General features: G+C 38.6%; 422 protein-coding genes, 6 pseudogenes and 4 riboswitches (2 of these 432 cut by a window edge). Of the genes and pseudogenes, 142 read left to right on the top strand and 286 right to left on the bottom strand.

Annotated features, from left to right (window positions below; translation table 11 throughout):
* The 4 genes in view from R4Z10_RS18620 to R4Z10_RS18635 are tightly spaced (at most 29 nt apart) and all read left to right on the top strand, a layout consistent with a single transcriptional unit that may run on beyond the window.
* On the top strand, positions 1-394 hold the 3' portion of the coding sequence (locus tag R4Z10_RS18620) for an ABC transporter permease (protein ID WP_338470769.1). 602 nt of this gene lie to the left of the window's left edge; the window shows 394 of its 996 coding nt (coding positions 603-996); its start codon lies beyond the left edge, outside the window; it ends in the stop codon at positions 392-394.
* Positions 391-1,227, top strand: coding sequence for an ABC transporter permease (locus R4Z10_RS18625; RefSeq protein WP_338470770.1), 837 nt, complete (start codon positions 391-393; stop codon positions 1,225-1,227). Before R4Z10_RS18620 ends, R4Z10_RS18625 begins: the two co-directional genes overlap by 4 nt.
* A 29-nt stretch (positions 1,228-1,256) precedes the next feature.
* Positions 1,257-2,180, top strand: a complete 924-nt coding sequence (locus tag R4Z10_RS18630; RefSeq protein WP_338470771.1) for an ABC transporter ATP-binding protein — start codon at positions 1,257-1,259, stop codon at positions 2,178-2,180.
* Entirely contained in the window at positions 2,170-2,775 is a 606-nt protein-coding gene (locus tag R4Z10_RS18635; protein WP_338470772.1) for an ATP-binding cassette domain-containing protein, read from the top strand. The genes R4Z10_RS18630 and R4Z10_RS18635 overlap by 11 nt, the downstream gene beginning before the upstream one ends.
* A 59-nt stretch (positions 2,776-2,834) precedes the next feature.
* Here R4Z10_RS18635 and R4Z10_RS18640 read toward each other — a convergent pair whose 3' ends face one another.
* From R4Z10_RS18640 to R4Z10_RS18680, 9 genes and pseudogenes are all read right to left on the bottom strand, one after another.
* Positions 2,835-4,085, bottom strand: coding sequence for a lactate racemase domain-containing protein (locus R4Z10_RS18640; protein ID WP_338470773.1), 1,251 nt, complete (start codon positions 4,083-4,085; stop codon positions 2,835-2,837).
* 410 nt (positions 4,086-4,495) lie between these two features.
* Positions 4,496-5,494, bottom strand: coding sequence for a 4-hydroxythreonine-4-phosphate dehydrogenase PdxA (pdxA, locus tag R4Z10_RS18645; protein ID WP_338470774.1), 999 nt, complete (start codon positions 5,492-5,494; stop codon positions 4,496-4,498).
* A 105-nt stretch (positions 5,495-5,599) separates the two neighbouring features.
* Entirely contained in the window at positions 5,600-6,922 is a 1,323-nt protein-coding gene (locus R4Z10_RS18650) for a four-carbon acid sugar kinase family protein (RefSeq protein WP_338470775.1), read from the bottom strand.
* Between the two features lie 297 nt (positions 6,923-7,219).
* Positions 7,220-8,998 (bottom strand): PrpR N-terminal domain-containing protein, encoded by a 1,779-nt coding sequence (locus tag R4Z10_RS18655; RefSeq protein ID WP_338470776.1) that lies wholly within the window; start codon positions 8,996-8,998, stop codon positions 7,220-7,222.
* A 73-nt stretch (positions 8,999-9,071) separates the two neighbouring features.
* Positions 9,072-9,872, bottom strand: coding sequence for an ATP-dependent sacrificial sulfur transferase LarE (gene larE / locus R4Z10_RS18660; RefSeq protein ID WP_338470777.1), 801 nt, complete (start codon positions 9,870-9,872; stop codon positions 9,072-9,074).
* A gap of 208 nt (positions 9,873-10,080) precedes the next feature.
* Entirely contained in the window at positions 10,081-11,427 is a 1,347-nt protein-coding gene (locus R4Z10_RS18665) for a gluconate:H+ symporter (protein WP_338470778.1), read from the bottom strand.
* Between the two features lie 488 nt (positions 11,428-11,915).
* Positions 11,916-13,628 (bottom strand): annotated as a pseudogene (gene larC, locus R4Z10_RS18670) (nickel pincer cofactor biosynthesis protein LarC).
* On the bottom strand, positions 13,625-14,383 hold the full coding sequence (gene larB, locus R4Z10_RS18675) for a nickel pincer cofactor biosynthesis protein LarB (protein WP_338473275.1): 759 nt from the start codon (positions 14,381-14,383) through the stop codon (positions 13,625-13,627). Before larB ends, larC begins: the two are co-directional and overlap by 4 nt.
* Positions 14,384-14,551: 168 nt before the next feature.
* Positions 14,552-14,866, bottom strand: coding sequence for an MTH1187 family thiamine-binding protein (locus R4Z10_RS18680; RefSeq protein WP_338473276.1), 315 nt, complete (start codon positions 14,864-14,866; stop codon positions 14,552-14,554).
* A gap of 973 nt (positions 14,867-15,839) precedes the next feature.
* On the opposite strand from R4Z10_RS18680, the gene R4Z10_RS18685 reads away from it, so the two are divergent.
* The 4 genes from R4Z10_RS18685 to R4Z10_RS18700 all read left to right on the top strand — a co-directional run bounded on the left by R4Z10_RS18685 (position 15,840) and on the right by R4Z10_RS18700 (position 17,112).
* Positions 15,840-16,352: a sigma-70 family RNA polymerase sigma factor gene (locus tag R4Z10_RS18685; RefSeq protein WP_338470779.1), complete on the top strand. Its 513-nt coding sequence runs from the start codon at positions 15,840-15,842 to the stop codon at positions 16,350-16,352.
* A 61-nt stretch (positions 16,353-16,413) separates the two neighbouring features.
* Complete coding sequence (locus tag R4Z10_RS18690) at positions 16,414-16,629, top strand: DUF1659 domain-containing protein (protein ID WP_338470780.1); 216 nt, start codon at positions 16,414-16,416, stop codon at positions 16,627-16,629.
* Positions 16,630-16,677: 48 nt separating this feature from the next.
* Complete coding sequence (locus tag R4Z10_RS18695; protein ID WP_338470781.1) at positions 16,678-16,896, top strand: DUF2922 domain-containing protein; 219 nt, start codon at positions 16,678-16,680, stop codon at positions 16,894-16,896.
* A gap of 78 nt (positions 16,897-16,974) precedes the next feature.
* Positions 16,975-17,112, top strand: a complete 138-nt coding sequence (locus R4Z10_RS18700; protein WP_338470782.1) for a YvrJ family protein — start codon at positions 16,975-16,977, stop codon at positions 17,110-17,112.
* Positions 17,113-17,159: 47 nt separating this feature from the next.
* On the opposite strand, the gene R4Z10_RS18705 is transcribed toward R4Z10_RS18700, so the two are convergent.
* Positions 17,160-17,642, bottom strand: a complete 483-nt coding sequence (locus tag R4Z10_RS18705; protein WP_338470783.1) for a hypothetical protein — start codon at positions 17,640-17,642, stop codon at positions 17,160-17,162.
* A 648-nt stretch (positions 17,643-18,290) separates the two neighbouring features.
* Here R4Z10_RS18705 and R4Z10_RS18710 point away from each other — a divergent pair.
* On the top strand, positions 18,291-18,590 hold the full coding sequence (locus R4Z10_RS18710; RefSeq protein ID WP_338470784.1) for a hypothetical protein: 300 nt from the start codon (positions 18,291-18,293) through the stop codon (positions 18,588-18,590).
* 244 nt (positions 18,591-18,834) lie between these two features.
* Here the strand turns inward: R4Z10_RS18710 and R4Z10_RS18715 are convergent, their stop codons facing one another.
* The 8 genes from R4Z10_RS18715 to R4Z10_RS18750 form a co-directional block, all read right to left on the bottom strand.
* The gene (locus tag R4Z10_RS18715; RefSeq protein ID WP_338470785.1) at positions 18,835-20,340 is read right to left on the bottom strand and encodes a flotillin family protein; all 1,506 of its coding nucleotides are present in this window, start codon (positions 20,338-20,340) and stop codon (positions 18,835-18,837) included.
* 276 nt (positions 20,341-20,616) lie between these two features.
* Entirely contained in the window at positions 20,617-21,816 is a 1,200-nt protein-coding gene (gene nagA / locus R4Z10_RS18720) for an N-acetylglucosamine-6-phosphate deacetylase (protein WP_338470786.1), read from the bottom strand.
* A 206-nt stretch (positions 21,817-22,022) separates the two neighbouring features.
* Entirely contained in the window at positions 22,023-23,063 is a 1,041-nt protein-coding gene (locus R4Z10_RS18725; protein ID WP_338470787.1) for an aldose epimerase family protein, read from the bottom strand.
* Positions 23,064-23,217: 154 nt separating this feature from the next.
* Positions 23,218-24,705: a UDP-glucose--hexose-1-phosphate uridylyltransferase gene (galT, locus tag R4Z10_RS18730; protein WP_338470788.1), complete on the bottom strand. Its 1,488-nt coding sequence runs from the start codon at positions 24,703-24,705 to the stop codon at positions 23,218-23,220.
* Between the two features lie 13 nt (positions 24,706-24,718).
* Positions 24,719-25,708, bottom strand: a complete 990-nt coding sequence (galE, locus tag R4Z10_RS18735; protein WP_338470789.1) for a UDP-glucose 4-epimerase GalE — start codon at positions 25,706-25,708, stop codon at positions 24,719-24,721.
* Positions 25,705-26,889, bottom strand: coding sequence for a galactokinase (locus tag R4Z10_RS18740; protein WP_338473277.1), 1,185 nt, complete (start codon positions 26,887-26,889; stop codon positions 25,705-25,707). The genes galE and R4Z10_RS18740 overlap by 4 nt, the downstream gene beginning before the upstream one ends.
* 87 nt (positions 26,890-26,976) lie before the next feature.
* Complete coding sequence (locus R4Z10_RS18745; protein WP_338470790.1) at positions 26,977-28,773, bottom strand: sugar-binding domain-containing protein; 1,797 nt, start codon at positions 28,771-28,773, stop codon at positions 26,977-26,979.
* Positions 28,774-28,995: 222 nt separating this feature from the next.
* Positions 28,996-29,988: a LacI family DNA-binding transcriptional regulator gene (locus tag R4Z10_RS18750; protein ID WP_338470791.1), complete on the bottom strand. Its 993-nt coding sequence runs from the start codon at positions 29,986-29,988 to the stop codon at positions 28,996-28,998.
* Positions 29,989-30,193: 205 nt separating this feature from the next.
* On the opposite strand from R4Z10_RS18750, the gene R4Z10_RS18755 reads away from it, so the two are divergent.
* Positions 30,194-31,432, top strand: coding sequence for an ROK family transcriptional regulator (locus tag R4Z10_RS18755; RefSeq protein ID WP_338470792.1), 1,239 nt, complete (start codon positions 30,194-30,196; stop codon positions 31,430-31,432).
* A gap of 63 nt (positions 31,433-31,495) precedes the next feature.
* On the opposite strand, the gene R4Z10_RS18760 is transcribed toward R4Z10_RS18755, so the two are convergent.
* From R4Z10_RS18760 to R4Z10_RS18790, 7 genes are all read right to left on the bottom strand, one after another.
* On the bottom strand, positions 31,496-32,326 hold the full coding sequence (locus tag R4Z10_RS18760) for a carbohydrate ABC transporter permease (protein WP_338470793.1): 831 nt from the start codon (positions 32,324-32,326) through the stop codon (positions 31,496-31,498).
* Positions 32,327-33,226: a sugar ABC transporter permease gene (locus R4Z10_RS18765; RefSeq protein WP_338470794.1), complete on the bottom strand. Its 900-nt coding sequence runs from the start codon at positions 33,224-33,226 to the stop codon at positions 32,327-32,329.
* Between the two features lie 181 nt (positions 33,227-33,407).
* On the bottom strand, positions 33,408-34,673 hold the full coding sequence (locus tag R4Z10_RS18770) for an ABC transporter substrate-binding protein (protein WP_338470795.1): 1,266 nt from the start codon (positions 34,671-34,673) through the stop codon (positions 33,408-33,410).
* 269 nt (positions 34,674-34,942) lie between these two features.
* Positions 34,943-36,040, bottom strand: coding sequence for a sn-glycerol-3-phosphate ABC transporter ATP-binding protein UgpC (gene ugpC, locus R4Z10_RS18775; protein ID WP_338470796.1), 1,098 nt, complete (start codon positions 36,038-36,040; stop codon positions 34,943-34,945).
* Between the two features lie 177 nt (positions 36,041-36,217).
* A complete protein-coding gene (locus R4Z10_RS18780; protein WP_338470797.1) occupies positions 36,218-37,117 on the bottom strand; it encodes a helix-turn-helix domain-containing protein in 900 nt (299 codons plus the stop codon).
* Positions 37,118-37,146: 29 nt separating this feature from the next.
* Entirely contained in the window at positions 37,147-37,536 is a 390-nt protein-coding gene (locus tag R4Z10_RS18785; protein ID WP_338470798.1) for a VOC family protein, read from the bottom strand.
* Between the two features lie 142 nt (positions 37,537-37,678).
* Entirely contained in the window at positions 37,679-38,251 is a 573-nt protein-coding gene (locus tag R4Z10_RS18790) for a thymidine kinase (protein WP_338470799.1), read from the bottom strand.
* A gap of 251 nt (positions 38,252-38,502) precedes the next feature.
* On the opposite strand from R4Z10_RS18790, the gene R4Z10_RS18795 reads away from it, so the two are divergent.
* Complete coding sequence (locus R4Z10_RS18795) at positions 38,503-38,778, top strand: hypothetical protein (protein ID WP_338470800.1); 276 nt, start codon at positions 38,503-38,505, stop codon at positions 38,776-38,778.
* 96 nt (positions 38,779-38,874) lie between these two features.
* On the opposite strand, the gene R4Z10_RS18800 is transcribed toward R4Z10_RS18795, so the two are convergent.
* On the bottom strand, positions 38,875-39,282 hold the full coding sequence (locus tag R4Z10_RS18800) for a hypothetical protein (protein ID WP_338470801.1): 408 nt from the start codon (positions 39,280-39,282) through the stop codon (positions 38,875-38,877).
* An 82-nt stretch (positions 39,283-39,364) separates the two neighbouring features.
* Entirely contained in the window at positions 39,365-39,805 is a 441-nt protein-coding gene (locus R4Z10_RS18805) for a BsuPI-related putative proteinase inhibitor (RefSeq protein ID WP_338470802.1), read from the bottom strand.
* Between the two features lie 184 nt (positions 39,806-39,989).
* On the opposite strand from R4Z10_RS18805, the gene R4Z10_RS18810 reads away from it, so the two are divergent.
* Entirely contained in the window at positions 39,990-40,442 is a 453-nt protein-coding gene (locus R4Z10_RS18810; RefSeq protein WP_338470803.1) for a hypothetical protein, read from the top strand.
* Positions 40,443-40,616: 174 nt separating this feature from the next.
* Here the strand turns inward: R4Z10_RS18810 and R4Z10_RS18815 are convergent, their stop codons facing one another.
* Positions 40,617-40,862, bottom strand: a complete 246-nt coding sequence (locus R4Z10_RS18815) for a hypothetical protein (protein WP_338470804.1) — start codon at positions 40,860-40,862, stop codon at positions 40,617-40,619.
* A gap of 505 nt (positions 40,863-41,367) precedes the next feature.
* On the opposite strand from R4Z10_RS18815, the gene R4Z10_RS18820 reads away from it, so the two are divergent.
* Entirely contained in the window at positions 41,368-42,297 is a 930-nt protein-coding gene (locus tag R4Z10_RS18820) for a LytR family transcriptional regulator (protein ID WP_338470805.1), read from the top strand.
* 59 nt (positions 42,298-42,356) lie between these two features.
* On the opposite strand, the gene nagB is transcribed toward R4Z10_RS18820, so the two are convergent.
* Positions 42,357-43,085 carry a glucosamine-6-phosphate deaminase gene (nagB, locus tag R4Z10_RS18825; RefSeq protein WP_338470806.1) on the bottom strand — a complete coding sequence of 243 codons (729 nt, stop codon included), beginning with the start codon at positions 43,083-43,085 and terminating at the stop codon, positions 42,357-42,359.
* Between the two features lie 370 nt (positions 43,086-43,455).
* On the bottom strand, positions 43,456-43,989 hold the full coding sequence (locus tag R4Z10_RS18830) for a YitT family protein (protein WP_338470807.1): 534 nt from the start codon (positions 43,987-43,989) through the stop codon (positions 43,456-43,458).
* A gap of 428 nt (positions 43,990-44,417) precedes the next feature.
* Here R4Z10_RS18830 and R4Z10_RS18835 point away from each other — a divergent pair, with 428 nt between their 5' ends.
* Positions 44,418-45,065 (top strand): SDR family oxidoreductase, encoded by a 648-nt coding sequence (locus R4Z10_RS18835; RefSeq protein WP_338470808.1) that lies wholly within the window; start codon positions 44,418-44,420, stop codon positions 45,063-45,065.
* A 107-nt stretch (positions 45,066-45,172) separates the two neighbouring features.
* On the opposite strand, the gene R4Z10_RS18840 is transcribed toward R4Z10_RS18835, so the two are convergent.
* The 5 genes and pseudogenes from R4Z10_RS18840 to R4Z10_RS18860 form a co-directional block, all read right to left on the bottom strand.
* Positions 45,173-45,703 (bottom strand): DUF3267 domain-containing protein, encoded by a 531-nt coding sequence (locus tag R4Z10_RS18840; protein ID WP_338470809.1) that lies wholly within the window; start codon positions 45,701-45,703, stop codon positions 45,173-45,175.
* A 214-nt stretch (positions 45,704-45,917) separates the two neighbouring features.
* Entirely contained in the window at positions 45,918-46,241 is a 324-nt protein-coding gene (locus R4Z10_RS18845) for an aldehyde dehydrogenase family protein (RefSeq protein WP_338470810.1), read from the bottom strand.
* A 32-nt stretch (positions 46,242-46,273) separates the two neighbouring features.
* Positions 46,274-46,993 carry a DUF2935 domain-containing protein gene (locus R4Z10_RS18850; RefSeq protein WP_338470811.1) on the bottom strand — a complete coding sequence of 240 codons (720 nt, stop codon included), beginning with the start codon at positions 46,991-46,993 and terminating at the stop codon, positions 46,274-46,276.
* Between the two features lie 242 nt (positions 46,994-47,235).
* Positions 47,236-47,773 (bottom strand): annotated as a pseudogene (locus R4Z10_RS18855) (aldehyde dehydrogenase family protein); the annotation flags it as partial.
* A gap of 120 nt (positions 47,774-47,893) precedes the next feature.
* Positions 47,894-48,547: pseudogene (locus R4Z10_RS18860) on the bottom strand (aldehyde dehydrogenase family protein); the annotation flags it as partial.
* A 93-nt stretch (positions 48,548-48,640) separates the two neighbouring features.
* Here R4Z10_RS18860 and R4Z10_RS18865 point away from each other — a divergent pair.
* Both R4Z10_RS18865 and R4Z10_RS18870 read left to right on the top strand, forming a co-directional pair.
* Positions 48,641-50,485 (top strand): sigma 54-interacting transcriptional regulator, encoded by a 1,845-nt coding sequence (locus R4Z10_RS18865; protein ID WP_338473278.1) that lies wholly within the window; start codon positions 48,641-48,643, stop codon positions 50,483-50,485.
* Positions 50,486-50,646: 161 nt separating this feature from the next.
* Positions 50,647-51,063 (top strand): VOC family protein, encoded by a 417-nt coding sequence (locus R4Z10_RS18870; RefSeq protein WP_338470812.1) that lies wholly within the window; start codon positions 50,647-50,649, stop codon positions 51,061-51,063.
* A 212-nt stretch (positions 51,064-51,275) separates the two neighbouring features.
* Here the strand turns inward: R4Z10_RS18870 and R4Z10_RS18875 are convergent, their stop codons facing one another.
* The 5 genes from R4Z10_RS18875 to R4Z10_RS18895 all read right to left on the bottom strand — a co-directional run bounded on the left by R4Z10_RS18875 (position 51,276) and on the right by R4Z10_RS18895 (position 55,412).
* Positions 51,276-51,617 carry a hypothetical protein gene (locus R4Z10_RS18875; protein ID WP_338470813.1) on the bottom strand — a complete coding sequence of 114 codons (342 nt, stop codon included), beginning with the start codon at positions 51,615-51,617 and terminating at the stop codon, positions 51,276-51,278.
* 450 nt (positions 51,618-52,067) lie between these two features.
* Positions 52,068-53,168, bottom strand: a complete 1,101-nt coding sequence (locus R4Z10_RS18880) for a plasmid pRiA4b ORF-3 family protein (RefSeq protein WP_338470814.1) — start codon at positions 53,166-53,168, stop codon at positions 52,068-52,070.
* A gap of 238 nt (positions 53,169-53,406) precedes the next feature.
* Complete coding sequence (locus R4Z10_RS18885; protein WP_338470815.1) at positions 53,407-54,711, bottom strand: trypsin-like peptidase domain-containing protein; 1,305 nt, start codon at positions 54,709-54,711, stop codon at positions 53,407-53,409.
* Positions 54,712-54,974: 263 nt separating this feature from the next.
* Positions 54,975-55,136, bottom strand: coding sequence for a hypothetical protein (locus R4Z10_RS18890; protein ID WP_338470816.1), 162 nt, complete (start codon positions 55,134-55,136; stop codon positions 54,975-54,977).
* A gap of 15 nt (positions 55,137-55,151) precedes the next feature.
* On the bottom strand, positions 55,152-55,412 hold the full coding sequence (locus R4Z10_RS18895) for a hypothetical protein (RefSeq protein WP_338470817.1): 261 nt from the start codon (positions 55,410-55,412) through the stop codon (positions 55,152-55,154).
* Between the two features lie 70 nt (positions 55,413-55,482).
* Here R4Z10_RS18895 and R4Z10_RS18900 point away from each other — a divergent pair, with 70 nt between their 5' ends.
* Together R4Z10_RS18900 and R4Z10_RS18905 are read left to right on the top strand one after the other, a co-directional pair.
* Positions 55,483-56,151, top strand: coding sequence for a Crp/Fnr family transcriptional regulator (locus tag R4Z10_RS18900; protein ID WP_338470818.1), 669 nt, complete (start codon positions 55,483-55,485; stop codon positions 56,149-56,151).
* A gap of 355 nt (positions 56,152-56,506) precedes the next feature.
* On the top strand, positions 56,507-56,872 hold the full coding sequence (locus tag R4Z10_RS18905; protein ID WP_338470819.1) for a hypothetical protein: 366 nt from the start codon (positions 56,507-56,509) through the stop codon (positions 56,870-56,872).
* A gap of 198 nt (positions 56,873-57,070) precedes the next feature.
* On the opposite strand, the gene R4Z10_RS18910 is transcribed toward R4Z10_RS18905, so the two are convergent.
* From R4Z10_RS18910 to R4Z10_RS18935, 6 genes are read right to left on the bottom strand one after another with little or no spacing between them, the layout of a single operon-like run.
* A complete protein-coding gene (locus R4Z10_RS18910; RefSeq protein WP_338470820.1) occupies positions 57,071-57,337 on the bottom strand; it encodes a hypothetical protein in 267 nt (88 codons plus the stop codon).
* A gap of 6 nt (positions 57,338-57,343) precedes the next feature.
* Positions 57,344-64,234 carry an Ig-like domain repeat protein gene (locus R4Z10_RS18915; RefSeq protein WP_338470821.1) on the bottom strand — a complete coding sequence of 2,297 codons (6,891 nt, stop codon included), beginning with the start codon at positions 64,232-64,234 and terminating at the stop codon, positions 57,344-57,346.
* Between the two features lie 32 nt (positions 64,235-64,266).
* Positions 64,267-65,187 carry a hypothetical protein gene (locus R4Z10_RS18920; RefSeq protein ID WP_338470822.1) on the bottom strand — a complete coding sequence of 307 codons (921 nt, stop codon included), beginning with the start codon at positions 65,185-65,187 and terminating at the stop codon, positions 64,267-64,269.
* Between the two features lie 12 nt (positions 65,188-65,199).
* The gene (locus R4Z10_RS18925; protein WP_338473279.1) at positions 65,200-66,858 is read right to left on the bottom strand and encodes a serine/threonine-protein kinase; all 1,659 of its coding nucleotides are present in this window, start codon (positions 66,856-66,858) and stop codon (positions 65,200-65,202) included.
* A 21-nt stretch (positions 66,859-66,879) separates the two neighbouring features.
* A complete protein-coding gene (locus R4Z10_RS18930; protein ID WP_338470823.1) occupies positions 66,880-67,647 on the bottom strand; it encodes a protein phosphatase 2C domain-containing protein in 768 nt (255 codons plus the stop codon).
* A 16-nt stretch (positions 67,648-67,663) separates the two neighbouring features.
* Entirely contained in the window at positions 67,664-68,836 is a 1,173-nt protein-coding gene (locus tag R4Z10_RS18935; protein WP_338470824.1) for an FHA domain-containing protein, read from the bottom strand.
* Between the two features lie 492 nt (positions 68,837-69,328).
* Here R4Z10_RS18935 and essC point away from each other — a divergent pair, with 492 nt between their 5' ends.
* From essC to R4Z10_RS18990, 11 genes are all read left to right on the top strand, one after another.
* The gene (essC, locus tag R4Z10_RS18940) at positions 69,329-73,924 is read left to right on the top strand and encodes a type VII secretion protein EssC (RefSeq protein WP_338470825.1); all 4,596 of its coding nucleotides are present in this window, start codon (positions 69,329-69,331) and stop codon (positions 73,922-73,924) included.
* Entirely contained in the window at positions 73,924-74,175 is a 252-nt protein-coding gene (locus R4Z10_RS18945; RefSeq protein ID WP_338470826.1) for a methyltransferase, read from the top strand. Before essC ends, R4Z10_RS18945 begins: the two co-directional genes overlap by 1 nt.
* 39 nt (positions 74,176-74,214) lie before the next feature.
* On the top strand, positions 74,215-74,517 hold the full coding sequence (locus R4Z10_RS18950) for a WXG100 family type VII secretion target (RefSeq protein WP_338470827.1): 303 nt from the start codon (positions 74,215-74,217) through the stop codon (positions 74,515-74,517).
* An 18-nt stretch (positions 74,518-74,535) separates the two neighbouring features.
* A complete protein-coding gene (locus tag R4Z10_RS18955; RefSeq protein ID WP_338470828.1) occupies positions 74,536-74,838 on the top strand; it encodes a pore-forming ESAT-6 family protein in 303 nt (100 codons plus the stop codon).
* A 177-nt stretch (positions 74,839-75,015) separates the two neighbouring features.
* Positions 75,016-75,375, top strand: coding sequence for a hypothetical protein (locus tag R4Z10_RS18960; protein WP_338470829.1), 360 nt, complete (start codon positions 75,016-75,018; stop codon positions 75,373-75,375).
* Between the two features lie 50 nt (positions 75,376-75,425).
* Positions 75,426-76,685 carry a hypothetical protein gene (locus R4Z10_RS18965; protein WP_338470830.1) on the top strand — a complete coding sequence of 420 codons (1,260 nt, stop codon included), beginning with the start codon at positions 75,426-75,428 and terminating at the stop codon, positions 76,683-76,685.
* 12 nt (positions 76,686-76,697) lie between these two features.
* Positions 76,698-77,414, top strand: coding sequence for a hypothetical protein (locus R4Z10_RS18970; RefSeq protein ID WP_338470831.1), 717 nt, complete (start codon positions 76,698-76,700; stop codon positions 77,412-77,414).
* A 21-nt stretch (positions 77,415-77,435) separates the two neighbouring features.
* Positions 77,436-77,897: a DUF5085 family protein gene (locus R4Z10_RS18975; protein ID WP_338470832.1), complete on the top strand. Its 462-nt coding sequence runs from the start codon at positions 77,436-77,438 to the stop codon at positions 77,895-77,897.
* Positions 77,890-78,330 carry a DUF5085 family protein gene (locus R4Z10_RS18980; protein ID WP_338470833.1) on the top strand — a complete coding sequence of 147 codons (441 nt, stop codon included), beginning with the start codon at positions 77,890-77,892 and terminating at the stop codon, positions 78,328-78,330. Before R4Z10_RS18975 ends, R4Z10_RS18980 begins: the two co-directional genes overlap by 8 nt.
* The gene (locus tag R4Z10_RS18985; protein WP_338470834.1) at positions 78,327-78,509 is read left to right on the top strand and encodes a hypothetical protein; all 183 of its coding nucleotides are present in this window, start codon (positions 78,327-78,329) and stop codon (positions 78,507-78,509) included. The genes R4Z10_RS18980 and R4Z10_RS18985 overlap by 4 nt, the downstream gene beginning before the upstream one ends.
* A 26-nt stretch (positions 78,510-78,535) precedes the next feature.
* Positions 78,536-79,273, top strand: a complete 738-nt coding sequence (locus tag R4Z10_RS18990; RefSeq protein WP_338470835.1) for a hypothetical protein — start codon at positions 78,536-78,538, stop codon at positions 79,271-79,273.
* Positions 79,274-79,464: 191 nt separating this feature from the next.
* On the opposite strand, the gene R4Z10_RS18995 is transcribed toward R4Z10_RS18990, so the two are convergent.
* The 3 genes from R4Z10_RS18995 to R4Z10_RS19005 form a co-directional block, all read right to left on the bottom strand.
* Entirely contained in the window at positions 79,465-80,037 is a 573-nt protein-coding gene (locus tag R4Z10_RS18995; protein WP_338470836.1) for a hypothetical protein, read from the bottom strand.
* 228 nt (positions 80,038-80,265) lie between these two features.
* Positions 80,266-81,726, bottom strand: a complete 1,461-nt coding sequence (locus R4Z10_RS19000) for a transposase (RefSeq protein ID WP_338470837.1) — start codon at positions 81,724-81,726, stop codon at positions 80,266-80,268.
* A gap of 89 nt (positions 81,727-81,815) precedes the next feature.
* Entirely contained in the window at positions 81,816-82,304 is a 489-nt protein-coding gene (locus tag R4Z10_RS19005; protein WP_338470838.1) for a hypothetical protein, read from the bottom strand.
* A gap of 542 nt (positions 82,305-82,846) precedes the next feature.
* Between R4Z10_RS19005 and R4Z10_RS19010 the strand changes: the two genes are divergently transcribed.
* Positions 82,847-82,975 (top strand): hypothetical protein, encoded by a 129-nt coding sequence (locus R4Z10_RS19010; RefSeq protein WP_338470839.1) that lies wholly within the window; start codon positions 82,847-82,849, stop codon positions 82,973-82,975.
* Between the two features lie 350 nt (positions 82,976-83,325).
* On the opposite strand, the gene R4Z10_RS19015 is transcribed toward R4Z10_RS19010, so the two are convergent.
* The 4 genes from R4Z10_RS19015 to R4Z10_RS19030 form a co-directional block, all read right to left on the bottom strand.
* The gene (locus R4Z10_RS19015; protein ID WP_338470840.1) at positions 83,326-83,532 is read right to left on the bottom strand and encodes a hypothetical protein; all 207 of its coding nucleotides are present in this window, start codon (positions 83,530-83,532) and stop codon (positions 83,326-83,328) included.
* Between the two features lie 247 nt (positions 83,533-83,779).
* Positions 83,780-84,901 carry a 5-methyltetrahydropteroyltriglutamate--homocysteine S-methyltransferase gene (locus R4Z10_RS19020; RefSeq protein ID WP_338470841.1) on the bottom strand — a complete coding sequence of 374 codons (1,122 nt, stop codon included), beginning with the start codon at positions 84,899-84,901 and terminating at the stop codon, positions 83,780-83,782.
* A 197-nt stretch (positions 84,902-85,098) separates the two neighbouring features.
* On the bottom strand, positions 85,099-86,004 hold the full coding sequence (locus tag R4Z10_RS19025; RefSeq protein ID WP_338470842.1) for a glycine betaine ABC transporter substrate-binding protein: 906 nt from the start codon (positions 86,002-86,004) through the stop codon (positions 85,099-85,101).
* Between the two features lie 27 nt (positions 86,005-86,031).
* Entirely contained in the window at positions 86,032-86,550 is a 519-nt protein-coding gene (locus R4Z10_RS19030; RefSeq protein ID WP_338473280.1) for a GbsR/MarR family transcriptional regulator, read from the bottom strand.
* Between the two features lie 352 nt (positions 86,551-86,902).
* Here R4Z10_RS19030 and betB point away from each other — a divergent pair, with 352 nt between their 5' ends.
* Both betB and R4Z10_RS19040 read left to right on the top strand, forming a co-directional pair.
* Positions 86,903-88,372: a betaine-aldehyde dehydrogenase gene (gene betB, locus R4Z10_RS19035; protein ID WP_338470843.1), complete on the top strand. Its 1,470-nt coding sequence runs from the start codon at positions 86,903-86,905 to the stop codon at positions 88,370-88,372.
* 51 nt (positions 88,373-88,423) lie between these two features.
* Entirely contained in the window at positions 88,424-89,632 is a 1,209-nt protein-coding gene (locus R4Z10_RS19040) for an iron-containing alcohol dehydrogenase (RefSeq protein WP_338470844.1), read from the top strand.
* A 615-nt stretch (positions 89,633-90,247) separates the two neighbouring features.
* Here R4Z10_RS19040 and R4Z10_RS19045 read toward each other — a convergent pair.
* Positions 90,248-90,424 carry a hypothetical protein gene (locus R4Z10_RS19045; RefSeq protein ID WP_338470845.1) on the bottom strand — a complete coding sequence of 59 codons (177 nt, stop codon included), beginning with the start codon at positions 90,422-90,424 and terminating at the stop codon, positions 90,248-90,250.
* A gap of 273 nt (positions 90,425-90,697) precedes the next feature.
* On the opposite strand from R4Z10_RS19045, the gene R4Z10_RS19050 reads away from it, so the two are divergent.
* A complete protein-coding gene (locus R4Z10_RS19050) occupies positions 90,698-92,041 on the top strand; it encodes an aromatic acid/H+ symport family MFS transporter (RefSeq protein ID WP_338470846.1) in 1,344 nt (447 codons plus the stop codon).
* A 100-nt stretch (positions 92,042-92,141) separates the two neighbouring features.
* On the opposite strand, the gene R4Z10_RS19055 is transcribed toward R4Z10_RS19050, so the two are convergent.
* Complete coding sequence (locus R4Z10_RS19055) at positions 92,142-92,792, bottom strand: acetate uptake transporter (RefSeq protein ID WP_338470847.1); 651 nt, start codon at positions 92,790-92,792, stop codon at positions 92,142-92,144.
* A 188-nt stretch (positions 92,793-92,980) separates the two neighbouring features.
* The gene (gene murF, locus R4Z10_RS19060; protein WP_338470848.1) at positions 92,981-94,363 is read right to left on the bottom strand and encodes a UDP-N-acetylmuramoyl-tripeptide--D-alanyl-D-alanine ligase; all 1,383 of its coding nucleotides are present in this window, start codon (positions 94,361-94,363) and stop codon (positions 92,981-92,983) included.
* A 462-nt stretch (positions 94,364-94,825) separates the two neighbouring features.
* Here murF and R4Z10_RS19065 point away from each other — a divergent pair, with 462 nt between their 5' ends.
* Both R4Z10_RS19065 and R4Z10_RS19070 read left to right on the top strand, forming a co-directional pair.
* On the top strand, positions 94,826-96,061 hold the full coding sequence (locus R4Z10_RS19065; protein WP_338470849.1) for an ATP-grasp domain-containing protein: 1,236 nt from the start codon (positions 94,826-94,828) through the stop codon (positions 96,059-96,061).
* A 71-nt stretch (positions 96,062-96,132) separates the two neighbouring features.
* Positions 96,133-97,590 carry a YheC/YheD family protein gene (locus R4Z10_RS19070; protein WP_338470850.1) on the top strand — a complete coding sequence of 486 codons (1,458 nt, stop codon included), beginning with the start codon at positions 96,133-96,135 and terminating at the stop codon, positions 97,588-97,590.
* 31 nt (positions 97,591-97,621) lie between these two features.
* Here the strand turns inward: R4Z10_RS19070 and R4Z10_RS19075 are convergent, their stop codons facing one another.
* Positions 97,622-98,143 (bottom strand): VanZ family protein, encoded by a 522-nt coding sequence (locus tag R4Z10_RS19075; protein ID WP_338470851.1) that lies wholly within the window; start codon positions 98,141-98,143, stop codon positions 97,622-97,624.
* Between the two features lie 193 nt (positions 98,144-98,336).
* Positions 98,337-99,626, bottom strand: coding sequence for an NCS2 family permease (locus tag R4Z10_RS19080; protein WP_338470852.1), 1,290 nt, complete (start codon positions 99,624-99,626; stop codon positions 98,337-98,339).
* 39 nt (positions 99,627-99,665) lie between these two features.
* Positions 99,666-99,765, bottom strand: a riboswitch (purine riboswitch).
* Positions 99,766-100,160: 395 nt separating this feature from the next.
* Here R4Z10_RS19080 and R4Z10_RS19085 point away from each other — a divergent pair.
* On the top strand, positions 100,161-101,315 hold the full coding sequence (locus R4Z10_RS19085; protein ID WP_338470853.1) for an MFS transporter: 1,155 nt from the start codon (positions 100,161-100,163) through the stop codon (positions 101,313-101,315).
* A 219-nt stretch (positions 101,316-101,534) separates the two neighbouring features.
* On the opposite strand, the gene R4Z10_RS19090 is transcribed toward R4Z10_RS19085, so the two are convergent.
* Both R4Z10_RS19090 and R4Z10_RS19095 read right to left on the bottom strand, forming a co-directional pair.
* Positions 101,535-102,401: a carbonic anhydrase family protein gene (locus R4Z10_RS19090; protein WP_338470854.1), complete on the bottom strand. Its 867-nt coding sequence runs from the start codon at positions 102,399-102,401 to the stop codon at positions 101,535-101,537.
* Between the two features lie 259 nt (positions 102,402-102,660).
* On the bottom strand, positions 102,661-103,986 hold the full coding sequence (locus R4Z10_RS19095) for an FAD-dependent oxidoreductase (RefSeq protein WP_338470855.1): 1,326 nt from the start codon (positions 103,984-103,986) through the stop codon (positions 102,661-102,663).
* Positions 103,987-104,276: 290 nt separating this feature from the next.
* Here R4Z10_RS19095 and R4Z10_RS19100 point away from each other — a divergent pair, with 290 nt between their 5' ends.
* The 3 genes from R4Z10_RS19100 to R4Z10_RS19110 all read left to right on the top strand — a co-directional run bounded on the left by R4Z10_RS19100 (position 104,277) and on the right by R4Z10_RS19110 (position 107,012).
* On the top strand, positions 104,277-104,714 hold the full coding sequence (locus R4Z10_RS19100) for a general stress protein (RefSeq protein WP_338470856.1): 438 nt from the start codon (positions 104,277-104,279) through the stop codon (positions 104,712-104,714).
* A 443-nt stretch (positions 104,715-105,157) separates the two neighbouring features.
* Positions 105,158-106,294 (top strand): YsnF/AvaK domain-containing protein, encoded by a 1,137-nt coding sequence (locus R4Z10_RS19105; protein WP_338470857.1) that lies wholly within the window; start codon positions 105,158-105,160, stop codon positions 106,292-106,294.
* A 253-nt stretch (positions 106,295-106,547) separates the two neighbouring features.
* Positions 106,548-107,012 carry a CBS domain-containing protein gene (locus tag R4Z10_RS19110; RefSeq protein WP_338470858.1) on the top strand — a complete coding sequence of 155 codons (465 nt, stop codon included), beginning with the start codon at positions 106,548-106,550 and terminating at the stop codon, positions 107,010-107,012.
* Positions 107,013-107,424: 412 nt separating this feature from the next.
* On the opposite strand, the gene R4Z10_RS19115 is transcribed toward R4Z10_RS19110, so the two are convergent.
* The 3 genes from R4Z10_RS19115 to R4Z10_RS19125 form a co-directional block, all read right to left on the bottom strand.
* On the bottom strand, positions 107,425-107,859 hold the full coding sequence (locus R4Z10_RS19115) for an OsmC family protein (RefSeq protein WP_338470859.1): 435 nt from the start codon (positions 107,857-107,859) through the stop codon (positions 107,425-107,427).
* A 127-nt stretch (positions 107,860-107,986) separates the two neighbouring features.
* On the bottom strand, positions 107,987-108,166 hold the full coding sequence (locus tag R4Z10_RS19120) for a hypothetical protein (protein ID WP_338470860.1): 180 nt from the start codon (positions 108,164-108,166) through the stop codon (positions 107,987-107,989).
* A gap of 94 nt (positions 108,167-108,260) precedes the next feature.
* Positions 108,261-108,599: a general stress protein gene (locus tag R4Z10_RS19125; protein WP_338473281.1), complete on the bottom strand. Its 339-nt coding sequence runs from the start codon at positions 108,597-108,599 to the stop codon at positions 108,261-108,263.
* Between the two features lie 231 nt (positions 108,600-108,830).
* Between R4Z10_RS19125 and R4Z10_RS19130 the strand changes: the two genes are divergently transcribed.
* Entirely contained in the window at positions 108,831-109,175 is a 345-nt protein-coding gene (locus R4Z10_RS19130) for an IDEAL domain-containing protein (RefSeq protein ID WP_338470861.1), read from the top strand.
* Between the two features lie 147 nt (positions 109,176-109,322).
* A complete protein-coding gene (locus R4Z10_RS19135) occupies positions 109,323-109,583 on the top strand; it encodes a GlsB/YeaQ/YmgE family stress response membrane protein (RefSeq protein ID WP_338470862.1) in 261 nt (86 codons plus the stop codon).
* 370 nt (positions 109,584-109,953) lie between these two features.
* On the opposite strand, the gene R4Z10_RS19140 is transcribed toward R4Z10_RS19135, so the two are convergent.
* Both R4Z10_RS19140 and R4Z10_RS19145 read right to left on the bottom strand, forming a co-directional pair.
* Complete coding sequence (locus R4Z10_RS19140; protein WP_338470863.1) at positions 109,954-110,829, bottom strand: protein-glutamate O-methyltransferase CheR; 876 nt, start codon at positions 110,827-110,829, stop codon at positions 109,954-109,956.
* A complete protein-coding gene (locus tag R4Z10_RS19145; RefSeq protein ID WP_338470864.1) occupies positions 110,822-113,536 on the bottom strand; it encodes a CHASE3 domain-containing protein in 2,715 nt (904 codons plus the stop codon). The genes R4Z10_RS19140 and R4Z10_RS19145 overlap by 8 nt, the downstream gene beginning before the upstream one ends.
* Positions 113,537-113,802: 266 nt before the next feature.
* Between R4Z10_RS19145 and R4Z10_RS19150 the strand changes: the two genes are divergently transcribed.
* Positions 113,803-114,261, top strand: coding sequence for a Dps family protein (locus R4Z10_RS19150; RefSeq protein WP_338470865.1), 459 nt, complete (start codon positions 113,803-113,805; stop codon positions 114,259-114,261).
* 297 nt (positions 114,262-114,558) lie between these two features.
* On the opposite strand, the gene R4Z10_RS19155 is transcribed toward R4Z10_RS19150, so the two are convergent.
* The 4 genes from R4Z10_RS19155 to R4Z10_RS19170 form a co-directional block, all read right to left on the bottom strand.
* Positions 114,559-115,707, bottom strand: coding sequence for a fused response regulator/phosphatase (locus R4Z10_RS19155; RefSeq protein ID WP_338470866.1), 1,149 nt, complete (start codon positions 115,705-115,707; stop codon positions 114,559-114,561).
* A gap of 270 nt (positions 115,708-115,977) precedes the next feature.
* Positions 115,978-116,769: an RNA polymerase sigma factor SigB gene (gene sigB / locus R4Z10_RS19160; RefSeq protein ID WP_338470867.1), complete on the bottom strand. Its 792-nt coding sequence runs from the start codon at positions 116,767-116,769 to the stop codon at positions 115,978-115,980.
* Positions 116,723-117,208, bottom strand: coding sequence for an anti-sigma B factor RsbW (rsbW, locus tag R4Z10_RS19165; RefSeq protein ID WP_338470868.1), 486 nt, complete (start codon positions 117,206-117,208; stop codon positions 116,723-116,725). Before rsbW ends, sigB begins: the two co-directional genes overlap by 47 nt.
* Positions 117,205-117,546 carry an anti-sigma factor antagonist gene (locus R4Z10_RS19170; protein ID WP_338470869.1) on the bottom strand — a complete coding sequence of 114 codons (342 nt, stop codon included), beginning with the start codon at positions 117,544-117,546 and terminating at the stop codon, positions 117,205-117,207. Before R4Z10_RS19170 ends, rsbW begins: the two co-directional genes overlap by 4 nt.
* Before the next feature lie 251 nt (positions 117,547-117,797).
* Here R4Z10_RS19170 and R4Z10_RS19175 point away from each other — a divergent pair, with 251 nt between their 5' ends.
* Positions 117,798-117,977: a hypothetical protein gene (locus R4Z10_RS19175; RefSeq protein ID WP_338470870.1), complete on the top strand. Its 180-nt coding sequence runs from the start codon at positions 117,798-117,800 to the stop codon at positions 117,975-117,977.
* A gap of 159 nt (positions 117,978-118,136) precedes the next feature.
* On the opposite strand, the gene R4Z10_RS19180 is transcribed toward R4Z10_RS19175, so the two are convergent.
* Complete coding sequence (locus R4Z10_RS19180; RefSeq protein WP_338470871.1) at positions 118,137-118,388, bottom strand: hypothetical protein; 252 nt, start codon at positions 118,386-118,388, stop codon at positions 118,137-118,139.
* Positions 118,389-118,511: 123 nt separating this feature from the next.
* Positions 118,512-119,471 (bottom strand): magnesium transporter CorA family protein, encoded by a 960-nt coding sequence (locus R4Z10_RS19185; protein ID WP_338470872.1) that lies wholly within the window; start codon positions 119,469-119,471, stop codon positions 118,512-118,514.
* 321 nt (positions 119,472-119,792) lie between these two features.
* Between R4Z10_RS19185 and R4Z10_RS19190 the strand changes: the two genes are divergently transcribed.
* Entirely contained in the window at positions 119,793-120,059 is a 267-nt protein-coding gene (locus R4Z10_RS19190; RefSeq protein ID WP_338470873.1) for a hypothetical protein, read from the top strand.
* Positions 120,060-120,283: 224 nt separating this feature from the next.
* Here R4Z10_RS19190 and R4Z10_RS19195 read toward each other — a convergent pair whose 3' ends face one another.
* The 5 genes and pseudogenes from R4Z10_RS19195 to R4Z10_RS19215 all read right to left on the bottom strand — a co-directional run bounded on the left by R4Z10_RS19195 (position 120,284) and on the right by R4Z10_RS19215 (position 124,555).
* Entirely contained in the window at positions 120,284-120,418 is a 135-nt protein-coding gene (locus tag R4Z10_RS19195; RefSeq protein ID WP_338470874.1) for a general stress protein B, read from the bottom strand.
* A gap of 56 nt (positions 120,419-120,474) precedes the next feature.
* Positions 120,475-120,654 (bottom strand): KGG domain-containing protein, encoded by a 180-nt coding sequence (locus R4Z10_RS19200; protein WP_338473282.1) that lies wholly within the window; start codon positions 120,652-120,654, stop codon positions 120,475-120,477.
* Positions 120,655-120,672: 18 nt separating this feature from the next.
* A pseudogene (locus tag R4Z10_RS19205) lies at positions 120,673-121,089 on the bottom strand (general stress protein); the annotation flags it as partial.
* A gap of 557 nt (positions 121,090-121,646) precedes the next feature.
* Complete coding sequence (locus R4Z10_RS19210; RefSeq protein WP_338470875.1) at positions 121,647-122,948, bottom strand: hemolysin family protein; 1,302 nt, start codon at positions 122,946-122,948, stop codon at positions 121,647-121,649.
* 92 nt (positions 122,949-123,040) lie between these two features.
* On the bottom strand, positions 123,041-124,555 hold the full coding sequence (locus tag R4Z10_RS19215; protein WP_338470876.1) for a mechanosensitive ion channel: 1,515 nt from the start codon (positions 124,553-124,555) through the stop codon (positions 123,041-123,043).
* Between the two features lie 370 nt (positions 124,556-124,925).
* Between R4Z10_RS19215 and R4Z10_RS19220 the strand changes: the two genes are divergently transcribed.
* From R4Z10_RS19220 to R4Z10_RS19235, 4 genes are all read left to right on the top strand, one after another.
* Complete coding sequence (locus tag R4Z10_RS19220; protein WP_338470877.1) at positions 124,926-125,195, top strand: hypothetical protein; 270 nt, start codon at positions 124,926-124,928, stop codon at positions 125,193-125,195.
* Between the two features lie 145 nt (positions 125,196-125,340).
* Entirely contained in the window at positions 125,341-125,502 is a 162-nt protein-coding gene (locus tag R4Z10_RS19225) for a CsbD family protein (RefSeq protein ID WP_338470878.1), read from the top strand.
* A gap of 119 nt (positions 125,503-125,621) precedes the next feature.
* The gene (locus R4Z10_RS19230; protein ID WP_338470879.1) at positions 125,622-126,026 is read left to right on the top strand and encodes a Spx/MgsR family RNA polymerase-binding regulatory protein; all 405 of its coding nucleotides are present in this window, start codon (positions 125,622-125,624) and stop codon (positions 126,024-126,026) included.
* A gap of 316 nt (positions 126,027-126,342) precedes the next feature.
* Positions 126,343-127,587 carry a metallophosphoesterase gene (locus R4Z10_RS19235; protein ID WP_338470880.1) on the top strand — a complete coding sequence of 415 codons (1,245 nt, stop codon included), beginning with the start codon at positions 126,343-126,345 and terminating at the stop codon, positions 127,585-127,587.
* Positions 127,588-127,930: 343 nt separating this feature from the next.
* Here the strand turns inward: R4Z10_RS19235 and R4Z10_RS19240 are convergent, their stop codons facing one another.
* The 4 genes from R4Z10_RS19240 to R4Z10_RS19255 form a co-directional block, all read right to left on the bottom strand.
* Entirely contained in the window at positions 127,931-128,725 is a 795-nt protein-coding gene (locus R4Z10_RS19240) for a transposase (RefSeq protein WP_338470881.1), read from the bottom strand.
* A gap of 501 nt (positions 128,726-129,226) precedes the next feature.
* Positions 129,227-130,240, bottom strand: a complete 1,014-nt coding sequence (locus tag R4Z10_RS19245) for an N-acetylmuramoyl-L-alanine amidase (RefSeq protein ID WP_338470882.1) — start codon at positions 130,238-130,240, stop codon at positions 129,227-129,229.
* A gap of 10 nt (positions 130,241-130,250) precedes the next feature.
* On the bottom strand, positions 130,251-131,231 hold the full coding sequence (locus R4Z10_RS19250) for a YARHG domain-containing protein (protein ID WP_338470883.1): 981 nt from the start codon (positions 131,229-131,231) through the stop codon (positions 130,251-130,253).
* A 395-nt stretch (positions 131,232-131,626) separates the two neighbouring features.
* Positions 131,627-132,382 (bottom strand): hypothetical protein, encoded by a 756-nt coding sequence (locus tag R4Z10_RS19255; protein ID WP_338470884.1) that lies wholly within the window; start codon positions 132,380-132,382, stop codon positions 131,627-131,629.
* Positions 132,383-133,003: 621 nt separating this feature from the next.
* Here R4Z10_RS19255 and R4Z10_RS19260 point away from each other — a divergent pair.
* The 3 genes from R4Z10_RS19260 (at position 133,004) to R4Z10_RS19270 (ending at position 137,304) form a co-directional block, all read left to right on the top strand.
* On the top strand, positions 133,004-134,128 hold the full coding sequence (locus R4Z10_RS19260) for a processed acidic surface protein (RefSeq protein ID WP_338470885.1): 1,125 nt from the start codon (positions 133,004-133,006) through the stop codon (positions 134,126-134,128).
* 1 nt (position 134,129) lies between these two features.
* Positions 134,130-134,759, top strand: coding sequence for a class D sortase (locus R4Z10_RS19265; protein WP_338470886.1), 630 nt, complete (start codon positions 134,130-134,132; stop codon positions 134,757-134,759).
* Between the two features lie 196 nt (positions 134,760-134,955).
* On the top strand, positions 134,956-137,304 hold the full coding sequence (locus R4Z10_RS19270; RefSeq protein WP_338470887.1) for a carboxypeptidase-like regulatory domain-containing protein: 2,349 nt from the start codon (positions 134,956-134,958) through the stop codon (positions 137,302-137,304).
* A gap of 79 nt (positions 137,305-137,383) precedes the next feature.
* On the opposite strand, the gene R4Z10_RS19275 is transcribed toward R4Z10_RS19270, so the two are convergent.
* The gene (locus tag R4Z10_RS19275) at positions 137,384-137,725 is read right to left on the bottom strand and encodes a hypothetical protein (RefSeq protein WP_338473283.1); all 342 of its coding nucleotides are present in this window, start codon (positions 137,723-137,725) and stop codon (positions 137,384-137,386) included.
* A 480-nt stretch (positions 137,726-138,205) separates the two neighbouring features.
* Here R4Z10_RS19275 and R4Z10_RS19280 point away from each other — a divergent pair, with 480 nt between their 5' ends.
* Entirely contained in the window at positions 138,206-139,003 is a 798-nt protein-coding gene (locus tag R4Z10_RS19280) for a LysM peptidoglycan-binding domain-containing protein (protein ID WP_338470888.1), read from the top strand.
* Between the two features lie 210 nt (positions 139,004-139,213).
* On the opposite strand, the gene R4Z10_RS19285 is transcribed toward R4Z10_RS19280, so the two are convergent.
* From R4Z10_RS19285 to R4Z10_RS19310, 6 genes are all read right to left on the bottom strand, one after another.
* Positions 139,214-139,633, bottom strand: coding sequence for a hypothetical protein (locus R4Z10_RS19285; protein ID WP_338470889.1), 420 nt, complete (start codon positions 139,631-139,633; stop codon positions 139,214-139,216).
* 323 nt (positions 139,634-139,956) lie between these two features.
* Positions 139,957-140,835 carry a PepSY domain-containing protein gene (locus tag R4Z10_RS19290; RefSeq protein WP_338470890.1) on the bottom strand — a complete coding sequence of 293 codons (879 nt, stop codon included), beginning with the start codon at positions 140,833-140,835 and terminating at the stop codon, positions 139,957-139,959.
* Positions 140,836-140,839: 4 nt separating this feature from the next.
* Positions 140,840-142,189, bottom strand: coding sequence for an ATP-binding protein (locus tag R4Z10_RS19295; protein ID WP_338470891.1), 1,350 nt, complete (start codon positions 142,187-142,189; stop codon positions 140,840-140,842).
* Between the two features lie 4 nt (positions 142,190-142,193).
* Positions 142,194-142,877 (bottom strand): response regulator transcription factor, encoded by a 684-nt coding sequence (locus R4Z10_RS19300; protein WP_338470892.1) that lies wholly within the window; start codon positions 142,875-142,877, stop codon positions 142,194-142,196.
* Between the two features lie 13 nt (positions 142,878-142,890).
* Positions 142,891-144,345, bottom strand: a complete 1,455-nt coding sequence (locus tag R4Z10_RS19305; RefSeq protein WP_338470893.1) for an SLC13 family permease — start codon at positions 144,343-144,345, stop codon at positions 142,891-142,893.
* Positions 144,346-144,347: 2 nt separating this feature from the next.
* Positions 144,348-145,529: a glycerate kinase gene (locus R4Z10_RS19310; protein WP_338470894.1), complete on the bottom strand. Its 1,182-nt coding sequence runs from the start codon at positions 145,527-145,529 to the stop codon at positions 144,348-144,350.
* A 1,245-nt stretch (positions 145,530-146,774) separates the two neighbouring features.
* On the opposite strand from R4Z10_RS19310, the gene R4Z10_RS19315 reads away from it, so the two are divergent.
* Positions 146,775-147,431, top strand: a complete 657-nt coding sequence (locus tag R4Z10_RS19315; protein WP_338470895.1) for a hypothetical protein — start codon at positions 146,775-146,777, stop codon at positions 147,429-147,431.
* Positions 147,432-147,538: 107 nt separating this feature from the next.
* Here R4Z10_RS19315 and R4Z10_RS19320 read toward each other — a convergent pair whose 3' ends face one another.
* On the bottom strand, positions 147,539-148,321 hold the full coding sequence (locus tag R4Z10_RS19320; protein ID WP_338470896.1) for an alpha/beta hydrolase: 783 nt from the start codon (positions 148,319-148,321) through the stop codon (positions 147,539-147,541).
* A gap of 477 nt (positions 148,322-148,798) precedes the next feature.
* Between R4Z10_RS19320 and R4Z10_RS19325 the strand changes: the two genes are divergently transcribed.
* Together R4Z10_RS19325 and R4Z10_RS19330 are read left to right on the top strand one after the other, a co-directional pair.
* Complete coding sequence (locus R4Z10_RS19325; protein ID WP_338470897.1) at positions 148,799-149,788, top strand: putative phage abortive infection protein; 990 nt, start codon at positions 148,799-148,801, stop codon at positions 149,786-149,788.
* A 24-nt stretch (positions 149,789-149,812) separates the two neighbouring features.
* The gene (locus tag R4Z10_RS19330; protein WP_338470898.1) at positions 149,813-151,129 is read left to right on the top strand and encodes a GGDEF domain-containing phosphodiesterase; all 1,317 of its coding nucleotides are present in this window, start codon (positions 149,813-149,815) and stop codon (positions 151,127-151,129) included.
* 756 nt (positions 151,130-151,885) lie between these two features.
* On the opposite strand, the gene R4Z10_RS19335 is transcribed toward R4Z10_RS19330, so the two are convergent.
* Entirely contained in the window at positions 151,886-152,485 is a 600-nt protein-coding gene (locus tag R4Z10_RS19335; RefSeq protein WP_338473284.1) for a nitroreductase family protein, read from the bottom strand.
* Between the two features lie 120 nt (positions 152,486-152,605).
* A complete protein-coding gene (locus R4Z10_RS19340) occupies positions 152,606-152,833 on the bottom strand; it encodes a hypothetical protein (protein WP_338470899.1) in 228 nt (75 codons plus the stop codon).
* Positions 152,834-153,004: 171 nt separating this feature from the next.
* Between R4Z10_RS19340 and R4Z10_RS19345 the strand changes: the two genes are divergently transcribed.
* Complete coding sequence (locus R4Z10_RS19345; protein WP_338470900.1) at positions 153,005-154,186, top strand: endonuclease; 1,182 nt, start codon at positions 153,005-153,007, stop codon at positions 154,184-154,186.
* Positions 154,187-154,421: 235 nt separating this feature from the next.
* On the opposite strand, the gene R4Z10_RS19350 is transcribed toward R4Z10_RS19345, so the two are convergent.
* The 9 genes from R4Z10_RS19350 to R4Z10_RS19390 form a co-directional block, all read right to left on the bottom strand.
* Positions 154,422-155,048 carry a YkyA family protein gene (locus R4Z10_RS19350; RefSeq protein ID WP_338470901.1) on the bottom strand — a complete coding sequence of 209 codons (627 nt, stop codon included), beginning with the start codon at positions 155,046-155,048 and terminating at the stop codon, positions 154,422-154,424.
* A 6-nt stretch (positions 155,049-155,054) separates the two neighbouring features.
* A complete protein-coding gene (locus R4Z10_RS19355; protein ID WP_338470902.1) occupies positions 155,055-155,969 on the bottom strand; it encodes a polysaccharide deacetylase family protein in 915 nt (304 codons plus the stop codon).
* 673 nt (positions 155,970-156,642) lie between these two features.
* Positions 156,643-157,152, bottom strand: a complete 510-nt coding sequence (locus R4Z10_RS19360) for an isoprenylcysteine carboxylmethyltransferase family protein (protein ID WP_338470903.1) — start codon at positions 157,150-157,152, stop codon at positions 156,643-156,645.
* Between the two features lies 1 nt (position 157,153).
* Positions 157,154-158,236, bottom strand: coding sequence for a 3-oxoacyl-[acyl-carrier-protein] synthase III C-terminal domain-containing protein (locus tag R4Z10_RS19365; protein ID WP_338470904.1), 1,083 nt, complete (start codon positions 158,234-158,236; stop codon positions 157,154-157,156).
* Positions 158,237-158,374 (bottom strand): hypothetical protein, encoded by a 138-nt coding sequence (locus R4Z10_RS19370; RefSeq protein ID WP_338470905.1) that lies wholly within the window; start codon positions 158,372-158,374, stop codon positions 158,237-158,239.
* A gap of 30 nt (positions 158,375-158,404) precedes the next feature.
* Positions 158,405-158,560 (bottom strand): Fur-regulated basic protein FbpA, encoded by a 156-nt coding sequence (locus tag R4Z10_RS19375; protein ID WP_338470906.1) that lies wholly within the window; start codon positions 158,558-158,560, stop codon positions 158,405-158,407.
* 450 nt (positions 158,561-159,010) lie between these two features.
* On the bottom strand, positions 159,011-161,065 hold the full coding sequence (locus tag R4Z10_RS19380; protein WP_338470907.1) for a catalase: 2,055 nt from the start codon (positions 161,063-161,065) through the stop codon (positions 159,011-159,013).
* A gap of 632 nt (positions 161,066-161,697) precedes the next feature.
* Positions 161,698-162,525, bottom strand: coding sequence for a formate/nitrite transporter family protein (locus tag R4Z10_RS19385; protein ID WP_338470908.1), 828 nt, complete (start codon positions 162,523-162,525; stop codon positions 161,698-161,700).
* Positions 162,526-162,660: 135 nt separating this feature from the next.
* A complete protein-coding gene (locus R4Z10_RS19390; RefSeq protein WP_338470909.1) occupies positions 162,661-162,804 on the bottom strand; it encodes a hypothetical protein in 144 nt (47 codons plus the stop codon).
* 318 nt (positions 162,805-163,122) lie between these two features.
* Here R4Z10_RS19390 and R4Z10_RS19395 point away from each other — a divergent pair, with 318 nt between their 5' ends.
* A complete protein-coding gene (locus tag R4Z10_RS19395) occupies positions 163,123-165,198 on the top strand; it encodes a M28 family peptidase (RefSeq protein WP_338470910.1) in 2,076 nt (691 codons plus the stop codon).
* Between the two features lie 163 nt (positions 165,199-165,361).
* Here the strand turns inward: R4Z10_RS19395 and R4Z10_RS19400 are convergent, their stop codons facing one another.
* The 3 genes from R4Z10_RS19400 to sda all read right to left on the bottom strand — a co-directional run bounded on the left by R4Z10_RS19400 (position 165,362) and on the right by sda (position 167,625).
* On the bottom strand, positions 165,362-166,051 hold the full coding sequence (locus tag R4Z10_RS19400; RefSeq protein ID WP_338470911.1) for a Na-translocating system protein MpsC family protein: 690 nt from the start codon (positions 166,049-166,051) through the stop codon (positions 165,362-165,364).
* A 441-nt stretch (positions 166,052-166,492) separates the two neighbouring features.
* Positions 166,493-166,894 (bottom strand): hypothetical protein, encoded by a 402-nt coding sequence (locus R4Z10_RS19405; RefSeq protein ID WP_338470912.1) that lies wholly within the window; start codon positions 166,892-166,894, stop codon positions 166,493-166,495.
* Positions 166,895-167,499: 605 nt separating this feature from the next.
* A complete protein-coding gene (sda, locus tag R4Z10_RS19410) occupies positions 167,500-167,625 on the bottom strand; it encodes a sporulation histidine kinase inhibitor Sda (RefSeq protein WP_338470913.1) in 126 nt (41 codons plus the stop codon).
* Between the two features lie 171 nt (positions 167,626-167,796).
* On the opposite strand from sda, the gene R4Z10_RS19415 reads away from it, so the two are divergent.
* Entirely contained in the window at positions 167,797-168,498 is a 702-nt protein-coding gene (locus R4Z10_RS19415; protein WP_338470914.1) for a Na-translocating system protein MpsC family protein, read from the top strand.
* Positions 168,499-168,533: 35 nt separating this feature from the next.
* Here the strand turns inward: R4Z10_RS19415 and R4Z10_RS19420 are convergent, their stop codons facing one another.
* Positions 168,534-168,803, bottom strand: coding sequence for a GlsB/YeaQ/YmgE family stress response membrane protein (locus R4Z10_RS19420; protein WP_338470915.1), 270 nt, complete (start codon positions 168,801-168,803; stop codon positions 168,534-168,536).
* Positions 168,804-169,041: 238 nt separating this feature from the next.
* Here R4Z10_RS19420 and R4Z10_RS19425 point away from each other — a divergent pair, with 238 nt between their 5' ends.
* Positions 169,042-169,284, top strand: coding sequence for a hypothetical protein (locus tag R4Z10_RS19425; protein ID WP_338470916.1), 243 nt, complete (start codon positions 169,042-169,044; stop codon positions 169,282-169,284).
* A 172-nt stretch (positions 169,285-169,456) separates the two neighbouring features.
* Here R4Z10_RS19425 and R4Z10_RS19430 read toward each other — a convergent pair whose 3' ends face one another.
* Positions 169,457-169,978, bottom strand: coding sequence for a cupin domain-containing protein (locus R4Z10_RS19430; protein WP_338470917.1), 522 nt, complete (start codon positions 169,976-169,978; stop codon positions 169,457-169,459).
* A 746-nt stretch (positions 169,979-170,724) separates the two neighbouring features.
* On the opposite strand from R4Z10_RS19430, the gene R4Z10_RS19435 reads away from it, so the two are divergent.
* Positions 170,725-170,925: a cold-shock protein gene (locus R4Z10_RS19435; protein ID WP_338470918.1), complete on the top strand. Its 201-nt coding sequence runs from the start codon at positions 170,725-170,727 to the stop codon at positions 170,923-170,925.
* Positions 170,926-171,516: 591 nt separating this feature from the next.
* On the opposite strand, the gene R4Z10_RS19440 is transcribed toward R4Z10_RS19435, so the two are convergent.
* Positions 171,517-172,221, bottom strand: a complete 705-nt coding sequence (locus tag R4Z10_RS19440; protein ID WP_338470919.1) for a toxin regulator — start codon at positions 172,219-172,221, stop codon at positions 171,517-171,519.
* A gap of 317 nt (positions 172,222-172,538) precedes the next feature.
* Between R4Z10_RS19440 and R4Z10_RS19445 the strand changes: the two genes are divergently transcribed.
* Positions 172,539-173,003 (top strand): zinc ribbon domain-containing protein, encoded by a 465-nt coding sequence (locus R4Z10_RS19445; protein ID WP_338470920.1) that lies wholly within the window; start codon positions 172,539-172,541, stop codon positions 173,001-173,003.
* Positions 173,004-173,024: 21 nt separating this feature from the next.
* Positions 173,025-174,683, top strand: coding sequence for a zinc ribbon domain-containing protein (locus tag R4Z10_RS19450; protein ID WP_338470921.1), 1,659 nt, complete (start codon positions 173,025-173,027; stop codon positions 174,681-174,683).
* 92 nt (positions 174,684-174,775) lie between these two features.
* Here the strand turns inward: R4Z10_RS19450 and R4Z10_RS19455 are convergent, their stop codons facing one another.
* The gene (locus tag R4Z10_RS19455) at positions 174,776-174,925 is read right to left on the bottom strand and encodes a hypothetical protein (RefSeq protein WP_338470922.1); all 150 of its coding nucleotides are present in this window, start codon (positions 174,923-174,925) and stop codon (positions 174,776-174,778) included.
* 834 nt (positions 174,926-175,759) lie between these two features.
* Between R4Z10_RS19455 and R4Z10_RS19460 the strand changes: the two genes are divergently transcribed.
* From R4Z10_RS19460 to R4Z10_RS19470, 3 genes are all read left to right on the top strand, one after another.
* On the top strand, positions 175,760-176,683 hold the full coding sequence (locus R4Z10_RS19460) for a helix-turn-helix domain-containing protein (protein WP_338470923.1): 924 nt from the start codon (positions 175,760-175,762) through the stop codon (positions 176,681-176,683).
* Between the two features lie 831 nt (positions 176,684-177,514).
* Entirely contained in the window at positions 177,515-178,090 is a 576-nt protein-coding gene (locus R4Z10_RS19465; RefSeq protein WP_338470924.1) for a competence protein ComK, read from the top strand.
* A 32-nt stretch (positions 178,091-178,122) separates the two neighbouring features.
* Positions 178,123-178,302, top strand: coding sequence for a hypothetical protein (locus tag R4Z10_RS19470; RefSeq protein ID WP_338470925.1), 180 nt, complete (start codon positions 178,123-178,125; stop codon positions 178,300-178,302).
* Positions 178,303-178,658: 356 nt separating this feature from the next.
* On the opposite strand, the gene R4Z10_RS19475 is transcribed toward R4Z10_RS19470, so the two are convergent.
* Both R4Z10_RS19475 and R4Z10_RS19480 read right to left on the bottom strand, forming a co-directional pair.
* Positions 178,659-179,447: a hypothetical protein gene (locus tag R4Z10_RS19475; RefSeq protein ID WP_338470926.1), complete on the bottom strand. Its 789-nt coding sequence runs from the start codon at positions 179,445-179,447 to the stop codon at positions 178,659-178,661.
* An 808-nt stretch (positions 179,448-180,255) separates the two neighbouring features.
* Positions 180,256-181,299 carry a hypothetical protein gene (locus R4Z10_RS19480; RefSeq protein ID WP_338470927.1) on the bottom strand — a complete coding sequence of 348 codons (1,044 nt, stop codon included), beginning with the start codon at positions 181,297-181,299 and terminating at the stop codon, positions 180,256-180,258.
* Between the two features lie 1,236 nt (positions 181,300-182,535).
* Between R4Z10_RS19480 and R4Z10_RS19485 the strand changes: the two genes are divergently transcribed.
* The 7 genes from R4Z10_RS19485 to R4Z10_RS19515 all read left to right on the top strand — a co-directional run bounded on the left by R4Z10_RS19485 (position 182,536) and on the right by R4Z10_RS19515 (position 192,932).
* On the top strand, positions 182,536-183,453 hold the full coding sequence (locus R4Z10_RS19485) for an endonuclease/exonuclease/phosphatase family protein (RefSeq protein ID WP_338470928.1): 918 nt from the start codon (positions 182,536-182,538) through the stop codon (positions 183,451-183,453).
* Positions 183,454-184,588: 1,135 nt separating this feature from the next.
* On the top strand, positions 184,589-185,446 hold the full coding sequence (locus R4Z10_RS19490) for a glycoside hydrolase family 16 protein (RefSeq protein WP_338470929.1): 858 nt from the start codon (positions 184,589-184,591) through the stop codon (positions 185,444-185,446).
* A 40-nt stretch (positions 185,447-185,486) separates the two neighbouring features.
* Positions 185,487-186,869, top strand: coding sequence for a glycosyltransferase (locus tag R4Z10_RS19495; protein WP_338470930.1), 1,383 nt, complete (start codon positions 185,487-185,489; stop codon positions 186,867-186,869).
* Positions 186,870-186,878: 9 nt separating this feature from the next.
* Positions 186,879-187,817 carry a polysaccharide deacetylase family protein gene (locus R4Z10_RS19500; protein ID WP_338470931.1) on the top strand — a complete coding sequence of 313 codons (939 nt, stop codon included), beginning with the start codon at positions 186,879-186,881 and terminating at the stop codon, positions 187,815-187,817.
* Positions 187,818-189,508: 1,691 nt separating this feature from the next.
* Entirely contained in the window at positions 189,509-190,069 is a 561-nt protein-coding gene (locus tag R4Z10_RS19505) for a hypothetical protein (protein WP_338470932.1), read from the top strand.
* Complete coding sequence (locus R4Z10_RS19510) at positions 190,038-192,014, top strand: hypothetical protein (protein ID WP_338470933.1); 1,977 nt, start codon at positions 190,038-190,040, stop codon at positions 192,012-192,014. The genes R4Z10_RS19505 and R4Z10_RS19510 overlap by 32 nt, the downstream gene beginning before the upstream one ends.
* Positions 192,015-192,401: 387 nt before the next feature.
* Positions 192,402-192,932 (top strand): Pycsar system effector family protein, encoded by a 531-nt coding sequence (locus tag R4Z10_RS19515; protein ID WP_338470934.1) that lies wholly within the window; start codon positions 192,402-192,404, stop codon positions 192,930-192,932.
* Positions 192,933-193,431: 499 nt separating this feature from the next.
* Here the strand turns inward: R4Z10_RS19515 and R4Z10_RS19520 are convergent, their stop codons facing one another.
* Positions 193,432-197,340 carry a triple tyrosine motif-containing protein gene (locus R4Z10_RS19520; protein ID WP_338470935.1) on the bottom strand — a complete coding sequence of 1,303 codons (3,909 nt, stop codon included), beginning with the start codon at positions 197,338-197,340 and terminating at the stop codon, positions 193,432-193,434.
* A 65-nt stretch (positions 197,341-197,405) separates the two neighbouring features.
* Entirely contained in the window at positions 197,406-197,951 is a 546-nt protein-coding gene (locus R4Z10_RS19525; RefSeq protein WP_338470936.1) for a hypothetical protein, read from the bottom strand.
* 371 nt (positions 197,952-198,322) lie between these two features.
* Between R4Z10_RS19525 and R4Z10_RS19530 the strand changes: the two genes are divergently transcribed.
* On the top strand, positions 198,323-198,589 hold the full coding sequence (locus R4Z10_RS19530) for a hypothetical protein (protein ID WP_338470937.1): 267 nt from the start codon (positions 198,323-198,325) through the stop codon (positions 198,587-198,589).
* A gap of 202 nt (positions 198,590-198,791) precedes the next feature.
* On the opposite strand, the gene R4Z10_RS19535 is transcribed toward R4Z10_RS19530, so the two are convergent.
* From R4Z10_RS19535 to R4Z10_RS19550, 4 genes are all read right to left on the bottom strand, one after another.
* Entirely contained in the window at positions 198,792-199,529 is a 738-nt protein-coding gene (locus R4Z10_RS19535; protein WP_338470938.1) for an AAC(3) family N-acetyltransferase, read from the bottom strand.
* A 429-nt stretch (positions 199,530-199,958) separates the two neighbouring features.
* Complete coding sequence (gene dnaB / locus R4Z10_RS19540) at positions 199,959-201,260, bottom strand: replicative DNA helicase (protein WP_338470939.1); 1,302 nt, start codon at positions 201,258-201,260, stop codon at positions 199,959-199,961.
* Positions 201,260-201,604 (bottom strand): hypothetical protein, encoded by a 345-nt coding sequence (locus R4Z10_RS19545; protein ID WP_338470940.1) that lies wholly within the window; start codon positions 201,602-201,604, stop codon positions 201,260-201,262. Before R4Z10_RS19545 ends, dnaB begins: the two co-directional genes overlap by 1 nt.
* 62 nt (positions 201,605-201,666) lie before the next feature.
* Positions 201,667-202,410, bottom strand: a complete 744-nt coding sequence (locus tag R4Z10_RS19550) for a conserved phage C-terminal domain-containing protein (protein WP_338470941.1) — start codon at positions 202,408-202,410, stop codon at positions 201,667-201,669.
* A 491-nt stretch (positions 202,411-202,901) separates the two neighbouring features.
* Here R4Z10_RS19550 and R4Z10_RS19555 point away from each other — a divergent pair, with 491 nt between their 5' ends.
* From R4Z10_RS19555 to R4Z10_RS19565, 3 genes are all read left to right on the top strand, one after another.
* Positions 202,902-203,126, top strand: a complete 225-nt coding sequence (locus R4Z10_RS19555; RefSeq protein WP_338470942.1) for a helix-turn-helix transcriptional regulator — start codon at positions 202,902-202,904, stop codon at positions 203,124-203,126.
* 236 nt (positions 203,127-203,362) lie between these two features.
* Complete coding sequence (locus R4Z10_RS19560) at positions 203,363-203,905, top strand: competence protein ComK (RefSeq protein ID WP_338470943.1); 543 nt, start codon at positions 203,363-203,365, stop codon at positions 203,903-203,905.
* 397 nt (positions 203,906-204,302) lie between these two features.
* The gene (locus R4Z10_RS19565; protein ID WP_338470944.1) at positions 204,303-204,536 is read left to right on the top strand and encodes a hypothetical protein; all 234 of its coding nucleotides are present in this window, start codon (positions 204,303-204,305) and stop codon (positions 204,534-204,536) included.
* A gap of 516 nt (positions 204,537-205,052) precedes the next feature.
* Here R4Z10_RS19565 and R4Z10_RS19570 read toward each other — a convergent pair.
* From R4Z10_RS19570 to R4Z10_RS19695, 26 genes and pseudogenes are all read right to left on the bottom strand, one after another.
* Positions 205,053-205,608, bottom strand: a pseudogene (locus tag R4Z10_RS19570) (NAD-dependent epimerase/dehydratase family protein); the annotation flags it as partial.
* An 895-nt stretch (positions 205,609-206,503) separates the two neighbouring features.
* The gene (locus R4Z10_RS19575; protein ID WP_338470945.1) at positions 206,504-208,297 is read right to left on the bottom strand and encodes an ABC transporter ATP-binding protein; all 1,794 of its coding nucleotides are present in this window, start codon (positions 208,295-208,297) and stop codon (positions 206,504-206,506) included.
* Between the two features lie 49 nt (positions 208,298-208,346).
* On the bottom strand, positions 208,347-208,805 hold the full coding sequence (locus R4Z10_RS19580; protein ID WP_338470946.1) for a lasso peptide biosynthesis B2 protein: 459 nt from the start codon (positions 208,803-208,805) through the stop codon (positions 208,347-208,349).
* Positions 208,806-208,835: 30 nt separating this feature from the next.
* Positions 208,836-209,144 carry a lasso peptide biosynthesis PqqD family chaperone gene (locus R4Z10_RS19585; RefSeq protein ID WP_338470947.1) on the bottom strand — a complete coding sequence of 103 codons (309 nt, stop codon included), beginning with the start codon at positions 209,142-209,144 and terminating at the stop codon, positions 208,836-208,838.
* Positions 209,137-210,075, bottom strand: a complete 939-nt coding sequence (locus tag R4Z10_RS19590; protein ID WP_338470948.1) for an aldolase — start codon at positions 210,073-210,075, stop codon at positions 209,137-209,139. The genes R4Z10_RS19585 and R4Z10_RS19590 overlap by 8 nt, the downstream gene beginning before the upstream one ends.
* 234 nt (positions 210,076-210,309) lie before the next feature.
* Positions 210,310-210,459: a paeninodin family lasso peptide gene (locus tag R4Z10_RS19595; protein WP_338470949.1), complete on the bottom strand. Its 150-nt coding sequence runs from the start codon at positions 210,457-210,459 to the stop codon at positions 210,310-210,312.
* A gap of 14 nt (positions 210,460-210,473) precedes the next feature.
* A complete protein-coding gene (locus R4Z10_RS19600) occupies positions 210,474-212,414 on the bottom strand; it encodes an asparagine synthase-related protein (RefSeq protein ID WP_338470950.1) in 1,941 nt (646 codons plus the stop codon).
* A 346-nt stretch (positions 212,415-212,760) separates the two neighbouring features.
* Positions 212,761-213,936, bottom strand: a complete 1,176-nt coding sequence (locus R4Z10_RS19605; RefSeq protein ID WP_338470951.1) for a nucleotidyltransferase family protein — start codon at positions 213,934-213,936, stop codon at positions 212,761-212,763.
* A 417-nt stretch (positions 213,937-214,353) separates the two neighbouring features.
* Positions 214,354-215,880 (bottom strand): murein biosynthesis integral membrane protein MurJ, encoded by a 1,527-nt coding sequence (gene murJ / locus R4Z10_RS19610; protein WP_338470952.1) that lies wholly within the window; start codon positions 215,878-215,880, stop codon positions 214,354-214,356.
* 39 nt (positions 215,881-215,919) lie between these two features.
* Positions 215,920-216,681 (bottom strand): GNAT family N-acetyltransferase, encoded by a 762-nt coding sequence (locus tag R4Z10_RS19615; protein WP_338470953.1) that lies wholly within the window; start codon positions 216,679-216,681, stop codon positions 215,920-215,922.
* Positions 216,659-217,480: a polysaccharide deacetylase family protein gene (locus tag R4Z10_RS19620; protein ID WP_338470954.1), complete on the bottom strand. Its 822-nt coding sequence runs from the start codon at positions 217,478-217,480 to the stop codon at positions 216,659-216,661. Before R4Z10_RS19620 ends, R4Z10_RS19615 begins: the two co-directional genes overlap by 23 nt.
* A gap of 25 nt (positions 217,481-217,505) precedes the next feature.
* Positions 217,506-218,300, bottom strand: coding sequence for a hypothetical protein (locus tag R4Z10_RS19625; protein ID WP_338470955.1), 795 nt, complete (start codon positions 218,298-218,300; stop codon positions 217,506-217,508).
* 503 nt (positions 218,301-218,803) lie between these two features.
* Positions 218,804-219,865, bottom strand: coding sequence for a glycosyltransferase (locus R4Z10_RS19630; protein ID WP_338473285.1), 1,062 nt, complete (start codon positions 219,863-219,865; stop codon positions 218,804-218,806).
* A gap of 15 nt (positions 219,866-219,880) precedes the next feature.
* The gene (gene wecB / locus R4Z10_RS19635) at positions 219,881-221,005 is read right to left on the bottom strand and encodes a UDP-N-acetylglucosamine 2-epimerase (non-hydrolyzing) (protein ID WP_338470956.1); all 1,125 of its coding nucleotides are present in this window, start codon (positions 221,003-221,005) and stop codon (positions 219,881-219,883) included.
* Positions 221,006-221,008: 3 nt separating this feature from the next.
* The gene (locus R4Z10_RS19640) at positions 221,009-222,118 is read right to left on the bottom strand and encodes a capsular polysaccharide biosynthesis protein CapF (RefSeq protein ID WP_338470957.1); all 1,110 of its coding nucleotides are present in this window, start codon (positions 222,116-222,118) and stop codon (positions 221,009-221,011) included.
* Between the two features lie 16 nt (positions 222,119-222,134).
* On the bottom strand, positions 222,135-223,172 hold the full coding sequence (locus R4Z10_RS19645) for a nucleoside-diphosphate sugar epimerase/dehydratase (RefSeq protein WP_338470958.1): 1,038 nt from the start codon (positions 223,170-223,172) through the stop codon (positions 222,135-222,137).
* A 20-nt stretch (positions 223,173-223,192) separates the two neighbouring features.
* A complete protein-coding gene (locus tag R4Z10_RS19650) occupies positions 223,193-224,395 on the bottom strand; it encodes a glycosyltransferase family 4 protein (protein ID WP_338470959.1) in 1,203 nt (400 codons plus the stop codon).
* A gap of 33 nt (positions 224,396-224,428) precedes the next feature.
* On the bottom strand, positions 224,429-225,439 hold the full coding sequence (locus R4Z10_RS19655) for a peptidoglycan bridge formation glycyltransferase FemA/FemB family protein (RefSeq protein WP_338470960.1): 1,011 nt from the start codon (positions 225,437-225,439) through the stop codon (positions 224,429-224,431).
* The gene (locus tag R4Z10_RS19660; RefSeq protein ID WP_338470961.1) at positions 225,432-226,505 is read right to left on the bottom strand and encodes a hypothetical protein; all 1,074 of its coding nucleotides are present in this window, start codon (positions 226,503-226,505) and stop codon (positions 225,432-225,434) included. Before R4Z10_RS19660 ends, R4Z10_RS19655 begins: the two co-directional genes overlap by 8 nt.
* A complete protein-coding gene (locus tag R4Z10_RS19665) occupies positions 226,502-227,029 on the bottom strand; it encodes a GNAT family protein (protein WP_338470962.1) in 528 nt (175 codons plus the stop codon). The genes R4Z10_RS19660 and R4Z10_RS19665 overlap by 4 nt, the downstream gene beginning before the upstream one ends.
* The gene (locus R4Z10_RS19670) at positions 227,026-227,691 is read right to left on the bottom strand and encodes a sugar transferase (protein ID WP_338470963.1); all 666 of its coding nucleotides are present in this window, start codon (positions 227,689-227,691) and stop codon (positions 227,026-227,028) included. The genes R4Z10_RS19665 and R4Z10_RS19670 overlap by 4 nt, the downstream gene beginning before the upstream one ends.
* Entirely contained in the window at positions 227,691-228,806 is a 1,116-nt protein-coding gene (locus R4Z10_RS19675) for an aminotransferase class I/II-fold pyridoxal phosphate-dependent enzyme (RefSeq protein WP_338470964.1), read from the bottom strand. Before R4Z10_RS19675 ends, R4Z10_RS19670 begins: the two co-directional genes overlap by 1 nt.
* A gap of 178 nt (positions 228,807-228,984) precedes the next feature.
* Complete coding sequence (locus R4Z10_RS19680) at positions 228,985-230,811, bottom strand: nucleoside-diphosphate sugar epimerase/dehydratase (protein ID WP_338470965.1); 1,827 nt, start codon at positions 230,809-230,811, stop codon at positions 228,985-228,987.
* A 475-nt stretch (positions 230,812-231,286) separates the two neighbouring features.
* On the bottom strand, positions 231,287-232,051 hold the full coding sequence (locus tag R4Z10_RS19685; protein WP_338470966.1) for a CpsB/CapC family capsule biosynthesis tyrosine phosphatase: 765 nt from the start codon (positions 232,049-232,051) through the stop codon (positions 231,287-231,289).
* 112 nt (positions 232,052-232,163) lie between these two features.
* Complete coding sequence (locus R4Z10_RS19690) at positions 232,164-232,859, bottom strand: CpsD/CapB family tyrosine-protein kinase (protein WP_338470967.1); 696 nt, start codon at positions 232,857-232,859, stop codon at positions 232,164-232,166.
* Positions 232,849-233,589 carry a Wzz/FepE/Etk N-terminal domain-containing protein gene (locus R4Z10_RS19695; RefSeq protein WP_338470968.1) on the bottom strand — a complete coding sequence of 247 codons (741 nt, stop codon included), beginning with the start codon at positions 233,587-233,589 and terminating at the stop codon, positions 232,849-232,851. The genes R4Z10_RS19690 and R4Z10_RS19695 overlap by 11 nt, the downstream gene beginning before the upstream one ends.
* A gap of 277 nt (positions 233,590-233,866) precedes the next feature.
* On the opposite strand from R4Z10_RS19695, the gene R4Z10_RS19700 reads away from it, so the two are divergent.
* Complete coding sequence (locus tag R4Z10_RS19700) at positions 233,867-234,655, top strand: SGNH/GDSL hydrolase family protein (protein WP_338470969.1); 789 nt, start codon at positions 233,867-233,869, stop codon at positions 234,653-234,655.
* 981 nt (positions 234,656-235,636) lie between these two features.
* Positions 235,637-236,401 carry a sulfite exporter TauE/SafE family protein gene (locus tag R4Z10_RS19705; protein ID WP_338470970.1) on the top strand — a complete coding sequence of 255 codons (765 nt, stop codon included), beginning with the start codon at positions 235,637-235,639 and terminating at the stop codon, positions 236,399-236,401.
* 170 nt (positions 236,402-236,571) lie between these two features.
* On the opposite strand, the gene R4Z10_RS19710 is transcribed toward R4Z10_RS19705, so the two are convergent.
* Positions 236,572-237,234: a carboxymuconolactone decarboxylase family protein gene (locus R4Z10_RS19710; RefSeq protein WP_338470971.1), complete on the bottom strand. Its 663-nt coding sequence runs from the start codon at positions 237,232-237,234 to the stop codon at positions 236,572-236,574.
* 803 nt (positions 237,235-238,037) lie between these two features.
* On the opposite strand from R4Z10_RS19710, the gene R4Z10_RS19715 reads away from it, so the two are divergent.
* The 5 genes from R4Z10_RS19715 (at position 238,038) to R4Z10_RS19735 (ending at position 244,553) form a co-directional block, all read left to right on the top strand.
* The gene (locus tag R4Z10_RS19715) at positions 238,038-239,321 is read left to right on the top strand and encodes an O-acetylhomoserine aminocarboxypropyltransferase/cysteine synthase family protein (RefSeq protein WP_338470972.1); all 1,284 of its coding nucleotides are present in this window, start codon (positions 238,038-238,040) and stop codon (positions 239,319-239,321) included.
* Positions 239,322-239,373: 52 nt separating this feature from the next.
* A riboswitch (SAM riboswitch) is annotated at positions 239,374-239,484 on the top strand.
* 161 nt (positions 239,485-239,645) lie between these two features.
* The gene (locus R4Z10_RS19720; RefSeq protein ID WP_338470973.1) at positions 239,646-241,613 is read left to right on the top strand and encodes an acetoacetate--CoA ligase; all 1,968 of its coding nucleotides are present in this window, start codon (positions 239,646-239,648) and stop codon (positions 241,611-241,613) included.
* Positions 241,613-242,776 (top strand): thiolase family protein, encoded by a 1,164-nt coding sequence (locus R4Z10_RS19725; RefSeq protein ID WP_338470974.1) that lies wholly within the window; start codon positions 241,613-241,615, stop codon positions 242,774-242,776. The genes R4Z10_RS19720 and R4Z10_RS19725 overlap by 1 nt, the downstream gene beginning before the upstream one ends.
* Positions 242,777-243,199 carry an OB-fold domain-containing protein gene (locus R4Z10_RS19730; RefSeq protein WP_338470975.1) on the top strand — a complete coding sequence of 141 codons (423 nt, stop codon included), beginning with the start codon at positions 242,777-242,779 and terminating at the stop codon, positions 243,197-243,199.
* A 25-nt stretch (positions 243,200-243,224) separates the two neighbouring features.
* A complete protein-coding gene (locus R4Z10_RS19735) occupies positions 243,225-244,553 on the top strand; it encodes an MFS transporter (RefSeq protein ID WP_338470976.1) in 1,329 nt (442 codons plus the stop codon).
* A 143-nt stretch (positions 244,554-244,696) separates the two neighbouring features.
* Here the strand turns inward: R4Z10_RS19735 and R4Z10_RS19740 are convergent, their stop codons facing one another.
* Positions 244,697-245,860 (bottom strand): acetyl-CoA C-acyltransferase, encoded by a 1,164-nt coding sequence (locus R4Z10_RS19740; RefSeq protein ID WP_338470977.1) that lies wholly within the window; start codon positions 245,858-245,860, stop codon positions 244,697-244,699.
* Between the two features lie 917 nt (positions 245,861-246,777).
* Here R4Z10_RS19740 and R4Z10_RS19745 point away from each other — a divergent pair.
* From R4Z10_RS19745 to R4Z10_RS19760, 4 genes are all read left to right on the top strand, one after another.
* Positions 246,778-247,542 carry a sulfite exporter TauE/SafE family protein gene (locus R4Z10_RS19745; protein WP_338470978.1) on the top strand — a complete coding sequence of 255 codons (765 nt, stop codon included), beginning with the start codon at positions 246,778-246,780 and terminating at the stop codon, positions 247,540-247,542.
* 729 nt (positions 247,543-248,271) lie between these two features.
* Positions 248,272-248,826: a YitT family protein gene (locus R4Z10_RS19750; protein ID WP_338470979.1), complete on the top strand. Its 555-nt coding sequence runs from the start codon at positions 248,272-248,274 to the stop codon at positions 248,824-248,826.
* 68 nt (positions 248,827-248,894) lie between these two features.
* Positions 248,895-249,893 carry a polysaccharide deacetylase family protein gene (locus R4Z10_RS19755; RefSeq protein WP_338470980.1) on the top strand — a complete coding sequence of 333 codons (999 nt, stop codon included), beginning with the start codon at positions 248,895-248,897 and terminating at the stop codon, positions 249,891-249,893.
* Between the two features lie 710 nt (positions 249,894-250,603).
* The gene (locus tag R4Z10_RS19760) at positions 250,604-250,858 is read left to right on the top strand and encodes a hypothetical protein (RefSeq protein ID WP_338470981.1); all 255 of its coding nucleotides are present in this window, start codon (positions 250,604-250,606) and stop codon (positions 250,856-250,858) included.
* 52 nt (positions 250,859-250,910) lie between these two features.
* On the opposite strand, the gene R4Z10_RS19765 is transcribed toward R4Z10_RS19760, so the two are convergent.
* Positions 250,911-251,087, bottom strand: a complete 177-nt coding sequence (locus tag R4Z10_RS19765) for an aspartyl-phosphate phosphatase Spo0E family protein (protein WP_338470982.1) — start codon at positions 251,085-251,087, stop codon at positions 250,911-250,913.
* A 314-nt stretch (positions 251,088-251,401) separates the two neighbouring features.
* On the opposite strand from R4Z10_RS19765, the gene R4Z10_RS19770 reads away from it, so the two are divergent.
* The gene (locus R4Z10_RS19770; protein ID WP_338470983.1) at positions 251,402-251,554 is read left to right on the top strand and encodes a hypothetical protein; all 153 of its coding nucleotides are present in this window, start codon (positions 251,402-251,404) and stop codon (positions 251,552-251,554) included.
* 218 nt (positions 251,555-251,772) lie between these two features.
* On the opposite strand, the gene R4Z10_RS19775 is transcribed toward R4Z10_RS19770, so the two are convergent.
* Positions 251,773-253,158, bottom strand: coding sequence for an L-cystine transporter (locus R4Z10_RS19775; protein ID WP_338470984.1), 1,386 nt, complete (start codon positions 253,156-253,158; stop codon positions 251,773-251,775).
* A gap of 284 nt (positions 253,159-253,442) precedes the next feature.
* Here R4Z10_RS19775 and R4Z10_RS19780 point away from each other — a divergent pair, with 284 nt between their 5' ends.
* The 6 genes from R4Z10_RS19780 to R4Z10_RS19805 all read left to right on the top strand — a co-directional run bounded on the left by R4Z10_RS19780 (position 253,443) and on the right by R4Z10_RS19805 (position 257,252).
* Positions 253,443-254,072, top strand: a complete 630-nt coding sequence (locus R4Z10_RS19780) for a TetR/AcrR family transcriptional regulator (RefSeq protein ID WP_338470985.1) — start codon at positions 253,443-253,445, stop codon at positions 254,070-254,072.
* A gap of 1 nt (position 254,073) precedes the next feature.
* Positions 254,074-254,904, top strand: coding sequence for a transporter substrate-binding domain-containing protein (locus R4Z10_RS19785; RefSeq protein WP_338470986.1), 831 nt, complete (start codon positions 254,074-254,076; stop codon positions 254,902-254,904).
* A 45-nt stretch (positions 254,905-254,949) separates the two neighbouring features.
* A complete protein-coding gene (locus tag R4Z10_RS19790) occupies positions 254,950-255,594 on the top strand; it encodes an amino acid ABC transporter permease (RefSeq protein ID WP_338470987.1) in 645 nt (214 codons plus the stop codon).
* 179 nt (positions 255,595-255,773) lie between these two features.
* Positions 255,774-256,511 (top strand): amino acid ABC transporter ATP-binding protein, encoded by a 738-nt coding sequence (locus R4Z10_RS19795; RefSeq protein WP_338470988.1) that lies wholly within the window; start codon positions 255,774-255,776, stop codon positions 256,509-256,511.
* Between the two features lie 13 nt (positions 256,512-256,524).
* Positions 256,525-256,947 carry an OsmC family protein gene (locus R4Z10_RS19800; RefSeq protein ID WP_338470989.1) on the top strand — a complete coding sequence of 141 codons (423 nt, stop codon included), beginning with the start codon at positions 256,525-256,527 and terminating at the stop codon, positions 256,945-256,947.
* 95 nt (positions 256,948-257,042) lie between these two features.
* Positions 257,043-257,252 carry a hypothetical protein gene (locus tag R4Z10_RS19805; RefSeq protein WP_338470990.1) on the top strand — a complete coding sequence of 70 codons (210 nt, stop codon included), beginning with the start codon at positions 257,043-257,045 and terminating at the stop codon, positions 257,250-257,252.
* 390 nt (positions 257,253-257,642) lie between these two features.
* Here R4Z10_RS19805 and R4Z10_RS19810 read toward each other — a convergent pair whose 3' ends face one another.
* The 3 genes from R4Z10_RS19810 to R4Z10_RS19820 form a co-directional block, all read right to left on the bottom strand.
* A complete protein-coding gene (locus tag R4Z10_RS19810) occupies positions 257,643-258,125 on the bottom strand; it encodes a C40 family peptidase (protein ID WP_338470991.1) in 483 nt (160 codons plus the stop codon).
* A 533-nt stretch (positions 258,126-258,658) separates the two neighbouring features.
* Positions 258,659-260,089, bottom strand: coding sequence for an amidohydrolase (locus R4Z10_RS19815; protein ID WP_338470992.1), 1,431 nt, complete (start codon positions 260,087-260,089; stop codon positions 258,659-258,661).
* Positions 260,090-260,120: 31 nt separating this feature from the next.
* Positions 260,121-261,353, bottom strand: coding sequence for an MFS transporter (locus tag R4Z10_RS19820; protein WP_338470993.1), 1,233 nt, complete (start codon positions 261,351-261,353; stop codon positions 260,121-260,123).
* A gap of 166 nt (positions 261,354-261,519) precedes the next feature.
* On the opposite strand from R4Z10_RS19820, the gene R4Z10_RS19825 reads away from it, so the two are divergent.
* Positions 261,520-263,595, top strand: coding sequence for a helix-turn-helix domain-containing protein (locus R4Z10_RS19825; protein WP_338470994.1), 2,076 nt, complete (start codon positions 261,520-261,522; stop codon positions 263,593-263,595).
* Positions 263,596-263,696: 101 nt separating this feature from the next.
* Here the strand turns inward: R4Z10_RS19825 and R4Z10_RS19830 are convergent, their stop codons facing one another.
* The 4 genes from R4Z10_RS19830 to R4Z10_RS19845 all read right to left on the bottom strand — a co-directional run bounded on the left by R4Z10_RS19830 (position 263,697) and on the right by R4Z10_RS19845 (position 269,541).
* Positions 263,697-265,403 carry a metallophosphoesterase gene (locus tag R4Z10_RS19830; RefSeq protein WP_338470995.1) on the bottom strand — a complete coding sequence of 569 codons (1,707 nt, stop codon included), beginning with the start codon at positions 265,401-265,403 and terminating at the stop codon, positions 263,697-263,699.
* 172 nt (positions 265,404-265,575) lie between these two features.
* Positions 265,576-266,454 carry a UTP--glucose-1-phosphate uridylyltransferase GalU gene (gene galU, locus R4Z10_RS19835; RefSeq protein ID WP_338470996.1) on the bottom strand — a complete coding sequence of 293 codons (879 nt, stop codon included), beginning with the start codon at positions 266,452-266,454 and terminating at the stop codon, positions 265,576-265,578.
* Between the two features lie 897 nt (positions 266,455-267,351).
* Positions 267,352-269,328, bottom strand: a complete 1,977-nt coding sequence (locus R4Z10_RS19840) for a penicillin-binding transpeptidase domain-containing protein (protein ID WP_338470997.1) — start codon at positions 269,326-269,328, stop codon at positions 267,352-267,354.
* A gap of 63 nt (positions 269,329-269,391) precedes the next feature.
* On the bottom strand, positions 269,392-269,541 hold the full coding sequence (locus tag R4Z10_RS19845) for a hypothetical protein (RefSeq protein ID WP_338470998.1): 150 nt from the start codon (positions 269,539-269,541) through the stop codon (positions 269,392-269,394).
* A gap of 199 nt (positions 269,542-269,740) precedes the next feature.
* On the opposite strand from R4Z10_RS19845, the gene R4Z10_RS19850 reads away from it, so the two are divergent.
* A complete protein-coding gene (locus tag R4Z10_RS19850) occupies positions 269,741-271,033 on the top strand; it encodes a LysM peptidoglycan-binding domain-containing protein (RefSeq protein ID WP_338470999.1) in 1,293 nt (430 codons plus the stop codon).
* 238 nt (positions 271,034-271,271) lie between these two features.
* Here the strand turns inward: R4Z10_RS19850 and R4Z10_RS19855 are convergent, their stop codons facing one another.
* Both R4Z10_RS19855 and R4Z10_RS19860 read right to left on the bottom strand, forming a co-directional pair.
* Complete coding sequence (locus tag R4Z10_RS19855; protein WP_338471000.1) at positions 271,272-272,489, bottom strand: hypothetical protein; 1,218 nt, start codon at positions 272,487-272,489, stop codon at positions 271,272-271,274.
* A 12-nt stretch (positions 272,490-272,501) separates the two neighbouring features.
* A complete protein-coding gene (locus tag R4Z10_RS19860; RefSeq protein ID WP_338471001.1) occupies positions 272,502-273,164 on the bottom strand; it encodes a hypothetical protein in 663 nt (220 codons plus the stop codon).
* Between the two features lie 539 nt (positions 273,165-273,703).
* Between R4Z10_RS19860 and R4Z10_RS19865 the strand changes: the two genes are divergently transcribed.
* The 5 genes from R4Z10_RS19865 (at position 273,704) to R4Z10_RS19885 (ending at position 283,023) form a co-directional block, all read left to right on the top strand.
* A complete protein-coding gene (locus R4Z10_RS19865) occupies positions 273,704-275,137 on the top strand; it encodes a cytosine permease (protein WP_338471002.1) in 1,434 nt (477 codons plus the stop codon).
* Positions 275,138-275,432: 295 nt separating this feature from the next.
* Entirely contained in the window at positions 275,433-276,419 is a 987-nt protein-coding gene (locus tag R4Z10_RS19870) for an acryloyl-CoA reductase (RefSeq protein WP_338473286.1), read from the top strand.
* Positions 276,420-277,056: 637 nt separating this feature from the next.
* Complete coding sequence (locus R4Z10_RS19875) at positions 277,057-278,664, top strand: SWIM zinc finger family protein (protein WP_338471003.1); 1,608 nt, start codon at positions 277,057-277,059, stop codon at positions 278,662-278,664.
* On the top strand, positions 278,657-281,464 hold the full coding sequence (locus R4Z10_RS19880) for a DEAD/DEAH box helicase (RefSeq protein ID WP_338471004.1): 2,808 nt from the start codon (positions 278,657-278,659) through the stop codon (positions 281,462-281,464). Before R4Z10_RS19875 ends, R4Z10_RS19880 begins: the two co-directional genes overlap by 8 nt.
* Before the next feature lie 548 nt (positions 281,465-282,012).
* Positions 282,013-283,023, top strand: coding sequence for a DUF1646 family protein (locus tag R4Z10_RS19885; protein WP_338471005.1), 1,011 nt, complete (start codon positions 282,013-282,015; stop codon positions 283,021-283,023).
* Positions 283,024-284,298: 1,275 nt separating this feature from the next.
* On the opposite strand, the gene R4Z10_RS19890 is transcribed toward R4Z10_RS19885, so the two are convergent.
* Together R4Z10_RS19890 and ssb are read right to left on the bottom strand one after the other, a co-directional pair.
* Entirely contained in the window at positions 284,299-284,475 is a 177-nt protein-coding gene (locus tag R4Z10_RS19890; protein ID WP_338471006.1) for a hypothetical protein, read from the bottom strand.
* A 3-nt stretch (positions 284,476-284,478) separates the two neighbouring features.
* Positions 284,479-284,862: a single-stranded DNA-binding protein gene (ssb, locus tag R4Z10_RS19895; protein ID WP_338471007.1), complete on the bottom strand. Its 384-nt coding sequence runs from the start codon at positions 284,860-284,862 to the stop codon at positions 284,479-284,481.
* Positions 284,863-285,116: 254 nt separating this feature from the next.
* On the opposite strand from ssb, the gene R4Z10_RS19900 reads away from it, so the two are divergent.
* Entirely contained in the window at positions 285,117-285,548 is a 432-nt protein-coding gene (locus tag R4Z10_RS19900; RefSeq protein WP_338471008.1) for a YwpF family protein, read from the top strand.
* A gap of 186 nt (positions 285,549-285,734) precedes the next feature.
* On the opposite strand, the gene R4Z10_RS19905 is transcribed toward R4Z10_RS19900, so the two are convergent.
* From R4Z10_RS19905 to R4Z10_RS19940, 8 genes are all read right to left on the bottom strand, one after another.
* Positions 285,735-286,091 carry a hypothetical protein gene (locus R4Z10_RS19905; protein WP_338471009.1) on the bottom strand — a complete coding sequence of 119 codons (357 nt, stop codon included), beginning with the start codon at positions 286,089-286,091 and terminating at the stop codon, positions 285,735-285,737.
* A 260-nt stretch (positions 286,092-286,351) separates the two neighbouring features.
* A complete protein-coding gene (gene fabZ / locus R4Z10_RS19910; RefSeq protein ID WP_338471010.1) occupies positions 286,352-286,786 on the bottom strand; it encodes a 3-hydroxyacyl-ACP dehydratase FabZ in 435 nt (144 codons plus the stop codon).
* A 169-nt stretch (positions 286,787-286,955) separates the two neighbouring features.
* Positions 286,956-287,210, bottom strand: coding sequence for a DNA-directed RNA polymerase subunit beta (locus R4Z10_RS19915; protein ID WP_338471011.1), 255 nt, complete (start codon positions 287,208-287,210; stop codon positions 286,956-286,958).
* A gap of 15 nt (positions 287,211-287,225) precedes the next feature.
* Positions 287,226-288,050, bottom strand: a complete 825-nt coding sequence (locus R4Z10_RS19920; protein WP_338473287.1) for a flagellar hook-basal body protein — start codon at positions 288,048-288,050, stop codon at positions 287,226-287,228.
* Positions 288,051-288,166: 116 nt separating this feature from the next.
* Positions 288,167-288,985 carry a flagellar hook-basal body protein gene (locus R4Z10_RS19925; protein WP_338471012.1) on the bottom strand — a complete coding sequence of 273 codons (819 nt, stop codon included), beginning with the start codon at positions 288,983-288,985 and terminating at the stop codon, positions 288,167-288,169.
* Positions 288,986-289,462: 477 nt separating this feature from the next.
* Positions 289,463-290,464, bottom strand: a complete 1,002-nt coding sequence (locus R4Z10_RS19930; RefSeq protein ID WP_338471013.1) for a rod shape-determining protein — start codon at positions 290,462-290,464, stop codon at positions 289,463-289,465.
* Positions 290,465-290,907: 443 nt separating this feature from the next.
* Entirely contained in the window at positions 290,908-291,183 is a 276-nt protein-coding gene (spoIIID, locus tag R4Z10_RS19935; RefSeq protein WP_338471014.1) for a sporulation transcriptional regulator SpoIIID, read from the bottom strand.
* Positions 291,184-291,549: 366 nt separating this feature from the next.
* Positions 291,550-292,524: a peptidoglycan DD-metalloendopeptidase family protein gene (locus R4Z10_RS19940; RefSeq protein WP_338471015.1), complete on the bottom strand. Its 975-nt coding sequence runs from the start codon at positions 292,522-292,524 to the stop codon at positions 291,550-291,552.
* A gap of 309 nt (positions 292,525-292,833) precedes the next feature.
* On the opposite strand from R4Z10_RS19940, the gene R4Z10_RS19945 reads away from it, so the two are divergent.
* Both R4Z10_RS19945 and R4Z10_RS19950 read left to right on the top strand, forming a co-directional pair.
* Positions 292,834-293,238 (top strand): VanZ family protein, encoded by a 405-nt coding sequence (locus tag R4Z10_RS19945; RefSeq protein ID WP_338471016.1) that lies wholly within the window; start codon positions 292,834-292,836, stop codon positions 293,236-293,238.
* A gap of 338 nt (positions 293,239-293,576) precedes the next feature.
* Complete coding sequence (locus R4Z10_RS19950; protein WP_338471017.1) at positions 293,577-294,464, top strand: CAP domain-containing protein; 888 nt, start codon at positions 293,577-293,579, stop codon at positions 294,462-294,464.
* Positions 294,465-294,517: 53 nt separating this feature from the next.
* On the opposite strand, the gene spoIID is transcribed toward R4Z10_RS19950, so the two are convergent.
* The 45 genes and pseudogenes from spoIID to R4Z10_RS20175 form a co-directional block, all read right to left on the bottom strand.
* Positions 294,518-295,552: a stage II sporulation protein D gene (gene spoIID, locus R4Z10_RS19955; protein WP_338471018.1), complete on the bottom strand. Its 1,035-nt coding sequence runs from the start codon at positions 295,550-295,552 to the stop codon at positions 294,518-294,520.
* A gap of 412 nt (positions 295,553-295,964) precedes the next feature.
* Positions 295,965-297,278: a UDP-N-acetylglucosamine 1-carboxyvinyltransferase gene (murA, locus tag R4Z10_RS19960; protein WP_338471019.1), complete on the bottom strand. Its 1,314-nt coding sequence runs from the start codon at positions 297,276-297,278 to the stop codon at positions 295,965-295,967.
* Positions 297,279-297,309: 31 nt separating this feature from the next.
* Positions 297,310-298,020: a YwmB family TATA-box binding protein gene (locus R4Z10_RS19965; protein ID WP_338471020.1), complete on the bottom strand. Its 711-nt coding sequence runs from the start codon at positions 298,018-298,020 to the stop codon at positions 297,310-297,312.
* Between the two features lie 424 nt (positions 298,021-298,444).
* Positions 298,445-298,678 carry a DUF1146 family protein gene (locus R4Z10_RS19970; protein ID WP_338471021.1) on the bottom strand — a complete coding sequence of 78 codons (234 nt, stop codon included), beginning with the start codon at positions 298,676-298,678 and terminating at the stop codon, positions 298,445-298,447.
* A gap of 248 nt (positions 298,679-298,926) precedes the next feature.
* Positions 298,927-300,441, bottom strand: a complete 1,515-nt coding sequence (gene nuoN / locus R4Z10_RS19975; RefSeq protein WP_338471022.1) for an NADH-quinone oxidoreductase subunit NuoN — start codon at positions 300,439-300,441, stop codon at positions 298,927-298,929.
* A gap of 6 nt (positions 300,442-300,447) precedes the next feature.
* Positions 300,448-301,938, bottom strand: a complete 1,491-nt coding sequence (locus tag R4Z10_RS19980; RefSeq protein ID WP_338471023.1) for an NADH-quinone oxidoreductase subunit M — start codon at positions 301,936-301,938, stop codon at positions 300,448-300,450.
* The gene (nuoL, locus tag R4Z10_RS19985; RefSeq protein ID WP_338471024.1) at positions 301,938-303,791 is read right to left on the bottom strand and encodes an NADH-quinone oxidoreductase subunit L; all 1,854 of its coding nucleotides are present in this window, start codon (positions 303,789-303,791) and stop codon (positions 301,938-301,940) included. Before nuoL ends, R4Z10_RS19980 begins: the two co-directional genes overlap by 1 nt.
* Before the next feature lie 148 nt (positions 303,792-303,939).
* Positions 303,940-304,254 (bottom strand): NADH-quinone oxidoreductase subunit NuoK, encoded by a 315-nt coding sequence (gene nuoK / locus R4Z10_RS19990; protein WP_338471025.1) that lies wholly within the window; start codon positions 304,252-304,254, stop codon positions 303,940-303,942.
* Complete coding sequence (locus R4Z10_RS19995; protein WP_338471026.1) at positions 304,251-304,769, bottom strand: NADH-quinone oxidoreductase subunit J; 519 nt, start codon at positions 304,767-304,769, stop codon at positions 304,251-304,253. Before R4Z10_RS19995 ends, nuoK begins: the two co-directional genes overlap by 4 nt.
* A complete protein-coding gene (nuoI, locus tag R4Z10_RS20000) occupies positions 304,766-305,188 on the bottom strand; it encodes an NADH-quinone oxidoreductase subunit NuoI (protein ID WP_338471027.1) in 423 nt (140 codons plus the stop codon). Before nuoI ends, R4Z10_RS19995 begins: the two co-directional genes overlap by 4 nt.
* A 286-nt stretch (positions 305,189-305,474) precedes the next feature.
* Positions 305,475-306,479 (bottom strand): NADH-quinone oxidoreductase subunit NuoH, encoded by a 1,005-nt coding sequence (nuoH, locus tag R4Z10_RS20005; protein ID WP_338471028.1) that lies wholly within the window; start codon positions 306,477-306,479, stop codon positions 305,475-305,477.
* On the bottom strand, positions 306,479-307,579 hold the full coding sequence (locus tag R4Z10_RS20010; protein WP_338471029.1) for an NADH-quinone oxidoreductase subunit D: 1,101 nt from the start codon (positions 307,577-307,579) through the stop codon (positions 306,479-306,481). The genes nuoH and R4Z10_RS20010 overlap by 1 nt, the downstream gene beginning before the upstream one ends.
* Positions 307,580-307,581: 2 nt before the next feature.
* Positions 307,582-308,622 (bottom strand): NADH-quinone oxidoreductase subunit C, encoded by a 1,041-nt coding sequence (locus tag R4Z10_RS20015; protein WP_338471030.1) that lies wholly within the window; start codon positions 308,620-308,622, stop codon positions 307,582-307,584.
* A 1-nt stretch (position 308,623) separates the two neighbouring features.
* Positions 308,624-309,139, bottom strand: coding sequence for an NADH-quinone oxidoreductase subunit B family protein (locus R4Z10_RS20020; RefSeq protein WP_338473288.1), 516 nt, complete (start codon positions 309,137-309,139; stop codon positions 308,624-308,626).
* Entirely contained in the window at positions 309,130-309,504 is a 375-nt protein-coding gene (locus R4Z10_RS20025; RefSeq protein ID WP_338471031.1) for an NADH-quinone oxidoreductase subunit A, read from the bottom strand. Before R4Z10_RS20025 ends, R4Z10_RS20020 begins: the two co-directional genes overlap by 10 nt.
* Positions 309,505-309,711: 207 nt before the next feature.
* A complete protein-coding gene (locus R4Z10_RS20030; RefSeq protein WP_338471032.1) occupies positions 309,712-310,662 on the bottom strand; it encodes a nuclease-related domain-containing protein in 951 nt (316 codons plus the stop codon).
* 296 nt (positions 310,663-310,958) lie between these two features.
* Positions 310,959-311,366: a F0F1 ATP synthase subunit epsilon gene (locus tag R4Z10_RS20035; RefSeq protein WP_338471033.1), complete on the bottom strand. Its 408-nt coding sequence runs from the start codon at positions 311,364-311,366 to the stop codon at positions 310,959-310,961.
* 22 nt (positions 311,367-311,388) lie between these two features.
* Positions 311,389-312,801 (bottom strand): F0F1 ATP synthase subunit beta, encoded by a 1,413-nt coding sequence (atpD, locus tag R4Z10_RS20040; protein WP_338471034.1) that lies wholly within the window; start codon positions 312,799-312,801, stop codon positions 311,389-311,391.
* Positions 312,802-313,078: 277 nt separating this feature from the next.
* Positions 313,079-313,939: a F0F1 ATP synthase subunit gamma gene (locus R4Z10_RS20045; protein ID WP_338471035.1), complete on the bottom strand. Its 861-nt coding sequence runs from the start codon at positions 313,937-313,939 to the stop codon at positions 313,079-313,081.
* Positions 313,940-314,061: 122 nt separating this feature from the next.
* Positions 314,062-315,570: a F0F1 ATP synthase subunit alpha gene (atpA, locus tag R4Z10_RS20050; RefSeq protein ID WP_338471036.1), complete on the bottom strand. Its 1,509-nt coding sequence runs from the start codon at positions 315,568-315,570 to the stop codon at positions 314,062-314,064.
* A gap of 22 nt (positions 315,571-315,592) precedes the next feature.
* A complete protein-coding gene (locus tag R4Z10_RS20055) occupies positions 315,593-316,129 on the bottom strand; it encodes a F0F1 ATP synthase subunit delta (RefSeq protein ID WP_338471037.1) in 537 nt (178 codons plus the stop codon).
* Positions 316,126-316,644 (bottom strand): F0F1 ATP synthase subunit B, encoded by a 519-nt coding sequence (atpF, locus tag R4Z10_RS20060; protein WP_338471038.1) that lies wholly within the window; start codon positions 316,642-316,644, stop codon positions 316,126-316,128. Before atpF ends, R4Z10_RS20055 begins: the two co-directional genes overlap by 4 nt.
* A gap of 132 nt (positions 316,645-316,776) precedes the next feature.
* Positions 316,777-316,989, bottom strand: a complete 213-nt coding sequence (gene atpE / locus R4Z10_RS20065) for a F0F1 ATP synthase subunit C (RefSeq protein WP_338471039.1) — start codon at positions 316,987-316,989, stop codon at positions 316,777-316,779.
* A gap of 68 nt (positions 316,990-317,057) precedes the next feature.
* On the bottom strand, positions 317,058-317,768 hold the full coding sequence (atpB, locus tag R4Z10_RS20070) for a F0F1 ATP synthase subunit A (RefSeq protein ID WP_338471040.1): 711 nt from the start codon (positions 317,766-317,768) through the stop codon (positions 317,058-317,060).
* A 24-nt stretch (positions 317,769-317,792) separates the two neighbouring features.
* Positions 317,793-318,167 carry an ATP synthase subunit I gene (locus R4Z10_RS20075; protein ID WP_338471041.1) on the bottom strand — a complete coding sequence of 125 codons (375 nt, stop codon included), beginning with the start codon at positions 318,165-318,167 and terminating at the stop codon, positions 317,793-317,795.
* A gap of 522 nt (positions 318,168-318,689) precedes the next feature.
* Positions 318,690-320,936 (bottom strand): S8 family serine peptidase, encoded by a 2,247-nt coding sequence (locus R4Z10_RS20080; RefSeq protein WP_338471042.1) that lies wholly within the window; start codon positions 320,934-320,936, stop codon positions 318,690-318,692.
* A 143-nt stretch (positions 320,937-321,079) separates the two neighbouring features.
* Positions 321,080-321,709, bottom strand: a complete 630-nt coding sequence (gene upp / locus R4Z10_RS20085) for a uracil phosphoribosyltransferase (RefSeq protein ID WP_338471043.1) — start codon at positions 321,707-321,709, stop codon at positions 321,080-321,082.
* A gap of 172 nt (positions 321,710-321,881) precedes the next feature.
* Positions 321,882-323,123, bottom strand: coding sequence for a serine hydroxymethyltransferase (gene glyA / locus R4Z10_RS20090; protein ID WP_338471044.1), 1,242 nt, complete (start codon positions 323,121-323,123; stop codon positions 321,882-321,884).
* 233 nt (positions 323,124-323,356) lie between these two features.
* Positions 323,357-323,926, bottom strand: coding sequence for a TIGR01440 family protein (locus R4Z10_RS20095; protein ID WP_338471045.1), 570 nt, complete (start codon positions 323,924-323,926; stop codon positions 323,357-323,359).
* A 245-nt stretch (positions 323,927-324,171) separates the two neighbouring features.
* Positions 324,172-324,618, bottom strand: a complete 447-nt coding sequence (rpiB, locus tag R4Z10_RS20100; RefSeq protein WP_338471046.1) for a ribose 5-phosphate isomerase B — start codon at positions 324,616-324,618, stop codon at positions 324,172-324,174.
* Positions 324,619-324,862: 244 nt separating this feature from the next.
* Positions 324,863-326,158 (bottom strand): annotated as a pseudogene (locus R4Z10_RS20105) (HAMP domain-containing methyl-accepting chemotaxis protein).
* Between the two features lie 28 nt (positions 326,159-326,186).
* A complete protein-coding gene (locus R4Z10_RS20110) occupies positions 326,187-326,627 on the bottom strand; it encodes a low molecular weight protein arginine phosphatase (RefSeq protein ID WP_338471047.1) in 441 nt (146 codons plus the stop codon).
* A 118-nt stretch (positions 326,628-326,745) separates the two neighbouring features.
* The gene (locus tag R4Z10_RS20115; protein ID WP_338471048.1) at positions 326,746-327,300 is read right to left on the bottom strand and encodes a manganese efflux pump MntP family protein; all 555 of its coding nucleotides are present in this window, start codon (positions 327,298-327,300) and stop codon (positions 326,746-326,748) included.
* A gap of 359 nt (positions 327,301-327,659) precedes the next feature.
* On the bottom strand, positions 327,660-328,700 hold the full coding sequence (locus tag R4Z10_RS20120) for an L-threonylcarbamoyladenylate synthase (RefSeq protein WP_338471049.1): 1,041 nt from the start codon (positions 328,698-328,700) through the stop codon (positions 327,660-327,662).
* Between the two features lie 180 nt (positions 328,701-328,880).
* Positions 328,881-329,333, bottom strand: coding sequence for a hypothetical protein (locus R4Z10_RS20125; protein WP_338471050.1), 453 nt, complete (start codon positions 329,331-329,333; stop codon positions 328,881-328,883).
* A 180-nt stretch (positions 329,334-329,513) separates the two neighbouring features.
* A complete protein-coding gene (spoIIR, locus tag R4Z10_RS20130) occupies positions 329,514-330,206 on the bottom strand; it encodes a stage II sporulation protein R (protein ID WP_338471051.1) in 693 nt (230 codons plus the stop codon).
* Positions 330,207-330,465: 259 nt separating this feature from the next.
* Entirely contained in the window at positions 330,466-331,323 is an 858-nt protein-coding gene (gene prmC / locus R4Z10_RS20135) for a peptide chain release factor N(5)-glutamine methyltransferase (RefSeq protein WP_338471052.1), read from the bottom strand.
* Between the two features lie 2 nt (positions 331,324-331,325).
* Positions 331,326-332,396: a peptide chain release factor 1 gene (gene prfA / locus R4Z10_RS20140; protein WP_338471053.1), complete on the bottom strand. Its 1,071-nt coding sequence runs from the start codon at positions 332,394-332,396 to the stop codon at positions 331,326-331,328.
* Positions 332,397-332,841: 445 nt separating this feature from the next.
* Positions 332,842-333,042: a 50S ribosomal protein L31 gene (rpmE, locus tag R4Z10_RS20145; protein ID WP_338471054.1), complete on the bottom strand. Its 201-nt coding sequence runs from the start codon at positions 333,040-333,042 to the stop codon at positions 332,842-332,844.
* A gap of 150 nt (positions 333,043-333,192) precedes the next feature.
* On the bottom strand, positions 333,193-334,458 hold the full coding sequence (rho, locus tag R4Z10_RS20150; protein ID WP_338471055.1) for a transcription termination factor Rho: 1,266 nt from the start codon (positions 334,456-334,458) through the stop codon (positions 333,193-333,195).
* Positions 334,459-334,776: 318 nt separating this feature from the next.
* Positions 334,777-335,739 carry a class II fructose-bisphosphatase gene (gene glpX / locus R4Z10_RS20155; protein WP_338471056.1) on the bottom strand — a complete coding sequence of 321 codons (963 nt, stop codon included), beginning with the start codon at positions 335,737-335,739 and terminating at the stop codon, positions 334,777-334,779.
* Positions 335,740-335,833: 94 nt separating this feature from the next.
* Complete coding sequence (locus tag R4Z10_RS20160; protein ID WP_338471057.1) at positions 335,834-337,120, bottom strand: UDP-N-acetylglucosamine 1-carboxyvinyltransferase; 1,287 nt, start codon at positions 337,118-337,120, stop codon at positions 335,834-335,836.
* Between the two features lie 320 nt (positions 337,121-337,440).
* Positions 337,441-338,085 (bottom strand): fructose-6-phosphate aldolase, encoded by a 645-nt coding sequence (gene fsa, locus R4Z10_RS20165; protein ID WP_338471058.1) that lies wholly within the window; start codon positions 338,083-338,085, stop codon positions 337,441-337,443.
* Between the two features lie 154 nt (positions 338,086-338,239).
* A complete protein-coding gene (locus R4Z10_RS20170) occupies positions 338,240-339,097 on the bottom strand; it encodes a class II fructose-bisphosphate aldolase (RefSeq protein WP_338471059.1) in 858 nt (285 codons plus the stop codon).
* 434 nt (positions 339,098-339,531) lie between these two features.
* Positions 339,532-339,900 carry a response regulator gene (locus tag R4Z10_RS20175; protein WP_338471060.1) on the bottom strand — a complete coding sequence of 123 codons (369 nt, stop codon included), beginning with the start codon at positions 339,898-339,900 and terminating at the stop codon, positions 339,532-339,534.
* 276 nt (positions 339,901-340,176) lie between these two features.
* Between R4Z10_RS20175 and R4Z10_RS20180 the strand changes: the two genes are divergently transcribed.
* Positions 340,177-340,707, top strand: coding sequence for a DUF2529 family protein (locus R4Z10_RS20180; RefSeq protein ID WP_338473289.1), 531 nt, complete (start codon positions 340,177-340,179; stop codon positions 340,705-340,707).
* A gap of 427 nt (positions 340,708-341,134) precedes the next feature.
* Here R4Z10_RS20180 and R4Z10_RS20185 read toward each other — a convergent pair whose 3' ends face one another.
* The 8 genes from R4Z10_RS20185 to R4Z10_RS20220 all read right to left on the bottom strand — a co-directional run bounded on the left by R4Z10_RS20185 (position 341,135) and on the right by R4Z10_RS20220 (position 353,086).
* Positions 341,135-342,739, bottom strand: coding sequence for a CTP synthase (locus R4Z10_RS20185; RefSeq protein WP_338471061.1), 1,605 nt, complete (start codon positions 342,737-342,739; stop codon positions 341,135-341,137).
* A 422-nt stretch (positions 342,740-343,161) separates the two neighbouring features.
* Positions 343,162-343,761 carry a DNA-directed RNA polymerase subunit delta gene (gene rpoE, locus R4Z10_RS20190; RefSeq protein WP_338471062.1) on the bottom strand — a complete coding sequence of 200 codons (600 nt, stop codon included), beginning with the start codon at positions 343,759-343,761 and terminating at the stop codon, positions 343,162-343,164.
* A gap of 644 nt (positions 343,762-344,405) precedes the next feature.
* Entirely contained in the window at positions 344,406-347,675 is a 3,270-nt protein-coding gene (gene icmF / locus R4Z10_RS20195) for a fused isobutyryl-CoA mutase/GTPase IcmF (protein ID WP_338471063.1), read from the bottom strand.
* On the bottom strand, positions 347,653-348,318 hold the full coding sequence (locus R4Z10_RS20200) for a TetR/AcrR family transcriptional regulator (protein WP_338471064.1): 666 nt from the start codon (positions 348,316-348,318) through the stop codon (positions 347,653-347,655). Before R4Z10_RS20200 ends, icmF begins: the two co-directional genes overlap by 23 nt.
* Before the next feature lie 62 nt (positions 348,319-348,380).
* Positions 348,381-349,523 (bottom strand): acyl-CoA dehydrogenase, encoded by a 1,143-nt coding sequence (locus tag R4Z10_RS20205; protein WP_338471065.1) that lies wholly within the window; start codon positions 349,521-349,523, stop codon positions 348,381-348,383.
* Positions 349,524-349,559: 36 nt separating this feature from the next.
* Positions 349,560-350,690, bottom strand: coding sequence for an acyl-CoA dehydrogenase (locus R4Z10_RS20210; RefSeq protein WP_338471066.1), 1,131 nt, complete (start codon positions 350,688-350,690; stop codon positions 349,560-349,562).
* Positions 350,691-351,002: 312 nt separating this feature from the next.
* Entirely contained in the window at positions 351,003-351,854 is an 852-nt protein-coding gene (locus tag R4Z10_RS20215) for a 3-hydroxybutyryl-CoA dehydrogenase (RefSeq protein WP_338471067.1), read from the bottom strand.
* Between the two features lie 44 nt (positions 351,855-351,898).
* Positions 351,899-353,086, bottom strand: a complete 1,188-nt coding sequence (locus tag R4Z10_RS20220; RefSeq protein ID WP_338471068.1) for an acetyl-CoA C-acetyltransferase — start codon at positions 353,084-353,086, stop codon at positions 351,899-351,901.
* 495 nt (positions 353,087-353,581) lie between these two features.
* On the opposite strand from R4Z10_RS20220, the gene cls reads away from it, so the two are divergent.
* The gene (gene cls / locus R4Z10_RS20225; RefSeq protein WP_338471069.1) at positions 353,582-354,775 is read left to right on the top strand and encodes a cardiolipin synthase; all 1,194 of its coding nucleotides are present in this window, start codon (positions 353,582-353,584) and stop codon (positions 354,773-354,775) included.
* Between the two features lie 47 nt (positions 354,776-354,822).
* Here the strand turns inward: cls and argS are convergent, their stop codons facing one another.
* Positions 354,823-356,493: an arginine--tRNA ligase gene (gene argS, locus R4Z10_RS20230; protein WP_338471070.1), complete on the bottom strand. Its 1,671-nt coding sequence runs from the start codon at positions 356,491-356,493 to the stop codon at positions 354,823-354,825.
* On the bottom strand, positions 356,490-356,933 hold the full coding sequence (locus tag R4Z10_RS20235; RefSeq protein WP_338471071.1) for a DUF1934 domain-containing protein: 444 nt from the start codon (positions 356,931-356,933) through the stop codon (positions 356,490-356,492). The genes argS and R4Z10_RS20235 overlap by 4 nt, the downstream gene beginning before the upstream one ends.
* 390 nt (positions 356,934-357,323) lie before the next feature.
* On the opposite strand from R4Z10_RS20235, the gene R4Z10_RS20240 reads away from it, so the two are divergent.
* Positions 357,324-357,671: a hypothetical protein gene (locus R4Z10_RS20240; protein WP_338471072.1), complete on the top strand. Its 348-nt coding sequence runs from the start codon at positions 357,324-357,326 to the stop codon at positions 357,669-357,671.
* 26 nt (positions 357,672-357,697) lie between these two features.
* Here the strand turns inward: R4Z10_RS20240 and speB are convergent, their stop codons facing one another.
* The gene (gene speB / locus R4Z10_RS20245) at positions 357,698-358,570 is read right to left on the bottom strand and encodes an agmatinase (RefSeq protein ID WP_338471073.1); all 873 of its coding nucleotides are present in this window, start codon (positions 358,568-358,570) and stop codon (positions 357,698-357,700) included.
* Between the two features lie 231 nt (positions 358,571-358,801).
* Between speB and R4Z10_RS20250 the strand changes: the two genes are divergently transcribed.
* A complete protein-coding gene (locus R4Z10_RS20250) occupies positions 358,802-360,886 on the top strand; it encodes a PBP1A family penicillin-binding protein (RefSeq protein WP_338471074.1) in 2,085 nt (694 codons plus the stop codon).
* A 492-nt stretch (positions 360,887-361,378) separates the two neighbouring features.
* Here R4Z10_RS20250 and R4Z10_RS20255 read toward each other — a convergent pair whose 3' ends face one another.
* On the bottom strand, positions 361,379-361,888 hold the full coding sequence (locus tag R4Z10_RS20255; RefSeq protein ID WP_338471075.1) for a YwhD family protein: 510 nt from the start codon (positions 361,886-361,888) through the stop codon (positions 361,379-361,381).
* Positions 361,889-361,999: 111 nt separating this feature from the next.
* A complete protein-coding gene (locus R4Z10_RS20260; protein ID WP_338471076.1) occupies positions 362,000-362,665 on the bottom strand; it encodes a site-2 protease family protein in 666 nt (221 codons plus the stop codon).
* A 169-nt stretch (positions 362,666-362,834) separates the two neighbouring features.
* On the opposite strand from R4Z10_RS20260, the gene R4Z10_RS20265 reads away from it, so the two are divergent.
* The gene (locus tag R4Z10_RS20265; protein WP_338471077.1) at positions 362,835-363,020 is read left to right on the top strand and encodes a 2-hydroxymuconate tautomerase; all 186 of its coding nucleotides are present in this window, start codon (positions 362,835-362,837) and stop codon (positions 363,018-363,020) included.
* Between the two features lie 80 nt (positions 363,021-363,100).
* Here R4Z10_RS20265 and R4Z10_RS20270 read toward each other — a convergent pair whose 3' ends face one another.
* The 3 genes from R4Z10_RS20270 to R4Z10_RS20280 form a co-directional block, all read right to left on the bottom strand.
* Positions 363,101-363,610: a YwgA family protein gene (locus R4Z10_RS20270; RefSeq protein ID WP_338471078.1), complete on the bottom strand. Its 510-nt coding sequence runs from the start codon at positions 363,608-363,610 to the stop codon at positions 363,101-363,103.
* A gap of 42 nt (positions 363,611-363,652) precedes the next feature.
* Entirely contained in the window at positions 363,653-364,963 is a 1,311-nt protein-coding gene (locus tag R4Z10_RS20275) for an HD domain-containing protein (protein WP_338471079.1), read from the bottom strand.
* Positions 364,964-365,318: 355 nt separating this feature from the next.
* Positions 365,319-365,543, bottom strand: coding sequence for a DUF1450 domain-containing protein (locus tag R4Z10_RS20280; protein WP_338471080.1), 225 nt, complete (start codon positions 365,541-365,543; stop codon positions 365,319-365,321).
* Positions 365,544-366,001: 458 nt separating this feature from the next.
* Here R4Z10_RS20280 and R4Z10_RS20285 point away from each other — a divergent pair, with 458 nt between their 5' ends.
* A complete protein-coding gene (locus R4Z10_RS20285; protein WP_338471081.1) occupies positions 366,002-366,754 on the top strand; it encodes an RsfA family transcriptional regulator in 753 nt (250 codons plus the stop codon).
* Positions 366,755-366,983: 229 nt separating this feature from the next.
* Here the strand turns inward: R4Z10_RS20285 and R4Z10_RS20290 are convergent, their stop codons facing one another.
* Complete coding sequence (locus R4Z10_RS20290) at positions 366,984-367,823, bottom strand: lipoate--protein ligase family protein (RefSeq protein ID WP_338471082.1); 840 nt, start codon at positions 367,821-367,823, stop codon at positions 366,984-366,986.
* A 175-nt stretch (positions 367,824-367,998) separates the two neighbouring features.
* Positions 367,999-368,976, bottom strand: coding sequence for a phosphate acetyltransferase (pta, locus tag R4Z10_RS20295; protein ID WP_338471083.1), 978 nt, complete (start codon positions 368,974-368,976; stop codon positions 367,999-368,001).
* A gap of 247 nt (positions 368,977-369,223) precedes the next feature.
* Between pta and hemQ the strand changes: the two genes are divergently transcribed.
* Both hemQ and gerQ read left to right on the top strand, forming a co-directional pair.
* A complete protein-coding gene (gene hemQ, locus R4Z10_RS20300; protein ID WP_338471084.1) occupies positions 369,224-369,976 on the top strand; it encodes a hydrogen peroxide-dependent heme synthase in 753 nt (250 codons plus the stop codon).
* 250 nt (positions 369,977-370,226) lie between these two features.
* Positions 370,227-370,676 carry a spore coat protein GerQ gene (gene gerQ, locus R4Z10_RS20305; RefSeq protein ID WP_338471085.1) on the top strand — a complete coding sequence of 150 codons (450 nt, stop codon included), beginning with the start codon at positions 370,227-370,229 and terminating at the stop codon, positions 370,674-370,676.
* A gap of 123 nt (positions 370,677-370,799) precedes the next feature.
* Here gerQ and R4Z10_RS20310 read toward each other — a convergent pair whose 3' ends face one another.
* The 14 genes from R4Z10_RS20310 to fdhD all read right to left on the bottom strand — a co-directional run bounded on the left by R4Z10_RS20310 (position 370,800) and on the right by fdhD (position 385,724).
* Positions 370,800-371,171 (bottom strand): DUF423 domain-containing protein, encoded by a 372-nt coding sequence (locus R4Z10_RS20310; RefSeq protein WP_338471086.1) that lies wholly within the window; start codon positions 371,169-371,171, stop codon positions 370,800-370,802.
* Positions 371,172-371,389: 218 nt separating this feature from the next.
* Positions 371,390-371,674, bottom strand: a complete 285-nt coding sequence (locus tag R4Z10_RS20315; RefSeq protein ID WP_338471087.1) for a YwdI family protein — start codon at positions 371,672-371,674, stop codon at positions 371,390-371,392.
* 212 nt (positions 371,675-371,886) lie between these two features.
* Positions 371,887-373,053 (bottom strand): peptidoglycan DD-metalloendopeptidase family protein, encoded by a 1,167-nt coding sequence (locus R4Z10_RS20320; protein WP_338471088.1) that lies wholly within the window; start codon positions 373,051-373,053, stop codon positions 371,887-371,889.
* 361 nt (positions 373,054-373,414) lie between these two features.
* The gene (locus tag R4Z10_RS20325; RefSeq protein ID WP_338471089.1) at positions 373,415-374,437 is read right to left on the bottom strand and encodes a thiazole biosynthesis adenylyltransferase ThiF; all 1,023 of its coding nucleotides are present in this window, start codon (positions 374,435-374,437) and stop codon (positions 373,415-373,417) included.
* 204 nt (positions 374,438-374,641) lie between these two features.
* Entirely contained in the window at positions 374,642-374,872 is a 231-nt protein-coding gene (gene moaD, locus R4Z10_RS20330; RefSeq protein ID WP_338471090.1) for a molybdopterin converting factor subunit 1, read from the bottom strand.
* Positions 374,865-375,332 (bottom strand): molybdenum cofactor biosynthesis protein MoaE, encoded by a 468-nt coding sequence (locus tag R4Z10_RS20335; protein WP_338471091.1) that lies wholly within the window; start codon positions 375,330-375,332, stop codon positions 374,865-374,867. Before R4Z10_RS20335 ends, moaD begins: the two co-directional genes overlap by 8 nt.
* 25 nt (positions 375,333-375,357) lie before the next feature.
* Positions 375,358-377,286: a molybdopterin biosynthesis protein gene (locus R4Z10_RS20340; protein ID WP_338471092.1), complete on the bottom strand. Its 1,929-nt coding sequence runs from the start codon at positions 377,284-377,286 to the stop codon at positions 375,358-375,360.
* A 9-nt stretch (positions 377,287-377,295) separates the two neighbouring features.
* On the bottom strand, positions 377,296-378,525 hold the full coding sequence (glp, locus tag R4Z10_RS20345; RefSeq protein ID WP_338471093.1) for a gephyrin-like molybdotransferase Glp: 1,230 nt from the start codon (positions 378,523-378,525) through the stop codon (positions 377,296-377,298).
* Complete coding sequence (locus tag R4Z10_RS20350) at positions 378,522-379,136, bottom strand: molybdenum cofactor guanylyltransferase (RefSeq protein ID WP_338471094.1); 615 nt, start codon at positions 379,134-379,136, stop codon at positions 378,522-378,524. Before R4Z10_RS20350 ends, glp begins: the two co-directional genes overlap by 4 nt.
* Before the next feature lie 17 nt (positions 379,137-379,153).
* Positions 379,154-379,960 carry a formate dehydrogenase accessory protein FdhE gene (locus tag R4Z10_RS20355; RefSeq protein ID WP_338471095.1) on the bottom strand — a complete coding sequence of 269 codons (807 nt, stop codon included), beginning with the start codon at positions 379,958-379,960 and terminating at the stop codon, positions 379,154-379,156.
* A 399-nt stretch (positions 379,961-380,359) separates the two neighbouring features.
* Complete coding sequence (locus R4Z10_RS20360) at positions 380,360-381,073, bottom strand: cytochrome b/b6 domain-containing protein (protein ID WP_338471096.1); 714 nt, start codon at positions 381,071-381,073, stop codon at positions 380,360-380,362.
* A complete protein-coding gene (locus R4Z10_RS20365; RefSeq protein WP_338471097.1) occupies positions 381,066-381,887 on the bottom strand; it encodes a 4Fe-4S dicluster domain-containing protein in 822 nt (273 codons plus the stop codon). The genes R4Z10_RS20360 and R4Z10_RS20365 overlap by 8 nt, the downstream gene beginning before the upstream one ends.
* Positions 381,887-384,862 carry a formate dehydrogenase-N subunit alpha gene (fdnG, locus tag R4Z10_RS20370; protein WP_338471098.1) on the bottom strand — a complete coding sequence of 992 codons (2,976 nt, stop codon included), beginning with the start codon at positions 384,860-384,862 and terminating at the stop codon, positions 381,887-381,889. Before fdnG ends, R4Z10_RS20365 begins: the two co-directional genes overlap by 1 nt.
* An 82-nt stretch (positions 384,863-384,944) precedes the next feature.
* The gene (gene fdhD, locus R4Z10_RS20375) at positions 384,945-385,724 is read right to left on the bottom strand and encodes a formate dehydrogenase accessory sulfurtransferase FdhD (protein ID WP_338471099.1); all 780 of its coding nucleotides are present in this window, start codon (positions 385,722-385,724) and stop codon (positions 384,945-384,947) included.
* 473 nt (positions 385,725-386,197) lie between these two features.
* Here fdhD and R4Z10_RS20380 point away from each other — a divergent pair, with 473 nt between their 5' ends.
* The 3 genes from R4Z10_RS20380 (at position 386,198) to bshB2 (ending at position 388,419) form a co-directional block, all read left to right on the top strand.
* A complete protein-coding gene (locus tag R4Z10_RS20380) occupies positions 386,198-387,193 on the top strand; it encodes an acryloyl-CoA reductase (RefSeq protein ID WP_338471100.1) in 996 nt (331 codons plus the stop codon).
* Positions 387,194-387,375: 182 nt separating this feature from the next.
* On the top strand, positions 387,376-387,723 hold the full coding sequence (locus R4Z10_RS20385; protein ID WP_338471101.1) for a YojF family protein: 348 nt from the start codon (positions 387,376-387,378) through the stop codon (positions 387,721-387,723).
* Positions 387,724-387,747: 24 nt separating this feature from the next.
* Positions 387,748-388,419, top strand: a complete 672-nt coding sequence (gene bshB2 / locus R4Z10_RS20390) for a bacillithiol biosynthesis deacetylase BshB2 (RefSeq protein WP_338473290.1) — start codon at positions 387,748-387,750, stop codon at positions 388,417-388,419.
* Between the two features lie 61 nt (positions 388,420-388,480).
* Here the strand turns inward: bshB2 and R4Z10_RS20395 are convergent, their stop codons facing one another.
* The 7 genes from R4Z10_RS20395 to R4Z10_RS20425 form a co-directional block, all read right to left on the bottom strand.
* Complete coding sequence (locus R4Z10_RS20395; protein WP_338471102.1) at positions 388,481-388,741, bottom strand: hypothetical protein; 261 nt, start codon at positions 388,739-388,741, stop codon at positions 388,481-388,483.
* 204 nt (positions 388,742-388,945) lie between these two features.
* Positions 388,946-389,614: a DNA alkylation repair protein gene (locus R4Z10_RS20400; protein WP_338473291.1), complete on the bottom strand. Its 669-nt coding sequence runs from the start codon at positions 389,612-389,614 to the stop codon at positions 388,946-388,948.
* Between the two features lie 235 nt (positions 389,615-389,849).
* Positions 389,850-390,950, bottom strand: a complete 1,101-nt coding sequence (locus tag R4Z10_RS20405) for a PRK06851 family protein (RefSeq protein ID WP_338471103.1) — start codon at positions 390,948-390,950, stop codon at positions 389,850-389,852.
* A 189-nt stretch (positions 390,951-391,139) separates the two neighbouring features.
* Complete coding sequence (locus R4Z10_RS20410; RefSeq protein WP_338471104.1) at positions 391,140-392,051, bottom strand: NAD(P)/FAD-dependent oxidoreductase; 912 nt, start codon at positions 392,049-392,051, stop codon at positions 391,140-391,142.
* A gap of 50 nt (positions 392,052-392,101) precedes the next feature.
* Entirely contained in the window at positions 392,102-392,569 is a 468-nt protein-coding gene (locus R4Z10_RS20415; RefSeq protein ID WP_338471105.1) for a threonine/serine exporter family protein, read from the bottom strand.
* Between the two features lie 84 nt (positions 392,570-392,653).
* Positions 392,654-393,421, bottom strand: a complete 768-nt coding sequence (locus R4Z10_RS20420) for a threonine/serine exporter family protein (RefSeq protein ID WP_338471106.1) — start codon at positions 393,419-393,421, stop codon at positions 392,654-392,656.
* 302 nt (positions 393,422-393,723) lie between these two features.
* Entirely contained in the window at positions 393,724-394,287 is a 564-nt protein-coding gene (locus R4Z10_RS20425; RefSeq protein ID WP_338471107.1) for an FAD-dependent oxidoreductase, read from the bottom strand.
* 189 nt (positions 394,288-394,476) lie between these two features.
* On the opposite strand from R4Z10_RS20425, the gene pepT reads away from it, so the two are divergent.
* A complete protein-coding gene (gene pepT / locus R4Z10_RS20430) occupies positions 394,477-395,727 on the top strand; it encodes a peptidase T (RefSeq protein WP_338471108.1) in 1,251 nt (416 codons plus the stop codon).
* 712 nt (positions 395,728-396,439) lie between these two features.
* Here pepT and R4Z10_RS20435 read toward each other — a convergent pair.
* From R4Z10_RS20435 to R4Z10_RS20450, 4 genes are all read right to left on the bottom strand, one after another.
* Entirely contained in the window at positions 396,440-397,108 is a 669-nt protein-coding gene (locus tag R4Z10_RS20435; RefSeq protein ID WP_338471109.1) for a hypothetical protein, read from the bottom strand.
* Between the two features lie 221 nt (positions 397,109-397,329).
* On the bottom strand, positions 397,330-397,854 hold the full coding sequence (locus R4Z10_RS20440; RefSeq protein WP_338471110.1) for a Gx transporter family protein: 525 nt from the start codon (positions 397,852-397,854) through the stop codon (positions 397,330-397,332).
* 35 nt (positions 397,855-397,889) lie between these two features.
* Positions 397,890-398,324 (bottom strand): NusG domain II-containing protein, encoded by a 435-nt coding sequence (locus R4Z10_RS20445; RefSeq protein ID WP_338471111.1) that lies wholly within the window; start codon positions 398,322-398,324, stop codon positions 397,890-397,892.
* A gap of 128 nt (positions 398,325-398,452) precedes the next feature.
* Complete coding sequence (locus R4Z10_RS20450; protein WP_338471112.1) at positions 398,453-400,312, bottom strand: NAD(P)/FAD-dependent oxidoreductase; 1,860 nt, start codon at positions 400,310-400,312, stop codon at positions 398,453-398,455.
* A gap of 412 nt (positions 400,313-400,724) precedes the next feature.
* Here R4Z10_RS20450 and pplA point away from each other — a divergent pair, with 412 nt between their 5' ends.
* The 6 genes from pplA to R4Z10_RS20480 all read left to right on the top strand — a co-directional run bounded on the left by pplA (position 400,725) and on the right by R4Z10_RS20480 (position 406,535).
* Positions 400,725-401,672: an extracellular electron transfer flavoprotein PplA gene (gene pplA, locus R4Z10_RS20455; protein ID WP_338471113.1), complete on the top strand. Its 948-nt coding sequence runs from the start codon at positions 400,725-400,727 to the stop codon at positions 401,670-401,672.
* A gap of 341 nt (positions 401,673-402,013) precedes the next feature.
* Positions 402,014-403,090, top strand: a complete 1,077-nt coding sequence (locus R4Z10_RS20460) for an FAD:protein FMN transferase (protein ID WP_338471114.1) — start codon at positions 402,014-402,016, stop codon at positions 403,088-403,090.
* Between the two features lie 24 nt (positions 403,091-403,114).
* Positions 403,115-404,053, top strand: coding sequence for a 1,4-dihydroxy-2-naphthoate polyprenyltransferase (gene menA, locus R4Z10_RS20465; RefSeq protein ID WP_338471115.1), 939 nt, complete (start codon positions 403,115-403,117; stop codon positions 404,051-404,053).
* A 12-nt stretch (positions 404,054-404,065) separates the two neighbouring features.
* Positions 404,066-404,878 (top strand): energy-coupling factor transporter ATPase, encoded by an 813-nt coding sequence (locus tag R4Z10_RS20470; RefSeq protein WP_338471116.1) that lies wholly within the window; start codon positions 404,066-404,068, stop codon positions 404,876-404,878.
* Positions 404,869-405,726, top strand: coding sequence for an energy-coupling factor transporter ATPase (locus R4Z10_RS20475; RefSeq protein ID WP_338471117.1), 858 nt, complete (start codon positions 404,869-404,871; stop codon positions 405,724-405,726). The genes R4Z10_RS20470 and R4Z10_RS20475 overlap by 10 nt, the downstream gene beginning before the upstream one ends.
* Positions 405,723-406,535, top strand: coding sequence for an energy-coupling factor transporter transmembrane component T (locus R4Z10_RS20480; protein WP_338471118.1), 813 nt, complete (start codon positions 405,723-405,725; stop codon positions 406,533-406,535). The genes R4Z10_RS20475 and R4Z10_RS20480 overlap by 4 nt, the downstream gene beginning before the upstream one ends.
* A 201-nt stretch (positions 406,536-406,736) precedes the next feature.
* Here R4Z10_RS20480 and R4Z10_RS20485 read toward each other — a convergent pair whose 3' ends face one another.
* Together R4Z10_RS20485 and R4Z10_RS20490 are read right to left on the bottom strand one after the other, a co-directional pair.
* Positions 406,737-407,441 carry a Crp/Fnr family transcriptional regulator gene (locus tag R4Z10_RS20485; protein ID WP_338471119.1) on the bottom strand — a complete coding sequence of 235 codons (705 nt, stop codon included), beginning with the start codon at positions 407,439-407,441 and terminating at the stop codon, positions 406,737-406,739.
* 220 nt (positions 407,442-407,661) lie between these two features.
* Positions 407,662-408,567: a LysR family transcriptional regulator gene (locus R4Z10_RS20490; RefSeq protein WP_338471120.1), complete on the bottom strand. Its 906-nt coding sequence runs from the start codon at positions 408,565-408,567 to the stop codon at positions 407,662-407,664.
* A gap of 255 nt (positions 408,568-408,822) precedes the next feature.
* Here R4Z10_RS20490 and gdhA point away from each other — a divergent pair, with 255 nt between their 5' ends.
* Complete coding sequence (gene gdhA / locus R4Z10_RS20495; RefSeq protein WP_338471121.1) at positions 408,823-410,202, top strand: NADP-specific glutamate dehydrogenase; 1,380 nt, start codon at positions 408,823-408,825, stop codon at positions 410,200-410,202.
* Positions 410,203-410,279: 77 nt separating this feature from the next.
* On the opposite strand, the gene R4Z10_RS20500 is transcribed toward gdhA, so the two are convergent.
* The 3 genes from R4Z10_RS20500 to R4Z10_RS20510 all read right to left on the bottom strand — a co-directional run bounded on the left by R4Z10_RS20500 (position 410,280) and on the right by R4Z10_RS20510 (position 413,717).
* Positions 410,280-410,894 (bottom strand): hypothetical protein, encoded by a 615-nt coding sequence (locus R4Z10_RS20500; protein WP_338471122.1) that lies wholly within the window; start codon positions 410,892-410,894, stop codon positions 410,280-410,282.
* A gap of 12 nt (positions 410,895-410,906) precedes the next feature.
* Entirely contained in the window at positions 410,907-412,121 is a 1,215-nt protein-coding gene (locus R4Z10_RS20505) for a ParM/StbA family protein (RefSeq protein WP_338471123.1), read from the bottom strand.
* 423 nt (positions 412,122-412,544) lie between these two features.
* On the bottom strand, positions 412,545-413,717 hold the full coding sequence (locus tag R4Z10_RS20510) for a pyridoxal phosphate-dependent aminotransferase (protein WP_338471124.1): 1,173 nt from the start codon (positions 413,715-413,717) through the stop codon (positions 412,545-412,547).
* 90 nt (positions 413,718-413,807) lie between these two features.
* Between R4Z10_RS20510 and R4Z10_RS20515 the strand changes: the two genes are divergently transcribed.
* The 5 genes from R4Z10_RS20515 (at position 413,808) to R4Z10_RS20535 (ending at position 418,595) form a co-directional block, all read left to right on the top strand.
* Positions 413,808-414,584 (top strand): carbon-nitrogen family hydrolase, encoded by a 777-nt coding sequence (locus tag R4Z10_RS20515; RefSeq protein ID WP_338471125.1) that lies wholly within the window; start codon positions 413,808-413,810, stop codon positions 414,582-414,584.
* Positions 414,585-414,690: 106 nt separating this feature from the next.
* A riboswitch (SAM riboswitch) is annotated at positions 414,691-414,793 on the top strand.
* Between the two features lie 109 nt (positions 414,794-414,902).
* Entirely contained in the window at positions 414,903-415,916 is a 1,014-nt protein-coding gene (locus tag R4Z10_RS20520) for a methionine ABC transporter ATP-binding protein (protein WP_338471126.1), read from the top strand.
* Positions 415,906-416,577, top strand: coding sequence for a methionine ABC transporter permease (locus R4Z10_RS20525; RefSeq protein ID WP_338471127.1), 672 nt, complete (start codon positions 415,906-415,908; stop codon positions 416,575-416,577). Before R4Z10_RS20520 ends, R4Z10_RS20525 begins: the two co-directional genes overlap by 11 nt.
* 72 nt (positions 416,578-416,649) lie before the next feature.
* Positions 416,650-417,480, top strand: a complete 831-nt coding sequence (locus tag R4Z10_RS20530) for a MetQ/NlpA family ABC transporter substrate-binding protein (protein WP_338471128.1) — start codon at positions 416,650-416,652, stop codon at positions 417,478-417,480.
* Positions 417,481-417,569: 89 nt separating this feature from the next.
* Positions 417,570-418,595: an iron-containing alcohol dehydrogenase family protein gene (locus tag R4Z10_RS20535; RefSeq protein WP_338471129.1), complete on the top strand. Its 1,026-nt coding sequence runs from the start codon at positions 417,570-417,572 to the stop codon at positions 418,593-418,595.
* 183 nt (positions 418,596-418,778) lie between these two features.
* Here the strand turns inward: R4Z10_RS20535 and R4Z10_RS20540 are convergent, their stop codons facing one another.
* The 12 genes from R4Z10_RS20540 to R4Z10_RS20595 form a co-directional block, all read right to left on the bottom strand.
* Positions 418,779-418,976 (bottom strand): DUF4177 domain-containing protein, encoded by a 198-nt coding sequence (locus R4Z10_RS20540; RefSeq protein ID WP_338471130.1) that lies wholly within the window; start codon positions 418,974-418,976, stop codon positions 418,779-418,781.
* Positions 418,977-419,000: 24 nt separating this feature from the next.
* A complete protein-coding gene (locus R4Z10_RS20545) occupies positions 419,001-419,474 on the bottom strand; it encodes a hypothetical protein (protein ID WP_338471131.1) in 474 nt (157 codons plus the stop codon).
* A gap of 15 nt (positions 419,475-419,489) precedes the next feature.
* Entirely contained in the window at positions 419,490-420,005 is a 516-nt protein-coding gene (locus R4Z10_RS20550; protein WP_338471132.1) for a MauE/DoxX family redox-associated membrane protein, read from the bottom strand.
* Positions 419,998-420,453: a hypothetical protein gene (locus tag R4Z10_RS20555; protein ID WP_338471133.1), complete on the bottom strand. Its 456-nt coding sequence runs from the start codon at positions 420,451-420,453 to the stop codon at positions 419,998-420,000. The genes R4Z10_RS20550 and R4Z10_RS20555 overlap by 8 nt, the downstream gene beginning before the upstream one ends.
* Positions 420,454-420,464: 11 nt before the next feature.
* On the bottom strand, positions 420,465-421,103 hold the full coding sequence (locus tag R4Z10_RS20560) for a CPBP family intramembrane glutamic endopeptidase (RefSeq protein ID WP_338471134.1): 639 nt from the start codon (positions 421,101-421,103) through the stop codon (positions 420,465-420,467).
* A complete protein-coding gene (locus tag R4Z10_RS20565) occupies positions 421,100-421,846 on the bottom strand; it encodes a hypothetical protein (RefSeq protein WP_338471135.1) in 747 nt (248 codons plus the stop codon). Before R4Z10_RS20565 ends, R4Z10_RS20560 begins: the two co-directional genes overlap by 4 nt.
* 9 nt (positions 421,847-421,855) lie before the next feature.
* The gene (locus R4Z10_RS20570; protein WP_338471136.1) at positions 421,856-422,710 is read right to left on the bottom strand and encodes an ABC transporter ATP-binding protein; all 855 of its coding nucleotides are present in this window, start codon (positions 422,708-422,710) and stop codon (positions 421,856-421,858) included.
* Between the two features lie 16 nt (positions 422,711-422,726).
* Positions 422,727-423,464 carry a hypothetical protein gene (locus tag R4Z10_RS20575; RefSeq protein WP_338471137.1) on the bottom strand — a complete coding sequence of 246 codons (738 nt, stop codon included), beginning with the start codon at positions 423,462-423,464 and terminating at the stop codon, positions 422,727-422,729.
* Between the two features lies 1 nt (position 423,465).
* The gene (locus tag R4Z10_RS20580; RefSeq protein ID WP_338471138.1) at positions 423,466-424,101 is read right to left on the bottom strand and encodes an ABC transporter ATP-binding protein; all 636 of its coding nucleotides are present in this window, start codon (positions 424,099-424,101) and stop codon (positions 423,466-423,468) included.
* 528 nt (positions 424,102-424,629) lie between these two features.
* On the bottom strand, positions 424,630-425,052 hold the full coding sequence (locus R4Z10_RS20585; protein WP_338471139.1) for a DoxX family protein: 423 nt from the start codon (positions 425,050-425,052) through the stop codon (positions 424,630-424,632).
* Between the two features lie 205 nt (positions 425,053-425,257).
* Positions 425,258-426,043 carry a class III extradiol ring-cleavage dioxygenase gene (locus R4Z10_RS20590; RefSeq protein ID WP_338471140.1) on the bottom strand — a complete coding sequence of 262 codons (786 nt, stop codon included), beginning with the start codon at positions 426,041-426,043 and terminating at the stop codon, positions 425,258-425,260.
* A 14-nt stretch (positions 426,044-426,057) separates the two neighbouring features.
* Positions 426,058-426,702: an esterase gene (locus R4Z10_RS20595; RefSeq protein WP_338471141.1), complete on the bottom strand. Its 645-nt coding sequence runs from the start codon at positions 426,700-426,702 to the stop codon at positions 426,058-426,060.
* A gap of 167 nt (positions 426,703-426,869) precedes the next feature.
* On the opposite strand from R4Z10_RS20595, the gene R4Z10_RS20600 reads away from it, so the two are divergent.
* Positions 426,870-427,409, top strand: coding sequence for a cupin domain-containing protein (locus R4Z10_RS20600; protein ID WP_338471142.1), 540 nt, complete (start codon positions 426,870-426,872; stop codon positions 427,407-427,409).
* 190 nt (positions 427,410-427,599) lie between these two features.
* Here the strand turns inward: R4Z10_RS20600 and R4Z10_RS20605 are convergent, their stop codons facing one another.
* On the bottom strand, positions 427,600-427,791 hold the full coding sequence (locus tag R4Z10_RS20605) for a hypothetical protein (protein WP_338471143.1): 192 nt from the start codon (positions 427,789-427,791) through the stop codon (positions 427,600-427,602).
* 131 nt (positions 427,792-427,922) lie between these two features.
* Here R4Z10_RS20605 and R4Z10_RS20610 point away from each other — a divergent pair, with 131 nt between their 5' ends.
* Positions 427,923-428,690 carry an alpha/beta hydrolase gene (locus R4Z10_RS20610; protein WP_338471144.1) on the top strand — a complete coding sequence of 256 codons (768 nt, stop codon included), beginning with the start codon at positions 427,923-427,925 and terminating at the stop codon, positions 428,688-428,690.
* Between the two features lie 75 nt (positions 428,691-428,765).
* On the opposite strand, the gene phaC is transcribed toward R4Z10_RS20610, so the two are convergent.
* The 3 genes from phaC to R4Z10_RS20625 all read right to left on the bottom strand — a co-directional run bounded on the left by phaC (position 428,766) and on the right by R4Z10_RS20625 (position 431,156).
* Positions 428,766-429,854, bottom strand: coding sequence for a class III poly(R)-hydroxyalkanoic acid synthase subunit PhaC (phaC, locus tag R4Z10_RS20615; protein ID WP_338473292.1), 1,089 nt, complete (start codon positions 429,852-429,854; stop codon positions 428,766-428,768).
* 69 nt (positions 429,855-429,923) lie between these two features.
* On the bottom strand, positions 429,924-430,667 hold the full coding sequence (phbB, locus tag R4Z10_RS20620) for an acetoacetyl-CoA reductase (protein WP_338471145.1): 744 nt from the start codon (positions 430,665-430,667) through the stop codon (positions 429,924-429,926).
* Between the two features lie 57 nt (positions 430,668-430,724).
* On the bottom strand, positions 430,725-431,156 hold the full coding sequence (locus tag R4Z10_RS20625) for a polyhydroxyalkanoic acid synthase subunit PhaR (RefSeq protein ID WP_338471146.1): 432 nt from the start codon (positions 431,154-431,156) through the stop codon (positions 430,725-430,727).
* A 217-nt stretch (positions 431,157-431,373) separates the two neighbouring features.
* Between R4Z10_RS20625 and phaQ the strand changes: the two genes are divergently transcribed.
* From phaQ to fabG, 3 genes are all read left to right on the top strand, one after another.
* Positions 431,374-431,802, top strand: a complete 429-nt coding sequence (gene phaQ / locus R4Z10_RS20630) for a poly-beta-hydroxybutyrate-responsive repressor (RefSeq protein ID WP_338471147.1) — start codon at positions 431,374-431,376, stop codon at positions 431,800-431,802.
* Positions 431,803-431,880: 78 nt separating this feature from the next.
* Entirely contained in the window at positions 431,881-432,396 is a 516-nt protein-coding gene (locus R4Z10_RS20635; RefSeq protein WP_338471148.1) for a hypothetical protein, read from the top strand.
* Between the two features lie 146 nt (positions 432,397-432,542).
* Positions 432,543-433,277 (top strand): 3-oxoacyl-ACP reductase FabG, encoded by a 735-nt coding sequence (gene fabG, locus R4Z10_RS20640; RefSeq protein ID WP_338471149.1) that lies wholly within the window; start codon positions 432,543-432,545, stop codon positions 433,275-433,277.
* Between the two features lie 64 nt (positions 433,278-433,341).
* Here fabG and R4Z10_RS20645 read toward each other — a convergent pair whose 3' ends face one another.
* The 9 genes from R4Z10_RS20645 to R4Z10_RS20685 all read right to left on the bottom strand — a co-directional run bounded on the left by R4Z10_RS20645 (position 433,342) and on the right by R4Z10_RS20685 (position 444,595).
* Complete coding sequence (locus R4Z10_RS20645) at positions 433,342-434,529, bottom strand: acetyl-CoA C-acetyltransferase (protein WP_338471150.1); 1,188 nt, start codon at positions 434,527-434,529, stop codon at positions 433,342-433,344.
* A 457-nt stretch (positions 434,530-434,986) separates the two neighbouring features.
* Positions 434,987-435,772 (bottom strand): 3-hydroxybutyrate dehydrogenase, encoded by a 786-nt coding sequence (locus R4Z10_RS20650; RefSeq protein WP_338471151.1) that lies wholly within the window; start codon positions 435,770-435,772, stop codon positions 434,987-434,989.
* Between the two features lie 70 nt (positions 435,773-435,842).
* The gene (locus tag R4Z10_RS20655; protein WP_338471152.1) at positions 435,843-437,288 is read right to left on the bottom strand and encodes a GntP family permease; all 1,446 of its coding nucleotides are present in this window, start codon (positions 437,286-437,288) and stop codon (positions 435,843-435,845) included.
* A gap of 156 nt (positions 437,289-437,444) precedes the next feature.
* Positions 437,445-438,635 carry an acetyl-CoA C-acetyltransferase gene (locus tag R4Z10_RS20660; RefSeq protein WP_338471153.1) on the bottom strand — a complete coding sequence of 397 codons (1,191 nt, stop codon included), beginning with the start codon at positions 438,633-438,635 and terminating at the stop codon, positions 437,445-437,447.
* Positions 438,636-438,679: 44 nt separating this feature from the next.
* Complete coding sequence (locus R4Z10_RS20665) at positions 438,680-439,327, bottom strand: 3-oxoacid CoA-transferase subunit B (RefSeq protein ID WP_338473293.1); 648 nt, start codon at positions 439,325-439,327, stop codon at positions 438,680-438,682.
* Positions 439,328-439,335: 8 nt separating this feature from the next.
* Positions 439,336-439,995, bottom strand: coding sequence for an acetate CoA-transferase subunit alpha (gene atoD, locus R4Z10_RS20670; protein WP_338471154.1), 660 nt, complete (start codon positions 439,993-439,995; stop codon positions 439,336-439,338).
* 599 nt (positions 439,996-440,594) lie between these two features.
* Complete coding sequence (locus tag R4Z10_RS20675) at positions 440,595-442,253, bottom strand: sigma 54-interacting transcriptional regulator (protein WP_338471155.1); 1,659 nt, start codon at positions 442,251-442,253, stop codon at positions 440,595-440,597.
* Between the two features lie 82 nt (positions 442,254-442,335).
* Complete coding sequence (locus R4Z10_RS20680) at positions 442,336-443,274, bottom strand: 3-hydroxyacyl-CoA dehydrogenase family protein (RefSeq protein ID WP_338471156.1); 939 nt, start codon at positions 443,272-443,274, stop codon at positions 442,336-442,338.
* A gap of 151 nt (positions 443,275-443,425) precedes the next feature.
* The gene (locus tag R4Z10_RS20685) at positions 443,426-444,595 is read right to left on the bottom strand and encodes a TraB/GumN family protein (RefSeq protein WP_338471157.1); all 1,170 of its coding nucleotides are present in this window, start codon (positions 444,593-444,595) and stop codon (positions 443,426-443,428) included.
* Between the two features lie 661 nt (positions 444,596-445,256).
* Between R4Z10_RS20685 and R4Z10_RS20690 the strand changes: the two genes are divergently transcribed.
* The 4 genes from R4Z10_RS20690 to R4Z10_RS20705 all read left to right on the top strand — a co-directional run bounded on the left by R4Z10_RS20690 (position 445,257) and on the right by R4Z10_RS20705 (position 450,746).
* Positions 445,257-446,444 (top strand): carboxylate--amine ligase, encoded by a 1,188-nt coding sequence (locus tag R4Z10_RS20690; RefSeq protein WP_338471158.1) that lies wholly within the window; start codon positions 445,257-445,259, stop codon positions 446,442-446,444.
* A 140-nt stretch (positions 446,445-446,584) separates the two neighbouring features.
* Complete coding sequence (locus R4Z10_RS20695; RefSeq protein ID WP_338471159.1) at positions 446,585-448,063, top strand: UDP-N-acetylmuramoyl-L-alanyl-D-glutamate--2,6-diaminopimelate ligase; 1,479 nt, start codon at positions 446,585-446,587, stop codon at positions 448,061-448,063.
* 90 nt (positions 448,064-448,153) lie between these two features.
* On the top strand, positions 448,154-449,140 hold the full coding sequence (locus R4Z10_RS20700) for an amino acid racemase (RefSeq protein ID WP_338471160.1): 987 nt from the start codon (positions 448,154-448,156) through the stop codon (positions 449,138-449,140).
* 211 nt (positions 449,141-449,351) lie between these two features.
* Positions 449,352-450,746, top strand: coding sequence for a hypothetical protein (locus R4Z10_RS20705; RefSeq protein ID WP_338471161.1), 1,395 nt, complete (start codon positions 449,352-449,354; stop codon positions 450,744-450,746).
* A gap of 46 nt (positions 450,747-450,792) precedes the next feature.
* Here R4Z10_RS20705 and R4Z10_RS20710 read toward each other — a convergent pair whose 3' ends face one another.
* Genes R4Z10_RS20710 through tenA form a run of 4 tightly spaced genes read right to left on the bottom strand, consistent with a single transcriptional unit; the run spans position 450,793 to position 453,995 of the window.
* The gene (locus R4Z10_RS20710; protein ID WP_338471162.1) at positions 450,793-451,806 is read right to left on the bottom strand and encodes an ABC transporter substrate-binding protein; all 1,014 of its coding nucleotides are present in this window, start codon (positions 451,804-451,806) and stop codon (positions 450,793-450,795) included.
* A 1-nt stretch (position 451,807) separates the two neighbouring features.
* Positions 451,808-452,554, bottom strand: a complete 747-nt coding sequence (locus R4Z10_RS20715) for an ABC transporter permease (RefSeq protein WP_338471163.1) — start codon at positions 452,552-452,554, stop codon at positions 451,808-451,810.
* Positions 452,551-453,327, bottom strand: a complete 777-nt coding sequence (locus tag R4Z10_RS20720) for an ABC transporter ATP-binding protein (RefSeq protein ID WP_338471164.1) — start codon at positions 453,325-453,327, stop codon at positions 452,551-452,553. Before R4Z10_RS20720 ends, R4Z10_RS20715 begins: the two co-directional genes overlap by 4 nt.
* A complete protein-coding gene (tenA, locus tag R4Z10_RS20725; protein ID WP_338473294.1) occupies positions 453,324-453,995 on the bottom strand; it encodes a thiaminase II in 672 nt (223 codons plus the stop codon). Before tenA ends, R4Z10_RS20720 begins: the two co-directional genes overlap by 4 nt.
* Positions 453,996-454,089: 94 nt before the next feature.
* A riboswitch (TPP riboswitch) is annotated at positions 454,090-454,190 on the bottom strand.
* Between the two features lie 204 nt (positions 454,191-454,394).
* Between tenA and R4Z10_RS20730 the strand changes: the two genes are divergently transcribed.
* Positions 454,395-455,846, top strand: coding sequence for a carbon starvation CstA family protein (locus tag R4Z10_RS20730; protein WP_338471165.1), 1,452 nt, complete (start codon positions 454,395-454,397; stop codon positions 455,844-455,846).
* Between the two features lie 439 nt (positions 455,847-456,285).
* The gene (locus tag R4Z10_RS20735) at positions 456,286-457,563 is read left to right on the top strand and encodes a YjiH family protein (protein ID WP_338473295.1); all 1,278 of its coding nucleotides are present in this window, start codon (positions 456,286-456,288) and stop codon (positions 457,561-457,563) included.
* A gap of 76 nt (positions 457,564-457,639) precedes the next feature.
* Here R4Z10_RS20735 and R4Z10_RS20740 read toward each other — a convergent pair whose 3' ends face one another.
* Positions 457,640-457,795: a hypothetical protein gene (locus R4Z10_RS20740; protein WP_338471166.1), complete on the bottom strand. Its 156-nt coding sequence runs from the start codon at positions 457,793-457,795 to the stop codon at positions 457,640-457,642.
* Positions 457,796-458,240: 445 nt separating this feature from the next.
* On the opposite strand from R4Z10_RS20740, the gene R4Z10_RS20745 reads away from it, so the two are divergent.
* The 3 genes from R4Z10_RS20745 to nspC form a co-directional block, all read left to right on the top strand.
* A complete protein-coding gene (locus R4Z10_RS20745) occupies positions 458,241-459,146 on the top strand; it encodes a nuclease-related domain-containing protein (RefSeq protein WP_338471167.1) in 906 nt (301 codons plus the stop codon).
* A 661-nt stretch (positions 459,147-459,807) separates the two neighbouring features.
* On the top strand, positions 459,808-461,040 hold the full coding sequence (locus R4Z10_RS20750) for a saccharopine dehydrogenase family protein (RefSeq protein WP_338471168.1): 1,233 nt from the start codon (positions 459,808-459,810) through the stop codon (positions 461,038-461,040).
* A 1-nt stretch (position 461,041) separates the two neighbouring features.
* Positions 461,042-461,373, top strand: partial view of a carboxynorspermidine decarboxylase gene (gene nspC, locus R4Z10_RS20755; protein WP_338471169.1) — the 5' portion only. It continues 796 nt past the right edge of the window; only the first 332 of its 1,128 coding nucleotides appear in the window; the start codon lies at positions 461,042-461,044; its stop codon lies off the right edge, out of view.

The raw sequence follows: 461,373 nt of genomic DNA on the forward strand, positions 1-461,373 counted from the left end.
CATTGTCGGAGTGGCGAATGTCGCTTTGCATACAAGACAAAAGTTGATCGATGTGCTCGCTAGTGATTATGTGCTTTTCGCAAGAGCAAGAGGGGAATATGGCTTTCGCCTCTTTTGGAGACACGGGTTAAGAAACATCGCCTTGCCAGCGATTACGTTACAGTTTGCAGCGTTTAGCGAATTGTTTGGAGGGGCCGTGTTAGCTGAGCAAGTTTTTTCCTACCCTGGATTAGGACAGGCTACCGTAGAGGCTGGATTAAGAGGGGATGTTCCTTTGCTGCTAGGATTAGTTATTTTTAGTACCCTGTTTGTTTTTGCTGGTAATTTACTAGCGGATCTTAGTTATCGATTTTTAGATCCACGGATAAGAGAGGAGCGTTCGCTAGGATCATGAGGAACATACTCTCTGTTAATAGAAGGCAAAGAACCCTTTTTTCAATCGTCTTTGCCGCTGTTTTTTTGGCACTGATTCTTTTAGGAAGCTTTTTACTCAACGAAAAAGGTCTAGCAAGCAATCTTCAAATTCGCCATTCTCCTCCCTCCTTTACCCATCCTTTTGGTACCGATTGGTTGGGAAGAGATATGTTTACACGAACAATAAAGGGGCTTTCGTTAAGTATTTGGGTTGGTTTAATTGGAGCGATTAGCAGTGTATCGATCGCTCTTTTTCTAGGGATGGCTGCTGCAACCATGGGGAAAGCAGCCGATCGATTCCTCTCATGGCTGATTGACCTTTTTCTAAGTGTCCCGCATTTAGTCACCTTGATTTTGATCTCCTTTACTCTCGGTGGCGGCTTTAAAGGGATTGTCATCGGCCTGGCGTTAACTCATTGGCCAAGCTTAGCCCGTGTGATTCGTGCAGAGGTGATGCAAGTTCGCTCCGCAGAGTTTGTGGAAGTGTCCCGGAAAATGGGAAAGTCAACATGGTGGATTGCGGTTCATCATATTCTCCCCCACGTTTTTCCCCAGCTTTTAATTGGGTTTATGCTGATGTTTCCACATGTGATTTTACATGAAGCAGCGGTTACCTTTTTAGGTTTGGGGATGTCTCCTCATGAACCAGCCATTGGGGTAATTTTATCGGAATCAATGAAACATTTATCTGCGGGAATGTGGTGGCTCGCTTTTTTCCCAGGGCTCTGCTTGCTGTTCATTGTCAGGGCATTTGATCAGATTGGTGAAAATGTGAGGGTGTGGATCGATCCAACGAGAGCTCCCGATGAATAATAAAAGACAAATGTTGAGAGGTTAAAAGCATGTCTATTTTAGAAGTAGAAAATTTTTCCGTACGATTCAAACAATATGGCGCTGGCCTTAAAAAAATGGATCAGATAGCGATTTCGAATGTAAGTATTTCCCTAGAGGAAGGCGAAATTCTGGCGGTTGTAGGGGCGAGTGGATCAGGGAAAAGCTTGCTTGCCCATGGGATTCTCGGGATTCTGCCAAGCAATGCGAAAACGAGTGGCATCATTAAATATAAAGGGGAACTTCTAACCTTGAAACGACAAAAGGCTTTGCGTGGAAAGGAAATTGCACTCGTTCCACAATCAGTCAACTTTCTCGATCCGCTTATGCGTGTTGGAAAACAAGTCCGTGCATCTGCCAACAGTGGAGATCGGGCTGCACTTCAACGTAAAGTGTTCAAGCGTTATCATTTAAAAAAAGAAGTAGAAACGATGTATCCCTTTCAGCTTTCGGGTGGAATGGCGCGGAGGGCACTTCTTTCGACTGCAATGGTCAGCGGGGCAAACGTAATCATTGCGGACGAACCGACTCCAGGTCTAGATCCGGTCGTGATTAAAGAGGCTTTAACCAATTTCCGAGAGTTTGCTAATCAAGGCTGTGCCGTTATGTTGATTACCCATGATATCGAATCGGCTCTTCACATCGCCGATAAAATTGCTGTATTTTATGCGGGAACGACAGTGGAAGTCGCTCCAGTGGAGGATTTTGCAGGACAAGGGGAGGCCTTGAGACATCCGTATACGAAGGCGTTATGGAGGGCGCTTCCGCAAAATGATTTTATACCGATTCCAGGCTCACAGCCCCGTTCAAACGAGTTGCCTAAAGGGTGCTCATTCGCCCCCCGTTGTCCAATCGCAACTTCTAAATGTGAAGGAGTCATGCCAGACATAAGGGAAGTGCGCAACGGTTGGGTGAGGTGTGATCATGCATATTGAGGCAAATGCGATTGGATTTCGCTATGAAAAAGGACCATGGTTGTTCCGAGATGTGAATTTAACCTTTCGTTCCGGGGAAATCATTGGAATAACCGGACAGAGCGGCTACGGGAAAACAACCTTTTGCCGAATATTGGCTGGGTTCGAGAAGCCTGTTGAAGGAACGGTAACTTTTGATGGGAAGCCGTATAGTAACAAAAGCTATCATCCGGTTCAGCTGGTTTTTCAACATCCTGAAAAAGCGGTCAATCCACGCTGGAAAATGAAAAAAGTACTGAATGAAGGATGGCAGCCTGATGGGGAAATCCTTGATTTATTAGGAATTCAGCAGGAATGGTTAGAGCGTTGGCCCAATGAATTATCCGGTGGAGAGCTGCAACGCTTTTGTGTCGCTCGAGCATTGGGACCACATACCCGCTTTCTCATTGCTGATGAAATGACTACGATGCTTGATGCTATTACACAAGCCCAAATCTGGCATGCCGTATTGGAAATTGCCCAACAGCGAAACATGGGGATCATCATCGTCAGTCATGAAGCCAAGTTGCTCGAGAGACTTTGCCACCGCATCATCCAGTTTGATCAATTAAAATAAGAGGCTCCCTTTCTACTCTCCAGAAACTGGAAGGTAACTCAGGGAACCTCTTTATTTATTTACATCGGTAAGAAGTAGCCGTCTTCGTCGAACTTCATTTCTTGCAGATCTTCTAATACTTCGATGTTCTCTTTGTCTTTTAGCTCATTAAAAATGACTTCAGATACATATAACTCGCCAATATGAAGGGTATTTGGAATTCTTACAATTCTAGCCTCTTCGGATTTGACTCCCCAGGTCGCTCGTAGCGCTGCTTTAAGGGCTTCTTGGTCATTATCTAGCACAATTGGAATTTTGGCCCGATCTAAGAATGTACTTGTGACCACATTTTCATTCATGACTTTCTTATCAATTTTTTCAAATAGACGTTTTGTAGTTAAGTCAGATAAGCCAATTCCTAACGCATTTCCATGACTCACATCACTCAAGTTAGAAGCGATTAAATATTTGACTCTTGGTTTTTCTGGTTCTTCTACTCCAAGCACGCGGATACGACCAATAATATTCGTATCCATTCCTGTTCCACTGTAGTTTTTACCGATTTCATCTACAACTAAAATATCCATTTCATCGACAGGAAGACTTGGCATTAAATTGAACGCCTGTTTCAACAACTCACTCTCACGCTCTTCGATTTGATCGGGTTCAACGGCTTCAATAATCGCTGTTTCCTCATGAGCATTTTCGACAATGCCAATCCCGAATAACGTTTTTGAGTTGCTGATTGCAACCTTCCCTACTTCAGGCATCATTTCACTAATTCCTTTTACGCCATATGTATGGAGGGCTAAAGCCTGTTTGTGTTTTCCCATTCCAATTGAAGCCATTTTTAAGATACCGCTCTCAATTTTATTTTTGAAATCAGTATGTGGCTTAATTCGGCCCATGACGATGATTCCGTCCGCATTGAAGGCAATCTCGTCTACATAAACAGGAACACCGTCTGATGTTTTACCAACTTCGACAACTTCCATTGAAGAGCGAATTTCACAACCTGTGTATTCTTCCGTAATGCCTAGGCTCTCTAACATTTCCTTCTGGCCTTCAGCAGTTGCTCCGCCATGACTTCCCATTGCTGGAAAAATAAATGGCGTTGCGCCTCTTTTTCTAATTTCATCAGCCACAGATTTAACAATTAAAGGAATATTGGCAATCCCACGGCTTCCGGCTGTAATGGCAACTTCCATGCCTGGCTTAATCTTTTCATCGGCGTTAACGGCTAGGAATTGCTCAGTAATTGTCGCTGGAATATCTTTTAAACTATCTGCCTGAAACTTTTGTCTGATTTTTGCAACCTTTGGAAATGACATGTACTACACTCCTTTTCCTAGTTCAATTAAGATATATCTAAATTTTAGACTTTATCAGGGGATGGGATGATGACCTTTTTATCCTATTTCTAAGGGATTTCGGTCCTCATAAGCCTGATGAAGACATTTTTACCTTGGTTCTAATGCGGTTTCGGTCTTCATTTGCTCGATGAAGACACTTTATCCTTGGTTCTAATGTGTTTTCGGTCTTCATTTGCTCGATGAAGACACTTTATTCTTGGTTCTAATGTGTTTTCGGTCTTCATGAACCTCATAAAGACCCTTTATCCTTGGTTCTTACACAGCCTTCAGCAGATCTATGTAATACATCGGTTTTTAAAACAAGGGAAGCAAGAGAACATAAATGATCTCTTGCCTGTTGCCTGTAACGTTGATTCAGTTTAGTATGCTTAATTCTTCGGAGCCAATTCAATCGCCATGCGTAGAGCTTCTTTTAATGATTGCTCATCAGCGATGTTTTTCCCAGCGATATCAAAAGCAGTACCATGGTCAACACTTGTTCGGATGATTGGTAAGCCGACTGTAATGTTGACTCCAGCTTCTAGGCCTAGAACTTTAATTGGGCCGTGGCCTTGGTCGTGATATTGGGCAACAACGATATCGAAGTCCCCGCGTTTTGCTCTAAAGAATAACGTATCTGCTGGAAGTGGACCCTGTACATCGACTCCCTCTGCCTTTGCCTTTTCAATCGCTGGAATAATTTTTTCTTCCTCTTCACCATGACCAAAAAGTCCATTCTCACCCGCATGTGGGTTAATTCCACATACAGCGATTCTTGGTGATTCGATTCCTGCTTTTTTCAATGTATCATGTGCAAGCTTGATTACTTTATATTGGCGGTCCACATTTATCGTATTGATTGCATCCAATAATCCGATATGTGTTGTTACATGAATGACTCTTAATCCAGGTGCAGATAGCATCATCGCGAAATCTTTTGTGTTCGTTAATTCTGCCAAAATTTCAGTATGGCCTGGATACATATGCCCTGCTTTATGAAGCGCTTCTTTGTTGAGTGGAGCCGTACAAATTCCTTGAATTTTTCCCTCATTCGCATAAGAGATTGCCTTTTCTAAATAGCGGAAAGCTGCGTTTCCAGCCTCTGAATTTACCTCTCCCCATGGTAAATTTTCAGAAACTAAGTCTAGATCGATGATATCAATCGTTCCGTGTTGGAACTTTCCTTCTTCAGGATTTGCTATTGAATTTAGTTCTAGGTTTATATTCGTAATGCCTAATGCTCTTTTTAAAATCTTAAAATCTCCAACTACAAACGGTTGGCATTGATCATAAATATTAGGATCATTTAATGATTTAGCGATAATTTCAGGTCCGACACCTGAAGGGTCCCCCATTGTAATTGCAATGATTGGTTTGTATGTAGTCATCGTGATTCCTCCATATTGCCCAAACATATGTCTATGTATGAGACAGATGTTTGGGGATTTTTATATATCTCAAATTCGCTCGCCGAGGACTTCGGCTGAATGAAGTTAAACATTGGTTTTACTATTTTTATGTGCATAGACTTGAACGATCGTCTCAAGAGCTTTTGAAAGAGCTTGTTCCGTTCCGAAGGCGCCAGCCTTTGTCACAATTGGCATGCCATCAAATAAGCCACCGAATAATTTCCCATAAGGAATACCGGACTCTACTTCACCAATGACTCGAATTCCTTCGCTATTTAGTACTTTACAAGTTGCTCCGGCAATGTCCCCTCCGGTTAACACCGTCCCGGAAATGGATTTTGTTTTGATCAACTCACCAGCAATGCTTCCCATCGATTCCGCAATGATTTTCCCAGATTGGAAAGGAGACAATCCAAGCTGTTGTTGAAGTTCCTTAATTCTCTTAATCGCCTTTTGCTCCCGATTCGTTGTTACTACTAAATCGCCTTTTTCTAGGATTGCTTGTCCTTCTCTTACAATCCGTTCCATTTCAAGTTTTCTCCGATCCTCATAAAAAAATTCTTCCGGAGAAATGATAATTTCATTTATGCGATTTTTTTCTTTTAACACCTTAATTTGCTTATCGACCACAGGATTTACACTACCCGCTACAATCAGTACAGGAGGCCGATCTTCGAGTTGGATGGTCTTTATGTTTTCCTCATCTTGATCCTGATTAAACAAATGAGAAGCAATCCCCGCTGAACCCACCCAGAGGAAGTTCTCGTTTACCCCTTCAGTGGCTTCAACAATCGTTTGTAGTTCTTCATCTGTTGTTGCATCAATAATGATGACTTTTGACGACTGATCAGAGGAAAACTCTTTCATCTTTTCCGATAAATGGCCTTTTCCTTTTCGTACATCTGTAATCGAAAGGAGTCCGACCGTACGTTTCGTTTGCTCTTGCAGCAACTTAGGCAAGTAACTTTCCTTTACAGGAGTAACAGGATCTCGAGCAATTTCCGTTTCTTCTAGTCGTTTGCCATTTACATAATGATATCCATCGATGGTCTCACGCTTGCCTTTTGGAAAAGCCGGTACGACTAAGGCTAGTTTGAAATGAAAAGCATCCATGACCGCATCAATTTCCGAACCTATATTTCCTCTCATAGTTGAATCGATTTTCTTATAGATCTTGGAAACATTTAATTGCTTTAAGCTATCGGATAACTGAAAGACGCTTTCATAAGCTTTTTCAGGAGTTAAGGCACGACTATCTGAGCTTAAGACAATGACATCATCTTTTAAATGATCGGGTTGTAATTTTGTCTCCGAAAATAGCACGGTTGTCTTTAAGTTTTGTCTGGCAAATTGAACCCCCGTATCATTTGCACCTGTTAAATCATCTGCGATTACCGCTAGTTTCACTGCATCCTTACCCCCTTTGTACCAAATGACATGAATTTCTTTTTTCTTTGTTGCACGTTAATTTTATTCAACATGAACTTTTTTCTAGTTTCAAATCGTAAATATAAAATTCAAATGATTATTATTTATTTATGCAACACACTCATTATGTTTTTTATAAGATATGCGCTTTAAAAACGCTTACAGTTGTAATCATAAATGAAAACGTTGCATTTGGCAATATCTTTTAATGAAAAGTGATAAATAAATAATTATAGTTGCAATAAACAACATACAATATCAAAAAGGCACAAGTTTTTATTTTAACTTGCGCCACAATGTAGAACGATTCACTCCTAATCGTTTTGCTGCTTTCGATTGATTAAAGCCTTCCTCTTCTAACACCTTTGTAATGATTTGCTTTTCGATCTCTTCCAATGTACCACTTAAATCAATCGAGTCTTCTTTCCTCGCTTCAGCGATCTTATCAACTTGCTTCTCTATCCCTTTTAACACTTTCTCAACATCTTTTTTCTCGATATAGTAAGAGTTTGAACCAATAAACAATTGTTCGATGACTCTTTTCAATTGTCCCACATTCCCTGGCCAATCATAGTTCATCAGTTCCTCTAAAGCATCCGGGCGAATTCCGACAACCTCATTCCCATATTTAGGATGAAACTCTGAAATAAAAACAGGGACTAAATCTTCAATGTCTTCCCGTCGTTCACGGAGAGGCGGGATAGAAATGATTTGCTTTGCCACCACGTCATATAAGCCATCATGGAATGTTCCTTGTTTGACCATTCCCTCAAGATTCTCCTCTGAGGACACGAGCCATTGTAATCCTTGGTTGTTATCATTGGTAGCCAATGTATATAGCTGTTTTTGAATGTCAGAATTTAACCGATCCATATTTTTCAAATAGATGATTCCATTGGCGTATTTTTGAAAAAAGTTTTCCGCAATAAGCGTTTCCCATTGTTCTACACTCAATAATTCACATTGGAAAATAATATATGGTTCATTCTCTGTCTTTCTATTGAAATAAATCGAGCCAGCCGCCACATCTTTTCCACTGCCTTTTTCACCGTAAATGAGAACAGGCATTTTGTTTTTGCCATACTGTTCTATTTGATGGAGTACGCCTTTAATGGACTCGCTTCTCCCGGCATTTGGGGTATAGACCGCAGAGGTATGAATCTCAATGGCATTCTCATTCATATTCCCACTTTGGGAAGCATGGGTATGGGTACTTTTTTCGAAAAATAAAGCGATGATATTTTCTTGAGGACATGCCTTTACATTCCAGAAAGTTTGATTCATATAAATGGGAATTGCTTGATTTTTCTCGGTTAAAATAGTTTCTTTGATTAATTCATTGATTTCCTGTTTATTCTCCAGTTGCATCCATTGAAATTCACTATGAAAAGATTGGTTTCCATAAATAAGTTGCTTTTCATGATTAATTACTACAACCCCTTGCTCCTGACAGTCAAGGATGTCTTTAAGCATTGAAACTTTCTGCTGCATGCCTGAAAAGACGCGATAGGTCCTGCGCGCTTCTTCTAGTGCTTCGAAAATGGCTTCTTTTCCAGATGTGATTAGAACGCCAGTCATTCCTAATTCCTTTGCGGCATTTATGGTTACAACGTCACCGATGATGACTTCAACCCCATCCTTTTTTAGCCTCTCTAGTTTCTCTTTTACCTGTTTGTCTTTTGTAATCGTAGCGGTGGTAATCTCAATATCAAGGAGTTTACAAATGGTCGAAGCACCTTGAGTAATATTAGCGAACCCAACAATTGCCGCTTTCCGTGAAAATCCTTTCACAAGGGTGATCATTCGTAAGACATCATAGCCAGATACTTGAATGTCAATTACAGGGATGGAGACGGCTTCCTGAATCATCGAAGCTGTACCCCCTCGGCTAATGATCACATGATACCCATCATTTTCAGCCGCTTTGGCAATTGCCACCCCTTCATATAAGTTCCCTAATTCAATCTGAAATAGAAAATCGTGAACCTCTTGCTGGATTTCCTTCATCATTTCAAACAGCCCATCATAAGGGACAATCACTAGAGCTTTAATCATTTCTCCATCACCTACTATTTCTGCTATATCGTTTCCTGTGTTATTCTACTGTAATTCGTATATCGTACAAAAATTAAGATGTTAATACCTTATTCATACTTCCACTTTCATAGCCTTTTAGATCGAGAGTGACATATTTATATCCAAATTGTTGAAGCTGCTCCATAATCTCTTTATGGTTCGCTAAAATGGTTCCCATGTCCTGTGGCTCAACTTCGATTCGAGCAATTTCTTCATGGGTCCGTACACGGATTTGTTTAACCCCCAATGATTTTAGATAAGCCTCTGACTTCTCTACCTTTGTTAATTTTTCCTGTGTAATTCTTTCCCCGTAAGCAATCCGTGAAGACAAGCAGGCAAATGATGGTTTTTCCCAAGTTGGTAAGTCTAAGTGTTTGGAGAGTTCTCGAATTTCCTCTTTATAAAGATTCGCTTCTTGAAGCGGTCCACGCACACCATGTTCTTTTGCTGCCTGCATTCCAGGGCGATGTTCACTCATATCATCAGCAATTAAGCCGTAAACGACATTTTCAAACCCATGTTTATGCATGACTGGGATGATTTCCTCAAACAAGCCATTTTTACAAAAATAACAGCGATTCCGGTCATTTTCGGCATAGCCTGGGATATTTAGTTCAGATGTTTCAATGACTTTATGGGTCACACCTATTTTATTAGCTAACCTTTTTGCTTCTTCTAGTTCACTTGAAGGATAGGTTTCCGAATCCGCTGTGACGGCCAAGACATTTTCAACCCCTAGGACATCAACAGCTACTTTTAATAAAAAGGTGCTATCAACGCCACCTGAAAAAGCAACGACGACATTGCCCATTTCCTTTAGGATTTCCTTCAGACGTTCATATTTCTCGTTCATTGTCATTCCTCCCATTCTATTGATTTACATAGTCTAAAAGGGAAGTTCAATTTTACCGTTTGCATTTTGCAACACCATTACAATTATATGCGAACTCCCTGTAAAGTAAAAGTCGTACCCACGATTTTCTGTTATTAAATGGAAAAGGGCTATCCAAAGTCGTTAATACGACGGTTTGGACAGCCCTCAGCTTTTTTGTATATTCGTATTATACAAATAGATCTAATATTAACGTGAATACCAATCCACAAACTGCAACAATTGTTGACAGAACCGTGTAGGTTCCAAAGGCTTCTTTTAAGTTCATGCCTAAAGATTCTTTAACCATCCAGAATCCTGCGTCATTAACATGGGATGCAATCGCACTACCCGCTCCAGTTGCAAGTGCAACAAGCGCTAAGTTGACATCAGGCATTGTAGCAAGTAATGGAATGACTAACCCAGGAGTTGCTAGCGTCGCAACGGTTCCAGAGCCTAAACAAATACGTAATAACGCAGCTACTGTCCAAGCAAACAAAATTGGTGACATCGCTGTACCTTCAAATAATGTAGCGATATAATCCCCAACACCGCCATCAATTAGAACTTGCTTTAAGGCACCGCCGCCCCCGATAATTAATAGAAGCATTCCTAGTGCATTAACGGCAGATGTACAAGACGCCATTAATGTTTTCATTGGAATTTTTCTGCGTAATCCCATTGTATATAGGGCGAATAATACAGAAAGCACCATAGCAGTTGATGATGTAGCAATAAAACGAATAAATATTACAAGTCCATTATCCCCAAATCCTAAAGCTGGTTGCACCATATCTACAATCGCACCAAATCCCATTAAGATAACTGGGAATAAAGCTGTAAATACACTGATTCCAAAACCAGGTGTTTCTTCTAATTTAAATTCTTTTTTAACACCAAAAGATTCGCTTCCTTCTCTAGTAAAGGCAGTTGGTACAATTTTTTGCGCAATCTTCGGATACCAAATCCCAGCAATGATACAAGTTGGGATGGCAACAATAATTCCATAGATTAATACCATTCCCACACTTGCTCCATACTCAGCAGAAACCGCAGTTGGACCTGGATGTGGAGGCAAGAATGCGTGAGTTGCTAACGCAGCCGTTACCATTGGTAGTCCTAATTTTACAATTGAAACTTTTAATTCTCTCGCAATAGAGAAAATAATTGGAACTAATAATACAATTGTCACTTCAAGGAATAAAGCGATTCCACAAATGAATGATGCAAAAAGAACAGCCCAATGAACTCTCTTTGCACCGAATTTACCAATTAAGGTTGTAGCAATACGGTGAGCACCACCGGAATCAGCAATTAATCGACCAAGCATCGCGCCTAATCCAAAAATAATCCCGATATGACCGAGCGTTCCCCCTAAACCGCTTTCAATTGAGCCCACTACATCCATCACTGGAATTCCAAGAGCTAATGCCACAAGGAACGATACAATGATTAAGGATACAAATGTATTCAATTTGAACTTCATAATAAGGATAAGTAATAATAATACCCCTATAGCTATAATGACCAAAGGCATAATTGATTGTCCCCCTAAACCTTTTTATATTTTTGTATGTTCGTTGCAAAACTATTCTTTTTAGTGAAGCTTCTTCCCCTGCAACATTAACTACTATGACCCTGTGAACATTGGGCCAGTATCATTAATCTCTATACGTAGAAGTCTAAACGAATGGTTATTAGCCTTATTGTAAACCTCACGAAAAAGATAAAATTGCAACACACCGATCCACTTGACGCCAGTAAAACATACATCTTTTTACAAACTGTTGTTATTAGCATCATGTGTGAACGTTTACATTGTATAATGATATGTCGAACCTTGTCAACATAATAATTTTGTTTCTTTTTACAACATATTATTTGTTATTTATCGCATAAAAATGCGGATAGAGGCAAGACCCTTTTATCCGCATTCATTGATTTATTTAATTAAAATGGCTAGATCGTCATGGGTATAGTTGAGGGAAAATTACTTAGAAGGCTTGAAAAGAATCGTACCTAACCTTAATTGGAATCCATTGTTTGCCAAACTTGTTGATACACTTCTTTTAAGGGGACCTTGTGACGTGTTGCTAATTCTTTACATTCCTCATATTCTGGAGCCCTTTGAACGAGGTTTCCCTCATAATATCCCTCTTTTATTGTTACAGGGCCCCATTTCGTTTCAACCGTTTTGAACCTTCTTTCGAGTCGATGTACGGTCAATGGGTAATAGCGAACCCCTAATGTCGTTGTTTCATTAAATAAAATTTCCTTTATTGCGTTGAGTTTTTGTCTGGATGAAAGAGTTTGAAGTAATACGCCTGGTCGATTTTTTTTCATATAAATGGGGGTGTAAAATACATCATTTGCCCCCGCATCGAACAGCAAATCCATAACATAGCCAAGCCACTCCCCTGACACGTCATCAAGATTCACTTCCAACTTGACCATTTCTTCATCCATATGTTCATCGTTATGAGGGTGAGATTTCAATTTTACTACTCCTCCCATTTAAATACTTGTCCGATCTTTAGCTGCTGATTCGGACTTCTTCGCGCAAGTATATACCTGCTCTGTCCGATTAAGCTATTTAGTTATGGTAAATCCCTATTCACCAATAACTACGCGAAGGAGATTCGGATGGTCTTTAAAGGTTTTCGTTCCAGCTCCATAACCAATCGCTTGGACTTTCATTGATGGAAGCACACAAAATTCCTCAGCAAGTACCGCTGCAATGGCTGCACCTGTTGGGGTCGTTAGTTCAAATTTGACATCACTTTGTTGAATTGGCACCCCTTTTAAGATTTCGAGGGTGGCTGGCGCAGGGACTGGATAGATTCCATGGTCAATATGTATTTTTCCAGAGCCGACAGGGATGGCAGCTGATTTTATGATCTTTATATCGAGTTGATGAATTAAAATCGCTGCCCCGACAATATCAATGATCGAATCAACGGCACCGACTTCATGAAAATGAACTTCTTCTAGTGGCATTCCATGTATATGTCCCTCAGCTTCACCTATTTTGCGAAAGATTTTTAATGCGGTTTCTTTTACTTCCTCTGCTAACTCGGAAGTTTGAATCATTTTTACAATATCCTTGTATGAGCGGTGATGGTGACCATGTGCGTGGCTATGATCGTGATTGTGCCCATGACTATGATCGTGATCATGATTATGATCATGGGTATGACTATGTTCGTGATCATGGCTGTGATAATGGGTATGACTATGTTCGTGATCATGATTGTGATCATGTGCATGACTATGTTCGTGGTCATGATTGTGATCATGCGCATGGCTATGTTCGTGGTCATGGCTGTGATCATGCGCATGGCTATGTTCGTGGTCATGATTGTGATCATGTGCATGACTATGTTCGTGGTCATGATTGTGATCATGCGCATGGCTATGTTCGTGGTCATGGCTGTGATCATGCGCATGGCTATGTTCGTGGTCATGATTGTGATCATGTGCATGACTATGTTCGTGATCATGACTGTGATCACGGGCATGACTATGTCCGTGGTGAGTAGTTGTCAACTCAACATCAAACTTCGTGCTAGTAATTCCGTTCTTGTTTACTTTTTTCCAAATCAACTTATACTCATCTTCAAATTTTAGTTTCTTTAATTCTCTTTCTAAAGTGATTGGATCTGCCCCTGCATCTAGAAGGGCGCCGATGAACATATCACCGCTTATTCCTGAAAAACAATCAATATACAGGGTTTTCATTCATTCTTAGCTCCTTTTTTTGCGATATTATCAATTAGTACTGCATTATAGGCGGCACCGAATCCATTATCGATATTGACTACACTAATTCCCGATGCACAGGAATTTAACATCGTTAGCAATGCTGATAACCCATTGAAATTAGCACCATAGCCAACACTTGTTGGAACAGCAATAACTGGATGTGACACAAGCCCTCCGACCACACTTGGAAGTGCCCCTTCCATTCCCGCAACAACAACTGAGACGGTTGCTTGTTGGATTTGTTCAATATGATCAAACAAGCGGTGGATTCCCGCAACCCCTACGTCATAAAAACGACGAACTTCACTTCCCAATGCCTCTGCTGTAACAGCCGCTTCCTCAGCGACTTTAAGATCTGATGTTCCGGCACAAACAATCGCAATATACCCGTGGGTAGATGGCTTCTGTTTCGTATCCTTTTTCCAGTAAAGAATGCTTGCTGTTTCATTGTATGTAAACTCTGGATAATCACGCAGAATCGAATCTGCTTTATCTTTAGAAATTCTCGTAACTAATACATTGTCACCTTTCGATCGAATGGCTTTTATAATCGCATGAATTTGTTCCGTTGTTTTCCCTTCACCATAAATGACTTCTGGGAACCCTTGACGATTCTTTCGGTGGTGATCGACCTTTGCAAACCCTAGATTCTCATAGGTTGCTAACTTTTCCTTTGCCTCTGTAACACTTAATGTGCCTGCTTGGACTTGCTTTAAAATTTCTTCCATTATTGTTTCCCACACCTTACAAAAAATTTGGATGCCGCGCCCATCCTTCATTTAGCTAGAGCCCAATATAATCGGACTCTATATTGGGACATGTCATTATACACTTCATTGTAGATAAATGAAAAGTTTGGAGGCGGCTCTTATTCCTTATAATCTTACGCCCAAGGAGACTTATTCCTCTAAAAGACTTTCGACTCTCGCTACTTTATCTTCCATTTTGCGCTGTTTATCACGACGATCATCAATTCGAATATTTGTACAAACCCTAGCAAGTCCCTTTTCAAAAGGAACTTCATGGATCGCCTGAATGACTTCAAATAGTTTAGGTAGATCGCCTTCAATGATCGTATTCATCGGAGTTAATTGGAAGCGGATATCCCCTTGCTCCTCATATTTTTTCAACACCTTCTGAATATCGGCCACATAATGACTCACACTAGGAGATTCTGTACCTACAGGGATTACCGTCACATCAACAATTGCCATCTTAATCACCATTCCTTCGCTATACTGTCGTTATTATTTAATAGTAGTAGTTTAACATAAGCTATGATTTCGATTGTAATTTGTATTGGTTTAAGAAACAAGCATATGATTATAAAATGCGGGGAGCAAATGAAGTTAAGTTAGTAAAAGGGTTTGTTTCTTTATCTACCAATAACAGTAAACTTTGCTTTTTACTCGGTTTTTTGCAGTTATAGTCATAGTGATAAACGCAACTTTTAACTTTGTAACGAGTTTTTGCCGCTATCCCTGTCCTGATAGACGCAATTTTCAACTTTGCAACGGATTATTGTGGCTATCCCTGTCCTGATAAACGAGATTTTTATATTTTCAATCTTTGTTTGCTTCTATTAGTTATCGATAATAACAAAGGTTCTAACATGTGATAATAAAAGGATTAAAAAAGGGGGAATGTGAAAGGTATTCGGATGAGCTCTTATAACTAAGCATTGTGGCGAAATAAAAAATGAGTATCTGCTGATTAGATCAGATACTCATTCAAAAATGGGGAATACATTGTTATGTTTTCCCATTTTTCCAAATTCTATACATGTTTTTGAAAAATTTCTGTTTTTATTGCTTATCAGTCCAAAATAAGCAGGGGCCCGGGAGAATAGTGAGGCTCCCCCTCCTTATTTACTGTTTTCCTTCAACCCCATTAATTGTAAAGCTTACAGTAAGACCTGTGTTTAATGAATGTGTGACCGAGCAATATTTATCATTAGCTAGTTGGATGACGCGTTCGACTTTATGTTCCGGCAATTTCAGTGAAATATAGCATTTCAGAACAAATAAGCATTTTTTCTACGAGGATACGTACGCTTTCCCGGCCAAATCAACGAATTTGAGCGTGGTTTCCGTGTTTTTCATCATTCGCCACCCCCTCTTTTTCCGGTTATTGTAAAGGCACCCGGGAATACATGGAACAAGTGCACGTTCCAGAAGGTGCATCTTTATGAATTTCGAACAATTAGCGGCACAATATTCCAACATGATCCACTCTATTATTCATTCTCTTCATATATATAAAGACCACGATGAGTTTTATCAAATTGGTTTGATTGCTCTTTGGAATGCTTATGAAAATTTTGATGAAGCGAAGGGTCGTTTTTCTACCTATGGTTATCGTTTTATTAAGGGACGGATGCTCAATCACTTGAAAAAGGAGAAAAAACAGGAAGATTATTGTTCAGCCATATCTGAAGAAGTTTGGCTTGGATTCGGTTATGAGGCTTGTTTTCTGGAGAGGGAAACGCTATTGGGCTATTTTTATCGTTTAACCGATAAGGAACAACAATGGGTGTTGCTACGTTTTTATGAAGGCCTTAGTAATAGCGAAATTGCCGATCGCCTTGATTTGAAGGTAACAAGTGTTCGTTCGTGTGAAAGGCGAGCAATGAGAAAGCTAGTAATCGATAAAAATTCCCTTTCAACCGATTCATATTGTCCTAAAAATATTCTTTTATAAAAAGATGGGACACAATTCTCCTTTACTTCTGTATAACAATCATGAAAGGAGAGGATGAAGAATGGCAATTTTGGTGGCGATGGATTCAAAATTACGGTTGATTTATGAAACAGGGATTGGTGAGGGTGGAAAACCGATTTACAAAGCAAAATCGTACGGCAATATCGTCGAAGGGGTCACAGCCAATCAGCTGCAACAAGTAGCACAAGCCTTAGCTTCCTTGTCGAACGACCCATTAAGTGGGATCGAGCAAAGCGAACTGCATGAAATTGTTTAAGTTTTTTCAGCAAGTCTCCCATTACTTTAATAAGAAAGGATGAATATAATGGCAAAAATAGTTGAATTGCATTTTAATAGCAGTCTTGGCAAAGTGGTTAAATTAGCGGTGGATAATCCAGTGGAACCCATTGATCCGATAAAAGTAAAAGGGGTCATGGATACAATTATTGCGGCAAATATCTTTAGCGGTCAATCAGGAGCTCTGATCAGTCCAAAAGAAGCCCGTCTTGTTGAACATAATGTAACTGCATACGAACTTATTTAAAACAATCATTTGTAGAGGCTGCTCGCATCAGAGCAGTCTCTTTTTCTTAAATATTGATTTGAAATGGGGTAAGTATGATTGGATCTAGCGGTTCCTTTCATTAGTGAGGTCGGGTTTCCGATTGCCTCACTCTTTATTCCCTTTACCCGAATTAAAGCAAAGCTTGATGTGGTCGTCCAATTGCTTCAAAACTTGCCAAAGCGTATAGAGGAATGACAAAGTATCCAGCAAGATGAACTTGCTGGGTATTTTTTCAATAAAAATTAAACTAAGACCAGTTCTTTTTGAGTTTCGTTCAATAGATTAACCGTGAATTCTTTATGTAAACTAGAAAAAAGAGCTTCTATATACTGATAAACGTGTTCCCTAGAATATGGATCAACAAATAAATAATTATAGTACGGGGAATCTTGAGATCCTTTTAATTCTGTACGGTACCGCTTAAAATGGTCCCATGCTGGTTCAATACCCAATGCATGTAAAGGGGCTAGATTAAGTTTAAGTGATACCCCCACTAATTCATTTTGTAATAATTGATGCGTTTCAGCGATATATTCGACCGTTGCTACTGGAAGTTGTACACTTGGACGAGACACCCTTTGTTGTGTATTTGTGTCATAGAAAAATGATACGAATTCAGTTTCACTTTCGTTCGAGGGCATTGCCTCATCTGACACAAGATTTAAATCCTTTAACCTCTTACACAGCTCCTCAAATAACTCCTTGCCTTCCGGATTCATCATCATAACATAAACCTCTCCTTAAAAGATCTGAAATCGCTTTCAAAATGACAGTATAATAGATTAGAAAAGAACTCACTATTTTTAATATATCATTATCTGGGGGCGAAAAAGATGACACTTCTGTGAAAGTTGTCCCCTTCATATTTAGAAATCGAATTTCTGTACAAATCCGCACCCTTGGCACGCTCTTCCTAATTGTTTTCCCGTTTGTGGGTCTTTGAAATAGGTTTCGTCAAAACCACACACTTCACATTCTATCACATGCAGGATTTCTCGTGAACCAAATAGAGCATTCAATAGATATTCAAAATACATTCTCCGTACCTCTTATAATTTTTTTCTATTAATTTATCATATCATTTGTTCAAAGAAACGAGAATTCTGTCAGTTATCTTTATTTAAATTTCGCGCCTTCGAAATAAATTAATTTTTTTAAGAACTTCTCTTCAAAATCCATCAGTTTCTCGCAGCAAACGGGGTATTTAGATAGAAGAATTTCGTTGTTTTTCTCCTTATTCGCTGAGAAGGCACGGTTTAAGAAAAAATATGACGATAGAAAGGCGGTCTATTTTACAAGGAAAATAGCTGCAAATATGGAATTACTAGACACAGGGAAAAACAAACCCTATCTTTCGGAAAGGTAGTGATACCATGTTTTATGTAATTGTACAACGAAAGGTTCCTGCAAAGTCCCAAGTTTCCGGTGAAGGGGAAGCGAGGGAGACTGTCCGAAATGTTCTTGCGTTACAGCGGGTGAAAGTCATGACGATGTTTCGCATGAGCGAGAAAGCGAAAGGGATGCTCGGAAAGATGGAGAGGTTTAGTGAGTTGATCGCCAAGCGCGGTGAACGTGTCACCAGCCAAATCCGAATACAATTGGAGGACATCAAGGGAAAAGTGCTAGCCCTCTCTCCTTCGGTCTTACAATTTATAGGTCCAGGTGATCATTGATAAACCATTTTAGTGGAAAGGTGGTGGTAGATGAAAAATTCTCTGCGATAAATTATTTGGAAAATGAAATGGAATTTGAAGTTATTATAAATAATAATAAAATATTCATGAATAGAGTAAATATAAACCTGTAGCCGCCTTCTGCAGAAAAGCACTCCTTATGGATCGAGGAGTGCTCATTGTTAAGTGACTGCAGACACCTTTATTTCAACCATTTTCTTTTACTTACCTATATAAGAGATCTTTATTCCCCATCCGGTTTCGGACTCGTGCTTGAAGCCTCATTTTTGAGTTCCTTCCCTGCAGCTACTTCTGGTTGGATGATTGTAGTTGTTGATCCTTTTGTATAGTTTTTAATCAGTTCAGCAATATCAATACCGGTCATTTCCTTTAATGGCTCTTGCATATCAACCATTGTTCTCGTTATGCTTTTTCCAAATGACGGAACCCCTTGGCCATTGCCGGAATCAATGATTTTGACGGAATCAATATTATTAAGCGGCTGAGCAATTTTTTCCGCAAAGACAGGCAGCATTTCGATTAATTTCTCAGTGATGATGACTTCGCCATGTTTTTCCATTGCTTCTGCTAGTAACTTACGAGCTTCTGCTTCGGCAATCCCGCTTTCACGAATGACATCAGCTTCCGCTTTACCGCGTTGACGAATAACTTCCGCCTCGGCAGAACCTTCTTCCCGACGAATTTTTGCCTTCGCTTCCCCGTCAATTTCCGCTTTGCGTGCTTGGGCCTCAGCTTTACGGGTCGTCTCATAGTACTCTGCATCGGCTTTCGTCTTCCGCACTTTGCTTTCCTCTTCTTCTAACTTAACGGCACGTTCTCTTTCTAAAAATTGAAGCGTTAATTCTTCCTCCTTAACTTCCTTAGCTAATTTTGCTTTTTCTAACTCATACGACTGTTCTGACTTCGCACGAGCCCGCTCGGTTTCTTCTTTAAAGGCTGCATCCTTAATATCTTTTTCCTTTTTCGATTCAGCGACAGCAATTTGGCGTTTGTATTCTTCTTCCTTCGCCTCTTGCTCCATTTTCGCGCGATGAATCCGTGTTTCCCGCTCCGTATCGGCCTCTGCAATCTCTGCCAACTTTCGAACTTCCGCAATCCGTGGCCGTCCTAAATTTTCAAGATAGCCATTTTCCTCATCTGCATCCCGTAAATCAGTTAGCCCCAATGAGGTGATTTTGAACCCCATTAAGTCAAGTTGTTTCTGTGCTATATCTTGGACATCATAATTGAATTTCTCGCGGTCGCTATTAATGTCCTCAACCGTCATTTTTGATAAAATCGCCCGAAGGTTACTACCAAGGACTTCAATGATTTCTGCTTCAATCTCTTCTTGTTTTTTTCCTAAAAATTGCTCCGCATAGTTGGCGATTCCATTCAAGGTATCGGCGACTTTAACCATGGCCACCGCATCAGCAACAATCGGAACTCCGCCAAGGGTGTACACTCTTGGAGTTGATAACTTTAATTGGAACGAGGTCAGATTAACTGGTGTTGAGGTCTGGAATCGTCTTAACCGATAGCCTCCCCCACGAATAATTTTCATTGAACGGCCTTCCTGATCGCTAAAAATATTCGTTTCTTTCTCTGGATCTCCGAGTTTTGGACCAGTAATAATTAAGGCTTCATTCGACTTCGCTGTTCGGTAGCGGATTCGCACCCAAAAGTAATACCCGATCCCGCCAAGAGCGGCCAAAATCAGAATTGGAATAAAGATGATTGCAAATAACATTCTCTTTCCCCCTTTAGAATAATCTTATTAAACCTACAAATGTAGGGTGGAACATGTGATAAATTGGACTTGTTTTAAGAGTTGCGGAATGTGCTTTTGTAGAAAGTGGGATTAGATACGAGAGGTTAAATATTGGGAGGAACAGAATCTAAAAAACCACGAATCTTGCACACTGTTTCATTATATAACTAGCTATATATATTATTACGAATAAAAAAGGAAGAAGGTTTCATTAATTTGAATATATGAAAAAATTAAAGTGTACAGCAGCCTTGTCTAAAAAACGAAACCTTCTTTTTGAAAGGCGAGTTTTCCTCGGGTAAATGTCATCACGATGTCCAATTGTTCATCTAAAATCACGATATCGGCATCTTTTCCAATTTCAAGACTGCCTTTGCGGTCGAATATCTTTATTTGCTTTGCTGGGTTAACAGCCGCCATTCTGATCGCATCTTGAAGAGAGCATCCAGTATAGGAGATCATGTTTTTCAAAGCATTCCCTAATTTCAAGACACTTCCAGCAAGGGTTCCATCTTTTAAGACTGCCTTGCCATTTGTCACGATGACCTCTTGACCGCCGAGATCATACGAACCGCTTTTCAAGCATTTTGCCCTCATTGAATCGGTGATTAATACGATCCCATCCTTGCCTTTTTGCTTATAAGCAAGCTGGACGATCTCAGGTCGGACATGGATCCCATCGACAATTAATTCAGCTTTAACATCCTCACGTAATAAAGCAGCCCCCACTACACCTGGTTCTCGATGATGCAACCCTTTCATTTGATTAAAAAGATGAGTAACATGGCTGACTCCTGCTTCAATCGCTTCAATCGTTTCATTGTAAGTGGCATCGGAATGACCGATTGATGCGGTGATTCCATTCCTTATCAAGTAATCAACCATCTGCATTCCCCCTTGTTGCTCTGGCGCTAGAGTTACAAGTTTTACATGATTTTTTGAAAGGGTCTGCCACCTTTTTAGCAGATTCAAATCAGGGTCCACTATATATTTTTCCGGCTGTGCCCCTGCTCTTTTCGGATTGATAAAAGGTCCTTCCAAATGAAGGCCAAGGATTTCTGCCTTACCTGAAGGGGATTGCTTCTCAATATAGGATCCTGCATTTTTTACCGCGTTTTCAATCGCCTCTACACTTTGGGTGATCGTTGTAGCTAGGAAACTTGTTGTCCCTTCTGAAGGAAGAGTTTCGGTTATATTTGCTAATGCTTCCACCGTGCCATCCATTACATCTGATCCATTTACCCCATGGATATGAAGATCAATCAGACCTGGAATAGCTGCATAATGGGCAGGCATGTCAATGATCCGGTAACCATCTTCCTTTATTAAGTGATTCATCAAGCCAAGGTCGATAATTTTCTCTCGATGAATTTTAATAAAACCCTTTTCAATGATTTTATCGGCTGTATATATTTTCATATTTTTTATTAAAATGCTTTGAGCTTTCTGGTTCATGGTCATGTTCCTTTCGTGATAACCATTTGCACGGCTGCAAAAGCTATCCCATCTGTCAAATGATCGACAAAACAGGAAATGCCAAGCACCTTTTGGTTACTTGGCAATATCTTATCATTAATTTAGGCTCTGTAATAGTTATGTCCACGTTAAAATTGGCCTTTAAATTTTAACAACAAACTTTACGAAACAGCCTTAATTCATGTTTATCTAAACTTCCACTTCGTATAAGCGGTATATACTTGACCCTTTTCAAGGATGCACGATGGGAAATGTGGATGGTGGATCGAGTCTGGCAATCCTTGGGTTTCGAGGCAAAGACCTAAATGCTTTCGAATTGGAACCCCATCATGCACAGTGAAGTCCCCTTCAAGTTGATTGCCTGTATAAAGCACTACACATGGCTGGTCGGTTTCTATTGTTAGGCTACGGCCACTTTCCTCATCTTTAAGAACAATTGGATCGGGCTCGTCTTGTAGCAAGAATGGATGATCATAGCCATGTCCGGCTAGTATATTTTGAGGATGTTCCGATTCCACCCCATCTCGTATCGCTCTTCCAGTTGAAAAGTCGAACGGTGTTCCCTCAACAGGAAGGATGGTTCCAGTCGGAAGCAGCTCTTCAGTGAGTTGGAGAAACTCCTTACTTTTTAACTGCAATAAATGGTCCTGGATATCCCGTTTTACATTACCTGATAGATTGAAATACGTATGATTGGTTACATTAAGCAAGGTTGTCTTGTCTGATACCCCTTCATAGGCAAGAATAAATTCATTGTCATTATTTAATGTGTAGGTGATTTTCATCTGCACATTTCCAGGGTATCCACTTTCACCGTCCTTACTTAAATAGGAAAATACTAAACTGACATTTTCGTCAGTTTCTACAGTCTCTACATTCCAAATAACCTTATCTAAGCCCTTTACCCCACCATGCAGATGGTTTCCACGATCATTCTTCTCTAGTTGATACACCTCATCGTTCAATTGGAATTGGGCTTCTCCGATTCTTCCAGCTACCCGTCCAATGATTGCCCCAAAATAGGGAGAATGCGTTTGATAGTCTTCTAGCTTGTCAAAGCCTAGAACAACGTTTTCTATATTCCCCTGTTGATCAGGAACCATCATTTTTGTAATAATGCCTCCGTAATTAAGGCTTGTCACTTTCATCCCTTGATTATTCACCAATGTATAGGCCGTCACTTCCCGGCCATCCCACTCTCCAAACTTTTCTTGATAAATATTCATTTGCGAAACTCCAATCTTTTAATCAAAAATGCAAACAAGGGCGAGCCCTTTGTTTTTACAAAGAGTAAGCAACTCTTAGGTTTTTTCAAAGAGCCCCCCTATTTCTAAAATGAAACGCGAGAACCGTCCCCATGTTTCAAAGAACCGTCATGTTTCATAGTGTGGTTAGAAAGCGTTGAAAGGCTTGTTGGCCTTGTTGGTTTCTCTTGAATACTCCTGCGTCTTCGAGGACTCGGAGGAATTTTCTGCCGACTTCTTTTTGGATGATCTTATTGACGGTTTCTTCGTTTAGGTTTGAGTGATGTTTTTTGATTTCCTCTGCCCATGCTATGTGGTATGGCGGAATGTCATTTTCTTTGTTTAATAGAAACTTTTCTACTTCGGCTAATTCCGTTTTCAAGCGGGCAGGCAAGACCGCTAATCCCATCACTTCAATCAAACCGATGTTTTCCTTTTTAATATGATGCACATCCGGATGAGGATGAAAAATCCCTAGCGGGTATTGTTCGGTTGTCCGGTTATTTCGTAAGACGAGGTCAAGCTCATACTCATCGTTACGCCTTCTCGCAATTGGGGTGATCGTGTTATGACGAGTTTTGCCGGAATAAGCAACAATCTCTACTTCAGGATCACTGTAATTCTTCCAAGCTTCAAAAATATAATCGGCAGCGGCGACGAGCTTCTCTGGAGTTTCTCCCTGCAGACGGATTACCGACATCGGCCATTTTACGGTTGCGGCATGGACACCAGGAAAATTTTTTATTGTAAAAACATGCTCCTCTTCCGCTATTGCCATCGCAAACTCGTAATTCCCTCCTTGATAATGATCATGAGTAAGAATGGAGCCGCCAACAATGGGCAAGTCGGCATTCGAGCCGATAAAATAATGAGGAAATTTACCGACAAAGTCCAATAGCCTGACAAACGTTTCCCGATTAATCACCATATCGCGATGTTCTCCAGCTAACACAATGCAATGTTCGTTGTAATACACATAAGGAGAATATTGGAGGTACCAGTCCTCACCGCTCATCTCCATTCGAATCATCCGATGATTTGAACGGGCTGGATGCCCAATTCTACCTGCATATCCTTCATTTTCAATGCAAAGCTGACACTTCGGATAATGGATATCAGTAAGCTTGCTTTCTTTTTCTAAGGCAATCTGTTTCGGGTCTTTCTCTGGCTTGGATAAATTAATCGTAATATCAAGCTCGCCATACGCGGTTTCTGCCTTGTAATGAATGTTTTTTGCAATTCGTTTCGTTTGAATATAGTTGCTGCATTGACTTAACCGATAAAAATAATTGGTCGCTATTTGTGGATCCCTTACGAACTTTTCGAAAAAAGTTTGATTCACCTCAGATGGCTTTGAGATGAACACATTCATGATTTTGCTGGACAGGATTTCTTTTTCATCCAATACATCTGGAATCAACCCTTGTTGAACGGCATAGTTTGTTAACTCTTCTACCAAGTCTGGCAAATCCTTTTCAGGAATAGCTGGGACCGCTTCAGGAAAGGAGTCCAAACGTAAATGGGCCAGAACCTGATTACGGGCATATAATTGGTCTTCCTTCTGAATTAACCCTGCTGAAACAGCCCCCTGAACTAACCCTTGTATCGTACTGTATACCTCCATCTCTAAACGCCTCCTATTCGTTATAGCCATTTGGGTGGTGCTTGTGCCAATTCCACGCATCCTGAATGATTTCATGAATGGAGTTACGCTTAGGGCTCCAACCTAATCCTTCTTGCGCCTTTGTTGAAGAGGCAATTAATCGGCTTGGATCTCCTGCACGACGTTCTACAATCTGAGCTGGGATCTCATGACCGGTTACCTTCCTTGCTGCTTCAATGATTTCTTTCACGGAAAATCCTTTGCTTGATCCAAGGTTAAAAATGTTGCTGTCTCCGCTTTGCTGCAAATATTTTAGTGCAAGGATATGGGCGTCAATCAAATCTTCTACATGAATGTAGTCACGAATACATGTACCATCTTCCGTGTCATAATCATCCCCAAAAATCGAAATAAACTCGCGCTTCCCTTGGGCTACCTGCAGAACAACTGGAATTAAGTGGGTTTCTGGTTGATGATCCTCTCCAATTTCACCTGTTGCCCTTGCCCCAGCGACATTAAAATAACGAAGGGAGACAAATTTAATGCCATGAGCCTTGTCGCACCACTTCATCATTTTTTCCATCGTTAACTTTGTCTCACCATACGGATTTGTCGGTTTTGTCATCATCTCCTCGGTAATCGGCATGATCTCCTGTTCTCCATAAGTTGCCGCTGTGGAGGAAAAGACGATAGGTTTGACACCAAATTCAATCATGACATTGAGGAGCACTTCTGTCCCATGAACATTGTTATTAAAATATTTTATCGGGTCTGTCATCGACTCTCCGACTAATGAGCTCGCTGCAAAGTGAAGTACCCCATCAATTTTCTCTTGCTGAAAAACAGTTTGTAAAAATGCCTGATTACGGATATCTCCTTGATAGAAAACCGCTTTTGGATGAATCGCTTTCTCGTGGCCGGTCAGAAGATTGTCCACCACCACTACCTCATATTGTTGGTCAATCAACTGATAGACCGCATGGGAGCCAATATATCCTGCGCCGCCAAGAACAAGAATTTTCATGACAAAACCTCCCGTGTAATCTCTTTTGCTCCTTCTCCTACATTTGCAACGTAGAAGTCAGCTTGATGACCGATGGTTTCCTCGTACTTTTTGCCAACTTCTTCAATAAAGGTTTCTACCCCATCGGTTTCCACAATGGCAATGGCACACCCGCCAAAGCCCGCTCCTGTCATCCGAGCACCAAGGGTTCCTTCCTGTTCCCAAGCGGCCTCTACTAACGTGTCTAGCTCAATTCCGGTTACTTCGTAATCATCCCGTAAAGAACGGTGCGAATCATTCATTAATTGGCCAAACCTCTTTAATTCATTGCTTCGAAGGGATGAAAGGGCTTTCAGCGTTCGGCGATTTTCATATACGGCATGCCTTGCTCTTTTAACAAGTGTTTCATTTTCAATCAAATGTTTGTTTGCTTCGAAATCCTCTTGTGACAAGTCACCAAGAGAATCAATAGCAAGCTCTGTTTGCAGTTGGCTAAGTGCGGTTTCACACTCTTGGCGTCGTTCATTGTATTTGGAATCTGACAGCTCTCTCCGTTTATTCGTGTTCATAATGATAATTTGATAGTTCAATAGATTGAGGGGCGCATATTGATAGTCTAACGTGTTGCAATCAAGCAAAATTCCGCAATCTTTTTTTCCCATCCCAACGGCAAATTGATCCATAATCCCGCTGTTGACACCAATAAACTCATTTTCTACTTTTTTTCCTAATTCAACGAGAGTTAAGCGGTCAAGTCCGAGTTCAAACATTTCATTGACCATCACACCAATCAACATTTCCAGTGAGGCCGATGAGGATAATCCCGCTCCATTTGGAATATTGCCCTGAATAAGGATATCAAGTCCACATGACAGCTTCGCCCCTGTTTCCAATAAATAACGGAACATTCCTTTTGGATAATTCGCCCAGCCATGATGCTTTTGGTAATTTAAATCTGAAAGGGAAAACTCAATCACCCCTGAGTTAGGGAAATTAAGCGAATGCAATCGAATCCGATCATCTTTCCGTTTTCGTGCAGCCCCATACGTTCCAAACGTAATGGCACAGGGAAACACATGTCCGCCATTATAATCGGTATGCTCCCCAATTAAATTAATCCGACCTGGTGAAAAAAAGAGTCGCACTTTTTCCTCATGACTATTTTCCGGGAATATTTCTTGAAATTGTTGGATCAACTTCATCGTTTCCATTTCTGTCAGGTCCCCTCTCCAAAGATACCTTTGTTACCGGCAGCAGCAGGAAAGCCCACTGCCGCCCTTTTCCAAGTATTAAATCGTCCAAGGACGATAGAGTTCGTTAATTTTCTTAATCTTAGATAAATCACATTTCGGTTTACGATCATACGTTAACAACCCATTGATTTCTTGCTCCACATCTGTTAACTGTGTATAGCAATAGCCGTATAAAACCTTTGAAGCATAGACAGCCTCCATAATGCGCTCGTAATCATCTAAAAATTCATCGGCATTGGCTACTGACGTGTAGCCCCAGCCGGCATCCTCTCCGACTTTATAGCCAATTCCGCCAAATTCGGTTAACAGAATCGGTTCTCCTTCATGTTCAAACCCATTCGCATAAATTGAGCGGCCGGCTGCTTTCGAGTTCAGAATGCTTTCCTTTGTCGCTAAATCCTCTTGGTACTGCCTATATTTTCCTGTTTCCTCTTTGCTTCCATGGTTATAGTTATGAATCGCACAAATATCTGTTTTCGTTAATTCCCATCCATCATTTGATATCACTAATCGTGTCGTATCAAGGGAATGAATTAAATGGTACATCGCCAACGAATGATGCTGCTGCTGACGATTGTCACGTATTTGCGGGATTCCCCAGCTTTCATTTAACGGAACCCATGCAACAATACTTGGATGATTATAGTCACGTTCAATAATTTCAATCCATTCCTTCGTCAACCGAGCGGCACTATCCTCACTATAAGAAGCAGACGCTGCACACTCGCCCCATACTAAAAATCCAAGCTTGTCAGCCCAATAAAGAAAACGGGGATCCTCCACTTTTTGGTGTTTACGGCAGCCATTAAAGCCCATTTCTTTCGAAAGTTCAATGTCCTTTTTAAAATCTTCATCACTCGGTGCTGTTAATAGTCCTTCTGGCCAGTAGCCTTGATCAAGGACAAGCTTTTGATAATATGGGCGATTATTTAAATACACCATGCCATTTTCCGTGTGGATCTTTCTCATCCCAAAATACGTATCTACAACATCAAGCACTTGATTATTATCGCGAACCTTTAGGACCACATCAAAAAGGTTGGGATTCTCTGGTGTCCATGTCCATCCATTATGATGGAAACTTGTTCTGAAAATTTTCCGATTAAAAATATCAAAATAACGTTTCGTATATGGTTCCTGGATGACAATCGTATCCTTGATGACTTTTTCTCCTTTAAAGGAAATGTCGATTTCAACCTCTTTCCCATAAAAATCACCAGCCAGTTCAAACTCAACACCAACCGCTCCTCTATCAACATCAGGGGTAAAACGGAGCTTCTGGAGATGGGTAGGATTCACTGCTTCAAGCCATACGGTTTGCCAAATTCCCGTCGTCCGGGTATACCAAATGCTGTCAGATTCCTCAATCCAGAACTGTTTTCCCCGTGGGATCGTTTCATCTGTTGAAGGGTCCTCCACTTTTACAACAAGTGTTTGCGGACCAGCTGTTAACACATCTGTAACATCAAAGTGAAAGCTGACATTTCCTCCTTCATGGAATCCGATGAACTGTTCATTCACATAAACCCACGCCCGGTAATCTACCGCCCCAAAGTGCAGGATGACTCGATTTCCCTGCCAACTCTCTGGAACTTCGAAACTGCGTTTATACCAAACCACATCATGAAAGCTTGGATCATCAATTCCACTTAGCTTCGTTTGATAGGCAAACGGAACATTGATTTTGCGGTCAAACGCTCCTTGATTTTCTTTAAACCATTTATCTTGTGTACCTCTATTGTTATCATCAAAAGCAAAAGACCATGTTCCATTCAAGTTCAACCACTTTTCTCGGACTAGCTGGGGTCTCGGATATTCTGGACGATATGTCATTATGCTCTCTCCTTTATCGTTTTATCTGTTAATCCGTTCAAGGCTTATCACTCATGAAAACGCCTACAAATACATTGTAGTCCAACGAAATAAACAGGTCAATTATTTTTTACTAAAATCTTTACCTATAATTTTACTTAAGTAAAAAGGGAATCCTAAGTCAAAAAGTTTGTGTCCCTAATAAACTTAAGGACGTGAACTCTTCTATTTAGGATTCCCTTGTTATTTAGAGCTTTCCCGGATTTTAAGCCTAGTTGAAATACGAACGGTTTTTGATATTTGTCTGCCGGCAAATTGCTCCATTAACATATCTGCCGCCGTTTCACCCATTAGCTCTGTATATACTTTAACCGTACTGAGCGGTGGATAAACATGTTTAGAAATGCTTAAATCATTCACACCAAAAATACTGACCTGTCCCGGGACAGAGATACCAGCATCATGAAGGGCCCGCAATGCTCCGATCGCCATGGAATCACTCCCAACGAAAATAGCGGTCGGGAGGGATCCTGTATGGTCAGATAATAGCTTTTGCATCAGTTTATAACCATCATCAACCGAAAACTTTTTTCCCACATACACAAACGGCTCGTGGTAAAGTCCTTTTTCTGTTAAAAACCTTTCAAAGCTGCTTCTTCTCTGATCGGTAATTTCAGCTGTCTGATCTTTATACACTTCACGGCCGCCTAAGTAGCCAATTTTAGTATGTCCCTGATCAACAAAATACTGAAGCACCTTTTCGGTCGCTTTCGTAAAATCAGCAATCACTGAATCAAATTCACTGTCATCAGGAGAACAGTCTACAAACACAAGGTTTTTTGTGATCCTCTGAAGCTCTTTGGCCTGATTGAAACTATACTTGCCAATCGCAATAATTCCGTGTATACCCTCCTCCTGAAGCGATGGCATGCGATCAATTGAAATATTCGTATACTGGACTTGATGATAGTTACACCTTTTCTCAGCCCCCATCCGAATGGCCATATAATAAAGATCATCTAACTCTTCTTTCTCTGTATACCAGTTAACAATCCCAATTTTATAGGCATGATTTTTCCTATTTGTTTTTTTACGATAAGAAAGCTTCTCTGCTGCCTCAAAGATTCTCTTTTTTGTATCATCGCTGACAGATAGGGTTTCATCATAATTCAACACTCTGGAAACGGTTGCATTTGATACACCGACTAAATTTGCAATATCCTTAATAGTTGCCATTCAACTGAATTCTCCTTATTTTTTAATTAAGAATTCCGATTCTCATTCATGACTTTATTATACTATATTGTAAACCTTTTCTGCCTATTTTAGTAAAATATTTATCTAACACTTCAGGCTAAAAGAAATGAGTTTAGTGAAATCGGCTATCTTCGTTTATAATTGAAATTAATAAAGTCTCTTTGGACAACTGGAGGAAAGTACGATGGAGAAAAACCGAATTACAGGCAGCTTCCAATTAATGAAGTCCATGAATCGCTCCTTAATCTTAAATGTCATTCGGGAAAAAGAGTCGATCTCAAGGGCAGAGATTGCCAAGTTAACAAAACTTACACCCCCAACGGTGACAAACATCGTCCGGGAATTATTAGAAACGGACCTTGTTGTGGAACAAGAGCTCGGACAGTCAAAGGGTGGAAGAAAACCGACTCTATTGACATTAAACAGTGATCGGCTGCATGTAATCGGTGTGGATATCGGCTCGCAAAACTTAAAAGTCATTTTAACGAACCTGACTGGAACGATCTTAAAGAAAAAGGTTATTGAAATCCCCGCCCCTATTACAAATGAAGCTCTGCTTTCTCTTTTGATTGAGGCCATTAGATCAACGATAAATGATAGAGATTTTGCAAAGGATAAAATTCTTGGAATTGGGATTGGGATGCATGGAATTGTCGACATTCCCAACGGCCTGTCGGTTTTTGCTCCAAACTTGAATCTGCGGAATATCCCGATTAAAGAGGCGCTAGAAGAAGAGTTTTCTCTGGAAGTGAAGGTTGAAAACGATGCAAGAGCCATGACATTAGGAGAATTATGGTTTGGCAATGGAGTCGGGGTCGAAAACTTAGTGTGCATAAATATCGGCCGCGGCATTGGCGCAGGGATCGTCATTGATGGGAAGCTGCATCATGGAAGTCATCATATTAGCGGGGAAATGGGCCATATGACAATTGACTTGAACGGACCCCCATGCACTTGTGGAAACAACGGGTGTCTCCAAAGCTTTGCCTCAGGTCCTGCGATTGCAGAGAGCGCAAGGAAAGAAATGATGGCAGGCAATAGCCCTATCTTAGCCCAGCTTGCTGGAAATGATGCGGAGGCGATTACCGGAGAGCTGGTCTATGAGGCCGCACTAAACGGTGACCTCACTTGCAGGCACATACTCGAACAAGCTGGCCGCTTCCTTGGCATTGGCATGACCAATCTGATTCATATAGTAAACCCACAGCGAATCATTCTTGGCGGAGGAGTTTCAAATGCCGGGGAAATGATTGTTACAAGCTTGATCGCTACCGTTAATAAACGAACCCTTACGGAAGCAGCCAAGCAAACGGAAATGATTGTTTCAAAATTAAAGGGTGATGCAACTGCATTAGGAGCGGTTGCGCTGATTCTCGTTGAATTTTTCAGAGTTAGGGCTGAAGATAGTCAACAAATAAAGTAAAAGGTACATTGTTCAAAAAAACCGAGGATCCTCTTTTTCAAGGATGGCCTCGGTTTTTTTATATTATTTAATTCCTGATTGAGTTACCCCTTTAATGAATGAACGCTGTCCGATGATAAAGATGATCACTACAGGAACTGTTGCAATCGCTGTTAATGCCATAAGTCGGCCTGGAGAGGAGACAAAACTTCCTTGCTGCATAATCGCTATCCCGGTTGTGATGGTTCTCATGTCAGGTGAGTTTGTAGTCAAGAGTGGCCATAAGAAATCATTGTAGATTGTCATAAACGTAAAAATAGCTAACGTCCATATGACCGGACGGGCGGCTGGCAATGCCACTTTCGTAAAGACCTGCCACTTATTGGCTCCATCCAAATAGGCCGCTTCTTCCAACTCTTTCGGAAAACCTTTGAAAAACTGATAAAGAAGAAATACCCCAAAAGCATTTGCTGAATAGGGAAGGATTAGAACCGCATATGTGTTCAGTAACCCCATTGAATTGAATCCCATATATTGAGGGATGAAGGTAATGACCCACGGAATCGTCATTGAACCGATAAACAAAGCAACTAAATACTTTTTGAACGGCACATCCAGTCTTGCTAAACCGTAAGCAGCTAATGTATCAACTGTCAGAACGATCAGTGTTCCAACCACTCCGACAAATAGAGAGTTCCCCATCCATTGCAATACAGGAGTATCCGCATTCCCTCCTAAACTATATTCATAGTTTTGGAGTGTAAATACTTCAGGAAGCCATTTGATTCCTGCCGTAAAGGCCTCTTGATCTCCTTTAAAGGAGGTAAGAATCATCCAAATCAACGGGGCAATAAAGAATATTCCAAGGATAATCGCTACGATGGTAATGATTATCTTAAACGGTTTACTTTGCATTTAATTCTCCCCCTTTTTTCGGTTCGAGAGTCTAAATTGAATCAGTGAAATGACGATCATAATTAAAGCCATCATAATTGACATCGCTGCAGCGCTTCCTAGCTGTCTTTGTGTAAAAGCTTCATCAACGATATTCATAAGCAGTACTTGTGTAGACGTTCCGGGACCCCCTCTTGTCATTAAGTACGGTTGTCCATAAATATTAAAGGAAGCAATTGTTGAGGTTAACGCAACAAACAGCATGGTTGGCTTGATGCTTGGAAGCGTGATATGGATAAACTTCTGCCAACGAGAAGCTCCATCTAATGAAGCCGCTTCATAAAAATCATCCGGTACATCGTTTAACGCATTTGTGAAAATAACCATATTAAACCCAACTGTCCACCAAAGCGTTGCGACAATAATAGATATCCAAGCCCATGGCATATTTGTTAACCATGGGATGGCCGAGATACCGATTTTTTCTAAATAAGCGTTAATCATCCCGCTATTCGTGTCAAGCAGCCATAGCCAGATGATGGCCACAATGGAAACGGACACAGAATATGGAATGAAATAAATCGTCCGGAAGAAACCGCGAATTTTACTTGTAAGACTATTTAATAACAGGGCTAAAGCAAGGCCAAAGGCAATTAATAAAGGAACACTAAAGATCACAAATATAAATGTGTTTTTAATGCCTTCAAAAAATAAGGTATGCAAATAAGAATCTGGATTAAAGATATTTTGATAGTTTTTAAACCCGATAAATTCTTTTACAGGATTAAGTAAATCCCAATTATGCATACTCATCCAAAAACCGTAGAAAATCGGAATTAATAGAAATACACTGAATGTAATGAGATAGGGTAGTACAAAAAGGCTCGAGGTTAGTTTCGACTTCCAAGATGTTTGTTGCATGTCTGTTCCCCCCTTAAAAAGGAATAATCCTGCTAATGCTCTAAAATCTTAAGTAAAATAATTCAATTCGTTCATTTATCTATGGATATCCATCTTTATGTGACTAATTTTTGTAGAAAAAAGGATATAAAAAAGCGAACAGGGAATTACCTTACCATGCCCTGTCCGCCTCCCTTGCCCATTACTTATTCAAAAATTGTTCAGCTTTTTTATTCGCATCTTCTAAAGCTTGCTTAGGATCTTTTTTACCTAATAGCGCAAGATTCACTTCAGCCCATAGAGGATCTGAGACTTGTCCCCAGTTTGCAATTTCAGGGGCAAACTTTGCATATTCGAATTCTTTTGCAACGATCGGCTGCTGAACCATTGATTTAAACTCTTCATTATCTTCATAAATGGCTTTAGATGCAGGTGCTTGTCCAGACTTTGCCCACTCCATAGCATTTCCTTGAATATATTTAAGGAAATCACTTACACCCTCCAGCGTTTTCTCATCTTCGACTGTGACTGGAATGACAAAGTTGTGACCATTTGCATAAACCGCTTGCTGATCACCAAATTGAGGAACCTCTGCTACGCCATAATTAATTCCTGCTGAATCCCATTGTTCCATCATCCAAGGTCCATTTAAATGCAATGCATTTTTACCTTGAAGGAATAAAGTGACTTCCCCATCTTGTTGAACATTAACTGGTGAAACTTTATGTTTATGAACCAAATCGGTTAAATAAGTAAGAGCTTTAACCCCAGCATCACTTGCATAGTTTGGTTTACCATCTTTTAAAAGCTCTCCACCATATTGATAGAAAAGAGTTGGGAAAATAAATTGATTTGGCCATAAAGTCGGGACAACATATCCATATTGATTTTTAGAAGGATCTGTTAATTTTTTTGCATATTCAAGAAACTCGTCACCTGTTGTCGGTGCTTTCTCAGGATCTAATCCTGCAGCCTCAAACAAGTCTTTATTATAGTATAAAATGAGCGGATGAATATCTAATGGAACGGAATATTGCTTACCGTCTACTGTTCCAACATCCCATGCTGTTTCCGCGTAATCTTCTGGATTAATTTCGGATTTTTCAATTGTACTAGATAAATCTTTTAGTAAATTCTTTTCACTATAGTTTGTAATCTGGTCTGTATGCATAATTAAAAGGTCGGGACCTTCATTTTGATTGGAAAATGATAGATCAACAGTTTTATAGTAATCTGTTTGTGGAACAATTTGGAGATCAACTTTATATTCTGATTGTGATTGATTATAATTTTCAACAATATTTTTCATGCGCGGGCCATCAGCACCCGAGAATGGTGTCCAGAACGAAATGGTTGTATTGCCGTCAGAAGAAGCCGTTTCACCGTTTGAATTACTAGAACATGCTGCTAAACTACCGAGCATAAGTGAAGCTGATAGAGCAAGACCTAGCCACTTTTTCTTTTTCATTTTTCCCTCTCCTTTTATAGCCAATATATATTCATTTACCCCCGCTTGGCTTTTATATGTTTGTTTTTAGTTAATTAATTAATTTAATTAACTCTCAATTCATCTTAATCTTTTGCCTTTATTTTGTCAACGCTTTCATTTAGTTTTTGCCTTCATTTTTAGTAAAACTTTAAGTAAAAAAGGGGTTTTTGCGAAAATAAGGGAAGTGAGTGATCTTCTTCGAAAGATCCTTCACTTCCCTGTGTTGTACGTTTTTTTAATTTAAAAACCTAACGAATTCTTAATTCCGTTTCTTTATCAAAGAAATGGACTTTATTCATATCAAGCGCCACTTCAATCGTATCCCCATGATTAATCTCTGATCTTGAATCAATACGAGCAACTAAATTCTGTCCTTCAAGGCTAGAATATACCATGGTTTCCGCACCTGTTAATTCAGCAACATCTACATGTAACTTAAAGGTTGACTCCTTAAAGGTATCGATAAACACTTGTTCATCATGGAAATCTTCTGGCCTAATTCCAAGGATAATTTCTTTGCCTACATACCCCTGTTCCCGTAAAATTTTCATTTTTCCTTCTGGAACTGAAATGGACTTTTGGCCAATGATGAATCTGCCATCTTCAATTTTTCCGTTAAAAAAGTTCATGGATGGAGACCCAATAAAGCTGCCAACAAAGACATTTTCAGGATTTTCATATACATCTTTAGGCGAACCAACCTGTTGGATGACCCCGTCCTTCATTACCACAATACGGGTAGCCATTGTCATCGCTTCTGTTTGGTCATGAGTAACATAAACCGTTGTTGTCTCTAAACGCTGATGCAGCTTAACAATCTCTGCGCGCATTTGCACACGAAGTTTAGCATCTAGGTTGGATAATGGCTCGTCCATTAAGAATACCTTCGCATCTCTGACAATCGCCCGACCTAAAGCCACACGCTGGCGCTGACCACCTGAGAGAGCCTTTGGTTTACGTTTTAAGTAATCTTCCAGCCCCAAAATTATTGCCGCTTCCTTCACGCGGCGATCGATTTCATCTTTTGAATATTTACGGAGTTTCAAGCCAAACGCCATATTATCATAGACCGACATATGTGGATAGAGCGCATAGTTTTGGAAAACCATCGCGATATCCCGGTCTTTAGGAGGTACATCGTTTACTCGTTTATCATCAATGTAGAAATCCCCTTGTGAAATTTCCTCAAGACCTGCAATCATTCTAAGTGTGGTTGACTTTCCGCAACCTGATGGACCAACAAAGACAATAAATTCTTTATCTTTAATATGTAGATTAAAGTCCTCTACGGCGGTTACTTTATTGTCATATATTTTATAAATATGCTCTAACTTTAATTCTGCCATGATTACTGCCCCCTCTATAGATTGTGCATGTCATGTAAGTGTTTACATTTTCTATCTTAACGTGATCTAACGTTTTAGGCATCAGCAGCTTGCACAAAAATCAGTAGGCCGCCTTTATGCACTTTGCCTATAAACATCCATGCCCCACATTCCGTACAGGTTTAAGTTCTCGCCTGTTTAAGTTGTCATTAAACAGGCGAAATAGACGGTTAGAGCGCTATGATAGTCTTTAAGATTGATCCCTGTTTTTTCACTAAATTTATCGATCCGATATTGTAACGTGTTGCGGTGAATAAATAGTCTCTTTGCGGCAAGCGATACATTTGACTGGTTTTGAAGCACTTCCATTAACGTTTTTCTTAACTCAGGATCTTCCTGTAAAATGGGAATGATATCGTTTTGAATTATTGCTAGGGGGACTTTAGGAAGTTCGGCCGTTAACAATACAGGCAGAATCTTTTCAAATGTAAAGACTCTTTCCTCAGAGCGCAGCCTAATCGCTTTAATAAAGAGCTCTCGCTCAAGAAAATAAGATTCTCTTAATAAACCGGGATCGTCTCTAAATTTTCCAATATAAAATTTGGGTTGGATGTAAAAATCATTTTCCAGTGTATAAGAGATTGAGTGAAGGTCTTCTTCCCCATACAATACCTGCTTTTTTCCCTCGATGATTAAACCGTTTGACCCATCAAGCCAAATAAAGGCAAGTGCTTCATTGAAAAACTCGTTAATGGCGATGATTAATTCATTCATGTCTTGATCAAGGCGTTTGATTTGAAATTGAATAAAACGGATGGATGTGTCTAGATCAACCTTGGGAAACTTCTTGTCTTCAAATATATAAGAATACCATTCTCGTGCAGATTCAGTTAATTGAAGGGAGTAAGGAGATCGAATCCATTCATATAAAGTACTCAATAGATCAAGCTGCTCCTGACTCAGTTCAGTCTTCGGCACTCCCAACCAAAACGGCTCAGAATCTGTTTCCTTAAACCAATAGTAATTCTCGTCATATATCACTGGAGGACGATTCGTTGCAATTGCATTTGCAAAATAAGACGTTAATTTTTTAAGCATGATCATTTTCATTCCTTACATTTGTCAGGCTAGTCCATTTCATAGAGCTCAATCGGCAATCCATCTGGATCTTTAAAAAAGGTATATTTTTTCCCAGAAACGGGGTCTATTCGAATGTCCTCTACTTCGACTTCCTGCGCATTTAAATCATTTACAGCCTCTTCAATCGTTTCAACAGCAAACGCGAGATGCCGTAACCCTGCTGCTTCCGGATAATTGGGCCTCTCAGGAGGATTCGGAAAGGAAAACAACTCAATTTGATATTGTCCATTGAGTTCTAGATCGAGTTTATAAGATTTCCGTTCCTCTCGATAAATTTCCCTAATCGGGGTAAATCCAAGTATTCTTATATAAAAATCTTTTGAGATCTCGTAATTCGAACAAATAATTGCAATATGATGAATACCTAAAAGCTTCATAAATTCCCACTTCCTACTATAGTAAATGGATTTAGTTCAATTCCGTTATCAATAAAAATTATAACATACCATTTAACTCGGTGTTTCTGTTTGGGTATTCCTGGATGGTGGCACCCATCCAGGAATTGATTTCCCCTCACACTCACAATAACGGATGCTGATGATGTTTTCTACATACGGGATAGTATTGATCATTCCCACCGATTTGGATTTGCTCCCCTTCACGAACCGGCTCATTCGATTGATCGACACGCAAAGCCATAATGGCCTTTTTCTCGCAAAACCAACAAATGGTTTTCATCTCTTCAATCTTATCTGCATACAGCAACATGTATTTACTGCCCTCAAATAAATGGTTTTGAAAATCATTTTTTAACCCGAAGCCCATGACTGGAATATTTAAATCATCTACAATTCTTGCCATCTGGAGAACCTGTTCTTTTGTCAAAAATTGAACTTCATCTACTAAAACACAACTTAATCGAAATAGCCATTCACTTACAATTTGGAAAAGATCCGTATCGGGCTCAATCGGAATCGCTTTTCGCTTTAGTCCTACTCTTGATGACACCCAGCCTGCCCCATCGCGATCGGCAATCGCTGGTGTAAATAGAAGAACATTTTTATTCTGTTCCTCGTAATTATGAGCAACTTTAATCACTTCAATCGATTTGCCGCTATTCATTGCCCCATATTTGAAAAATAATTGAGCCATTGCTCATTACCCCTTTTTTTAACATTGTGTGTAAAAAACAAAAGTAGTAGGTTTCCTAATCCTATTTTATTAAAAAATACTTTACATATTGAATGCAATGCGAGGCCTTGACGAAAGGCTTCCCCACTCTTGTATGACAACATTTTTTCAACAAATAATCGAGTGCCTTTCGTTTCATATCTGTATGATTTTTTCCTTAACGAGAAAAGATATACAAGACTTCATCTACTTTTACAGGAAAGGAGATTTCCATGAATAAAAAATGGTTTCATATCCTAGCGGTTATGCTTTTATCTATCCCTCTGATTACAGGCTGCAACAATGACACGGATTCACCACCGCCCCCTGAAGCAGATAATCAGGAGGATAATCAAGAAGATACGAGTCAAGAAGGGCCAGCTGTGAAAGAACCAACTGAAAAAGCGGAAGATCTTATTAATGACAATAACGAGGTATCCCCAGAAGAAAAACAAAGAGACCGTGAAATGGAGGAAAATATCGAAGAAAACATGGAGAATTTGGAATAAAGTCAAGGGTTCAGGCACCATCTATTATTTGGATTTGACTATCCGAGGGCTCCCCCCAAAAAATTAATGGATGGCACCTGGCACCACAGATCCACTTTATTTCTCTTTACAATGTTTTTCACCTAGTTTTGTTGCCCATTTTTCACACCAAAAGTCATCATAAGGGGGCAATGCTTTTCCTTGTTTTCGTTGGTAGTTCCGATAATGGTATCGAATGGCCGATGGAATATTTACGGCAAATGGCATCAATATCCCAAGCATCATATTTTGAAAACAGTGGCCATATTCATGGCTTTTTAAAGTTTGACTAGCATTTTTCTGCACAAAGAAAAACCCGCCAAAATTGACGCCGCCCCAATTCCTGCCAATCTCAAAGTAAATGCCATGACCAAACCTTTTTGGCTGATGCCCTTTTAAAATTAGCACAATAGCGATCATTGCTCCTAGTGCATTTAAAGGAATTCCCCAAGTGAATTGAACCATCCAAAATAAATATGTGCGCATATCATTTCCCTCATTACAAAAAAGCTAATTACCATCTCAGTTTAAGTTTTTAGCGGAAACTCTGACGGGATCGGAAACTTCCCTATTCGATAATAAACTTCTTTTCTACTTTGTAAGCCTCTCCGTCTTTCGGGGTTAGCCAGGCAGTAAGGACATATTCCCCTTGCTGCAAGTTCAAATCCCGAAGATCAATATCGTATAATAGTGAATCTTCTTGTTTAACCGTTTCCTCGCCTAGCATTTGCAAGAACGAAGTGACACTTGAATACAGGAAAATTTCTTCTCCTGCTTTATTTTTCACAGAATAGTCAAATCTCTGTGAGCTCGTAAACTCTAGGACAACCTCGTTTTCTGACTTATTGATGACCTCGTATTGAAAAACATCTCCATCTTTCTCGTGAATCATTGCCTCTACCCTACTAGCCATGTCTTCACCATCCTTCTCCTCATTCACATTCTGTTCAGTTGCACCACAACCAACCAGCAGCAAAACAAACAGTATTATCATCCATTGTTTTCCCATGATTTGACCCCATTTGTTAAGATTTTATGGCTATTTTATTTAAATGAAAAATTAACTCCAAGTTTATTATATAATACAATTATATATCCGATGAATGCATTATTTTGAAAATAATTAGATAAATTTGAAAATTAAACAAGGGTTTTGAAAAAATTTGTAGAAATCTATTGGTACAAGGTGAAAAGTGGAATTTTATTATGAATGGAGTGTGAAACATATGTTCAAATGGTTGTTACGTTTACAAACTGAACAAGGAAGTTGTGAAAAAAGGGTAAAAAATATAATGACACGTTTAAAAATCGAGGAATATCAATACAATTGGGACCGCGATAGTTGTTATATTGAATTTTTCTATCAAGGACAATCATTTAGAATGGAACACTCTATTTCGAAAGCAAAAGAAAAAGGCGTTTTTGGCGTAAGAAATGGTTTGGACTGTTTAATGGAGTTAGCAATTACCCTCGAAGATCTTTGTAAAATTATTGAAAGAGGAACGTATAAACTCGACACATGGGTGGCCGGCATGAGAGTTGAAGCTACTCATTCAGAAGAGGTAGAAGTTGAGGAAGAGGAAGAATATGAGTACCCAAAATACGTACCAGAAAGAATTCCTCGGATTGCGAGATTGCGTAACTAGGAACAAATCAATTTCCGGAGACTTATTAATCCCTTTCCTCTTCGATAGAGGCGTTCTTTCACTTGAAATATAAAGGGATGTCCCTGTATTAATAAACGCTGCTGAAATCGATAGATGAGTAAAAATGCATACCATGTCTATGTTTTATTTACCATGTAAACATTTTCGTTAGGTCTACACACTTTTGGTTGCTTTAACTCGGTAATTCTGAAGTTTTCGAGAAACTCTTTTGTTTTTGGTGGCATTAACCTGATATTCTACCCTTTTGGAAAGTTTCTTTAAATTTTTGAGAGTATTAACATAATATTCCATGATTTTTGAATTAGCATGGTATTCTACCTTTTTCAAAGGGTTTCCCTGATTTTTTGGATATATTAAACCAGTAGCTACCAATTCCAAAGTTTCTTTAGATTGTTGCATTAACCTGGTTGCACCTGCTTTCTTATTGCTATAAATCAGTAATATTCCATCTCACGTTTGTTAAAAATATACATGTTATTGGAACCGTTACTGATTTTAAGAGGAAATTCATAATGCCTAATTCAGATAAGATCATCCTAACTCAATTATAATTAACAGGCGAAACACTTGAATCATACTGATTTCATCATGAAACACATCTTGCCTGTTGCTTCCTCTTGCCCAAATTTAGCTATACTCGTTGCTCTCCTCGCTTCCCCGTACCCTCTTTTTAAAACCAACCCTCAAATCTGTCACAAAATCTCCTTTTTTCTCCTTTTTTTATCCGTATTACTCTACTGGTATATAATACCTAAAACCTTTCTCCTGACTTATTTATTAGTATCCAAATGCTAAATCATGCCTCATACCGATTCAACCAGACAAAAAGCACTATATTTTGACAGGGTTTTTCATTATAATAGGGGAAGGTATGTATTAACTTCTTCGGAGAAAGGATAAGAGCATGCGAGCAGATAAAAAACGTAAAAAAGGAAAGAATTGGCTTAAAATTACTGGGATTATTGTCTTATTATTAGTCATTGGAGCTGGAGTATACGCCTACTCTATATTTCATTCATTAACTAACGCTGTCGATACAATGCATCAACCAATTGAACGGGAAAAATCCGAAAAGCGCCCTGAAGGAATTACTTTAAATCAACAGGACCCTTTCTCTGTTTTGCTATTAGGGGTTGATGAACGTAAAGGGGACCGTGGACGTTCCGATACGATGATTGTGTTGACTGTTAATCCGAGTCAGAACTCGATTAAAATGTTAAGCATTCCACGGGATACGAGAACTGAAATCGTCGGACGTGGGAAAGAAGATAAAATCAACCATGCCTATGCCTTTGGTGGCGAGGAAATGTCCATGAATACGGTTGAACATTTATTAGATATTCCGATTGATTATTATGTTCGAGTCAACATGGAAGGCTTTAAAGATATTGTTGATGCGGTCGGAGGAATTCAGGTGAATAACAAGCTAGAATTCTCTAATGATGGACATCGTTTCACTACAGGTCCAATCAACTTAAATGGTAACCAAGCATTATCATTTGTGAGAATGCGATATGATGACCCTAGAGGCGATTTTGGCCGTCAAGAAAGACAACGCCAAGTGATCTCTGGAGTCATTGATCGTGGTGCCTCTTTCAGTTCTCTCACAAAGTTTGGTGACATCTTTGCTGCACTAGGTAAAAATGTTCGAACGAACCTTACTTTTGATGAAATGTATGATATTCAGAAAAATTATAAAGGCGCCATCGGTTCCATTGATCAACTACAAATGACAGGTCAAGGAACGAAAATTGGCGGGGTTTATTATCAAATCGTATCCGATGATGAACTGCAAAAAGTACAAGATGAATTGAAATCTCATTTGGAAATATAAAAAGAAGGGTCCCCCAGGCTTCAGTTTCAGGAAGTTGTCCGGGGGACCCTATCATTTTATTATTCTTCACCTAGTGCAGCACGGTCTGCAATAATCGTTACATTTGGATGCTTCCCTAAGACGGTTACAGGACATTCTTCTGTTATTTCACCGTTTAATAACCGGGAAAGTGCATGGGCTTTTTGTGCCCCTGAAACTAGTAATATAATTTCTTTACTCTTCATGATTGTCGAGATCCCCATTGTTACAGCATGGGTCGGAACCTCTTCTAGGCTATTAAAAAAGCGAGCATTGGCTTCACGAGTATCTTGAGTTAATTCTACAATGTGAGTAGGAGATTCAAAAGGGGTTCCAGGCTCGTTAAATCCAACATGCCCATTGACTCCTAGACCTAGAACTTGCAAATCAATTCCACCAGATTGATCAATCAACTTTTCATATTCTTCACACTCACGTTGAAGGTCGCTCATTTGATTTCCATTTGGAATATGAGTGTTAGATTTCTCAATATCAATATGACCGAGTAAATGTTGATTCATGAAATAGTGATAGCTATTCGGATCATCCTCTGGTATTCCCACATATTCGTCTAAATTAAATGTTTTCACGTTTTTGTAAGAGGTACCTCCATTTTGGTGATCCTCCACCAACTTTCGATACATCCCCTCTGGGGTACTGCCTGTTGCTAATCCAAGGTTGAAGCTTGGATTGTCTTGAATTTTTTTAATGATGATCTCACTTGCTTTTTGACTTAATTCTTCATAATTATTAACCTTAATCAGATTCATATTATCTCCTTTCCGGATAGAGGCTTCAAATACGTTTGATAAAATGAATGGTTTCTAGCACTAACTCGTACTAGTTGACCCCCAAGTTCATTCGCCTCAGCCAGCAACCGTTCACTAATCTTAATTTTATGAAATCATTTTACCACTTCATTCAATGGATGAATACATCCGTAATCGTTTACATTGTGAATTTTTTTTACGATAAACAGCCTTCATAAAACTAAACAAACGTTTGATTGAAAAATTTCTTAATCAAACCTTTGTTTAGTAAAACCCTATTCCTAAAAATACTTCCCTTTATTATACATTCTATTCGTTCAGCCACCTAGTCTTTCTCGGTTGATGAAAATGGCCTTGGGACATTGTTGTCCTAAAGCCGCTCATAACACAATGAGGCAAGTACACCTGCCGTTAGGATTGTAATGCTTGAAAAAACAACACTTTGTAGACCTAATGTTTGAAAACCAAGCAGAACAATGAACACATCCATTACCGCAATGAGAAGTCCAATATTCCATGCGGTTGCTTTTGAAATAAAGTAAGCAATTAAGTCTGTTCCACCAGTGCTTGTCTTATATCGCAGCATAAGACCGACGCCAATTCCACAAATGGCTCCTCCAAGAACCGCACTTAACCCGATTGGGAGGGTAAATTGGTATGGGACTAACAAATCGATAAAAATAGCGGTTAAAACCATCCCATACACACTTCCGTGAAACTGTTTCCGATCCTTTATCCAAGCGTAAATAATTAATGGAATGCTTAACAAGGCTGACCATAATCCTGCATTATAATCAAAATAATAGTGAAGAATCAGTGCTAGTCCAATAATGCCCCCATCCAACAAGTGATGTGGCACCAAAAATCCATTAATCCCTATACCGAGCAGAAAACTTCCAAGCACCAAAGCCGCCCATCTAGCAAAAACTGTAATCACCCCATTTTTACATACAAACCCACTACTATCTTTATGATGCTTGTCATAAAAATATTCGAGCAGCTTCGGATGGGAGATTATTCAGCCTTCTTTAGAAGACGTATGATGGGCTTTTCCATTGCTATTTTAACTCATTATGTACTATGAACTATTCTCACTTACTATTCCATACCAATTCAACCAGCTTTGTTGTTTACTTACCCTTTTTTCACTTTTTCAAACCACTTTTTTTACTTACCCTTTTCCTCACCTTTTCAAACCATTTCGTTCTTTATTTGCCTTTTTCGGTCAACCTTTTACTTTATAACCGTTCTCCTGTAAAGCACTCTTCTTGATAACTCACCCACCTTTTGAAAAAATAGAAGAGATGAAACAAAGAGAGGAGTCGTTTTTAAATGAAGGTATTGGTCATTGGAGCAAATGGTCAAATTGGGAAACAGGTTGTTAACCTCCTGCATGAAAGCAATGAACATACGGTTCGTGCGATGGTGCGTGACGAAAAACAGTTTAACACCCTTAAGGAAAAAGGAATTGAAGCGGTTGTGGGGAACTTGGAAGGTTCTGTTGATGACATTGCGAAGGCGATCCAAGGCTGTGACGCAGTTATCTTTACTGCTGGGTCTGGTGGTCATACAGGTCCGGACAAAACATTATTAGTTGATTTGGATGGGGCTGTTAAATCGATGATGGCTGCCGAAAAAGTGGGAGCCAATCGGTATGTGATGGTGAGTGCCATTGGGGCTCATATCCGAGATAGCTGGGCAGACAGTCCAATTAAACCGTATATGGTTGCCAAACATTTTGCAGATAAAGCACTTGTGGACAGCAAGCTAAACTACACCATTGTTCGCCCAGGCGGTTTATTAAATGAACCTGGTACAGGGAAAGTCACTGCAGCAGAAAACTTAACACGGTCATCCATTCCACGTGAAGATGTTGCGAAAACCCTTGTCGCCGTCCTAACCGAGGAAAACACTTATAAACGAGGATTTGATTTAGTATCTGGTCAAACTCCTATTGGAGACGCCTTAAAAACCCTATAAACAATGAAAAGTGCCAGGAACCTTCCGAAAGGTACTGCACCCCCAAAATTAAGGTTATTTACTCTACCTTTTGGGGGTCGCCATCAAACGGAAGATGGGCTGGCACTTCAACCTTTATATATAATACAACCAATTGCATTTGGATGATCTTCTAAAAGGGCATTCCCTGAATAGGGTTTAATTTTACGAAAAATAATCCAATCGCCTATCCCTCCAGCCATTAAAAACACAGAAATAGCAAGCAGAAGTCCGTTTCCAATGGCTAATGCTAAAATTAATGGGATGATCCCCGTTAGTATGACAGGTAATAGCAATGCAATTCTATAGGCTTTAACTTTAATAGGAACCTTACAATGTGCATAAGGGGTAATATGTTTTAGTATAAAACCGAACTTAACTTCTGTTATTTTAGCTTTTCCAAAGACAATAAAACCAAATCCATGCAGAGCTTCATGTATAATTACTCCTACAACATAACCTAAATAAAACTTCCATAGGAAATCTAAACTAAAATTAAATTCAAATCCCCAGATAGAAAAAAATGCAATGAATGCTAGAATACCAATTATTATGGTATAAATACTTGCCTTTCTGTTCATATATCGAGGATCAACAGTGACTTCAATACTCTGTTTCATATTCTCACCAGCCTTTATTTAAAGTTTCAGATAGTCAAATTTAATTTTGAAAGAAAATAAGTTAATGAAGAAACTCTATTTGTTACAATAACTGATTTTCCCTCTAGACCATTTGGATGGTGAATTGGTTGTAAAAAATTCAATTTCTTTAAGCTCACTAGACTGTGTTTTTAATTCTAGCAAACTTTCGCCTTTAATGTAAGAATTCTTAATCTCACGTTTTTAATCTATTAACAGCTGCACTGAGCTTTTCAATAATTTCAACCTCGACTGATTCATGAATATAGATACGATTCGTACATATGCAAGTTTGGCCGGCATTTCTGAATTTAGAAGCGCCCCCTTCCACCCCCTTATCAATGTCTGCATCCTCCATCACAATAAACGAAGCATGATTACCTAGTTCCAAGGTAATTTTCTTTACCGTATCTGCCTCTCCTTTCATAAGCAACTTTCGAACCGCAGCGAAACCAGTGAACGTTAGCTTACGAACTTTATCATATCTGTACCTAATTCCATTTGCGACTGCCCAACGCACAAAAAAACAGCCCTTTAAGGCTGCTAAATGGATTATTTTAATTTTTTGTTCTTAGAGGTTAGTTGAGATTCAAATAAATCGATAATTTCTATGAATCTTTCAGCTTCTCTAAATGTATGATCGGCGAGGAGTGGATGAATATTGCTCTTTATCCGACAAGCTTCTATTAAATCCCTTGCTGTTTTCTTAAAATCCCTTAATGAAGCCACTGAAACTCTATTTTGGTTCAAAAACTGATCCAATAGCGGTCTAGTTTCGGATTGTGGGCGCATTGAATCCAAATCAACTGCCTGAAAAACCAATTGATCAAAATCATGGCTAAACTCTCTTGATTGTTCCACTAACTTTCTTTCAGATGGATCTAAAAGATGCCCAATAAATTTGGCATGATCAGCCATAATCCTAAGGAAAAATACATTTTCTTGAATAATGGTATCAGGTTGGTAGGCAAGTTTTCCTTCATTGAGGTCCTTTAAGCGGTTAGCAAAATAAGCAGCTTCTCTACTGATATGGTCAACTAATAGTGGGTAGTTATTTGAGCGAATTTCACAGCGCAAAGATAAAACCAGTACCTTTCTCTTGTAACTCCAAATAGCTACAGCTGCTTGATATACCTCATTGTTAAAAGCTTGAACTTGACGAATGTCCGATCCCGCATTAAGTATTTCCAATTTTTCCTCTATTCGTTCAAATAGAGTGATGAACTGTTTAGCCTCTGCAATCAATTGCGTCTGTTCATAGGTAAATCCCAAGCTTTAAAATAAGGCATGTTCCTTCATAACCCTCGACCAAAACCGAATTTCATCTAAGGACCTCATAATTGGTTTAGCCTTAGCCATAATGCCCCCTCCTTATTTACAACACCTTTCCCTTCAATATATGTGTGCTCATTTAATCCTATTCAATATTCCTATGCAAACAGGCACTGCCAATTGAAAAAGGGGCCAGACACTCTCGAAAACGAAAGATTGTCTGGCCCTTTTTATCTCTCTTCCTAAAACCCAATGGACATATATTTCACTTCAAGGTATTCGTCCATTCCATAGTGGCCGCCTTCTCGGCCAAGTCCACTTTCTTTGACGCCTCCGAATGGGGCTTGGGCGACAAATGGGAGTCCATCGTTAAGTCCAATGATTCCGTATTCAAGCTGTTCACTCATGCGAATCGCTTTGCCGAGATTTTCAGTAAGACATAAGCAGCCAATCCGTATTGGGAATTATTGGCTCGTTGGATGACTCTTCCTCTGTTTTAAAAGTTGTTACAGGTGCCAGTGGACCGAATGTTTCCTCTGTCATACAAATCATTTCATCGGTTACATTGCTAATAATCGTTGGTTCAAAATAATACCCATTGGCGAAATCAGCCCTTTTCCCTCCAAGAAGGATGGTTCCTCCTTTACTTACAGCATCTTCAATGTGTTCGGTTACTTTATTGATGGCATTCTCATCAATCATTGACCCAACATCTGTTCCCTCTTCTAAGCCATTCGCCACTTTTAATCTTTTCACAGCTGCACTGAATATTTTCAGAAATAATTACTTTTAAGCCAGCTAGATAAAATGGGTGAAACATAGGAATGTCCTTATGTTTCACCCATTGGGATTATTTTGGGAGACACGAGAACGTCCCCTCTGAAATGTTTACCCTTATTTTTTATCCGAAAACCAGCCCGTTGGTTCCACAAAGAAGCCCTTATCTAATCCATTTTCAGTCAGACGGTTTCCACCGCAAGCCAATGTTGCTCCTTCCCTTTTTCCAATTTCAATGTATTCAAGAATTGAGTTCAATTGCGCCTCACTTACAATTGCACCCATTCCAGAACCTTCTTCTAAACCAGGTCCGACTTTGATGTTTTTCGCACGTCTGACAAACTCAGCAACAAATTTGTCGTAGATGCGGTCATCGACAATAATGCGGCTTCCCGCAGAACAAACTTGACCAGATCCATAGAAAATTCCGACTAATGCGTTGTCAACCGGTGCCTCAAAATCAGCCTCGGCAAAAATAATATTGGGTGACTTCCCACCTAATTCAAGGGAGATTTTTTTCAAATTGCCGGCAGCATTGCGCATGATCTGTTTACCGACCTCTGTGCTTCCCGTAAATGAAACCATATCACTAGAAGCAATCGCATTACCAATGATTGAGCCTTGTCCTAAAACTAAATTCACCACGCCTTTTGGAACGCCTACCTCTTCGATGATTTCTACTAGTTTCATCGCCGTTATTGGTGTGACTTCAGCCGGCTTATAGACAATCGTATTTCCAGCTGCCAATGCTGGAGCAAACTTCCAAACACTCATGAGGAAAGTGTTAATTGTTGAAACTTTCAAATAATTATGAAATAATTTAATAATAGTTGTAATATTCAAAAAATAAATAAGGAAGTGTGTTTTTTGGTGAAAACGTTCATTCTATCTAACGACCAACTGCTTCAAGCTTTTCAATCAAGTCTACTATTTATATATGATGAAATTCTCGTAACCAATCGAAATGGAATGATTCTACACAAAAGCGGAGAACTGAAAAACTTTTGGTCCACAGTTGGGATTATTGGAAGGATGATAACAGAACTAGAAGAAGTTTCATTTATTGGCGATTCCATTTTACAGCTATTAAAAGGTGAGATCCATTCTCTCGGATTAAAGACATGGAATGGCAGTGAAATTTTATTGACCGTTTTTCCTGTCGAAGATGATAATGAAGAACTTCTAGTTTGGGGGGTAAAAAACATTTCCAACCATTTAATAGAACCGGTTGAAATCACCGATTGTCTCGATTACAACAACAGTTCATCTATTGTTGTCCAAAGTCCAGAAATGAATGAGGTACTTGAGACGGTCGAAATGGTTTCAAACGTTCCTACAACCGTGCTGTTACTCGGAGAATCTGGGGTCGGAAAAGAAATGATCGCCAAACATATTCATGAAATCGGAAATCGAAGGTCTAAGCCTTTTATTGCCGTTAACTGTGGGGCCATTCCGAAAAATCTTTTGGAAAGTGAGTTATTTGGTTATGTCGGCGGAGCTTTCAGTGGCGCCAATAAAAACGGTTCACTAGGAAAATTTCAATTAGCAGATGGCGGCATCATTTTCCTCGATGAAATCGCCGAAATGCCTCTCAGCTCGCAAGTCAACCTCCTGAGAATTTTACAAGAAAAAGAGGTGACTCCTTTAGGAGGCTCAAAACCAATTCGTATTGATGTTCAAATTGTTGCTGCAACAAACAAATCCTTAGAAAAAATGGTCAAGGAAGGGAAATTTAGAGAGGACCTATATTACCGTTTAAATGTAGTGCCGATTGAAATTCCCGCCTTGCGAGAAAGGATTGAGGACATTCCTTACTTCGTCTATCATTTCGCTGCAAAGTATAATTCCTTATATAAACGGGATATTACGATTTTACCGGATGCCGTAGATTTATTCTGTATTTTCGATTGGCCTGGAAATGTACGACAATTAGAGAATACGATCGAACGAATCGTTGTGACGAGTAAAGAATCGAACATTGACGCCAAACTCGCACACCCTTACATTCCACGGGAAAAGGCCACCATTAAAGAGCCGCCGACCATTCATCACATCATGCCCCTGCAGGAAGCAGTTGATATGATTGAAGAACAGTTAATTACAATGACAATGGAAAAATATAAATCGGTCAAACTGGCCGCAAAGGTTCTCGATATTAGTCCACCAACAATGAGTCGGAAATACAAAAAAATACGGGAAAAACCCCTACAAGAGACAAGCTCCCCATCAAACAAACGAAAAATACTAGAAGAACATTTAAATAAACAATTGCGCTCCATGGCACTTATGATATCAGCGACGATTCTTCCAGAAGATATTTCTGCACTCGTGAATCACCCTGTTTCATCTTCCAATACTATTTTTAAAAAGGTTCAAGAAAAATTAACTAAAATACGAAACCAAGAAGGAATCATTGAATGGGTTTATATTTTTAAAGCTTCAGAGAATAAAATGTGTACCATTGTAGCTGATGAAGGTTTTCCAATTCCACCTGGAGTGATATACGATGGTCCCCCTGAAATGATGAAAGTTGGTTTTGAAGCAATGAACGGAAGAGCCGGGGTAACCCCATTGTATAAAGATATATTCGGGGAATGGAAATCTACCTTTGCCCCTTTAATGGATCATAATGGGAAAGTTCTTGCCACGATCGCCTTTGACTATCGTCGCTCCTACATCGAATCCGAATTAAAGAGGATTGAGAGTACATTGTGAATGTGAAGTCTTCCAATGTGGGATAAAATTTTGATATACTCGGGGACGGGAACACCGTCTCCTTGTTTTACCTTTTATCTCAGATTGTGGGTACAATGGTTATAAGTACCATAACTGAGCACCGCTTTAACATAAAAAATAAAACCCAGGAGTTGTATGTAATGAGATTATCCCCTTACTTAATGATGAATGGAAATACAAAAGAAGCGATTCAATTTTACAAAAAGGCTTTGAATGCGGAAATCCTTTTTAGCCAAACGTTTGGAGAAATGCCGGAAAATCCAGATTATCCATTACCAGCAGAGGCAAAAGAGCTTGTGTCACATGCAATGATAAAAGTCGGCGAGTCGGAAATCATGTTTTCTGATAACTTTCCAGGACAAACAAGTCAAATTGGAAATCAAGTGACCATCTGTATTTCATCTAAGGACGCAGAAAAATCGAAACAAATATTTGAGTCTTTGCAACAAGACGGCCAAGTGAAAATGCCATTCCAAAAAACATTCTTTAGCCCGGGTTATGGAATTGTGACTGATAAGTACGGAGTAACCTTTCAAATTCATACAGATGGAAATTAAGAAATGAAGGCCACTGGAAATATTTCTAGTGGCCTATTTTAAATAATCACACTAGAATGTTCCTTTCATGCTTAGATAATTAATAGTCTTCAACTTGTTGTTTTTTTGTAATTCGTTGTATTTCTGTCTCCACCTCAAAAACTCGTTTATTTAAAGCATCCGCTTTATTATCCATATGTTCAGTAATTCTATCCGTATAATCACCCAAGGTCTCAATTATATTTCTTTGAAACTTTTCTTGATTCTTTTTTAATATCTTCTACATCTTTTTCGATTGTGTTGAAGCGCTGATCTACGGTATCAAACCGCTTATCCATCCGTTCAAACCGTTCATTCATACCTTCAAGCTGCTCGTTCATACCTTCAAGCCGCTCGTTCATGCCTTCAAACCGCTCGTTCATGCCTTCAAACCGCTCGTTCATGCCTTCGAACCGCTCGTTCACGCCTTCAAACCGCTCGTTCATACCTTTTTCCATGACATCCAAGCGTTGATTAATTGGTTCTAATTCTTCCTTTAAAACAGAGCGTAATAATATTTCTAATTCTTTAGACATTACTATTAACTCCAAGTTTTTTAATAAAATATTGTAATTCAACTAATGGGAAGTCAAATCAACTCTTTTTTTCTAATACCATCAGGGATTCTAGTTGTGAAGAGATTTTCTAGTGGAGCAGAAGAGGTATTTTGACAGAACGTAAGTCCATTTATACGTCATAAATATCGCGAACATTTGTTCTGAATATAGAATAACCCTTTACTCTATATTTGTCAATCTTCTAGCAGCGGAAGTATTTGATTTGACTATAGCTATTTTTTAGATGATATTTCAAATAATTAAGCTTCTATCATAGCACCAATACATTATCTTTGAATAGAACCAAATATAAGCACACACTTTAAAAAATAGGGGGCGCTTAAACTACCCCCAAATAGTAGATCTTCATGTGTACACAATTTAAACTTCTTATTTTTCCAGGACTTTCAAAGGCCTTGTCCATCTGGTTTAAACCTTCTCAAGCTCCCAATTAACCATCTTAATATTAAACTCTATATAGCCTTGTCCTTTTGCCCATTCTACTGTATTCTCATATTCCGGATGATTCGGGTCGGCAGTTATCTGAAGAAATTCTTCATATCCATACTCCCCACCAACATCCTCTGGCGGTGTTGTCCCGTCTCCCTCTAGGCAAATAGGATAAGGGTGCTCATAATCTTCTATCACATTGACTACTTCTATATTATGCTGCCAATTATCTCCGAAATCATAATTGTATTTTATTTTTCCCGATAGGTGTTCCGAAAGTTTGATATCAGTATCGAGCTTTGTTGGGATTGTCTTTTCATAGGAGAACTCATCGTCACAAACGATGTTCAGAATCGGTTTATCCCCATTTTGTTGAGAGCTTGGTGTCTCGATATCATATAGATAAAATTCATACAAATGACACTCCTGCCAACCAAAGGACAATTGTAATATTTTATGAAATTCACGAAACGTCCGATTAACCGGGACCACCAACCTGCGCCAGACTTGGTGTTTTTCCAGTTTAAGAGTGACTAGTAACTCGACCGCTTTAGAGTCAAAAATCGGTTGGCCGGAAAAGGCCTCAAGGTCCTTATACAATTCTTCGTTTGGATAGATATATTGATTCTTTCCGTTACCGTATAGATCACGGCTAACCTTTTTACTTAGATCTGTTTGTATAAGAAGACTACTATCTAGTAAATCCTCAAAAAATTCAACCCCTTCACATGCTTTATTCATCCTTGCAACCGTAGTTCGATCCTTCGTTTTTGTGTAGGTAGTGTCTTTTGCCATCGTGTGCTCCATATACTGTTCAATAATTTCATCTTTAATAAACTCGGCCTTAAAGCTCTCACGAATAGCCTGAAAGACATGTTCATCGAGTTTGGCAAAATCCTTTGCCTTTAACCCGTGAAGGATAATCACATAGCGATTTTTATCGTTTACTAGAACAACCGTCTTTCTTCGGTTAATTGTCATTAAATTGGCATGCCAAGAGAAAAGCGGATCCTCCTCTACTTGAGGCTCAGGCTTCATCTTTAACTGATCCATTAATTTCTTTGTGCATTGTATAAGCATACAAGTCCCCTTTCTTTTAAAAAAACTGTAACACGGCGACGGTGTTTAGATTATAAACCGTTCTTACATTTCGTTTAACCTTTTGGCTAGTTAATCAAATGATACTATTTTCGCTGAAATTCCACCATGTTTATCAGGCTTAAATTGGTATGGTAATGATTGAGATCACATAGAAAAGAGAGAACCCGGTGTTCAAAAAAATAAATCCATGGGGCTCCCACGGATTCATTTTCAACTTTTATTGTACAACGGGACTTTCCCCAGTCTCAGGTGTTTCTTCCATTTCCATACCATTATTGGTCTCAAGATCGGTTGATTCTTCCATACCGCTATTTTCCTCGTTGCCATAATCACCGGACTCTTCTAACTCTCCGATCTCATTGTCAAGAGTCTCATCATAAACACTTTCATCATTATTGGTATCATTATTTGAACCGTAATCATTATCTTTATAATTGGTATCATTCGAACCATTATCATATTCATTATAATTGTTATCACTACTGTAGTTCCAACTATCATATTCTTCCGTTTCTACATCAACCTCTTCATCTTCCTCAAACCAGTAACCCCAACTATCTAACCAGCTATCATCGTATGGAATCTCATAGTACTCTAGATAATCATCATTAAACGTTCCATCTTCAAAATACCCATAGTCATCCATATAATCTTGATAGTAGTAGATTCCATCTTGATAATAGAACAATGAAACGATCTCATTCTCCATCATCGGAGTCTTAACCCATTGATTAACCGTGTCTATAATTTGATAGATGGGAATGCTAAAGCCAATATTTACTTCTGTCGTATGACGGGCGGAGTTGATCGCCAAAACCTTTCCCGTTGTTTTATTTAATAAAGGTCCACCACTGCTTCCAGGAGCAATCGCAGCCGATGTTTGATAAATGCCTTCATATTGGAAAGGCTCAATAATAAAGGTTCGATCTACCCCACTAATATTCCCTAACGTAGCTGTATTTTCAAATCCTTGAGGACTTCCTAATGCAATGACTTCATCACCAATTTCTGCAGGTTCTGTTTCTAAAGGAAGCGGCTCTCGATTGGCCAAGTCAGGTACACGAATGAGGGCAATGTCTGTCGTATTGCTATAGCCAATCAGGCTTCCCTGAAGCTCATTTCCATCAATCGTTTTGATGACTGGATTTAAGCTCCCTTCAACCACATGGGCATTCGTTAATACATCCCCATGTTTGTTGATTAAAAATCCAGACCCTTGTCCAAATTCGGTAAAAATAGTAAAAACCTTTGGCTGGGACATATTGATGATTTCTGAAACATCTTTAGGCGGTTGAATTAACTTCTCCTTCACTACAGGAGGCTGAGGTTTGCTCTTATTCTCTGGGACTACTTCTGTTTCTACTTTCGCTTGTTCCACTGGCTCTGTTTTAGCTGCAACTTCAACTTCTTTAGCAGACTTTGGCTGCATGATTGGACTAGCGATAAAAATTCCGATTGCTCCGACAATGATAATTATGAAGCTTAACATGAAAACTACTAATTTACTCGTTGATTTTTTCATACTTTGTCCACAACCAGAACAATATCTAGAATTATGCGACATTTCTGTACCACACTTTGGACAATACATAATAGTCCCTCACTTTATATCATACTTTTGAACTATTACTATTATACAATGTTGTGCTACTTTTTTCAATTTTCTAAATGATATTTCAACGTTCTCCAAGCGGCCGTGTTTCAGGCACTTTTGACTTAGCATTAAATAGAAACAATCCCATCATTACGAGCACGATTCCGAAAAAATTGATAAATGAAAGGAAGTCATTCCAAAAGATGATACCAATCAACGTATTCGCGAAATTCCGACTCCTGACCAGATGGCATATCCAATTGAAATGGAGCAGAATTTGATGGCTTTAAAAGCATCGTAGCAGCTACTTCAAAAATGATGGCGACGAATAAGGCGAGAAAAATAAGTTCCATCGTATCCCCTCGCATTTATAAACATTGATAAATAAAAAGGCTAAAACGCCCCTTGTTTCTGGTCATAATCAGAAGAAATAGGAGCAGACCTCTTGTTTCACCTTTTCTTCCTATTGCCATTTCAATATTTAAAACTATAAAAACTATTTTATTATTTATAAAGATTTCTAAAGTATATTCAATTGGATTTATTCCGATCTTACCTTTATAATTGCGTAACAGATCCATAATACCGGCCTCTTTTGTTGAGTTACGATTTCCGCAAGCCTTTTCCACATCCCACGTGAACATTTCCTCTCAATGAATCTAATTTTCTGCTCGTATATCTTAAAGGAGTTGAAAAAGCTTGAATCAAGTCAACTTGCTAGAATCATCGTCAAGTGCAAAACTAAGTGAAGAAATTGAAAAGATCGGGACATATAAGCGATATGAAAAAAACGAGATCATCTATTTACAAGATGATCAAGCTGATAGTTTCTACTTGCTTAAATCAGGTCGAGTTCGTTTGTTTCTCACTGCTTTAAACGGCAATGAAAAAACGATGAAAATTTTAAAGCATGGGGAACTATTTGGAGACGCATCGTATTTTAGCCGCTCGACAAGAATTACATCGGCGAGTGCCTTAACTGACGTTGAACTATTATCGGTTGATTTAGATAATCTAATGCCACATTTAAAAGAGAACCCAATTATGATCGCGGAATTATTAGACAGCATGGCGAAAACCATCCGCCTCTTTTCTATTCAAGTTTATAGCATGGGATTCCTAACAGCTGATAAAAAAATTGCTCATTTACTTCTTCAACTCGGCAGCAGCACGAAACAAAATCGATCCGATCAGCAACCATATCGGATTGATTGCACACACCAAGAATTGGCCGACTTAATTGGGCTTGCTCGAGTAACTACCACAAAGGAACTTAAAAAACTCGAAAAATATGGCTGGATTTGCCTATCCTACCGCAGTATCCTTATCAAAGATGAAGCTGCATTAACAGAATTTATCGCATCATAAAACACCGGAATGGTCCGGTGTTTCTTTTTTGTGTAGATATGGAATGTTGTTTGGAACCTCAAACGAACCGGGTACCCAATTCGGCCTACTTGACTGTTCGTCTTGATAGACATCGAAATATCAATAGAACTTCTCTTTCGGAAGAGCCTTTTTGAATCTACTTTCCTTTACTTTAAGTGAAATTTTCACAACCTCTATGTTTTTGTATCCTATGCAAACTTAAAGAAACACACGAACTTGTACCATTGATGAATTCTATTTTATAAATGATGGATTTGTCTTATGAACTTGTCCACACATATTTTCTCTAAGATTAATACACTATTATCATCTTCAGGGAAAGGGGGGGAACAGCATGTCTGATAGAAATAAAGTTTTATCTACAGGAGTCATTAAAAAGCACCCAGCATCTAATATCGCTCATATTGAAATCGTTAACCTAGACGTAAATGATTCACGAGCTGTAATCGTTCAAGTGTTTAACTGGGATACAAATCGTCCAGTTGCTATACCGGTAACGCCAGCTAACACAGTTACAATTAATCCAAATACACTTGTATCCTTCGATGCTTCTCTTGTAGGCGTACAAGACCATTTTGAAGTGCGTATTACATTTGTAAGAACTTCGGAAGACGTGGTTGCAAATGTGTTTGAGCTTCAAAATGATACTCCATTAAAATCAATTTGGCACGAAGAATTAAGACGAGTTTTTCTAGATTAAGTTTAAAAAGGAAGTCCTGTTCCTTTATGGAACAGGACTTTCTAATTGGTCTTTGTTCAACTAAACTTTCAAATTAATTCATTACATTCAATAATAATGGCCTTTTCCTCTTTAAGAAAAGCTGCCCGTCGCACAAAAAAACCACCTATTTTCATAGGTGATTTTTATTCAATTATAATTCCCATTTCCTCCACTTTATTATCTAGCCGTTTTGCAGCTTGGGCAAACCGGGTGAGTCGTTTCAAATTGGGTTCCGCAGTTGCGGCAAAATACAATCCCCTCAACGACTGGTTGTTTTGTTTCAATTGGCGTGTTAGTCGCTGTCTCTAATTTACCTTGCCCAATTGTAGGGGCCGGATTGGCTTTGTTTTTTTTCATTGACACAATGACCAACACCAAGGTAATGAGGTTAAGGATTAGACTGGCTGAAACCAGTCCAATCAATAGGTATGGATTTTCTAACATCGTCTATTAACCTCCGAATGTTTGCTGATCATCTTCTATGATTTCAATCTTTTTCTTTCGATTACGTAGAAGAAAGTAGGCAGAGAGGATGATCGCAATCCCTCCAACGCCACCGATCGATCCATAGAATAATGGAGTGTTGTTATACCAACGAGCAATTAGGTTCGTTGTGACGAGGAAGTCATTAACTTCTTCTACAAGTTCATTTCCTGCCGCATCGACCGCAACAATCCTCACATTTTGTTTAGAATTGCTATTGCCAATTCCAAATGTGAAGTTTTCTCCTTCATTTTGAACCTCTACTTCTTTATTATTCAAGTAGACTTTCGCATCGTCTAGCACTAAGTTATCATTGATCGACACTGTTGCCACTTTGCTATCAACCGGGTACTGAACTCCGCTTTCTATGTTAATGGGAACAATCACAGGAGCGGTTTTATCAATCCCAAATGAGATTTCAGCTTTTTTCACTTCATCGATATTTTCATTTACGTTTCCGGCACGATCCTCCGAGTAAATAGCAACCGTGTACTTCCCGTCCCCAGCAAACATTTCCTTCTTCACGGTATACGTATACTGACTCCAAGAACCGCCTCCGCCTGACTCTTGAACGGTATAATCACTTTCAACCGCTAAATCACTTGGCACACCGTTCTTCGTCATTTTTACATGAATACTATCTGGATTTAGGCTGTCCACATTTGTTTCGGTTACAATGACATCTCTTTCATTTTTTACATATTTTCCTTCAATGCTCTTCAACGACTCATCAAAGACATACACCGAACCAAAGCGGTTCACGGAGAATCGAATCTTTTCTGTCGTTTCATTTCCAGCATGGTCGACTAGAGTAGCTGTTAATGTATAGAGATCGTCTATTTCTTTTTCTTTGGCAAAATTATTAAATGTGAACCCTCCGCCATTTGCAGCGTCCGAATAACGACCATCTAATTTCACCGGTCCACGGTTTGCTCCTTGTAGCGTAATCGATACGGCCTCTTTATTAAAATTTGTATCAGAGTACGTGACAATTGGGGCAACATCACCGTTATTAGCCGACTGGTCAGCAACTCCCGTAATTTCCAGGGCAGGGGCTGTTTGGTCGATAACGAACTCTTCCATTGGAAAATCATCCATAACATTTCCAGCCATATCTGTATAGTCAATATCAAAGCTGTATTTTGCGTCAGCCGCATAGTGAATCGTTGCCGTGTTCACATCCCCACTTCGGCTCCAGCCGCTAAGTCCAGGGAATCCCACAGGCTCACCGTTATCACTAGCAGAGCCGCTTACGCGAATTCGACTTGGATCAAAGTTATGCTCGGTAATGGAAATCGTTGCGGTACGATCTGCGTTATAATAGTTTCCATTTGCAGCCGAGTTATTGTTGTAAGATACATGGATCTCAGGCTTGGTTTTATCAATGGTAAACTTGTCCTGCTGGATGGGTGCTGCCGTGTGTCCTGCATTATCCTGATAGCTAATATCAAAGGTGTAATCCCCATCCGCACTATAGCGTATCGTTGCCGTATGGGTCGTTTGATCAGGGTTGGCTGCATTTCTTGCTGTACTCCAACCAACTAATCTCGGAATCACTCTATCTGTATTCGTAATTCGATAATCAACATCTCCTGGTTTGAAGTTCCGCTCGGTAATCACAATTGTAGCTGTACGGTCTTGGTTGTAAAAATCAGCATTCTCTGCATCCGCCGTGTTGTTATCATATGTTACGGCAATACTTGGAGCACTCTTATCAATGCTAAATGTCATTTCATCTTCTGACACATTTCCTGCTCGGTCCGTCATTTTCACTTCTACAACAATATCATTACTGTTATTAGCAACCGTGATCGTTTTCTTCATCTCAGTCACAAGATTCTTGTCTGTCTTCGTTTGCTGCCAACCAGTCGTGTCACTGCCTGCTGCATACGTTTTATCATTGTTGATTTTAACTGTTCCGCCTTGATTTTGATCGGTATCATATGGAGCCTTCACCGACCATTGGATCTCGCTTATTCCTGAATACGTATCTGTTACCGTTAAATTTACATTGACATTGCCTGCATATAGATCTAAACCATTAGTATCTCTGTACTGAGCTTCAGCTTTTTCTAGGTTAATATGCGACTCTTGCGCATGCTTAGAAGCTGTTTCTACGATCGCCCCATCTGGTGTTTTAAAACCAGATGTATTTTGAACATGGTCAACAGCCTTGGCAAAAATTTGCCCTTTAAACGCAGCCGGTACGTTAAATGTAACTTCCTTCGTATTCGTTAACGGAGCAATCCGTCCGATTTCAGATTCCGCGATTCGTTTTAATGAACCATTTCCCTGAACAGCATAATATGTGCCAGTGTCATGATCCTGCAAGTAGACTGTCATCGATTTCACCCCACTGGTGAATTGATTTTCTACTTTTGGATCATCGGCTTTAACGGTCACTTTTGTTGCCTTTTTAAAATAATAACCATAATTCTTCAGTTCTACTGAACCTTGAAGGTTGTTTTCCTCTACTTTTACGGTTTTTTCTTCATTAGAAAAAGTAAGTTCCGTTATTATTGGATCCGTTTTATCGATAAAAACCGTTTCTTCTGTTGATTGGGTATTTCCAGCGTTATCTGTCACATGGACAGATACGACATAAGATCCATCCGCTCCAATTACATTTTCAGGATCATCTGTACGAATATTATACGTTAACGGAGTATTTATCTTTTCAGTCAAATACTCATACTCATATTTCTTTCCATTAACATCAATGGTTACAGAGTTTACACCTGATTGACTGTCTTGAACTTCAACGGCAAATGTAACATCGCCATTGTATTGGTTATCTCCATTAGAAGATACTTTTTTATTGGGAATGATTGATATGTCCGCTTCAGGGTTGTTTTTATCAAACATCACCGTATTGTTATCTGACACAATATTCGAGTTTGCGTTTGTGACTTCATACGTCTTGCTGTTTTTCACATGATCGGTTACTTCGACTGCAAATGTTCCAGTGAAGTCTTCATGATCAAGCGTAAAAGTTGCTGAAGCATTCAGGCCATCAAATACAAAGTCCTTTAACTGGGGAACCACTTTCTCGTCACTCGTATGCAATCCAACCGACTCGACTCCTGCAACATCGTCCTCCGCCTTTACTGTTACCTCAATCGCCTTATTGAAGAATGTTCCGAATGTCAAGAAGTTCAAGGCCTTCGCGACCGGACCGTCATTGATCATCGTAAAAGTAACAGCTTCACCTTGGGCTAACGTTGGTACCGCTTTGTCGATATATATGTTCTCGTCTGCCGAATGGGTGTTTCCAGCATTATCCGTCACATGAACAGAAATATCATACGAGCCATCTTCATTGATTTTATTGTTGGGATCATCTGTACGGATCGGGTATGTTAGTTTACTTGTCGTTCTAGCATCCTCTTTTGAATAATCATGTTCGTACTTTGTCCCATTAATATCGATGACGACATGATTGACTCCAGCCTCAGGGTCTTGAACATCAACCTCGAATGTAACGTCTCCACTGTAGTAATTATCTTTTTTAAAAGTGTCCTCACTTAGTGGAACTACATTGATTTCTAGTTCTGGTTTGTTTTTGTCAATCATCACGAGATTGTGATCGCCAGCAATATTGGAGTTATCCTTCGTAATCTCGTAAACTTCTTTGTTGTTTACCTTGTCAGTTACTTCAACCTTTAATGTTCCAGCAAAAGCATCACTCTCAATGGTAAATTGAGCTTGAGCTGCTAAAGTTCGTTTGTCGAAGTCTTGTTTCTGATTCACTTCTGGTATTTCGTTTCCTGCCTCGTCAAATGCTTTAAATTCAATCGATTCGATTCCGGAAACATCATCTTCCACTTTCACATCTACTTTAATTGCCTCATTAAAGAACGTTCCAAATGTCAGGAAGTTTAGGAATTGAGCCCATTTAGTATCATTGATCGTATCAATTTTTACTGGTTTCTCTTCCCCTTTTGCAAGGGTTGGCACGTCTTTATCGACATAAACGGTTTTGCTAGCGGTTGTTGTATTTCCCGCATTATCCTGCGCAACCACTTCCAGTTCATAAGAACCGTCATGATTTTTCACATAATCACTTGTTGAGATTGTATAGGTTAAAGGCGTTGTTTTTCTAGCCTCTTCTTTCGAGTAATCATGTTTAATCTCTTTCCCATTGATGTTCATTTTTACGTTGTTGACACCTGATTGTTCGTCATGGGTGTTGATCGTAAAAGTGACATCGCCGTTGTAGTAATCATCACTCGAAGAAGATTCGTTTTCGTTGTTTGGTGTTACGGTAATATCAGCCTTTGGAGCCTTTTTCTCAATCATAACGACCCCATTGCTGCCAGGTTCCGTATTGGAGTTTTGATCATTTACCTCATACGTTTGTGTATTGTTCACATTGTCTTTAACATCGACGGTAAAGGTTCCTTCAAAAACATCTAACTCATTGATATCAAGGGTAAACTTAGCTTGTGCAGTTAAGCCATCCACGATAAAACTTCCTTTTACCTCGCTTGGATCGACTCCATCCACGCTTGTATTCAAGTCAATCGAATCAATCGTTTCAAATCCGGATGCATCGTCTTTCACTATCACCGTTACTTCAATGGCTTCATTAAAGAATGTCCCAAATGTAAGGATGTTTAAGAATTTAGACCATGAATCGTTATTGATCACATTGAACGTTACGGCCTTTCCATCGGCTAAGGTTGGGACTCCTTTATCAATGTTAACGTCAACGGTTTTTACTTCTGACCTATTTCCCGCTTCGTCAACAGCCCACACATGATACGTTTGTGATAAAATCGTTCCTTCATCGGTATCAATTGAGAAACTATAAGTATTTTTTTCGGGATCAAAAGTTGCTTCTCCCTTGCTGCTTCCATCTTTAGCTTCATAATAAACGCCAATAATTTTTGTTGAATAAGAAACCCCATCAAATTCCTGGGCTATGTTATTAATGTTTCCTGACACAGTTACTTTGTCACTGTACCAAACTTTATCCCCAACAGGTTTTTCATTTGCCCCTGATAATGTTGTATTCTCTACTACTGGCTTTTCAGTATCAAATACTAGAGTCAGAGGCTTCGGCAAATCAACGTAAATTTTCCACTTTCCTCTATTTTTCTTTAATAAGAATTGATCAATTGTTGCATTGGAATTAATACGTAATTCCTGGCTCCATCCTCTATGATCATTATTGAGAAGATGAATCCGATCGTATAACTCAAGCTTTGAGGTAAGTTTTAATTTCGCATCATTAGAATAAACGAATACATTTTTTCCATGATCGCCTTCAACGATTGGTTCTGTGATTTTACTGCCTGAATCTAATGCAATCGATAAATAGTTTTCCCAGGCTTCCATTTCTGTGGAAACTTCAGTAAATGTAACCTCTATCGTCGTTTTATCCGTAAATTCGCTTATGGTAAAAGTGATATTTCCGTTTTCATCTTCTGAAAAGTTTTCATCGTTAGTGATCCCTGTTTCTTGCTTCACTTGCTCTTCACCATTCACCTTTAAAGATCCAACAGTATAAAGGCTATCAGGCGTCATCGTGACAACGACATTGCTGCCATGGTCGGCGACAACTTTTTTACCCTGATTTCCGTTGTTATCAAGCATCACTTCCCCTTTGTCACGATTAAATGAAGCCGACACTTCATATGTATTAATCGCAAACGTAACGACAACCGTATGATTTTTCCTTACATCATCAAGGGTATATGTATCCCCTTTAGCGTTTATATTTTTTAGCTCTTTATCGTTAATGACAATGCTTTTAACATGGTAGCCCTCATATGGCTTGACTGTAAAAGAAGTACTTTTTCCATGTTCCAGTTTGATGGTTCCACCAATTGATTCAAGCTTTTTGTCATAATCAATTGTTCCATGTTCATTACTGTTAAAAGTAATCGTATACGTTTTTTCACTATACTCAACAAATAACTTTGTGTTGCCTGTAATTTCAATTCCATTTGTATATGTTGAGGTAATAGTTTGCTCTTTTCCACCAACGGACATTTTAACCGATCCAACCGTATAGGCGTCATCCGGTGTTATTTTTAGAAAAGCTTTCTCTTCTGCCTCGAACTTAATTTCATCCAGGTTGTCAGGATCTCCAAATTTATATTTTTTCCCATCGGATGTTTTGATTTCCACCGTTCCATTTTTATTATGGTCGGTCTGAGCTAAAGAAACAGTGTACATTTTTTTCTTAAAATCAACCTGTACCACTGTATCGCCTTCAACTTCAACTTCAATTCCATTCTTGTAAGCTTCGGTAATATCTGTTTCCTCTCCATTTACCTTCTTTATGATGGATGCAATCTCGTAATGTGGATCTGGAGTAATTTGTAATTGAACGACTTTTCCTACTTCTAGTTTCTCTTTACCATCATAAGGAGCTCCGTCTACAATCATCTCGACTGTCCCATTCTCAACCTTTGCGACAGAGACTTGATACGTTTCCACTACCGGCTCAGGTTTATTGTCTATATCAGATTCAGTTTTATCTTCTTCTGATGAAGCAGCTTCCTCTGTAGATGGAGTCACTTCTTCCTTAGGTGAAGCTGCCTCTTCCTTAGGTGTTGGAGCCTCTTCCTTAACTGGAGGACCCTCTTCCTCAGCTTCTGTTGTTTCTTTTTCCGCAGGTGTTTCTACTACTTCTTCAGTTTCAACAGGTACCTCTTCTGATTCTGCAGGTTCTTCTACAGGCGGTGTTGGCTCTTCAACTGGAGTTGTTTCAACACTGTCAACTGTTTCGGCTAATGCACTCGAAAACACCCCAACTGGCGTGTTATAGATGATAAGCATTATCGCCATGATGATGGCCAAAAGGCGGGTCATCTTTGGTGTTCCCCTCGTTTTTCTCTTTGTTCGCATTTTCTTCTCTCTCCTTAAAAATTCCCCTTATCTCAAATCACCTTATCGGTATGGATGATCTTAATGTCTTTCACTACTTTGAAATCGACGGCTTGACTGACATGCTCTTCGTCAGATAAATCCTCGGTTGGGTTAAGGACGGTTGTCACAAAGTCTTGGGATAATCCTTCTTCCGTTCCTTGATTGCTCAGAACTTCTGTGGAATTCGCTAGCACTTCGGTTTCATTTGTCAACACTTCAGTTCCATCACTTAGAACTGCTGTTGAATTCGTTAGAACGACCGTTTCATTCCCCAGAATCTCTGTTTCATTTGCTAAAACTTCTGTTCCTTGTTCTAACACCTCTGTACTGTGATCAGGCATTTCAGTCGCTTCCATAGAACCACCTTTATCGTGCGAAACGTTGTTCACTTCTACGAATCGATTTAGTACGGTCGTTTCTTCAACTCCAGAAGCCGCTTCCTTCAATACGACTGTATCATTGCTAATAGGAAGCCTTTCACCTGTCAACACGGTTGTATCTTTAAAAACAGGACTTCGATTTGAAGAATTTTCAGGAACATGATTCTCAACTTTAGGTAACAGGCCTGTCGGTAAATTTTGCGTAATTTCTGGACGTGCGGTTTCTTCGGTTTGTCCTCTTTTCACTCGTTGCCATAAACTCTTCGTCGAGCCGCCTTCATTTTTACCTTTTCGACTTAATTTATGGGACCCCACCGGCTCCGTTAGTTTTCCACGTTCAAGATTAAAGGCGCTTGGTTGATAGCGTTTATTCCCTGCTTTTGAATTCCGCTCACGAATTTCTTGAATCTGCTTAGCTGCCGTTCTCCCTGTTAAATCTCCAATGATCGACCAAATACTCATTTTAAAAAACATAGTGATTGCGATAATAAATAATAAACCTGCAAGGGAATATCCAATAATGGAAATCAGCTGCCATGTTTGTGCATCCATTGTGTTCTCCCCCTACTCTTCTCGATATGCATTTTCAATCGCTTTTTCGGCTGTTTCAAAACGATTAATGATCTCATCTTTGATTAATTTCGTTTTATCGGTTGTCACATCTACTCCATTTGTACTTTTCCTAATCTGCTCATAAACGGAACGAATCTCTTCTTCTGTAACGCCATCTAATTTTAATTTTCTTGAGTAGGTTTCAATGGAATACATCACTAATTTATAGAGTTCAAGTTTCACAATTTCATTCTCATCATCTTTATTTTCAATCAGCGCAACCAATTGTTTCATATTTTCCCAATACGGTGCGTATTGCCCAGTGTCTGAGGCTTCTTCAATATGAAGGGTAATATTCCGATGAAACTTGCCGATATCTCGATAAATCGTAGCCATCCCATAATATTTCTTCTCTTCTGACCCATATTTAACGGCATCTTCAAACCATTTAATGGAATCTTTCATTCTCGTAACTTGGTTATCATTATTTTCCGTTTTTCCATAATCATAGTAATACCAGTACAACTTGCCGATATCAAAAGCTAGATCCGCATATTGAGGCGTCTTATAGAGCTCTTGAAGGTGTGGAGTAATTGTTTTCAATAATTCCGCTGCTTCCTCAACTGAAAAATTGGTATCCTCCCTATAGACAGATAATAATTTTTTATAACCATCACTTTCAGTGGGCTTAATATCGATTGCCTTTAAATAAGCCGACTTTTCCGTCATTTGAACTAAGTTTTTATAATCTGCATTGTTCGTCTGGTTTTTCATCGCATGACCTGTGATTCCAACGGCTAAAGACAAAATCGCTGCACCCGCAACAATGCTAAATTTTCGTAACTTCGACTTTTGCTTGGCCCGATACACATCATCAATTTCTTCATAATGATACAGAGCATATAACAGTTCTGCACAGGATTGATAGCGGTCTGCAGGATTTAACTGGATACATTTTTGAATAATTCGTTCCAACCCGCCTGATAATTGTGGATTCCAGTAGCGTATCGGATATAATTCATAGGGCGGCTCTGCAGGATTTTTCCCTGTTACTAAATGGTAAAGGGTGACACCGAGGCAATAAATATCGGTTCTTACATCTGTTTGGCCTTTTCCGCCAAATTGCTCAGGCGCTGCGTATCCCTTCGTCCCTAAGCTGACGGTATCTGCTAGATTTTTATTTTTATATTCTCTGGCAATCCCAAAATCGATCAATTTAATATTTCCATCTGGCTTTAACATCACGTTTGCCGGTTTCATGTCTCGATAAATAATCGGTGGATCGCATGTATGCAAATAATCGAGGACTTCACAAAGCTGGATCGCCCACTCAATGACCAACTCTTGCGGCTGAGCTCCATACTCCTCCAAAATATTGCTTAACGGTTCCCCTTCGATATAGTCCATAATGACATAAATCACCGATTCATGATCGATAATGTCTACAATCCGCGGCAATGAAGGATGATCCAGTCTTTTAATCATGTTTGCTTCATCAATCGCACTTTGAATAATGACTTCATTATTTTTGTCTCTTGCCCTTTTTTCAATTTCCTTTACAGCCCATTGTTTGTTCAGACGCTTATCCATAGCCAAATATACTTTAGACATCCCGCCTCGACCAATGAGCTTCAGTATTTCGTATTTTCCTTCGATTACAGACCCAATCACAGCCAAAGCGAATTCACATCCTTATAAAATCTTCATAAGCAGAACCGTGATATTATCTGTTTCATTTCGCTGCTTATTCAGTTCCACCATTTCGATTGCCTTTTGTTTCATAATGGTTTCATCTGTCAGATGAGCAGGTGAAAACGCCTCAAAAATCTCACGCTCGGAAATCATGTGACGAAATCCATCAGAACAAAGCATGATGACTTCCCCGCGTTCCGGCCGGCTTGTAAGAAAGTCGGGCTCAACGATTTTAGATGCCCCGATACATTGCAACAGGACATTTCTTCTAGGATCCTGCGCAGCCTGCTCAGGAGTCAAACGGCCCCGCTTTATTTCCCTAGCCACCACAGTTTGATCTTCGGTTACAATCTGAAGTCTATCCGCAATTCGATACACCCTTGTGTCGCCAACATGCCCGATTAACATTGAATAATCGTCAATAATTAAGACCGCAGCCCACGTCGTTCCAAGTTGAATGTTCATGTTCCTGCCATATTGGGCGATCCGTTGGTTTTGTTCTTTAATTAACCGATCCCAGCGATATTGAATGTCACGAAGATCATTTTTGCCCAATTGGATTGGAAGCTCGTATTGAAACCAATCAGAGAAGGCCTTGATGACACTTGCACTGGCGACTTCCCCTTGGGAAAGCCCGCCCATTCCGTCACAGATGACTGCTAACACGACTTTTCCTACCGACGTATCTGCAATTTTTAACAGGATGCTGTCTTGATTGCCTTCTTTCCTTATGCCAACATCTGTATGGATTGCCGTTAAGATTTCCATGTTCAGCCCCCTCTTCTTAGATGTAAAAAACGAACTCTTCATTGGCAAGCCTTAGCTTCGTTCCTGAGAAAATCTCTACCTCTTGTTGAACTGGAATGGCCCGTTCATCCACATATGTTTTATTTGTCGAGTTATTATCGATAATAAAATAACGACCATCTTTTGTAATAATGTCTGCATGACTTCGACTCACCGCATTGTTATTAGCAACAAAGTAGTCACAAAAGCTTTTTTCTTTTCCGATGCGAAAGGAAGGCTTGTCCACCGTTATTTTTTCTTGAGTCTTTTCTCTAATCAAATACGGAAAGGCAGGTTCCTCAAACAAATCCGCGCCAAGAACCGTAGTTCCGCCTGCAAAAGCCCCCTTGCCTAATACAGTCGTTTCCTCCTCAGAATCAACAATCCCCAACACCTCAGAAATATTGAGGAATTGGCTTTTAAATTCTTCCACAGGGTATAAAGGGGTCCCACAAGAAGAACAGTACTTCGCCGTTAGCGGAGTTTCTTGACCACATTGCGGACAAGACTTTTGTGAAGAATCAGTGGTTCCCGTATCTCCCTTTGGTTTATTTGAAATCCTTTGACTTTCTCCGAATTGAGTAGAGCCAGTAAGAGGGTGAGAATGATTTGTTGTCTTTTTTCCCGACAAATCATTGATGAGCTTTTCGAAGCTCTTAATCGTGAAGGAGGAATGGCTTTTAAAATAATGCAAATAATCCGTTATGTAATCATGGTTCTCGTCTTTTGAAAAAATCGTCCGAAAAGGAAGTTCATTAAAAAATTGAGATGCCTCGTAAACATGTTCATTATTAAATATCGGCCAGAAGATACATTTCACTTTCTGAGTCGTTGCATCTATGAAAATATATTCATCGTCCAACATGAGGTTATTGACATTCATTAAGTTCCTTTCGCATTCCTTCACAATCGCGATCAATTGACTGACGATGTCTAAAAACATATGTTTACTCACAACCTCACGAAAATAAGATTGTAAGGAAATCATTCCAACAACCGTACTTTTGATCACTACCCCTGTTCTCTTTTTTTCCGTCTTAAGCGGAATGAAACTTTCAACCAAACCGTCAGCAACAACCTTGAATTCGCGCTCATTAATCAATTCAGGCTTTGCCAACTTGTTCATAATAATATATTTATTTTTTCGTTGTTCAACTGTAGTAATCCCCATATTAATCTCCTACTATAAAAAGTTTGAAATTTTTGTCCGAAATCTGTCGAATTTGCGTCCGGATTTTTTACCGAGATCGCTCGATTGATAGTCCTTAAAAATCGCCTGATCCTTAACTGCATTCAGCCCGAGTTTGAACCCCCACTGAACCGAAGGAGCCATTTAAATAATCCTCCCCTAGTAGAAAAGAGGGATGAATACTGAATGAAGTTAAAATAGGTATATATTCATATTGCTATAAACACTTTACATCATTTAGTAGTTTTTTGTCGATAGACCATTGTTACTGTTAGATGGTATTTACAGAAAATTAACTACAAAACTTCATTTATATATAGTACAATACTAGTCGATTTAAGTTTATACTTCTTTCTATGTGAAAAGGTTGGTTGATCTCCTGGGAAAAGATTTTTCGTCAGAAAACCAGAAAGGCTAATTTTTTTACAAAAAATACGCTAAACATAGATTTACTAGATTACAAGGGGTTAACATATGCAGCTTTCTCTATTGAAACAAGAGGAGATCTATACTTGTATTTTGCCTGAGAAGAAAAAAGGACAGTATTGGGTCACCCAAAAAAATGAAGACGGTTCTGAAGAACGAGTGATCAGTGTTGAAGGGTTTGAAGACCACTGGGTTTTAAAATCAAATAAACATGCGGTCATTCTTAGTCAAGGGAAAAAGGTAAAAGAAACAAAGGTTGAAAATACATCGATTTATACGATTCGATTAACGAAAACAGGAGAAGACGTCATTTTGCTTTCGGAACCAATTACGAGAGACCGAAAGCAATTCAAAAAATTACGTTTGCCTCGTGAAGGGTCGATAACCATTGGGCGCGCTGATCACAGCGATATTCGTTACTATAATCCTTTCACATCCTCCTTACATGCCCAATTGGTCATACATAATAATGGACTATCGATTCAAGATACCAACAGTTCGAACGGCACATTTGTGAATGGGAAAAGAGTCCATCAAGCGATGCTGAAGCCAGGGGACCTTGTTTATATTCTTGGATTCAAAATCATTATCGGAAATGGCTTTATCGCCCTTAACAATCCAAACGGCCAAGTCACTTATAAGGAAACCATCTTTAAAAATTACATCAAACATCGGCCAATGGTCGAAGCGGAAAAAGAAGAGGATGAAGAGGACGCAGGAAACGACCATCATTTTTATGTGTCTCCCCGTTTTAAACGGGACATTGAGGAAGCGCAATTAAAAATTGACGGTCCACCTGCTCTAACGAACATGGAGGAAACTCCTTTAATGCTCATGTTGGGACCATCCATCACGATGGGAATGGCCTCTGTATTAACTGCCTATTTTACCGTTACAAACGTGTTAAGTTATGGCGGAAACATGAGAACAGCGATGCCATCTGTGATCATGTCGATAAGCATGTTGCTCGGAATGATTCTCTGGCCGATTTTAACGAGAAAATTCGAGAGAAGAAAACGGGCACAACAGGAAAAAATTAGACAAGAAAAATATCGGATGTATTTGAAAAGCATTCGACAGCAACTGATTGATGAAGCAAAATATCAAGAACAAATTCTTCATGAGAACTATGTAACAATTGAAGAGTGTATCGACCGAATCATCCATCAAAAACGTAATTTATGGGAACGAACCCATTTACATGATGACTTTCTTAAATTACGTCTTGGAACCGGTACGTTACCACTATCATTAGACCTTCAATATCCTGAGAAAAGATTCACGGTTGAAGACGATGTCTTACAAGCTGAGTTGGATCAACTTGTTTCAGAACCGCGAAACTTACATGGGGTCCCTGTTTCCCTTTCATTTAAAGAAGATTGGATTAGTGGGATCATCGGAAATCGTCACTCGATTATTTCCCTTACCAAACGGTTAATTGTACAATTTATCGCTCTCCATAGCTATGAAGAACTAAAACTTGTTTTTCTTTATGATGAAAAGGAACAAGATGTATGGGACTTTGTGAAATGGTTACCACATGTTTGGGACAATGAAGGAAATGTTCGTTTTATTGCGACCACCCCTCAAGAGGCAAAGGAACTTTCTGCCTTTCTCGAAGGAGAAATCTTATCACGTGAAGGACAATCCTCTAATGACGAGAGTCTCACACCGTATTATGTGATCTTTGCGATGAATAAGAGTTTGGCTGCAAAAGCGGAAATGATTGGGATGATTTTAAAACAGAAACGGAATATCGGATTTAGTGTGATTCATCTATATGATGAAATCCAAAACTTACCGAAAGAATGTACCATTGTTGTCCAAGATGATGGAAATGAAATGAAAATGTATGATAAAGATGACATTACAGGTCAATATTTATCATTTAAAGAAGATCCAATCTCTAATCTCAATGAAATGGAACTCGCCACAACAATGGCTAATATTAAGTTGGACAACTCGTCCTCTGATTACACGTTACCCACTATGATAACGTTCTTAGATATGTTTGAAGTTGGGAAAATTGAGCATTTAAATGCTCTTACACGTTGGCAGGAAAATGATCCGACACGAACCCTTGAAACCCCCGTTGGAGTCGATACTTCCGGGGAAATGTTTCACTTAGATCTTCATGAAAAATTCCATGGACCACATGGACTTGTTGCCGGTATGACCGGATCAGGGAAAAGTGAATTCATTATGTCATTCATCCTCTCTCTTGCAGTCAATTATCATCCACATGAAGTGGCTTTTATTTTAATTGACTATAAGGGTGGTGGCATGGCCCATGCATTTACCGATTTGCCTCATTTAGCCGGAACCATTACCAACTTAGATGGTGCAGCGATTAATCGTTCATTAGTATCGATTCAAAGTGAGCTAAAGCGCAGACAAGCGATCTTTAATGAGGCAGCGACAAAGCTTAATACGAGTAACATTGATATTTATAAATATCAAAGACTTTATCGTGAAGGACAAGTTACAGAGCCATTGCAACATTTGTTCATTATCTCAGACGAGTTTGCTGAATTAAAAACACAACAGCCTGAATTTATGGAACAACTTGTGAGTGCAGCCCGAATCGGCCGAAGCCTCGGGATACATTTAATTTTGGCCACACAAAAGCCTTCCGGTGTCGTCGATGACCAAATTTGGAGTAACAGTAAATTTAGAGTCAGCTTAAAAGTACAAGAAAAAGCAGACAGTATGGACATGATTAAACGTCCAGATGCAGCCGAATTAACAGTAACAGGAAGATTCTATTTACAAGTTGGGTTTAATGAGTTGTTTGAACTTGGACAATCCGCTTGGAGTGGAGCTCCTTACTATCCTTCTGACCGTGTCATCGTCAACAAAGATAAAAGTGTTGTTGTCATCGATAAATTAGGTCGTCCGTTAAAACAAGTGGTACCGTCCAACCGCCAAACCTTTGTAAAAAATCCACCGAAGCAAATTGATGAGATTAATGACTATTTAGCAGGGATAGCTAAAGAAGAAAACATTCATATTCGTCGTCTATGGTTGGAGCCGATTCCTGAATTCATTTTTGTCGATGAATTGAAACAAAAATATGGGGTCACTCGTAAACGATATGAAATAAACCCAGTGATCGGTGAATTGGATGATCCCGCTAATCAACGTCAACTCGTTTTAACTTTCCCGCTTTCAAGAGAAGGAAATGCAATTATCTATGGTTCTGCCAGCAGTGGAAAGACGACCTTCTTAACGACGTTGGTCTATTCATTAATGGAGGATCATTCCCCTTCAGAATTGAACCTTTACATTCTTGATTTTAGTGCGGAAACGCTTCGGGCATTTGAGAAAGCTCCACATGTAGGAGATGTTCTGTTGTCTCATGAAACGGAAAAAATCCACAATCTCTTTAAAATGCTTGATGATGAGATTTCAACTCGGAAAAAGCTGTTTGCTGATTATGGTGGCGATTATTATTCCTATGTAAAAGCAACGGGTGAAGAAATTCCAGCGATTGTGGTCATGATTCATAATTACTCTGCTTTCACCGAGACCTATGAAGAAATGGAAGACATGATCTCTTATTTAACACGTGAAGGCACAAAATATGGAATTTATTTTATCGTTACCGCGTTAAATACAGGTGCGGTTCGTTATCGATTGCTGCAAAACTTCAAGCAATTGTTCGTGCTTCAACAAAATGATTCTAGCGATTATTCAGCGGTTCTAGGGAATACGAATGGAGTTTATCCTTCTAAATTCAAAGGCAGAGGAATTTTCAAAAGGGATGAAGTGTACGAATTCCAAATTGCCCATGTAGACAAAGATGTTGAAAATACGTTTGCTTTTATTCGGAACTACTGCAGTGAACAAGCAGAATTGATACAAACACTTGCCAAACGGATTCCGATTTTACCAGAAAAAGTCGATATTGAGTATTTAGAACAAGACATCGATCGTCACGACTCAAAAATTCCGGTTGGTGTGGAAAAAGTAAGTTTACTAACTTCCTATCTTGACCTAGGCCGCTCGACTACCCATCTTTTGTTATCTCAATTCAACGATAACGATCGCTTCTTGCACGGGATGGTTGAAGTCTTCGCGCAGAAAAATGTTGGGAAACTTATCGTGATTGATCCAGAAGGAAAGCTCCGTTCCAGCGAGAAAAACGGGTATGAATATGCGGGTCGTGACTCCAACTTAAATGATATTGTTGTCGAGCTATTTAACTTAATGGTGTACCGCAATAACACGTATAAAGACGCCATTGCTACCGGCGAGCAAAAGCCTGTCTATGAGAAAGTGACTTGTATCATTACATCGTTCACTTCGCTCACTTCTGTTCTTACAGATGATTCATTAGATAAATTAAAGATTTTGTTGGAAAAAAATAATCTTGAGTATCACGTCACTTTTGTTATAAATGAAAGTGCCGCAAATATTTCAAGCTTTTCCTTTGAAACTTGGTTTACCCAACATGTATCCTTATCCGACGGAATTTGGGTCGGTAATGGAATCGCTGAACAATACCAATTCAAACTTAATAAACTCTCCCATGAGTTGTATCAGGAAATTGAGGAAGACTTTGGGTATGTCATTAAAAATGGGAAACCAACGCTTGTCAAACTAGTAACCTCTAGCACTCTCGAATTGGAGGTCATGGTGTAATGGATAAAATTTTAGTCGAGGTATTTGTACCCGTTTTGGAGAAAACCTATGATGTTTTTATTCCCCTCACCGCAAAATTTTACGAGATTGAGGGATTGCTAGCAAAAGCGATAACCGAATTAACGAATGGGTATTTTGCCGCTTCAGAGGATTGCTTAATTTGCAGCCGAGAAAGTGGCGTAGTGTTAGATATTAACAAATCAGCGAGAGAGCTAGGGTTACAAAATGGTTCTAAACTGATGTTGATATAGAGAAAGATTAATGATTTATGAATTGAAAGGGGATTTACAATGGCTAGAAAAATAATGGTCGATCCAGCAAAACTTGAAGTGGCATCGCAAAAAATTGAAGCGAATGCACAAGAATATCAACAAAAGTACAAGCAACTTTACAGTGAAGTCGACGCAATGGGCGCAGCTTGGAAAGGAACAGATAACATCGCATACGTCAGCCAAATTCAAGGATTTATGGATGACTTTCAAAAAATGGTTGTGTTGATGGAACAATACTCTGATTTCCTAAGACAATCAGCTAGAGTCTATCGTGACACACAATCAGAAGTGATCAACTCAGCTAAAAAATTAACAAACTAATCTAAGGGGGAAAGCGAAATGGCTGCCGAAGGAATTAATATATCATTAGCAGAAGTAACAAAAACTGCTCAAACCATCAGAACTCTTAATCAATCTCTGTCAGAAAAACTGACTGAAATCAAAAAAGAAATGAATAACTTACAACAACCATGGCAATCAGATGCCTCAAATACGATCCGCGAAAAGTTTAATGCATTAGCACCTAAATTCGATAACTATGAACAAGTCATTAACTCGTACGCTACATTCTTAGATACGACTGTTCAAAGATATAACGAAGCTGAAACAGCGATCAACAATAACGCAAGCCAATTTAAGTAAGACGAGGAATGAGGGTAACGTTAGAGCGTTTACCCTCATTGTTCTAGTTTGTATAGTGTTCATAGGACATGGAGATAGGCATCATGTCTACGATACATGTGATAAGGAATCTGTCGAATGTCTCCTTATTGGAATACATATCGAATCTATAGCGATTAGGGATGGGAGGTTGCGCAGGTGGGAATTAGCATTAGTGCGGCTCGTACGCAGGCAGGGAAAGTTAGCGATTGTGCTGCAACATTAAACGGAATAAAAACCAATGTCGGAAATGTAAAGTCTGATCTTCATTCTTCTTGGCAAGCGAAGGAAATCAAGTATGTAAACCAAGCTATTGACGAGATCAATCGACGACTATCCATGCTCTCAACTGAACTAAATTCCTTAAGTTCTGATATTATAGCGGTTGCCTATGAAATTAAACGAGAAGAAGAAGAAGAACGTGAACGGGCCTTAAGAGAAGCTGCAGCTAAAAAAGCCGCTGAGGAAGAAGCCCGCAGAAAAGCAGAAGCGGAGGCTAAAGCAAAAGTACAGGCTTAAGTTGCTTTATGAAAAATATGACTAAACGGATGGTCCAGGAGGTGGAATGAGTGGACACGATTAAAATCAATATTCAATCGGTAAAACAATCTAATGTGGAATTAGTTTCTGCAACTTCTAAACAAATCAATGCCAGTAGAGCTCTAGGTTTGGTTTCCGTTGATTCACGCATCTCGGCTAGAAGGAATATCGGATCACGCCTTGCAAGTGCTAAAAGCGAAGCTGCTAAGCTTCAAAGGGAGTTAAGCGAGTTACAATCCTTTATTAACCAATCAGCCAACCGGTATAGTACAGCCGAGGATAAAATCAATGCAATGGCGAATCGAATTGGGACAGGATATTTCCCTTTTGCTGCCCTCGCTTCCATTTCTGGGGCTTTATTTGGGTTTAATGGGCTAAAGGCTAAAACTGATAACGGCAAGGAAGTTTATACTACTCGGGATTATGCTAAGGAAAATAGCTGGGAAACCTTAAAAGCTATTTTAGGTGGATTCAGTTTATTGAATGATCGGAACCTTCTTCGAATTGCCAAAAACCTGAGATTTAAATTTGAAACAGTCAATGGCAAACAACATATTAAAATTGTTAATGGGAACTTAACCAATCGAAACTATAATCAATATCGAGATACCCTTGTTCGAAAACTTGGAGGTACAAACTCCGATTGGAAAAAAGGATATCTTAAAAGGCTGATGGGAACAGATGGGATCCCATTATATAATCCACAAAACAGTGATTGGTTTAAAACGAATCGAAATCAATTTAAAAATACAGCGATTCCTGAATTAAACCAATATGTAAAGCAACTTGATAAAAGTCCGCTCCGAAATATGTTTAGTAATTCTGGTCGTGCCGGGCTCGATGAATTGAAGATTTGGGAGGACTTCACCTCTTGGAAAGGATGGAAGGAAGCTTCTAACTTATCAAGAGCTGGACAAATTGCTGGTATTTTCGGGACAGTTAACACCGTTAGAGAAAATTTTATTTCCAATACGACAACAGGAAAAACAAATTGGCAGGATTTCACGGTTGATACAGCAGTTGATGTCGGCACTGGAGCGGCTGCCACAGCAGCAGGTGCAGCGTTTGGTTCCCTCTTCCTCCCACCAGCTGGAACGATCGTAGGTGCGGCTGCAGGTGCGACGATCAACTTAGTAATTAACTGGAAATTTGAGCCTGATAAAGAAAGTATCGTTGATAAAACGAAAACCTTTTTTAATGACGTTGTCGATGATCCGAAGAAAATGTTAAAGTCTACGGGCGATGCCATTAAAGGAGTAGGAGAAAAATTAAATAAAATCTTTTGGTAGGTGGAACAACAAATGCAAAGCAATCAAGAAGAAAAATTTTTTATGTTAAAAGATGTTGCATTAGGGCGATTAAGTCCTGATCGAATTCCCATGTTCTTTTGGGGCAGTCTTATTTATAGTGCCGTTGCGACTGGGGTTTCCTTGTTTGGAATATTGCAGAACGAACATTTGATCACTCCTTTAATAAAGACGATGTTTCAAGTCTCAATGATATCGTTTTTGCTTCATCTTCTTTTTACATTGTTTTATTCAATACCAAGAATGTCATACAAGTTTCAGCGGTTTCAAATGGTGATCGTCTCCTTGATCACTATTAAGGTTTCGTTGGAGGCGTATCAATTCTTTTTTGTGGCCTCTATAACCGGTCTTGCACCAGATTATGTGATCAATACCGGTATAATCGTTCTCATAGGCGGCTTTGTTTATTTTATTATTTCATTAATAAGAGGAATTAAGCGCGTACAACAAGGGGAATTGAAAAAAGGCGGAAAAGGCTTATATGAATTTAAAAGCTCAAAGGCTTATATAAGTATTCCGATTATTTTCGCAGCATCCATGCTTGGGGGTTCCATTGGAAGAAACTTTTCGGATCCTTCTACAAGCTTTGGCTTGTTTTTCGCCCTTTTCTTATGTGCAGTTTTGCAATATACGATTGCGATGGCCTGGCCGGAGTTTCTCCTTGTCACCTATGCAAAGTATAAATTTAAGTCTTTTAATGTTAAATACTGATGGAAATGAGGTACCAACAAAATGACGATCAAGCGTACTTCCCTTGTTTTTCACAATGTAATTCAAACAAAAAACACCTCATGCAAAGTAGATGAATGGCCTTTAATTGCAAGGGATCTAAGAAATCACGTGATTAAAAATGGTCTTTATGCAACTGGTCCCGTTTTTTACCAAGTCAGTCATTTTAATAAGGAGCAGCATGAGGCCGAGTATACTTTCTACGTCCCAGTGAACGCTCCTGTCAATATTCCTGAAAACAGCCAATATCAATTTACTGAACTGCTACAATATAAGGATGGTTTACTTTTCCGTTTAACAGATATGGAAGCAGATATTGAAATCGCCTATGAATTTTTAAAAGCAGCCGCACAAGATTTAAATCTGACGTTACAAGAGCCATTTTATAATATTTACTTAGACGTTTATGGCGAAGGAATCATTGATATTTTTGCCCCGATCTTAGGGGAGGATGCACATGATTAATCCAAACGATCATATTCGTTATAAAAATGTGATTTCAAGAAGATATCGGTATCATTATCATGACATTAACAATGTGATGAAGGAATTCATTAATGACCTTGTCCAACTAAATGTAACCTTTAAGGGTCCAATGTTTTATTCGATTAATAATGTTCCGATGGACGAAATTGTGATTGGTGAGTTCTACATGCCTATTGAAGAAGAATTTGTAGAAGGGCTTCAAGATATGGAGTTTCATAGCTACTTCAGCATCGAAGACATGATCTCCATCTGCATCTATGACGACCTAGAAAGGAAAACAGAAATGGCCTACCTGGCCCTTTTCCAACATATAGAAAAAAATAACTGCCGGCAAACCACCCCCATATTTCATATCCTTTCAGGAGACGAAACCCTACAATACATGTTTATAAAAGTGGGTATGAGTATGTGAAACATGGGGACGGTTCTGCTGTTTCACTAGCTTGGCTGCAGGGCACTACTGCTGGGGACACAGCGGTAGATCACTGGCGGAGTGACAGTGACGACCCGAATGATCGAGGCGTCCCTCATTTTTTAGGGGCGTTTTTTTATTTAAATTATTTAAAGACCGAAAATATTAAGCAGGTATAGCTAGAAACAAAGGAGGTGTGAATAGTTTGCTAGGTAATCGTGTAGAAGAGGATTTTCGATTATTACACAAAGTGAATACAGGCAGATTAAGTCCGGATGGAATTTCCGTTTTCTTTTGGGGTGCCTTTATGTTCGGAATGGTTATGACTGGAGTTGCATTATTTGGAATGAGTGAAAATGCGGAGCTAAACAGCCCTCTGCTAGAAATAATAATTCAAAAAATATCCATTCCTTTGCTTGTCATCCAATTACTATTTACATTATTTTTTACTTATGAAAAAAATGCATTCCGTTTTCAAAGGCTACAAATGATTTTATTATCCTTTATCTCTATAAAACTATCACTTGATGCATATCAGTTCTTTTTTGTAGCTGCTGTAGCGTATCAAGCGCCTAGTTATGTGATAAATACAGGATTATTCATTCTTATAGGGGGAATCATTTATTTACTGATTTCGTTAGCAAGAGGAATTAGACGGTTTCAAAATGGAGAATTCAAAAAAGACGGAAAAGGATTATACGATTTTAAAAGCTCAAAGGGATATGTCGTAATCCCAATTATATACGCTGCTGCCATGCTTGGCGGGTCTATGGGTCGAAATTTTTCAGACCCCTCTACTAGCCTCGGTTTGTATGTAGTCCTTCTTTTATGTGCTACGATCCAATATGGGATTGCGATGGCATGGCCGGAATTTTTTCTACTTACCCACGCTAAGTTAAAATTTAATTCCTTTATTGTAAAAACCCCAAAACGTCTGTTGTGAAACATGGGGACGGTTCTGCTGTTTCACTAGCTTTGCCTCATAACAGAGTTGCATGAATGATAGACGAGAACCGCTGAGCTATGTTTCAAGGACAATTTCCTCGAACAAAAGCCCAGCGGTTCTCGTGTTAATTTTCAGGGCCGTCATTGGCAATTAGACAACGATCCACCCTCATCCCCTCACCTTTTCCCCTAATAATTATCCACAACCACTTTTATTGGTGAGTGTTTTTCAATTTCTGCTACGAAGTCTACTTCAGGATCGGCACTCGTGTAGAAGTAACACATGCTATTCGTTGTTTTATGATAGGTTGGTTTTTCAGGCAAGGTGCCATCCTTGTTATATTTGTACCAAATGCCTTCCACAATTCCAAAAATGTTGATTCGTTTGGTTTGTGCCCGATATTGGCATTTCTTAATGTCTTTGTAATAGAACTTATCGTATTCTTTTCTAATCATTTTTTTATGATAATAATGCCTTTCACGATATACAATCATATAGTCATCATAAAACCGAATTTCAAAGGGGGTTGGCACTCTTGTATACCCACCACCAAAAATTGCCCCTATCGCAATGATAATGAACAGCATTTGAGTTGGCCCCGAAAGTTCACTGAACAGATTTTCTTGGAAGATCAGGGAGCCCAAGATCATGACGCCTATAATGATCCAAACAGGCATTCTTAACTTTCTAAGCAGCGAGTTTTCATTCTTAGGAACTAAGGCGGCTTCATTGGCTTTTAGTACATAATTTGGTTTTTCCATATCGTTTTCTCCTAAACTACTTTAATATTACCCTCCATAGTTTACAGTGACCACCCGAATGTAGTTTCTCTAATGATTATCCACAACTACTTTTATCGGTGAGTGTTTTTCGATTTCTGACACGAAGTCTACTTCAGGTGCTTCAGTTGTATAAAAGTAGCAAATGGCGTCATTTACTTTACGGTCATGAACCTCTCATGACTGAAGTCACGAGTTTCAGGGTTGGTGCTATCGCACATTGACCACTAGAGGCTGGGAACACACAGCCGCTATGCCATTAGCAAAAGCCTTTGGCACTACTTTTCTTAATATATTAGCTGCACCATTTATGTCAGCATTTAGGAAAATTCCGTTTTTGGAACGATACAACCCTCTTGAAATGCGCTTTCCACTGAAGATGTATTTTTTGTCATTCCCCGCTTGATAGGTCGGAATGTCATCTTCGTCAAAAAAACTTGCTTTAGATGTATAGCTTTCCTCATTTAGTACTACTGCAATTCCTTCTGCTTTCGCTTTATAAGTAATCATATCCACCAATAACGAATGTGGGATTTGAACAAAGTTTTGGTTGTTTCGTTTACCTAAATTAGACTCTTGCTTCCAATCCATGTTCCTTCCAATAACAATGGTTTCAATCTCTTTACTTTTAGCAATATTAACAATGTTATAACTTATTTTATGAAACAGGTCATTTATTTGATGGGATCGCTTACTTTTCAACTTTCGTAGCTTTTTAGAGTCGAAACTCCCTTCTCTTGAGCCTTTACCGTTTCTCAAAGCAGCGTAATAATAGCTTCTCAATTTATTGTACCATTGATTAATGGCTTTGATCTTTCCACCTTTAAATAGAATCGGTTCGGTACTAGTATTAAATACCAGTGTAGCAATATTCTCAATTCCTAAATCGATACCCATACAACGGTCCGTTTTGACTAAAATTTCAGATTTTACTCCGAGTAAGAATACGATCTCTAGTGTATAGTAGTCGTAATTAGGGATGATTCTTACTTGTTGGTATTTCCCATTAGCATTAGAAAGTTTTCCGATATTTAATTGCTTATTTGTTTTAGGAAATCTTAAATACTTAGCATTGACTATTTTACAGATCTGGTTTGATAGAGTCACTTCTTTTCTACTGCCCTTTTGAAGGTAACCAGGTATATTAGGTCTAGCTTTGTATTTATCTGGGTGTACTTGATAATCCTTTAAACTTTTAAAATAACTCTTCCAATTTTGAATACAATTTTTCATCACCTGTTGATTAATCTGTCCGGGTAAGGAGACATAATCTTTTTGTTTAATTGTTTTAAACAAACAATCTAAAAAATTATATCCTACAAATAACTCTTCCTTCGAGGGTAGTTCAAATAGATTTAATTTTACCTTCTTTTGCTCGCTCTCAGGTTTACTTTTTTCCTTCAGGATCTTTTTATAATAGGCGATCGTTTGTTTATTGTTCATACTATCTATGTTTTGATAAATCGTTTCCATTACTTCTTGTTGTAAAGGCTGTAAAGGTTTATCTTGCATTAACGCTGTATAGACCTGGCGAATGTAAAAATTGGTAGTGTTATAAAGATTATTTGCATTGGAACAGAGGTCATCAAAATACGAAAACAATCGATTTCCCTTTTTAACTTTAATTTGATAGGTTCTATATTCTTTTTGGGCTTCGGTTTCTTTATTCAATATTTTCACCTCCTTAAGTAAATTATACCAAACATACGTTCCTAAATCATTGAATTAGCTCAGAAAAATAGCGAAACTTCATCCCATCACTAAAGTAACGGGTGTTCGTTTCGCAATTCATAAAAAGGTTTTTCAGGCAATGTTCCATCCTTGTTATAGTTGTACCAAATGCACTCCACATCCCCAAATATGTTCATCCGCTGGGTTTGTGACCGGTACTGGCATTTAGTAATTTCTTTGTAATAGAACTTATTATATTCTTTCCTTTGCACTTTTTTGCTATAGTAATATTTCTCTCGATATACAACGAGATAGTCATTGTAAAATCTGATTTCAAAAGGGGATGGAACTCGCTTATGCCCACCAGCAACGGTTACTCCAATCGTAAGAGCAATTAACAGGAATTGGGCTGTCTCTGAAAGTTCATCAAACAAGTTTTCCTGGAAGATCAGAGAGCCTAGAATGATGATACCTATAATGATCCAAACAGGGGTTTTAAGCTTACTAATCAACGAGTTTTCATTTTTCGGAACTAATACTCCCTCATTGGCCTTTAATACATAATTGGGTTTTTCCATAACTATACAACTCCTAAACTCCTATTTGAAACAGAGAGACTGTTCCATGGTTCATTATCCCGATCCGGAAAAGATGTTCTAGGAATGAAACAGGAGAACCGTCCCCCTGTTTCATTTCACTGTAACTATATTTAATTTTTATCAAAGTAATAGTATTAGAAAACCCTACTGATATCCTATCGGAACGGACCACTGTGACACGGTTAAGACTAAATGACTCCCTCCCTATTAAATAAGGTGAAACTTTCATCAGGGGGTGAGACGTTCATCCTCCTATGATTAGGACATAGCATGTTCAACCTGTAGACTTTGCCGTAGTTGTATTTAGTCTGTGTTCAACTTTCGAATCTTTATGGACAATTGTTTTCCTTTAACTGTATTCAGAATCTCAGTTGGGGATCCTAACCCGTTAAGCTTAATAAACTTTTCTATATTACTAATTTAAAATATTTGAATATAATGATTTTTGTTATATAATTAGTAACATAATAATAGTGATAATGCACTAATCTATTAAAATTCATAAAAGGGGGGAATCTGTGATGCCTTTGATTGAAATGAAAGAAATCGTAACTCCTTTAAAACTTTTAGGTATTAAATTGTTTAAATCAGGAGAAGGCCAGTTATTTATAAAGGTTTGGAGCAACCCTCGAAGAAGAATCTTTTATTAAATGGGATTCCTACAAATATTCCATCATTTATTTTGGTTGATTTCGGGGTGTCACTGTGCCCCCGTAATACATACATTCAAATCGTATACTTACTTATCAAATTTTGCGCAATAATATAAAGCTACCTACTCCTTTCTTATTGCTAAATATGGTGTTTTTTTATAAAAGGAGCCACTGTGAAACATATTTTTTTTGCAAAACCCTCCGCCTTTTGATCTAAATGAAAACGGAGAAAGTGGGAGAAAATCATTTTCTACTTCACTTCCTTAAAAAAGCGATCCTTCATAATTGAAGCATCGCTTAGTACTATATGGTCAACCAATTATTTTAGGTCAATTGTTCACCTAAGTTTACTCATCAAAAAAATCCCTTAATGATTCTGAATTTTTATCTTCTGTATTTTGATAGTAAGGATTTTCTTCACTTGGGTCCTTTGGGTCCAAATTCGTTTTAATTACCAATACTGGCCCCGATGTATTTCGCTCTGCAATGACTCTGTCATCTAACTCTTTAAAATCAGGCAAGTTTTTATTTCCAGGCTGCTGCGGCTCAGTCATTTAAAACACCTCCTTATCTGTAGGTTGCTTAAATAGGAAGAATTTATGTAAGGTGTGTTATATGAATGGTGTTGCAAAACTCTCGGACGGAGTGTCACTGTGACCACGCGCCAAGTAACCAAAAAAAGGAAGGAACGCAGCGTCCCCTCCCATAGTCCAAGTACCTTTAATAACCTGAATGATCAAACAATCGAATCCATGTAACAACCTGTGAAACAAGATTTTTCGGAGCGTCACTACGACCCTACTATCCCCAAACCTTGTCTGTAATCTTTTTGATTAGTTCCAGTTTTTTCCATTGGTCTTCTTCTGTTAATTCGTTTCCTTCTTCCGTTGAGGAGAATCCGCATTGCGGGCTTAAGCAAAGACGATCGAGTGGTACATATTTTGACGCCTCTTTGATACGTGCAATGATATCTTCTTCGTTTTCCAACTCGGCTGATTTTGAAGTCACAAGACCAAGTACTACCTTTTTGTCTCCAGAAAGATATTGTAGGGGCTCAAATCCGCCTGCTCGCTCTGAATCAAATTCAAGGAAATATGCATCAACCTTTTCTTTGCCAAATAATTCTTGTGCGACTGGATCATATCCGCCAGAATAATGCCAAGTTGAGCGATAATTTCCACGACAAACATGGGTAGTTACAACTAAATCTTCTGGTTTATCTGCAAGTATACGATTATTGATTTCTACGTATTCTTTTACTAACTCTTCTAAATCCCAATTCTCTTTTTCAATCTTTTCACGATAGTCTTTATCACAAAGCACTGCCCAAACTACTTCATCCATTTGAAGATTTCGGCATCCTGCATCATAAAACGCTTGGAATGCTTTTTTGTAAGCCTGGACAATATCCTCGTATAAATCTTCTTTGTTTGGATAATGCTTTTTTGTATTTTCAAGATTATGTGGCTTTGTAATTTCATATAAAAATTGAACCGCTGAAGGAATGGTTTGTCTTGCTACTACTCCTTCTGGAACCAATGATTGCAGGTATTGAAAATCTTCGATAAATGGATGGGTGGAAAAACCGATTTTTCCTACAACACGGGCAGTTTCCCTCCGTGCTTCAACTCCTTTAAAAGCAAGTCCTACTTCAGAAGCGGCTTTCTCTACTCCATCTAATCCCCACATGAAATCAAGATGCCACCAGCTCCGGCGAAATTCACCATCTGTTACAGATTGGAGTCCAATTTCAATTTGTTTATCAACAATTCGTTTAATTTCTTGATTTTCAATCTCACGGAGCCCTTCAGCCGTAATTTTTCCTTCCTGATAATCTTTACGGGCCTGATGAATACTTTCTGGACGCAATAAACTTCCTACATGATCCGCCCTAAATGGAGCCTTAACTAAAGTTGTTGTCATACCGATCCCCTGCCTTTTTTTCTATCTCTTTTAAATATATTTCTAAATTAATAAACTAAATATATCATTGAAAACCAACTATAGCATAACACTTAAAATCTATCGTTTATTATAGTTTCAAGCTATATCATAAAGATTGAAAGGCATTCATTTTGGAATAAGAAAATTCGGGGCGTCACAGTGACGCCCCGAAAAAGTTACCTATTCAACCATTCGTTGACCAGGTCTTGGTTTTCTTCTACCCATTTTTCTGCACCGATAATGGCTTTTTCCCCATTTTCTTCAGCCTTTGCTACTTCGCTCATTAACGAACCAATTGCTTCATCATCCATTTTCCAATTTTTAATCCATTCGCTCACTTCTGGATATTCTTCGGCAAATCCTTGTCGGGTAGCATGGTAAATCTTTTCTGCTTCCCCGTATACCTTTTTCGGATCCTCTAAATATTTTAATTCCATTTCAGAAAAAACACGGTGTGGATTCCATAATGGGACTACAATCGGTTCCTCTGCTTTAATTGCATTTTCTAATTCTGTAACCATTGCTGGTTCTGAGCTTGGAATTAATTTATAATCCAACCCATATTCTTCAATGACATCCTGTGTCACAATCATGGTTCCAGCCCCAGGATCAAATCCTGTAATTTCCCCGTCAAATTCTGCTTGATATTTATTTAAATCCTCAATTGAGTGGATGTCCTCCAAATAGGTTGGGACCACTAATCCGACTTTTGCATTATCATACCAAGTTTCTTCTGAAAAGTTGACCTCATCTTGATATTGTTTTACATATTCCGCATCCTGAACAGGTAACCATACTTCCAAATTAATATCCAATTTATCATTCGCTAGTGCTGCCATTTGTGTCCCCATGTCTAACAGGTTAAACTCCACATCATATCCTTCATTTTCTAAAATAACCTTCCACATATTGGTCACGGCGATATTCTCTGCCCAGCTAATTTGTCCCATTTGAATAGTTGGCTTTTCTTCTGCTTTCCCGTTTGCACTACTTGCTGTTCCTTCTGTACCCCCACATGCACTTAGAAGCACGATCGCAAGAATACAAACTATCATGAACATTCGCTTTTTATTAAAACTCATTTTGTTAGCAACTCCCCTTTAGTTCCATTATTCCTTTGGCAAAAAGGTATATATCTCCTCGGAACGGATACTATGAACGAGCTTTTCTACCCAACGATAATATACCTTTGATTGATTCAATAAATCGTAATATTCTTTTGCATCTTCACGAAGTTCATCTGGTAGACTCGCATCCTCATAAATCTCCTGAAAAATCTTCTCCGATTCCAGAACTGCTTCCATATTCATTTTTACTTCTCTCTCCCACATCTGACAAAAGTAAGCCATGAATGAATGGAAGAAATCCTTTTCCGCCACGTACGTATGTTTCCTCGTTCCACGCTGGAATTTTTTCTTTACCATTTCAATTTGCTGTAATTTACGGATATTTGTGCTCATGCTTGGCTTGCTCATTCCAAGTTCTTCGCGCATTTCGTCTAAATTCATTTGCTCTTTAAAATACATGGTGGCATAGATTCTACCTGCTGCCGGAGTGACTCCGTAAAGATCCATCGTTTCTGAAATGGCTTCAATCACTATGTCTTTCGCAAGTTCAAGCTTTTCCATTGCCCTCTCATTTTGTGATTTATCTAAATCCACTAAAAATACCTCCAGTGCGTTCGTTCAGTTAATTAAATTTTTTCTTAACAAACTTAATATTACTGAAATGAGTTTTAATGTCAAATCAAAAACCACAAAATAAGCAAACTTTCCGATCGTTTGATTATTTTTTTAAAAAAATCATTCCAAGTTATTTCCTACTATATAGGCTGAAATCCAACTAATCTTTTTTTCCTTTTAGTTTGACAAGTTGAATTTTGTTTGTGTATCATTAAATTTGTTCAGAACGTTAAATTTTTTCTTAACAAACTTAACAAACTTAACAAACTTAATATAACTAAAACAAGGAGGGATTCGTTTGGATACCAAACTTAACTACATAAACGGGGAATGGGTTCCTGCCCTCTCGAAAGAAACAAGAGAAATTATTAACCCATTTAACCAAGAGGTCATCACTGTAGTTGCAGAAGGAAATGAAGAAGATGCAAAGCTTGCCATTCAAGCAGCAAGGGATGCTTTCGATAGCGGAGAATGGTCTAGCACTTCTGCAACAGAGCGCGGACAGATCGTAGCAAAAATTGCGGAACTTGTTGAAAGAGACAAAGAAGAATTAGCTAGAATGGAATCCCTTGATACAGGTAAAACCGTCGAAGAAAGTCGCTGGGACATGGATGATATTGCCGGTGTTTTTCGTTATTATTCAGAGCTTGCTGATAAAGATGGCGGGGAAATCATTGATTCACCTGTACCCAATTCCATTAGTAAAGTAGTCAAAGAACCTGTTGGGGTGTGCGGACAAATTACGCCTTGGAATTATCCATTATTACAAGCATCTTGGAAACTAGCCCCTGCGTTAGTCACAGGAAATACCTTGATCATGAAACCAAGTGAAATTACTCCACTTACAACGGTAAAAATTTTCGAATTAATGGAGGAAGCCGGTGTACCAAAAGGCGTAGCAAATCTTGTTCTTGGTCCAGGTCATACGGTTGGAGAAGAGCTAGCAACGAATGTCGATGTTGATTTGATTTCGTTTACTGGAGGACTTCAAACAGGTAAGAGAATCATGCAAAAAGCAAGTGAGAATGTGAAAAAAATAGCACTAGAGCTTGGTGGGAAAAATCCGAATATCGTGTTTGCTGATGCTGAATTTGAAACAGCTGTTGATTCAGCATTAAACGCTGTATTTTTCCATGCTGGACAAATTTGTTCAGCCGGAACGCGCATCCTTGTGGAGGAAAGCATTCATGACAAATTTGTTGATGCTCTCGTAAAGCGTGTGAAAAACATTAAATTAGGCAGTGCTTTTGAAAAGGACACACAAATGGGACCACTCATTTCAGAACAGCATCTAAATAAAGTCATTGACTATGTAGAAAATGGTAAAAAAGAAGGTGCAACGGTTGTAGTTGGCGGCAAGCGCCCTGAAAATCCTGAATTACAAAATGGCTTCTTCTATGAACCTACGATTCTAACAAACTGTACAACTGACATGGATGTTGTGCAAAATGAAGGATTCGGTCCTGTTATTACAGTGGAGAAATTCACAACAGAAGAAGAGGCAATCAAACTAGCAGATGATTCTATTTATGGTCTTTCTGGTGGAGTTTGGACAAAAGACATCGCCAAAGCAGAACGATGTGTAGCGAAAATGCGCATGGGTACAGTTTGGATTAACGAATTCAACGTGTACTTTCCACATGCACCATGGGGCGGTTTCAAGCAATCTGGGATTGGCCGTGAGCTAGGAAAATCCGGATTAGAAGAATATCAGGAAACAAAACATATTTTTCACAACTTAGATCCACAAGCATTGAATTGGTTCTAAGAGATGGCGCTGAGTAACCATCCGTATATTACAATTTAGGAGGAATTAAACATGAGCTTACACATGAAAGTCGAACATATGCATAAATTTCATCAATTCGAATTACCAACGGTTATTAAACACGGAATCGGGTCCATTAAGCACGTTGGAGAAGAAGTTAAAAATCTTGGTGTAACAAAAGCACTTTTAGTAACAGACCCTGGAATCTACAATGCTGGAGTCACAAAACCAATTGAAGAAGCCCTAGCTGCCGCTGGTGTTGAGGTTGTTCTTTTCGATAAAGTGGAACCAAACCCACCTGTACGATTGGTTGCAGAAGGTTCGGCATTATATAAATCAGAAGGATGTAATGGGATTGTAGCAGTTGGGGGCGGAAGCTCAATGGATACCGCAAAAGGAATCGGTGTGGAAGCAACCCATGAAGGGTCTGTTTTAGACTATGAAGCAGCAGAAGGGAAAAAACCATTAGAAAATCGGATCCCCCCATTAACCACCATCCCAACAACAGCGGGAACGGGTTCAGAGGTTACGCAATGGGCCGTTATTACAGATGAAGAACGTGAATTCAAGTTCAATACAGGTGGACCATTAATTGCTGCACACTTAACTATAATTGATCCAGAGTTACACATTTCAATGCCCCCACATGTAACGGCAATGACAGGTATTGATGCATTGGCACACGCAATCGAATGCTACACGATGCATTATGCACAACCCATCACTGATGCAGTTGCACTACAAGCGATTGAATATGTCGGAAAATACATCCTCCGTGCGTTTGCTGATGGCGGTGACATTGAAGCACGTTATGGAATGGCTCAAGCGGCAATGCTTGCAGGGCTGTCATACGGAAGTGAATCAGCTGGTGCCGCTCACGCGATGTCTCAAACATTAGGCGGCATTATCCCTGTTGCACATGGCCAATGTGTAGCAGCAATGTTGGGACCAGTAATGGAATACAACTGGAAGGGTCATCCAGCTAAATTTGCCCGAATCGCTCAGGCTCTAGGTGTCAATACCTTTAATATGACAACAGAAGAAGCAGCCAAAGCCGCGGTTAATGAAGTATATAAATTAGTAGAAGAATTAGAGATTCCTACATTAGAAGAACAAGGTGTATCACCAGACATGATCGAGCGTTTAGCGAAAGAAGCATTGAAAGATCCACAAACAATCGGTAACCCAAGAGACCTAACGGAAAAAGATTACCAATGGATCTACAAGCGCTGCTTTAACTTAACACCAAAGACAGTTTAATATTTTGGAAAATATAGATGAAACAAGGGTTTAAGCGTTTCATTAAATGGTAGGAACCAGGAGAATAGGTTGTAGTGCACCCCAAAAGTTAATGGAAAAATGTTAACTTTTGGGGTGTTTGATCTTGGTTAAAAATACTGAGAAGCAATTTGAACGATTTTTTATACGCAAACGGCAAGTCTTATATAGGAAATATTCTCATATTGTTGAGTAAAAGCATTTAAAAGGTCGAGGAGTGACTTGATGAGGGAATCTAGGAGAAAAAAATAGTATAAATACAAGATCGATTAGAGGCACCTTTAATTTTTTCTAGAGGCATTCAAATGAAACAGGATTCTTTTAATCATAGGTGGAGTTGTGGCATTAAACTCATCTAAAAAGATAGAAATAGAAAAAGTGCCTTAAAAGCTAACGTTCTTCTATTATCTCTCCCCCCCTCTACCTGTTAATTAAAAAACAACCAAATCACCATTCGGGGCGTCACCATTCGGGGCGTCACTGTGACCTGTCAGTGATGGAGATACATATACATACGGTTAGGCGTGATTTTAGGAAAAATATTATTTAAAAGGCGCATTACTAATAGAGAATACGCCTTTTACTTTTCCAACTTTATTATCGATTGTTGTTATTGTTGTTGCGGTTACGTGCATTTTGTTGGTTATTATTTTGATTTTCTCCAGTAAGTGTATCAACCATATCTTCAAGAGCTTCGCCAACTTGATTGAAAAAACCACCTTGATTGTTGCCTTGTTGATTATTCTTTTGGTTACGGTTATTTTGATTTTCCACTTTGTTCACCTCCGCATATAGGTTGTGCTATTTCTTAAAAAATTAAAACCTTTAAATAAAAAAAACGGTTTCAGTTTTCCACTGATTTTTCGGGGCGTCACTGTGACCTGTCATATAGTGACCTGTCATATAGCTTTAAACTATATCCAACCATAGTTTATACGTGTTACCTTATATATCTTTTCTCATGCTACAATTACTTTCAAATAACAAGTCCTGTTGATGCATCGACTTTTAAGAAGCTTTATTTATATTGGGTTGGGGGGAAATAAAATGAATCCTATTTCATTTTTTGAGCAAAGCAAATTAAAACCATTTCACATTTTGTTTGTTTTTTGGTTGTTTATCATTATGATGTTTGAAGGGTATGATGTCGTGATCTACGGAGCGACGATTCCTTTCTTAAAAGAATCTTGGGGAATTTCCGATATCGTCGCCGGTTCAATTGGCAGCTATACAACAATCGGAACCGCTATTGGTGCCGTTGTATTCGGACTCTATTCAGATCGTTTTGGTCGTAAACGTATCATTATTTTAACAACGGTGATGTTTAGCCTTTTTACAATGCTAGCAGGATTCGCACCTAATGCCGTATTCTTTACGGTTTGCCGAGTCATTGCGGGCTTAGGATTTGGTGGGGCCATGCCGAATGTCGCTTCACTCATTTCTGAATATGCACCATTGAAATATCGAGCGGCGATTATTTCCTTTATTTTCTGTGGCTATTCAGTTGGTGCGATGGGTGCTTCCTTCATCGGTCAAGCGATGTTGACTGATTTTGGATGGCAACCCGTTTACTGGATTGGTGCCATTCCATTACTTTTTCTACCATTAATTATTAAAGACATTCCAGAATCACTAGAATACTTGCTTGATCACAAACAACATGACCGAATTGCCAGCATCGTTAATAAAATACAACCCGGCACTTCAGCTACACTTGATTTTACTTTTAAAAAGAAGGAACAAGCGAAGAAATCACCAGTCAGTGCTCTTTTCACTAAAAAATACGCGGTTTCAACGCTGATGTTCTGGTTTGCCTGTTTCTGTACGTTTATTCTTATGTACTCGCTTAATACATGGTTACCAACATTAATGTTACAAGCTGGTTATAACTTATCATCAAGCTTAATGTTTGTCGCCGTTCTACAAATCGGTTCAATTGTTGGAACGTTAATCCTTGGTAACGTTATCCAAAGACTTGGATATAAAAAGGTATTAATGCCGCTTTATTTTGTGGGCGCTGTTAGTTTAACACTCATTGGTTTTTCGACTAACCTTTATGTGGCCTACTTTTTAATTTTCCTTATTGGGGCTGCAACAGTGGGGCTGCAAAATATGTCCAATGCATTTGTTGCCAATTATTATCCGGTCGAGATTCGTTCGGCTGCACTGGGAAGTACAATGGCCTTTGGTCGTCTTGGATCGATTGTAGCTCCAACCTATGTTGCGGTATTGCTAACGATGAATCTACAGCCGCAATTCAATTTCATACTGATTGGAATTGCCGCTATCTTCGGGATGATCGCCTTGTTCTTCATTAACGACAAAGCAGCAGATTATCAAACCGACCATCAAGTAGAGAATCGTAACACCAAAATGGCTGAATCAATTTAAACATAAAAGGAGGTCCTGAAAAATTCAGGACCTCCTTTTAATCATTCGGGGCGTCACTGTGACGCGGACAGACGCGGACGGTGGTGACGCGGTAGTGAGTTTATGCGACAGCTTTCTTGTTTTCACTCTTCGGCTGTTTTTTAAAGATCCCAAAAGGTTTTCCAACGGGTAAAACAACCTGACCAAAATGCGCGTTTAGTACGGCGGCAGCTGAGCCATAGAAGGATAGCAAAGCGATCAGCAATTCAGAAATACCAGCAAGCATATGTGTGAATTCGTACATAATATTGAACGAGCTTAAGGATAATCCTATAAATAATAGGTCAATGAAAACGAAAATAAAAAATAAGACTTTGTGAGTCTCCATTGCACCAATCGTCATGAACACACTAAAGATCAAGTATCCAATAAAAGCGATACCTAATTGCTTTGCGTCGGCATTGGCGAGTAAGTTTTCACCAAAGGCCCCCATCTGAATTAACCAAGTCGTCCCAACACCGAGCCAAAATAAACCAAACCCTCCGAAAGCAGTTGTTCCAAATACATTGTTGTGCTTTGAATCTAAAAAGCTAGCAATTAATTGGGCAAACCCACCTAAAAAGAATGCCCACGGTAAGATTAACGAGGTCCCTTCTGTCCATCCTAACTTTTGTGATGAAGCGACAAGAGTGACCATCGCTAAACCGAATAAACCTAATGCAGATGGGTCTGCAACTGTAATTTTAATTGAAGTCTGATTATGTTGATTCATAAATAATTTCTACATTCCTTCCAAGTTTTTTTCGCATCTCCTTAAGATACATGAGTCAACATGTTTTGTCTATGAAATAAGTCACCCAACAAAGGGAGCATAAGGAAAAATTCTTTCAGAGAATAATCGTTAGTTGCATTCCCCATCTATTTTGTGAAACAGTTTGTGAAACAAGATTTTTCGGGGCGTCACAGTGACCGTAAATGGTCGATAACTTCCTCAAAGGCTGGGTCCTGTCCGCCAGTTTTGAAATAGATGATGTCATTTGGTTTTAAATAGGAATCAAGGAATTTTTTCATTTCATCTGCTTCTGAGAAGTGATACACATGATCTGGATCAATTCCGGCCTCTATTGCAGGCTTAACAAAATCTTTCGCAATGAATCCTTTCGTAATTAGAACTTCAATACCCAATTGAGCGAGCAGACGCCCTGCCTTTTCGTATTCCTCGTCCCCATATTTCCCTAGCGATGCCATTCTGCCTAGAACCGCAATTTTTCTTTGATTTGGCAAAGCGATACGGTCTAATGTTTCTAAGCCTGTTTTTAAGGAAGCAGGATTTGACTTCCACGTATCATCGACCACGGTAACTCCGTTTCGTCCTTTAATGACTTCAAAATGGGATCTCATGTGATGAAACGTGGATAATCTTTTGATCGCATAGGGAAGGTCCACTCCTAAGATGACAGCGGCTGCCAGAGAAGTAACCGCATTATAAACATTGTGTTCACCAAGACCCGGTATATATCCCTCGAACTTACGCTGTTTATATTCGATACTAAAATTCATACCTGAGGAATCATGGCGATATCCCTTAATTTTAAAATCAGCATCCTTATGTTTGCCAAATGTAATAATTTTCCCCTTAAACATGGATGTATCAAGAGCGGATACATGTGGGTCATCTCGATTAAGAATCAAAGTTCCCTTATTGTTCATCCCTTCCATTATTTTTGCCTTTTCTGCTACATAATCATCAAATGATCGAATTTTATCTGTATGATCAACATCAAGCATGGTAATGATCCCAATAGTTGGGTAAAAGTATTTACAAGACTCGGTCATATCTCCTCTTTTAGATATAGCTGTTTCAAACACAGCTACATCGGTATCTTTGTCAATTCCCATTAAATAAGGAAGGTTGTAATAATCGGCATTTTTACTGGATACAGTTGCTTGAACGTTGTATTTTTCCTTCAATATATGTTTGAGCATTTCCTTTGTCGTAGACTTTCCACAAGTACCAGTAACGGCAACTACAGGAATATTAAATAAATGCCTGTAATATGAAGTAAACTTAAATAAACTTTCTTTGAGATCGTTTACCATAATGATTTGCTCGGGGTTTAAGCGATCCATATGTTCAAATGGTTCGTCTGTAACAATAAATACGTCCTCATAATTCTTTATCCTGTTAATGGGAATCTCTTTCTCATGTAAACGAAAATATACCGTATGAGGATAAATATCATATCTGTCGATCGTGACTGTCTCAATTCGTTTCCCCTTTTGCCTTTCATTAGGCCGAATGTCCATCGCAGTTAAAATTTCTTCCAATAATAAAGTTTTCACCATGCTCCTCCTTTTTTTAAAAAAACGCTTATGGATAATAGCGCCTGATTCTCCTTGAATTTTAAAACTAAAGTATTATATGAAGTGTCCCGTCATATAAGTGCAGGATTGTGGTACATCCTTAATCTTTTATAGTCAAAAACCAGATTCATATTTTTTGAAACAGGCCCCTAGGTGGGCTTATTTTCGTTTACAATCTCTCTATTATTTTCGCTAAACGAATGTCTATTTTTTTATTTATGGACAAACATCCATTCATTATTGGTTTTAATAAATATACTGCTTTTAGAGGTTATTTGATTAGTTATTTAACTCAAATTTTTAACACCTTGTTAACCTATGGACAGGCTAAAGTAAAGTTGAAGAGGTCATTATTTGGCATTTACAAGAGGTTAAATGGATAGGTTGACGATCGTGTTGTGAAAAACAAAATTACCTAAACAGAAAAGAGGGAGTCGTCAGTTGAGAACCATTATCTTTCTTCACACCATGAAATCGGGCTCAAGTAGAGAAGCAATTAGAGCAGCCGAGAAATTAGGCTATTTTACTGTTCTTTTTACAGACAACGAAAAGCTTCTTACACAAAGAACTGAATTTCCGGACGTTCATCAAATGACTTTAGTTGATTTATCAAATATGGAAGAATTAAGAAACCGCATCAAAAAAAGTCAAAGCCAAGGATTAATCATCGATGCCATTGTCAGCTTTGTGGATCCTTATGTGTATTTAGCAACAAAATTGCATGGAGAGTTCTGTAACAATCGCTTGTCGATTGAGGCCATAAGAGCAATGGAAGATAAAATTTTAACGAGGGAAAAACTAAAAGATTCTCCTTACACCCCAAAATTTATCAAGATTAACGGGAGGGAATCTAAAGAGTCATTAACTTCTCTCCTAAAAGATTATTCGTATCCATTAATGGTTAAATCCCCCTACTCTACCGGATCAAAAGATGTAATCAAGGTTGAAAATGATAAACAACTATTTAATAGCGTCAATATGCTCACAAATAAATATCCAGATGTACCAGTTCTAATCGAGGAATATCTGGATGGCCCACAATTCCTAGTTGAAACGGTTGTTCTAGATGGAAAGGTGCATATCATCGCCATTATTGAACAAGAAATCACCCAGTTTAAGAGATTTATTATAACGGGATACAATGTTTTGAAAAAAATGGATAAGACTCTCCTCCAAAATATGAAGCAAGCCGTTGAAAGGATCATTCAATCCTTTGAAATGAAAACGGGTACTTGTCATTTAGAGATAAGAGTGGTTCGGGGTCAATGTAAACTTGTTGAAATCAATCCAAGGATTTCAGGTGGGGCCATGAATAGAATGATAGATATTGCCTATGGTATTAACTTAGTTGAAGAAACATTAAAACTTTCCCTTGGTACTCCTCCTAACTTAACAAGAAAATGGGTGAAACCTGTTTTCACACAATATGTCACGATTTCAACAAGCGGAATTTTAGAAAGAGTAACGGGTAAAAAGCGCGCTTCTCGGTCCCCAGGTGTACAAGAGGTTTATATAAAACCAAGGAAAGGGAAATTACTTTCTCCTCCTAAGACAATGGGACAAAGGTATGCCTATGTTATTGCAACAGGGGATTCATCCGAACAGGCGAAAGAGAACGCCAAAACAGCAGCAAAGGAAATACAATTTCATTTAATCCCTGTGTCTTTACATGAATAGCAGATTGTTATTTTTCTATAATAGATAGTCGGTTTTAGGAAAATCTTTAAAAAAACATTGGAGGGATATCGTTGATCACAATTGGGATGCTACATTACCGGAAAGATCCGCTAACGGTTTTTAAAACATATGCCTATGCGGCTGCAGCAAAAATGGAGGGAATACGATTTTTTTATTTTTCCCCAGGAAAAGTCGATTTAGAGAGAAAACGAATCAATGGTTTATTCTATGAAAATGGCGAATGGGTAGAACGGGAAACCAATTATCCAGATGTTGTATTTAATGCTGGAGGAACCCTCACCGAAAAACAAGATCTTATTGTGGATGCTTTAGCGGAAGAACTCCCTTTTACAAGTCATCCGATAGGAGATAAAATGAGCGTTTATCATCGAATCCAAAAAGGGAAAATGTTTGATGGTTATTTAATCCCTTCGGAAGAATTTGAAGAAATGGACTTAGCCTTCTCATACCTCCATCAATTTAACGCGATCATCATTAAACCTCTTTCTGGTGCTAAAGGGGAAGGGATTATTTATATCGAAAAAAAACAAGATGGTTTTCTCCTAATCGAATCGGGAACGGAAAAATTATTATCGAAAGGCCAACTTGAAGATTGGTTAAATGAGGAGATTCTATCAGATTATCGAACCTATCTTGTTCAACCATTCATCCAATCGAAAACGAAGCAAGGTCAATCCTTTGATGTTCGCCTTCATGTACAAAAAGACGGGGAAGGGAAATGGACGTTAACAACGATGTATCCACGAATTGCTAGCAAAGGAATTGTGGCAAATATAAGTAGCGGCGGCTACACGAGTATGATGACGTCTTTTCTAGAGGAACAATTTGGCGAGAAATACTTCGACTTCAAACGTTATTTAGAAGTGTTTGCCATCCAATTTTCAACGCATTTCGACTCTTTGTATGAAGATCCATTGGATGAACTTGGCATTGATGTAGGGCTTGATAGGGACGGGAAAATTTGGATTTATGAGGTAAACTGGCGGCCAGGTCAACCGGTACTATTTTATTTGGAAATGGATGTAGCGAAGAAAATGATTCAATACGCTACTTACTTAGCAAAAGAACACAAACGGAAAAAGCCAACCACGAATGAACAGGAATGTCCGATCGAAAAGCCACAGCCACAGGTACATGAAAAAGCCCTTAAAAAGGGGATACACCGTGAAACCATCTCAGTTGATGGCAATAAGTTTAACCATGCTAAAATAGAAGCTTTGCTTCAACGTAAACATTCCTTTGGAAAGCCGGCCAATTTATCACCTGACCAAGAACGAGAAGTTCAGGACATGCTTAAACACAGTACACCAGCTAATGAAGGGTATCACTATAAAACGAGTTGGAATACATTGGCGATAAAATATGTACTAGAAACAAAATACGGGATTATACTATCCCGTAGCGAAATCATCAATATGCTTAAACGATGGGAATTCAGCCTCCCTCGTCGAACTTACACACTGAAATCAGCTAGACGACAAAAACAAGAGTCTCACAACAAGCTTTAGAACTTAATTCAGGGAATCACTGTGACCCGGACTATCCTCCGATCATAGCGACCAAGGTTCTGAGCTTTTCCTTAATCGGTTCCTTTAATGTAAGAAAAGACCTCTCGTCCAAATACAGCAACCCAACTAAAAAGGATCCTAACAACACACCATACATGACTAAAAGCTTTGTAATCAACTGATGTCGATAAACGATTATACTAAAAATCAATGTGGGGATGGCAAGTCCTGATGTCACTCCTATTAAATTAGCTACTGCATCTAATAACTCAGCACTTCGATTTGGTAAAAAATATTGCCGATATTCTTCAATCACCCCAACAGCTACTAATCCCATCCATAAAAGGCTAATATTTTGAATCATCGACTTTCTATCGGAAACCATGAGGACCAGCGTGCCTAAAACAACCGAGATCAAGCTATAACTGAAAAAGTGCATTTGTTTATCTATGCCAAAAACCAGTGAATAATCCAGCTCCACCTGCATCACTCTCCCAACTATCAGCTTATCCAGTGTTTGTGCTGAACAAACCCCTGATAAGATGATCGTCATGAGCCTACGGTGATTTGTGTGAATCGGAGCGTCAATTTGGGGCGTCACAATTCGGGGCGTCACTGTGACCCGGACGTGTTCGTAACAAAAAAGGAGGTTAATCAACCAAATGATTAACCTCCTTTTTCGATAAATCCCGTGAAACTTTTAGTGAAACAAGATTTTTCGGGGCGTCCCTGTGACGGCGCGTCCCCTAATGTGCTGGAAAAAAGATTAACTGAATGAGAAATATGATACAAAAGACGTAAAGGATTGGATGCACTTCCCTGCCTTTTCCTTTGACGATCTTAAGGATTGGGTAAGTGATAAATCCTACGGCAATTCCTGTTGCAATACTAGACGTTAGCGGCATGGATAACACAACCAAAAATGCAGGAAAGGCCTCATCAAATTCTTGCCATTTAACCTTTGCTAACCCTTCAATCATATAACTCCCCACAATGATTAAAGATGGGGCAGTGATCGCTGATAGGGATGAAATGGCTGCCACTAATGGCGAGAAAAAGAGAGTAATTAAGAAAAGAATGGCTACCACAAGTGAAGTTAAGCCTGATCGTCCACCAGCCGCTACCCCTGCTGAGGATTCAACGTAAGCACTTGATGGAGTAGTTCCCAATGAAGCACCTGCGACTGTAGCTACAGCATCTGCTGCAAGCGCTGACTTAGCCCTTGGCAATTTTCCATTTTTCATAAGTCCTGCCTGTTCTGCTACCCCAATCATGGTACCCGTTGTATCAAAAATGGTTACTAGTAAAAAGGCAAACACGACGCCAAACAGACCATTTGAGAAAACACCTGCCAGATCTAAATCAAAGAAAACAGGAGCAGGTGGCGCTGACGCAAATCCATCTAAATGTAACATTCCCGTGAAATATCCAATGACTGCAGTAATAAACATCCCAATAAACAGGGCTCCCTTAACTTTTCGGGTCGTCAGAATCAGCGAAATAAACAATCCAATAATCGATAATACCGTATTAGGTTCCCTGAAATCTCCTAAAGCTACAAGGGTATCAGGATTATCCACAACAATTCCCGACATTTTCAAGCCAATAAAAGCAATAAAAAAGCCAATCCCTGCCGTAATTCCATACTTTAAAGGGGCTGGAATCGATTCAATCAGCAATTCACGAAGTTTCGTAAACGTGAGTAAAAGAAAGATTAGCCCTGCTAATAAAACCGCACCGAACACAACTTGATAGCTTACCCCTTGTGTAACAACGACACTTGTAAAATAAGCATTCATTCCCATCCCAGGAGCAATTGCAATCGGATAGTTCGAAAAAAGAGCCATAATTAACGTTCCGATGACCGCAGAAATAACGGTCGCGACAAAAACTTGATCAAAAGGTACTCCTGCAGCAGATAAAATCGCAGGATTAACCACTACGATGTAAGCCATTGTTAAAAAAGTTGTAAAACCAGCTAGTACCTCTGTCTTTACATCTGTTCCTAGTTGATTTAACTTGAATAAACGTTCCATAATTCCTCCTAGACCAAAAAGAAATTCTACTTCATAGGTTGTCCTAAATCCTCTATTCGTAGTTAGAAATTTCCGGTTCCTAGTAGAAACTCTCAGACCCTATTACTGAGAATATACGAATGAAAATATAATTATATTATTGATAACTCCGGAAGTAATAATAACTAATTTTCGAGGTAAGGTCAATAGCTAATGTTCGTGTTTATCCTATAAAAAAACCTGCGTATATGGATAACTTATGTCCATCTCCATTAAATTACGAACAATAAAACTAAAAAACGTTACCCTGTTTTAAAATAAAAAACCAATCTGAGATTATGTCTTTATCCTACCTCTCAAACTATCCGAATAAACATCTCAACATCCCTTTCACCCCTGTGAAACAAGATATTTCGGGGCGTCACTGTGACCGCGACGATAGGGCTGAGATTCGGGGCGTCACTGTGACCGCGATAAGGGGGGGGCTGCGACTTGTATCCTTTTTAAATGAAAGCTATTATTTAAAATGGATTACATATAGAAAGGTGCCTATATATGGATAAACGTGTTTATTTGTTAACGATTGTCTCATTTGTTGTGGGGATGGTCGAATTGATTATTGGTGGTATTTTAGATTTAGTGGCGACGGATTTAGGGGTTAGTCTTGGGCAGGCTGGGTTATTAATTACCATTTTCTCGATAACGTTTGCCATTTCTGCCCCCATCTTATCCGTATTAACAGCGAAAATCGAACGGAAACGTTTAACATTAGTCACTTTGTTTGTATTTTTAGCAGGAAACTTAGTCGCTGTCTTTAGTCCTTCTTATTCTGTTTTATTCATTTCAAGGATCGTTTCGGCAGCAAGTAGTTCGTTGCTGATCGTCTTATGTGTCGTCATGGCAGCGAATATTGTAGATCCACAGTATCGCGCCCGCGCTATTGGGATTGTCAATATGGGTGTCAGTGGTTCTCTTGTACTTGGGATCCCCTTTGGATTAATGCTTGGGAATACTTTTGGCTGGAGAGCCCCATTTATTTTCATCTCAGTACTGAGCATTTTCTCAATCGCTGGAATCTATTTTTTCATGGGGAGAGTCGCCCCTGCCCCACAAGTATCACTCGGAAAACAGCTGGCATCCCTTAAAAATTACAGATTATTATTTGCTCAACTAACTTCCGTGATTCTCCTGGCAGGACATAGTACGTTATATGCCTATTTAACCCCCTTTGTAAAAGCAACATTGGGATTAGGCGGAACTTGGATTAGTATCATTTATCTGATTTTCGGAATTTCGGCACTGAGTGGTGGAGCCATCGGTGGTACATTGGCTGACCGATTTGGAGAAAAACCTACGATCCTAAGCATTATTATCATTTTCGGTATCGCTATTTTCTCAATTCCATATAGCACCTTTGCCTTACCTGTGTTTTTAATGGTTCTAGTGATTTGGGGCATGATGAGTTGGGCCATCACCCCTCCAATGCAAAGCTATCTCATGGCCCTTTCACCAGAAGCAACCAATATTCAAATCAGCCTAAATAGTTCGGCCGTTCATCTTGGAATTGCCTTTGGTTCTTTAATCGGTGGGGTCGTCATTGACCAAGCATCCGTCGAACAGACCGCTACTGTAGGTGGACTCTTTACGATTGTCGCTCTTGGGACATGTTTCATTTCAATGGCAAAATCGAGGAAAAGAGCAATGATTTAGATAGGCTTATTTAGTGATTGGATGTGCTAGAAGGCACTTCGAATTTCAATTTAAAAAGGATTCAGCGGTGTATCAGAACTGAATCCTTTTTTATATTCCAGTTATGTAGTCTCCCGTCTGGAACGCAATGCACCAAACGTTGGGATATTTAATTACCTCTTTTATTCGAATAAAAAATGTCTCGTGAAACTATCTTGTGAAACAAGATTTTTCGGGGCGTCACTGTGACGAGGTAATTTCTCGGCTATTTAAAGGTTGAACGGGACGATGGTTGTCAGGGAAAATTTCTTTGAATGCTTGAATTTGCATTTTTGACATTTCAATCGGTTGTTCAAAAACGATCCATTTTACTTCTTCTGTACAAGGAGGCGTCGTTAACGAACCGTTATATTGGAATGTTGTTTGATCTTGGGGCAGTAAAGCTTGTACATCAATTGGTTCCTTTACAGAAATCTCTTTTTCCGTTTCTTCGTTCGGTAATAATTCCCAAACAGATGCTAGATTTTCATTTTCTTCTCCTTCTTTAATCATCAATCCAATGACGGCAAGTTTTCCGTTCGCATCTTGATGGACAAGGTGTAACTCCATATCATAATTCTGGCCGTTAAATTGATGTTCACTTGGAGTGTGGAAATGAAATTGAGCAAGCTTGTATTCCTTTCCTTCAATATTAATGCGGCTGCTATCTGTTGTTGCATTCGCTTGAACCGTGCTGCCGTTGTTTAAAAGTGAAAAGGTTGTTGGCTCATATTGAATCTGAATTTCCTCCAGTTTTTCATTTCCTTTTACTTGGGCAAATTCAATATTTAGAGGTGATTGCTCACTTCCATCGGCACAAGCTAAGTTGGCTTTGTCTAGCATTCCCCAGTGTTCAGGTCCTGTATCCCCATTATAAGACCACTGAGCAACCTGGGTAATTTCCGTCTCCTCTGTTTCATTTTCGTTCATCACAGTGGATGCTTCCTCTTTCACATTACTTGTCTTTTCTTCTAGTGAGGCTACTGTTTTCGAGTCTTGAGACGAACAAGCTCCTATTAAAAAACTTAAAGATACAGCAAAAAATAGATAAACGAGTTTCTTCTTCATGGATGATAGGATTCTCCTTTTTCTGATTTCTCTGATTCATCCATTAAGATACTAAAGATTCTAAAAACTATAAAGAGTTATTTTCAAAAAATGATCTATATTTCAAATTTTGATAGAAAATGACTATCATTCTATCGTAAAAAAAATGAATCTATGACCTATTCCTCCTACTAAATAATAGTTATTCAGTAGGAGGAAATCATCCACATAAGGAGAGCCACATTTTATGAAGAAGGTGCCCTCTATATTATTCGGGGCGTCACTGTGACGACGACAGAAGTGACGACGCTAAAACCAGTTGACTGACTTCATACGCACTTGAAAAGGAGAGTTCGGATAATTGTCCTTTTGCCTGACACCAGTCGCCTGCAAAGTATAGATTGTGGTAGTCAGGGAGGAAGATGGGCATGGCTTGCTGGTTCATGGTCCATTTAATTTCTTGAGCGCTCGCTCGTTTCGATAGTCGAGGCACCACCAATTCCTTGCGCCAACCTGGAAAATGCTTATCATACAGCTGTTCAATTTTCTCCTGATGCTCCTCTAACGCTTCTTTATTCCCTAAGTCCTCCTGTGTTAAATAGGAAATGGCTTGAAGCAATTGTCCCCCCTCTGGAACACAGGACTCGTCATAGTAGGAAATATCGGTGATAAAAATTTTATTCCTTTTATCGTATATATACGTATAAGGCGTGTCGATACGGTTTTTTAGTCCAATGTCATACACAAACACGTAACTTGCATCATATCCCGCATAATGTTTCAGGATATTTTCAATTCTAGTTTCCTCAAACACTTTACGTAATTCAGCTGGGGGAATACAGAAGATAAACTTAGACCCTTTGAAAGTTTCTTTTGTCGTCTCTACCGCTACAATTTGGTCCTCTTCTGTTTGAACACGGGTAACCTTGGCCTTTGTTTTAATTTCTCCTCCATTCTCTTCTATGACTCTTACAAATTCGTTGATCAACGCCTGCCATCCCCCTTCTACATAAGTGACCGGCTTATTTGTAGAAAATAATCGCTGATAGTAGTTAAAATAAACATCTGAGGGTATTCTTTCAGGCTCCCTCGTGAAAAAATTAGACGAAGCCAAAGTTAACATCATTTCCTGAACATCTTCAGTAACTTGCTTATCGTCCATCCATTTTTTAATTGAAATACGAGGATGTCCCTTTTCTGTTCCAATTAATGTTTTTAAAATTTCATAAGTAAATTTAACCTTGCTGGCATTTTTCATCACTCTCGTTCGGAATAATCCAAAAATATTAGCCGGAATATCCGTCAATGTTGAACCAAGGTCATACTTTGCCTTTTGAGGATTAAAATCACGCCAACCGATATCAATCCCTAACTCCTTTTCCAATATTCTTAGAGTAGAAGTGTCACGCCCATAAATCGCATGTGCGCCAAAATTAAATTTATACCCCTTTATATTCATCGTAACCGCTCTTCCCCCTAAGTTTCCCCGCTCAAGGACAAGCACCTTTTGGCCTTGGTTAGCGAGCAAAGCCGCAGCAGTCAGGCCTGCCAACCCGCCTCCAACAATAATGGCCTCATACTTTTCTCCAATATGATTTTCATTCATTACAAGAACCTCCTCTTCTCTCTAAAAATTCAACCAACCCTCTACTTTAGCATTCTCGAACCATCCCCATCTTTCCTCTAAATGAACTAAACCTAAACAAGATATTATATGACATCCCATTTCAACAATATTAATAGAAAATATAATTGATATTTTCTATAAGTTTCGGGGCGTCACTGTGACGGGGACGAACGAGGAGGACGTGACGGGGGACGTATGAACTTTATGCTTGAATGTGAAGGGAAACGGGTAAAGATGAAGTAGTAGAAGTAAACAGGAGGTTTTATTTTATGAAGAGTCATGTGATTGGTGTATACGAAACTGAACAACAAGTGGCTAAAGTGGTTGAAAATTTAAAAGAGAAAGGCTATACAACTGAGGAAATTTCAGTTATGGCTAAACATACAGATGAGCGATCTGAAATCACAGAGGAAGTAAAACCCTCCACTACGGATGGGGCGATTGCTGGAGCTACAACCGGAGCAGCAATTGGCTTAGCGGGCATAATCGCAGGGTTATCTACTGTATTGATTCCTGGATTTGGCGCTGTGTTGGCTACAGGTCCTATCCTTACAACCGTTGGAGGGGCAATCGTAGGAGCCAACGCGGGTGCGGGTGGCTTAAAGAATGCACTGATAAGAATTGGAATCTCAGATGAGGAAGCTGAACGCTATGCTAAAGATGCTCAAGATGGTAAAATTCTGGTCATTCTTCATCCAAAAGAGTAAGGCAAATTGAATGGTTTGATAATGCACAAATAACACGCAGTTTTTTAGCTAAAATTACTAAATCACTGCGTGTTTTTCTTTCTCTCAGGAAAGAATTTATAAGGCCCTTTAAGATGTGGTGGACCCTATGAAAATTAGTGAGTTCCGCTTTTTATATGAGTTTTTACACATTTGCACCCTAAATTAGAACACCTCTATCATGAATGATTATTAACCTTTCTCACGGTCCCATCTGTTTATCACATAGCCTTAATTGCACTTCCTCGTTCGTTCCCCCTTAGACTTTTTTCAAAAAATACAAAAGGACACATTCAATAATTTTTTTCAAAAAATTGTAAATTATTTATTTTTAAACGTTTCAAATGAAAATCTCTTGGGTACATAACTAATGCATGTGGATGACATTTTTTTCCACATAAAAAATCATTTAAGGGGATGTTAGGATGAGTATCGAAAAAAGAATCGTTGGAACATTTAGCTCAGAGCAAGAAGTCTTGTATGCAATCGAAGGGTTGAAACACCAAGGGTATCGTGAAACAGATATGATGGTAGTTGCGGAAAATAGAAGTTCGATTCCAACAGTCACTTCTCATACCGGTGTGATGGTAGAAGCAGACATGCAAGCGAACACCACTTTAGCAGGCGTTATGATGAACAGCTATTTGACCATGATGACCGGAGGAATGAGCGGTACAAAGACTAAACCTCTGTCCCGTAGACTTTTGGAAAGAGGCCTACCGGAATATACGGCAAAACTGTGTGAAGCGGAAATAAATAACGGTAAAATCATTTTGTTAGTTGATACGAATGGAGTTCATGAAAAAACGGTTTATCAAGAACATTATGAGAGTGAAACACCAAGAGCTGTCCGCCTCCGTGAAGAACAACTTGATATCGTAAAAGAGCGTGTCCAAGTCGGAGAATTACAAGTTCGTAAAGAAGTAGTAGAAGAACAACGAACGGTCAATGTTCCCCTGCTTCGAGAGGAAGTATATGTAGAGCGCCGTCCTGTGATTGATGGAAAAGTTGATGGCAGCCCGTTTACAGGGGATGAAATCATTCGTATCCCTATTATCGAGGAAAGAGTAGAAGTAATGAAAAGACCGGTAGTCGTTGAAGAAGTTATTGTAGGGAAGCGAAAAATTCAAGAGACAAAGCAAGTACAGGATCGCATTAAAAAAGAAGAAGCGCGAATTGAGCGTGCGGTCCCTTCTGCAAGAGTTGCAGAGAAATCTCTCTACCAATATGAAAATAGTATGGAAAATTCCGATATTGTCATTGTTGAAGGAAACCCTGATATCGAGAACGTCATGGCAGAGGTGGATAAGGAAGAAACCCGTGCAAAACGGACAGGCTCCCTTAATATAACTCCAGAATATAATCAACAAGCGGCATCGGCTAGTAACAAGAATGAAACGAGCGAGGCACAAACAGATACTCCTGTTTCAAAGGCAGATGAAAATAAAAGCTCTGCAGAAACTCCAACAGCTGCGAAAAAGGAAGCAACTCAAAATAATGCTAATCCTTCTGTTGAAAAAGAAAACAAAAACAATAAAAATCAAAAAGGTCAAAACAAATAACCTTTAACAAAAAAATGACTGGATAGACAATGAAAACAATCAAAACCTCACCTAAAAAGCTGATTTCAAAAATCACTACAAAGTGACTTTTTGAAATCAGCTTTTTGAAACATCGGGACGGTTCTGCTGTTTCATCCATATATTTCCTTAAGTGAAACACCGCGTCAGCTTTTAATATAACAGGGCATAAACATGGCCTTCGATTGAATACCGGAAACCACGTTTAACCATTTGTGTGGAGGGTATTACAATAATGAGAAATCGTAAAGGAGGAAAGAGCATGAATGTAGCTGAAGTAATGACAACCGATGTTGATAGCTGTAGGCCAGAGAGTACCTTTACAGAAGTAGCCATGAAAATGAGGGATCTTGACGTTGGGGTCGTTCCAATTTGCGAAGATGAAAAGTTAGTTGGAATTGTAACCGACCGGGATTTAGTTGTTCGGGGATTAGCTAATGATCTTTCAAGTGAATCTACGGTTTCTGTACTATTAACTGACAATGTTGTAAAAGGCAGCAAAGATATGTCAGTGGAAGAAGCTGCAAGAATCATGTCGGAGCACCAAATTCGCCGTCTTCCTATTGTAGAAGGGGATAAATTGGTAGGAATCGTCTCCCTAGGTGATTTAGCGGTAAATACTCAGTCGAGTGACGAAGCAGGACAAGCCCTTGAGGATATTTCGTATCCTGCCGAACCTAGAAATTCCTCCGTTAATTAGACAGTCCAATGTTAAAAAAGTAAGTCGACCATCGTAAAATAAACAATTGATTTTGAACCAGAAAATGACTAGGTTGAAACAGCAATCCGGTTAGAACAATCACATTACCAAAAAGAAATCCTTAACGATAAGCTGAAAAAACAGGCCTCTACAACCAAAACATGCTCTATGTTTTGGCGTAGAGGCCTGTTTTAAACGTGAAACACCGGGACGGTTCTGCTGTTTCATCCATTTGCTTCCCCCTCTTTACTAGGAGACTCTCAATATCTTTAAAAAATCCCAAAACCTTGCGATTGAAAATCCACTTGTGGAACAAGATTTTTCGGGGGCGTCACTGTGACAAAGAAGCAATGTGAAGAAAAACAAAAATGAAACACGAGGGCGCCCCGTGTTTCATCCGTGTTCCTAGTCCCTAGTCCATTAAAACCTTACCGAGAACTTTAATTTCAACATCTGCTTTTTTCAGCATATTTCCGACTTCACACACTTCTTCTGCTTCTTCTGTCGCTCTTTGCGCAGTCTGAACTTGTTCATCTGATGCATCAGCCGATAAAATGACCTCTGGATAGTGGATAATTTCAAATCCATCATTTGATATCGTTGCCTCTGTATTCACCTTTAGTTCATCTACAGGCAGTTCTTTTTTTTCAAGTACAGATGTAAGGATGGCTGTATAACAAGTTGTTACTGCAGCAACGAGAACCTCTTTTGGATTCGCTCCATTGCCACTCCCCCCTAAAGACGTAGGTATGGCGATTTTCGTATCCAGATACTCCGCTTTAAGAGATCCATTTCCTTCTACCCCACCATTCCAAACTGCATCCACATTTATGTTCATATCAGCCATGGTAACACTCCTTTTAAATCATTATTTTAGTAAAAACGTCGGTGAAACGCCGAGACGGTTCCAATGTTTCATTTGTTATCCTTAAAGAACAAATGAAACGCGAGAACCGTCCCCATGTTTCCTAAGATCACACTTCATTCCAAACCTTATCTAAATTTAAAGGAACATAGACCCTATCCCCTTGGATTTCCCTATGAATAATCGGCTCTTCAAAATGTAACTCCAACTTTTTAGGTTTACTAGCCTTATGCCTCGCTCTTTGACTTGCTTCAAATAACATATTGACGTTTAAATCAGAAAATTTCATGTCGATTCTCCTCTCTTTTTGTTTTTAACGAAACGCCGGGACGGTTCTGATGTTTCATTGCGTATTCTTGAAACGCGAGAACCGTCCCCATGTTTCACTTAACGGCGACTACAACGCATCGTCCGTGGTCCATTTCTTCTTCGTAGCGCTCTGCTTCTGTTATTGATAAGCCTAGTGACGTTAATTTCGAGCGGAGTTGATCTCCCCTGGATCGAAAAACGTTTGCGATTGAATCAAAGAAACCTTGTTCATTAACACCTACATTGTTAATGTCTAGGGCTTCCGTTAGATTTTCGGAACGGTTTCTATCATGTGCGAATAAATAGATATCATCTTTTCTAAAACCTTGTATGATTAATCGGTCAATGAACTCTTTTGCCTGTACTCCATTTTCTACAACTTGTACAATGTCTACGTTTGTTAGTTTTTCGATTTTGCATTCCTCCTTACGTATAAATAGGTCTACGCTATTAAAGGATCTGCTAGCGTGTGATTCTATTTGTTATATAACCTTTTCTTGAAAAATCAAAACCTGTTTTCCTAACATTCTATTAGAATTCATTTTTATGTTATAACTAAACCTCTTTTGGGTAATATAGATACTAAGAAATCAAACTTTTAGAAAAATACGATATAAAACATTATTAAATTGGAGGGGTTTTTTATGAGTAGACTATTATGTGAGTTTTGCGGAAACGATAATTTTAAAATGTTAAATGAAGACAAGGCACTATGCAAATACTGCTACCGATTTACCAATTTAAGCGTCGATCATAAAGAAGAGTTAGAAATGTCTGAAAAAAATATCGAACTTGTTCATAAGCGGCAGGCCTCAGCAATCACTAAAATCAGTTTATTAAAACGGGCCATTGACGAATCTCTTGATAAACGAGATAAAAACGAATTTTATTCATTAACTTTCAAATTAAAATACTATCAGCAGTTTTTACAACCAAAGGAGAATCAGATTCCAGTAAACTCCCAAGAGGAATTGAAGCAAACAAGATAATCCTTAAATCAATAAATGAAACGTGAGAACCGTCCCCATGTTTCACTAACAAATGAAACGCGGACATGTTTCACAAATTTATGGTTTATGTTTTATAAATGCGGGTATTTAATAACCATACGAAACAAATAGAAAGGAGAGAGATTAATGGAATTTATTTGGTCTTTAATTATCGGAGGTATTATCGGCTGGTTAGCTGGACTTATTCTAGGACGTGACATCCCAGGGGGAGTCATCGGAAATATTATTGCAGGGTTTATTGGTGCATGGCTTGGTTCAGCCATATTAGGAAGTTGGGGGCCTGTAATTGGAGGTTTTGCAATCATTCCGGCACTTATCGGTGCAATCGTATTGATATTAATTGTAAGCTTCATCCTTAAAAAGGTTAGACGACCTCATAATTCTTAAGGAAAGAAAAGAGATTGCAAATTCTTGCAATCTCTTTTTTACTGGATAAAGTGAAACTTCCATCAGTGGTTTTTTTTTTTTCATTTCCCACTGATGGTTAGTTGAGGCCAGCAGACTTGCTGGTCACACAGATGTTGCCGCAGGCGTATTTAGTCTGTGTTCATTATTTCGGAGCTTTACGGGCAGTTGATCCCCCACCTATCTTCTCTTATTTTACTCAGGATCTTAAGGGGGCCTTATTGCCCGCTAAACCTTATAAAAACGCTCAGTGTAAGCCAGTTACCTCCCATTAGGGATTGAAGCCAAGCTCTCATTCTATTTAACAAATGAAACGCGAGAACCGTCCCCGTGTTTCAAAACGCTACACGTTTCACATTTTTCGGTAGATGTGTTCGTGTGGGTTGAATTCTTCGTATTTTAGGTTGTTTGGGATGCAGAGCATGGATTCTTTGCTTCCGAGTCCGATGAACCCTTTGTCAGCTAGGCTGTTATAAAATAAGCGGTGGACGTGCAGTTGTAGTTCTTTGTCAAAATAGATCATGACATTTCGGCACAGGATGACATGGAACTCATTAAACGAACTGTCTGACACTAGATTATGTTGTTCAAAAATGAGATTGTCGCTCAGGAATGTATGAAAATACGCAAACTGATAATTGGTCGTATAGTACTCAGAAAAAGCCTTTTTCCCGCCGGCTTTCAAGTAATTTTTCGTATACTGCTGCATTTTCTTAAGTGGAAACGCTCCCTTTTTCGCAGCGTTAAGGGCTTTTTCATTAATATCCGTTGCGTAAATTCTAGTCTTGTCCGCGAGTCCCTCCTCAAGCATAAGGATGGCCATAGAATAGACTTCTTCCCCGGTCGCACAACCCGCATGCCAAATCCGAATTTCAGGAAGGTCCCTAACAAGAGGGACCACTTCGTTACGAAAGGCAGCAAAGAAACTAGGATCTCGATACATTTCCGTCATCTGGATGGAAAGATCATTCAATAATCGTTCCAGATACCCTTGCTCGTGAAGCACTTTTTCCAACAGAGCGGTAATCGTCGGAAGTCTCTCCCGCTTCATGCGGTTCAAAATTCTTCTACGCAAGGATGAACGCACATAGCCCCGGAAATCATATCCATACATTTGATATAAACCCTCAAGCAACAAATTAATTTCGACTTCTTGAAGCTCGTCCTGTTCAAATTCCTCTGTCTCTGATAGAAAATCGTAAGAAGGTTGAACGGGTTTGTTATTCATCTCGATTCACCTGCTCCGTCAGCCACACTCGCATCAACGAGAATAGCTGATCCATATCTAATGGCTTCGTAATATAATCAGAAGCTCCTGCTTCGATACACTTGTCGCGCTCTCCCTTCATGGCTTTGGCGGTCAAAGCAATAATTGGAATGCTGTGCATTTGAAGGTCATTTCGGATGATTTGCATCGCCTCATACCCTCCCATGACTGGCATCATGATATCCATGAAAATCATGTCAAAATCGGAGGATTCCTGTAACGTATCGATTGCCTGTTGCCCGTTCTTGGCTATGACAATCTTCATTCCTTTTTTCTCTAGAACTTTTACAAGTGCCAATATGTTTCGGCCATCATCCTCGACTAGAAGCACTTTCTTCCCTTTAAACAGCTGTTCATCAAAACTTCCGTCTTCAACTTCTTCCACTTCTTCCACCGATGACGATTCCACTTCTTCCTCTCTCGTAGATTCTATCCTCTTTTCCATCTCACTCGTGGTGGTTGCCGCCGCTTCTTCCAACGCCAAAACTTCTTCTTGAGCCTGAGCCTCGAGTTCCTGCGTCATACTTGGTACATATACGGTAAATGTACTTCCCTTACCAGGCTCACTTTGTAATTCGATGGTACCTCCGAGCAAACGGATAAATTCGCGGCAAATGGATAACCCTAGTCCAGTTCCGCCAAATTGCCGGTTTGTGGTACCGTCGACCTGTCGAAAAGCTTCAAAAATAATTTGCTGCTTTTCATGTGGGATTCCAATTCCCGTATCGGTTACAGAAATTGCTAAAACTGGGACCTCTTCATCTAGATCAAGCAATTCTTCTACCTTTTCAGACTCTGCAGAACTGATTTGTAAGGTGACGGAGCCTTCATTAGTAAATTTGAAGGCGTTGGATAATAAGTTCTTCACAATTTGCTGCAACCTTTTTCCGTCCGTCAAAATGACAGGCGGGATATCTGAGTCGGTTTTAACTTCAAACGATACATTCTTTTTAGCTGCCACCGGATCGAATAGGTTTTTCATCAATTGCGGAATTTCTGTCACGTTCACTTCATCTGCCAAGATTTCCATTTTACCTGCTTCGACTTTCGAAAGATCCAAGATATCATCAATTAGCCGCAGTAAATCTTTCCCAGAAGTAAAGACGACCCTCGAATATTCCCTCACTTCTTCCATGTCCATTTCCTGATTATTTTCATTTTCCATCAGCATTTGTGACAAAATAATAATACTGTTTAATGGCGTCCGAAGCTCATGAGACATATTTGCGAGGAAATCAGATTTGTATTGTGAACTTTTCTCCAGCTTCAATGAGTATTCCTCTAGTTCGTCTTTCGTCATTTTGAGATCATAAGCCCGTTGCTCAGCAAATTGCTTCTGCTCTTCTAAAAGTTCATTTGTGAGGCTGAGCTGATCTTGCTGCATCTGCAATTCTTCAGCTTGTGCTTGTAATTCCTCTGATTGCACCTGCAGTTCCTCGGTGAGTTGTTGAGATTCTGCTAACAACCTTTCCACTTCCATCCGCCCGTTCACATTGATAATAGCTGAACCAAACTTATCCTGAAGCTCATCCAGTAAAGTAAGGTGATGGGATAAAAATGGCTGAAGTGCTGCAAGTTCGATAACGGCCTCGACCTGCCCATCGACAATTATCGGGGCAATTAATAAATGTCGCGGAGAAGATTCACCTAGTCCTGAGGTCACTTTAAAGTGTTCCTCTGGCATATCGTCAATAAGGAAGATTCTTTTATCAAAAGCAGCCTGACCAATTAACCCCTCTCCCATTCGAAAGCTAACTGTACCACCAGGCTCATCCGTTATCGCATAGCCTGATACTCTCACGTAATGAGTCTCGCGTCCTTCACTTTTTCGCAGATAAACCACTCCATATGCAGCCTCAAGCAAAGGAGCAAGCTTCGTAATAAAGGTTTGCGACAATTCAGTGGTATCCGTAATTTCCTGATACATGGCAGAAATATCCGTCGTATTTTTCTGTATCCAACTTTGCTTCTCAAGACTGCTAAGAAGATCATTCATCGCGTCAGCCAGTTCCCGAGTCTCGTCATGCGATTTCACTTTGATACGAGTAGTAAGATCAATCTCGGAGTCTGTAATACTTCTAATGTTTCTAATTACCTGTCTAATCGTATTAACAATTGAATTAGACAGAATAATAGCTGTAGAGATCGTAATCACGGTTACCAAAATAATCATTACAATTAAAGTGATATTTAAATTCCTATTTTCTTGATTGAGTTTTTCGATCCGTTTGGCCATTGTATTCTTTTCCGTATCAATAAAAGAATCAAATTGGGTTCGGATCTCATCCATCATCCTCTTCCCTGTTCTCCTCTCGAAAAACTCATTTAAAGCCTCTATATTATTTTCCTTTCTTTGAGTGATAACAAATTCTCCGCCAGCTGATACCCAGTTCACAATAATCGGCTTGATTTTTTCTAAATGTTGCTGCTGCCTCCCATCCTCCTCCAACAACGAGTATAGTTTGTTGTAGTTATCCTGCCAACTTCGATTCCCTACATAATAAGACTCAAGATACTCCTCATCACCCGAGATGACATACCCTCTCATCCCAGATTCCATGTCAAGTAAATTTTTTTGAATATAATTTGTAAGATTATGGACTTCTATTTCACGTTGTGAAACATAATCAATCTCATTCTGCAAATCTGCCATTCTATTCATTACCATAAGCAAAGATAGAACCATGCAAATCAAAATGATGAAATAACCTGTAAAAATTTTATTACGTATGTTGTAATTATAGCCTTTTATAGGAATCCCCCCTGTCCTTTTTTTAAAAATAGATCCTATAGTTTAAGCGACATTAAGCTCCGCCCTCAAACCTATTAAAACATGTATTCATGTTTTTTATGTTTTAAATGCATCGTAATAGGGTAAAGAATAGATGTCAACACTATTACTATTAAAATAGTACAAATGGAGGTATAAAAAATATGGCATATACGAAAGAAAAAAACGCTCAAGTAACAGAGACACTCAATACTCAAGTGGCGAACCTCTCCGTCCTTTATATGAAATTACACAATTATCATTGGTATGTAAAGGGAAAGAACTTCTTTACCTTACATACTAAGTTTGAAGAATTATACACGGAAACGGCTGCACACTTAGATACAATCGCCGAGAGAATGCTCTCAATAGGTGCTTCACCAACAGCGACATTAAAAGAACATTTAGAGCTTGCTTCCATTAAAGAAGCGAAAGGCAATGAAAGTGCGCAGGAAATGGTTCAAGCGCTATCTGATGATTTCCATACGATCTGTAACGAACTTACAGACGGCATTACTTTAGCCGAAGACAAGGATGACCAACCGACCGCTGATTTATTCATTGCTATTCGTACTTCATTAGAAAAGCACAGATGGATGCTCGAAGCCTGTCTAGCAGAATAAAAACGATTGGAGTCCAGACCGCCTTTCATTAAAGTGAAACTTCCATCAGTGAGATTCTCTCCCCCACTGATGGATAGCCTCAGGCCACAGGATCCTGGTTACACAGACGTTGCTCAAGGCGAATGAAGTCTGTGTTTAACTTCAGAGTTTTAGGGGCGGTTAAACGAAATAAATATAGGATCAAATGGGTGTCAGTGATTCTGACACCCTTTACATGTGAATGAGAGAGGCTCACAAATTGAAAACAATGTTATGAAAAAATGGAAATAAAACGAAGAAATAAGTAACTGAAGGAAGCTACGCCTTTGCTGAAACCATGACCAAACACATATCATCTTTTGGGGCATTAACCCATTCAGAACTTGGATGTAGTTGATGAAGCAAGGATTCAGGATTTACTGTTTCTTGCTCTTGAAAAATGCTAATTAATTTAGATACCGCATCGTCGTATTCCTCTTCCAGCCATTCTGATAGCCCATCTGTAAAGAGTAAAATTCGTACAGCCTCTTGGTAAGGAATAACCTCTTTTTTAACTTCGATCTGATCAAAAAAGCCAAGCGCACAGCAACCTTCCGTCAGCAGCTTCACTTCACCATCCACAATGACAATCCCTTCCGGATGCCCTGCATTCACATATTCAATGGTTTGACTTTCCGTGTCTAAAACAAAATAAATCGCTGTAAAATAATAGTTTGTTGAACCATCTGATAAATTCAACTGATTCATCCGCCGATTTAATTCTTTCATGACCGCCACAGGATCCCCCATTCCTGTAATCGTATCCTTTAATGCGGAATAAATATACATACATACAAGTGAAGAGGAAATCCCATGCCCCATCACATCTAGTAAAATAACAGCATAGCGATTTGGACTAATTTTATACCAAGCATATAAGTCGCCGGCAAGCTCAAATGTAGGTTTGTAGACAGCTGAAATCGATACATTTTCTTCTACTAACGGACCGCTAAGCATGCTTCTTTGAACTCCCTTGGCTAAGTCTAATTCATATTGAATCCGCTTCTCCCTTTCCTTCCGTAAATCCTTCTCTTTTTTTACCCGAAGGACCGAACGAACTCGAGCCAGCAGCTCAACCTTATTAATTGGTTTCATGACATAATCAAGGGCACCCGCATCCATCGCCTCAGCCATCTTATAAGAATCTCCCATTGCTGTAACAAAGATTATCGGAAGGTCCTCGAATCGCTCCCGAGAGAGAATGGTTCGGCAAGCCTCGATTCCATCAATTTCTGGCATCATCAAGTCCATTAAAATTAAATCGACTGGCACTTCAACTGAGCTCGGCGCATCAAGTTGTAAATATTGATATAACTCCTTTGCAGATGAAAATAATTCCAGCCGATGATAGCCAGCTTGCTGCATGATTTTTTCAACAATCATGAGATTCGTTGAATTGTCGTCTACAATGGCTATTTTCATAGGCATATAGCAAATCCCCCCTTTATATATAAATGATGCCTGACCTTTTGTTCAGATGAACATGTCGATCAGGCATTTTGTTCCATCTTAACAGACTCCCGCCTTAAGATTCTACTCAATAGAAGGCGGGAGAAACTGTAAATCATGATCACAGACTTCATACGCCTGCAGTTAGATCTGTGTGACCAACATGCTATGGCCTAAGCCTTCCATTCGTTTAAGGGTAACCGGAAACTCGAAACCCCTACTGATGGGAGTTTCACTGGATCCGTTCACTTATTGCGAACTCCGTGATACATTCGTTTTTTCAAGTTCCTTCCTTAACTTGGCAATCGCCTTTTTTTGTAATCGTGAAACATGCATCTGGGAAATCCCCAAGTCCTCGCCGGTTTTCTTTTGGCTTTTATTTTCCACAAACGTACAATGAATGATCTCCCTTTCTCTTTCTGTCAGAACATGAAGAACACTCTCAAGCAAAAGCCTTTGATCGACTTGTTCGAACCCTTCATCATGGGATCCTACAACATCTAATGTCGTCATCGTATTTCCCTCAGAACCCGTTTCAATCGGTTGATCCACGGAAGCGGCTTGATACCCTTTTCCCATTTCCATCGCTTCCAATACTTCTTCTTCTGAAAGCTCTAAATGGTCAGCGATTTCATGGATTTTTGGCGAACGTTTATACTCAATCGTCAACTCGTCTACGACTTTTTGAATTTTCGGCCACACTTCTTTTATTCGTCTCGGCACATGGACACTCCATGTTTTATCCCTTAAAAACCGTTTGATTTCTCCGATAACGGTAGGGATTAGAAAGGATTCAAAGGATTTCCCCATGCCTGGTTCATATCTTCTGATCGCCCCTAATAACCCGAGCATTCCGACTTGCATGAGATCTTCATGAAAATTTCTACCTCTAGAATATTTTCTTACGAGACTCCCGACCAAGGCTGTGTAATGTTCCACTAAGATGGTTTGAGCTGATGAGTTCTCATCCTGTTGAAACTCTAAAATTAAGCTATCAATCTCTTCCTTGCTTCGTTTCACCATTTGAGGCGGTTGTGCCATGATTCTCACGCTCCCCCCTTAGATACTTCACCATGTAGACCGTTACTCCAGAATCATTCAACACCCGAACTTCATCCATCAGTGTCTCTATCAAGTATAGTCCTAACCCTCCCTCTGTCAGTTGATCGACTGTACTTGATTCCGTATAAGGTCCTAATTCACTTTTTGTCTGTTTAAAATTAAAGCTCTTTCCATTATCCGCTACCATCAACTCAAGCTTGTCCTCATAAATGCCAAAACCTACGATCACATCTCCATCTTCATCCTTTGAATAGGCATGCTGAACCGCATTTGTACAAGCTTCACTTACAGCAATCTTAATATCTTCAATTTCCTCGTATGTATATCCCATGCGATTCGCGATTCCTGATAATGTTAATCTAATAACCCCAATATAATCAGGCTTAGCCGGAATTTTTAATTCAATATAATCCATCATTTTGCTCCCTCATCCTCCGCCTCTGACTTTGCCGAAATGTTCAAAATGTTACTTAATCCTGTGATTTCGAAGAGTCTCTTTAATCGATTCGATAGCTCGATCAGCTTCAACTCTCCGTTATTTTCTTTAAGTTGCTTGAATATGCCAACAAACACGCCGAGCCCTGTACTGTCTAGGTAAGTTACATCCTTTAGATTAACAACCATGACTTTATTGCCCCCTTCTGCAAGCGGCAATAACTCTTCTCTTAGCTTTGGCGCTGTATAAGCATCAATTTCTCCTGCCACATGGATCAATATTTCATTATCATTTTGTTGTTTATCTATTTTAAAAACCACTACGATCACCTCTAAAATCTTTTACTTTTAATTACCCGCTTTTATTAAAACTTAAACCTCTTTTTTTAAAAAAATGAGCATTTATTAGGTTATAACCTTTAAAACCTATTTAAATCCGATTATACCAAAAGATTAATAATGAACGAATAGATAGAACGCCCCATCCAAATTTTACTAATTGGTAAATTAGGTTTTATTTTCAAAATATTGGGTAAATAAAAAAGGCATTTATGACAAAGGAGGGTGTTCAAATGAATAAAGAAACAAAACAAAAGAAAAGAAATTCCCACTTGAAGGTCATTACAAATGACAATAGCTCAATGGCCCAAGACTTAAAGGAAATCAAGAGACTTGGCAAAGAAATGGATCAGGCAAAAACTGGAACCGAGTTGCAAAAAGAAGATGATCAAACCCAAGATCCGAAGCAATAAAAGATAGAAGAGGCCTACACGATTTGTGCAAGCCTCTTTTTTATCTAGCTGTCGAATCGGATATCGAAGCCCAGTCGTCCCATTGATGACCTATGATACTTTTTACTTATCTTTTGATCATCTTGTTTTATGATCACTTTTCATTTTTTGTTGATATCCTTATTTTTTTCGATGTTCTTTTATAGTCGGGGAGCCTGTAGTTCCAGTTTCCGGTCGGTATTCCTTGATCGTCTCGGAGCTAGCATCCCCGGCTCCTGGTCGATATTCGATTAAGTTGTTCTCTATATCGATATCTCTGAATTTCTGTCCATCGTTTTCTACTAGTTCTTTTTCCTTCCCCTTAGAAATACTTTCTTTAGGTTGTTTCCCTACTTTATCTCTCGCTTTTTTATCAAAATAATAGTCAGCCATGTGATTTTCCCCCTTTGATTTTGTAGCCTTACAATTGTTCTACCACCGTGTCAGAATTCTAAACTTTGCTTATGATCAGGCTTGATGAATGCTTCCTAAAGACCTCTTTCTTCTGTGAAGACATTATTTAAAAAACGATCCAGGTTTTTTAGCTTTTAAAAGGTCGCCTGTCCAGCCTTTTATTTTCAAATAGCCATAAAGCAGGAAAGTGGAGATTGTTATTAGAATGATCGACACAAGATAGCCAAACCGCCACTCCAGCTCAGGCATATTCTTGAAATTCATTCCCCATAAAGCCCCGAAGGCCATAACCGGGGTAAAAATCGTAGTAATGACTGTTAAGGTTTTCATAATTTCGTTTCCACGATGGGCAGAAATGACTTCTTCTAATTTGATAATCGAATCCATTTCATGTTCATATTCGTTGAGGAGAGACATGACTCGATCGATCCGTTTGCATGTACAAACAAAAACCTCCCCTTTGTTGACTCCCGGAAAATTCGTTTCCTCAATTACCATTTTAAGTTCGTTGACGGGAATCAGTAGATTTTTCCAAAGCAAAAGTTCATGCCTAAGTTGATAGACGCGTTCGAGATTCTTTATTTCATTCCTTTTTCGTATATTCCATATCAGCGTATGGAGCGCCTCCTCAAACTGATCAATCTCCACCAACATATCATTTAGCAAGGCCCCAAGAAAAGTTAATAAACCATCAACCGCATTTTCAGTCCGGTCCATAAGCCGTAATAGAAATTCCGGTTTGATTTGTTCCAGTTCGGACAACTCCAAATCGATCGTAACCAACCTGTCCGTAGTTAAATAAAAATGAAAAATCTTAAAATCCCGCTCCTCAGTAAAACTCTTTTTATAAATAAGCGAACCATTCACAACCTTCTCCCCATCCTCCAAATAATCCACCCGCAAATAATTCGACTTCCTATCACGAACATTATCCAACCACTCATTAAAACGTGGGGACTCTTTGAAACCTGGGCTTTCTTTGGAACGTGGGGACGGTTCTCGCGTTTCACTTTCCTTCAATTGAAGCCATCTCCACTTACTAGTACCGAAATAGTTCTCCAACCTGATCTCTCCTTTGAAACATGGGGACGGTTCTCGTGTTTCATTTTGAGTATGAGCCAATCAAGAACTCCATGGTCCGGTCCCGAACCAAGTGCTCTACCTAGCTCCTACCGTCTTACTTTTTTTGAAACAGCAGAACCGTCCCGGCGTTTCACACTTTTTTATTTAATTTCCCTTTATTGCTTGAAATGAAACTTTGATAGAAACGTGGAGACGGTACTCTTAAATGGGTTTAATGGGAAGAAAATGGGGGTAATTATAAAGCAAAGAGATTTAGAATTGTTAGTTTAATAGAGTTCAAATTAAAAGGAGGATATCCTGATGAGAAGAACGGTAGGTTTGAGTTCACTAGTTTCTGTGGGTCTTGGCGCAGCTGCGATCTGGTTGTCAAAAAAACCGAATCGTATTCAAGCTAAATCCTATTTAAGACAAATGAAGCGGAAGTTATCACCCCCTTCATATTCTCAAAGCACGCAACGTGTGATTGAAAAGGGCGGAAACCCTCACCCACGGGATCTTGAGGATAACGAAATGGTGAGTGAAGGTGCGATGTATTCTGTGGATTACTATAATGATAAACTTCAATAACGAAAAATGGTTGGGACAAGTTCCCAGCCATTTTTTGAGTTGTGGTGAAACGCGGGGGAAACGCCGGGACGGTTCTCGCATTTCATCCTATCAACCATGAATGATCCGATGCGAACTGCCAACATTGGAGCCCATAAACAACTCCCGCCGCTTCAAGTTTTTATAACATCAACAAAAAGGAGCCTGCACGGAACGGTGCAGACTCCCTTTTATTCATCAACTATTTAATTGGGACGGGATTTTTTGCCTTTTTCTTCATTCCTTTGATTGAAGTCTTTATCTCGGTTTTTAATACTTTCTTTCCCATCCATGCGTCCTTTTTCGCCCACATACAATCTGTCTTTTGTATTGTCAGCCATAAAATTCCCCCTTTAATGTTTAAGTATTAAACGAAGAATAAACTTCACGCGGGCTTTTATTCGTCATCATCCTCATCACGTTTGTTTTTGCGTGATCTTCCGCCCTTTTTCCCATTTTCTTCGTAGAATTCTTTATCATGGTTTTCAGCGGTTGTCTTTCCGCCTTTTCGACCAATTTCTTCATAGAATTCTTTATCATGATTTTCAGCGGTTGCCTTTCCGCCTTTTCGGCCAATCTCTTCATAGAATTCATCGTCGTGGTTTTCAGCGGTTGCCTCTCCGCCTTTTCGACCAATCTCCTGATAGAACTCTTTCCCATGTTTTTCAGCGGTTGTTTCTCCACCTTTTTGACCGATCTCCTGATAGAATTCCTTCCCATGCTTTTCAGCAGTTGTTTCTCCACCTTTTTGACCGATCTCCTGATAGAATTCCTTCCCATGCTTTTCGGCGGTTGTTTCTCCACCTTTTTGTCCGATCTCCTGATAGAAGTCACTATCATGGTTCTCTGCGGTTGTTTCTCCGCCTTTACGTCCAATCTCCTGATAAAACTCTTTATCATGGTTTTCAGCCGTGGCTTCTCCACCTTTACGGCCAATTTCCTGATAAAACTCTTTATCATGGTTTTCGGCAGTTGATTTTCCGCCTTTACGTCCTCTTTCTTCCATACTCATATTTTTATCCTTGTTTTTGCTTTTGTTTTTGTCAGCCATTTAAAATTCCTCCTAAAATGTTTTTAATCCATCAGATTTGAAAAATTAAAATTGCTTCCTTTTACGTCATGTCTCCCCACTCAGGATAGAAGCTGAGGTACTATTCGAATATTTCTTTAAAAGATTCATTCCTAAATACCTCCCTCTTCTTAAAAGTGTGGTTCAACAGGTTGTCCCTGTAACCTTATAAATGTAATACCACCATTCTGAGAATCTTAAACTCTTTTATTTTTGTTTTACTAGATTTTGTCTCGTATTTTTTTTAAAAGCTCTTTTCTCATGCATTGTTGCTTATAGTATGAAAAATAGAATGTTTGATCTAAGTTTCTCACTGTGAATCAAGTTCTATCAGAAAAAGAAAAGAGCTGCAAACTGAATTGAAGCCTGAAAATAACTATGTCCACGTTAAAATTGGCCTTTAAATTTTAACAACAAACTTTACGAAAATAGCTTTTTTTAAAAAAACCTGACTCCGAATCAGTAAGCATCGGGGAACAGGCTTGACAAGCAGGCTTTTCTTACCGTTTCTTCACTTCCAAATACCAGATGTGATAGCCATCAGATCGATGGACCTTAAATACATATCCTTCCGCTTCTACTTCCACATGAGCAACCTCTTTCGTATCGGCTGTTTGTGTGAGAAACCAGCCGCCAATCGTATCTACATCTTCAGCGAATAAGTGGACCCCAAGTCGTTCGTTAACATCCCGAATCGATAATTTTGCATCAACGATATAATGATCCGCTGTGATTGTACGAATTTCTGCCACTTCTTCGGCATCAAATTCATCCCTTACTTCACCAACAATTTCTTCTATAATATCTTCAATAGTAATTAATCCAGAGGTACCGCCATATTCATCCATTAATATCGCCATATGGGTCTGTTCTTTCTGCATTCTGATCAATAAATCATGAATGGGGGTCGTTTCAATGACTTGAATAGCAGGCTGAATAAAGGACTTCATGTTCCAATTTAGCTGAGATCCTTTCGCTTTGGCTTTTGCCATTAGTAGCATTTTAACGTTCATTACTCCGATAATATGGTCTTTATCTCCATCCATGACCGGATAACGAGTGAATGGTTCTGTATCCAGCTTTTGAAAAATCTCGTAAATCGTATCGTCAATCGATATACAGCTCATTTCGATGCGAGGCACCATGATTTCTTTTGCGACCCTCTCATCAAACTCAAAAATATTATTAACATATCTCCATTCGTTTTCGTTAATCTCCCCGCTTTCATAGCTTTCCGCCAGGAGGATCCGCAATTCTTCTTCCGAGTGTGCTAATTCGTGTTCGGTCGCAGGCTTTAAACCAAAGATCCCAACAAGCCAACGTGAGGAATGGTTGAAGGCCCATATAAACGGATACATCATTTTATAAAATAGAATAATCGGTTTTGAGAAAAGCAGGGTGATCTCCTCAGCCTTTTGAATGGCGACTGTTTTGGGGGCTAGTTCCCCTACGACTACATGAATAAAGGTAACGATCGAAAAGGCAAGCGCAAAGGATAAAACTTGTATTACCGCTTCATTCAGATTTAATGCAGCTAAGATCGGGTGAAAAATCTTTTCTACGGTAGGCTCTCCCAACCAACCGAGTCCTAATGCCGTAACCGTAATTCCGAGTTGACAGGCTGATAGATATTCATCAAGATGGTTCACAACCTTGATCGCTGAGTCAGCGTTCTTTCTTCCTTCAGCTTGCAATTGTTCAAGTCTGGAAGACCGAACTTTTACAATGGCAAATTCAGTTGCGACAAAAAATGCAGTTAAGAGGATTAATAGAAAGATTATCAATAAGTTGATCAGTACCATTCGGCACCAGCACCTCCTGTTTGTTGTTTTTTTACTAGCTAAAAAATAAACACTCCGAAATCGTTGAGAGTTTCGGAGTGTTGTAGTCGAGCTTACAGGTTACGATTTTCCTTATCTAGTTTGTTGTCAAGTTTACTTAAATATTTTGCCGCAAAATCCTTCCCGCCAAGGCCAAATGCGAGACCAAACGCAAGTGCCAAGCCGCCTAGGATGAGAATAAAGGCAGCATTAACGATGGAATGAGCCACACCCAATTGATCCAATGCCATGAATACAGTAATAACAAAGATCGTATATTTAGCGATAGCCGCTAGAGTGCGAGAGTAATTGTGTTTGACAGTATTTTGTAAAACACGCTCGATTAACTGGCCTAAATATAAACCAATTCCTAAAATAAAAATGGCTGCAAACAGCATTGGCAAGTAGGCGATGACCCCTGATGCCAAGGAAACTAAGAAGTCTAAACCAACAATTTGTAAGGCTTCCGCCGTAAAGATTAAAATAACAACTACTTTGGCAAGCATGCCTACGATTTGAGAAAGACTGTACTTCGGTTGTGCCGAGTTTAATGAGCCCATCCCTATATGAGTAGAGATATTATCAAGCTTTACACGCCAAAGCATTTGTGTGACCAATTTTTCCACCCATTTTCCAAGCCAGATCCCTATTAATAACAGGATAATAGCTACCACGATATTTGGGATCAGTGTCAGGACATCCTGCAGCATGGCAATGGCCGGATCAGAAATTCCTCTCAGCTCTAGCTTTTCTAAAGCTGTAATAATCGTTGGAATTAAGATCAAGATAAACACAATATTTCCAATCATACTGGACAGACTTGTGTCTTCGCCATTTCTTAAAATTTCAAATCGCTGTCCAAGTTTGTCTACCCCTGTACTTTTTAAGAAGTTTGTTAAAATATCGCGAACGAGTTTCGCAATCATCCAACCGATAAACACAATAAGTGCGGCTGCAAATAACTTAGGAATAAAAGCAAGCATCGCGGAAAGTGCGTTTGAGAATGGCTCTGAAATGCCTTCCAATTGTAGAGCGCCCAATACGCCTGGTAGGAATAGCAGGAGCACAAAATAGAAGATGGCTTTAGCAATATTGTTCACTTTGCTGCCGGCTTCCAGTTCATTCGTCGCCATTTTCCAATTGACTAGTTTACGATCTAAATGAATCATCGATGCGCCTTTTGTAAAAAGAAAACGCAGTGCGATAGCAACCACCCAAGCTAATAATAGAATAAGAGCTGCTTTCAATATATTTGGAATAGCGGAAGTAATAATTGAAACCATATTTACGAGTGGTTGTGCAATCAGGCTTAAATTAAGCATATTGAAGAAGATAATCCACACAAAAATCAATAAAATATAGTAAACGATTTTTCCAATAATGAATTCAATTGAGTATTTTCTCTTTTCTTTTCCCGCACCTGAAAAAAGTTTATTATCTAAACTTGTTTTCTTTAGGGCAGCTTCTACCCCTTTTCCAATTCCTTTAGCAACCAACCAGCCTATCAGTAAGACCAGCAGCGCAAAGAGGAGGTTGGGAATTTGATTCAAGTACACGGACCAACCATCCATCATATCTCTTGCATTCATTAAACATCTCTCCTTCTCTCTCTCGAATTAACTCGCTAATTGACTACCCCTTTCAAATGATTTCAAACATGGCTTACTTAGAAAAAGGGGACCTTCCATCAACGAAGATTTTCTTTCTCCCCACTGATGGAAAGCCTGAGGCCACAAGATCTGTTCACGCAAACATTGCCGTAGGCGAATTTAGTCTTTGTTCAACTTTTGAAGCTTTATGGGCAGTTATCTACCATCTACCTTCTATATATTTACTCAAAATCAAGATGTCGAGATTTTCTGCCCATTCAGCGATAGGTTAAAAAGTTTTAGTAATATAGGTTTCACCTTCACCCTCACCGGGAATACATTTAACAAAATTTTTAAAGGAGGAGCAATAATGACGAAGAATTTATTTTTAGTAGGGGGATTGGCTGCATTACTTACATTTGGTTTAGCTGGATGTGGGGATGGAGTTGACCAAGATAATGGCATAAGTGATGGCGAGCAAAAAGATCAGTTAGATACAAACACAGAGCAAGAAGCCGAGAAGCAAGTAGAGGAAGGAAATGAGAATTTAGAAGAGGCTAAGAAAAATGTTGAAGAAACATTAAAAGAGGAAGGAATTGAGGCTAAAAAGAACGTTGAAGAGAACTTACAAGAGCAATGAAACATGGGGACGGTTCTCGTGTTTCATTAGGCTGCAATCCCAAAATGAAGGACGAATGAAATCACAATAATTTTATAAATAAGTTTAGATCTCTTTAACAAAGGGTAGAGATCTATAGATAAAAAGTAGAGACGGAGGGTTTATTATGAATGAAGATAAATTAAAAGGAAGTCTGGATCAAGTAAAAGGTGAGGCAAAAGAGCAATGGGGAAAAGCAACCAATGACCGTTCAACGGAAACAGAAGGAAAACTGGATAAAGTGAAGGGAAAAGTCCAGGAAGGCATTGGGAAAATAAGAGAGTCATAGCATCATGTTTATTCTTAGAGCAGTTGTCTCGAACACAACGAAGAGGCTTTCATCTCTTCGTTGTGTTCGAGACAACTTTTAAATGATTGTTAAAATAAAAGTCAAAAGGAGAATGAAGTATGACTATTACCGTCATAACTAAAGCAAATTGTGGATCATCAGTCAAAGCAAAAGAGTGGTTTGAAAAAAATAACATTCCTTATATTGAACGGAAAATATCGAAGAACCCACTAACCATCGGGGAATTGAAAAGTATTCTTCGGTTGACGTTAGAGGGCACTGACGATATTTTGGCGACCAAATCGGACGTATATAAAGAAATCAAAGTGGATGAACTCTCATTAAAGGAATTACTCGAACTCATCCAACAACATAAAGAATTACTAAAATCCCCCATTATTACAGACAACAAAAAAATTATGACAGGATTCAATCAGGATGAAATACGCAAATTCATCCCCCGAGAAAAACGTCAATCTCAGTGGTTCCTTTGGAAAACCCGACACCTACAATTTGCTGAATGAAACTTGAGGACAGTTCCGGTGTTTTGAAACATGGGGACGGTTCTCGCGTTTCACTTATGTGTACAAATCGACATGAAACATGGGGACGGTTCTGGTGTTTCATTCACTGTCGATGAAACATGGAAAAAGAAGATTACATATACTTTTGGAGTGAAGAATCGTACCTTTCCCCGTGCCCTACCCCTTCCACCTCACGGGAATTTGATCTTATTTTTATACATACTCTTAACCCTATTCAACCTTTATGGCCTATCTATGTATAGGAACTTCTCTATATTAATCATAAGCTAAAGACCATAATAAGGAGCTGTTTCCATTGAAAAAACCGTTAGTTAGAGCCTATAAAAGGTTATCGGCAACTGCTTTGGCATTATCCGTCCTCGTTGCTCCTCTTCCGTATCAAACTGTATTGGCTGCCAATTCAGAGCAGACAGGAACACCCGACTTATCTTTAAGGATTCTTGGAACGACAGATATTCACACGCATCTTTATAATTATGATTATTATGAGGATGCTGAGATTCAGAAAGTTGGTTTAGCCAAAACCGCTACTCTTATCAAGGAAGCAAGAGCAGAAGCGAAAAACACCCTGCTTTTTGATAATGGGGACCTCATTGAAGGAAATCCGCTTGGCGAATATGTAGCAAAAGTTGACAAGCTTGAGGAGGGTGAACTTCATCCAGTTTTTCAAGCAATGAAAAAATTAGACTATGATGCTGCAACGGTCGGTAACCATGAGTTTAATTTCGGACTAGAGTTTCTCGATGAAGTACTGGACGATGCACCAATGCCTTATGTCAATGCGAACGTGTATAAGGTTGACCATGATAACGATCCTTCTAATGATAAACATTATTTCAAACCGTATACAATTTTAAAGAAAAAGGTAGTAGACGACAGTGGACATTCGCATGTGATTAAAGTAGGCGTAGTCGGTGCGGTTACTCCACAAATCACTGAATGGGATGAAAAACATCTTGCTGGTAAAGTAATTACGAAAGATATTGTTAAATCAGTACAAGCACAAATTCCGAAAATGAAAGATGAGGGTGCTGATTTGATTATTGTCTTGGCCCACACAGGAATTGGGGATGCAGAAGTCAAGGAGTTTGAGGAACTTGCGGCCTACGACCTAACAAAGGTAGACGGCATCGATGCGATTATTGCCGGTCATACCCATACCACATTCCCAGGAAACGATGGAAATCTCCCAGGAGTTGATGCTGAAAAAGGAACAATAAACGGGGTACCCGTTGTCCTGCCAGGGTTCTATGGAAGCCACCTCGGTGTCATTGATTTAAAACTAGCACAAGAAAAAGGAAATTGGGTGGTTAAACATTCTGAGGTAGACTTACGAGCCATTTATGATGAAAAAGAAAATAAAAGCTTAGCTCAGCCTGACAAAGAAGTATTAAAAGCTGTTAAAGAAGCCCACGATAATACTCGTACTTTTGTCAAAAGTACAATTTGGCTTCCAAGCCGCTTTCTCCCTCAAGGAGGATACAACCTTATATGGCCATTTGTGGAACTCTTTTCCCAAAAACGCCAGGAAGGTTCTTGAGAGGTGAGTGAAACGGCGGTGGAACGTCGGTGGTGGGAACGTCGGGACGGTTCTGCTGTTTCACTTCACCTTTTTGAAACATGGGGACGGTTCTCCCGTTTCACCACCTCTTCCCTCTTAAGCTCTATAAACTAGACTCAAAGAAACTCCCAAGATTCTTGCAGCTTGCCTTAGTGACAGTCCCTCAATTCTCTTTACTTTTCTCAATATCTCGTTTCTCTCGGTTTTAGGTAGACACTTAACCTGTGCAATTTCCTTTTTGAATCGTCGGGACGGTTCTGCTGTTTCACTTCACCTTTTTGAAACATGGGGACGGATCTCCCGTTTCACCACCTTTCCCCTCTTAAGCTCTATAAACTAGACTCACAGAAACTCCCAAGATTCTTGCAGCTTGCCTTAATGACAGTCCCTCAATTCTTTTCACTTTCCTCAATATCTCGTTTCTCTCGGTTTTAGGCAAACTCTTAACCTGTGCAATTTCAATTATTCCCAATCGCTTCTTAATCTCCATTCCGGCCTTCTCATCTGTTAATCTTTTTTGATTTGATGGGACTTCTACTCTATTATCATTATCCTTCGTTTCTCTTTCATTAAATTCTCTAAATCTTTCCCTAGCTATCATAGGATTACTAGAAAACCTTTTTAAAACCATTTGACAGTTCAACATATTGCCTTGATAAAGAGGCTGCCCATAGTATCCCCTGCAACTGCTCCATTTCCATTCTACTGCATGATTCACCATTCCCGCTTTTACTGGATTTTGATGGATATATCGCACTACTCTTAGAAAAGTGCCTAATGTTTCAATGTTTTCACTTTTGAACCGGCCCTGAAAGAGATGGCCGGTTGTAAAGTACTTCTCGTGATAATACCTAGCATAACTGATCCCGATTCGTTTCATTGTAACGGAAATATCCTCATTCCCCTCTTTTATAAGCAAATGAACATGATTCCCCATTAAACACCATGCATAGATAGCCATTTGATGGGCTATTTTGTATCTTTTAAGAGTATCAAGAAATCGAATCCAATCCATATTGTCATGAAAGATTTCCTGTCTATTCGCACCCCTCCAAATAATATGGTATATGCGTGTCTGGCTTTTCTTTCTTGCTTCACGCGGCACCTTTATCACCATCTTTCAAAAATTCAGTTTGGTATTTTCTTAAGATCAATGTTCTCATCGGAGAGCAACCGCTCGATAAATTGAATATGTTACGATCTTCTACCTTTTTTGAATGCAAAAACAACAAAATATCCATTCGATCATGAATGGCTGTGAAAATCATTTTATGGGATTGGATTTGTTTGTGGTAAACGAACAGTGGTGGAGGTTGGCATAGGATCTAAGGTTTTTAGCGGTAAGAAGGATAAAAGTGGATAGATAAGTTTCAGCAAATCAATAATGATCTTGGGAGGCTTTTTCCTACAACCTAGACTTGAATTCGGTAGCCTTCAAGGCCTTACAACCAACACTTGGAACTTTGACCGTCAATACAAAGGAACCTCCTTTTATTTTTTAGTACAATCGATCGCAAAAAAAAGCTGGAAAACGTGATGGGTAAAAAGTTGAAGCTAGCTGCAGTTAAAATCGCGGAGAGTGTAAGAGGGAATCTATGTCCATATTCAACATTTAGTACTAAATACCTGCCACCTTTTTATAAAAGATATATAGAAATAGTGAACAATGACTGTTGAATAGACAAGAGGAAAAGCAGAAAACCAACCCAATTGTTGAAAAAGCAAATGAAACATGAGAACCGTCCCCATGTTTCGTTTTAGCGTACGCTTCTATTCCAGCAGCGAGTTGTTTGATTAGGTGTGTGAGGTAGTCTTCATTTGATAGTTTTTTATCTTCTTCGGGGTTGGTCATGAAGCCGATTTCTGTTAGTATGACTGGTACTTTTGACCAATTAAAGCCTGACAGGTCATTTCTAAAATAGAGGCCATTTTGATAAATCTTTACTTCTTTTGACATAAGGGAAAGTACCGTTTGGGCTGCCATGTAGCTATCATCGTAGATAGCCACTGTATATGGATTATCTTTTCCAGGAACGAGAACTGAAAAACCGTTCATTTCTGCACTTTCTGATCCATCCGCATGAAGGCGTACAAACAAATCAGCTTCATGTTTATTCGCTATTTCTGCTCGTTCCCGATTGCTAATATCTACATCATGAGAAGACCTTGTTAAAATCACTTGAAACCCCTTCTTTTCTAACTGTGCTTTTAACAAATGGGCCGCTTCAAGCGCGAGTACATATTCAGGCTTCCCCGTAGCAACCCCTGTTGTTCCACCTGTAACTTTATACTTTGTCTCTCTGGCATCAGGTCCAATGGGCTCTTGTTCAAGATTCGCTTTTGCTTGATGACCTGGATCAATCACAACAAGAAAAGGTTCTGTGATCTCGGTCGCTGGAGGTGTTTCATCTGTTTTTTCCTCTGATCGCTTTTCTATCATGACAGTATTCTCCCGCTCTTCCTGTTCCTCGGTTAATTCTGTCGCAACCATGCTCTTTTCGCGGACATTCTTTTCCACCTTATTGCTTGAAAGGCTATTTATAATTCCTATTTCTGTTTGAGAATCTAATCGAAGAACGATAAATGAAATGATACAAGCAATGATGACGACGAATATGGAAAGTCTTTTCATCATGGACTTCCTATTCATAAGACTTAATGAAGTCTACATTATGTTTCTCTATAGATGATAAATTTCCGTTATAGCTTGAATCTGGATAATACCAATCTTGGCTGTTAAAATAAGCCCTCAAGTCATCCGATTGAAAAATATAGCCGTAACGAGCATAAATTTCATTTCTCGCTAAACGTAACTCACTTTTTGAAAATCCAGCAATATCAGAATAACTTAAGTAAGAATAACTGCTATGTGGCAACAAATAATAACTATTTCCCGTGCTCACCGGAACTTCTCTGATCACCTCTTTTATAACGGTCTTCTCTTTTACTTCTTCTTTCTCTTCTGTCGATCCAATATTTAGAGCAACCTCAGTCGTTGCTTTTGTTCCTGTTAACGTTACTGTAAGGGCATCTTCATTTGTTTTCCCATCTTTTTTATAGGCCGCTTTTACTGTATAATTTCCTGCTAAAAAGGGGCCAAATTCTGTTGTTTCCTTCGATCCATCCAAGATCCCAATTTCACTTTCATTTAAATAAATAGTCGTTTCTACCCCGGGATCATTGAACGTAATAAAATATCCTAACGTATCTATGACATAACGGTCAAATATTCCGAAATGCTTCCCGTCCATTCGTATGGAAAATAAATTGTTGCCAAGTTCCTCTTCACGTAAGGAATCTTCAATATCCTGGATCAAAGAAGGCTGATTGTCAATCAGGGAAAATAAAGCATCCAGGCTTTGATTATTCACCTTTACGCGAGTATCAGCGGGTACAATCAATTCCTTCAACACATCTTTGTCTTTGCTAATAAGAGCGGATTGGAATTGCTTAATTACCGCTTCCTCACTATACTTCTTTGCTAACAATTGATAGCCCGTAAACAAGCCGATAAAAAGGATAGCAACCAACGCGATAATGATTGGTGTTTTATTATTGTTTATTTTGCGAATATTTTTATTACCATTTTCCTTGTGTGCAGCCCTTGAAGGTTGATCAATCAATGAAAATCCACATTCTGTGCAAAAGGAATTATTTTCTTGATTCTTATGACCGCATGATTGACACTTTTTTATCCAATCCCCTCCTAACGTTTCATTACTTTTATACTACTAAATTACCAACTTTATTGCTATCTAAATGGGATTTTCAACCAATTATTATTATTATCCCTAAAAAAAGGTCCCAGAACTTTGAATCAATTTGGAAAACCTTTTTCTCAATTTCTAAACAGCCCAATAATAAAATTAACAGTTTAATACACAAAAGAAATAGCCGTATATATTTATACTGATTGCTTCAGCAAAATATACGGCTACTTGTTTATCATTTTTTCGGGGCGTCACTGTGACCCGGTCTGCTCTATTATCAAATGAAACGCGAGAACCGCCCCCATGTTTCACTCTACTTTAACAAGTTCAGAGACTACTTTTCCGTTTTGAAGGGATTGGATCATTCCTATATTTTTGGCATAGTAAACGGTGAATCCATTTTGCTTAATTTCAAGGCAATTTGTAAATGTACCGGCTGGAGTTTCTACGGTTTTAGATAGAGAGGTTATTTCCGCTGTCCCCTCGCCCTCATATCCGATATCCCATGATGTTCCTACTTTTGCTGGATATTTAATATCGATATAATATTCAGATTCTGGCCAACCTGTATAAAGTCCATCCTGATCTTCAAACTGAAGAAATACATCTCCATCATTTGTTCCCCACTTATCCCACTTATCATATTTACCCATATAGGAATACTTTACTGTTTCTCCATTACTTTTATAGGTATAAGCCTTCGTTTTATCCATCAAAAAAGTTGGTTTTTCATATAAAGCCAATTCAGCTCCCACAGGTTCAAACTTAATTCCCTCTGATTCTTTGGTAAATAAGTCCCCACCTAAATCAGAGGCCACAGCAGCTCCTGCTACCCGATTGCTTTGAACCTTGTACTCTTCACCCTTTTCAAAACCTTGATCCTGGGTTAAATCGTTACCATTTATCTTTATCACATTGTCATTTTCAAGTGTCGTTACTGTTCCTATTTGCTCTAATTCAGGCTCTTTTTTTCCTGCCATTAGCTTTGCTGATACGATACTCGTTGAGAGGATCAATAAAAAGATAGCAAAAACACTAATTATGATTACTTTTTTGTTTTTCATACCTAAACCTCCTATTCAGTACACTTATTGTAAAAAATCAACTATTAGTAATAGATGATTATTCATACCCTATACACGGTTAGATTTCATACGGCTAAAGGCTCAGTAAATTTATTTATTTCAGGGCAATACAAATTAGTATTACCAATACTTGACAAGTAGACCATGAACATTTGTCAATTCGATTCAGTTCAGTCCCTTTTGCCTTCACTGATAAATACTTTCTACCTCCACCGCTAATCTGAAAAATCCACTTAAAATAAGCATTCGTTTCAGCTAGAAGTTTACCCTCTCCGAAACAGCCATCTTTCCAGCGATCTCGGTAAACCCACTATTTTATGTACATTTTATTACTTTTATATACCCCTATTTGATATAAGTTGAAACATGGGGACGGTTCTCGCGTTTCACTGCTCCTTCCCCCTCTTAAGTCCTCTAGACTAGACTCACAGCAACCCTATAAATCATCACTATTAATCACCGTTCCTTAATTTGTTTTTTGGCATTATGAAGTCCCTATTTCGTCATCTTTTTTCATTTTTCTCAAAATTCATATTGTTGAATCACCACTTTTGAATTATAATTTTCTAGAAACAGATAAAAAATTAAAGGGGAAAGAGTATGAAAAAAGTTCTAAGTATTTTATTTGCGGTTTTATTGTTATTTGGCTTGTCTTCAAACTTAACTGCGGCGGCTCAAAACACTAACTTTGAGCAGGATCTAACAAGCTATTTAGAAGAAGTGAGCAGTGAAAGAGGATTTATCGTAACAAAAGAGGATATTCAAATGTCTCTTCTATCTTTTTATGATGAAAGTCTAGAAAGTTATGAATCAGTGGAAGAGTTGTCCGAATTTTTAGGCGAAGTGATCAAAGCAGATTTGAGTAACTTACAAGGCCTTTTTGAAGATTATGAACTTGATAAAGATGGTCTTCAGCATTTGTTACAGGAAAATGGCGAAAATCTTGATGATTATATCTTCTTAGATGATCTGGATAATGCCCTTTTACTCTATACAGGAGACATTGATGAAATTTTATCGGAAATAGATGAAGAAATGTTCGCTAGTCTTCTATCTGCTTTTCAAGAAGAAATAGGTCTGACCAATGAAGAACTGCAAAAACTAGAAAATCATATACTGTCTTTAGAAGAACATCTATCCAAACCTGAAACTGCAGCACGTCTTGAAAAATTGGGGAACCGCATGATGGCGTTTGGGGACTTTGATGTAGTAAGTGAGATTACAGCACAACAAATGGGTGAGTTAGTGTCTATTTATGAAGAATTCATGTCAATTTTTCAACTAAAAGCATCCTTTAGCTTAGTAAATGGTACTTCTGAAACTCCATTATCGTTATGGGATTTAATGAAAATAGAGGAATTAAAAGGTGCTAATTTAAAAGTTTTACTATACAGCGCGAGCGGACAATTCCTTGCCGACCTTCTGATAACAGGAGAAATGGTCGAGTCTGATACCATTATTGAAACAGGTAAACAAATTGAGAAGTCTGCAGAAGAAGTAACAAAAGTGGTAAAACAAGCACCAGTTACGAAATCTGAAAAACAAGCACCAGTTACGAAGTCCGAAAAACAAAATAATTTAATCGAAAAGAAAACGACGGAACATAAAACCGTTAAAGGGGCCAAGCTTCCCAAAACAGCTTCTGACTACATTCCAAATGCCCTTTTAGGAATGTTCATCATGTTTGCGGGAATTTTTATGTTTAGAAAGGTAAGGAATATGTAAGGTGGCACGCTTTAAAAATAAGCGATCGCATAGAAAAAAACGAATCTATCTTTTATCGTTTTTGGTCGTTGTTATTTTATTTGGGGTTTGGTTTTCAACAACCAATATCTATAAGTTTGCCAAAGGTTATTTAGCATATAAAACGGATTCTACGAGTACTTTTGTACAAGAAACAAAAGCACAAGCCAGTCCAACCCTGAATAAAAAAGAAGAGTTGTATCCGACACGCCCTGAAATCGGTGAAGAAATTGGAGAACTTTATATTCCAAAATTGAATGCAACTCTTCCAATCTATCATGGCACAAATGAGGATGAATTGGAAAAAGGAGTGGGCCATTTCGCTGGAAGCGTCTTGCCTGGAGAAAACGACAATAGTGTCCTTTCTGGCCATCGCGATACCGTCTTTCGTAAACTTGGAGAAGTCGGTGAGGGAGATGAGTTAATCGTACGAACGTCTGCAGGAGAGTTTACCTACAAAGTCAACAAAGTACGAATTGTAGATGAAGACGATCGGACGGTCATCGTCCCAAAACCTAGAGCCACCCTTACAGTCAGCACATGTTATCCGTTTAACTTTATAGGATCAGCACCCGAACGTTATGTCTTGGTTGCTCATCTGATTTCAAAGTAAAGGGTTTGGAAAGTTGCTTAAGAGACAATCGAAGGTTTTTTACCAAAAAGGCACGATAAGAGGGGTTAAACTACTTATTGTGCCTTTTGGTGTTTTTGTTATAGGAAAATATAACTAAAAAAATGTAATATTTCGCAATAATATAGACTAGCAGGATGAATTTAAAAAAGGAAATTTATAGAATCGGGGGTTCAATATGAGGAAAACGGTATGTAAAATGCTTATATCCTTTATGTTTATCATTACGATTAGCGCTGTGATTGGGATTGTAAGCTCTGCACAAACAAAGGATTCAGGCATGGGATTTGTTGAGGGATCCATTAAAGAGGATGAGAAAACCTTAAAAAACTCCCAAGTGATGATAAGTGAAAAAGGAAAATTACATCCTATTTATATCATGACTGATGCCAACGGGTCATTTAAGTCTAAATTATCTGACGGGACTTACACAGTTAAAGCGATAAAAGACAGAAATAATAACTGGTATAGTACGAGTGACACCTTTATTGTTAAAAAAGGAAAAATAATAGGCAAAGGTAATCAAATAGCCATTTCTGCAAAGAACAAAGAGAAAAAGGCATCAAAAAAATCTAGTAATTTTAAAGGTAAATTAAAAGAAGGAAATAAAGGATTGAAGGCGGATCTCATTCTTTCTAGGTATAGTGAAGATGAAGAGGAGATTATTCGTATCACTTCTGAAGACAATGGTAAATTTTCTGCTAAGCTTGATGACGGCAATTATTTCCTTTTCGAAGTTGAAGTAGATGGTGGGTTCTATCGTCATGAGCTAGGATTCACAGTGAAAGACGGAATTATCTTCATCGATGGGAAACCACATAAACGACAACTATCCATCACCCTTCCTGTTCATACTTATTCAGGTATAGTTACAGATTCCACCACTGGAATAAGTGGAGCGAATATTGTACTAGAAAAACGAATTTCCAATGATGAATACAACACTGATTTTATTCAAAATGTGATAACGGATCAAACAGGATCATTCTCTTTAAGGGCATTAACCGATGGGATATATACACTTAGTGTCTATCATGATACCTACTATTCTTGGAAACATCTTTCCTTTGAAGTAATAGATGGAAAGATCTATAGAGATGGCGAGGAAACTTCCTCCCTGCAAATTATGATTCCAGACATGAATGTGAAAGGTAAAGTTTTGGAAGGAACGCAACCTATTCCCGATACGCATGTTTCGATTGTAAGGTCGGGATCTGATGAGTATATTTGGTATAATGTTCGAACAGATGCGGAAGGCCATTTTCAATATAGATTAGAGGATGGAATGTATACGATTCAAGGGATAGATGAACCAAACGGACAAACAGAAATGAACATTCCTTTTGAGATCCGTGATGGAAAGGTTCTACAAAATGAAGAAGAAACGTCATTGTTAACGATTGAGCTACCTCCTGTTTCATTAAATGGCAAGCTGGTTGAATCAGGTAACCCTCTCCAAGGCTCTATTTTTATCGAAAAAATAACAGATGAATTTAACCAAGAGGGATTTAATGCTTCTACAGATGAAAATGGTACTTTCTCGTTACGCCTTAAAGATGGGAGCTATCGGGTTTCTAGCGGCTACTTATATGGCGATGGGGAACAAATTTCGTTTAATACGACTTTTGAAATCCTAAATGGACAACTCGTGATGGATGGTCAAGAGCAAACACTAATAGAGCTTGAAGTACCATCAGTTAGTTTACATGGATTGGTTAAGGATGGAGATCGAACAGTAACAAATGGAATGGTTTCAGTTACCTCACAAGATCAAAGTGTTGATATTTGGAAAAGCATCAATTCAGATGGATCGTTCGCCATGCGTTTAACAGATGGAGATTATTATGTAAAAAGTATTCAAATCGAGGACGGTACAACCACTGAATTGTTCCAACCCTTTTCAATCGTTGATGGAAAGCTATCTAAGGATGATCAATTACTTGAAGTGCTAGAAATATCTGCACCCCCTGTCACGTTAACGGGGACGCTAACAGAAGAGGGAACCCCAGTTATCGGCAATTTCTATATCATGGAAATCAACGATGCTGAAACCCCTCTACAATATTGGGGAAATACCGATGACGAAGGAAAATTTCAATTTCGCATGCTAGATGGCGATTACAAAGTCTATAACGTTGGTTTTCCTGATGGTTCTAATTTCAGTCCAGGCACAGTATTTAGTATTCAATCCGGTCAATTGTATGTAAATGATGAATTAACAGACCAACTTAACATCGATGTTCCACCTTTAAATTTATCAGGTCATGTGGTTAATGGCGAGGAATCAGTTGACCAAGGGCAACTATATATTTCGATGTTAACTGGATATAATGGTGCTTACGTTGATATCTATAATGGTTTCTATCAAACACGACTACGTGATGGTGAATACGAGATCTTATATGTGTATGATTATCAAAATGGTTACTTTGAAATGAAGAAAAACTTTGTAATTTCAAACGGCAAACCCTTTGTTGATGATCAAGCCGTAAGTACATTAGATATTAACCTGCAAGATCTGCAATAACTTTGTTGGGACAAGGGTAAAACTAACCCTTGTCCTCATTTATTTTTCGGGGCGTCACTGTGACGCCCCGAAAAGTGCCCTATTGAATATATTCCGCATCATAGGAATTCTCCCCAGCATGTACGGCTAAAAGGGTATCCGCATAGCCTACAAGTCTATTGACTAGTTCATCCGCAATCGCATAGACGAGTGTATGCTTGTCTTGATGAAACAAGGCTGGATCATCAAATATAATGGTAGTATTAATAAAAACATCCCGATTTCCATATAAATCGTAATGAATGATCACCTTTCCTGCAGCCCCTTGTGTTCGAACATCCTGGTAACCTGGCAAGAAAATATACCATTCTTCCGCACTAGCGGATCTGAAATTTTTAGTAAAGGTCATTCCATGGATCACTTGTTCAATCTCACTTTTCATTTCGGGTTGAATGACATCATTAATTTTCTCGTCCACCTAAATCCCCTCTCTATTTAACGATAGTTTATGTTCTAGGCTTAATGAACTATGCTAGAGCCTTTTATACATACTAAAGCGCTGGATTTTCTACTGTTACATAAATAACATACAACTGAACTCCTCATCCGTTATTTTATGACCCAGCTCTGATTCCATACAGCCAACATCTAATAAGTTTAATAAAACCTGAGAATCACTTCATATCTCTTTGTGGAACATTTTGTGAAACAAGATTTTTCGGGGCGTCCCTGTGACGCGGAAGTTCAACGCAGAAGTTTGACGCGAAAATTACGTGAGAGCTACACTCTTCCATTTTTGTAATAATTTGTCATAACCTTGTTATGATCGAAATCAAAATTATATCTCCCTGTCCCATTCCTGTAAGATTCCTATGTTAAGCTTGTCCATAGTGAAATAACAACAACAGGGAGGTAACTCAAATTGAAATATAAAGTATTTTCAGCTATAACAGCGGCGATCCTTTTTATCGTCGGTGGTACGAGTATACACGCAGAACAGATTATCGTTAAAAAAGGGGACACGTTGTGGGGTCTGTCTCAACAACATGGAACGACCGTTCAATCGATTAAAAAATGGAACAATCTATCAGATGATGTTATTCATCCAAATGATGTTCTTGAAGTTTCACCGGTTAAAACCCTAACTATTAGAAAAGGGGATACCCTTTGGAATATCTCAAAAGTTTACGGAGTTTCAGTGGATAGTTTAATGAAGTGGAATAACTTATCATCCGATGTCATTCATCCTGGTTTGAGATTAGTTATCTATACAGATGGAGAACAATCACAAGTTAATCAAACACAGCCTGCTCAGGCAAAACAAGAGGCTCCTAAGGAACCTGCTAAATCCAATTCAGTAGAAGCAGCAGCTCCAGTAGAGCCAGCAGCACCAACTACAGCGGAGGCTCCTGTCTCTGAACAGCCAATTGGAAAAGAAATTACAGTTGAAGCAACTGCCTACACAGCTGAATGTAAAGGTTGCTCTGGAATTACCAAAACAGGTGTCGACCTTAAGGCTAATCCTGATAAAAAGGTCATCGCAGTGGATCCATCCGTGATTCCACTTGGCTCAAAAGTCCATGTAGAAGGCTATGGATACGCAACTGCTGAGGATATTGGCGGTGCAATCAACGGTAATAAAATCGATGTATTTGTCCCTGAACATGAGGATGCTATTCAATGGGGCAGAAAACAAGTAAAAGTAACAATTATTGATTAATAGAGTGATATTGTGAAATAGATGGTTTTCTATTTATCTACTAACCTTACTAATCCTTCAATGGGTTTTAGGTAGCACAAGGTTACATATTATTTCAAGGTTATATACTTGTGAAACAAGATTTTTCGGGGCGTCACTGTGACGGCGCTAACCAAATAGATATAAACAAGCAATAGAGTGGGGATTCTTCCCCGCTCTATTATTCTATGCTTATTGTTTTACCCAAAATGTATAATTGACTCTTGTTGATCCGATATTTGTAAACTTCATACGGTAGGATCCACTTGCTACATCATAAAAGGTCAATGAGGTTGAACCGTTTTTAGTAGCATACTTGGTTCTATATGTATACCAAGAGCTTCCATTCCATCTCTGTAACTCCACTTTAAAACTACCTGATGCAGAGCTCTTCGCACTCACTCCTGCTAAAATCGTTCTAGGACTACTAAGGCTTGGTTGGAATGTTCTTTGATAAACATAGTTTGAGAAGTATCCAGAATGATAATAAGTTGTCCAAATACTTCCTCTTTCAGACCAATCCGCTGCTTCTGCTTTGCCCGTATTTACAAATCCACCTGATAAAAGAAGTGTAAATGCAAGTGCAAAAGATACAAAAATCCTTTTATTCATTTTTTCTCTCCTTGTAAATTTCTTAATTAATAGACTATTATATAGACTTTTTCTATTATTTCATGATGTTTTCCTCATGGGACAAAGGAACGAACGCCACTGTTTCCAATCGGGGCGTCACTGTGACCCAGAGTGAGACCTCTAGCTTCGATATCAGTGGAACTAAAAAAGATGACCCCTATTCAATATAGGAATCATCACCTTCTAATTGCTTACTCTCTTTTATTTCCATTGGTCTCTAACACAGAACCCGATGTGAAACATTCTGTGAAACAAGATTTTTCGGGGCGTCCCTGTGACGCCCCGTACTGTGACGCCCCGTACTAGTCATCTTCATCATCGTCTTCGTCGTCACTTTCTTCATCTACGTCGTCATCATCATCACTGTCGTTACTTTCGTCATTCTTAGGCTCGGTTGATTGTTGTATGATCGGCTTTGGTTGTTGTTTGACCTGTTTCGGTTGCTGTATTTCCGACGCCGATTGTTGTATGTCCGATTGTGGTTGTTGTATGTCCGGATCTGGTTGTTCCTCATACCAAGAGATGGATGATACGTTTCCTGTGTTTGCTTGAACATAGACATGGGCACCTTCTGCTTGATCATCTACGGTTACTTTATAATGCTTTCCATTTTGGTTCGTTACAATGGATAAATTTGTGATTTGCCCTTTGATTTGTTCCAACGCAATTTCTTTTGCCTGTTCTTCTGAAATAGAAAGGGGTGGTTTAACACTACTCTTCACTTCTGTATTTGAGACAATGATATTTTGCAACAAATCATATTCAATTCGATAATGCTTGTTATTTTTCTCAACGGTTGCTTCTATGAGAGGATTCCCTTCTTTATCGATTTGGTTGATCTGGGTAACCTTACCACTTAGTTCCTTCTCAATATTTTTTTGAGCTTCTTCCATTGATAGCAAGGCTTCTTTTTTCTCAATAAGTTGGATGTTACTAATTTTCTTCGTTTTCCTATGAACGGATACCCTATAAATTCCTTTTTCATGGTCAAGCTTCAGTTGATAGGTGCTGTTACTTGGATCCACCTTGGTATCGAGTACTTCTCCTCCATAAAGATTTGTAACAATGGCTTCCGCTTCTTTCTCTGAAATCGTAGGAGGGTAATCTTTTATAAAAACTAGATAAAATGAATACGATAAGCCTGCAATGATAAACGCAATAAGACCAACTTTCAATTTCAACTAACTAAACCTCCAACTTTGGAAATGTAACGGTAAAAGTGGATCCACGTCCTTCATCACTTTCTAAGGTGATGAAACCATTTTGTTGTTCGACGATTCGCTTGGCAATGGATAAACCTAAGCCAGATCCTCCCGTTTTACGACTTCTTGTTTTATCAACCCGGTACAATCGATCAAAAACATGGGCTTGGGCTTCTACTGGAATTCCAATTCCTTTATCCGTTACACTTATGATCACACTTTTATCTGATTCCTTCAGCTCTACCTCAATATGATCATCACTATATTTTTTGGCATTATCTAACAAAATAATAAGGACTTGAACAAAACTCTGTTCATGTATGTTCATATAAATCTCTCTTTGTTCACTTTTCAAATAAATCTCATGTTTAAAAGCTTGCTGTAACCGGTGAATCGTGTCTTCTACGATTGGGATGATGTTGACTAGCCTTTTTTCACTTTCTATACATTCTTCTGATCTTGCTAAAAGCAACAATTGCTCCGTTAAATATTTCATCCGGCCTGACTCAGACGCAATGGAATGAATCGCTTCCTCTAATATATCTGGCCGCTCTTTCCCCCATCGATTTAATATTTTCACATAACTATCAATGACCGTTAAAGGCGTTTTCAGCTCATGAGAAGCATCTGAAACAAACTGTTCCTGTTTTAAGTAACTTTTTTCCAACCTTGTGATCATTCGATTAAACGTCATGGCCATTTCTGTTAATTCATCTTTCGTATCATGCGTGATCGATATTTTCTCAAATGAGCCCTTTTTTTCGATTAAACTCATCGTTTGAGTCAGACGTTGGATCGGAAAAGAAATGATTCGTCCTAAAAATCGACTCGTTAAAGAGAGAATCAACACCTTGATGATGGTTGCATACACAAATACCCATTTTAAATCATGAATATTTTCAAAAAAGACGTCCACATTCTCGACTACTTGCAAATTGACAATTTCTCCATTTTCACCAATGGTTGGAATGGAAACAACGACAAACATCGATTCTTTATAAGAGACGACTTCTTCAAATTGATCATCATTATATTCACTCTGTATGTTTCGATAGTCATTGTTCGTTGTCACTTGAATGATCGTGTTGCTGTTACGATCAACAACACGAATCATGCCATTACTAATTAAATACGCTTGTAATACTTGTTCCATCGATAAATTGGAGTTAGAGTTGAGTTCCATAACCGTATGATTCAATGTATTGGTTAATCGATTCATCTCAGAAGAAATCACTGAATTTTTAAAGATGAAATAAATCGCCGTATTTGCGATAAGTAGTAATACAATTAATACAAGAGTGGTCGAAAGTTGAATCCACGTTCGTAACCTCACAACATCAATCCTTCACCATATAGCCGACACTTCGAACCGTATGTATAAACGGATCTTCCTTCGAATCCGTTAGTTTTTTCCTCAAATATCGAATATAGACACCGACAACATTTGTATCTCCGTAAAAATCCATTCCCCATACTTTATTTAAAATTTGTTCACGTTCAAGTACCCGGTTTTTATTTTCAACTAGATAAAGCAAGAGGTCGTACTCCCTAGGGGTCAAATCAATTAATTGGTTATTTCTATATACTTCTCTCGTGTTTGTATCAATTGTCACCGATCGAATGACGTGTACATTAGACTCTGCAGGAGAGACCGCATTCGGCTTAAACCGTAGATTCGTACGAATACGCGCGAGCAATTCTTCAATTTCAAATGGTTTAGTCATATAATCATTCGCCCCTGCGTCTAAGCCGCTTACTTTATCGAAAACGGTATTACGTGCCGTCAACATAATGACAATAATCTCGTTATCCTCATGCCGAATCCGTCTTAACACTTCCATTCCATTTAATTCAGGAATCATGACATCTAAGAGAACTAAATCAATTTTTTCCTTTTCTAAAATGGATAGCCCATCTCTCCCTGTATGAGCTATACTGACCTTATACCCTTCATGTTCCAATTCGAGTTGAATGACTCGGGCAATTCCCTCATCATCTTCAATAATTAAAATGTGATCCATTCTTACACCTCATCTATAACTCCATCCCCGTCCACTGCCAATAAGAAAAATAAAACATCATCATGATTAAAATATAAAGGGGCATTAATAGGATGCTAATCTTTAATAGATTACTAGCATTATACGAGATTCTCCCCTCCTCATAAAATAGTAATAAAGCCTTAGAACTGACGGGAACAGTAACACAATAGTTCATACCGATTAAACTTAAAAAAACGACCGTAGAAGGATTCACTCCTATCGTTTCACTAAATACGATTAAACTTGGAATAAACACGATCGCACGGGTGGTATGGGATGTAATATACAAATGACTTGTAACCGTTACAAGCAAAATAATCAAAACAATGAGCCACTCTGGCGCACCTACGAATAAATGGAGGACATGAAGCATTTCTTGTTCAATCCATTTTACAACCCCTGTGTCAACGAGCACTTTTCCCAGTGCAGTGGCTGCAGCAACAAATACAATCAAGTTCCAGGATACCGACTTCATGCCTTGTTTCCAACTAATCATTCCATAATGGGGCACCATCGCTAAGATCGCACCGACCATGGTTACAAAGGCAATATCATACCCATGGATGCTTTCAGTTACCCAGCCGACAATCAATAATGAAAGCAAGACAAGTGTCTTTTTTTCCTTTTGATTCAACGGTTGTTTTTCCCTCATTCGAGAAACCCTTTGGACGTTTTCGATCTCCTTCCCTTCACCTTTTGGCCATAAAGTCTTTTTTATGATAAAAAATGAAAGAAAGGAAACAACGATCGCAAAAGGGACCCCCCAAACCAACCATTGACGATACGAAATGGTTTGATCCACCGTGCTTTCAAGTAAACCGATTCCAATTAAATGAGATCCTGCACCGATGAGGGTTGCTGATGTACTCATTAAGATGATAACCGGTGCTAAAATAGCCAACACACTTTGTTCTTTCGTCGAAAACTTTTGACCTAACTGATTTATAATTGGCATCGATAACGCTGCACGACCTGAGGTAGACGGGATAAAAAAGGCGGTTGAGAATATAACCGAACAAATCCCAATGAGCACATTGCCTTTTTTATTTGACTTTCTCAAGATGGATTGAGCCAACCGTTCGGCTAACCCTGACTGTTTCACCGCTTCCCCAATGATAAATGAACCAACCATTAACCATACTACTTTCTCTGATAGTGAATGGTATAACAATTCAGGATCTGCTGCATTCATAATAATGATGAACATGATCAATGCAACAGCTACAAATCCAGCAGGTATTTTCGTCGTAATCCATAACGTCATCGCTGATAAGAACGCAAATAAAGAGATTTTTGCACTATAATTTAGACCGTCGATTAAAAGAACGACGACTAAAATAAGGACATGGATACTGATAATCGCTAAAGCTTTTGTCGATAATTGTTGGATCCACGTTTTTATGGGATGACTTTTTTCAATTTGTTGTTCCTCTAAACTTGGTATCATAGTTAAGAAACGCCCTCTTTTAACATTTGTTTTTCAGCCATTTCAAAGCCAATTGCAATTTGTCGTAACACGGACTCCGTACCTTTTTCAATCCACTCTGGTGCTTTTATCATGGACTTCTCTAAAGTGGTTGGTTTGGGAATAATACTAACAAAGGCATCGATTCCTGCTTGATAGTTTAAATCCGCTCCTTTACCGATCGTTCCCGTTATAGCAATAACTGGAATCCCATATTTTTTTGCAATACGTGCTACCTCCGCAGGAATTTTTCCGTTTGGCGTTTGAAAATCTAAACTTCCTTCCGCTGTTAACACGATATCGGCTGTTTTAATTTTATCTTCTATATCAATATAGTCCATAATAATATCGAATCGTGGATGTAAGATGGCACCGGTAAAGGCAATAAGTCCAGCCCCTAAGCCACCTGAAGCTCCACTGCCTGGTAAAGAACGAACGTCTACTCCTACCTCTTCTTGAATGAGTGTTGCATAATGTTCTAGAGCCAATGATAATTTTTCAACCTGTTCAGGTGTCGCACCTTTCTGTGGTCCAAACACCCGTGCAACTCCTTGTTCCCCGCATAAAATGTTCTTCCAGTTACAGGCAACATCGATCGTTACAGTATGTAAACGCTCATCTAAATGGGTTAGATCGAGATGGTCCACCTTCAATAAATCTTCTCCCCCATGGATCGGAACGAGTTGACGATTCTGATCAAAAAACTGAACTCCTAATGCTTGTGCCATTCCTGCACCCCCATCGGATGTCCCCGAATCCCCACAACCGATTAAAATATGGTCCACGCCTAAATCAAGGGCAAACGAAATTAACTCTCCTACTCCATAAGTTGTGGTTTTCAATGGGTTTCGTTGATCACGTGGAACAAGCTTCAACCCAGCAACCGCTGCCATTTCAATCACTGCTGTTCGTTTATCATTCTCTACATAAATCCCAAAATGACCGGTAATCTTCTCTCCAACGGGTCCTGTCACTTCTTTGTAAATCAGTTCTCCACCTTTTAGTTTGGTGATCGCCTTTGCAAACCCTTCCCCACCATCCATCATCGGGATCACTTCCATATCAATGAGCGGATCAAAACTCTTTACGCCACGCTCCATCGCTATAGCGACTTCCTCTGCATCCAAACATTCTTTAAAGCCAGATGGTACAATAACTATTTTCATAATGATACCTCCAAATTCTTTTGTTACTAGTAATCTACCAGCCAAAAACTAACAAACACTTAAAGAATCATTAGAAAATGATTAGAAAATAAACAAAACTTTCACATTTACCTAAAAGGAGATTAACAAAATGAACAAAACCTTTGGGGAAGATTGAATTTCGCGGCAACACAATTTTTCGGAGCGCCGCTAATTCGGGGCGTCACTGTGACGCGGACTTTAGCGTTTCGGAGCGTTGCTAATGAAGGAAATAAGAGGAGGAAATAAAAAAATCCACCGTTTTCATCGTAAATAGAAGTATCTATCACAGAACTTCCAAATACTTACTCTGACCAGGAGTGAAAACGATGGAATCTACATTATTGAATTATATTTAAGGTAAAAACAACCAAATTTATTAAAGAGACAGGTACGCCAACTTGCCAGAACCCAACCTTATTGATTTGCCTTTTCTCAGACTCTATCTTATTCGGGGCGTCACTGTGACGATGCCCATTTACTATTACGATACTATTTACTATTAAAGTAATCAGCAAATGCCTGGAAAATATAAACAGCTTGAAAAACAAACATTTGAATGGCCGTTACAGATAAAAATCCAATCATAATATAGCGAAACAACATATCCCCCACTCCTTATCTGTTGATTGATTCGATATTTTTTAGTCTCCCGTTTGTGTTCCACTTTCCCAATCAACTATGATTACTCTATGTTGTTTATTAGTCAGAGGGCGGACACTGTCATCGGCATAATGCGGTATCCATTAAACCTAGTAGAAAACGGTCGAGAACGTCAACAAAACCCATACTTTTTTCTGATTGTCCCCTCTCATGTAAAGTAGAATTATTATATCATATTCTTTTAATTTTAAAAATATAAAATTTTCGCAAAATTATAATTAATTTTAATCCTAAACTCTCTTCTATGTTAATCGGTAATGAGACCGTATCTTTTGGTTCGTAAGGTAACGTCGTACAAAAAAAATAACAAATAATACAGTTAGATGGCTTTTTGGGATAGTAATTACAAAAACTTCGAAGTATCACACTCTATAAACTATCAACCTCGTGAAACAAGATTATTCGGGGCGTCACTGTGACGCGGAGGTTTAGGCAGAGCTTTTGACCTTAACGATTAATGATGGTAAAGTATATAAAATCTTTACAAAGTATTATTAAAAAATAGTATATATTTAATATATTGAAAAGTTGCTAAAGTACTTGCCGGTTAAAAGGGAGAGAGAAATGACGAAGAGGGTAATTTTGTTTTTGGTTGGATTATTAGCAATATCGTTAGGTAGCGTACATATGATTAAAGTTTCTAAATTAGGAGTTCAGCCATTTGATGTACTTTACATAGGCTTGCATCAAAAAACTTCAATTTCAATCGGTTTTGCCTCGATCTCAACAGGCATCGTATTATTAACGATTGCTTTTATTTTACATAGACAAAAGTTAAAAATTGGAACCATTTTAGATGTGATCTGTTTAGGTTTGTTGATTGATTTATTTTTATACTTGGATTTTATCATCACACCTGCCACGTTGATCTGGCAAATATTCTTTTTAATTTTTGGAACAGTCCTTATTTCTCTAGGTGCGGCTCTCACCATTTTTTCCAACCTAGGAGCAGGACCGATTGATACTTTTATGTTGGTTGTACATAAAAGATTTGGATTATCTGTAAGAGTTGCTACGACTTTAATAGAAGGCGGCGCTCTTTTGGCAGGATTTTTATTAGGAGGCCCGATTGGCATTGGAACTGTTGCGGTTTGTTTGTTAATGGGTCCGATGATCGAGTTTTTCCTTGTGGTTCTACAAAAAAGCAAAAGTGCTCTTTATCATTACAAACCAATCCATCCAAAGTTAAGAGAAACGGAATATTTAAAAGAGACTCTATGATGGGAGTCTCTTTTTTATTTAATATTGAATTTAGATATTCCGTGGAACCGAGGAATATCCTGCGTTCTCTACAATCAGAGTGTTGACGTGACGGTGTTTCAGGAGCGTCACTGTGATCTGGTATAACGCTCTATAAATTCAACAGAAGCTGTGTTAAAAGTTTTAGGGTCTTCCATATTACAAATATGACCACAGTTTTCAAGTAATATGACCTCTGCAGCTAAATCATTCTTTATATCTTTCAAAAGATAATCGATAAAGCGAATGTCTTCTACTCCCGAAATATATAGCTTAGGAATACTTTTTGCATGGTCATGGAGTATTTCAAAAGAGAAGTCGACAGCATTTAATACCCTCAGCCAATCTATAAAATTACCTTTTTTCATCTGTTTGACGCCATTATAAAATATCTCTCTAGTAGTTTTGAGTTTGTTAGTTGGTAGCATATATTGTCCCATTATAGAATAAATCCATAATGCAGGCAGGACTCCATGCGTGAGGTTGAATATTCGTAAGGCGGTTCTAGCAATTGGGCTAAAGCGTGTAATCGCACCACCTAACACCATACTATTTATATATTCTGGATGTTTTTGAAGAAAATAGTGTAGTACAACGGAACCTAAAGAAATGCCAACAAAATGTGCTTTATAAATTTTAAGTTGATTTAATGTTTGTACCATGGCTTCTATTACAGAATCCAAGTTAAAATTTCCTCCATAACTTCTCGTATCTGATGAATTTCCATGACCGGGCAAATGAATTGCAATTACGTTAAACTTCTTAACAAAACTGCGCATTTGCTTATAAAAGGCATTAGAATCCGAACCAAATCCATGAACAAAAACCACTGTTTCTACATTTTCTTTATTATATTGTTTATATTCAAGCATTTTTCCACTCCATAAACTCATCTAAGCGACAGTTTTTCCTATAACATAAAGTTTTATCATCCATCCCAAAAAGAGACCATAAAACACCATTTCATTACATTTATTCATTTGTTTCCACTTGTTCTCAAAATATTGTAAATTTCATATTACCATTAATAGGAATACTTTAATAGTACGATATCCCCAGGTAGATTTTATTTATATTATCAAAGAATAGTAAGAGTGTATTAAATGAGATGGATATACTTAATTTTCAGCCTACCAGTATTTATAGATAGACAATGTCTTTGAATCGAACCTAATGAAAAGTAAACTGTGTAACAAGATTTTTCGGGGCGTCACTGTGACGTGGAGGTGGTGACGTGGAGATGAAGTTTATTTATTTATTTATTATTTTTATAATATTCTATTGTTTAAAATTTAGTTCTTATGTCATAATCTTGTTAACTAGATTAATATAGAAAGGGGCATAAAGTATTGAAACAAGGAGAAGTTCCAAATCTAAGGGATAATAAAGGGATTAAGAAAGATCCAAGAATCCGTGATATTCTCAAGGACAGATGGAAAAATTTTAAAGGTAAAGGTCTACTTGGAATCATCTTAGTACTTACATTCATTATTTTGTCGTTCGTTTATTTATTGCAAAGTAGCAGGTTTGATGAGTTTACTTTCACCGATTATGGCGAAATTGGAAGCTTTTTTAGTGGGATTACTACTCCGTTCCTAACCATTGTGGCTGTTTTCCTGGCCTATTTATCGTTTACAACTCAAAGTAAACAATTAGAAAAGCAAAGAATGGATGCTGCAAAGCAAAGGATTGGGGACATATTCTTTCAACTATTGAATTTACATAATAGCATTGTTAGTAGCTTAGAATATAATGAGAAAGAGGAATGGAAAAGTTTAAAAAAGTATCAGGTTGAAAATGAGAGCCCAGAAAAAGGTAATCCGGACGAAAACAAACCTAAGAATGATAACCAAGAACAAGACAATGCGAATATTAGTGAACCTAAGAGTGAAGATCAGCCTAGGATAGTTACTGGAAGACCATTCTTTAATAAAGTATACAATGATTTAATAAGAATCTATTTGTACAAGTCTAAAGAATTTAATGGGAGTCATGGAAATCAGTTGGAGTTATTAAACCAGAGTATGAGCACGCTCGATTCCCTGCATAAAGATAAATTTACTCATTATTATAGAAATCTATACCAGCTATTTAAATGGGTTCAAAAAAATAATGACAAATTATCTATGGAAGAACAAAATGAATATATTGATATCATCCGTGCCCAGCTTTCACACTTTGAGATTTATCTCTTATATTTTAATACGAATTGTTATGGAAAAGATGAGTTTTCTAAATTGCTGGATGACTATAACTTTTTCTATAAATATGAGAAAGCAGATGGCCTTAATATTATTGATCGTTTTTTACATGATGTGGATAGGAATAAGGGAAAATAATATTTCTACAAAGAAGGTTTTTTCATGAAAGCGCAAACTAAAGCTAGTCTATTAGATCATGAAACAGGATTACCGAGTGAAGAATTAATAGTGGATCGACTCCAAATGAATATGGCTTTCTGTCGAAGATTTCATATGTCTACGGCTATTTGTTATGTAAGAACCTTTCTACCCCCTGAAATCAATGTAGATGAAGAAGCTGATTTAGTCACCAGATTGAAAAAGATGATGGTTGAACGATTCAATAAGTGTATACGAGAGATTGACTCAGCGGGAATGATAAATGAAAATGACTTTTTACTATTATTAATGGATGTAAGCGAAAAAGAATGCAGAGAGATTATTAAACGAATTTATAGATCTCTTTCAGGACCCTATACGTTAAAGCAAAGAAGCATTTACATCAGTCTAAACATGGGAATCTGTATGTTTCCGTACGATGGGGATACAATTGCCGATCTTAAATTGCTTGCAAGAACAGAGATGATACGAGCACGCCAATTGGGAGACAATCAGTATTGTTTTTATGAAGGAAATTTAAATGACAAGGCTTATCGCCAAGTTCTTATTGAAAGTGACCTTTCCTATGTGGTGAGAGATCAGCAATTATATGTCGTCTATCAACCTCAACTACAGTTGAACGAGCAAAAAATATTTGGAGTCGAAGCGCTAATTAGGTGGAACCATCCTAAATTAGGTGAGATTAGACCCGATGAATTTATTCCAATTGCAGAATCGATGGGAAAATCGAATGAAATTTTTTACTGGATTTTGAAGGAAGTTTGTCAACATATCAAACTAATAGATGCACATTATGATTTGCCAATCAAATTTTCAATAAATCTTTCTATTACCCAGCTGTTAATCCCTGATTTTGTAAGCAGTATTTGTGATATTTGTGAAAAAAATGGAGTCGATAAGGACAGATTGATCTTTGAAATTACGGAAAATAGCCGTCTTTATAGGGAAGAAAAGCTGAAAGCGACACTTATTTCTCTACGAAAATTAGGCTTTATGATTGCTCTTGATGACTTTGGGAATGGCTATTTCTCTTTTGCGGATTTGATTCATTTACCTCTTGATGTGATTAAATTTGATAAGAAATTTGTAACGAGTCTTATAGAGAACAATAAGTTAAAACCGGTGATCTCGCCGATCATTGACATGGCTCATAACCTTAATCTGCAAGTAGTTGTAGAAGGAATTGAAACCAGCAATCAATATCAAGACTGGAAACAACTCAACGGAGACATCATCCAAGGTTATTTTCTGAGCCAACCCGTTCAGCACACCCAACTATTACAAACTTTAGAAAAGATACAACAGGAAATACATGGGTAAGTCATGGCTGTTAATTAGATTTTGAAAATCGAGTTGAGCAAAAGCTTATTTCATCGTGCCAAAAGTCTAATAAAATAAGGGTGAAATGCTTAGAATTTTTATTAGTTAGACCTTAAACTTTTAAGGTCTAATTTTTTTCCTAAATATCACTTTTTTTGCAACAAAATAAATTGGCATAAAGATTACTCCGAAAAGACTTATATCAACTAATAATGATAACAAGTTAAATTGGTCACTAAAAAAGTTATAGTTAAAGCCTATAGGTGTTGATACCCCTTCGTAAATAATCACAGTTAATAAAATACTAATGATTCCTAAAGAAAAATCTTTCAAATCATCCAGCTCCTAAATTAAAAACCATTTATTTTATAATATATTTACCTAAACTTTAAAACAATTATTAAATTTATAAAACAACAATCTTTAGAAAAATAGCTAAAACCATTGAACAGCCCCCAATTGTTAGATGTAGCTAATAATTGAGGGCTTTTAAGTTTGCCCGTGACCATCGGGTGGTCACTGTGACCACGACAGATAGCGTCAATGAAACATTCTGTGAAAAAAGATTTTTCGGGGCGTCCCTGTGACGTGGTTAATGATGGGAGTCTCTTTTAACATGTTTAATAGATTCCTTCCAACACTAAACGGTTAAACAGAGGGACAGCCTATACTCCCTTGAATACTATTAAACGAAAAAAGATACCATCCATTGTTTTGACGGTATCTTTAAAGCCGGATTCATAGGATACTGGTTGATTACTTGAAAAATTTCACACGATCTTCAAGTGGTAGGAATTCCTTTTCGCCTGGTTCGGCTATTGGATTACCAAATGGCATTTGTGCAATAAGCTTCCAATTTTCAGGGATATTCCATTCTTTTTTCACTTCATCATCGATTAGTGGATTATAGTGTTGTAAAGAGGCTCCCAGTCCCTCTGCTTCCAATGCTGTCCAAACCACTAACTGGTGCATACCTGATGCTTGGTGTGACCAGATTGGAAAGTTGTCAGCATATAAGGAAAATTGTTCTTGAAGCGACTTAACTATAGCTTCCTCCTCAAAAAATAATACCGTTCCATAACCTGCTTTAAAGGAATCCATTTTTTGTTGAGTTCCTGAAAAGTCCCCATCACCAACTACTTTTCTTAACGATTCAGTTGTAATGTCCCATAATTTATCGTGAGCTTCCCCTGTCAATACAACTAGACGAGCTGTTTGAGAATTGAAAGCAGATGGAGTATATTTTACAGCAAATTCTACAATTTCCCTAATTCTTTCATCAGATACTTTTACCTCTTTATTGATTCCATAATATGAACGTCTTTCCTTAAGTGCAGTGTAAAAATCAGTTGCCAAAGCCTTTGCCATAACACGTTTCCCTCCATTTTTTAAATTTTAATTTAACCTTAAGTAAAATACTTTAAATTCAGCATAATCTTAATTTAAACAATATTCTTTGTCAATTAATTACCCTTACTACAGATTTCTACTCCCCTTAAACAAAATCGTCGATCGATATTTATTCATTACTCGGATCGTGCGATTAGAAAGCTTGTTTCTTCCAAAAAGAAGGCCAAACTCTAACGTTGCTTTGTCGGTTGTCGTACCGTCTACATAATGAGGTTCTTCAATAAAGGTGATAAAAGGGTCCAATGAAGCTTGTTCCCCTTGTCCATTATTTCCACTCAGAAATGTTTTTTTCACCAAAGTGGAAATGAAACGCTGGGATGGTTCAACTGTCCCAGCGTTCCTAGGTATACGAAGCTTTACAGTATGTTTATGTATAATAGGCTAAATATTAATAATAGTAAGGTAGTATTGTCGTTAAGCTAGATAATCTCTAGCTGTTAAATAAATTTTAGAGGAGGAGAATGTATGCAAAAGAATCAAAAAATCAGGCTATTATTTTGTGTACTGTTTATTGTATTTTTATTGCTTCAGCCTTATCAAATTTATCTAACAAATGCGGCAACCGAAGATGGATCATGGTCTTCGCCTTATTCTGTTTCACAGGCAATGAATAATCAAAATAACTCCATTAAAACCATTCAAGGCTATGTTGTTGGACAACCCATCTCAACAAGTACAGTGATTACGTCTAATTTTCCCAATAATTATGCACTAGCCTTAGCGGATAGCCCAACGGAGACGAATACAGCGAATATGATTTATGTTCAAATTCCCTCCTCATTTCGCTCAGCCTATGGTTTAAATTCGAATCCTTCCTTGATGGGTAAAAAACTAAAAGTGACTGGGACACTAACCGCTTATTTTTCCCATGTTGGGTTAAAAAATAGTTCAGCTTTTGAACTACAAGAAGGACAAACAACCAATCCTAAGCCAGAACCACAGCCAGATCCAGCTCCATCAACAAGTGGTTATTATGATGCTGCATACGGAAAAACAGGTGAAGCCCTAAAAACCGCTTTACATAATATTATTGATGATCATACAGAACTATCTTATTCAAATGTATGGGATGCACTTCGAGTTACTGATGAAAACCCTAGTAACTCTAGTAATGTTATTCTTTTTTATACTGGACGGTCTCAAGGAAAATATGCAAATGGTGCGGGTGTAGATGATTGGAATCGTGAGCATGTTTGGGCCAAATCACACGGAGACTTTGGAACAAGTATGGGCGCCGGAACGGACTTACATCACTTACGTCCAACAGATGCTAGTGTCAATAGTTCAAGGGGGAATCTTGATTTTGATAATGGAGGCAGGGAACATGCAGAAGCTGCTGGAAACTATTATGACTCCGACTCTTGGGAGCCAAGAGATCAGGTAAAAGGGGATGTAGCCCGGATGTTATTCTACATGGCCGTACGTTATGAAGGAGACAGCGGAGAACCTGATTTGGAATTAAATCATTTAGTCAATAACGGTTCCCAACCTTATCATGGAAAACTATCTGTATTGCTTCAATGGCATAGAGAAGATCCTGTAGACGATTTTGAACGACAGAGAAACGAACTCATATACAGTCAATACCAACATAATCGTAATCCTTTTATTGATCACCCAGAGTGGGCATCAGCCATTTGGGAATGAGCAATGACGGAATTTAAGTCACTATCTTAAAACGCAGTTTCCAAAAAGCAAGAACGAATATTAACAGGGCATGAGTTCAATTTGAACACATGCCCTTCCATTTGCCTTTGATTCGGCTGTAATTTTGTATTGTACTATTTTTATCCATAAAATTAGTATAACGGAGGATGTCGCCATTCCTCCGTTTCACATTGGAAAAAATCAAGGAAACTTTAGAACCGTGCGTATCAATGGTTCACAGAAAGTCGTTTATTCCTTCATTATATTTTTCCGTAAATTGATTAAATTGGTGGATCATTTCTTCCATATCTTGATTGTGTTTATTTATTTTGTGAATTTGCTGGTCAAGGTCTTCTAAGGGGTACTTTCCATCTGCTAGTTGTTGATAAAAGGAGTTCTCCCATTCTAAGGTTTCATGGTAGGCCTCAAAGAAATCCTCTATTAATCTCTTTCTCTCGTTCATCATCACAACTAATTCGAATACTTGCTTCTTTTGATCTTCATTTTTGATCTTTTTCATAGGTTTCTCAATGGCTACAGTCGTTTCATAAGCTTTTTGGAAGTTTTCCTCTGCCTCTGCCAGCCGTTTTTCTTGTTCTTCCCTATATGTATTGGCCTCATTTATTTTTTGTGTTATGAGGTCCTTATCATCGTAGTTGAGGTTGATTAGATCAAGGTAGACTGATTGCGCATTTTTTCTCGCTTCATCTAATTTCTTTTGATTGGCAGCGAAATCTTTTTCAAACGGAGCAGACTCCTCTATCAGCTTAACCATTTTATTTAACTGTTTTTCATCGGATTGACAACCCATTAGAAAAGCTGTGAAAAATAAAATCATCGTAACAGCCAGTAACCGATTCACGTTAGCCTACCTCCCAACCGTTGAATTAGATACCGGTCGACAGCGTCCTTCACACTGAAAGGTTAAAGGAGGCATTTCATTCGTCAACACTTTCGTTTTATAGCCTTGACTCTTAATATAAGATAACAGTTCTGGTAAGTAGTTGACGGTCTCTTGTCGATCATGAAGAAGAATATTGGGGATTTCACCTATTTGTTTCACTTTTTCTATTTCTTGGATGGTATGTTGGACATATTGTCGATTATTAAATTCCCAATCAAGACTATCTACATTCCAATCCCATATTTGGAACCCATGCTGCCACAGTCTATAGCGCATCTCCTCAGTTAAATAGGGAAAACTGCCGTATGGGAGACGGATGATGTCAGAGCGAACTCCTGTTGTGGATTCCAAAATAGCCTGATCCTCAATCATTTCTAATGATGGTGAAGATGTACTACTGTAAATTCTATCCAGTTTATGGGTAATCCCATGCAGGGCAAGTCCATGACCTTCTTGATGCATCCGCTTCACAGCATCCGGATATTCCTTTATTCTTGGGCCCAGCATGAAAAAAGTAGCTTGCATCTCATAATCGTTCAAGATATCCATTAATTGCCCTGTAACGTCTGACGGTCCATCATCAAAGGTAAGATAAACTGCATTTTCCTGCTGATCAATCTGATTTTGCTTAGCAGCTTCTTCCTTTCGAAGGGCCTCCCTTGTCTCGATTTCCCATTCAACAATCGATTGACCTAATTTAGAATCAGAAAAAGTCGCCACTGGCTCCGACGAGAAAGATAACCGTTTCAATGAATCTTCTAGTTTAGGATCACTGGCTTTCTTTTCATTGTTACCAATTAATCCAGACAAAAGTACGATGATGACAGTTAAAAGAATAGAAACTGCAATTTTCCCTCTCGTGTTTAACCTCCTATGCACATCTCTTCCTCCCACCGAAATACTCTTAGTCTATTATTCTACAAATACAATTATATTTTAACAAAATTTCCCAGGAAATGGGAATTGTTTTTCGACATTTTCGTGGCGTCTATTCATTCAGGGCGTCACTGTGACGGCTTGCTGTGACCACATGCGAAGTTGCCTTTCCATCCTTTCCCATTATATTAAGAGGAACACGAATCATGCATTAAACTTTTCGAGTTGGCACACAAAATCTCCAACCTTTATTGTGAAACATGATTTTTCGGGGCGTCACTGTGACGAAGCTAATTAGTGGGGATGTTTATTGTGGGAACGGTAGCATCCGAACCGCTCATTAGCACTGAGTTCGATCTAACTGTATCTGCTTTGGTCATTCTTTTAATCTTACATATTCTGTTCTCTAAATTAACTTTATGGCAATGGGGGAACCGTTTCTTTTTAGGGGGCCTACACTTTTAGTCAAGCACGGGGAAGACTGTAGAAGACAAATATGGAAAATGGAACACTTGTCAGCCAACAGTCTAAACGCGAGGATATTATCCACGCCTATGTTAATGAAAAGACAAACAAACTAAACATTCATAAACGCTTGGATATGGAATAGGTAGTTTAAACCGGCTATTAAATAGGACACAAAAACCATCCCTGTGAAACAAGATTTTTCGGGGCGTCACTGTGACGCCGCCAAGTTTAACGCTCTTTCTTCAGCCGCTATCCGAATGCGTAAAATAATGACATTCAATACTGAAAAGAAGAAGGCTGTAAAGTAAGCTTGAAACAGTAAGGGAATGACAATAAATTCAATGGTCACGACTAAATAATTAGGATGTTTTAAAAACCGATATGGCCCCTTACTAACAAGTTCTACTCCAGGTTTCACAATGATTTTTGTATTCCAATACCTTCCTAATGAAGTCAGTGCCCATACCCTTACACATTGGGTAATGAAAAAAATGCTTAATATGATGGGCCATAAGGGGTTGATTTCGTTATTTCCAATCATCACTTCGAGAAAAAAGACGATAAAAAACAGCGTGTGGATGAAAACGATGAACGGATAGTGTTCCTGTCCGAACTCTTGAGCCCCTCTTGCCTTCATCCACTCCTCATTTCGCTTGGCAATGATGAGTTCACCGATTCTCTGCAAAACAATCAATGTAAAAAATAAATAAAACCACATATTATTTCCACCTTAGCAATAATAGTTCTGAACTAAACCCTGGTCCTAATGCCGTACATAGACCCCAATCACCCGGTTTTCCTTGACTTAGAAATCGATGTAAGACAAATAAAACCGTTACAGATGACATATTTCCATATTGTTTCAACACGGAAAGCGGAGTCTCAATCATCGTTGGTTCAAGCCCTAGAGATAAGGTGTAGGCATCCAACACCTTTTTACCACCAGGATGTGCAATAAAATGATTGATCTCTTCCATTGAGAGCTCATTTGTCTGCAAAAATTGTGAAACATTTGGTTTTAACCATTTTTCAATAATCGAAGGAATGTCTTTCGAAAAAATCACAAACAACCCTTCATTTTCAATGCTCCATCCCATCACATCAAGTGAATTTTTCATCGTTGTCGACTGTGTCGCCTCTATGTATGGGATTGACGGTAATTTACTCAATTCACGCGAAACCTCATCCCCGGTGACGAGCACACAAGCAACCCCATCCGCAAATAAGGAAGTTCCGATTAAATTACTTTTAGAATGATCATTACGTTGAAAGGTCAAGCTGCAAAGTTCAACCGCTAAGACGAGAACTTTTGCTTCGGGATATGCTCGGCAGTATTCAAAAGCCCTTGAAAGGCCTGCAGCCCCTCCCCCACATCCTAACCCCCAAATCGGAATCCGTTTCGTTTGTTCAGAAAAAGGGAGGATATTCATAATTCGAGCCTCTATACTAGGAGTGGCGATTCCCGTACTCGTTATAAAAAAGATCGCGTCAATCTCTGAATACGATACCGGTCTTTTTAATAAATCTTCATTGTTCAAACACTTCGTAATCGCTTCCGCTCCTAGGTCTACAGCCGTTTCAATAAATGCATCATTCTTCTCCTTAAACGAATGATCTTTGTTATACCATTCCATTTTTTTTGCAAAATGTCTTTTCTCTATCAGCCCATTGTTAAAGGCATTTAACAGTCGATCCAAGTCCTTAAATGATTGAGAAAAAAGATTACGTGAAAAATTCATCACTTCTTGCTGTGTCAAAACGTGAGGTGGAACCACTTCACCCACCGAAACAATTGCTGCCATCTATCCATCACCCATTTTTTGGTTAATAACATTAACCTCCCCATAAAACTCATTATTATTCGGGATGAAACGGCGGGACGGTTCTGCTGTTTCAACAATAAATTCCAAATGCCACATCGCTTCATACTCAGCAGCCAAAATAAAAAACGTGAGGACTGGCCCCACGTTTCAACTAATTTGAATTTTATTATATTCTTTCTCTAAATCAGACAAACTCAATTCAAATAAATGAGTATTATCCTTTTTATAGATTCCTCGACGAATTAATTTATCGATCAGGAGACTTTTTTCCTTCTCTAAATCATCTTGAAATAAAGTTTCCAATGTTATCCTCTCCTTTTTTTAATAATTTAAGATACCTATATTTTTATTTTCACCGTTCATTTACTAAACATGGAGTTATATATAGTAGATTAACTTTTTTGTGGAACACCGCAATGGTTCGTCATTCTTTAAATGGACAAATGAAACGCGAGAACCGTCCCCGCGTTTCATTTTTACCCTATTTTTTAGAGTTACAAACCATTCTTCATGGTTGTCACGTTAATAAATAGGTTGCCCCTTCAACCTTATTCCCGAAAACGTAGTTCTTTATACTTCTTCACCTTTAACAACCAGAAAAAGAAACACATTAAAATGTGTTTCCAGCTTCCTTATTTTGTTAAATGTTAGGGCGGTTCTATTGTTTTAAGCAACCTAAATTCTAATCACCACATCAACTCTAATGAATATTTTCGATCAGTAATGAAACGCGAGAACCGTCCCCATGTTTCATTAAACGATTTTCCGGTCCCAGTGGCGGTGGGCTGTTATTGCGTTTATGAAGTTTTGTGTGAATTGTTTCATATCGTCTCCAATTATGACGCCAGGGCTGTTTGTTAAGTTCTCCTCTTGAAGGTATTTTTTGCCTTCGTGGGTGGCGCCAATCGGCTTGTAGTGACAAAATGCCTCTTTAATGAAATAGGCTGCGTTTTGGTTAAACTCTTTGCTTTCAACATTTCCGCCGACTGCATAGATAGCATCAAACAATACGGAATCACTTGTTAAGAAGGTGTGGTCAACTTCCAGTTCTGTACCATCAGAACCTTTGCGTTTCCCTAGCTTATCACTAATAATTTCGACTTGAATGCCTTCAGCTTTTAATGTTTTTAATACGTCCGATACATCCGCGCCGTTAAAATCATTGCTAATAATCACACCTACTTTACGTGTTTCAGGGCTTTTCTTTGTATTTTCCTGGCTAAGTGCCGGAGATGATTTTGTTATTTTAGATGCTGCTTCTCCTTGAGGCGGATTTGCACCAATATTATCCGCGATCGCCTTTGCAAGCTCTACACTAACGTTAGCATACATATCAACCACTTGCTGCTGTACATCTTTACTCTGTACTTTTCCAAGCTCAAAACTGAATGCCTCAATAATATGCTCTTTTTCAGGTTGACTCATACTGTTCCAAAACAGGATAGCTTGAGAGAAGTGATCTTTAAAGCTATCGCTTCGGGCTTGTATTTTTCTGCCTTCTACTTTTTCCTGATAATGAACATACCCACCTTCTTCTTCCGTTGCAGGCATCGGTGCATTTGATGCTAGTGAATTCTTATGGTAACTCACCATTCCTTTGTTAATCGTTTGACGTCCATAGCCATCACGCTGGTTGTTATGTATCGGAACAACCGGTCGATTGATTGGCAGCTCATGGAAGTTTGGTCCGCCAAGGCGAATTAATTGGGTATCTGTATAGGAAAATAAACGGCCTTGAAGCAAAGGATCATTCGTGAAATCGATCCCTGGTACAACATGACCCGGGTGGAATGCGGCTTGCTCTACTTCAGCAAAAACATTATCGACATTCCGATTCAATGTCATTTTCCCAATGATCTTTACTGGAACTTCTTCTTCAGGCCACAGCTTTGTCGCATCGAGGATATCGAAATCAAACTTAAATTCGTCTTCTTCCTCGATGATTTGAACACCTAATTCATACTCCGGAAAATCACCGTTTTCAATGGACTCCCATAAATCACGGCGATGAAAATCAGGATCCTTTCCTGCTATTTTTTGTGCTTCATCCCAAACAAGTGAATGAACACCCAATTTAGGCTTCCAATGAAACTTTACAAACCGCGCTTTCCCTTGGTCATTCACAAAGCGAAAAGCATGAACACCAAACCCTTCCATCATACGAAAACTGCGCGGAATCGCACGGTCGGACATATTCCACATAATCATATGAGCGGTTTCTTGGTTATTCGCTACAAAATCCCAAAAGGTGTCATGAGCCGTTGATGCTTGTGGAATCTCATTATGTGGTTGGGGTTTAAAAGAGTGTACTAAATCCGGGAATTTAATTGCATCCTGAATAAAAAACACGGGAATATTATTTGCAACTAGATCATAATTCCCCTCTTCAGTATAAAATTTTGTCGCGAAGCCACGGGCATCCCTAACGGAATCAGCGGATCCGCGTGAGCCTGCTACAGTGGAAAATCGCACAAAAACAGGCGTTTTAACAGATGGATCCTGCAAAAACTTCGCCTTTGTATACTCTTTCATGGACTCATATACTTCAAACTCCCCATGGGCTCCGAAACCGCGGGCATGCACAACTCGCTCTGGAATACGCTCATGGTCAAAGTGTGTCATCTTTTCACGAAAATGAAAATCCTCCATTAAGGTCGGACCACGTTCACCCGCTTTTAAGGAAAACTCATCCTCCGAAACCTTTAATCCCTGATTCGTCGTCAAATGTTGACCATCATCATCCACCCGAAACTGCTCCAACTGCTCATCTTTACTAAACTCATTCACATTCTTCCCCTTATTGCTCATCACTGTACCTCCCCATAGGTATAAAATCGGCAAAAAACCTTCTATTTGATTTCATACCCTGAATGGGGGCAAACGAAACGTCGAGACGGTTCTGATGTTTCATTTTGAAACGTGGGGACGGTTCTGATGTTTCACTAAATTAATAGATATGGTAAAAATGACTTAAATAAAACGGCCATACCTGTAATAAATAAACAAAAGGAAGTAGGTTCTCTATAAATGCTAGAAACCTACTTCCTATCTATTATTCACATATTGCAGCTCTCTTACCTCGGGTAAAACCCCGTCTATTTTTAACCTATCTGTACTTCTATACTTTTGAAAAATGAACCAGGAGTTCCGGGTCACGATACTTATTTTACATTTCTTTTCTTACCACACCTAATACATTCACCTGTATAGTAGCTAAATTTATGCCTCCTGCGAAAAAGACATACAATCATCTTTAGCTTCATCGCTTATTACACCTCTGTTGCTTCTGACTTACAATACTAATCTTATCAGACCAACATGTTAGAACTATTACAAAGTAGTTAATCCCCATGTCAAAACGATTAAGTTCTGTTTAAAGTTTGAGAAGAAACATTTCAAGAAAGGTGAATTTTCACAACTAGTTGAAACACCGGGACGGTTCATATTTTAAAATCTACTACTTTACTTTTCACTTTATTTACATGGGATTCAACGAGCCTGATTTCCTTTCTATAGACGAATCCATACATGAAGGCTACGAATAAGCTTCCACCAATGGCATTTCCGATTAACACGGGCACAAAGTTTGAAAAATAATCCACCCAGCTCATGTGGCCTGCAAAAATAGCCGCAGGGATTACAAACATATTAGCTACGACGTTTTGAAACCCAATCGTGACGAATCCCATGATCGGAAACCAAATCGCCAGGATTTTTCCGCTAATGTCATCTGCACCGTACGCCATCCAAATCGCTAAACAAACCAACCAGTTGCATCCTATGCCCGAAATCAAAGCTTGCGTAAAGGAGTGATCGACCTTTTCTTGTGCTGTAGCAACGGTTTCTGTTAGAAATACCCCTGTTCCGGTTAAGCCGACAATATGTCCAAAGAAATAAGCAACAAATAGAGCTCCCACAAAGTTACTTACAACCACCAATAACCAATTTCTACTTAGCTGACCGAGAGTAGCACGCCTTGCCAATGTCGCCATCGTCAAAGCCAACATATTCCCTGTCAGGAGTTCCCCTCCAGCAAGAACCACAAGAATGACCCCAAGCGGGAAAACAGCCCCACCGAGAAGGGAGGTGAACGAACCCCATTCACTTGGTAGATTTGCGACGACACGAATATTTAATAGAAACCCCAATGAGATAAAGGCTCCCGCTAAAAACCCCAAAACCAATGTGTTTGGAACAGACATAACTGCTTTATTTGCACCGGCATCGACTACTAGCCGTGCAATACGTTGTGGATTATGAAATGCCATCCGTTTTCCCCTCCATTAAAGTATTTTCATAGATGCCTTCCATGTATAGAAAACCCTTCATTAAGGGCGATTTCACCATACAAGCTCAGCCGCTTTCTAAAAATTGGTATGGAAACTCCAACATGCAAGAGCTTTTCAAACGACAAAAAGCCCACCACAAACGGTTCGATGCAATCTAACTGCATGACCATTTGATGGTGGGCTAACATCTAAGCATTGTGAAATACCAGGTACCAATCCCGCCATTAAGATTAGAAGAACAGGATGAAACCGCAACATTCGTTACCTCTCATCAATGAATCTACTATTTCTTAATTACAATAAACTCATCGTACCACAATGTGAACACTTTGTGAATCTTTGTGACTTTTGTAGTTTTTATAGGGGTTGATGCGAAACACCGGGACGGTTCTGATGTTTCATTTTTTGAATGAAACGCGAGAACCGTCCCCATGTTTCACTCTTTAGAGTTTAATAGTATAATATTGGAAAAAATGTAAGGGAGTGGGGTTTTTGAGGAGAAGGTTTGGTTTTATTTTTTTGTTATTGGTTATGGTCTTCATCATTTCAGCGTGTAAGGAGGAGGATTCTAGTAAGGTGACTACAAATGTAGAGCCTTCCAACGGAAAAGAGAAAAATGCATTTGAACTTGCAAGTGATGAATATTTATCAAAAGTAGATATTGACTATTCTTACAAATTTACTAAAAGTTTAGAAGAGTATAAGACAAATGAAAAATTAGGTTATCGAACGGCTGGATCAGAAGCTGAAATTAAAACAGGTAATAAAATCTATGAAGAAATGAAAAATATTGGTCTTACTGAGGTTACGCGCGATGAATTTACCCTTGATACTTGGGAATTTGAAAAAGCGGAGCTATCTTTTAAAGATGCAAATGGACAAGACTATCATTCCGTTTTAGGCGCTTATCAAGTAAACTTCAATACAAATGGTGTGAAAGAGTTTGACGTTGTCTATGCAGGAAAAGGAACAAAAAATGACCTGGCTGAACTAGACATTGAAGGAAAAATTGTCCTCGTGGATATTAACCAGCGTGAAGAGTGGTGGGTGAACTATCCCGCTTTACAAGCCCATTTTAAAGGGGCAGCTGCGATCATCGCTGTTCAAGAAGGCGGCTATTCTGAGGTAGACCCAGATGCATTAAATGCACAAGATATTTGTGGACCAGATGATGCACCTGCATTTTCCATGTCACAAACAGATGCAAAAGTTTTAAAAGAAGCGATCAGCAACAGTGAAACAGGAACATTAAAGGTGAACTTTGATGCTAAATCAACCGTAAATTTTGACGGGAAGTCCTATAATTATTACGGAAAAATTATCGGGAAAGATCCCGAGTCTTACATCATTCTTTCTGCACATTATGATTCCTATTTCACAGGATTCCAAGATGATAATGCAGCGATCGGTCTCATGCTTGGAATTGCGAAAGGCTTAATCGACAGTGGGTACCAACCAGAAAAAACAATTATTTTTAACGCACTAGCAGCTGAGGAATGGGGAGTTTCTAATACTCGTTATGACTGGTCAACAGGTGCATACAATCAAATTTTCCGAATTCATCCTGAATGGGCTGGAAAAGCAGTGGCAAACATCAACTTTGAGCTTCCTGCATATGAGCATGCAAAAAGTGAAGAAATTCGTTCGGTATATGAACTGAAGCCTTACCTTGAAGACTTTGCAAAGAAGGTACCAGCTGTAGATGGTGTGTATGAAGAAGGGATATCCGTTGTATCACCACTTCGTACCTGGTCAGATGATTTTTCATTCTCCCTTGGTGGTGTTCCAGCACTACGAAATGACTTCCAAGATAGCGAGTTTATGCGTACACATTATCATAGTCAATTTGATACTGATGAAACGTATAATGAAAAGGCATACTTATTCCACCATAATTTATATGGCTTACTAGCAATCTATTATGACCAGACAGCTGTTGTACCACTTGATTTTACCGTCCGTTTAAATGCATTAAAAGAATCAATCAATCAGGATGTTTTTGAACAATCGGGCGTATCTTCAAAGGAACTCGTATCCCAAATTGACGAAGTGATCGCTGAAGTGGACAAAGTAAATAGTGAAGTGAAAAATATTAATGAAAATTATCAACAGGCATTAAATGAAGGGGACGAAAAAACTGCGAAAAAGCTATATGAAGACAGCAGAACGCTAAACGCTAAACTATTGGAAACGTTTAAATTGGCACAAGACCAATTAGTAAAACTAACTTGGGAAGACGTACAAATTTTCCCTCATGAATATGCACAAAACAATATAGAAAACCTTTCTCTTTCCATTGAAGCATTGAATAAGGGCGAGATCAACACCGCTTTAGATGAATACCTATGGGCAGTTGATAATAACTGGTATGCTTATGATTGGGATCGAGAAGTGTTCGACTACTTCACAGACTATGTAGTAGATCAACCTGAAGAGAGATTGATGTGGGGAGCCGGTCGAGTGATCGGGCATGTGGATTTATATGATCAAATCAACTCATTAATTGAGAAAAAAGAACAACCGAATGCAGATGTTTCAGAAGAACTGAAAGCATTAAATTCAGCATTAGAAAATCAAATCCAACTACTTAAAACACTAGTGAACGAAGAATTGGAAAGTGTTAAAGCAATTAGTGAAACATTAACAAAATAACTAAAAACACGATTTGTCATGAACATACGACAAATCGTGTTTTTTTATGAAACGCCGGGACGGTTCTGATGTTTCATTTTCGGGGCGCCCCTTTTTTCAGGGCGTGACTGTGACCACCCGAATTCATTCGTTGCAAATGAAACGCGAGAACCGTCCCCATGTTTCATTCAGACCGGTTGAAGCTAAAAATCAAATATTGTTTATTTAGGTTACAATCCCACATCAGGAAGATATCTTTCATCGACCGATTAAATAGGTCTTCAAACACTCTTTTGTGCTGGAGGTATCCCTTTTTAATTTCTCTCGTGTAGGTTAGTAACAGGTCTTCATTCCCCTTATCTAAAAGCAAGTGCTCCAACGGATAGATGGTCCCTTTAAGTTCAATTGCACAGACACTCTGTGTATTCTTGATCACTTGTAGTTCACTCGGAACTTTATGAAGCTGGGAGCTGACCCTTCGAATACATTGGAATAACTCCTGTTCAAAGCTTTCATCTAACGTCACTTTCGAATCATTTTTATTATTTACGAGTAGCAAAACACCTGAGTTCGTATCGAAATTCCAATCTTGATAGAAAGAGTTAAAGGAGATCCCTAACAGCTGCGAGGCCTCTTCTACTAATTCAACAGACAACGCGGTTATAACAGAGGATCGATATTTCATGACTAGGTTATATTCCTGTTTACTCGTTAAGATTTCCTCTGCAGGTGTCATAAAGTTACGAATATAAACATATAGTCGATTTGCTGTAAACACTGTATAACAAGATTCAGGTCCTTTTCCAATCCCTCGCTTGATTATTTTGCTGAAAGAACTGCTGACAGCCAGCAAATCCTCTTGTACTACAACCATTGAAATCCTCCTTATAAAAATAAAAAGGCCTAACTTCTATAACAAAGAAGTTAGGCCACAGTTAAGACGACTATATATAAATAGTTTCTACCATTTACCAAAACAATATAAATATTAAACTTTGATTACTTTTCATCATTCATTCTATAACCAATGACTGCAAGACATTAGCCAATATAATTGTAACATTATTTTCTAAGGATAACAATACCAACAGTGGAAAAGATTCGGGGTGTCACTTTGCCCCCACTGCGCAAAAAAAACAAAGCCTTCTGCTGCTTCGTTTATTAATCCAACATCACTTTTCATCAAGTTTTAACTCTTAATCGATCATCTGGAAAACCGCAGTGTCGTCCTCGTTTCTCAACGATAGCGAAAATCCATCTGCTTAAAAATTGGTTCCAGACCTGTATTCATTTCTCCTCCACCCAACCTATAGAGCTATTCCTTGCCTTCGTTCTCCAACCCCAAATCCTTTAACTTTTCCCACATCTTTTGAGGCTGTCTCTTTCTTGTATGCCTTCTTTTCTGTTCATCTTCTATCGCATGGATAAAATCGATCAGGTGATGACTAAATAACGCCTGTTCATATCCTTCTTCAATCACATAATAAGGGTCACAGTCTTGGTCAAAATAATAGTTATCTTCTATTAGTCTTCTAAATTCATCACCAATATATTGAGTCGTGTGCGTATGACTCTCAGGAACATTCGTCCCATCCGCACTAATTTCAATATCGTTGATATGATAGTCTACATATTCCTCCCATAATTTCTGCAACTCTTTCACCTGTTTTAAGTGTTCTTCATTTTTTAAAATGAACTCAATGTATTGTTTAGTCATACAGGTCCTCCACAAATATCATTTAGACAATGTCCTTGATCAGCTTTTCCACCCTTTGTTTTTTTAGATTGGTGTTTAGTAGACTTCTAATCCTCTTGATCTTACGTATTCTAGTCTTGTAAAATCATATCTTCAAAACTGATCCACCGTAGTTCCGTTTGATCGAAACTTGTTTTCCTCAAATTTCCATAGCGTACCATGCATGACTCTGCTTGACCAATGTGTAAAAAACATTTAAATCTCTCTATATGAAAATGCTCTCCACAAGATAAATAAAATGTTTAAACTCTATTGACCGAGACTGCGTCCAATTATTTTTTATCCATTGTAATCATCATTCTTCTTATCATGAACCCATCATCGGGCAATTAATTTTGAGATCGTATGACTATCCCTTTCAATAATTACTTATCTTCAAAATATAAGATGTCACTTTTCTTATTTTGTAAAAAATATTACCCCCAACCCCTAATTCATTACGTGCCTATAAAAAAGAATGAAGGGATAGAATACCTTCTAATTTAATAAAATAATGGCAATCGAATGTTGAGAAATTACACTTACACTTAATAGAAAGCATTGGTTAAGACCAATCTTTCTACCTTTCAAATTTTAATCCCTCTCCGATCAATCTCCCTTCTCAATAAAAGGATGAAATCTTGTTCTACCTTTAATTCTAAGGCGTTAAAATAAGACATTACTAATAATTTATCGCTTACATTTGAAAACATATCCTACTCCTATCAGTGGTATGGCATTTCTATCCCTCCACCTATTTCAATTATAATTTATTCCGACTGTTAAAAGAAACTATAATGCAGCTATTTTTTTCACCAATAATATATTGAGTTTCTGGGGAGAATATAGGCACCAATGACGTAGGTTGAAAGGGGTTTGCTTATTTGGATACGAAAGAACATCAACAATCATCCGAGTTAAGTAGTTATATTAGTAAAATGCTTCGCAATAACTTTGGGAAGGGGCCAGAATCGGTATATGTTTCGATTAGTGGCACGTTTATTACCTTTTATATAAGAAATTTCCTGTCTCCAACCGAAAAGGTTTTAATGAAACAAAAGCAAGAAGAAATCGTTCAACAAACAAGGGACATGGTCATGCAAACACTGATCCCGGAAATAAAGGCATATATCAAAATCATTACAGGGATGGAAGTCAGAGAGTTTTATTTTGATTGGGGACTTCATAATAAATCAGCGATGTTTACAGGGATATCAACAGATTCAACCCGTTCAGAGAAAAAGGTGATAGAAGATTACGTCGGAAAGGAAAAAATTCACAACGAAATCATCAACTTGAGCAGAGAGTCAGAAAAGAAACCGGAAGAGATTTATTCCTGTATATTGAATCCCCGTACATTACTTGTCATTCGAAATGGAATATTGGTCAGAATCGAAAAACAACTCATTAGACAAGGCATGGGTGAACCACTCACATTAGCAAAACGAGCGGTTGAAAAAGAATTATTACATAATAATAACCATTTTGAAGAGATATTGAACTCTAAAGTTGTTGATATCTTTGTGGACTGGGACTTTGACTTGGATAAAAGTGTTATTATCTTTGCGTTAAATCCGACAAAATAACGTTTTCGGGGCGTCACAGCGACGCCCCGTTTGATTTAGGCTTCACCATATTTGCGATTATTACCTACTCTTCGCAAAATAAAGCTCACAATTAAAACTAAAATGATCGAACCAATAATGGCTGGGATCACAGCAAAACCACCAATGTCGGGTCCCCAGTTCCCAAGAATAAGCGATCCTAACCATGCTCCAATAAAACCGGCAATTATATTTCCAAATATACCCCCAGGAATATCACGTCCTGTTATTAGACCAGCTAGCCAGCCAATAACCCCACCAATAATTAAGCTCCAAATAAAAGACATAGACCGTAACCTCCTTAGAATAAGATCTATTATTGTTTTTCACAAAAATGGTTTAAAATATGCGTGGTCCTTTAATCAAGATAATAGGCAATTTCTAACGCCATCCCCAACCTCCAACTATAAAGGGGATTTTAAGGAAATTTCATATAAGTGGGTAAGACGATTGTAGTTGGGTAGAATATGTTGCGAGGACGGTGCTAGTCGAGCATCTTCACCGTTTAAAAGGGGAGTGATATCGATGACTGAAAATAACAAACTCAATCGTAATGGATACACAATTCGAGAAGGAAACGCTACAAAACAAATCGGTAAAAATGCAACAAATCATGGCGAGGCAGTAGAGGGTGCTGGGGGAGCCATAGTTGGACCACTGGGCGCTGTTGAAAATTATATTACAGGTGATGCTCTTGGTAACCAAGTTGGCGAGCGTACTGACAGCCATAACAATGCTGGTACTAGCAATCGTAATCGCCAGCAATAACAAGGGTTTTATAAACGAAAAAGAGCATCTGTTTTGATAGACAGATGCTCTAAATGGGGAATACATTATTAGTTTTACCAGTTTAACAATTTATATTCATCGGGGCGTCACGGTGACACCCTGTTTAGTGACACCTCATTTAATGAAACGCGAGAACCGTCCCCACGTTTCATTAAACCGGAATGATCTCATATGCCAATTTCATAATGATGTCTTTATGTTCAGGGTATTTCGATAAAAGCTCGTCCTGTGTGAACATTTCAAAGTCCTGGTATTCGAAGCCTGGTGAGACCATGCATCCTACTAGTGAGAATGTGTCTTTATCCGTGACGGATGATCCGAAGATGCTGTTCTTAGGAACTAGAACTTGTGGAACTTCCCCTTTATCGAGGTTCAGCCCTAATTTTCGCTCATGATATTCTCCATTTTCATCGATGATATGGACAGATAACGGACTCCCCCCATGGTAATACCATAATTCATCGGATTGTAAGCGATGAAAATGAGAAACATCCTTTGAAGTTAGCAAGAAATAAATGCTCGTATAAAGCAGTCGCTTCCCTTCAAAATCAACGGATAACTCCTGATCTGTTATCGCTTCCTTTGATTCACAGACTCTTTTAAAATATCCACCCTCTGGATGCGGTTCTAAACCTAATTTAGATATATAATATTGCGGATCATAATGATTCAACTTTTTTACCTCCAATTGCCTATATAATCTACTCTACTCACTAACTTAATCATTCTAATATATCTTTCACATGAAAGCTGCTAAAAACTCCATTTTAAACAACAAAACTCTCGGAATTTATAAAGGCCCTCCAATTTAAGGGCACCCTCGTGATGTCGTTATTAGATTAAAAAAGGCACAACTCTTTAAGAATTGTGCGCTTATCGATAGAAAACGAAATTAGCCTTTTGTGAAAAATTATTATTCGGGGCGTCCCTGTGACGATGCTAAGACTTTGTTTATTTCTACCATATTTTTTTCCGTGTATTGATTAAATTGTTCACATCAGCTTTCCCATGTCTTGATTACGTTTATTTATTTTGTGAATTTCTTGATCCAGGCTTTACAATTGCTTTAATCCTTGTAGAATGGCATCTGTTTTTTAAAAAAATGAGATACTCTGTATTAATAAGTAAAGGTTGAAGCTGTTTCGTTTCACTAAAGGCTGAAAGTGGATGATCTTTCTCTATTTCTATATTCCATAATCGGGGCCATTCTTGTGGATGGCGCTTTTTGTATCGGACTCTATCCTTCAATAATACTTGTTTTTAAAAAAACTATTTGCTTTTTCATGATATGTCTGTTATTCTAAAGAAGAATTATTTTTGTTCTTTTTCAGATTGAGAAAAGATTTTGTTTTTCGTCTAAGGTATTTGAGCAAGGATAGTAACACAATGTGTGGAGATCCACACGAGGAGGCAACATTAATGGAACAAGGTAAAGTTAAGTGGTTTAATGCAGAAAAAGGTTTTGGATTCATCGAGCGTGAAGCAGGAGAAGACGTATTCGTACATTTCTCAGCAATTCAAAGCGACGGTTTCAAATCTTTAGACGAAGGTCAAAGTGTAACTTTTGAAATTGAACAAGGTCAACGTGGCCCACAAGCTACAAACGTTCAAAAAGCTTAATAATTCCAGATGACAGACCCCTTATTGAGGGTCTGTTTTTTTATTTACTTATTTACTCAAACTGCTTTTTATTTGCATGAAGGACAGTAGGATTGCCCGTCAAAGTTAATTTACGAACAAGAGACTTTGTCTACAGAATAAAATAAAAGCCCTACTCATAAATGAATAGGGCTTAAGCAACATCATGAAACAAAATCGGTAATCGTTAAAATGGTAGACCAAGTATAGCACACTATCGTGCTAATTCCTAATCTATTTTTATGGTTATTTTTCCTTTTACAATTAAGATCGAGATCACGTTCTAGTTTTACCATTATAGGCACTAATGTTTAACACCCAAAATGATAAAAACATCCTGCTTTTTACGATATCCTCGATAGCCGAATCAAACACATCCCCCACTAATCCAACTTTTGTGGAGTTTGGATAATATGGAGGAAACTCTTAAGAATACTGCTGCATGTTCTACAATATCGCTCTTAAATCGTTCTAGTTTTAAATGTCCTATCCGTCGTATTTCAGGGAAACGCCGTGACGGTTCTGCCGTTTCATTCTTTACATATGAAACGCGAGAACCGTCCCCATGTTTCATTACTGTTCTATCTTTTCAACTAGAACACCGGGAATGGATATTTTTCCGCCCATTGTGGAATCGTATGTGATTAGGCCAGATGATAGTCCCATGATGGTAATCTTGTCATCCTCCAATACTCTAGAGCTGACAATTGATTTATCAAATCCCGCATAAAGGATGGTGTCATAATCATCATTAACCGCTATTCTTACTTGAGTTTCAGTGCCCCCTTCAATTACTTGAACCACTTTGCCGCGGAATTTAACCTTTTTACCAATAAAATCGTCAGGAGTTCTTGCTAATTGATCATAAGTAATACCTGTGTCATAGCCTTTCTTTGCTTCTTCTTCAGCAAGACGCTGTTTCTCTGCTTCCTCAGCAGCTTTGGCTGCAGCTTCAGCTTCTTTCTTTTCTTTTTCTTTAGCTAGACGTTGTTCTTCAGCGGCTTTAGCTTCTGCTTCTGCTTGTTTACGCTCTTCGTCTTTCATTTCAAACCATGGAGCAGCTTCATCTACTTTAGCTTGTAAATCTTTATTTTGAGTTTCCAAACTTGTTACTGTTTTTGTTTCATTGGACAGCTCTACTTTTAAAGTATCAATCTTATCATTAGCCTTATCTAATTGTTCCTGTGAAGGACCGCTGGCAGCTCCAATCATAAGGGCAATAAATGCCGTTAATACGTATTTCCATCTCTTTTTTAAAAAAACTAATACTTTTTTCATATTTTTCCCTCTTTTCCAGTTTATAAGTTTAATTATAAATGAAAAAAGAACTAGGAAATATGAATTAATCAACAAATAAATGACGATTCATCTCCAAAATCATCTTTTAGCTAGCTAACGTGCCATTTTCAACACGGACAAATGAAACGACGGGACGGTTCTGATGTTTCATCATTATTAAAATGATGAAACGCGAGAACCGTCCCCATGTTTCAATGCAGATTTCTAACATATTCAAACTTTTAAAACTATATAATACTATCATGCACCTTAGACATGGGATATCATTCTATTTTAATCATAAAGGAGTGTAAGGTATGGCGGATATTTATGAAAAAATTGGAAGTGGCATTAGCAAAATTCAAGGCAATCTACAATCCTCCCAAACGATAACTCAATATAAAAAGATCATTCAAGAAGCAAGTCTGAAAAGAACCGAAATTCTCATTCATTTGGGAGAGGATGTTTACGAAAAGTTCCGTACGAAGGAATTAGAATCAGAAGAACATCTAGATCAATTTTCTTCCTTAATTGAGCTAGATCAAAAAATCTACCAATCTCAGCAGGCAATCGCAGCGTTAAATGCTCATACGAAAGTGCACTCCTGTCCACAATGCGCCTCCCCCCTCACAGAAGGAGATCGTTTCTGTGCAGGTTGTGGTTATAAAGTTGAATTACAAGTTAGTCCATCCGATACGGCAACAAAGGAATGTCCGACTTGTAATGAGAGAATTCCTGAAGCGGCACAATTTTGCAACTGTTGCGGGATAAAAATAGAATAACGCGAAGAAGGAGAATGCAATATGTACTGTAAAAATTGTGGCCAATCCAACCCGGATTGGAGTAATTACTGTTTACATGATGGCACCCCACTTAAAAATCCCACTATAAATCACAGTTTACGATTCACTCATAATGATAGGAACTTCTGTTCAGGTTGCGGCCAGCATACATCTGCCGTAGATAATTATTGCTCCATTTGTGGTGATCATCTGCTCAAACTGACAGAAGTGGGGGAAATACCGAAGGCCGTTACACAGGAAAGACAAAGAAAAATTCGTTTGCCGTCTAAATTAATTTCATTCACCCCTAGGGGGATGATTCATGTTTTAAAAAGAGCGTTAATTCCAGCCATTATTGCTTTTGTTTTAATGCTTGCTTTTAACTTTTTATTATCTACTTCCTTCAATGCGTTTAATAATGAAATGTTTGAAATGGCTTTTCATACCACTCCGGAGGATATGGCTTATGAAATATCAAAGGAGTTTGACGCAAATGTAGAGGCCCCCGATGAAATAATGAAATTTACGGACTTTGTCATGGCCTCACACCAGATGTCTCCGAAATTTGAGCTTAAAGGGACGTATCATCTATATGGGGAAGTCTTAAAGTTATCCAGTAAGCTTAGTCTAAATGGCCAAAACGTCCTGTATATGCTCTTCCCTTTGATCGCGTTGTTTATTGCTGGCATTATTTATCAAAGGAAAAATCCAGAGAACTCGATTATTTCTATCCTCATCGGTGCAGCTGGAATCGGTATCCTATACAGTCTAATGGTCGCTCTCCTTTCCCTATTCAGTGGTTATAATTATCAATTGACCCTTTCAGAAAACGGAGATAGCATCTTCCTTAAAATTGATTCTTCTTATAACTTCTTATTAACCTTTATAAAAAGTTTATTCATTGGTACAGGTTTTAGTTTATTAGGTATGCTATTTAGTATCGATTATCGGAGAATCACGAAGCACCTTGAATCCCTCATGCCTTTTGGAAGTGCCATCCACCAAGGGTTCGCTGCTTTTATCAGAGGCTTTGCGCTTATTTCTGTCATCATGATTGTGATTCTTGCTATAAAAGCAAATGATTTACAGGACAGCCTTGAATGGTTAGAGGACCCGTTCATTCACCAATTATTTGAATACTCTGCTATCAATGTTGGTTTTACAGGAGTTGTCTTTTCAACCTTAATCTATAGCATGCTTCATTTTTCACCGTTATCTTTCAATATCACAAGGAAAGGACTCTATGAAGAAAGCGGTGGGATTGATTACTCGATATTCTCCGGTTTCCGATTCCATGGAAGTGCAAATGAAGTGGATATGGATCAATTTGAATATTTTATTAGTGCTTACGACATTGATCTATATTTAAAGCTTGCTATTTTGATTCCGATCATCTTTTTACTCATTGCTGGTTATTCATTGAGGTCAACCAATCATTCTATTTATCTCTCATTGGCCATTTTTAGCCTTGTCTACAGTCTATTCACCGTTATATTAGCTTCCATTGGCTCGTTTACGGTTGAGGGTGAAATGACATGGCTCGGTTATCCATCTGAAGGGCTTAGTATTACACTTACCATTCACTTATTTAAAGTGTTTATTGGAAGCTTTATCACGTCCTATCTTGCTGGCTATATCGGACATAACCTACGTAAAGTTCTACGCAAACCTTCACATTAATTAGGGAAACGCCGGGACGGTTCTGCTGTTTCATTCTTTACAAATGAAACGCGAGAACCGTCCCCATGTTTCTATTATGGTTTGGAGGATAACTAGACAGTCTTATAAAGAAATTCACCGAACGAATAAATGATAGATATAAATGGCAGTACAACGAAAATGAAAAACCAAATCGAATCCCCTCGTTTTGCATTTTCCTTAGGTTTAATTTCTTTTGTCATTTTTACATCAGCCTCCAACAATATTCTCACTCCTTTTCTAAATCCATAATAAACATGTTTTTAAATAATATGACCTTTAATCTAACAAAACTGTTCCATAAGTTCAACAGAAATTTGACCCGTTAGGATAAGTATTTTTATCCACAAGATTATCCTATGTTTTTACGCAATTTTTCAGATTCCTTTGATGCTTTTTAAGTGTCTAATTTTCGTATAAGCTCCCAAAGCAGGTATAGTTATAATTTATTAGCTTTCGTTTGGCTGTGGTTAAGAGTAAACGAGGCTAGAACAAATAACGTTTCCCTTTACATATATGAAAAACAATACGAAAAAAAGACAGATTGATATCTGTCCTTCTTCAAGAAAAAAATTGTATTCTCTTACCGTTGAAGATTATTAAAAATGTGCAAACCCCCCGCTTACTCTGCTTTAGGAACACAGAGCCTTTGAACATATTAAATGACTGATTGTTCAAAGTTTGTTGGCTTAATCCTCCTGCATGCACCACCCTTAATAACCCTCCTCTCAATAATATAAAAATTATACTCTCAACAAATATACTGAAACACCGGACGTTTCTGATGTTTCACCGTATCTTTCGTGGAATTACTGTAACGCCCCGAATTTAATGAAACGCGAGAACCGTCCCCACGTTTCAAAATTTGTACCAATTTCTCACTATCTCCTCTGAAAAACATGCAATTGGGGGTGAATTGATATCAATTCGCCCCCAATTGAGTGCTTTTTGAGCGATTTCCACGATATTTGGTTATTGTACAAATTTCTGTTCCTTCTATACATTTGAATTAGAAATTGTTGAAAACGGTTTCCGAATTTGACAAAAGGAGAATTCCAATGGAAAAGCTAAACTACGAGACAATTAAACACTATCAATCTTTTACTTCTATCGACGAAATGGATCTGGCGGTTCGTGGGTTTTTATATAAATTTAAATCAACTCTTTCAGATGGTGCCAACAAGGTTCTACATTTTCTATGGAGATATTCAGTGAAAGTGGTTGGGGTGTCATTTGCGAAATATGATACCATTGCAAACGAAATCAGTTTGAGCCGCAGAACGGTCATTCGAGCGGTGAAGCTTTTAGAAGAGCTTTCATTTCTTAAAAAAATTCCTACGGCCCGCATGAATGGAAAACAAGGTGTCAATCTGTTAGTAATCCAGCCTTTTGAATCGATTGACTCCCTTTTGCAACCTGTGTCACCCCAGGATGTCACTCTACCTGTCACTGCTAATAAAGCAGAGAATAAACAAAGCTCACTCTGTGAGAGTAATAATCAAAACCGTATTAACGTAAAGGAGTCAGAAATCAATCATCAATCAAATGAGTCAACAAATTCTCAACCCATCCTCACAGAGGAAATACCAGTTACTCATTTAGAGACCCACTCTAACACGAATCAAAACAACCATGCTCTCTTACAGCAAACCGCATGGCATGAACTAGACGCAAGCTTCTTACCAGATTATGTTCATGAGGACTTTATTAAAGCAGCCCAACCGTTCTTTCCAATTGATGATATTTACAAGATTTGGAGCAAAATCAATCTTGCTTACAAAAAATTGAACCTATCCATCCCTTTTGATGATGTCATTGAACCAATGATCATGGAATTTAAGCAAACGATTTTCAAGTACAAAAGGGGAATCATTCATACTACCTTCGAAGGGTACTTTTACAAGGTAGTCTATAACAGGCTATGTTATATAAAAACAGATAAGCATTTACAAATGGTATATAACCGGATTTTAAACATTTAAATAGATCTTTTATCCTATAAAATAAAGAAGCTAGTCTAAAATGCCTAAAGTGTTGAAAAGTTGACATATATTAATTATATCTTCTATTTTTACTGTAAAATCAGAGAATTTGCGGGAAAAGGTACACAAAATCGAGGTTTTCACCCTATTTTCGGGCACAAACCTAAAAGTTACCTAGAAATCATCTCATTTAAAATAAGACTTTCCCAAGACGAACTTCTAACAATTGAAGTACGTATGTTAATGTTCTCCTGCATTATGTTATACTCCTTAAAGAGTAAATTATTGTAATATACAAATACTTTTTAAAAAACTGTGAAGGAGATTTTTGAGGAAGAGTGAAAAAGAATGACACTAGATAAACTGGGCAAAGAGGTTATGTAATACGTTATAAAAGGAAGATACAACAAGACACTTAAGTTTGCATCTTTGAATAGTACACTCCCTTTAAACGTGACCCCTCCCCTGTCTACTTCAGAAATTAGAAACGAATAATTATTTTAGAATAATATAATCAACTCAATATTTAAACTTGTAATGATAATCAAGACAAATTATACGTATAAAGGCAGTCATGATTGCTCTATTTCCCACTAAAATTGTAAACGCTAACAAAGGTATATAAAAGAGAATCGGAACTCTTGGAAAGGAGGTGAGGCCTCTAGTTGATGTTACTTAATCTCATATCTTTATGTGAAAATTTACACATGATTATTTTCTAAAAGATCATTCCAAAGAACAAACTTAGTTCGTCCGCATGGAAAATGAACTCTATGACAGCCTTGTTGAAACATGCCTAATATAAACAAAACCAATACTAGGAGGATAAAAATGAATAATAAGTATTTGATTAATATAAGGACTTCGGCATTGATATCTTATTTTGAAAATGGGTATGAGTATACACAAGTGATTGAAGGTGAGAACATCTTTATCGTTCCCCAATCCCCTGATGAAATTGTGAAGACCTCTTTCTTACACATTGGATCAACTGTTGAGGGAGCCATCGAATCCGCTCGGTTAATTTTAAAAAAGAAATATATGCTGCCGATTGGTTTATCCACCAGCCATAATATTTTCCTCATTCGCTGCCATGCTAGACGGAAATCTGAAACCGTTTGGTTGGTCAATTCTCATATTGCTGATGTCACGCCAGATCCAACTGATGCAAAAAAGACCATTGTACATACGAAACACGGCCATTCATTGACCATTGATATAAAGTTATCATTACTTCAAGACAAGCGCGGTCAAGCCAGTTTTCTATATAATGTTCTATTAGAACGCTCGCCCATGAAGTGTTCAATGACCTTTTTATATGAAAAAGATAAGGGCATCCATTTTGTCAAAGGTCCCGAGCGATTGAACTATACGATTAGTCGTGAAGAGAAAAATAATAAGGAATAATAATTAAACCGATTGAAAAGGATGGCATTAGCATGGAAAAGAAAGCCGTTTTAGATGAATTCTTTAACAGCAACTTAAGAGATTCAGCATGGAAAATGGTTAAAACGGAAGGATACAAACTGGAAAATCGAGTCGGTCAGGTCTTCTCATACGTTACAAAACAAGAGGACACAAAATGGATGTGGGCAGGGATTACTCCCCATGACCCTTAGGGATTATGGAGATGAAGAGAGGATTTAAAGAGGAAGAAATAGGTTCAATACTAACTAGACAGTTGAATAGTTTAGGAGATTTAAGAGCCCTGTAACCAGCTTTTACTACAGGGCTCTTCTAAATCACGAGACACAACTATTGCAAAAATACAATTTGAAGTAAAAAGGCAGATTGATTTAAAGTAATTTCTGGAAAAAACTAAGAAAACACAGGGGCGGTCCAGCAGTTCACCGACCTTTTCCCCTTTCCACCGAAATATTGTTCTAACACCAATTTCAAAGAAAAGTCAAACGTGAGAACCGTCCTCTTGTCCCTACTTTACTAGACAGCCCAACCCACTCTGTTTCCCCTGACTTTACCCTTTTATATGAGGAATGGAATTTTCCTGCATCCATGAGGCAATATGGTTATCACTGATTTGACTCTCCCACATGGCCAAAATATGGTCACGAAGAAGCCGTATTATTACTGAATAGCCTGTATCATCATGGTTGATAAAGTTGTATAGAAAGTCTAAGTCTTTGTAATAATCGCTTTTTAAAGCGTAATCTATATCATCGTGTAGAAAATTAATCATTAAGTATAAGTTTAGTGCATCATCATAGTATTCTTGTAAATTAGCAAATTCTGTTAGATTATTTTTTAAAAACAATTGATATTCACTGCTAATATTGCCTATATTTTTAAGAATGAATTCATATTTCTTTATTTCTATTTTACTATTGTCCAGATAATAACCGTGCTCTTTATACGAGGATTTTTGAAAGTTGATTGAACTTGCTACAGATATTAACTCTTTTTGATATTCATCATCTATTACGGACCTAATTTTCAATAGTTCACCTTCTAGTTTGTTAAAATAATATCGATTATTGATGACGTAGTTTTTAACCATTCGATTCTGATATTTATTATCTAGCTCCTTCTGTTTTTCACCCTCCCATCTAAATGTGAGCATCAGTGCTATAAACGTAAAAAACCCCCCAATTAGTCCACCAAAAATATTCCCATATAAGGTAAACCAATCACTGGTTTTACCTCTTGCATAACCGCTATCCCAAAGAAAAAATATATTAAAAATAATAGGAATAAATATAAGTGTAACGATTAATGTCATAACTACAAATAATGGGCTCATTTTCATAATCTCTTCCCTCTCTTAACCTCTGGGTCAACCTTTGAACAGTACCTCGGCAATCTAACCCCCATGGTATGTCGAATCCACTGTACAACCGATAAGTTCGCTTCTATTTCAAATGCCTTCTAAAATAACACAACAAACTTCCAGTTGCTTCGGGCGTAATAGGTACCCAAATATTGCATCTCTGAACCGAGCCCGCTAACTGATTATACTGACCTTTTTACTGTTCTAAAGTGCGTAATAAACCCTTAATTATTTTCTTTTCCGTCATTATGAATGTTTATTTCTTCGTCACCAACTGTTAATAATATATGATTGTTATCCATTTTTTTCAGTGTATATGGCTGATTAATCCACTGGCTTCTATAATCCGGAGCATCTTCAATCGTTCCTTCGAATGTTAATGTTTCAGCATCGAATTTTTCAACTAGAAGCTTCGGGTCAGACTGGCCACCTGGCTTATTTGAAGTGGTGATTCCGATCCACGTAGGCTTAAGTAATCCATTGGGAGATTCTACCCCTGAATCTGATAGTACATAAAAGGAAATATCATTATCTCCATTATCAGCATTCCATACAAACGGAGAACTTAGCTGTGGAAAATTTTCTTCATTTTGAATAATGGCTTCAAATTCAAAAGCCTCTTCAAAAGATAAGAGCCCTGTTTCTTGTGTATCTCCTGATAATGTATAAAAAAAAGTTACTGCTAATATGAACCGTCCCCATGTTTCTTATGCAATATGTCAGTTAAAAAAACAAAAAAAAGAGACGTTCCCCATTTATATTTAGGTTAGAAACGTCTCTTGTCTTATTAATCTTGCAATTGTTCTAAAGTCGTATCAATCGCATCTAATTCAGATTGAGTTAAAGGTTTTTTGTCTTCAGTTGCAGTTTTAACTTCTTCCAATACTGGTTCTAACTCGGCAACTTTGTCGTTAGCTTTTTGAATTTCGGCATTTGCTCTTTCAGCTTCGTCATTCCAAGCTTTGTTTTCGGAATTAAGTGCGAAGTTTTCCGCTGCTAACAGACTGTGTTCCCTGTTTAATCTATTATAATCATTATTTATATAATTGACATTGGCTGCTGTAAATTTCTTATCCTCATTTAAATAATTGGCACTGGCCACTTTTACATTATTATCCAAATTTAAATAATTGGCACTAGCCGTTGTTACTTGATCATCCTCATCAGTTGCAGCTAATTGTCTTTGAACTTCCTCTAATTCAGCTCGTTTAGCAGCTAAGTCGTTTTGAAAAGTCTCAACAATTGTTGGATCAACAGCGGCAGATTTTCCGAATTCTTCGAGTTGCTTTTCTAAAGCGGCAATCTCTGTAATTAAATCAGCTTCTAGTAATTGATTTTGGACTTCATTTAATTCAGTTTGCCTAGCATCTAAATCAGCTTGGAGAGTTGCGATCGTTTCTTTATCAGCAGCAGAAGTGGATTCTAGTTCTGATATTTTCTTTTCTAAAGCAGAAACCTCAGTGGTTAAAATCGCTTTTTCAATTTTTAACTGTTCTACTTGAGAGCTTAGATCTTCAATACTACTATTGGCAGTAGAAAGTCTCCCCTCTAAATCTACAACATGGCTATTAGCATCTTCCAATTGAGCTTTCAAGTCTGCAATTATTGAGTTAGCTTTTTCAATTTCAACATCTGCACTTGTTTTAACCAATTCAATTTTATCTAGTAAAGATTCTTCGGACACTTCATATTGTACTACTTTGTCTTTTAATTCATGTAATTGTTCTTTAGAAGCATCAATCGTGCTTGATCCCCCGAATGTTAATCCCCCTGCTATTGTTGCTGTTGCAACAGTTCCTGCAAAAACTGTTTTGATTGATAATAAACCCATTATGTACGCTCCTCCAATTTATTAGTTTTATAGGTCTCTTTGCCCATAGTTTACTATATTACAACAATATGACTAACGTTTCAATATAGTAAAATATGAATATACAAATATTACATATAGACAATTTCAATTTACCTTTCTTAATCGACCGTGTACCATTGCGTTTTAATTAGTTTCATCCAGTTATAGTTGGCAGAAATAAGATCCCCCGCTTCTTCCATACAAGAAAACTCCGCATTACCTTCATCAGACCAAAACGAGAACGGTTGCTGCCAATCTTTATAGATATTGAAGATCCACTTCCTGCCGTCTATATTATGCGGACTCGTAACTAGCCAATAATGAACCTTCTATTTAAGGCGGGGCGTTCCGACCATCCCCTCAATAATTCAGCCCCCTCTTTGGTACCCCATCTAATTCAAATATAAGGATGGCCCTACTCAATACTAACATTGTCAAGAGTCAAAATTTATGGAAAATTATCTATTTTTTAACAATCGTATATTAAATAGATAGGTTTCAATGTATAATTAATAATATAAAACAGTGAAAAGTGAAATAATTAATTTTATAAAGAGGGGGGATCTGTGTGCCTCTAATTGAAATGAAGGAAATTGTAACTCCTCTGAAACTTTTGGGAATTAAATTGTTTAAATCACGAGAAGGCCAGCTTTTTATAAAGGTTTGGAGATCTCATCGAAAAAGAATTTTTTAATAGACTGCAATCTTTTTTGACCATTTCAATCATGAAATGGTCATTCTGTTTATTCGTGGCGTCACGGTGATCCCCATATGACAAAAGGCCCTACGTGGATTTTTCCAGAGGACCTATTTGTATTTTAAATTTTTTTGGTATTAATATAAGTTATCTGCGGAGGTAAACCATGGCACCATACCGTTCTACGGCAACTCCCTCACAGATTTAAATGATCTACAAACTTCGTGTAGTTTCGGGTGGTCACAGGCATGAAAATAAATATCTCAATCTTTTTACTACATAGTAAAAAATATTACTAACATTTAAAATATTATATATTTTCGCAGGAAAAAGGTGCCAAATACATTTACATTCCCCTCTTCTTTTTCTCCTACTTTATCCTTTCTATTTACTGATATCATGATGTTTTATTCATCACATCCACCTTAATAATATTAAATCTATTAATAACATTTTATTAACATTCGAAATGTATCCTTTAAATGTCAACGATTTGTACATAACAAGGAGGAATTGAATTGAAGAAAGTATGGAAACCCCTATTTTTATTGGCGGCCAGTTTACTGGTTTTCGTCAGCGGCTTGTTGTCGGGAGCTTTAACTAGTTTTGCTGCAGAAAACAAAAGTCCACAAGTGACGGTGGATGTCAAAGCCATGTCGTTTAATCTAAGATACAAAAATAACAATGATCCTTCCCCACACACATGGGACGAACGGGTTCCTACGATTAGAAGACTGATTAACATGGAGAAACCCGATATTATTGGAACACAAGAAGTCGTATATTCACAATTACAGGACTTAGAGAATGTGTTACCGCAGTACAATTGGGTTGGTTTAGGTCGTGAAGGTGGAAATCGCGGAGAATACTCGGCTATCTTTTATAACGAAAAAGATTACACTGTGCTAGAGTATGATCATTTTTGGTTATCCGATACACCAGAAGTCATTGGCTCTAAAACATGGGGGAACAATATTCCAAGAATGGTGACTTGGGCTAAGTTTCTTGATAAAAAGAGCAACCAACAGTTCTACTTCGTCAATACACACTTTGATCATCAGTCTGATAATGCAAGAGAAAAAAGTTCAGAGTTACTTGTTGAGGTAACGAATGAATTTGATCCAGAGTTGCCGGTTATTTTAACAGGAGACTTTAATGCTGAACCGGATAGTCTTCCACACCAAATTTTAACAGGTGATGGAGCATTTAATGATTTATGGGATACAGCCCAGACAAGAGTCAACGAAGACTTAGGAACCTTTAATGGCTTTAAGGATCCTACTGGCGGAGGATCCCATAAGCGTATTGACTGGATTCTCGGAAAAGGAAACATGAAAACGAGTGAAATTGAAATCGTTAACTACCAGAAGCATGGACAATTTCCAAGCGATCATTTCCCAGTGATGGCAGACATTACCTTAACTTATAACCAATAAGGGTCCGAGAATTACCGTGCGACATTCATCGTAATGGGTAGTGGAAAACCAAACGTGCAGCAACTAAACGTATTACTAGTTTAGTTGCTCTTTGTATTTTCAAGAGGAGACAAAGAAACAGTGAACTATGCCCATAAAATGAACAATAAGATAAAAGGAACCCAAGCTTCTAAGATCCTCCAATCGGTTTGAAGAAGCCCCTTTTCAATCTCCTTTTCGATAAGTTTGTATTGTTATTTAACAAGTTTTAAATTAATGTGCTGTTGATTCTACTCCATTAAAGATTCGCTCCGCTTGAATCTCACTACGATCTTCATCTATTTTTGAACGTACTCATTTCAATCCTTCTTGATTAATTCCAAAGAAAAAAGGGTTCTCCAATACATCTCGATAGTAATTGCATAATAAAGCCTCTTGGATGAAAGTAGCTGTATCAATGGCTACTATCAGTACCTTTTGAGAACTAAATTGACTAACCTTCCTTGTATATTATTAAGATTGTTATATTTGTTAACCCCCTCTACTTCATCCTCCATTTTGGAATATAAGATTGAAGTTTTCCGTCAGGTACCTCTATCTTATAACATGAAGTAGCTGGGGGTTATTTACATTTTCTGAAAGGAAAAACCTTCCCACATTATTATTATCCTTTACACCATGCACCTATATTCCAAACAGACTAATAATATAAAGAGAATCAGTGTCTTATAGTCTGTAACTCGATGGGCTAAACTTGATGCCCATTGCCAATTTTCCTCCCTTATGTCCCTTTTAAATATCTTATTTATTAAAGGGCTTTTGACTTACTTTACCACTAACATCCAACTTATTACCTTATGATACCCATTGTTTATGGACGATCGACTTTATTCCTATTTAGATACTTGCCCATTTTCTCAAAAGAGAACTCTATTAAAAATAAGCGATAACCTATCCCTACAAGCCCTTTTCCCTATTATTTACATAACTGGAAAACATTACCTCGTTATTCTCGATTCAATATATTTTAATTAAAAACAACAACGTAGTATAATAGTCATTAACAATATTACTATAGTGCTAGGTATATAAAGTACTTTATACATATAAAAGCTTAATCTCCCATTAACTTAGGACAGGAGGTAATATCTATTCGATGAGACATAATCTACTTTTATTCTTTTTTTGTCTCCCAAGTTTGGTTTTATCAGGATGTCAATTTTCACAAGAAAAAAGGGATTTAGATGAAAGTCATGATTTAAAAGAGTGGACAAAACAAGAAACAAAGGTAGAAACATCAAGCATCTTAACAAAGGAGATCAAGACGTTGGAGAGTGGCCAATGGAATAAAGTATGGGAAGATACGTTTGAAAATTTGGAACAAACTGATAAAAAGTGGAATTTCATAGATAAGGGCAATAACTATAATAACGAGCTTCAATATTATAAAAAGGAAAACATGAAGGTAATGGATGGAACCTTGCATATTATTGGTGAAAAAGAATTATATAAAGGACATCCATATACTTCTGGGCAAATTAACACACTTAATAAAAAACATATTGAGTACGGGCGAATAGAAATTAGGGCCAAACACCCTGCGGGAAAAGGACTTTTCCCTGCAATCTGGTTACTGCCTGTAGACCAAACGAAAGGTTTACCTGAAATTGATATTTTTGAGGCAATTGGTAACGAGCCATCACAGGTTTATATGGTCCATCATACAGGGACGATTGGGAACCTTAATACCACCCATGATTCTTTTATTTTAAACAATATAAATGAATTTCATGATTACGCTCTAGAATGGGAGGAGAATGAGCTCCGGTGGTATATTGATAACCAATTGAGGTTTGTTAGTCGATCCGGCGTTCCGAATGAACCGATGTATTTAATTATAAATCTAGCAATTGGCGGGGATTGGCCAGGGGATCCTAATCATTTAACCGCTTTTCCATCGTCTTTCGATATAGACTTTGTAAAAGTATATGAAAAAGTGAATGAAGACGAATGAACTGGCTTTTTAGTTTAAAATATTTTTTAGGAGAACAATTATGGTTTTAACATTAACAATATTTATGTATATAGTATTTTTTATCTTTCAATTTCTCTATATCTTCGTTCCATTATTTACTGTACAAGGCGGCAGATTTAAACAAAAAAAGAAAAAGGAACTAGGGATATCCATTCTTATTCCTGCATTTAACGAGGAAACAGTTTTAAAGAATTGTATTCGAGCCATTCTACATGTCGACTATAAAAACTACGAAACCTTTATTATTAATGATGGATCTACTGACAAAACAATGGATTTACTGCATGGTTTACTCGATTTACAAATCATTAAAAAGGAAAAAGCAAATAAATTAGAACATAAAGAAGTAAAAAAGGTATATCAATCAAAGAGATACCCTACCATTTTCGTAATCGATAAGGTTAACGGCGGTAAAGCGGATTCGTTAAATGCAGGGATTGAATTTGCAACTTTTGAAAACATCATTACCTTAGATGCAGATAGCACACTTGATGTAAATTCGCTGCAAGTCATTAATTCAGTTTTTCATGATGAAAAAGTAATTGCTGCTGGGGGAATGGTCCATATTGGACAAGCTTTTCAAGGCGATTACACGAATCCAAATCCGGATTTAAAAATTCAAAATCTACTGAAATTCCAATTCGTTCAATACCTAGCTAATTTTTATTTATATAAAACGACTCAGTCCAAATTTAATGCATTGGCTATCATCTCTGGTGCTTTTGGTGTTTTTAGAAAAAGTGCTTTATTTGAAGTGAATGGTTACCGTATAACGGTCGGTGAAGATATGGATATCACCATGCGAATACAACGACTAGTTAAAACAAAATATAAAGATAAAAAAATATTATTTATTCCAGAAGCTGTCTGCTATACAGAAGGCCCCGAAACGATGCGAGACCTATTTAAGCAACGCATTAGGTGGCAAAAGGCATTTATTGACTGCATTGTGATTTACGGTCGCTCTTTACCTATGAAGTTTAATCTAAGTCTAACCATTTTCCTTCTTATTGATGCGCTTTTATTAGGGACCATTACTGCTTTTATCATACCTATGATTCCATTTATCATTCTCTTTACTGAAAGTGGATTGTACTTAGCACTTACGCTTTTCTGTATGTCTTTTAGTCTAGCAATCTTCCAAGGAATTGCCGTTTTTATTATCAATGATCGACTTGGATATAAGTTAATAGGATTCGATCGAATCCGCCTTAGTTTGTTTATTCCATTTGAAATAGTTACGTATAGACTACTAGGAATTCTTTTTAATGTACTCGGTACTTTAGGCTATTTCATAAATAAGGATAGTTGGAACAAGGTGCAACGCGTAGGAAATAATTATCAAACTTATAGTAACGAGCTTTTTTCTAATAATGATAAAGACGGGCAAAAGGTGGTTTAGGAGTAAACAATGAAAGTTAAAAAGCATTATAATTTTATCTTTACAGCATTATTTATTTTTCACTTTGGAATTTTATCTTATTTTATAATAAATAATTTTGATTCTATTGTTAGCGATGAAATAGTATTTGCCAGAGACCAGGAACTAGAAATAGATCATCATAATGGACTTCGAACATTTGATTCACTAAAAGAGAATGAAAAGGCAGAAAAAATTCCCGTTCTTATGTACCACAAGGTGATCGCTGAAGAAGATCTTTCAGAGGATATTCACTACAATAAAGGAAAGTTGTTAAGTACAATCGTTACTTTAGAGCAATTTGAAAAGCAAATGGAATTTCTTCACGATAATAACTTTGTTACATTAACACTAAAAGAGTTCCAAGCATTTATGGATAGGAAAATCGATGTTCCGAAAAATAGTATATTAATAACTTTTGATGATGGATGGAAAGATAACTTCACGAATGCCTATCTCATACTGGATAAATATGATTTTAAAGCAACCATATTTCTCATTACCGATAAAATTGAAAATAAACAAGAAACATATATTCCTGGAAGTACCCAATATTTAAGTAGACAAGATATTATAGATGGAAATAATGTATTTTCATATTCCAGTCATACTCATAATTTCCACTCCAGGGATGAAAATGACCTAGCATTCCTCGTTTCAAAGGATAACGAGTCAATTAAGAAAGATATCCAACGAAGTATTGATATGATTGGCGATAATACTGCTTTTGCATACCCTTATGGTGAATTTAATCAAGAGACCATTAAAGTATTAGAGGAACTCAATGTTCCTATGGCATTTACCATACATGATAAAGGAATGGTTCATCCTGATGATAACCGTTTTACTCTTTCTAGACGTGGTATTTATCCCTCAACAACAATCGAAGTTTTTAAAAACTTGGTAATGACTGATGTTGACAATAATTAACCCATTTTTCGTATTGCTGATATTATAAAACTTTATTGAAAAGGAATAGGATCTAGCCTGCTATAGCCAAGATCCTCTTCTTTTTTTGCTCTTTTCTATTACAGTTTTCCTAATTGAAAGTAATACAATTCAATTCTCATACGTTATGGATTGCGTATCTTACGCATCTTGGTTCGAATGATCTCCTCTTTTTTAGTTTTATTAGTTTTGCAGCCTGAAGTGTCTTTGCCCGGGAACCATAGAGGATACTGGAATGAACTGTCCCCTTTTAAGTATCATGTTAACTTTCCTTTATATTCAATCCGAACCCATTTAGGCCCCTACCCTTGCCCATCCCTTTTAAACTTTGTCGTTTGTAATTAGATAAAATCTGGCTTTCTTCCAATATCCAAATAAAATAAGAGGGACGTTCTGATTATCCCGCAATAATTCAGACGCTCCTTTAGTATCAAACCTTAAGAATGATACCTAATTAATATTAACCCTGATAAAAGTCTCGAATTCAGGAAAAATTTCCCGTATTTTTAATTAATATTGTTTTAAATAAATAGATTTCATTGTATAATTAACAACACAAGCATAGTGAAAAATGAACTATCTATTAATTGAACAAAGGGGGGATCTGTGTGCCTCTAATTGAAATGAAGGAAATCTTAACTCCTTTGAAACTTTTAGGAATTAAATTGTTTAAATCACGAGAAGGCCAGCTTTTTATAAAGGTTTGGAGCAATCCTCGAAAAAGAATCTTTTATTAAACTGCATTCCTATTTGACCATTTCGATCATGAAATAGTCAATCCATTTATTTGCGGATTAAAGGGATTCCCATATCATAGGTCCTATCTGGATATTCCGGAGGACCTATTTGTATTTTAAATAATACCTACTTCGGTATAAATCATCTTTGGTGGCAAACACAACACCACTTCCGTTCCTATGAAAAGCAAGATTTCCTAAGATACGAATGATCTTCAAAGCTCGACAAACTTCGGTTTGCTGGGTAATGACAGACAACAAACTTAAGGAAGTTAATTTTAACCTTACCCCAATAATTCAATCCCCTCTTTAGCCCCTATCTAATGCAAGTATAAGGATGGACTACAATCCTTTCTAACTGCGATAAAAGTCACAAATTTAGGGAAAAGTTCCTTTTTTGTTCAATTGTTATGTTTAAAAATGAATAGATTTCCATGTATAATTAATATCAATAAAGCAGTGAAAAATGAACTAATCTATAAAGAGGGTGGATCTGAATGCCTCTAATTGAAATGAAGGAAATCGTAACTCCTTTAAAACTTTTGGGAATTAAATTGTTTAAATCACGAGAAGGCCAGCTTTTTATAAAGGTTTGGGGCTATCGCCGAAAAAGAATTTTTAAATAAACTGCAATCTTATTTGACCATTTCCATCATGAAATGGTCATTTTGTTTATTCGCGGCGTCACGGTGATCCCCCTTATGACAGTAATTCCTACCTGGATTTTCAAGAGAAAACAATTTATATTTTAAATATTATTTGATATTGATATTATTATCAGTGGGAGCAAAACATAACTCCATCCCGTTTCTATGGCAATTCCCACTGACATTTAATGATCTACACAGCTCGATAAAATTCAGGTTACTTCGATTAGTCAAATGAACTAAAATTTAATAATTTAAAAATGTTTAAATTTAGAATTGGGGTGTGTCTATGAAAAGTCTTTTCAAAATAATTGTTATTATTCTCCTTTTTATTGGAGTAGGTTTCATTATTAGTAATCTTGCGGATAATTATAATATTTTTCCCATCAAACAAGATGATGTTAGTACTTTAATAAATACGTTATGGCAAGTACATGCTGGCCTAGCTACGACAAGCATTGCCATTCTTGCACTGATAACCGGATTAAATAAAGAGAAAAAGTATGGATTTAAAACACTAGATTTTATGATAAATATTAACCGTGGGAAAATGCAATTAAAGTTTCATGAGGAAATTAGCATAAGTATCATATTAGTTTTTATCCAGTACATTTTTGTAGCTGTGAATACACTTGGAGGATCCGTCTTTTTATTCTCGATTGCGGTTTACTTTATTATTAGAATTCTGAACTGTAGTATTAAAATGACTCTATTCGAAGACAAAGTTAACGAGGAAATAAAGAATTATATCAAACTGATTTGTAGTCAATCAATTAAAGAGGAAAATAAACATATAAAACTTCAGGAGAAAACAGCTAATGGACAAAATACTAAATCAGCTATTCAATGATACAATTAATGAAATAGATAATCAGAACCTTAATATTTTCGAGGAAAATATCAGTTTAATGTACGAGATATTAGAAAAAATATTAGAGGAAAGCGTTCAACCTAATAAATCTAATCTTTATAAAAGTCTTTTATTGTATCTTGATTTGATTTGTAAGCAGCTCCTTGATAGGGGACTTGAGCAAACAGCAATAGATCTTATCATTAAAGTGTATAAAATAATTAATAAAAGCAAACAGGATAATTTATTTGTGTACTTCGGAGACTCTATTAATATGTTATTAAAACAAATGCGAGAATATCGCTTCAATCAACTTTTGCAGCTTCATTGGGATCAATTAATCTACCATATGGTTTCAAATGCAGGATTGAATGATAATGAAGTATTAGTAGATAATAATATTCCAACCTTCATTCAAAGTATGTATACCTCAATTAATGAGAATAAAATACTAGAATCGAATGACAAGGAATATTTGTTAGATCGAATCTTAGAAGATGTATTCCGTTTTGAGTACTATAACAATGCGGATTACACTAAAATAATTATTTTTAGAACACTTAATAATCTCTTATTAATAATGATACGGATAAAAGATAGGTCAAGTCTAAAACGAGCTCTTGAAATGGTTAGGGCGAAAAAGATCCATCTCGATTCTACTGTAGTAACTAAAGTTTACCTTACGATTTCAGCCTATTTGTATTACCTTGTGTACAAAGAAGGGATGGAAGAGATAGATAAGCGGGAGTATATCCTTATTTTTGAAAATTTAAAAGAACAACTGCTTGATAGTTTGGAGTTTTACGATACCCATCAATTTTGGATGCATTACAAGGCCATTAAACTCGAATTGAAACGGTGGGAACTTATAGATGGTGACTCTAAATGGCTGATGATGGACAATGTTGTGAGGGAATACTTCTTATTTTTGACAATTATAAATGATTTAGATTTAACAAGTGTTTCCCAAGATATTTTAACCGAAGCGGAATTATTTTCCATCATTAATCCTTACTTGAACAAAAATCAGCTCTCCGAAAATTTAGTATACATGTATAAACAATTTGTTGAAGCCTTCAGTAATGAAGATAGGAACATATATGCTGATATGAAAAGATTTAAGGAGGAAGCTCTGTTAATGTATAAATACTTCCGCTTAAAGGAAGTTAGGGAAGATTCCAAGAATGAGGAACAAATCGAAGAAAACCTCAAAAACTTAAAATTTGAAATAGAAAAGGGACTTAGGGTTAGTCCAATATTAGATGGTATGATCGTTCTGAAAGAAGCAGAAGAAGTTAAACACCATACGCTGGAACAGAATATAAATACACCTGTTACATTTATCGCAAACCAGCGTAATTATAGTATAGATAGCTTTAAACAAACAATATTACATACTTTTGAACGGAACCTAATCCATACTCTTATTCAATACGGTTTTATCAATGAGTCCATCCCACATACTCATCCTCAAAAAATCAATAACTTATTAAAATTAGTGGAACGGATCAATAAAATTAACGTTAGCAACATAAATGTGTTTATATCTGGAATCGCGCCCGATTCACCACAGCTCTATCAAGAAGATGATATATCAAAACTAGCTTATACCAATTTTACTAACGCTGTAGAAAAATATATTATCGCAAATCAGCGTTATTGGCTAGGATATGATAACAGAACCATATCTGTCAGAGTCAAAAATTGTGAAGTAAAAATGGTCAAAATGAACGAATCTGAAATTAGAGAGAAACTAACAGAGATACAAAAAGAAAAAGATAAATACCTCATTAATGTGACGAACGAAATTTACTTACCCTTTACAAAAGAAGAAGCAATGGAATATCTCTTTCTCAATAATGTAAAAATCCAAGTCAATATAGAACTTGTTGTCGAAAAAAACGATAATGTTTCAGGATTTTATATGAAAATCAAATATAGTTAAACCACCGGGTTATCAAGAAAACCAGTTGTCGGTTAATTATGTTCATTGTATTCTCTTGAGAATAACATAGCATCTACGAGGATTATAGGGAGAATTCTTCGAAAGTCAACCCAAAATATCTTAATTTGTAAAAAATTGAGCGATTGATATTAATCATTTTAAAATGACTTACTATTTATTTATGATTAAAATAAGATAGTAAGTCATTTTCGATTTTACCGACTTGAATAACTGTTAGACTATTTCGAAAAACTCTTGTAAAATGAAATTTATCAGACACTACCTGCACCCAATATTAACCTACAAATCTGGTCATTTCGAATGGTGACAGGCACGAAAAAATATAGAATACAGGTAAGGTAGAGTCCTTTTTAGGAGAGGAATAATTTGGATATAGAAAAGTCACTTAACGATTTATACAATGATTTCAAAGAATGGCTTAAATTTGCTGATACAAGAAACGCTGCATTACTTATCTTCAACAGCACTTTACTTGTTTGTTTAATAAGCTATGAAGAGGTTATTTTCCCTAAAGAGTTTGAGCTTTCCCCTTGGTTATTTACTATTTGTACAACTGCAACGATGATTTCAATCATCATATTATTTATTTCTTTTTTACCACGTAGGTTCAAAAAGTTAAAAAATAAAGGTTCGTCTTATCCTACTTTTAAGAACTTATTGCATTATGGGGATATCTATCAATTCAGTCCAGGTGTTTTACTATCCTCTCTGGAAAATAAATATAAATTTTATGAATCAAGTATAAATGACGACTATCTTTACGACTTTAGTTTTCAGATTATAGCTTTAGCGAGAATATTAAAGAGAAAAGATCGAATTTTCAACTATGCTATCGTAATAAATCTAATCATTGTTGTGTTCATTAGCTTTTCAATTCTATTGGTCGTTTGGGGATGAAAATGAACTACATGAAAAAGGGAAACACTTTATTGATCACAGAGATTTTCTGAAACTATTGCTTCTTTACTACGTTCATCCTTTTGTGATAAATCCCCGGTCACAAAGGTGGAACTTTTAAATGAGTAGAATCAATCATGCCCAGTTGTCCGATTTCCTTATCATTTTTCGTAATGTCCTGGATAATAGATCCCCCTTTTTTGAAAGAGCGCTAAAGCATATAGCTGTTGTATAAATGAGAAAAACTAGGGAAACACAGGACCCTCCGAAGCTACTAAAAAAGTGGCCTGTAAAAAAATCGCCATATTTCAGTTTTCTGGAATATGGCGGTTTTTGATCGCTTTTTGAAATAAATGAGGTTATTTTGAGAAACTTAACAATCAAGCAGAATCGGGTTGCGTGCCTGTCCCCGTATTCCTATTTAAAAGTTGATTCCCCTATTACACAAATACCCATTCTTACGTAAGAATGGGTATTTGTTGTTGTTACCATTAATATATTATTGTACTGTAAATAACATTTCTGCCTGTGCTTGAGAGGATTCTTCTGAACCTGGTTTGTTTTTGTCTTTACCATGAACAATTATTGTATAATTTCCTGCACTTGTTGGTGTCCATGTCACCGTATCGTTACTGTTATAAGTCTGAAGCGTCGTAACGGTTCCTTTGTCATCCTTTATCAAGAAGCGATATAATGGTTCATTGCTTCCTTCTGATGTTGCTTTTAGTGTAATCGGGGTTCCAGCCATTTGTGGAGCCGACTGTTGGGCTGTTACGTTTACACTTGTTATCTTGCCAGCTTTTACTTTATAGTTCATCACTGCTTGTTCTTCAAAGTATTCTTCTGAATCTGAGCTATTCTTGTCTTTACCATAAACAATAATCTTGTAATTTCCAATACTTGTTGGTGTCCATGTGACCGTATCGCTACCGCTATAAGACTTCAGCGTCGTAACGGTTCCTTTGTTATCCTTTATAGAGAAACGATACAACGGTTCATTGCTTCCTTCTGATGTTGCTTTTAGAGTAATCGGAGTTCCTACTACTTGTGGAGCTGACTGTTCAGCTGTTACGTTCACACTTGTTACCTTGTCAGCATTCACCTCATAGCTCATAACGGCTTGTGCTTCATAGGCTCCTAAACCCGGTTTATTCTTGTCTTTACCATAAACAGTAATGGTGTAATTTCCTGGACTTGTTGGTGTCCATGTGACCGTATCGTTGCTGCTATATGACTGAAGTGTTGTAGGTTTTCCTTTTTCACCTTTGACCAAGAAACGATACAAAGGCTCGTTACTACCTTCAGATGTAGCTGTTAATGTAATAGGAGTTCCAACACGTTGTGGTGAAGCTTGATCAGCCTCAACCTCTACACTTGTTACTTTTCCTACATTAATTTTATAGTTCATTTCATTCATTGCTTCATAAAAACTAGCCGATCCAGTTTTGTTTTTATCCTTTGCATGGACAATGATTGTGTAATCTCCTGATTGTGTTGGTGTCCATGTTATGGTATCTTGACTGCTATACTCTTGAATAGTAGTAATGTCTCCCTTTTCATCTCGGACAAGGAAACGATACTCTGGATGTTTACTTCCTTCAGAAGTAGCCTTAACAGTAATTGGCGTTCCTACCACTTGTGGACTAGTCTGATTAACCTCAACATCTACTGAAGTGACTGTTCCAACTTCGTCTCGGTCGACATAAAGGGGCTGAGGGAATGTGTCATATACATAATTTCCTGCTCCATCACGTGCCGATACTTCCAATCTCCATTTTCCTGTGTAATCTACTGAGTTTATAACTTTACTTCCAATCCAGACATTTTCCGTAGAGTCGTATTCTAAGTCAATACTTTCAAAATATCCACCAAATTCACTTGCATTCCAGTACTGCCCATCCATGAACGTGACACTTACATCTTCAACACCGGAACCAACATCTGTGGCTTTTACCTTGAAAGAAACTGAATCACCTAATTTAACCGTTCCAGGCGTAAAGCTCAATTCCCCAAGAATCGGTTTGTCATAGTCGGGTGTATCATTCAGAATTAACAAGTCATTGAACCAAGATTCATTATTATAATTGCCTGCTTGGTCTACAGTTGTTAGATAAACATAATGTAACCCGGAAGTGGAATAGGCTGGAATCGTATAAGATCCTACCCATAAGTCACGAGTCTCTTCATAAGAAAGTTTCACCTGCTTCTGAATAGATTCAGAGCTATTATTCTGGCTAATTTGAACATAGGCCTCACTAACTCCAGACTCATTGTCGATAATCTTCGCTTCAAACTTAACCGTTTCACCAGGTTGGGCAACGATGCGATCAACATGAAATGATTTAATCGTAGGTGCAGTTATATCTGCATTTGGATTATTGATTTCAATTTGATAGTTTGAATCGGACTGCATATTACCCTCAAAGTCACTAGCCGTGATTTCAACAGTCCATAGACCCGAAACATCATTTTGTCTTACTGTGTATTTCCCTATCCATTTCTTTGTCGTTTGATCAAGGGTAAGTGGAATATAATGGTAATAATTATCTTCCATTTTCAAAAACGCATGAACAAACTCGATGTCAGATCCGATATCGGTTGCTTCTACTTCAATCATTATCTCATCACCCAAGGTTGCTACATCAGGTGTAATCGTCACATTTTCGATTACTGGCAATTCAATATCAGCATCTGGATTTTCTATCGTAAATGTTTTATCTGCTGAAAAATAATAAGAGTTTCCCTGTACATCTTTTACATCTAAGTATACATACCATTCCCCAGTTTTAGCAGTAACAGGGTATGTTCCTATCCATGTTCCACTGGCTTGATCATAGGTAAGTTCTACAAGTCTATGAAGACTATATTCATTAGTAATTCTTGCTGTCACACTTTTAACTACATCTTGATCATTAGCAAATTTCGCTTGAATTTGAAGGTCATCGCCTACCTTAACCGTATTAGATGAAAATTCAACGTTTTTTAATGTTAATGGAGTTGGGTTTGATACATTCACTGATTCATAGAACGATTCATATCCTTTATTGCCCTTGAAGTCAATTGCTTCTACACTATGAATGTTAAGTATCGTTCCATCTTCAATAGAGTTTGGAATCGTCACAGTTGCTATCCATTTTCCGCTTTCACTATTGTACTTAAATGGTACATTACCTATGTAGTCCATTTGCACTTGAACATAAGCCACGCCTGATTTGTCATCTTCTACCGTTGCTGTTAAGGTCACTTGTTCACCAACTGTTATGTTTGTCGGATTCACCTCTAAACTTGTGATCGTAGGTGCTGTATAATCTCCATCAGGATTGATGACATTAAAATACGGTGAAGAGTAATTTGAGACATGATTATCAAAATTGTCTACTGCATTTACAGTGATAAACCAATCACCATCCTGTGTCGTGTCTTTTGCAGTAAAGGTCCCTATCCATTTATTTAGTTCTTGGTTGTAGTTCATTTTTACTGTTTCATATTGTTCATAGTTATACGAATGAAGATTAGCCGTTACCTCTCGAATTCCTGAATGATCATCGTTTACATCAGCAGTTATCGTTATTGTTTCCCCTACTGCAATCGTAGATGGTGAAACTTCAATGTTTTCTATAACTGGTGCTGTAAAATCGCCATCCTCATTATTGATGTAAAGGTTTTTATTCGTATCAATCATCCCATAATTCCCTGCTGTATCCTGTGTATCAACCATTAAGGTCCATAAGCCAGGTCTGTCATTTTTTTGCACAGTAAAGGAACCAACCCAAGCATCTTTTTCTTGGTCATATTCTACATAGATATACCGATTTGACATACCATCAACAGATTGTAGATACGGATTGACATAACTAATATCAGACTTATCATCAGTAACCTTCATAGAAAAATTGACAACATCTCCTACATTAGCCGTTTCCGGATCAATCACAACATTTTCTACTATGGGAGCCGAGAAGTCTCCATCTGCGTTATGGATGGTAAAGGATTCTGAAATGTAAGCCCAGTTTGAATTATATGAGCTGTCAACCATATGAATGTCTTGTAAGATCCATTCTCCAGGTTGATCATTCACGCCAACTATATAAGTTCCAATCCAATTTGTTGTTTCAGGATCGTAGACAAATTCAATGTAACGGGCACCATCAGGCTTAGATCTGTCTGCTATGTATATCATGGCCGATACACTAGAAACTCCCGAAAGGTCATCCGATACTGAAGCTGTAAAAACAATTTCCTCCCCAACATTCACATCTCTGGTAGATAATTGGACGTTATTAAGGGTAGGTTCAATATAATCAGACTCTGTTGTTTGATTACTTATTTCTAATGGCTCCGCTAAAGCCATTAGTGGGTTAGCGATTAACAAAAAAATTAATATGATCACCAATGACTTGTTCTTCAAAAACTCCACTCCCTAATGATTCAGTTCTCTTTCTTTCTCTCTATCTATTACTTTCTCTGATAAGTTTAGACAAGCTTTTGTATGGCTTCCTTTAACCTAAATAAGCGATCTAATTTCTTTTGTTCGTATTCCCGCTTATATTCTTCTTCCAACGATGCTGGGAGTCCATTCTCAAGCCTGTCTGATTCCAGTTTGTCTAAAAAGATTTTGAATTGGCCGTCTGATTCCTTTTCTTTTTCCTTTAGAATGGTCTTATATTTTATTGTAATAATAGAAAGATCCATGTTACCTTCTTTTTTCATTTCAACTTCTTTCTCGGCTAACTCGATTAAAGCTTCTAAATTTAATTCCGCGCTTTGTGTTATCCTATTAAATTCAGCATTCGATTCAAATTTGCCTTCGACAGGTTGCTTTTCCTCATCTGGGCTCTTACCAACAGTTGCAGCTGCAGCCTTATGAATCTTTGTTTCATTTAGATTTAGTTCTGTTTCTTCTGAATTTTTCTCTTTCACTTTGTTAGCCATTTCAGATGAATCCTTTAAGTAAAATAGAGAAAACCCTAGTACTAAGATAGCAAGCAAAATAAATCCATAAAATAAACCTTTTTTCATTGGCTCTCCTTTCTAAAATATGGTTATAATACACTATTATAAAGCAGGATACGGAAGATGGTAATGGCAAAATATTACTATTGTCACACAAATGTAATCATCATGTAAACAAAAAATTCTATTAATCTTCAGGCTAATAGGATTTAGATTTCAATCAAAAAGATTTTATCTATCCAAACTAGCACAAGAAGAAAACAATCAGACCATTTCGATAGGATTGAAAAAGAAAGAATCTTATTTAGTGGGGATATTGTAGGGGATAGCGTTCTTTTATTTGGACGATCTACAATCGAAGAAGAAGTGAAAGTACATAAGCGTCTTTTTTATAACAATCACACAAACAAAAACACTCCTGATGACGATAATAGTGAGTGTCTTCAAAGGTTTCTCGAAGGATTAAAAAAATTACGAGTCGAGAAAATGAGTTTGATTATCTTGCTGTTGGACATGGAAAACCATTAAGGGACAAAAATATGATTCTTGCTTATATTGAAATGGCTGAAAAATTATTAAATCGGGACGCCAAGGGAACCTATGAAACGACGTCTATACGTAGAGGATGGGTATATAGAGAGAACGGACTCGAACTATGGTATAAGTCGAAATGTAGAGACAAAAGGGCAGACACCTCGACCTAATTGGGTCGAGGTGCAGTTTTTATGACTAAAATATATTCACTTGAAACTAAACTAGCAGCTGTTCAATATTACTTAAATGGGTCTGATTCTATCTTACTGCTTTTCGGGGCGTCACAGTTACGCAACCTTAAAAATGCTTGATAAACTTCCACCTTTTAAAAAATGAGAAAGAACTCTGTTTCGGGTTGAAACGATACATCCTTCATGAAAATAAATCCGGTTTTTCTTTAAGTAAAGGAATAAGCAAATCCGTCATTTTCACCGTATCACAAACACGCACCGTTGCATCCCCAAATTTCCCTTTGTACATAGCTTGGTTATCTAGAAAAACATCTTCCACTCGTCCGTATTTTTCAGAGGTGTGACCAATATGTCTTCGTTGTGGTACGGATATTTCCGTGTTATCTGGAAAAACCGTGTAAAGCTGTTCGTGTTCATCTGTTAATCGTCCCGGAATATCGAGCCATTCCTCAACGCCGTGAATATAAGTACATCTTCGCAGGTCCACTCCGATTAATAAGATGGTTGCTTTTTGATCTAGCAATTTCCCCCAACTCGATTCCCGTGCACAAGGTGTATCGAATTGTTCATTTCCTGCAACAAATTCCTGTGCACCTTTACCTAAGGCGGCTACTGAATGCGTTGGGTGCCATGAGCGAATCACACCTGGACGCTTCCGGAAAAGTTCCGTCAACAACCCCACATTAGATGGTGAGTCACTTACATAGAAGCGGGGATTCTCGGCATTAATATATTTCCATGTATGAGTAGGGAAGACTAACAAACCGTTATTCATATATTTGGAGAATGAATCTAGGACAGTATCTGCTCCACCCTCTACTTGGCCAATGCTTTTCATTGACGAATGAACAAGTATTGTTCCATTTTTATCGATCCCCATTTGTTTCAAATGGTTCAGTAAATCTAGTTTTGTGTACATCTCTTTCCACCTTTCAATTATTATTTCATTATATTAATAGAATACCATATTAGATTTACTAGTTTATTTTAAAGAGGGTTTAAGACCCTCCTGTGAAACATAATGCAAAACAAGAATTTTCGGGGCGTCCCTGTAACCATACATTAAGGTAAACTGTTAGAATCCTTTAATTCAATGGATAGAACCCAGCGAAAATAAAAGGCCTGATTTTCTTTTGATAAGATTTATAACCATTCCTGCTATGTCATATCTCAATCTAAAGAATGCCCAGCTAATGTACACCCTCCTTGGATTCCTTTACATAGTTCCCCGCAAACCGACGATAACCACCGATACCTTTCCCTCTAAAATTAAATGAAACGCCGGGACGGTTCTGATGTTTCATTCTTTAAAATGAAACGTGAGAACCGTCCCCATGTTTCCCACGTTTCACCCCACCAAGTCCAAAAACTTTCCATATTCCTTCAAGAACGCAAGCTTTACGGTTCCAACTGGGCCATTTCGATGTTTGGCTAAGATGATTTCTATTCGATCTTTCGCTTTTGATTCACGGTCATAGTAATCATCCCGATAGAGGAAGGCGATTAAATCAGAGTCTTGTTCAATTTGCCCACTGTCACGAAGATCGGATAGCATCGGGCGCTTGTCTTGTCTACTTTCAACCGCCCGGCTCAGTTGGGAAAGAGCCACGACGACCACGTTTAACTCCTTCGCCATCTGTTTCAATGCCCGGCTGATTTCACTAATTTCTGCCTGCCGATTTCCCTTTAAACGAGGATCTCCGTTAATTAATTGTAAATAGTCAATGAACACGAGCAATCGTTTTTCTGGGCCATAATGTTGCCGCAGTTTTCTCACATGCGACCAGATGTAAGGAACATCCATTCCGCCTTGATCGTAAATATGCAGCTTCATCTTTGAAATCATTCCTAATGCTTGTTGGAGGCTGTTCCAATCCTTTTCGTCAAAAAGCCGGTTGGGATTTCTTAATTTCATTGAACTGACATTCCCTATTTGCCCAACGGCTCTTTTGAGCAGTTGCTTTTTCGACATCTCTAACGAAAAAATAATTGACACATCTTCTTGCGCAGCTTGTAAGGCAATGTTTAACGCAAACGCCGTTTTCCCTACACTTGGACGGGCCCCAATGACGACAAGATCTGATTCTTGGAATCCTCCCGTTAATCCATCAAGGCTTTTAAAGCCTGAAGCTATGCCGCTGATCTCTCCAAGATCTTGTTCACAATCCATATATAAATCGATCAATCCTTGTTGAATGTCACCCAGATTCTCTTCGTTTAGAAGGTCTTCTACCGTTTGTAAATCTTGAATTCCTTCGCGAAGGGTCCTGTCTAGATTTCCTGCTTGAGTGGCTTTGCGGATCTTATTAGCAATCAGAACCGTATCTCTTTTATGTGCATACTTTTTCACAATTTCCTGGTAATACTGGAAATTTGCGGTCGATGGAACACTTTCCGCTAGGGAGGGTAAGAGATCCCAGCCTCCTATTTCAGAAAAGTATTCCGGACCCGCTTCCTCTGCAACGGATACCACATCAATCGGTTTTCCCTTTTCCGCTAATTGCTGCATCAAGATGTAAATGTTTCTTAACTGCGAGGAGTAAAAATGCTCGGGTTGTAACGTACATTCCGTGATCAATTCTCCATCTAAAAACAAAGCGCCAATGATCGCTTGTTCGACCTCAATATGATAATACGGATTCCGTTTCATCAGTCTTCCCCTCTTTTGATGCCTAAGATTTCTCGTATTTGTGCTAATGACCTTTCTACCACCTCTTTACTGGCTGGTTGATAGGGACTTGTTAAAATAATTTTCGTATCTTCATCATTTGGTATGGCTCTAGAACCATTTTTCGGCTTGCAAAGTAAATCAGAAACCTTTGGTGGAAAAGGTGAATAGGCCACATGTTTCCGTAAGTTTTCCTCCAACACTTGAAGAGTCTCATCCTTTAACACACGACACCACTCATCGATTTTTTCTTGTTGGAGATCAAACGAATCATAATAAACAGAAATCAGCCTAAGCAAATGAAAAACTTCTCGTTTAGATATCAAGGTTAAATTCCTCCTCATGGTAGTTCTTCTTCCTAATGAAACGCGAGAACCATCCCCACGTTTCACTCAAGGTCAAAATCCTCCTCATGATAGGCTCTCTTTCCGCTCTTTTGATTGAGGTAAGATTCAAACTTCGGTCCAAATAAGGTCTCCGGCCTCAGAAACTTACTCATAGCAGGGTCATTCTTCCATTCCTCTGTTTTAATATCGATCACCTTAATAAAGTCCTCGAGTTGAAATCCTTCGTTAAAACGAGATTTGATTAGTTGCTTTGTTTTCCTAGAACTAACTTTATAGTTTGTGTTCGCTTTCGAGTTCAAGTATGTAAGGATTTCAGCAATGGGAAGAGGTGTATATATCTTCTCTGTGTTAGTCTTTGTGTTAATCTCTGGTATTGCTTCTGTCACGCTGTCATCTATAAGCTGTCCCTCTGTCATTCCTGTACTGACAATTTGTTCGGTCGTGTGACTCAATAAGTCATTCTCTAACTCTGCCAATTTGTCATAATCAATGGAGTACCACTTCGTTTTATCAAGTTTCATCCGGTTATAGTTAGCAGAAATGAGATACCCCGCTTCTTCCAAGGCAAGAAAGCTCCGCATAATCGTTCTTTCAGACCAAAACGGGAACTGCTGCTGCCAGTCCTTATATGTATTGAAGATCCACCTTCTCCCATCTTTAATATGCGAACTCGTGACTAACCAATAATGGACCTGCTGGATAATAATCGCTTGATTGAGTCCTAATTCCATCACAAGGGACGGTTGAATCATGATTGGGTTTTCTTGAATTAATAGTTTACTCATTTTGATGTTCCTCCTCTTCATTTTCAGGGTTAAGGGATGAAAAACACAGGGGTTATTAGCCTTCGAGTCACTCTCTCTTTCAGTTGTAATACCGTTAAAATCCCTATAGCTTTTGACTTTCGAAGCAATCGAAACACTCCTCGATCCCAGTTAAGTTAACATTACCTCGGGTATACAAGAGGCTCACGAATCGAAAGAGTTCTGTCATTTTAATTCGGGACGCCACTATGACTGGGACTTTTCACCCTTACTCTATGAAACTACGACAAATTTGTACAATGATGAAAAAGAACAAAACGGACGAAAAAACGATCAACTTTTGACAAAAAACATATCATTTTTCTCGGAAAATGTCCTTTTTTATCAAAAACCAATCATTTTTTTATGAAGACTTATAAAATTATTTACGGAGTGGTATCGGATGGGATACCACTTATTTTCCGTTTATATAGTAATTTGTCCTTATAGTCATAAAAAGGGTGAAGAGTGCTATGGGGAGAAAAGTAAAGATAAATATCGAAGAATTACTGGAAGAGAGAAACTTATCTTTAAGAGGACTTTCATTAATGACGGATATTGGTCATGATAAATTAAGTAATTTAAAAAACCAGAACAGAAAGTTTATCTATATAGAACACTTGGAAAAAATTGCAGATGCCCTTGGAATTGACGATATGAATGAAATTATTCGAATCGAGTACAGAGATGATGAATAGAATCACCTCCCTTATAGATACAACCATTCAGTACTCTCTTTGAAAGTTATTTTTTAAACCTATTTGTGATCACTTGAACAATAATAATCGAAAGGAAAGGCATTAGTCAGTCGTTCATTTTATCCACCTGTATGTAAGCGTTGTCAAATTAATTACCTTATAGACTACCAACCTTTGGCTCAGAACCACCACCTTGTTCTTTATTAACCAAAAATAAATATATCGGAGTGTGTAGATTGATAAAATCCTATATTATTAATTGTAAAACTTCAGCATTGTTCTCTTATTTTTATAATGGCTATGAGTATTCACAAGTTATTGAAGGTGACCTCAGTTTTCTCGTCAGTCAATCCCCGAATGAAATCGTAAAAGCCTCTTTCCTTTATGCCGGTCATGAACTGAATGGAGCGATAAAGTCCTCTCGATCGATTTTAAAGGGAAGAAATAAACTCCCTGTTGCCTTATCCGCACAACAGAATATCATCCTCATCAGATGTAATTCAAAGAAGGATGGAACCATGTGGCTTGTCCAATCCCATATTTATGACATTGAACCCCTCCCACCTAATCAAACCATTGTCCATCTAATAGGAGGACATTCCCTGATTATTGATGTCAATACCGACAGACTCCAAAATAGACAAAACCAAGCAACCTTTTTACGTACTACCCTTTTGGAACGGTCCAAGATGGAAAAAAATATGATCTTTCTATATGAAAAGGAGAAAAGCATCCTGCTTGTAAAAGAAGAGGGGCAGATAAATTTTACTGAGAAATAAGATGTGAAGCACTTGAACGTTTTTAACGTTACTCTGGTCAGGTTTTTTCGGGGCGTTACCCTGATCGGTGTATAGGGAGCAAACGAATCAGTGATTCTTAGACCTTATAAAGATTAAGCGATAAGTAGGCCTAGAAACAAAAGATTCGATATACAGCATGAAAACAATGGAATAGATACATTGAGCTAGAGCCTATAATCGACCTTATCTATAGGACCTCATGAATCACGAAACACAACTTATCCTTTTATGTTGAAAAAAGGGAATTTTCCGGAAAACCCTTTGACAAATTCAGCACAATTATAAAAACCTGCCTATAATCATCGTAAAACTTTGGCTTAAATGGTAACTTAAAACTATGCCAATTTTCTTAATAAAAAAAGAAGGCGCGTTCAATATGATGAAAGAATACATAGACATCGAGATCATCAATCATTATGATTACAAGGGAAAAGAGTGCCACGTAGAGCTCTTTTATACAGAGGGAGAGTATATTGAAGCCTTTGCCTCATTCCAAATTGATGTAGATATGGAAACCGACGACATGGTCGGAGTAGGAGACGATTTGGATAAAAACAAAAAAAGGACAATCGTAAGAGCAATTGAGCACTTGCATTCGGAGTTTAGTTAACTATATTACCAAATGCTTTTGTACAGAGACTTGCGACGTGTGTAGAGTTCCTACATTTCTTTAAGTGGTCCTCTCCTGTGGGCCTTGTACTTTTGATAGTATTTGATCAAGCGAGCACAGTTATTAGATCCGGGCGCAAATTCGATAAGGCAAAATTTGATTAATACGCATGTATCTTTTATAAAAGACTTATGGGAAGTTACATATACCCTTCACGTGCAACTTCCCATTCCTTTGTGTATAACATAATTAGTATTGCCCCGTTTTGATCACTACGAGTAGTTTCAGAACATGAATTTGAGCCAGAACGATCACTTGAAAAGTGAGAAACTTCATGATTGTACAATGACGACGAATGGCAAAATACGCAAAATGATGTAAAACATTCAGCAAACGATTGTAAAGGAACAGACACAAAAAATGTTTTCATACATTAATGAACTAAAGTAAAAGGACTGGAAATTACCCGTCCAGCTGCTATATAAAACAACCTAGCGGGTATCCTTAATTTCGTAATTATTCCTTATAATTTTTCTCAAACCGCCAAGCATCCCGACACATTTCGATAATATCACGCTTAGCAAGCCTAGTTCCCTCTTTGCCTTTGATGCATCCGCATAGCATTCGGCAATATCCCCAGGTCTTCGCTCTATGATTTCATAAGGGACTTCAATCTCATTGGCTTCTTAAAAAGCTTTCACTAACTCTAGCACACTCGTACCAAGTCCAGTTTCCAAGTTATAGATATGCACACCATCTGTAAGATGATCCAATGCAGTAACAAGGTCCTCGGCTAAATCCGTTACATGGATATAATCACGTAATCCCGTTCCATCCACTGTTTATAATCATTTCCGAAGACTTTTAACTTCTCATGTTTACCCTTTGCTACTTGTGTTACATATGGCATTAGGTTATTTGGAATTCCGTTTGGAGCTTCTCCAATTAAGCTGCTCTTGTAGGCACCTACTGGATTGAAATATCGAAGGATCACCGAAAAACCTGGATTTACCTTCGCTATATCCGTTAAAATTCGCTCACTCATGGCTTTCGTTTCTCCATATGGATTTGTAGTTGGCAATACCACGAACTTTAAGCTCCCCCATGTCATAAAATGAATCTATAGATACCTGATAGCCTCCCCATAGGTTTACAGAAAAGTGTTTACCAATGCTTTTGAAAAAGAAAGAGAACCTCGTGAAGTAAACGGGAACCAAAACTAATGACATTAGCCCCCTCTAGATGAAGGTTCACAAAAGGCCCATCACATTATGAGTCTTTGTTCTCTGACTGAATTTGTCGTAAATTCTTTATAAAAGATACTAAAACATGAAAAATGAACCTGTTCCTACGTCCCTATCTTATCCATACTTTGGTAAATCTGTAAAATATTATGGGAAATTGTAGTTCTTTAGATAAAATTTCATGGTATAATAGTCATTGATAATATAATCACAGTGAAAAGTATATAAAGTCCTATATTTTAAAAATGAAAGGGGTACGTTTGATGCCATTAATTGAAATGAGGGAAGTTTTTACTCTATTAAAACTAATTGGGATTAAACTTTTTAAATCAAGTGAAGGTCAAATTTATATAAAGGTTTGGAATAATCCACGAAGAAGACTCTTTCGATAGGATCATGTTTATTACCTCAAACGCATAAAATCCAAATTTAAGATATGCAACTTCTAATTATTTGAACTCATCTATCATTCTTATCTTCATATGTTAGTTTACTAGTGTTGCTAAAATTAAAATTCTTAGATTCATACGATCTTAAATAAGAAATACTCTTCAATACGCAAGGCCCATCTAAATCAGTGGGGCCTTTGCACTTATATTTAAAAAGATAAAAAAACGAAAAAGAAGCACGGAAATGGTGCTTCTTTTATTCATTCCTTATAGCAGCCTTTTTCATTATACAGGTAAAAAAATAAGCGATAACGGCCTCTTCATATACTATATGTTAAACATTCTGTGAAAAAGGATTTTCCAGGGCGTCCCTGTGGCCATCCCTATTTAGACGGTGGACCCCTCCACGTACTTGGACAATTTGGCCTTGATCGATGGTGAGGACTTGATCGGCATTCTGGATGGTGGTTAGACGGTGGGCGATGATGATGATGGTCATTTTTCCTTTTAGTTTATCGATGGCGTTCTGAATTTTGGCTTCATTTTCTGTGTCTAGGGCGCTGGTAGCTTCGTCCAAAACCAAGATGGACGGTTTTCGTAAAATGGCTCTAGCTAGTACAAGACGCTGCCTTTCTCCTCCAGACAAGCGGATCCCACGATCCCCAATGAAAGTATCCAGCCCTTGAGGGAGCTCTTTGACAAAATCAGCCGCTGCCGCAAATTCCAGTGCTTCCCAAATCCTTTCTTCACTCACATTCGAATCAATGATTATTAAATTTTCTCGGATCGTTGCATTGAATAGGAAAGGATCTTGAGGAATATAGCTAATCGATTTTCGCAGTGCCAGCAGTCGATCACTTGTAAGAGGGGTCCCATCAATCTTGACTACTCCCCGATCAGGCTGATTTAACCCCATTAATAGATCAATTAACGTACTTTTTCCCGCTCCAGATTTCCCGACGATCGCTGTCATTTGATTAGCTGGGATATGGATATTGATATCTTTCAAGGCATATGTATTTTTATTGCTTTCATATTTAAAATACACATGATGACAACTCAAGCCCTCCTTCAACTCAATCGGCACGATCTTTTCATAATCAAGATTGTGTAACTCTTTTGCTTCCATACTTTCAGTTTGTAAATCAAGCATTCCTTTAAAGGACGGAATTGTGGATCCGATTTGCTCTAGAGTGGATTGAATCCCCGTCAACCGTGGCCATAGCCTTGAAAAAATGACTGTAATCATCATAACTTGTGCCGGCTGAGCAGTGAACATCTTAATCGCAAAAAACACAAACGCAGCAATTAAGAAGGACGATACCACCTTGAAGATCAACTGGGAGGATGTATTTAACGTCGTTAATTGAATCCGATTCTGTTCCATCTTTTTACTTAGAGAGAGAAACCAATTCAAATGAACGTCCTCTAATGAATTACTCTTAATATCCTTCATTCCATTAAATTGATCGGTCATTCCTGCTAAGTAGGTTTGAGTTAACTCAAAGCTTTCCTTCCCCAGCTCCTGTGAACGTTTCCTAATTTTCCTTAATAAAAAAATAAGAATGAATCCAAAAAATAAGATAAAACTGGTCATCGTAACCGATAAATAAAATGCCAAACAGATTTGAATGGCAGTAAAAATAAGCGAGGATACAAAGTGCAGAAATAAGTGCACACCCGCGCTCACACGAAAGATTTCATTGGTCATAATGTTAATAATATCTGATTTTCTTTTTCTTAAATAAAATGGCCAATCCGCTTGTAGTAAATTTTTATACGTTTCTTCCCGTAAATGGCGAATAAACCCCTGCTCAATTCTTGCTCCTAAAATAGTTTGACTCCGTTTGAAAATACTTTGTCCTATCATTAATAAAACGTATACGCCTAATATGATTATAAGGGCAATTGTTTCTGGAATACCCGAAAATAAGGTATTCACCCAGTCTAAAAATGGAAGATCCTTTGTACTAAATTCCATCATTCCTGTTAAAGCAATTAACGGGATAATCAAGAAAATTCCTACACTTTCCAGCAAACCAATGGCCAACATACAGATAAGATTAAAATAAAGCGTTTTTCCTGCAAAGTTGTGTATTTTCTTTGTAAAATACAAAAGATGCTTCAAAGCCGATCCCCCTAGCACAAACTTGTCCCTGCTCTATCATTGTTCCATCTCAACGGTTCCCATTTCCCTTGGCGAATTTCGCTATAACCGAAAATTGATTCATTTCTTCAGCACCGGAAATATAATAAGGTCCGCTACGTAACCAAGCATGCGCAATCATACCTCCCTTTTCATTCTTCGCTGTACCTAAGTAAAGCGTGCTTTCAATGTTCCGCTTCTCCAGCATTCTCATGCCAGCAATCGCTTTAACAAGACATTCGCTCTCCCAAAATGTATACCTACTCATAAGGTGAATCGCCCGAGAAACCCTAGCCAAGTCTGCATTTTTGGATTCATTCGTTGCAAAAGACGTCTCTCTCATCGATTCACCAAGGGAAGGAGCCACTTTTGAAAAGGGAACACTCTTCAGATAACGGGCCTTGGCTAAATGAACATAAGCTTCTAGTAACAGCCATTTCGTTTTCCTATCTAACTTTAAAAAGGTTTTCAGTTTCCTTAAAACGCTCATGTCGTCCTCCAAGTCCTAAAACATCCACTACTAGGAATTATCGGCTTCTCTTTTTTTACTAATGAGGCCTGCATCCATTAATTCATTAAGAAAAGAGAGAACTTGTTCCTCGCACTCCTTTGGCTCGACTTCATATCGGGACAGCAATTGAGAAACTAACTCTTGAGTAGAAATCGGTTCTTTCATCAGATCCCAAATAGCTCCTCCTATTTCTCCCAAATTGTAGTATTTTCCATTTTCAATGCTTAGCATTACTTTTTCCCCATCCATATCACTGACGATATTTCCTGGGTTTTGGACGAAAATTTCGTCTCCTGAAATATTCTGAGTTTTAGACATTGATAATTTTCTCCACCTTTAATGTTCGTAAAATAAGATCAGCTAGATCATGGGCCGTGAACTTTTCTGCTGGACGGCGTAATTGATAAAAGTCCACTTTACTAGCCAGTTTCGAAGTCGTTTGAAAATGCCATTCCATTAAACCGGAACGCTCAAGAAAGAAATTACGGTATGTATGGTGATACAATCTAAAAATTCTTTCCAGACTTTCAATTGGCAGCATCTCAACTTCTTGAATATCCTTCTTGACCAATTCAAAAATTCCAGCAAGCGCAAGCGGTGTATCCGCAAACTGAGATAAAACAGGAACGGCAAATTTATCTTCCCGATCAATGAGCGGTTGATAGTCCACTCTGTCCATACCAAAATGATGTAAGCTTTTCAACCATAATTTTTGCTGCGGATAGGATGGCGTAACATATGGTCGATTGTTGTCAGTGAACGAAACAGCAATCACATCATCGGTTAAAAGCTTGAAGCCTTTTTTCAGGAATGCCGAGGCAAGGGTTGATTTTCCAGCACCCGAATCACCAACAATCGCATAAGCTTTTCCATCTATGGCGACTACACTTCCGTGCAGAGGAAGGATTTTTCTTTGCATAAGAATGGCGCCCATGCAGGTACCTAGAATCCAAAGACGAGCAATATCCTCTTCATAATCCTTTAATGGCGATACAGTAATTTGACAGCCTTCTTTAATGGAAAATATCGCTATATTTGGGAGCTGGAACATAACCATGCCCTTATCAATAACAAATGGATTCCCCTCATTCGAGCATTCTAACCACTGCTTTGACAAGTCTCCCTTTACTATTTCTATATCTATTACATCTACCATTCCATCAATCTGTAATAATTCCGGCAGCGTAATTTCACTACTAAGTATCAAGCCAAAAGCTCTATAGTTTACCTTGTGCTGTCTGTTTTTCATATCAACACTCCATTTTGACAACGTTAGGTGACGTTATATAAAATAAAATTTCCACAAGTGAGACTTTCCTCATCCTCACTGATGGTTTGTTAAACTAATCAAGTTTTTACAAGCAGTCGCCCCCGCCTACAAATCTACTTATCTATTCGTTGTAAGTCTAAAGGCAGGGGTCTCTCTCTGCCTGTTAGGATCTAACAAATACCATACAACAACTTCCGGCTGTACACCTTTCTGTTAGCTGCCAATTAAAGGCATACCTTTCCCATCCGTTGGGATAGTGTCCCCCTGATTCCACGAAGCATCAAAAGAAGTATAGTTTGTACCACCCATTGTTTCATTCACGTCAAGTACCTCTAGTACTGGTTTTTTCCATTCTTTCTTCATTGTTTTCACCTCCTTTAAAGGAACCTGTTTAAAAAGCGTCCAATCACAAGGGTACGTAATAAAATAGTATAATCATCATGCATATAGTAGTTTTGTCGCGGACCTTTCCCACCTGTTTTTAAGGCAGAGCTTAGAACCCGCGGATCGATAAACTCTACTATTCTTTCATCTGTGCTTAATTGCTTGACTTCCTCAATAAAAGAACTCCAATTCGGAGTCATCCGATGAACCCAATCAGCACCTTGAACGCCGCGTACATGTTGGTTTAATCGAACAGAATTAGGCAATATATTTTTTGTTGCTCTTCTCACTAAAGCACGATCATAGCCGTTTTGTATATATTGTTCTTCCGGAAGGGATAAACAAAAACGGATAACCTGTATATCATTCGTTGGATCCCGTTTCCACAAGCCATATCGTAAGGACAACTTACAGTCAAGGGTGTGACCTGCATTCCAATGAAATGCATCTTCGAACAGAATTCTTCTCTGTGTAATAAAATCAGTTGGAGCAAACCAACCCGATTCATCTACCCCATACGGTTTTAGTTTGTTAAAGATATCGGTCCGCTCTGCAAAAGCTGGATTTATGAATCTAGTAGGTTGTTGACTTGTCCCGTTCGACTGTGTTTGATTAAGAAATGGGAAAGCTACCCCTGTGATATATTTTAACTGTCCTAGTCTAGATCCGCCTACATTTCGGTTATACTGCATGAACTCCCGATAAAAACGCAGCAGGTTAAACTGTTTTAATAGAAGGGCATAGTAGTCCATAGCAGAACCCCAAGATATAGTGAAATTACCTTTCTCTCCATTGAGCAAAATCCCAACTTTTTCCTCGTGAGCTTTTTCAAATACACCATTTAACCAGAAAGAATTTTGCAAAAATTTAAAAGGGATTTCCATAATATCAAGAAGATTATCCAATTCTAAGTAGGTGTTTCTTCCTTCGAAAGCGCAGTAATGATCCGATATCCCTCCCACATACTCTACCGTTTCTTTGATAAAAGGCGTCTCATCAGGTAATAGGTGTTTAGGGGTGAAGTCGACAAAATCGCTTGGAGGAATATAACTGAAGGTGTGTAATGTTTTATTTTCTTCTTTCATTGCTTTAACAGCAAAGCCTACTACAGCACCAGAATCTAAGCCTCCACTTAAATAGGAACCAATAGAACGATGGGTTCTTAGTCTGGAATTCACTGCCTTTTGAAAGACTTCCTGAAATGCTTCTACATACTCATTATTTGACTTAAGTCTTAGTTGCTCCTTCGGAAGAAAAGTACCATATTTAGAGCATTTGATTTCTGTTTCCGTAATCACAATGGTATGAAATGGCGGCAGTTGCTCTATATGGTGATACGGAGTCATTTGTCCATCGACTGTATCCGTCATACCTGCGATTGCCAAATATTGGGCCAACCATCGTTCATTTAATTCCTTCTTGACATTTGGCAAAGATAACAATGGTTCAATGGTTGTACAAAAGACAAACCTCGACGAATCCCGATTGTAATAAAGGGTTCTATATCCTGAAGGATCCCTGGCTCCAAATAACTGTTGCTTGACTTCATCCCAAATCATAAAAGCAAAATCACCAATTAAATGTTTAGGAGATTCTTCTCCCCACTTATAGTAAGAAAGAAGGATAAGTTCACTATCCGTGATAGATTTTTGATCGGTTGACTTAACCTGCAACTTTTCAAATAACTCTTTACGATTATCAATGATGGCATCAGTTGTAATGGCACATCCTCTTTCATGATCATAAAACGGAAGCCTCTCGCCTACAGACTCCGGTGTAATCCATTGGGCATGACAGCCTAGAAAAACTTTGTCTGAATACCATATTTGAACATCGTCTGCAGGGTACTTTTGCAGAGCTGACATTAACGTTTGACCATGTTGGCAGTTGATTGGTTCTCTATTTGTATGATAAATACCGGTAATTGCGCTCATGTTCTCCCCCAGAAGATGATTAATTATGGTTAGTACTATAGTAACGTTATTTATGTTATCAAGTATTTAAATGTTCATTATAAAAGTTTCGACAATATAATTTAGTTTATCACATTTTTCCCCCATGTCAATTAACTAGTTCTAACGATCTATAAAACTATTTACTCCATTTTTCTAAAAAACAATTAAAATTTCCAATGACAAAATAAAGCATAAAGAAAAAAAAAGGATATGACCCCCAAAAAGTTTGGAATCATATCCTTTTTAAAATTTTTAGTACCTGCAATTTCAGACAAATGCTTGGCCTAAATGAAATAATCATTTATGTTCGAACTTTACACACTATTTAAATTTCTTTATGTCTCAATGACCGTTTTCTTATCTTCCTCACCACCATTAGAAAAGGACGTAATGGAAAATATAAAAGATGCAAATATTTAGGCAATTTGAATGTCTGTACATCAGCATAGTTAGGATAAAACAATAGTAAACCCTTGAAGAATCTATCTGCTTTGTTCATCGACCATCTATAGCGCTTATATGATTTAGTTGAACTGATAGCCGCTATTGATTCCATTCCATTGATGAATTCCATTGAATGTTGCGCCAGCTTCCTTGCATCACTTCTTTCCGTTAATTCTTTCAAATCACCTTCAATTGGAGTCCTCAATAGCTCCGAGGTTAAAATAAGCGCTTGTCCGCCTACATGACCTCTGTGATATTGTTTAAGTTGCTGGATGCTTTTTTCGATATCCAATCCTTTTCTTAACATTTTATCAATATCCAATAACCAACGAAGGCGAAACCATCCATGGCGAGCTCCATGTGATACGAGATACGTAAATAAATCCTCTTCCCCTAAAAAATAAACAGGCTCGTTTGTGATTACACTGACCCTTTTACGTTCCCATAATTCATTGAAAGAAGGTTCTTTAGATGGAAACGGCTCTAATCTCCAATGAATTTCCAGCATCATCTGTTTTTGTGGATGATAATAAACGATATGATGCTTTCCCCATTTCCAATCGTTCAATACGAAAGGCAATACGGAAAGTACCGGTTCTTTTTCATAGCCTAAATCGATTAGAATCTCTTCAACTCTTTCAATATGTTTTATTTGTATTAATATATCTAAGTCTTTAGATGTCCGCAGGGAAAGATCACCATAAAGATGAGCAGCAATGACCGGTCCTTTTAAAAAAAGAAGCGGAATATGATTTTCGGTGAATAACTTGCTAAGTTGCTCCATTTCCTTGCTTAATGCAAGCATTTTAAATGTATTGAGCTTGTATTCCTTATATAAGGTTTGAAGGACAAATGAGGGAATTCCATCAATATTCTTTAGTTTTGAATAAACCATTGGATAAACACGATGATGTCTTGCTAATTGGAGAAGTATCTCCCATTCAATATCAGGTAACCATTTTTGATGAATGGGCTCATTGTCAACCCTCATGAGTTCCAGTAATAAGTTTAATTCTTTTGATACCGTGGATAAATTAAGACAATAATCGTTATTCATCTATACTCCCTCATCAAGTTTACATAGTAAGAATCTCTATTAAATAAAAGAAAAAGTGAACGGTACAGAACATTTCGACACAAATCTACTAAATACATTTTTCAAAAACCATTTCAATTAATAGTATATAACACATTAAACTGCTATCATAGACATTTATACCTATTTAATTTAAAAAGCCCTGTGGAAATAAATCCACAGTACTTAATCTACATCCACCTATTCTAAAAACTTTTCCATTTTTCAGGATGACGTCTAAGTCACCCTTTGTTCGTAATCCTCCCACTTTCTAATACCTGTCTCAACATACCGAGGTTTTTTTTCGAGAGCTCGGCCATTTCATAAAAAAAAGAGAATACCATTATATACACACGGTTTAGGATACGTTCCTCTACCAAGAATTTAACTATATGACCTTTAGCTATTGTAACCCCCATGAAATATTTTTTTGAAAATAATCTCCGATTCTTTTACCTTTAAAAGGAAGTTTAATATCAGGTAAATTATTATACCTAAAACAATTGAAATAAAGAGAGATATATGAATATTAATATTTTGGCTTATAAAACTATAGGACCAATAAACTATAATACCCATTATAGTTGAAGAGATTAAAATTTTAACAAATGAAACATATAGTTGAAACAAATTTAAAGATCCTACTTTTTTTCTTAAATTAATAAACAATAATATTGAACTAATAATTCCTGATATACTGGTCGCAAGCGCTAATCCTCCTATCCCCATATATTTAGACAAAATAATATTAAGTATTATATTTAAAATAACAGCAATACTAGCGTTAATCATTGGAGTTTTTGTATCTTGTAATGAATAAAAGGCCCTCGATAATATTTCCCGAAGTCCAAAACCTACCATTCCTAAAGAGTAAAAAAATAAAGCATTAGAAGTCATCATAACAGCTTGCTCGTCAAACGCACCTCTACCAAACAAAGTTAGTATTAACGGTTCAGATAGCACCATTGCTCCTACTGTAGCTGGGATAACCAAAAAATTAATAGTTCCTATTGCATTATTAACTTTTTCTTTAAATTCTATTATTTGATTATTTGCTGCCAATTTTGAAATAAGAGGATACATTATATGAGCTATTGATAAAACAAATATTCCTTGAACAAAACCGTTTATCTTATTTGCATAAGTAAGACTAGAAATTCCCCCTGTGGCTAATTGTGAAGCTAATGTTCTATCAATTAAAACATTAATTTGACTAATTGAGTTACTCAATAAAATAGGCATTGCAATTAAAGCTGTCTTTTTAATATTTGGATCTTTAAATTTTAAAACAAACTCATACTTGTACCCATGTTTATGTAAAAATGGAAAAAGTACGATATACTGTATTAAAACGCCCGTAACAGCTCCGACTATTAATAATTGTTCATTCCAAAATGTACTTAAAAATATAAATAGTATTACAATAGAATGACCTATAAGTCCATTAAGAGCTGGAACTAAATAGCTGCCATGCAATCTTAAATATGCATTGAAGAGGAGTATCCCTACAGTAAAATAACCTCCTAATAAGCTAATCTTAGTAAATTCTACTGCTGATTCTAGTGTAGTTCCTTCAAATCCTGATGCGAATACCTTTACTAGCTGCTCTGCAAATGTTAATCCTAAAATGGTAATAAGAGTGATTATAATAAATAAAATATTAAGTAAGTTGTTAGTAAACCATTTACTTTCATGCTTTCCAAATTTCTTTTCAATATTACTGTACATTGGTACATAACTAGTAGATATCGCAGAACCGAGAAAGCTGAAAACAGCTGTTGATATAGTTAACGAGATCAAATAAACATCTGTGGTTGTGGATGCGCCGTAAAAGTAAGACAGAACGATATCCTTAACAAATCCAAATATATTAGCTACTATCGTTATAACTATTAATAGAGTTGTGGTCTTTTTCAAATTAATCATTACTTTCTAATTTTATATATCCAAAGCAGTATAAACAGCTTAAAATAAGGTATCCATTTTATATAAAGGGATTTTTATATTTTCAGGTATATTTTTAGTAGCAAATACTACACCCCTTCCAAAATATCCCTTCGTTGAATATACTAAATGAATAGGAAACCTTGTTTTTGGTAAATTAAGTGCGTATTCTCTGTCAACTTCACCAATAATGAGGTATAAGTTAAATTTCCGCTTTTTTACTAAAAAATAAGAGCCTTTAATATATGAATAATATAATGAATTGTAATTGGGATTATAAGTTCTAGAAATTAGCCATTTTAAATATGAGGAATCTATTCTATCAATGTTGTTTATATCAACTTTTGAATTGAAGAATTTATATTTCATATGTAGCGATATCTCCCAGCTAAGCTTTCTATAACCACCTAATGAATTATCATTTGGAAAGTTATATATATAGGAATCTTTGATATTCTGATTCAGAGCTACTTTGGTCATCTTCCCAAATATTCCTTTTCCTCGATATTCTTCTAGTACAGCAGTATCACAAGGTTGATATGCTTTATTACCATGAATATCATTTCTCCAAAAAGCTCTTGCACCAATACAGCGATCCTCATAATATGCTAATACAATAATTGAAGGGCCGTAAATGTTTTCAAAGTACTTCTTTTTAAACCTTTTTATATTAAAGTTAGATTGAAATACTCTTCTTTGTATATAAATAAAATCATTTATTGCGGTTTCAGGTAATTGATCAGACCAATAGTGAAGAATCTTAATTTCGTCGGAATACTTCATTTTTATACCCTTTCGTAATAGATTTTACGTTTCTTATTACTTGATTGTATAGATTATGTTTTCCATTTATTTTTTCGATAAAAATTTCTTGGTTATCCTCATTTTCTATCCCGACCCTTCCTATTAAATATATATTATTTTTTTTCACTGGTTTTCTTCCATCAGAGGTATACAACCTTTTATACAAATTTAGTTCATCTAACAATTTAACTATCCTATTATCATACATTCCATAAGGAAAACAAAAATCATTTACATCAATTCCCACTTTTGTAAGTATAATTTCATTAGCTAATAAAAATTCATTATCAATCCTTTGTTTATCTATAAACCTTGCATCTACATGGTTTAAAGTATGTGCCCCAAAATTAACGATACCACTTTCATTCATTTCCTTTACCATATCCCATGTTAGGTATTCATTTTTCTTACCGATTGCACCTACTTCTAAAAATACATTAAATTTAAGACCGACATTTTTCATAAATGGATACACTAGATGATAATTATTATAATATCCATCATCAAATGTAATTAAAATATTTTTGTTAGAATTCGCCGTCTCTTTACCTTCCAAATTATTTAAGTCCTCAAAAGTTAAAGTATTGTAGTGATTATCTATTAAATAGTGCATTTGTTGTTTGAATTTTTCGAACCTTATTTTATCATAACTGAATCCGTCTTCTAAAACCACTTCGTGATAATAAATATGCTGTACATTAGTGTTTTTAGATGATGGGAGAAAATCACCTAACTTAACTAATATACACTTAGTTATTTTTTTTATTTTCTTTTTCATTTAAATCCCAACTTTATACCAGATTTTATCGTTTCTTTTTACTCATATATTCAATCCTTGAATATAATAATAAAAGCAAAATAGCATAAACTCTTAAATTAAAGAATAATCCTGCTGTTAAACTAGTTAGAACAAAAGCAACAATTAAAAAAAGTTTATAATTTCTATCCTGGTTTATATTTGACTTATAAAAAAAGTAAATCATTAAAGTATAAAAAACAAATCCCATTAAACCATAAAATAGCAACATATAACCTAGATCAAAATCAGTTTGGGCAGATTCTATTATTTGATAATTATATGGTCCTAACCCAATAAAAAAATTTAGTATATTACTATTTTTAATAATGTCTAAAAAAGTAGTATATTTATATTCCAAGGAGTTATTTAAACCACTAGATACATCAAATAACCTTAAATCGGAAAAACCCAATTTTCCAAAGATTACTACCACACAAAGGATTATTATTGGCAGGATTGATATAAATAGAGTGAATCCCCTTCTTTTTAAACCTTTTCTACTAATCTGTATAATCATAGATAACACTAATAAAATTGAAGCTACAAGAAACCCCGTCCTTGATCCAGTTAAAATTAACGAAACAAGTATTGTTAAAAGCAACACAGAGAATAATTTCAAATTAATTTTTTCATTAAGCTTTAAACTCAAAACAACTCCTAAAAAAAATACTATAAACTGTCCGTAATTGTTAAAATTAATAAAAACTGAACCGGCTCTAAAATTTTCCAACGAGGAGTACTTTGATGAAACTGATAAATGAATGCTATCCCAGTAAATTGCTCCTAAAAGTTCGTTCATTCCAAACAATTTATAATATTGGAGTACAGCGATAATGAATATTACTGTAAAGATGCTTGACCAGAACCTTACAAAAAAAGATTCATTTATTTTTATATTACTGATAATTAGTATTATTAGTATATATATAGATACTCTAGATAGTTCCTTATATGCACTATTAATATTAAAATAAAGTGATGGTTCGATAATAATTTGTAAAAGAAGTAAAAAAATAATTGATAGAAATAAAAATGTTAGTTTAGGTACATTTAACTTCCAATTATTTCTCAACAAAATTACTATTAAAAAGAATATCATTACAAGAATATTATAAAAAGTAAACTTGGTGATCAGGAAAAAAACAATCATTATAGACATAACTATATATATGAAATGCTCTAAGTCAAAATACTTTTTGTATTTAATCATTTTATTCAAACTTTCTATGTGAAAACTTATTACAATTGATTACTTCCGAAGTAGTAACAGAGTTTAATCTTTTAGTCATTACATAAACTCCTTTAAATATAATCAATAATTCTCTTAAAGTTGGTTTGATTATTAATTTTATAATTTTGTTTTGTATAATTACTATCATTATTTAAAATACGATAGATTTTTTCGGCTAAATCATCCTTATTAAATGGATCGAAAAAATCTACATTAGGATATCCATCCAATACCTCGTTTGCAAATGGTAAATCTGATGCAAGGATAAACCCCTTATGCATCATTGCCTCAAGCAATGGTAATCCATATGTTTCAATATATGAGGGGAATAGCAAAACTGAGTTAGTGTACATATCAAATACCCGTTCTCTTTTCATAGTTCCTTTAAATTCAACCGGGAGTTTAAAACTCTTAACCTCATTTCTTATGTTGCATATATGATCATTTTCATCACCATTAAGCGTAAAAATGATTTTAAACTCTCCGGAATATTTCTGTTGCAATATTTTACATGCCTCAATTATTATTCCATGATTTTTATATTTTGCCGGCCCGGCTGGATAAAAAAAGGTTGAACAAGACTTTTTATTTGGAACAAAGTATTTTTTAACGGTAATTTCGAATTGGGGCGGCACCACAATAATATTCTCTTTTTTTAGTTTAGCCTTTTGTAAACACGCTTCTCTCATCCATTCTGTTTGTACTATGACTCTTTGTGCTTTCTTCATTGAATTAGTTATACTACGTCCAATTATATTTTGATACACCCAAAGCAATCTATTTTCTTTAAAACTAAATTTATATTTAACAAAAGGCAAAGATTGATGAACATATATCACTTGAGGCACCTTAGTTTTAGGAATCATAACATTTTGAAATGATATGATTTTGTCTACCTTATATTTTTTTACTAACCTTGGTGCTATAAGATAATCAAAAAATAGTCGATGCATCCAACTTTTTTTTATCCAGGGGAACCTTAAGACTTTTATATTTTCAGATTCATGCAATTTGGGCTTACTCAAAATAAAAAACCATTTGATTTGCTTATCATCATATGATTTAACTTCATTATAAAATTCATGTAATATTGACAAAGCCCCTCCATGTTCTGCAGGAACATCAAAAACCATTATATTCAATAAAACCTACTCTCCCCAGACCGTTCTATTTACATAATCAGTATAAGATAAAATAATCCTAAGCACCTTATCCGACACATTAGGCATACTATAATCTTCAACAAGCCTTAATGTACCTCTTTCTTGCGTTTCTAAAATTTCAAGTCCCTGTAAAATCCTTTCTTTCTGTAAACCAACCATCATAACCGAAGCTTCTTCCATCGCCTCTGGCCTTTCATGAGCTTGTCTTATATTAAGTGCTCTAAATCCAAGAATAGAAGATTCTTCACTGATCGTTCCACTATCACTAAGCACCGCTTTGGCCTTAGTTTGAAGTTTCACATAATCATTAAAACCTAAAGGCTTCATCGTTTCGACTAGTGGATTAAATTCTATCCCTTTAGTATTAATCATATTTCTAGTTCTAGGATGTGTACTAACAATTACAGGTAGATTGTACTTCTCTGCAACAGCATTTAAGCTATCAACTAAATCTAGAAAGTTTATTTCCGAATTGATATTCTCTTCTCGATGAGCTGATACAACAAAGTATTTTCCTTCTTCAAGTCCCAAAGTCGCTAATATATCTGAACTCTGAATGTCGTCTTTTCTCGAGTTTAGCACTTCAAACATCGGACTTCCTGTTTTAATTACTCTATCAGATGGGAATCCTTCTCTAAGGAGATATTCTCTTGCAATATCACTATATGTTAAGTTGATATCTGCTGTATGATCAACAATTTTCCTATTTGTTTCCTCTGGTACTCTCGCATCAAAACATCTATTGCCCGCTTCCATAGGGAAAATCGGAATATGCCTTCTTTTTGCAGCAATTGCACATAAGCAACTATTTGTGTCCCCAAGGACTAAAAATGCATCAGGTTTTACCTCTTCCATAATTGGATCTATTTTAACTAAAATATTTCCTATAGTTTCTACTGCTGTTCCAGTAGCAGCATTAAGAAAGTAGTCTGGTTTTTTTAAGTTAAAATCTTTAAAAAACACTTCATTTAATTCATAATCATAGTTTTGCCCTGTATGAACAAGTGTATGTTCTATTGCATTTGACTCTTCTAGCTTATTTATAACAGCTGACAATCTAATAATCTCTGGTCGCGTACCAACGACTGTCATGACCTTTAATTTCTTCATCAATTATACCTCCACGAAGTAAGTATCCGGCCTGTCCGGATCAAAACATTCATTTGCCCACATTATGGTTACGAGATCACTTTCTCCTAAATTTACGATGGAGTGTGTATATCCAGTAGGAATATCTACAACCTGTAGTTTCTCTCCACTCACTCTATATTCGATGATTTCTTCAGAATCAATCTTTCTAAATTGGATTAAACCTTCTCCGCTTACAACTAAGAATTTTTCATTTTTTGTATGATGCCAGTGGTTTCCTTTTGTAATCCCAGGTTTTGAAACATTTACAGAAACTTGCCCTCTTTCAGGAGTTCTCATAAATTCTGTAAAGGATCCTCTATGGTCAGTATTCATTTTAAGATCATAAGAAAACTGATCCTCTGGCAAAAAGCTTAAGTACGTACTATAAAGTTTCTTTGTTAAAGGATCCTCCATATCAGGAATACTTAAATTTTCTCTGCCCTCCTTAAAGCTTTTTATAAGAGCCGCTAATTCCCCAAGTTTAATATTATGTGTTACAGGTACAACACAGTAGTCATCCCGCATAGTTGGATTCCCCTCTAAAGCTCTTAAAAACTCTTCTAAAACATCATCTATATAACAAAGGTTAAGCTCTGCATTTGGATTGTTGACCTGAATATCTAAACCTCTAGCTATGTTGTAACAATAAGTAGCCACTACAGTATTATAGTTAGGCCTACTCCATTTGCCAAATAAGTTAGGCAGTCTATATACATAGATTTTTACATCAGTTTCTTTCCAATAATTAAATAGTAAATCTTCTCCAGCCTTTTTACTTCTTCCATAGGGATTATCCTTTTCTGCTTGAATTGAAGAAGTAATAAGAACTGGAGCCCTATTATCGTGTTTCCTTAATAATCCTAGTAATTGAGATGTTAGATTAAAATTACCTTCCATAAACTCTCTTTCATCTTTAGGCCTGTTAACTCCAGCTAAATGAAATACAAAATCACATTCTTTTGTATATGTTTCAAGTAATGAAGGATCACTTTCCCTAGTAAATTCAAATATATTGTTATAACCTCTATTTTTAAGTTCAGCGATAAGGTTTTTCCCGACAAACCCTTTCGCTCCTGTAACAAGAATATTCATCAGTTAATACCACCCTTTAGTTCATTACGTGAATCTGTTTATTCCATTCCTTCAATTCATTTTGAACATAGTCTAATTCAAGTAATTTCTCTTTAATTTCCTCAACTGTTAGAATTTGTGTATTATCTGAATTGTATTCTTCTATAGTAGTAAGCTGTTGATCTCCCTCTTCAAAATACTTATCATAGTTAAGATCTCTTTGATCCGCAGGGACTCTATAGAACCCAGGTAAATCCTCTGCTTTCACATATTCCTCTTTAGTAAGAAGAGTTTCATACCTCTTTTCACCATGACGAGTTCCAATTATTTTAATTGGATTACTTGCATTAAACAGTTCCTTTACAGCTTGAGCAAGGTCACCAATTGTACTTGCTGGAGATTTTTGAACCATAATATCTCCCGCCTCAGCATTTTGGAATGCAAATACTACAAGCTCTACTGCCTCTTCTAAACTCATAAGAAATCTTGTCATATTAGGATCCGTAACTGTTAAAGGCTGTCCACTTTTAATTTGTTCAATAAATAATGGAATGACTGATCCACGAGAAGCCATTACGTTACCATATCGAGTTCCACAAATAAGTGTTCTATTTGGATCAACTGTTCTTGACTTAGCAACAAATACTTTTTCCATCATTGCTTTTGAAATACCCATTGCATTAATTGGATAAGCTGCTTTATCTGTTGAAAGACAGATTACCTTTTTTACCCCATAATCAATAGCAGCTGTTAGTACATTATCCGTACCCATTATATTTGTTTTTACAGCTTCTAAAGGAAAGAATTCACAAGATGGTACTTGCTTTAATGCGGCCGCATGAAAAATATAATCTACACCGTGCATTGCATTTTTTACACTTGCTAAATCCCGAACATCTCCAATATAAAACTTTAGTTTATCATTTTTATATAACTTACGCATATCGTCTTGCTTTTTTTCATCCCTAGAAAAAATGCGAATTTCTCTTATTTCACTTTCTAAGAATCTTTCCATTACAGCATTACCGAAGGATCCAGTTCCACCTGTTATTAATAAAGTTTTATCCTTAAACACATAATTACCTCTTTTCCAGGTTATTTAAAATGACTCATTATAATTTCATACGAGTGCTTAGCCGTATAGTTTTCTTCCAAATATCTTCTAGCATTTATACCCAACTGTTTTCTCAATTCTATATCACATAACCGCTGTATTTTTTTATTGAACTGTTCAACATCACTGCTCTCGCACCAAAAACCAAATTTACCTTGTTCGATAACCTGTCCAATATCAGTATTTACATCAGTTGCAGCTAAAACAGGCATAGACGCCTGCATATATGAAAGAAGTCTTGATGGAAAATTTGGTATTGTAAAACGTTTATCTAGGAAAATCAATCCTATATCACAAGAATTTGCTAGAATTTCATAATCGTCTTTTGGTAATTGAGCAAATAATTGTGCATTGGTAAGCTTTTCACTGTCAAAAAAGGTTTTAAGTTTATTAAACTCTGTCCCTGATCCAGCTATAACGAAATAAACATTATTATTAACTTTATTAGCCTTTAAACATTCTATTAAGAAATCAATTCCCTGCGGTTTTCCCAGGTTTCCTCCATATATAAATACCGTTTTGTCGAGAGGTATATTGTACTTTTCTCTAATTTCCCTAATCCTGGATTCATCCTTCTGTATCTTTACAGGCTCTATACTATTTGGACAAACCTCAACTGTATCAGGAGAAACTTCAGTATTATTTTTCAAGACAAAATCCACATTTGCCTTTGACATACATCCAATAAAATCTGACTGAGAATACAGCTGCTGTTCTTTCAACCTGAAATATTTATATATAAGACTTTTTTTGCTAAACATATTTAAATCGACGGCATTTTGAGGGAAAATATCTTTTAATAAAAGATATGTTTTTGCATTATCCCTTTTTTTTACATAGCTAATCACTTTTCCAAAAGTTATCGGTGGGGTTGAGTAAATTACTAAATCAAATTTTATATCATGCAAATATTTCTTAATAGCCTTTAAAAATATGCCTTCTATCCTTAAAGTTGAAATACCTTTCTCTATAACATTTGTTTTGGTTATATTACCAATTCTCACTCGAAGAAACTTTACTCCGTTATCACTTCCATACTCAGTCGGCTTGTTTAACCTTTTTTCTCTAGGGCTGACTACGTACACATTGTGTCCATTGTCCCTAAACTGTCTTAATAAATCTGTATACAGCCCTCTATCCTCTATATTATTTAATCTGCCAATTGACAAAAACAAAATATTCATTCTACCATCCTCAATTATTTAAAACAGCTTTTTTTATAAATTATTTCTATATGCGGGAAAATAGTCTAAGGAACTTTTAGTCCCTACTTTTTCGCAAAGTTCTATATACACCGATGGATTCCATATTTTCTTTCCAATATAAAAATCAAATTCAGTATTCTTAGCAAAACCTTTTTTAAATTTATATAATCCATCTTCCTCAGAATTTGAACGACCACCACCATGATGAATCATTTCATAACCATTTTCCTTCCCCCATAAAGTAACTGCATACCTTAGTATATATGCAGGTGAAAGGTGAAGGTATTCACTTAACGTTCCTGATAAATGGATGTGTATGTTCTTTCCATAAACAAAATATAGTCCCTGAGCGATTGTCTTACCATCATATATAGCTTTAACTATTATAATGTTTTCTCTAAAATAGTTTAAAATAATATCAAAGTAATCATCGTCAAAGTAGTAATAGCCAGTTGCATTATTTCTATCCATTGTAGAATAATAGATCTGTTTAAATTCTCCAATATCAGTCGGTTTTTCTGTAACCTCAAAATTAACACCCTTATTTAGTGCCTTACGTATATTTTTACGACAACTTTTTGAGAATTCACTTTGAATCGGATCATCGTAATCTTTTAAATTGGTTCCAAGTGTTTTTCTAATACAAGAAACATCATATAGCCCTTTAAATTCATTAACATTGCCTACTAATGGATGAAATCGAATAAATTCACTTACGATATCGTTTTCCTCGCAATATTGAGAAAAGGCCTCAAAGTATTGTGAAACTAATTCATTTTTCTTACTATCAACACAATCAATTATTACCGGTCCCCCATAGCCGTTTGGAGTTACAATATCGTAATAAGTCACACTATCTATCTTTATTGGTATTTGTCTTACTATAAATTGATTCTTCACTTCACCTAATTCATTTTGAAAATGGAAAACCTCAGATTTTCCATTTTCAACTTTCTCATATAGCCTTCCATAATTTTCATCAAAATAAATATCTTGATTCCGTCCTACTACTAAACTATTCATAAAATTCCCCAAGTCTCCTTATTAGATATTGGATATCTGTTTCATCATATCTTTGATCAATAACTAGGGATAACTCATTATCAAAAAAATCAGTTACTACTTCACCTTTTAAATTAGTTGGTTTTGGCCAATGCACTGGACAATATATACTATTATTAATTAAATGCTTTCTTATCTTATTTCGTTCTTCAGTATTACTAAAAATGATAGGAATAAAAATAGGACAATCACCACTTAACAATTCAGGGAAAATAAAATCAAACCTGTCATTTCTCAACAAATTTTCATATATAATTTTTGCATTCTCTTTACGCTTATTAATAACAGATTCCAAATTTATATTTTGAAGTATTTTATAAGAATCCCGGTCAATACTATACAATGAATATTCCTTATTAAGTATTTCATTAGCAATACTGTATTTCTTTAGAAATTCTGCTTTTTCATTAGAATTATCACCATTCATATAACTTGCCTTTTCTAACATCGCCAATTTCCTAACCCTAACCATTTCCTCAAATGTTTCTTCTTTAGACTTAATATCAAACCGACCATTAGTTTTAACAGCAAGCCCTCCACTTATAACGGGAAACCACTTTCTTAAACTAGCGACTATATAATCGGAATGAACGTTAAATGACTTGTCGGATAGAAAAGAATGTGTTGAGTCTTCAATAACAATAATATTTCGCTGTTTAAATATCTCAATATATCTATCCATTCTCCCTTTTGAGAACCCAAAATAATTCATTGCAAAGAATATATCGCACTCTTGATTCATATTTATATTAAACTTAAGTTCCTCTTCAAACTTAACATCATAAAAAATGATATTAATACCAAAGTCAACAAATGGTTGAATCATAGATTTACAACAGTAAGAAGGAAAATAAACCGTATTAATCTTATTATTTTTTAGTATATCCTTTAAAACAAAATGTATTGCAGTTCGTCCGGATAGGAGAAGTTTATTATCGACACCAATGTTTAACCATTGGGGATATTCAAAATCAGTTAATTCCTCAAATTCTTGATCTAACCAAAATTCACTCCCTATTTCCCTCATTTATAATCACTTTTTAATAAGGAATACGAAAGTAAATCCTGATATGCACCATTTTTGAAGACACGCTTACGTAGTGTTCCTTCTAATAAAAAACCACTTTTTTCAAACAATTTTTGCGAAGCAGTATTATAATTGAGAATATTAGCAACTAGGCAGTTTAAGTTTAATTGATTAAAGGCGTAGTCGATCAACATTGTAATAGCTTTAAAGCCTATACCTTTATTTCTAATGTTATCTTCTTTTTTTAACTTTATATTTATAGTTGCAGTTCCATTTTTATAGTCTATTCTTGTTAGTGATACTACTCCAACTGCACCAACATTATTTATATCAATAATGAATCTGACATTATATCTATCATTGCCTAAACTATTAATCCAGTTAATTTGTTGATTCGATGAAACTGGGAAGGACCATCCTACAACCATTTTTTCAATTTCTGGGTCATTAATTAAATCCTTCAATAACTGCGTATCTTCTTGTTCAATTGCTCTTAATACTATTTCTTCTCTTAAAATATTCATTTAATAAAAGTCTCCTCTTTTTCGTCGATTTGAGATTGTCTGTAAATATGGAAACTTACTATCTCCGTAGTTCCCCTTACAGCTACTCCTTCTCTTTTAAAGACCTTTAACAGTGTTTTAAATATAATAGACACATCTAGTATAAAGCTGATATTTTTTATATAATTAATATCAAAATGAAACCGTTCTTCCCAATTTACTGTATTACGACCATTTATTTGTGCTAAGCCTGTCAACCCTGGTCTTACTGTATGTCTTAACTTCTCACTTTGGTTATAATATGGTAGATAAATTACAGCTAATGGACGGGGACCAACTATCGACATATCACCCTTGAGAATATTAAAAAGCTCTGGTAACTCATCAAGAGATGTTGAACGTAGTAAACGACCCAACTTTGTCAGTCTAACACTATCAGGTAGTAGCTCTCCATTCCCATCTCGCTCATCCGTCATAGTCCGAAACTTATACATCGTGAAAATCTTTTCATTTAATCCCGGCCTTTTCTGCCTAAAAATCACCGGACTACCTAGTTTTGTTCTCACAAGTATAGCAACCACTAGTAATACCGGACTAAGGACAATAATCGCAAGTAAAGACAATATAAAATCCATCGGCCTTTTAATAAACCTTCTATAAATACCACCCTTAGAAAGATTCATTATCTTAACCACAACTCCTTTATAATCTCACAAACTCTCTCCAAGTCCTCATCCGTCATCTTCGTATCACTCGGCAAACAAACCCCATTCTGAAACAACTTCTCCGATACACCCTCACCAACAAAATCATACTTCTCAAAGAAAGGCTGCATATGCATCGGCTTCCAAACAGGCCTCGACTCAATATTCTCCATTTCCAGAGCCTTCATCACATCAATCGGTCTAACGACACCATTCAAAGTCATTGAACTTAACCAATAATTAGGTTCATCCCACTCATTACTTGGCATAAATTCAACACCGTCAAGTCCACCAAGCTCTCGCTTATAAAATTCATATATATATTTCTTCTTCGTAACCCTTAGGTCTAGCACTTTGAGCTGTCCTCTACCAATTCCAGCAACCACATTACTCATACGATAATTAAACCCTAATTCACTATGCTGATAATGTCTTGCTTGGTCTCTAGATTGAGTAGCCCAGAATCTAACCTTCGCAATGCGTTCTTCATTATCAGAAACAAGCATCCCACCACCGGAGGTGGTAATTATCTTATTCCCATTAAAAGAGAAAATCCCATAATCACCAAAAGTTCCTGTGTGTTTTCCTTTATAGTAAGTCCCTAAAGATTCTGCCGCATCCTCTATAACCGGTACATTATGTCTCTTACAGATTTCCATAATCTTATCCATATCTGCTGACAATCCATATAAATGAACGACAATAACAGCCTTTACTTCCGGATACTTCTCAAATGCTGCCTCCAATGCCTTTGGACTCATATTCCAAGTTTCATAATCACTATCAATAAAAACAGGTACCGCATTTTGATAAATAATAGGATTCGCAGTAGCGGAAAACGTAAGAGTCGGACAAAATACGATATCCCCTTCTCCAATACCCGCTGCCTTAAGAGCCAAATGAATAGCTGCTGTACCAGAAGAAAGTGCTGCTGCAGCTTTAGAACCAACCTTTTCAGCAAGTTCTTTTTCAAATCCATTCACGTTTGCTCCAAGCGGGGCAATCCAATTTGTTTCAAATGCTTCTTGCACATATTGTTGCTCATAACCTTCATCACTCATATGCGGTGAAGAGAGGAATATTTTATCTGACATTGATCAAGACTTCCTTCCTTTTCCTAAATTAAAATTTTATTTAGTAATATTAGAACTTGGCTGGAACAAAAATGACCTCCAACCAACTTCTAATATACTAAACTAAACCTCTAGTAAACTAAATGTATGAGGAACGAAGTTCCGCCCTTCTATTAGAACGGAACCTCACTCCAAATACTTACAAACTTCTAACCAAAGTTTTCTGTTCTCCAAACTTCGTATTAGCAATCCCCACAAGCGTCTCCTTCATCTCAACAGGGGTCTGATCTAAAAGGGTCTCAACAATCTCATAGAGCTCACACTTACCCATCGGTTCTGCTTTTCCAATGAAGATTTTTGGGAAAACTTGCTCCTTCTGCACTTCATTCTCATTCAACAGTTCCTCATACATCTTCTCCCCAGGCCGCAACCCTGAAAATTGAATCCCAATCTCCTCAACAGAATAACCCGAAAGGGTAATCAAGTTCTTAGCAAGATCCACAATTTTAACAGGCTCGCCCATATCCAAGACAAACACTTCTCCCCCACGAGCCAACGCCCCCGCCTGTATCACAAGCCGCGAGGCTTCAGGAATAGTCATAAAATAACGAGTAATCTCAGGATGTGTCACTGTAATCGGTCCACCAGCTTGAATCTGTTTCTTAAACAACGGAATTACACTTCCACGACTCCCAAGCACATTCCCAAACCGAACCGCAACAAATTTGGTTTTGCTTTCCTTCGCCAAATTTTGAATAATCATCTCAGCAAAACGTTTTGTAGCCCCCATCACATTTGGTGGATTCACAGCCTTATCCGTTGAAATAAGAACGAAATTCTTGACCCCAAAAGCATCCGCTGCTTCTGCCACATTCCGAGTCCCAAAAATATTATTCTTCACCGCCTCGGTCGGATTATACTCCATCAAAGGTACATGCTTATGCGCTGCCGCATGATAAACCACATCTGGTTTATGCTGTGACATAAGATCAAACATCCGCTCACGATCCTGGACATCGGCAATTATTGGTACAATCTCAAACTCACTGCCATACTGTTTTCGGAGTTCCATATCAATCGTATAAATACTATTTTCTCCATGACCTAAAAGCAGCAGCCTCTTAGGAGAAAACCTTGAGATCTGGCGGCATATTTCTGATCCAATGGATCCACCAGCACCTGTAACTAAGACAGTTTTCCCGGTTAATTTATCCGAAATAATCCCCATATCCAACTCAATCGGTTCCCGACCAAGCAAATCTTCTACTTCCACATCACGAATTTGACTCACGGACACTTTCCCAGTTACTAAATCCTCAATTAATGGAAGAATCTTTGTTTTTGCCTTTGTTTGCGAACATTGGTCATAAATCCTTTTCATTTCTGTTTTCGTTAAAGATGGAATCGCAATGATGATATTCTGGATCTTTAACTTTTCTACAATCGAAGGAATATCTTCCGTCTTCCCTTTTACATCAATTCCATAGATTTGTAGCTTGTACTTAAACGGATCATCATCCACAAACGCAACTGGATATAAATCGGCCTCCTTGTTTTTCAACAATTGTCTAGCCACCATCGTCCCAGCAGACCCAGCTCCAACAATCAATGTACGTTTTCGATTCGGATTGGGTGTAATAAAATGATCCCGAAACACCCTCCATGAAAAACGAGAACCACCGATTAAAATGATATGTAGCATCCATGTAATCCCTAAAACACGGAAATATACATTATTGCCAATGATTAATTGAATCCCTGCAGTTACCACAACGGCAAATGTAACAGCCTTTGCAATCGCAATTAACTCTCCAACACTCGCATACTGCCACGCTTTTTGGTACAGGCGATAAATAGAAGCAAATAAATGATGACTGATCAATAACGAAATCGCACTCGCCCAGATCATCGGCTCTGTATACACATTCATCGTTGGATTTAAAAACAAATAGCCGACAAAAATAGATGTTAAGACAATCAACGAATCCAAACCAACTAAAAACGGAATCCGCTTTTTATAACTCATTTTGCAACTCCCTTTTTTTAAAATATTTAAACATTAAGATTAAAACAGCATAGTGTCTAACGACAACCCATATTTACGAATACATACTCTCGTTAAACACTATGATGGGTAGCAGCTTTACCATTTCATAAAAATGCCTTATAAGGAAAACAACCGGCCATAACCGGTTGCTCTTTAACTTCTTTATCTGAAACTTCTAAACCGGGCATCCAACCCACCCTCACATCACGCTCCTGACAACAAGTGTCTAAGGACTATATGGAAATAGTCCCACAGCGCAATCGAGTGCCCCCAAAGATAACGGTCAGGAGACATCACCAAAATGCTATCCTATTTTATGTATGTCTATTACAGCCGGGCAAAACGAATAGGTTAACATGTAGTGGGTATTATTTGAAATGTTCTTCTCCCAAGAGGGGAAGCTAGTCATCTATGTTATCAGTTATATTTTTTGTTAGGTGATTATTAGTCCAAATTAAAATATCCCCAAAAACTTCTTCCTTTGCACAGGCTGGGGAATTTCCCTATACACCATTTTCCCCTCTACTAGCAGTTCAGCATTTTCTCGGAACATGTAAACCATGTCGATTCCATATTTTTTCTCAACCGCATCCATGGCATCAGACATTTTAAACGTACGATTACGAACATTATGAGCATCAGATGCAATAAAATGGATCAAATCCGCCTCAATCAACTGCTCGGAGAACTTCTTGATTTTCTTTCCAAAATAGCCTGTCAGACTTCCTGCAGTAACCTGCGATAATGCTCCATTATTTATAAACTTGTAAAGCAGATCTGGATTTTCAATAATTGCCTGATTCCTCTCGGGATGGACAATGATCGGAATCAGCCCTTCTGTTTGCAGTTCATAAAATAACCGTTCTGCATAACGTGGGACACTCCCAGATGGAAATTCAACAAAAAGATAATTGGTTTCATTTAATGGGAGTATTCTCCCGCCTGTAAGATAATCTTGAATGATTTCCCCATAAATTCGTACTTCCTGCCCAGGTAATATCGTTAAGGGAATTCCTTCATTAGAAAGAGTTTCATTTAAACGGGCGACCTTTTCTAAAATATCTCGTTTTTCATTGTTATATTGATTATTTTTATGGGGAGTAGCAATGATTGTCGTAATCCCTTCTCTTACCGCTTCTCTTGCCATATTAATAGATTCATAGACACTTTGTGCACCGTCATCTATCCCAGGCAATATATGACAATGGATATCAATCATTGCACTCCCCCCTTTTACTTTCACCATATTATGACAATATTCTTATGATACCACCTAGGTAATTCTTCGTAAATATTTCTACTATTAAATTATTGTAAATGTTACTATTTTGTTAACTTCTACCATAATAGTAGTAATTTGAACTATCCATTTTCTTGCTATTTAAGACAACACCTAAAATATGACTATTAGCCGCGTGCAACAATTCCTTTGCTTTCACCACTTGGTCCGTTTCCGTTTTACCGCTGCTTACAACTAAAATCGTTCCATCACATTTACTTGCCAAAATTTGTGCATCCGTTACGGCTAAAAGTGGCGGAGAATCAAAAAAGATTATATCAAACTTCCCTTCCACCTCTTCTATTAACTGTCCCATCGCTTTTGAGCCAAGTAATTCGGCAGGGTTTGGCGGGACTGGCCCACTAGTTAAAATAAATAAATTGTCCTCCATCGATTCTTTGATGACATCTTGTAATTTGGACTGTTTCGTTAACACATTGGTTAAACCAAATGTATTAGTGCAATTAAACGTATAGTGGACGGTTGGCTTCCTTAAATCAGAGTCGATCAGCAGAACCTTTTTCCCTTGTTGTGCAAATACAACCGCTAAGTTGGCAATCGTTGTTGACTTTCCTTCTCCAGGACCTGAAGAAGTCACAACAACGGTTTTGATTTCTCTATCGACACTTGAAAATTGGATGTTCGTCCGAATTGTTCGATACTGCTCCGAAATCGGTGACTTTGGATTTTGATGCGTAATCAAACTCCGTTTTAACTCCGTCTTTTTTGATTGTTTTTTAAGAGCCAACTGTCTCACCCCTTACCGTTGCATGCTTCCCCTTCACGCTCTTAAGTTCTGTCTTACTATCAATCTGAGGAATTGATCCAAGAACAGGCAATTCTAGGATTCTTTCAATATCTTGTTCATTTTTGATCGTATTATCAAGATATTCTAATAGGAATGCTAAGCCCACGCCAGCCATTAATCCCACAACTAGAGCAATCGCAATGTTTAATAACGGCTGTGGCTTAATAGGAGATGGATTTTCTCCAACATTTGCCTTCGCTAAAATTTTGACGTTATCAATATTCATTAAGTTCACAATTTCCTTTTGGAAAACTTCCGCTGTTGTGTTCGCTATATTTGCGGCCATTTGTGGATCCGAATCTTGAACCGTTAGATTTACAACCTGTGAATCTTGTGCACTAGCAACGGTAATTTTCTCATTCAATTGTGACGCTGTTAAACCATTCCCTAATTGTTCTGCCACTTTATCTAAGATCGCTGGACTTTTAATAATAACGTTGTAAGTATTAATCAATTGCAAGTTCGTTTGAACCGTACTTGTATTATATTCGACCTGTTCATTTTTGACTTGATTGACTAATAGTTGCGTAGAAGCTTGATAAATCGGGGTTAGAAAAAAGTAACTAATGACTCCACTGACAATCACTGCTAATGCTGTGATGACGACAATTAAACTTAACCGTTTTTTTAACGTCTGGAAAAGCTCTTTCAGACTAATCGTTTCTTCCATTGGATCCTCCTATTAGTAAAAAAAAATTAGAATAGCTTTTATTCTACTATATTTGTAGTTTTTTTTCGTCATTTATTGTTATTTTTTTACAAAAACAAAATAATTATAACATGTCTCATTGCCTTTTTCAAACTGACATAATGTTATTAAATTGTCTACGTTTCGGCTTGCCTATTTATATTAAACGATAATTAAACACTTTGTGAAGAGGAAAACATTGTATGTTTTAGATCGAATGATTTTGATATAAAATTCTACTATAAAGGAGAGATCATAGATGAAGCAGATCATTGCCGTACTTTCAATCATTGCCACGATTGTTATTTTAGTTCTTGGCCAAATGCACTGGAATAGTAAAACGACGGTGTCTGTTGCTAGTGAAGGTGTAGCTGACGGGGGAAAGAACACGGAGATTGATTCATTGTTAGCCCACACGACTCAGTGGCCTGCAGACAGTGTGAAAAAGTTTCAAGAAAAGGCTCAAGCTGGGGAACCGTTTCACATTGCCTTTTTAGGATCTAACGCCTTAAGAGAAGGCACAGACACCTGGCCAGAACTTGTCAAGACAGCCTTAAATGAAACATATGGTAAACATGTAACCGTATCTATCTTTTCTTATAATTTAACTTCAACCGTTTATGTGAACGAGGAGAAAGTAGAAGAAATCGTGGCTGTGGAGCCTGATATGGTCATTTTTGAGCCATTTACATTAAAAGATAACGGGGAGGTCGTTTCTGAAGATTCTTTAGAAAATACCGCTCATGTACTAGCCGTTATTAACGAGAGCCTGCCAGAAACAACCGTCATCCTGCAGCCACCGCATCCTATATACAATGCCTTCCATTACCCAAGACAAGTGGAAGCACTTGCTGGATTTGCTGCTGATAACGGAATCCCGTACTTAAACCACTGGGAAGCTTGGCCAGATCCTAAAACAGAGGAAATCAAATCCTACCTCACCGAAGACGCCTCCCAACCATCCACACAAGGACATGAAGTCTGGGCGCAGTATTTAATTGATTACCTAGTGAAACGTGGGGACGGTTCTCACGTTTCACTTAAATAAGTTCGTTGGGTAGCCGTAGGGCATCCTCACTTTATCGTTTCACTTATTGTCTATTTTATTCGGCCTAGATAATAAATAATGAAAAAGGTCGGTCTTTTGTTTGCAACAGCAAACAAAAGACCGACCTTTTTTAAATCCAAATGAGACATGTATGCGTTTACATAAATCCCATGTAATTACTTTTTATTTTCTTACTCCTTAAAGCTCGTAGTTTTGTGTTTTTAATAATCATATCAACTTAATCTTAACAACTCATCAAAGGCTTAATCGTTCGAGATTATAATTGATGCCTAATAATTGATCAACTACTCGCTAACCAAACCTTTTAATAATTTCCTCTTTTAGTCTTTCTTTATCTTCAGCCTCCTCGTCAGTTAAAGTATGTTGAGGCCTTTTAGCCAAAATTTCATAACCCCTCAAGATTTCTTCATTTGTTAACTTTTCTAACTGGATAAAAAACCTCCTAACTTCACAATTTCAAATACATTATGGAGCAATAATTCAAGGCTATTCTTTAATGATATGACTTACATCAAAAGAAAATCACAATTCTTATATAATTTTTTCCAATCATTAATTGGTCTTTACACTCTCCTACTAATGATAAAGCTATAGAAAATACGCCCAATTATAGTGGAGAAAGGAGCCCTAATTTTAGTAAAGAGCCACTTAGTAAACGAGAGTTTGCGAATATAAGTCAGGGCATCACTGTAACCCAGACTTACGGATGATCTTTTATTTTTAAGAAATAATATATTTTGTTCTTTTTTTAACTAAATAAAACGAATCACATGAAGATCTCTATTTCATATCTTTAAAACAGAATTATCGTTCGGACCACTACGGCCTAAAGTACTAACCAACTATTCTAAGAATAGGCCTGTTCCCCATCCAAATTAGGCTAACCATGAATAGAATCCTCACATAAATTGCAGATATGACTAAATATTAAAAAGGGTCATTCTGGGGAGTGTATGTTTAATGGGGTTCGGGATTATTGTCATGGGCTTATTGATTGGTTTTTTGGTTGGGCTGACAGGTGTGGGAGGGGCCGCGTTATTGACTCCTATTCTAATATTATTAGGCATCAGTCCATCGATTGCGGTTGGGACGGATCTTATCTATAATTCAGTCACTAAATTCTTTGGTTCTATCCAGCATTGGCGACAAAAATCCATCAACCTCCAATTGGTTAAATACCTCGCCATTGGGAGTATTCCAAGTGCGATTTTGGCGGTCATCGTCCTTCGGGTTTTTGACTCTTTTTTTCAAAATCAAGAGCAAATCATTGAAATTGCGCTTGGATATACCTTAATTTTGGTTGCCATTGCCACGTTGGTTAAAACGTTCATGAAGGAGAAGTATGACTCGAATCGTTTTCAACTGAAGCCTTTAGAGGATAAACGAAAGATGACGATCTGCATTGGGGCTATTTTAGGATTTATGGTAGGCTTAACATCTATTGGTTCTGGGTCTCTATTTGCCTTAGCGATGTTATTTCTCTATAAACTCCGAGCATCTGAATTAGTCGGAACCGATATTGCTCATGCCTTCTTATTAGTATCAGCAGCAGGGTTTATGCATGCGGGAATTGGCAATGTCGATTATTTACTCGCCTTAAATTTATTAGTCGGATCAATACCCGGTGTTATTATCGGTAGCACCATCTCCTCAAAAGTACCAGCAAAACCTTTAAGGGCAATCGTTGCATTAATTATATTAGTAAGTGGATTTCAACTCATCTAATATGAAACATGGGGACGGTTCTCGCGTTTCATTCCAATAAGTTTGTTGGATCTGACGTAAGGACCTCTCTCTTTACCGTTTAACTTACTTGTCTCATTTATTCAATTTAAATAACAAAGAGTCGGTCTCTCGTTTGCAAACAAAAGACCGACCCTACCATTTTTATATCATTATTTTACTGAATCATAGGCATTTAAAGCATTTACACTATGTGCTACTGCTGAACCTGCTTTTAATGCGGTTGCGACCATGATTGATTCTGCAAGTTCTTCTTTCGTTGTACCTGCACGTTTTGCCCCTTTTGTATGAACGTCAATGCAATATGGACATCCTGTTGTGTGAGCAACCGCAACAGCGATTAGTTCTTTTTCTTTCACAGTTAATGCTCCTTCTTTCATTGATTTTTGATCAAAATCAACAAATGAGCCAAAAATATCTCCATTTAGTTGGGAGAATTCTTTTAATCTGTTAAAGTATGAAGCTCTGTATAAATCTTCTTCCCCATTTCCATCATAAGCGTTTAACGCATTTACACCATGAGCTAGTGCTGAACCTGCTTTTAATGCAGTTGCAACTAAAATCGCTTCTGCCATTTCTTCCTTAGAAACTTCTTGTTTCTTACCGTTTTTCACATGAACCTCGATGCAGTATGGACATCCTGTTGTATGTGCCACAGCAATAGCGATTAATTCTTTTACCTTTACTGATAACTTTCCTTCTGATAAGGCAACTTTATCAAATTGTGCAAAGGCTTTGAATACTTCTGGTGCTAAATCGCTTAATTCTCCAAGGCGGTTGAAATAAGACTTATTATATAATGCATCATTACTCATCAATAATTCCTCCTAGTATGTATAAATCTTGGTTGATGAAACCTTCTTTATTTTTCCATTATTTTTAATAAAATGCAACTTAATAACTGTCGTAAACATGAAAACAAACTAATAAGCTACTTTTTCAGTTTATGAAAGAATGGAGATGAACATCATCATAAGACTGGGCTCGGTATACTTCCCTCTTCTCCTGATCACATCGGATCGTCCATATCTTTCACGTAAAGCTTAGTTTAAATACTAATCCCCATATAGTCAAAAGGAATAGTTTATTTTTCAAAATACTTTGTGTTTAGCTACTGGGATAATGATTACTCCCAGTAATTGAACGAACACCGATAAAAAACTTGTTTGCAATTGATTCATAGAAGCATAACAAACGTTCCACAGCTCCGAGATTCCCTAAACGACAGATCGACTGCACCTCCTTTCTAGGCTATTCGTATGATTTTTTCAAATGCATTGACAATTATGATATCGAATAATAGAATTGTTATATCAATAAAACCAATTAATCAACTATGAATTATGAGTTAAGTTAACCAGTGGTTATTACATGATGCTATAGTTAGCATTAAAATCTAATTGCATCATTAGACCAACTTGTTTATTTTCCAATCTATAAGATTATTTTATGAGTGGAAAGATTTGATATAGTTTAAGACTATAGCAAATGATAGTTTTTAAATGTTACGTTATGATCACGATCTAATGTTATACTTCATTCAATTCAAATTATTAAATAGTTTATAAACGTCTGAATAAGATATTTATTTTATATTTTCAACTAGGGGGAATCATCAATGACAAATCTAAAACCGGAAACTTTATTATTACACGGTGGACAACAGCCTGATCCAGAAACTGGAGCAATCGCTGTACCGATTTACCGTACAACAGCTTATAGATTCAAAGATACGGCTCATGCACAACGTCTTTTCGCATTACAAGAACCAGGTAATATTTATTCACGTATTATGAACCCAACTGTGGACGTATTTGAAAAACGTGTAGCCTTGTTAGAAAAAGGAACGGCGGCAGTAGCCCTTTCATCAGGGATGGCGGCTATCGCGTTTTCGATTTTAAATGTTGCGAGAGCAGGCGATGAGATCGTTGCAGCTGGCTCTCTTTACGGCGGGACATATAATTTATTTGCAAATACACTGCCTAATTACGGGATTACAACAACATTCGTGGATGAAACCAATCCAGAAAACTTCCGTGCAGCCATTACGGATAAAACGAGAGCTATTTTTGCAGAAACAGTAGGAAATCCAAGTTTAACGATTTTGGATATTGAAGCAGTAGCAAACATTGCCCATGAGCATGGCTTGCCGTTAATTATCGATAATACGTTCCCTTCTCCATATGGCTCAAACCCAATTGAATTTGGAGCAGATGTTGTTGTACATTCAGCAACAAAATGGATCGGCGGGCACGGGACAACCATTGGCGGGGTCGTTGTCGATGCGGGTAAATTTGACTGGACACAAGGCCGTTTCCCTGGCTTTACAGAACCAGATGAAACGTACCATGGATTACGTTATGGAATTGACACAGCGGATGCTGCATTTGCTACAAAACTGCGTGTTCAATTATTACGTGATTTCGGTCCAACATTAAGCGCGGATGCTGCATTTAATTTCCTGCAAGGTTTAGAAACGCTTCATTTACGTGTGACGAAACAAAACGAAAATGCACTTAAAGTAGCTGCGTATTTACAAAATCATCCAGCGATCGAATTTGTAAACTACAATGCGTTTGAAGACTTCCCGTCCCATCATCTTGCCAATAAATACTTAAAAAATGGCTACGGCTCAATTTTAACATTTGGCATTAAGGGTGGCCGTGAAGCAGGCAGCCGTCTCATTGATAGCGTAGAATTATTCTCACATGTAGCAAACGTCGGGGATGCAAGATCGTTAATTATTCACCCGGCTTCTACGACTCACCAACAATTATCTGCTGAAGAGTTAGAAATTGCAGGCGTATCTGAAGGGCTTGTTCGCTTAGCTATTGGACTCGAAGCCGTAGAAGATATCATTGCTGATTTAGATCAAGCTATTGCAAAAGCACAACAGGTATAAACACTATAGACACTATTAATAAATTTTTATAAGAAATGAACTCAATAAAATATTCTTATCCAGAGTGACGGAGGAAACAGGTCCTATGAAGTCCGGCAACCTACAAGTGTTCTCTTGAAAAGGTGCTAAATCCTGCAGGTATTCATTACCTGAAAGATAAGATGAGGTCCCCTCTTCTTATGAAGCGGGGACTTTTTAATAGGACGAACAAACAAAAAAATGTTGGACTTTATTAACATAGAGGAAATTGAGACGCGCGCAGCATAGCAATCGTTTAGCATCAGGAAATTGCGTCAACGGGGACAAGAGAGGAAGGTAGCAATCATGTTAAAACAAGCAAGTTTATCAGAAGCAAAAGTTTTATGGCAGCCAAGTGAGGCTTGGATTTCTAATTCCAATTTGATGAAGTTTACCCATCAAATCGGTTTCTCATTCTCAAGCTATGACCGCCTTCATCGCTGGTCGATCGCAAAACCAGAAGAATTTTGGTCAGCAATGTGGGATTTTGCTGAAGTGATTGGTGAAAAAGGTGACAAGGTCATCGTTCCTCCAGAAGATGGCGGCATGCTTGGTACGAAGTGGTTTCCTGATGCTTCATTGAACTTTGCTGAAAATCTTTTACGCGGTGACGACAAGCGTAGAGCGGTCATTGAAGCAACGGAAAATGGAGTTTCACGTACGATTTCTATGGGAGAACTAAGGGAAATGGTTGCTCATGCCCAAGCAGGATTGCGTAAATTAGGGGTGAATAATGGCGATCGGGTTGCAGGCGTAGTGACAAACGGAGTTGAAGCTTTAGTGTCATTATTAGCCACAACTGCTTTAGGAGCGGTTTGGACTTCCTGCTCACCTGATTTTGGTGCAAAAGGGATTATCGATCGGATCGGACAAGTGCAGCCTAAAGTATTAATCGCTTCATTAGACTATCAATACAACGGCAAGCCCTATGATATCAGAGATAATGTTGCAGCTGTCTGCGAAGTACTTGACGGTGTTTCTGCGGTTGTCACCTTGAATGATCACGATGGTCTTTCAATCAATGAAAAAATCACGGTGTTGAGCTGGGATGATTTTACTGAAAGTGGACCTTCTTTACCAGAGTTTACACGCGTTCCATTTGATCACCCCCTCTATATCCTTTACACATCAGGGACGACTGGTCTGCCAAAAGCGATTGTACACTCAGCTGGCGGAACGTTAATCCAGCATTTAAAGGAACATCAATTACATTGTGATGTAAAGTCTGACGAAGTCCTGTTTTGGTACACAAATACCGCATGGATGATGTACCCTTGGTTAGTTTCCGGATTAGCAAGTAATGCAGCCATCCTTCTTTATGACGGATCCCCATTGCCGAAAAAGAATACCGGCGTTCTTTGGGAAATTGCTGAAGAGATTGGCTTGAATCACTTCGGAACCAGCCCTAAATATCTTGATACTCTAGCAAAAGCGGGTTATGGAGTAGGTGCGGAACATGACTTATCTGCCCTTCGTACGTTACTTTCTTGCGGCTCACCGTTAATGGCTGAACAGTATGATTGGGTCTATGAAACTATTAAAGAGGACATCATGTTAGCCTCCATTTCGGGCGGTACTGAGATTATCGGATGTTTTGTCATGGGTTCTCCCTTACATCCTGTCAGACGAGGCGAGATTTCATGTAAAGGGCTTGGGATGGCTGTTGATGTTCTTGATGAAAGAGGCGCATCTGTCTACGAAGAAAAAGGGGATTTAGTATGTACAAAGCCATTTCCAAGCATGCCAATCACATTCTGGGGCGACGATGGGGATCAACGCTATTTTTCCGCTTATTTTGCAGAAAGAAAAGGGATTTGGACACATGGAGATTTAGCAGAGCAAACCATTGACGAAACGATCGTTATTTATGGAAGAGCCGATACAACCTTAAATCCTGGTGGCGTTCGCATCGGCACAGCGGAAATCTACCGAGTGGTTGAGCAAATCCAAGGCATTAAAGATTCCATCGTTTTCGGGTTTCCTATTGACAACGATGAAGAAATTGCCCTTTGCATTGTGCTTGAGGATGGAGCTGAACTCAATTCCGATTTAGTCAATCAGATTCGTCAGGAAGTACGTAAAAAGGCGTCACCAAGACATACGCCAAAACGAATTTACACCGTTAATGCAATTCCTTATACGATTAATGGTAAAAAAGTAGAAGGCGCTGTGCGGTCAACCGTACTTGGAACCCCTGTTAAAAACAAAGGCTCCCTTTCTAATCCTGAATCTCTCCATGAATATACGAACTTAGTTGAAAGGAGTTATCATTGATGTCAAAACGTAGAGTAGCTAAAGCTGCCATCATTGGGATCGGAGAACTTAAACCGGTTCGTTACTCTGAAGGAATGACCACTCTTGGATTTATTGCTGAAGCTGTACGTTTAGCTGTTCAGGATGCGGGTCTTGAAAAAGGAGCCATCGATGGTTTATTAATCGGTCCGCAAGTGGGTGAAACGCCCCAACATTTACCTGCAACGGTCTCGGAATACTTAGGGATTCAACCAACCATGTCAAATGTGGTTGACCTTGGTGGCGCAACAGGCGCTGGAATGGTTTGGAGAGCGGCAGCAGCCATTGAAGCCGGCATGTGTGAAACGGTTGTTTGTGTTCTTGGCAATAAGAATGAAAAAGGGAATGCTTTACGCTCCCCTAACCGTAATCCGATTCGGGAATTTGATGTTCCGTTCGGTGCATCGGGAGCGAATACTTCTTATGCCTTGCTTAAGCAAAGACATATGGCGGAATACGGGTCCACCCAAGAGGACTTTGCACAGATTGCTTACTGGGCACGGAAAAATGCGCAGCTCAATCCGAATGCAATTTTCTATGGCAAGCCCGCTTCTGTCGAAGACATATTAAACTCACCGATTATTGTCGATCCTATGCATTTACTCGAAATTGTGATGCCTTGTGCAGGTGCTGCAGCAGTAGTCGTTACGGCGGCGGAACATGTTTCTTCCAACCGACATCGACCGGTCTATTTAGTGGGTGCAGGTGAAAAGGTTACTCACCGCGCTGTCAGTCAAGCACCTTCTTTAGAAGCAGCACCTTTAAGCTTTGCGATTCCACACGCTCTGGAGCAAGCCGGTCTTTCTATTAATGAGATGGATCTACTTTCACTCTATGATTGTTATACAAGTGTAGTTGCACAAACTCTAGAAAATGCTGGATTATGTGCTCCAGGACAATTTGGTTCTTGGATGAAGGATCACTCCTTCGGTCATGATGGGGATTGGCCATTAAATACACATGGCGGACAATTAGGATTTGGTCAAGCCGATCTTGCTGGCGGAATGTCTCACATTATCGAGGCTGTACGACAATTACGTCATGAAGCCGATCAGCGTCAAATAGCTAATGCCCAGCACGCACTGATCACTGGGAACGGAGCAACATTAAGTGAAGCGGCCGCTTTAGTATTGGGGGTTAAATAAATGCAAGACATATTTGAAAATTTGTCCGTACCTGGTCCTACCATTACTCCTGATTCCAAACCTTTCTGGGACGGAATTGCGAGACATGAATTTCTTTTGCAAAAGTGTAAGGATTGTAACGAATGGATCTTTTATCCGCGAAATATATGCCCGCATTGCTGGAGCAACCAGTTAGAATGGCTGCCCGCTTCTGGAAAGGCAACCCTGAAAACATGGTCGATTGTCCACCGTCCAGGACACCCGGGTTGGCAAAGTGTTGCGCCGTATGTGCTTGGGGTGATCGAATTAGAAGAAGGTCCAACGATGTTGACCCATCTGTTGGTCGATTCTCATGAGGAATTAAAAATTGGGCTGCCATTGCAAATTTCTTACACGAAAATCAATGATGTGTGGTTACCTTTTTTCAAAACTAACAACAACTGACGATATACATAAGGGAGTGAAATAGATGGCAACAGCAACAGTTAATCAAGGGGACCAAGGAAAAGAAGGCAAAGGGTTCTCGAAAGAACACCGTAAAGTGGCGATGTCTAGTTTTATCGGTACGACGATTGAGTGGTATGATTTCTACCTATACGGAACAGCAGCGGCACTCGTCTTCCCTGCCTTGTTCTTTCCAACGTTTGATCCGATCTACGGAACATTAGCGGCATTCGGTTCTTATGCAGCAGGTTTCATCGCTCGTCCACTCGGCGGAATCGTATTTGGACACTATGGAGACAAAATTGGACGCAAGAAAACCTTAACGATTTCCCTCTTAATGATGGGAATTGCAACGGTTTTAATGGGACTTGTCCCAAGCTATGAATCGATCGGAATCATGGCTCCATTATTAATTAGTCTTCTTCGCGTCATTCAAGGTTTTGCGGTTGGAGGAGAATGGGGCTCTGCCGTCGTTATGACGGTTGAACATGCTCCAAAAGGCAAACGCGGGTTGTACGGAAGCTTTCCACAATTAGGTGTTTCTGCTGGACTCTTATTATCAACTCTCGTATTCTCTATTTTTTCCACTAATATGTCCAATGAAGCCTTTCTATCATGGGGCTGGAGAGTACCGTTTTTATTAAGTTCTGTATTAATTATCTTTGGTCTTTACATCCGCTTGCGGGTTAGTGAATCTCCTGTGTTCGAAGAGATTTCAGCAAAGAATGAGATCGAAGAAAAACCGATTGTTACCGTCATGCGGACTCAGAAAAAACCATTATTTTTAACTATTGGAATGAAGCTCGTACAAAATGCAGTCTTCTATATCTACTCTGTCTTCGTTTTAACATACTTAGTAACGACACATGATATGGACCGCTCCGTTGGGTTAAATGCAGTGATGATCTCTTCTGTCGTCGGATTTATCACCTTGCCGTTATGGTCGATTCTATCCGACAAAATCGGACGGAAACCCGTTTACTTATTCGGTACAGTTGCTTCAACCTTGTTCATCTTCCCGTTTTTCTGGTTTATGGATACGGGTTCAGTCGTATTAATTACGATTGGAATTGTACTTGGCTTAAATGTCCTGCATGATGCTGTCTACGGACCACAGGCCGTTTATTATGCAGAGTTGTTTGGCTCAAAAGTTCGTTTAAGCGGGGCTTCGATCGGTTACCAAATTGGCGCTGTTTTAGCAGGTGGATTCTCACCTTTAATTGCCACTTATTTACTCGCTGAATTTGATGGTCAATATTGGCCGATTGGCATCTACTTAACAATTCTTGGGGTAATCAGTATTATTTCGACCCTTTTGGCAAAAGAAACGTATAAGGGATCGTTGAGAAATTGATGAAAAAAGGCATCTTTCTAGTGAGGAAAGATGCCTTTTTTATGGAAAAATGATGTTGTTTTTGAATGAGTTCGACCGTTTTATATGTGTCCTACACCATATTTGGAAACTAACATATTATATGGTCTTTCGGGTGATTTCATTTACCATCTTTCAGGGACTTCAATGAGGATCGCCATTCCTTGGCCCCCGCCCCCGCATAGTGAGGCAATGCCTTTTCCGCCGCCGCGTCGTTTTAATTCGTGGGCTAACGTTAAGATGAGACGGAAACCTGTACCGCCAAGTGGGTGACCGATTGCAATCGCCCCGCCATTTACGTTTACTCGACTATAATCGATGCCTAAATCACGACAGCTTGCAATGGCAACACTTGCAAAAGCTTCATTGATTTCAAACAAATCGATGTCATGAATACTCAACTGCGTTTTCTCTAGTACTTTTTTTATCGCCTGAGCCGGTTTTAAATGTAAGCTCGTATCTGGCCCTGCGATTTCACCCCATCCAAGAATACGGGCAAGAGGTGTTTTTCCTAGTTCATGGGCTTTTTGTTCGGTTGAGACAATCCCAAGACTCGCACCGTCAGACATTTGTGATGCATTTCCAGCTGTAATGGTGCCATCCGCGAGAAAAGCAGGACGCAGTTTAGCTAGCTTCTCAATGGTTGAGTTTGTGCGAATCCCTTCATCTTCTTCAAGTGTAACCCCATTATAATGAACAGGAACAATTTCACTGGCTAGTCGCCCATTTTTTCTCGCATCTGCCGCCCGGGTTTGTGAGAGGAGAGCATATTCATCTTGCCCTTCACGAGTGATCCCAAGCTCTTTATTTTTATGATCGGTTAAGTCCCCCATTGATTGATCGTTCAAGGAACACCAAAGACCATCATATAAAGTATCATAGAATTCAACCGAACCAAGGGAAAGTTCACGTCGGATTGGAGCAACATGCGGTGCATTTGTCATCGAGTCAAATCCACCTGCAATATAAAGACTTCCTTCTCCATATTGAATTCGTCGTACCGCATCATTGACTGCGGAAATTCCAGCAAGGCACACATTATTCAACGTTGTGGCAGGAGTACTAAGAGAAACTCCTGCATTTGTAGCAACACTTCGAGCCGGATTTTGACCTTGTCCCGCTTGGATCACCTGTGCCAATAAAACCCCATCAGCCTCCGCCGCTTCGGGTACCCTTGCAAGCAACTCTTTCAATGCATACGTTCCTAATTCCTTTCCGCTAAGAGGAGACAAGCTCCCCTTCCATTTCCCAAATGGAGTCCGTAAACCATCTAATATCACTGCACTCATTTTTCACAAGCCATCCCTTCATCTTTAAATAATAAAAAATCCTCTACCCCATACTAGGATAGAAGACGTATCCTCGACTCCTGACAAACTATCAAAATATTAAGTAACTAACCTTTATCATAGCAAAGGGGTAAAGTGTGAGTCAATGTGAAACGTGGGGATGGTTCTCGCGTTTCATTTTCGATGCAACGGCGGGACGGTTCTCCTGTTTCATTTTTAAGGGCGTCACTTTTGTTCCGGACACATATGAAAGGGTCGGTCTCGCGTTTGCTGTTGCAAACAAAAGACCGACCCTGGCATTTTGATAGACTATATTTTAATCCTTATGAGGCATGGGTGCAGTTCTACCTGTCCCGTATACTACCTTTTATTTTTATTACACCTAAAAAGCTCATAGTTTGTGTATTCATTGATATCTGCTTCATCATTACGACCCATCGAAGACCTCATCTGTTCAGGTATAAGTATTGCATCATAATTTTTGAACCGTTTGCTAACCAAACCTTTTGATAATTTCCTCCTTTAGCTTTTCTTTCTCTTCCGACTCCTCGTCAGTTAAATTATGTTGAGGTCTCCTAGCTAATCTTTCATAAGCTTTCAGGATTTCCTCTCTCGTTAATTTTTCAAACTGGATAAGATAACCTCCTAACTTCAGATTTCAAATACAGATGGAGCAATAAATTCAAAGCTATCCTTAATGATATGAATCAAACCAAAAGATAATCACAATCCTTATATAATTTTCGTCCGTCATAATTCGGGATGTCACTGTGACGCGGACGTGACACGGGCATGACCCAGATTAGAATAGGCCTGTTTCCCATTGAAATTAGGCTGACCACGGACAGAAAGCTCACATAAATTGCAGATATGACTAAAAAATTTAAATAGGGTCATTCTGGGGAGTGTATGCTTTTATGGGTTTCGGCATTATTATCATGGGCTTATTGATCGGTTTTTTGGTTGGACTGACAGGTGTAGGCGGGGCGGCTTTATTAACTCCTATTCTCATATTATTAGGCATCAGTCCATCGATTGCGGTTGGGACGGATCTAATCTATAACTCAGTAACTAAATTCTTCGGTTCAATTCAGCATTGGCGGCAAAGATCTATTAACCTCCAATTAGTCAAATACCTTGCCATTGGGAGTATTCCTAGTGCAATTCTGGCGGTTGTTCTCCTTCGGGTTTTTGACTCTTTTTTTCAAAATCAAGAGCAAATCATTGAAATTGCGCTTGGATATACCTTAATTTTAGTTGCCATTGCCACGTTAGTTAAAACGTTTATGAAGGAAAAGTATGACTCCAATCGTTTCCAACTCAAGCCTTTAGAGGAAAAACGGAAAATGACGATCTGCATCGGGGCTGTTTTAGGATTTATGGTAGGCTTAACATCGATTGGATCTGGATCTCTATTTGCCTTAGCGATGTTATTCCTCTATAAACTCCGAGCAACTGAATTAGTCGGAACCGATATTGCCCATGCGTTCTTATTAGTATCAGCAGCAGGGTTTATGCATGCGGGGATTGGAAATGTCGATTATCTGCTTGCCTTAAATTTATTAGTCGGATCGATACCCGGTGTCATTATCGGCAGCACCATCTCCTCAAAAGTACCAGCAAAACCATTAAGAGCAATCGTTGCATTAATTATATTGGTTAGTGGATTTCAACTTATCTGAAACGTGGGGACGGTTCTCGCGTTTCATTCCAATTATTCGGGGCGTCACCGTGACTTGGACTTGGTGATCAACCAATAAGACTGGCAAACACATGTTTCAAATATTCACAATTCGTTAAAGTCTTCTCTAAGCGAAGAAGACTTTAACTCTGTATATTGAAAAAGATTATATCAAGTCCGATTAAGTTTTAGTTTCCCTCACCTTCCCTTTCCTTCCTTTATTTTTCGATAGGTTTCACACTAATGATATTATGTTTAAATTTATAAAATCTATGCTCATTCCTGTTTGGATAAGCACTAAAATTTTTTCCATACACACGCCATTAAGATATTGAAAAAGTAAAAAAGCGACCCTATATATTAACCTTGCTAAATACTCGATTCCAGTGTAAAGAGTTTAAAATATAGCTGTTTATCATCCTTCGTTCAATAAAAAACCCCCAATATAGGGGGCGAGAAAGGAAAAACTCTTAATACTTGTTGCTAGTCCTGTTAATAGAATTTGACTGTTTTTATTATTTTATACGAAAAATAACCATCACCGCCTCGCTCCTTTTATTGGCATTTATCCCTAAGTTAGGGATAATCTTTCAATCCTACTTTGCAGTCCACGGATGTTTCCTTTTCGTCCATTTTTCCGTCCTTCCTGTATTCTGAACTTTAAACTGCCGACATATGATTAAATGAAAAAATACGGGACAAGGTGATGGTTGTTATTGTTCAAAAGTTAATGGCTACATTTATAGGCAGTATTTTAGTAGGAACCGGAGTTAATGGGTTTTTAGTTCCTTTTCATTTAATCGATGGCGGTATCCTTGGGGCCGCCTTATTAATCCATTATTTTTTTCACCTTCCAGCAGGTTTGATCATGATCGCATTAAGCATTCCAATTTGTATCTTTTCCTCCATTCATCATAAAGAGTATTTCCTTAGTAGTTTGCAAGGTTTGCTTGTTTCTTCCCTATTTATTGATCTACTGGCACCGCTTCGTTTCCAATTTGCCATTCCCCCACTTCTAAGTGCACTCATCGGAGGTGCCATCATTGGAGTAGGTATCGGCCTCATGCTGCGATATAAGACAAGCACAGGAGGAACAGACCTCTTAGCCAAAATGATTGCTGAAACCTTTTCATTTAACCTTGCATTAGTCATGATCTTTATTGATGGGTTGATTGTTTTAGCAGGTTTGACTGTACTAAGCTTAAATGCTTTCATCTATTCGTGTTTCGCGATTGCCACTGTGGGTGTGACCACATCCTTGATTGAAAGAAATGAATCTTTTTAAAAGAGACATAATTCAATGGTTGATGGGAATTTTAAAATTATTAGAATATCTCAAGGAGGATGTTTACGTTGAAAAACAATGCCCTATTTCTAATCATGTTTTTAAGCATTTTTATGCTTATAAATAATGTTAAACCCAGTCATACAGCTGCCATGACTATCGACTCCGATACGCCAACTCAAAAAGAAGAAAATGATGAACTTTACAAAAAAATTCAAGCATACAGGGATGAACATAAAATTGAACCCATTAACGCAATCGTTGATCGGGTATGGAAAGCGATTCCCGGATACAACGGGATCGATGTAGATGTTACAGCAAGTTATGAAAAAATGAAGAAAGATGATTTATTTGATGAAAACAAAGTGGTCTTAAAAGAAATACCTCCAAGTATTCATTTGGGAGATTTAGGTCCACACCCCATCTACAGAGGTAATCCACAAAAACCAATGGTAGCTTTATTAATTAATGTCGCCTGGGGGAATGAATACATTCCGAAAATCCTTACAACTCTAGACGAATCCAACGTAAAGGCAACATTTTTCTTCGACGGCAGCTGGGTTAAAAAGAATCCTGATTTAGCTAAAATGATCCATCAGAAAGGCCATGAAATTGGAAACCATGCTTATAGTCATCCCGATCTTCAAAAGCGATCTAAAAATGATACGATACTGGAGTTACAAAAAACAAATAATGTGATTGAAGAAACTCTTGGTATCAAACCCAAATGGTTTGCACCTCCAAGCGGAAGTTTCAATGGTGTTACTGTTCAAGTAGCTGATGACCTGAATATGAAAACCATCTTATGGACGGTTGACACAGTCGATTGGAAAAAGCCTCCGGCAGCAGAAATGGCAAGGCGCATTATCACCAATGTAGATAATGGCTCAATGGTTCTTATGCATCCAACACAGCCTGTTGCAGAAGGATTAGAGTCAATGATAGAAGGAATTAAGGGGAAAGGCTACCAACTTGGTACGGTGAGTGATCTAATGAGTGAAAAACGAATAGAAACGACTCAATCAAAATTAATGAAACATGGGGACGGTTCTCGTGTTTCATTCTAGTAAGGTTATTCGGGGCGTCACTGTGACCCGGACTTACGGGGTAGCATTTTAAGTGGGGAGTTGCTGGGGTGTCACCTGGGGTCAGACAGGGATGGACTTCCATCCCTACGTGTTTTTAAACTCAAAAGTTGGATTCTACTCTAAGAATAGATCATCATATAAAACATCTCCGATTTCAAATGATATGAAACGGTTTGATACTTAATTAATGCTGTTCCAAATTCTACTTAGATCCAAGGGAACATATACCTTTTCACCATGAATTTCCTTATGTACAAGCGGATTTCTAAAACTACCCTCAACAAAAATATTCTTATGTCTAGCTCGTGGTTCGGACCCTAAAACAATCTCTTTGATTTCTTTATACATATTTCGTAAACCTCGCTTTTATTATTTACCACCTTAACTAATTAAAATAACTTTTTCATTCCCCCTCAAACTTTATAAAATTAGTTTTTCCAAAAAGGCCAAAATATTACATATTTTGATTTTCAAATGAAACATGGGGACGGTTCTCGCGTTTCATTCAAGTAAGGTTCGCTTCGGGGTGTCACTTTTTTCGGAGCATCACTGTGACTCGGACAAAAGTTTATTAAGAATTAATAAACTTTGTTAAGTTTCCCTTAAAATTCGACAAAATGAGTCACCTACTGATCCCTTTTCTTTATAATAGGATTTATCAGGGATTTTATTAGAGGAGTTAAACAACGATGAATTTATACGAAAAGTTACCGACTGATACTTTGATTGCCTTTTACCATGAAGTATGGAGAAATATTGAAAATGGATTTTTAACGAAAAATATGTACTATGAATTAGGTGTAATGATCTCAGCCGCTAGTCAAAGAGGGATTACCTTAGGCAAACCGTCTGATTTTGACTATGTTGTCGACCAACAAACGTTGGATGACTTTATTAAAAGTACGAGTAGATTTCATGAGGTAAACAATTCCTTGACCATGTGATCCCAAAATAAAAAAAATTCCTATATTATCAAGTTGTAATACAGGAATTTTGCTAAACGGGTTCTCTATTTTTCAGTTTTAATTTTTGATATTTTATAATGAGCTCATCTAACTTCTGACTGTAATAAAGGGTGTTATCGCTATTTAAGCCACTATCTTTTGCAATAAGAATTAAATTTTTTCTCATACAATGAATTTTCTTTTGTAATTTTTCAATTTCTGCGCTCACAGCCTCTAGTCTCCTTAACTAATAATCATACACACCCTTACCATTATGCACAATATTCTAGATAATCGGAATGCTTATTGCAAAATTTTCTCACAAAATGAATAAAAATGCATGTTTTAAGCTTGGAACTTTAAATCAATTCTTTCGACAATGGTTGGATGGACATCAAAACGACACACCCCCCTTCGTTTTCCCTTTTGAATCGAGTATTAGGGTAGATAGTAATTACCCCTTCCATATTTGGTATAAACAACTATATTTAACACAAAATAAAGTAGCAATTAAATGACTGATGAGGAAAGGTGGGGAATCCAATGGCGAAAAATAAAGGGAAAGCACCAATGGTATCAGGAAGTTTCCAAGTGGTTGATGATGAACACCGTACAGAATCGTTAGAACAAATGAGAAAAGACAACCATTTAGACGAACAAACCGAACACTACGCACGAATTTTTATGGAAGATTAAATGATCTGAGGATGGTGCTTGCTAGCATCGTCCTTTTTTTATTCGGGGCGTCAATTCGGGGCGTCACTGTGACCCGGACGACTTTTTTACATAAAAATACAGGCAAGGGATTTGAACTTCCCCTGCCTGTTTTGAAATAATGATGAAACGTGAGAACCGTCCCCATGTTTCAAATTAGACGATGAAACGCGAGAACCGTCCCCATGTTTCACCATGTTTTACTTCGCTTCCAAAATTTCCGGTCGACGGTAGACTTCTTCTTTTAGGTCTCCGTTGATTTTGCTTGTTAGTACTCCGGCTACCATGCTGCCGCTTACGTTTAGTGCGGTACGTCCCATGTCGATTAATGGCTCGATTGTTACCATTAAACCAACGATGGCTACTGGTAGGTCCATGACGGAGAGTACGATTAAGGATGCGAATGTAGCTCCTCCACCGACTCCCGCTACTCCAAATGAACTGATGATGATCACGACGATGAGAGTAAGTAAGAATGAAATGCTTGTTGGATCGATCCCTACTGCTGGTGCTGCCATGACGGCAAGCATCGCCGGATAAATCCCCGCACATCCATTTTGCCCGATCGATAATCCGAACGGTCCGGCGAAGTTGGCCACTCCTTCTGATACGCCTAAATCATCCACTTGGCTTTTAATATTGATCGGCAAGGTCCCTGCACTTGAACGGGACGTGAACGCAAACGTTAAAGGCGGCATCGCTTTTTTCAAAAAGTGAATCGGATTTAATTTCGCTAATGCCAAAAGCAATAAATGCACCATAAACATGAGAATAATTGCTACATAGTTGGCAATGATAAATTTCCCTAAGCTGACGACCGCGTCGTAGTTGCTTGTTGCTGCTACTTTTGCCATTAAAGCTAAAATTCCGTATGGTGTCAGACGCAGAACGAGCGTCACGATTCTCATGACAATCAAATAGATCGAATCAATCAATTTAGCAAAAACATCCGCTTCATCTGAGTGCTTTCGCTTCACTCCAAGGAATGCCACTCCGATAAAGGCAGCGAAGATCACGACTGCGATCGTTGAAGTTGGACGAGACCCAGTTAAATCCGCAAATGGATTGCTTGGAATCATCTCCAACATTTGCTGTGGAATGGTGATATTCTCAGCAGTTTCTACTCGATCCGCTAATGATTCGTTACGGGCTCTTTCTGCTTCCCCCTCAACGATCTGCGTTTGGTCCAAACCGAAACTTAGAGTTGTACCAATTCCAATGACTGCTGAAATCCCGGTTGTAAATAGTAAAATTCCGATAACAAGTGCACTGATTTTTCCAAGATTTTTTGTAATCTTTAACTTAGTAAAAGCGCCAACGATGGAAATGAACACTAGTGGCATAACGACCATTTGCAATAATTTCACATAGCCGGTACCGACAATGTTTAACCAATCAATCGTTCCCGTTGTCACCTCAGATTCCGTTCCGTAGATCAGGTGAAGTATAAATCCGAATAAAAGTCCTAATCCTAAACCAGCAAAGACCCGTTTAGAAAAGGAAACATGCTTTTTCTGCATCCGAAAAAGGACAAATAGCAAAATAAGAAATACGAATAAGTTCGCAATGATAAGAAATGGATCCATCTTATCCCTCCTCTTTTTAATTATTATTCTAATATATGATCAAAATATTAGCCCAATAATTCCTACCCGTCAAGTAAGTTTTTATAAAACTTGGTTTCCTTACCTTTTTTCACCAATTAGTCAATTTTACATTGTTATTCTCAAAAACCTTTCCAATCTACTAAATCCGATTAAACAACTCATAATTATTGACTAACCGCTTTTACTCTTTTAAAATAGTTCCTATCAAAACTTGACTGACTCATCAATCAGGAGCAAAAAGAAACGTCCAGAAAGGGTGAAAAATGATTACAGACGATAAAATTCAGGATACGAAAGAACAAATTCTTAACACGGCTCTTCAACTTTTTGCAGAGCGTGGATATCATAAGACGAAAGTTTCCGACATTGTGAAGGCGGTCGGCGTCGCACAAGGGACCTTTTACTGGCATTTCAAAAGCAAAGAGATGATTGCGTTAGAGGTGATCAAAAACGGCCAGGAGAAATTGCTCCAATTTATTGCGCAAGGCTACCGTCAAGAAGACGGAACCGTTGAAGATGCGGTTGCAGCATCAAAAAAATTATTTGAGGACTTCTTTACTTTTTCAAAAAATAATAAAGCCTTAATGATCCTGCTTTTTAAAGGAATTGAAACGGAGGAATCTGTACATAATGCGATTTTGGAAACTCGTCAAAAGCTAGAAGAAGCGTTTCAACAAAACATTAACCGAGCGAGAGAGCTTGGAATTCTGCCAAAAATAGACCCAAATTTAAAATCAGCTTTATTAATGAGTTTGATTGAGGGAATGCTAATGAGGTGGCTATTCAGTTCAGCGTCAATTCATCATCATTTAAAACATAAATCAGCGAAAGAGTTGGCCCAAGACGTTGTGACCTTTGAGTTTTTCGGCCTGCTTGGAAAAGGAGACAATTAGCATGAAGAAAAGAAAGTTATTTTTTATCGCAGTCATAACGATGATCTTTACTTTAGTATTAAGTGCCTGTGGTGGAGCGGCCAACGAAGGGACGGACAAAGCCGATCAAGAAACAAGCTTGCTACAGGAAATTAAAGACCGTGGCGTGATGAAGGTTGGGGTTATGGGAACGTATCAACCGTACAACTTTTTAAATGAAAATAAAGAAATGGACGGCTTTGATGTCGATATTGCCAAGGAAGTAGCGAAACGTCTTGGCGTTGAAGCGGAGTTTGTGGCCCAAGAATTCTCCGGAATGATTGCCGGTTTGCAGGCGGAAAAGTTTGATGTTGTTATTAGCCAAATGACGATTACCAATGAACGGAAAGAACAAATGGATTTTTCAAATCCGTATATTACGAATAACGTAAAAATTATTGTTCAAGATGACAATAACACGATTACGAAATTAGAAGATTTTAAAGGGAAAAATATTGGGGTTGCACTCGGAACGAACGACGAAACATATTTGCGTACAGTTGCTCTCCCTGAAGTCGGCGATTTCAACATTCGTACGTACGATGACGTAGTTACAACGCTTAAAGATTTAGACGCTGGCCGAATTGATGCAACGATTAATAACATGTATGCACTGAAACCGGTTGTGGAAAAGCAAGGGTTTAAAATAAAAGCAGTTGGCGAACCGATCAAATCCGATCGAGCTGGAATTGCGACACGTAAAGGAAATGAAGAATTCATTACCGAGGTGAACCGAGTTTTAGACGAAATGAAAGCGGACGGCACCCATGCTGAGATTCATAAAAAATGGTTTGGAGAAGAACCACAGGAGTAATTTTCAAGCTTTGACTTGATAATGGAAAGGACTTTTTAAACTAAAATGGATATTGTCATTGAAAACTTGCCATTTTTATTACAAGGAGCGTATTATACGCTCCTTATCACCGTTGTATCGATGTTCTTCGGCTCGATCATTGCGGTTATCACTGCGATTGCTCGATTAAAAGGAAACAAACTGGTCAGAGGAATCGCCCGCGTTTATGTATCGATTATCCGCGGGACACCGACATTGGTACAAATTATTATTGTTTATTATGGGCTTGTCGATTATGGAATTAAGCTTGAACCATTGATGGCAGCCTATATTTCTTTAAGTATTAGCATTGGTGCGTATTTATCAGAAACCTTGCGGGGAGCGCTGCTTTCCATTCCAGAAGGACAACTCGAAGCGGCTTATGCGTCAGGGATGACTCCTTGGCAAACGATGCGCCGAATTGTGATTCCTCAGGCTCTTCGGATCGCGATCCCGCCTGCTGGGAATACATTTATCGGCATGCTCAAAGAAACGTCACTCGTTTCCGTCATTACGGTAACCGAATTACTCCGAGCTGCTGAGTTATTAATCGCCCAATACTATATTTACATGCCATTCTACTTGGCGATTGCCCTTATGTACTGGGTGATGAGCACAGGCTTCTCCTACCTTTTACAAAGATGGGAAAAACGTCTGTCTGTCTATTTATAAAGTGAAACTTCCATCAGTGGGGGTTTTCTTTCATCCCCCACTGATGGTTAGTTGAACCAATTGGAGCTTTATGGGCAGTTGATCCCCCACCTATCTTCTTTTATTTTACTCAGAATCTTGTGGTGGGGGTCTACTGCCCGTTAAGCCTGATAAAAAAATAAGTTGTTGGAGATTTAATGATGATTACGATAAATAAGTTAGTCAAGCATTTCGGAAATCTTGAAGTATTGAAAGACATTAACGTACAAGTTGAAAATGGAGAAGTGGTGGCCATCCTTGGTCCAAGTGGATCTGGGAAAAGTACCCTGCTTCGCTGCATGAACGGGTTAGAAGAAATGACAAGCGGGTCGATCGAATTAGCCGGAATTGTCTTGGATTCTAAACAACCGAAAAAAGAACAGCGGAAAAACATTCGTCAAATCCGTCTACATACTGGGATGGTGTTCCAACAATTTAACCTCTATCCCCATAAAACTGCGTTGCAAAATGTGATTGAAGCACTGCTAGTCGTGAAAAAAATGCCTAAAGACCAAGCTGTCCAAAAAGGTGAAGCGTTACTAGACCGGGTCGGCTTGTTGGAAAAGAAAGACGCCTACCCTTCTAAATTATCAGGCGGTCAGCAACAACGGGTTGCCATCGCCCGTGCTTTAGCAATGGAACCGGATGTCATGCTTTTTGACGAACCGACCTCTGCTTTAGACCCTGAATTAGTTGGTGAAGTATTAGCCGTTATGAAGGAACTCGCTAAAGAAGGAATGACGATGGTCGTCGTCACCCATGAAATGGAATTTGCCCGCGAAGTCGCGGATCGGATTATTTTTATGGCAGACGGAAACATTATCGAAGAAGGAACCCCAGAAGAATTTTTCACCCATACAACAACCGAACGGGCCAAGAAATTTTTAAAGAAAATGTAATGGAGGAAAAAGAATGAATGTAAAAACAACATGGACGGGAAAACGCTCCTTCACCGCTGTCGGTGATTCCGGTTACGAAATGAAAATGGATGCAACACCTGCCTACTTCGGCGATGGAAACGGCGTAACCCCAACCGAAATGCTGCTCGCCTCTGTCGCAGGCTGCATCGGCATTGACGTAACAATGATTCTGAGACCTCATCTCGATAAGTTGTCAAAAATCGAGATCGAAACAAACGGTACTCGCAAAGAAGAAGCACCAAAAGGATTCACCTCCATCGACGTCACCTTTAATGTTGAAGGGGAACTTGCAAGCAAACACATCTGGAGAGCTATTAACCTTGGGAAAGAAAAATATTGTGCTGTCTCTGATTCACTAGAGGCAGATATTACCTTCCACCTCATCTTGAATGGAGAAAAGGTGGAGGTGGAGTAGACCTGGTTGGGTCACCTCCTAGGAAGTGGGACATCGTGGAATTTTTGATGGATTGCGTTCTGAGGGTAAGAGTTCTTGGACTCTATTCTTTTCTGATGAACTTGGTGTGTCCGAAGTTGGATTTACTTCGGACACTAGCCCTCCCTGATTCGATCATTGTGTCCGATATGGCGCCTCATTCGGACTCTGACTCTGCCTATTTGACTCACTGTGCTGATATTAACCTTATCAAATCTTCCTTGCCAAGCATCATTCATAAACAAAAATGCAAAAAGGACAAGGAACTGGTTTCTTCTGAAAGATAAAAAAATCAAATTTAAGGCTTTATAGTAAGATAATTGTATGTTGTTTAACAATTATGCTTCAAAAAGAGTGGTAACCCTCTCTTTTTTATTACGACATTATTTTTGAAACTAATAATACAAGAAGTAAGAAAACATTGAAATGTAGTGATAAAATCACGAAAAAAGGTGTATCAATAAAATAAATTGATACACCTTACACTTTTATTATTAAACAATATCTGGTGAAAATTACTTGGATTTCTTCCTTTTCTTTGCAAGATAATCCTTCGAACTTACTTTGATATTTTTCAGCGTTATAACTTTTGTAAATCAGTACTCACACTCTCGGATTTAGCCGTTATTTTTTCCGCTCATAAGATCGTAAGCAACCATGCATCCTGACTTTATCAGTTATTTAATTACTCGTTTTGCACCTACATAACGATCTTTCCAATACTTTTCACTCATTTTAACAACTTTTACACCTTTTGATGTTGCCCCAGTAAATGTACCATCTCCATTATATATACCAACAAAAGATACTTGCCACTTTGTACCGGTACTATAGAAGACTAAATCACCTTGCTTTAATTCGTTTTGCTTAACTGCTTTCCCTGTTTTATATTGTAAAGCACTTGTTCTAGGTATCGTCATTTTAGTCGCTGCATTTTTATATACATATTGCGTAAAGCCACTTGCATCAAAACCTTTTGGTGTTGTTCCGCCATATTTAAATGGGGTTCCTACAAATCTCTTTGAAACTTGTGACACTTCCTCACCATAATTAATTGTTGCTGAGGCATTTGTTGCTTGTCCAAAGATAAACGTTGCTATTAAACCTAAAATCAACAACACCGATACTCCCCATTTTGGAAAACGCAAAGACATACTCATTCCTTTTCCCCCTGCTCGCAAAAATTAATACGAATTTATTAGTTTAGGACCACTCACATCTCTTCTTCATCCTAGTTGCCAATCCGTTTATTGTTTAATCGGCATCGCCTTGACGATAACCGTTTATACCATCTTCTTAGTTACGTTCAACTTGCGAACGATAAAAATCAGTGTCACGTTCTAATTATTCACTATCCCTAATCCGACTCATTCAATCATCTCCTTTTTAACTTTTTTTGAGTTACACATCATTCTATGTTGGTTGTCTTTATTTACAGAACAATAAATTTATCAAAACGCAAAGAATTTTTAACATTGATTACGAATGTATATCCGTTAAATAGCGATAAAAAAGTGGTATTAAAATCGAAAAAAAGTGTATCAACAGATTTTGTCAATACACTCTAGAAATATATTGTTAAACAACATTCGTCGTCATCTATCAATACTGATTAACATTTAATAATTGTACTTTCAGCATTACATATTACCTTGTCCTTTTGCAGTGTGTCTATTTCTATTTTAAATGAGAATCACCCTAAAACAGGAGTTGCTTCTTTTTTTGGTACAGGCGGTTTCACACCAGCTGGAATCCCCGGTTTGTATTCTGCTCCTTGTTTACTTGCCAGGTATTCAGCTTTTGCTTTTTCAAGAATCCCGTCTTCATTCTTCAACAAATCATAAGTGGTTAGCGCCATGATTTTTGCTGCATAGTGCATTCCCTTCAGACCGATGGATGAACCAAATGAGGCTGTAGCTTGCCATGTGTGAACTTGAACCCCAAGCGGAGCGCATACGGTCATGATTTGCCCCATTGGCGCAATCCATGATACATCTCCTACATCTGAAGATCCGCCCATTGTTTTACCGAAATACTCCATGTTGTGGTAAAAATCTGTATCGAGTGTTTTTCTTGCATTCGCACTCATAGGGTGACTTTTTGCTCCTGCCAACACAGAAGGTTCAACCGTTTGGAGAAGCTGTTCGGCAAATTTCTCTTCCTCTTCCGTAAACGTGAATGGTCCTGCCGCTTCTACTTGCTTATACATGAGTTCATTCAGTGTGATGTTTGGCAGCGTTTCATAGCAACCTGATTTGATTTCCCAACGTACTGAGGTTTCTGTCATCATTGCTGCTCCTTGAGCCACTTTGATTAACCTTTCCTCTAATTCCTCTACTTGCTTTCGGTTTGCGCCACGTAAGAAGTAATACACACTCGCCTTATCTGGCACGACATTTGGTGCCAATCCCCCGTTTGTAATTTGATAGTGGATTCGAGAACCGTCTAGAACATGCTCACGTAAATAGTTTGCACCTACATTCATTAACTCAACAGCGTCAAGCGCACTCCGTCCAAGATGTGGAGCCGCACCAGCATGGGCTGTTCTTCCTGAGAAATAAAACTCAATAGCCGTTAATGCCTGCATACTGAAATTCGCTGTCGTATTAGACGTTGCAGGGTGCCATGTAAGGACACTATCTAAATCATCAAATACACCAGCTCTTGCCATGAAAGTTTTACCTGAAAGCAATTCTTCTGCAGCACACCCATAATAGCGAATCGTTCCAGGCAGTGCTTCTGCTTCCATTATTTCCTTAAGCGCAATCACTGCACTTACCCCAGCAGTACCGAGTAAGTTGTGACCACAGCCATGTCCTGGACCATCTAGGACAATCGGATTATGATCTGGGGTTACGCCTTGAGACAATCCTGGCAGAGCATCAAATTCACCTAGAATCCCAATGATCGGCTTCCCAGTTCCATATTCCGCTACAAAGGCAGTCGGCACATCGCCAATTCCGGCAGTAACCTTAAACCCTGATTCCTCTAGCGTCTTGATTTGCAAGGAGGATGCAAATGATTCATTATAACCTAATTCTGGATTTTCCCAAATTTGTTTGGCTAAATCTGCAAACTTCGCTTTATTCTCGTCCATCCATTTTGTAATATTTACTTTACTCATTTTTTCCTCACCCTTTTCTTAAATGACTTTTTTAACCTGCGTCAACCGTAGATAAATTTGTTTTGGCTTGTCTCTTTTTGACTGCTGGTAAAAAACAAGCAATCACTGCAGCAACTGCACAGCATATGGTTAAGAACACGAACGCAGCTTGGTAAGTCCCTGTCGCAGCGATTAGAGCACCCATGATCATTGGTGAAAAGATACCTGCAGCTTGTCCCCCAAAATTAATGATTCCAAATGCAGTACCTACTACCTTTTCCTCCATCATCCGGTGTGGCACTGTAAAGACAAAGCTCATAACAAATGACATAAAGATATAAGCAATGGACTGGAACATAATAACCTGATATACACCCGTTGCTAATGACATTAAATACAGAGAAGCTCCCGTTAAAATAATTCCAGTGATGACTCCATATTTTGCTTTTGAACCAACTTTATTAATGATTCTCCCACTAATAATCATCCCTGCTGTCAAAAACAAGGTAGGAATCGCACTGAATAACCCAACAGATTTAAGATCGATTCCAAGCCCCTGCATTAAGTAGGAAGGCATCCAGGAGATCAGTCCCCAGTTCGTAACATTCACAAAGAAGAAGATTAATAGAACTTTCCATAATATTGAATTACGGAGCAACTGTTTATATTCTTTTTTACTAGGCTTAGCTGCCACGTCAGAATTTGCGTAATTCCCAGCTTTCTTTGTGGATAAAATGAACCAAACGACAAAGACAATCCCTAACAGACCGACGATCAAAAATACGGTTCTCCAACCAAATGCGACTAGAAGTGGAGCACAGATAATCGGTGCAAGCGCAGCACCAAAAGCATTTGATGACATCATCGTTGACTGAGCTTTCGTCCTTTTATCAGACGGGAAGTAATCAGCTATAGCCTTCGTACTTGCTGCAGGATATCCCCCTTCACCGATTCCAAAGAGAAAACGAATAAGAATTAACGAAGTAAGAGACCATGCAAGTCCAGATAAGGCTGTAAATATGGACCAAGCAATAACTGCTGCCACGATGACCTTCCGTGAACCAAACCGGTCTGCTAGCCAGCCACCTGGAATTTGCATGAGGGCATATCCCATAAAGAAGGCACTTAGGACAATTCCTAATTTAGATGCATCCAGTGTTAAATCTTCCCCAATTTGGACAATGGCCAGACTGATGACGGTTCTATCAATATACGAGATAATCCAACCAAAATAGAGAACGATTAAAATCATTTTGCTATTTGACTTGTTAGCGTTTTCATTCATTTTTAAAACCCTCCTTATTAGAAAATGAGTGTAAAGTAACTATAAACAAAATAATTTTATTTTTCATTGTTAGAATATACAATGTTTTCAGAAATCCATTGTGAATTTTTACAATTTATCCGATAATGAATGAAGAGTTACACAATGAACAAAGGGGGAGAACCGTATGAAACAGGAGGAATTGATAATAAGTAACAATGAAAGCGTTTTAAGTTATCCTATTTGGATTTTGTCTTCCACAGATGAGTGGGTTCACTTAGGCCAGGTCCCACCCACCGAATTAGAGGAAACTCTATTTTCCAAAGAATATATTTGGCCTTCTCATTTAAATTGTAATGACTATTCAACTTCCTACTATCCACAGACGGGAAGCCAGTTATTCCAGTTTGCAACCGAGGTACCTGAGTCAACGACTGTCCGTGCTTGTGTCCACTCCGGCAGCACATTATCCCAACCCGAGTGTGATTATTTTGTGCTGAAAGTCCGTTATTTCTTGCTTCAACAAACATTAGATCGTTATTGGCAAGAGAATGATACATGGCTAGAAGGCTTGCATTCACTTACTTCCATGCTTGATTTGGATGAACTTTTAAACAACATTGTGCAAAATGTATTGATTTCAATTCCAACCGTCGATCGTGGATTTCTCATGCTTTATGACACTGAAACACAAAAACTCACGACAAAAGCAAGCTTTGGTTTAGGATCGACGATCTATGATTTCAAGACCGATATAGGGGAAGGTGTTGGAGGAAAGGTATTCGAGGATGGAATCGGCCGCATCTTTACTACTGAACAAGGATTGGAAGCGATGTCTAATGTTCAGGAACACAATATGAGAAATTTACTAACTGCTATGGGTGTGAAAGTCATTACAAATACAATCGCTATGGCGGTTCCTGTTCGAATGAATAAGGAAAAGATTGGTGTAATGATTGTCCATCAAGTTACAAAAAAACGAAAGTTGACGCATGAAGATTTACGGAGGTTACAGGGTTTTGCTGATCAGGCAGCCATCGCGATTACGAACGCAAGATTTTTTTCAGAACTAAAGGAAACCAATGAATATTTAATGAAGCGAAATCATATTCATGAAGCTTTTACAAAACTGTCTTTAAAAGATTCCGATTTGATCATGATTGCAAAAACCGTTGAAAAGATGATTAACCTCCCTGTTTCTCTTTTTGATATTTCGAAAAATGAATGGTATCCCCATTATGCACCGCTATCAAAGAAGCTAATGAACACAAATTTTTTCAATGACTGGGAGGATTCCGTAGATTCATTGACTGTTACGATTGATGAAACTCCTATTCATTTGTATCCGATTGTTAATGAGGGAATTCCGATCGGTTATTTTGTCGTAGAGCTCAACGAGGCCTCCCCTCTATCTCCGATTGACACGGTTGTGTTAGAGCAAGGGAGTGCTTTGGTGGCCCTAAAAATGGTCAATGCTTATAGCTTGACGGATATGTACTATAAACAATGTTATGAGTTTTTTAATGAACTTCTCCAATATAAGGAACCGACTGTACTTGCCTCCAAATCAAGAGACTTTGGCCTTTCTCCAGATCAACCATTCTTTATTGCCGTCATGCAGCTAAGCGGGAAGGCACAAGTTGCTACGAAACTAGAAACCTATCAGAGAAAACTAATTGCCGCTCTCCATCGTGAATTGGCATCTTTTCAGTATCTCCTGTTTGGTTTTCAGGATAAAGTGACCATCCTCGTGAATGTTTCATCCGAGTCGGCACAAGAATTAGTGATTGAAAAGCTGGAGAATGTGGAAAAGTCATGGAGCGATAAGGTGGCGCCTACCCTTATAGGTGGAATCGGGAGGCTTTATCAGGGACTAGAGTCTGTTGCAAGGAGTTTTGAGGAAGCAAATAAATCACTCGCCCATCTAGCTACCCGTCAAACATCTGGGATGATGAGTTTTGAACGGATTGGCATCAACCGCTTGTTTATCAATCAGCAAGCCGAGGAGATTAAACAATTTACTCAGGAGGTTTTCGCCCCCCTTCAATCACCTAAGGCGCTATCAAGCGATCTCGAATTAACTTTACGAACCTATGTTGCCGCTAATCGTTCAATACCCGAAACAGCCCAACAGCTCCATATTCATCAAAATACCCTTTATCATCGGATCCGGAAAATTGAGGAGATCCTTGATGTCGATCTCAATGATTCTGAGGATTGGTTAAAACTGCTTCTGGCATGTCATCTTAGTGAGTTGTATTGATCGGCATGTTTAAACCTTGCGTCGAAAAGGAAGGAAAGTCAGGCATAAGAAGTTGATTTCCTATCCATTATATAGAAAATCAACTTCTTACAAAAAATGTATTACCCGATTGTAAATGTTGCGGAGGTTACAGCGTCATAGCCGCTTCCGTAGAAATAGATGAATTGATAAGTGCTGCCTGCTTTATAACGATCAGGATAAAAGTTTTTGCTTGGATCATAGGTAAACTGTACTTTGCCTTCCTTGACGCTTGTCCATTGCCACCAGATGGATGCGATTGAACCAGGATCTTCATTTATTTCATAGACACCGATCCAATCAGATCCTGTATTTCTAACATTTTCAACCGTCACATCGATTGTCTCATTTACGCTATTTACATGATTTTTAGAAAGGGTGATGGATGGTTCTGCTGGTTCTTGGCCGTCAAGGGTTTTCCCTAACGTTTTTAGCGCACGAGTACTTTCATTTTCATAAGCATCAAGCGCAATTACCTCGATTTCGTATAATGTATTCGGCTTTAGGCCTTCGATCGTATAGCTAACCGGATTAGGAATCGGATCTTTATAAAATTCTGAAAAGGCGAGAATTTCCTTTTCCACTTTCCCATTATCGGTCCGCTTGGCAATGATTTTATAATCATGTACAAGCAAGTCATCTTTCGCTTGTGTTAGCATGACGGTTAAACTGAGGGCTGTTGTTTGGTCATTCACAACTGAAATCATCGCATCATTCGGAAACTGCGGTGCTTTTTTGTTTCTTCGTTTTTCCGTATATTTAAAGTTTTGTTTGTTTGCAGGCAAATTGATTTCAAATGGTTCCCCGGTCCAGTCATTGTTATGGATATCACGCGGTTTGATCAATACCTTATTTTTATAAACCTCTACAACCAATGCCTGATTGAGCACATCGGCTTCGGCTGGAACCTCCCCTTGAATCCGCCCTTTATCCAACCATACATAAGCTCCCGTTGACGTCCCTATACTTGTAAAATCAGCTTGATGGATGATTCTCGGGTCATCTAATGGATAATGGGTATGTCCTGAGAAAGTAATCACTTGCGGATAGGGCTTTAACGTATCGTACATTAAATCTCTATTTTTCGAAAAACCCCACTCGCTTCCATATACAGTGCCCGTCATCGGTTGATGGTGGAAGACAAAGATCGGCTTCTTCGGATCCTCCTCATGTGCCTCTTTCAATCGTTCTCCTAACCAAGAAATCTGATTAACAGAAAAGGTCCCTTCTGTTACGCCATCCTCTGTACCAAGGACGATAAAGTGATAACCTTTGATCACCTTATGAAAATAAATGGATTTCATGCCTGTTTTCGCTAAAAATCGGTTTCGAGCTCCAGAAACACTCAACCCATTCCAGTAATCATGATTCCCAATCGCCATTAACGGAACCGCATCCTTCTGTTTGTTTCCATTAAAGACGGACATAAACCGGTCAAATTGCTCCTCATAGCCATTCTCCGTTAAGTCCCCAACTACCGCAAACGCATCCTGGTTAGGAGCAATTGCGTTTAATTGCTGTAATGTCGTCGTAAACTTATTTAAATTGCGATCGTTATTCGAATAAATATGTACATCACTAATCACCGGAAAAACAAGACTCGGCTTTTGTCCGGTCCCATTCATAACAGAAGCACGGGAAGCCGCTTCAACCGAAAACCCCGGAAACGAACCTACTAAACTAGCACCTAAAGCCACTCCAGCCATTTTTGTTGTTTTTTCTAAAAAAGATCGTCGACATATTCCTTTCGCATTTGATTCAATTTTATTGGTAGATTTCTTATCGTTCAATTTGTCAGTCCTCCTAAAAGATTTCTGGAAAAATGCACTCTATCTTAAAGGATACTGACAAACTATTAACCTCGTTTAAATAAGAAATTAATATTCTTAAAAGATTGTAAAGGTGGAGATAAGAAATCTATATAGAAGTAAAAGGACAAAGGTTAGCCCTTTGTCCTTCACATTATGCCTCGGCATTATCTAATTTTGATGCCATAAAACGCAGCAAGCCTTCTCGTAAATCCTCATGTTGAAGGGCAAACTCAATCGTTGTTTCGATGAAGCCTAATTTTTCTCCTACGTCATAGCGTTTTCCTTCGAATTCATAAGCGAAAACACGTTGGATTTCGTTTAGTTTTTGGATGGCGTCCGTTAATTGGATTTCTCCACCTGCGCCCACTTCTTGACGATCTAAGAACATAAAGATTTCCGGTGTAAAAATATATCTTCCGATGATCGCAAGGTTGGATGGGGCTGTCCCTGGTTTTGGTTTTTCCACGAAGTTGCGCACTTGATAGTTGCGACCGTGATTTTCAAGCGGATCGATCACCCCGTAACGATGGGTTTCCGTTTCAGGAACTTGCATGACTCCGATGACAGATGAAAGAGTTTGATCATATTGATTCATTAACTGCTTCAAGCAAGGCGTTTCTGCTTGTACAATGTCATCCCCAAGTAAAACCGCAAATGGCTCATCGCCAATGAAGTTACGCGCACACCAAACCGCATGGCCTAGACCTTTTGGTTCTTTTTGACGGATGTAATGGATATCCACCATGTTGGCAATGTTACGAACTTCCTCTAACATCTCAAACTTTTCTTTGCTCTCTAGGTTTTGCTCTAGTTCTAAGTTATGGTCAAAGTGGTCCTCAATCGAACGCTTTGTTTTTCCTGTTACGATGATAATATCTTCAATTCCAGATGCGATCGCTTCTTCGACGATGTACTGGATCGTTGGTTTGTCAACAATAGGAAGCATTTCTTTCGGCATAGCCTTTGTCGCGGGTAAAAATCGTGTGCCTAATCCTGCTGCAGGAATAATCGCTTTTCTTACCTTTTTCAAAACGTACCTCTCCTTAACGGTTAATTTTCTATTCACTATTTTTCATCATAACATGAATGGGGAGTTGAGTGAAACAGGGATACGATTAAAAGCCAACACCTTAGGATATTGACTTTTCTTTGACGGGGGTTATTCTCTATTATTGTTCCAGTTCTAACGATCGGCTTATGATCTCTTCTATTGTTAGTAGTTTGCGGTTCCATCAGGGCATTTATTCTTTATCTAGTCTCCCTTTTATATATTATCCTAGCGTTAAATGCCAGTTAGATGTATACAACTTTAACGCCTCTTCTAAATAGAGAATAGTTTTATTTTTCTAGGTAAAAATGGATTGAGGCGAGCTCTTAAGAACGAATTAGATCTATAACCTTCGGAAACGGCTTTGAAATAAACTCTATTGAAGGGAATTTAATTTTTGACTATCGAAGACGGCCTTGAAAGCCTTTCTTTTGACCAAAACTGATTCTAAATTAGCCAGATATGTCCATGAAAATCACTTTACTCGTATTTATAGGCCTGTTACTCGTATTTTCTTGGACTTTACTCGTATTTTTCGAGGGGTTACTCGTATTTTTACCTCTGTTACTCGTATTTTTCCTTTATTTACCTTTTTTCTGTTCAAAAACATCAAAAAATGAGTCGATCACCACGCTCGGCAATCAGCTTCCACCCTAGTCCTTCTCCCGACAAACAATATTTGTCCACGAAAATCCATTTACTCGTATTTATAGGCCTGTTACTCGTAATTTCTTGGACTTTACTCGTATTTTTCGGCACGTTACTCGTATTTTTTCCCCTCTTACTCGTATATTTCCTTTATTTACCTTTTTTCATCCAAAAACTCCAAAAAAAAGAGCCGATTACCACCCAGGTAATCGACTCTTCCCCCTCAATCTTCTATTCCTCAAACACATTCCTTACTTTCTTAACGACATACTCGGAGCCGTGTTTGTCTTGGACGCCTTCGACCATCATGGCGATGACTAGATCTGGGTTATAGGCAACAAACCAGCCGATTTCATGGCCGCGTTCGCCTTGTTTGGCTTTAAATTCGGCCGTTCCGGTTTTGCCGGCAAGGTTCATGCCCTTAACATTGGCGCTAGATCCCGTGCCTTCCGGATTTTGAACGACATTTGCCAAATAACCAGAAATCTGATCCGCCTGTTCGGCACTGATGACATTCTCTTTCCAGGCAACTCCGTCTTCGTCATCCAGTAGCAGGGTCGGCTTAATAAGGTTTCCCGCATTGATAAATGGCGTATAAGTTGCCGCTAGATGGGCGATATTCATTTCCACCTCACCTTGACCGTACCCGGAATCCGCCAACTTCACTTCGCTGTCCATCGCGCCCGTTACCGATTTCTCAAGCGGATAGGTAAATGGGATCTCTTCTTCAAAGCCGAAATTTTTCAAGCCGTTCACGAACCGAGCCTTGCCCAAATCAAGTGCCGTTTGCGCAAAATATATATTATCTGAATAAAGCATGGCTTTTTCCAAATCAACGTCAGACGCCTCTTTGACTCTTGTGACAAAATAATTGCCCCATGATTGATCCTTTTGCCACTGGAGGCCGCTGACGTTCATCGTTTTACTCGGATCAAGTGTCCCTTCTTTTAAACCGATAGCCGCAGTTAATGGCTTAATGACCGAGCCTGGAGCATAGTTGGCTGCGAAACGGTTCAATAATGGCTGAAGCGGATCGTCGTCCAAGGCCTTCCATTGTTCAGCCGTTGCTCCTAATGTTAAAAGATTTGGGTCAAAACTCGGTGTACTTACTAATCCTAGTGTTTCCCCTGTTTTCGGATGAATGACAGCTGCTGTTCCCGGGTCATTTGCCAACTGATCGTATACTTTTGTTTGCATCGACGCATCAATCGTCAGCCCAACATTTTCGCCATCTTTGACTTCTTTTTGGGCGAGTACTTCCTGGGTTCCATCGCTCTTATTAATTGTAATTTTGACTCCATTTTGGCCTTTTAATTTTTCATCAAATAATTGCTCAATGCCCCTTTTTCCGATGGAATCATTGCTGTTATAGCCTTTGCCCTTCAATTTCTTGAGTTCTTCAGCGGTAATTTTGCCAATATAACCGGTTAAATGGGCTGCTGCTTCTTTTAACGGATACACACGCGCCTCGACTTTTTTTGACTGAACGCCAGGCAGAGTCGTCACCTCTGCGACAAGATCGCCTTCCTCGAGGGAAACCCGTTTGATCGGCACGAAATATTCCGGCTTGACCCATGAGGCATTTAACTGCTCATTAATTTTTTCAACCGTTACTCCTAAAAGCGACGCCATTTCGGCAATCGTTGCTTCCTTTTCTTCCCCAAGACTTCCTGGTACAATTCCAATTTCATAAACTTCCCCATTCATCGCAAGAGGTTGACCGTTTCGGTCCTGAATTTCTCCACGTTTGGCAGGAGTTGAGCTCAGGCCAACCTTGTCACCCTCGTCCAACTGCGGGAATATGTAAGTCGTGTTCCAATCAATGTACCAATTTTCCTCATCATTCTTCGTTTCCTTCTTTAATGAGGCCGTATGTTCAAACTCAATCTTCCCTGCAACACTTTCCATAGAAGCAGAGAATGGATATTGCACAGACTCCTCTTTCACTTCTTCGTTCTCTGGCTTTTCAAATGCTACCTGCAAATCTCGTATTTCTAGATCGCTGTAAATCTTTTCATAGCGGTTCACAAACTCTTCCTTTGACAACGAGTCTTGTGCAGCAGCTGTTAGAAGTTCATACATTTGCGCAAATTTCTGATTATTCCAGAGCTCAACATACTCGGATAAACGATCACTCGGCTGTGGTTCCTGATTACACCCTGTGACAATTGCTAACATCAAGATCATCATCATCGCAAACTTTTTCATAAATCCACCACCTCTTTTATCCTATTTTAACAAAAAAACCACTTCAGTCTATGAAGTGGATGTTTACTTTGCGGAGAAAATGTAGCGTAATTCGGTTTCCATGTCTCTTAGAAGATCTTTCGTCGATAGATTGGTCTCCGATTCTCCTTTTTCATACATTTTTTTCAACAAATTTTTAAAAAGTTGGTTCTTTTTAATCTCTTGTTCGGTCATCACGTTTTCACCTTTCAAAAATGGTTTTCCCAAAATTTGCTAATTTGCTAGATTGATATGTAATTATATTACATAGAATCTTGAAATTTTGCAATAACTAACAAAATTTTCACATATATCCAAGAAATGGTACACTTTTGCTAGACTGATATGTTAAGATGTTGGTATATTATGCATTTTTTTGGGAGTGATTGTCAATATGAAAAATAAGGTAGCAACATTCGCTACAGTGGCTATTGTATCATCGGCATTTGGTGCCACAACTGCATTTGCAGATAGTGATACATACACAGTTGAAAAGGGGGATACCCTGTCACAGTTAGCACAAAGGTTTAACACGACGGTATCTAATTTAAAGCAATGGAACGGTCTTAAGTCAGACAGAATTTATGTTAACCAGTCACTAATCATCTCTGAACCATCATCAGGTCAATCTCAAAGGACAACCGTGAAAGCAGCAACGACAAACACTTCAGCGGAAACATACACGGTCGTACGTGGAGATACATTATTAAAAATTGCCAACAATCATGGAGTTTCTCTAGCGGAATTAGTCACTTGGAACAATATTAAGGGCCATTTGATTTATCCAGGACAAGTCTTGAAAGTGAATGGATCCGGTTCTGCGGTGGCTTCACAGCCTACTACTGCAAAAACGGCATCTGCACCTTCCAAAGGGAACTCTTCTACTTACAAGATTCAAAGTGGAGACACATTAGGCAAAATCGCTAAGCAGTTTGATATGACAATTGCGGAGTTAAAGACGCTCAATAACCTCAAATCTGACTTAATTTATGCGGGTGCGACGTTAAGGGTAAGCGGTCAGGGCGCACCATCTCAACCGGCTCAAACCGTAAGTATTCAGGCTGAAAAGTCAGTGGCTACCCCTACTACAGATAATGCAAAAACAGACACATATGTGATAAAAAGCGGCGATACATTAGGGAAGATTGCGTCTAAATTTAATACAAGTGTATCTAATCTCAAGTCCCTTAATGGGTTGAGATCCGATTTAATTTTTGTTGGACAAAAGCTGAAGGTAACAGGAACAGCCCCCGCTTCGTCTGTGAATAAAGTATCAAGCGCTGAGATTGAGCACACATCGAAACGTATAGAATCCAAAGCTAGCACTTCTGTGTCATCAGTCGTTGACTCAGCTAAAAAGTTAATTGGAGTTCCATACAAATGGGGTGGAAATTCACCTTCAGGGTTTGATTGCAGCGGATTTATTTATTATGTATTCAATAATGCAGGTTATGACATATCAAGGACGTCGGCTCAAGGCTACTTTGATCGTTCCTACGAAGTCAGTCAACCACAGCTTGGCGACCTAGTATTTTTCGAAAATACATATAAAAAAGGAATTTCCCATTTAGGGATTTATGTCGGCAATAATTCATTCATCCATGCCAGCTCATCAGGCGTCACAATCACAAGTTTAAGCACTTCTTACTGGAAAGACAGATTCGTAGAGTTTAAACGATTCTATTAATAAAAAGGCACCACCTAAACGAGAGAGAACTCGTTTAGGTGGTGTTTTTTTTATTTTGAATTGGTGGAAAATGGTAATATACGAGTAAAGGGCCGATTTTTACGAGTAACCATCTAAAAAATACGAGTAAACTCTCGAAATGACGGATCCCCCCTCTATTTCTACGGGTTAACCTAATTTAAAGAGAAAAAAAACCCAGTTTCCTTATCTTTTAAAAAAATAGAACTTCCAAAAAATTTTATAATCCCTGCTCTGCAAAAAATCCTTTCCCGATCAGCTTTAACATTTCCTTTTTCCTGAATTCTTCATACATATCTTTTTCCCAGCGTTTCACATCCAAAGGGGTATAAAATGAAGCTGTTTCTTCCGCAAACCGGATGGGTTTTCGGGTTACGACTTCCCCTGCTTGAAGGCCTGTTTCAATCTCTACGGCTTGATTCACTTGCAATCCTTTTTGAACTTCACGCTTCTCAATCTTTCCCTCTCGAAGGACATAAAGGCCGGATTTTCGAAGGCTTTGTTTAGGAACTGTAACGGCATTTAGGACCTCATGGGTAACAATTTTGACATCGACATGTGTTCCATGCATCAAATCCCCTACTGGCTGTGTCAGAATCGCCTCGAATGAATACGTGCTTTCCTTATCCACATTGGGTTCATCCTCAGGAATTGCCGATACCTTTCCGATCGTCCCTTCGTAAGCCTTGTTGCCATTTTTCAAATAGATAGACACGTCCAAACCAGGCTTTAGCTTTGCTTGTTCCTTCTCTGAAACAGAACCGACAACCTTTGGTTCATTGGATGCCAAGGTGATGATTGGATTGGAAAGGTCCTCATTCATGTTTTTCACGATGCCATCCATATCACTAATTTCATGAAGATACGGAAGCTTTTCATCAATCGCAGCGATCCGCTCGTCATACATCGCCAGTTCCCCTTCAAGTTTGCTAATTTCCGCTTCTGTCGAATAAAGGTCGATTTCAACCGAAGGATCTGTTGATGGATCTGGATCTACCATTGAACCGAGGAACGGGTCCTCAAACATGGTCATGCTGGAACTCGTTAAAAGGCTGCCAAGGTTCGTTCTTTTCTCCTCAAGCCCCTCTAGTTGCCTTGCCACGCGATCCCGCTCTGAGCGCAGCGCATTCACCGCATCGGTATAAGAATCTGTAGAATAGTAGAAAAGTTCGGTGCCTGCCATCACGTTGTCGCCCTCTTGAACGACAAAGCCCTCGAAACTGCCTTTATTTTCATCATAATAGACATGCTGCTCTTCCAAAGGAACCGAAACCCCATCCGTAACAAGCGTTTCTTGCAAGTCTTGCTGAACGGCTCTTACCCATTGCTGAACAAAAAGCGATCTCTCCACCTGGCTATTCTCCTTCATGATTAAAAAAAGATTGATTCCGACCAATAACAAGATCGCACCCGTAACGATTTTTGACTTCCATTTCATGATCCACACCCCCTATAACAACGTTTCTAGATCGATTAAGGTGATAAATGTTGAGATGAATAACAGAATGACATTAAACCCAATGACAAAAAGAGCGGTTCCTTTGGCAGGTTTACCTGCTAAAACTTTCACATATTTGTACTGCAGAATCACAGCCCAAATTGTAAAGATCGACATTTTCGCTAAAAAGATTAAAATGAAAGGTTGATCGGTTACGTATTGACCGATGATTCCGAGTGAAAACGGATTGGATAGATGGGATGTGATTCCTAAGAAAAGAGCAAACGGAATCAGAGCCGCTTTTTCTAGTAAAAAAATCACAAGGATCTCTTGCTGCACGACAATGAATTTTTTCCATTCAATGTCTGAAATGGCCCAGAAAAATAAGGAAGGAATCGTCAAGATGAACAGGGCCTCGAACAGTTTCCATGCCATTTGTCCGATCGCAAACAAGCTTTTCATGGCTTCAAATTCTGTCGCTAGGTGCCCATTAAGTTCTGGCGAGAGTATGTCATTGCCAATTCCATAAAACGAGGTGAAAAGGGATAGTAACAACGTAAGTCCCAGTAGAAAAAGCAGGTTTTTCCAAAACCCCGATAGGCTCTCGGCTTTTCCCAATTGCTCTGCTGTATAATGCGGTTCCTTCAATCCTTTGAAAAGCCGAACCTGAAACATACTCTACCATCCTCCAAAAGTTGTATTCTATCCTTCTATTTTACTTTATTTTGACAGAAAATACAGGTTTTTGACATGTGTGTTTTGTCGGATCGTCAATCTTAATAATAAATTTACATTCTTTACAAATGTTTTTTTGCAAAATTAAACGGACCATGAAAAGGGGACTCTTCCCTTTTGCCTCTTCCCTTGACCCTAAAGGATTTTTAACAAGCGAGCAAGTGCATTTTTATGCGGAATAACGCATGACCTTAATGTGTTTAGCTGAAATGAAAAACTTGATTTAAAGGGTTATTAATGCCCATTTTCACTATTACCCCCTTGATTATGTCAACTAACTATGTATATAATATAAAAGCGCAAGGCAACTAATGTCTTCGGAGAAGATAATTTTTCTTTTTCTAACAAAAAAATATGCTCAAAAATACACATTCTGATGTACCCACAACAAGCATTCAATCTTGAACGGGTGTAAATTGAATGTGAAAAATAAACGTAGAAAGGGGACAGGATGTGGAGAGCGACGAAAGGATGATTGCATGAGTGTAGATCAAACTAAAGGTCTCCAAGAAAAAGAACAAGACGATTATTCATTTGATAGGGTTCCGGTTGAAAAACGGAATATGGGTTGGTTTAGTGTAACCAACATCACATTTGGGATTGCCACTGCAATATTCTACTTTCAAACAGGCAGTGTGATGGCCCTTCAGTACGGTGCGATGAACGCGATTATTTCAGCGATTTATGCCATCGTGATTGCTGGAGTGTTAGGAACAGTGATTGCCTATTTATCAGCGAAGTCAGGAATGAACGTAAACCTTATGTCAAGACAAGGGTTTGGGTATATTGGTGCTTCGTTAACTTCATTAATATACGCATCGAATTTTATCATGTATTGCGCCTTTGAGGGAATGATTCTCGTTTCGGCAGTACATGCATTCTTCCCCTCCATTCCGCTATGGATTTTAATCATTGTTTTTGGATCCATTGTTATCCCGCTCAATTGGTTTGGGATTAAACAACTAGATAAATTACAAAAATGGTCCTTACCTATCTTCTTTATGTTTTTAATTGCCATCATTATTGTCGCTGCAAACATGCCGTCTGGATATAACGGAAACTTTTGGAGCTATATGCCAGAAGGTGTACAGATTGGTGGAACAGCTTTACTGCTATGTATTGGAATGCAGCACGGGATTATGGGATTAACCGCTTTAATTGCATCCGATTATGCGCGTTTCCTTAAACCGAAAGATATTAAACTTGGATCAATTATGATCGGATTTATTCCGCAAGTATTTTGTTTTGGTGTGATGGGTCTACTTGGAATTTGGTTTGGTGTCCGGTTAGGTGAATCCAATCCGGGGATTTATATTGTCACGATTCTTGGACTAGGCGGCGTTCTTTTTACGATGTTAACTCAACTTCGTATTAACGTAACAAATATTTATAGTGCTTCCCTATCATTGTCCAACTTTTTTGAGAATGTATTTCGTTTCAAACCCGACCGCCGCTTCTGGGTTGTCGTTTCAGGCGTCGTATCCATCATATTAATGCTTGGTGGTATTTTAGATTATTTAGGCAGTGCGATGACTTTCCAAGGGGTTCTTTTAATGGCATGGGCCGCTATTTTAGTAACAGATGCACTTGTCGTGAAAAAGCTGCTTAAAATTGTTCCGCAAGATTATGAAGCAAGACAAGAGAAGTTATATAAATGGAATCCTGCTGGGGTTGCCCCGCTAATTATCGCAAGTGTTCTTGGAACGATTGCTGCATTAGGATTTATGGGGACGTTCCTGCAAAATACAGCTACCTTCTTTGCAGCTTTATTAGCATCCGTGCTTACGATTGTAGTGGCTGTTTATACAAAAGGAAAATACTACAGTAAAGAGTCTGTGGAAACAAATGTAAAACAGAAATTAGAAAAAGAACGAAAAAGATCAACCATATCAAGAGAATTACCTGTTGATTAATATAGTACTTAAAGAGAGGGTCGCAACCCTCTTTTTTCTTTGGAAAAATGAACCTGTAAAACTTCATTTCCTTGATTGCTTTGAAGCCCATCCCCCTTTGCATTTATTTTGACTCTTTATTATTAAGATGTTAGCTTGTATGTACAAATTGGGTAAGGGATTAAAAGAGTTAAGAGCAAGTAAAACCTCTTTTTGATCAGGAAAAAGATTAGATCAACGTGGCATTTTAGCTCCCCATTTAACCTTTTCATTTGTAGATTTAAACCAGCGATGCAGAAAGGATATGATGGAGAAAATGAATACTTTTCAAGCAATGGTACTGGACAAAATCGGTGATGAGACGAAATTAGAAGTGAAACAATTAACTTTAGAGGATTTGCCAAAAGGAGACGTAACCATTCGTGTCGCTTATTCTAGCGTGAATTTTAAGGATGGTTTAGTGGCCATGCAAGGTCAATTTGTCGAGTCCTATCCTTTAGTTCCAGGTATTGATTTAGCTGGAACGGTTACAGATTCAACCGATGAACGATTTAAGCCTGGTGATGAAGTGATTGTGACAAGCTATCAATTAGGTACCGGACATTTTGGCGGGTTTAGTGAAATGGCACGAGTCCCTTCGGAATGGGTCGTTCCTCTTCCAAAAGGCTTGTCTTTAAAAGAAGCGATGGTCCTTGGAACCGCTGGACTCACCGCAGCTTTATCCGTGCAAAGACTTGAAGATAATGGGCTAGAACCTAGCCAGGGACCGGTATTAGTAGCTGGTGCAACAGGCGGAGTTGGAAGTATAGCCGTTAACATTTTGGCTAAAAGAGGCTATGAAGTTGTAGCGAGTACAGGAAAAGCGAATGAAGAAGCCTTTTTAAAAAAATTAGGGGCTAAACAAGTGATCAATCGGAATGACATCATCGACTCCGATCAAACGCCGATTCGTGAGGAAAAATGGGCAGGCGCGATCGACCCAGTAGGCGGAAAAACGCTCCAGTATATTTTAAGTACTTTGAAATATGACGGTTCTGTGGCTACATGTGGTTTAACGGGTGGAATTGAAGTCTCTACAACCGTTCTCCCTTACATTTCAAGGGGCATTAATTGGCTTGGGATTGACTCGGTTGAATTTCCAATGACAAAGCGTTTACAAGTTTGGAATCGTCTCGCCGATGATTTGAAACCAACATCGTTAAATGACGAATTAGTGAATGAAATTTCATTGAAGGAGCTTCCAAGTGTACTAGCTAATATTTTAGAAGGAAAAGTACGTGGAAGAACGCTTGTTAAACTGTAAAAAGGTCGTTTACATTCCGGTATGAAGGTCTTTTTCTAGTTAACAGTTTAGATTTTTGGTCTTCATCGACGGTATGAAAAACCTTTTTCTGGTTTACGATTAGGCTTTTTGGTCTTCATCGACGGTATGAAGACCTTTTACTAGTTAACGGTTTAGATTTTTGGTCTTCATCGACGGTATGAAAACCTTTTTCTGGTTTACGATTAGGCTTTTTGGTCTTCATCGACGGTATGAAGACCTTTTTCTCGTTAACACTTACGTATTTTGGTCTTCATCGACGGTATGAAAACTTTTTTCTGGTTTACGATTAGGCTTTTTGGTCTTCATCATCGGTATGAAGACCTTTTTCTCGTTAACGATTTAGATTTTTGGTCTTCATCATTGGTATGAAGACCTTTTTCTGGTTTACGATTAGGCTTTTTGGTCTTCATCGACGGTATGAAGACCTTTTTCTGGTTTACGATTAAGGCTTTTGGTCTTCATCGACGGTATGAAGATCTTTTTTTCCATTCTCCTTCCACCCTAAACAATTCCGTGTTTCAAAAGTAACCCAGAACCGTTTCCTCATTTCCCCTGTTTGCACCTTCCCAAAGGAATTGTATAATAAAAGAATATGGATTTTTAAGGAGGTGGTGTTGTGGAGTTGATTCCGGAGCGTTTAGTTGAGCCGTTGCAGTGGTTTTCGAATGATTGGAAAGAGCGGTTAAAGCCTGAGCTTGCAGATGATGCGGCAGTCGTGCAAAAGGGACTAATCTTGTACCGGCAAGGCTCAGTCATTCAATTGAAATTGGAGAAAGATGAAATCGTAACTGGGATCGTTCAGGATGTGACGCCAGCGAAAATTAAGTTGGACCTCAACATTCCTTATTTAAGCGAATGCTCATGTCCTGGAGATGGAATTTGCCGTCATCAAATGGCTGCCTTTTTTCATCTGCTTTCCCGCGGCAATTCCGTTTCGGCTTGGGTGGAAGCATGGCGCCAGCCGCTTCGTGAACAAAAGCAAGCCCAGACACTCCATATTGGGCGGGCGAAGGATTTATTAAAAGGCAAAGGCCCAGCAGAGCCTAATTATGAAAATTGGACCCACTCTTTTCGTGAAAGCTTTGATCTGCTTATGAACGGAAATGGCGATCCAAAGCCGTATCTCATCAATGAACTCTATTCTGTTTATGAACGGCGAGTCGTTGCCGCTGCTCCTCTCGAGATGGAATGGAGAAATTTATATATGCTTGTGGCGAGAGTCGTTTCATTTCAAAAGCTGTTACGCCTAAGTACGGAATTAGAACATGATGAAACAATAATCAACCATCATTACCGCCATCTTTTTCAAAATATACTTGATGATACTGAACAATTAACTTATAAATTATCCGTCCAGTCCCGTCCATTTGCTTTTGATCAATTTATTGAAAAATTAAAGGATGAGACTGCTCAGCTTCTTACGGAAGAGGCCAGCGTGGATTTTGAACGAATTCATTTATTCCGTCGCTTATGGACCGATTTATTTAAAAACCGAACATGGCGTGAGGAAATGGCAGCCCAGCTCACTCAACACGCTTCCCTTCAATTATCGGTTAAGGTCGGATTGATTCATTTAAACATCCTCCTCGGAAATGATGAGGAGGTCAAGGAAGAGATCCTTGCCTGTGATGCTAACATCACACCTTATTTTTTCTATTGGTTTGATCTGTTTAACGCGAAACAGATGGAGTTTTATATTCATCATTTTATTGGGTTAATGAAGGATTATTTAAGCGCACATGGAACCTATTTCGGCTCACGGCAATTTATGCATATGGCCTTACGAGCCATTGGGCCGTATTGTACAGAACACAATCGTCCAGATTTACTAGAACGTGCCTATATTCATACCCTTCCCTATAGCTTTTACGATTACCAAGACTTTCTTTTTGAAAAAAAAGAGTATCAGAAATGGATGGAATTACAGACATATAACGGGTTTACTTTTGAGTCCTTGTCAAAGGATACGTTGAAAACACTGCAAACAGAGGCACCTGAGATTCTCCTTCCTCTTTATCACCAAGGAATTCAAGCCGATCTTGATGGGAAAAATCGGGCGTCTTACCGCCAAGCTGTACGGAAGTTAAAGAAGCTTCGCACGCTTTATAAAAAAGTGAAGCGTCTTGATGAATGGGAGCAGTACTTTGACCTGCTTTTATTCCGAACGAAACGGATGCGTGCCTTCCAAGAAGAATGTAAAAGGGGAAAACTGATTGATGCTTAAAACACGATATATCCGAATTAACGTAACTGATTTGGGAGAAGACCGGTTTTTTATAAGTGCAATTAATGAAAAGGAACGAACTCATCCCCCATCGACTTGGCAGTATTTACTGTTTAATTATCATCGAGAAACTTTTTACGGCACGATGGTTGAAACAATGACCGTGGATGGGGTCGAAGGAATTGTCTTGAACGGCTGGCAGCTAGCAACCCTTTTTGCCCATGATCAGTTCAACCGTATGATTGACTGGGATTGGGATGAGACGGCCGAAATTTGCCTCGCCTCAGCTCATACGATTCATGATGCCATCCTTGAAAAAGAATGGATGCCTGACTTTTCCGCTTGGGAACAAGATCAATTTCGTTGGAGTCTGCCTGATCGTGTTATCGATGAATTCACCGCCGAGTTTTGGGAAAGGGAAGAAGTTCTTTCGTTCGTGAAAAACTGGTTCAACCAGGCTTTGAACGATTATTTGAATCAAAATGAAAAGTTAAAAGTGACATTTGGTGAAAAAATCACGACTTTACGCGAAGGAACCCTCTCTCCCCATCAGTTGGCAGCTTTCTTTGATGAAGAAAGTTTTCGCGTTTGGATGGGGATTACGGATGACCCTCTCCCATTTACACTCGGATTGAAACTTGAGGAACCAGCGGATATTAGTGACTTTTGGTCGTTGGAAGTGTTTCTGCGTGACAAAAAGAACCCTTCTCTTGTCGTTGATTATGGAAATGAAAGTGGCTATGTAAAGTCTTGGCTTCCTCATCTGGAAGGAATTCCTCACGAAGAGCAGCGCTGGATTCGTCTTTTCCCGTGGCTCCAAGGGGACAAAGGACTAACAGATAAATTAACGGAAGAAGAAGCATGGATTTTCCTAACCGAGGCCAGTGAAACACTGCTTGCCTTAGGGGTTGATATCCTCCTCCCTTCCTGGTGGCAAGCAATGAAATCGGCCAACCTAAAGGTGAAGGCGAAGGTAAAAGGAACGACCGCCAGTCACCGTCAATCGTTTGTCGGCTTACAGGCTGTGCTTGATTATGACTGGCGTTTTTCCATGAATGGTGTGGACTTGTCAGAAGATGAATTCAACAGTCTCGTCGAAGAAAAACGAAAACTCGTTTACATTCGCGGCCGCTGGATTAAACTGGACCCAAGTTTTATCCATCAAATTCAAGAACTAATGAAGCGAGCGGAAAAAGAAGGTATTCATGTCCGTGATATTATCGAACAGGAACTTCTTGGTGATGAAAATGGCGAAGTCGAAGATCTTGATGACCCGCTTGCAATGGGAAAAATTCAAATTGAATTAAACCGAAATTGGCGGCAAATGGTCAAAGGCTTACGGGATTTCAATAAGTTGCCGCTAGAAGAGGTGCCAGACTCTTTGCAGGGTGAATTGCGGCCATATCAACAGCTTGGGATGAGCTGGCTGTTGTTCCTGCGCCGCTACGGCTTTGGTGCAACGTTAGCCGATGATATGGGACTTGGAAAAACGATTCAACTCATCTCCTATCTTTTAAAAGTAAAAGAAGCAGAAGATGCCGGTCCTGCTCTGATCATTTGCCCGACATCGGTTCTCGGAAACTGGCAAAAAGAGTTAGAGAAATTTGCCCCTAGCTTATCGGTTTACCTTCATTATGGATCAAACCGGTTGAAGGCCGAGGAATTTACAAAAGCTGCTACAGAGGCAGAAGTGGTCCTGACTTCCTATGGTTTGTGCCATCTAGACTTTGCTGAATTTGAGTCACTGACTTGGAGTTCCATTGCGATCGATGAAGCACAAAATATTAAAAATGCCGGCACGAAACAGTCTCGAGCGGTCAGAAAGTTAACAGGACGGCACCATATCGCCTTGACTGGAACCCCGATGGAAAACCGGCTATCCGAGTTATGGTCGATCTTTGATTTCACAAACCATGGCTATCTCGGCAGTCTCGGCCAATTCCAGAAGCGGTTTGTAGTTCCGATTGAAAAAGATAATGAAAAGCCCAAAATTAGCCAGCTGCAATCATTGATTCGGCCGTTCCTCTTACGGAGAACGAAAAAGGACGAAGATGTTGCCTTGAACTTGCCGGATAAATTGGAGCAAAAAGAATATTGTCCATTAACCGCTGAACAGGCTTCGTTGTATGAACAATTGGTGAAAGACACGTTAGCTGATATCGAAAGGTTCACTGGCTTTGAGCGCAAAGGCCTTATTTTACAAATGTTAAGCCGCTTGAAGCAATTATGTAACCATCCAGCTTTGTATTTAAAAGAAGAACGGCCAACAAACTTAGTGGAGCGTTCAGCAAAGCTTGAGAAGTTACAGGAAATTATTGGTACAGTAATCGACCAAGAGGAAAGCTGCTTAATTTTCACGCAATATATTGAAATGGGCCATATGATTCAAAAAGTGTTGAAAGATGAATTTAATGTAGAGGTTCCATTTTTAAATGGAAGTGTACCAAAGCAGCAACGGGACAGAATGATCACCCGCTTCCAAAACCGAGAATTTCCGGTGTTCTTGCTGTCGCTGAAAGCTGGTGGCACGGGCTTAAACTTAACGGCAGCCAATCATGTCATCCACTATGACCGTTGGTGGAACCCGGCTGTTGAAAATCAAGCGACCGACCGCGCCTACCGTATTGGCCAGGAACGGTTTGTTCACGTTCATAAATTCATTTGCACAGGCACACTTGAGGAAAAAATTGATTTAATGCTAGATAAAAAGCAGGCATTGAACGATGAAATCATTCAAAGTGATAACTGGATTACCGAGCTTTCCACGGATGAGCTTCGGGACTTGATCCATTTAGGGTGATCCTCAGGAAGGGGATCTCTCTTATCCTTTACATTGAAGCAGCTACCTTTATGAAGGGGCTGCTCTTTTATTTGGCCTACCTTGTTGAACAAAAACTAATCCGCCTACGGCAACATCTGTGTGACCAGCATGCTGCAGACCTTGAGCTACCATTGGTGAAGATGAATGAACCCCCTCCTAATTGAATTTTCACCATATTACCTATTTAAATAGTGTAATATCTTTGAAAAACTAGATTTTTCAAGATTATCGAACTAACTTTCCTTCATTAATGTTATAATAGATAAAAGTTTTTTTACTTCATTCAACAAATGTTTTTTGTACCGAAAGCTTGCGACAGGTACAGAAGCCACTTCTAAATTTAAGAAATAAATGCAGCCGAATTTTCTGATTTAGTGTGGTTTCAACCCCTGGCTGAATGAAGTTATGCCTCCGGCGGATGCCTCGGATTTTTTAAATGTTTTTTATCGAACAAGCACAGGTGTTAATCCGGGCGCATATTCGACGAGACGAATTTTGATAAAGTTCATAGAAAGGAATTTGGTCACATGATTGGATTATTTATTATCTTAATTTTAGTACTATTTTTACCTTTTACCGTAAAAAAAGTCGAACACAACTTAGAAGTCTTCCTTTTTATTATGGGCATTGCGGCGGCTATTGTGAGCGGCATGATGAACATGGATTTAATAGAAAAGGCCTTGATTGATCCGATTCAAATCACATTAGCGGTTCTCATCGCAGGTTTAATTACAAAGTGGGCGCAAGTACCATTGGAAAAAGCAATCTTAGCGACCAGTAAGGCTCTAACCCCTCGAATCTTCCTCGGGTTAATGGTCATCGTGTTAGGGTTGGCTTCAAGCATTATTACGGCCATTATTGCCGCCATTATTCTTGTTATCATTGTGAATGTATTGCCGCTTGAACGCCAATCTGAAATTCGTATTACGATCTTAGCTTGTTTTTCGATTGGTTTAGGTGCTGCGTTAACACCGATTGGTGAGCCACTTTCAACCATTGTAGTTAGTAAAATGGGAGAGGACTTCGGGTATTTAATGGGACTGATTGGTCCTGAAGTCATTCCAACCGTCATTGTATTAGGAATTATTTCTATATTTTTTGTTAAGACAAACCCAAGTTCAGATACATTAACGGCCGAAAATCCTGCTGAGTCTTATAAAGAAATTATCATTCGCGCCGCGAAAATTTATCTATTTGTAATGGGGTTAACATTCTTAGGACACGGTTTCGAACCACTGATTGAGACATACATCCTTGGCTTAAGCCCAGCCCTATTGTATTGGATTAATATGATTTCGGCTGTTCTTGATAACGCAACCCTTGCTGCTGCAGAGGTTAGCCCGGCTATGGATGGCGAAACGATTCGCGCGATTCTTCTTGGTCTCTTGATTGCAGGCGGGATGTTGATTCCAGGAAACATTCCTAACATTATCGCTGCAGGCAAATTAAATATCACAAGTAAAGAATGGGCCGTCTTCGGTCTGCCAGTTGGAATCATTATTATGGCATTATTCTTTGTGATTTTGTTCGTATTTTAATTTCTTGGATCCGTCTACCTAGTAGGCGGATTTTTTTGGGTTTGGGTTAAGGGGAGAACCGAGTCCGGTCCGTATCTATGCCTTATTCGGACTCTACGATCACTTTCCTACCTAATCCTGTCCGTATCCACTCCTTATTCGGACTACTTGCTCATTTTTCTGCCTATTCCTGTCCGTATCTATGCCTTTTTCGGACTACTTGATCACTTTCTTGCCTAGTCCTGTCCGTATATACGTCTTATTCGGACTCCACACTCAATTTCTTACCTATTCCTGTCCGTATCCTAGCCTTATTCGGACTACTTGCTCAATTTCCTAACTATTCCTGTCCGTATCTATGTCTTATTCGGACTACTTGCTCACTTTCCTAACTATTCCTGTCCGTATCTATGCCTTTTTCGGACTACTTGATCACTTTCCTAACTATCCCTGTCCGTATCTATGCCTTTTTCGGACTACTTGATCACTTTCCTAACTATCCCTGTCCGTATCTATGCCTTATTCGGACTACTTGCTCAATTTTCTACCTATTCTTGTCCGTATCCACCTCTTATTCGGACTACTTGATCACTTTCCTAACTATTCCTGTCCGTATCTATGTCTTATTCGGAATCCACGATCAATTTCCTAACTATTCCTGTCCGTATCTATGCCTTATTCGGACTACTTGCTTAATTTTCTACCTATTCTTGTCCGTATCCACGTCTTATTCGGACTCTATGATCAACTTTCTTCCTAGTCCTGTCCGTATCCACGTCTTATTCGGACTCTATGATCAACTTTCTTCCTAGTCCTGTCCGTATCCACCCCTTATTCGGACTCCACGCTCACCTTCCTACCTAGTCCTGTCCGTATCCACCCCTTATTCGGACTCCACGCTCACCTTCCTACCTAGTCCTGTCCGTATCCACCCCTTATTCGGACTCCTTGCTCAATTTTCTTCCTATTCCTGTCCGTATCCAAGCCTTATTCGGACTCCAAGATCCATTTCCTGCCTAGTCCTGTCCGAATCCACGCCTTATTCGGACCCCAAACTCAAATGCTACCTATTCCCGTCCGAACCTGCGTCTTCTTCAGACTCTACGTCTACTTTTCTTCGATTAAGTCCATACACTTTTAAACAAAAAAACCGCCTGCGGTAACAGCAGGCGCTAAGGTGAGGGAGTTTTGCGAGGGAGTCATTGATTCTATCTAAGAAGGATTGGTTGTAAGGGCTTACATTTATATAAATAATAACGGGGTACACATTTTTCAATAAAACTTTTTTTGAGACGATTATTTTAAAACAAGGTGTTGGTTGTCTTGTTGTGGCAGTTGCTGAAGAGCTTGTTCTACTAAGTTAAGTCTGTGATTGAGAAAATCAGTTTTGGCGTTGAGCGAACCTTGCATGCGGATGAGGCTTTCTAGTAGAAGTTCCATTCGTTCGATTTCATTTTTTGGGATCGTTGACATGGCTTATCCCTCCTTCCCAACGGCTACTTGGATTGGTTCCATTTGGAGATCTGCAGGTTCACTTTGCCGTCGGCTATCAAGGAATTTGATGGTTTCCGCTACGACTTCTGTTACATACACACGTTTTCCCTCTTTATTTTCATAATTTCGGGTTTGAATCCTGCCGGTAATTCCCACCAATGAGCCTTTCCGGCAATATTGGGCCGTGTTCTCGGCTATTTTTTTCCATAACGTACATTGCACAAAATCGGCGTTGATTTCTCCTTGTTGATTGCGAAATTGCCGATTCACTGCGACGGTTACACTCGTTACAGATGTCCCTTCTTGCGTAATTCGCAATTCCGGGACTTTTGTCAGCCTTCCCACTAATATCACTTGATTCATCATACTCTCTTCCCACCTCTCTCTTATTGGCCCCATCATACCTCAATCAACTTGCCAATGTAAAATCACCAAAAATTATTTTCTCCGCTCCTTTTTCATTAATAATGAGTTTATTCATTCGTTTTAATATAATATATTATGAGAGTTCACACACATTTCCTAATTATCGGCAAAATAACAAAAAATATTTTTCTGAATTTTTACATAAATTCTTCTTCCCTTTATGATATAATTTTTACAAAATGGAGGTGGAGTGGATGAAGACCTTTAAGTTAATCTCGTTGCATGTTGTAGAGGACGATGGATTAAAGGATATTCATCTGTTAGAGGGCCTTGTAATTAACAAGGAAAATGACACGCGCACTTGGTTACTAGAAGCTTATGTATCAACCGACTACCTCGAATATTTTAGCAATTTATTGAAAAGGAGCGATCAAACGACCCTCCGGATTATCATTTCACGTCGGGAAAATGACCCTGCTTTTTTCTTCAGTCGATCTCTTAAAATTAATAAGCTCAGCGATGATAAAATGAGCTTGCTGTTTTCCGGCTCTGTGAAAAACTCAAATACATACGCAGAGCTGTTATTAAGGCATTTGATTGAAAAAGGATTGACAGGTGAGAAGCTGCTTCAAGAGTTCAGAGTAAAGATGATCACGAAGCCAACAATTACACCCGTTCAAAAATGATGAACTAAATAAGACTTGGGCGTATTTGGGGTGGACCTTATCCTTATGAGCTCGCTCAAAGAATTCCTTTTTATAAATCGTGGCATTAACATTATTAAGTCCGAGTTTGAATTCCGCCAACTTGTCGGATATTTTCCTGATAAAAGTTAAAGCTGTCAGATTCATATGTCTGACAGCTTTTTTTCTTTATTTATCCTTGTTGTTTTCATCATTCATGTCACGTTGGTCTTCAACGACTTCTTCTCTTTCCGTGTTGTGATCAGTCGACGGATCACCATCATTGTTAGTATTAATGTCATTATTATCATTATCTCCAATGTCGGCGTTGTCATTGCGGTTTGTGTCATTGTTATTGTCATCGTTTAGGTTGTTTTCAACGGCATCATTTTCACCATTGTTTCCATTGTTATTGTTGCCACCGTTGTCATCCATTTGATTACCGTTATTGTTTTCTGGTGGTGGATCTTGATCATCCCCGCAAGCACCTAATAACATGACTGATAACAATGAGCTACCAACTAAAGTTAATAATTTACGATTCATGGGAAAACCCCTTCCATTGTTAATCTAGACCCCATTCGGTCGTTAATAGGTTACCCAGAATTGAAAATCAAATTCGCCTCGTCGGAATTGTGTCTATTTTTTTTATTAAAGCTTGCTGATTAAAATCCTGTTAAACAGTGCATAGATCGCTGAGGCTAAACTTAATTGGAACGATTTGAATCCTAAGCCTCAATTAAATATTTAGTACCCAAAACAAAAAAAGAGTCCAGCCATTTCGCACTGAACTCGAATTTTACCTTTTATTCTTTTTTATCGCTAAGCGCAAACATAATTTCGGTTTCACAGACTAATTCACCGTCAACCGTTGCAATTGCTTTCCCTTTTCCAAACGTGCTGCGCAGGCGAACCATTTCTACTTCCAAGCGTAATACATCTCCAGGAACGACTTGGCGTTTAAAACGGCAATTATCAATTCCTGCAAAAAAAGCAAGACGGCCACGATTTTCTTCTTTCATTAACATCGCTACAGCACCGACTTGGGCAAGGGCTTCAACAATTAACACCCCCGGCATAACTGGATATTCAGGAAAATGGCCGTTAAAAAATTCTTCATTTGCAGAAACATTTTTAATGCCGACCGCCTTTTTCCCTTCCTCAACTTCCAAAATTCGATCAACCAACAAAAACGGATAACGATGTGGAATAATTTCCTTAATCTGCGTAATATCTAACATATGTATAACCTCCTAATTTTATCTGAAACAGGGGGACAGTTCTCGTGTTTCATGCATTCATCAGTGGGGATGAAAGAAAACCCCCACTGATGGAAGTTTCACTTTATTGTACACGAGATCCTATGTTTATGACAAAGCATGCGGTTTGAAACACGAGAACCATGCCCCTTTATTTTTTCTCAACCAAGTCGAGCAAATGAGTCCATGTTGAGCGGTTAAAAACGTCGAGCGCATTTCCATCTCCAAGTACCCCATACCCTACTGCGGCTCCTGCCATTATACTGAATAGAATGAGTACGAAAACAATCAGAACTCGAAGCCAGATTGGAATAAGACGCAATCTGATTTTATCCTGTTTTTCCGGTTGTTGTTCTTCTTCTTTTTGAAGTCTTAAAGCCTCGCGACTATTTTCATTCATTGCCATTGATCTTTTCCCCTTTTAGCGAATTCCATTGATGAGTCCCATCATTTGATCAGCCATGTTAATGGAACGTGCCTGAAATTGATAAAGGCGCTGGGCCCCGATTAAATCGGTCATTTCTTTTGCTGCATCCACATTTGATTTCTCCAATGCCCCTTGCTTCAGTGAGACTTGATCATCGGTTAAATCAGTTACGATCTCCTCGATTCCTACGTTTAATTCTCCCATGTTCGTTGGAACTCCCAATAAGTTATTTCCCTTTAGCTCTAAAAATTGTGGTTTCTCTACTTGGCTGACGCCTAATTGGAAGACTTGCTGATCGTCATTTTCCAAGTGTACGTTGATCGTGCCGCTTTCGTCAACCCTGTATTCTTTAGCTTGTCCATTTATGACAATTAGCTCATTATTTTCGTCTAAAATAGGATGCCCGCTGCTTGTGACCATCATGACTTCATTTTCAGAAGTAGTGGTTAAGTAAAAAGCACCATCTCTTGTGTATTGAATCTCACGACCTGCCTCATGTTGCACAGAAACTCGAAAGAACTGCCCCTCTTTTGTCAAAGCAAGATCAAGCGCCCGACCTGTATTTTCAAGGCTCCCTTGCGTCATGACCACTTGAGCTTGCGCTACCTTAGCACCTACCCCTTGACGGACTCCATTCGGTGATAATCTTCCAACTTCCCGGGCCGCCTCTGATCCAGTTTCAAATTGCTGAAAAAGCAAATCCGTAAACGTCGTCGTTCGCGCTTTATATCCGTTCGTCCTCACATTCGCGACATTATGACCAATCACATCCATCTGCTTCTGCAATTGACTTAACGTATTCGGTGCCGTAATCATCATTCTATTCAACTTTCTTCCCTCCCTAGACGGGTGAAACATGGGGACGGTTCTCCTGTTTCATTACGAGTATGGAATCCCCTGTTTTTTATAATGGAAAAACTGCCCCTACTCTATGCTTAACCGATTTTTCCAACTTCATTGACCGTTTTTTGTAAGCTGATGTCATAGGCTTGTAAAACTTTCTGGTTTGCCTCGAATGTACGATAAGCCGTCAACATCTCGGTCATCGTTTGAGCTGTGTCAACATTAGACTGTTCCAAAAATCCTTGCTGTATTTTAAAATTTACTCCGTCCACATTATCAGCATCCACAAGCACAGAATTTGAACGGAACAGCCCATCCCCTTCTTTTGCCATCGTAAGCGGCTGATCACTATAGGCAATGCCGAGTCTGGCGGCCTCCACTCCATCGACAAGAATTCGGCCTTCTTCGTTTACCGTAAAATGGTCATTTTCTAGCACTATCCGATTCCCTAATCGGTCCAATACATATCCACCACTAGCTGTCGTTAAATACCCTGTACCATCTAGTGCAAAATTTCCATTCCTCGTATAGCGTGGTTCTCCACCTGGCCCTTCAATTGTAAAAAAGACCGCTCCTTTTATGTCGGTTTCAGGATTTATCGGAAGACTCACATCCAATAACGCCATGTCTGTCTTCAAGCTCGTCTCTTTTAAATCGCATTGAAGGAAATTCGGCATCGCTTCTTGCATATAGACGCCTGTATTCAGGGAACCAATCGTCCGTGATGTTGCTGGTGTGAGGCCGTCCTGTTGCTCCATTCTGTTTAACAGCATTTCCGGAAAAGCCCGGAACGCCGACTGATCCGCTTTAAAGCCAGGCGTATTTGCATTTGCCATATTATTGGCCAACATTTCCGTTTTCCGTTGCTGAGTTAACATTCCAGATGCCGCCGCATAAAAACCACGTAACATATTTACACCTCATTTATTCGTCCAAATCTTCTACTCTCTATTATAGGAAAAAAAGGTGTAAGAATCAGTATTTTTTTGAAAATAATGGAGAATTTTGTGTGGAGAATGGGTGGTTTATGTTCAAATTTTTGTCTGGGTGAGGGGATTGCACTGGAACCTCGGGGGATGGCACCAGTTTGCATGTTAATTGCACCAGATTTGACCGTAATTGCACCAAATCCTCGGTTAATTGCACATACTCCCTTTTTCTGGAAAAGCCCACTGAAAGGGCATAGTAATCCTTTTTTACCCAAACGAAGGAATTGCACCGGAACCTCGGAGGATTGCACCAGTTTGCATGCTAATTGCACCAAATTTGACCGTAATTGCACCAAATCCCCGGTTAATTGCACATACCCCCTTTTTCTGAAAAAACCCCACATTAAAAAAGCCTATCGAAAGGGCATGGACACCTCTTCCGATAGGCTTGGAATAGACTTATACGATTTTTCTTCTTGTGAGTCTGTCAATATTATCGAGCATGAGACCTGTTCCGATCGCCACACAATCCATTGGGTTTTCAGCTACTAAAACAGGTACCTTTAGTTCTTCAGCGAGAAGCATGTCGATTCCGTGCAATAAGGCGCCACCACCGGTTAAAATCACGCCACGGTCAATAATGTCCGCAGAAAGTTCGGGTGGAGTTCGTTCCAGTACGCTTTTTGCCGCTTGTACGATGACAGCGACCGATTCACGAAGAGCATTAGCAATTTCATCCGAGTTAATGGTAATCGTCCGTGGAAGTCCAGTTACCATATCACGACCTCTAATTTCCATCTCTTCTTTTTTCAATTGCGGCTCAACCGTACCAATGGTAATTTTAATATTTTCAGCCGTTCTCTCTCCGATTAAAAGCTTGTATTCCTTTTTAATATAATTGAGAATTTCTGAGTCAAACTTGTCACCGGCCATTTTAATTGAAGCTGAGGTAACGATGTCCCCCATCGATAGAACGGCCACATCGGTTGTTCCACCACCAATGTCGACGACCATATTTCCGCTTGGTTGGAAAATATCCATTCCTGCTCCAATCGCAGCTACCTTTGGTTCTTCTTCTAAAAAGATTTTTTTGCCGCCGCTTTTTTCAGCCGCTTCTTTAATCGCCTTTTGCTCAACGCTTGTAATATTCGTTGGACAGCAGATCAAAATTCGTGGCTTCGATAAAAAGCCCTTTACATTTAGTTTATTAATGAAATACTTTAACATCGCTTCCGTTATATCAAAATCAGCGATGACTCCATCCTTTAATGGGCGGATCGCTACGATATTTCCTGGCGTTCTTCCCACCATGCGGCGAGCCTCTTCCCCAACCGCTAACACTCGATTGGAGTTTTTATCAATCGCCACAACGGAAGGCTCATTTAATACAATTCCACGGCCTTTTACATGTATTAAGACGTTTGCCGTTCCTAAGTCTATACCTATATCCCTTGCGAACATACTCTGTTTTTCCTCCTTGGCCGGATGCTTCTATCGTTATGACCATTCATGTCCGTTATCTATTCAATAGCTTTTTCCAACGATTCTTGCACCGGTTTCCAAAATTGTTTAGGATTCCCTGATGCTTTTGTTATTTATTTTGTACCGTTTACCTTCAATTGATGAACCATTCAATTTTTTCTTCACTCAATTGATAATTTTATCATATTTGTTGGACAGGGGGTATCATTTATAAAGAATTCTGTTGGATTTTGTCAAAAAATATTTCGAAAATGTAAGCTGCATAAGAGTGAGGGCCTGGACATATGTTGAAAAAGGAGGCGATCCTTTCGACCGGATGACCTTTAGCATGGAGTTACTTAAGCTTGTATAAAATAGCAGCAAAAAAAGAAGATCAGCTACCACTTTGCAGTAGACTTACCTTCTTTTTTTAAAATACCTTGTTATCTTCGAATTGGTTCCTCTTCAAATTCTTCCTTCTTATACTTCAATTTGGTTGCCTCGCCACCTCTTAAGTGGCGGATGGATTTATGATAATCTAATATTTCTTTCACTTCATTTGCTAGTTCAGGATTAATTTCAGGTAGTCTTTCTGTTAAATCCTTATGGACTGTACTTTTGGATACGCCAAACTCCTTCGCAATCACGCGAACTGTTTTTCTCGTCTCCACGATATACTTTCCAATCTTGATAGTCCTCTCTTTGATGTAATCGTGCACACCACTCGCCCTCCCTAATTTGGATGTGAGAAGTGTGAAATGAGACTCGCTTCAAGCTTCTATTATTATTAGGTAACCGCATGTTGTTCATAAAAGGAAAATCACACGGCAGAAAGCATTCGCTCTCTACTTACAAGGAATAAAACACGTCCAGGTCAAGATCTAATTTCTTAGTTGATCATAAACGACTCTTCACCTCAAACACTCTCTTTTGACAGGTTTGTATCAGTTTATTAGGTCTGACGAAGGATTATGCACAATTTACACAATTAACGTAAAAAAATCAGAATATTTAATTATTTTTATGTTGAAACATGAAAAAGTGCCAGGCACGATTCCGTTTGGACATGCTTGGCACTTGGTAAATTAAGCGTCTTGGTTTTTATTATTGTTTGTTGTTTCGTCTTTCATGTCATCTGCATTCTTTTCATCTGAAGAGGATTCTTCTTTGTCAGTTGAAGGTTTTTCATCTGTAGAAGTTTCTTCCTCTTTTGCAGATTCATCATCAGATGTAGACCTGTCCTCTTCTGTTGAGGATTTCTCATCTTTAGCTGGTTCTTCTTCTGTTCCACTTGTTTCTTTGTCTGTCTCAGACTTTTCAGGTTGCTCTGTTTCTGATTTCTCAGAATCTGTTGAACCGTCTTCTTGCATACTTGCTTCCTGTAATTCACTGAAAGGCTTGTTTAAGTAGTTTTCTGGATTCACTGGAACACCGTCTTTGCGGATTTCAAAGTGTACGTGAACTCCTGCTTCTTCGTTAAATAAGCTTTTTCCAGCTGTTGCAAGGGCTTGTCCTTGGTCGATTTTGTCACCAACCGCTACTTTCATATCTTTCACAGATGAGTAACGAGAAATGATGTTATCATCATGCTTAATTTCAATGACATTTCCAAGAAGAGCATCTTCTTGAACTTTTGTAACGGTTCCGCTTAATGCTGCCATGACATCAAAAGCTTCACTTTCTTCTACGGCAATATCAATACCTGTGTTTGGATGATATTGATTTTGGTAAACTACGATAGCCGCCTCTTGGTCGGCTTCATTTGCCGTATCTTCATAGAATTTTGTTTTAATAACAGCATTAGTGCGATCTTTCTGGGATAGTGGCAGGACAATATTTTCCATCGAGCGAGCTACTTCATCTGCAGGTTCATTAAACTGATTTTTTCCTGGTGTCTCATATCCGAATTTCTCTGAATCTGTAGCATTTTCTGTGTTGCTATTTTGGAACCATAAAACCCCTGTTAAAATCAAAGCTGCACTTGCAATGTATACGGTTGGATAAACCCAACGCTTTTTAAAGAATTTTTTTAGAGAAGTGTTCTTTTCTTCCTCTCTCATTTATCATCACCTCAGCAATCATTCTGATCAAATGGTGACGAATATATACATCTTTTCAAAAATTTTTTTACTCCTTATTTTTCGACAAAACGTTTATAATTATTCATGATTATCGGAAAAACTTTTTTGAGTGGGAAAATGAGGTAAAATACGAGTAACGGGGCGATTTTTACGAGTAAAGGCCTCTTTTTCACGAGTAAACCGTCAAAAAATACGAGTAACATACTGATTTTCACGAGTAAACTTATCATTGCAGTTAAGAGTTATAGAAAAACATCGATTAAAAAATATCAGATCTTGGAGGTTCTTATGTTAAAAATCATTTTACGGATTCTACCACTTCTCTATATGGCGCTCATCTTCTATCTATCAAGCAAGCCAGCTGATGCCGTTGTTGAATTACCAAAGTGGGACTCGACGATTAAAGAGTCTCTACATTTAGTAGAGTTTGGCATTCTGTACGTTCTCCTGTTTCTTGCCGCACTTACCTTTAAGGAGGTAACACCGACGGGAAATATCGTTCTTATCCTTGTTTCTTCATTATATGGACTTAGCGATGAGGTTCATCAATATTTCGTTCCCTATCGCTCCGCCACTGTGATTGATCTCATTAAAGATGTCATCGGTGTTCTTGTTGCCTCCTGGATCGTCTTTGGAGCCTACCAGAAAAAGAGGTTTCCTAAACTAGGAATCCTTCTGCATAAAATCAAATAAACCTAAAAAACGACTCGTACCCCTATTATTTACGTAATAAAAGGGGCTTTTTTGTTTCATCGCTGTAATAAATGTAAAAAAAGTCGCTGTGGCAAAAACCTGTCAACCCTCATTTATATGTATAATTTGGTAGAATTGGGCTCTCTCTACCAAGTATACTATTTTCCCATTTACTCTGAATGCCTGCTATTCTAGCATTTCCACCAATTTATTATTCTTTCCGTGCACCATCATTTTATGTCTACCATATCCTTCCAAAATTATTACAAAAACCCCGTGGTATGATTTTCTCGTAAGCAACACCGACATTTGAAATAAACTATTGGAGGTTTTTATACATGAATAAAAAGTTTATCTTATCAATCGCAGCTGCAGCAGCCTTACTTGTTTCAACACCAGGCATGAATAAAGCCGAAGCCGCTTCACCGGTGGAAGTTCAATCTAAAGTATATGTATACCATGCAGGTCAAAAAATTGACCAAGAGCAAGTAAACCAATTAATTCAAAAATATATGACAGTTGGCGGCCAACACGGAAACCAATCGTTATCTCAATTAATTACTAACCTACAAAAACAATTAAATGAACAAGCATCACAAAAGCAACAAGCTCCAAAACAAGAGCAAGTGCAAAAGCCAGTACAAAAACCTGTACAAGAGCAACCTAAAACAGAACAACCTGCTCAAAAACCAGTACAACAACAACCAAAAACAGAACAACCGGCTCAAAAGCCAGTACAAGAACAACCTAAAACAGAACAACCTGCTCAAAAGCCCGTGCAACAACCTGCACAACAAAAGCCTGTTCAAGCTGAGAAGCCAGCAGCAACAACACCTGCATCTTCTTCAGTAAGTGCTTTTGAACAAAAAGTTGTTGAGTTAACAAACCAAGAACGTGCGAAAAACGGCCTTCCAGCGTTAAAACTTGATGTAGAATTAAGTAAAGTGGCACGTGACAAATCTCGTGATATGCAAACTAAGAATTACTTCAGCCACACAAGCCCAACTTATGGTTCACCATTTGATATGATGAAAGCATATGGCATTTCTTACAACACAGCAGGCGAAAACATTGCCATGGGTCAACGTTCACCTGAAGAAGTTGTAAATGCTTGGATGAATTCTCAAGGTCACCGTGAGAACATCATGAACGCTAAATTTACACATATCGGAGTTGGACACGTAGAAGAAGGCAACTACTGGACTCAAATGTTTATCGGAAAATAATAAAAATATGCGCAAGTCATCTTCTTAAAACTGGAAGATGACTTGCGCTTTTTTTATTTCTTTGCTGTTATGGTCGTAATAAATGGTTCGGCGCTCGCAATTTCAACGCCTTGGTAGTAGTGTTGGACAATTTCAGGGTATTTTTTTCCTTCTTGGGCCATGCCGTTGGCTCCGTATTGACTCATCCCGACACCGTGGCCATTTCCTCTTGTGTTAATAATGATGTTATTTCCCTTCCGTTCCCACGAAAAGTCCGTTGACATGAGGCCCAGTTTCGTACGAATATCTTTTCCGGAGATTTTTTTGCCATTAATTTCAACGGTTCCAACCCGTTTTCCAGTCGTTCGTTCAATCACTTTACCGATTTCGCTCCCGTTTGGAACTTTAACCCCTAGCTTTTTCTCAAACTCGGCTACAGGGATTACCTTTTGACCGTTAAATTTAGGCGATTGTTTATCCCATGGACTTTCGACACTTTTTAAGTATGGCAAGGCGTTAGTCCAAATGGCATCCGAATTTTCGGTATAGCCATTACTTGTGGAGAAAAACGTCGCATCAATTGGATTTCCTTCATAAGTCAAAACTTGCCCAGTTGTTTCCTTTACCGCTTCCTCCACTTTAGCGATTTTCCAATCATAGTCAGAACCCCATACTTTCTTGAGTTCTTCACTATTCATAAAAACTTGATGGAAAACGGTATCCACAACATCAGCCTCTTTTGGTACGTCGTTATTATCATTGATCATCAGCCTTTTAACAATATAAGTCCGTGCTGTTAAGGCTTGCGCTTTTAACGCCTCTTTTTCAAAATCAGCCGGCATTTCAGAGGCTACGACCCCAACCACATAGTCTTCTAATGGAAGGTTTTCCACAACTTCTTTTGATGTCCGGTACACAGCTACCTCTATCGCAGGCTCAGTTGAGGCACTTTCGACCTTTGGTTGGGATTCCGCTTGCCTCTGAATATTTTCACCAAGCTTTCCGCTCACTTTATCCTCTCCAAACGGAAGTACTAAGAGCGTAGGGACCAACAAGGTGACAAAAAATAAGGCTGCGGCTAGTAGAACAACTGGTTTGAATTTCATCATGTTTATCCTCCATAAGGTTAGAATAAATATTCAGTTTTTTAAAAAAGATGTGTTCCTTTTTCATGTTGAATTACTAAGTCCGTTCGTTTATGAATAACATAATGAAGGCATCGTTACGAATCACGGATCCTTTTAATCAACACGGCCGTAAAACTGATTAAATTCAGGGTTTAAAATATAAGCTCTTATCAAACGCCGTATTCAAGAGCTTACAATGATCTCCTCCATTTAATCATATGGAGATGGACAAGCATTTATGACAAAAATTCAATCCTTGTATATTTTCATTTTGTTCGGTAATACTATTCGGAAGGAAGGATTTGAGGCTCATTTTCCATTCAAGGAGATATCCGTTATTTTTCCAATATAAAAAACCGCATGATGCTTCAATGCGGTTTTCTACGGAATTTTCTTATGCATTTAAATCAGAGACAATCTTCTCATCATAAGAGGCGACCTCTTCTACTTCTTTGACTCTTTCAATGTCTGCGCCTAGTGAAGCCAATTTTTCATGGAAATCAACATATCCACGGTCCAAATGCTTTAATTCAGTCACACGTGTGATACCGTCAGCTACAAGACCAGATAGAACTAAAGCCGCAGCCGCACGTAAATCTGTCGCAGCCACTTCCGCTCCTTGTAGATTTGAAGGGCCATTAATTACAACAGAACGACCTTCAATCTTCAAATCAGCATTCATACGACGGAATTCTTCGACATGCATAAAACGATTTTCAAAAACGGTCTCCGTAATCATGGAAGTTCCTTGAGCATGAAGAAGGAGTGCCATCATTTGTGATTGCATATCGGTTGGAAATCCTGGATGCGGCATTGTTTTAATGTCCACAGCCTTTAAATGATCGCTACCAATTACACGAAGCCCCTCATCCTCTTCCATAATCGTAACGCCCATTTCCACCATTTTTGCAATTAATGAGTTAAGATGCTCTGGTACGGCTCCTTTAACAAGAACATTCCCGCCTGTAATCGCTGCAGCGACCATAAAGGTTCCTGCTTCAATTCGGTCAGGAATAATATGATGTTCAGCGCCATATAACACATCGACACCTTCAATTCGAATGGTTCCTGTGCCAGCACCTTTCACTTTTGCTCCCATTTTATTAAGGAAGTTTGCTAAATCGACAATCTCTGGTTCTTTCGCTACGTTATCAATGACTGTTACTCCATCTGCTAAGACGGCAGCCATCATAATGTTTTCAGTTGCTCCTACACTTGGAAAATCCAAATATATTTTAGCTCCATGCAAACGGCCATTTTTAGCTTCTGCTTCAATAAAGCCATTTCCGACTTTCACAGTAGCTCCCATAGCCTCAAAGCCTTTTAGATGTTGATCAATCGGTCTTGATCCAATCGCACAGCCACCTGGTAAGGCGACGCGAGCACGACCATTTCTTGCAAGTAGTGAGCCCATCACTAAGACAGACGCTCTCATTTTTCTAACATATTCAAACGGTGCCTCTACACTCAACGTTCTAGATGCATCCACGATGACCGTGTTATTTTCAAAAGCCACATCGGCATTTAAATAACGTAAAACTTCATTGATGGTGTATACATCGGAGAGTGTAGGCACATCTCGAATGACACTTCTTCCATCACTTGCTAACAGTGTTGCGGCGATTACAGGTAAAACAGAGTTCTTTGCACCCTCTACTTTCACGGTTCCGCTTAACCTTTTTCCGCCACGGACGATAATTTTTTCCAAAGTATTCCCCTCCGCGTCCATTATCTCTATATTAATATTCAATCGTTATGATGGGTGTGCCAACTACAAGTGTAGTTTTTCCGCCCAAACCTTGGTTTCGTAATCCTAGTTGTAAATTAATTCTTTCTGTATGACCCTTGATCGACTCTGAAAATAGTGGAGAATACGCAGTTGCCGAAACAAAGTTGTCCTCCCTTAATGTTTCAATTTCTTCAGCCTGAAAAGCTTGTAGAAATTTGCTTGCATGGGTAGACACAGACTCATACATATTACCATCTATCTCACTGTAGATACAAGCGAAAATCATGGCTTTTTCGTGAAAGACTTCATTTATTTTTGGGAAAGTAACGTTTTGTAAAGAATCCTTGATTTCCTGATTCCAACCATTCCCATTCACCTCGTACATGAGGTAAGAATGGCCTTCTGAAGAAAGAATCGAAATCGTTTCGGTAATTCCCCATTCATTAGTAAAAACACCCGTCGCTTCCCAATTTTCTTGTTCTCCGCTTTTGATCCAATTCCAATCAGGATATTGACTCATTAACGAGCTCAATTTTTCTTCTTTTTGACTGCTTTCTAACGGTTCTCTACCATGAAGGGTCCACTGATCAATGTCAACATTCTCCTCTTCCAAAATGGAAGCCATTATAAATAAGTCCGATTTTGTTTTTGCATTTGTTATATTTAAAAATATAAGTCCAACCGCTGATAAACCAAATAAAACCATGATTAATTTTTTCATTTATTGAACCCCTCCCCTTCCTACCATTTTGGCCAAGGAGGAGAAGTTCATACAAATGAAATATCGTCACTTTTTGACATATCCGTTGTATGCAAGAAACCTTTACATGGAATCAAAATCAAATTCGCCCTGCCGACGGTGCGCCGTATTTTTGTCGAAATCGCTCGACAAAAGTACCTTTAAAAAATCGACAGGCTTGCCTTTGACTTGACTTCATTCAACAGGGATCAGAAACCCACTTTTATAAAAGTGAAGGAGTTCTGCAGCTCTCGAAATAAACCAATTGCTGAATGAAGTTAAATATGTAAATTATCGGCGCTGAACATTGTCGAATTTTGTATTATTATCTCATACTACCCTTTATTTTACTAAAAAAAACCTTTTTTGAAACATGTATGAAGACCTATATTTAGGCATTTTCCTACTATCCATAGAGATGTGGAAGCTGTCTAGACCAGAATAAATAGTCAAGAAAAAAGTTACTGACGACGCTTCCTATAACAATGGCTAACAATATATATAGCAACCTTGCCTGGGCCACCCGATTTTTACGCAAGAATTTTTCGAAATTTAACGCTTGAAGTGACCACCACGCTAATATAATAAAGACGAGATGCGAGAATATACTTAACAAAGCTTCTTGCCCATATCCCACCATTCATCCCCCCTTTTTCTTAATGTACCTATTCATTATAAACGATGAAATTGAGAAAAGGTTTCTCAATTCTATGACCTATGAAACCATGACCGCTATTAATATATGTAAATTTGCATAATGATTAACCATCGATTTCATTTATTTATCATTTATTTTACAATTCTATTACATTTTACCAAATATTTTAACAATTAGCACTAAAAAGGAAGAGTACTTTAATATTAAGCACCCTTCCTATCCCTTATCTATTACCGTAAAAAATCACCAAATTCATAAAATTGAGCTTGTAAAAAGTCAAACGCAAAGTTTGGAAAGATTCCAAATAAAATGGTTGCCGCTACACAAAGTGCTAAGACGATCCCAGTTGGCACGGGCACTTTGATCGGCTGGAGTGTTACAGCTTTACGGAAGAACATTTGTGCCAGGATCCTGAAATAATAAACATATGAAATGACTGTTGTGGCAATCATTACAGACACTAGGACATACATCGGTTGATCGAGAACAAGTGCCCCTGTAATGATATTAAGCTTCCCAATAAATCCGGCAGTCCCAGGGATCCCCGCTAACGATAAGATCATGATTCCCATCGCAACGGCAAGTGCTGGCGACCTTTGATATAACCCTGAGAAATGGCGAATATCTTCCGATTCTTTCTGATCTGTAAATAGTCCAATGATCGCAAATGCACCTAGATTCATAAACAAATAGGCCATTAAATAAAACCATAACGAATCAAACATAAAGGCCGATAAAGCAGTCAAAGCCACTAATAGATAACCAGCATGAGCGATGCTTGAGTAAGCAAAAAGTCGCTTGATATTTGTTTGCCGTAAGGCCACTACATTTCCGACCACCATCGTGACAGCAGCAATGATCGCGATAAAATCAACCATGACAAGTAAAATCGGCTCTGAGTTCGGACCGTTTGAAGCCGTTAAGAGAAAGATGGATAGAAGAATCCGAACAATAATGACAAAGCCAGCTGTTTTTGAAACGACACTTAGAAATGCTGTAACTGGTGTTGGTGCCCCTTGATAGACATCTGGCGCCCACATATGATAAGGCGCTGCTGCAATTTTAAAGGATAACCCGACAAAGATCATAAGAAAAGCAATCCCAAGCAAAAAGGCCATTTGTGAATCGTTTAATCCGACTAACACCTCACGCATATCCGCTAAATTGGTTGTTCCTGTTAGTCCATAAACATAGCTCATTCCAAACATCGTAACAGCTGTTGAAATACTGCCATTAATCACATATTTCATCGCAGATTCATTGGAGCCAATGTGTTTCTTCCGTAATCCTGCCAATATATAGGAAGAAATTGATAATAATTCGAGACCGATAAATAACGTGATTAAGTCCCCACTTGACGACATAATCATGGCGCCTAAAAGGGCGGTCATAAATAGATAGAAAAACTCTCCGCGATACTCAGATATTCCTTCTTTTGGCTCATAACCCATCGCCAACAGCATCACGAGCCCGGCACCAACTAATAGGAGCAGTTTAAACGCTTTTGCAAAAGCATCAAGTCGGAATGTATCGTATAAAATGGAAGTCACATCACGATCAAGCAGACCGAGCAATGACACAATCGCAGCAAGAATCCCAACGAAGCCAATCCAGCCGAGAATTTTTCGACTTTGCTTTTTTGGCATAAATAAATCGAGTAAAGTTATAACCGTCGCTACCCCTAGGATGATGAACTCAGGCATCATCGTTCCCCATTCAAATGATAACAATGTTTCGAGATCCATCCTTCATCACCCTCCTACCTTCAGCATGATTGATTCTAGTGTTGCTTGCAGCGGGCTGCCTAATAGATTCGGATATACGCCAATGGCGATAATTAAAGCCGTCAACACAAGCGTAGGAATCCACTCGATCCGTTGTAGATCCCAGACTCCAGCCCACTCACGGTTTTCTCTTCCATATGTGACGCCAAGCACGGCACGGAGCAAGTATACCGCCGTCATAATTATCCCAATTGCTCCTATAGCCGCGAGCCATGGCATTTCCCTAAAGAGGCCTAGGAATGCCATAAATTCACTTACAAACCCTGACAAGCCTGGCAATCCAAGTGACGCCATGACGCCTACGAGGAGAAAGCCTGCTGTAAGCGGCATCGCCTTTGCCATTCCACCTAACTTCGGAATTTCGGATGTATTCGTTCTCTCATAAAAGACCCCAACGAGGAAAAATAGCAATGCGGCAATTAATCCATGTGAAATACTTTGGAAGATTGCCCCTTGTATCCCTGCCTCATTTAATGCACCTAAGCCAATTAACACAATTCCCATGTGGGACACCGATGAATAGGCAAGAACCATCTTGAAGTCTGTTTGTGCAAAGGCCAAAAAAGCACCGTACAACAAATTGATCACCCCAAGGATGGCAAGCAAAACAGCAAAGTTTTTTGCTTGCTCCGGAAACAATCCAACGTTAAAACGAATTAACCCATACGCCCCAATTTTTAATAAAACCCCTGCATGAATCATGACAACTGCGGGTGGAGCTTGAACATGCACTCGAACCATCCAGCTATGGAGCGGCACAATCGGCATTTTAAATCCGAATGCGACTAGCAAACTAATAAAAAGTCCAAATTGCAAAGATGGTGAAATGCCATCAACGGCAATCATTTCTCGTAATTCACCAAAATTGACTGTCCCTGTCTGGGCAAACAATACGATGATCACAATTAAGAGAATGGCTGAGCCGAGTCCATTGTAAATCAGAAAGCTGAACGCCGCTTTTTCTTTCTCCTCGTATCCCCATTTACCAATGAGGAAAAAAGCAGCGATTAACGTAAACTCAAAGAATAGGAAAAATAATATAAAGTTTTGGGCTGCAAACACCCCAAGCATCCCGATTTCTAGCAATAAGAACAGAAGATAATAGCCTTTTAACTCTTTGCTGACTTTCACGGAGGCGATTGCAGCCAATGTTGCTATTATTGTTGTTAGCAACAACAGCACAAGTGACAAGCCATCAATTCCCAGTTCATACAAAACAGAATATAAATCTCCATATTGAATCGAATTTTTAAATGAGAACCAGTTGTAACTGACATCCCATTTTTTCAAGTCCGTGCCTGATCCATGTTGAAAATATAGAAACATAGAAATCACAAGCGCAGGCAATGTCGCGAGAATTCCGACTAGTTTAATTAGCTTTCCCTCTGTTTTTGGAATAAAAATGAGAATGAGCATACCAAGGAGAGGAGAAAACACTAAGAACGATAATAGATTCATTATAAATCCCCCCCTGTTAAGGCATAAATGACCACAAGGAGTGCTAGACCGACAAATGCAACTGTCCCATAAACTTGGATTTGTCCGTTTTGGACTTTCGCTCCCCATTTCCCGAGGCGATGAACAGATCCTCTAATGAGTTCAGCGAGTCCTTCAACAATAAACCATTCCACATACTTCAGGAACAGACTGAATACCTTGACGCCTGCGACAGCACTATATCGATAGATCTCATCAACAAAATATTTATTAGATAAAATGCCATGTGCAATTGGCGCTTTACCTGTCAGCCAATCACGCGAAATCGATCCCTTTCCATAGATGAGCCATGCTAGGTAGATTCCTAGCAATGAAAGGAGGGTTGCAAGAAGCATAATCCAAATGGGGCCTTCTTCGTGGCCATTTCCATTTGTTAACCAATCCCCGAGAAATGTTCCAAACCAGGGTGTGTTCACATACCCAGCCACAATTGCTAGTACCGCTAACACTGTCATCGGGAACGTCATAATTGATGGTGATTCACGGATCTCTTGATTAGAATCCCCTCTTCGTTCTCCCATAAAGATCATGAAGAACAGTCTAAACATATAGAAAGCCGTTAAAAAGGCGGTAATGACAGCTAATACAAATAGAATGGGGTGTCCCGCATTCCAAGTAGATATCAAGATTTCATCCTTACTAAAAAATCCAGATAACAACGGAACTCCACTAATCGCCATCGTACCGATTAAAAAGAGCCAACCCGTTTTCGGAAGCTTCTTCCATAATCCACCCATTTTTTCAATATCCTGTGTATGAACGGCATGAATCACACTTCCTGCCGCTAGGAACAATAAAGCTTTGAAAAAAGCGTGTGTCGTTAAGTGAAAGACGCCAGCGACATACCCTGCCGATCCTAAGGCAAGCATCATATAGCCTAGTTGACTCACCGTTGAATAGGCGAGAACTCTTTTAATATCTGTTTGAACGAGTGCAATTGTAGCGGCAAAAATCGCCGTAAATGCACCAACAATTGCGATCGTCAGTAGTGCCGCTTCACTCGCTTGGAAGAGCGGGAATAATGCAGCTACTAAATAAACTCCAGCAGCAACCATTGTGGCGGCATGAATGAGTGCCGATACAGGAGTCGGCCCTTCCATTGCATCTGGAAGCCATGTATGAAGCGGAAATTGACCTGACTTTCCGACTGCTCCCACAAAAATTAAAATCGCTGTTAACGTGATCATCCCTTCCGAAATAACCCCATCACTTACTGCTTGAAAAATTGCTGTATATTCAAAACTGCCAACTTCCCAGAATAATAGAATCATTCCAATTAACAAGCCAACATCCCCAATTCGCGTCATAATAAACGCTTTTTTGGCGGCCTTTTTGGCTTCTTCTTTGTAAAAATAAAACCCAATGAGTAAAAACGATCCCAATCCAACTAACTCCCAAAAGATATAGGTTTGCAATAAATTAGGGGATAGGACCAGCCCAAGCATGGCAAAGGTAAACAACCCTAAATAGGCGTAATATACGGATAAACGGTCATCGCCTTTCATATATCCCGCTGAGTAAATATGTACAAGAAAGCTTACGAGAGATACAATGACGAGCATTAATGCGTTTAATTGATTCACTTCAAACCCGACCGTTAAATGGAGGTTTCCAATTTGTAACCAAGGTGTTTCTGCTTTGTACGTTGACACTGTAAAACGTTCGAACAGAACAATGATTGAGAAGATAAAAGCTAATAAGGTTAAGAAAATGCCAACCTTGTCACTCGATGATTTGAGCTGTTTTCTGAACAAAGTGAGCACAAGAAATGATAGCAACGGGAATAGCGGTATGATCCATGCATTCTCTATCAATGTTAGATCCCCCTTCTATGTGTAATTTAAGGTAGACCCTATTCAGTTCTTCCAACTTTTACGGAATAGACTTTTCTGGTTTCCCTTTTATGAGGTTTCTTTTATCTAAACGATCCTTCTACTTTAATCCCACTTTTTACCCTTACTATCAATGTTTCATTGTGTTCATTTCATCAATGTTCACGGTTTTACGATTTCGATAGAGGGCAATCAAGATCGCTAAACCAATTGCTGCCTCGGCGGCTGCGACAGCCATCATGAACAAGGCAAAGATTTGTCCGTCAATCGATGGAGCAATCCCTAATTTACTAAACGCAACTAGATTAATATTTACGGAGTTTAACATTAACTCAATCGAAATAAGAACAATGACCGTATTTCGCTTCGTTAATGCCCCATATAGCCCAATACAGAAAAGGATTAAGGCTAGAGCGAGGTAGGCTGAAATTGGTACAGAACTCATTTCTGATCTACCTCCTTCTCATCATCCTGTTTTGCTAAAATAATGGCCCCGATTAAGGCGACTAAAAGCACAACTGAAGTTAATTCAAACGGAATGATATATTTGCTGTACAAGGCGATTCCAATTTGCTCGGTATTGTTTTCGTGAAGGGTCCCCGCTACTTGAGGGAACTCCAAATTATAAATTCCTAAATAAACGACAACGCCAAAGCCGATGACGCCTAGAAGCAATAATGTTTTTCTGAACCGGCCGCCTGTATTCACAACGGTATCATTTTGACGTGTAAGCATAATTCCAAACAACATAATGATCGTAATCGCCCCGGAGTAGATGAGAATTTGAACGACTGCTAGAAATTCCGCTGATAGCAGAACATAGATCCCTGCGATGCTTACGAAAGTGGCGACAAGCGCCAACACCATGTGGACAACCTTTGTTAAATGAAGGAGAAGAACGCCGCCAGCTAAAGCAATGACGGCCAAGACGATAAAGGCTAAAAATTCTCCCGAGATCATGGCTTATTCACCTGCCGTATGTTTTGATCATTTTCATCAAGCCATTCCAGATCTTTGTAAAGCTTGTCACGGCTATACTGAGCCAGTTCAAAGTTGTTCGTCATGATAATCGCCTCAGTCGGACAAACTTCCGTACATAAATCACACAAGATACATATTTCGAAATTAATATCATACGTATCGATGACCTTTTTTACCTTCGCTTCAGGGTCTGGATTTTTCTTGCCTGTCAACGTAATACAATCCGTCGGACAAATATTCGCACAGAGATTACAAACAATGCATTTATCCGGATAAAATTTTTGAATGCCGCGAAAACGATCTGGAAGAGGAAGCGGCTTATTTGGGTAGTCATAGGTTACTTTTTCACGTGCTAGATTTTTCAGTGTATAGGTTAAACCCTTCATTAATCCAAGCATGTCATCACCTCTTATCAAATTCGCCCCGCCGAATTTGCGCCCGGATCTTTATAGAGCTCGCTCTATAAAATACCCTAAAAAAAATCCGTGGCATCCGCCGGAGGCTTAACTTCATCATCTCTTAACTTTGAAGTTAGGAACTTTTATACCTGTCGCAAACTATCGGTACAAAAACTTTTGCTGAATGAAGTTAAAGGAAAGTGCCCCTTTAAGTTTTTGGGAGACCTTTGGGAATACGTGGCTTGGCCTTATACACCAAAGGTCCGTATTTAGCAAAATCTTTTCTTTAAAATAGTTTCATCAATTCTTTTACTATCGCTGTAAGAAAAATATTTGCCAGAGCGACCGGCAAAAGTACCTTCCACCCGAATTCCATGAGTTGATCTGGACGGACACGTGGGAATGTAACACGCAACCACAACAAGATGAAAAGAATTAGGCTAAATTTCAAGGCAAACCAGACAGCCCCAGGAATAAAGTCTAAAAACGGAAGCGGCAGCCATCCGCCTAAAAATAAGACAGTAACTAACGCGGACATCCCAAACATATATACATATTCCGTCAACATAAAGAAGGCAAATCGGAACCCTGAATATTCAACATGATACCCTGAAACGAGCTCTGACTCAGACTCTGGAAGGTCAAATGGAACCCGGTTTAGTTCAGCTACAGCTGCAATGAAGAATACGACAAAAGCAATCGGTTGTAATAAAATAAACCAGCCATTTTCCTGAGCCGCGACAATATCATTTAAATTCATACTGCCTGTCAATAAGATGACGCCAACGACAGACATGACAAGCGGAATTTCATAAGAAATCATTTGAGCGGCTGCCCGCATCGAACCTAAAAGTGCATATTTGTTGTTGGAAGCCCATCCGCCCGTTACAATTCCTAATGTCGTCAACCCTGATATCGCTATATAGTAAAGCAATCCAACCCCAATATCGGCAAACTGAAATTTATCAGTAAAAGGAATGACGGCCAGCACCATAAAGGATGGAGCAAACGCAATAATTGGCGCTAGTATAAATAACGGTCGATCAGCAAGTTTCGGAATGGTATCTTCTTTTAATAAAAGCTTCAGAACATCTGCAACCGTTTGGAGCAGACCCCATTTTCCACCTAATTGATTAGGACCGTGGCGTAGCTGCATGTATCCCATGACCTTCCTCTCTGCCAAAACGGCATAGGATACAAACCCGAGCAAGGCTAATAGGAAGACAACAGCAAGTAAAAAGTAAATCCCTACATTCGTTAGACTTGGACTACTTTGTAAAAGACCTTCCATTAGCCATCTACCTCCCCTAACACAATGTCAATCGCACCTAAAATGACGGTTAAGTTTGCAATGGATTCTCCTTCTAGTAGTTTTGGAAGAATTTGCAGATTGTAGAAGGATGGCCGTCTGAATTTGAGACGGTACGGCTCCTTTTTCCCATCACTAGCAATATAACAACCGATTTCCCCACGTGGAGATTCTATTCGCACGTAAGTTTCCCCTACTGGCGGTTTAATTACTTTCGGTACCTTCCCCATAATCGGACCGTCTTTAGGGAACTGTTCTACCGCCTGTTCTAGTATTTTTAGAGATTCTTCAATTTCGGCAATTCGTACTTGGTAACGCGCCCAAGCGTCACCGCCCGTTTGTACCGGGACATCAAAATCAAAACGGTCATAGATTGAGTATGGTTCATCTTTGCGCAGATCCCATTTAACGCCTGTACACCGAAGGTTCGATCCACTTAAGGAATATTGGATTGCATCCTCTTGCGTATAAGTACCAATGCCTTTTACACGGTTTAAGAAAATTTCATTCCCTGTTACCAATTGATGATATCCTTGAATTTGTTCTCTCATATATGGAATAAATTCTTTCACCTTTTCGATCCAACCGTCCGGAGCATCCCATTTGACGCCGCCGACACGCATGTAATTAAATGTCAGACGCCCGCCTGAAATTTCATTTAGCAGATTAATAATCATTTCACGGTCACGGAAGGCATAAATAAATGGACTTGTCGCCCCCAGGTCGAGTAAATAGGTGCCCCACCAAACTAAATGGCTGGCAACACGGCCTAATTCCATCGTAATGACTCGCAAATATTCCGCTCGTTCTGGAATTTCAGCATCAATCATTGTTTCAACCGCATGACAGATCACATAATTATTTGTCATTGCAGAAAGATAATCCATCCGGTCAGTATAAGGAATAATTTGCGTATAATTAAGGTTCTCCGCCAGTTTCTCAGTGCCACGATGCAAATAACCAATGACAGGCTTGGCTTCTTTTATGATTTCTCCATCTATTTTTAATACGACACGAAACACACCATGTGTACTAGGATGTTGTGGTCCAACGTTCAATAACATTTCTTCTGTCCTTAACATCGTCACACCTCCAGCTCATTCTGGTCTTCGTAATCTTTCCGAAGCGGGTATCCCACCCATTCTTCCCCGAGCATGATACGATGGAGGTTGGGATGTCCTGTGAATATAATCCCAAGTAGGTCATAGGCCTCACATTCCGGCCAATCGGCTCCAGCCCAAAGCGAAACAACAGAATCTACTTCAGGGTGATCACGGTCGAGTTTAACCTTTATGGCAACAGCTTGATTGTTTCGATATGAATAAAGATACACATACAATTCCATATGGGTTTTGAAATCCGTCCCATGCAATTCGGATAAATAGTCAAAACCTAGTTGTTCATTATATTTAAGAAATTCAGCGACTTTAAAATAGGCCTCTTTTTTGATCACAAGAGTGGGAACGTCTTTGGATAATCGATTAATATAACTTTCTTCGATTACCTCTTTGCCAAGGTGATCCACGATAACCTTGACGTATTTATCTAATAACGGTTGATTAGCTGAGGGCTCTTCCTCTGTCTCTTGTGTCTTGCTTGCTCCACTGCCTGCCTTTGCTTTTGCAGCAGCTGCTGCTTTGGCCTTGGCGGCAGCGACAGCTTTCGCCTTTGCAGCTGCAGCCGCCTTGGCTTTATCATCACCATCAGAGGATTCTTCTGAAGCTACTTGTTCCTTAGCCTTTTTCTTTGCCAAGGCGGCAGCTTTTGCTTTCACGGCCGCAGCGGCCTTTGCCTTAGCGTCATCATCGGTTGAAGCAGAGGAGCCCCCTTGTTCTTGGGCTTTCTTTTTCGCTAGTGCAGCTACTTTCGCTTTGGCAGCAGCAGCGGCTTTTTTCTTCGCTAAGTCATCATCATTCGTTACCGCTTCCGATTCCTTTGCTTCTTGAGCCTTCTTCTTTGCTTGAGCGGCAGCCTTTGCCTTTGCAGCAGCAGCGGCCTTTTGTTTTGCTAAATCATCGGTTGGTGCTTCTGCTTGTTCCTGTGCCTTTTTCTTCGCTAGTGCAGCTGCTTTGGCCTTCGCAGCTGCTTCTTTTTTTAGTTGTTCTAAGTCCTTCTCTCCGCTCATGTTACATCACCTTCTTCCCGGTTTTTGCCTCATAGCGGATTTTCTCTCTTAACTTATTTACTCCATAAATCAGTGCGGCTGGATTTGGCGGGCAGCCTGGTATGTATACATCAACAGGGACCACTTGGTCTACACCTTTTACAACAGAATATGATTTTACATATGGTCCGCCAGCTGTTGCGCACGATCCCATGGCAATGACCCATTTCGGTTCTGGCATTTGGTCGTATAAACGTTTCACAATGGGTGCCATTTTTTTCGTGACCGTCCCAGAAACAATCATGACATCTGAGTGACGTGGTGACGTTCTAAATATGGAACCAAAACGGTCAAAATCGTAATGAGCCCCTCCAACCCCCATCATTTCAATGGCACAGCACGCCAGTCCAAATGTCATTGGCCATAATGAATTGCTTCGCGCCCATGCCTTAATTTGATCGAGTGTTGCCATAAAAACATTTCTCTTTAACTCTGCCACTTCGGCCTCTGTTAAACTATCAATATTTTTTAGTTCCATTTCAACACCTTCTTTTTCCAAGCATAAATAAGTCCGATAATAAGCATAAACACGAAAATCAACATTTCAATTAAGGCAAATATTCCGAGTTTTTCATAAGCAACGGCCCACGGATATAAAAACACGGTTTCGACATCAAAAATAACAAACATGAGGGCAAATATATAATAACGAACATGAAATTGAACACGTGAATCACTAAAAGGCTCAATGCCACTTTCATAGGTGGTATACTTAGCTTCTTCCGGCTTATGTGGTCGCAATAATTTTCCAAAAAAGAGTGCTACAATAGGTAAAATAATTCCTAGTCCTAGAAAAATTGCGACAATGAGATAACTGTTTTGATAAATATGAAGAAGATCCATTCGCCAACCTCCCTTTATATTATTTGAAAATTTACTATTAACTAAATATTAGATTTTATATCATTATAGCATTATTACGAAATAGTGTCGATTGACTAATATTTATATTGCGACTCTTCCAAAAATATTTCTATAGTTAGAATGATTTTAATCTCTTATTAGAACATATTCATAAATATGATTTTCATGACGGATAAGTTATGAATCCTATACGGTGAAATAATATGTGCGGTCTTTATATTTTCCTACTGTTTGAAGGTTCATATTTTTTAAGAGTTGGTAGGCAATATGAATAGAGGTTAGATCGAGGAATTCCCTACATTGCTGGTTGGTTATACAGTGATTTAATAATAGAAACTCTTCTACTGCTCTAATATGTGCTGTTTTAGAGGAGTGTTGGCATTTCATGCATTTCCATGATCCGGAGATCCTTTTCATAGGGAGAAAATAACACTCTGGACATTGAGCCCCTTTAATTAATTCGGAAAAAGTGATGTGATAATCATCCAGTATATTGGTAATTAGTGGTTCATGATTTTTTATAATAAGTTTATGTATCCTTCTTATTTCTTTATCCATTAATATTTCCTCTCGAAAGGTCTTTTCCAAACCTTCCATTTTTGTCATGATTTGATCGGCGTATATAACCTTTTGAAAGACCCGCTTGTCCATTTTAGAAGTACTAAACATTGAATTCCCCTCATGAAACGCGACTAAATAGTCAATAGGGAATGCTTTTATTTTATACTTATTAAGCCACTCTTTTAACTGCATTTGTTGACGTATCGCTTGGTTAATAGGATTGGAATAACTGATCTCTTGGTTTTGGATGAGTTGTTTCGTATAGGGATCAATATGAAGATGACCGGCGATGTTCTTCGCTTCAATGATAAGGGAATAAAAAGGAGAGATTAATAAAGTATCAATTTGAAAGTGATGGAGATTTTTTAGGCGGAAGTCTCTAATGATTGTGTATCGGTGGTTTTTAGGTAAAAAGGATAAATGGTAGTCAACATTAAGTTCCCCACGGTACCCTGCCCTTCTTATCGATCGTTCTCTTTCAATTTCTACTCTTTTAGGATGATTTGCAGGCAAACGATTACACAATGCTTCTACTTGTCTAAGTCTTAATGGCTTTGGCCGTACATTTTGAGTCAATTTTCGTCACTCCTAATTTGCTTTATGAGGGATTACACTTTTTCGGAGAGAAATACACTTATTTCCCGGGGAAATAAAGTTACCTTTGTAAATGAATCATACAGGTATTGAGTTTACTCGTATTTATCGGGGGGTTACTCGTATTTTTAATCCATTTACTCGTATTTTCCACCCCCTTACTCGAATTTTTCCAAATTCAGGTAATTACTCCAGTCCCTCTCCCACATTATACTCGGTATCCTCCTATTGTCTATACGAACATAAAAAAACCTCCTTCATCATGAAGGAGGTTTCTGTTAAAAGTCGCCTTTGGCTACGTTTATACGATTGACTGCTCGTCGTAAAGCAAGTTCAGCACGCTTAAAATCGATAGCGGCTTGCTTGCTTTCATTTAGACGTTGTTCTGCACGTTTTTTTGCTTCCACTGCACGTTCAACGTCAATATCGACTGCTTTTTCAGCAGCTTGTGCTAAAATGGTTACTTGGTCCGGACGAACTTCTAAAAAGCCACCGGTTACCGCAACGAAGTCTGTTTTGCTACTATTTTTCAAGCGAACAGCTCCGATTGCAAGCGGTGCTACCATTGGAATATGGCCAGGCAGGATTCCAAGTTCTCCACTTTGGGCTTTTGTGCTAACCATTTCCACTTCAGACTCATAAACCGGTCCATCGGGAGTAACAACATTGACCTTCATTGTCTTCATTTTTTACCCTCCTGGTCCGAAATTATACCTCTACACCCATTTGCTTTGCTTTTTCAATTACTTCTTCAATTCTTCCTACTAGACGGAACGCATCCTCTGGAAGGTGGTCATATTTACCTGCAAGGATTTCTTTAAATCCTTTAACTGTTTCTTTAACAGGTACATAGGATCCAGGTTGTCCAGTGAACTGTTCAGCCACGTGGAAGTTTTGTGATAAGAAGTTTTGAATACGGCGTGCACGGGCAACAACTAATTTATCCTCATCAGAAAGCTCATCCATCCCTAACATTGCAATGATATCTTGAAGTTCACGATATTTTTGTAGTGTTACTTGGACTTGACGAGCGATTTCATAGTGTTCTTCTCCAACAATTTCAGGAGATAATGCACGTGAAGTAGATGCAAGTGGATCCACCGCAGGGTAGATACCCATCTCAGATAGTTTACGCTCAAGGTTTGTTGTTGCATCTAAGTGAGCGAACGTTGTAGCTGGAGCCGGGTCAGTATAGTCATCGGCAGGTACATAAATCGCTTGAATCGATGTAACAGAACCTTTATTTGTTGATGTAATACGTTCTTGTAAACGTCCCATTTCCGTTGCAAGTGTTGGCTGATAACCAACCGCTGATGGCATACGTCCTAAAAGAGCGGATACCTCAGAACCTGCTTGTGTGAAACGGAAAATATTATCAATGAACAATAACACGTCTTGGCCTTGCTCATCACGGAAATATTCAGCCATTGTTAACCCTGTTAACGCAACACGCATACGGGCACCAGGAGGCTCGTTCATTTGTCCGAATACCATCGCTGTTTGCTTAATAACACCTGAATCTGTCATTTCCCAGTAAAGGTCATTTCCTTCACGAGTACGCTCACCTACACCAGCGAAAACAGAAATACCGCTGTGCTCTTGAGCAATGTTATTGATTAATTCCTGAATTAAAACTGTTTTACCAACACCGGCACCACCGAATAGACCGATTTTTCCCCCTTTAATATATGGAGCAAGTAGGTCTACTACTTTAATCCCTGTTTCAAGGATTTCAACTTCTGTTGATAATTCTTCAAATTTTGGTGCTTCTCTATGGATAGGGTCACGACGTTCACTTGCAGGAATTTCTTCCCCAAGGTCAATCGTATCACCTAATACGTTAAATACACGTCCAAGTGTAACGTTTCCAACTGGAACTGAAATCGGTGCACCCGTATCAAGTACATCAATGCCGCGAGTTAGTCCATCAGTTGAAGACATCGCAATTGTACGAACTGTGTCATCGCCTAGATGAAGAGCAACTTCTAGAGATATGTCAATCTCAACATTTTCATCGCGATGCGCGATTTTCAATGCGTTATTAAGTCTTGGTAGTTGTCCGCTTTCAAACTTCACGTCAACGACCGGACCCATAACCTGAACAACGCGTCCTTTGTTCATCATTTTCCCTCCTGTCGTAGTAAAGCCAAAGCGCCTCGCCCACCCTCGTCAAACTCTAGACAAGTCTCAGAGAAAGTTTTTTACCTTCCAGGAGGATTGGCTTAAGTCCCCGAGGTGTAGGCGCTATAGCTAGATCGTTCTTTTAAAAAGTACTTAAAAGCTCCATTGTCGCTGGCGTCAACGAGACGACACTCACAACCGTTTATTAGCAGGCATGAGGATGTCCGCAGGAGCTAGACTAATTATTAAAGAAAGAGAAGTGAAACCTTCTCTTCTATTATTCGAGAGCAGAGGCGCCGCCCACGATTTCTGTAATCTCCTGTGTAATAGCAGCTTGTCGAGCACGGTTATAACTTAAATCTAAGTTTCGAATAATATCATTTGCATTATCCGTCGCACTCTTCATTGCTGTCATACGTGCTGCATGTTCACTTGCTTTACTGTCTAATACAGCTCCGTAAATTAAACTTTCGGCGTATTGAGGTAATAATACTTCGAGGATTGCTTCGGCTGATGGTTCATACTCATAAGCGCTAGTCATTCCACCACCACGACTCATATCCGTGAATGGAAGTATTTTTTTCTCAGTTACATCATATTTAATTGCATTTACATAATGGCTGTAATAAATGTAGAGTTCATCAAATGTTTCATCTGCAAACATGTCTACCGTTTTACTTGTAAAGTCTTTAATGTCTGTAAAAGAAGGCTGATCGTGTAAGCCGACTATATCTAGGATCACGTTCATACCCTTTTTTACAAAAAAGTCACGTCCTACACGGCCTAGTGCAATAATAACAAATTCATCATTTGATTTATGACGTCCTTGAATCGTTCTATTTACTTCACGCAAGACATTACTATTATAAGAGCCAGCTAATCCACGATCCGCTGTAATGACGATATAACCAGTCTTCTTCACTGGCCGAGATTTTAACATTGGATGACTTGCATCCTCTGCATTTGCAGCAACCGCTGTTGTTACTTCTTGAATTTTATCCATGTATGGAACAAAGGATTTGGCATTCAGTTCTGCACGGTTCATTTTCGCTGCAGATACCATTTGCATCGCCTTTGTAATCTGACTCATCTTTTTTGTTGAGTTAATACGTTTTTTTATGTCGCGTAAAGATGCCACAGGTTCTCACCACCTTGATTCACCTTTTAAGAGGTTTAACTTACTAAAAAGTCAATTATTATTTGGCCTCATGCCTTTGAAAGAGCCTTATGGACTCTATATAGAAATGAGTGTTATGTTCGTTATTCTGAAACAGCAAATGTTTTCTTAAATTCATTGATTGCAGCTGCGAAATCCTCGTCTGCTGGCAATTCTTTCGTGTTAGCAATATGGTCTAGAATTTCTTTCTTGTTCGTCTCTAACCATGATAAATATTCAGCTTCAAAACGACGAATGTCGTGAACTGGAATATCATCTAAGAAGCCACGTGTTAACGCGTAAAGAATGGCAACTTGTTTTTCAACTTTCAATGGTTTGTTCAAGTCTTGCTTTAACACTTCAACTGTACGAGCTCCACGTTCAAGCTTTGCCTTTGTTGATGCATCTAAGTCTGAACCAAACTGAGCAAATGCTTCAAGTTCACGGTATGATGCAAGGTCAAGACGAAGCGTACCAGCAACCTTTTTCATTGCTTTGATTTGTGCAGATCCACCAACCCGGGATACAGATAACCCAGCATTGATCGCAGGACGCACACCTGAGAAGAACAAGTCTGATTGTAAGAAGATTTGTCCATCTGTAATAGAAATAACGTTTGTTGGAATATAAGCAGAAACGTCTCCAGCTTGAGTTTCAATGAAAGGTAATGCTGTGATTGATCCAGCACCTTTTGCATCACTTAATTTTGCTGCACGCTCAAGTAAGCGTGAGTGTAAGTAAAATACATCCCCTGGATATGCTTCACGACCTGGAGGACGACGAAGTAATAGGGATAATTCACGATAAGCGGAAGCTTGTTTTGTTAAATCATCATATACGACTAAAACATGCTTGCCATTATACATAAACTCTTCACCCATTGCGACACCCGCATATGGTGCTAAGTAAAGTAATGGAGCTGGTTCTGATGCTGACGCTGTTACAACGATTGTATAATCTAATGCGCCATTTTTACGAAGCGTTTCAACAACGTTACGAACGGTTGATTCTTTTTGTCCAATTGCAACATAAATACAAATCATATCTTGGTCTTTTTGGTTAATAATCGCATCAATCGCTACAGAAGTTTTCCCTGTTTGACGGTCTCCGATAATTAACTCACGCTGTCCACGACCAATCGGAACTAAAGCATCAATTGCTTTAATCCCTGTTTGTAATGGCTCATGAACAGATTTACGATCCATTACCCCAGGTGCTAAATATTCAATTGGACGAGTTTTTGAAGTTTTAATTGGACCTAATCCATCAACTGGTTGTCCAAGTGGGTTCACGACACGTCCGATCAATTCGTCCCCAACAGGAACTTCCATGATTCTACCCGTACGGCGAACTTCATCACCTTCACGAATCTCAGAGTATGGTCCTAAAATAACAATACCGACGTTATTTTCTTCTAGGTTTTGTGCTAAACCCATAACGCCATTTGAAAATTCAAGTAACTCTCCAGCCATGGCATTATCAAGACCATGAGCACGCGCAATCCCGTCACCGACTTGGATAACCGTTCCTACATCATTTACTTGAATGTCAGACTGATAACTTTCGATTTGCTGTTTTATCAGTGCACTAATTTCTTCAGCTTTAATGCTCATGAGTTTCACCCCTATCTACAACTTAACGTAACAATTGGCGTTCCAAGCGCTCTAACTTACCCTTGACGCTGCCGTCATAAATACGGTTACCGACGCGAAGTTTAATACCACCGAGCAAATTGGAATCCACTATATTTTCAATCCGAAGATCTTTTTTACCTAACTTCTTGGCAAATGTCTTAGAAAGTGCTTTTATTTCTTTTTCTGTTAAAGGACGAGCAGATGTAACTGTTGCCTCAGCAATTCCTTTTTCGTTATTTGTCAATTCAATAAAGTGATCAGCGATTTGGACAATGAGTCCTTCACGCCCGCGATCAACTAATAAATTAAATGTATTTTGTAAAAAAGGATTTGCATTTGAAAAAGCATTTTGAAGTAGTTGTTTTTTCTTATCTTTTGATAGCTTTGGAGATGACAGTAATGTGTTGAAGTCTTGATTTTGTTGAATTACTTCTCTCACTACACGAAGCTCCGTATCTAATTGATCAAGAAGCTTTTGTTCAATAGCAACCTGGAAAAGTGCGAACGCGTAGCGGTTTGCAATTGCCGGATTACTCATCGCTTCTCTCCTACCTCTTTAATATAATTGTTAATAAACTTCGTTTGTTCTTTTTCGTTTAACTCTTTTTCTATTACTTTAGAAGCAATTAGTACAGACAATGAAGTAACCTGTTCTTTAATTGCAGCAACAGCTTGTTCCTTCTGTTGTTCAATTTCAAGTTTGGCACTTTCCTTCAAGCGACCTGCTTCTGAACGTGCAGCTGTTATAATTTCCTCGCGTTGTACTTCTGCTTGTTTTTTCGCATTTTCGATTAAACCTTGTGCTTCACCCCGTGCTTCTTTTAATAAGGCACGTTGTTGGTCTAATAAATCCGCTGCCTCTTTGCGGCTTTTTTCGGCATTTTCAATTTCATTAGCGACAAATTCTTCACGTTGCTTCATCATCCCCATTAAAGGACCCCATGCAAACTTCTTAATAAGCGCTAACAAAACGATAAACATAATTAATTGGAAAAGAGCATCTCCACCATTAAAACCCGTTGCTGCTCCCAATACAAATTGTTCACCTGACACGTTCGCTTCACTCCCTTCAAACATGTTTTATCCATTTATCTCTTCATTCTTACCATCTACATTCAAATAATTGCATAAAGGAAAGGCGAAGGCTCTTAACGATTCTTCGCCATTTAATTCTATCTTGTTCAGTTAACGACCAACTACCATAAACGCAATAACTACGGCCATGATAGGAATCGCCTCAACGAACGCTACCCCTAAGATCATTGTACCTTGAAGCATACCTTTTGCTTCTGGTTGACGAGCCATACCCTCTACTGTACGTGATACGATCATACCGTTACCGATACCAGCACCTAGTGCCGCTAATCCAACTGCTATTGCTGCTGCTAATGGACCCATTATTGAATTCCTCCTTGAGATTTATGATTTATTTTTCATTATAATGTTCAATGATGAACAGCTATATATTAATGGTCATGACTAACTTTATGAGAAAGGTAGACCATTGATAACAATGTAAAGATATAAGCTTGAATAGCACCCATGAATGTTGAGAACCCTAGCCATGCAACGGTTGGAATGATCGCTGCAATCGTTCCACCAACACCTGTTGCTAAACCGCCTGCTAGTAAAGTTAGTAACACTTCACCGGCAAAGATATTACCGTAAAGACGAAGACCTAACGTTAATGTGTTAGAGAATTCCTCTACCAATTTAATTGGTAACATAAACGAAAAAGGAGTGACAAACGCTTTTAAATATTGTTTCATACCCCTTTGTTTCACTCCATAGTAATGAGCAAGACCCATTACTGTTGCAGCCAACGTTAGAGTAACAACTGGATCGGCTGTTGGTGACTTCCACCAAAGTACCCCATCATATGTAATAGCAAATGGGAGTCCTAATGTATTAGAAACAAATATATACATAATTAGGGTTATCCCCAGCACATGGAAGTGTCCCCCTTCTTTCCAATCCATACTGCTTCGAATAATGTTTCTCACAAAATCCATTATCCATTCAAAGAAATTTTGCATTCCTGTAGGTTTCATGGATAGATTTCTCGTGCATACTACAGCTATGATGAATACAATCAAACTTGCTACTGTTATCATGAGGACATTTGATAAGTTGAATGTTAAACCCAGAAATTCTACTAAAGGAGCTCCATGTCCCATTTCTAATTCACCTCACTTCTTTTATTAATTATGTGAATTCTTGTGTTCGATAAAAAAATCTATCATAATGACAACATAAGTTATCATTAATCCTATAATCACACTAACTAGATGGAGATACTGGGGATATTCCATCGCAATTAGAACCCCTAGGATCGCAGTTGCCACTCTAGAAAAGAAACCTAGCGATTTAACAACCTTTCCATTGTCAAATTGTTGGCTAAATCGATCCATTCTTTTAACCAAAAGCCATAAGTTAATCAGACTAAGGCTTGTACCTAGGATAAGGCCCAAAAATACATCCTGGTAGGATGTAAACCCCCAACCAAGTACGAATATAGCTAACAAGTAAAATATGTATGATCTAACTCGAGTAAACATGCTCCTGTATTCTGGCATTCCTATATTAATTCTCCTATGTGAATTGTTATACAACTAGTTACACAATCCACCAACTTTAATAATGAAGCATTCAATATGAATGTTAGTCCCTATCAATTTTTAGTAGTAAAAAAATATCAATCTAATTCATTCACCAAAAATGAATAAAGTGCTACCTTAATTATTATAAACGCTAACCTTAGAGATTTACAATGTTTTATCGCGATTTTATTTATTGTTAGAATCATCAGATAAATCCTGTTGTTACTCACGATATTATGTTGGAATAATTTGTTCGTTCGACCTTAAAAACATTGAAATCAAACAATTGCAAACCCTTCCACTTTATCCTCTGTTAGGATACAACAGACTTATCATCCTGTCAATGTCATTTTTGTCAGTAATGAGACAAACATCACACTTACAATCATTTTGTTCACACATTTTTCAAGAATTATTAAAACCTATATCACTATACCATAACAGACAGCCCCCTCCCCTCCTCTTATATATAACATTTGAGAAAAGGGAGGAATTGTTTTATTTGGATAAAGTATCTACAGGAGGCGCAATTTGAATCAACGTCTCAACCCAGTCCTCTTGACCTGCCTTTCTTGCAAAAACCTTCGCTACATACATCCCTTGTTCTGGTAAAGATTCTGCTGAGATTTCTTTTTGAATCAGACCTTTTCCGATATTTCTTTTCCAATCCAAAAATTGAATAAATTGGTAAGTATCAGGGTGAAATAAGGCTACACCAAATTCTTCTGCTCCTCCTGGAAGGTAAACCTCGTAGCGATAATTTCCCGGGTGATCACCTGCGCCAAAGTCAAATCCCATTACACGTGGGTAATCAGGTTCCTCTAACACAAATAAGTAGGGAAGATAGAGGGGCTTCCCATCACTTTCAACAACAATATTCCCGTCATAAACCTTCTCAGTCAATTGATCAGGATCTGCCGTCATTTGGATTTTTACTTTTCTTTTTTCACCTGGAGGGATTTCAAAAGCCATCGGCAAGTGCCATGCTATCCCTTTATGCTGTTTAGGTGTTTGAAAGGAAACTTTTTTTGGATGTTCGGATGTGTTTTCAATTGTAACGGTTTGTTCATGTTCATGATTCACGTCTGTCGCTGTGAATTTCCCAAACTTGAGTGAAGACGGATAGACAAGGGTTTCCGCTTTCAGTGACTCCTGAAGTTGAATTCTTCCTGCCCCTTGTTCATAGGTTTTGTATAGCTCCCCTTTCTCTTTATAAAGTGGTTTAGCATAATTCATTAGAGCCGCTTTTATTTTTTCAGGACCCCAGTTCGGGTGTGCCTGTTTTAAAATTGCGCAGGCCCCTGCCACATGTGGCGCCGCCATACTAGTGCCTTGTAGGGGTAAATATCCGCCCGGAATCGTACTGTTAATTGCGACACCTGGTGCCAGTATGTCAGGCTTTACCTCCCAAGTAGTGGTGACTGGTCCTCTTGAACTAAAATCTGCTAATGTATCTTTTTCTTCTATTATAATGGTTTTAATAAGGGTGAGCTTTTTATCTAACGCCTGTTTAAGGTTCTGACCATCCTTTTTCGTAATGCTCATGACAGGAATGGTACTCGTTTGCGTTAAGTTCCCAATTAACGGCCCCTTTGTGTTGTTATAAATAACGACCGCGATGGCCCCCGCCTTTTCGGCATTGCTTACCTTTTCTGAAAAGGTTAATTCCCCTCTTTCCATTAAGACAATTTTGCCCTTAACCTGTTTTAATTGTGTTTTTTTCCCCGTACCCCCATCTACTAATTCATGCGAGCGGTCAAGGTCCCAAGGTACAGATCCTTGTAAAGGCTGGAGGCGAATTCGGTCACCATCTATTTCTATATAGGGGATTTTCATTGTCGGAGTTGACGCTCCTACCGAGATTGCTTTAGAAGCAGTTCCAGGAGACCCGACCGTCCACATATTCGGACCGGAGTTCCCCGATGAAGTCACAGCAACAATCCCATGATCGACTGCGTTGTTTAAGGCCACACTTAATGGCAAATCAGGGCCATTTACACTATTCCCAAGCGATAAGTTCAAAACATCCACCTTATCTTTAATGGCTTGCTCAATGGCAGCGACGACTTGCTCGGTTGTTCCCATGCCACCTGGTCCAAGCGCACGATAGGCAATAATTGTTGCATCAGGCGCCACTCCTACCATCCTTCCGTTTGCTGCGATAATCCCGGCCACATGTGTACCATGAAACGTACCGAGACCTTCCGTCCCCTTCGTTTCCATGGGATCCCCGTCCGCATCAACCATATCCCGGCCGCCTCCATAATTGCGTCTTAAATCTTCATGCTCATAGTCAATTCCTGTGTCTATTACACCGATTTTTACCCCTTTTCCCGTAAGGCGTCGATGCTGTGAATCAAATAGTCCTCTTACCCTTTCTGCACCAATAATTTCGACATTATCTCCCTGTTGAAAAAGATCCATCACTTTGTATTGATTAACTGGAGAAAGTTTCGTCATTGGGATGTCTTCCGCTAATTTTTCGAGACTCTGTGTTGGGCCTTTTGCAGAAAAGCCGTTAAGGGCATGTTGAAAAAAATGACGGATTTCAATATCTGGATACTTTTTAATCATCGCCTTTAATTCTTGCCTCTTCATTGGCTTCTCTGTCATAAAAATTGCAATTTGATCTGCTTGTTGTTCAGATGGGATTGGAGGCAGTTTGAAGTTAGATTGAGTTGAAGCTGAAACAGAATGCATGAAAATAAAGAAAAGCAAGATGAGGATAATTGATTTTCTTTTCATAAACGAATTCCTCCTTTCTCTTTATAATTTTCTTAAGAGGAAGTTTGTATGCAGTTCCATATCGATAAGCTAAGCAAGTTTATTAGTTTTTTGCACATAAAAAAGCTAGAGAGATTCCCTAGCCTTTTCGTAAAATTAAATTCTTATTTTGTACCAAACAAACGATCGCCCGCATCGCCTAGACCTGGAACGATATAGCCGTGTTCGTTTAACTTTTCATCAAGAGCAGCAATGAAAATATCAACATCAGGATGAGCTTCTTGTAATGCTTTAACGCCCTCTGGCGCAGCGACCAAGCACATAAACTTAATATGTTTGGCGCCGCGCGTTTTTAATGAGTCGATCGCTGCAATCGCTGAGCCACCTGTCGCTAACATAGGGTCAACAACAATGAAATCTCTTTCTTTTACATCAGAAGGAAGTTTCGCATAATATTCTACTGGTTGTAACGTTTCAGGATCACGGTATAAACCAACATGTCCAACTTTTGCGGCTGGAATTAACTTAAGAACTCCATCTACCATGCCTATTCCCGCACGTAGGATTGGAACAAGTCCGATTTTTTTACCTGAAAGGACTTTTGACTTTGTTTTGTCTACAGGTGTTTCGATTTCAATTTCCTCTAATGGCATATCGCGCGTAATTTCAAATGCCATTAATGTTGCTACTTCATCAACTAATTCACGGAATTCCTTTGTACCTGTGTCTGCTTTACGAATGTATGTAAGTTTGTGCTGAATGAGTGGGTGATCAAATACATATACTTTTGCCACTTTATTCGTGCTCCTTCCGAGTTTGAAAAATTATGATCTGTCATCGTTCACTGCGTTTTATTTTACAGAAAAAAAACCGCAAGAGCAACAGGCAAGGAAGATTGCAATAATTCCCACAAAAAAGAAGGGTGCCAAGCCCCTCCAAAATGGAAGATGCTTAGCACCTTATGAATTAATATTCAGGATATAATGTAAAATTACTCGTTAAATCTTCTACTCGTTGTTTTGCTTCTGCTAATTTAGCTTCATCTTCATGGTTTTTCAAAGTTAATGCCATGATTGAAGCGATTTCTTTCATTTCTTCGCTTCCAAAGCCACGAGAGGTTACTGCAGCCGTACCGATACGGATTCCACTTGTTACAAACGGTTTTTCCGGATCATATGGGATTGTATTTTTATTAACCGTAATGCCAATGTCATCTAATACCTTTTCACCAATTTTCCCTGTAATCCCGAGAGAACGTGTATCGATTAATAACAAGTGGTTATCTGTTCCACCAGAAACAAGAGTGATGCCTTCAGCTTGAAGAGCTTCCGCTAGAACTTTTGCATTTGCTACCACATTTTTTGCATATTCTTTAAAGCCGTCTTGAAGAACTTCTCCGAATGCAACTGCCTTTGCGGCAATCACATGCATTAATGGACCCCCTTGGATTCCAGGGAAAACCGATTTATCGATTTGCTTTGCGAATTTATCTTTACATAGGATCATTCCACCACGTGGACCACGCAGAGTTTTATGTGTAGTTGTCGTTACAAAATCAGCATATGGTACAGGATTCGGATGTAGACCAGCCGCAACAAGACCAGCAATATGGGCCATATCCACCATTAAGTAAGCGCCCACTTCATCAGCGATTCCACGGAACTTTTTAAAATCAATCTCACGCGGGTATGCACTTGCACCTGCGACAATTAATTTCGGCTTATGTTGACGCGCTTTTTCTAATACATCTTGATAGTCGATTACATGGTTTTCTGGGTCAACCCCATATTCAACAAAGTTATATTGAATTCCACTAAAGTTCACTGGGCTTCCATGTGTTAAGTGACCACCGTGTGAAAGGTTCATTCCGAGAACGGTATCTCCATGTTCTAAAATTGTATAGTACACAGCCATATTTGCTTGTGCCCCAGAGTGTACTTGTACGTTTACATGCTCAGCGCCAAAAATTTCCCTCGCACGATCACGGGCAATATCCTCGACGATATCTACGTATTCACAACCACCATAATAGCGACGACCAGGATAGCCTTCTGCATATTTATTCGTTAAAACGGAGCCTTGCGCTTCCATTACCGCTTGGCTGACAAAGTTTTCGGATGCGATTAGTTCTATTTTAGAACGTTGGCGACCAAGTTCTTGCTGGATCGCTTGATACACTTTTTCGTCTTGTTGCGCTACATGTTTCATGAAGATCCCCCTTAGTAAAACTTCTTTTTTTATACTATATTAACATGAACATGTTAATAGCAAATAAAGATTTCACAAAGTTATCTATTATTCTACCTTTTTCGACTATTTTATCACACCGAACCTTTTGTGGCAATTCTTTATATATTCTACGTGTTTATAATAAAAAAGTAGAATTGTTGTCTAAAAATAAAAAGGATGGCGTTCGAATCCGAACACTATCCTTTTTATTTTTAGTTACACGATTGATTTTCACTATTTTTTACATAAACGGCCCGTTCCCCACCGATGAGCTTTGGACGCGTTTTGGCCATGGTTACATGTGCATTTCCTATTGATTTGCTCAATACACGAAGCGGAACAGCGACATGTTTTAAATGCATGCCAATAAAGGTATCACCAATATCGATTCCTGCATCTGCTTTAATAAATTCCACCATTACAGGATCTTTCATATGTTGGAATGCATAGGTAGCAAAAGAGCCGCCTGCCTTTTGAACCGGAATCACTGAGACCATCTCATATTGGTATTTCTCTGCTGTTTCCCGTTCGACTACAAGAGCACGATTTAAGTGCTCACAACATTGAATCGCTAGCGATACGCCTGTTTCTGACTGGAAGGATTGCAATGCTGAAAATAAGTCTTCAGCAATTTCAAACGTTCCCGCTGTACCAATTTTATTCCCAGCTACTTCACTTGTGCTGCAGCCAATGACAAGAAGATGTTTTTCGTTTAACTGGGCTTGTTCTTGAAACTGCGATAATATATCAGCCATTTGTGATTTAATTGAAGTCGTTGACATGATTATTTCCTCCTTTTCTTAGGTTGAGGATGAGGTTCGAACATTGTGCTGGATGATCGAACCTCTTGTGTCTGAATAGGTATTTTGTTCGGACACTAGGATGATGATTGCTTGATATGTCCAAAGGTGACTTGGATTCGAACTCTAGAGGGCACTTTGCACCTCGCTATGTTCGAAATTGATCTTCATTCGGACTCTATCAGGATTTTCTCAACTAACTTTATCAGAATAGAACTCCCCTGCTTTTACTGTTGACCGTCTTCATACTGAGTAATTTTCGCTACGCGATTGGCGTGGCGGCCGCCTTCGAACTCTCCTGAAAGCCATGTTTTAGCAATCTCACGGGCTAGTCCTGGTCCAATGACACGCTCTCCCATCGCTAATACATTGCTGTCATTGTGTTCACGAGTTACTTTTGCCGTAAATAGGTCATGAACAAGAGCACAACGGATGCCTTTTACTTTATTAGCAGCAATACTCATTCCAATGCCCGTCCCACAAATTAAGATTCCACGATCAAATTCACCGCTTGCTACTTTTTCAGCTACTGGAAGGGCATAGTCTGGGTAATCTACTGAAGTCCCGCATTCACAGCCGAAATCTTCATATTGGATGCCCATTTCATCCATTAATTTCTTTATTTCCTCACGGATATTTACACCACCGTGATCAGATGCAATTGCAACTTTCATTCCAAAAGTCCTCCTAGCTTTTCAAAAAATATCTTTACTATTATATTTTGACACACTTAGCTAAAAATAAAAACCCTTCCAACCTTCTTATACCCTCTTTCCATGTGGATGAAAAACCATTGTTCTCTGTGGATGACTGAACAATCTAGCACAGACAATAAACATGTTTCATACAACATCATGTTCAAATAGGCTTATAAAAAAAGAATAGAAGAGTTCTATGTATTTAGCTTGTCCCCACTTTTTAAACCTTAAAGACTGTGATGGTTTCTTTTAATTTCTCCGCTTGTTCCTTTAATTCAACGGTAAGCTTCTCCACATTTTCAATAACCCCGGTTTGGTATTGAATCATGGCTGATACTTCTTGGGTACCAGCGGACGTCTCTTCAGCTATGGAAGCGACCTCTTCGGATTGGGCTGATAACGCCATAATGCCAGTCATTTGATCTTTTACAAGTGCGGAAATTTCCGAAATAGAGACAGCCATATTATTAACACTTGCTGTCATTTCCTCGAGAGCCTCATCTGTTTTGGTTCCCTTTACTACTTCTTCATTTGCTGTCTGAACTTGCTTCTTAATTTGGTCGACTACACGGTTGACCCCTGTTTGAATGTTTTTCGTTAAGCTTGAAATGCCTTGAACCGCTTTCGCACTTTCATCTGCCAACTTTCGGACTTCCTCTGCGACAACGGCAAAACCTCTGCCATGTTCACCCGCGCGTGCTGCCTCAATTGATGCATTTAAGGCTAGTAAATTTGTTTGACCAGCAACCTCTCCGACCAATTTGATCACTTGTTCAATTTTTGCAGCATTCTCTTCTAATTCTTTTACCGTTTGCAATGATTCTTTATTATCATTTGAAAGGGTTTCAATTCCAGTAATAAGCGATCGAACAACTTCTTTTGCATGATTCAGATCTTTCACCATTTCGGCCGAGATCGACTCGGAATGTTTGGCCGTCTGCTCTACATTTTCTGCGATTCGTATCACACCATCAATGGATTCTGTTGTCGCCTGTATCGAGATAGCTGAGCTTTCCGCACCAACTGCAATCTCAGCTGTCGTCATTGCAATGGATGATGCCTGTTCAGTTACTGCTGCCGATTCATTCGAAATCGCCAACACCTTTTCATTTGTCTGTTTGAAATTTTCATCAATATTTTGAACAATCTCTCGTAGTTTTGTTAACATTTTATCAAACGCAACCGCTAATGAACGAATTTCATTATCGACCTTTGAGGTCTCTACCTTTTCACTTAGATCACCAGAGGCTGCCTTCATAGCAGCTTTTTCCAACTTTTGCAAAGGTCTAATGATAATAGAAGCAGCAAAATAGGCAAGAATTCCTGACCATATGATCCCTAACATAAAGGTCACAATTGAAAATGTCACTTCTCAGACTGCAATGATCTCTTTTATATAAGGATAAAGGACATAAATAAAAAATGCACTTGTCGAATAGGTAATTACAGCCAAGGTTGTTGTAAAGAACACTAACTGTTTTCTAATTCCCCATTTATACTCTCGTTTGTCTTGCACCCAGTCTCCTCCTCAACTACAATGATGGTTATTTCTTCAGTCTATCGGCTACTTTTTCAATGGCTTCCTTAATCTCTTCATAAGTTTCACGATAGACATCTACAGGACCGCCAAATGGATCGGAAATATCTCGAATTCCATCCATTCCAGCAAACTCCTTCAGTGTGTATGTTTTTGCTTGTGCTTGAGGAAACATGCTAATAACGGTAGCTTTATGTCCAGAGGTCATCGTAAAAATAAAGTCGGCCCAATCCACTAAATTTTCCGTTATCATAGAGGATTTATGGTTATGAGGAATGCTGTTTTCGTCTAAAACATTTTTCGTATTTGTGGATGCCTCCGATCCATCTGATGCAAAGGTTCCGGCTGATTTCACCTTCACTCCTGGGAGATTCATATGCTTCAATAAAGATTCTGCGATTGGACTTCTACATGTATTGCCTGTACAAACAATTAAGACGGTTGTCATGATTAATCCCCCTTTTTTCAATTATAAGCCAAATTCTTCTAGGACAATAGACTGAGTGCAAAAGATTTCCTAAACCTTCACATTTACCCACATTTATGAAATTTTTTTAGCAAACGAGTTAAAACGGAAATAATAATTTGATTCCAAAAAAGATTAAAATGGCTCCACCTAGTATTTCACTGTATTTCCCAAGCCAATCTTGAACACGGCGTCCAATAAACAAACCTAACCAAGACAGCAGCATGGCTCCCGCTCCAAAGCAAATTAAAACGAGCCACGTTTTTGCCCCATAGATCCCAAGCGACAGTCCCACTGAAAAACTATCAAGGCTCACACTTAACGCAAATAAGATTAAGCCATATCCAACGGGTGTAAGCAGGCTTTCCCCTTCTTTTTTTAAACTTGCGATGATCATTTGCAGCCCTAATACTAATAATAAGCCACCTCCGATATAACCCGCAATGGCATCGAACTTTTCTGATAAAAAGCGCCCAGCCAGGATCCCTAATAAAGGCATAAAAATATGAAAAATTCCAACCGTGATCCCGATATTAAAAACTTGCCTCAACCTGAGCCTGTACATTCCCATGCCAAGACTAATCGAGAATGCATCCATTCCGAGCGCAAGTGCCATAATCATAATTGTAACCAATTCCCCAACAAACTCCGACATCCCCATACCTCCCCGGATTTACTCTTTCCAACTTATGCAAGTGAGACAAGTTTTAGAAGGTAAATATAATAGTGGAGAATCAGGGCCCCTTTCAGAATATCGGAATGAAAAGAGACTAAGAACACTCCTCGTGCTTAGTCTCTTTGAGTTGTTATGCTTTTATCAGGCTTAACGGGCAGTAAGACCCCCATTCAAGATTCAGATTAAAATAAAAGAAGAATGGCGGGGGATCAACTGCCCGTAAAGCTCCGATTGGTGAGATAAGATTTATCTTTGGGCTTCAGCCCTTAGATAAATCAATCAGGCTCTGCGTGACTAACCATCAGTAGGGGAAGAAGGACCCCCCACTGATGGAAGTTTCACTTTATCATCTTGTGGCCAGCCGCTTTTAATAAACGGTTCATAATCGCGTTTCCGACCCCCGTATTTGGAAATATTTCACTGTAAATAATGTCTACCTGCGCTCGGTCAAAACTCCTTAGAGCGGCATAAATCGAACTTGCCACAGTTTCGAGTTGCGAACGACGGCCACATACATACAGGTCATCCGCCTTGTAAAAATGCTGATTTTCTTCCGTTGTTAATACTCCCACTTTGAGTCCTTCTTGTTGGCGTTCTTCAATTAAAGCTTGAATTTGCTCTTTCGTTCCATCCACAAGATAGAGCGGCGCATCTGGTGCATAATGGCGGTACTTCATTCCAGGAGATTTTGGGGTTTCTTTCTGATCTTTCAAAGCTGGGTCAAGCAAGACTTCACCTACAACCGCCTCCAATTGCTCCTTTGTCACCCCACCTGGTCGCAAAATCACCGGAACTTCCGTTGTACAATCCACTACCGTTGATTCAACCCCTACTCCGGTTGGGCCTCCGTCTACAATCCCGGCAATTCTCCCATCCAAATCTTCCTTCACATGTTGGGCCATGGTCGGACTTGGTTTTCCCGACCGATTTGCGCTCGGTGCTGCAATTGGTAGTCCGGTCTGCTCTAAAAGATTCAATGCAACCGGATGGTCAGGCATTCGAATCCCTACCGTCATCAAGCCTGCCGTCGTTTTCTGTGATAACGTTCCTTCTTTATATGTTAAAATAATCGTTAACGGCCCAGGCCAGAAATGTTCCATTAGGATGTTTGCTGTTTGTGGAATGTGATCCACAAAGTCAGTCAACTGCTCCTTCTTCGCAATGTGGACAATAAGTGGATTGTCACTCGGTCTCCCTTTGGCAGCAAAGATTTTCTCCACAGCTTCATCACTCTGTGCATTTCCACCTAAGCCATAGACGGTTTCAGTTGGAAAAGCAACCACTTCATTTTTCCTTAATAAATCGGCAGCCTCCTGTAGTTGTGGAAAGTTTTCCAGTTTATCCACATTTTTATCCACAATCCAATATTTTGTCCTCATTTTGTTCCACCTTTTGTACTGTTAAAATAAGTTGTTCGTTACGCTGTTTTCCCATTGAAAGTATAAAAGAACAGCCTCAATTACACAAGTGTTATCCACAAAATGTGGACAATAAGGGAAACTTTGTGGATAATTCTGTGGATATTAACAAAAACATCCCCAAATACCATGCCTAACCATCTATTGAAGGGCTAGATGTCTTTTTAAAAACACAGAGTTATCCACAGTTAAGATATGTTTAACATGGTCAGATCCGGCAAAAGCCATCGGCAACTGATCTTTATCCACCATTTCGAATCCTAGGACTTCAACAAACCTCATTGCACCTAGTTTATTTGTTGCTAAATATAAATCTTTAACCCCTTGTTGACTCGCTAGTAAAAACATTTCTTGAAATAATCTTAACAAATCATGCTCCGAAGTGTCTGCAGTCATCACCAATGAGCGTAACAACCCACTTACTCCAAAGCGCTCCATCCCTAATGTTGCCTTTACAGCTCCGTGCTCATCCTCCATGATCAAACAGGTATCTAGTATATCTTTAATTCCATTTTTATTCACATTCGCCTTTTCCAAGAAGGTTGTTAATACGTTCAAATCCTCGACCTTTGCACTGCGTACATTTACATTCATCGATTCTTCCCCCTATTTAATCTTGTTAATCTATTAATATGAATAAATAGAGTAAATAGAATCATTTTTATCTATTATAGAGAAGAATTGTCGTACTCATTCGAACATGCCTTTTTGATTACTAGAAATACACTCTTTTTCCAAACAAAAAGAAGCCCGGTAACAAGGGCCCCTCCGCTTTTATCCAAAAATCCGATCCCAAATTTCTACAATGAAGAACTTCACCTTAACTGGTTCTTCATCCTCACTTGTGAATACAGGTGCTGCGGTTTGATCAAGTTCTTGGTCTAGTTTATGCTTTACCACTTGTAATGATTTTTCTTGCTCTTCTACCTCTTGTTTTTCCTCCGCCTCGTCAAACCCTTCGCTAACGGCTACTCCATTTGAAAAATCAAGGAAACATAACGGTGGAAATAAGACACACCACCAATTTGCTCCTGTTCCCTCTCCTAACGTAATGAGGATTGCCTCGTATTCGCCAGCTGGATACAAAAATTCACCATATAATTTTGTCGGGAACTCTACTTTACCAAACTCTACTTCTACGGATTGATTAACCTGTTCTTGTTCCAAAACTTTTAGCGCAATTTGCTGAAGTTGAGGAAGTCCTTCTTGAATGACTTTTTTCGCTTCCTGCTTAGACGTTAAGTGGGAAACCCATTTTGTAATTTCTGCATTCACTTCATCCCTAATTAAATGCTTTACACGTTGATCTTCTGCACTATCACTGTTCGCTAGAATTCGAAGGCGAATCGCATCATTTGGAATAACAACCGCCTCATTTGCGGTTACTTCGTTTTTCGGTATATATAAACTTAAAATGGTTCCAATGGATAAAATTAATAAATAGATGATGGCAATATTCTTTTTCATGTTTGTTAGCACCGTCCCTTCACTAAAACATTGTGGACAGGATGCCAACTTTTTAAACTAGTAAACGTAAATTTTTATGTAAGAGATTAAGAGTCTATTATTTTACCCTTTTAAGTGGGGTTACTCGTATTATTAAGGGGGCTATTTGTATTTTCGGATCCTTTACTCGTATTTTTCCGGGGGTTACTCGTATTTCTAGACCCTTTACTCGTATTTTACCATATTTAACCAATAATAAGAGGAGTCTGAGGGCTCCTCTTTAATCCATTTCCACAAATACCATCCGATCTTTCCCATTAATATCATGAACCGTTTCTATTCTCGCTGTCGGAAAGGTTTCCCGCATAAGGGCTGCAACCGCATTACTTTGCCCGGCTCCGACTTCAAACCCAACAAGTGCCTTATCTTTTAAAACAAGCGGCAGTTGTACGGCAAATTTCCGGTAAATGTCCAACCCATCTTCCCCAGCAAATAAAGCGTGATGGGGTTCATGCTCGGTCACAACAATGGACATGTCCTGCTTGTCTCCAAGCGGAATATAAGGCGGATTCGAGATCACAACGTCAAATTTACTTCCCTTCTCAATAAAGGGTTGTAAAGCATCCCCTTGTACAAATTCAATCGAAGCATGGTGCTTCTCAGCGTTCTCCACCGCAACCTGCAACGCCTTCTCAGAAATATCGGATGCGGTCATATGTATATTCGGACGCTCTGCTTTTAGCGTAATCGCAATCGCACCGCTGCCTGTGCCAATATCGACGACATGGAGTTCCTCTTCTTCACCAAATATCCGTTTCATTCGCTGAAGGGCCCCAAGAACTAATTCCTCTGTTTCAGGACGTGGAACTAACACATGCTCGTTCACAGTGAAACTTCGGCCGTAAAACTCCTCAAATCCCATAATATACTGGATTGGCCTTCCTTCACCATGCAGCAGCACCGCCTGCTTAAATGCTTTCTCTACCTCTTGGTCAAGTTCCTCCCGCAAGTTAGCTAATAATCTAGAACGGTCCATTTCTGTGTAATAACGGAGCAATAATTCCCCCGCATTTTCGTCTCGATCTTTTTCACGTAAAAAAGAAGAAGCCCAGTTCAGAGCTTCGTAAATTTTTCCCATCGTTACCCCTCAGCACTTTCTAGTTTACTGGATTGTTCTTCCATAATAAGGGCGTTAATAAATTCATCTAGTTTGCCTTCAAGGATTTGATCCAGCTTTTGGATGGTCAAACCAATCCGGTGGTCCGTTACACGGTTTTGTGGGAAGTTGTACGTCCGAATACGTTCAGAGCGATCCCCTGTTCCAACCGCTGATTTCCGTTGTTGGTCATATTCCGCTTGTGCCTCTCGCTGGAATTTATCATAAATACGGGCACGAAGAACCTTCATCGCCTTTTCTTTGTTTTTAATTTGCGATTTCTCATCCTGACAGGATACAACAACCCCTGTTGGTAAGTGGGTCAAACGAACGGCTGACATGGTTGTATTTACACTCTGTCCCCCTGGACCACTTGAAGCAAAAGTATCGACACGAATATCCTTATCATGAATATCAATTTCGACTTCCTCTGTTTCCGGAAGGACAGCTACTGTTGCGGTTGATGTATGAATCCGACCGCCAGACTCAGTTTCTGGAACACGTTGCACACGGTGGGCACCGTTTTCAAATTTCAGCTTTGAATAAGCTCCTTGGCCATTAATCATAAAGATAATCTCTTTATAACCACCCACTCCTGTTGAATGAGTTTCAATGACATCAATTTTCCAACGTTGGGCTTCTGCGAATTTGCTGTACATACGGAATAGATCTGCTGCAAATAGAGCCGCCTCATCTCCGCCGGCAGCACCGCGAATTTCCATAATTACGTTTTTATCATCGTTCGGATCTTTCGGGATTAAAAGAATTTTAAGGCGATCTTCAAGGTCCTCGATTTTATCCTCTAGTTCGTGAACCTCTTCTTTGACCATATCTCTCATTTCTGGGTCAAGCTTATCTTCGAGCATTTCTTTTGCATCTTTTAACTGTTCACGTACGACTTTATATTCACGGTAAACAGCAACCGTCTCTTGAATGTCGGATTGTTCTTTCGAATATTCGCGTAGTTTTTTTGTATCATTTATCACTTCAGGATCACTTAATAATTCGTTCAGTCTATCATAGCGATCTTCAACTGCTTGAAGCCGATCAAACATTGCATTCACCTCTTTTGTTTATTATCAGTATTAACGGCAGTCAGACCCCCACCGATGGAAGTTTCACTTTATCTAATTATAGTATAGGCAATATTTACGGTCAAAAACGAATCAGTAATCATTTAATTGGCAAGTTATCGGGATTTGCGCTGTTTTTGGGTAGATATGCGTCATTTTATAAGCGATATGCGCCATTTCCACTTCCATTTGCGTCAATTAGATCAATTCCCTGTTCGATGCTTGACCAAACCTTATTAAAAACTCCATTAAAAAACAGGCAAAGTTGATAACCTGCCTGTTCGAAATTTCGCTTGCACTTTTTATTATTCTAGTTCCAGCGACTAGCCCCTCGAGGTCACAAGCCAATCCTGCCTGAAAGGAAAAAACACCTTTCTAGCAGGCTCGTCTTGTGCTTGTCGGGGCTGGGCAAGTCGCTTGCACTTTCTTATTTAAGACCGTATTTTTTATTGAATCGGTCAACACGACCGCCAGCTTCAGCGAATTTTTGACGTCCTGTGTAGAATGGGTGGCATTCTGAACAAGTTTCAACACGAATAGATTCTTTTACTGAACCTGTTTCAAACTCGTTACCACAAGCACATTTCACTGTAGCCTTTGTAAATTTTGGATGAATTCCTGCTTTCATTCCCTTTCATCTCCTTCCGCCCTGAGTCTTTCGAAACAGAGTTATATCCAAGTGCGACAAGCGCATCTCTAGTACAAAAAACACTCTTCATATTATAGCAAGGTCTAATTTGAATTGCAACGTTTGGATTTAATTTTCCAGCAAAAAGAATTACGAGCGTTTCGCCTTCATTTCATCATTTAAATGAGCGTAGAATTCTTCATTGGACTTCGTTTGTTTTAACTTACGAAGGAATTTCTCTGAGAAATCGTGTGAATCAGACATGGATTTACGAATCGCCCAAAGCAGATCCAATTGATCTTTCGGAATAAGCAATTCTTCCTTCCTTGTCCCAGAACGACGTATATCAATCGCAGGGAAGATTCTTCTTTCAGCCAGCGCACGGTCAAGATGAAGCTCCATGTTCCCTGTCCCTTTAAATTCTTCATAGATTACATCATCCATACGAGAGCCTGTATCAACAAGCGCTGTCGCCAAAATGGTTAAACTTCCACCTTCTTCAATGTTACGAGCAGCACCGAAGAATCGTTTTGGACGGTGGAATGCCGCTGGGTCAATTCCGCCCGACAACGTACGACCACTTGGCGGTATAACCAAGTTGTAAGCACGAGCAAGTCTTGTGATACTGTCCATAAGAATCACGACATCCCGTTTATGCTCAACTAAACGCATCGCACGCTCCAATACCAATTCAGCTACTTTAATATGGTTCTCTGGAACTTCGTCAAAGGTAGAACTGACCACATCCCCATGAACAGAACGCTCAATATCGGTTACCTCTTCTGGACGTTCATCAATAAGAAGCACAATCAGCTCTGCCTCAGGATGGTTAACCGTAATACTGTTAGCGATTTCCTTAATCAACATCGTTTTCCCTGCTTTTGGAGGCGCAACAATCAGACCACGCTGACCGAACCCAACAGGAGCAAGGATGTCCATAATTCTCGTTGAAATTTTGTTTGGTGTCGTTTCTAGTTTCATTTGGCGATCTGGATATAGCGGAGTTAAGGCTGGGAAATGGACACGTTCTTTTGATGTTTCTGGATCATCCCCGTTAACAGCTTCCACTTGCAGGAGTCCAAAATAACGTTCATTTTCTTTTGGAGGACGAACTTTTCCAGATACTTTATCCCCATTCCGTAAATCAAAACGGCGAATTTGCGATGCCGAAATATAGATATCCTCTGAACTTGGCGAATAATTAATCGGTCTTAAAAAGCCGAAGCCTTCCGATTGAATAATTTCAAGGACACCTTCCATAAAAAAGTACCCTTCCTGTTCAGCCCGTGCTTTTAAAATGGCAAAGATTAATTCTTTTTTCGTTAATTTGCTATAATAGGAAACTTTATACTCACGAGCTAATTCGTATAGCTCTTTTAACTTCATATTCTCTAAACTTGATATATTTAATCCCATAATTACACCACTCTTTTGAATTTTCAATCATCCCTTTCACAAGCGGAGCATTCCCAGGCAATCGATATATGAAAGGTATTTGGAAAGTTACATTTTGTTGAGGTACCAAAAACAATCGAAGAATATCTCTGTACATGAGTGTTCATGACAAGAAAGAAGGAATGATTTATTTTACCTCTCCTGTGGACTTAAATCAATATATTTATTTTGGAAAAGAAAGATTATTTCTCTATTTCTTGGGGACATACTGATTTAAAATCTCCAGCAGGTACATTTTTAGACCTGCCGGAGCAATTTAATAAAATTATACTATTTATTTTATTCTACAACCAAATTTGGTTTCTTAGCTAAGCTATGTGTTCCTTCGATAAAACGTACAGTACCAGACTTAGCACGCATGACAATGGAATGAGTTGTTGCGTAACCCGTTATAAATTTAACCCCTTTAAGAAGTTCGCCATCCGTAATGCCTGTAGCAGCAAAAATAGCGTCATCTCCCTTAACTAGGTCATCCATATAAAGAACTTTGGTTACATCTAAGCCCATTTCTTTACAACGTTGTAGTTCTTCATCATTTTGAGGTAATAGTTTTCCTTGTAGCTCTCCGCCTAAGCATTTTAAAGCAACAGCAGCCAAGACACCTTCTGGAGCACCACCTGCTCCGAGTAGGATATCGACACCTGTATTTTCAAAAGCTGTGTTAATGGCTCCTGCCACATCCCCCGCTTCAATCAATTTAATACGGGCACCCGCTTCACGAATTTGGTGAATGATATCTGCATGACGTTCACGATTTAAGATGGTTACGACGACATCTTCAATGGGTTTATTTTTAGCTTTGGCTACAGCTTTTAAATTATCAATCACAGGAGCGTTGATATCAATTACTCCTACAGCTTCAGGACCAACTGCTATTTTGTCCATATACATATCAGGTGCATGCAGGAGGTTGCCTTTATCTGCAACTGCTAGAACAGCAAGAGAGCCTAAGCCGCCCGATGCTACAATTTCCGTTCCCTCAACTGGATCTACCGCTACATCCACTTCAGGACCGACTCCTGTACCTAATTTTTCACCAATATAAAGCATTGGTGCTTCATCCATTTCTCCTTCACCGATGACAACTGTTCCTTGCATCGGTACGGTATCAAATACTTGTCGCATCGCAGTTGTTGCCGCATCATCTGCTTCTTCTTTTTTTCCTCTCCCTAACCAACGGGCAGATTCTTGTGCAGCCCCTTCTGTTACACGAACTAATTCCATTGTTAAACTTCTTTCCATATGATCTCTCTCCTATGTGTATGTGTAATTTACCTACCGCTGTCCTTTATGATTTCCCTAAAAATAAGAGTCTCTCTGGACGTTTGCTGTCAAATTAGGCATTCTTTGTCTGTTCAATTTCCTCTTGGGTCAAACTTTCCCGCCAAATCGTAGCACCCAAACCATTTAATTTTTCAACCATATGACTATAGCCACGGTCAATATGTTCAAGTCCAGTTACCTCAGTAACTCCATCAGCCATCAAACCTGCAACCACAAGGGCTGCCCCAGCTCTTAAATCACTTGCTTTCACTTTTGCACCTGTTAACTTGACAGGCCCATGAATAACAGCCGTGCGTCCTTCTACTTTGATGCTTGCGTTCATTCTTCTTAATTCATCTGTATGTTTAAAGCGGGCGGAATAAATCGTATCGGTTACCATGCTCGTTCCTTCCGACTTCGTTAATAGTGAAGTAAGGGGCTGTTGTAAATCCGTTGGAAACCCTGGATAGACTAACGTTTTAATATCAACCGCCTTCATTTTTGGAACCGAATGAACATACACTTGGTCATCCTTTGTTTCAACGATGACCCCCATTTCACGAAGCTTAGCAATTAAGGACTCCAAATGCTGAGGTATTACATTATCTATAATGACCCCTTCGCCGACAGCTGCGCCGAGAATGATGTATGTACCTGCCTCAATCCGATCAGGAATAATCGTATGACGACAGCCATGAAGAGTATCGACTCCATCAATACGAATAATATCCGTTCCCGCCCCTTTTATTTTTGCACCCATATTTGTTAACAATGTAGCGACATCAATAATTTCTGGTTCTTTTGCTGCATTTTCAATGATGGTACGACCTTTAGCCCGAACCGCTGCTAACATAATATTAATCGTTGCGCCCACACTAACAACATCCAAGTAAATACGTGCCCCTTTTAACTCATCAGCACGCAAATAAATTGCACCTTGTTCATTGCTTACCTTTGCACCAAGTGCCTCAAAACCTTTTATATGCTGATCGATCGGCCTTGGACCTAGATGGCATCCTCCAGGCAATCCAATAACAGCCTTTTTAAAGCGACCCAACATCGCTCCCATTAAATAGTAGGAAGCACGGAGTTTTTTTACCTTTCCGTTCGGCAAGGGCATGGAAATCATTGTTGAAGGGTCTACGGTCATATCGTTTTCAGTTATATGTACCTTCCCACCAATTTCTTCAAGCAATCCTTTTAAAATACGGACATCCGAGATATCTGGTAACCCTTCAATTGTTACAGGAGAATCAGCTAATATCGTTGCCGGAATTAAGGCAACCGCACTATTTTTGGCCCCACTGACTCGAACGGTCCCTTTTAATGGATAGCCACCTGCAATCATTAATTTTTCCATCTTGAACTCCCTTCCATGTCTAGTTGTTATCAGTGTCTTATCCAAAATTGACGAAAGCCACATCGTTTTGAGACCTTCGTAAACAAGCAAGAAAGCAAGCAAGACACTGCACAATTAACTTTTATAAAATGAATAATGGTTGTCTTTCCATCATAGGATATTTAAATGGACTTTATTCAATCTACCTATCCTTTATTTTACACAAAATATACCGTACAGCCATCAAATTGGAAAAATTTTTGAGTAAAAGAAAAAATGGGATTGTATTCGTGGAAAAGGGCGACTTATCAATGAGCCACCCTTTTTAAAATTGAAACCTTTTAACTACGAGATTTCCAATCAGCTAAGAATGCGTCAATTCCTTGGTCTGTTAATGGATGTTTAAATAATTGCTTTATCACTTTATATGGTGTTGTTGCAATGTGTGCACCGCGTAATGCAGCGTCCGTAATATGTTGAGGGTGTCTAATGGAAGCAGCAATAATTTCTGTTTCAATATCATGAATCGCAAAAATTTCAGCGATCGTTGAGATTAAATCTAACCCATTATGACCGATATCATCTAAGCGGCCTAGGAATGGTGATACGTAAGTTGCACCAGCACGAGCGGCAAGCAGAGCCTGGTTAGCACTGAAAATAAGGGTTACATTTGTCTTAATCCCTTCTTTTGAAAGGGTAGAAACTGCCTTCATTCCGTCTGGAGTCATCGGAATTTTAACAGTAATATTTGGGGCAATCGCTGCTAATTCTCGACCTTCTTTAATCATTCCTTCTGCATCAAGGGCGATCACTTCACCACTTACAGAACCTGGTACAAGTTCAGCAATTTCGCGTAAACGGTCATGGAACGAAATATCTTTCTCCTTTGCTACTAATGACGGATTTGTTGTAACGCCGGAAATAATTCCCAATTCATAAGCTTCTCTAATTTCGTCCATATTTGCAGTATCGATAAAAAATTTCATCATTATACCCCTTTCGCGATTAAAAAGTAATTACATTTTCCGGATCTTCTTGTGGAAGATCTTATCTTATATGCCAAATGCCTTGTCGTATTTTCAGTCGCAATGAAATTAATACAGCTAAAACCGCCTCCATTAAGGCGGTTTCAAAAGTATTTTAAGCTTTCCCTACAGAACCAAATTCTTTCATTTTTCCAATAACCGTTTCTTTAATTGTTTCACGCATTGGTCCTAAGTATTTACGTGGATCGTATACATCAGGATCTTTGGCTAATAATTCACGAACGGTTTTCGTTGAAGCCATTTGATTTTCAGTATTTACATTAATTTTTGCAGTACCTAAAGAAATCGCTCTCTGGATATCTTTAGTTGGGATTCCTGTGCCACCATGAAGAACTAGTGGGATACCTGTTAGATTCCCAATCTCCTCCATTTCAGCAAATCCTAGATTAGGTTCGCCCTTATACGGACCATGAACAGATCCTAATGCTGGCGCTAATGTATCAATTTTTGTACGTTCTACAAGTTCTTTACATTCTTGTGGATTCGCATAAATAACTCCGTCTGCCACTACATCATCTTCTTGTCCACCGACTGTACCTAGCTCAGCCTCAACAGAAACCCCTTTTGAATGGGCATATTCGACTACTTTTGCCGTAGTTTCTACATTTTCCTCAAAAGGATGATGAGATGCATCAATCATAACAGACGTGAAACCAGCGTCTACCGCTTCTTTACATTTTTCAAAACTTGAACCATGATCCAAGTGAATTGCAACCGGAACTGTAATATTGTAGTCTTCCATTAAACCTTCAACCATTTTTACAACTGTTTTGAAACCGCCTATATAGCGTCCAGCACCTTCAGAAACACCTAAAATGACTGGTGACTTTTGATCCTCAGCAGCTTGAAGGATCGCTTGCGCGTATTCGAGGTTGTTGATGTTAAATTGGCCAACTGCATAGCCTTCTGATTTTGCTTTATTAAGCATGTCAGTCATAGAAACTAATGGCATAATAGTTCCTCCCTTTTGTATGTAAAAAGTATTTCCATATGGCTGTTCGTTTTTAGTTTTTAGTTTTTCTATTAGGTTCAACTATTATGTAGTTTCCCTAATTTATATAAAAACTATTAAACAAATCCATTTGGAAAGTCCTCTTGTATCATATCAAAATAATCCCATAATTGCTATTGACAGCGGGAAAATAAGTGATTTTGGAAGTTTCTATTATTTTATCAGGCTTGACGGACAGTGAGGCTTCCACCTCAGGATTCTAAGTATAACTTCATTCAGCAGAATTCCCCGCCTCTATAAGCGGGGGAATAAAAGCAAAATGTTTTTGTCATTCAATGGGGGTTCAAACCCCGGCTGAAAAGTTAAGCCTCCGGCAGATGCCACGGATGGAAGTTTCACTTAATTGTTTGTAGTTTTGTTTAACAAGAATGGGTTTAGACAGGTTGGGTTAAATATTTCTTCACTGCCTCACGAATTTCTACGATATCAAACGGTTTCGCAAAATGAGTCATGGCCCCTAAGTCCATTGCCTCTTGGATCATATCTAATTCACCATAAGCGGTCATAATTATGACTTTCATATCTGGATGAATGGCTTTCACCCTTTTTAATATTTCAATCCCGTCCATACCAGGTATTTTCATATCCAAAAGAATTAAATCCGGAACATTTTCTTGAACGATTTCTAAGGCTTGCAGTCCATTTGCAGCTTGATAAGTATCATAGCCCTCTTTTTGTAAAACTTCATTAAGAAGAATCCTAATTCCATACTGATCATCTACGATAAGGATCTTTTTTCCCATTTTGCCACCTCTTCATTTGAATGGTATCCACCATATTTTTTTATCAATGCCCAATGTATCCTGGACTTTTAACTAATTTTATACTAAATTGCTTAAGTAATTATCTTTACATCGATATCTTTGCACTCTAAATATTTCTATATTTGACATATGAAATCCTTCTTTTCCTCTTAGGTAAATTTAGGTTGGTTATTCTTGTCAATATGTCATACTATTTGCGAAGTTTTATTTAAATGTAACACACAATTCTTGTTTGGAGGAGATTTTTTGTTAAAAATGTTCACAACTCAGCTTAGCGGGATTTTTACATCGATTATGGACAAACATCAAGATTCCATAGAAGATAGTGCTCGTTTGTTGTCACAAGCCATTGTTGCTGGTGGGAACATTTATGTATTTGGTACAGATGAAATGCAGGCAATTACAAGCGAGGCGCTTTCTGGAGCTGAACCGCTTCAACATGCGGTTTCCCTTCAAGAGCCAAACAAGTTGGAGTCCATCTCTTCGGTCGATCGGGTGCTTCTTGTGACGCGATCTAGTCATCAGGCTGACGCTCTTTCCCTCGCAAAGCAACTCCATGAAAGAAACATTCCATTTGTGTCTATAGCTGCTACAAATGGTGAAGGAGAATCAATTACTGATTTTGCCGAGGTTCATATTGAACTTCCCTTAAAAAAAGGTTTGATCCCCACTGATGATGGCACCCGCACAGGCCTTCCTTTTTCAATGGTCGGTTTGTATGTGTATTATGGCATAAAGTTTACGATTGATGAGATTATTCGGGAGTTGGAGGAGGACTTGGAGTAGGTTGATTTGCTGCGAAGTGTGCATTGACTTTGGGTTTAGCAAAAAAAATGCTAAGATTCATTCCTGTGCTGGATGGATCCGTTCATCACAGCAAACTTTCTTGTTTACTGATGAGGTTGCTGTTATCCCTCAACAGATAACGGCAACTTTCCGGTTGGTCCCTTGGTTTTGCTGTTATCCCTCAACCGATAACAGCTACTTTCCCATGCTTCTCCTGGTTTTGCTGTTATCCCTCAACCGATAACAGCAACTTTCACGTGCTTCCCCTGATTTTGCTGTTATCTCTCACCCAATAACCGCAACTTCCCTTGCCTCTAGCATAAAATGCGGTTATCACTACCTCTTCTCAGAAATATCCCTTTCATCGACCCGCCAAAATAAAAAAAGCTGATCCACTTCGATAAGCGGTCAGCTTTTTTATCTATTCTTACTGTTCTTTATGTTTTAATGATGCACCGATAAAGTCACGGAATAGTGGCTGTGGACGGTTCGGTCTTGAGATAAACTCAGGATGGAATTGGGATGCAACAAACCAAGGGTGATCTTTTAATTCCACAATTTCTACAAGACGTCCATCCGGGCTTGTTCCTGAGAAAATAAAGCCTTTCTGTTCCATCATTTCACGATAGTGATTATTGAACTCGTAGCGGTGACGATGACGTTCGTAAACGACTTCATCTTGATACGCTTCATAAGCTTTCGTTTCTTCTGTTAACTTACATGGGTATAAACCAAGACGAAGGGTTCCACCTAGATCTTCGATATCCTTTTGCTCTGGAAGTAAGTCAATAATCGGATGTGAAGTATTTGGATCAATTTCAGATGTGTGGGCCCCTTCTAAGCCTAGTACATTACGAGCATATTCGATCGATGCCAGTTGCATTCCTAAGCAAATTCCTAAGAATGGGCGCTTTTGCTCACGGGCATAACGAATGGCTGAAATTTTCCCTTCAACTCCGCGGTCACCAAATCCACCCGGAACAAGGATGCCATCCACGTCAGCTAATAATTCTGCAACATTTTCATCATTTACATCTTCTGCATTAATCCACTCAATCTCAATATCGGAATCATAAGCATAGCCTGCATGTTTTAATGCTTCCACAACGGATAAATAAGCATCTTGTAATTCAACATATTTTCCAACAAGACCAATTTTTGTTGTTTTAGAAAGATGACGTACTTTATCAAGAAGAGCTGTCCATGCAGTCATATCCGCTTCTTGACACTCTAAGCCTAAATGTTTGCAGACGATTGCATCCATGTTTTGTGCCTGTAAGGCAAGCGGAATCGCTAATAGATGGTCAGCATCTTGACATTCAATAACCGATTCTTTTTCGATGTCACAGAATAACGCTAGCTTGTCCTTCATTTCTTGAGTCATTGGCATTTCTGTACGTACAACAATCAGATTTGGTTGAATCCCAAGGCTGCGCAACTCTTTTACACTATGTTGAGTAGGTTTTGTCTTCATTTCACCTGCGGCTTTAATGTATGGCACAAGGGAAACATGGATGTACATGACATTGTTTGAACCAACATCACTTTTTACTTGACGAATCGCTTCTAAAAATGGCAGAGATTCAATATCTCCAACCGTTCCGCCGATTTCAGTAATAACTACATCTGCATTTGTTTCGTGGCCTGCACGGAATAAACGCTCCTTAATTTCATTGGTAATATGTGGAATTACCTGAACAGTTCCGCCTAAATAATCTCCGCGGCGCTCTTTTTTAATAACCGTAGAATATACTTTTCCTGTTGTTACGTTGCTATATTTATTTAAATTAATATCGATTAAACGCTCATAGTGACCTAAGTCTAAATCCGTTTCCGCACCATCGTCTGTCACAAACACTTCACCGTGTTGATATGGACTCATTGTTCCTGGATCCACGTTAATATACGGATCAAATTTTTGAATCGTTACTTTCACGCCTCTATTTTTTAACAATCTTCCTAACGAAGCTGCTGTAATTCCTTTTCCTAGCGACGATACAACGCCACCGGTAACAAAGATGTATTTTGTCATGTTAAAAATTCCTCCTCTATTACAGTTTGCACATTTTCACTCTATTTAAATAAGTAAATTGATAAGGTGTCTCAGTATGCCAATTTTTGACATAACGATATAAAATGAACCTTCCATCAGCGGGGTGTCCTTCCCTCTCTGATGGATAGTTGAGGCCAGCAGCATGCTGGTCACGCAGACGTTGCCGTAGGCGTATTTAGTCTGTGTTCAACTTTCGGGTTTTTACGGAGAGTTGATCTCCCAGCAATCTTAAAAAGGGAAGTCTTGCTGACCGTTAAAACGCGGAAATAAAAATAAAAACGCTCCACTTACTTTTCTAAGTAAGGGAGCGCTACTCTTCTAAAATGAATGATCTCCGTTAAGAGCCCAAAAAGTATTCTACAAGTATAGAATCAAAAAGTCAAGACGTAATTGGAAGGACCTTATTTTTCCTCTTCTGGTTCAAGATCCTCTTCTTCCTCGTCTATTTCAAATTCATCTTCTTCAAGATCTTCATCGATTTCTAGATCCTCATCTAGGTCATCGTCAAGTTCATCATCAATTTCTTCTAAATCTTCGTCAATTTCTTCTTCTTCTAAATCATCATCCAGATCTTCTAAATCCTCGTCATCAAGATCATCATCAAGTAAGTCTTCTGGATCATCAAAACCTTCAACTTCTTCTTCTAAATCATCATCAAATCCAAGATCGTCATCCACGACTTTCTTAGCTTTCTTCTTCTTCTTCGCTTTGACAGGATTTACAATTTCTTCAGTCACTTGGTCAACTGGATACCAAACTCTTAGTCCCCATTGATTTTCACCAAGGCTTAAAAAACGGCCATCTATATTTAATTCCGTATAAAATTGGGCAATTTTCGATCTAATTTCCTCATCTGTCGTCCCACGGAGTTTCTTTAATTCTTCAACGATCTCTACAAACGGTGTCGCTTGTTTCTTTTCAGCCAAAACTTCGTACGCAATCTCTATTAAAGACATTTCAGACAATTCTTCCTTTGAGTATTGTACACTCAAGACCCGCACTTCCTTTCTCTCTACTACTACCTAATCAAATTGATTTGTGCTCGGATTCATATTTGCACTCGAGCGATCAATGTATCCGCTAGATGCTTATTAAAATATACAATGAAAACGATAAATAATCTATTCGCTAAAATACATATTCTTCATTATAAACAAATACTTGGGGTTTATGCTAGTTTTAGTCAGAGATTCTCCCGCTTATTTCTATTTTTTTGCAAATTCTTTTTCGCATATAGAAAAAAATATATAGATAGGAGTGAAAAAGGGATCGCACCTAGTTGTTTATTGTACAAATAATAGGTTAACGCACCTACCGCTATCCAGATGAGTATGATCCAAAACCATTTCAAGCCGTTCACTTCTTCCTCAATAATTTAACTTCATTCAGCATATTCACAAATAAGATTTTCCGATTTAATGGGGAGTACCGGCTGCGGCTGAATGAAGTTAAGCCTCCGACGGATGCCACGAATTTGTTAAATCATACTTATTAAGCAAGCTCGACGAAGGACAGGACATCCTCGTCAGACTAGCATGAAGATGTAACTCGCTTTGTAGCGTGATAAAAAATTTGTTCTGTTTGTTCAAGCGGAGACCATAGACATCCAGTGCCCATTGTTTAGGCACTGGGGATGAAAAGGATGCTACATATTTCGCCGATACTGCCCTCCTACCTCATATAGAGCTGACGTTATTTGTCCGAGACTTGCCACCTTTACTGTCTCCATAAGTTGAGCAAAAATGTTGCCGCCGGAAAGAGCCGTTTCTTTCAGCTTGCGTAAGGCCGCTTCCGCCTCACGTTCATGCCTTTTCTGAAATTCCTTTAAATGTCTGATTTGTGCGTCCTTCTCTTCTTCTGTCGCCCGCGCCAGCGGCATCCCGTCTATTTCTTCATGTGCACGTGGATCGGGATTCGTATACATATTGACTCCTATAATCGGCAATTCTCCTGTATGTTTTAATGTTTCATAATACATCGATTCCTCTTGGATTTTCCCACGTTGGTATTGCGTTTCCATCGCACCGAGAACCCCGCCGCGAATGTCTAATCGCTCAAATTCTTGAAGGACTGCTTCTTCTACTAAATCGGTCAATTCTTCAATAATGAATGAACCTTGTAACGGGTTTTCATTTTTCGTTAATCCATGTTCCTTCGTAATAATCATTTGAATCGCCATCGCCCGCCTGACAGATCCCTCTGTTGGAGTCGTTATCGCTTCATCATATGCATTTGTATGCAAGGAATTACAATGGTCATGGAGAGCCATTAACGCCTGCAACGTCGTGCGGATGTCGTTAAAATCCATTTCCTGTGCGTGAAGGGAGCGGCCGGATGTTTGAATATGATATTTCAATTTTTGACTTCTTTCATTGGCTCCATACCTATCCCGCATGACAATCGCCCAAATTCTCCGTGCAACCCGTCCAATCACTGTGTACTCCGGATCCAAACCATTGGAGAAAAAGAAGGACAGATTGGGTGCAAAATCATCAATTTTCATGCCCCTGCTTAAATAATATTCCACATAGGTGAACCCGTTTGCTAGCGTAAAGGCCAGCTGGGTAATTGGATTCGCCCCTGCTTCTGCTATATGATAACCAGAAATCGAGACAGAATAATAATTGCGTACCCGGTGATCAATAAAATACTGTTGAATATCTCCCATCATCCGCAAGGCAAATTCCGTTGAAAAAATACACGTATTCTGGCCTTGGTCTTCTTTTAAAATATCCGCCTGCACGGTGCCTCTCACAATCTTCAAGGTGTCAGCCCTCACCTTTTCCTTCTCAGATAAGGTTAGCGGCCGACCAAGCGTTTCTTCTTGTTTTTCGATTTGCCCGTCAATCGCTGTATTTAGAAACATCGCCAAGATAATGGGCGCTGGTCCATTAATGGTCATGGAAACAGATGTCTGTGGATCGCATAAATCAAAACCATGATACAGCTTTTTCATATCATCTAAAGTTGGAATGCTCACACCGCTTTCTCCAACTTTTCCGTAAACATCTCGTCGCTCGGCTGGATCCTCTCCATATAATGTAACAGAATCAAACGCTGTACTTAACCGTTTTGCAGGATCATCCTTTGATAAAAAGTGGAAGCGGCGATTCGTTCGTTCTGGGGTGCCCTCCCCGGCAAATTGGCGCTTCGGATCCTCCCCTTCTCGTTTAAATGGAAAAACGCCCGCTGTGTATGGAAAGGACCCTGGCACATTTTCCCGGTAAACCCACCGAAGAATTTCACCATAATCTTGATACTTTGGCAAAGTTATTTTAGGAATACGTAACCCCGATAAAGACTTCGTCTTGAGGGGAGTTGCGATTTCCTTGTCACGAATCTTTGTGACAAACGTTTCGTTCGCATACCTATCTTTTACGTTATTCCATTCCTGTAAAATTTTTATTGACTCAGGACTTAACTGCTCAAGGATTTGTTTCTTTAAATATTCTAGATAAGTTACGATATTTCCTTTGACGTTTTCATCCCCGTCCTCATTCACTTCTGTAATGGCCCCTTCGATTCTAAACAATCTTCTTGCCAGTTCGGTCTGTTCATCCACTTTTTGATGGTAAGTACGAATGGTTTGGACAATTTCCCGCAAATAATTTTGCCGCTTATTTGGAATAATCGTAGGTTGTCTCGTAACTTCCTCTTTTTTTGTAAAATGGGATTTCCAGTCCAACCCTAATTTTTTATTCATCATTTCAATACTTGCTGAAAATAAGGAATTCACCCCTGGATCATGAAATTGGCTGGCAATCGTTCCATAGACTGGCATGTCTTCAAGCCTCTTGTCAAACAGTCCATGACTGCGTTGATATTGTTTACGGACTTGCCTTCTAGCATCTTCAGACCCTTGCCGATCAAACTTATTAATAACAACACAATCAGCAAAATCAATCATATCGACTTTTTCCAACTGAGAGGGAGCACCAAATTCATTTGTCATCACATACAAGGATAAATCGCAGAAATCGGTAATCGCTGCATCGCCTTGACCAATTCCACTCGTCTCAACGATGATTAAATCAAATCCGGCTCCTTTCACAATGTGAAGCGCATCCCCTATCGCTGGGGAAAGTTCTGAGCGCGATGTTCTTGTCGCTAAGCTTCTCATAAAGATTTGGGGAGAATGAATGGCATTCATTCGGATCCGATCTCCTAACAGCGCACCCCCCGTTTTCTGTTTCGTTGGATCAATCGATAAAATCGCAATCGTTTTTTGTGGGAATTGTTGAAGAAAGCGGCGTACCCATTCATCGGTTAAGGAACTTTTTCCCGCTCCTCCTGTTCCGGTTATGCCAATAATCGGGATTATTTTCTCACTCGGTTGGATTTTTTCTAACAATGCTTTCACTTTAGAGTGTAGAGGTTTTTCTGGCTGTTCGGCCATGGTGATAAGTCTTGCAATGGTTTGTTGAGACCCTTGAGGTGATAATGAGTGGATATCAAGTTCGATTGGTAGGGAGGTCAGGGAAAAATCACATTCACGGATCATGTCATTAATCATCCCCTGAAGGCCTAAACGACGGCCATCTTCAGGGGAAAAAATACGGGAAACACCATAATCATGAAGGAGCTTTCGTTCTTGAGGGATAATTACACCGCCACCTCCTCCAAACACGCGAATATGACCCGCTCCTCTTTCACGTAATAAATCAACCATGTATTTGAAATATTCCACATGGCCGCCTTGGTAGGAAGAAACCGCAATTCCGTGGACATCTTCTTGAATGGCGGTTATGACCACCTCCTCGACCGAACGATTATGACCGAGGTGGATCACCTCCACACCGCTCGCCTGCAAAATTCTCCTCATAATATTGATGGAGGCATCATGCCCATCAAACAAGCTTGATGCTGTAACAAACCGAATCTTGTTTTTAGGTTTATATAAACATCCGCTCCCCATTTTGCTCTCCTTTCGCTGTTCTCATTCTTTTAGCTCCTTCGATCAAAAATGTTGTTTGGTATTCAATATACTCCTCTAATGTGAACATTTTTCGAAGGATCCATCGACGAAATGACCACATTTGACCAGATACATAGATATTATGGGCATACAGCTTGATTTCATCTTCGGTTAAATCTAGTTCATTGTTTTCAACACATCGGGTCAGCATTTGCGCAAATAACTCAACAAGCTCCATCTCTTTGTTTAATACATAGGCCAGTGCATCTTTTGGCAATGATTTGACCTCTTGATACAAAACAAGAATTTCATCTTGTATGTCGTCAACGACACGAAAATAATTGGCCATTCCCTGTCTTAGAGCTTCTAGCGTGGACTGCTCCGGGTCAAGGAATTTCTGCAGACGCTCCTTTACTTGGTCATAGATTCGATCACAAACAAGGTAAAGAACATCCTCTTTTTCACGAATATATTCATAAAGAGTGCCGATGCTAAATCCAGCAGCCCGGGCAATTTCCCTCGTTGTTGTTCGATGAAACCCTTTTTCAATAAACAGCTTAACCGCCCCACTAATCATCTGATCCCTGCGCTTTTTAATCAGTCGTTCATCCTTAATCGAAGCATGTACTTCCCGTTTTTTCATCCCTATCCTCTCCCTTTGCTCCATCGTATTTTTCGACTATTGCTTTAGTTAGATGAAATTTCTTATACCCCTGTTACTAGTCTTGAAATAACCAATCGTTGAATTTCCTGAGTGCCTTCGTAAATTTGGGTGATTTTGGCATCACGCATAAACCGCTCAACTGGATATTCCTTTGTATAACCATACCCCCCAAACACCTGGACGGCTTCTGTCGTTACTTTCATCGCTGTGTCACCAGCAAATAATTTCGACATGGCTGACTCTTTTGCATAAGGCAAACCAACACTTTCCCGCCAGGCTGCTTGATAGGTTAATAGTCTGGATGCCTCTATCTCTGTTGCCATATCAGCCAATTTAAAGGAGATTCCCTGATTCTGTATAATCGGTTTGCCAAATTGCTGGCGAGTTTTTGCATAATGGACAGCTGCATCAAGAGCTCCTTGAGCAATCCCTACTGCCTGAGCGGCAATCCCATTTCGACCGCCATCTAACGTCTGCATGGCGATTTTAAACCCTTCGCCTATATGACCAAGGACATTTTCCTTTGGTACTTTACAGTCTTGAAAAATAATTTCAGTCGTTGGTGAGGAGCGAATTCCTAGCTTCTTTTCCTTTTTCCCGATTGAAAAACCGGGAGTATTTTTTTCAACGATAAAAGCGGTTGTGCCTTTTTGCTTCTTTTCAGGTTGGGTTAAGGCAAACACGATATAAATATCTGCTATTCCGCCATTGGTGATAAATATTTTCGAACCATTTAAGAGATAATGGTCTCCTTCGAGCTTTGCGGTTGTTCGCATTCCCCCTGCATCTGAACCGCTGCCAGGCTCGGTTAATCCGTAAGCCCCCAAAGATTCACCTAATGCCATTGGTTTCAAATACTTCTGTTTTTGGACCTCTGTCCCAAACTTGTATATTGGAAAGCAAGCGAGAGATGTGTGGGCTGATAATGTTACAGCTGTTGAGGCGCAAACACGTGCTAATTCCTCCACTGCAATGGCATAGGCCAAGTAATCACTGCCAATCCCACCATACTCTTCAGGCCAGGGAATCCCTGTTAAACCTAACTCCGCCATTTTTGCAAAAATAGTTGGATCGTAGCTTTCTTCTTCATCCCGTTCGGCTGCTGTTGGTGCTACTTCGTTTTGGGCAAAATCACGAACCATTTGACGAATCATCTCGTGTTCATCACTTAATTTGAAATTCATCCCCATTCTCCTTTGCCTTTGATTTCTAATCCAGGCTTAAAGATGTTTACTAATGACCATTCGCTGAATTTCACTTGTTCCTTCATAAATCTCCGTAATTTTTGCATCTCGGAAAAATCGTTCCACTGGATAGTCTTTTGTATAGCCATAGCCGCCAAAAATTTGAATCGCTTCAGTTGTCACTTTCATTGCGGTTTTGGAAGAAAATAGTTTTGCTATGGACGATTCTTTTCTACAGGAACGTCCATTTTGTTTTAAAAAGGCAGCTTGATAGACTACTAATTTTGCAGCTTCGATTGCGGTAGCCATATCAGCCAGCTTAAAGCCGACCCCTTGTTGTTTTGCAATTGGACGACCGAATTGCTGGCGTGTCTTGGCGTAAGCGACAGCCTCTTCATAAGCCGCTTGGGCAATTCCTAAGCTTTGCGCAGCAATCCCAATGCGGCCAAATTCAAGGTTGGCAAGAGCAATCTTAAATCCTTCTCCTTCTTGACCCAATCGATTTTGAACCGGTATTTTCATATTTTCAAAGAGAATGGGAAGGGTTCGGGAGCCATGAAGGCCCATTTTCTTTTCATCTTTTCCAAAAATGAGACCCGGTGTGCCCTTTTCAACGATAAATGCCGTCATTCCTCTTGAGCCAAGTTCAGGATTTGTGACTGCAAATACAATATAAAGATCCGCCTCCCCACCGTTCGTAATAAACAATTTGGAGCCGTTAAGAATATAATCGTTGCCTTGTTTGACCGCTTTTGTTTTGAGGTTTTGAGCATCTGAGCCTGCATGAGATTCAGTCAGGCAAAAAGCCCCTAGATATTGGCCTGATGCGAGCTTTGGGATTAAAGTCATTTTCTGCTCTTCACTCCCAAATAATAAAATCGGATTCGTGCCAACCGATGTATGCACAGAAAGAATCACACCGATCGTGGCACTCACCTTTGATAACTCGTGAATCGTAAGAATGTAAGAGATAAAGTCCATTCCTGCGCCGCCATATTTTTCAGGGACTGGGATTCCCATTAACCCGAGATTTCCCATTTCTTTCAAAATCTGGCGGGGAAATTCGCCTGCCTCCATATTTGGAACAAAAGGCTTTACCTCCTTTTCCGCAAAGTCCATCACGAGCTCCCTTACCATCTTCTGCTCTTCCGTAAAACGCAAATCCATAGGGGTCCCCTCCTCTCAGGATCTAAACCTGGAGCGGGCTTTAAGCTATTAAGTCAAATTCGCCTTGGTGTATTTGCGCCCAGATTTTTTCGGGCCCGCTTGAAAAACGTCCTTTGAAAATCTGTGGCATCCTCCGGAGGTTTTAACTTCATTCGGCCTAGATTGACCTCCCTTAGAATGGTTAAAAGCTAGGTGTTTCAATCACCACTTGTTGAATGGAGACTTTAGCTGAATGAAGTTAAATGGATATGGCAGTTGTTAGACTTGATATTTTAAGGGAAAATGGCCATAAGCTCGAAAGCCCTATCCGTCTTACTCATACTCATAAAATCCACGGCCTGTTTTTCTCCCTAACCAGCCGGCCTTCACATACTTACGAAGCAATGGACACGGACGATATTTATCATCGCCAAATCCTTGGTGTAACGTTTCCATTATGGAAAGACAAGTGTCCAAGCCGATGAAATCAGCAAGCGTTAATGGCCCCATCGGATGATTCATTCCCAGTTTCATCACTTCATCAATGCTCTCTTTCGTTGCCACTCCTTCATATAGGGTGAAAATGGCCTCATTAATCATCGGCAATAATATTCGATTTGACACAAAGCCGGGGAAATCATTCACTTCTACAGGTGTTTTCCCTAGCCTTTCCGCTGTTTGCTTTACGGTCTGGAATACTTCATCACTTGTTGCCAATCCACGAATGATCTCGACAAGCTTCATCACTGGCACTGGATTCATAAAATGCATGCCAATCACTCGTTGCGGCCTCGTAGTCACCCCTGCGATTTCAGTAATTGGAAGCGAAGAAGTGTTGCTCGCTAGAATCGTCTCAGGCTTAACGATTTCATCTAACCGCTGAAAAATTTCTGTTTTGACTTCCATCTTTTCTACAGCCGCCTCAATTACTAAATCAGCGTCTTTGGCGTTTTCTAGTGCAGTTGTGGCAGTCAGCCGCGAAAGGTTGGCTTCTTTTTCTTCTTCGCTCATTCTTCCTTTACGAATAAGCCCTGATAGATTTTTATCGATCGTATGGACTCCCCGCTGGATCAACTCCTCGTTAAGGTCATAAACACTGACATGATAACCTCCCTGCAAACAAACTTGCGCAATTCCTGATCCCATTTGACCAGCACCAATCACCATGATTTTTTCAATATTCAATATCATTTCCTCCTAGGTGCCAAGCACCATCTTTCATTAGTCATTTAATCCTTTGGTACTTCGATCATGATGGCGTCGCCTTGACCACCGCCACTACAAATAGCTGCAATTCCTATGCCGCCACCACGCCTTTTTAATTCATACATAAGAGTAAGGATGATTCTCGCTCCACTTGCCCCAATCGGGTGACCAATTGCAATCGCGCCCCCATTAACATTGACCTTTTCGGGATCCAGTCCTGCGATTTCCATTGATGCCAGAGCAACTGCTGCGAACGCTTCGTTAATCTCAAACAAATCGATGCCTTCTAACCTTTTCCCCGTTTTCTTAAGAAGGGTGTTAATGACAAGTCCGGGGGTTACTGGGAAGTCTTTGGCTTCCACCGCTACTTCGGCATGACCAAGAATGATCGCTTGTGGCCTTCGGTTTTCCCTTTCCGCTCGCTCTTCACTCATAAGGACAAACGCACCTGCTCCATCATTGACGCCAGGCGCATTCCCAGCTGTAATGGTGCCCGTTTCCCCAAAAACAGGCTTTAGCTTCGCAAGTTTTTCCAAAGTTGTATCTTTCCGCGGCGATTCATCATGGTGGATGACTTGATTTCCTTTTTTCCCCTTTACGTCAACAGGTACGATTTCTTCCGCAAACAGTTCTTGCTCCATCACTAAGACTGCCCGCTCATGACTTCTTAATGCCCAGCGATCTTGAGCCTCCCGACTGATGTTCAATCTATTGGCAGCTTCATCCCCATAAACACCCATATGGACGCCTGTAAAACTACAAGTTAACCCATCCCCTATCATTAAATCCTTTAGTGGTGTATTTCCCATCCGTAAACCAAACCGGGCATCTTGGAGTAAAAAAGGTGCTTGGCTCATTGACTCCATTCCACCTGCAACAATAATTTCCTCGTCACCTGACCGAATCATCATGTCGGCTAATGTCACACTTCGCATCCCTGAAGCACAAACCTTATTAATGGTTTCGGTCTTAACTTGCCATGGCAGGCCTGCTTTGACGGCTGCCTGTCGAGAAGGAATCTGTCCCTGTCCTCCCTGGAGCACGGTCCCCATAATGACGCTGTTCACATCAAGGCTAGAAATTCCTGCTCGTGCCACAGCTTCTTTAATGGCGATTGCCCCAAGGTCTGAGGCTGACAGACTGCTCAAATTCCCGCCTAATTTACCAAAAGGGGTTCGAACTCCACTTACAATCACAGTTCTACTTTTCATAGGAATTCCTCCTAACGGCTGCAATGGTCTTAGAAACAGAATAATTGTGAATAAATCTTTATTATAGAGTTCAAAAAAGGGTTCCTTACTAAACATTTGAAAACGCTTTTATCTATCATTATATTACTACTTAATTTGTTTGAATAGAAACAATATACTAAAAATTTAAGATCTCGTTAATTTTTCTTGTTGGAAATCGTCCGAATTCCCAAAATTTAATCCCTTTTATTTAAAATATGTTGAGTTCTTCCGTTCCATTATGACTTTTTTATAAGGAAGAGGTGTTTTCAGAGGTAGAGATTTTCAGCTTATTGTGTTTACCCGTATTTTTTGGTCCTTTACTCGTATTTTTGGCATGGTTACCCGTATTTTTGATACACTTACTCGTATTTTTAGCATGGTTACTCGTATTGTTCACACACTTACTCGTATTTCTCCGTTTAAAACGTACATACTAAAAAGACGATAGGGAAACTAGCGGGAGGGGGCGAACTTTTGATAATCATTCTATTGCTCTTACTACTTCTAACAGTTTGGACAAGTTTAGACTTTATATTTGGTCGCAGACTGCATATAAAACAGCTTAACGTTAGAACCTATCCAGTCCGGGAAAGCTACATAAACCCCTTTACATCAGGTCCTAAATTATTTCAAGACTATTTTAATGAGTTAAAGAAAGCGGAGAAACATATTCATGTGCTTTTTTATATTTTAAAAGACGATGAGATCAGCTTAGAATTTATGTCTATTTTAAAAGAAAAGGCAAAAGAAGGTGTTGAAGTTCGGCTCCTGTTGGATTGGCTCGGTTGTTTAAAACCAAGACGCCACATAAAAAAACAATTCGAAAATACCGGAGTCCAACTAGCCTTTTCTCGAGTTCCCAAATTCCCCTTCCTTTTTTATTCCTTCAATACAAGGAATCATCGAAAAATTACGGTCATTGATGGAAAAGTCGGTTATCTTGGCGGATATAATGTCGGCAAGGAATACATTAATCATGACAAAAAACTAAACCCTTGGCGAGACTACCATTTAAAAATTCAAGGGGAAGGCGTTCAAGATCTGCAGGATGTCTTTTTGATGGATTGGCAGTCAGCTGCTAAAGTTTCAATTCACTACCACGACCCTTATTTTCCACCATTGGAAAAAGGTCCTTACCGCCACCAATTAATCCCATCTGAAGGTTTTCATCTTGAAAAAACCTTTACTAAACTAATACGTCAAGCAGAACAGTCAATATTAATTGGGACACCCTATTTTATTCCGGGAAAAAAGGTTTTTTCAGAATTAGAAGCCGCTTTAAAAAGAGGGGTAAATTTGGAGATTTTGGTTCCGGGGACAGCGGACCATCCTTTAGTAAAGGAAGCCTCTTATCCGTATTTAAGAAAGTTGATTCCACAAGGTGCTACGATTTTTCAATACAAAAAAGGCTTCTATCATGCCAAAATCCTCATTATTGATGACAAAGTCTGTGATATCGGAACCGCCAATTTTGATAAAAGAAGTTTTTACTTGAACCATGAAATCAATTGTTACACGTATGATAAAAAATATATTGAGGAAGTATTAAAGATTTTGAAGAAGGATCAAAAAAATGCCCATGTTATGACGCAAAAGGATTTGTATCCCTTAAGTCCATGGGCATTATGCAAAGAATATACAGCACGGGCCGTATCGCTATTTTTATAGGTGTCAGACCCCTTCCACAAATCGAAGGGTCTGGCACCTAATTATTTTTACATTTTTTCTGGAGCAGAAACTCCGATTAAAGCTAATGCATTTTTTAGTGTAATTTGAACGGATTTAATTAACGCTAGACGAGCCGTTGTTTTCTCAATATGCTCTGTATCCAATACTTTTTCTGCATTATAGAAACTATGGAAAGTCGAAGCTAATTCAAAAATATAGTTTGTAATGCGGTGTGGCGTTCTTTTTACAGCAGCCTCAGCAACTGCTTCTGGGAATTCTCCAAGCTTCTTTAACACATCAAATTCTTTTTCAGACTGAATATAAGAATAATCTGCATCAGATTTTACACTTAGATTTTGCTCGCCTGCTTGACGTAAAATACTGCAAATTCGGGCATGGGCATATTGTGAGTAATAAACCGGGTTTTCATTTGACTGTGAAACCGCTAAGTCTAAATCAAAGTCCATATGCGTATCCGCACTTCTCATCGCAAAGAAGTAACGGGTTGCATCCAATCCTACCTCTTCAACAAGGTCTCTCATCGTTACCGCTTTACCGGTCCGCTTACTCATTTTCATTTTTTCGCCGTTTTTATATAAATGAACGAGCTGGATGATTTCTACTTCAAGTGTATCTGCATCATGACCTAACGCCTGAATCGCTGCCTTCATTCTTGGAATATAGCCATGGTGGTCTGCACCCCAAATATTAATCAGCTTTTCAAAACCACGCTCTAACTTATCGCGGTGATAAGCAATATCAGGCAATAAATAAGTATAAGAACCATCTTGCTTAATTAATACACGGTCTTTGTCATCTTCAAAATCAGTTGAACGCAACCATGTAGCCCCGTCTTGTTCATAAATATAGCTTGCTTGCTTCAGTGCCGCTAACGCTTCATCAATTTTGCCGTTTTGATATAGAGAAGTTTCTGAGAACCATACATCAAAGCTAACTCGGAAGTCTTCCAAGTCTCTCTTTAATTTTTCCATTTCATATTTCAAGCCGTATTCACGGAATTGATCGAAACGCTCTTTTTCATCCATTTCAACGAATTGATCGCCAAACTCCTTCGCTAACCTTTTCCCAATGCCAATAATATCAGCCCCATGGTAGCCATCTTCAGGCATTGATTTGTCCATGCCAAGCGCTTGGAAATAACGAGCCTCAACGGAAAGGGCAAGATTGTTGATTTGATTCCCGGCATCATTAATATAGTATTCGCGTGATACATCATAGCCTGCTTTGTCGAGAATTTTACAAAGTGAATCTCCGACTGCAGCACCACGGGCATGTCCTAAATGTAAATCTCCCGTTGGGTTTGCTGAAACGAACTCGACTTGAACCTTCTGGCCATTTCCGACCGTTGTTTCCCCATATTTGTCATCCGCTTCAAGAATGGCAGGAATTAAATCAGTTAAATAACTGTTATTCATGTAAAAGTTGATAAATCCCGGCCCTGCAATTTCAATTTTTTCAATGGAAGCTTGTGCTTTATCAAAGTTAGCGACTAATTCCTCTGCAATCACTTTCGGTGCCTTTTTTGCCACTCGTGCTAATTGCATCGCCATGTTTGTGGAGTAATCCCCATTGGCCTTATCCTTTGGAATTTCCAACACAACATCAGGCAGTTGCTCTGCTGTTGCTAAATTTGCTTTTACGACTGCTGCTGCAATCTCGTCTTTTAATTTCGTCTTCACCTGTTCGACTATATTCATGACTGATCCTCCTCAAATCGAATCGTTAATTGATATGTACCTGCATCTGAACCTTGCATCGTTAACCGATATAATAAGTCAAATTCACCCTTTTTAGCCTCTTCGTCAAAGGATTGATGAATTCTCGATGTGGCCGTACTTAACTCCAATATTCCATATGGAGTCTCATAATTGCCTGTCATCCGTTTATTTTTTTGAAACGGAATGCGCATTTTGATGGCTCCAGTTCGTAATAATGACCCTTCATCACCAGAAATTTTCACAAGCGTTTTAATGGTCCCCTCTTCCAAGATCTCCTCATAACGAAGATAGGCTGAATTGGTTTTTTGATAAAAATGGCCAAACGTAATTAATTCATAGGTTTCTTTCTCATCCTCATTATGAATCGTCGTATTTACCGTTATTTTAACAGGCAATTGTTCCGTCTGTAAGCTGGTCAACTGCCACACCTCATTTCTATATTTTGAAAAATCAACTGACTACTCTCCCTATGTAATGTTGTTCAAGAAGCTCCGTTCATTTTCCCATCCCAAGTTATCCTTGTTCATCAATCGTTGTTTTATCTATAACCTATTAAGTATAAATTTTTTAGTAGCAGGTTTCAAGATTTCCATTAATAGAATGGCCTTTTTTGAAAAAATTCAACCCTAATCCCCTACGCTTGTCGAATTTACACCTGGATTTTTATTACACCTGCTCTATAAAAATCCGTTTCACCTGCCAGAGGCTTTAACTTTATTCAGCCAAGCTCTTGCTTCATCAGGAAATCTGCCTATTAAAGTTAAATGGTATAATATAGGGGAGTACAAATTAAGGGATTGAATACAACGATGAAAAAACGAAAAATGATTGGGTTGTTTTACGGAAATGACGAGAGGGAAAAAGTAGACGCGAAAGAAACATTTGAAGACTTACTTCACGAATTACAATCGTTTAAAATTAAACCTGAAACCGTAAGAAAGAATAAGGCCGTTTTTAAAAATACTGAATATTGGTTTATAAATATTGAAAAGGATGAAAAGGCATTAAACAAGAAGAGCTTTGATATCGTCTATATGGTGGAGCGTTTAAAAGCCGATTATCAAAGTAAAGTGTCAGATAAAGCTGGAAAGATTGATTATATTCCATACCCATTTCAAGCTTTAGTAAGTTTGGTGTTGGAAACCGTTAGGAAGTGAGGGGCCCTTAGAGGGGACCCCTTTTTCTATTTTACAAACCCTAAAATCATTTCGCGGATCATCTTGCTTGCAGTGTTAACGGTTTGTTCGGATGAATCATAAACTGGAGCCACTTCAACTAAGTCAGCTCCAACGACTTTGACATTTGAGCGGGCAATTTCATGAATGGAAGCCAACAGTTCCTTTGATGTAATTCCTCCTGCGTCAACTGTGCCTGTACCAGGTGCATGGGCCGGATCTAACACATCAATATCAATGGTTACATAGACAGGTCGACCTGATAGCTTTGGCAATACATCGGTAAGTGGTTTATGAACATCAAACTTGTAAATATGCATGCCCACTTCTTTTGCCCACTGAAATTCTTCCTTCATCCCTGACCGAATCCCAAAAGAATAAATGTTTCCTGGGCCGATTAATTCTGCGGCCTTGCGAATCGGAGTCGAGTGGGATAACGGCTCCCCTTCATATTCCAAACGTAAATCGGTATGAGCATCCATATGAATGATCGCTAAATCTGGGTATTTTTTGTACATGGCTTTAATGACAGGCCAAGTGACTAAATGTTCGCCCCCCATCCCTAATGGGAACTTTCCATCTGCCAAAATTTGATCAACGTATTCCTCAATTAAATTTAAGCTTTTTTCTGGGTTTCCAAATGGCAGCGGAATATCCCCCGCATCAAAATATTTTACTTCTTCTAATTCACGATCCAAATATGGACTGTATTCCTCTAGTCCAACCGAAACCTCCCGAATTCGTGTTGGACCAAAACGAGAGCCTGGGCGAAAACTAACTGTCCAATCCATTGGCATTCCATAGATCACCGCTTGACTATCTTTATAAGTGGGATAACTTTTAATAAAAACATTTCCTGAATAAGCTTCATCAAATCGCATGTATGTACCTCCTTTTTTTAAAATCCGGTTAGACAAAGGTTCCCTTAGTGTTCCCGAACGCAAAAAACAAACTCGGAAAAATTATAGATGAACAAACATGAATTGAAAAGAAAAACCTACAGATTCTGCTAAAAAATGTTTAAAAAATAGGAAACATTTTCATACTAATACTAACTAATCTTTATAGAGAGAAAAACGACTAACGCATTTTTATATAGGGGGTGATCAGCAATGGAAATTATAACCGATCAACGTTTTCGCAAAACGATGAAATATCTTCGTGCCTTGTTTTTTCTAGCCTGTATCGGCACAGCACTCATTGCCTTATGTATGGTTGGAGTTTTGACCTATGCCAAAGTGTTAGGTCCGCCCCCTCTCACCGTTCCGCAATCCACCTTATATTATGCGGATGATGGATCGATCATCGGAGAGAGTCACAATGGGCAAAAGCGGTATTGGGTGAACTTGGAGCACATTCATCCCCATTTAATCGACGCCACTCTTTCCATTGAAGATCGTAATTTTTACCATCACAATGGGTTTGATTATAAACGAATTGCCGGTGCTGCAATTGCCGACGTGAAAGCGATGGCTAAAGTGCAAGGAGCTAGTACAATCAGCCAGCAATTTGCCCGTAATCTTTATCTTGAACATGAAAAAACATGGAAGCGGAAGTTGAATGAGGCCTTTTATACGATCCGGCTTGAGATGAATTATTCCAAACAGGAAATTCTTGAAGGCTATTTAAATACCATTTACTATGGCAACGGTGCATATGGGGTCCAGGCTGCCAGTCAATATTACTTTGGCAAAGATGCCGCTGACTTAACGTTGGCCGAGGCCTCCATGTTAGCAGGCATTCCAAAAGGGCCAAGCATTTACTCGCCGCTTGCCAACCCAGACAAGGCAAAAGACCGGCAAGAGGTTATCTTGGCAGAGATGACGGAAAACGGATTAATTACTAAACACCAACAAGAAATGGCTAAGAATGAGGAGTTAACACTAGTTGGCGAGCATCAACATAATGCTTTAATTACCGCTCCCTACTTTCAAGATTCAGTTCGCCAAATCTTAAAAAATGATTTACAAATCGATGAACGAACAATTGCCCTTGGTGGTTTAAAGGTTTACACCACTTTAAACTTAGACCAACAAAAAATTGCAGAAGAAGTGATTGAAACAAGAATGACCGAGAACTCTGATATTCAAGTCGGATTTGTGGCGATGGATCCGAAATCTGGGTATGTGAAGGCGATGGTCGGTGGCAGGGATTATACGGAGAGCCCCTTTAACCGTGTAACTCAGGCAGTAAGGCAGCCAGGCTCAACGTTAAAACCACTGCTTTATTATGCTGCTCTGGAACAAGGCTTTACCCCTGCTACGAATATGTTTAGCACGAAAACGACCTTCCGATTTGATGATGATCGAGCGGAATACACTCCGCATAATTTTAATAATCAGTATGCGGAAGATAATGTGACGATGGCCCAGGCACTTGCAGTATCAGACAACGTTTATGCAGTCAAAACTCATTTATTTTTAGGTGAAGAAACTTTGGTTGAAACCGCCAAGCGATTCGGAATCTCCACTGATATGGTCAAAGTTCCTTCACTGGCCCTTGGCACGTCAGGGGTTAAAGTGATTGAAATGGCAAACGCCTATAGTTTGTTTGCTAATGGTGGAAAACAAGTTGAACCTGTGATGATCAAGCGCGTTGAAAATCATAAAGGGGATATTATTTACGAACATCACAAAGAGTCGAAAGTAGTGTTGCAACCCCAATTAGCCTTTGTGATGACCCATATGATGACGGGAATGTTCGATAAAAAACTAAACGGTTATGCGAGCGTAACAGGCAATTCTATGCTAAAAGAGGTTACACGAACCTATGCCGGTAAATCCGGTTCAACAGGTGGAGACCGTTGGATGATTGGTTATACGCCACAGCTCGTATCAGCGGTTTGGACTGGATATGATGATGGCCGCGAACTTGAGCTAACCGTTGATAAAACGTATGCAAAAAAGATATGGGTTCAATTTATGGAAAAGGCCCTACATGATAAGCCAGTTAAAGCCTTTAAAGCTCCGGAGGGAACGGTCGGTGTCTACATGGATCCTGCTACCGGGAAACTAGCAACCGAAGATTGTCCAGTACGGAGATTTACCTATTTTGCAACCGGAACAGAACCCACTGAATATTGTACAGAACACTTATATCAGCATGAGTCATCAAAGGATGGTAAAAAGCCTCCTGCTTCTCCTAAGGACGAAAAGCCGAAGATCCCTTGGTATAAAAAGGTTCTTCCGTGGACGTAAAAGAATGAGCCGCTGTTTGAAATCGATTGAGGTTTCAGGCCGCGGATTTTTTTGTGTTAGGCGGGATCCTGCCAATTTTACGCCCAACGCTGCATTTTGGCTATTAACACGTTATACCCCGTTTTTTTATGTATCTCTTTATTTTTGCTGTTATCCACCATTCGATAAAAGCAAATTCACACTCCTACCTCTATTTTTGCTGTTATCCCCCCTCTGATAAAAGCAAATTCGCGCTCCTACCCCTATTTTTGCTGCTATCACTCCTCCGATAAAAGCAAATTCGCACTCCTACCTCTATTTTTTCTGTTATCCACCCTCTGATAAAAGCAATTTCACGCTCCTATCCCTATTTTTGCTGCTATCACTCCACCGATAAACGCAACTTCCCCTGACCACTCCAGCGATCACCGCTATCAGAGCTAACTAACGATCCATTCAACAAAAAAACCACTATTTCATCGAAAAATAGTGGCCAACCTAAATATTCTAATCCTATCCCAGCAAATCATCCTTTAATTTCTGCGAAGAGCTTTCCCACATATCGGCATTATGGTTTTTCAAAAAGTCGCGTAATACCACTTTGGACTTTTCATCCATATGATCGACAATTATATGTCGCTTGATGGATTTGTCCATACGATTCACATGCTCAGGCAAAGACTTGTATCCTCTGCGGATCGAGCGGTCAACCGTCATTTCACAAGCGGTGACGCCCGCGTAATAAGGACCTTCTTCCGCACGGTCAATGGTTACCCACACAAGCCAATACGGCCTTCCATTTGGAACTTCCTCTTTATTAGGCAGGAACTTAATTCCCTTTTCCACTACACTGCGGGCATGTAACGCACCGATATCAATGATCGCTTCACATTCATCCACATCAATAATAACCGGAGAGACATTATTAAGGCTGAGAACGCCTTTTCCAAACCCTTTATGCCCATCCATCGGGTCATTTTTAATAATATTAAACTGAACTTTCCTTTTTTTCTTTTCTTCCATTATAAAAACTCCCTTTCTCTATTCTGTTGAAAAGTTATCTAGTACTTCATTATGTGATTAACTGAATCTCTTTATGAACACACTGCCTGTCCAAAAAAGGATCATATCGCTTTAAAAAAACCACCCCTGGAAAAAGTCATTTAACCCGCCTACTAACCACGGCAAGACAGTCCCAAAAATCGGTTGGATGGTATATCGATCAAGTGGGGTTAGTACTAAAATTAAAAAGATTAACATGCCATATTGTTCAAACTGGGTCATCTTGGCGCGAACATCCATAGGTGCCAGATCCTCAATAATCCGGTAGCCATCTAACGGTGGTATCGGCAACAAGTTAAACACAAATAACACTGCATTTAACCCAATAAAAATATTAAAAAAGTCTGAAACGAACGAAGGCAGACTTGCGGCAGCCCCTGAGGCCAGCAATCCGTACCAAATGAGGAACCCAAGACAAACTAAGATCAAGTTGCTTAACGGTCCTGCAAATGAGACTAAAATTCCTGCCAATCGCGGCTTTTTAAAGAAAAATCGGTTAACCGGAACCGGGCGAGCCCAGCCAAATCCGGCAATAAAAATTAGGATTGTACCAATTGGATCCAAATGAGAAATCGGATTCAAAGTTAATCTTCCTTGATTCTTAGCCGTGTCATCACCAAATTTCCAAGCTGTAAAAGCATGGGCAAATTCATGAACCGAAAAGGCAATAATCAAGGTGATCGCTACATACGGGATCTGTTCCAATGGGTAGGCTAAAAAACTTGAGAATCCATCCAACGGCAAAACTCCTTTGCATTTAACTTTTCGCGCTAATCTAATCAAAATTATACATGATTACTGAGATAAAGTGAAAATTGAAGCTATCGTCCCTTCTTGCGACTTGCTTATCACGAATAGTTATGGAAAACTAGACCATGTTAATAAAAAAACTAGGAGGTCCATACAAATGCCATATGTAACCGTGAAAATGCTAGAGGGCAGAACAGTCGAACAAAAAAGAGCATTAGTTGAAAAAGTAACAGAAGCGGTTGTTGAAACAACGGGAGCGACAAGAGAAAAGGTCACTGTTTTCATCGAGGAAATGAACAAAAACGATTACGGGACAGGTGGAAAGCTTTTTAGCGATCAATAAAAAGCCGTTTCTTCGTATCAAAAAAGAGGAGCCTGATCGCCTATGAAAAGATAGGTGATCGACTCCTCTTTATTCATCCATTAAACAAGCTGAACTTTCCCTTTTAAAGTCTCAATATATTCATAAGCTTGGTCCACTTCTTCTACTGTATATCGCTGTTTGCTTTTTAATGTAAACACTTTGTCTTGGACCTCTTCACGCGGTAAATTATTAAAATATAAAACCGTTGAAACGAGTTCAAGGAATCTCGCATTTTGACCATTCATATCGATCATACAATCTTGCAAATGGGGGATATCCATTTTATTCACAGCTAAAAATTGCTTGCCATCCTCTGTTAGCGTATAACGATATTGGTAGTAACCACCTTTTTTCTCTTTGACTTCATTGAGAAAGCCCATATTACAAAGCTCCTCAATTCGAAGTGTGAGCTCCTCTGAATAGGGGCCAAAAAAATGAAACTGGAATTTCTCCGCAAATGGAAAGGTTAATTTTTTCGCAATAAAAATCATCTTTTGCAACTTTTTTCTGCCGATAATTTCACCAGACTCAGCAATCGCATGCATGATTTTAGTGTGATCCTCTAACATTCGTTCAACTCCTACCTTTTCCCATCTCTTCATATAGTGCCATTAGTCACGATCTGCTAAATCTAAAAGTTCACGAATTTGCTTCTTAATATTCCCTTTTGAACGATTATCATATAAAAAGTCGGCTGGAAAATAGAGTTTGTGGTCTGTTCTCCTTTTTCCAGAAATCGCATCGACAATTTCTGATTCCCGTGAAAGCTCGTGAATGTCTCCATTTTTCATGAGTAACCCAATAGGCAAGCGCTCTTCTTCCTCACCCGGCCGGTAAAAATCGTACGGCAAATCTGATGAAGAGTCGACAACCAAATAATAATCAGGGTCAATTCCCGCCTTCTCAAACAAGACCGAAAGCTCAGCAACCTTCCGATATTCTTTCGCCGGATCAAACTCCGCATACTTAAATAAGTTTCGATTGACGAAACGACGACATAAATCACTCAAAATCGGGTCATCCTCATCCTGCCACATTTGAAAATAATACAGAATGACCGATTCATCTAACCTTAAATAATCCTCAAGGGTAATTTCTGATTCGAATAAGGAATAAAAGTGGATCGGATGATATTTAAAAGAATAATATTGTTCATGAAGCGCTTTTGCTCGGTGTAATATTTTCGTTAAAATAACCTCTGCACTGCGAGTCACCGGATGAAAATATACTTGCCAATACATTTGATAGCGACTCATAATATAATCCTCTACTGCATGCATGCCGCTTTTCTTAATGACGACTTGATCCTCCAGCGGCCTCATCACTCTCAGGATCCGCTCCATATCAAAATGACCATAACTTACACCCGTAAAATAAGCGTCACGTTGCAAATAATCCATCCGGTCTGCATCAATTTGACTCGAAATCAAGCTAACAACTAATTTATCTTTATATGTTTTGGCAATTACCTCTGCAACTTTTTTAGGGAAGTCAGCGTCTACCTTTTGTAAAACAGCATGAACCTCTGTATCTCCTAATATAATCGCTTGTGTAAATTGTTCATGGTCTAATTGGAATACCTTTTCGAAGGAATGTGAGAAAGGCCCATGCCCTAAATCGTGAAGCAATGCAGCACAAAGAGAAAGCAAGCGTTCTTCTTGGTTCCAACCAGGACGCCCCGCGAATACATCATCGACAATACGCCGAATGATTTCATATACACCTAGAGAATGGTTAAACCGGCTATGTTCTGCACCGTGAAAAGTTAAATACGTTGTACCTAGCTGTTTGATTCTTCTTAACCGCTGGAACTCCTTTGTTCCAATCAAGTCCCAGATTACACGGTCACGCACATGCACATAACGATGAACAGGGTCTTTAAATACCTTCTCTTCTGAAAGCTTTTCTTGTGAATAGGCCATTTTCTTCCCTCTTTCATTAGGTCATACCTTTCTAATCTATTCTCCATTACATTCCACAAATCCTTCCAATAATCGACAAAAGCCAAACATGAGCTCACGTACATTTGCTAGATAAAGTGAAACTTCCATAAGTGGGGAGTTCCTTTATCTCTTACTGATGATTAGCTGAGGCTAGCAGGCCTGCTGGTCACACAGACGTTGCGGAAAGCGCATTTCATCTGTGTTCATTATTTCAGAGCTTTACGATCCATAATCCCCCAGTATCTTCTATTTTTGCAAATAGAATTTTGAAGCGGGTCTTACTTCCCGTTAGATCTGATAAAAGGAGAAAAACTCCCATAAATGGAAGTTCCGGTTATTTTTTTAACTTCTTTTTAATTTTTTCCTCTAGCTCTTCTTCAGTCAAAGCCGCTAGTGGTCGATTATTGACAAACGCAAAGGTCTTTTTGCGACCTGGTCCGCAGTATGATTGACAGCCTATCTCAATACTTGCATCAGGATCAATCTTTTTCAATAAGGGGATTAATGTTTTCAAATTCACTGCCTGACAATCATCGCAGACTCGAAACTCTGTTGCCATTTATTCTACATCCCTTTCTATTAACCAACTCACTCTTCTATTAAGTAGTGAGTTTTAAAACATGCTTTTTTCACTATGAGGTATTTTACAGCTTAATGTAGTGAATTGCAAGTTGACCTTTTTTCAGGCTTAACGGGCAGTAAGATCCCCACCTCAAGATTCTAAGTAAAATAAAAGAAGATAGGCGGGGGATCAACTGTCCGTAAAGCTCCGATGGGTGAAATAAGATTTATCTTTGGGCTTTAGCCCTTAAATAAATCAATCAGGCTCTGCGTGACTAAATCAGTGTGGATGAAAGAAAACCCCCACTGATGGAAGTTTCACTTTATTGAAAAATTTTTACAAATATAATCTACTATCCTTTTAATCACTGTATAAGACTTCTTAAAGTTGGACATCATGAAGATAACGAAATTATTTTATAAAATAAAAAACTACTTTAATGGGAGTTGAAGAAATTGAAAGTAAGACAAGATGCATGGACAGAAGAAGATGATTTACTACTAGCTGAAACGGTTCTAAGACATGTGAGAGAAGGCAGCACACAACTGAATGCCTTTGAAGAAGTAGGTGACAAGCTTAATAGAACCTCTGCGGCTTGTGGCTTCAGATGGAATGCAGTCGTAAGACATAACTATGAAAAAGCGTTGCAATTAGCGAAAAAGCAACGAAAGCAAAGACAAAGAATTCTCGGCAAAGACCAAGGTGGCAAAAAGAAACTATTATACTCACCACCACAACCTAGTATAGAAGAAATTGAGTCCATTGCTGTAACCCCAAGTGTAGAGATGCCGGTTCAACCTGAATTCCAAGAGTTTCCAAGCATGGAAGTCGAAATGAGCGAAGAAATGAGTGTTCCAGTACAAACAAATCCGGTGAACCCAACAACCGTGGCACCAAATTCAGGTTCTATTGATTATGTTATTACTTATTTAGAAAACTTAAAACGTTCTAATCTACACCTTGATATTTTAAAAACGGAGAATGAAAGATTAAAACGTGAATTAGCAGACGCACGAGCAAAAAATAAAGAGCTAGAGATGAAAATTGAAGAAATGGAAGAAAACACAGGAATCATGCAAGAAGATTACGAGACATTAATGAAAATTATGAATCGTGCCCGCAAACTTGCCCTGTTTGAGGAAGAGGACCGTTCTAATACTACCTTTAAAATGGACCGAAATGGGAACTTAGAAAAGGTCGCTGAGTAGGAGATTGGCAACAATTCCTTTATGAGGCTTAACGGGCAGTAAGGGTCCCATCCAAAGATTCTAAGTATAATATAAGACATAGGTGGGGAATCAACTGTCCGCAAAAAGCTCCGAAATTGAACACAGACTGAATCCACCTACGCAACGTCTGTGCGACCAGCACCCTGCTGGCCCCCACTTATAGAATTTCACTCTATAAGCCGCAGCATAAGAAGCTTGCGGCTTTTTATCATTCCCCTAATACATGATTATTTCTCTCTATCACTCTCTCTAGATACCCTTGATATAATGAAACTTCTTCCGTTGATAATGACTCTGCTGTAAGCCTATTGGACTTTGTTTGAAGTACTTTAAGAAACCTTAGCATCACATCTTGTATCGTCAAGTTCGTAGACAGAAGCTCTGATAACGAAGCCATGACCTCTGGAACAATATCAGGGTATATATGCTTCGTTTCCATTCCTTTTTTACTACGTTCATAAAATTGTTTAATCAGCTCAGCCCGTTCGCTGCCACTGCCCGTAATACATAGATAGATTTGAACGGCAACCCCGCCTCGAATTCGCCGCTGTGAAATCCCAGCAAACTTTTTTCCATCTATACTCAGATCATAGCTTCCTGGACAATACGAACCAACTATTTCTCGGGCCTCGATCTCCACATCAACATCGCGAAACATCTCTTTAATGAGTTCCCACATCGCATCATATCCGCGATTGATGTCAATTCTTTTCACACTTTCAGGCAGAACAAGTGACAAGTTTAAGACTCCTTCATCCAAAACAACTGCCAGACCGCCTGAATTTCTTACGATAACGTCATAGCCATTTTCACGTAAAAAGGCTACCCCGTCTTGTAAGAAAGGCAACTTTGTATCTTGTATTCCTAGTACAATCGTTTTTTGATGTACCCATGATCTTGCTGTTGCAGGGGAAAGTTCTTTTCCCACAGCTGCACAGAGTGTGTCATCGATTGCGAAGGACTCTAGTGCACGGTTATATAAACCTGCGGAGGATTGGTCAATAACCCTCCAATGGTCTTGTGTTAATAAGTCATAACTTGTCTCCATGAGATTCTCCTAAATTCTTGTTTACTAATCACTAGTATAACACGATTGCTTTCATTATAATAACGCCCTTAAGTGAAGTTGCTCCAAAACCGAGTAGGGCAACTTGGACAACTTGCTCCATATTCAGCGTGTTTCCATACAAAAGAGCCCATCTATTGATAGGCTCTCACTTACCTTATTTTGCTAGTGCTTGGGCAGCCGTAATTAATGCTAATTTATAGACATCATCTTCATTACACCCACGAGAAAGGTCATTCACTGGGGCATTTAATCCTTGTAAAATTGGACCTACTGCATCAAAATTACCTAAACGTTGGGCAATTTTGTAACCGATATTACCCGCTTCAAGACTTGGGAATACAAATACAGTGGCATCCCCTTGAAGAACAGAGCCAGGCGCTTTCTTTTTCGCAACAGAAGGAACAAAAGCTGCGTCAAATTGGAATTCTCCATCAACTACTAATTGTGGAGCACGTTTCTTTGCCTCTTCAACGGCCTTTGCAACCTTCTCTGTTTCAGGAGATTTAGCTGACCCTTTTGTTGAGAAACTTAACATGGCCACACGTGGTTCAACATCAAACATTTCTGCTGTTTTGGCACTTTCAATCGCAATTTCAGCCAAATCATTGCTGTCAGGAGAAATGTTAATCGCACAATCAGCAAAAACATATTTTTCATCCTCACGAGCCATGATGAACACGCCTGATGTTTTGCTGACGCCTTCTTTTGTTTTAATAATTTGTAGGGCAGGTCGTACCGTGTCAGCCGTTGAGTGAGCTGCACCGCTAACAAGACCATCCGCTTTACCTGTATAAACCAGCATTGTTCCAAAATAGTTTTCATCTAAAAGCGTTTTACGTGCTGATTCTTCTGTTGCTTTTCCTTTACGACGCTCAATAAATGAAGCAACTAACGCATCAAATTCCGCATAACTAGCTGGATCATAGATTTCAGCATTATCCAATGATACATTCAATTCTTTTGCTTTCGCTTCAACTTGCTCAATATTTCCCACAATAATCGGGGTTAACACTCCATCTGCAGCTAAACGTCCCGCTGCTGCTAACACTCTTTCATCTAACCCTTCCGGAAAAACAATTTTTAGATTTTTACCTGACACTTTATCTTTTAGACCTGAGAATAAGTCACTCATTTGATGACCTCCTAATCAATTTCCATTCCATTACTAGAATACTACAATTGGCATTTTTCAACAATTAACGACAAATATGTAATATAATCCCAATTAATAAAAAATCGTTTCATTGTTACCTATACTATTATTTCTCTTTTTCTTTTCATTATGCACAAACCACTGTTCTTCGGTTTAGGGTTTCTTTCATGAGCAAATGGTAAAACTATGCTATAGTAGTGTTAAAATCGAAATAGGAGTGGTAGTAATGAGTGAAGCAGCAAAAACATTGGATGGCTGGTATTGCTTACATGATTTCCGCACGGTGGATTGGAGTTCATGGAAAGATTTATCTAGTGAGGAAAGAGAATCCGCCCTTCAGGAATTTAGAAGTTTATTAGACAAACTGAATGGAACTCAAAGCGAGAATAACGGCAGTCATGCTCTTTATACAATTGTTGGCCAAAAAGCTGATTTTATGATGATGATTTTACGTCCAACGATGGAAGAGCTTAATGAATTAGAAACTGAATTTAACAAGACAAAGCTGGCCGAGTATACGATTCCATCTGGGTCATATGTTTCAGTTGTAGAGCTTAGTAATTACCTTTCTTCAGATGATGGAGAAGATCCATATCAAAACCCTCATGTTCGCTCAAGACTATACCCAATTTTACCAAAGGCAAACCATGTTTGTTTCTATCCAATGGACAAGCGTCGCCAAGGAAATGATAACTGGTATATGTTGTCTATGTCTGAGCGTCAGGAATTAATGAGAAGTCATGGCATGATTGGCCGTCAATATGCCGGAAAAGTGAAACAAATCATTACCGGCTCCGTTGGTTTTGATGATTACGAGTGGGGCGTTACCTTATTTGCAGATGATGTGATTCAATTTAAAAAGCTTATTTATGAAATGCGCTTTGATGAAGTAAGTGCAAGATACGGTGAATTTGGTGCTTTCTTTGTTGGAAATATTCTTTCTGAAGAAAAAATCCATTCATTTTTTGATGTGAAGTAAAAGTTAAGAGGGTGGCGTCGCGACGTCGCCCTCTTTTTGTCCTCATTTTCCCACTTTAACCGGGAATGGATGCCTGCGCAAACCATCTTAGTGACCCGCATTGCTGCTGACCCTCATTTTAAATCTCCATGTTTTTGTCATAATCAAGCCTCTTTTTCCATATTCATTATTTAGTGAGTAGTACTTATAACTTGAGTCATCTTTTATATGATATTTTCAACCTTTATTAAGGGAACTAGGAGGGAATTACATGAATCAATATTATCCATACAAGCAAAATCCATATCACGGGGGAGCTGGACCGATGCAGCCAGCGGTTGCTCCACAATATCAATACCCACAATATCCGCAGGCTGGATTTATACCACCTACTGGAGGTGGAGGGGCACCTGGGACAGTCGGTGGAGCAGGAATGCTCCCAATGGAACAATCTTATATTGAAAATATTCTGCGCCTAAATCGTGGCAAGCTTGCAACTGTTCATGCCACATTTGAAGGTAACCGCGAATGGAATGCAAAAACATGGACGGGGATTATCGAGGCTGCTGGGAGAGATCATTTAATTCTCAGTGACCCTGAAACCGGCCAACGTTTATTACTGCCGATGGTTTACCTTGATTATGTGACATTTACTGAAGAAATTGAATATGAACCATCCTTTGGTGGTACTGGTGGTCTTGCGACTTTTCCACCGAGATAAAGGGAAACTCCCATCAATAGGGGGACTTACTGCTCATTAAGTCTAATAGAAAGGGAGTTCGACATCATCTCGAACTCCCTTTTCATATAGCGATATGTAACTGTATCGGTTTGATTTATTCACTTACAAATATTTAACAGCCGCTACAATCATTAACACCCAAGCAATGATAAACGATACACCGCCTAGAGGAGTGATCGCTCCTAACATACTAATCTTCGTTATACTTAGGACAAACAAACTTCCTGAAAACAATAGAATCCCAATGACCATTAACCAACCTGACCATGACAATAACGTATTTCCTGGCAGTTTCCCCATTAACAATCCGACCAATATAATCCCAACTGCATGCAGCATCTGGTATGTAACCCCTGTTCCCCACGTTTCTAAATATCTAGGTTCAAGGATTCGTTCAAGAATATGAGCACCAAATGCTCCGAACGCAACGGAAAGAGCCGTAAATACAGCCCCAATAATCACAAATATTTTCATTAAGACTCCTTCTCCCTTCCTTTATTTTAGGCTCTTTTCTCAGACATTGTTGCTTATAGTATAAAAAACAGGATGTTTAACCTAAGTTTTTCACTGTGTATCAGGTTTTAACAGAAGAGAAAAGAGCTGAAAACTGAATTGAAGCCCGGAAATAGCTATGTCCACGTTAAAATTAGCCTTTAAATTTTAACAACAAACTTTACGAAAACAGCTTTATTTTAAAAATCAAAAATGGACTCTCCATTTGACTCTTCATCGATAATTAATCGTTGTGGTTGGTTTGGCAAACTTGATCCTTGTCCTGTATAAATGGGTTTTGCCACTTGCAAATTGGATGATTGGCTCACGGTTGTGTTTGTTGTAGACGGTTCTTCTAAAATAAGTTCACACATTGTTTTTATTGCATGAATTCGCTCGCGAATCACGGCATCTGAACCCGTTTCCTTCGCTTCCTTTAACTTTTCTTCCATCTTATGTAAGAGCTTATCAACTGAAATTTCCATAATTACCTCCAAAAGCATATCCTTAACCTTTCATTAAATATTTTACACGAAAAGGAAAATAATAGCACCTTTAAGACGGAAAGTAGTTTTTGCAAAACAAAGGAAGATTGTAAACTAGCTATAATCAGTTATAAAATATATATGAAAAAGCGATGACCGTTTATCCAGCCATCGCTTTTTTATATCATTATCAAATTCGTTCATCTAATCAATTATAGAACATCCATTGGATTTAATAGTCTGCCATTTTGATGGACTTCAAAGTGAAGGTGCATTCCTGTTGAATGTCCAGTTGAGCCCATGACACCAATTTGCTGACCTTTTGATACAGTTTGTCCAGCCGATACATTTAATGAGGACATATGTGCATATAAAGTCATATAGCCATTCGGGTGATTGATTTTAACATAGTTACCAAATGAATCATGCCAGCCGGCAAATGTAACGGTTCCGCCTTGTGATGCTAAGATGGCGCGATTTGATACGCCTGCAATATCAATTCCTTTATGTAGACGTCCCCAACGTTGTCCTTGATAAGAAGTGATAATTCCACCTACTGCTGGCCAGCCAAATCCTCCGCTTGTCTTTACAGAAGCTGCTGGGGCTGGGGCAGAGTTTGTAGTTGTCGCTGGTGCTGTACTATTTGATGTTTGAGCAGCTGGTTGTGATGCACTTGCAGCTTTTGCAGCTTCTTCTGCTGCTTTTGCCGCTGCTGCAGCCTTAGCCGCTTCTTCAGCCAATAATGCCTCTTTCTTTTCAACTAAAGTACTTACTTCCGCTTGTAACTTACCTTCTTTATCTTCTAACTCCTGCATCTTTTGGTTTGTCTCAGCTTCCATTGCTTTTAAATCAGTCAGCATGGTTTCTAATGATTGCAGTCTAGTCTCCACTTCTAACTTTGCATTTTCCACACGTTCCATATCTCTAGCATGTTCTTCAAGAATCGTTTTATCTGCTGTAACAATGGTTGCTACTGCTTCTGTCCGATTAATAAAATCGCTAAAGCTTTGCGCACCTAATAATACTTCTAAGTAGCTGACCGTTCCACCTGACTCTTGTAACGAACGTGCACGCTCTTTTAGAACAACATTACGTGCTTCAATTCGTTTCTCAATTTCAGCAATCTCATTTTGCAAACTTTCAATTTCAGTCTTTGTCGTAGAAATCTCTTGATTTTTCTGTTCTATTTTTGTTTGTGTTTCATTCACTGTCTCTGTTAGCTTTTTTAATTGTGCTGATGCTTGTTGCAATTGTTCTTCTAAACTACTAATTTCTTCATTAATCGCTGTAACAGATTCTGCTTTAGCCGGTGTGCCGCCTAGAATACCTGCAAAACCTATAATTGATATTAATATAATACTCATTATAGTCTTCTTCAAAATATTTCGCTCCCTACTAACTTATGTATAAAGATAACGATGCCCTTGTTATCTTCGTAAAATCATTCATGTATAGAGTCTATTGATGATTATATCGCTTTATTTTACTTGATGACCTTTTGTAAAAATTTTGTTAGATAACATAATGTTAATGCCAAATTAGCCATATAACTTTAACATAGCTACTTTTATGTAAAATAGGTAACAATCACCTATCAACATTTTCCAAATCCTTACCCATTATAACGTCGAATAATGTAGATTAATAGATTATTTTCATTTCATTTATGTTACAAAACGACTACAAACTTGTAATGCAACAAAAAAAGAGCACGAACTTTGTCGTACTCTTTATCAACAATTAGCCTAATATTCGATTATATAGCGTCTTTGCAGCTGTTAAATCCTTTGTTCCATGAACAAGTGCTCGACCATCCTTAAAAATCACGATTCTCTCTTGATTGGTCTCAACGGATATAAGGTATGGGTTTCCCTTCACCTCGTAACCAACACTTGTTAATTGATTCGCCAGTTCCTCTAATGAAATTTCTAGTGGTCTAGCCGGTCGAACTTGAACGGTATCCCTTCCACAAAGGACCGTTGATTTTGTTAAATTATCACTATCTAAAAATGGATAAGTCCGCTCGTTTCCACATGATAAACAAGATTCATCTTTTGCCTTTGTCATTTTCATGCTTGAATATTGATTTCTCCATAGATCGAAGCTGACAAAGGTCGTGCGAACCGCTTCCCAGTCCTCTACAAGAATCTTTAATGCCTCTGCCGTTTGTAGAGAAACAACCATCCCAACCGTAGGTGAAATAACACCGACTGTATCACAAGTCATTCCTTGCTGCATCGGGAGCGACTTTAACAAGCAATTTAGACAAGGAGTTTTTCCTGGGATAATCGTAAAGCTCATGCCAAAGCTTCCAATAATTGCCCCATATACCCATGGAACATTATATTTCTGTGAGATATCGTTTATAGCTAACCTTGTTTCAAAGTTATCTGTCGCATCGATGATTAAATCTTTGCCTTGCACTAATTCTGCTAGCAATTCAGGAGTTGCATCACCGATAACAGAATGAATGGTCACCTCTGAATTGATTTGTTTTAAGCGTTTTTCAGCCGCCGCTGCTTTTGGTAGCTTTTGCTCAACATCTTGTTCTGTATAAAGCTGTTGGCGCTGAAGATTACTGGCCTCAACATAATCTCGGTCCACAATCGTGATGGCACCAACGCCTGCTCTTGTCAGCATTTCTGCGTTTCCCGAGCCAAGTGCCCCAGCCCCAATCATCAAAACATGCTTCGAGCGAATTTTTTCCTGTCCTTCTTTCCCTATGGGTGAAAATAACATCTGCCGGGAATATCGTTCAAACATATGACACCTCCAAATGGAGAGGATTTTTTAATAATAATTACTGCTATCAGGGCGTTATTCGTATTTTTCGGACCTTTACTCGTATTTTTAATGGGGTTATTCGTATACTTTACCCCTTTACTCGTATTTTCAGGGGGGTTACTCGTATTTTACCATTAATACCCATATTGATCCTTAGTGAAACAGCAGAACCGTCCCCCTGTTTCATCCCCCACTAACAGGTGGAATGAATGCGATGACGTCACCATTTTGTATGATGTCGTCGCCTGTGGCAAATTCCTCGTTAATGGAGACCATGATGTTGTCTACTTTTAGGTCGTATTTTTCCGCTATTTGTTGTTTAAGGCCGGTAACTGTTAGACCGTTCGCTTCCATTTCTACGTGATCTTGGCCAACGACATCGCGTAGGTGAGCAAAAAAGAGAATATTATTCATTTAAATCACTCTCCTCAGGTTTTCCAGATGGATAGGCCACCGTTTCTTTTTGATCCCCAATCCATTCTTCGCCATCTTCCCAATGTTCTTTCTTCCAAATAGGAACGATTTCTTTAATTCTTTCAATCGCATATCGATTTGCTTCATAGGCATCTGGCCGGTGTGGAGTGGAAACAGCAATCACAACAGCCACATCGGTAATATCCAATTTGCCAACTCTATGTGTGATGGCTACAGTAGAACCTGGCCACTTTTCTTCAATTTCATCGCCGATTTGTTCTAGCTTTTTAACAGCCATTGCCTCATATGCCTCATAAATAAGATAAAGTGTCTTCTTTCCATGGGTTAGTTCCCTTACTGTGCCGATAAAAGTCGTAATTGCACCTGCCTCACGGCGAACAACTTTATCAATCACTTCCTGTATATTAATTGGATCCTTTGAAATTTCATAATACTTCATTGTTTCCCATACACCTCCATTAAGGTTAATCCTTCCCAAAATAAATGGGCTCTGGATGATCGACCACCAAATAGCCACCAATTTCGGCAACATCTTGTTTAAAAGCTTCACTTTGAATGACAGATACTAACCCTTGTCCAGCTTGACTTTCATAAAATTCCTTCGTCATTAATAAATCATAGCTTTCATCTGACACTGGAATAAAATCAATATCCATCGTTTTTGCTGCAGAATAAATGCCTAGACCGATTGCCTCTTCATCCACCTTCACTTCAGCTGCAACACTTAAGTGGGAAAACATTTCCCGGTTGTACCCAATGATACTCTCAGAAGTGAGCCCTGCTTCTTTTAATAACAAATCAAACAAGATTCTAGTACCTGCCCCTTTTTGGCGATTAACAAATTGAGCCTTTTTATCGGTAATATCCTTTATACTCTGTATCCCCATCGGATTGCCTTTAGCTACAAACCAGCCCTGTTGACGCTTTAAAAAAGGATATAGAACCACTTCTTCTCCCGCTAAAAACCTCTTAATATACGGGATATTATAGGTGTTACTTTCAGGATCAAGCAAGTGGACCCCAGCGACATGGGCTTCGCCTTTTTTAATCGCCATCAATCCAGCCATACTGCCGACATGAGACGAAATAATTTTCGTACTCGTGTTAACCTTTTTCAAATGCGAAGATAATAAATCAATCGTTAAATCATGGCTCCCATTAAAAACGATCGCTTGGCTGATTTCCTCAATCGGTTTTAATAGCTCGACTTCAACTGTTTCTCCTTGCTCAAAACCAAGGATTTGTGACGGAATGTGAAGCATCCCATCTGCCTTCACAAGGCTCATCGTTACACCGGCAGCTCTTGGCAATGGATTGGCAACATATTCCCCGTTGACATGACCAATACTCATCCGAATAAAGTCTTCCGCTCCCATCGTACCGACAATCCGGCGACCTAACTTCACCTTTAATGTTGGCCGCTTTGGTACCGGTACTTGTAAATAGTCACAAACTAGCGGCTGAACAAACCATTCTAAATCCAAATAGGCGGAGACAGGGTAACCAGGAACCCCAATAACAAGCTTGTCTTTAATTTTCCCAAGCACGATCGGTTTGCCAGGTCTTGTTGCGACCCCATGTGTATAAACCTCACCCAATTCCTCAATAATATGAACCGTATAATCTTCAGAACCTGCGGAAGATCCTGCATTAATAATGACAATGTCAGCATGGTCAACCGCATGTAGCAATACGTTTTTAATGTCTTCTGGCTCATCATTAACAATGGAAGTTAGCTGTGGTTCACCGCCCCATTCATGGATATAGTTCGCCATCACCGAGCCATTAAATTCAACCAGTTTTCCTGGCGGGGTTTCTCCATTCGGAAACACGAGCTCATCTCCCGTTGGAATAATGGACACGACCGGTTTTTTCATCACAGGAATTTCGATGCATTGTGAAGCAAGCAAAACGCCAATATCGACAGGACGGACTTTGTGACCTTGTGGAAATAGCATTTCCTCTTGAACAATATCCTCACCAATTGGGCGGATATGTTGCCAAGGTGAAGCTGGCTCAATAATTTCCACCGTTTCCTCATCAAGTTCTTGAACATATTCAATCATAATTACCGCGTTATAGGGTGAAGGGATTTCATTCCCTGTATTTACGTACACAAATCCTTCATTCAGCTTCAGAGCAACGGGGTTTTGCTCATGGGCGGCAAATGTTTCCTCAGCTTTCACAGCGATCCCATCCATGGCTGAGGCATGATAATGCGGACTTGACATTTTTGCAAAAATGGGTGCAGCGGTTACTCTGCCTAATGCTTGTGTACTTGGAATCGTTTCAACCTGTCGCTCAGGATTAAAATTACGTAACAGTTCTTGTAAAGCTTCTTCTCTTGGTGTGTCTTGCAAATAAATTTTGCGTTTATATTTTGCCCTCTTCATTCCGATCACCTACCCAAATAATCTGACTGTCACCGTATCTCCTTTTTGAACACCTTCGCTTTTTTCCGGAATTTCAATCATTCCTTCACTTTTTACTAGGGTCGATATAAGCCCAGACTTCCCCAGAATCGGCTCTGCATACCATTGATTATTTTCATAGTAAACTTGTGCCCGAATATAATCGGTTCTTCCCATTGTAGAAGGAAGATTCTTTGTTACAACCGCTTTCGCTAAGTTTTTCTCAGTGCCATTCCAACCTTGTAATCTATGTAAAATGGCCTTACCAAAAAGATAAAAAATGATCATCGCTGAAGCAGGATGACCGGGCAGGCCCATAATCGGTTTCCCATTAGCAGATGCTAAAATCGTAGGTTTACCTGGCTTTATTGAAACGCCATGAACAAATACACCTGGCTTGCCAAGGGAATCAATCACTTCAACCGAATAGTCTTTCGTTCCAACCGAGCTTCCTCCTGAAAGAATAAAGCAATCGGTTTTTTCAAGCATTTCTTTGGTCGCCCTTTCTAACTCATCACGGCGATCCTCCACAATTCCACCATACAAAAATTCACAGCCCCACTCGGTTACAAGGGAGCCAATCGTAATCCCGTTCATATCACGAACTTGTCCAATTCCAAGCTCTTTTGTTTCTATTGGAACAATTTCATCTCCTGTTGAAAGATAGCCAATTACAGGTTTACGGTAAACGGTTACCTCCGTAATTCCTTGAGAAGCTAAGGCTCCTAATTCTTGAGCGCGCAACTTTGTTCCAACGGTAACAAGAAGCTCTCCTTCTTTTAAATCTTCCCCAACTGAAATCACATTTTCCCCTGGTGCGACTTGTCTGTATAAATTAAGTAGGCCGCTTAAATCCTCACAGTGTTCAATCATGATCACCGCATCACTGCCTTCAGGAAGCATACCACCAGTAGGGACATACATCGCTTCACCAGCCTGTACCGCCTTGTCTGGAGCCTCCCCCATCAAGACTTCACCTGTTACTGTGAGAAATCCGGGCATGTTTTCCGAGGAACCAAATGTATCGGCCGCCTTTACGGCATAACCGTCAACAGACGAGCGACGAAACCCAGGAACATTTTCTTTCACAATGATGTCTTCCGCCAAAATATAATTCAATGCTTCATGTAGAGGTTTTACCTCTTTTTCAGATAAAGGTTTGATCCACTCGTCAATAAGAGAAAACGTTTCCTCAACTGATTTTACTTGGAAAAATTTCATGATTCGCTCCCACCACCTTTTGTCTTTATGAGATCCATTGCTTGATGATATTCATTTGGGTGATTCATATTAAAAAAGTAAATATGCTCTGTAGAAATGCCTTGAGCAGTTAATTCCTCGTTTATTACTATTTTAACATGAATAGTATGTAATAGTTGTCTAATACGGAGTTGTTTTTCAGAAAGTGATTGGGCGACACGCGGCACGATTTGTTTGCGATAGGCTGCAAAAAGGGGATGCAACTGCCCATCTATTTCCGGTACAGCTGCCTGGTAATGGTCTAAAAGGGTAAGTAAGTACTTACCCAAGTCTATCGAAATAAAAGGCATGTCACAGGCGACAATCAAGTTTTTTTCTGTGTTTGACGCAGATAAACCTGCCTCAATCCCAGCAAGGGGGCCCATATCCTTCTGTTTGTCCTCCACCATTGGAAGTTGTAAAAATTCATAGTCACTGAAATGGTTCGTGACGATAATGATGTGATCCACCATTTGTTCTAAACTCTCAACGATCCGTTCAATGACCGTTTTCCCTTCTATTGTAAGAAGGGCTTTATTTGTACCCATTCTACTTGATTTACCACCTGCTAAAATAATGCCTGTTGTTTTCATAATTAATTAAACACCTCTTAGTGAGAAGCTTCTTCTTCCTCTTCCCCATATCCATAACCGTTTTCTTGTGCCATATAGTCTAAGTGAATACTTTTTAGATCTAGTAATTCTGGTGTTGCTACTTTTAATAACTTCCGAGTATCAATAACTTTAGTATACCCGTTACAAGACTTACATGCATAGATTTCTGCACTATCATCCTCTTCCACTCTTATAACGACAACTTGTCCCGGTTCTTCTGTTCCACAATGGGCGCAGCTAATTTTCTTCTCTTCCCATGCAAAATGGCATCTTGAACAAGTGACTTCCTTTTTACCGATTTTATTCAGTACTGCTAGTCTAGGAGGCTCTCCGCAAACTGGACAGGATCCTTTGTGTGCCTTTTTTGGAATCTGTTCACTTACCTCCTGGGCCGCTTTCTGAATAAAAGGTCGCAGAGCATTTTCAGCTAAAAATAATGGCAGCCACTCTGGAAGACCATGTTCTTTAGCGTAATCTGCAAAATAATAGGAATTTACGGCAACCGCTTCTCTTACCCATCTTTCTAGTATTTCATTGGTTAATAGTGACTTTATTTTATCTATGTCCTGTGCTGAGTCTGATTTATTCTCTACTATAATCTTTGAAAGTTGATCCATCACCGCGCTGTAATCCTTTACATGAATATGTAACTCAAGATGGGGAAGCAAAGGATAATCCTTTATTGTAGCGCCTTCCTGGTTGATCACCTCTTTCCCTGACAAGGATTGTAGCTCCCGTTGCGTTAAATCTGAAATGGCTTCTTGGAACATTAGATATTCTGAACTTATAACATTAGTTTTCATTATTTTCACCTCAGAAATAGTAATAAACAAATATGAAACGAGGCTGACTCGAGGTAGCTCAACTCCCACAACGAACAAATATCAAACCCATTTACCATTGATATGTGTTATTTTATTGTGGGGGTCTGACACGAACATTCCTCAAGTCAGCCTCTCTTTCTGTTTATTTCTTAAAAAGCATAATTCTCTGTCTAGCAGAAGTGCCGCCGCTTTTCTTTGTCTAGCTGCGGAGCCTACCTCCTCGAGGTCATAAGGTTTTTCTTTGGGCTTCAGCCCTTAGAAAAATCAATCAGGCTCTGCGTGACAAGCCAATCCATCAAGAAGGTTAAAGTACAACCTTCGTGCCGGCTTGTCTTGTGCTTGTCGGGGGTGGGCAAGGCGCCTCCGCTTTTCTGGGTATTATGCCCCTTTGTTTTGATTTTTCTCTTCTTCTTTTCTAGCTTGTTCTTCTTCTGCTACGATTTCATTGTACCAATTTTCATGGTGATGTTTGGCATAGTCTTCTGAACAATATCCTGTTGTCATCCCTTCAAGTGATGCTTTAGAGGATGGATTTTTACTAGACAAGTAGATGTGCCCAATTATAACCATAAACGATAAGCCTAAAGCAATGTTGTGAATCGGGTATGACCAGTCAATGGCCCATCCTGGAAAATACTGAGGTACCCACATCACGACTCCAGAAGCAACAAACATAAAGAATGTAAAGATTTGCATTAGAGAGTTTAATTTTTCTCCACCACTGATAAAGTCTTGCGGAGGATTTTTGACTTTAAAGCCAAACATATCAAATGGGAAGTTCATTAAATACTTAATATCATGTTTACCCCATTTGAATGCATTTTTTAGCCAGTGAAACATACTTTTTCGATCAAAGATTAACATATAGATCGGGAACAATACGAAGGCAATCGCTGCACCTCTATGAATTAAGCGTGCCATTGCCGGTCCGCCAAATAATACATACAACCAGTCAAAGAACTCGGTGTACATGGCAAGTCCTGTTAAATAGAGGACGAAATAAGAAATGGCATAACCCCAGTGAAAGATCATGAAGTGAATCGAAAAACGTTTTACCTTCCCATCAACAATTTTCGGTTTGCGCTTACTCATGATGATCCTCACCTTCCTTTCCTCTATTCTTAAACTTTAATGCACCCTGTACAGCCATTGCAGCTAAAATACCAGCTGTTGTTGCACCAGCCATTAGTTTTCCGACCGGTTGAGCAATATCTTTCCAAATCACTTGAGAAAGCTTTGCTTGTGGATTTTCAGGAAGTCCATACACTGATGGCTTTTCAGCTAATAAATAAACCGTTGCTGTTCCATCAATTCCAGGCGGGTTATAAATATTTGCATTTGGATAACGCTCTTTCACCACTGCCAAACGGGCTTCTGCATCGCGCAAAACGGATTGTTTGTCACCAAATACAAGGCAGTCTGTATGACATGCTGTTACACAAGCTGGCTGTAACCCATTTTCAAGACGGCTTGTACAAAGGTCACACTTTTGAGCAAGACGGTATTCTTTTCCTTTTTGATCTTTATAAGTGGCAAGTTGGATGACATCAAAGTAACAACCTTGAACACAATAACCGCAACCTACACATAGATCATTGTCAATCACAACTGAACCGAATTCTGTATGACTAATCGCATTTTCTGGACAGGCCAATTCACATCCAGCTGTTGTACAGTGCAAGCAAGCTGCATGACGGAATAACCAATCAAAACCGCCATCTGCTCTCTCATGCTCATCATATGTGATTATATTCCACGTATTGGCTGTCAAAGCTTCATGGGATTGCATACTTCCATGAAACTCTTCCGGCTCAGCCGGAAGATCGTTCCAGTTTTTACAAGCGACCATACATGCACGGCAACCATCACATTTCGTTACATCAACAAACTTTATAAACTCTCCCATTATTTCGACCTCCTAACATCACATAGGAATGCTTTGTACTCAGGGATAAAGGAGTTTGCATCCCCAATATGTGGCGTTAATCGGTTTGCGCTCGCTCCAGTAGCAATTCCTTTATAGCCAAACTGCCAAGGCATCCCGATATGGTGTACGGTTTTTCCTTTTAATTTGTATGGCTTAAATCGTTTTGTCACCATCGCATAGGCTTCAATTTCACCACGAGCGGATGAAACAATCATTTTGTCTTTGTTATTAATTCCTTTTTCCTTCGCTAATTCCTCACTGATTTCCACAAACATATGTGGGACAAGTTCAGCAAGCCATGGAACATTTCTTGTCATTGAACCTGTTTGCCAGTGTTCAGATACACGATAGGTTGTCGCAATAATTGGGAAGTCTTTAAATTCACCTTTTGTTTCTAGTTTCTTTTCACCAAATGGCACAGCTGGGTTAAATTGTGTGCTTGATATTTGGTTTTCTAATGGGAATTCCCATGGTTCATAGTGTTCAGGGAAAGGTCCCTCATTCATTTTAGCTGAGAATAAATCACCTTTACCGGTTTCCTGCATAATGAATGGATCGTTGAATGTTGGATCATCCGGGCCTTTTGTTGCTGTAAAGTCTGGAACATCATAACCAATCCATTTCCCTTGAACCGTATCCCATTGAATTCCAATACGATCCTCGCTCCATGCTTTCCCATTTAAGTCTGCACTTGCACGGTTGTAAAGGATCCGTCTGTTCATTGGCCATGCATAAGACCAATTAAGGAAGTTACTCATTCCTTCGTTTGAATTATCCCGACGTTTTGATAGGTTGCCTTCTTCCGGATAGAATCCACAGTAGATCCAGTTTCCGCAAGCTGTGCTTCCATCGTCTTTCAAATTTCCAAATCCATTGATTTGTTGTTTTGTTACTACATCATAGCCATTGATTTCACAGCAAACTAAGTCAATATCAGGATGATGTCCTGGACCATAGTTCCACGTTAACGCTTTAATCGGTGCATCTTCAGACTTTGAACTATTTGCATAAGCTTCTTTTAAGCGAAGGGCAATTTCATGAGTAATTTCTAAGTCTGCTTTTGAATGACCTTTTGGAGGAAGTGCTTGCCAACGGTATTGCATCCAACGACCAGAGTTTGTAACAGAACCATCCTTTTCAAATGACGAACATGCTGGTAAGAAGATAACTTCTGTTTGAATGGACGCTGGGTCAGAACCTGCCTCTTTTTGCCAGAATGAAGCTGTTTCCGTTTCCATTAAGTCGATCGCAACCATCCATTTTAAGTTGGCCATTGATTTTTGAGATTGACCAGAGTTTGGTCCCCCAACAACTGGGTTAGAACCATACAAAATTAAACCTTCTAATTCTTTGTTGTACATCGCATCGAACAATCTTAAATAAGAATAGTTTCTGCCTGCCGTAATTTTTGGCATAAAGTGATAGCCAAATTCATTTTCAGCAGTGGCATTTTCACCATAGAAGGATTTCAACATACTTGTGTAAAACTTCGGATGGTTTGTTTTGTAACCAGATTTAGGTGTAATACGGTCTAAGAAAGTTTGATAGGTTGCATCATTGGAATTTGGTACATCCATATAGCCAGGTACGTTGTGGTATAGTAGACCGAAGTCTGTTGAACCTTGAACGTTTGATTCACCACGTAATGCTTGTACTCCACCGCCAGAAATACCAATGTTACCTAGAAGAAGTTGAATGATTCCATAGATACGAATGTTTTGAGAACCTACTGTATGCTGTGTTCCACCCATTGCATAAAGGATTGTACCCGCTTTCCCAACCTCACCAGTAGAACCGAAAACCTCACAAACCTTTAAATAAGTCTCTTTATCTGTACCAGTTATTCCAACTACTGTATCTACATCATAACGATCATAATGTTTCTTCATTAATTGGAATACACATCGTGGATCTTGTAATGTTGGGTCTTTTAATAGATTTCCTTCTTCATCCAATTTATATGCCCATTTTGTCTTATCATACTTTCTCGTTTTCTCGTCATAACCGCTGAACATTCCATCATCAAATGTGTAAGCATCGTCAACGACTAAAGCGGCATTTGTATATTGTTCAACATATTCTTTATGATAGAGTTGGTTATCGAGAATATATTTGACCATCCCGCCAACAAATGCAATATCCGTACCTGAGCGAAGTTGTCCATAGTAATCTGACATTTGCGCGGTTCTTGTATAACGAGGGTCAATTGTAATTAATTTTGCACCCTTTTGTTGTGCCTTTGAAATCCATCTAAAGCTAATTGGATGATTTTCTGCAGGGTTTGCTCCTAATACTAATAGCACATTAGCATATTGAAGATCGTTCCAGTGATTTGTCATTGCGCCACGACCAAACGTAGGTGCCAGACCGGCAACCGTTGAACTGTGTCATATTCGGGCCTGGTGTTCAATGAACGATAATCCGAGTCCTGCACGGAATAATTTATGGTTTAGGTGACATTCTTCATTATCAAGTGCAGCTCCGCCAAGATAGGCAATATTATCTAGTCTATTCACGATAACGCCATTTTCTTTATGGATCATACCTCTGTCACGTGATTCTTTAATATTTTTAACTACTTTATCGTAAGCAAATTCCCAGTCAACTTCTTGCCATTTATTACTTCCAGGTGCTCGGTATAAAGGAGTTGTAACCCGTTTTTCCGATGTATATAGTTGACGGATTGTTGTCCCTTTACTACATAGTGTACCTTCATTGATTGGGTGATCAGGATCGCCCTCAGTGTAGACAACATCATTTTTACTAGCATATACTAGAATTCCACAGCCAACCGAGCAATACGGACAAATGGTTGGAGTTGGTGTTAACTCGGCGATTTTAAACGTACTGGCTTTAGCTTTTGCGGATGTTTCGTCAAAACCAAGCTCTGCAACCGCTAGAGTCGCTGCCATGGCACCAGAGATTTTTAAAAACTTTCTTCTGGTCATTTCCATGTTTCTTTCCCCCTAACTTGTAGTCATTTCTTTGTGTCAATCATTGGGTAATACTATCAACCTTTACTGATAGTGATTTTCTCTATGATAAAACCATTAAATTTGGTTGAGCCCCCATCGTTGGGTTGCTTACATCTTCAATGACCCTGCCTTTAGATGTGTAGATCATGGCCATTTTTCCTCGTAAATATCCGACTACTTCAATGTTTAAGTATTTGGCTAATTGGACCGCTTGTTTTGTTGCTGCAGTTCTTGAACCAATGGTTGCAAAGCCAAATTTTGCGGCTTTTGAAAGCATTTCATAGGAGACTCTTCCTGTTGTAAGGAGGATAAGAGAGTCTGGGTTTAATTGATTTCTAACTGCATATCCGATTGCCTTATCTACAGCATTATGGCGGCCAATATCTTCTCTAATGACCATGGCCCCTGTTTGATCAATAATACAGGCTCCATGCATCCCGCCTGTTTCAAGGTACAACGGTGAATTCCTAGCAAATTCAGCTTGTTTTTTCAAAAGATAGCTAAGCTTATATGTTCGATCGTTTGAAATTTTGTTAAATGCTTTCACATCTGTCATCGAAAAAAAGGTTACTCCTCTTCCACAGCCTGCTGTATAATGCTTTTTCTTGTTTAGCATTTTTTCGGCATCAATTTCACTGTTTAATTCAACGCGAATTTCTCCATATTCTTCATCCACTAAAAGTGTAACGATATCTTCTGCCTTATCGATTAATCCTTCTGAAAACAAGTACCCGTATGCCCAGTCTTCCAAGTCTTGATTAGTCAACTGAAATACCGCTACTTCATATCCATTCACCTTTAACGTAATTGGATATTCTTCCGGACACCCTTTGTTTTTCATTACCATCTACCTCTTTCATTAAGAAAATGAAATGAGCTGCGTAATAGGTAGTATCATAGATCAATTAATTGAAAACGCTTTCTATGACAACCACAAAAGCATTACCTATTTCACATTTTTCTTTATAAAAAATTTAAAGTTTTTATACCGGAAAATAATATCTATCTAATGATAGTAAAAACTTTAGATATTCTTTTTCCATATGACTCTATGTTAATCTCTATTTGAATTTTCAACAGTAACTTAAATCACATCTAAAACGAGAAATATGGCTAAAATTTGAATTTTGTTCACTTGTGAATACTTGAGCATTCTACTTTTATGTGATTGGGTGTGATTAATTTGTTCTCCTTTATACTGTCTTTACGGCAGCAATATCTTAATGTTTACACATTTTTCTTCGCATTTTTCGATTGAATCTTGTAGTCTAGGGATACTAATCCTATATATCTGAGTTAAGGAGGGAATTTATTGTGAATGATCCATTTAAAGCATTGGTAGTGAATAAAACCGAAACAGACTTTAATGTTAAGGTGAAGGAGTTGACCCTCGATCAGTTGCCTGCTGGGGAAGTATTAATTAAGGTAGAATATTCCGGTATTAATTACAAAGATGGACTGGCCACGATTCCGGATGGAAATATTGTTCGCTCTTATCCATTCGTACTAGGTATTGACTTGGCAGGAGTTGTTGTCTCTTCAGAAGATCCACGTTTTCAAAAAGGGGATGAAGTGATTGCGACTAGTTATGAGATCGGCGTCACCCATTTTGGCGGTTACAGTGAATATGCTCGGATTCCGGCAGATTGGATTGTGCCTTTGCCTAAAAATCTCACATTAAAAGAGGCAATGATTTATGGAACAGCAGGATTTACGGCTGCTCTTTCCATCCATCAATTAGAGGAAAGCGGAATTACTCCAGATAAAGGGAAGGTGTTAGTAACCGGTTCAACAGGTGGCGTTGGCAGCTTAGCAGTGGCCATGTTGGCAAGGCTCGGCTATCAAGTTGTAGCAAGTACCGGTAAAGAGTCCCAACATGATTTTCTCAAAAACCTCGGAGCTACGGAAATCCTTTCACGCGAAGAGATCGTTAGTGAAAAAATAAAGCCATTGGATAAACAACAATGGATCGGTGCCGTTGATCCCGTCGGCGGGAATACGCTAGCAGCCATCCTCAGTAAAGTTCAATATGGTGGTGCGGTTGCGGTGAGCGGCCTTACAGGAGGTCCTAAAGTTCCCACAACGGTCTTTCCGTTTATTCTTCGCGGCGTTCGTTTATTAGGAATCGATTCTGTTTATTGTCCAATGGATATCCGCTTAAAGGTTTGGGAAAAAATGGCCAATGAATACAAACCAAACACCGCTCTACTGCATAGCATCGAAAAGGAAATTAGTCTAGAAGAGTTACCAGTCCATTTGCCTCTATTACTAAAAGGACAAGCAAGAGGAAGATACGTAGTTAAGATCTAAACCTACCCATGAGCAGAATCAAAAAGGGGCTGTGCATCTAAAATGTACAGTCCTTGCTTTTGAGGTCATAGAAACGAAACGATCGCATTTTTATCACATTTTTAGTATGATGAAAATATTCTTTTTCCTAAATAACATCTTCTATTTTCAAATATAAAAAATTTAAAGGAGGCCACACCGTTATGGAACCGGTCATTGTTGAAGCAGTCCAACGAGAATTGGACAAATATGCGAACAAAGAAGTTTACATCCATCTTGAAACAACAAGTGGTGCTTATGCCTCTCATTTTAATGAAGGCTTTTTCAACTCAGGTGCCTACATCCGTAACGCACTTGTCCAATATGAAAGAGGAAAAATTGCCGGAAACGGACCTTTTCGTATTGGTTTAAAATTACCGATCGGATGGATTTATGCTGAAGGAATTACTCACTTTGAAGTAGATGATCAAGATCGATTATTATTAGCAGGCCATGACTATCAAGGAAAACTTGCTGTTTGCCTTGAAATTAGTCAAACCCCATTCTCATAAAGAAAGGAGTCTTTTTACATGGAGATTGAAAAAGAACGGCATGTCTTAGTCGTTTTCCCGCATCCTGATGATGAAGCATTCGGTGTATCTGGAACAATGGCTGCCCATGTCGCCAACGGAACGCCTGTGACATATGCTTGCTTAACGTTAGGGGAGATGGGTCGAAATTTAGGCGATCCCCCTTTTGCAACAAGGGAATCACTGCCGCTCATCCGTAAAAACGAATTAATAGACGCAGCGGAAGCCATTGGTCTAAAGGATTTACGAATGCTTGGATACCGCGACAAAACGCTTGAGTTTGAAGACGAAGAGAAGATTATTGCTGATATAACTGCAATTATAAATGAGGTAAATCCTTCTTTAGTTATTTCCTTTTATCCAGGCTATGCGGTTCATCCAGACCATGATGCAACAGGGGCTGCCGTCGTTAAAGCAGTTGAACGAATTTCACCTAGTGAGCGTCCGAAACTTCACGTCCTTGCATTTTCTAATGGCTGTGAGGAGGAAATTGGTCAAGCGGATGTTGTATATGATGTCACATCTTTTGCCGATATAAAGATTGCCGCTCTCTTGTCTCATCGCTCACAAGCCCAATTGATGGTAGCGGGATTAGAGGAGAAGTATGAACAAGGCGACCCCGACGTACTAGCACGAATCAATTTCGAAAGGTTTTGGACTTACCGATTTACAGATTAAAACAAAAAAGAAGTCAATGGCCTAATTAGTGAGCCTATTGACTTCTTTTCTATTAAAAGTCTTACATACTGATATTTAAATGTTGCTTTAATTGATTGACTTCCTTTTTTATCGGTGCTAATGTGATCGATGCGAGAAAAGTGACTAGCTTTTCAATCGCTAATTTATCATGCTGTTTAACAACCATGGTCTCGAGTGTATCCAGGATTTCAGGACTCTTCATGATTTTGCTGTTTCTAACTGGCATCGTTTCCAGCTTTATACGAATCCTCTTTAATAAATGACCTACTGTTTCAAACTCCTGATCTTTCTTTTCCACCATATCACTTCTCCCTCCCGAATCATAGAAACCTTGATTAGCATTAGTAGAAATCAATCCTTATGCAGAAAAATCAAATGCGCTAAGATAATCCTTGAATCTGCGGCATCTGTTTCTGCCTTATAAGAATTAACTATATTGATAATCATTATACCTAAACCGTATGTAAAAATTCCATTGGAAAGTATTTATTTATCTAACATATTTTCACTTTAAGTATTTACTCCCTTCCCGCACACTTAGTGGAGCCAATTGATGGGATGAGATGAAGTTCCGAACGGACTCTGAATTGGTTTTTGAATATTCCCTTAATGCCCAGCCAATTGCTTTTTGGATAAAGAATTCTTTGCTATTTGCGTTTTGCTCAATAAAGCGATACAAAAGCGATTCATTTGTTTGTTCTTTATATTTTAATTGAAAAAGAATTGCTGTTCTTCTAAGCCAAAGATGATCTCCATATGCCCAACCTTCAATGAATTCAGGTATAACTTCTGGAGACTTTCGAGCTATTTCCCCCACTGATTTAGTAGCGAGGGCATCCACCGTGTCCCACCATGATTTGGTAGTAATTAACTTCTCCATTATCGTAATCTGAGATCCATCTAATTTATTTAGTAATTTTTCCAAGTAATCAAGAGCCGCATATTGATATTCCCTTTCGTCCTGCTCCCATAATGTCATTACCCATTCAGGATCAAACGATTGACTTAAAATCCCAGTTTGTCGGTAAAACAACCTTAACAATTTGGTTCTTTCCGGCTTTTTAATCCCTAGAAACGGAAATCTATTTTTCATATAATTTGCCATTGGCTCGGCTAATTCCTGGTTTCGTTCGTTGTTAAAATGAAACATTAACGTGGTTAAATGATCTTCCATAAATGATATTCCTCCGTCTAATCGTTGGCTTGTACTTTTTTCTAAAATAGACAAAGTCACAATAAAGTGAAACTTCCATCAGTGGGATTTTCTTTCATCCCCCACTGATGGTTAGTTCAGGCCAGCAGGCTTATATCACGAAAACGGGTCTTTACAAGCAGTTGCCCAACACCCATTCTATATTTACCCATTTCGAACCTAAAATGAGAGGCTTACTGCTTGTTATGACATTTAATTACTGCTTTTCCTGGGAAATAAGTTCAATTTCACTTTGGATCCTATGTTTATGTTTTTCTACAATAGTAAAATCCATATGTTCAATGTAAATAGCTTCAAGTTTTTCCCGTAGAGTTTTGGCATTTGCCAAACACCCTGTTCCTTGAGTCATCTTATCTCGATATTTAATTTGGCATTCGTTTAACTCTTTTTCATACAATTCATCCGTTCCAGCCGCAATGACCGTTCCATACATTTCAATAATTTCATCACTATCACGAGATGGGAAATATTCATGTGGAGCCGTACTGTCAAATATGGCGATTCCCAGTTCTCGAATAATGACCATATCTAAACTTTGCGGATCAAAGCCACAATGATAAACTTCTAAATCAAATCCACGGTTTTCCCCTTCAGTGACAATTTTTTTCAACATCGTCGATTTCCCACAACCAGGACGTCCTTTAATAAAATAACGCTTCTCAATGTCCGCTGTTAAATTGGAGACAAAGTCTACAGGGCCGATTGGTGTGGCTGCACCTAGAAATCGATGTTGGATTTTAGATGGCTTATTTAAAGTAACTTCACCGAAGAAAGATTCTTTTAGTTTTTCCGTTAACTCATCAGCTTTTGCAAGATCCATATTTTTATAATAAATTTTCTCCCACTCATCATGAATCTTTAAAGCTTCTCCATACGTTTTGTAAGCATTCTGAAAAGCTTCACTCACCTTTTTTGATAAATCCTTAATTTCAGACTTCCTAGACGCTAATCCTTTTGAATCCCAAGCCTCACCTAAATTAATGTATTCCTCTACCGCACCAGGTAATTTAGGTTCAATCACATGTGGTGCCGTTCCGTCGAAAATTCCCACCATTAAAGAAGGAACAATCACGCCATCTACAGAATCTGGATCAGATGAACAATGTAAAAATTCAATGTCATACCCTTTTTCTGACCAATGGTTGCCAACACTTTTGATTAATGTGGACTTACCTGTACCAGGGCCGCCTTTTAAAATAAAGATTCGGTCAAGGTCTGCTAAACTTGAGTCAAATAAGCTGTAAAATCCCCGTGCAGTATTTCCGCCAGCAAAATAACGTATCACTCTACCTGACACAAACACGTCCCCCTTCATATCGCTTTGCAATACATGAATCAATCCTCTTTTTACCGTATGCAACTTGTTTAGAATAGGTGATTGCCTATTGAAAAAATATACAGAAAGACCCATAGGCTGAGGCGAATGCCCCGTAAAAAGATGAAAAGACCCTTTATAAAGGATCTCTTTTAATGAATTTATTTTAGGTTAACGCTTTCCTGCATTTTCACTTAAAATATCTTTATGAATCCAAATCCCAGCCTGTGACCCTTCTCCCATGGCAATGGTGACTTGTTCCGAATGGGCGACTACATCCCCTGCTGCCCAAACTCGTGGAACATTTGTCATTTTTGAACGAGGGTCAACAAGCATGTGTTTATTTTCCAATAACTCAACGCCCAATTGTTTTGCCAGCTGAGATCGGACCTCATTTCCGCCAAATGCAATGAATCCATGTTCCGCTTCAATTTTATCGCCATTTTCAAGTAAAACACCTTGGAACTGTGAATCATTTGCCAGTACGGTCTTAATACTATATTCGATATATTGGACTCCATGATCATCCAACCATTTCCGATCACTGTCTTTAATCGGTTCCTGCTCATGATTAATATAGATCAATTCTTTTGTCCAATAAGATAAGGTCTTAGCCATTCCTACACCCGTACGACCTGAACCCATAATAATTGTTCGTTTGTCCTTAACCTCATAACCATCACAGTCAGGACAAACATACACACTAATTCCTAAACACGGTCCTAATTCGGAAAAAGGGGGAATCCGGTCCATTACCCCTGTCGCCAATAAAATCCTTTTCGTCGTAAAAGTTTTTCCAGTGGACGTCTCAAGTTGAAAGCCGCCTTCTCCCTGAGTTGCTGACTCTACCTTATCATTAACAAATTGAATTCCCAGGCCTTCTGCATGACTTTTTCCGATTTCACGAAGATGCAGCCCGCTCACTCCATCTGGGTACCCTAAAATATTATGATAACTATGACATATGGATGAACGTCCATCACCCGAATCAATGACAAGCACTTGATGCATATATCTTCCCAGCTGGATTGCAGCTTGCAAACCGGCAATGCCTCCGCCCACAATAATACATTCATATTCCATTGTTTAAGACCTCCTATTGGTTTCCTATTAGGATAACCAATCAAGTGAGATCAATGACGGAAACGTTCCTCCCGAGAGCGACTGTGTTTTGTTTTTTTGATTTGGAAGATCGTTCGATTCAACACCTCTGAAAAAACAAGTCCAACTGCAATTGCTCCTGAAATCAAAAATGCTTTTGCTGCGAGCTGAATGGCGACACTATAGTCATTCAGAACAAAATGCCTCATTGCATCATAAGCCAAGCCCCCTGGAACAAGCGGAATAATTCCGGCAACATTAAAAATAATTACTGGATTTTTATAAAGCCTTGCAAATAATTGACCAATTAATCCAATAATAACCGCAGCCATTAAAGAGGCGACAACCGAATCGATCCCGGTTTCCACTAGTAGAAAATAACAAATCCAACCAACCATTCCAGAGAGCCCGCCTTGAAACAATCGGTTTTTTGGGACATTAAATAATACCCCAAAGGAAGCAGATGCAAAAAAACTTGTAATAAGCTGTTGAATGACCATTTGATCTCCTCACATCTTTATGTTTTCATTGACTAAATTTACGAAATCGCCCTCGGCTGAAAATCAGGGCTACTCAAGGCCAACTCATAAGACCTTAAAAACAAAACCAACAACAACAGCGATACCTGTCCCAATCGATAAGGCCGTTAAGAAAGCGTCCGCTCCTTTCGCCAGAGCAGAAGCAAAATGTCCATCCATTAAGTCTCTAACAGCATTGGTAATGAGAAGTCCGGGAACGAGCGTCATAACAGAAGCAATGATGATTTTATCTATTTCCGTTCCCCAACCATTCCAAACAGCTGTAACAGCGAGCAAACCAATGACAAAGGAGGCTGCTCCTTCGGCAAAAAACTTAATTTTAATGACTTTATGTAAATAAATATAGAAGGAATGTCCGATTCCACCTGTAATCATCGCAGGTAAAAAATCACCCCATCCGCCTCTAAACATAATTAAAAAAGAACCACTTACGATCATCGCAGCAAATATTTGAATCCATAATGGATAAGAGAGGTCGATACGAGCAATTTCCTTTAAATCGGAAAGAGCCTGCTCTACGGTCATTTGTCCCTCACTAATTTTCCGTGAAATCCCATTAACAATGGCCACTTTTTGTAAATCAGTTGACCGATCAACAACCCTTATTAACTTAACCCGATCATCTCGATGCGCAGCAAAAAAGATTCCCATCGGTTGGACAAAGCTTTGCGAATCAGACAAACCAAAGGCAGAGGCCATTCTGTTCATCGTGTCTTCAATCCGAGCGGTTTCCGCTCCACTTCTTAATAAAATCTCACCGGCAAGCATGCAAACTTCAACAATTTTACCAATTTCCCGCTTCGTTAAATCCACTATCATCGCCCCATGAATGTCAATTGTTATCCTAATCTACCGTGCAGTAAGACTCCCACCTCAACGATCGTCTAGAATCGATAAAGGAGATAAGGGGGAGAATACCGCCCATAAAAAAAGCTCTGAACGAATGAACACAGACTACTTACGCCTGCAGAACGTCTTCGTGAACAGCATACTTCAGGCTACTCATAAGTAGAAGATGAGGAACTCCCCATTAATGGAAGTTACACTTTATCTCACTTTTATCCTATAAAAAAAGTCTTGTCAACTGTAGACAAGACTTTGTTAGAAAAATATCATTATTTTAAAACATCATGGTCAACATAACGTTCGCCATTGATTTCACTTAATACGTTGATTGCGACACGAGCGCCATCACCAGCTGTTACAATTGTATGTGCACTTACGCCGGCAACCACTCCAGTTGCCCAAATGCCTTTTTTATTTGTTTCACCCTCAGCATTTGTTACAATTGCTGTTTTCATTCTAGGCTCTCTGTGATCTTTTGTTTCAAGGCCTACTTTTTCAGCAAGAGATGCTAAAGCACCAGTTGCAAGAATAACATGCGCCGCTTGATAGGTTGCGCCGCTTTCTGTTTCAACTGTAAAGTTTCCAGCTTCTCCAGTAATGTTTGCAACCGTTTCTTCTTTAATCTCCGCCCCAAATTTTTCCGCTGACTTTTTACCAACTTCAAGCATATCCGGTCCTGTAATTTCTTCTACACCGTAATGGTTTAGCATTAAGGCTCTTGCCGTCATACTTTTATTTGAGTCAAGAAGAAGGGTTTTCTTTCCAGCCTTTGCCGTGTAAATTGCTGCACTTCCACCAGCAGGGCCGCCACCAATAACTACGATATCGTACATATTCCCTCATCCTTTCTGAATTATTACTACTTCTACCATAATTCTTTCTTTTCAAAATGTAAAATAAAAAGCATGTCGTCTTCTATTTTCAATATGATACACTTTTAGGTGGAATATTTTACATTTTCGAGAGAAAGACTGTTGAAGTGATGATTAAATATTGTGTTTTTTTCAAAGGAGGAGAGTCGTTTGAAAGACGAAATTATTGAGAGATTTACGAGGTATGTGAAAGTAGACACACAATCAAACGCTGAGGTAGAGTCATGTCCTTCAACCCCTGGTCAACTAACACTTGCCAACATGTTAGTTGAAGAATTAAAAGAAATTGGAATGGAAGAGGTAACAATCGATGAAAATGGATATGTAATGGCAACTTTACCGTCTAATACGGATAAGCAAGTCCCGACTGTAGGCTTCTTAGCTCATGTTGATACCGCAACAGACTTTACTGGTAAAAATGTAAACCCGCAACTCGTTGAAAACTATGATGGTCAGGATATTGTATTAAATAAAGAGTTACAAGTGGTTTTATCAAAAGAGAGTTTTCCTGAATTAGTAGATTACAAAGGACATACGTTAATTACAACAGACGGTACCACCTTGCTTGGCGCCGACGACAAGGCTGGAATTGCTGAAATTATGACGGCAATGGATTATTTAATCAAACACCCAGAAATCAAGCATGGAAAAGTAAGAGTGGCTTTTACACCTGATGAGGAGATCGGCAGGGGGCCACATAAATTTGATGTTAAAGAGTTTGGAGCAGATTTTGCCTATACAATGGATGGCGGACCACTTGGTGAATTAGAATATGAGAGTTTTAATGCCGCGGCAGCCAAACTAACGTTTAAAGGAACAAATGTCCATCCCGGAACTGCCAAAGGGAAAATGGTTAATTCGATGAAGCTCGCAATAGATTTCAATAACCGGTTACCTGCTCAAGAATTTCCGGAACAAACCGAAGGCTATGAAGGTTTCTATCATCTCCTTTCTTTTCAAGGGGATGTGGAGGAAACGGTTTTACATTATATTATCCGGGACCATGACCGAGCATTATTTGAAAAACGGAAAGAAACCGTTCGCTCGATTGCTACAGATTTACAACAAAAATACGGTGAAGAGCGGGTACAATTAGAAATGAATGATCAATATTATAATATGAGAGAAAAAATTGAACCTGTGAAGCAAATTGTCGATGTTGCTTATAAAGCCATGGAAAACTTGGACATTAAACCGATTGTTAAACCAATTCGAGGGGGCACAGATGGCTCACAATTATCCTACATGGGACTCCCAACTCCAAATATCTTTGCCGGCGGAGAAAACTTTCATGGCAAATTTGAATATGTCTCAGTTGAAAATATGATAAAAGCAACGGAAGTCATCGTTGAAATTGTCAAGCTGATTGAGGATGAGGAATTGTCTTTGAACAAGGCTTAATTCATCATTAACTAAACAGTGCTGTTCTCTACAGGTCTTCATTGCTCTTATGAAGACCTGTAGACCTTTTTGGTGCTCCTAGAACTCTAGTTTCGGCTTCATCCCTCTTATGAAGACTTTTTTAGCGCTCACGGAACTCTAGTTTTGCCTTCATCCCCCTTATGAAAACTTTTTTAGCGCTCCTGGAACTTTGTTTTCGGCTTCATCGCCCTTATGAAGACCTTTTTGATCCTCCCGGAACTCTGTTTTCGGCTTCATCGCCCTTATGAAGACCTTTTTAGCACTCCCGGAACTTTGTTTCCGCCTTCATCACCCTTATGAAGACCTTTTTAGCACTCCTGGAACTTTGTTTCCGTCTTCATCCCCCTTATGAAAGCCTTTTTAGCGCTCCCGGAACTTTGTTTCCGTCTTCATCGCCCTTATGAAGACCTTTTTAGCCCTCCCGGAACTCTGTTTTCGGCTTCATCGCCCTTATGAAGACCTTTTTAGCGCTCCCACAACCCTGTTTTCGTCTTCATCGTTCTAATGAAGATCTTTTTAGCACTCCTGGAACTTTGTTTCCGTCTTCATCGCCCTTATGAAGACCCTTTTGATCCTCGCATAACTCTATGCTGACCTCCATCTCCTTCCATTTAATTGAACCTGACAGAATGATTAAATAGAATAAAGCCCTGAAGGGTCATTTCAAGGCTTACACTGTTTAAACTATTGGTTAAGACACCTTAACATCTACAGGTGTTCCAGAGTCTTTATTTCTCCGTTTTTCAATCCATCTGTCAATGGCAGGCATCATGTAATAATCGAATCCCAAAAATCGACCAGAACCATTCATTAAGGCAATCGATGCAGGCAAGGCCATAAATTTGTCCATACCAAGCATAGCGGATAGTGTAAACATAACGAGCATTCCTACACTTACAAAGCTAAATAACCAAGTAAATAAGCCTAGTAAAATAGCAATTCCAAGGAATAACTCAAGGAAGACTACCATCTTTTGCATGAAAATAGCTACTTCAGGAGTAGGCATCATTATTTTCATAATTGCTTCAAACCAGCCTGGCATTATTTCTAAAATGGGAGCTGTAAACACTTCTGCTCCACCACCCCCGCCTCCGCCTGCTGCTGCACTTGCGCTACTAGCAGCTGTTGAAGCACCACTTGTGGTTGTTTGTAACCAACTAAATGGCATTTTGACAGACTCATCGACTAACCATGAATCACTTCCCAAACCTGATGCTAAATCCTTAGATTCCCATTTTGTTGCTCCCCACAATTTAGAGCCAGCTTCATCAAGCCAAAACCAAGCAACCATTAATTGCAAAGGAAAACTCCAAATCACACGACCGTATCGTCTTATTGCATTTTGAATGAACTTTAGCAATAGGATCAGCTCCCAACAGATATATTTTTTTATCAAAAATATACACTTTTATTTCCTAATGAATAAAAGGATGATTAGAATAATTGATAGAAACCTTGTATGGAGAAAAATAATTATTCTTTATACTTCTATTATGAACCATAATTGCCGTCATTTCTGTGACCAGTACAAGCTTTAAACAAAAAGTGTCCCGTAATGAAAGATTACGGGACACTCATTTTTTATTCTCGAAGATAGCGATAGTAGACTAGTTTTTCAACATGAGTTAATAAATAATTAGCCATAATTCCAATTGCAATGCCTGAAAGAACACCAATAAAGGAGAGAACAGGTAAGTACAGTAACACAGTCCATGTCTGAGCAATCCAGCTGGCAACTAACAATTGTCCAACATTATGCATGATGGCGCCTGCGACACTAACACCAATTAAGCTGATTCTTGATGGTCCTAACTGCTTAACAGCAATCATTCCAAATAAGCTTAGGATTGCCCCTGAGGCACTATACATAAAAGAAGATAAATTCCCCCCTAATAAAGCAGCCAATGTTAACCGTATCGCTACCACTTTTGTCGTATCTTTAACAGAAAGTGTATATAATGCCATACATGTAATGATGTTCGCTAATCCGAGCTTGGCACCGGGAGCAAATGCAAATGGAGAAGGGATGGCCCGTTCAATTAAGCTAATAATGACAGCTTGTGCCGCTAACAAAGCAATATAAACGAGGCGCTGATTTTTTGTCACATTCAAGACTCCCTTCCATTTCCACTACTTTATCCTTATGAACTAATGATCATATCATTCGGTTGCTCTCCAGCTGTTGATTTTATTTCAAGGACTAATTTATGCGGCAAACAAACAGCCGTTTCTCCCGGCTTAGATATAAAACCAAAACGAACACAGACTTGGTCATAACAATTTGCACCTTTAATACGAATGCTCTCGCCACGAACTTCTATAGTATTATAGCCACCGTCATCTGTATGAATATCAAAGACCTCTGATTCTGTATTCCCTGTTAATGTGATTCTTCTCACTTCTTCGTTGTTCACCGTAATAACAGCAACCGTTTCCGTCTCCCCAAAACCAGCCAGTTCCGACGTTTTTTCAGCCTGTTGATAGCTAAAAATTACAATAGGAAGAAAAGAAAGCAATACAAGCAAAAGGGTAATAATAATATCCCCACTTTTAATCATATTGGAAAATGATCGCATCTTTCTTTTCCCCCTTTTAAAAGTATTATTTGATCCCTAACAACTTAGGGTCTCCGATTTAATGATATATGTATTCAATGAAGATAAGAAAAGCGTGAAACATAAAGCCTCACGCTTAATCATATTTATCACTTTTTATGGTCTTTGTAAATAGCCCGTTCCTTACCATACCACCAGTTACCTAGTTTTTTACCTAAGAATGGTAATACATAATAATCAAGACCTAAGAATCTTCCAGCACCGTTCATCACTGCGAAAGATGCAGGTAACGCCCAGAACTTATCCCAACCGAGCATTGCTGTTAATGTGAACATAAGTAACATGCTGACACTTGCAAAGCCTGCTAACCAAGTAAATAAACCAAATAGAATTAAGAGTCCTAAAGCAAATTCAAAAATTCCCACGAATCCTTGCATAAAGATCGCAACTTCAGGAGTAGGCATCATTACTTTCATGATTGCCTCAAACCAACCTGGCATTGTATCTAAAATTGGAGGTGCAATTGCAGTAGCTTCAGCTCCACCTTCAGCCCATTCACTAGCGCCGCTTGTTGCGGTTTGTAACCATTCAAATGGCATTTTAACCGATTTATCAACAATCCACGAATCTGATCCAAGTCCACTAAATAAGTCTTTCTCTGCCCATTTAGTAGCTCCCCAGATCTTAGAACCGCCTTCTTCAATCCAGAACCAAGCAAGGTATAAACGAATTGGGAAAGTCCAGATCACATTGCCATAACGAGTTGTCACATCACGGAAAATATTTCGCTTATCTTTTGTATGGAAAAATTCATGTTTAATATATTGCCAAATATAATAGCCACTGCTAATTGTTAGGAAGTAATAAATGTTAACGATATGCTTCATAAAGTTTGCAAACCAACCGCTCAGGCGAATTCCGCTAAGGTTTGCTACCCCATAACGCCCACCAATTGAAACCATTGTCCCATGATATTTTCCTTTAAAAGCGGTTTTCTGGCCACCGCTAATCTCCGCAATGATATTTTTTGCAGCCGTTGCACCTGTTTGTTCAGCTGCTTCAACAATTTGTGGAATTGGTTTACCATCTTCTTCATAGTAAGCTAAGTCCCCGACAACATATGTGTCTTTTAAGCCTTCTGCCTCCATGTATTCATTAACAAGTAAACGTCCTGCACGGCCACTTGACATTCCATAATCTTTCGTGTCGGAATTCGCTTTAATACCAGCTGTCCAAATTAATGTATGTGTAGGAATTTCCTCGCCTGATTTTAACTTAATGGAATCAGGTTTAACTTCGACAATCGCAGAGTTCTTAAGGATTTTTACACCTTGTTTTTCTAAATATTTTTCTGCTTTGCCAGCATCTGTACGATCCAATGTATTTAAAATCGTTGGAGCAGCTTCTACTACATATAATGTAAAATCTTCTGGATCTAATTTATTATCCTTTGCTAAACGAACCTTCCATTCAATAAGTTCCCCAACCATTTCAATTCCAGTGAACCCGGAACCACAGACGATAAACGTTAACATCGCTTTCCGTTTGGCTTCATCTGGTTCAGTTGCTGCCTTGCGAACCGTTTCTTCAATATGTGTACGTAGTTTTACAGCATCTTCCCAAGACCATAATGTAAAACCATGCTCTTTTACACCAGGTGTACCGAAGTCATTCGCTTCCGCACCCATTCCTAATACTAAATAATCGTATGAAAAAGTACCTATTTCAGTTGTCACCACTTTTTTCTCATGGTCAACATGTGTAACATTGTCAGTTACTAATTTAACTTTTGTACGGTTAAATAATTTGCGAAGGTCAAATAAAATGTCATTTGGCTCAACGCGATGAGCAGCTACTTCATGAAGTTCGGTCATCATTGTATGATACGAATGACGATCAATCAAAGTAATTTCAACAGAATCGTCTCTTTTATACTTTTTGGCAAGCTTTTTAGCGGCGTGCACACCAGCATAACCCGCACCGATGATAACGATTTTTTTCTCTGCCACGCTCTTCATTCCCCTCATAAATTAATTTCAATAAAATATATATATAATGCCCTTCCACAACAATATTGTGAACTAGTGAACAACTACAACTTCATATTACATATGTTTATACATAAAGTCTATGGTTTTCATAAAAAATTAACAAATTTCGACAAGTTCACAAAAAATTCATAAAAAAGTAAACCTGTATTTAATATACCCGTAAACCACAAAAATATGTATGATTTTCCCCTATAAATATAGCTTTCTCTCTATATGAGAAGTTAAAAACATTGTCACATTTTGCCGTCAAAAGCTATAGACAGCTTAAATAAAACAAGTTAACATGAAGTTGTTGAAAGTTTGTGAGAAGTTTATCAATGAAGAAGTTCACAAACGTTGACCAATTATAGAGGGAAAGAGGATGAAGATAATGAAAATTGGTAAAAAAACATTTGTTACATCCATGGCTGTATCCTTAGCTCTAATCTTAGGTGCATGTGGAAATAACGAAGCAGCAGACGCACCAAAAGAAGAAACACCAACAGAAACTGCTACAGAAAACACTGAAACTACTGAAAATGAACAAGCTACTGAAACTGCAGCACCTAAGAAACTTGCTGGCGCTGAATTACAAGATGGAACTTATACATTAGAAGAAAAAGAAATTAGCGATAAAGGGTGGAAAGCAACTTTCTCAATCAAGGTTGAAGATGGAAAGATTACCGAATCTAATTACAATTACGTAAACGCTGATGGTAAATTAAAAACTGATGATGAAGAATACCAAAAATCTATGTCTGAAAAAACGGGTGTAGGTCCTCAAGATTACATTCCAACATTAAATGATGATTTAATTGCCAAACAAGATGCACAACAAGTTGAAGTTGTGACTGGTGCCACTCACTCTGCTGAATCATTTAAAAACTATGCTCAACAATTAATCCAAGCCGCACAAGCTGGAAATACTGAAACCATCGTTATTGATGCAGCTGCACCATTGCAAGATGGTGAATATTCACTAGAAGAGAAAAACCTTGGTGCAACTGGCTGGAGAACTGTATTCAAAATGACTGTTAAAGATGGCAAAATCGTCACTTCTGATTACAACAATGTAAATGCAGAAAATCAATTAAAAACAGATGATGATGAATACCAAAAAAATATGTCTGAAAAAGCTGGTACTGGTCCACAAGAATTTATTCCAGCTTTAAATGATGATTTAGTTGCAAAACAAGCTGCTGGTGACATTGAAGTTGTAACTGGTGCAACTGGCACTTCTAATGGTTTCATTCTTTATGCACAACAACTAATTAATGCAGCTCAAAAAGGTGATACTAACCCTATCGTTATTGACAATATTGTTTTTGAAAAGAAATAATAATAGTGGGCACCTTTTAACAACATCAGTATCTTTAAAGGCTTTAGAGGTGACTCTAAAGCCTTTCGTTTTTTCAGTATACGTTTAACAGGCTGTAAGACCCTTGTCTTAAAATTTTAAGTTATAATAAACGTGATTGGTGAAGGCAACTTTCCGTAAAGCTCCGATCTATGAAATAAGATTTAGTTTTGGGCTTTAGCCCTTGGATCAATCAATCTCTGCATGACTTAACCATCAGCGGGAAATAAAGCCCCCCCCATTTATAGAAGTTTCACTTTGTTAAATGGTAGAATGATAGAACAATGCCGAGTTTTAGAGAATTTGAAAGGTTTGGGATAATTATGAAGAAAACCATTCTATTTTCCATATTAGCTGTATTATTGACAGTAATGGTTGGCTGTAATGGTTCAAAAGAAGAAGCAAACGATAAAAATGATAAGAAGATGGCTTCATCCCCCTACGAAAGAACTGAGTTTCTAATGGGTACGGTTGTAAACATCAAAATTTATGATGAAGGCAAACAAGATGTATTAGATCCTGTTTTTGAGCGGATTAATTGGTTAGCTGATCATACCACTATTAATGAAACAGAGGATGAGAACTCAGAAATTGCCTTAATTAACGAAAAAGCAGGGGTAGAGCCTGTAACAGTATCTGATGATATTTACGAACTGATAAAGGCCGGTCTTGACTATAGCATGAAAGCTGAAGGCTCCTACGATATTACGATTGGTCCTTTAACAAACATGTGGAAAATCGGTTATCCGGATGCCCGTAAACCTGAACAGTCAGAAATCGATGCAGTACTTCCGTTAATAAATTATAAAGAGATTGAACTAGACGAGGCAAATAAAACGGTCTTTCTCAAAAAGTCTGGTATGCAACTAGATTTAGGATCAATTGCAAAAGGGTTTATTGCAGATGAAACAGTTGAAGTATTAAAAGAACATGGTGTAACATCAGCTATTGTCGATTTAGGTGGCAATATTATTGTCGTTGGTAATAGCCCTTCTGGGAATAAGTGGAATGTTGGCATCCAGGAACCCGATGCAGACGCTGCCCGTGGAGCTGTTGTTGGGAAAATACAAGAATCTGACCGATCGATTGTAACATCCGGAATTTATGAACGGGTTCTTAATATTGATGGAGAAAGCTATCATCACTTATTGGATCCGAAAACAGGTTATCCATTTAATAACGACATCGCTGGCGTCACGATTGTTTCCGATCAATCAATTGATGGAGATGGTCTGTCTACTTCCGTATTTTCAAAAGGAATAGAAGGAGGACTCCAGTTTATTGAACAATTTGAAGGAGCCGAAGCTATTTTTATCAGCCATGATAAAAAGGTTTATCTCACTTCAGGAATAAAAGACAATTTTGAACTCACAAATGAGGAATATGAAATAGTAAACTAAATGACATCAAAAGGGGGAATCATGATGTCTATACGAACATTTTTAGAATTTGTTGAAATAAGAACAAAGTTAGCCAGTTTATTTCCATTTTTAGTAGGCTTACTTTTCGTCATATATCGCTTTGATGCTTTTAAACCGATCAACACGGTGATTTTCTTTTTCGCGATGTTGATATTCGATTTAACTACTACCGCGATTAATAACTACATGGACTATAAAAAAGCAACAACAGATGAATATCGTAAGCGTGAAAATATTATTGGACAGGATAATATTCCAATCGGATTAGCAAAGTTTACCATTTTTGCTATGTTATTTACCGCCATGGGATTGGGAATCTGGCTAGTTTTTCTTACTGATCTATTAGTTCTTTTTATCGGGATCCTTTGCTTTATCATTGGAGTTTTTTATACGTATGGACCTGTACCCATCTCACGAATTCCACTTGGCGAAGTTTTCTCAGGAGTCACAATGGGTTTCGGGATTTTATTCCTAGTTGTTTATGTTAATGCGTATGATCATGGAATTGCAAATCTAATTGTGAACGGAAGCTTCATCAGTTTGCAAGCCGATTTAGTCTTATTGGGTGAAATCTTATTAGTATCGCTGCCATGTATTTTTACAATTGCTAATATCATGTTAGCCAACAATATCTGTGATTTAGAGGATGATATCAAAAATCGCCGTTTCACATTGCCTTATTATATTGGCAAAAAACGAGCTGTAACTCTGTACAACATTCTTTATGCCGCCACCTTTATCTCTATATTAACTGCTGTTATATTAAACATTTTACCGATTGTATTATTATTATCATTACTTATCATTGTACCTGTATCGAAACATATTAGTTTATTTAATAAAAAGCAGGTTAAGTCAGAAACTTTCTCTCTTGCAATTAAAAACTTAGTATTTATCAATGGATCAATTATTGCAATGATGGTCGTATCATTCATTGTATAAGGAGGAACATTCATGGGGGAACCAATAATTGAAGTAAAACACCTATCCTTTCGATATGATCAACGAGTGAAATCGAGAACTCTATCTGACGTTTCTTTGACGATTAATAAAGGTGAGTGGGTGGCAATTGTTGGGCAGAATGGTTCTGGAAAATCGACATTAGCCAGAATGTTAGTCGGTTTATTTACCCCGGAAAGCGGCAAAATTATCATCGGCGGACAAGAATTAAATGATGACTCTAAATGGGATGTAAGACGTCGAATTGGGATGGTCTTTCAAAATCCCGATAATCAATTTATTGGTACAAGCGTTCAAGATGATGTTGCCTTTAGCTTAGAAAACTTAAACTTGCCATATGAGGAAATGAAAACAAGAGTAAACCAAGCCATTGATATGGTTGGTTTATCATCTTATAAATTACACGATCCCTCCCATTTATCAGGTGGCCAAAAACAGCGGGTTGCCATTGCAGGTGTATTAGCGCTAAACCCGGATGTACTCGTATTAGATGAGGCGTTCGTCATGTTAGACCCTAGAAGTCGACGTGAATTGCTGCAAATATTGCAGGATTTAAATCAAAAACATAAGATAACGATTCTCTCGATCACACATGATATGAATGAGGCCGCCTCTGCTGATCGAATCTTAATCATGAAAAAAGGAAAACTAGTCAACAGTGGTACTCCTAAGGAAGTTTTTTCAGAAGTGCAGGATCTAGAACCTCCTTTTGTTGAAAAATTACGACGTACCCTTTTAGAACGAAATAGAAAGGTTCCGCAAGAATATATGTCGGAAGCAGAGATGGTGCGTTGGTTATGGAAGTAAATTTTGAAAGAGTGTCTGCTGATTACCAAGTTGGACCACTAAGGACACCATTCGTATTACGTGACGTTGACGTCAATCTCCCATCTGGCAGTTATACAGCTGTCGTCGGCTACACAGGTTCCGGAAAATCAAGTTTATTAAAAGCAATGAATGGTTTATTGATTCCTAAACAAGGACAAGTTCAAATTGGCTCAGATGTAATCAAACAGGATAATAATAAAGCTGCCCTGAAATCCATTCGCAAGAAGGTCGGAATGGTCTTTCAATTTCCTGAATCCCAATTATTTGCTGAAACGGTTGAAAAGGACATTTGCTTTGGCCCCTTAAATTTTGGTGTTGCAGAAGAAGAAGCAAATGAGATTGCAAAAAAGGTCATTCATCAAGTCGGTTTATCAGAAGAGTTTTTAAAGAAGTCGCCCTTTTCCCTTTCAGGCGGCCAGAAACGACGGGTTGCGATTGCAGGAATTTTGGCGATGCAACCTGATATTCTTGTTTTAGACGAACCAGGAGCAGGACTTGATCCCTCTGGAAAAAGAGAAATTATGGATTTAATCGAGTCTTGGCATAAAGAGCGGAGAATGACAACCGTCTTAGTCACTCATGATATGGAAGATGTGATTAATTATGCAGAAAAAGTAGTTGTTATGGAAAAGGGAACGGTTGTTTTTCACGATACCGTTCTCAACTTGTTTGCTGACCTCGCACAAGTTGAAAAGTGGCATCTTGATGTTCCTGATGCCAGACGGTTCCAACTGGAGATCGAAGCCAAAACAGGTGTGCGTTTGAATCAGGTGTGCTTAACTGTTGAGGATTTAGCGGATGCACTTATCGAGGTGGGACTTGTATGAATAAATTGATATTAGGCCGATACTTCCCAGGTGATTCTTGGATTCATCGCCTTGATCCAAGGTCAAAGTTAGTTGCCTGTATTTATTTTATCTTTGTTTTATTTTTGGCTAATAACTGGCAAACCTATGCCCTCCTTTGGTTATTTACGTTTACAGTTATGTACCTCTCAGGTGTCAGTTTTACTACTTACATTCGTGGCGTCAAACCGTTAATATGGTTAATTTTATTCACAGTATTTTTACAAGTATTATTTACTTCAGGTGGAGAGGTTTACTTTGAATGGGGACCGATTACGATTACCTACTTTGGGTTAACAAATGGCTTTTTTATTTTCTGCCGATTTGTTATGATCGTGTTTATTTCGACGGTCGTGACGCTGACGACAAAGCCGATTGATTTAACAGATGGCATTAATTCACTGCTCCGTCCTTTACGTGCTTTGAAAATCCCTGTAGATGAATTTTCCTTAATGCTCTCAATTTCGTTGCGCTTTATTCCAAACCTGCTTGATGAAACGCAAAAAATCATGGATGCGCAACGTGCCCGTGGCACGGAATTCGGTGAAGGGAACCTATTTCAACAAATGAAAAAGCTCGTACCGATCTTTTTACCCCTGTTTGTTAGTTCGTTAAACCGTTCAGAGGAGTTAGCGAATGCAATGGAGGTTAGAGGCTATCAATCAGGAGAAAAACGCTCTACATTCCGACAGCTAAACTGGCAACCCCGTGACACTTTTTGTTTATTATTGATGCTGGTCTTAACCATTGGATTAGTCTTTCTTCGCAATGGCGGGGGAATTTTACATTAATGACAGACGAACAGAAAAGGGTCCATCACGATTATTTATACAATAATCATGATGGACCCTTTTTCATTTTTATCGCGAGAAATTGTATGGTTTGAACAAAATGCCTCAACCTTAACCTTTCCTATCCAGATCGTTCATCATTCCGATTCCGTACTCCAATCATTACCCAGCCATGTCCGAAATCGACTCGGAACTGACTCCTTAAACCAACAGCAACCCATCTAAATCTAAAATCTCAATTCGCTTCTTTGGCTTTTGTTTAATCAATCTTTGTTCCTCTAAATCAGTTAAGCGCCGACTAATGGTTTCTGGTGTCGTTCCTAAATAAGATGCCAAATCTTTTTTACTCATTGGCAGCACAAATTCATGTGCTCCGTCATTTCTTTCTGAGCATTCCACTAAAAACAAGGCAAGTCGGGTTTCCACTTTTTCAGTTGCATTTACAGTCGTTTGCTTTTCAGCTTGCTGAAGTCGATTGGAAAACTCTGTGAGAATTTTTAATGAAATCGACGGATACTTCAAGAGAAACTCCTGTAAGTCCCCACGTTTAATCAAACATACATCTGTATCAATAATGGCCTCTGCATATGCCTCATGTACACCATTTTGAAATAACGCAAGTTCACCTGTAAAGTCCCCCGGTTGTAACATCCTAACAAGCTGTTCCTTACCAGACTCAGATAATCGATAAATTCTTATTTTTCCTTTATTCACAATGTATAAGGAGTCTGATTCATCCCCTGCGTGATAGATAATTTCCCCCTTTTTAAATGATGCCGAATGGACCGTCTTCATGATTTCATCCATTTGAACAGGCTCCAAATGATTAAAAATGGGCACCAATGATACACAAGCTTTATGAGAACGATTACAATTATGGTGAATACACCCATCAACCTTAGTCATAACAATCCACCTTTCATTGCATAAAAAGACTTATAACTATTATATAAGATCATTATAAGCTCCTTTATTTGTTTAAAATACTTTTGAAATTCATACAGCATATCCCCAGGTTTATGGTTCTAATTGAAGCACTATCTATGCTATTTTTATCACTCTCACTGTAACGTTAACGGTGATAATAAAACTTGATGAAGGTCAAGTTTGGGAAAGTTTAAACGATTTAATCTTGGAATTTATCCAATCTTGTAAAAAAGTCGATGAGAAAATGATAAAATAAATTTTGTGTTGGCAATAAGTGACGGTCCTTTGGAATTATAATTCCAACCGTTCGGGTTACGCTTGGCTCAACGATTGGGACTTTGACTGTGGAACGGGGAACCCCATCTATCAGGGTAATCTCTGGAATGATGGCAACACCAAGACCAGCTGAGACCAAGCCTCTAATCGCATCAATGTCCTCCCCTTCAAAAGTAACCGTCGGCTGAAATCCCTGTTGTTCACAAGCCTCAAAAAGAATTTCACGCAAAATATATCCTTTCGGGAATAAAATAAATCCATCTTCCCGTAACTGACTTAACTTTAATGTAGGCGATTTTGCCAATGGATGATCAATTGGAAGTAACGCGACAAGGTTTTCTGAAAATAAGATACTCCCCCTTACCTTTTTTTCCCTCATTGGAACAGGGCCAAGAAGGGCCATATCAATCTCGCCTTTGGCAACACGGTCAATTAAGTCATAATATGCACCTTGTTTTAACTGAAACTTAACGTCCGGATATCTTTCTCTAAAAGCAGATATAGCTGTCGGCATTGTGTAGGTAGCCAAACTAGTAGGGAAGCCAATCCGAATGGTTCCATGACCAGGATCGAGATATTCTTCAATCTCTCGCTGCGCATTTTCTAAAATGGCTATGGCTTCTTCCATATGTTTAAGAAATACTTTTCCGATTGGGGTTAGTTTGACATTGCGTCCTTCCCGAACAAATAAATCAACCCCTAATTCTGATTCTAAATTAAAGATTTGTCGGCTAACTGCTGATTGAGCCACATGTAGATAATTTGCTGCCTCTGTCACATGTTCTCTTTTAGCCACTTCAATAAAATATTGAATTTGTCTTAATTCCATTCCATGCACCACTCCAAGCATTTAACTTGCTTTTTCGATCAATCTCATTTTAGCATGATTTCAATCTAAATTATATATTGTTTGTATTACTTAAAAAGCAATATAATAGTTTTATGAAATAAATAAACCCTCAAAGTTTGTTAAATGTTTAACAATCTCCGAAAGTAAAAAATCTATAAATCACGAAGACCTCACTCCGAATCATATAGGTTTTTTAATTTCCCTACTTTAAGCAAAGCATTTAATTTGAAAGGAATGATCGTTTTGGTTACGAAATCAATTACAGAAACACAAGGCGCTAAATATGTAAAGGAAGTTTATGAAGCCGTTAAAAAGCGCAATCCTCATGAAGCTGAATTTCACCAAGCGGTAAAAGAAATTTTAGATTCGTTAATTCCTGTTTTCGATAAACATCCACACTATATAGACCAAGGGGTTCTTGAGCGTATTGTTGAACCTGAAAGACTCATTACCTTTAGAGTTCCTTGGGTGGACGACAATGGTAAAGTTCATGTTAACCGTGGTTTCCGCGTACAATTTAACAGTGCGATCGGACCTTATAAAGGTGGATTACGTTTCCATCCATCTGTAAATGCCAGCATCATCAAGTTTCTAGGGTTTGAACAAATTTTCAAAAACTCCTTAACAGGTCAACCAATCGGTGGCGGTAAAGGTGGTTCTGACTTTGATCCAAAGGGAAAATCAGACGCTGAAATCATGCGTTTTTGCCAAAGCTTTATGACAGAGCTACACAATTACATTGGACCTGATAAAGACGTTCCGGCCGGTGATATTGGTGTCGGCGCTAGAGAAGTAGGCTATATGTTCGGACAATATAAAAGACTGCAAAACGCCTTCCATGCAGGTGTTCTAACAGGTAAGAAGGTTGGCTTTGGCGGAAGTTTAGGACGGACAGAAGCTACTGGATTTGGGACCGTTTATTTTGTACAAGAGATGTTAAAAGATAAAGGTCTTGACTTCAAAGACAGCACAGTCATTGTTTCTGGTTCTGGTAACGTGGCTATTTACGCCATGGAAAAGGCGCAAGAATTTGGCGCTAAAGTAGTAGCCTGCAGTGACTCTAACGGTTATATTTATGATAAAAACGGCATAAATCTTGACACAGTTAAACGCCTTAAAGAGGTAGAAAGAACACGAATTAGTGAATACGTAAAAGAACACCCTAGCGCAGACTATTTTGAGGGTTGTGAAAATATTTGGTTAATTCCATGTGACATTGCTCTTCCATGTGCAACACAAAATGAAATTGATGAAACGTCTGCAAAAATCCTTGTCACAAATGGGGTTAAAGCCGTTGGAGAAGGAGCGAATATGCCTTCAACATTAGAAGCGATCGAAGTCTTCCTTTCAAACGACGTCCTATTTGCACCTGGTAAGGCAGCAAATGCTGGTGGAGTTGCAGTTTCTGCATTAGAAATGGCTCAAAACAGCGCTAGAATTTCTTGGACTTTTGAAGAAGTGGATACGAAATTACATGAAATAATGGTAAACATTTACCGTAACAGCATGAAGGCTTCTGAAGAATACGGCCATCCGGGTAATTTAGTCGTTGGCTCCAACATTGCTGGCTTCTTAAAAGTGGCAGACGCTATGATTGCTCAAGGGATTATTTAATTACTAACGAATAGATGAAAAAAGGTCTCCAGATTGACGTATGTCGTCTAGAGACCTTTTTGTTTTTATTTAGTACATTATTTATTCATGGCAGCTAAAAAGTCACCTAGCAAATCGTCATCATCCATTTCCTCTGCTGAATCTTCCACATTTTCCTCTGCCTGTTGTTGTTTGATCGCTTCCCAATCAAACCCGTCTAAATCGTCTTCCATGTCGCCTGCGTCAAATGGATCGTTTTGAGAATCACTTTCTAAAGGATCCATTGTCGCCGCCACCTCATGACTTCCACTATTCAATAATTCCGGCACTTCTTCTTCTTGAAGATAAAGAGCCTCATCAATATTTAACGAGTTGCTTGTAAGCGACGCCAGCAAGGATGTCGCCCGAATCGGATCAGAAATTAGATGATGGAGAATCGTTCCTAATAATGCTTCCGAATGCTCGTGTTTCAGCCAATCTCTTTGCGCCTTTGTTAATCCCTTAGGGAGAGGTATTGTAATCAATTCTCTCTCGCTAGAATGGGCATTATTCACACCCTCTAGGGCAAACTCTGCTATTTTACTCGAGAAGTTCCTACGTTCAGTTTCTTTAAGCCTTTGTAATTGTTTTAAAGTGTGGTCTGGAGTATCAGAGGGGATTCGGAAAGAAATCGTTTGTCCCCTCTTCACCTCGCTTGCAGAAGGCTTACTCATTTAGCATCACCATTATTTTGTATTTACAGGCTTTTTACCTTCATCCGTTTTTGGCTTTTGTTGTTGATGTTGATGTTTTTGTTGTTGTTTTTCTTGCTTTCTCACAAAGTCCATAATCAGCTTATAATAAGCATTTGCCATCATCCAAATGCTTTCCCTTTCATCCTCAAAGAAATCAATATTGTAGCCATCAAGACTATTATTTAATGTTTTTAGATAGTCTTTTAGTACATTTGAGCCACCGCCAATAAAATAGCAGATTTCCGTTTGTGAATTATTTTTCCATGTATTTCGTAATAAACGATATTGTTTCTTCGCTAAGTCTAATAGAATGCGATCGGTAATATCATGAACGCTTGTCCGACTTCCTTTTACCATGATATGGTTACGATCATGTTTTTTCGTTAAAATTTCTACCACATCTCTACGACTATCTAACTCAACACCGTGTTTTCTTCTAATTTCATCTCTTATTTCTTCTAATGCTTCAGAAACTCCTAAATTAAACCCTTGAGCTTTATCATCATCCACTTTACGGTTCTTAATTACTGCAATATCAGTAGATAAGCCTCCGATATCTTGAATAATCATTCTCTTATCGATTAGATCCTTATTAATAATATTCAAGTTATTATCCATTACAAGGTTAATGTAAGCAGCAAAGCCCTCTGGATAAACTTTTACCTCATCAAACTTAATATTTACCTTAATTCCTTGGTATTTTGGCGTGATTAAAAATTCCACTTGGTGAACGTTACCAAGTAGTCTTGAACGATAACCAGCATCTCTTCCTTCCTTTACTTCACGAAGAGGCAGACCTGTTCCAAGGGTATAGTTTGCATCAATAATATTTCCATTTCGGCGGAAGATACTAGCATTTTGTTCTCTAACTGCATCTAAAGCAATAGTTGTAAAAAGCATAACTAATGTTTGATCTTCTTCAGATTTATTGCTTCCTGGATCTAATTCAGTAGCATTATGGCTTTTTGTTGCTAAAGTACCTACACGATAAATAGCATTATTATCGTTTAGGGCAGGGGAGTGTACTTTAACATGAATGCCTTCAAGTGGATCCTGTTCGTCTAGCTCTTCAATTCCAATGACTGGGCGGTTCTCCACATCAATAGCCATAATATTAGGGATATTAAGTTCAAAATCAAATTTTCCAAATAAAGCTTTAACCGAATCATTTCCTACATCAACTGCTGCAATTCTAGAATTACTCATACATTACATCCTTTCTTTACTTTCATATCATTTTCATAGAGTTATAACTCTTGTTAGAGATGGATTATGTGATTTTAAGATTACACAAGATTGGTAGTTTTTTCAATACAGATGAACGAAAGAAAAATAAATGTAATAATGTAGACAATTTTGTAAACTTGTAAACATGTTTACGTTTTTTGTATACATGTTTACGTAATACGTATACATGTTGATATGCCGGGATGTGTACGTTTTTGTAAACATGTTTACATTTTTGTTTGCAATTGTATGCATATTTGTGTACATGTTTACACTTTTCGTATACTTGTAAACACTTTTGTAAACATGCGAAAAACACAAAAAGTAGCTCCGGAAAATATTAAAAAGATCCAGAACCACCCTCTGCTTAAATAATTAAAATAGTCAAAATTAGGCTTAACATTAGGCTTTATTAAATAAATTAAGTTTATCAATTCGCTCTACAGCCTCAATTAAGCGGTCCTCATCTAATAACAGACCCACACGAATATAACCTTCGCCAAACTGCCCAAAGCCATTTCCAGCTGCAACTGCTACATCTGCCTTATCTAATAAATAATCTGCAAATTCCTCACTCGTAAATCCAGAAGGAACAGGAAGCCAGACAAAAAAGGAGCCTGTTGATGGTTGAACATCCCACCCAATTCGACGGCATGCGTTTATAAAAGTATTGCGGCGGCTTTCATAGCGCTCTACTAACTCATCAACACATTTCTGATCACCAGTTAATGCAGCAACAGCGGCTTTTTGCACAGCAGGGAACAAGCTGCAATATAAATGGTCTTGAATTAGATTAATCGCCTCAATAATATCAGCATTTCCAACGGCAAAACCGACACGCCACCCTGCCATATTATACGTTTTCGATAAGGTGTACATTTCAATTCCGACATCTTTTGCCCCCTCAACCTCAAGAAAGCTAGTAGGCCTTTTTCCATCAAAACCAATGGCGCCATAAGCAAAGTCATGTAATACAGCAATATGATTTTCCTTTGCAAAAGCAACCGTTTCTTCAAAGAAGGCTTTATTTGCAGTTGCCCCAGTTGGATTGTTAGGGTAATTAAGATACATAAGCTTCGCTAAAGCTTTTTGGTCTTCAGTAAAATCAGCATAATTAGGTAAGTATTGATTCTCTGCTACTAACGGAAATGTCTCATAGCGAACATTGGCCAGAGCAATCGCTGACAAATAATCAGGGTAACCAGGATCTGGCAGCAACATTAGATCACCTTCATTTAGTAAACACATCGGCAATTCGACAAGTCCTGTTTTTGTCCCGAACAGAACCGCTACTTCCTTCTCAGGGTCAAGATCAACCGAATATTGTTTTTTGTAAAAATCAGCTGCTGCCTCTTTCACCTCTGGGATGCCACGAAACAAAGAGTATTTATGAGTTTGAGGATCTTCAGCTGCCACCTGTAAGGCCTTGACGATATGAGGTGGTGTCGGCTGGTCGGGATTGCCTTGTCCTAAGTTGATAATATCCCTTCCCTCTGCGACTGCCTTATTAACCTTATTCACAAGTGTAGAGAAAAATTGTACTGGGAGTTTCTTTAATCGATCTGAAATTTCCATGGTAGCCACCTTTATTCGCATAATGTTATAGTTGTAAATGTAATAAAATTTTATCAGGCTTTAATTAAACTTGTCTAGGGCGGTGTAATAATGAAAATTGCATGTGTTCAGATGGACATTGCGTTTGGTCAACCGGATATTAACTTTTCTAAAGTTGAAAATTACATTATAGAAGCAGCCAATCATCACTCAGATGTAATTGTATTTCCTGAAATGTGGAATACAGGCTATGCCTTGAATGAATTAGCTACACTGGCAGATGAAAATGGAACGATGACGAAGCAATTGTTATCAAAACTATCAAAAAAATTCGCTATTAATATTGTAGCTGGTTCGGTTGCAACAAACAGGGATGGAAAGTTTTACAACACAATGTATGTCTCAGATCGAAATGGAAATATTATTTCTCAATATGATAAGGCTCACCTCTTTAAGTTGATGGATGAGCATTTATTTTTGGAGTCTGGACAAGGCGACAATGTTTTCCAATTGGATGGTGTCACTTGCGGAGGCATTATATGTTATGATCTCCGTTTTCCAGAATGGACGCGCAAACATATATTAAACGATGCTAAAATCATGTTTGTTCCTGCTCAATGGCCAACAAAACGGATTGATCATTGGCAATTACTTTTACAAGCGCGGGCCATTGAAAATCAGTGTTTTATTGTTGGCGTCAACCGTGTTGGTCATGACCCTAACAACGATTTTAGCGGTCACTCAATGGTCATTGCTCCGTGGGGCGAACTCCTCGTTAGTGAACAAACAAATGAAGGAATTTACTATACTAATATAGATTTTGATGAAGTAGATAAAGTCCGTCATACCATTCCTGTATTCAAAGACCGGAGAACTGATTTATATTAACAATTGACTTTATATTATAATAATAACGGTCATTTATTATTGACAAAAGAATGATAGATTAGTACTATTCATATATCATTTAATTTCTACTTTTAAAGCTATAACCCACTTATCCAGAGTGACTGAGGGAAAGGCCCTGTGACGTCCAGCAACCCCCATTAGGGAAGGTGCTAAATCCTGCAGAATATATTTATTCTGAAAGATAAGTCGAAATTTAACTTGTATTTCGATGCTTCTTTCAAAGGAAAGAAGCTTTTTTAAAATAGGAAAACTTTTTATTCCTATCGAAATACACAGTTTTAAGAAAGAAGGTACCTTATGATTGAAATTAAGAACCTCACAAAAATATATAAAACAAAAAGCGGCTCAGTTAAAGGTGTTGATAACGTATCATTAACCATTAAAAAAGGCCAAATATATGGAATCGTCGGCTATTCAGGTGCCGGGAAAAGTTCCCTTTTACGATGTATTAACCTACTAGAACGACCTTCTTCTGGTGACATTTTAGTAGATGGTGTCAACTTAATGAAACTGGGCAGTGATGGGTTGCGAAAAGCACGCCTAAAAATCGGCATGATTTTTCAACATTTCTATTTAATTAGTCAAAAAACAGTTGCTGAGAATATCGCTTTTTCCCTAAAAGCGGCAAAAGTTCCCGCTAATAAGATTGATACCCGGGTTGATGAATTATTAGAAATGGTTGGCCTTTCTGATAAAAAGAATGTATATCCCGCACAACTGAGCGGTGGTCAAAAACAACGAGTTGGAATTGCCCGAGCGCTTGCTAATAACCCTAATGTTTTATTATGTGACGAGGCAACATCAGCACTTGACCCAACAACAACAAGGTCAATATTAAAATTACTGAAAAAAATTAATGAAGAGTTAAATATCACCATTGTGTTAATCACGCATGAAATGGATGTTGTAAAAGAAATCTGTCATCATATGGCGATTATGCAGGATGGAAAGGTTATTGAAGAAGGACCCGTGTATGATATTTTTGCCAATCCAAATGCAGAGCTAACAAGAGAATTTATCAGCTCTGTCGTTTCTTATGAAATTCCAAACGCGATTTTAGAAAAATGTAAAGGCACCCTTGTAAAGGTCACTTTTAAAGGTGATATTGCGGGTGAAGGAGTTATCTCCGAAACACTTAAACAATTTAATGTTCACGGAAACTTCCTACATGGTTCAATTGAATATATTCAGGAATCCCCTTTAGGTGTCTTTATCATGGAAGTCATTGGTTTAGAGGAAGATATTGAGCAAGCCATCCAATATATTCGCAAGCGGGAAGCCGAAGTGGAGGTGTTACGTCATGGGGTTTGATTTTCAGCATTTTATTGAACTATTGCCTGAGATTAATACCGCCTTTTTTCAAACCCTTTATATGATTGCCATCTCATTGGTAGTTGCACTTGTCATTGGTTTGCCAATCGGAATTCTATTATTTATTACTGATAAAGGGTTATTTTGGGAAAACCGTCTCGTTCAGACTGTATTAGGCTTTATCGTCAATTTGATTCGTTCAATTCCCTTTATCATCTTGCTAGTAGCTTTAATTCCTTTAACGAAAGCAATTGTAGGAACCCAAATTGGGCCAACAGCAGCAAGTGTTTCTCTATCTGTCGCGGCAATCCCCTTTTTCGCGAGGATTGTTGAGACTGCTTTAAGAGAAATTGATAAAGGCGTCATTGAAGCGGCAATCGCTGCAGGCGCCACACCATGGATGATTATTAAAGATGTGCTATTGTTAGAAGCAAAGTCGGGGATCATTTCAGGAATTACCCTTACATTAATTAGTTTAATCGGATTTTCAGCGATGGCTGGAACCGTCGGTGGTGGCGGTATTGGAGACTTAGCCATTCGATTTGGATATTACCGCTATGATAATACGATCATGATCACCACCGTCATCATCCTCGTTGTACTCGTTCAAGTGATTCAAATCCTTGGCGACTTTATTGCAAAGGCTGTTGATAAACGATAAAGAGCACTCTTATTGATAGTTAAAGCAACTCTATTTTTTAAAATTTATTAATAAAAGAAAGAAGGTTTACTTATGAAAAAATGGTTAATAGGATTAGTAGTATTATTAGCAGTATCACTATTAGCAGCGTGTGGCGCCGGCGACACCGAAGAAGGTACTGATACAGCAGAATCAAAGGATATTGAATTAGGTGCGACAGCAGGTCCATACAGTGATATGCTTAAAAACGCGATTATCCCTGGCCTTGAAGAAAAAGGTTACACAGTAAAATTAACAGAGTTCAGTGACTACATCCAACCGAATAACGCACTTGATACTGGTGACATTGATGCAAACCTTTTCCAACATACAATTTACCTTGAGGACTTCGCAGAACAAAACAATATGGATTTAACTCCTTTAATTATTGTACCTACAGCACCAATGGGCATTTACTCAGAAGTGTATAAGTCTCTTGATGAAATTAAAGATGGCGCTACAGTTGCCGTTCCAAATGATCCAACGAATGCAGCTCGTGCATTTAATACATTACAAGACGCTGGTTTGTTAACAGTAAGTCAAGATGCAGATCCTCTAACTGTTTCTGAAAGAGATGTCGTTGAAAACCCTAAAAATCTAAAATTCCAACCAATTGAAGCTGGTCAGCTGCCACGTGCAGTTGAGAGTGCAGACCTTTCTGCCGTACCAGGTAACTTTGCAATTGCAGCAAAAATGAATCTACTTGACGCATTACAACTTGAAAATATGGATGATCGTTACCGTAATGTTGTTGCAGTGAAAACTGAAAACAAAGATTCACAATTAGCAAAGGATATTAAAGAAGTCGTTGAATCTGATAAATTTGAAAAAGTAATTGATGATGAATTCCAAGGTTTTGGAAAGCCAGAATGGATGATTAAATAAAGTTCATGTATTTAACCCCCTTATCGATTTTGATAAGGGTTTTTTTATCAAAAAATCGGTATGATTAAATTAAAAAAGGAGATTTCTATATGGAAACTATTTTTGTACATGGAGCCCCTAGTGAGTATGTACTAGAAACCGGAATTTTAAATAGATTAGAAGCTAAATTGTTAGAACGGGGATTTAAAAAGGTTCTCATTGTTCACGGAGAAAAATCTTGGGCAGCAGCAAAGCCGTATTGGCCGGCTTTAACAGAGATTGAAGCAACCCAATATCAATATCATGGAGAAAACTCGTTATCGGAAATTGGTGCGGTTTCAAAACTTGTAATTAAAGGTTCTTATGATGCGATCATTGGCGTTGGAGGCGGTAAAATCCTTGATTTAGTAAAATCAGCTGGAAATGTCACACATAAACCGTCTGTCCTCATCCCTACTCTGGCATCGAATTGTTCTCCTTGGACACCTGTAAGCGTCATTTATGATGACGCAGGTACGTTTACCCGCTTCGATGTCTATCCTGTTGGAGCATCACTCGTATTAATCGAACCAGAAATTTTGTTAAACGGCCCTCTTGATATGTTCATTGCAGGGATTGCCGATACCCTAGCCAAATGGTATGAAGCCGATGTTCAACTCGCTCCTATTGAAACTAAATCCGTACCGTTGGAAATCTGTTACTTCACAGCAAAACAATGTAAGGATCTCTTATTACAATACTCCGAAGGTGCTGTGAATGCTGTTAAAGCCGGTATATTGAACGATGACTTCATAAAGGTAACTGAAACGATCATCATGCTTGGCGGAATGGTTGGCGGCTTTGGGGACCATTATGGCCGTGTCGCAGGCGCCCATGCCGTACACAACGGGTTAACGGTTTTAGAAGAGACTCATCATGCTTTACATGGTGAAAAGGTCGCCTATGGAATCCTTGTCCAATTAGTCTTGGAAAATAAATGGGATGAAATTGATCAGATTCTCCCATTCTATCAACAATTAAATTTACCTCTATCCATTGAAAATCTTGGCATTACACATGTTACCGATGAAATGATTAAACAAGTGGCAGAAAAAAACCGTGATTCCGGAAGAATCCATTCATGTTCTGCCTGCTGAAATGACCGCTGAAGTTGTCAGCAAAGCGATAAAGGATTTAGAAGCATATAGTCGTTCCACTCTCTTATTGTAAAAATAAAAAGCTTATCAATCGACTCTCCCGTTTGATAAGCTTTTACTTCATAAATATCAAATAGTCCCTATTGCCCGACCAGGTTAGTGACCATCAATAGAGTCGTTCCATTACTTGATATCTCTTGAAAAAATAATTTCATAGTATGAAGCACTACCATACAAAGATCCACTTGGTGAAAAAATCTGTACTAATTCCCATCCATCTTTAGCGTATTTATTAATAATTTCTTTATAATCCTCTGCAGGTTTTGTTGAAACTCCCTTTATTCCCTTTAAATTAATCTTGATAAATTGATATTCCTTCAATAGAATCGCCTCTTCTAAAATAAATTAAAGAATTTGCTTTACCATTTTAATATCGGAAATTACACTTTTGTCCATTACAGTTCCATTTTTGTTAATAACAAATAGGAATGGTTTAGATTTAAGAAATAGCTCTTCCATTGTAATAAAAGAAAATTCATATAAATTTTTATCATAATTATATTTATTTAAATAATCTATAGTTTCCTTTTCATTACTTATAAAGAGAATTTTAATTAAATTACCTTTTTTTTCTGATGTATAAAGTTCTTTTAACAATTTTTGACAGGCTATGCAATCAATATCTAAGCAGAGCAGTCCACTATATTCTTCTGTAAAGTAAAACTGATTTAAATTAATGGGGATCTTTCCCCCAAGTGGAATACTTCCTTGAGAAAGGACCATATTAATAATCTTTGGTACACTTCGAATCAAGGAAAGGGTCATAATTAAATTTACAACTAAGACTACACATAGAGTAATAATTAACCAATTGTTCATACTGCTCTCCTACTTTTACCTTAATAAAATCGTGTATTTATTAACATAAGAAAGAATAAACTTTGATCCAATAAGAATCCCCGCAAAGATAATGCCCATTATTTCCATTTGGGTTTCTATAAAAATACTGATTATAAAAACAATAAGAGTAAAAAGGTTTTTTAAAATTTTTGATACAGAAACTTTTTCAATGATAATGTCACCAAAACAACCACATTCTTGTTGCTCCTTATTCGTAATTAAGGAGTAGTTAATGACTAGTGTTGCTAGAATATATAGAGTTATAGCTATATATATACCAACGAATTGGGTAGTAGGAATTAATAAAAGTAACCCACCAATTATTTCAATTATTGAGAAAAGGACAGTTATGGATTTATACATGATTTCACTATGATGACTTTTAAGTTGCAAATTTATTAACCTCTTAAAGTTTTGATAGAAGTTTTCATGACTATACAATTTAAAAAGGCCAGAAATTAACAGCAAAAAGGACTGATAATATAGGAAGATACTGATTAAATTATCCAATTTTTCTTAACTTTCTTTTTCTAATGACATTTACTAATACACCGGTGATTGTCCCTGCTACAATCCAGTAGATAATTTGACTAGCAAATCCAGATATGGACAAATTTAAATCTACACTTACAATCGTATTGTTAGAGCCCGTATTCCAGGTAGAAATGCTTTCAATAAAATTACCCATTGTATTTGATTTCGAAAAGAAATAAAAAGGAATTAAAGTGATTAAACTTGCTAAAAAGGCACTTAAAGCTCCTGCTAAGATTAAATTGTATTTATTTTGACCAATGGTTGCTATTAAAGCCGTTATGATTGGTGTAAGAAGTACAACCAACATCATTATTAAAAGAAAAGCAAGGTTTGACGAGCTTTCTTGATAAATCCATATATTTAGCATTAAAACGATAGAGACTAATATGAAACCAGTTAGTATACTCAACATTATTTTTTTCATTTTAAAACCTCCTAAAAAGAAACCAACATATTATAGGCCAAGTGAATCATAAAACAAGGCAAAAGGTTTTTTGTTTTATAATATATAATTCCAAAAATTAAACCTAAAGGAAAACGAATAAGCAAATTATCTATTAAAGATGTATCTTGGTGAAACCCAATTGCAAATATTAGTGAGCATAAAACGATTGCAAGAATGGCATTCATGCTCTCTGTCATCCTTCTCTGTAAGATTCCTCTAAATAACAGTTCCTCTCCAAAACATGATACAGAGAAGTGTATCAAAACAGGCATTGCCATAGTAAAGTTACTAAAAATTACAAATGTAAGAATCGCTATACTAATTACATAAGTCCCTACTTCTACTAATCTATTCTCTCCTATTAACCTGAATCCAATCGTCCTTAATTGAGTATTTCCAATCTTCACTTCAAATATTGTTGGGACAATCACTAAAGCTATTAGCATTGGAAGTGTACCAATTAATAAAAACGGGGCTGGATCGTATGTTAAGCTATCTTTTTTAATGGAAAATATATTATGATCAAAAAAAAACGCAAAAGAAAATAAGAGAGCAATCATGAGAATATAAGAGATGTAAACAATACTAACACCAACAGTTGTTTTGATAAATGCATTTTGCACACTCATGATTTAACCTCTTTAAATCTAACCAACGGAATACAGATTAGTAGCAAGCCAATGATATAAATAAATAAAATCATTAGATCTTGATATTGAAAATTACGGTTAAAATCCGTAATTGTTAACGGCAACCACTCATCTATAACACCGTACGCATTTAACAATGAGGATAATAGGGATAATCCTATTGTGCCGAAGATAACACCTATATTCCCAAATAGCAGGGCCAAATTAAAGGATAACAAAATAAATATGAGGGCTAACGAAATGAATGAGGCACAAGCAATCAATATATTTAAAACCTCACTTGTTTTGCCCACTATTGTAATATTTTCCGGGGTAAATATCATACAGCTAATAATCATAAATAGAGCAAATGTTACGATGATCATAACCATGTTTGCAAATGAAACGATTAACTTAGAAAAAATTACTTTTACTCGACTTGGACTATTTAAGAAATAAGTAGATAATATTCTCTGGTCCAATTCCGCCCCCAATATGTTCCATACGGATATACAAGCGATAATTGCTGTTATTCCTAACATATTAAAGATCCCGACCACTCCGATAATTAGTTCACTTATGGGAATTAAATTATTACCTTCTTGTTGGATATTGACCAATCCACCCCCAGTGGCTAATTGGTATACAATAAAAACACCTATTAATGCAAGTGTGACAAGCGAAACATAAAATTCCTTTCTCCTAAACAGCTTTCTAAATTCAACACTTATTAATCTAGCCATTCTTTCTCCTTATCCAAATAATTGTTCTAATTTATTTTCGATTGATTCAATATGCTTTAAAGATACTCCTAAAGAACTCACGATAGAAACGATCTTATCTACTTCAATACCTTCAATTTCTATATATTCATCTATAACTCTGGCATCGTACCCTTTAGCCGTTAAGACCTTTACTACTTTGGCATTATCTGAAGTTATGATTCTACACCCTTTACCAATAGGTATTTCATCCATATGACAATCTAACTTTAAATGTCCTCTCTCTAGAAACAGAACACGATCTACTAATCCCTGCAATTCTGAAAGTTGATGACTTGAAATAAATATAAGTACCCCTTTTTGGGATAATTCTTTTAAACTATGCTGAAGATCCTTAATTCCGTTTGGGTCAAGACCCACAAAAGGTTCGTCTAAAATTAGAATACTGGGTTCGACAATTAACGCGCCAGCAAGTCCTAATCTTTGACACATACCAAAAGAGTAATCCTTTATTTTCCGTTTTGATTTATCTAACCCCACTAAATTTAAGGTGCCTTCAATTTTCCTTTCATCCATATTTCTAAGAATACATATTTCCTTTAGATACTCATAATTAGTTAAATATTTAGGAATTCTAGGTTCAAATAAGACGCCCAAATGACTATATACTTTTTTCCAATCTCTCCAAGGGTCTACACCCAAAACATGTACTATCCCACTACTTTTTTTAGATAGCCCCGTTAATATTTTCATTAATGTACTTTTTCCAGCACCATTCTTACCTAATAATCCGATAACACATGGAGTTTCTACTTTAAAACTAATATCTTTCAGAATACAAAAATCACCACTATATTTGGATAAATTCTGGACTTCAACGATCAATTTACTACACCTCAAATTAATATCTTACGAATCCCTTTTCTCTTTTTGTTAAATCAAAATAATATTTAAACAACTTATTTCCTATCAAATAAACTAATATTGAATTTATTATAGAAATAATTAAAAACATGTATTCATTGCTCTGAATAAATATATTTAATGATAGGAACGGAATTACTAATGCCCCTATATATTTCAAATTGTATAACCATTGTTCCCACGGTAGTATTGTACATAGCATGATGACAATCATCATAATATTTACAGTACTTCCTGTATCCTTATAATAGAGAGTTAACCCTGATACGAATAATCCAATCCCTAAACTACCAATAAATAAGGGAAAGAACGCTATTGAAATTTGCAAAAACACCTTGAGTCCATCTACAGATAGGAAGGAAAAAATACCTCCAATTAATAATACAATTGGGAGAGTCCAAACCCCATCAGCTAGGATCCTTGCAATGAGTAGTTGTTTAAACTCTGTATTTCTAGAAACAATTCTCTCTAATATTCCTAATTGCATATCTCCTCTAATATTATCTCCTCCAGCCCCAATCAAAGCTAACATGACTGGCCAAAGGATCATCATAAATCCCTGAGACAAATCAAAAATGGCAGTAATAACCGATAAGAAGATACCAATAAATATTAAATTACTAATAATATTAGTGAAAAAAGCAAATTTATAATTTTTCAATATGTAATAATTTCTTTTGATTTCATTACTAATAAGTTCTAAGAATCTTTTCATTTTATCTAATACTCCCAATTGTGGCAACAGACTTATGTATAGGGCTTAATATCCTATTTTCTAATAGAACCTCTCTATGAATGGTGTTGTGCAAAAAGTTTCTATCATGACTAACTATAATAATTGTAATATTCCATTCCTTATTTAATTTGTGTAAAACCGAGGTTAAATGCTTTACTGAATCTTCATCAAGCCCATTTGTTGGCTCGTCCATCAAGAGTAAATCAGGGTTATTTAATAACGAAATTCCTAATGAAAGCTTTTGCTGCATCCCTCTAGAATATGAACCTGATAATTCATTTATAAAATCTTCAAGATTTAAGAGTTTTATTATCCTTTTACTTATTTCTCTCTTATTTTTAATTCCAAATATGGTTGAAAAGTATATTAAGTTTTCATATCCCGTTAGGTTCCAATAAAAATTTCGAGACCCTTCTAATAGCATTTCTGTTTGAATTTTTTTGGAGTAGATAATTTCTCCCGCATCCTGGGTTAGTAAATTGCCCATTATTTTTAATAAAGTCGTTTTACCGGCACCATTACTACCAGACAAACCTAAAATTTCCCCTTCAAAAATATCAAGGCATATGTTGTCTAGTATTATTTTGTTCTCATACCTCTTTGAGATATTCTTCATATGTACTAAACATTCCAAGTTAAACAAACTCCTCTTAATTAATCAAAACAGGATCCCTAAAAAGGAAGGGAATCCTGTTTTTTGCTAGATTAAACAGACCATTTTTTTGTTACTTGATAACAAACTTCAATGTTAATAAAAAAAGTTATTCCAACACAACCTGGTTTTGAAGCAAATAGATTCTTTAACATGATTTCCACCTCTTTCTTCCTATTTTTTCTAATTATTTTGAAATAATATATTATTTCTATATAAAATATTATCAGACAATTTAAGACATGGCAAGACAAGTTTACAGAATTTACTTTTTCTTTACAATTTCTTTACATATAATCAATCTCTTATCCTATTGTCTTTGTTCAAACACACTTTCCAAGTTCCTAGGCAATCAAGATTATTTATACCCTTCATCATATAATTAAGACATTACTTATAGGCATGTTTACTTATACTAAGTTATAATCGACAAAATGTTTACACAACAAAAAGCTTATCAACCGATTCTCTCGTCTGATAAGCTTTTTCAAATTATATATTCTCACTGACTGTATCTTGGTTTTTAGAAAAAAGTGAATCAACGGATAGTAACTTGCTGCCGTTAATCACGATCACTACTGCCATTGCCAACAAGGCCAAGTCCAGTTCCCATCCAGCCCCTGCACCATTTCCTAGGAAACCACCGGATAATTTTGCCGTTAAAGTTGCACCAATCATAATAATTCCTAGTAATGCAGAAACGATTTTACTACCTAAACCAATAATTAAAGCAAATCCACCAACTAGTTCAATAATTGCTACTACATAAGCTAATGGTCCTGGTAATCCAATACTAGAAAACCAAGCTACTGTGTTTTCAATTCCACCTGCAAATTTCACATAACCATGAACAAAAAATGTAATTCCTAATATCACTCGTAAAATAAGTGTGCTAACTTCTAATTTATTTTCCATTCTATTTCCTTCTCCCCTGTATTAAATCTTGTTGTATTGTTTTAAATGAAATGCGCCTTGGCGGATTTGCCCCAGATAATCTTATAGCTCGCTCAACAAGCTTCCCCATATAAATCTGCGACATCCGCGGAGGCTTTTATTTTAGTCAGCTAAAGCTTGTACATACTGAATGGTTACTAAGCTTGGTGACTCATTCTAAATGAAGTTACCCGAACTGCCAAACACTATGGCTTAAGTTGCCATAACGATAACTACGGTGCAATAATTTAGCTTGTTTCGAATCATCTGCTGCTCCCATAGCGTAAAAGATTGGCACGAAATGCTCTTTCCCATATGCCGGCACAGCATGCTGGGCATTTGGTGCTAATGAATAATAATCAAATAGGGATGCTGTATCCCATGTTGCTAAATGCTTTTCCAGCCATTGATCAAAGTCAATCGCCCATTGATCATTTTCCTTGCCGTCCTTTTCCCATGCGACAATTCGTAAGTTATGAACGGTACCACCGCTGCCAATGATCAATACATCCTTTTCCCTTAAGGAGGATAATGCCTTTCCAATTTGGTACTGTTCCTCTGGAGTTAAATGCTGATTAACTGACATGGAGATCACTGGTATGTCTGCATTTGGGTAAAGCATCTTTAACACGACCCATGCCCCATGGTCCAACCCGCGCTTGGTATCAACTTCATAAGGAATCCCTTGTTGGGTAAATATGCTCTTAATTTCCTCTGTTATCGACTTTTCACCTTTTGCTGGATATTGAATTTGATATAAGGCCTCAGGAAATCCTCCAAAATCATAGATTGTTTCATATTCACCTTCAATATCACTTACATTTTGAACTTGAGCCTCGTAGTGAGCTGAAAACAGGACGATTGCTTTCGGCTTTGGCAGTGTTTTGCCTAACTCACTTAAGAACTGTGTGTATTCGTTATTTTCAATTGCTAATAATGGCGCTCCATGTGCGATAAATAATGATGGTAACATCTATTTTCCTCCTCTTATTGTTGGATTTGTTCTTGAATCCATTTCAATAAATCTTGCCTATTCTGTAATGAAACGGTATGGCCCTCTGGATACGAATGAAAGCTTACCTTCGCATTTAATTCTTTTAAATAGTTTTGTGCATCCACACCCCATTGATAAGGCAATACCCCATCCATTTCACCGTGTGAAATAAATACGGATAGATGATCAACTGGTTGAATTTTATAATCCTCTGAAAGGATTTTAGGTATATATCCACTTAAAGCCACAATCCCCTTAATTTTGTCACCAAGGGTTAATGCAAGAGACATCGATAAAATGGAACCTTGGCTAAATCCTAGACAGAATAACTGACTTTTGTCGATTGGATATTGTTCAGTGGCATCATCAATAAATTGAGTTAACTGACTTAATGATTGCCTAAATACATCACGATGCGGTTTTCCATACTCCTCTATTGTAAAAAAGGCAAAACCAGAACCTTGAGAAATCGGCCCGCGAATACTAAAGATGAACATTTGTTCCTCTAACCCTTGGACTAATGGAAACATGTTCTGTTCATTGCTCCCCATTCCATGCATTAAGAATAGAGCAGGGTATGTTTTTTGAGGATCTATTTTAATAGGTTTACGGAGTTCATAAAACAAAGGTGATTCCATACTCTTCATCTCTTTTCATCTTTTAATTTGTTTTGTAATAAGAATAAAAGTTTTTAAATATGAATATTTGTTGTTTATAAGGTAACAAATATTCATATGGATTGTCAACTCCTTTTTTGGTAATATAAATATTAGTTTCTTATTAGAAAACTTTTGAGGTGATTACATTGGATATCGGCTCCAAAATTCGGATGATCCGAAAAAGAAAACAAATCACTATTGCTCAGATGTGTGAGACTACTGGTTTATCAAAAGGATTTATTAGCAATGTTGAAAATAACCATACCTCCCCGTCTATTAATACGTTACAAGCGATCGCTAATTTTCTTGAAACTCCATTGCCTTATTTATTGCTTGAAAAGGAAGAACATATGCGTGTTGTGAAAAAAAGTGAAAGAGCCTATTCAAGCCATCATTCATTAAAAGTAGAACACATCGCTTCATTTGGAGGATTACGAATGATGATGGTAGAGTTTGCCCCAGGACAATCAATGGGTGAGGCAAATGCGCATGAAGGGAAAGAAAGCCATTTAGTCCTTAGCGGAAAGGTTCTTGCTGAGCAAGGGGAGGATTCTTTTATATTAGAAGAAGGAGATTCCTTTAGCTGGAATGCGTGCGTTCCACATTTTGTAAAAAATATTGGTGATGAAAAGGCGGTCATTTTGATTGCCGTTCATTCAGAAGAGGAATTAGAGGATCTTTTTTAGAAGCATGGATTATATTGATATTGCCAAGGTCTTCGTTGATTGGTGAGACGAAGGCTTTTTTCTTGGATTTTTTCTGATTATAGTTCATCTTGCTACTCTACTGTGAGATGGTAGTATTCACTTTATTTTTTGCGCATATCTCAAAGGGATAAGTGCCATTTTCCTTCGACCACACTCTGGTTTGCACCTATTACATAAACGATAGCAGCCATTTCCCACGACCATCCTCTGTTTTGCGCCTATCACTTGAACGATAGAAGCAAACTCCCGCGACCTCCCTATGTTTTGCGCCTATCACAACATGGACAATAAAAGCAATTTCCTCCACCACCCTGTGTTTTGCGCCTGTCACATAGACAATAGAAGCATCTCCCGCGACCACCCTTTTTTTATCCCTCCCACATAGACAATAATGTAATTTCTAGCATCGTTCCCTTATTTTTACCACGATCACAACAAGGATAATTAATTTTTCTACGATACGTTGTTTAAGTTACAGAATGTTTGTACAAAATGGTAAAAACATATCAAAAGGGGCAGGCATTTAAAATGATCGTTTATCAAGATATTGGAAAAGGAATACCCATTGTCTTCATTCATGGGCTAGGCAGTAAAAAAGAGGCCTGGGAGCCTCAGCACGAGCTTGCCAACCACTTTCGTCTAATTATTCCGGACTTAAGAGGACATGGGGATACCGCATTGGATCAAGACATTACACTTAAAAACTTTGCCCTTGATATTATTTATTTACTAGACTATCTAAAAATCCCCAAGGCATTTATTTGTGGATTATCATTAGGAGGAATTATTGCCCAGGAGATATATTGGCAACGCCCTGAAAAGGTGAGCGGATTAGTCCTTGCGAATACAACATCCTATATTCCTGCACTGTTCTCATACAATACGATCCAACGTTCGAAGCAACTACTTCATAATGATAGAGAACGCTTACGAACTCAAATTGTAGAAACCTCACTTCACAATCAGGAATATAAAGAAGAGGCAACAAAGGTCTTTAAGATTAGAGATTCCTATCTTGATTGCGCCAGAGCTCCAATTGGTATTAATTATTTTATGATCCTTCCAATGATCAATAAGCCTGTTCTATTAATAGGTAGTAGTCACGATCGAGTAACCCCATTTTTAAACGTGATGATGATGCGTAACTTTATTAAAGACTCGAAAATCATCCTTTTTAAAAACACTGGACATTTAAGCAATATTGAACGAAAAGAGGCCTTTAATGATGCCATCTCACAATTTCTATGTTCAGTAGGATAAAAAAAGAGCGCCCTATAATAGGACACTCTAAAAATTAGAAATGAGTTTATCTTAAATGTATTACAAAAATTTAAATTAGTTTGAGCGACTTTCTAACCAATCTGCAACGGTCGGATACGTAATTTTGGTCGCTTTGCTACCAAATGTAATAGACGTATGTCCAACAGGTAAATCAATGTATTGTTTGTCTTTACTTGAGATTACATCCATTAGAGCTTCTACTTGATGTGGCTGAGCAATAATGTCATTTTGGCCTGAAAGATTTAAAACATTGGCTTTAATGTTACTTAAATCTACCCTTTGGCCACGAACAACAAGTTCGCCTTTAATTAGTTTATTTTGCTGATAGAAGTCTCTAATCCACTGGCGGTATGCTTCACCTGGGAAAGGAATTCCGTCGTTTAACCATTTTTGTAGTAGCTTCCAACTCTTAACAAAGCTTGAGTTTTCAGCACGGTCAACAAGACTTACATACGGACCATAGAAATTGGAAATTGGCTTAATCAGCTTGTTTCCAAAGTCGATCATTTCCGGTGGAATAAGACCTAATGTGTCAACTACCTTATCGACATCAAAGTTGCTTTCATCTAACATCTTTCCATAAGAACCTGTATCTGCAAAGTCAAATGGGCTTGTCATAAATACAAGATTACGGATTGGCAATTCTGGGTGTAGCGAAGCAAAAATACTTGTCATCGTACCACCCATGCAATAACCAAATAATGAAACTTCATCTGCACCAGATGTACGTAGAACTTTCTTAACTGCACGTGGAATATAATCTAGGATGTAATCATCCAATTTCATATTCTTATCTTCATAGCCTGGTGTACCCCAGTCAATCAAGTACACATCATAGCCACGATTCACTAAATATTCAACAAAGCTGCCGCCTTTTGTTAAGTCTAAGATATACGGTTTATTGATAAGTGCATAAATCATTAAGATTGGCACTCTGTGTTCAACCGGCTTATCAGATATATAGCGGTATAGCTTTGTTTTATTTTTTGTCCAAATTACTTCTTTCGGTGTAGGAGCCACTTCAGGTTCAGCTTCAACCGTTAATACATCTGTTGCTTTTTTTACCCGATTATATACCTTTTGATACTCCTCAGGCATAAAGTCAGCCATCTCTTTCCACTCTTCAGTTACAAAAATACTAATGGTACTCACTCCTTAACAAAATAGAATTTCTCATTAAAACATATACAGTAGATGAGTGGACTATTACAATTACATGTAAATTCCGCCGTTAATGTTTAACTGTTGCCCTGTGATATAGTCGCCGTCTTTACATAGGAATACAACACCTTTTGCAATTTCTTCAGGCTTACCAAGACGTTTTTGTGGAATCTTAGCTTTAAGACCATCTAGAACTTTCTCAGGAATTGCAGCTACCATTTCTGTACCAATATATCCTGGGCAGATTGCATTAACAGTTAAGTTTGTTTTCGCAGTTTCAAGCGCAAGTGATTTTGTAAAACCAATTAAACCAGCTTTTGCAGCTGCGTAGTTTGTTTGACCAAAGCCACCGAATTGACCAATAATTGAAGAGATGTTAATGATACGTCCCGCTTCAGCTTCAGTTAAGAATGGTAAAGCAGCTGATGTTGTATTGTAAACACTGTTTAAGTTTACATCAATTACTTGTCTCCAATCTTCTTCAGAAAGCTTTTTGAATGTGCTGTCTCTTGTAATTCCAGCGTTGTTTACTAAAATATCTACTTGACCAAAGCGCTCAACAGCTGCTTCGATTAATTTTTTAGCATCTTCACTTTTTGAAACGTCCGCTTGCACTGCGTATGCTTCAACGCCAAGTTCGTTGATTTCTGCTACCATTTTGTCTGCAGCTTCACTATTGCTATTGTAGTTAAGAACAACTTTAACACCGTTCTTTGCTAATTCTCTTGAGATTGCTGCTCCAATTCCTCTACTTCCACCTGTTACGATTGCTACTTTGTCTTGAATGATTGCCATGATAGTTATCCCCCATTTTAGTATATTTAAATATTTAGATGTTTTTTGCGTATTAGATTAGTTTTTTGCTTGAGTTGTTGCTGTTTTTGGCTTTTCACTTTTTTGTGAATTTAAAATAGTAAGAATATCATTAAGCTTTTGATCCAAAGTCTTTACATCCTTTTTAACGCTGGCTAATTCGCGTTGTAGAGATTGATTTGACTCTATTGACTTTAGATCTTCAACTAATTCTTCTAATTCATCAACCTTTGTATCAACATTGACAATTAGAGATGATATACTTGCCAAATCATTTCTTGTTGGAATATTAACAGACTCTAAATAACGTTCTGTCATTTCATCTAACATCTTTTTAAAAAGAAGGTTCATTTCCAACACTTGGCCTACACCTTGTGAAGGAAAATCCTCTGTTACTTTCTCATCAATGGAACTGCTTGTTTTGAAATAAAAGTCTTTCCACATGTCATACAAGTTATAATCTCTAGTCATGTTTTCTCCTCCAATACTTTATTGACATATCTATAATACTAAGTTTCTCTCAAGATTAAAAGGCTAAATTTTTAAAAAATTGTAAAAAGATTGTCGAAATAACAAGTATTTGCCCGAATTAACAAAAAATTAACAAAAATATTTAAAAATAGTTTTGACATTTCGTACACTTAGGTGTAAATTACATATATGGACTTGAACGATGGAGGGATACAAGATGACTACCGACAAAAATGAATCTCAGAAGAAACAACCTTCTAAAGAGGACAAAGTAATGACACCCATGCCAAAAAATTTAATGGTACCTGTTATCCTATTAAGTCTCCGAGATTGGAGTTTACATGGGTACAAAATTATTCAAGAATTAACACGTTTTGGCTTTACTACTATAGATCAAGGAAACCTTTATCGAACATTAAGGCAACTAGAAAAGGATAACTTAGTAAAGTCTGAATGGGATACCTCAAAAGGAGGACCAGCGAAGCGAATTTATTCCATTACTGATGCTGGTGAAGCTTATTTAAAAACATGTACCGATGCACTTGAACAATACCAATCCATTATTAACCGCTTTTTTACTATATACATGGATATGTTTTTACCACCTAAGACGACCAAACAGCAGGATGATGAGGAAAAGAAGTAGCATGACTGAATCACATGATTAGTGACTCTGCAGTTTACCTGCAATGATCATATAAAAAATATTAGGAGGTCATTCAAAATGGCAACAGCTACAAAAAATGCATCCGTAAATTTAAGTGAGACTTTATTAAATTCTTGGTCAGAAGGACTTGAAAGAGTATGTATCGCTCAAAATGAATTAGAGGCTTTAATCCTACAAGCAATTGAAAACCAAAAGGAATCTTGGGGCAAACTTGATGGTGACATCGTTAAAATTCAAGAAGAGCAAAGAAAACTAATTGAAGATATTCGTGAACAAGCAAAATTAAATCTTCAAAAGGCATTTGGCCAATCAGCAAGCAAGGCCTTTGAACAATTAAATGCTCAATTTGATGAAGTAAGCAATCGTGTACAAGAATTATCTGTAAAGCCTTATAAAGAAGGCGTATCTTTAATCAATCAATCTCAAGATCAATTCAAACAATCTTTACAAAGCGGCTTTGATCAACAACAAAAAGTCCGTGAAGAGTTCAAAAATCAACTTAAATCAGCTCAGCAAATATACTTCGATTTTTATGAAGCCAACTCTAAATTAACTTTAAATTTGTTTAAATAAGGGACAGCGATTTTTTCGCTGTTCTTTTTTTGGGGAAGTCCGAATAAATTATATTACAGTCACTCTTAACATCCGTGATTGTAGGCAGAATCGTAAGTCTGTGTAACAATTCGAATTAAATACTAGCACAAAAATGAGGTGATTTTTTGAGATTTACTGATAAAGTGGTAATGGTGACAGGTGGAGCCCAAGGTATTGGTAAAGAAACAGCAAAAAGATTTCTTCAGGAAGGTGCAAGTGTTGTTATCTGTGATTATGACAAAGCAGCCGGTGTAGCTGCTCTCGAGGAATTCAACAGTGACAAAGTAGACTTTTACAAAGTGGATGTGACTGATTCTGCGCAAATTGGACAAATGGTCGAATCTACCATCAATAAGCACGGAAGGATCGACGTGTTAATTAATAATGCCGGTATAACACTAGATGGCTTTTTAACAAAAATGGATGAATCAGCATGGGAAAAAGTCATTGCTGTTAATTTATCAGGCGTCTTTAAATGTACAAAGGCCGTTGCCCCACATATGCTTAAGCAAGGTTCAGGTGTGATACTTAACGCTTCCTCTGTTATTGGGTTATATGGAAATATTGGGCAAACGAATTATGCTGCAACAAAGGCTGGCGTCATTGGGTTAACGAAAAGTTGGGCGAAAGAATTTGGTCCGAAGGGAATTCGTGTGAATGCCGTTGCCCCTGGTTTTATTGAAACAGGCATGACAGCCGCTGTTCCACAAAAGGTGCTTGATTTGATGAAGGATAAGACCCCTCTAAGGAGACTTGGCAGACCAGAAGACATTGCTTCAGCTTATTTATACTTAGCGTCAGATGAGGCCAATTATATCAATGGCACGATTCTGAGTGTTGATGGTGGGTTAGTCGTTTAGTTTAAAATGATTAAAAGAACAGGAGACTTCTATTCTAGAAGTCTCCTGTTCTTTTTAATATAAATTATGCCTTTTCAACGATCGTTGCTACGCCTTGTCCGCCACCAACACATAGAGTAGCTAAACCGTATTGGTTGTCTCTCTTTTGCATTTCATGAATCAAGCTAACTAGGATTCTAGCACCACTTGCTCCAATTGGGTGTCCAAGTGCAATCGCACCACCGTTAACATTTAATTTATCTTTATTAAATTGAAGTTCACGGTCAACAGCAATTGATTGTGCTGCGAAAGCTTCATTTGCTTCAATTAAATCGATGTCTTCTAGTGATAAAGCTGCTCTTTCTAGAGCCTTTTTCACAGCTGGAACCGGTCCAATCCCCATAATGCTTGGATCTACTCCTGCACTTGCATTAGCTTTGATTGAAACTAGTGGTTTTACCCCTAGTTCATCTGCCTTTTTACGGCTCATTACAACAAATGCTGCTGCTCCGTCATTAATACCAGAAGCATTACCAGCTGTTACAGAACCATCCTTTTTAAATGCAGCACGAAGCTTGCCTAAGCTTTCAGCTGTTGTTCCCGCACGAGGGAATTCGTCCTTATCAAATACAGTTACTTGTCCTTTACGTCCTGGAATTTCAACTGGGATGATTTCATCTGCAAAGCGGTTAGACTCTAGTGCTGCTTGAGCTTTTTGTTGGCTCCATGCAGCAAATTCGTCTTGCTCGTCGCGTGAAATTTCGTATTTTTCAGCTAAGTTTTCAGCTGTTACTCCCATGTGATAATCGTTCATTGCACACCATAATCCATCTTGAATCATGCTGTCGACAACTTTTTGATTGCCCATTTTAAATCCGCTACGTGCTCCTTCTAAAACATAAGAAGCCGCACTCATGTTTTCCATTCCACCCGCTACGATCACTTCAGCATCTCCAGCAAGAATTGCTTGTGTTGCTAAGTGAACAGCATTTAATCCAGATCCACAAACTTTGTTTATTGTAAGAGCAGATGCTTCCTGTGGAACTCCCGCAGCTAGAGCCGCTTGTCTTGCCGGGTTTTGTCCAAGGCCTGCTGATAATACATTCCCCATAATGACTTCATCTACATCACTAGCTTTTACTCCAGCCTTTTCTAGTGCACCTTTAATAACGATGCCTCCAAGTTTTGTAGCCGCTACATTTTGTAAACTTCCTAGAAAGTTACCGATCGGTGTTCTAACCGCACTTACAATTACTACTTCATTTACTGACATTTGATCTCCTCCAGATGATTTTTATGTAGAGTCATTTTCAACCAATATAATACTATAGATTGCGACAATTTTAATCACAAATTATTCGACAAATTTTGAAAAATTGATTTTGTTTAATAGTATTTAAATATCTATATGTTTATAATTTTAATAGTTATAAAGAAAAAATCCAGTTGGTAATGTAACAATCATTGGTCTAAATATAGAAAAAACCTGACCTCTCAAGGGCCTGATTTCAGTTTTGTTTTTAAAATCACTTTTAAAGAATAGTAATAAGACATAAAAGAAATTAGTAGAATTTACTCGAATTATGTAGAAATGTTTTTTCTCATTTTAGGCTCACTAGGTTGAAAAAGCCCCTTATTCGTAAAATAGGCAGCGCAATAAAAGTAAATAAGTTAATTATGTCGCACAAAAGAATCCTACTCTGTCCAATGAATAGGATTCTTTTACTCTATTATTGAGCTGTATACCCACCATCTAGCACAACTGCTTGACCTGTAACTGCTGCACCTTTTTCACTTGCAAGGAAGATCGCATAATCAGCAATTTCCGATACCGATAATAATCGTTTTTGTGGAACCATTGCGAGAATAACATCTTCAAGCGCACTGTCAAGACTAACGTTTCTTGTTTTGGCTAAGTCAGCAATTTGCCCGCGTACAAGTGGGGTATCGACATATCCAGGGCACAAGGCATTTACAGTAATACCATCTCTTGCACATTCCAATGCGGCCACCTTTGTTAAGCCGATTACACCATGCTTGGCACTGTTATAGCCGGCCTTACCAGCAAAACCAATCAGTCCATTGATTGAAGCCATATTAATGATTCTCCCCGACTTTTGCGCTTTCATAATTGGAAATACGTTTTTAATGCCGATGAACGAACCTGTTAACATGACACTTATTAGCTTTTCATATACAGCTGTTGGAAACTCCTCGATTGGAGCGACATATTGGAAACCGGCATTATTGATTAAAATATCGATCGTCCCAAAATGATTTTTAGCTGCTTCAATTGCACTTTTGTAAGCCTCTTCATTTGTTACATCACATGGAGCTGAAAAAGCGGTAAGCCCTGCTGCATTTAATTCTGCCGTTTTTTCCTCACATTTTTCAACGTTTATATCTGAAATGACTACTTTTGCCCCCTCTTCAGCAAACTTCCTCGCAATTTCTAAGCCAATTCCGCTAGCTGAACCTGTAATAAAGGCAACCTTTCCTTCTAATGTTTTTGTCAATAATAACCTCTCCCTTATTAAAATCTCTCGTAATCAAATTCGCCTCGCTGAATTTGAGCGCTAAATGAAATTAAACAATGCCAAACCAAGTATAAAGGGCAATAATTACGAAAACGGCCAATGTTTTGATAATTGTAATTGCAAAGATATCCTTATAGGATTGTTTATGGGTTAACCCTGTTACTGCTAATAATGTAATAACCGCCCCATTATGTGGAAGCGTATCCATACCACCTGATGCCATTGCAACAACCCGGTGCATGACTTCCGGTGGAATATTGGCAGCTGCAATCATGGCATTATATTGATCAGCCATTGCGCTTAACGCGATTCCCATGCCACCAGATGCAGAACCAGTCATACCTGCTAATGCGGTTGTTGTAACAGCCCCATTGACAAGAGGGTTAGAGAAAGTTCCACCTAAACCACTACTAATCGCTGCAAACCCTGGTAAAGCTGCAATGACTCCACCAAAGCCATATTCAGATCCTGTATTCATGACTGCAAGTAAAGAACCCCCAATACTAGTATTTAGGCCCTCTTTTAACTTTTTCTTGACCCTTTTGTAATCATAGGCAATGGATGTAAGGATCCCAACGATTAGCGCAAGTCCTACCGCCCAGATCGCTGATGTTTTTGCCACATCAACTGTATATTCAGGCAAGCCAAGGGCAGCAAAGTCAAAGCCATTTGGATACCAAGAAGGAATAGCCGTTGATAAATAATTATTCATAACTGCAACAGATAGAAGTGGAATGAAGGCCAAAATTTGTCTTAATACAGTTCCATTAGAATGTAAATCTGGAGCTGACTTATCTTCTTCTTCCTTTTCCGCAATTGCCTCAAGGGCTGCTGCAGTTTCATCAGCAAATCCATAATATCCTTCACCCGCTTTAGCAGCTGTTCGCTTTCTCCATTCTAAATAGGTTAAACCCGCAGATAATACAATGACACCACCAATAATACCTAGAGTGGGTGCTGCATAAATATCAGTCCCAAAGAATGAGATCGGAATGACGTTTTGAATTTGCGGTGTACCTGGAATTGCATCCATTGTGAAAGTAAACGCACCCAGTGCAATCGTACCTGGAATCAGTCTCTTTGGAATATTGGCTTGTCTAAATAATTGATTAGCAAATGGATAAATAGCAAATACGGCAACAAATAAACTTACGCCGCTATAAGTCAAAATCGCCCCTAATAAAATAACGGTTAACATCGCTTGCTTTGCACCAATTAAACGAACAATTGTCTTTGCAATTGACTCTGCAATTCCTGACATTTCAACGACTTTACCAAAAATTGCACCAAGCAAGAATACGAGAAAATAATCTTTAATAAAGCCCACCATTTTTGGCATAAATACGCCTGAATAGAACGGTAATACATTGGCTGGGTCAATCAAGAATACGGCTAACAACGCACAGAGGGGTGCCATTAAAATAACGGAAAAACCCTTGTATGCTGTAAACATTAATAAACCAAGTGAAAGTAGTATAATTAATAAATCCCACATAGTAACTCCCCCAGAAAAAATGTTTAGTTTCCTCTTCTCATCGGATTAAACCAATACATCTTTTTCTTTCTCTCTATTTTTGTAATAATTCCAATTTTCCGATGATACTGCCATATATCCTCGATGTGACAGTATGATCACTGTTAATTCAATCGTTTAATCTTTTTCCATTTCAAGAACAGTTGCAATTCCCATTCCACCGCCAATACAAAGCGTGGCTAAACCGTATCTTGAGTTACGACGCTGCATTTCATGTAATAAAGTAACCATAATTCGTGCGCCGCTTGCCCCAATCGGGTGTCCTAGAGCAATCGCACCACCATTAACATTTAATTTTTCTCTTGGAAATTCAAGATCCTTTCCAACCCCAAGTGCTTGAGCAGCAAATGCTTCGTTGGCCTCTACCAAATCAATTTCTGCAAGGGTTAACCCTGCTTTATCTAGGGCTTTTCTTGTTGCAGGAACGGGTCCAATTCCCATAATACTTGGGTCTACACCAGCTGCTCCTGTACCACGAAGAACAGCCAATGGTTTAATGCCTAATTCTTCCGCTTTTTCACGACTCATCAAAACTAACGCAGCCGCTCCATCATTAATCCCCGACGCATTTCCAGCTGTTACCGTCCCATCTTTCTTGAAGGCAGGTTTTAATTTTGCTAATGCTTCTGCTGTTACCCCTTTACGTGGGAATTCATCGGTATCAAAAACCATTGGATCACCTTTACGTTTGGGAATGATAACAGGAACGATTTCATCCTTAAATTTGCCTTCTTGAATTGCAGCCTCTGCTTTTTGCTGACTCCATGCAGCAAATTCATCTTGCTGCTCACGGGTTAAACTCCATCTTTCAGCGATATTTTCAGCTGTAATTCCCATGTGATACTCATTAATGGCACATTGTAATCCATCGTTAATCAGGCTATCGAGGATTTTTCCGTCTCCCATCTTATAACCGGTTCGAGCTTTTGGCAAAAGATATGGGGCCATGCTCATATTTTCCATTCCGCCAGCTACAACGATATCTGCCTCTCCTAGTTGGATGGACTGTGCTGCTAAATGCACAGCCTTCATACCTGATCCACATAGTTTATTGATTGCCGTTGCACACACTTCGATGGGCAACCCAGCTTTTAAAGCAGCTGTACGGGCAGGTCCTTGGCCCAGTCCTGCCTGCAACACATTCCCCATGATAACTTCATCGACCTGCTCGCCTTTCACGCCGGCACGTTCTAATGCTTCTTTTATGACAATGGCACCTAACTCTGTTGCCGGGGTGTTACTTAATGTTCCTCCAAAATTTCCTATTGCTGTTCGAACAGCACTAACAATGACTACTTCACGCATCATATAACCCTCCTATAGGATTCCTCCTAAAAATATTGAATCTACTTTTATATCAGATTTGGGCTAACCATAAAGGTAGCCTCAGTTTTTTCCTTTACCTCTTCTAAAGTCACCCCATCTTGAATCTCCTCAAGAACTAGACCTCCTTCTTTTACGGAGAAAACAGCTAACTCTGTAACAATTAAATCCACAACCCCTTTCCCTGTTAAAGGTAATGTGCAGTGTTCTAAAATTTTCGATCCCCCTTTTTTCGTACAATGTTCCATCGCTACAATTACCTTTTTGGCACCTGTTACTAAGTCCATGGCACCGCCCATTCCAGGAACCATCTTGCCTGGAACCATCCAGTTGGCAATGTTTCCATGCCTATCAACCTCAAGTCCACCTAGTACAGTTACATCCACATGACCACCGCGAATTAATTCAAAGGAAAAGGCACTGTCAAAGAACGCACCACCAGGTAAGATCCCTGCAGGTTGACCACCGGCATTAACTAAATCCAGATCGATCTCGGTAACAGGCCCCAAACCGACATAACCATTTTCAGATTGAAGAATGACACTCACATCTCCTGGCAAATAATTAGGAACCATGGTTGGCAATCCAATTCCCAGATTCACAACATCTCCATCTTTCATTTCTTTAGCCACTCGAGCAGCAATGAGTTGCTTTGCTGTCAGTTGTGGAGTATTCATCGTTGCCATTATTGATTCCCTCCTTGAATAATGATTTTGTCTATTAATATTCCTGGAGTCATTACTTCATCAGGGTCAATTTCTCCTACCTCAACTAGGCTTTCGACCTCAACAATGACCGTATCAGCAGCCATTGCCATGAGCGGATTAAAGTTACGAGCTGATTTATGATAGACTAGGTTTCCAGCTTTATCTGCCTTATAAGCTTTTAAAAGGGCAACATCTGCACGAAGAGGCTTTTCTAGTAAAAATTCACGGCCATCAATAGTAAGTTTTTGTTTACCTTCTTCAACAACCGTACCAACCCCCGTTGGAGTTAAGATTCCACCGAGCCCGGAACCACCAGCACGAACTCGTTCGGCTAGTGTCCCTTGAGGAACTAACTCAACATCCAATTCACCCTCAATCATTTGTCTACCCGTTTCCGGATTTGTTCCAATATGTGAAGTAATCACTTTTTTACACTTTTTATTCACGATTAATGGGCCAACCCCCCTTTCTACGAAAGCGGTATCATTTGCGATCAAGGTAATGTCCTTAATGGCTGCTTGATCGATTGCATGAACGAGCGATTCGGGAGTGCCAATTCCCATAAATCCCCCGGTCATTATTGTCATACCATCTTTAAACAATGATGAAACTTCCTCCATTGAAATGACTTTACTCATTTCGGAGCACCTCCTATATGATGACAGAAAAGATTAGTGATTTTTATTACACCTATTTTTAATGCAATATCCATGCCAACATCATAAATTACTATAAAAATCTCTTTTATTCTTTTCTTTCCTTTATAAAAATTCTCTTATTCATAAGTATTTTATATAGTTTAATAGAGTGGTAATGGTAATATCTCTTTTAATAAAAGAAACTTGGTTAATTCTCAGTCTGTCACAAATATAGTGAAAGCGCGTCCAACAATGTACGGATCTTCTTACAATTTTGTGTTTCAGTTTATTTTTTTGTAAGGATATCTTTACAGTTGATGACTTACAGCTTAATTATTGTAAGGATTTTCGCACAATTGAGATTATGCTGTTATCCTTTGGCGGGTTAATGGTAATTTTTGTTTTCCTGGGACCTTGCTGCTATCTCATGGGTGATAGCCACAAATTTTACTAGTTTTCTAGACTCTTGCCGGGATCCCTTGGATGATAGAAAATATAGGGTTTCTCAGGATTGTTGCTGTTATCTAAGTAGACTAATAAAAAAAAGGCTGTCCAGAAAGCGCCTTGCACTTTTTGAACAGCCTAAATCAATCAACTAATTAAAGACCATACTTATTCATTTTTTCATAAAGGGTGGTGCGGCTGATTCCTAGTACTTTTGCCGTTTCGGTTTTATTGCCATTCACCATTTCTAGATAATGAATGATCGTATTCCGCTCAGTCTCTTCCATTATCTCAGCAAGGGTTAACTTGGTAGTAGGTCTTTTATAGCCACTAATTTCTTCCGGCAAATGGTCAGACGTGATGACCTCACCTTCATCTACCATATTTAATGCGCGCTCAATGGTATTCTCTAACTCACGAATATTTCCAGGCCATGAATAGGAGGATAACGATCGTAATGTATGGTCACTAATGTCCTCTACACTTTTGCTCATTAACCTCTGAAACTTCCTGAGAAAATGATGAACTAGAAGTTTAATATCTTCAGGCCGCTCGCTTAAATTTGGAACATGAATGGTCATGACTTTTAAACGATAATATATATCAAGTCGAAATTCTCCCTTTTCGACCATCTCTTCAAGGTTACGATTCGTTGCGGCCATAATTCTTACATCAATAGGGACGCTCCTTGTAGAACCAACCCGCTCAATTTCCTTTTCCTGTAAAACTCGTAGAAGTTTCACCTGCATATGCAGTGGCAATTCACCGATTTCGTCAAGAAAGATGGTACCGCCATCAGCCGCTTCAAATTTTCCTATTTTTCCACCTTTTTTGGCTCCGGTAAATGATCCCTCTTCATAGCCGAATAGCTCCGATTCTAATAACTCTGCAGGGATCGCAGCGCAATTTACCTTGATAAATACGCCCATTGAACGCTTGCTATCATTATGAATGGAGTGGGCAAATAATTCCTTTCCTGTGCCACTCTCTCCTAGAATCAATACGTTTGAATCACTTTTTGCCGCTTTTCTAGCCTGTTCTTTTGCTTCTATAAAGGCAGGACTTTTTCCAATTAAACTTTCGAATGTATAGGTAGCCTTGTTTCTCTCCTTAAATTCACCTTTGTACCTGCCTAGGTCTTTTTCAAGGGATTGAAACCGTTTCGTAAGGGAATTTAACTGGTCGAGATTTTTAAATAACACTTTTCCTACTGCACCGATTACTTTTCCATCCTTAATGATGGGTACACGTGTCGCGATCATATAATTTCCATTAATCCTTTGCAGTTGGGCAATTTCCTCTTTACCTGTTTGTGCAACAATATGCATTCGTGAATTTTCAATAATCTCTGTAACATGTTTTCCAATCGAACTTTCTTGATCAATCCCTAGAAATTCAGCATAGGGGCGACTTAACATTTGAATTACTCCCTCTTTATCAATCACAACGATTCCATCGTAAGCATAATCAATAATATCCTTAAATGGAAGTTCCTGTTGACGACCCAATTGCAATTGGTCTGTCTCAGAGGAAGTAATAAGATACACCTGATAAACACCATCAATTATAGAAACAGATTCTTTTCTAACAAGCACCTCTTGGTTATTAAATGAAAGCAAGGTAGGAACCGATTCTTCCAAATTCTCCATTCGATTTATAAAATATTGCCATTCCAACTCCATTTCAATCAATTGTTTGGATAGAATTTCATTGGAAAAGATCTTATTGTGATCTTTTGTTATTAAAACACCCACAGATAATTTATTTAAAAGCGCCTCCATAACTTTAGAAAAAATGGCTCTATCTTCAATCATCGTCCCAATCCCCCTTACTTATCGAGGCTAGTTAACATTATACCATAGGGAAAATAAGGGATATCAAATCGATTGTGTTGCTCTATTCCTTATGGTTTTTTATTTTTCCAAGTTGAATAAAGTGTCGGTCACGCGTGTCTAACCTTTCTGTAACTTCATTTCCCTCATATGTAAAAATACCTTTTCCCGTTTTTGTCCCAAGTTTATTTTGTGAAACCAACTCATTAATCACATCGGGAGCCCCTTTACTTTCGTCTAAATCTGGTGCAACATTGTCAAACACCCGTTGCCAAGTATCAAGCCCACCAAATTCAGCAATTTCAATTGGCCCTGTAAAAGCCCAGCGGAAACCAGGTCCGTCAATTACAGCTGTATCAATATCCCGTGCATCAGCAACCCCCTCCCTTAATAAGTAGAAAGCTTCACGCATTAAGGCTGTTTGTAACCGATTAGCGATAAACCCTGAGATCTCTTTTTTTAGAAGGACAGGTGACTTTCCAATGTTTCGGATAAGATCCATGGTAGCCTGTACGACTTCTGGTTTTGTTTTTTCATGCTTGACGAGTTCAACCAGTGGAACTAAATGGCCCGGATTAAAGAAGTGGGTGATCATCATTCGTTGAGCAAAAGATGCTTTTTCCATTAGTTTTGTAACGGGAAAAGTGGAGGTATTAGAAGCTACAATGGCATCGTCCTTCATAAATGTCTCTAATTGGTCAAAAAGATCCCATTTCAGTTCAATTACCTCTGGAATCGCTTCCAGAATGAAATCTGCCTCTTGAACGGACTCCTGTAAATTTACCCTATAAGAAAGATTCACCAAAGCCTTTTCTTTCTGTTCTTCAGTAATGGCGGATTCCTCAACCATAATAGAGAGGTTCTCAGTGATTCTAGATGCTGCTCTTTTTAAAAATTCTTCTTTAACATCATTTAAGGTAACTGAATAGCCATTTACCGCAAAAGATTGCGCGATGGAACTCCCCATTACACCTGATCCAATAATCGTAATGTTTTTTAACATATAAAAAATCCCCTTTCTTTTGAGAAATATATTCAAAAAATCTATGCATGTTTCATGCCAAAGGTAATAATAAAAAAAACAGCAGAAAACCCGCTGTTTTTTTAGATTCCATCGTTAATTGAAACCAATCGATTTTATTTTATGAACTGTATTAAAAATTATTTAAAAACAAACGAATGACATCAGCCGCTCCAATAAAGGTTCCTAATGAACTCCCTAGATTTGCAAGTACAACGACTAAAAGAATTCTTGTTACTTTATTATTCCAGAATCCCTTAAGAGAGTGTACGTCCGTTGATAGCTTTTCAAAGTCTCTTACATTTGGTTTGCGGACAAGGGCTTGGACAAATCCTGTAAACCAGCCCGCAGCGGTGATCGGATCTAACGCAGTAATGGGTGCGGCTACAAAGGCGGTCAAAATGGTCAGTGGATGTCCAAACGCAATCGCTGTACCAAGAGCAGATAGAGAGCCATGCCATAAAATCCAACTTAACGTCTGCTGCATGCCAGCAGATGGATTGTTATAAAAAGTATATGCAATCATGCCGATGATTAGTAAAGGAATCGTCCACCCAATGATTTTAGGCCACTTTGATTTCGGCGGCAGCGTTGAAATCGCATCGAGATCATGATCCTCATGAATAATCTTTTTAATCCCTGGTACGTGAGCTGCTCCTAAAACAGCAACTACCTTTTCTCCTGGGGCCTCTTTAATCTTTTGTGATAAATATTGATCCCGTTCATCAATCAGCGGGGTTTTCAGTCTTGGAAAGTGCTGAGTGAAATCACTTAATACGGAATCTAGCATATCTTGTGACTTCATTTTTTCCAATTCTTCTTCTGTAATCTTTTCATTGCTAAAAATACTAAAGATGATTTGTGTAATTAATTGGGCTTTTCCCCATAACCCCACATTATGCCAAATCCTTGAAAAGGTAATTCCAATATTACGGTCTGCTAACACTAAATTAGCTCCAACTTCTTCAGCCGATTGGATGCCTTGAATCATTTCCTGACCTGCATTAATCCCTAACTGGCTGGCCATTCTTTTTTGAAAAGAGGATAAAGCTAAATTAACGAGAAGGACGGCCGCCTTCTTTTCCTTAATCACCTTAAAGATGTCCATATCCTTCCACTTGTCACCATCTACAATGGATTGATATCTTTGTTGGTCCAATTCCACACAAACCGAATCTGGCTTTTCCCTTTCAATGACCTCTTTAACCTGCTCGGCACTTTGCCGCGATACATGGGCTGTCCCAATTAAAATGACTTCTTTTTCATTTATATTTAAACGGGTTATATTTTCTTCTTCAGACATACATGACCTTCCTTTTAATTCTGATCACTTTATTTTCGGATTATCTCTACATAATACCGTACATTCACGCGATTATGAAATAGTTTCCTCTTGAAAGTACATCCTTTACAACGATTTCAACTCCATAGTTCTTTAAACGTTTTGTTCAGAACAGCCTCACCAAAAATACTTTTATGCCTTACTTACTCCCTTTTTGGCTATTTTATTTCGGAATAAGTCCTATAGAGTCACCTCATTTGTTTTTTTTCAGAACCAACATCTGATATACACAATCCCTTAAAAAATAAGACTTATGTTAGGTGAAATTGAGTTGATTTAGCCCAATATCCAACCTTATAATGATTGAAAAATTTGCCCCTGTATGTAATTATTTATATATTACAGAGATACAGTTTTAATTTAAAAGAGATACAGTTTAATTTCATTCAGCAAATGCTTTTTGTACAAAAAGCTTGCGACAGGAACCAGTTGATACGGATAAGGTGTACCCCTTGCTGATTGAAGTTAAGTTTCCGGCAGATAAATAGATTGGCAAGCTCGACGACGAACAGAAAGTCCTAGTCAAGTGAAAGCCACAAGATATAACGTTCTGAAGCATGATAAAAATCAGGGCGCAAATTCGGTAGACGAATTTGATATTAAATTAGAGGAGATTCCAAGGATGAAAAATAAGGCGGTTATTCTAGGTAATAATTACTATATAGGTTTAAGTACGATGAGATGTTTAGGAAAAGAAGGCATCCATACGGTGGCGATGGATTATTCCGATGAACAGGCATACGGAACGAAAACAAAATACTGTTCGGAACGGGTTATATCCCCTCACTACAAAAATGAGACAAAAGCCTTTATTGAATTTTTAAAGGATTATGCAAAAAAACAAACTGCTCCGCCTGTCCTAATCCCTTGTCATGATTCATATGTGGAAGTGATTGACCAACATCTGAACGAATTAAAAGAATATTATCTTATCCCACAAACCGAACAAGGTCTATATACAAAAACAATGGACAAGCAGGCACTGCATCAATTGGCAATCGAACATGGGGTAGCTGTACCTGAAACATTGCAAGCAGACGAAGAAAATCTTTTTGAAAAAGTGGATGAAATCATTAAATATCCTTGTTTAGTTAAACCAACCGATTCACCAACATTCGTCTCTATTTTTAGAAGAAAACTATTTAAGGTGCACAACAGAGAAGAATTGGCTGACGCACTCGAGAAATCAAAACAAGCTGAACAAGAGGTAATTATTCAACGAATTATCCCTGGATTTGATGATCATATGTATACATTTGATGCCTATTTAAATCAGGATGCTAAAGTTACACACTGGACAACTTGTAATAAATATCGCCAGTTTCCAATCAACTTTGGCGCATCTGTCTATACAGGCCAAAAATATGTTCCAGAACTATATGAAATTGGGGCCAAGTTTTTAGAAGGCATCGGTTTTAAGGGTTTTGTAGAAATTGAGTTTAAAAAAGATGCAGAAACAGGAAAGTTTTATTTAATTGAATTGAATGTTCGGATTACGAACCTTAATAATTTATTATACAAAATCGGCTTGAATTTCCCTTATATTACGTACCGGGAATTAACCGGAAACCCATTGGAACCGAAAGCAGTGAAAGAAAATACAGGCCTTGTCTTTATCTATACGTATGAAGATTTATTAGCTGTGCGTGATTATCTCAGAACTGGACAGCTTACCCTTGGTTCTGTTATTAAATCCTATTTTAAACCAAAAGCCCATGCGATTTGGGAATGGAGTGATCCAAAACCGGCGTTTTCCTATTATGGAGGCATCGTTCTTGGTAAAGTGTTTAAAAAGGCTTTGAAAAGGTAATAAAAGTAGCAATAACATGGACAAACAGAACATTCGCACGACCTTCTTGAACAGAAATTACAAAGCACCGCAAAGGTAGGTCGATCGATAGTTCCATAGAAAAAAGGTTTAAGCAGGTATCCATTAATGGAGGCGGCATTATGTTATTAACAAAGATTGTGGAAAATCTTACATTCTCTCTACTAAAAGGAGAAATGGAGAAGGAAATCAGCTCCATTTCTTATGATTCAAGAGAAGTGAAAGAAAGTGGTTTATTTGTGGCAATATCCGGTTTTTCAGTTGACGGCCATACCTTTATTAAAAAGGCGATTGAAAATGGAGCAACTGCGATTATTGTTGAAAAGAGTATCGAAGTTGATGAGCCTGTTACGATTATAAAAGTAGACGATTCAAGACAAGCTTTAGCGAAAGTTTCAGCAAATTTCTACGATCATCCAACAGAAAAGTTAAATTTAATCGGCATTACGGGAACAAACGGGAAAACCTCTACCACTTATTTTGTGAAATCAATTTTTGAACAAGCTCATAAATCAGTAGGTCTAATCGGCACGATTGGAACGGTCATGAATAACAAACTACTGGAAACTAAAAATACAACCCCAGAGTCATTAAACTTGCAACAACTTTTCTCTGAGATGGTTGACAGTGAAATTGATGATTGTATTATGGAGGTATCTTCCCATGCCCTTAGTTTAAAACGGACGGCTTATTGTCAATTTAACACGGGGATCTTTACAAATTTAACACCAGATCATTTAGAACTGCATCACACAATGGAAGATTATTTCCTAGCAAAAGCAGAATTATTTAAGATGACGACAGACTATAACATCATTAATGTCGATGACCCATATGGTCAGAGATTATATGAAATGGTGCAAACCTATCATGTTCCTGTCCTAACATATGGGATTGATAACAAGGCAGATATTTATGCCTCCAATATTGTACTAGATAGTGATTATTCAACATATACGTTACATACACCAGAAGGATCCATTGAGATTACAGTCAATATCCCTGGCATTTTTAACGTATATAATAGTTTAGCAGCGATCGCCTGCGCTTATTGTAATAAAATTAGTCTTCACGATATCCAACAAGGAATGCTTGCATTGGAAAATATTAAAGGCAGACTAGAAGTGATTTATCAAGATGAGAACCGAAAAATTGTCGTTGATTTTGCCCATACAGAAGATAGTTTAGAAAAAGCACTTACAACATTGCGGACCAATACGAAAGGGCGAATCCTCCTCGTTTTTGGTGTGTATGCGGCCCCGGGAGAAGCTGGTAGAGATAAAAGACGAGCCATGGGCCAAGTTGCTGCGAAATTTGCCGATTTATCGGTCGTTACATCCGATAATCCAAAGTTCCAAGACCCGAATGCGATTATAGAAGAAATTACCGAAGCGATGAAAGAAGAAAATGGGGCTTATATAGCTGTAGTCGATCGAAAAGAGGCCATTCGCCATGCCATTGAGTTATGTGAAAAAGGTGATACAATTTTATTAGCTGGAAAAGGCCACGAAACGTCACAGGTCATTGGCGATAAAGAAATTCCCTTCAATGAAAGGGAAATTGTTATGGAAATTTTAAGCGATAAGCAATACACCGTCTAACGCGTAAAACAGGGTTTGAACATCCTGTTTTGCCTCATTTTTGGGACAGCCCTACTTTGCAGCACTCCTTGAAAATGAAGGAACAGTTCGATGAATTTAAGAAGGAAACTAGGTGAACAAATGTCTAAAAGTTTGGGAATAATCGGTGGGATGGGACCAAAGGCAACTTCCGTCTTTTTTGATAAAGTCATTGAATCTACAGATGCCCATAAAGATCAGGATCATATTAATATGGTGATCTTAAATCATGCTACATTGCCTGATCGTACGGAGACGATTTTGAGTGGTGACGATGGAGCCTTTTTAGATGAGATCAGAAAGGATATTGAGATCCTTGAAAAGGCAGGAGTTTCTAATATCGCGATTCCATGTAATACCTCTCACTATTTTTATGAAAAAATTCAAGAAATGACGGATATTCATGTCATTCATATGATAGAAGAAACCATTAAGGAAATCTCAGAAAAATATGGCCGTACCGCTAAGATTGGCATTATGGCTACGAATGGTACGATCAAAAGTGATATTTATAAAAAGGTTGCCAACTCCTTTGGGCTAGAGGTTTATTACCCTGACCCTGATACACAAGCACAGATCATGGATATTATTTATAATAAAGTAAAAAGTGATTTAACTCTTGATGTTACGGAAATTGAAAATATTGTCTTTGACTTTATTTTCAACCATGAATGCAGTTGTGTCATTTTAGCTTGTACAGAATTATCATGTATCCAGTTAAATAAGGATGTAGAGAAATATTGTGTAGATGCAATGGAAGTGTTGGTAAAACGTTCGATTGAATTGTCGGGAAAGTATGTGAAAGGTCAACATTTTGATGAGTTTCTAACCGAGTCATTTGCGAACGATACGTATGAAAGAGAATTACGATTATCTTCTCAAGAATGTGAGGCCGTTAAAAAGAGATTCCCTCACGCTACAATTACCTCATTAGATCAAGAAATTGATACTGATGGAAAAGCATGGTATAAGGTGAATCTTATATCGGATGACAAGCCATTTAGTGATCATTCGGGTGTACAAGAAACTCTAGAAAACAAACAACGCATAAAAGTGTAAAAAAACTAGGCTGGCATTCGCCTAGTTTTTTATTTTTATACTGGTTCATAACGTTCTTTAGCAGAATACGAGTAAAGCCCCTCAGCATTTCAACTTTTCCTCCCCTTTTAATGAAAAAACTCCCTCATCCCCATGTAACAAATTTCTCTCACGAAACATATGCTACACGAAGAGGCCCAGTTTTAACTCTTTGATGAGAGGAGTGTATATGGTGGGAATTGAATTAACACTCATTCACTGGATATATTTAGTGTTTATTTTCCTAATTATCGGATTTATGGTTAAACGATTAGATACAACGATTTTATGTATCGTCGGGATATTCCTGATCGCAATTATCTCAAATGGTTCAATGACAAAATCGATTGCCAGCATTTTCTCTAGTTTCCTCTTCGCGATAACTGAACTATTACCCACTATTTTGATTATTTCCATGATCGTTGCCATGAGTAAGACGTTAACCCAAACAGGGATTAATGATGTCATGATTGCCCCGTTTGCTAAATTGATCCGGACTCCTACTCTTGCTTATTGGACGATCGGGGTTTTAATGATGGTAATGTCCTTCTTTTTCTGGCCGTCACCCGCTGTTGCTTTACTTGGCGCCGTCTTGCTGCCGGTAGCAATCCGAGCAGGGCTTCCAGCTATTGGGGTAGCGATTGCGATGAATTTATTTGGTCATGGGATCGCTTTATCAGGGGATTTTATTATTCAAGCTGCACCTAAACTAACTGCTGATGCCGCAGGTCTGCCTGTAGAAGATGTCATTTCGGCGAGTATTCCCCTTGTAATTGTCATGGGCATTGTCACAACCATTGTTGCCTTCATTCTATTAAAGAGGGATTTAAACAAGGGAAAATTGCTTGATGTTCCGGCTTTTGAGGGGTCGATTGAAGAGGTGGAAAAGGTCGACGTCTTATCCTCCCCTCAAAAGAAGTGGTTCGCTATTTTGATTCCCGTTCTCTTCGCTCTTGACGTTGTGGCAATGTTCGTCTTTAATCTTCAAGGTGGGGATGCAACAGCCTTAGTTGGTGGAACAGCCATCCTAATTTTTCTACTGATTAACCTAACAGGGTTTAAAGTTAAAGGATTATCAAAGACGACAAGAAGAATCATTGATGGTTTCCAGTTTGGATTTAAGGTGTTTGGTCCTGTTATCCCTATTGCTGCCTTCTTTTACTTAGGTGATGCCGGTTTTGAGACAATCATTGGAGGAGACTTTCTTCCAGTAGCATCAAATGGGATTGTCAATGATTTAGGTGTGGCTTTGGCAAGCGTTGTACCGTTAACTGCTGAAATTGGTGCCGTCACATTAACCATTGTAGGAGCAATTACTGGTTTAGACGGTTCTGGTTTTTCTGGCATCTCCCTTTCAGGTTCGATCGCTAACTTATTCTCACACGCCATTGGGGATGGCGCAGCAACCTTGACGGCCCTCGGTCAAATATCCGCGATTTGGGTTGGCGGAGGTACACTAATCCCTTGGGCACTAATCCCAGCTGCTGCCATTTGTAATGTAAGTCCTTTTGAGCTTGCTAGAAGAAACCTTTTACCTGTTTGTATTGGTTTAGTTGTTACAACCATTGTTGCGATGTTTTTAATCTAATAGAAAAAGAGCATCCCTGTTGTTGCCCAGGCGATGCTCCTTTCTATTATTCTTCTATATTTTGAACGATATCACTTACGTTAGGTATTTCCTCAATTAAACCAACATTTTTTAACCAGTGAGATACTTCTACCCATAATTCCCCGTCTTGAGTTCCAAAATCATCAACCCCTCCCATTTTTGGAAGCAGGATTTCAATACTTTCTTTCTCTACGGCCTCTTCTAATGGGAAGTTGGCTTGATCTTGGTTATTTAATAGAATAGTAAGAGCTTCCTCCGGATTTTCACTCATAAACTCGTACCCTTTTTGGGCTGCTCTCCAGAATGCTTGAATTGCATCTTTTTCCTTTTCCCATGTATCATCACTTGTAATCAATACAATCTCATTGTAGCTAGGGACACCGTAATCCACTGGATTAAAATAACGGGTTTTGAATCCACTATGTTTTAAAACTGGAACTTCATGATTAACAAAGGCCCCAATGACAGCATCTACATTTTCCGTAACTAAGGAAGAATTCAATTCAAAACCAACATCAATCATTTCCACTTGATTGATATTGCCGCCATCATGGGAAACCATTGTTTCAAGCAGTGCTTCATTTAAAGGGATTCCCGGATAACCAACCTTTTTGCCTTCTAAATCCTTTGGTGATTTCACCGGACTGTCTGCTGCAACGACAATATGGTTCGTCGGGGACTGAACGATGCCCGCAATTGATTTCACAGGTACATTTTCATTCGCACGAGCCATAATAACATCTGGCTGATAATATAAGCCTAACGTTACCTTACCTGCTGCAGTTAACGTCAACGGATCGGTCGTATTAGCTGGAAACTGAATATCCAATTTGACTCCTTCTTCTTCAAAATAACCTTTTTCTTGAGCCACATATAAATAACTGTGAACTGCATTTGGATACCAATCCAGCATAATACTCACTTCTTTCAGCTCTTTACCATCATCTGCTGCTTCTGTAGAGGCCGAATCGGTACTACCACAGGCTGTTAAAACCAACAGGATTAAAAATCCTAAACTAATTGAAGCCCATTTTTTCATCTTAATTTCTCCATTTCAAACATATTTTTTCTAACCAGATCACGAGTAAAAATAAGATCATTCCAACAAGTGCTAGAATCACAATTGGGGCAAAGACAGCCGCTCCATCAAATTGGGTCATCATCCGGCGGCTAAAGTAGCCAAGCCCTGCTTGTGCTCCTAACCACTCTCCAATTGCGGCCCCGATCACACTAGCGGTTACAGCCACCTTTAATCCCGAAAAAATCGACGGTAAGGCACTAGGAACATCTAATTTTAAAAAAATCTCCCTCTTGGAAGCGCCCATCGTAAGCAGCAATTCTCTCATATTTTTATTGGCCGATTTAAACCCATCAAACGTACTTACGGTTAACGGAAAAAATGCAATTAAAAATGTGACGAGAACTTTGCTCCAAATCGAATAGCCAAACCACACAACGAAAATCGGTGCGAGCGCAATCGTTGGAATCGTTTGTGATGCAATAATCAGGGGATAAAATGTTTTTTCGACTGTTTTGCTGCTATACATCCATACGGCCAACCCCATCCCAATCAATATGGAAGCGGCTAATCCTAAAAATATAATCGATAGCGTAGCCGGTAAATGAACGAGAATTAAAATGTCCTTTAACTCCCAAAGTTTTACAACAATATCAATGGGGGAAGGCAGAACAAAACTTTTATTATAAAGTCGTGCTCCGACCTCCCAGATCAATAACATAAGGAAAAGAAAAACTCCTGTTGATAGGTAGGTTTTTAACTGTTTCATATCGTCACCTTCTCGCGAAGACGATCAATCAGGACTTCTTTCAAAACAATAACCTCGGACTGAGCCAGATCACGAATCCCTCGAGGACGACTTAATGGAACCTTTATGTCCTCAATTGTTGAAACTGGCTTAGGCTGTAAGATAAAAATCCGATCAGACAAAAATAATGCTTCATCCACATCATGGGTAATAAAGAGAATCGTCTTCTTCCATTTCACCCACTGCTCTAGTAGCCATTCTTGCATGGTCAATCGGGTAATCGCGTCTAAAGCGCTAAAGGGTTCATCCAACAAGAGAATATTTGACCCGCTTAATACCGTTCGTAAAAAAGAAACTCGCTGTCTCATTCCACCCGATAGGTCACTAGGAAAATCATGTTCAACCCCTCGTAGCCCAAATTCAACAAGCAGCTCGCTAATTTGTAATTGCGCTTCGTCTTTTGGAACTCCTTTAATTTCCAACGGCAGCATGGCATTTTCCATGATCGTTCGCCAGGGCATGAGTAAATCCTGTTGGGGCATGTAACCAATCTGCCCTAAGCGATCATTCGTGTTTTTCCCATTCAAGTGAATTTCACCTTGTGACGGCTGCTCAAGGCCGGTAATTAAGCGAAAAATGGTGCTCTTTCCAGATCCACTCGCCCCGATAATACTAACAAACTCACCCTCATGAATGTGAAAATTTATTTCGTTAAGAACGGACTCTGGAGTCACTATTTTTTCAGTTTGATATTGAAAAGAAACATTCTTAAACTCTAATACTCTATTGCTCATAGAGTAGGCCACATCTCTTTGTTATAAGCCATATTCCAGAACATATATTCAAATCGTGTCGTATTTAAAAAGGTTTTCTCTAATTGGGCCAATTCAGCCTCCGGTTTTCCCTCTGCCAACTTGTCCAATAAGTCAATGCACCATATTGCTGATTGCCCGAACTCCTCTGAACTGTACATTTTAATCCAATCACCATATAATTCATGATCCTTCGCACCTGGAATCGCCGCAAGCTCTTTTCCAATTTCCCAATAACTCCACGCACAAGGAAGCAAGGCAGCAACCAATTCTGCTAGCGTTCCATTTTGCCCGCTATGTAACATATAGTGTGTATAAGCAAGCGTAATTGGGGATGGTTCTGCACTCTCTAGTTCTTCCTCTGAAATCCCAAAGCGAGCGGCATACTGACGATGAAGAGACATTTCTCCATTAACCGTACTGTGCAGAAGGTCAGAAAATACCATCATATCTTCAAGTTCCGTTGCCTTGACAGCCCCTAAAGCAAACATTTTCGAATAATCAATAAGATAGAGATAATCTTGAATCATATAAAAACGGAATTTCTCTTTATCTAGCGTTCCAGCTCCTATTTCTTGAACAAATGGATGGGAATGGTTCTGCCTCCAAATCGGTTGTAATTTTTCATGTAAACGTTCTGAAAACTTCATCATTATTAATCTTCCTTTCTCTTTATAATCGCAAAAAAACCACTTCACAATTGGAAGTGGTTTTTTATCAGCATTTTTCTAAAAAACATATACGAGTCTTTACGTATCACTTCCCTTCGCTAGCATTACCTAGTGCAGGTTCAAGGGTTAAGGCAAATACCTCTCTCAGCTTTTTAAGCACCCCTAGTGTTACTTACTATTAAATTATATATCTATCGTCACATATTTAGAAATTTAAATCAATAGCCATTCTTCAAATTATTACAATTACATTAGAGAATAATAGTCAACAAGCCATCATAAAATGTCTACAGGCCTGTATCCCATTCTATTTGAACGTTCTTTTTCAATCCGTTTTTTGCAAACGAATTCATCACATTAGTAAGGGAGGAAAAAGATATGTATACTTTTTTAACGGGAATTGCCCTTTTAATTATTGGTTATTTTACGTACGGGAAAATTGTTGAGCGTATTTTTGGAATCAGGCCTGACAGACCTACACCCGCCTATGTAAATTGTGACGGGGTCGACTATGTTCCTATGAGTATTCCTAAAAACTCCTTGATTCAACTTTTAAACATTGCTGGAACAGGGCCTGTGTTTGGACCGATAATGGGGGCATTATATGGTCCAGTTGCTTTTATTTGGATTGTCATTGGTTGCATTTTTGCAGGGGCTGTCCATGATTATTTAACCGGGATGATCTCGATCCGCAACCGTGGTGCTCACTTACCAGAACTCGCCAGTCGCTTTTTAGGAAAGGTTATGAGACATATTGTCAACTTCTTTGCCGTTTTACTTTTGCTATTGGTGGGAACGGTCTTTGTCATTACTCCGGCAAGTCTTCTGCATTTATTAGTGGACGGAAAATTAGCCTTAGGATTGATTGTTGCAGCTATTTTTATTTATTATATTTTTGCTACTCTGTTGCCGATCGATAAGCTCATTGGCAGACTCTATCCTTATTTTGGTGCTCTGCTATTAATTAGTGCGCTTGGAGTTGGGATCGGTCTAGTCGTTACAGGTGCACCCATTCCAGAGTTGTCTCTTACAAATTTTCACCCTGATAATGCACCTATTTTACCGTTGCTATTCTTTACCATTTCATGTGGAGCCCTTTCTGGTTTCCATGCAACCCAAACACCGATTATTGCCCGTACAACTAAAAATGAAAGACAAGGACGCAAGATTTTTTATGGAATGATGATTGCTGAAGGTATTATAGCGATGATTTGGGCAGCCGCTGCCATGAGTTTGTTCAATGGTTATAACGGGTTAAATGAAATCCTTGCTGCAGGTGGTCCAGGATCGATTGTCAGCGAAGCATCAACCATGCTTCTTGGAGCAATCGGTGGAACATTGGCTGTTTTGGGTGTCGTTGTCTTGCCAATTACCTCTGGTGACACAGCATTTCGTAGTGCGCGGATGATTATTGCTGAATACTTAAACATTGCCCAACGGAAATTCTCCAATCGGCTCTGGATTGCTGTCCCTTTATTTGCGATATCAGTTGTTCTTACCCAAATTGATTTTAACCTTTTATGGCGTTATTTTAACTGGGCCAATCAATCAACGGCTGTTATTGCTCTATTTGTTGGTTCCATGTATTTATACATTGCCCGGAAAAATTATTGGATTTCGCTCATCCCAGGCACTTTTATGTTAATTATGGTTATTACGTATATTTTAAACGCCCCGATTGGGTTTCGCTTACCAATGAATGTTTCATGGATTGGCGGCTTTGTCGGTGCAGCACTGATTGTTTTACTCTTCTTCTATGCCGGAAACAAAGCTAGAGCCAACCGCTTACCAATTGAAGAAGACGTCTCAAACTGGAATCGAGGCGCCTAGTGAAATGAGTTGCTGCAATTCTAACTTAAGAAAAGCTCCGAACAAAAAGGAAGAGGAACTAAACAGAGAAGGGAAAGACTCTCTCCCTTCTCTGTTTAAACTAGTGGCCTTTGTTATCGTTTTGGGCTGTTCGGCAGCCCTTTTCCTTTTCATTTAATACAAAGGAGAAATGTTTCACGTGGAACATTTCCTTTTTTATGTCAGGCGCCGGTTTATTATCCATAATATGGATAATAACTGGGCCTTTTTACTATGAAAATCCTATTGGCAAAACGGGGAAAGTGAATTAAAATTAATATCGTTTTGTAAATATACAATACGAAAATAAATATTTGAGGATGAAATAGATTTGGAAGAAAAAGCGAACATCAAAGCAAACAAGTCATTAAAACATATCCTAACCTTTTTAGTTCCATCCATCCTTGGTATCTTTTTATTCATGATTCCCCTTTCTTATAATGGGAGCCTTACGATACCAATTGCGGTCTTGTCTGGATGGTTACAGGTATTGCTAGCCGATTATTTACCACTCATAATGACCGTAATTATAGGTATTACTTTATTAGGTACCATTTTAGTAAAAGCCACCCGACCTGAGATTATTGAACGAAATCGATTCTTGAAATCATTACTAGATGTTTCTCCCCTATTGTTTATTGCACGATTGCTTGGGGCTATTTTTGCAATCTGTACATTTTTCCAATGGGGACCAGAATTGATTTGGTCCGAAAATACAGGCGGATTGCTGTTAAATGATTTATTGCCCGTCCTTTTCTCTGTATTTTTGTTTGCGGGACTGTTCCTGCCGCTTTTATTGGATTTCGGATTACTTGAACTCTTCGGCACTCTTTTAACAAAAATAATGCGACCTGTTTTTAAATTGCCAGGGCGATCTTCAATCGATTGTATTGCTTCTTGGCTTGGAGATGGGACCATCGGGGTTTTACTTACTAGCAAACAATATGAAGAGGGTTTCTATACAAAGAGAGAGGCAGCGATCATCGGAACTTCCTTCTCAGTCGTATCCATTACCTTTAGCCTTGTCGTCATTTCACAAGTCGGACTTGGTCATATGTTTGTTCCATTTTATTTAACCATTACGTTTGCTGGTCTGGTTGCCGCAATGATCGCACCGCGAATACCACCACTTTCTAGAAAGCCTGATACCTTCTATGGTGAAAAATCAAGTGATTACTCAGAGGATAAAATACCACAAGGCTATACTCCACTCTCATGGGGATATGCCCAGGCTCTTGAAAAAGCTAGACAAAATCGTGGTTTTGGGGACTTTCTCATTTCCGGAGTTAAAAATGTGTTAGATATGTGGATGGGAGTTGCTCCTATTGTCATGTCATTAGGTACCATCACTTTAATTCTTGCAGAATACACACCGATTTTCCAATGGTTAGGGATGCCGTTTATCCCGCTTCTAGAGCTGCTGCAAATTCCGGAAGCAAAAGCTGCTTCTGAAACAATGGTAGTTGGCTTCGCCGATATGTTCCTCCCATCCGTTATTGGGGCAAGCATTGAGAGTGAGATGACTAGATTTATTATCGCTTCTGTATCGGTTACACAGCTCATCTATATGTCGGAAGTGGGCGGACTGTTACTCGGTTCGAAAATTCCCGTATCATTCTGGGATTTGTTTGTGATTTTTATCCAAAGGACATTAATTACATTACCGATTATTACACTTATCGCTCATTTTCTTTTTTAAAAATAAAAAGGGAATCAATCATCCACAATTCGAATGATTGATTCCCTTTATTTTTTAATGAATGGTTTCGGCTAACTTATTCATCATCAATTTCACCGTCGCCAATCTCATCTTCTTCTTCAACTTCCTCAATTTGCTCGCCTTCCTCAGGTCTTTCATCATCCCCACCACATCCTGTTAAAGCAAATAACGACGAAAAACCTAAAAGAAGCGCCAAGAGTGTTTTTTTCATAGTTAAAAACCTCCTTTGCATTTAATTTTTCATATAATGGGTTGGAATATGTATTCAGAATCGCCTTTTGTATATCCATGCGATTAATGAGGGTAATTATTACCCTTTATTTAAATAATTTTGGTCTTCATTCCTCTTATGAAGACCGTTTTGGATCTTACCTTTGCTCACTTTGGTCTTCACTCTCCTTATGAAGACCATTCCAGACCTTACCTTCGCTCACTTTGGTCTTCATTCCCCTTATGAAGACCATTCCAGACCTTACCTTAACCCATTTTGGTCTTCACGACCCTTATGAAGACCATTCCAGACCTTACCTTAACCCAATTTAGTCTTCATCTAATAGTAATAAGCCAATTCATAAAAAAGTTCACTCACTATTCATACCTATATTGGTTTTACTTTTGTATAATAGATTTAAAGTACATATATAAGGGTGTGAACAATGATTTATAAAAGCCGTACTGAATCTACTGAGTTACAAATTCTTAGGTCCCTAAATTACCGTATGGAATTATCGCCCAATGATAAGCAGCACTACTTCAACCTTAAAAAGGGTTATGAAGGAGAGGTAATGTTTGATACATTAACAGAAAAACTACACTGTGATTGTCTAATCCTTAATGATCTCCTCTTTAAGGTTAACCGTACAATATTCCAACTCGACACAGTCATTATTAATCCCGAACAGATATACCTTTTTGAGGTGAAAAATTTTGAGGGCGATTATTACTATGAAAATGAACGTTTTTATAAGAATCCTAAATTAGAAATAACCAATCCCTTTTCTCAATTAAGTCGAGCTGAGTCTCTATTTCGTCAACTCCTTCATAGCATAGGTTACAAAATACCAATTGAAGCTTTGATCGTGTTTATAAACCCCGAATTTTCCTTGTACCAGGTTCCTCAAAATAAACCGTTCATTCATCCAACACAAGTTAATCGTTATTTACGAAAACTCAATTCTATCCCATCAAGGTTAAATAGCAAACATCTTACATTAGCAGACAAATTGATATCAATGCATATTCCCGACTCACCTTATAAACAAATACCAACCTATAGTTTTGAATTATTACTTAAGGGGATAACATGTAAAAAATGCACCTCCCTATCAACCATTATGGAGAAGAAAACTTGTATTTGTCAGGAGTGTGGACATGAAGAAAGGAATTCATCAGCTATTATGCGTAGTGTAAGAGAGTATCAACTCCTTTTTCCAAACCGAAAAGTCACTACAAATTCAATCTTTGATTGGTGTTCTGTCGTGGATTCAAAAAGGAAAATCAGAACTACTTTAAAGGAAAACCTCCAAATTGTGGGTGTGCACCAATGGTCCTATTACAAATAACCACGCTCCCCTGTCTCAAAAACCTCAATAAAAAAATTAAAATTTCCTGTTGATAATTTGTAAAGTTGCTGATAATATAAAAAAGCATGAAATGGAAGGCTGATATTCAATATATATCACTGTAGTCTTTCAGCAGATAATTTTGACCACTTCTTTTTCAAAGAAAGGGAAAGAAGTAAAGGCCATACGGACAGCCGGGTCAAATGCCGACTGGCAACCATCGTTGCCCCTATTGATTGAGTTAAAAGCTCAAATTTTATAAGTTGGTTACTTTACAACCGGTGCAGGTGCACATCAACTTGTGAAACGGTCAATAAGAGTGGTAAAAGTAATTATTTGCTATATAGACTCTGATCAAAAAAGATATATTGAGTATTAAAAAGCATTTCCATCGACAATTATGCCTAATTCGGTAGTAGTGTGTCATGACTTATTTGCCATGGGCACTTACGCTTTTTAATAATTATGATTATATCTAAAGCAAGTGTTGTGCGCGGCTATGCGTGTTGAACACTTGCTTTTTTATTGTTAAAACATGGAGATTCGCGATTTATCGAATCATCCAACTCCAAGCAGGAATCCTAATAAATGAATGAATCTATTTATATTAGGGAAAACACTCTTTGCATAGTCAAAATCTATAAGGTAAGGAGATAGAAAAATGGGAAAAGCACTGATTATTGGAGCTGGCGGTGTAGCCCAAGTGGCTGCTCACAAATGCGTACAAAATAGCGAGGTATTTGAAGAAATTTGTATTGCTAGTCGTACTAAGTCTAAATGTGATGCGATAAAGGAAAAACTTGACGGTGGGAAAACAAAAATTACAACTGCTCAAGTTGATGCAGATAATGTTGATGAACTAATCGCTTTAATCGAAGAAGTGAAACCAGATATTGTTATGAACCTAGCTTTACCTTATCAAGATTTAACGATCATGGAAGCGTGTCTTGCAACGAAAACCCATTATATGGACACGGCAAACTATGAGCCTGAAGATACAGCAAAGTTTGAATACAAATGGCAATGGGCATACCGCGAGCGTTTTGAAGAAGCAGGAATCACTGCCCTTCTAGGCTCTGGTTTTGACCCAGGCGTAACAAGTGTATTTTCTGCCTATGCATTAAAACACCATTTTGATGAAATTGAATACATCGATATTCTAGACTGTAATGCGGGTGACCACGGCTATCCGTTCGCAACTAACTTTAACCCTGAAATCAATATTCGTGAAGTTTCTGCTAACGGCCGATATTGGGAAAACGGCGAATGGATTGAAACAAAGCCAATGGAAATTAAACGCGTGTACGATTTCCCTGAAATCGGCGAGAAAGACATGTATCTTCTATACCATGAAGAGCTTGAATCCCTTGCAAAAAACATCCCTGGAATTAAGCGAATTCGCTTCTTTATGACGTTTGGAGAAAGCTATCTAACGCACCTAAAATGTCTTGAAAATGTCGGCATGACATCAATCGAGCCCATTGAATTTGAAGGCAAACAAATCGTTCCTCTTCAATTCCTGAAAGCTCTGTTACCAGACCCAGCTTCTCTTGGACCACGCACTAAAGGAAAAACAAATATCGGCTGTATTTTTAAAGGGAAAAAAGACGGAAAAGATAAAACATATTATTTATATAATATTTGTGACCATCAAGAATGCTATCGTGAAGTTGGCTCTCAAGCGGTTTCCTATACAACGGGTGTACCAGCTATGATTGGGGCTGCGATGATCTTAACAGGAAAATGGAATATACCAGGCGTATACAATATTGAGGAATTTGATCCAGATCCATTCATGGAAGAGCTCAACAAATTTGGTCTGCCATGGCAAGAAAGCTTCAATCCAGAATTAGTTGATAACGAGCCAATTAAAGATACGGAGAACGATCGCTAACATGCGTTTCGAGGACTTACCAACACCTAGTTATGTAGTGGATGAAGCACTTCTGGAGAAAAATCTACAAATCCTAAATGGGGTTATGGAACGCACAGGCTGCAAGATCATTTTGGCACAAAAAGCATTCTCAATGACCACCTTGTACCCCTTAATCGGAAAGTATTTAAGTGGCACAACTGCAAGTGGTTTATACGAAGCAAAACTTGGCTATGAGCATATGGGCAAAGAAAATCATGTCTTTGCCCCTGCTTATCGTGAAGATGAGATCGACGAGGTCATTTCTCTTTGTGATCACATCATCTTTAACTCTTTTTCTCAATTGGAAAAGTT

The organism is Niallia sp. XMNu-256 (assembly GCF_036670015.1).
Taxonomy (GTDB): Bacteria; Bacillota; Bacilli; order Bacillales; family Cytobacillaceae; genus Bacillus_BD.

What these genes read in the sequence shown, in the direction of transcription:
- R4Z10_RS20240 (WP_338471072.1), top strand. Translation starts at nt 357,324, where the DNA reads ATGAAAAAACGAAAAATGATTGGGTTGTTTTACGGAAATGACGAGAGG.
- R4Z10_RS19400 (WP_338470911.1), bottom strand. Translation starts at nt 166,051, where the DNA reads ATGGTTGTAGTACAAGAGGATTTGCTGGCTGTCAGCAGTTCTTTCAGC.
- R4Z10_RS18710 (WP_338470784.1), top strand. Translation starts at nt 18,291, where the DNA reads ATGTTTTATGTAATTGTACAACGAAAGGTTCCTGCAAAGTCCCAAGTT.
- R4Z10_RS18870 (WP_338470812.1), top strand. Translation starts at nt 50,647, where the DNA reads ATGAGATTATCCCCTTACTTAATGATGAATGGAAATACAAAAGAAGCG.
- R4Z10_RS20750 (WP_338471168.1), top strand. Translation starts at nt 459,808, where the DNA reads ATGGGAAAAGCACTGATTATTGGAGCTGGCGGTGTAGCCCAAGTGGCT.
- R4Z10_RS19625 (WP_338470955.1), bottom strand. Translation starts at nt 218,300, where the DNA reads ATGAACGAACTTTTAGGAGCAATTTACTGGGATAGCATTCATTTATCA.
- R4Z10_RS20470 (WP_338471116.1), top strand. Translation starts at nt 404,066, where the DNA reads ATGGGGGAACCAATAATTGAAGTAAAACACCTATCCTTTCGATATGAT.
- dnaB (WP_338470939.1), bottom strand. Translation starts at nt 201,260, where the DNA reads ATGAAACGGAATCCGTATTATCATATTGAGGTCGAACAAGCGATCATT.
- R4Z10_RS18750 (WP_338470791.1), bottom strand. Translation starts at nt 29,988, where the DNA reads ATGGCAACTATTAAGGATATTGCAAATTTAGTCGGTGTATCAAATGCA.
- R4Z10_RS19715 (WP_338470972.1), top strand. Translation starts at nt 238,038, where the DNA reads ATGACAAATCTAAAACCGGAAACTTTATTATTACACGGTGGACAACAG.
- R4Z10_RS18655 (WP_338470776.1), bottom strand. Translation starts at nt 8,998, where the DNA reads ATGATTAAAGCTCTAGTGATTGTCCCTTATGATGGGCTGTTTGAAATG.
- R4Z10_RS18840 (WP_338470809.1), bottom strand. Translation starts at nt 45,703, where the DNA reads ATGAAACAGAGTATTGAAGTCACTGTTGATCCTCGATATATGAACAGA.
- R4Z10_RS19740 (WP_338470977.1), bottom strand. Translation starts at nt 245,860, where the DNA reads ATGAGTGCAGTGATATTAGATGGTTTACGGACTCCATTTGGGAAATGG.
- R4Z10_RS19320 (WP_338470896.1), bottom strand. Translation starts at nt 148,321, where the DNA reads ATGCTTGAATATAAACAATATAATAAAGAAAATGTAGAAACAGTGGTT.
- R4Z10_RS20080 (WP_338471042.1), bottom strand. Translation starts at nt 320,936, where the DNA reads ATGAAAAGAAAATCAATTATCCTCATCTTGCTTTTCTTTATTTTCATG.
- R4Z10_RS20205 (WP_338471065.1), bottom strand. Translation starts at nt 349,523, where the DNA reads ATGAATTTCAAATTAAGTGATGAACACGAGATGATTCGTCAAATGGTT.
- nagB (WP_338470806.1), bottom strand. Translation starts at nt 43,085, where the DNA reads ATGAATCTGATTAAGGTTAATAATTATGAAGAATTAAGTCAAAAAGCA.
- R4Z10_RS18695 (WP_338470781.1), top strand. Translation starts at nt 16,678, where the DNA reads ATGGCAAAAATAGTTGAATTGCATTTTAATAGCAGTCTTGGCAAAGTG.
- R4Z10_RS18805 (WP_338470802.1), bottom strand. Translation starts at nt 39,805, where the DNA reads ATGGGAAAACAATGGATGATAATACTGTTTGTTTTGCTGCTGGTTGGT.
- R4Z10_RS19815 (WP_338470992.1), bottom strand. Translation starts at nt 260,089, where the DNA reads ATGAGTAAAGTAAATATTACAAAATGGATGGACGAGAATAAAGCGAAG.
- R4Z10_RS19615 (WP_338470953.1), bottom strand. Translation starts at nt 216,681, where the DNA reads ATGAAGTATTCCGACGAAATTAAGATTCTTCACTATTGGTCTGATCAA.
- speB (WP_338471073.1), bottom strand. Translation starts at nt 358,570, where the DNA reads ATGCGATTTGATGAAGCTTATTCAGGAAATGTTTTTATTAAAAGTTAT.
- R4Z10_RS18685 (WP_338470779.1), top strand. Translation starts at nt 15,840, where the DNA reads ATGAATTTCGAACAATTAGCGGCACAATATTCCAACATGATCCACTCT.
- R4Z10_RS20740 (WP_338471166.1), bottom strand. Translation starts at nt 457,795, where the DNA reads ATGAAAAAAACACTCTTGGCGCTTCTTTTAGGTTTTTCGTCGTTATTT.
- R4Z10_RS20385 (WP_338471101.1), top strand. Translation starts at nt 387,376, where the DNA reads ATGGAACCGGTCATTGTTGAAGCAGTCCAACGAGAATTGGACAAATAT.
- R4Z10_RS19145 (WP_338470864.1), bottom strand. Translation starts at nt 113,536, where the DNA reads ATGGTAATGAATAGAATGGCAGATTTGCAGAATGAGATTGATTATGTT.
- R4Z10_RS19750 (WP_338470979.1), top strand. Translation starts at nt 248,272, where the DNA reads ATGGCTACATTTATAGGCAGTATTTTAGTAGGAACCGGAGTTAATGGG.
- pta (WP_338471083.1), bottom strand. Translation starts at nt 368,976, where the DNA reads ATGAGTGACTTATTCTCAGGTCTAAAAGATAAAGTGTCAGGTAAAAAT.
- R4Z10_RS19760 (WP_338470981.1), top strand. Translation starts at nt 250,604, where the DNA reads ATGAATTTATACGAAAAGTTACCGACTGATACTTTGATTGCCTTTTAC.
- atoD (WP_338471154.1), bottom strand. Translation starts at nt 439,995, where the DNA reads ATGAGTAAAGTCATTTCAATGGAGGAAGTTTCATCATTGTTTAAAGAT.
- R4Z10_RS20110 (WP_338471047.1), bottom strand. Translation starts at nt 326,627, where the DNA reads ATGACAACCGTCTTAATTGTTTGTACAGGCAATACATGTAGAAGTCCA.
- R4Z10_RS19850 (WP_338470999.1), top strand. Translation starts at nt 269,741, where the DNA reads ATGAAAAATAAGGTAGCAACATTCGCTACAGTGGCTATTGTATCATCG.
- R4Z10_RS20560 (WP_338471134.1), bottom strand. Translation starts at nt 421,103, where the DNA reads ATGAGTGTGCAAAATGCATTTATCAAAACAACTGTTGGTGTTAGTATT.
- R4Z10_RS18890 (WP_338470816.1), bottom strand. Translation starts at nt 55,136, where the DNA reads ATGGAACTTATTTTTCTCGCCTTATTCGTCGCCATCATTTTTGAAGTA.
- R4Z10_RS20530 (WP_338471128.1), top strand. Translation starts at nt 416,650, where the DNA reads ATGAAAAAATGGTTAATAGGATTAGTAGTATTATTAGCAGTATCACTA.
- R4Z10_RS19640 (WP_338470957.1), bottom strand. Translation starts at nt 222,118, where the DNA reads ATGAATATTCTTGTTACAGGAGCGAAAGGGTTTGTCGGGAAAAACCTT.
- R4Z10_RS19470 (WP_338470925.1), top strand. Translation starts at nt 178,123, where the DNA reads ATGGAAAAGAAAGCCGTTTTAGATGAATTCTTTAACAGCAACTTAAGA.
- R4Z10_RS19435 (WP_338470918.1), top strand. Translation starts at nt 170,725, where the DNA reads ATGGAACAAGGTAAAGTTAAGTGGTTTAATGCAGAAAAAGGTTTTGGA.
- R4Z10_RS20125 (WP_338471050.1), bottom strand. Translation starts at nt 329,333, where the DNA reads ATGAATGTAAATGTACGCAGTGCAAAGGTCGAGGATTTGAACGTATTA.
- R4Z10_RS20505 (WP_338471123.1), bottom strand. Translation starts at nt 412,121, where the DNA reads ATGAGTAATTCTAGAATTGCAGCAGTTGATGTAGGAAATGATTCGGTT.
- R4Z10_RS19465 (WP_338470924.1), top strand. Translation starts at nt 177,515, where the DNA reads ATGAATAATAAGTATTTGATTAATATAAGGACTTCGGCATTGATATCT.
- R4Z10_RS20075 (WP_338471041.1), bottom strand. Translation starts at nt 318,167, where the DNA reads ATGCCAGAATACAGGAGCATGTTTACTCGAGTTAGATCATACATATTT.
- R4Z10_RS20475 (WP_338471117.1), top strand. Translation starts at nt 404,869, where the DNA reads ATGGAAGTAAATTTTGAAAGAGTGTCTGCTGATTACCAAGTTGGACCA.
- R4Z10_RS19450 (WP_338470921.1), top strand. Translation starts at nt 173,025, where the DNA reads ATGTACTGTAAAAATTGTGGCCAATCCAACCCGGATTGGAGTAATTAC.
- R4Z10_RS19110 (WP_338470858.1), top strand. Translation starts at nt 106,548, where the DNA reads ATGAGAAATCGTAAAGGAGGAAAGAGCATGAATGTAGCTGAAGTAATG.
- R4Z10_RS19930 (WP_338471013.1), bottom strand. Translation starts at nt 290,464, where the DNA reads ATGTTCGCAAGGGATATAGGTATAGACTTAGGAACGGCAAACGTCTTA.
- R4Z10_RS18780 (WP_338470797.1), bottom strand. Translation starts at nt 37,117, where the DNA reads ATGCTTAAAAAATTAACGTCTTATTTTGCAAATGCAATTGCAACGAAT.
- spoIID (WP_338471018.1), bottom strand. Translation starts at nt 295,552, where the DNA reads ATGATGAAATTCAAACCAGTTGTTCTACTAGCCGCAGCCTTATTTTTT.
- R4Z10_RS19215 (WP_338470876.1), bottom strand. Translation starts at nt 124,555, where the DNA reads ATGAATGCAAGAGATATGATGGATGGTTGGTCCGTGTACTTGAATCAA.
- R4Z10_RS20575 (WP_338471137.1), bottom strand. Translation starts at nt 423,464, where the DNA reads ATGAAAAGATTCTTAGAACTTATTAGTAATGAAATCAAAAGAAATTAT.
- R4Z10_RS19945 (WP_338471016.1), top strand. Translation starts at nt 292,834, where the DNA reads ATGTTAAAAATCATTTTACGGATTCTACCACTTCTCTATATGGCGCTC.
- galE (WP_338470789.1), bottom strand. Translation starts at nt 25,708, where the DNA reads ATGAAAATTCTTGTTCTTGGCGGCGCAGGATATATTGGCTCCCATGCG.
- R4Z10_RS20055 (WP_338471037.1), bottom strand. Translation starts at nt 316,129, where the DNA reads ATGAGTAATCCGGCAATTGCAAACCGCTACGCGTTCGCACTTTTCCAG.
- R4Z10_RS18975 (WP_338470832.1), top strand. Translation starts at nt 77,436, where the DNA reads ATGACGATCAAGCGTACTTCCCTTGTTTTTCACAATGTAATTCAAACA.
- R4Z10_RS19255 (WP_338470884.1), bottom strand. Translation starts at nt 132,382, where the DNA reads ATGAAAAACAAAAAAGTAATCATAATTAGTGTTTTTGCTATCTTTTTA.
- R4Z10_RS19785 (WP_338470986.1), top strand. Translation starts at nt 254,074, where the DNA reads ATGAAGAAAAGAAAGTTATTTTTTATCGCAGTCATAACGATGATCTTT.
- atpB (WP_338471040.1), bottom strand. Translation starts at nt 317,768, where the DNA reads ATGGGACATGGAGCTCCTTTAGTAGAATTTCTGGGTTTAACATTCAAC.
- fabZ (WP_338471010.1), bottom strand. Translation starts at nt 286,786, where the DNA reads ATGTTAGATATTACGCAGATTAAGGAAATTATTCCACATCGTTATCCG.
- R4Z10_RS19180 (WP_338470871.1), bottom strand. Translation starts at nt 118,388, where the DNA reads ATGGCTGACTATTATTTTGATAAAAAAGCGAGAGATAAAGTAGGGAAA.
- R4Z10_RS19600 (WP_338470950.1), bottom strand. Translation starts at nt 212,414, where the DNA reads ATGAGCGCAATTACCGGTATTTATCATACAAATAGAGAACCAATCAAC.
- R4Z10_RS19535 (WP_338470938.1), bottom strand. Translation starts at nt 199,529, where the DNA reads ATGTACACAAAACTAGATTTACTGAACCATTTGAAACAAATGGGGATC.
- murJ (WP_338470952.1), bottom strand. Translation starts at nt 215,880, where the DNA reads ATGATTAATTTGAAAAAGACCACAACTCTATTAATAGTTATAACGATA.
- R4Z10_RS19860 (WP_338471001.1), bottom strand. Translation starts at nt 273,164, where the DNA reads ATGTTTCAGGTTCGGCTTTTCAAAGGATTGAAGGAACCGCATTATACA.
- R4Z10_RS19565 (WP_338470944.1), top strand. Translation starts at nt 204,303, where the DNA reads ATGATGAAAGAATACATAGACATCGAGATCATCAATCATTATGATTAC.
- R4Z10_RS19270 (WP_338470887.1), top strand. Translation starts at nt 134,956, where the DNA reads ATGAGGAAAACGGTATGTAAAATGCTTATATCCTTTATGTTTATCATT.
- R4Z10_RS18935 (WP_338470824.1), bottom strand. Translation starts at nt 68,836, where the DNA reads ATGGGGATTACTACAGTTGAACAACGAAAAAATAAATATATTATTATG.
- R4Z10_RS20310 (WP_338471086.1), bottom strand. Translation starts at nt 371,171, where the DNA reads ATGAAAATATTTGTGATTATTGGGGCTGTATTTACGGCTCTTTCCGTT.
- R4Z10_RS19115 (WP_338470859.1), bottom strand. Translation starts at nt 107,859, where the DNA reads ATGGCTGATATGAACATAAATGTGGATGCAGTTTGGAATGGTGGGGTA.
- R4Z10_RS20275 (WP_338471079.1), bottom strand. Translation starts at nt 364,963, where the DNA reads ATGGCCTATTCACAAGAAAAGCTTTCAGAAGAGAAGGTATTTAAAGAC.
- R4Z10_RS20565 (WP_338471135.1), bottom strand. Translation starts at nt 421,846, where the DNA reads ATGGCTAGATTAATAAGTGTTGAATTTAGAAAGCTGTTTAGGAGAAAG.
- R4Z10_RS18795 (WP_338470800.1), top strand. Translation starts at nt 38,503, where the DNA reads ATGAATAAAAAATGGTTTCATATCCTAGCGGTTATGCTTTTATCTATC.
- R4Z10_RS19555 (WP_338470942.1), top strand. Translation starts at nt 202,902, where the DNA reads ATGGGGAGAAAAGTAAAGATAAATATCGAAGAATTACTGGAAGAGAGA.
- R4Z10_RS19655 (WP_338470960.1), bottom strand. Translation starts at nt 225,439, where the DNA reads ATGAATAGTTTAGTAGTAGGACGGAATCAAGATATTTATTTTGATGAA.
- R4Z10_RS19840 (WP_338470997.1), bottom strand. Translation starts at nt 269,328, where the DNA reads ATGAAAAAGTTTGCGATGATGATGATCTTGATGTTAGCAATTGTCACA.
- R4Z10_RS20020 (WP_338473288.1), bottom strand. Translation starts at nt 309,139, where the DNA reads ATGGAACTAAAAAATATTGATAGTTTAACAGAGGCCGAAGTGGCAGAG.
- R4Z10_RS20480 (WP_338471118.1), top strand. Translation starts at nt 405,723, where the DNA reads ATGAATAAATTGATATTAGGCCGATACTTCCCAGGTGATTCTTGGATT.
- R4Z10_RS20700 (WP_338471160.1), top strand. Translation starts at nt 448,154, where the DNA reads ATGAATTTAAGAAGGAAACTAGGTGAACAAATGTCTAAAAGTTTGGGA.
- R4Z10_RS19510 (WP_338470933.1), top strand. Translation starts at nt 190,038, where the DNA reads ATGGACAAAATACTAAATCAGCTATTCAATGATACAATTAATGAAATA.
- R4Z10_RS19140 (WP_338470863.1), bottom strand. Translation starts at nt 110,829, where the DNA reads ATGAATAACAAACCCGTTCAACCTTCTTACGATTTTCTATCAGAGACA.
- R4Z10_RS19210 (WP_338470875.1), bottom strand. Translation starts at nt 122,948, where the DNA reads ATGGTACTGATCAACTTATTGATAATCTTTCTATTAATCCTCTTAACT.
- R4Z10_RS19445 (WP_338470920.1), top strand. Translation starts at nt 172,539, where the DNA reads ATGGCGGATATTTATGAAAAAATTGGAAGTGGCATTAGCAAAATTCAA.
- R4Z10_RS20485 (WP_338471119.1), bottom strand. Translation starts at nt 407,441, where the DNA reads ATGACTAAGGTTGATGGGTGTATTCACCATAATTGTAATCGTTCTCAT.
- R4Z10_RS18920 (WP_338470822.1), bottom strand. Translation starts at nt 65,187, where the DNA reads ATGGATGCACAAACATGGCAGCTGATTTCCATTATTGGATATTCCCTT.
- R4Z10_RS20735 (WP_338473295.1), top strand. Translation starts at nt 456,286, where the DNA reads ATGATTCCCCTTTCTTATAATGGGAGCCTTACGATACCAATTGCGGTC.
- R4Z10_RS19080 (WP_338470852.1), bottom strand. Translation starts at nt 99,626, where the DNA reads ATGGAACGTTTATTCAAGTTAAATCAACTAGGAACAGATGTAAAGACA.
- R4Z10_RS20035 (WP_338471033.1), bottom strand. Translation starts at nt 311,366, where the DNA reads ATGAAGACAATGAAGGTCAATGTTGTTACTCCCGATGGACCGGTTTAT.
- R4Z10_RS20170 (WP_338471059.1), bottom strand. Translation starts at nt 339,097, where the DNA reads ATGCCATTAGTTTCTATGACTGACATGCTTAATAAAGCAAAATCAGAA.
- R4Z10_RS20510 (WP_338471124.1), bottom strand. Translation starts at nt 413,717, where the DNA reads ATGGAAATTTCAGATCGATTAAAGAAACTCCCAGTACAATTTTTCTCT.
- R4Z10_RS20220 (WP_338471068.1), bottom strand. Translation starts at nt 353,086, where the DNA reads ATGAAAAGTAGAACTGTGATTGTAAGTGGAGTTCGAACCCCTTTTGGT.
- R4Z10_RS19650 (WP_338470959.1), bottom strand. Translation starts at nt 224,395, where the DNA reads ATGAATATTTTGTTTTTGTCAATTGGCAGATTAAATAATATAGAGGAT.
- glyA (WP_338471044.1), bottom strand. Translation starts at nt 323,123, where the DNA reads ATGAAACATGTAGCGCAACAAGACGAAAAAGTGTATCAAGCGATCCAG.
- rho (WP_338471055.1), bottom strand. Translation starts at nt 334,458, where the DNA reads ATGGGATTAAATATATCAAGTTTAGAGAATATGAAGTTAAAAGAGCTA.
- R4Z10_RS19820 (WP_338470993.1), bottom strand. Translation starts at nt 261,353, where the DNA reads ATGAATGAAAACGCTAACAAGTCAAATAGCAAAATGATTTTAATCGTT.
- ugpC (WP_338470796.1), bottom strand. Translation starts at nt 36,040, where the DNA reads ATGGCAGAATTAAAGTTAGAGCATATTTATAAAATATATGACAATAAA.
- R4Z10_RS20680 (WP_338471156.1), bottom strand. Translation starts at nt 443,274, where the DNA reads ATGTTAAAAAACATTACGATTATTGGATCAGGTGTAATGGGGAGTTCC.
- R4Z10_RS19175 (WP_338470870.1), top strand. Translation starts at nt 117,798, where the DNA reads ATGAATAAAGAAACAAAACAAAAGAAAAGAAATTCCCACTTGAAGGTC.
- R4Z10_RS20445 (WP_338471111.1), bottom strand. Translation starts at nt 398,324, where the DNA reads ATGCGATCATTTTCCAATATGATTAAAAGTGGGGATATTATTATTACC.
- R4Z10_RS19075 (WP_338470851.1), bottom strand. Translation starts at nt 98,143, where the DNA reads ATGACGATCATCTTATCAGGGGTTTGTTCAGCACAAACACTGGATAAG.
- R4Z10_RS19705 (WP_338470970.1), top strand. Translation starts at nt 235,637, where the DNA reads ATGGGGTTCGGGATTATTGTCATGGGCTTATTGATTGGTTTTTTGGTT.
- R4Z10_RS20675 (WP_338471155.1), bottom strand. Translation starts at nt 442,253, where the DNA reads ATGATTGAAGATAGAGCCATTTTTTCTAAAGTTATGGAGGCGCTTTTA.
- R4Z10_RS19365 (WP_338470904.1), bottom strand. Translation starts at nt 158,236, where the DNA reads ATGGCAGCAATTGTTTCGGTGGGTGAAGTGGTTCCACCTCACGTTTTG.
- R4Z10_RS19745 (WP_338470978.1), top strand. Translation starts at nt 246,778, where the DNA reads ATGGGTTTCGGCATTATTATCATGGGCTTATTGATCGGTTTTTTGGTT.
- glp (WP_338471093.1), bottom strand. Translation starts at nt 378,525, where the DNA reads ATGAAATTTTTCCAAGTAAAATCAGTTGAGGAAACGTTTTCTCTTATT.
- R4Z10_RS18815 (WP_338470804.1), bottom strand. Translation starts at nt 40,862, where the DNA reads ATGCAACAATCTAAAGAAACTTTGGAATTGGTAGCTACTGGTTTAATA.
- R4Z10_RS19700 (WP_338470969.1), top strand. Translation starts at nt 233,867, where the DNA reads ATGAAGCAGATCATTGCCGTACTTTCAATCATTGCCACGATTGTTATT.
- R4Z10_RS19490 (WP_338470929.1), top strand. Translation starts at nt 184,589, where the DNA reads ATGAGACATAATCTACTTTTATTCTTTTTTTGTCTCCCAAGTTTGGTT.
- R4Z10_RS20415 (WP_338471105.1), bottom strand. Translation starts at nt 392,569, where the DNA reads ATGGTCATTCAACAGCTTATTACAAGTTTTTTTGCATCTGCTTCCTTT.
- R4Z10_RS20120 (WP_338471049.1), bottom strand. Translation starts at nt 328,700, where the DNA reads ATGAGGACAAAATATTGGATTGTGGATAAAAATGTGGATAAACTGGAA.
- rsbW (WP_338470868.1), bottom strand. Translation starts at nt 117,208, where the DNA reads ATGATGGATTATATTGAATTAAAAATTCCGGCTAAGCCTGATTATATT.
- R4Z10_RS20010 (WP_338471029.1), bottom strand. Translation starts at nt 307,579, where the DNA reads ATGTTAAGGACAGAAGAAATGTTATTGAACGTTGGACCACAACATCCT.
- R4Z10_RS20265 (WP_338471077.1), top strand. Translation starts at nt 362,835, where the DNA reads ATGCCATATGTAACCGTGAAAATGCTAGAGGGCAGAACAGTCGAACAA.
- nuoN (WP_338471022.1), bottom strand. Translation starts at nt 300,441, where the DNA reads ATGGATCTCGAAACATTGTTATCATTTGAATGGGGAACGATGATGCCT.
- R4Z10_RS19225 (WP_338470878.1), top strand. Translation starts at nt 125,341, where the DNA reads ATGAATGAAGATAAATTAAAAGGAAGTCTGGATCAAGTAAAAGGTGAG.
- R4Z10_RS20585 (WP_338471139.1), bottom strand. Translation starts at nt 425,052, where the DNA reads ATGGAAAATAAATTAGAAGTTAGCACACTTATTTTACGAGTGATATTA.
- R4Z10_RS19865 (WP_338471002.1), top strand. Translation starts at nt 273,704, where the DNA reads ATGAGTGTAGATCAAACTAAAGGTCTCCAAGAAAAAGAACAAGACGAT.
- R4Z10_RS19380 (WP_338470907.1), bottom strand. Translation starts at nt 161,065, where the DNA reads ATGAGCAATAAGGGGAAGAATGTGAATGAGTTTAGTAAAGATGAGCAG.
- atpA (WP_338471036.1), bottom strand. Translation starts at nt 315,570, where the DNA reads ATGAGCATTAAAGCTGAAGAAATTAGTGCACTGATAAAACAGCAAATC.
- R4Z10_RS18790 (WP_338470799.1), bottom strand. Translation starts at nt 38,251, where the DNA reads ATGGCTCAATTATTTTTCAAATATGGGGCAATGAATAGCGGCAAATCG.
- R4Z10_RS19940 (WP_338471015.1), bottom strand. Translation starts at nt 292,524, where the DNA reads ATGAGAGAGGAAGAAAAGAACACTTCTCTAAAAAAATTCTTTAAAAAG.
- R4Z10_RS19480 (WP_338470927.1), bottom strand. Translation starts at nt 181,299, where the DNA reads ATGGGTTTATTATCAATCAAAACAGTTTTTGCAGGAACTGTTGCAACA.
- nuoH (WP_338471028.1), bottom strand. Translation starts at nt 306,479, where the DNA reads ATGGAAGGTCTTTTACAAAGTAGTCCAAGTCTAACGAATGTAGGGATT.
- R4Z10_RS19275 (WP_338473283.1), bottom strand. Translation starts at nt 137,725, where the DNA reads ATGAAAAGTGAGATTGAACAAGTGATCCATGGAATGACCTTTACTAAA.
- R4Z10_RS19775 (WP_338470984.1), bottom strand. Translation starts at nt 253,158, where the DNA reads ATGGATCCATTTCTTATCATTGCGAACTTATTCGTATTTCTTATTTTG.
- R4Z10_RS18995 (WP_338470836.1), bottom strand. Translation starts at nt 80,037, where the DNA reads ATGGAAAAACCAAATTATGTACTAAAAGCCAATGAAGCCGCCTTAGTT.
- R4Z10_RS20025 (WP_338471031.1), bottom strand. Translation starts at nt 309,504, where the DNA reads ATGGATCTTCTTCATATTTATCAAAACAGTTATCTCATTGTCGCAATT.
- R4Z10_RS19120 (WP_338470860.1), bottom strand. Translation starts at nt 108,166, where the DNA reads ATGAAATTTTCTGATTTAAACGTCAATATGTTATTTGAAGCAAGTCAA.
- R4Z10_RS20645 (WP_338471150.1), bottom strand. Translation starts at nt 434,529, where the DNA reads ATGTCAGTAAATGAAGTAGTAATTGTAAGTGCGGTTAGAACACCGATC.
- R4Z10_RS19190 (WP_338470873.1), top strand. Translation starts at nt 119,793, where the DNA reads ATGAGAAGAACGGTAGGTTTGAGTTCACTAGTTTCTGTGGGTCTTGGC.
- R4Z10_RS20200 (WP_338471064.1), bottom strand. Translation starts at nt 348,318, where the DNA reads ATGAAAAAACGGGAAGTACATGCTTCGATTAAGGATGAACGACTGATT.
- R4Z10_RS19920 (WP_338473287.1), bottom strand. Translation starts at nt 288,050, where the DNA reads ATGATGATTACGGCACCGAATACGTTAAGTCAATTGCAGAAGCAGATG.
- R4Z10_RS19345 (WP_338470900.1), top strand. Translation starts at nt 153,005, where the DNA reads ATGCAAAAGAATCAAAAAATCAGGCTATTATTTTGTGTACTGTTTATT.
- R4Z10_RS20660 (WP_338471153.1), bottom strand. Translation starts at nt 438,635, where the DNA reads ATGATGCGTGAAGTAGTCATTGTTAGTGCTGTTCGAACAGCAATAGGA.
- R4Z10_RS19360 (WP_338470903.1), bottom strand. Translation starts at nt 157,152, where the DNA reads ATGTGGTTTTATTTATTTTTTACATTGATTGTTTTGCAGAGAATCGGT.
- R4Z10_RS19315 (WP_338470895.1), top strand. Translation starts at nt 146,775, where the DNA reads ATGACGAAGAGGGTAATTTTGTTTTTGGTTGGATTATTAGCAATATCG.
- R4Z10_RS19025 (WP_338470842.1), bottom strand. Translation starts at nt 86,004, where the DNA reads ATGAGTTTTAATAAAAAGCGAATGTTCATGATAGTTTGTATTCTTGCG.
- R4Z10_RS19150 (WP_338470865.1), top strand. Translation starts at nt 113,803, where the DNA reads ATGGCATATACGAAAGAAAAAAACGCTCAAGTAACAGAGACACTCAAT.
- R4Z10_RS18625 (WP_338470770.1), top strand. Translation starts at nt 391, where the DNA reads ATGAGGAACATACTCTCTGTTAATAGAAGGCAAAGAACCCTTTTTTCA.
- R4Z10_RS18785 (WP_338470798.1), bottom strand. Translation starts at nt 37,536, where the DNA reads ATGAAGCTTTTAGGTATTCATCATATTGCAATTATTTGTTCGAATTAC.
- R4Z10_RS19665 (WP_338470962.1), bottom strand. Translation starts at nt 227,029, where the DNA reads ATGAATATTTTAAGAGAAGAAATAGTATTAAGAGCAATTGAACAAGAA.
- R4Z10_RS19105 (WP_338470857.1), top strand. Translation starts at nt 105,158, where the DNA reads ATGAGTATCGAAAAAAGAATCGTTGGAACATTTAGCTCAGAGCAAGAA.
- moaD (WP_338471090.1), bottom strand. Translation starts at nt 374,872, where the DNA reads ATGAATAATATTCTCTTTTTTGCTCACCTACGCGATGTCGTTGGCCAA.
- R4Z10_RS20595 (WP_338471141.1), bottom strand. Translation starts at nt 426,702, where the DNA reads ATGGAATCACCTTTGTTTTATGAACTCCGTAAACCTATTAAAATAGAT.
- wecB (WP_338470956.1), bottom strand. Translation starts at nt 221,005, where the DNA reads ATGAAGAAATTAAAGGTCATGACAGTCGTTGGTACGCGACCAGAGATT.
- R4Z10_RS18835 (WP_338470808.1), top strand. Translation starts at nt 44,418, where the DNA reads ATGAAGGTATTGGTCATTGGAGCAAATGGTCAAATTGGGAAACAGGTT.
- R4Z10_RS20710 (WP_338471162.1), bottom strand. Translation starts at nt 451,806, where the DNA reads ATGAAAAAATGGGCTTCAATTAGTTTAGGATTTTTAATCCTGTTGGTT.
- R4Z10_RS20160 (WP_338471057.1), bottom strand. Translation starts at nt 337,120, where the DNA reads ATGGAAAAATTAATGATTGCAGGTGGCTATCCATTAAAAGGGACCGTT.
- galT (WP_338470788.1), bottom strand. Translation starts at nt 24,705, where the DNA reads ATGGAGGTATACAGTACGATACAAGGGTTAGTTCAGGGGGCTGTTTCA.
- R4Z10_RS19965 (WP_338471020.1), bottom strand. Translation starts at nt 298,020, where the DNA reads ATGAAAAAATTAATCATGGTTTTATTTGGTTTATCAGCGGTTGGACTT.
- R4Z10_RS20255 (WP_338471075.1), bottom strand. Translation starts at nt 361,888, where the DNA reads ATGGAAGAAAAGAAAAAAAGGAAAGTTCAGTTTAATATTATTAAAAAT.
- nuoK (WP_338471025.1), bottom strand. Translation starts at nt 304,254, where the DNA reads ATGAGTTCTGTACCAATTTCAGCCTACCTCGCTCTAGCCTTAATCCTT.
- R4Z10_RS19010 (WP_338470839.1), top strand. Translation starts at nt 82,847, where the DNA reads ATGCCTTTGATTGAAATGAAAGAAATCGTAACTCCTTTAAAACTTTTA.
- R4Z10_RS19015 (WP_338470840.1), bottom strand. Translation starts at nt 83,532, where the DNA reads ATGACTGAGCCGCAGCAGCCTGGAAATAAAAACTTGCCTGATTTTAAA.
- R4Z10_RS19780 (WP_338470985.1), top strand. Translation starts at nt 253,443, where the DNA reads ATGATTACAGACGATAAAATTCAGGATACGAAAGAACAAATTCTTAAC.
- sigB (WP_338470867.1), bottom strand. Translation starts at nt 116,769, where the DNA reads ATGGCACAACCGCCTCAAATGGTGAAACGAAGCAAGGAAGAGATTGAT.
- R4Z10_RS19620 (WP_338470954.1), bottom strand. Translation starts at nt 217,480, where the DNA reads ATGAAAAAGAAAATAAAAAAAATAACTAAGTGTATATTAGTTAAGTTA.
- R4Z10_RS19950 (WP_338471017.1), top strand. Translation starts at nt 293,577, where the DNA reads ATGAATAAAAAGTTTATCTTATCAATCGCAGCTGCAGCAGCCTTACTT.
- R4Z10_RS19090 (WP_338470854.1), bottom strand. Translation starts at nt 102,401, where the DNA reads ATGAAGAAGAAACTCGTTTATCTATTTTTTGCTGTATCTTTAAGTTTT.
- R4Z10_RS19735 (WP_338470976.1), top strand. Translation starts at nt 243,225, where the DNA reads ATGGCAACAGCAACAGTTAATCAAGGGGACCAAGGAAAAGAAGGCAAA.
- R4Z10_RS18885 (WP_338470815.1), bottom strand. Translation starts at nt 54,711, where the DNA reads ATGAAAAAATCAACGAGTAAATTAGTAGTTTTCATGTTAAGCTTCATA.
- R4Z10_RS18955 (WP_338470828.1), top strand. Translation starts at nt 74,536, where the DNA reads ATGGCTGCCGAAGGAATTAATATATCATTAGCAGAAGTAACAAAAACT.
- R4Z10_RS20665 (WP_338473293.1), bottom strand. Translation starts at nt 439,327, where the DNA reads ATGAATACTCCACAACTGACAGCAAAGCAACTCATTGCTGCTCGAGTG.
- R4Z10_RS19310 (WP_338470894.1), bottom strand. Translation starts at nt 145,529, where the DNA reads ATGAAAATAGTTATTGTACCATCTGGCTTTAAAGAATGTTTGGATGCA.
- R4Z10_RS18945 (WP_338470826.1), top strand. Translation starts at nt 73,924, where the DNA reads ATGGATAAAATTTTAGTCGAGGTATTTGTACCCGTTTTGGAGAAAACC.
- R4Z10_RS20535 (WP_338471129.1), top strand. Translation starts at nt 417,570, where the DNA reads ATGGAAACTATTTTTGTACATGGAGCCCCTAGTGAGTATGTACTAGAA.
- R4Z10_RS20460 (WP_338471114.1), top strand. Translation starts at nt 402,014, where the DNA reads ATGAAGAAAACCATTCTATTTTCCATATTAGCTGTATTATTGACAGTA.
- R4Z10_RS18745 (WP_338470790.1), bottom strand. Translation starts at nt 28,773, where the DNA reads ATGACATATCGTCCAGAATATCCGAGACCCCAGCTAGTCCGAGAAAAG.
- R4Z10_RS18725 (WP_338470787.1), bottom strand. Translation starts at nt 23,063, where the DNA reads ATGAATATTTATCAAGAAAAGTTTGGAGAGTGGGATGGCCGGGAAGTG.
- essC (WP_338470825.1), top strand. Translation starts at nt 69,329, where the DNA reads ATGCAGCTTTCTCTATTGAAACAAGAGGAGATCTATACTTGTATTTTG.
- R4Z10_RS18630 (WP_338470771.1), top strand. Translation starts at nt 1,257, where the DNA reads ATGTCTATTTTAGAAGTAGAAAATTTTTCCGTACGATTCAAACAATAT.
- R4Z10_RS19710 (WP_338470971.1), bottom strand. Translation starts at nt 237,234, where the DNA reads ATGAGTAATGATGCATTATATAATAAGTCTTATTTCAACCGCCTTGGA.
- R4Z10_RS19585 (WP_338470947.1), bottom strand. Translation starts at nt 209,144, where the DNA reads ATGTCTAAAACTCAGAATATTTCAGGAGACGAAATTTTCGTCCAAAAC.
- rpiB (WP_338471046.1), bottom strand. Translation starts at nt 324,618, where the DNA reads ATGAAAGTTGCAATTGCATCTGATCACGGTGGTGTAAATATCCGTGAG.
- pdxA (WP_338470774.1), bottom strand. Translation starts at nt 5,494, where the DNA reads ATGACTACATACAAACCAATCATTGCAATTACAATGGGGGACCCTTCA.
- R4Z10_RS19980 (WP_338471023.1), bottom strand. Translation starts at nt 301,938, where the DNA reads ATGAATCTATTATCGTTCTTAGTGTTTTCTCCTCTCCTTGGTATGCTC.
- R4Z10_RS18820 (WP_338470805.1), top strand. Translation starts at nt 41,368, where the DNA reads ATGCGAGCAGATAAAAAACGTAAAAAAGGAAAGAATTGGCTTAAAATT.
- R4Z10_RS19995 (WP_338471026.1), bottom strand. Translation starts at nt 304,769, where the DNA reads ATGATCTCGGGAGAATTTTTAGCCTTTATCGTCTTGGCCGTCATTGCT.
- spoIIR (WP_338471051.1), bottom strand. Translation starts at nt 330,206, where the DNA reads ATGAAAAAGAATATTGCCATCATCTATTTATTAATTTTATCCATTGGA.
- R4Z10_RS18970 (WP_338470831.1), top strand. Translation starts at nt 76,698, where the DNA reads ATGCAAAGCAATCAAGAAGAAAAATTTTTTATGTTAAAAGATGTTGCA.
- R4Z10_RS18950 (WP_338470827.1), top strand. Translation starts at nt 74,215, where the DNA reads ATGGCTAGAAAAATAATGGTCGATCCAGCAAAACTTGAAGTGGCATCG.
- R4Z10_RS19130 (WP_338470861.1), top strand. Translation starts at nt 108,831, where the DNA reads ATGAGTAGACTATTATGTGAGTTTTGCGGAAACGATAATTTTAAAATG.
- R4Z10_RS19195 (WP_338470874.1), bottom strand. Translation starts at nt 120,418, where the DNA reads ATGGCTGACAATACAAAAGACAGATTGTATGTGGGCGAAAAAGGACGC.
- R4Z10_RS20425 (WP_338471107.1), bottom strand. Translation starts at nt 394,287, where the DNA reads ATGTACGATATCGTAGTTATTGGTGGCGGCCCTGCTGGTGGAAGTGCA.
- R4Z10_RS20720 (WP_338471164.1), bottom strand. Translation starts at nt 453,327, where the DNA reads ATGAGCAATAGAGTATTAGAGTTTAAGAATGTTTCTTTTCAATATCAA.
- R4Z10_RS20325 (WP_338471089.1), bottom strand. Translation starts at nt 374,437, where the DNA reads ATGTTTGAACGATATTCCCGGCAGATGTTATTTTCACCCATAGGGAAA.
- R4Z10_RS20210 (WP_338471066.1), bottom strand. Translation starts at nt 350,690, where the DNA reads ATGGATTTGCGTTTTACGGAAGAGCAGAAGATGGTAAGGGAGCTCGTG.
- R4Z10_RS20745 (WP_338471167.1), top strand. Translation starts at nt 458,241, where the DNA reads ATGATTTATAAAAGCCGTACTGAATCTACTGAGTTACAAATTCTTAGG.
- gdhA (WP_338471121.1), top strand. Translation starts at nt 408,823, where the DNA reads ATGATCGTTTTGGTTACGAAATCAATTACAGAAACACAAGGCGCTAAA.
- R4Z10_RS20690 (WP_338471158.1), top strand. Translation starts at nt 445,257, where the DNA reads ATGAAAAATAAGGCGGTTATTCTAGGTAATAATTACTATATAGGTTTA.
- R4Z10_RS18905 (WP_338470819.1), top strand. Translation starts at nt 56,507, where the DNA reads ATGTCTGATAGAAATAAAGTTTTATCTACAGGAGTCATTAAAAAGCAC.
- R4Z10_RS20315 (WP_338471087.1), bottom strand. Translation starts at nt 371,674, where the DNA reads ATGGAAATTTCAGTTGATAAGCTCTTACATAAGATGGAAGAAAAGTTA.
- pplA (WP_338471113.1), top strand. Translation starts at nt 400,725, where the DNA reads ATGAAAATTGGTAAAAAAACATTTGTTACATCCATGGCTGTATCCTTA.
- R4Z10_RS20525 (WP_338471127.1), top strand. Translation starts at nt 415,906, where the DNA reads ATGGGGTTTGATTTTCAGCATTTTATTGAACTATTGCCTGAGATTAAT.
- R4Z10_RS19505 (WP_338470932.1), top strand. Translation starts at nt 189,509, where the DNA reads ATGAAAAGTCTTTTCAAAATAATTGTTATTATTCTCCTTTTTATTGGA.
- R4Z10_RS19595 (WP_338470949.1), bottom strand. Translation starts at nt 210,459, where the DNA reads ATGAAGAAAGAATGGAAAAAACCAGTACTAGAGGTACTTGACGTGAAT.
- R4Z10_RS19905 (WP_338471009.1), bottom strand. Translation starts at nt 286,091, where the DNA reads ATGAATCGTAAATTATTAACTTTAGTTGGTAGCTCATTGTTATCAGTC.
- R4Z10_RS18635 (WP_338470772.1), top strand. Translation starts at nt 2,170, where the DNA reads ATGCATATTGAGGCAAATGCGATTGGATTTCGCTATGAAAAAGGACCA.
- R4Z10_RS20715 (WP_338471163.1), bottom strand. Translation starts at nt 452,554, where the DNA reads ATGAAACAGTTAAAAACCTACCTATCAACAGGAGTTTTTCTTTTCCTT.
- ssb (WP_338471007.1), bottom strand. Translation starts at nt 284,862, where the DNA reads ATGATGAATCAAGTGATATTAGTGGGAAGGCTGACAAAAGTCCCGGAA.
- R4Z10_RS19055 (WP_338470847.1), bottom strand. Translation starts at nt 92,792, where the DNA reads ATGAATCAACATAATCAGACTTCAATTAAAATTACAGTTGCAGACCCA.
- R4Z10_RS18770 (WP_338470795.1), bottom strand. Translation starts at nt 34,673, where the DNA reads ATGAAAAAGAAAAAGTGGCTAGGTCTTGCTCTATCAGCTTCACTTATG.
- R4Z10_RS19440 (WP_338470919.1), bottom strand. Translation starts at nt 172,221, where the DNA reads ATGAAAAAAGTATTAGTTTTTTTAAAAAAGAGATGGAAATACGTATTA.
- R4Z10_RS18930 (WP_338470823.1), bottom strand. Translation starts at nt 67,647, where the DNA reads ATGGAAATCTTAACGGCAATCCATACAGATGTTGGCATAAGGAAAGAA.
- R4Z10_RS18680 (WP_338473276.1), bottom strand. Translation starts at nt 14,866, where the DNA reads ATGGCAATTGTTGATGTGACGGTAATCCCTGTAGGTACAGAATCTCCT.
- argS (WP_338471070.1), bottom strand. Translation starts at nt 356,493, where the DNA reads ATGAATATAGTCGAACAGGTGAAGACGAAATTAAAAGACGAGATTGCA.
- R4Z10_RS19915 (WP_338471011.1), bottom strand. Translation starts at nt 287,210, where the DNA reads ATGGCAATGAATGAAAATAGTCGCGAGGCTTTAAGACTTCAAAAAGAA.
- R4Z10_RS18690 (WP_338470780.1), top strand. Translation starts at nt 16,414, where the DNA reads ATGGCAATTTTGGTGGCGATGGATTCAAAATTACGGTTGATTTATGAA.
- R4Z10_RS20335 (WP_338471091.1), bottom strand. Translation starts at nt 375,332, where the DNA reads ATGAAGTATTATGAAATTTCAAAGGATCCAATTAATATACAGGAAGTG.
- R4Z10_RS19900 (WP_338471008.1), top strand. Translation starts at nt 285,117, where the DNA reads ATGAAGACCTTTAAGTTAATCTCGTTGCATGTTGTAGAGGACGATGGA.
- R4Z10_RS19550 (WP_338470941.1), bottom strand. Translation starts at nt 202,410, where the DNA reads ATGAGTAAACTATTAATTCAAGAAAACCCAATCATGATTCAACCGTCC.
- R4Z10_RS19685 (WP_338470966.1), bottom strand. Translation starts at nt 232,051, where the DNA reads ATGATTGATATCCATTGTCATATATTGCCTGGGATAGATGACGGTGCA.
- larE (WP_338470777.1), bottom strand. Translation starts at nt 9,872, where the DNA reads ATGAACGAGAAATATGAACGTCTGAAGGAAATCCTAAAGGAAATGGGC.
- R4Z10_RS19845 (WP_338470998.1), bottom strand. Translation starts at nt 269,541, where the DNA reads ATGACCGAACAAGAGATTAAAAAGAACCAACTTTTTAAAAATTTGTTG.
- R4Z10_RS19385 (WP_338470908.1), bottom strand. Translation starts at nt 162,525, where the DNA reads ATGGCATTTCATAATCCACAACGTATTGCACGGCTAGTAGTCGATGCC.
- R4Z10_RS19155 (WP_338470866.1), bottom strand. Translation starts at nt 115,707, where the DNA reads ATGCCTATGAAAATAGCCATTGTAGACGACAATTCAACGAATCTCATG.
- R4Z10_RS19790 (WP_338470987.1), top strand. Translation starts at nt 254,950, where the DNA reads ATGGATATTGTCATTGAAAACTTGCCATTTTTATTACAAGGAGCGTAT.
- R4Z10_RS19050 (WP_338470846.1), top strand. Translation starts at nt 90,698, where the DNA reads ATGAATCCTATTTCATTTTTTGAGCAAAGCAAATTAAAACCATTTCAC.
- R4Z10_RS19805 (WP_338470990.1), top strand. Translation starts at nt 257,043, where the DNA reads ATGAACTTGGTGTGTCCGAAGTTGGATTTACTTCGGACACTAGCCCTC.
- R4Z10_RS20490 (WP_338471120.1), bottom strand. Translation starts at nt 408,567, where the DNA reads ATGGAATTAAGACAAATTCAATATTTTATTGAAGTGGCTAAAAGAGAA.
- R4Z10_RS19800 (WP_338470989.1), top strand. Translation starts at nt 256,525, where the DNA reads ATGAATGTAAAAACAACATGGACGGGAAAACGCTCCTTCACCGCTGTC.
- R4Z10_RS19405 (WP_338470912.1), bottom strand. Translation starts at nt 166,894, where the DNA reads ATGACTAAACAATACATTGAGTTCATTTTAAAAAATGAAGAACACTTA.
- R4Z10_RS18800 (WP_338470801.1), bottom strand. Translation starts at nt 39,282, where the DNA reads ATGCGCACATATTTATTTTGGATGGTTCAATTCACTTGGGGAATTCCT.
- R4Z10_RS19040 (WP_338470844.1), top strand. Translation starts at nt 88,424, where the DNA reads ATGAGCTTACACATGAAAGTCGAACATATGCATAAATTTCATCAATTC.
- R4Z10_RS18880 (WP_338470814.1), bottom strand. Translation starts at nt 53,168, where the DNA reads ATGCTTATACAATGCACAAAGAAATTAATGGATCAGTTAAAGATGAAG.
- R4Z10_RS20590 (WP_338471140.1), bottom strand. Translation starts at nt 426,043, where the DNA reads ATGTTACCATCATTATTTATCGCACATGGAGCGCCATTATTAGCAATT.
- R4Z10_RS20185 (WP_338471061.1), bottom strand. Translation starts at nt 342,739, where the DNA reads ATGACAAAATACATCTTTGTTACCGGTGGCGTTGTATCGTCGCTAGGA.
- atpD (WP_338471034.1), bottom strand. Translation starts at nt 312,801, where the DNA reads ATGAACAAAGGACGCGTTGTTCAGGTTATGGGTCCGGTCGTTGACGTG.
- R4Z10_RS20270 (WP_338471078.1), bottom strand. Translation starts at nt 363,610, where the DNA reads ATGTTAGAGGATCACACTAAAATCATGCATGCGATTGCTGAGTCTGGT.
- gerQ (WP_338471085.1), top strand. Translation starts at nt 370,227, where the DNA reads ATGAATCAATATTATCCATACAAGCAAAATCCATATCACGGGGGAGCT.
- R4Z10_RS20400 (WP_338473291.1), bottom strand. Translation starts at nt 389,614, where the DNA reads ATGGAAGATCATTTAACCACGTTAATGTTTCATTTTAACAACGAACGA.
- R4Z10_RS19230 (WP_338470879.1), top strand. Translation starts at nt 125,622, where the DNA reads ATGACTATTACCGTCATAACTAAAGCAAATTGTGGATCATCAGTCAAA.
- R4Z10_RS19885 (WP_338471005.1), top strand. Translation starts at nt 282,013, where the DNA reads ATGATTGGATTATTTATTATCTTAATTTTAGTACTATTTTTACCTTTT.
- R4Z10_RS18915 (WP_338470821.1), bottom strand. Translation starts at nt 64,234, where the DNA reads ATGCGAACAAAGAGAAAAACGAGGGGAACACCAAAGATGACCCGCCTT.
- R4Z10_RS19135 (WP_338470862.1), top strand. Translation starts at nt 109,323, where the DNA reads ATGGAATTTATTTGGTCTTTAATTATCGGAGGTATTATCGGCTGGTTA.
- R4Z10_RS20340 (WP_338471092.1), bottom strand. Translation starts at nt 377,286, where the DNA reads ATGAAGAGGGCAAAATATAAACGCAAAATTTATTTGCAAGACACACCA.
- R4Z10_RS19810 (WP_338470991.1), bottom strand. Translation starts at nt 258,125, where the DNA reads ATGAGTATGTCTTTGCGTTTTCCAAAATGGGGAGTATCGGTGTTGTTG.
- R4Z10_RS18640 (WP_338470773.1), bottom strand. Translation starts at nt 4,085, where the DNA reads ATGTCATTTCCAAAGGTTGCAAAAATCAGACAAAAGTTTCAGGCAGAT.
- R4Z10_RS19260 (WP_338470885.1), top strand. Translation starts at nt 133,004, where the DNA reads ATGAAAAAAGTTCTAAGTATTTTATTTGCGGTTTTATTGTTATTTGGC.
- R4Z10_RS20685 (WP_338471157.1), bottom strand. Translation starts at nt 444,595, where the DNA reads ATGTCTGAAGAAGAAAATATAACCCGTTTAAATATAAATGAAAAAGAA.
- R4Z10_RS20250 (WP_338471074.1), top strand. Translation starts at nt 358,802, where the DNA reads ATGGAAATTATAACCGATCAACGTTTTCGCAAAACGATGAAATATCTT.
- rpmE (WP_338471054.1), bottom strand. Translation starts at nt 333,042, where the DNA reads ATGAAAGCAGGAATTCATCCAAAATTTACAAAGGCTACAGTGAAATGT.
- atpE (WP_338471039.1), bottom strand. Translation starts at nt 316,989, where the DNA reads ATGGGTCCATTAGCAGCAGCAATAGCAGTTGGATTAGCGGCACTAGGT.
- R4Z10_RS20610 (WP_338471144.1), top strand. Translation starts at nt 427,923, where the DNA reads ATGGTAAAAACATATCAAAAGGGGCAGGCATTTAAAATGATCGTTTAT.
- R4Z10_RS19300 (WP_338470892.1), bottom strand. Translation starts at nt 142,877, where the DNA reads ATGGATCACATTTTAATTATTGAAGATGATGAGGGAATTGCCCGAGTC.
- R4Z10_RS20395 (WP_338471102.1), bottom strand. Translation starts at nt 388,741, where the DNA reads ATGGTGGAAAAGAAAGATCAGGAGTTTGAAACAGTAGGTCATTTATTA.
- R4Z10_RS19495 (WP_338470930.1), top strand. Translation starts at nt 185,487, where the DNA reads ATGGTTTTAACATTAACAATATTTATGTATATAGTATTTTTTATCTTT.
- sda (WP_338470913.1), bottom strand. Translation starts at nt 167,625, where the DNA reads ATGTTTTCAAATGTAAGCGATAAATTATTAGTAATGTCTTATTTTAAC.
- R4Z10_RS18740 (WP_338473277.1), bottom strand. Translation starts at nt 26,889, where the DNA reads ATGAAGTTGATCCAACAATTTCAAGAAATATTCCCGGAAAATAGTCAT.
- R4Z10_RS19795 (WP_338470988.1), top strand. Translation starts at nt 255,774, where the DNA reads ATGATTACGATAAATAAGTTAGTCAAGCATTTCGGAAATCTTGAAGTA.
- nuoI (WP_338471027.1), bottom strand. Translation starts at nt 305,188, where the DNA reads ATGCTTGGATTAATGAAGGGTTTAACCTATACACTGAAAAATCTAGCA.
- R4Z10_RS19425 (WP_338470916.1), top strand. Translation starts at nt 169,042, where the DNA reads ATGACTGAAAATAACAAACTCAATCGTAATGGATACACAATTCGAGAA.
- prfA (WP_338471053.1), bottom strand. Translation starts at nt 332,396, where the DNA reads ATGTTTGATCGGCTTCAAGCAGTTGAAGATCGCTATGATAGACTGAAC.
- R4Z10_RS19500 (WP_338470931.1), top strand. Translation starts at nt 186,879, where the DNA reads ATGAAAGTTAAAAAGCATTATAATTTTATCTTTACAGCATTATTTATT.
- R4Z10_RS19580 (WP_338470946.1), bottom strand. Translation starts at nt 208,805, where the DNA reads ATGAGCGTTTTAAGGAAACTGAAAACCTTTTTAAAGTTAGATAGGAAA.
- R4Z10_RS19880 (WP_338471004.1), top strand. Translation starts at nt 278,657, where the DNA reads ATGCTTAAAACACGATATATCCGAATTAACGTAACTGATTTGGGAGAA.
- R4Z10_RS20350 (WP_338471094.1), bottom strand. Translation starts at nt 379,136, where the DNA reads ATGAAAACAACAGGCATTATTTTAGCAGGTGGTAAATCAAGTAGAATG.
- R4Z10_RS20635 (WP_338471148.1), top strand. Translation starts at nt 431,881, where the DNA reads ATGGCAACAGCTACAAAAAATGCATCCGTAAATTTAAGTGAGACTTTA.
- R4Z10_RS19240 (WP_338470881.1), bottom strand. Translation starts at nt 128,725, where the DNA reads ATGGTGATAAAGGTGCCGCGTGAAGCAAGAAAGAAAAGCCAGACACGC.
- R4Z10_RS19420 (WP_338470915.1), bottom strand. Translation starts at nt 168,803, where the DNA reads ATGTCTTTTATTTGGAGCTTAATTATTGGTGGGGTTATTGGCTGGCTA.
- R4Z10_RS19630 (WP_338473285.1), bottom strand. Translation starts at nt 219,865, where the DNA reads ATGGTTTTTGATGTTCCTGCAGAACATGGAGGGGCTTTGTCAATATTA.
- R4Z10_RS20555 (WP_338471133.1), bottom strand. Translation starts at nt 420,453, where the DNA reads ATGAAAAAAATAATGTTGAGTATACTAACTGGTTTCATATTAGTCTCT.
- R4Z10_RS19605 (WP_338470951.1), bottom strand. Translation starts at nt 213,936, where the DNA reads ATGAATAACGATTATTGTCTTAATTTATCCACGGTATCAAAAGAATTA.
- fdhD (WP_338471099.1), bottom strand. Translation starts at nt 385,724, where the DNA reads ATGAAAAACAAAGGGTGTCCGGAAGAATATCCAATTACGTTAAAGGTG.
- R4Z10_RS20290 (WP_338471082.1), bottom strand. Translation starts at nt 367,823, where the DNA reads ATGGAGACAAGTTATGACTTATTAACACAAGACCATTGGAGGGTTATT.
- tenA (WP_338473294.1), bottom strand. Translation starts at nt 453,995, where the DNA reads ATGAAGTTTTCAGAACGTTTACATGAAAAATTACAACCGATTTGGAGG.
- R4Z10_RS19670 (WP_338470963.1), bottom strand. Translation starts at nt 227,691, where the DNA reads ATGAATCTTTCTAAGGGTGGTATTTATAGAAGGTTTATTAAAAGGCCG.
- R4Z10_RS18705 (WP_338470783.1), bottom strand. Translation starts at nt 17,642, where the DNA reads ATGATGATGAATCCGGAAGGCAAGGAGTTATTTGAGGAGCTGTGTAAG.
- R4Z10_RS20500 (WP_338471122.1), bottom strand. Translation starts at nt 410,894, where the DNA reads ATGAGTAAGCCTTCTGCAAGCGAGGTGAAGAGGGGACAAACGATTTCT.
- R4Z10_RS19245 (WP_338470882.1), bottom strand. Translation starts at nt 130,240, where the DNA reads ATGAAAAGACTTTCCATATTCGTCGTCATCATTGCTTGTATCATTTCA.
- prmC (WP_338471052.1), bottom strand. Translation starts at nt 331,323, where the DNA reads ATGGGAAAAATTTACGAAGCTCTGAACTGGGCTTCTTCTTTTTTACGT.
- phaQ (WP_338471147.1), top strand. Translation starts at nt 431,374, where the DNA reads ATGACTACCGACAAAAATGAATCTCAGAAGAAACAACCTTCTAAAGAG.
- R4Z10_RS19925 (WP_338471012.1), bottom strand. Translation starts at nt 288,985, where the DNA reads ATGTTACGTGGTTTTTATGCGGCGGCATCTGGAATGTTAACTCAGCAA.
- R4Z10_RS20580 (WP_338471138.1), bottom strand. Translation starts at nt 424,101, where the DNA reads ATGAAGAATATCTCAAAGAGGTATGAGAACAAAATAATACTAGACAAC.
- R4Z10_RS20175 (WP_338471060.1), bottom strand. Translation starts at nt 339,900, where the DNA reads ATGGGAAAAAAGATCCTTATCGTAGATGATCAGTATGGAATTAGGATT.
- R4Z10_RS19460 (WP_338470923.1), top strand. Translation starts at nt 175,760, where the DNA reads ATGGAAAAGCTAAACTACGAGACAATTAAACACTATCAATCTTTTACT.
- nagA (WP_338470786.1), bottom strand. Translation starts at nt 21,816, where the DNA reads ATGAACCAGAAAGCTCAAAGCATTTTAATAAAAAATATGAAAATATAT.
- R4Z10_RS18980 (WP_338470833.1), top strand. Translation starts at nt 77,890, where the DNA reads ATGATTAATCCAAACGATCATATTCGTTATAAAAATGTGATTTCAAGA.
- R4Z10_RS19030 (WP_338473280.1), bottom strand. Translation starts at nt 86,550, where the DNA reads ATGGAAAAGCTTGAACTTGCGAAAGACATAGTGATTGAAGCCATTTCA.
- R4Z10_RS19305 (WP_338470893.1), bottom strand. Translation starts at nt 144,345, where the DNA reads ATGATACCAAGTTTAGAGGAACAACAAATTGAAAAAAGTCATCCCATA.
- R4Z10_RS18765 (WP_338470794.1), bottom strand. Translation starts at nt 33,226, where the DNA reads ATGCAACAAACATCTTGGAAGTCGAAACTAACCTCGAGCCTTTTTGTA.
- phbB (WP_338471145.1), bottom strand. Translation starts at nt 430,667, where the DNA reads ATGGCAATCATTCAAGACAAAGTAGCAATCGTAACAGGTGGAAGTAGA.
- icmF (WP_338471063.1), bottom strand. Translation starts at nt 347,675, where the DNA reads ATGGGGAGCGGATGTTTATATAAACCTAAAAACAAGATTCGGTTTGTT.
- R4Z10_RS20730 (WP_338471165.1), top strand. Translation starts at nt 454,395, where the DNA reads ATGTATACTTTTTTAACGGGAATTGCCCTTTTAATTATTGGTTATTTT.
- R4Z10_RS18755 (WP_338470792.1), top strand. Translation starts at nt 30,194, where the DNA reads ATGGAGAAAAACCGAATTACAGGCAGCTTCCAATTAATGAAGTCCATG.
- R4Z10_RS19475 (WP_338470926.1), bottom strand. Translation starts at nt 179,447, where the DNA reads ATGAAAATGAGCCCATTATTTGTAGTTATGACATTAATCGTTACACTT.
- R4Z10_RS19720 (WP_338470973.1), top strand. Translation starts at nt 239,646, where the DNA reads ATGTTAAAACAAGCAAGTTTATCAGAAGCAAAAGTTTTATGGCAGCCA.
- R4Z10_RS18875 (WP_338470813.1), bottom strand. Translation starts at nt 51,617, where the DNA reads ATGTCTAAAGAATTAGAAATATTATTACGCTCTGTTTTAAAGGAAGAA.
- R4Z10_RS18665 (WP_338470778.1), bottom strand. Translation starts at nt 11,427, where the DNA reads ATGCCTTTGGTCATTATAGCTATAGGGGTATTATTATTACTTATCCTT.
- R4Z10_RS19525 (WP_338470936.1), bottom strand. Translation starts at nt 197,951, where the DNA reads ATGAAAAAAGGTTTATTTTATGGATTTATTTTGCTTGCTATCTTAGTA.
- R4Z10_RS19330 (WP_338470898.1), top strand. Translation starts at nt 149,813, where the DNA reads ATGAAAGCGCAAACTAAAGCTAGTCTATTAGATCATGAAACAGGATTA.
- R4Z10_RS20410 (WP_338471104.1), bottom strand. Translation starts at nt 392,051, where the DNA reads ATGGAATATGAATGTATTATTGTGGGCGGAGGCATTGCCGGTTTGCAA.
- R4Z10_RS20180 (WP_338473289.1), top strand. Translation starts at nt 340,177, where the DNA reads ATGTTCACAACTCAGCTTAGCGGGATTTTTACATCGATTATGGACAAA.
- R4Z10_RS20520 (WP_338471126.1), top strand. Translation starts at nt 414,903, where the DNA reads ATGATTGAAATTAAGAACCTCACAAAAATATATAAAACAAAAAGCGGC.
- R4Z10_RS19730 (WP_338470975.1), top strand. Translation starts at nt 242,777, where the DNA reads ATGCAAGACATATTTGAAAATTTGTCCGTACCTGGTCCTACCATTACT.
- R4Z10_RS19890 (WP_338471006.1), bottom strand. Translation starts at nt 284,475, where the DNA reads ATGTCAACGATCCCAAAAAATGAAATCGAACGAATGGAACTTCTACTA.
- R4Z10_RS18760 (WP_338470793.1), bottom strand. Translation starts at nt 32,326, where the DNA reads ATGCAAAGTAAACCGTTTAAGATAATCATTACCATCGTAGCGATTATC.
- R4Z10_RS19695 (WP_338470968.1), bottom strand. Translation starts at nt 233,589, where the DNA reads ATGGAAGAAACGATTAGTCTGAAAGAGCTTTTCCAGACGTTAAAAAAA.
- R4Z10_RS19770 (WP_338470983.1), top strand. Translation starts at nt 251,402, where the DNA reads ATGGCGAAAAATAAAGGGAAAGCACCAATGGTATCAGGAAGTTTCCAA.
- R4Z10_RS19095 (WP_338470855.1), bottom strand. Translation starts at nt 103,986, where the DNA reads ATGAATGAAAATCATATTGGAGAAAAGTATGAGGCCATTATTGTTGGA.
- R4Z10_RS20095 (WP_338471045.1), bottom strand. Translation starts at nt 323,926, where the DNA reads ATGTCAACGACTTCAATTAAATCACAAATGGCTGATATATTATCGCAG.
- glpX (WP_338471056.1), bottom strand. Translation starts at nt 335,739, where the DNA reads ATGGAAAGAAGTTTAACAATGGAATTAGTTCGTGTAACAGAAGGGGCT.
- R4Z10_RS19285 (WP_338470889.1), bottom strand. Translation starts at nt 139,633, where the DNA reads ATGAATAAAAGGATTTTTGTATCTTTTGCACTTGCATTTACACTTCTT.
- R4Z10_RS19825 (WP_338470994.1), top strand. Translation starts at nt 261,520, where the DNA reads ATGAAACAGGAGGAATTGATAATAAGTAACAATGAAAGCGTTTTAAGT.
- R4Z10_RS19100 (WP_338470856.1), top strand. Translation starts at nt 104,277, where the DNA reads ATGAAGAGTCATGTGATTGGTGTATACGAAACTGAACAACAAGTGGCT.
- menA (WP_338471115.1), top strand. Translation starts at nt 403,115, where the DNA reads ATGTCTATACGAACATTTTTAGAATTTGTTGAAATAAGAACAAAGTTA.
- R4Z10_RS19220 (WP_338470877.1), top strand. Translation starts at nt 124,926, where the DNA reads ATGACGAAGAATTTATTTTTAGTAGGGGGATTGGCTGCATTACTTACA.
- R4Z10_RS19855 (WP_338471000.1), bottom strand. Translation starts at nt 272,489, where the DNA reads ATGAAATGGAAGTCAAAAATCGTTACGGGTGCGATCTTGTTATTGGTC.
- R4Z10_RS20360 (WP_338471096.1), bottom strand. Translation starts at nt 381,073, where the DNA reads ATGAGTAAGCGCAAACCGAAAATTGTTGATGGGAAGGTAAAACGTTTT.
- R4Z10_RS20015 (WP_338471030.1), bottom strand. Translation starts at nt 308,622, where the DNA reads ATGAGCGGAGAGAAGGACTTAGAACAACTAAAAAAAGAAGCAGCTGCG.
- R4Z10_RS18910 (WP_338470820.1), bottom strand. Translation starts at nt 57,337, where the DNA reads ATGTTAGAAAATCCATACCTATTGATTGGACTGGTTTCAGCCAGTCTA.
- R4Z10_RS19970 (WP_338471021.1), bottom strand. Translation starts at nt 298,678, where the DNA reads ATGGTGGGATATGGGCAAGAAGCTTTGTTAAGTATATTCTCGCATCTC.
- R4Z10_RS20695 (WP_338471159.1), top strand. Translation starts at nt 446,585, where the DNA reads ATGTTATTAACAAAGATTGTGGAAAATCTTACATTCTCTCTACTAAAA.
- R4Z10_RS19870 (WP_338473286.1), top strand. Translation starts at nt 275,433, where the DNA reads ATGAATACTTTTCAAGCAATGGTACTGGACAAAATCGGTGATGAGACG.
- R4Z10_RS19390 (WP_338470909.1), bottom strand. Translation starts at nt 162,804, where the DNA reads ATGTTGCGGTTTCATCCTGTTCTTCTAATCTTAATGGCGGGATTGGTA.
- R4Z10_RS20655 (WP_338471152.1), bottom strand. Translation starts at nt 437,288, where the DNA reads ATGTGGGATTTATTAATTATACTACTTTCACTTGGTTTATTAATGTTT.
- R4Z10_RS19085 (WP_338470853.1), top strand. Translation starts at nt 100,161, where the DNA reads ATGGATAAACGTGTTTATTTGTTAACGATTGTCTCATTTGTTGTGGGG.
- R4Z10_RS20365 (WP_338471097.1), bottom strand. Translation starts at nt 381,887, where the DNA reads ATGGGAGAGTTTATAAAGTTTGTTGATGTAACGAAATGTGATGGTTGC.
- R4Z10_RS19005 (WP_338470838.1), bottom strand. Translation starts at nt 82,304, where the DNA reads ATGGAAAAACCCAATTATGTATTAAAGGCCAATGAGGGAGTATTAGTT.
- R4Z10_RS18715 (WP_338470785.1), bottom strand. Translation starts at nt 20,340, where the DNA reads ATGTTATTTGCAATCATCTTTATTCCAATTCTGATTTTGGCCGCTCTT.
- R4Z10_RS20625 (WP_338471146.1), bottom strand. Translation starts at nt 431,156, where the DNA reads ATGACTAGAGATTATAACTTGTATGACATGTGGAAAGACTTTTATTTC.
- R4Z10_RS20280 (WP_338471080.1), bottom strand. Translation starts at nt 365,543, where the DNA reads ATGGCAACAGAGTTTCGAGTCTGCGATGATTGTCAGGCAGTGAATTTG.
- R4Z10_RS19725 (WP_338470974.1), top strand. Translation starts at nt 241,613, where the DNA reads ATGTCAAAACGTAGAGTAGCTAAAGCTGCCATCATTGGGATCGGAGAA.
- hemQ (WP_338471084.1), top strand. Translation starts at nt 369,224, where the DNA reads ATGAGTGAAGCAGCAAAAACATTGGATGGCTGGTATTGCTTACATGAT.
- fsa (WP_338471058.1), bottom strand. Translation starts at nt 338,085, where the DNA reads ATGAAATTTTTTATCGATACTGCAAATATGGACGAAATTAGAGAAGCT.
- R4Z10_RS19590 (WP_338470948.1), bottom strand. Translation starts at nt 210,075, where the DNA reads ATGAAAAACAGACAGCACAAGGTAAACTATAGAGCTTTTGGCTTGATA.
- R4Z10_RS20515 (WP_338471125.1), top strand. Translation starts at nt 413,808, where the DNA reads ATGAAAATTGCATGTGTTCAGATGGACATTGCGTTTGGTCAACCGGAT.
- R4Z10_RS19020 (WP_338470841.1), bottom strand. Translation starts at nt 84,901, where the DNA reads ATGACAACAACTTTAGTTAAGGCTCCATTTAGGGCGGATCATGTAGGA.
- R4Z10_RS20355 (WP_338471095.1), bottom strand. Translation starts at nt 379,960, where the DNA reads ATGAAAACTAATGTTATAAGTTCAGAATATCTAATGTTCCAAGAAGCC.
- R4Z10_RS19660 (WP_338470961.1), bottom strand. Translation starts at nt 226,505, where the DNA reads ATGAGGGAAATAGGGAGTGAATTTTGGTTAGATCAAGAATTTGAGGAA.
- R4Z10_RS20115 (WP_338471048.1), bottom strand. Translation starts at nt 327,300, where the DNA reads ATGTCGGAGTTTGTTGGGGAATTGGTTACAATTATGATTATGGCACTT.
- R4Z10_RS20545 (WP_338471131.1), bottom strand. Translation starts at nt 419,474, where the DNA reads ATGAACAATTGGTTAATTATTACTCTATGTGTAGTCTTAGTTGTAAAT.
- R4Z10_RS19680 (WP_338470965.1), bottom strand. Translation starts at nt 230,811, where the DNA reads ATGAGTTATAAAAAGCGGATTCCGTTTTTAGTTGGTTTGGATTCGTTG.
- R4Z10_RS19675 (WP_338470964.1), bottom strand. Translation starts at nt 228,806, where the DNA reads ATGTCAGATAAAATATTCCTCTCTTCACCGCATATGAGTGATGAAGGT.